The 461,373-nt window shown below is 60.8% G+C and carries 429 protein-coding genes, 11 tRNA genes and 1 pseudogene (2 of these 441 running past the window's edge); 313 read left to right on the forward strand and 128 right to left on the reverse strand.

What is annotated here, in order from left to right; all coding sequences use genetic code 11:
- Positions 1–1,907: the 5' portion of a neocarzinostatin apoprotein domain-containing protein gene (locus CLAC_RS03140; RefSeq protein ID WP_053411651.1), read on the reverse strand. 61 nt of this gene lie to the left of the window's left edge; 1,907 of the gene's 1,968 nt are visible here — the first part of the coding sequence; it begins with the start codon at positions 1,905–1,907; the stop codon falls past the left edge of the window.
- 1 nt (position 1,908) lies between these two features.
- Between CLAC_RS03140 and CLAC_RS13025 the strand changes: the two genes are divergently transcribed.
- Positions 1,909–2,034: a hypothetical protein gene (locus tag CLAC_RS13025; protein WP_281175563.1), complete on the forward strand. Its 126-nt coding sequence runs from the start codon at positions 1,909–1,911 to the stop codon at positions 2,032–2,034.
- 80 nt (positions 2,035–2,114) lie between these two features.
- On the opposite strand, the gene CLAC_RS03145 is transcribed toward CLAC_RS13025, so the two are convergent.
- A complete protein-coding gene (locus CLAC_RS03145) occupies positions 2,115–2,801 on the reverse strand; it encodes a TetR/AcrR family transcriptional regulator (RefSeq protein ID WP_053411652.1) in 687 nt (228 codons plus the stop codon).
- Positions 2,802–2,807: 6 nt separating this feature from the next.
- Positions 2,808–3,332, reverse strand: coding sequence for a thioredoxin-dependent thiol peroxidase (gene bcp / locus CLAC_RS03150; protein WP_053411653.1), 525 nt, complete (start codon positions 3,330–3,332; stop codon positions 2,808–2,810).
- A gap of 128 nt (positions 3,333–3,460) precedes the next feature.
- Between bcp and CLAC_RS03155 the strand changes: the two genes are divergently transcribed.
- Entirely contained in the window at positions 3,461–3,742 is a 282-nt protein-coding gene (locus CLAC_RS03155; protein ID WP_053411654.1) for a DUF3618 domain-containing protein, read from the forward strand.
- A 647-nt stretch (positions 3,743–4,389) separates the two neighbouring features.
- On the opposite strand, the gene CLAC_RS03160 is transcribed toward CLAC_RS03155, so the two are convergent.
- A tRNA-Lys gene (locus CLAC_RS03160) sits at positions 4,390–4,462 on the reverse strand.
- Positions 4,463–5,074: 612 nt separating this feature from the next.
- Between CLAC_RS03160 and CLAC_RS03165 the strand changes: the two genes are divergently transcribed.
- Positions 5,075–6,244, forward strand: coding sequence for a L,D-transpeptidase (locus CLAC_RS03165; RefSeq protein ID WP_053411655.1), 1,170 nt, complete (start codon positions 5,075–5,077; stop codon positions 6,242–6,244).
- Positions 6,245–6,287: 43 nt separating this feature from the next.
- On the opposite strand, the gene CLAC_RS03170 is transcribed toward CLAC_RS03165, so the two are convergent.
- Both CLAC_RS03170 and CLAC_RS03175 read right to left on the reverse strand, forming a co-directional pair.
- Entirely contained in the window at positions 6,288–6,977 is a 690-nt protein-coding gene (locus CLAC_RS03170) for a LuxR C-terminal-related transcriptional regulator (protein ID WP_053411656.1), read from the reverse strand.
- Between the two features lie 73 nt (positions 6,978–7,050).
- Complete coding sequence (locus CLAC_RS03175) at positions 7,051–8,244, reverse strand: sensor histidine kinase (RefSeq protein ID WP_053411657.1); 1,194 nt, start codon at positions 8,242–8,244, stop codon at positions 7,051–7,053.
- 183 nt (positions 8,245–8,427) lie between these two features.
- Between CLAC_RS03175 and CLAC_RS03180 the strand changes: the two genes are divergently transcribed.
- The gene (locus CLAC_RS03180; RefSeq protein WP_082313067.1) at positions 8,428–9,486 is read left to right on the forward strand and encodes an ABC transporter permease family protein; all 1,059 of its coding nucleotides are present in this window, start codon (positions 8,428–8,430) and stop codon (positions 9,484–9,486) included.
- A 43-nt stretch (positions 9,487–9,529) separates the two neighbouring features.
- Positions 9,530–10,291, forward strand: a complete 762-nt coding sequence (locus CLAC_RS03185) for an ABC transporter ATP-binding protein (protein WP_053411659.1) — start codon at positions 9,530–9,532, stop codon at positions 10,289–10,291.
- A 60-nt stretch (positions 10,292–10,351) separates the two neighbouring features.
- Here the strand turns inward: CLAC_RS03185 and CLAC_RS03190 are convergent.
- Positions 10,352–10,427 (reverse strand) — tRNA-His (locus CLAC_RS03190).
- A 108-nt stretch (positions 10,428–10,535) separates the two neighbouring features.
- Positions 10,536–11,189: an oligoribonuclease gene (orn, locus tag CLAC_RS03195; RefSeq protein ID WP_053411660.1), complete on the reverse strand. Its 654-nt coding sequence runs from the start codon at positions 11,187–11,189 to the stop codon at positions 10,536–10,538.
- A 161-nt stretch (positions 11,190–11,350) separates the two neighbouring features.
- Here orn and CLAC_RS03200 point away from each other — a divergent pair, with 161 nt between their 5' ends.
- On the forward strand, positions 11,351–11,983 hold the full coding sequence (locus tag CLAC_RS03200; protein WP_053411661.1) for a TetR/AcrR family transcriptional regulator: 633 nt from the start codon (positions 11,351–11,353) through the stop codon (positions 11,981–11,983).
- 116 nt (positions 11,984–12,099) lie between these two features.
- Here the strand turns inward: CLAC_RS03200 and CLAC_RS03205 are convergent, their stop codons facing one another.
- From CLAC_RS03205 to CLAC_RS03215, 4 genes are all read right to left on the reverse strand, one after another.
- Complete coding sequence (locus CLAC_RS03205; protein ID WP_053411662.1) at positions 12,100–13,176, reverse strand: tyrosine-type recombinase/integrase; 1,077 nt, start codon at positions 13,174–13,176, stop codon at positions 12,100–12,102.
- Between the two features lie 126 nt (positions 13,177–13,302).
- Complete coding sequence (locus tag CLAC_RS12580) at positions 13,303–13,920, reverse strand: HIRAN domain-containing protein (RefSeq protein WP_156324751.1); 618 nt, start codon at positions 13,918–13,920, stop codon at positions 13,303–13,305.
- Complete coding sequence (locus CLAC_RS03210; protein WP_342669466.1) at positions 13,905–14,387, reverse strand: ImmA/IrrE family metallo-endopeptidase; 483 nt, start codon at positions 14,385–14,387, stop codon at positions 13,905–13,907. The genes CLAC_RS12580 and CLAC_RS03210 overlap by 16 nt, the downstream gene beginning before the upstream one ends.
- Complete coding sequence (locus tag CLAC_RS03215; protein WP_156324752.1) at positions 14,281–14,799, reverse strand: helix-turn-helix domain-containing protein; 519 nt, start codon at positions 14,797–14,799, stop codon at positions 14,281–14,283. Before CLAC_RS03215 ends, CLAC_RS03210 begins: the two co-directional genes overlap by 107 nt.
- Positions 14,800–14,951: 152 nt before the next feature.
- On the opposite strand from CLAC_RS03215, the gene CLAC_RS03220 reads away from it, so the two are divergent.
- Together CLAC_RS03220 and CLAC_RS03225 are read left to right on the forward strand one after the other, a co-directional pair.
- Positions 14,952–15,221, forward strand: a complete 270-nt coding sequence (locus tag CLAC_RS03220) for a hypothetical protein (RefSeq protein WP_053411665.1) — start codon at positions 14,952–14,954, stop codon at positions 15,219–15,221.
- 67 nt (positions 15,222–15,288) lie between these two features.
- The gene (locus CLAC_RS03225) at positions 15,289–16,059 is read left to right on the forward strand and encodes a phage antirepressor N-terminal domain-containing protein (RefSeq protein ID WP_053411666.1); all 771 of its coding nucleotides are present in this window, start codon (positions 15,289–15,291) and stop codon (positions 16,057–16,059) included.
- 155 nt (positions 16,060–16,214) lie between these two features.
- Here CLAC_RS03225 and CLAC_RS12585 read toward each other — a convergent pair whose 3' ends face one another.
- Both CLAC_RS12585 and CLAC_RS12590 read right to left on the reverse strand, forming a co-directional pair.
- A complete protein-coding gene (locus CLAC_RS12585; protein ID WP_156324753.1) occupies positions 16,215–16,367 on the reverse strand; it encodes a hypothetical protein in 153 nt (50 codons plus the stop codon).
- Positions 16,368–16,979: 612 nt separating this feature from the next.
- Positions 16,980–17,630, reverse strand: a complete 651-nt coding sequence (locus tag CLAC_RS12590; protein ID WP_156324754.1) for a hypothetical protein — start codon at positions 17,628–17,630, stop codon at positions 16,980–16,982.
- A gap of 90 nt (positions 17,631–17,720) precedes the next feature.
- Here CLAC_RS12590 and CLAC_RS12240 point away from each other — a divergent pair, with 90 nt between their 5' ends.
- The 50 genes from CLAC_RS12240 to CLAC_RS03450 all read left to right on the forward strand — a co-directional run bounded on the left by CLAC_RS12240 (position 17,721) and on the right by CLAC_RS03450 (position 53,445).
- Positions 17,721–17,927, forward strand: a complete 207-nt coding sequence (locus CLAC_RS12240) for a helix-turn-helix domain-containing protein (RefSeq protein WP_082313069.1) — start codon at positions 17,721–17,723, stop codon at positions 17,925–17,927.
- On the forward strand, positions 17,924–18,184 hold the full coding sequence (locus tag CLAC_RS03230; RefSeq protein ID WP_053411667.1) for a hypothetical protein: 261 nt from the start codon (positions 17,924–17,926) through the stop codon (positions 18,182–18,184). The genes CLAC_RS12240 and CLAC_RS03230 overlap by 4 nt, the downstream gene beginning before the upstream one ends.
- Before the next feature lie 14 nt (positions 18,185–18,198).
- Entirely contained in the window at positions 18,199–18,402 is a 204-nt protein-coding gene (locus CLAC_RS03235) for a hypothetical protein (RefSeq protein ID WP_156324755.1), read from the forward strand.
- Complete coding sequence (locus CLAC_RS03240) at positions 18,399–18,602, forward strand: hypothetical protein (protein ID WP_053411669.1); 204 nt, start codon at positions 18,399–18,401, stop codon at positions 18,600–18,602. The genes CLAC_RS03235 and CLAC_RS03240 overlap by 4 nt, the downstream gene beginning before the upstream one ends.
- Complete coding sequence (locus CLAC_RS12595) at positions 18,599–18,832, forward strand: hypothetical protein (RefSeq protein ID WP_156324756.1); 234 nt, start codon at positions 18,599–18,601, stop codon at positions 18,830–18,832. Before CLAC_RS03240 ends, CLAC_RS12595 begins: the two co-directional genes overlap by 4 nt.
- Positions 18,819–18,965 (forward strand): hypothetical protein, encoded by a 147-nt coding sequence (locus CLAC_RS12600; protein WP_156324757.1) that lies wholly within the window; start codon positions 18,819–18,821, stop codon positions 18,963–18,965. Before CLAC_RS12595 ends, CLAC_RS12600 begins: the two co-directional genes overlap by 14 nt.
- 11 nt (positions 18,966–18,976) lie before the next feature.
- Positions 18,977–19,189 (forward strand): hypothetical protein, encoded by a 213-nt coding sequence (locus tag CLAC_RS03245; protein WP_053411670.1) that lies wholly within the window; start codon positions 18,977–18,979, stop codon positions 19,187–19,189.
- A complete protein-coding gene (locus CLAC_RS03250; RefSeq protein WP_156324758.1) occupies positions 19,186–20,121 on the forward strand; it encodes a hypothetical protein in 936 nt (311 codons plus the stop codon). Before CLAC_RS03245 ends, CLAC_RS03250 begins: the two co-directional genes overlap by 4 nt.
- Positions 20,122–21,084, forward strand: coding sequence for a hypothetical protein (locus tag CLAC_RS03255; protein ID WP_156324759.1), 963 nt, complete (start codon positions 20,122–20,124; stop codon positions 21,082–21,084).
- Positions 21,077–21,487: a single-stranded DNA-binding protein gene (locus tag CLAC_RS03260; protein ID WP_053411673.1), complete on the forward strand. Its 411-nt coding sequence runs from the start codon at positions 21,077–21,079 to the stop codon at positions 21,485–21,487. The genes CLAC_RS03255 and CLAC_RS03260 overlap by 8 nt, the downstream gene beginning before the upstream one ends.
- A 15-nt stretch (positions 21,488–21,502) precedes the next feature.
- Positions 21,503–21,793, forward strand: coding sequence for a helix-turn-helix domain-containing protein (locus CLAC_RS03265; RefSeq protein ID WP_053411674.1), 291 nt, complete (start codon positions 21,503–21,505; stop codon positions 21,791–21,793).
- Between the two features lie 358 nt (positions 21,794–22,151).
- Positions 22,152–22,526: a hypothetical protein gene (locus CLAC_RS03270; protein ID WP_053411675.1), complete on the forward strand. Its 375-nt coding sequence runs from the start codon at positions 22,152–22,154 to the stop codon at positions 22,524–22,526.
- 87 nt (positions 22,527–22,613) lie between these two features.
- Positions 22,614–22,991, forward strand: a complete 378-nt coding sequence (locus CLAC_RS03275) for a hypothetical protein (protein ID WP_053411676.1) — start codon at positions 22,614–22,616, stop codon at positions 22,989–22,991.
- Positions 22,988–23,317 carry a hypothetical protein gene (locus CLAC_RS03280; protein WP_053411677.1) on the forward strand — a complete coding sequence of 110 codons (330 nt, stop codon included), beginning with the start codon at positions 22,988–22,990 and terminating at the stop codon, positions 23,315–23,317. The genes CLAC_RS03275 and CLAC_RS03280 overlap by 4 nt, the downstream gene beginning before the upstream one ends.
- On the forward strand, positions 23,314–24,219 hold the full coding sequence (locus CLAC_RS03285) for a bactofilin family protein (protein WP_053411678.1): 906 nt from the start codon (positions 23,314–23,316) through the stop codon (positions 24,217–24,219). The genes CLAC_RS03280 and CLAC_RS03285 overlap by 4 nt, the downstream gene beginning before the upstream one ends.
- A complete protein-coding gene (locus CLAC_RS03290; RefSeq protein ID WP_053411679.1) occupies positions 24,216–24,998 on the forward strand; it encodes a hypothetical protein in 783 nt (260 codons plus the stop codon). The genes CLAC_RS03285 and CLAC_RS03290 overlap by 4 nt, the downstream gene beginning before the upstream one ends.
- Positions 24,995–25,270 carry a hypothetical protein gene (locus CLAC_RS03295; protein WP_053411680.1) on the forward strand — a complete coding sequence of 92 codons (276 nt, stop codon included), beginning with the start codon at positions 24,995–24,997 and terminating at the stop codon, positions 25,268–25,270. The genes CLAC_RS03290 and CLAC_RS03295 overlap by 4 nt, the downstream gene beginning before the upstream one ends.
- Positions 25,267–25,599 carry a hypothetical protein gene (locus CLAC_RS03300; protein ID WP_053411681.1) on the forward strand — a complete coding sequence of 111 codons (333 nt, stop codon included), beginning with the start codon at positions 25,267–25,269 and terminating at the stop codon, positions 25,597–25,599. The genes CLAC_RS03295 and CLAC_RS03300 overlap by 4 nt, the downstream gene beginning before the upstream one ends.
- Positions 25,596–26,042 (forward strand): hypothetical protein, encoded by a 447-nt coding sequence (locus CLAC_RS12905; RefSeq protein WP_053411682.1) that lies wholly within the window; start codon positions 25,596–25,598, stop codon positions 26,040–26,042. Before CLAC_RS03300 ends, CLAC_RS12905 begins: the two co-directional genes overlap by 4 nt.
- Positions 26,039–26,218: a hypothetical protein gene (locus tag CLAC_RS03310; RefSeq protein WP_053411683.1), complete on the forward strand. Its 180-nt coding sequence runs from the start codon at positions 26,039–26,041 to the stop codon at positions 26,216–26,218. Before CLAC_RS12905 ends, CLAC_RS03310 begins: the two co-directional genes overlap by 4 nt.
- Positions 26,219–26,818 carry a MerR family transcriptional regulator gene (locus CLAC_RS03315; RefSeq protein WP_053411684.1) on the forward strand — a complete coding sequence of 200 codons (600 nt, stop codon included), beginning with the start codon at positions 26,219–26,221 and terminating at the stop codon, positions 26,816–26,818.
- 31 nt (positions 26,819–26,849) lie between these two features.
- Positions 26,850–27,728 (forward strand): LAPAL motif-containing putative phage structural protein, encoded by an 879-nt coding sequence (locus CLAC_RS03320; protein WP_053411685.1) that lies wholly within the window; start codon positions 26,850–26,852, stop codon positions 27,726–27,728.
- A gap of 598 nt (positions 27,729–28,326) precedes the next feature.
- Positions 28,327–28,770, forward strand: coding sequence for a phage terminase small subunit (locus tag CLAC_RS03325; protein WP_483772858.1), 444 nt, complete (start codon positions 28,327–28,329; stop codon positions 28,768–28,770).
- A gap of 17 nt (positions 28,771–28,787) precedes the next feature.
- Positions 28,788–30,356, forward strand: a complete 1,569-nt coding sequence (locus tag CLAC_RS03330) for a hypothetical protein (protein WP_053411687.1) — start codon at positions 28,788–28,790, stop codon at positions 30,354–30,356.
- Positions 30,353–30,868 carry a hypothetical protein gene (locus tag CLAC_RS13220; RefSeq protein ID WP_245621955.1) on the forward strand — a complete coding sequence of 172 codons (516 nt, stop codon included), beginning with the start codon at positions 30,353–30,355 and terminating at the stop codon, positions 30,866–30,868. The genes CLAC_RS03330 and CLAC_RS13220 overlap by 4 nt, the downstream gene beginning before the upstream one ends.
- Positions 30,765–31,736 (forward strand): phage portal protein, encoded by a 972-nt coding sequence (locus CLAC_RS03335; RefSeq protein WP_245621956.1) that lies wholly within the window; start codon positions 30,765–30,767, stop codon positions 31,734–31,736. Before CLAC_RS13220 ends, CLAC_RS03335 begins: the two co-directional genes overlap by 104 nt.
- 126 nt (positions 31,737–31,862) lie before the next feature.
- A complete protein-coding gene (locus CLAC_RS03340; RefSeq protein ID WP_053411688.1) occupies positions 31,863–33,167 on the forward strand; it encodes an EndoU domain-containing protein in 1,305 nt (434 codons plus the stop codon).
- A 12-nt stretch (positions 33,168–33,179) separates the two neighbouring features.
- Positions 33,180–33,479, forward strand: coding sequence for a hypothetical protein (locus tag CLAC_RS03345; protein ID WP_053411689.1), 300 nt, complete (start codon positions 33,180–33,182; stop codon positions 33,477–33,479).
- Positions 33,480–33,562: 83 nt separating this feature from the next.
- Positions 33,563–34,165, forward strand: a complete 603-nt coding sequence (locus CLAC_RS03350) for a capsid assembly scaffolding protein Gp46 family protein (RefSeq protein ID WP_245621957.1) — start codon at positions 33,563–33,565, stop codon at positions 34,163–34,165.
- A gap of 14 nt (positions 34,166–34,179) precedes the next feature.
- Entirely contained in the window at positions 34,180–35,190 is a 1,011-nt protein-coding gene (locus CLAC_RS03355; protein WP_053411690.1) for a major capsid protein, read from the forward strand.
- A gap of 3 nt (positions 35,191–35,193) precedes the next feature.
- Positions 35,194–35,508 (forward strand): hypothetical protein, encoded by a 315-nt coding sequence (locus CLAC_RS03360; protein WP_053411691.1) that lies wholly within the window; start codon positions 35,194–35,196, stop codon positions 35,506–35,508.
- Positions 35,468–35,851 (forward strand): hypothetical protein, encoded by a 384-nt coding sequence (locus CLAC_RS03365; protein WP_053411692.1) that lies wholly within the window; start codon positions 35,468–35,470, stop codon positions 35,849–35,851. Before CLAC_RS03360 ends, CLAC_RS03365 begins: the two co-directional genes overlap by 41 nt.
- A 2-nt stretch (positions 35,852–35,853) precedes the next feature.
- The gene (locus tag CLAC_RS03370) at positions 35,854–36,213 is read left to right on the forward strand and encodes a hypothetical protein (protein WP_425388803.1); all 360 of its coding nucleotides are present in this window, start codon (positions 35,854–35,856) and stop codon (positions 36,211–36,213) included.
- Positions 36,206–36,457: a hypothetical protein gene (locus CLAC_RS12790; protein ID WP_169750315.1), complete on the forward strand. Its 252-nt coding sequence runs from the start codon at positions 36,206–36,208 to the stop codon at positions 36,455–36,457. The genes CLAC_RS03370 and CLAC_RS12790 overlap by 8 nt, the downstream gene beginning before the upstream one ends.
- Before the next feature lie 10 nt (positions 36,458–36,467).
- Positions 36,468–36,650, forward strand: a complete 183-nt coding sequence (locus tag CLAC_RS03375; protein ID WP_245621958.1) for a hypothetical protein — start codon at positions 36,468–36,470, stop codon at positions 36,648–36,650.
- Between the two features lie 3 nt (positions 36,651–36,653).
- Positions 36,654–37,115 carry a hypothetical protein gene (locus CLAC_RS03380; protein ID WP_053411694.1) on the forward strand — a complete coding sequence of 154 codons (462 nt, stop codon included), beginning with the start codon at positions 36,654–36,656 and terminating at the stop codon, positions 37,113–37,115.
- Between the two features lie 58 nt (positions 37,116–37,173).
- Positions 37,174–37,767 (forward strand): hypothetical protein, encoded by a 594-nt coding sequence (locus CLAC_RS03385; RefSeq protein ID WP_053411695.1) that lies wholly within the window; start codon positions 37,174–37,176, stop codon positions 37,765–37,767.
- A 107-nt stretch (positions 37,768–37,874) separates the two neighbouring features.
- Positions 37,875–38,243: a hypothetical protein gene (locus CLAC_RS03390; RefSeq protein ID WP_053411696.1), complete on the forward strand. Its 369-nt coding sequence runs from the start codon at positions 37,875–37,877 to the stop codon at positions 38,241–38,243.
- 77 nt (positions 38,244–38,320) lie between these two features.
- Positions 38,321–38,665 carry a hypothetical protein gene (locus CLAC_RS03395; protein ID WP_053411697.1) on the forward strand — a complete coding sequence of 115 codons (345 nt, stop codon included), beginning with the start codon at positions 38,321–38,323 and terminating at the stop codon, positions 38,663–38,665.
- Positions 38,666–38,672: 7 nt separating this feature from the next.
- A complete protein-coding gene (locus CLAC_RS03400; protein WP_053411698.1) occupies positions 38,673–44,051 on the forward strand; it encodes a phage tail tape measure protein in 5,379 nt (1,792 codons plus the stop codon).
- Positions 44,051–45,016, forward strand: coding sequence for a hypothetical protein (locus CLAC_RS03405; RefSeq protein WP_156324761.1), 966 nt, complete (start codon positions 44,051–44,053; stop codon positions 45,014–45,016). Before CLAC_RS03400 ends, CLAC_RS03405 begins: the two co-directional genes overlap by 1 nt.
- On the forward strand, positions 45,010–46,530 hold the full coding sequence (locus tag CLAC_RS03410; protein ID WP_053411700.1) for a Gp37-like protein: 1,521 nt from the start codon (positions 45,010–45,012) through the stop codon (positions 46,528–46,530). Before CLAC_RS03405 ends, CLAC_RS03410 begins: the two co-directional genes overlap by 7 nt.
- A gap of 12 nt (positions 46,531–46,542) precedes the next feature.
- Positions 46,543–47,619, forward strand: coding sequence for a hypothetical protein (locus tag CLAC_RS03415; RefSeq protein ID WP_053411701.1), 1,077 nt, complete (start codon positions 46,543–46,545; stop codon positions 47,617–47,619).
- Positions 47,616–48,293, forward strand: a complete 678-nt coding sequence (locus CLAC_RS03420) for a hypothetical protein (RefSeq protein ID WP_053411702.1) — start codon at positions 47,616–47,618, stop codon at positions 48,291–48,293. The genes CLAC_RS03415 and CLAC_RS03420 overlap by 4 nt, the downstream gene beginning before the upstream one ends.
- Positions 48,290–49,495 carry a phage tail fiber repeat family protein gene (locus tag CLAC_RS03425; RefSeq protein ID WP_053411703.1) on the forward strand — a complete coding sequence of 402 codons (1,206 nt, stop codon included), beginning with the start codon at positions 48,290–48,292 and terminating at the stop codon, positions 49,493–49,495. The genes CLAC_RS03420 and CLAC_RS03425 overlap by 4 nt, the downstream gene beginning before the upstream one ends.
- Positions 49,495–50,901, forward strand: coding sequence for a glycine-rich domain-containing protein (locus tag CLAC_RS12605; protein WP_053411704.1), 1,407 nt, complete (start codon positions 49,495–49,497; stop codon positions 50,899–50,901). Before CLAC_RS03425 ends, CLAC_RS12605 begins: the two co-directional genes overlap by 1 nt.
- Positions 50,902–50,922: 21 nt before the next feature.
- Positions 50,923–52,170: a peptidoglycan DD-metalloendopeptidase family protein gene (locus CLAC_RS12795; RefSeq protein ID WP_053411705.1), complete on the forward strand. Its 1,248-nt coding sequence runs from the start codon at positions 50,923–50,925 to the stop codon at positions 52,168–52,170.
- A 79-nt stretch (positions 52,171–52,249) separates the two neighbouring features.
- Positions 52,250–52,615: a phage holin gene (locus CLAC_RS03440; protein WP_053411706.1), complete on the forward strand. Its 366-nt coding sequence runs from the start codon at positions 52,250–52,252 to the stop codon at positions 52,613–52,615.
- Between the two features lie 3 nt (positions 52,616–52,618).
- Positions 52,619–53,023 carry a hypothetical protein gene (locus CLAC_RS03445; protein ID WP_053411707.1) on the forward strand — a complete coding sequence of 135 codons (405 nt, stop codon included), beginning with the start codon at positions 52,619–52,621 and terminating at the stop codon, positions 53,021–53,023.
- Positions 53,024–53,034: 11 nt separating this feature from the next.
- Positions 53,035–53,445 (forward strand): hypothetical protein, encoded by a 411-nt coding sequence (locus CLAC_RS03450; protein WP_053411708.1) that lies wholly within the window; start codon positions 53,035–53,037, stop codon positions 53,443–53,445.
- Between the two features lie 203 nt (positions 53,446–53,648).
- Here CLAC_RS03450 and CLAC_RS03455 read toward each other — a convergent pair.
- Positions 53,649–53,721 (reverse strand) — tRNA-Arg (locus CLAC_RS03455).
- A gap of 197 nt (positions 53,722–53,918) precedes the next feature.
- On the opposite strand from CLAC_RS03455, the gene CLAC_RS03460 reads away from it, so the two are divergent.
- From CLAC_RS03460 to CLAC_RS03480, 5 genes are all read left to right on the forward strand, one after another.
- Positions 53,919–56,066 (forward strand): bifunctional copper resistance protein CopD/cytochrome c oxidase assembly protein, encoded by a 2,148-nt coding sequence (locus CLAC_RS03460; RefSeq protein ID WP_053411709.1) that lies wholly within the window; start codon positions 53,919–53,921, stop codon positions 56,064–56,066.
- A 190-nt stretch (positions 56,067–56,256) separates the two neighbouring features.
- Positions 56,257–56,838: a single-stranded DNA-binding protein gene (locus tag CLAC_RS03465; RefSeq protein WP_053411710.1), complete on the forward strand. Its 582-nt coding sequence runs from the start codon at positions 56,257–56,259 to the stop codon at positions 56,836–56,838.
- A gap of 230 nt (positions 56,839–57,068) precedes the next feature.
- On the forward strand, positions 57,069–58,739 hold the full coding sequence (ettA, locus tag CLAC_RS03470) for an energy-dependent translational throttle protein EttA (protein ID WP_053411711.1): 1,671 nt from the start codon (positions 57,069–57,071) through the stop codon (positions 58,737–58,739).
- Positions 58,740–58,846: 107 nt separating this feature from the next.
- Entirely contained in the window at positions 58,847–59,284 is a 438-nt protein-coding gene (locus CLAC_RS03475; protein WP_053411712.1) for an acyl-CoA thioesterase, read from the forward strand.
- Complete coding sequence (locus tag CLAC_RS03480) at positions 59,285–60,031, forward strand: DUF8185 domain-containing protein (RefSeq protein WP_053411713.1); 747 nt, start codon at positions 59,285–59,287, stop codon at positions 60,029–60,031. It abuts the gene before it with no gap.
- A gap of 43 nt (positions 60,032–60,074) precedes the next feature.
- On the opposite strand, the gene CLAC_RS03485 is transcribed toward CLAC_RS03480, so the two are convergent.
- Entirely contained in the window at positions 60,075–60,467 is a 393-nt protein-coding gene (locus CLAC_RS03485) for a globin (RefSeq protein ID WP_053411714.1), read from the reverse strand.
- Positions 60,468–60,655: 188 nt separating this feature from the next.
- On the opposite strand from CLAC_RS03485, the gene CLAC_RS03490 reads away from it, so the two are divergent.
- The 3 genes from CLAC_RS03490 to CLAC_RS03500 are packed head-to-tail and all read left to right on the forward strand — an operon-like array spanning position 60,656 to position 62,305.
- Positions 60,656–61,312, forward strand: coding sequence for a hypothetical protein (locus CLAC_RS03490; RefSeq protein ID WP_156324762.1), 657 nt, complete (start codon positions 60,656–60,658; stop codon positions 61,310–61,312).
- Complete coding sequence (locus tag CLAC_RS03495; RefSeq protein WP_053411716.1) at positions 61,305–61,565, forward strand: hypothetical protein; 261 nt, start codon at positions 61,305–61,307, stop codon at positions 61,563–61,565. The genes CLAC_RS03490 and CLAC_RS03495 overlap by 8 nt, the downstream gene beginning before the upstream one ends.
- Positions 61,562–62,305, forward strand: a complete 744-nt coding sequence (locus CLAC_RS03500; RefSeq protein ID WP_053411717.1) for a PrsW family intramembrane metalloprotease — start codon at positions 61,562–61,564, stop codon at positions 62,303–62,305. Before CLAC_RS03495 ends, CLAC_RS03500 begins: the two co-directional genes overlap by 4 nt.
- A 45-nt stretch (positions 62,306–62,350) precedes the next feature.
- Here CLAC_RS03500 and pepN read toward each other — a convergent pair whose 3' ends face one another.
- A complete protein-coding gene (pepN, locus tag CLAC_RS03505) occupies positions 62,351–65,059 on the reverse strand; it encodes an aminopeptidase N (protein WP_053411718.1) in 2,709 nt (902 codons plus the stop codon).
- 109 nt (positions 65,060–65,168) lie between these two features.
- Here pepN and CLAC_RS03510 point away from each other — a divergent pair, with 109 nt between their 5' ends.
- Together CLAC_RS03510 and CLAC_RS03515 are read left to right on the forward strand one after the other, a co-directional pair.
- Positions 65,169–65,702 (forward strand): SMI1/KNR4 family protein, encoded by a 534-nt coding sequence (locus CLAC_RS03510; RefSeq protein ID WP_053411719.1) that lies wholly within the window; start codon positions 65,169–65,171, stop codon positions 65,700–65,702.
- Positions 65,703–65,847: 145 nt separating this feature from the next.
- Positions 65,848–66,468 (forward strand): mycothiol-dependent nitroreductase Rv2466c family protein, encoded by a 621-nt coding sequence (locus CLAC_RS03515; RefSeq protein ID WP_053411720.1) that lies wholly within the window; start codon positions 65,848–65,850, stop codon positions 66,466–66,468.
- Positions 66,469–66,516: 48 nt separating this feature from the next.
- On the opposite strand, the gene CLAC_RS03520 is transcribed toward CLAC_RS03515, so the two are convergent.
- The gene (locus CLAC_RS03520; protein WP_211255391.1) at positions 66,517–67,647 is read right to left on the reverse strand and encodes a TIGR04053 family radical SAM/SPASM domain-containing protein; all 1,131 of its coding nucleotides are present in this window, start codon (positions 67,645–67,647) and stop codon (positions 66,517–66,519) included.
- Positions 67,648–67,938: 291 nt separating this feature from the next.
- Between CLAC_RS03520 and CLAC_RS03525 the strand changes: the two genes are divergently transcribed.
- Complete coding sequence (locus CLAC_RS03525; RefSeq protein WP_053411722.1) at positions 67,939–68,412, forward strand: ribose-5-phosphate isomerase; 474 nt, start codon at positions 67,939–67,941, stop codon at positions 68,410–68,412.
- 120 nt (positions 68,413–68,532) lie between these two features.
- Here the strand turns inward: CLAC_RS03525 and CLAC_RS03530 are convergent, their stop codons facing one another.
- The 3 genes from CLAC_RS03530 to CLAC_RS03545 form a co-directional block, all read right to left on the reverse strand.
- Positions 68,533–69,390 (reverse strand): hypothetical protein, encoded by an 858-nt coding sequence (locus CLAC_RS03530; RefSeq protein ID WP_053411723.1) that lies wholly within the window; start codon positions 69,388–69,390, stop codon positions 68,533–68,535.
- Between the two features lie 114 nt (positions 69,391–69,504).
- Positions 69,505–69,732 carry a hypothetical protein gene (locus CLAC_RS03535; RefSeq protein ID WP_053411724.1) on the reverse strand — a complete coding sequence of 76 codons (228 nt, stop codon included), beginning with the start codon at positions 69,730–69,732 and terminating at the stop codon, positions 69,505–69,507.
- Between the two features lie 515 nt (positions 69,733–70,247).
- Positions 70,248–70,322, reverse strand: a tRNA-Gly gene (locus CLAC_RS03545).
- Positions 70,323–71,070: 748 nt separating this feature from the next.
- Here CLAC_RS03545 and CLAC_RS03550 point away from each other — a divergent pair.
- The 5 genes from CLAC_RS03550 (at position 71,071) to clpX (ending at position 75,327) form a co-directional block, all read left to right on the forward strand.
- Positions 71,071–71,147 (forward strand) — tRNA-Pro (locus CLAC_RS03550).
- Entirely contained in the window at positions 71,120–72,568 is a 1,449-nt protein-coding gene (gene tig, locus CLAC_RS03555; RefSeq protein WP_156324763.1) for a trigger factor, read from the forward strand. Before CLAC_RS03550 ends, tig begins: the two co-directional genes overlap by 28 nt.
- Positions 72,569–72,726: 158 nt before the next feature.
- Positions 72,727–73,299 carry an ATP-dependent Clp protease proteolytic subunit gene (locus tag CLAC_RS03560; protein WP_053411727.1) on the forward strand — a complete coding sequence of 191 codons (573 nt, stop codon included), beginning with the start codon at positions 72,727–72,729 and terminating at the stop codon, positions 73,297–73,299.
- A 26-nt stretch (positions 73,300–73,325) separates the two neighbouring features.
- Positions 73,326–73,955: an ATP-dependent Clp protease proteolytic subunit gene (locus CLAC_RS03565; protein ID WP_053413242.1), complete on the forward strand. Its 630-nt coding sequence runs from the start codon at positions 73,326–73,328 to the stop codon at positions 73,953–73,955.
- Positions 73,956–74,064: 109 nt separating this feature from the next.
- A complete protein-coding gene (clpX, locus tag CLAC_RS03570; RefSeq protein WP_053411728.1) occupies positions 74,065–75,327 on the forward strand; it encodes an ATP-dependent Clp protease ATP-binding subunit ClpX in 1,263 nt (420 codons plus the stop codon).
- Positions 75,328–75,461: 134 nt separating this feature from the next.
- On the opposite strand, the gene CLAC_RS03575 is transcribed toward clpX, so the two are convergent.
- The gene (locus CLAC_RS03575) at positions 75,462–76,247 is read right to left on the reverse strand and encodes a TetR/AcrR family transcriptional regulator (RefSeq protein ID WP_053411729.1); all 786 of its coding nucleotides are present in this window, start codon (positions 76,245–76,247) and stop codon (positions 75,462–75,464) included.
- Positions 76,248–76,477: 230 nt separating this feature from the next.
- Here CLAC_RS03575 and CLAC_RS03580 point away from each other — a divergent pair, with 230 nt between their 5' ends.
- The 13 genes from CLAC_RS03580 (at position 76,478) to CLAC_RS03635 (ending at position 93,238) form a co-directional block, all read left to right on the forward strand.
- Positions 76,478–77,461 carry a malate dehydrogenase gene (locus tag CLAC_RS03580; RefSeq protein WP_053411730.1) on the forward strand — a complete coding sequence of 328 codons (984 nt, stop codon included), beginning with the start codon at positions 76,478–76,480 and terminating at the stop codon, positions 77,459–77,461.
- Between the two features lie 168 nt (positions 77,462–77,629).
- Positions 77,630–80,365, forward strand: coding sequence for a valine--tRNA ligase (locus CLAC_RS03585; protein ID WP_053411731.1), 2,736 nt, complete (start codon positions 77,630–77,632; stop codon positions 80,363–80,365).
- 158 nt (positions 80,366–80,523) lie between these two features.
- Positions 80,524–82,044, forward strand: coding sequence for a bifunctional tetrahydrofolate synthase/dihydrofolate synthase (folC, locus tag CLAC_RS03590; protein ID WP_053413243.1), 1,521 nt, complete (start codon positions 80,524–80,526; stop codon positions 82,042–82,044).
- A complete protein-coding gene (locus tag CLAC_RS03595; RefSeq protein WP_053411732.1) occupies positions 82,041–82,550 on the forward strand; it encodes a DUF4233 domain-containing protein in 510 nt (169 codons plus the stop codon). Before folC ends, CLAC_RS03595 begins: the two co-directional genes overlap by 4 nt.
- 13 nt (positions 82,551–82,563) lie before the next feature.
- The gene (ndk, locus tag CLAC_RS03600) at positions 82,564–82,974 is read left to right on the forward strand and encodes a nucleoside-diphosphate kinase (protein ID WP_053413244.1); all 411 of its coding nucleotides are present in this window, start codon (positions 82,564–82,566) and stop codon (positions 82,972–82,974) included.
- Between the two features lie 415 nt (positions 82,975–83,389).
- Complete coding sequence (locus CLAC_RS03605) at positions 83,390–87,148, forward strand: translation initiation factor IF-2 N-terminal domain-containing protein (RefSeq protein ID WP_053411733.1); 3,759 nt, start codon at positions 83,390–83,392, stop codon at positions 87,146–87,148.
- A gap of 261 nt (positions 87,149–87,409) precedes the next feature.
- Positions 87,410–87,718, forward strand: a complete 309-nt coding sequence (rplU, locus tag CLAC_RS03610) for a 50S ribosomal protein L21 (protein ID WP_053411734.1) — start codon at positions 87,410–87,412, stop codon at positions 87,716–87,718.
- Positions 87,719–87,761: 43 nt separating this feature from the next.
- Complete coding sequence (gene rpmA / locus CLAC_RS03615) at positions 87,762–88,016, forward strand: 50S ribosomal protein L27 (RefSeq protein WP_053411735.1); 255 nt, start codon at positions 87,762–87,764, stop codon at positions 88,014–88,016.
- Between the two features lie 121 nt (positions 88,017–88,137).
- Positions 88,138–89,652 (forward strand): GTPase ObgE, encoded by a 1,515-nt coding sequence (obgE, locus tag CLAC_RS03620; protein WP_053411736.1) that lies wholly within the window; start codon positions 88,138–88,140, stop codon positions 89,650–89,652.
- Between the two features lie 155 nt (positions 89,653–89,807).
- Entirely contained in the window at positions 89,808–90,986 is a 1,179-nt protein-coding gene (gene proB / locus CLAC_RS03625) for a glutamate 5-kinase (protein WP_425388811.1), read from the forward strand.
- An 8-nt stretch (positions 90,987–90,994) separates the two neighbouring features.
- On the forward strand, positions 90,995–91,726 hold the full coding sequence (locus CLAC_RS03630; RefSeq protein WP_053411738.1) for a class E sortase: 732 nt from the start codon (positions 90,995–90,997) through the stop codon (positions 91,724–91,726).
- Positions 91,727–91,879, forward strand: coding sequence for a hypothetical protein (locus CLAC_RS12800; protein ID WP_169750321.1), 153 nt, complete (start codon positions 91,727–91,729; stop codon positions 91,877–91,879).
- 24 nt (positions 91,880–91,903) lie between these two features.
- Positions 91,904–93,238, forward strand: coding sequence for a glutamate-5-semialdehyde dehydrogenase (locus CLAC_RS03635; RefSeq protein WP_053411739.1), 1,335 nt, complete (start codon positions 91,904–91,906; stop codon positions 93,236–93,238).
- Here CLAC_RS03635 and nrdF read toward each other — a convergent pair.
- The 3 genes from nrdF to CLAC_RS03650 form a co-directional block, all read right to left on the reverse strand.
- Complete coding sequence (gene nrdF / locus CLAC_RS03640; RefSeq protein ID WP_082313079.1) at positions 93,235–94,287, reverse strand: class 1b ribonucleoside-diphosphate reductase subunit beta; 1,053 nt, start codon at positions 94,285–94,287, stop codon at positions 93,235–93,237. The genes CLAC_RS03635 and nrdF overlap by 4 nt on opposite strands.
- Before the next feature lie 68 nt (positions 94,288–94,355).
- Positions 94,356–94,781 (reverse strand): class Ib ribonucleoside-diphosphate reductase assembly flavoprotein NrdI, encoded by a 426-nt coding sequence (gene nrdI / locus CLAC_RS03645; RefSeq protein WP_053411740.1) that lies wholly within the window; start codon positions 94,779–94,781, stop codon positions 94,356–94,358.
- A 124-nt stretch (positions 94,782–94,905) separates the two neighbouring features.
- Positions 94,906–95,607, reverse strand: coding sequence for a metal-dependent transcriptional regulator (locus tag CLAC_RS03650; RefSeq protein WP_053411741.1), 702 nt, complete (start codon positions 95,605–95,607; stop codon positions 94,906–94,908).
- Between the two features lie 43 nt (positions 95,608–95,650).
- On the opposite strand from CLAC_RS03650, the gene nadD reads away from it, so the two are divergent.
- From nadD to holA, 7 genes are all read left to right on the forward strand, one after another.
- A complete protein-coding gene (nadD, locus tag CLAC_RS03655) occupies positions 95,651–96,370 on the forward strand; it encodes a nicotinate-nucleotide adenylyltransferase (RefSeq protein ID WP_053411742.1) in 720 nt (239 codons plus the stop codon).
- Positions 96,371–96,460: 90 nt separating this feature from the next.
- Entirely contained in the window at positions 96,461–96,919 is a 459-nt protein-coding gene (rsfS, locus tag CLAC_RS03660) for a ribosome silencing factor (RefSeq protein WP_053411743.1), read from the forward strand.
- Positions 96,920–97,633, forward strand: a complete 714-nt coding sequence (locus CLAC_RS03665) for a histidine phosphatase family protein (RefSeq protein WP_053411744.1) — start codon at positions 96,920–96,922, stop codon at positions 97,631–97,633.
- Positions 97,623–98,798, forward strand: coding sequence for a DegV family protein (locus CLAC_RS03670; RefSeq protein WP_053411745.1), 1,176 nt, complete (start codon positions 97,623–97,625; stop codon positions 98,796–98,798). Before CLAC_RS03665 ends, CLAC_RS03670 begins: the two co-directional genes overlap by 11 nt.
- Positions 98,799–98,894: 96 nt before the next feature.
- Positions 98,895–99,677, forward strand: coding sequence for a ComEA family DNA-binding protein (locus CLAC_RS03675; RefSeq protein ID WP_156324764.1), 783 nt, complete (start codon positions 98,895–98,897; stop codon positions 99,675–99,677).
- A complete protein-coding gene (locus tag CLAC_RS03680) occupies positions 99,661–101,736 on the forward strand; it encodes a ComEC/Rec2 family competence protein (protein WP_245621959.1) in 2,076 nt (691 codons plus the stop codon). Before CLAC_RS03675 ends, CLAC_RS03680 begins: the two co-directional genes overlap by 17 nt.
- A 59-nt stretch (positions 101,737–101,795) precedes the next feature.
- Positions 101,796–102,767, forward strand: coding sequence for a DNA polymerase III subunit delta (gene holA / locus CLAC_RS03685; RefSeq protein ID WP_245621960.1), 972 nt, complete (start codon positions 101,796–101,798; stop codon positions 102,765–102,767).
- Positions 102,768–102,884: 117 nt separating this feature from the next.
- Here the strand turns inward: holA and rpsT are convergent, their stop codons facing one another.
- Together rpsT and CLAC_RS03695 are read right to left on the reverse strand one after the other, a co-directional pair.
- Positions 102,885–103,151 carry a 30S ribosomal protein S20 gene (gene rpsT, locus CLAC_RS03690; RefSeq protein ID WP_053411748.1) on the reverse strand — a complete coding sequence of 89 codons (267 nt, stop codon included), beginning with the start codon at positions 103,149–103,151 and terminating at the stop codon, positions 102,885–102,887.
- A gap of 285 nt (positions 103,152–103,436) precedes the next feature.
- Positions 103,437–104,057: a type II toxin-antitoxin system PemK/MazF family toxin gene (locus CLAC_RS03695; protein WP_053411749.1), complete on the reverse strand. Its 621-nt coding sequence runs from the start codon at positions 104,055–104,057 to the stop codon at positions 103,437–103,439.
- Between the two features lie 145 nt (positions 104,058–104,202).
- Here CLAC_RS03695 and lepA point away from each other — a divergent pair, with 145 nt between their 5' ends.
- Entirely contained in the window at positions 104,203–106,047 is a 1,845-nt protein-coding gene (gene lepA / locus CLAC_RS03700; protein WP_053411750.1) for a translation elongation factor 4, read from the forward strand.
- 16 nt (positions 106,048–106,063) lie between these two features.
- Here the strand turns inward: lepA and CLAC_RS12260 are convergent, their stop codons facing one another.
- Positions 106,064–107,770 (reverse strand): DUF3320 domain-containing protein, encoded by a 1,707-nt coding sequence (locus CLAC_RS12260; RefSeq protein WP_169750322.1) that lies wholly within the window; start codon positions 107,768–107,770, stop codon positions 106,064–106,066.
- Positions 107,771–108,006: 236 nt separating this feature from the next.
- On the opposite strand from CLAC_RS12260, the gene CLAC_RS03710 reads away from it, so the two are divergent.
- Complete coding sequence (locus CLAC_RS03710; RefSeq protein WP_053411752.1) at positions 108,007–108,987, forward strand: bile acid:sodium symporter family protein; 981 nt, start codon at positions 108,007–108,009, stop codon at positions 108,985–108,987.
- Positions 108,988–109,018: 31 nt separating this feature from the next.
- On the opposite strand, the gene CLAC_RS03715 is transcribed toward CLAC_RS03710, so the two are convergent.
- Positions 109,019–110,860 carry an LTA synthase family protein gene (locus CLAC_RS03715; RefSeq protein ID WP_053411753.1) on the reverse strand — a complete coding sequence of 614 codons (1,842 nt, stop codon included), beginning with the start codon at positions 110,858–110,860 and terminating at the stop codon, positions 109,019–109,021.
- A 105-nt stretch (positions 110,861–110,965) separates the two neighbouring features.
- Between CLAC_RS03715 and CLAC_RS03720 the strand changes: the two genes are divergently transcribed.
- From CLAC_RS03720 to CLAC_RS03735, 4 genes are read left to right on the forward strand one after another with little or no spacing between them, the layout of a single operon-like run.
- Complete coding sequence (locus CLAC_RS03720; protein WP_053411754.1) at positions 110,966–112,234, forward strand: O-acetylhomoserine aminocarboxypropyltransferase/cysteine synthase family protein; 1,269 nt, start codon at positions 110,966–110,968, stop codon at positions 112,232–112,234.
- 40 nt (positions 112,235–112,274) lie between these two features.
- Complete coding sequence (locus tag CLAC_RS03725) at positions 112,275–113,858, forward strand: cation:proton antiporter domain-containing protein (RefSeq protein WP_053411755.1); 1,584 nt, start codon at positions 112,275–112,277, stop codon at positions 113,856–113,858.
- Positions 113,859–113,895: 37 nt separating this feature from the next.
- Entirely contained in the window at positions 113,896–114,477 is a 582-nt protein-coding gene (locus CLAC_RS03730) for a histidine phosphatase family protein (protein WP_053411756.1), read from the forward strand.
- A 17-nt stretch (positions 114,478–114,494) separates the two neighbouring features.
- Positions 114,495–114,734, forward strand: a complete 240-nt coding sequence (locus tag CLAC_RS03735) for a (4Fe-4S)-binding protein (protein ID WP_053411757.1) — start codon at positions 114,495–114,497, stop codon at positions 114,732–114,734.
- 10 nt (positions 114,735–114,744) lie between these two features.
- Here the strand turns inward: CLAC_RS03735 and CLAC_RS03740 are convergent, their stop codons facing one another.
- Positions 114,745–115,617 (reverse strand): lipoate--protein ligase family protein, encoded by an 873-nt coding sequence (locus CLAC_RS03740; RefSeq protein WP_053411758.1) that lies wholly within the window; start codon positions 115,615–115,617, stop codon positions 114,745–114,747.
- Between the two features lie 120 nt (positions 115,618–115,737).
- Here CLAC_RS03740 and CLAC_RS03745 point away from each other — a divergent pair, with 120 nt between their 5' ends.
- A complete protein-coding gene (locus tag CLAC_RS03745; RefSeq protein WP_053411759.1) occupies positions 115,738–116,361 on the forward strand; it encodes a cation efflux transmembrane domain-containing protein in 624 nt (207 codons plus the stop codon).
- Positions 116,362–116,509: 148 nt separating this feature from the next.
- Here the strand turns inward: CLAC_RS03745 and CLAC_RS03750 are convergent, their stop codons facing one another.
- The 6 genes from CLAC_RS03750 to CLAC_RS03775 form a co-directional block, all read right to left on the reverse strand.
- Complete coding sequence (locus CLAC_RS03750) at positions 116,510–116,824, reverse strand: cupin domain-containing protein (RefSeq protein ID WP_053411760.1); 315 nt, start codon at positions 116,822–116,824, stop codon at positions 116,510–116,512.
- Positions 116,825–116,834: 10 nt separating this feature from the next.
- The gene (locus tag CLAC_RS03755) at positions 116,835–117,662 is read right to left on the reverse strand and encodes a MerR family transcriptional regulator (RefSeq protein WP_425388812.1); all 828 of its coding nucleotides are present in this window, start codon (positions 117,660–117,662) and stop codon (positions 116,835–116,837) included.
- A gap of 36 nt (positions 117,663–117,698) precedes the next feature.
- Positions 117,699–119,423 (reverse strand): ABC-ATPase domain-containing protein, encoded by a 1,725-nt coding sequence (locus CLAC_RS03760; protein WP_053411762.1) that lies wholly within the window; start codon positions 119,421–119,423, stop codon positions 117,699–117,701.
- A 76-nt stretch (positions 119,424–119,499) separates the two neighbouring features.
- Positions 119,500–122,358, reverse strand: a complete 2,859-nt coding sequence (locus tag CLAC_RS03765; RefSeq protein WP_053411763.1) for an ABC transporter permease — start codon at positions 122,356–122,358, stop codon at positions 119,500–119,502.
- The gene (locus CLAC_RS03770) at positions 122,355–123,134 is read right to left on the reverse strand and encodes an ABC transporter ATP-binding protein (RefSeq protein ID WP_053411764.1); all 780 of its coding nucleotides are present in this window, start codon (positions 123,132–123,134) and stop codon (positions 122,355–122,357) included. The genes CLAC_RS03765 and CLAC_RS03770 overlap by 4 nt, the downstream gene beginning before the upstream one ends.
- A complete protein-coding gene (locus CLAC_RS03775; protein ID WP_082313084.1) occupies positions 123,127–123,723 on the reverse strand; it encodes a PadR family transcriptional regulator in 597 nt (198 codons plus the stop codon). Before CLAC_RS03775 ends, CLAC_RS03770 begins: the two co-directional genes overlap by 8 nt.
- Before the next feature lie 144 nt (positions 123,724–123,867).
- Between CLAC_RS03775 and CLAC_RS03780 the strand changes: the two genes are divergently transcribed.
- Positions 123,868–125,193, forward strand: a complete 1,326-nt coding sequence (locus CLAC_RS03780) for an MFS transporter (RefSeq protein ID WP_053411765.1) — start codon at positions 123,868–123,870, stop codon at positions 125,191–125,193.
- Positions 125,194–125,239: 46 nt separating this feature from the next.
- Here CLAC_RS03780 and CLAC_RS03785 read toward each other — a convergent pair whose 3' ends face one another.
- The 3 genes from CLAC_RS03785 to CLAC_RS03795 form a co-directional block, all read right to left on the reverse strand.
- On the reverse strand, positions 125,240–125,845 hold the full coding sequence (locus CLAC_RS03785; RefSeq protein WP_053411766.1) for an LURP-one-related/scramblase family protein: 606 nt from the start codon (positions 125,843–125,845) through the stop codon (positions 125,240–125,242).
- A gap of 43 nt (positions 125,846–125,888) precedes the next feature.
- Positions 125,889–126,905, reverse strand: a complete 1,017-nt coding sequence (locus CLAC_RS03790; protein WP_053411767.1) for an NADP-dependent oxidoreductase — start codon at positions 126,903–126,905, stop codon at positions 125,889–125,891.
- Positions 126,906–126,973: 68 nt separating this feature from the next.
- Positions 126,974–127,567 carry an HD domain-containing protein gene (locus CLAC_RS03795; protein ID WP_053413246.1) on the reverse strand — a complete coding sequence of 198 codons (594 nt, stop codon included), beginning with the start codon at positions 127,565–127,567 and terminating at the stop codon, positions 126,974–126,976.
- A gap of 218 nt (positions 127,568–127,785) precedes the next feature.
- Here CLAC_RS03795 and CLAC_RS03800 point away from each other — a divergent pair, with 218 nt between their 5' ends.
- The 3 genes from CLAC_RS03800 to CLAC_RS03810 all read left to right on the forward strand — a co-directional run bounded on the left by CLAC_RS03800 (position 127,786) and on the right by CLAC_RS03810 (position 130,929).
- Positions 127,786–128,862 carry a trimeric intracellular cation channel family protein gene (locus CLAC_RS03800; protein WP_053411768.1) on the forward strand — a complete coding sequence of 359 codons (1,077 nt, stop codon included), beginning with the start codon at positions 127,786–127,788 and terminating at the stop codon, positions 128,860–128,862.
- Positions 128,863–128,924: 62 nt separating this feature from the next.
- Positions 128,925–130,250: an alpha/beta fold hydrolase gene (locus tag CLAC_RS03805; RefSeq protein WP_053411769.1), complete on the forward strand. Its 1,326-nt coding sequence runs from the start codon at positions 128,925–128,927 to the stop codon at positions 130,248–130,250.
- A 61-nt stretch (positions 130,251–130,311) separates the two neighbouring features.
- On the forward strand, positions 130,312–130,929 hold the full coding sequence (locus tag CLAC_RS03810) for a class I SAM-dependent methyltransferase (RefSeq protein ID WP_156324765.1): 618 nt from the start codon (positions 130,312–130,314) through the stop codon (positions 130,927–130,929).
- Positions 130,930–130,993: 64 nt separating this feature from the next.
- On the opposite strand, the gene CLAC_RS03815 is transcribed toward CLAC_RS03810, so the two are convergent.
- The 6 genes from CLAC_RS03815 to arsC all read right to left on the reverse strand — a co-directional run bounded on the left by CLAC_RS03815 (position 130,994) and on the right by arsC (position 138,202).
- On the reverse strand, positions 130,994–131,992 hold the full coding sequence (locus CLAC_RS03815; RefSeq protein ID WP_053411771.1) for a DUF5692 family protein: 999 nt from the start codon (positions 131,990–131,992) through the stop codon (positions 130,994–130,996).
- Between the two features lie 281 nt (positions 131,993–132,273).
- Positions 132,274–133,326, reverse strand: coding sequence for a YdcF family protein (locus CLAC_RS03820; protein WP_053411772.1), 1,053 nt, complete (start codon positions 133,324–133,326; stop codon positions 132,274–132,276).
- A gap of 112 nt (positions 133,327–133,438) precedes the next feature.
- Positions 133,439–133,633, reverse strand: a complete 195-nt coding sequence (locus CLAC_RS03825) for a YbdD/YjiX family protein (protein WP_082313086.1) — start codon at positions 133,631–133,633, stop codon at positions 133,439–133,441.
- Positions 133,633–135,963 (reverse strand): carbon starvation CstA family protein, encoded by a 2,331-nt coding sequence (locus CLAC_RS03830; RefSeq protein WP_053411773.1) that lies wholly within the window; start codon positions 135,961–135,963, stop codon positions 133,633–133,635. Before CLAC_RS03830 ends, CLAC_RS03825 begins: the two co-directional genes overlap by 1 nt.
- Before the next feature lie 293 nt (positions 135,964–136,256).
- Entirely contained in the window at positions 136,257–137,654 is a 1,398-nt protein-coding gene (locus CLAC_RS03835) for an MFS transporter (protein ID WP_245621961.1), read from the reverse strand.
- A 203-nt stretch (positions 137,655–137,857) separates the two neighbouring features.
- Positions 137,858–138,202: an arsenate reductase (glutaredoxin) gene (arsC, locus tag CLAC_RS03840; RefSeq protein ID WP_053413248.1), complete on the reverse strand. Its 345-nt coding sequence runs from the start codon at positions 138,200–138,202 to the stop codon at positions 137,858–137,860.
- Positions 138,203–138,367: 165 nt separating this feature from the next.
- Here arsC and CLAC_RS03845 point away from each other — a divergent pair, with 165 nt between their 5' ends.
- From CLAC_RS03845 to CLAC_RS03875, 7 genes are read left to right on the forward strand one after another with little or no spacing between them, the layout of a single operon-like run.
- Entirely contained in the window at positions 138,368–139,480 is a 1,113-nt protein-coding gene (locus CLAC_RS03845; protein ID WP_053411775.1) for a metal ABC transporter substrate-binding protein, read from the forward strand.
- The gene (locus tag CLAC_RS03850; protein ID WP_053411776.1) at positions 139,477–140,139 is read left to right on the forward strand and encodes a metal ABC transporter ATP-binding protein; all 663 of its coding nucleotides are present in this window, start codon (positions 139,477–139,479) and stop codon (positions 140,137–140,139) included. The genes CLAC_RS03845 and CLAC_RS03850 overlap by 4 nt, the downstream gene beginning before the upstream one ends.
- The gene (locus CLAC_RS03855) at positions 140,129–140,974 is read left to right on the forward strand and encodes a metal ABC transporter permease (RefSeq protein WP_053411777.1); all 846 of its coding nucleotides are present in this window, start codon (positions 140,129–140,131) and stop codon (positions 140,972–140,974) included. Before CLAC_RS03850 ends, CLAC_RS03855 begins: the two co-directional genes overlap by 11 nt.
- Positions 140,967–141,785, forward strand: a complete 819-nt coding sequence (locus tag CLAC_RS03860) for a metal ABC transporter permease (RefSeq protein WP_053411778.1) — start codon at positions 140,967–140,969, stop codon at positions 141,783–141,785. Before CLAC_RS03855 ends, CLAC_RS03860 begins: the two co-directional genes overlap by 8 nt.
- 3 nt (positions 141,786–141,788) lie before the next feature.
- A complete protein-coding gene (locus CLAC_RS03865) occupies positions 141,789–142,499 on the forward strand; it encodes a metal-dependent transcriptional regulator (protein WP_082313088.1) in 711 nt (236 codons plus the stop codon).
- On the forward strand, positions 142,466–142,888 hold the full coding sequence (locus CLAC_RS03870; protein ID WP_156324766.1) for a hypothetical protein: 423 nt from the start codon (positions 142,466–142,468) through the stop codon (positions 142,886–142,888). The genes CLAC_RS03865 and CLAC_RS03870 overlap by 34 nt, the downstream gene beginning before the upstream one ends.
- A gap of 18 nt (positions 142,889–142,906) precedes the next feature.
- On the forward strand, positions 142,907–143,431 hold the full coding sequence (locus CLAC_RS03875; protein WP_053411780.1) for a hypothetical protein: 525 nt from the start codon (positions 142,907–142,909) through the stop codon (positions 143,429–143,431).
- Here the strand turns inward: CLAC_RS03875 and CLAC_RS03880 are convergent.
- Together CLAC_RS03880 and CLAC_RS03885 are read right to left on the reverse strand one after the other, a co-directional pair.
- A complete protein-coding gene (locus CLAC_RS03880; RefSeq protein WP_245621962.1) occupies positions 143,404–144,870 on the reverse strand; it encodes an amino acid permease in 1,467 nt (488 codons plus the stop codon). The genes CLAC_RS03875 and CLAC_RS03880 overlap by 28 nt on opposite strands.
- A 314-nt stretch (positions 144,871–145,184) precedes the next feature.
- Positions 145,185–146,150 carry an NADP-dependent oxidoreductase gene (locus tag CLAC_RS03885; protein ID WP_053411782.1) on the reverse strand — a complete coding sequence of 322 codons (966 nt, stop codon included), beginning with the start codon at positions 146,148–146,150 and terminating at the stop codon, positions 145,185–145,187.
- Between the two features lie 151 nt (positions 146,151–146,301).
- On the opposite strand from CLAC_RS03885, the gene CLAC_RS03890 reads away from it, so the two are divergent.
- Positions 146,302–147,336 (forward strand): bile acid:sodium symporter family protein, encoded by a 1,035-nt coding sequence (locus tag CLAC_RS03890; protein WP_053411783.1) that lies wholly within the window; start codon positions 146,302–146,304, stop codon positions 147,334–147,336.
- Here the strand turns inward: CLAC_RS03890 and CLAC_RS03895 are convergent.
- Positions 147,333–148,016 carry a GntR family transcriptional regulator gene (locus CLAC_RS03895; protein ID WP_082313090.1) on the reverse strand — a complete coding sequence of 228 codons (684 nt, stop codon included), beginning with the start codon at positions 148,014–148,016 and terminating at the stop codon, positions 147,333–147,335. The two genes, CLAC_RS03890 and CLAC_RS03895, sit on opposite strands and share 4 nt — an antisense overlap.
- 216 nt (positions 148,017–148,232) lie before the next feature.
- Between CLAC_RS03895 and CLAC_RS03900 the strand changes: the two genes are divergently transcribed.
- The 7 genes from CLAC_RS03900 (at position 148,233) to CLAC_RS03930 (ending at position 155,379) form a co-directional block, all read left to right on the forward strand.
- The gene (locus tag CLAC_RS03900) at positions 148,233–149,381 is read left to right on the forward strand and encodes an NRAMP family divalent metal transporter (RefSeq protein ID WP_245621963.1); all 1,149 of its coding nucleotides are present in this window, start codon (positions 148,233–148,235) and stop codon (positions 149,379–149,381) included.
- 78 nt (positions 149,382–149,459) lie between these two features.
- Complete coding sequence (locus CLAC_RS03905) at positions 149,460–150,233, forward strand: LamB/YcsF family protein (protein WP_053411786.1); 774 nt, start codon at positions 149,460–149,462, stop codon at positions 150,231–150,233.
- 68 nt (positions 150,234–150,301) lie between these two features.
- The gene (locus CLAC_RS03910; RefSeq protein WP_053411787.1) at positions 150,302–150,955 is read left to right on the forward strand and encodes a 5-oxoprolinase subunit B family protein; all 654 of its coding nucleotides are present in this window, start codon (positions 150,302–150,304) and stop codon (positions 150,953–150,955) included.
- 16 nt (positions 150,956–150,971) lie between these two features.
- A complete protein-coding gene (locus CLAC_RS03915; protein ID WP_053411788.1) occupies positions 150,972–151,862 on the forward strand; it encodes a 5-oxoprolinase subunit C family protein in 891 nt (296 codons plus the stop codon).
- 4 nt (positions 151,863–151,866) lie between these two features.
- Positions 151,867–153,372 carry an MFS transporter gene (locus tag CLAC_RS03920; RefSeq protein WP_053411789.1) on the forward strand — a complete coding sequence of 502 codons (1,506 nt, stop codon included), beginning with the start codon at positions 151,867–151,869 and terminating at the stop codon, positions 153,370–153,372.
- Positions 153,373–153,391: 19 nt separating this feature from the next.
- Positions 153,392–154,891: a hypothetical protein gene (locus CLAC_RS03925; RefSeq protein WP_053411790.1), complete on the forward strand. Its 1,500-nt coding sequence runs from the start codon at positions 153,392–153,394 to the stop codon at positions 154,889–154,891.
- A gap of 11 nt (positions 154,892–154,902) precedes the next feature.
- Positions 154,903–155,379, forward strand: a complete 477-nt coding sequence (locus tag CLAC_RS03930) for a GNAT family N-acetyltransferase (RefSeq protein ID WP_053411791.1) — start codon at positions 154,903–154,905, stop codon at positions 155,377–155,379.
- On the opposite strand, the gene CLAC_RS03935 is transcribed toward CLAC_RS03930, so the two are convergent.
- Positions 155,380–156,852 (reverse strand): NAD(P)(+) transhydrogenase (Re/Si-specific) subunit beta, encoded by a 1,473-nt coding sequence (locus tag CLAC_RS03935; protein WP_053411792.1) that lies wholly within the window; start codon positions 156,850–156,852, stop codon positions 155,380–155,382.
- Positions 156,853–156,859: 7 nt separating this feature from the next.
- A complete protein-coding gene (locus CLAC_RS03940) occupies positions 156,860–158,440 on the reverse strand; it encodes a Re/Si-specific NAD(P)(+) transhydrogenase subunit alpha (protein ID WP_053411793.1) in 1,581 nt (526 codons plus the stop codon).
- 368 nt (positions 158,441–158,808) lie between these two features.
- Between CLAC_RS03940 and CLAC_RS03945 the strand changes: the two genes are divergently transcribed.
- Positions 158,809–160,008, forward strand: a complete 1,200-nt coding sequence (locus tag CLAC_RS03945; protein ID WP_053411794.1) for an alpha/beta hydrolase — start codon at positions 158,809–158,811, stop codon at positions 160,006–160,008.
- Positions 160,009–160,042: 34 nt separating this feature from the next.
- Here CLAC_RS03945 and CLAC_RS03950 read toward each other — a convergent pair whose 3' ends face one another.
- From CLAC_RS03950 to CLAC_RS03965, 4 genes are all read right to left on the reverse strand, one after another.
- Positions 160,043–161,443 (reverse strand): tripartite tricarboxylate transporter permease, encoded by a 1,401-nt coding sequence (locus CLAC_RS03950; RefSeq protein WP_245621964.1) that lies wholly within the window; start codon positions 161,441–161,443, stop codon positions 160,043–160,045.
- On the reverse strand, positions 161,440–161,874 hold the full coding sequence (locus CLAC_RS03955) for a hypothetical protein (RefSeq protein ID WP_053411795.1): 435 nt from the start codon (positions 161,872–161,874) through the stop codon (positions 161,440–161,442). Before CLAC_RS03955 ends, CLAC_RS03950 begins: the two co-directional genes overlap by 4 nt.
- A 242-nt stretch (positions 161,875–162,116) precedes the next feature.
- On the reverse strand, positions 162,117–162,485 hold the full coding sequence (locus tag CLAC_RS03960) for a TetR/AcrR family transcriptional regulator (RefSeq protein WP_245621965.1): 369 nt from the start codon (positions 162,483–162,485) through the stop codon (positions 162,117–162,119).
- Entirely contained in the window at positions 162,472–163,974 is a 1,503-nt protein-coding gene (locus CLAC_RS03965; protein ID WP_082313092.1) for an MFS transporter, read from the reverse strand. Before CLAC_RS03965 ends, CLAC_RS03960 begins: the two co-directional genes overlap by 14 nt.
- A 174-nt stretch (positions 163,975–164,148) precedes the next feature.
- Here CLAC_RS03965 and CLAC_RS03970 point away from each other — a divergent pair, with 174 nt between their 5' ends.
- From CLAC_RS03970 to CLAC_RS03985, 4 genes are read left to right on the forward strand one after another with little or no spacing between them, the layout of a single operon-like run.
- Positions 164,149–164,736 carry a 2-oxoacid:acceptor oxidoreductase family protein gene (locus tag CLAC_RS03970; RefSeq protein ID WP_053411796.1) on the forward strand — a complete coding sequence of 196 codons (588 nt, stop codon included), beginning with the start codon at positions 164,149–164,151 and terminating at the stop codon, positions 164,734–164,736.
- A 5-nt stretch (positions 164,737–164,741) separates the two neighbouring features.
- Positions 164,742–166,019, forward strand: a complete 1,278-nt coding sequence (locus CLAC_RS03975) for a transketolase C-terminal domain-containing protein (protein WP_053411797.1) — start codon at positions 164,742–164,744, stop codon at positions 166,017–166,019.
- A complete protein-coding gene (locus tag CLAC_RS03980; RefSeq protein ID WP_082313094.1) occupies positions 166,012–167,175 on the forward strand; it encodes a thiamine pyrophosphate-dependent enzyme in 1,164 nt (387 codons plus the stop codon). Before CLAC_RS03975 ends, CLAC_RS03980 begins: the two co-directional genes overlap by 8 nt.
- Positions 167,176–167,188: 13 nt before the next feature.
- Positions 167,189–168,898, forward strand: a complete 1,710-nt coding sequence (locus CLAC_RS03985; RefSeq protein ID WP_053411798.1) for an NAD(P)-binding protein — start codon at positions 167,189–167,191, stop codon at positions 168,896–168,898.
- A gap of 102 nt (positions 168,899–169,000) precedes the next feature.
- On the opposite strand, the gene CLAC_RS12610 is transcribed toward CLAC_RS03985, so the two are convergent.
- Positions 169,001–170,419 carry a hypothetical protein gene (locus CLAC_RS12610; RefSeq protein WP_169750324.1) on the reverse strand — a complete coding sequence of 473 codons (1,419 nt, stop codon included), beginning with the start codon at positions 170,417–170,419 and terminating at the stop codon, positions 169,001–169,003.
- A gap of 823 nt (positions 170,420–171,242) precedes the next feature.
- On the reverse strand, positions 171,243–171,461 hold the full coding sequence (locus CLAC_RS12615; protein ID WP_156324768.1) for a hypothetical protein: 219 nt from the start codon (positions 171,459–171,461) through the stop codon (positions 171,243–171,245).
- A 423-nt stretch (positions 171,462–171,884) separates the two neighbouring features.
- On the opposite strand from CLAC_RS12615, the gene thiC reads away from it, so the two are divergent.
- Together thiC and CLAC_RS04000 are read left to right on the forward strand one after the other, a co-directional pair.
- The gene (gene thiC, locus CLAC_RS03995) at positions 171,885–173,594 is read left to right on the forward strand and encodes a phosphomethylpyrimidine synthase ThiC (protein WP_053413252.1); all 1,710 of its coding nucleotides are present in this window, start codon (positions 171,885–171,887) and stop codon (positions 173,592–173,594) included.
- Between the two features lie 165 nt (positions 173,595–173,759).
- On the forward strand, positions 173,760–175,151 hold the full coding sequence (locus CLAC_RS04000; RefSeq protein WP_245621966.1) for a glycosyltransferase family 87 protein: 1,392 nt from the start codon (positions 173,760–173,762) through the stop codon (positions 175,149–175,151).
- On the opposite strand, the gene CLAC_RS04005 is transcribed toward CLAC_RS04000, so the two are convergent.
- Positions 175,148–175,345 (reverse strand): hypothetical protein, encoded by a 198-nt coding sequence (locus CLAC_RS04005; protein ID WP_053411801.1) that lies wholly within the window; start codon positions 175,343–175,345, stop codon positions 175,148–175,150. The two genes, CLAC_RS04000 and CLAC_RS04005, sit on opposite strands and share 4 nt — an antisense overlap.
- Positions 175,346–175,696: 351 nt before the next feature.
- On the opposite strand from CLAC_RS04005, the gene CLAC_RS04010 reads away from it, so the two are divergent.
- From CLAC_RS04010 to CLAC_RS04020, 3 genes are all read left to right on the forward strand, one after another.
- Complete coding sequence (locus CLAC_RS04010; RefSeq protein WP_053411802.1) at positions 175,697–177,055, forward strand: M18 family aminopeptidase; 1,359 nt, start codon at positions 175,697–175,699, stop codon at positions 177,053–177,055.
- Positions 177,056–177,161: 106 nt separating this feature from the next.
- Positions 177,162–178,553 carry a M20 metallopeptidase family protein gene (locus CLAC_RS04015; protein ID WP_053411803.1) on the forward strand — a complete coding sequence of 464 codons (1,392 nt, stop codon included), beginning with the start codon at positions 177,162–177,164 and terminating at the stop codon, positions 178,551–178,553.
- Positions 178,554–178,557: 4 nt separating this feature from the next.
- Positions 178,558–179,892 (forward strand): alpha-amylase family protein, encoded by a 1,335-nt coding sequence (locus tag CLAC_RS04020; RefSeq protein WP_245621967.1) that lies wholly within the window; start codon positions 178,558–178,560, stop codon positions 179,890–179,892.
- A gap of 6 nt (positions 179,893–179,898) precedes the next feature.
- Here CLAC_RS04020 and CLAC_RS04025 read toward each other — a convergent pair whose 3' ends face one another.
- Both CLAC_RS04025 and CLAC_RS04030 read right to left on the reverse strand, forming a co-directional pair.
- Entirely contained in the window at positions 179,899–180,120 is a 222-nt protein-coding gene (locus tag CLAC_RS04025) for a hypothetical protein (RefSeq protein ID WP_053411805.1), read from the reverse strand.
- A gap of 102 nt (positions 180,121–180,222) precedes the next feature.
- Positions 180,223–182,229, reverse strand: coding sequence for a hypothetical protein (locus tag CLAC_RS04030; RefSeq protein WP_245621968.1), 2,007 nt, complete (start codon positions 182,227–182,229; stop codon positions 180,223–180,225).
- Between the two features lie 89 nt (positions 182,230–182,318).
- Here CLAC_RS04030 and CLAC_RS04035 point away from each other — a divergent pair, with 89 nt between their 5' ends.
- The 6 genes from CLAC_RS04035 to CLAC_RS04060 all read left to right on the forward strand — a co-directional run bounded on the left by CLAC_RS04035 (position 182,319) and on the right by CLAC_RS04060 (position 188,061).
- Positions 182,319–182,939 carry an ECF transporter S component gene (locus CLAC_RS04035; protein ID WP_053411806.1) on the forward strand — a complete coding sequence of 207 codons (621 nt, stop codon included), beginning with the start codon at positions 182,319–182,321 and terminating at the stop codon, positions 182,937–182,939.
- Between the two features lie 10 nt (positions 182,940–182,949).
- On the forward strand, positions 182,950–184,557 hold the full coding sequence (locus CLAC_RS04040; protein WP_053411807.1) for an ABC transporter ATP-binding protein: 1,608 nt from the start codon (positions 182,950–182,952) through the stop codon (positions 184,555–184,557).
- Positions 184,554–185,354 (forward strand): energy-coupling factor transporter transmembrane component T family protein, encoded by an 801-nt coding sequence (locus tag CLAC_RS04045; protein ID WP_053411808.1) that lies wholly within the window; start codon positions 184,554–184,556, stop codon positions 185,352–185,354. Before CLAC_RS04040 ends, CLAC_RS04045 begins: the two co-directional genes overlap by 4 nt.
- Positions 185,355–185,426: 72 nt before the next feature.
- Positions 185,427–185,921, forward strand: coding sequence for a nucleoside/nucleotide kinase family protein (locus tag CLAC_RS04050; protein WP_053411809.1), 495 nt, complete (start codon positions 185,427–185,429; stop codon positions 185,919–185,921).
- Entirely contained in the window at positions 185,914–186,831 is a 918-nt protein-coding gene (locus CLAC_RS04055) for a YdcF family protein (protein WP_245621969.1), read from the forward strand. Before CLAC_RS04050 ends, CLAC_RS04055 begins: the two co-directional genes overlap by 8 nt.
- Positions 186,832–186,876: 45 nt before the next feature.
- Positions 186,877–188,061: an acyl-CoA dehydrogenase gene (locus CLAC_RS04060; protein WP_053411810.1), complete on the forward strand. Its 1,185-nt coding sequence runs from the start codon at positions 186,877–186,879 to the stop codon at positions 188,059–188,061.
- A gap of 104 nt (positions 188,062–188,165) precedes the next feature.
- On the opposite strand, the gene CLAC_RS04065 is transcribed toward CLAC_RS04060, so the two are convergent.
- The 4 genes from CLAC_RS04065 to CLAC_RS04080 form a co-directional block, all read right to left on the reverse strand.
- Positions 188,166–188,657 (reverse strand): hypothetical protein, encoded by a 492-nt coding sequence (locus tag CLAC_RS04065; protein WP_053411811.1) that lies wholly within the window; start codon positions 188,655–188,657, stop codon positions 188,166–188,168.
- 85 nt (positions 188,658–188,742) lie between these two features.
- On the reverse strand, positions 188,743–189,354 hold the full coding sequence (locus CLAC_RS04070) for a suppressor of fused domain protein (RefSeq protein ID WP_053411812.1): 612 nt from the start codon (positions 189,352–189,354) through the stop codon (positions 188,743–188,745).
- Positions 189,355–189,400: 46 nt separating this feature from the next.
- Entirely contained in the window at positions 189,401–189,997 is a 597-nt protein-coding gene (locus CLAC_RS04075) for a DUF402 domain-containing protein (protein ID WP_245621970.1), read from the reverse strand.
- Positions 189,998–190,116: 119 nt separating this feature from the next.
- The gene (locus CLAC_RS04080) at positions 190,117–190,803 is read right to left on the reverse strand and encodes an Rv1157c family protein (RefSeq protein WP_053411814.1); all 687 of its coding nucleotides are present in this window, start codon (positions 190,801–190,803) and stop codon (positions 190,117–190,119) included.
- A 641-nt stretch (positions 190,804–191,444) separates the two neighbouring features.
- Here CLAC_RS04080 and typA point away from each other — a divergent pair.
- From typA to CLAC_RS04115, 7 genes are all read left to right on the forward strand, one after another.
- Positions 191,445–193,358: a translational GTPase TypA gene (gene typA / locus CLAC_RS04085; RefSeq protein WP_053411815.1), complete on the forward strand. Its 1,914-nt coding sequence runs from the start codon at positions 191,445–191,447 to the stop codon at positions 193,356–193,358.
- 42 nt (positions 193,359–193,400) lie between these two features.
- The gene (locus CLAC_RS04090) at positions 193,401–195,287 is read left to right on the forward strand and encodes an ABC transporter family substrate-binding protein (protein WP_082313096.1); all 1,887 of its coding nucleotides are present in this window, start codon (positions 193,401–193,403) and stop codon (positions 195,285–195,287) included.
- A 4-nt stretch (positions 195,288–195,291) separates the two neighbouring features.
- Positions 195,292–196,191 (forward strand): N-acetyl-1-D-myo-inositol-2-amino-2-deoxy-alpha-D-glucopyranoside deacetylase, encoded by a 900-nt coding sequence (gene mshB / locus CLAC_RS04095; protein WP_245621971.1) that lies wholly within the window; start codon positions 195,292–195,294, stop codon positions 196,189–196,191.
- Positions 196,191–196,679, forward strand: coding sequence for a hypothetical protein (locus CLAC_RS04100; protein WP_053411818.1), 489 nt, complete (start codon positions 196,191–196,193; stop codon positions 196,677–196,679). Before mshB ends, CLAC_RS04100 begins: the two co-directional genes overlap by 1 nt.
- Positions 196,680–196,982: 303 nt before the next feature.
- Positions 196,983–197,306: a ferredoxin gene (gene fdxA, locus CLAC_RS04105; protein ID WP_053411819.1), complete on the forward strand. Its 324-nt coding sequence runs from the start codon at positions 196,983–196,985 to the stop codon at positions 197,304–197,306.
- Between the two features lie 38 nt (positions 197,307–197,344).
- Positions 197,345–198,499 (forward strand): succinyldiaminopimelate transaminase, encoded by a 1,155-nt coding sequence (gene dapC, locus CLAC_RS04110; RefSeq protein ID WP_053411820.1) that lies wholly within the window; start codon positions 197,345–197,347, stop codon positions 198,497–198,499.
- 115 nt (positions 198,500–198,614) lie between these two features.
- Positions 198,615–199,475 (forward strand): pseudouridine synthase, encoded by an 861-nt coding sequence (locus CLAC_RS04115; protein ID WP_245621972.1) that lies wholly within the window; start codon positions 198,615–198,617, stop codon positions 199,473–199,475.
- Between the two features lie 28 nt (positions 199,476–199,503).
- Here CLAC_RS04115 and CLAC_RS04120 read toward each other — a convergent pair whose 3' ends face one another.
- Positions 199,504–201,510, reverse strand: a complete 2,007-nt coding sequence (locus CLAC_RS04120) for a hydantoinase B/oxoprolinase family protein (RefSeq protein ID WP_053411822.1) — start codon at positions 201,508–201,510, stop codon at positions 199,504–199,506.
- Between the two features lie 58 nt (positions 201,511–201,568).
- Entirely contained in the window at positions 201,569–203,623 is a 2,055-nt protein-coding gene (locus tag CLAC_RS04125; RefSeq protein ID WP_053411823.1) for a hydantoinase/oxoprolinase family protein, read from the reverse strand.
- Positions 203,624–203,834: 211 nt separating this feature from the next.
- Between CLAC_RS04125 and CLAC_RS04135 the strand changes: the two genes are divergently transcribed.
- Positions 203,835–205,355, forward strand: a complete 1,521-nt coding sequence (locus tag CLAC_RS04135; RefSeq protein ID WP_156324769.1) for a CdaR family protein — start codon at positions 203,835–203,837, stop codon at positions 205,353–205,355.
- Here the strand turns inward: CLAC_RS04135 and dapD are convergent, their stop codons facing one another.
- The 3 genes from dapD to CLAC_RS04150 form a co-directional block, all read right to left on the reverse strand.
- Positions 205,356–206,327, reverse strand: coding sequence for a 2,3,4,5-tetrahydropyridine-2,6-dicarboxylate N-succinyltransferase (gene dapD, locus CLAC_RS04140; RefSeq protein WP_053411826.1), 972 nt, complete (start codon positions 206,325–206,327; stop codon positions 205,356–205,358). It lies immediately after the preceding gene.
- A 92-nt stretch (positions 206,328–206,419) separates the two neighbouring features.
- Positions 206,420–207,841 (reverse strand): amino acid permease, encoded by a 1,422-nt coding sequence (locus CLAC_RS04145; RefSeq protein ID WP_053411827.1) that lies wholly within the window; start codon positions 207,839–207,841, stop codon positions 206,420–206,422.
- A gap of 78 nt (positions 207,842–207,919) precedes the next feature.
- Positions 207,920–208,876 carry a 2,3,4,5-tetrahydropyridine-2,6-dicarboxylate N-succinyltransferase gene (locus CLAC_RS04150; RefSeq protein ID WP_053411828.1) on the reverse strand — a complete coding sequence of 319 codons (957 nt, stop codon included), beginning with the start codon at positions 208,874–208,876 and terminating at the stop codon, positions 207,920–207,922.
- Positions 208,877–208,966: 90 nt separating this feature from the next.
- Here CLAC_RS04150 and CLAC_RS04155 point away from each other — a divergent pair, with 90 nt between their 5' ends.
- The 6 genes from CLAC_RS04155 to CLAC_RS04175 all read left to right on the forward strand — a co-directional run bounded on the left by CLAC_RS04155 (position 208,967) and on the right by CLAC_RS04175 (position 214,167).
- Positions 208,967–209,854, forward strand: a complete 888-nt coding sequence (locus tag CLAC_RS04155) for a hypothetical protein (protein ID WP_053411829.1) — start codon at positions 208,967–208,969, stop codon at positions 209,852–209,854.
- Complete coding sequence (gene dapE, locus CLAC_RS04160; RefSeq protein WP_053411830.1) at positions 209,851–210,987, forward strand: succinyl-diaminopimelate desuccinylase; 1,137 nt, start codon at positions 209,851–209,853, stop codon at positions 210,985–210,987. Before CLAC_RS04155 ends, dapE begins: the two co-directional genes overlap by 4 nt.
- A 54-nt stretch (positions 210,988–211,041) precedes the next feature.
- Positions 211,042–211,827 carry an LOG family protein gene (locus CLAC_RS04165; protein ID WP_053411831.1) on the forward strand — a complete coding sequence of 262 codons (786 nt, stop codon included), beginning with the start codon at positions 211,042–211,044 and terminating at the stop codon, positions 211,825–211,827.
- Between the two features lie 58 nt (positions 211,828–211,885).
- The gene (folP, locus tag CLAC_RS04170; protein ID WP_053413255.1) at positions 211,886–212,698 is read left to right on the forward strand and encodes a dihydropteroate synthase; all 813 of its coding nucleotides are present in this window, start codon (positions 211,886–211,888) and stop codon (positions 212,696–212,698) included.
- Between the two features lie 256 nt (positions 212,699–212,954).
- A complete protein-coding gene (locus CLAC_RS12265) occupies positions 212,955–213,122 on the forward strand; it encodes a DUF3117 domain-containing protein (protein WP_082313098.1) in 168 nt (55 codons plus the stop codon).
- A gap of 169 nt (positions 213,123–213,291) precedes the next feature.
- On the forward strand, positions 213,292–214,167 hold the full coding sequence (locus CLAC_RS04175) for a methyltransferase domain-containing protein (RefSeq protein ID WP_053413256.1): 876 nt from the start codon (positions 213,292–213,294) through the stop codon (positions 214,165–214,167).
- Between the two features lie 65 nt (positions 214,168–214,232).
- Here CLAC_RS04175 and budA read toward each other — a convergent pair whose 3' ends face one another.
- Entirely contained in the window at positions 214,233–214,973 is a 741-nt protein-coding gene (budA, locus tag CLAC_RS04180; RefSeq protein ID WP_053413257.1) for an acetolactate decarboxylase, read from the reverse strand.
- Between the two features lie 127 nt (positions 214,974–215,100).
- Entirely contained in the window at positions 215,101–216,297 is a 1,197-nt protein-coding gene (gene glgA, locus CLAC_RS04185) for a glycogen synthase (protein WP_053411832.1), read from the reverse strand.
- 102 nt (positions 216,298–216,399) lie between these two features.
- On the opposite strand from glgA, the gene glgC reads away from it, so the two are divergent.
- Positions 216,400–217,617, forward strand: a complete 1,218-nt coding sequence (gene glgC, locus CLAC_RS04190) for a glucose-1-phosphate adenylyltransferase (RefSeq protein ID WP_053411833.1) — start codon at positions 216,400–216,402, stop codon at positions 217,615–217,617.
- A 119-nt stretch (positions 217,618–217,736) separates the two neighbouring features.
- Here the strand turns inward: glgC and CLAC_RS04195 are convergent, their stop codons facing one another.
- On the reverse strand, positions 217,737–218,411 hold the full coding sequence (locus CLAC_RS04195; RefSeq protein ID WP_053411834.1) for an O-methyltransferase: 675 nt from the start codon (positions 218,409–218,411) through the stop codon (positions 217,737–217,739).
- Positions 218,412–218,551: 140 nt separating this feature from the next.
- Between CLAC_RS04195 and sigE the strand changes: the two genes are divergently transcribed.
- The 4 genes from sigE to tatB all read left to right on the forward strand — a co-directional run bounded on the left by sigE (position 218,552) and on the right by tatB (position 221,609).
- Positions 218,552–219,196 (forward strand): RNA polymerase sigma factor SigE, encoded by a 645-nt coding sequence (gene sigE / locus CLAC_RS04200; protein ID WP_156324770.1) that lies wholly within the window; start codon positions 218,552–218,554, stop codon positions 219,194–219,196.
- Between the two features lie 107 nt (positions 219,197–219,303).
- Positions 219,304–219,702 carry an anti-sigma factor family protein gene (locus CLAC_RS13030; protein ID WP_053411835.1) on the forward strand — a complete coding sequence of 133 codons (399 nt, stop codon included), beginning with the start codon at positions 219,304–219,306 and terminating at the stop codon, positions 219,700–219,702.
- Positions 219,699–221,030, forward strand: coding sequence for a S1C family serine protease (locus tag CLAC_RS04210; protein WP_156324772.1), 1,332 nt, complete (start codon positions 219,699–219,701; stop codon positions 221,028–221,030). Before CLAC_RS13030 ends, CLAC_RS04210 begins: the two co-directional genes overlap by 4 nt.
- 90 nt (positions 221,031–221,120) lie before the next feature.
- Positions 221,121–221,609, forward strand: a complete 489-nt coding sequence (gene tatB, locus CLAC_RS04215) for a Sec-independent protein translocase protein TatB (RefSeq protein WP_053411836.1) — start codon at positions 221,121–221,123, stop codon at positions 221,607–221,609.
- 148 nt (positions 221,610–221,757) lie between these two features.
- Here the strand turns inward: tatB and CLAC_RS04220 are convergent, their stop codons facing one another.
- From CLAC_RS04220 to CLAC_RS04230, 3 genes are read right to left on the reverse strand one after another with little or no spacing between them, the layout of a single operon-like run.
- Complete coding sequence (locus CLAC_RS04220) at positions 221,758–222,891, reverse strand: Mrp/NBP35 family ATP-binding protein (RefSeq protein WP_053411837.1); 1,134 nt, start codon at positions 222,889–222,891, stop codon at positions 221,758–221,760.
- A gap of 60 nt (positions 222,892–222,951) precedes the next feature.
- The gene (locus CLAC_RS04225; protein WP_082313102.1) at positions 222,952–223,566 is read right to left on the reverse strand and encodes a DUF1003 domain-containing protein; all 615 of its coding nucleotides are present in this window, start codon (positions 223,564–223,566) and stop codon (positions 222,952–222,954) included.
- 38 nt (positions 223,567–223,604) lie between these two features.
- Positions 223,605–224,885: a magnesium transporter MgtE N-terminal domain-containing protein gene (locus CLAC_RS04230; protein WP_053411838.1), complete on the reverse strand. Its 1,281-nt coding sequence runs from the start codon at positions 224,883–224,885 to the stop codon at positions 223,605–223,607.
- Between the two features lie 111 nt (positions 224,886–224,996).
- On the opposite strand from CLAC_RS04230, the gene CLAC_RS04235 reads away from it, so the two are divergent.
- Positions 224,997–225,542 (forward strand): YflT domain-containing protein, encoded by a 546-nt coding sequence (locus CLAC_RS04235; protein ID WP_245622009.1) that lies wholly within the window; start codon positions 224,997–224,999, stop codon positions 225,540–225,542.
- Between the two features lie 9 nt (positions 225,543–225,551).
- Here CLAC_RS04235 and CLAC_RS04240 read toward each other — a convergent pair whose 3' ends face one another.
- Positions 225,552–226,754, reverse strand: a complete 1,203-nt coding sequence (locus CLAC_RS04240) for a magnesium and cobalt transport protein CorA (RefSeq protein ID WP_053411839.1) — start codon at positions 226,752–226,754, stop codon at positions 225,552–225,554.
- Positions 226,755–226,913: 159 nt separating this feature from the next.
- Here CLAC_RS04240 and CLAC_RS04245 point away from each other — a divergent pair, with 159 nt between their 5' ends.
- Positions 226,914–227,558 (forward strand): type 2 periplasmic-binding domain-containing protein, encoded by a 645-nt coding sequence (locus CLAC_RS04245; protein ID WP_245621973.1) that lies wholly within the window; start codon positions 226,914–226,916, stop codon positions 227,556–227,558.
- A 180-nt stretch (positions 227,559–227,738) separates the two neighbouring features.
- On the opposite strand, the gene CLAC_RS04250 is transcribed toward CLAC_RS04245, so the two are convergent.
- The 3 genes from CLAC_RS04250 to CLAC_RS04260 all read right to left on the reverse strand — a co-directional run bounded on the left by CLAC_RS04250 (position 227,739) and on the right by CLAC_RS04260 (position 236,207).
- A complete protein-coding gene (locus CLAC_RS04250; protein ID WP_053411841.1) occupies positions 227,739–231,407 on the reverse strand; it encodes a multifunctional oxoglutarate decarboxylase/oxoglutarate dehydrogenase thiamine pyrophosphate-binding subunit/dihydrolipoyllysine-residue succinyltransferase subunit in 3,669 nt (1,222 codons plus the stop codon).
- Between the two features lie 101 nt (positions 231,408–231,508).
- Positions 231,509–235,318, reverse strand: a complete 3,810-nt coding sequence (locus CLAC_RS04255; protein WP_053411842.1) for an ABC transporter ATP-binding protein — start codon at positions 235,316–235,318, stop codon at positions 231,509–231,511.
- A 109-nt stretch (positions 235,319–235,427) separates the two neighbouring features.
- Positions 235,428–236,207, reverse strand: a complete 780-nt coding sequence (locus tag CLAC_RS04260; protein ID WP_245621975.1) for a hypothetical protein — start codon at positions 236,205–236,207, stop codon at positions 235,428–235,430.
- A 173-nt stretch (positions 236,208–236,380) separates the two neighbouring features.
- Between CLAC_RS04260 and CLAC_RS04265 the strand changes: the two genes are divergently transcribed.
- Positions 236,381–237,187 (forward strand): (2Fe-2S)-binding protein, encoded by an 807-nt coding sequence (locus CLAC_RS04265; RefSeq protein WP_245621976.1) that lies wholly within the window; start codon positions 236,381–236,383, stop codon positions 237,185–237,187.
- A 102-nt stretch (positions 237,188–237,289) separates the two neighbouring features.
- On the forward strand, positions 237,290–238,084 hold the full coding sequence (locus CLAC_RS04270) for a hypothetical protein (RefSeq protein WP_053411844.1): 795 nt from the start codon (positions 237,290–237,292) through the stop codon (positions 238,082–238,084).
- A gap of 51 nt (positions 238,085–238,135) precedes the next feature.
- Here the strand turns inward: CLAC_RS04270 and CLAC_RS04275 are convergent, their stop codons facing one another.
- Positions 238,136–238,684, reverse strand: a complete 549-nt coding sequence (locus CLAC_RS04275) for a hypothetical protein (protein ID WP_053411845.1) — start codon at positions 238,682–238,684, stop codon at positions 238,136–238,138.
- A 448-nt stretch (positions 238,685–239,132) separates the two neighbouring features.
- Here CLAC_RS04275 and CLAC_RS04280 point away from each other — a divergent pair, with 448 nt between their 5' ends.
- The 5 genes from CLAC_RS04280 to CLAC_RS04300 all read left to right on the forward strand — a co-directional run bounded on the left by CLAC_RS04280 (position 239,133) and on the right by CLAC_RS04300 (position 244,891).
- Positions 239,133–239,969: a trypsin-like serine protease gene (locus CLAC_RS04280; RefSeq protein WP_053411846.1), complete on the forward strand. Its 837-nt coding sequence runs from the start codon at positions 239,133–239,135 to the stop codon at positions 239,967–239,969.
- 142 nt (positions 239,970–240,111) lie between these two features.
- Positions 240,112–241,239 (forward strand): trypsin-like serine protease, encoded by a 1,128-nt coding sequence (locus tag CLAC_RS04285; protein WP_053413262.1) that lies wholly within the window; start codon positions 240,112–240,114, stop codon positions 241,237–241,239.
- Between the two features lie 107 nt (positions 241,240–241,346).
- Entirely contained in the window at positions 241,347–242,273 is a 927-nt protein-coding gene (locus CLAC_RS04290; RefSeq protein ID WP_169750325.1) for a NaeI family type II restriction endonuclease, read from the forward strand.
- A 160-nt stretch (positions 242,274–242,433) separates the two neighbouring features.
- A complete protein-coding gene (locus tag CLAC_RS04295; RefSeq protein WP_053411848.1) occupies positions 242,434–243,435 on the forward strand; it encodes a DNA cytosine methyltransferase in 1,002 nt (333 codons plus the stop codon).
- A gap of 118 nt (positions 243,436–243,553) precedes the next feature.
- A complete protein-coding gene (locus tag CLAC_RS04300) occupies positions 243,554–244,891 on the forward strand; it encodes an MFS transporter (RefSeq protein ID WP_211255393.1) in 1,338 nt (445 codons plus the stop codon).
- Here CLAC_RS04300 and CLAC_RS04305 read toward each other — a convergent pair.
- Complete coding sequence (locus CLAC_RS04305; RefSeq protein ID WP_082313106.1) at positions 244,852–245,850, reverse strand: bile acid:sodium symporter family protein; 999 nt, start codon at positions 245,848–245,850, stop codon at positions 244,852–244,854. The two genes, CLAC_RS04300 and CLAC_RS04305, sit on opposite strands and share 40 nt — an antisense overlap.
- A gap of 395 nt (positions 245,851–246,245) precedes the next feature.
- Here CLAC_RS04305 and CLAC_RS04310 point away from each other — a divergent pair, with 395 nt between their 5' ends.
- Both CLAC_RS04310 and CLAC_RS04315 read left to right on the forward strand, forming a co-directional pair.
- Positions 246,246–247,700 carry a cation:dicarboxylate symporter family transporter gene (locus CLAC_RS04310; RefSeq protein ID WP_053411849.1) on the forward strand — a complete coding sequence of 485 codons (1,455 nt, stop codon included), beginning with the start codon at positions 246,246–246,248 and terminating at the stop codon, positions 247,698–247,700.
- A gap of 383 nt (positions 247,701–248,083) precedes the next feature.
- The gene (locus CLAC_RS04315) at positions 248,084–250,249 is read left to right on the forward strand and encodes a DEAD/DEAH box helicase (protein WP_156324773.1); all 2,166 of its coding nucleotides are present in this window, start codon (positions 248,084–248,086) and stop codon (positions 250,247–250,249) included.
- 209 nt (positions 250,250–250,458) lie between these two features.
- Here the strand turns inward: CLAC_RS04315 and CLAC_RS04320 are convergent, their stop codons facing one another.
- From CLAC_RS04320 to putP, 3 genes are all read right to left on the reverse strand, one after another.
- The gene (locus CLAC_RS04320) at positions 250,459–250,959 is read right to left on the reverse strand and encodes a hypothetical protein (protein WP_053411850.1); all 501 of its coding nucleotides are present in this window, start codon (positions 250,957–250,959) and stop codon (positions 250,459–250,461) included.
- 116 nt (positions 250,960–251,075) lie between these two features.
- Positions 251,076–251,711, reverse strand: coding sequence for an HNH endonuclease family protein (locus tag CLAC_RS04325; protein ID WP_053411851.1), 636 nt, complete (start codon positions 251,709–251,711; stop codon positions 251,076–251,078).
- A gap of 84 nt (positions 251,712–251,795) precedes the next feature.
- The gene (putP, locus tag CLAC_RS04330; protein ID WP_053411852.1) at positions 251,796–253,319 is read right to left on the reverse strand and encodes a sodium/proline symporter PutP; all 1,524 of its coding nucleotides are present in this window, start codon (positions 253,317–253,319) and stop codon (positions 251,796–251,798) included.
- Between the two features lie 387 nt (positions 253,320–253,706).
- On the opposite strand from putP, the gene CLAC_RS04335 reads away from it, so the two are divergent.
- The 10 genes from CLAC_RS04335 to CLAC_RS04385 all read left to right on the forward strand — a co-directional run bounded on the left by CLAC_RS04335 (position 253,707) and on the right by CLAC_RS04385 (position 266,474).
- Complete coding sequence (locus tag CLAC_RS04335) at positions 253,707–256,850, forward strand: DEAD/DEAH box helicase (RefSeq protein ID WP_082313108.1); 3,144 nt, start codon at positions 253,707–253,709, stop codon at positions 256,848–256,850.
- Positions 256,851–256,853: 3 nt separating this feature from the next.
- Positions 256,854–257,921, forward strand: coding sequence for an SWIM zinc finger family protein (locus tag CLAC_RS12270; RefSeq protein ID WP_082313110.1), 1,068 nt, complete (start codon positions 256,854–256,856; stop codon positions 257,919–257,921).
- A 16-nt stretch (positions 257,922–257,937) separates the two neighbouring features.
- Positions 257,938–259,128: a metallophosphoesterase family protein gene (locus CLAC_RS04350; protein ID WP_245621977.1), complete on the forward strand. Its 1,191-nt coding sequence runs from the start codon at positions 257,938–257,940 to the stop codon at positions 259,126–259,128.
- A gap of 4 nt (positions 259,129–259,132) precedes the next feature.
- Positions 259,133–261,790, forward strand: coding sequence for an AAA family ATPase (locus CLAC_RS04355; protein ID WP_053411855.1), 2,658 nt, complete (start codon positions 259,133–259,135; stop codon positions 261,788–261,790).
- A gap of 11 nt (positions 261,791–261,801) precedes the next feature.
- Positions 261,802–262,278 (forward strand): MarR family winged helix-turn-helix transcriptional regulator, encoded by a 477-nt coding sequence (locus CLAC_RS04360; RefSeq protein WP_053411856.1) that lies wholly within the window; start codon positions 261,802–261,804, stop codon positions 262,276–262,278.
- Between the two features lie 93 nt (positions 262,279–262,371).
- Positions 262,372–262,824, forward strand: a complete 453-nt coding sequence (locus tag CLAC_RS04365) for a MarR family winged helix-turn-helix transcriptional regulator (RefSeq protein WP_053411857.1) — start codon at positions 262,372–262,374, stop codon at positions 262,822–262,824.
- Between the two features lie 321 nt (positions 262,825–263,145).
- A complete protein-coding gene (locus CLAC_RS04370) occupies positions 263,146–264,345 on the forward strand; it encodes an ABC transporter substrate-binding protein (protein ID WP_053411858.1) in 1,200 nt (399 codons plus the stop codon).
- 58 nt (positions 264,346–264,403) lie between these two features.
- Complete coding sequence (locus CLAC_RS04375) at positions 264,404–265,498, forward strand: FecCD family ABC transporter permease (RefSeq protein ID WP_082313112.1); 1,095 nt, start codon at positions 264,404–264,406, stop codon at positions 265,496–265,498.
- Positions 265,498–266,319, forward strand: a complete 822-nt coding sequence (locus CLAC_RS04380; protein ID WP_053411859.1) for an ABC transporter ATP-binding protein — start codon at positions 265,498–265,500, stop codon at positions 266,317–266,319. The genes CLAC_RS04375 and CLAC_RS04380 overlap by 1 nt, the downstream gene beginning before the upstream one ends.
- 82 nt (positions 266,320–266,401) lie before the next feature.
- A tRNA-Arg gene (locus tag CLAC_RS04385) sits at positions 266,402–266,474 on the forward strand.
- A gap of 5 nt (positions 266,475–266,479) precedes the next feature.
- On the opposite strand, the gene CLAC_RS04390 is transcribed toward CLAC_RS04385, so the two are convergent.
- Positions 266,480–266,779: a hypothetical protein gene (locus CLAC_RS04390; RefSeq protein ID WP_053411860.1), complete on the reverse strand. Its 300-nt coding sequence runs from the start codon at positions 266,777–266,779 to the stop codon at positions 266,480–266,482.
- Positions 266,780–266,912: 133 nt separating this feature from the next.
- On the opposite strand from CLAC_RS04390, the gene CLAC_RS04395 reads away from it, so the two are divergent.
- Positions 266,913–267,419 (forward strand): hypothetical protein, encoded by a 507-nt coding sequence (locus CLAC_RS04395; protein WP_053411861.1) that lies wholly within the window; start codon positions 266,913–266,915, stop codon positions 267,417–267,419.
- Positions 267,419–267,757: a transcriptional regulator gene (locus CLAC_RS04400; protein ID WP_053411862.1), complete on the forward strand. Its 339-nt coding sequence runs from the start codon at positions 267,419–267,421 to the stop codon at positions 267,755–267,757. Before CLAC_RS04395 ends, CLAC_RS04400 begins: the two co-directional genes overlap by 1 nt.
- A gap of 168 nt (positions 267,758–267,925) precedes the next feature.
- On the opposite strand, the gene CLAC_RS04405 is transcribed toward CLAC_RS04400, so the two are convergent.
- The 3 genes from CLAC_RS04405 to CLAC_RS04415 are packed head-to-tail and all read right to left on the reverse strand — an operon-like array spanning position 267,926 to position 270,969.
- Positions 267,926–268,627: a LutC/YkgG family protein gene (locus CLAC_RS04405; protein WP_053411863.1), complete on the reverse strand. Its 702-nt coding sequence runs from the start codon at positions 268,625–268,627 to the stop codon at positions 267,926–267,928.
- Positions 268,628–268,630: 3 nt separating this feature from the next.
- Entirely contained in the window at positions 268,631–270,181 is a 1,551-nt protein-coding gene (locus CLAC_RS04410) for a LutB/LldF family L-lactate oxidation iron-sulfur protein (protein WP_053411864.1), read from the reverse strand.
- Positions 270,181–270,969: a (Fe-S)-binding protein gene (locus CLAC_RS04415; RefSeq protein ID WP_053411865.1), complete on the reverse strand. Its 789-nt coding sequence runs from the start codon at positions 270,967–270,969 to the stop codon at positions 270,181–270,183. The genes CLAC_RS04410 and CLAC_RS04415 overlap by 1 nt, the downstream gene beginning before the upstream one ends.
- Before the next feature lie 291 nt (positions 270,970–271,260).
- Between CLAC_RS04415 and argS the strand changes: the two genes are divergently transcribed.
- The 4 genes from argS to thrB are packed head-to-tail and all read left to right on the forward strand — an operon-like array spanning position 271,261 to position 276,602.
- Positions 271,261–272,865, forward strand: a complete 1,605-nt coding sequence (gene argS, locus CLAC_RS04420) for an arginine--tRNA ligase (RefSeq protein WP_425388813.1) — start codon at positions 271,261–271,263, stop codon at positions 272,863–272,865.
- 59 nt (positions 272,866–272,924) lie between these two features.
- Positions 272,925–274,343, forward strand: coding sequence for a diaminopimelate decarboxylase (gene lysA / locus CLAC_RS04425; RefSeq protein WP_053411867.1), 1,419 nt, complete (start codon positions 272,925–272,927; stop codon positions 274,341–274,343).
- Positions 274,340–275,674 (forward strand): homoserine dehydrogenase, encoded by a 1,335-nt coding sequence (locus CLAC_RS04430; RefSeq protein WP_053411868.1) that lies wholly within the window; start codon positions 274,340–274,342, stop codon positions 275,672–275,674. Before lysA ends, CLAC_RS04430 begins: the two co-directional genes overlap by 4 nt.
- A gap of 1 nt (position 275,675) precedes the next feature.
- Positions 275,676–276,602: a homoserine kinase gene (gene thrB, locus CLAC_RS04435; RefSeq protein ID WP_053411869.1), complete on the forward strand. Its 927-nt coding sequence runs from the start codon at positions 275,676–275,678 to the stop codon at positions 276,600–276,602.
- Positions 276,603–276,656: 54 nt separating this feature from the next.
- Here thrB and ygiD read toward each other — a convergent pair whose 3' ends face one another.
- Positions 276,657–277,427, reverse strand: a complete 771-nt coding sequence (ygiD, locus tag CLAC_RS04440; protein WP_053413267.1) for a 4,5-DOPA-extradiol-dioxygenase — start codon at positions 277,425–277,427, stop codon at positions 276,657–276,659.
- A gap of 89 nt (positions 277,428–277,516) precedes the next feature.
- On the reverse strand, positions 277,517–279,235 hold the full coding sequence (locus CLAC_RS04445) for a long-chain fatty-acid--CoA ligase (RefSeq protein ID WP_053411870.1): 1,719 nt from the start codon (positions 279,233–279,235) through the stop codon (positions 277,517–277,519).
- Between the two features lie 490 nt (positions 279,236–279,725).
- On the opposite strand from CLAC_RS04445, the gene rho reads away from it, so the two are divergent.
- From rho to nucS, 16 genes are all read left to right on the forward strand, one after another.
- The gene (rho, locus tag CLAC_RS04450; protein WP_053411871.1) at positions 279,726–281,687 is read left to right on the forward strand and encodes a transcription termination factor Rho; all 1,962 of its coding nucleotides are present in this window, start codon (positions 279,726–279,728) and stop codon (positions 281,685–281,687) included.
- A 67-nt stretch (positions 281,688–281,754) separates the two neighbouring features.
- Positions 281,755–282,828: a peptide chain release factor 1 gene (gene prfA / locus CLAC_RS04455; RefSeq protein WP_053411872.1), complete on the forward strand. Its 1,074-nt coding sequence runs from the start codon at positions 281,755–281,757 to the stop codon at positions 282,826–282,828.
- On the forward strand, positions 282,803–283,771 hold the full coding sequence (gene prmC, locus CLAC_RS04460) for a peptide chain release factor N(5)-glutamine methyltransferase (RefSeq protein ID WP_245621978.1): 969 nt from the start codon (positions 282,803–282,805) through the stop codon (positions 283,769–283,771). The genes prfA and prmC overlap by 26 nt, the downstream gene beginning before the upstream one ends.
- 67 nt (positions 283,772–283,838) lie before the next feature.
- The gene (locus CLAC_RS04465) at positions 283,839–284,495 is read left to right on the forward strand and encodes an L-threonylcarbamoyladenylate synthase (protein WP_053411873.1); all 657 of its coding nucleotides are present in this window, start codon (positions 283,839–283,841) and stop codon (positions 284,493–284,495) included.
- A gap of 73 nt (positions 284,496–284,568) precedes the next feature.
- Entirely contained in the window at positions 284,569–285,699 is a 1,131-nt protein-coding gene (locus CLAC_RS04470; RefSeq protein WP_053413269.1) for an MraY family glycosyltransferase, read from the forward strand.
- Entirely contained in the window at positions 285,696–286,151 is a 456-nt protein-coding gene (locus CLAC_RS04475) for a Cg1360 family ATP-synthase-associated protein (RefSeq protein WP_053411874.1), read from the forward strand. The genes CLAC_RS04470 and CLAC_RS04475 overlap by 4 nt, the downstream gene beginning before the upstream one ends.
- Before the next feature lie 384 nt (positions 286,152–286,535).
- The gene (gene atpB, locus CLAC_RS04480) at positions 286,536–287,330 is read left to right on the forward strand and encodes a F0F1 ATP synthase subunit A (RefSeq protein WP_053411875.1); all 795 of its coding nucleotides are present in this window, start codon (positions 286,536–286,538) and stop codon (positions 287,328–287,330) included.
- 136 nt (positions 287,331–287,466) lie between these two features.
- Positions 287,467–287,712: an ATP synthase F0 subunit C gene (locus CLAC_RS04485; protein WP_053411876.1), complete on the forward strand. Its 246-nt coding sequence runs from the start codon at positions 287,467–287,469 to the stop codon at positions 287,710–287,712.
- 31 nt (positions 287,713–287,743) lie between these two features.
- Positions 287,744–288,310, forward strand: coding sequence for a F0F1 ATP synthase subunit B (locus tag CLAC_RS04490; protein WP_053411877.1), 567 nt, complete (start codon positions 287,744–287,746; stop codon positions 288,308–288,310).
- Positions 288,311–288,315: 5 nt separating this feature from the next.
- Positions 288,316–289,134, forward strand: coding sequence for a F0F1 ATP synthase subunit delta (locus tag CLAC_RS04495; protein WP_053411878.1), 819 nt, complete (start codon positions 288,316–288,318; stop codon positions 289,132–289,134).
- A gap of 54 nt (positions 289,135–289,188) precedes the next feature.
- Positions 289,189–290,832, forward strand: a complete 1,644-nt coding sequence (gene atpA / locus CLAC_RS04500) for a F0F1 ATP synthase subunit alpha (RefSeq protein ID WP_053411879.1) — start codon at positions 289,189–289,191, stop codon at positions 290,830–290,832.
- A 53-nt stretch (positions 290,833–290,885) separates the two neighbouring features.
- The gene (locus CLAC_RS04505; protein ID WP_053411880.1) at positions 290,886–291,866 is read left to right on the forward strand and encodes a F0F1 ATP synthase subunit gamma; all 981 of its coding nucleotides are present in this window, start codon (positions 290,886–290,888) and stop codon (positions 291,864–291,866) included.
- Between the two features lie 2 nt (positions 291,867–291,868).
- Positions 291,869–293,308, forward strand: coding sequence for a F0F1 ATP synthase subunit beta (gene atpD / locus CLAC_RS04510; protein WP_053411881.1), 1,440 nt, complete (start codon positions 291,869–291,871; stop codon positions 293,306–293,308).
- Between the two features lie 11 nt (positions 293,309–293,319).
- On the forward strand, positions 293,320–293,694 hold the full coding sequence (locus tag CLAC_RS04515) for a F0F1 ATP synthase subunit epsilon (RefSeq protein WP_053411882.1): 375 nt from the start codon (positions 293,320–293,322) through the stop codon (positions 293,692–293,694).
- Positions 293,695–293,952: 258 nt separating this feature from the next.
- On the forward strand, positions 293,953–294,474 hold the full coding sequence (locus CLAC_RS04520) for a DUF2550 domain-containing protein (RefSeq protein WP_053411883.1): 522 nt from the start codon (positions 293,953–293,955) through the stop codon (positions 294,472–294,474).
- An 82-nt stretch (positions 294,475–294,556) separates the two neighbouring features.
- Positions 294,557–295,249, forward strand: coding sequence for an endonuclease NucS (gene nucS, locus CLAC_RS04525; RefSeq protein ID WP_053411884.1), 693 nt, complete (start codon positions 294,557–294,559; stop codon positions 295,247–295,249).
- A gap of 412 nt (positions 295,250–295,661) precedes the next feature.
- Here the strand turns inward: nucS and mce are convergent, their stop codons facing one another.
- A complete protein-coding gene (gene mce / locus CLAC_RS04530) occupies positions 295,662–296,114 on the reverse strand; it encodes a methylmalonyl-CoA epimerase (protein WP_053413270.1) in 453 nt (150 codons plus the stop codon).
- Between the two features lie 31 nt (positions 296,115–296,145).
- Here mce and CLAC_RS04535 point away from each other — a divergent pair, with 31 nt between their 5' ends.
- Both CLAC_RS04535 and CLAC_RS04540 read left to right on the forward strand, forming a co-directional pair.
- Positions 296,146–296,451 (forward strand): thiamine-binding protein, encoded by a 306-nt coding sequence (locus CLAC_RS04535; protein ID WP_053411885.1) that lies wholly within the window; start codon positions 296,146–296,148, stop codon positions 296,449–296,451.
- A 74-nt stretch (positions 296,452–296,525) separates the two neighbouring features.
- Entirely contained in the window at positions 296,526–297,605 is a 1,080-nt protein-coding gene (locus CLAC_RS04540; protein WP_053411886.1) for a tetratricopeptide repeat protein, read from the forward strand.
- A 9-nt stretch (positions 297,606–297,614) separates the two neighbouring features.
- Here CLAC_RS04540 and CLAC_RS04545 read toward each other — a convergent pair whose 3' ends face one another.
- Positions 297,615–298,004, reverse strand: coding sequence for a TIGR02611 family protein (locus CLAC_RS04545; protein ID WP_053411887.1), 390 nt, complete (start codon positions 298,002–298,004; stop codon positions 297,615–297,617).
- A gap of 198 nt (positions 298,005–298,202) precedes the next feature.
- Between CLAC_RS04545 and CLAC_RS04550 the strand changes: the two genes are divergently transcribed.
- Positions 298,203–299,348, forward strand: a complete 1,146-nt coding sequence (locus CLAC_RS04550) for a serine hydrolase (RefSeq protein WP_053411888.1) — start codon at positions 298,203–298,205, stop codon at positions 299,346–299,348.
- On the opposite strand, the gene glgB is transcribed toward CLAC_RS04550, so the two are convergent.
- Both glgB and CLAC_RS04560 read right to left on the reverse strand, forming a co-directional pair.
- A complete protein-coding gene (glgB, locus tag CLAC_RS04555; RefSeq protein WP_053411889.1) occupies positions 299,345–301,540 on the reverse strand; it encodes a 1,4-alpha-glucan branching protein GlgB in 2,196 nt (731 codons plus the stop codon). The two genes, CLAC_RS04550 and glgB, sit on opposite strands and share 4 nt — an antisense overlap.
- Positions 301,541–301,657: 117 nt before the next feature.
- Positions 301,658–303,688, reverse strand: coding sequence for a maltotransferase domain-containing protein (locus CLAC_RS04560; protein ID WP_053411890.1), 2,031 nt, complete (start codon positions 303,686–303,688; stop codon positions 301,658–301,660).
- Between the two features lie 140 nt (positions 303,689–303,828).
- Here CLAC_RS04560 and CLAC_RS04565 point away from each other — a divergent pair, with 140 nt between their 5' ends.
- The 8 genes from CLAC_RS04565 to CLAC_RS04600 all read left to right on the forward strand — a co-directional run bounded on the left by CLAC_RS04565 (position 303,829) and on the right by CLAC_RS04600 (position 312,368).
- Positions 303,829–304,662 carry an ABC transporter ATP-binding protein gene (locus CLAC_RS04565; RefSeq protein ID WP_053411891.1) on the forward strand — a complete coding sequence of 278 codons (834 nt, stop codon included), beginning with the start codon at positions 303,829–303,831 and terminating at the stop codon, positions 304,660–304,662.
- Positions 304,663–304,689: 27 nt separating this feature from the next.
- Positions 304,690–305,517: an NUDIX hydrolase gene (locus CLAC_RS04570; protein ID WP_053411892.1), complete on the forward strand. Its 828-nt coding sequence runs from the start codon at positions 304,690–304,692 to the stop codon at positions 305,515–305,517.
- Positions 305,518–305,552: 35 nt separating this feature from the next.
- Positions 305,553–306,740 carry a class I SAM-dependent methyltransferase gene (locus CLAC_RS04575; RefSeq protein WP_053411893.1) on the forward strand — a complete coding sequence of 396 codons (1,188 nt, stop codon included), beginning with the start codon at positions 305,553–305,555 and terminating at the stop codon, positions 306,738–306,740.
- 337 nt (positions 306,741–307,077) lie between these two features.
- On the forward strand, positions 307,078–307,863 hold the full coding sequence (locus tag CLAC_RS04580; RefSeq protein WP_053411894.1) for an electron transfer flavoprotein subunit beta/FixA family protein: 786 nt from the start codon (positions 307,078–307,080) through the stop codon (positions 307,861–307,863).
- Positions 307,864–307,916: 53 nt separating this feature from the next.
- A complete protein-coding gene (locus tag CLAC_RS04585) occupies positions 307,917–308,861 on the forward strand; it encodes an electron transfer flavoprotein subunit alpha/FixB family protein (RefSeq protein ID WP_053411895.1) in 945 nt (314 codons plus the stop codon).
- Positions 308,862–308,964: 103 nt separating this feature from the next.
- Positions 308,965–310,134 (forward strand): cysteine desulfurase family protein, encoded by a 1,170-nt coding sequence (locus CLAC_RS04590; protein ID WP_053411896.1) that lies wholly within the window; start codon positions 308,965–308,967, stop codon positions 310,132–310,134.
- 60 nt (positions 310,135–310,194) lie between these two features.
- Complete coding sequence (gene mnmA, locus CLAC_RS04595) at positions 310,195–311,304, forward strand: tRNA 2-thiouridine(34) synthase MnmA (protein WP_053411897.1); 1,110 nt, start codon at positions 310,195–310,197, stop codon at positions 311,302–311,304.
- Entirely contained in the window at positions 311,301–312,368 is a 1,068-nt protein-coding gene (locus tag CLAC_RS04600; RefSeq protein ID WP_053411898.1) for a uroporphyrinogen decarboxylase/cobalamine-independent methonine synthase family protein, read from the forward strand. Before mnmA ends, CLAC_RS04600 begins: the two co-directional genes overlap by 4 nt.
- Positions 312,369–312,370: 2 nt before the next feature.
- Here the strand turns inward: CLAC_RS04600 and CLAC_RS04605 are convergent, their stop codons facing one another.
- The gene (locus CLAC_RS04605) at positions 312,371–313,531 is read right to left on the reverse strand and encodes an ATP-binding protein (RefSeq protein WP_082313114.1); all 1,161 of its coding nucleotides are present in this window, start codon (positions 313,529–313,531) and stop codon (positions 312,371–312,373) included.
- Positions 313,532–313,643: 112 nt separating this feature from the next.
- Positions 313,644–314,315: a 3'-5' exonuclease gene (locus CLAC_RS04610; protein WP_053413272.1), complete on the reverse strand. Its 672-nt coding sequence runs from the start codon at positions 314,313–314,315 to the stop codon at positions 313,644–313,646.
- 55 nt (positions 314,316–314,370) lie between these two features.
- Here CLAC_RS04610 and ligA point away from each other — a divergent pair, with 55 nt between their 5' ends.
- Positions 314,371–316,446: an NAD-dependent DNA ligase LigA gene (gene ligA, locus CLAC_RS04615; protein ID WP_245621980.1), complete on the forward strand. Its 2,076-nt coding sequence runs from the start codon at positions 314,371–314,373 to the stop codon at positions 316,444–316,446.
- On the opposite strand, the gene CLAC_RS04620 is transcribed toward ligA, so the two are convergent.
- Both CLAC_RS04620 and CLAC_RS04625 read right to left on the reverse strand, forming a co-directional pair.
- Positions 316,426–318,792 carry a glycogen/starch/alpha-glucan phosphorylase gene (locus CLAC_RS04620; protein WP_053411900.1) on the reverse strand — a complete coding sequence of 789 codons (2,367 nt, stop codon included), beginning with the start codon at positions 318,790–318,792 and terminating at the stop codon, positions 316,426–316,428. The genes ligA and CLAC_RS04620 overlap by 21 nt on opposite strands.
- 120 nt (positions 318,793–318,912) lie before the next feature.
- On the reverse strand, positions 318,913–319,575 hold the full coding sequence (locus tag CLAC_RS04625; protein WP_053411901.1) for an ACT domain-containing protein: 663 nt from the start codon (positions 319,573–319,575) through the stop codon (positions 318,913–318,915).
- A gap of 316 nt (positions 319,576–319,891) precedes the next feature.
- Between CLAC_RS04625 and gatC the strand changes: the two genes are divergently transcribed.
- From gatC to CLAC_RS04660, 7 genes are all read left to right on the forward strand, one after another.
- Positions 319,892–320,185: an Asp-tRNA(Asn)/Glu-tRNA(Gln) amidotransferase subunit GatC gene (gene gatC, locus CLAC_RS04630; protein ID WP_053411902.1), complete on the forward strand. Its 294-nt coding sequence runs from the start codon at positions 319,892–319,894 to the stop codon at positions 320,183–320,185.
- Between the two features lie 14 nt (positions 320,186–320,199).
- Positions 320,200–321,723 carry an Asp-tRNA(Asn)/Glu-tRNA(Gln) amidotransferase subunit GatA gene (gatA, locus tag CLAC_RS04635; protein ID WP_156324774.1) on the forward strand — a complete coding sequence of 508 codons (1,524 nt, stop codon included), beginning with the start codon at positions 320,200–320,202 and terminating at the stop codon, positions 321,721–321,723.
- Between the two features lie 183 nt (positions 321,724–321,906).
- The gene (locus tag CLAC_RS04640; RefSeq protein WP_245622012.1) at positions 321,907–322,944 is read left to right on the forward strand and encodes a FecCD family ABC transporter permease; all 1,038 of its coding nucleotides are present in this window, start codon (positions 321,907–321,909) and stop codon (positions 322,942–322,944) included.
- Complete coding sequence (locus CLAC_RS04645; RefSeq protein WP_053411904.1) at positions 322,941–323,723, forward strand: ABC transporter ATP-binding protein; 783 nt, start codon at positions 322,941–322,943, stop codon at positions 323,721–323,723. The genes CLAC_RS04640 and CLAC_RS04645 overlap by 4 nt, the downstream gene beginning before the upstream one ends.
- A gap of 50 nt (positions 323,724–323,773) precedes the next feature.
- Complete coding sequence (locus tag CLAC_RS04650; RefSeq protein WP_053411905.1) at positions 323,774–324,922, forward strand: ABC transporter substrate-binding protein; 1,149 nt, start codon at positions 323,774–323,776, stop codon at positions 324,920–324,922.
- A gap of 152 nt (positions 324,923–325,074) precedes the next feature.
- Positions 325,075–326,106 (forward strand): ATP-dependent 6-phosphofructokinase, encoded by a 1,032-nt coding sequence (locus CLAC_RS04655; protein WP_053411906.1) that lies wholly within the window; start codon positions 325,075–325,077, stop codon positions 326,104–326,106.
- Positions 326,107–326,233: 127 nt separating this feature from the next.
- Positions 326,234–327,694: a YkvI family membrane protein gene (locus CLAC_RS04660; RefSeq protein ID WP_053411907.1), complete on the forward strand. Its 1,461-nt coding sequence runs from the start codon at positions 326,234–326,236 to the stop codon at positions 327,692–327,694.
- A gap of 10 nt (positions 327,695–327,704) precedes the next feature.
- Here the strand turns inward: CLAC_RS04660 and CLAC_RS04665 are convergent, their stop codons facing one another.
- Positions 327,705–328,547 (reverse strand): class I SAM-dependent methyltransferase, encoded by an 843-nt coding sequence (locus CLAC_RS04665; protein ID WP_053411908.1) that lies wholly within the window; start codon positions 328,545–328,547, stop codon positions 327,705–327,707.
- Positions 328,548–328,600: 53 nt separating this feature from the next.
- Between CLAC_RS04665 and gatB the strand changes: the two genes are divergently transcribed.
- The gene (gene gatB, locus CLAC_RS04670; protein ID WP_053411909.1) at positions 328,601–330,109 is read left to right on the forward strand and encodes an Asp-tRNA(Asn)/Glu-tRNA(Gln) amidotransferase subunit GatB; all 1,509 of its coding nucleotides are present in this window, start codon (positions 328,601–328,603) and stop codon (positions 330,107–330,109) included.
- A gap of 24 nt (positions 330,110–330,133) precedes the next feature.
- Here gatB and CLAC_RS04675 read toward each other — a convergent pair whose 3' ends face one another.
- Entirely contained in the window at positions 330,134–331,195 is a 1,062-nt protein-coding gene (locus CLAC_RS04675; protein WP_156324775.1) for a glucose dehydrogenase, read from the reverse strand.
- 76 nt (positions 331,196–331,271) lie between these two features.
- Between CLAC_RS04675 and CLAC_RS04680 the strand changes: the two genes are divergently transcribed.
- A complete protein-coding gene (locus tag CLAC_RS04680; RefSeq protein WP_245621981.1) occupies positions 331,272–332,447 on the forward strand; it encodes a DoxX family membrane protein in 1,176 nt (391 codons plus the stop codon).
- 17 nt (positions 332,448–332,464) lie between these two features.
- Positions 332,465–333,343: a hypothetical protein gene (locus CLAC_RS04685; RefSeq protein ID WP_053411912.1), complete on the forward strand. Its 879-nt coding sequence runs from the start codon at positions 332,465–332,467 to the stop codon at positions 333,341–333,343.
- Between the two features lie 39 nt (positions 333,344–333,382).
- Here the strand turns inward: CLAC_RS04685 and ilvD are convergent, their stop codons facing one another.
- The 3 genes from ilvD to CLAC_RS04700 form a co-directional block, all read right to left on the reverse strand.
- A complete protein-coding gene (gene ilvD / locus CLAC_RS04690) occupies positions 333,383–335,227 on the reverse strand; it encodes a dihydroxy-acid dehydratase (RefSeq protein ID WP_053411913.1) in 1,845 nt (614 codons plus the stop codon).
- A gap of 143 nt (positions 335,228–335,370) precedes the next feature.
- On the reverse strand, positions 335,371–335,865 hold the full coding sequence (locus CLAC_RS04695) for a PH domain-containing protein (RefSeq protein WP_053411914.1): 495 nt from the start codon (positions 335,863–335,865) through the stop codon (positions 335,371–335,373).
- Between the two features lie 20 nt (positions 335,866–335,885).
- The gene (locus CLAC_RS04700) at positions 335,886–337,490 is read right to left on the reverse strand and encodes a mechanosensitive ion channel domain-containing protein (RefSeq protein WP_053411915.1); all 1,605 of its coding nucleotides are present in this window, start codon (positions 337,488–337,490) and stop codon (positions 335,886–335,888) included.
- A gap of 284 nt (positions 337,491–337,774) precedes the next feature.
- On the opposite strand from CLAC_RS04700, the gene CLAC_RS04705 reads away from it, so the two are divergent.
- The 5 genes from CLAC_RS04705 to serA all read left to right on the forward strand — a co-directional run bounded on the left by CLAC_RS04705 (position 337,775) and on the right by serA (position 344,960).
- Positions 337,775–339,691 carry an acetolactate synthase large subunit gene (locus CLAC_RS04705; protein ID WP_053411916.1) on the forward strand — a complete coding sequence of 639 codons (1,917 nt, stop codon included), beginning with the start codon at positions 337,775–337,777 and terminating at the stop codon, positions 339,689–339,691.
- 37 nt (positions 339,692–339,728) lie between these two features.
- Positions 339,729–340,232 (forward strand): acetolactate synthase small subunit, encoded by a 504-nt coding sequence (gene ilvN / locus CLAC_RS04710; RefSeq protein ID WP_053411917.1) that lies wholly within the window; start codon positions 339,729–339,731, stop codon positions 340,230–340,232.
- 82 nt (positions 340,233–340,314) lie between these two features.
- The gene (gene ilvC, locus CLAC_RS04715; RefSeq protein ID WP_053411918.1) at positions 340,315–341,331 is read left to right on the forward strand and encodes a ketol-acid reductoisomerase; all 1,017 of its coding nucleotides are present in this window, start codon (positions 340,315–340,317) and stop codon (positions 341,329–341,331) included.
- A 128-nt stretch (positions 341,332–341,459) separates the two neighbouring features.
- A complete protein-coding gene (locus CLAC_RS04720; protein WP_053411919.1) occupies positions 341,460–343,181 on the forward strand; it encodes a hypothetical protein in 1,722 nt (573 codons plus the stop codon).
- Positions 343,182–343,364: 183 nt separating this feature from the next.
- The gene (gene serA / locus CLAC_RS04725) at positions 343,365–344,960 is read left to right on the forward strand and encodes a phosphoglycerate dehydrogenase (protein WP_053413274.1); all 1,596 of its coding nucleotides are present in this window, start codon (positions 343,365–343,367) and stop codon (positions 344,958–344,960) included.
- Positions 344,961–345,006: 46 nt separating this feature from the next.
- Here serA and scpC (CLAC_RS04730) read toward each other — a convergent pair whose 3' ends face one another.
- Entirely contained in the window at positions 345,007–346,509 is a 1,503-nt protein-coding gene (gene scpC, locus CLAC_RS04730) for a succinyl-CoA:acetate CoA-transferase ScpC (RefSeq protein WP_053411920.1), read from the reverse strand.
- A gap of 119 nt (positions 346,510–346,628) precedes the next feature.
- Entirely contained in the window at positions 346,629–347,738 is a 1,110-nt protein-coding gene (locus CLAC_RS04735; protein ID WP_053411921.1) for a GTP-binding protein, read from the reverse strand.
- A gap of 347 nt (positions 347,739–348,085) precedes the next feature.
- Here CLAC_RS04735 and scpC (CLAC_RS04740) point away from each other — a divergent pair, with 347 nt between their 5' ends.
- Entirely contained in the window at positions 348,086–349,600 is a 1,515-nt protein-coding gene (gene scpC / locus CLAC_RS04740; protein ID WP_053411922.1) for a succinyl-CoA:acetate CoA-transferase ScpC, read from the forward strand.
- A gap of 158 nt (positions 349,601–349,758) precedes the next feature.
- On the forward strand, positions 349,759–350,775 hold the full coding sequence (locus CLAC_RS04745; protein ID WP_156324873.1) for a 3-isopropylmalate dehydrogenase: 1,017 nt from the start codon (positions 349,759–349,761) through the stop codon (positions 350,773–350,775).
- On the opposite strand, the gene CLAC_RS04750 is transcribed toward CLAC_RS04745, so the two are convergent.
- Positions 350,729–351,445, reverse strand: a complete 717-nt coding sequence (locus tag CLAC_RS04750; protein WP_245621982.1) for a mycothiol transferase — start codon at positions 351,443–351,445, stop codon at positions 350,729–350,731. The two genes, CLAC_RS04745 and CLAC_RS04750, sit on opposite strands and share 47 nt — an antisense overlap.
- A 32-nt stretch (positions 351,446–351,477) precedes the next feature.
- Here CLAC_RS04750 and CLAC_RS04755 point away from each other — a divergent pair, with 32 nt between their 5' ends.
- From CLAC_RS04755 to CLAC_RS04765, 3 genes are read left to right on the forward strand one after another with little or no spacing between them, the layout of a single operon-like run.
- Positions 351,478–353,355 (forward strand): DUF294 nucleotidyltransferase-like domain-containing protein, encoded by a 1,878-nt coding sequence (locus CLAC_RS04755; RefSeq protein ID WP_053411924.1) that lies wholly within the window; start codon positions 351,478–351,480, stop codon positions 353,353–353,355.
- An 11-nt stretch (positions 353,356–353,366) separates the two neighbouring features.
- The gene (locus tag CLAC_RS04760; protein WP_053411925.1) at positions 353,367–353,975 is read left to right on the forward strand and encodes a 3'-5' exonuclease; all 609 of its coding nucleotides are present in this window, start codon (positions 353,367–353,369) and stop codon (positions 353,973–353,975) included.
- Between the two features lie 10 nt (positions 353,976–353,985).
- Complete coding sequence (locus tag CLAC_RS04765) at positions 353,986–354,774, forward strand: fumarylacetoacetate hydrolase family protein (RefSeq protein WP_053411926.1); 789 nt, start codon at positions 353,986–353,988, stop codon at positions 354,772–354,774.
- Between the two features lie 24 nt (positions 354,775–354,798).
- Here the strand turns inward: CLAC_RS04765 and CLAC_RS04770 are convergent, their stop codons facing one another.
- Positions 354,799–356,010: an isochorismate synthase gene (locus tag CLAC_RS04770; RefSeq protein WP_053411927.1), complete on the reverse strand. Its 1,212-nt coding sequence runs from the start codon at positions 356,008–356,010 to the stop codon at positions 354,799–354,801.
- Between the two features lie 55 nt (positions 356,011–356,065).
- Positions 356,066–356,797: an SDR family oxidoreductase gene (locus CLAC_RS04775; RefSeq protein WP_053411928.1), complete on the reverse strand. Its 732-nt coding sequence runs from the start codon at positions 356,795–356,797 to the stop codon at positions 356,066–356,068.
- A 38-nt stretch (positions 356,798–356,835) separates the two neighbouring features.
- Between CLAC_RS04775 and CLAC_RS04780 the strand changes: the two genes are divergently transcribed.
- The 10 genes from CLAC_RS04780 to CLAC_RS04825 all read left to right on the forward strand — a co-directional run bounded on the left by CLAC_RS04780 (position 356,836) and on the right by CLAC_RS04825 (position 363,107).
- Positions 356,836–357,546, forward strand: a complete 711-nt coding sequence (locus CLAC_RS04780; protein ID WP_053411929.1) for a TIM barrel protein — start codon at positions 356,836–356,838, stop codon at positions 357,544–357,546.
- A 40-nt stretch (positions 357,547–357,586) separates the two neighbouring features.
- Complete coding sequence (locus CLAC_RS04785; protein WP_053413275.1) at positions 357,587–357,784, forward strand: YgaP family membrane protein; 198 nt, start codon at positions 357,587–357,589, stop codon at positions 357,782–357,784.
- Positions 357,785–357,812: 28 nt separating this feature from the next.
- A complete protein-coding gene (gene gltX / locus CLAC_RS04790) occupies positions 357,813–359,300 on the forward strand; it encodes a glutamate--tRNA ligase (protein WP_053411930.1) in 1,488 nt (495 codons plus the stop codon).
- A gap of 67 nt (positions 359,301–359,367) precedes the next feature.
- A tRNA-Gln gene (locus CLAC_RS04795) sits at positions 359,368–359,439 on the forward strand.
- Between the two features lie 62 nt (positions 359,440–359,501).
- A tRNA-Glu gene (locus tag CLAC_RS04800) sits at positions 359,502–359,574 on the forward strand.
- Positions 359,575–359,602: 28 nt separating this feature from the next.
- A tRNA-Gln gene (locus tag CLAC_RS04805) sits at positions 359,603–359,674 on the forward strand.
- A gap of 62 nt (positions 359,675–359,736) precedes the next feature.
- Positions 359,737–359,809 (forward strand) — tRNA-Glu (locus CLAC_RS04810).
- A 62-nt stretch (positions 359,810–359,871) separates the two neighbouring features.
- Positions 359,872–360,834: a lactate/malate family dehydrogenase gene (locus CLAC_RS04815; protein ID WP_053411931.1), complete on the forward strand. Its 963-nt coding sequence runs from the start codon at positions 359,872–359,874 to the stop codon at positions 360,832–360,834.
- Between the two features lie 11 nt (positions 360,835–360,845).
- On the forward strand, positions 360,846–361,982 hold the full coding sequence (locus CLAC_RS04820) for an acyltransferase family protein (RefSeq protein ID WP_053411932.1): 1,137 nt from the start codon (positions 360,846–360,848) through the stop codon (positions 361,980–361,982).
- 36 nt (positions 361,983–362,018) lie between these two features.
- Positions 362,019–363,107: a PE-PPE domain-containing protein gene (locus tag CLAC_RS04825; protein ID WP_053411933.1), complete on the forward strand. Its 1,089-nt coding sequence runs from the start codon at positions 362,019–362,021 to the stop codon at positions 363,105–363,107.
- A 218-nt stretch (positions 363,108–363,325) separates the two neighbouring features.
- Here CLAC_RS04825 and CLAC_RS04830 read toward each other — a convergent pair whose 3' ends face one another.
- Positions 363,326–363,745, reverse strand: coding sequence for a carboxymuconolactone decarboxylase family protein (locus tag CLAC_RS04830; RefSeq protein ID WP_053411934.1), 420 nt, complete (start codon positions 363,743–363,745; stop codon positions 363,326–363,328).
- A gap of 156 nt (positions 363,746–363,901) precedes the next feature.
- Here CLAC_RS04830 and CLAC_RS04835 point away from each other — a divergent pair.
- Positions 363,902–363,974 (forward strand) — tRNA-Glu (locus CLAC_RS04835).
- Positions 363,975–364,021: 47 nt separating this feature from the next.
- Here CLAC_RS04835 and CLAC_RS04840 read toward each other — a convergent pair.
- On the reverse strand, positions 364,022–364,753 hold the full coding sequence (locus tag CLAC_RS04840) for an IclR family transcriptional regulator (RefSeq protein WP_053411935.1): 732 nt from the start codon (positions 364,751–364,753) through the stop codon (positions 364,022–364,024).
- Positions 364,754–364,946: 193 nt separating this feature from the next.
- Here CLAC_RS04840 and CLAC_RS04845 point away from each other — a divergent pair, with 193 nt between their 5' ends.
- From CLAC_RS04845 to CLAC_RS04855, 3 genes are read left to right on the forward strand one after another with little or no spacing between them, the layout of a single operon-like run.
- Entirely contained in the window at positions 364,947–365,993 is a 1,047-nt protein-coding gene (locus tag CLAC_RS04845; protein WP_156324776.1) for a TRAP transporter substrate-binding protein, read from the forward strand.
- Positions 365,993–366,601 (forward strand): TRAP transporter small permease, encoded by a 609-nt coding sequence (locus CLAC_RS04850; protein WP_053411936.1) that lies wholly within the window; start codon positions 365,993–365,995, stop codon positions 366,599–366,601. Before CLAC_RS04845 ends, CLAC_RS04850 begins: the two co-directional genes overlap by 1 nt.
- 3 nt (positions 366,602–366,604) lie before the next feature.
- Positions 366,605–367,891, forward strand: a complete 1,287-nt coding sequence (locus CLAC_RS04855; RefSeq protein WP_053411937.1) for a TRAP transporter large permease — start codon at positions 366,605–366,607, stop codon at positions 367,889–367,891.
- Between the two features lie 200 nt (positions 367,892–368,091).
- On the opposite strand, the gene CLAC_RS04860 is transcribed toward CLAC_RS04855, so the two are convergent.
- Positions 368,092–368,973 carry a LysR family transcriptional regulator gene (locus tag CLAC_RS04860; protein ID WP_053411938.1) on the reverse strand — a complete coding sequence of 294 codons (882 nt, stop codon included), beginning with the start codon at positions 368,971–368,973 and terminating at the stop codon, positions 368,092–368,094.
- A gap of 70 nt (positions 368,974–369,043) precedes the next feature.
- Here CLAC_RS04860 and CLAC_RS04865 point away from each other — a divergent pair, with 70 nt between their 5' ends.
- Both CLAC_RS04865 and CLAC_RS04870 read left to right on the forward strand, forming a co-directional pair.
- Positions 369,044–370,003, forward strand: coding sequence for an SLAC1 family transporter (locus CLAC_RS04865; RefSeq protein ID WP_082313118.1), 960 nt, complete (start codon positions 369,044–369,046; stop codon positions 370,001–370,003).
- A 115-nt stretch (positions 370,004–370,118) separates the two neighbouring features.
- Positions 370,119–371,402, forward strand: a complete 1,284-nt coding sequence (locus tag CLAC_RS04870) for an HNH endonuclease signature motif containing protein (protein WP_053411939.1) — start codon at positions 370,119–370,121, stop codon at positions 371,400–371,402.
- Between the two features lie 595 nt (positions 371,403–371,997).
- Here CLAC_RS04870 and CLAC_RS04875 read toward each other — a convergent pair.
- From CLAC_RS04875 to CLAC_RS04885, 3 genes are read right to left on the reverse strand one after another with little or no spacing between them, the layout of a single operon-like run.
- Positions 371,998–372,696, reverse strand: coding sequence for a MerR family transcriptional regulator (locus CLAC_RS04875; protein ID WP_053411940.1), 699 nt, complete (start codon positions 372,694–372,696; stop codon positions 371,998–372,000).
- Positions 372,697–372,737: 41 nt separating this feature from the next.
- Positions 372,738–373,922, reverse strand: a complete 1,185-nt coding sequence (locus tag CLAC_RS04880; RefSeq protein WP_053411941.1) for an MFS transporter — start codon at positions 373,920–373,922, stop codon at positions 372,738–372,740.
- Positions 373,922–374,647 carry an IclR family transcriptional regulator gene (locus CLAC_RS04885; RefSeq protein ID WP_053411942.1) on the reverse strand — a complete coding sequence of 242 codons (726 nt, stop codon included), beginning with the start codon at positions 374,645–374,647 and terminating at the stop codon, positions 373,922–373,924. Before CLAC_RS04885 ends, CLAC_RS04880 begins: the two co-directional genes overlap by 1 nt.
- A gap of 87 nt (positions 374,648–374,734) precedes the next feature.
- On the opposite strand from CLAC_RS04885, the gene leuC reads away from it, so the two are divergent.
- Positions 374,735–376,162 (forward strand): 3-isopropylmalate dehydratase large subunit, encoded by a 1,428-nt coding sequence (gene leuC / locus CLAC_RS04890; RefSeq protein WP_053411943.1) that lies wholly within the window; start codon positions 374,735–374,737, stop codon positions 376,160–376,162.
- A 36-nt stretch (positions 376,163–376,198) separates the two neighbouring features.
- The gene (gene leuD, locus CLAC_RS04895; RefSeq protein ID WP_053411944.1) at positions 376,199–376,789 is read left to right on the forward strand and encodes a 3-isopropylmalate dehydratase small subunit; all 591 of its coding nucleotides are present in this window, start codon (positions 376,199–376,201) and stop codon (positions 376,787–376,789) included.
- A gap of 140 nt (positions 376,790–376,929) precedes the next feature.
- Here the strand turns inward: leuD and CLAC_RS04900 are convergent, their stop codons facing one another.
- A complete protein-coding gene (locus CLAC_RS04900; RefSeq protein WP_053413278.1) occupies positions 376,930–377,910 on the reverse strand; it encodes an NUDIX hydrolase in 981 nt (326 codons plus the stop codon).
- Between the two features lie 132 nt (positions 377,911–378,042).
- On the opposite strand from CLAC_RS04900, the gene CLAC_RS04905 reads away from it, so the two are divergent.
- Together CLAC_RS04905 and CLAC_RS04910 are read left to right on the forward strand one after the other, a co-directional pair.
- Positions 378,043–379,041: an NAD(P)H-dependent glycerol-3-phosphate dehydrogenase gene (locus CLAC_RS04905; RefSeq protein WP_053411945.1), complete on the forward strand. Its 999-nt coding sequence runs from the start codon at positions 378,043–378,045 to the stop codon at positions 379,039–379,041.
- Positions 379,042–379,052: 11 nt separating this feature from the next.
- Entirely contained in the window at positions 379,053–380,159 is a 1,107-nt protein-coding gene (locus CLAC_RS04910; protein ID WP_053411946.1) for a D-alanine--D-alanine ligase family protein, read from the forward strand.
- Between the two features lie 3 nt (positions 380,160–380,162).
- Here CLAC_RS04910 and CLAC_RS04915 read toward each other — a convergent pair whose 3' ends face one another.
- Complete coding sequence (locus CLAC_RS04915; RefSeq protein WP_053411947.1) at positions 380,163–381,140, reverse strand: DUF3515 domain-containing protein; 978 nt, start codon at positions 381,138–381,140, stop codon at positions 380,163–380,165.
- Between the two features lie 80 nt (positions 381,141–381,220).
- Between CLAC_RS04915 and CLAC_RS04920 the strand changes: the two genes are divergently transcribed.
- The 17 genes from CLAC_RS04920 (at position 381,221) to CLAC_RS05000 (ending at position 399,611) form a co-directional block, all read left to right on the forward strand.
- Positions 381,221–382,201, forward strand: coding sequence for a thiamine-phosphate kinase (locus CLAC_RS04920; protein WP_053411948.1), 981 nt, complete (start codon positions 381,221–381,223; stop codon positions 382,199–382,201).
- A gap of 40 nt (positions 382,202–382,241) precedes the next feature.
- Complete coding sequence (locus CLAC_RS04925; protein ID WP_425388806.1) at positions 382,242–382,943, forward strand: uracil-DNA glycosylase; 702 nt, start codon at positions 382,242–382,244, stop codon at positions 382,941–382,943.
- Positions 382,944–382,958: 15 nt separating this feature from the next.
- Positions 382,959–384,530 carry a DAK2 domain-containing protein gene (locus CLAC_RS04930; protein WP_053411949.1) on the forward strand — a complete coding sequence of 524 codons (1,572 nt, stop codon included), beginning with the start codon at positions 382,959–382,961 and terminating at the stop codon, positions 384,528–384,530.
- 2 nt (positions 384,531–384,532) lie between these two features.
- Positions 384,533–386,689, forward strand: a complete 2,157-nt coding sequence (locus CLAC_RS04935) for an ATP-dependent DNA helicase RecG (protein ID WP_053411950.1) — start codon at positions 384,533–384,535, stop codon at positions 386,687–386,689.
- A gap of 14 nt (positions 386,690–386,703) precedes the next feature.
- Positions 386,704–386,934: an acyl-CoA carboxylase biotin carboxyl carrier protein subunit gene (locus tag CLAC_RS04940; RefSeq protein WP_053411951.1), complete on the forward strand. Its 231-nt coding sequence runs from the start codon at positions 386,704–386,706 to the stop codon at positions 386,932–386,934.
- Positions 386,935–386,940: 6 nt separating this feature from the next.
- Complete coding sequence (gene rsmD, locus CLAC_RS04945) at positions 386,941–387,525, forward strand: 16S rRNA (guanine(966)-N(2))-methyltransferase RsmD (protein WP_053411952.1); 585 nt, start codon at positions 386,941–386,943, stop codon at positions 387,523–387,525.
- A gap of 12 nt (positions 387,526–387,537) precedes the next feature.
- Positions 387,538–388,011, forward strand: a complete 474-nt coding sequence (gene coaD, locus CLAC_RS04950) for a pantetheine-phosphate adenylyltransferase (RefSeq protein WP_053411953.1) — start codon at positions 387,538–387,540, stop codon at positions 388,009–388,011.
- 9 nt (positions 388,012–388,020) lie between these two features.
- Positions 388,021–388,788 (forward strand): DivIVA domain-containing protein, encoded by a 768-nt coding sequence (locus tag CLAC_RS04955; protein ID WP_053411954.1) that lies wholly within the window; start codon positions 388,021–388,023, stop codon positions 388,786–388,788.
- 38 nt (positions 388,789–388,826) lie between these two features.
- Positions 388,827–389,378 (forward strand): YceD family protein, encoded by a 552-nt coding sequence (locus CLAC_RS04960; RefSeq protein ID WP_053411955.1) that lies wholly within the window; start codon positions 388,827–388,829, stop codon positions 389,376–389,378.
- Positions 389,379–389,394: 16 nt separating this feature from the next.
- Positions 389,395–390,123: a ribonuclease III gene (gene rnc / locus CLAC_RS04965; RefSeq protein ID WP_053411956.1), complete on the forward strand. Its 729-nt coding sequence runs from the start codon at positions 389,395–389,397 to the stop codon at positions 390,121–390,123.
- A 19-nt stretch (positions 390,124–390,142) separates the two neighbouring features.
- Positions 390,143–390,985 carry a bifunctional DNA-formamidopyrimidine glycosylase/DNA-(apurinic or apyrimidinic site) lyase gene (gene mutM, locus CLAC_RS04970; protein ID WP_053411957.1) on the forward strand — a complete coding sequence of 281 codons (843 nt, stop codon included), beginning with the start codon at positions 390,143–390,145 and terminating at the stop codon, positions 390,983–390,985.
- A gap of 18 nt (positions 390,986–391,003) precedes the next feature.
- Positions 391,004–392,455, forward strand: coding sequence for an alanine/glycine:cation symporter family protein (locus CLAC_RS04975; protein ID WP_053413280.1), 1,452 nt, complete (start codon positions 391,004–391,006; stop codon positions 392,453–392,455).
- A complete protein-coding gene (locus tag CLAC_RS04980; protein ID WP_053411958.1) occupies positions 392,445–392,735 on the forward strand; it encodes an acylphosphatase in 291 nt (96 codons plus the stop codon). The genes CLAC_RS04975 and CLAC_RS04980 overlap by 11 nt, the downstream gene beginning before the upstream one ends.
- A 15-nt stretch (positions 392,736–392,750) precedes the next feature.
- A complete protein-coding gene (gene smc / locus CLAC_RS04985; protein ID WP_053411959.1) occupies positions 392,751–396,266 on the forward strand; it encodes a chromosome segregation protein SMC in 3,516 nt (1,171 codons plus the stop codon).
- 22 nt (positions 396,267–396,288) lie between these two features.
- Positions 396,289–397,731, forward strand: a complete 1,443-nt coding sequence (gene ftsY / locus CLAC_RS04990) for a signal recognition particle-docking protein FtsY (protein WP_053411960.1) — start codon at positions 396,289–396,291, stop codon at positions 397,729–397,731.
- A gap of 206 nt (positions 397,732–397,937) precedes the next feature.
- A complete protein-coding gene (locus tag CLAC_RS04995) occupies positions 397,938–399,254 on the forward strand; it encodes an ammonium transporter (protein WP_053413281.1) in 1,317 nt (438 codons plus the stop codon).
- An 18-nt stretch (positions 399,255–399,272) separates the two neighbouring features.
- Complete coding sequence (locus tag CLAC_RS05000; protein ID WP_053413282.1) at positions 399,273–399,611, forward strand: P-II family nitrogen regulator; 339 nt, start codon at positions 399,273–399,275, stop codon at positions 399,609–399,611.
- Between the two features lie 184 nt (positions 399,612–399,795).
- Here the strand turns inward: CLAC_RS05000 and CLAC_RS05005 are convergent, their stop codons facing one another.
- Together CLAC_RS05005 and CLAC_RS05010 are read right to left on the reverse strand one after the other, a co-directional pair.
- The gene (locus tag CLAC_RS05005) at positions 399,796–400,539 is read right to left on the reverse strand and encodes an intestinal mucin (RefSeq protein ID WP_245621984.1); all 744 of its coding nucleotides are present in this window, start codon (positions 400,537–400,539) and stop codon (positions 399,796–399,798) included.
- A 280-nt stretch (positions 400,540–400,819) separates the two neighbouring features.
- On the reverse strand, positions 400,820–401,836 hold the full coding sequence (locus tag CLAC_RS05010) for a hypothetical protein (RefSeq protein WP_053411962.1): 1,017 nt from the start codon (positions 401,834–401,836) through the stop codon (positions 400,820–400,822).
- Positions 401,837–402,427: 591 nt separating this feature from the next.
- On the opposite strand from CLAC_RS05010, the gene ffh reads away from it, so the two are divergent.
- Entirely contained in the window at positions 402,428–404,032 is a 1,605-nt protein-coding gene (gene ffh / locus CLAC_RS05015) for a signal recognition particle protein (RefSeq protein WP_053411963.1), read from the forward strand.
- A 28-nt stretch (positions 404,033–404,060) separates the two neighbouring features.
- On the opposite strand, the gene CLAC_RS05020 is transcribed toward ffh, so the two are convergent.
- Complete coding sequence (locus CLAC_RS05020; protein ID WP_053413283.1) at positions 404,061–406,226, reverse strand: acyltransferase family protein; 2,166 nt, start codon at positions 406,224–406,226, stop codon at positions 404,061–404,063.
- A gap of 253 nt (positions 406,227–406,479) precedes the next feature.
- Here CLAC_RS05020 and rpsP point away from each other — a divergent pair.
- The 5 genes and pseudogenes from rpsP to CLAC_RS05045 all read left to right on the forward strand — a co-directional run bounded on the left by rpsP (position 406,480) and on the right by CLAC_RS05045 (position 409,738).
- Positions 406,480–406,954: pseudogene (gene rpsP, locus CLAC_RS05025) on the forward strand (30S ribosomal protein S16).
- A gap of 97 nt (positions 406,955–407,051) precedes the next feature.
- Complete coding sequence (gene rimM / locus CLAC_RS05030) at positions 407,052–407,615, forward strand: ribosome maturation factor RimM (protein ID WP_053411965.1); 564 nt, start codon at positions 407,052–407,054, stop codon at positions 407,613–407,615.
- 5 nt (positions 407,616–407,620) lie between these two features.
- The gene (trmD, locus tag CLAC_RS05035) at positions 407,621–408,481 is read left to right on the forward strand and encodes a tRNA (guanosine(37)-N1)-methyltransferase TrmD (protein ID WP_082313124.1); all 861 of its coding nucleotides are present in this window, start codon (positions 407,621–407,623) and stop codon (positions 408,479–408,481) included.
- Positions 408,481–409,092 carry a DUF998 domain-containing protein gene (locus CLAC_RS05040; RefSeq protein ID WP_053411966.1) on the forward strand — a complete coding sequence of 204 codons (612 nt, stop codon included), beginning with the start codon at positions 408,481–408,483 and terminating at the stop codon, positions 409,090–409,092. The genes trmD and CLAC_RS05040 overlap by 1 nt, the downstream gene beginning before the upstream one ends.
- Positions 409,093–409,099: 7 nt before the next feature.
- Complete coding sequence (locus CLAC_RS05045; RefSeq protein ID WP_053411967.1) at positions 409,100–409,738, forward strand: phosphatase PAP2 family protein; 639 nt, start codon at positions 409,100–409,102, stop codon at positions 409,736–409,738.
- Here CLAC_RS05045 and CLAC_RS05050 read toward each other — a convergent pair.
- Positions 409,698–410,192: a DUF1877 family protein gene (locus CLAC_RS05050; protein ID WP_053411968.1), complete on the reverse strand. Its 495-nt coding sequence runs from the start codon at positions 410,190–410,192 to the stop codon at positions 409,698–409,700. The genes CLAC_RS05045 and CLAC_RS05050 overlap by 41 nt on opposite strands.
- Before the next feature lie 76 nt (positions 410,193–410,268).
- Between CLAC_RS05050 and CLAC_RS05055 the strand changes: the two genes are divergently transcribed.
- Positions 410,269–412,587 carry a Tex family protein gene (locus tag CLAC_RS05055; protein ID WP_425388814.1) on the forward strand — a complete coding sequence of 773 codons (2,319 nt, stop codon included), beginning with the start codon at positions 410,269–410,271 and terminating at the stop codon, positions 412,585–412,587.
- Positions 412,588–412,591: 4 nt separating this feature from the next.
- On the opposite strand, the gene CLAC_RS05060 is transcribed toward CLAC_RS05055, so the two are convergent.
- Positions 412,592–412,894 (reverse strand): ubiquitin family protein, encoded by a 303-nt coding sequence (locus CLAC_RS05060; RefSeq protein ID WP_053411970.1) that lies wholly within the window; start codon positions 412,892–412,894, stop codon positions 412,592–412,594.
- Positions 412,895–413,136: 242 nt separating this feature from the next.
- Between CLAC_RS05060 and rplS the strand changes: the two genes are divergently transcribed.
- The 8 genes from rplS to CLAC_RS05100 all read left to right on the forward strand — a co-directional run bounded on the left by rplS (position 413,137) and on the right by CLAC_RS05100 (position 419,799).
- Positions 413,137–413,478, forward strand: a complete 342-nt coding sequence (gene rplS, locus CLAC_RS05065) for a 50S ribosomal protein L19 (RefSeq protein WP_053411971.1) — start codon at positions 413,137–413,139, stop codon at positions 413,476–413,478.
- 88 nt (positions 413,479–413,566) lie between these two features.
- Positions 413,567–414,364: a signal peptidase I gene (lepB, locus tag CLAC_RS05070; RefSeq protein WP_053411972.1), complete on the forward strand. Its 798-nt coding sequence runs from the start codon at positions 413,567–413,569 to the stop codon at positions 414,362–414,364.
- Positions 414,365–414,392: 28 nt separating this feature from the next.
- Positions 414,393–415,040 carry a ribonuclease HII gene (locus CLAC_RS05075; RefSeq protein WP_053413285.1) on the forward strand — a complete coding sequence of 216 codons (648 nt, stop codon included), beginning with the start codon at positions 414,393–414,395 and terminating at the stop codon, positions 415,038–415,040.
- A gap of 55 nt (positions 415,041–415,095) precedes the next feature.
- A complete protein-coding gene (locus CLAC_RS05080; protein WP_053411973.1) occupies positions 415,096–415,398 on the forward strand; it encodes a DUF2469 domain-containing protein in 303 nt (100 codons plus the stop codon).
- A gap of 132 nt (positions 415,399–415,530) precedes the next feature.
- Positions 415,531–415,965: a YraN family protein gene (locus CLAC_RS05085; RefSeq protein WP_169750326.1), complete on the forward strand. Its 435-nt coding sequence runs from the start codon at positions 415,531–415,533 to the stop codon at positions 415,963–415,965.
- Positions 415,962–417,476 (forward strand): YifB family Mg chelatase-like AAA ATPase, encoded by a 1,515-nt coding sequence (locus tag CLAC_RS05090; protein ID WP_053411975.1) that lies wholly within the window; start codon positions 415,962–415,964, stop codon positions 417,474–417,476. Before CLAC_RS05085 ends, CLAC_RS05090 begins: the two co-directional genes overlap by 4 nt.
- Before the next feature lie 24 nt (positions 417,477–417,500).
- Positions 417,501–418,634: a DNA-processing protein DprA gene (gene dprA / locus CLAC_RS05095; protein ID WP_245622015.1), complete on the forward strand. Its 1,134-nt coding sequence runs from the start codon at positions 417,501–417,503 to the stop codon at positions 418,632–418,634.
- 259 nt (positions 418,635–418,893) lie between these two features.
- Positions 418,894–419,799 (forward strand): tyrosine recombinase XerC, encoded by a 906-nt coding sequence (locus CLAC_RS05100; RefSeq protein WP_053411977.1) that lies wholly within the window; start codon positions 418,894–418,896, stop codon positions 419,797–419,799.
- A gap of 6 nt (positions 419,800–419,805) precedes the next feature.
- Here CLAC_RS05100 and CLAC_RS05105 read toward each other — a convergent pair whose 3' ends face one another.
- On the reverse strand, positions 419,806–420,315 hold the full coding sequence (locus CLAC_RS05105; protein WP_245621985.1) for a murein hydrolase activator EnvC family protein: 510 nt from the start codon (positions 420,313–420,315) through the stop codon (positions 419,806–419,808).
- Positions 420,316–420,721: 406 nt separating this feature from the next.
- Here CLAC_RS05105 and rpsB point away from each other — a divergent pair, with 406 nt between their 5' ends.
- The 5 genes from rpsB to CLAC_RS05130 all read left to right on the forward strand — a co-directional run bounded on the left by rpsB (position 420,722) and on the right by CLAC_RS05130 (position 424,887).
- A complete protein-coding gene (gene rpsB, locus CLAC_RS05110) occupies positions 420,722–421,543 on the forward strand; it encodes a 30S ribosomal protein S2 (protein ID WP_053411978.1) in 822 nt (273 codons plus the stop codon).
- Between the two features lie 39 nt (positions 421,544–421,582).
- Entirely contained in the window at positions 421,583–422,410 is an 828-nt protein-coding gene (gene tsf, locus CLAC_RS05115) for a translation elongation factor Ts (protein ID WP_053411979.1), read from the forward strand.
- Between the two features lie 193 nt (positions 422,411–422,603).
- On the forward strand, positions 422,604–423,329 hold the full coding sequence (pyrH, locus tag CLAC_RS05120) for a UMP kinase (RefSeq protein WP_053411980.1): 726 nt from the start codon (positions 422,604–422,606) through the stop codon (positions 423,327–423,329).
- Positions 423,330–423,376: 47 nt separating this feature from the next.
- Positions 423,377–423,934 carry a ribosome recycling factor gene (gene frr, locus CLAC_RS05125; protein WP_053411981.1) on the forward strand — a complete coding sequence of 186 codons (558 nt, stop codon included), beginning with the start codon at positions 423,377–423,379 and terminating at the stop codon, positions 423,932–423,934.
- Between the two features lie 38 nt (positions 423,935–423,972).
- Entirely contained in the window at positions 423,973–424,887 is a 915-nt protein-coding gene (locus CLAC_RS05130) for a phosphatidate cytidylyltransferase (protein WP_053411982.1), read from the forward strand.
- A 2-nt stretch (positions 424,888–424,889) separates the two neighbouring features.
- Here CLAC_RS05130 and CLAC_RS05135 read toward each other — a convergent pair whose 3' ends face one another.
- Positions 424,890–425,309 carry a LapA family protein gene (locus CLAC_RS05135; protein WP_053411983.1) on the reverse strand — a complete coding sequence of 140 codons (420 nt, stop codon included), beginning with the start codon at positions 425,307–425,309 and terminating at the stop codon, positions 424,890–424,892.
- Positions 425,310–425,403: 94 nt separating this feature from the next.
- Here CLAC_RS05135 and rlmN point away from each other — a divergent pair, with 94 nt between their 5' ends.
- A complete protein-coding gene (gene rlmN, locus CLAC_RS05140; protein WP_053411984.1) occupies positions 425,404–426,501 on the forward strand; it encodes a dual-specificity RNA methyltransferase RlmN in 1,098 nt (365 codons plus the stop codon).
- A 113-nt stretch (positions 426,502–426,614) separates the two neighbouring features.
- Here the strand turns inward: rlmN and CLAC_RS05145 are convergent, their stop codons facing one another.
- Positions 426,615–427,007 (reverse strand): DUF2631 domain-containing protein, encoded by a 393-nt coding sequence (locus CLAC_RS05145; protein ID WP_053411985.1) that lies wholly within the window; start codon positions 427,005–427,007, stop codon positions 426,615–426,617.
- Between the two features lie 236 nt (positions 427,008–427,243).
- On the opposite strand from CLAC_RS05145, the gene CLAC_RS05150 reads away from it, so the two are divergent.
- From CLAC_RS05150 to CLAC_RS05165, 4 genes are read left to right on the forward strand one after another with little or no spacing between them, the layout of a single operon-like run.
- Complete coding sequence (locus CLAC_RS05150) at positions 427,244–428,473, forward strand: M50 family metallopeptidase (protein WP_053411986.1); 1,230 nt, start codon at positions 427,244–427,246, stop codon at positions 428,471–428,473.
- Positions 428,474–428,522: 49 nt separating this feature from the next.
- A complete protein-coding gene (locus tag CLAC_RS05155; protein ID WP_053411987.1) occupies positions 428,523–430,382 on the forward strand; it encodes a penicillin-binding transpeptidase domain-containing protein in 1,860 nt (619 codons plus the stop codon).
- A gap of 10 nt (positions 430,383–430,392) precedes the next feature.
- Entirely contained in the window at positions 430,393–431,304 is a 912-nt protein-coding gene (gene map, locus CLAC_RS05160) for a type I methionyl aminopeptidase (RefSeq protein WP_053411988.1), read from the forward strand.
- 8 nt (positions 431,305–431,312) lie between these two features.
- Positions 431,313–432,773: a cobyric acid synthase gene (locus CLAC_RS05165; protein ID WP_053411989.1), complete on the forward strand. Its 1,461-nt coding sequence runs from the start codon at positions 431,313–431,315 to the stop codon at positions 432,771–432,773.
- Positions 432,774–432,779: 6 nt separating this feature from the next.
- Here CLAC_RS05165 and mtr read toward each other — a convergent pair whose 3' ends face one another.
- Positions 432,780–434,192 carry a mycothione reductase gene (mtr, locus tag CLAC_RS05170; RefSeq protein WP_053411990.1) on the reverse strand — a complete coding sequence of 471 codons (1,413 nt, stop codon included), beginning with the start codon at positions 434,190–434,192 and terminating at the stop codon, positions 432,780–432,782.
- The gene (locus tag CLAC_RS05175; RefSeq protein WP_053411991.1) at positions 434,192–435,262 is read right to left on the reverse strand and encodes an alpha/beta hydrolase; all 1,071 of its coding nucleotides are present in this window, start codon (positions 435,260–435,262) and stop codon (positions 434,192–434,194) included. Before CLAC_RS05175 ends, mtr begins: the two co-directional genes overlap by 1 nt.
- 142 nt (positions 435,263–435,404) lie before the next feature.
- Between CLAC_RS05175 and mqo the strand changes: the two genes are divergently transcribed.
- From mqo to CLAC_RS05210, 7 genes are all read left to right on the forward strand, one after another.
- Complete coding sequence (gene mqo / locus CLAC_RS05180) at positions 435,405–436,901, forward strand: malate dehydrogenase (quinone) (protein ID WP_053411992.1); 1,497 nt, start codon at positions 435,405–435,407, stop codon at positions 436,899–436,901.
- A gap of 69 nt (positions 436,902–436,970) precedes the next feature.
- Complete coding sequence (locus CLAC_RS05185) at positions 436,971–438,119, forward strand: magnesium chelatase ATPase subunit I (protein WP_053411993.1); 1,149 nt, start codon at positions 436,971–436,973, stop codon at positions 438,117–438,119.
- Positions 438,028–438,912 (forward strand): vWA domain-containing protein, encoded by an 885-nt coding sequence (locus CLAC_RS05190; RefSeq protein WP_082313128.1) that lies wholly within the window; start codon positions 438,028–438,030, stop codon positions 438,910–438,912. Before CLAC_RS05185 ends, CLAC_RS05190 begins: the two co-directional genes overlap by 92 nt.
- Positions 438,893–439,513, forward strand: a complete 621-nt coding sequence (cobO, locus tag CLAC_RS05195; protein WP_053411994.1) for a cob(I)yrinic acid a,c-diamide adenosyltransferase — start codon at positions 438,893–438,895, stop codon at positions 439,511–439,513. The genes CLAC_RS05190 and cobO overlap by 20 nt, the downstream gene beginning before the upstream one ends.
- Positions 439,507–440,886, forward strand: coding sequence for a cobyrinic acid a,c-diamide synthase CobB (locus CLAC_RS05200; protein WP_053411995.1), 1,380 nt, complete (start codon positions 439,507–439,509; stop codon positions 440,884–440,886). Before cobO ends, CLAC_RS05200 begins: the two co-directional genes overlap by 7 nt.
- 10 nt (positions 440,887–440,896) lie before the next feature.
- A complete protein-coding gene (gene cobA, locus CLAC_RS05205) occupies positions 440,897–441,988 on the forward strand; it encodes a uroporphyrinogen-III C-methyltransferase (RefSeq protein ID WP_053411996.1) in 1,092 nt (363 codons plus the stop codon).
- Complete coding sequence (locus CLAC_RS05210) at positions 441,981–442,244, forward strand: hypothetical protein (protein ID WP_053411997.1); 264 nt, start codon at positions 441,981–441,983, stop codon at positions 442,242–442,244. The genes cobA and CLAC_RS05210 overlap by 8 nt, the downstream gene beginning before the upstream one ends.
- A gap of 8 nt (positions 442,245–442,252) precedes the next feature.
- Here the strand turns inward: CLAC_RS05210 and CLAC_RS05215 are convergent, their stop codons facing one another.
- A complete protein-coding gene (locus CLAC_RS05215) occupies positions 442,253–442,984 on the reverse strand; it encodes a YaaA family protein (RefSeq protein WP_053413288.1) in 732 nt (243 codons plus the stop codon).
- Between the two features lie 60 nt (positions 442,985–443,044).
- On the opposite strand from CLAC_RS05215, the gene CLAC_RS05220 reads away from it, so the two are divergent.
- Complete coding sequence (locus tag CLAC_RS05220) at positions 443,045–444,829, forward strand: proline--tRNA ligase (RefSeq protein ID WP_053411998.1); 1,785 nt, start codon at positions 443,045–443,047, stop codon at positions 444,827–444,829.
- A 22-nt stretch (positions 444,830–444,851) separates the two neighbouring features.
- Here the strand turns inward: CLAC_RS05220 and CLAC_RS05225 are convergent, their stop codons facing one another.
- Positions 444,852–445,811 (reverse strand): DUF4439 domain-containing protein, encoded by a 960-nt coding sequence (locus CLAC_RS05225; RefSeq protein WP_245621987.1) that lies wholly within the window; start codon positions 445,809–445,811, stop codon positions 444,852–444,854.
- A 63-nt stretch (positions 445,812–445,874) separates the two neighbouring features.
- Here CLAC_RS05225 and rimP point away from each other — a divergent pair, with 63 nt between their 5' ends.
- The 9 genes from rimP (at position 445,875) to CLAC_RS05270 (ending at position 455,799) form a co-directional block, all read left to right on the forward strand.
- Positions 445,875–446,474 (forward strand): ribosome maturation factor RimP, encoded by a 600-nt coding sequence (gene rimP / locus CLAC_RS05230; protein ID WP_342669468.1) that lies wholly within the window; start codon positions 445,875–445,877, stop codon positions 446,472–446,474.
- Positions 446,471–447,457, forward strand: coding sequence for a transcription termination factor NusA (gene nusA / locus CLAC_RS05235; protein WP_053412000.1), 987 nt, complete (start codon positions 446,471–446,473; stop codon positions 447,455–447,457). Before rimP ends, nusA begins: the two co-directional genes overlap by 4 nt.
- A 189-nt stretch (positions 447,458–447,646) precedes the next feature.
- Entirely contained in the window at positions 447,647–447,997 is a 351-nt protein-coding gene (locus tag CLAC_RS05240; protein ID WP_053412001.1) for a YlxR family protein, read from the forward strand.
- A gap of 144 nt (positions 447,998–448,141) precedes the next feature.
- Positions 448,142–451,012 (forward strand): translation initiation factor IF-2, encoded by a 2,871-nt coding sequence (gene infB, locus CLAC_RS05245; RefSeq protein WP_053412002.1) that lies wholly within the window; start codon positions 448,142–448,144, stop codon positions 451,010–451,012.
- An 87-nt stretch (positions 451,013–451,099) separates the two neighbouring features.
- Positions 451,100–451,771, forward strand: a complete 672-nt coding sequence (locus tag CLAC_RS05250) for a DUF6928 family protein (RefSeq protein WP_245621988.1) — start codon at positions 451,100–451,102, stop codon at positions 451,769–451,771.
- A 397-nt stretch (positions 451,772–452,168) separates the two neighbouring features.
- The gene (rbfA, locus tag CLAC_RS05255; RefSeq protein ID WP_053412003.1) at positions 452,169–452,603 is read left to right on the forward strand and encodes a 30S ribosome-binding factor RbfA; all 435 of its coding nucleotides are present in this window, start codon (positions 452,169–452,171) and stop codon (positions 452,601–452,603) included.
- A gap of 19 nt (positions 452,604–452,622) precedes the next feature.
- Positions 452,623–453,675, forward strand: coding sequence for a DHH family phosphoesterase (locus CLAC_RS05260; RefSeq protein ID WP_053412004.1), 1,053 nt, complete (start codon positions 452,623–452,625; stop codon positions 453,673–453,675).
- A 22-nt stretch (positions 453,676–453,697) separates the two neighbouring features.
- Positions 453,698–455,065, forward strand: coding sequence for an MATE family efflux transporter (locus CLAC_RS05265; protein ID WP_053412005.1), 1,368 nt, complete (start codon positions 453,698–453,700; stop codon positions 455,063–455,065).
- 83 nt (positions 455,066–455,148) lie between these two features.
- Entirely contained in the window at positions 455,149–455,799 is a 651-nt protein-coding gene (locus tag CLAC_RS05270; protein ID WP_053412006.1) for a 4'-phosphopantetheinyl transferase family protein, read from the forward strand.
- A gap of 20 nt (positions 455,800–455,819) precedes the next feature.
- Here CLAC_RS05270 and truB read toward each other — a convergent pair whose 3' ends face one another.
- A complete protein-coding gene (truB, locus tag CLAC_RS05275) occupies positions 455,820–456,818 on the reverse strand; it encodes a tRNA pseudouridine(55) synthase TruB (RefSeq protein ID WP_053412007.1) in 999 nt (332 codons plus the stop codon).
- 64 nt (positions 456,819–456,882) lie between these two features.
- Between truB and CLAC_RS05280 the strand changes: the two genes are divergently transcribed.
- From CLAC_RS05280 to CLAC_RS05295, 4 genes are all read left to right on the forward strand, one after another.
- The gene (locus tag CLAC_RS05280) at positions 456,883–457,884 is read left to right on the forward strand and encodes a bifunctional riboflavin kinase/FAD synthetase (RefSeq protein ID WP_245621989.1); all 1,002 of its coding nucleotides are present in this window, start codon (positions 456,883–456,885) and stop codon (positions 457,882–457,884) included.
- A gap of 107 nt (positions 457,885–457,991) precedes the next feature.
- Complete coding sequence (gene rpsO / locus CLAC_RS05285) at positions 457,992–458,261, forward strand: 30S ribosomal protein S15 (protein WP_053412008.1); 270 nt, start codon at positions 457,992–457,994, stop codon at positions 458,259–458,261.
- Positions 458,262–458,485: 224 nt separating this feature from the next.
- Entirely contained in the window at positions 458,486–460,753 is a 2,268-nt protein-coding gene (locus tag CLAC_RS05290; RefSeq protein WP_053412009.1) for a polyribonucleotide nucleotidyltransferase, read from the forward strand.
- Between the two features lie 152 nt (positions 460,754–460,905).
- Positions 460,906–461,373, forward strand: partial view of an aldose 1-epimerase family protein gene (locus CLAC_RS05295; RefSeq protein WP_053412010.1) — the beginning only. 483 nt of this gene lie beyond the right edge of the window; the window shows 468 of its 951 coding nt (coding positions 1–468); its start codon is at positions 460,906–460,908; its stop codon lies beyond the right edge, outside the window.

Consider the following 461,373-nt stretch of genomic DNA (forward strand, 5'->3'; position numbering starts at 1 on the left):
CCGAAAATTCCGGCACCCAGGACAGCCCCGAGTGCGCCGATACCCAAGGCGCCTAGCGGGGAGATGGCACTCGTTGTAGCGGCCTGCTCGGTCTGCGCGTCCTCGGCCGAAGTAGCCGAGTTCTTCGAGCCCGCGGTCGCCTTACCAGAGGCCTTGCTCGAGGACTTCTTGCCGGAGGCTTGAGCCTTGGCCTTCGCATCGGCCTGCTTTTTAGCGGCGCCCTTCTTCGCCGAGGCGATTTCCTTGGCACTGCCGCCGACGGACAGGTCGGTCACAGTGTCCTGGCTGCGGTCGGAGGAGCCGTGGGCGGCCATGGTGAAGACGGCGCAGTCATTATCGAGGCAGTTCGCGGCTGCGGTGACGGCCTCTACCTGCAGCGTTGTGGAGAAGCTGCCGTCTGCGCTCATATCGGAGGTGCGAACGTAGGCAGCGGTGGCGAATGCGTCGGCGTTGGTGGTGGAAAACTTCGACTTTTCGCCGACGGCGACGTAGATGCCGTTGCCGGTGGTCTTGAAGCCACTGCCGGAGATCGTAATCGGGGTGACTCCGCTCGGCTGGATGGTGGTCGTCGACAGAGACACAGACACCGGTCCGGCCGAGGAGTCGGAGGAATTGCTTCCGTCACGGGAGCTCGAGGAGGACTGCCTGGATGCGCGCCCGCCGGTAGAGCCGCTCGCCACTCCTGGAGCCCCAGCACTGCTCGCCGAGCTGCCGGTTCCGCTGTTTCCTCCAGCAGGCAGAGTAGCCTCCTGCTTTTCGACGCCACCGGCGAAGGAAACTGCCGTTGCCGTGTCCTGGCTGCGGTCTTGGGATCCGTGCGCCGCAATCGTGTAGACGGAGCAGGCATTGGACAGGCAGTCGGCCTTGCCGAATACAGCGCTGACAGGAAGGTCCACGCTGAAGCTGCCGTCGGCGGCGAGATTGCCGCGGGAGGCGGAGACATACTTGGTGTCCGGGCCGAAGGAATCGGCATTGGTGACATCCATCTGATCATTCTGGGCGATGCCGACGTAGATGCCGTTTCCGGAGGTCTTAAATCCCTTGCCCGTGACCCGGATAGTATCGCCATCGGGGTTGAGGCCCGTGGTCTTAGACAGAGAGACGCGTGCCCCCGAGGAGGAGGTGCTCGCACCGGTGTTGTTCTTGGAGGAACTACCCGCTGTGGAGGGGGCGGAGGAATCCGAGCCGTTGTGAGGGTGTTCGGCCGGAGCCTTGGTCGAATCCCCGGTGGGAGCGCCGGTGGGAACAATCCCATTCGGGAGCTTAAGAGACGGGCTGTCGGGCCACCACGAGGGAGCGAGGTCTCCTAGCAGGCCCTTGCCGGAGGAATCGTCGGAGTTGGGGCTCGAGTTATCCTCTGTTCCGAGCTTGGCCGCAGCCCCGGCAAAGGAGATGGGAACCCACTGATCATTCGACCGATCGGCGAGATTCGGAAAGGCGCTAAACGAGGCGATGTAGCACTGAGTCTGTGTGCAGTCGACGTCTTTAAAAGTCGGGGAGACCTGCATCTCCTGAGAGAAGGAACCGTCTGGACTCACCGTGACCTTCGCCGCGGAGCCATAGGTTGAGGGGTATCCGCTGGTAGGCTGCTCAATGGTCTGGGCCAGGTAAATCTTGGCGCCTGCCGGGTAGCCGGCGCCGGTGACGGTCACGGTATCTCCGTCGGAAAGCTCGGAGGTGGAGGAGATTTGAAGGCTCCTGGAGGACTGCGCGTCCTGGGCTTGAAGGAGAGTGTTGCCGGTCGAGGTGGGGGCAGCCGTCGCGACAGTGAGACCTGCGGGGGCGATGGTGCTGGCCAACAGTGCGGTAGATGCGACGGCGGCCGCACGGATTCGGTTGGTGCGGGTGGGATTAAAACGGCGGGCGGGAGAGATCTTCTGGGCGTTGCTAGCGGCGTTGGACGGCATCGTGGACAACTCGTTTTACCTCATCAGTGGGTTTTCGGTCGATGGGACTTTATCGATGGTGGTCTCTGAGGCAGCCTGGTCCGATGCCTCCTGGTGGAGGTTGGAGGAGAAGGCTACCTCAATATAGAAACAATATAATGAGGTAAGCCTACGTTAATAAAAATAACGTAGGCAAAATGAAAGTTGATGGGGGTAGGGGATGGCCGGCTAGTCCTCCTGTGTTGTGCCCGCCGCATGTGCCACCGACATGAGGTAAGCAATCATCATGCGCTTAATCTCCTGCACGGTCAGGGTGTAGTGAGCCTGGCGTTCCTGGACGGACCCCGGCCGGTCGACGGAGTAATTCAGCAGCGCATAGGTGGCGTTGATTAAAAGGTTCGCCATAAACCTCAGGGCCTCTTCGTCCGAGGTGAGGGCCAAGGGGCGCAGCACCTCGGCAATTCCATTGACCAGCTGTTTCTTGGTGTCCTCGGCGGTAGCGCGCGTGGCCGGGGTGGATTGCACGGCAAGCCACACCGCGCGACGGGAAACATCGTCGCGCCAGAGCGCTGCCAGGTGATCGATGAACTCCGAGAGGAAGTCCGGCCATTCCAGGGCCGGAACGTGCTGTGAGAAGCGAACCATTTCCGCCACGACCGCCTCGGTGTCCTGGCGATCTAGCTCGCAGATCATCACGTACTTGTTGGCGAAGAACTGGTAGAGGGTGCCGATGGCAATATCGGCGCGCCGAGCAACCTCGTCGAAGGTGAAAGACTCAAATCCTGCATCGACGAGGACTTGCCGTGCTGCCGAAAGCATGCGTGCGTAGCGTTCCCTGCTGCGCTGCTGCGCCGGAACGCGTCGAGGTCTTAGAATCTCGGGCTGCTTTTGCTCCGTATTGCCTGGCGTACTCACTGGTGCTTAGTTACTCCCGGCTACTCCCAGGTCACGCAGGACCCGCTGCACGTGACCCTTAGCCCGAACGTTGTACCACGCCTTTTCGATCTTGCCCTCGGCATCTACAAGGAAGGTCGAGCGGATGACGCCCTGGACGATCTTGCCGTAGTTCTTCTTTTCTCCGAAGGCGCCGTAGGCCTCGAGAACGGACTTATCGGGGTTAGATAGCAGTTCAAAGTCCAGCCCATGGTCCGCACGGAACTTGGCTAGCTTTTCCGGCTTGTCCGGGGAGATGCCAATTACCGCAATGCCCGCATCATTTAGAGCTGCGCTCTCATCGCGGAAATCGCAGGCCTCGGTGGTGCAGCCAGGTGTGTTGGCGCGAGGGTAGAAGTAGATGAGCACTGGGCTGCCCGTGTAGTCGGACAGGGAGACGGTTTCCGATTTGTCGTTCATCAGGTTGAAGGACGGGGCCGCTGTGCCGGGTTCAAGGCGGACGTTGTCGCTGCCGAACTCTTTGGTGTCGGTTTTCTCGGAAGTGTTAGCCATGGTTTCAATCGTAACGATTCCCGGTGGAGTCGTGGCCTTTTTGATCCTCCACGCCCCATGCCTTCGCCGGAGGTGTTAGTCTTTTGGTTGAACTAAAACTATCGATTCTTAACTATTAGGGAGTTTACGTGGCTCGCAGCATCGAAGACATCCAGCGCGATATTGAGCGCAACCGTAACCAGCTCGCCCGTACTCTGGATGAGCTCTCCGTGCGCACTAATCCGAAGAACGTCGCGGAGGATGCCAAGACCCGCGTTACCGACGGGCTGAAGGAACCCAAGGTTCAGGCTGCCATCGGTGTGGTTGCGGCCCTCATTGTCGGCGGCATTGTTCTTTCCGTGTCCCGCGGGCGCAAGCGCAACAAGGAGCTCGACCGCATCCGTGAGATGATTGAGCAGGCTGCGAAGTAGTTTTCCGGTAGAGAAAAATCGGGGTCGATGACCAAGAGTCATCGGTCCCGATTCTTTTTGCTTTACGACGCGTTGAACGCCTTTTGTAGCACCGCCTCCTAGAACGCGACTACGTACTTGCCCGAGAGCTTCTTTTCTTTCAGTCCTTCCCAGGCCTCGGGGGGGGGGCGAGGGGGCGGTCTTGTAGGGCATGTTGACTTTGTCTTCCGCCGCCAGTGAGGCAACGTTGTAGTATGCCTCCGCGGCCTCTTCATCGGTGAGGAGGAAGTTGGTGTTGCTGGCGATGCTAGTCAGCTTGTTGCGGAAGGCTGCGGCGGAGTAGGCGGCGAGACCTGGAACGCCGAGTGCTGCCGCTAGCTTTGAATCGATGCTATTTGGCAGTGCAATGGTTCGAGCCTCGGCTAGGTTGACATGCTCGCTGAGGGACCCCTCAGGTGGCGTGACGCCGTAGAAGTAATGGCGCTTGCCAGCGGAATCCTCGGCGATACCCCCAATCCGAGTGCCTGCCCTGGAGAATAGGGGCGAAGCGGGAATTTTCCTCCCGAGAGGATTAGGTTGATCGGGTTAATTGCTGCCGCCAGAACTGTCGAGCGGTATCGTGGAAAAACAAAAAACAGGTAGGTTTTGAAACCTACCTGGCTTGATTGTGCGCCATCAGGGACTTGAACCCCGAACCCGCTGATTAAGAGTCAGCTGCTCTGCCAATTGAGCTAATGGCGCTTTTCGTTTCCTGCGTTGTGGCTTCTTTCGAAGTTCCTCGCTGGCAACGAAAAGATATATAACCAGGTTTTTACTTACTTGTAAAATCGCCTGGTCGGAGGCGTATTTTTAGCCGCGTTGAGAGCATGTTTTTCGGGTTTTATGTCGCGCGGTACGGAGAATCTTTCTGAAAAAGTTCTCGATTGGTCAAAAGAGGGGGTGAGCCTGCGTGCCTATGTGGGAATGGTTGCGTTTGGGTTTGGGGTTTGCCTGTGCGGCGGAAGTACTTGCGGGGGCGGGGTTGTCGGGAGCTTGTGAGGGAATGTAACGGGACGGTGACATTTTTCGGGATTGACTGCGTTTTGCGTGGTCGGCGCATGTAGAGGGGATTGCGCAAAGTGTTTGCCTGCGTTACCTTGATGCGGTGCCTGCCGGGGTTGTCCTATGGAATTTTTTCTGCAGACGGCGAAAGCGGTGGGGCGAAATCCGCTTGGCCTCGTTGCTAAATCTTGACTGGAGTGTCGGCCTAAAAGGCTTTGAGTTGGCACGAGTTGGGGCTAAGTTGTTTATCTGTACGCAAAAAGTTGCGTACTTTTATTACTTATAAATTAGTAATCTGGAGCGTAGGACTAGATGCGGAATTCACTGAGGCGCCTTGGCTTGGCCGTCACTGCTACTGCGACGGTGTTTACGATGGCCGCTTGTACGCTGGGAGACCCGGCGGAGCAAGATAAGGCAGAAAAGTCCGCAAGTGCTGAAATAAGCGCGAACGTAAAAGATGACGAAACTGAGGTCTCCGTAGTAGACCCGATTGTCGTCAAGGTAGGGGAGGGTCACAAGCTCGACAGTGTGACCTTGACTAATCCTGAGGGTAAGAAGGTCAAGGGAGAAATTAATCCCGAGTCGGGCGAGTGGAACAGTACCGAGCCTCTCGGCTACTCGAAGACCTATAAGCTCGAGGCTCGATCGGGAAAGGAAACCCTGAGTAGTTCCTTCAGCACCGTCGAGCCGACCACCCAGACTTACGGTTACGTTTCTCCGGCAGACGGTTCTACCGTCGGTGTCGGTCAGACCATCGCGGTGCGTTTCGACGAGTCAGTGAAGGACCGGAAAGCGGCCCAGGACGCTATCGAGATCACTACCGAGCCCAAGGTTGAGGGTGCCTTTTACTGGCTGAACAACCGCGAGGTGCGTTGGCGCCCGGAGAATTATTGGCAGCCGGGTACAAAAGTCAACGTCAAGGTCGATATCTACGGCAAGGATCTCGGTGGCGGCTACTACGGCCAGGAGGAAAGCGAGACCAGCTTCACCATCGGTGACAAGGTCGTTGCCATCGCTGACGATGCGACCAAGACTATGACCATCGAAAAGAACGGCGAAGTTATTAACTCGATGCCGATTTCGATGGGCTCCAATGTGTGGCCGACGCCGAACGGTACCTACATGATCGGAGACCACAACCAGCACATGGTCATGGACTCGACCACGTACGGGCTATCGCTGGATGCCGGCGGTTACCGCACCCCTGTCAACTACGCCACCCAGATGTCCTACTCAGGCATCTACGTCCACGGAGCACCCTGGTCGACCTGGGCTCAGGGCAGTGTCAACCAGTCCCACGGTTGCATTAACGTCACCGATGCCAACGCCAAGTGGTTTTTGAACAACACGAAGCGCGGCGACATCGTCATCGTGAAAAACACCATCGGTGAGACTCTCTCCGGGGTAGACGGCCTCGGCGATTGGAACATTCCGTGGTCGACTTGGAAGAAGGGCAACGCGGACGAAACTAGCTCCTGGTAACGACAACGGGGGGATTGCTGCAATAGCCTTAGCCCCCTGGAGTCTATTCGCCGAGTATGCCGCGTTCCTGCGCCTTCGCCACAGCGGCGGTGCGGGAGCTGACCCCGAGCTTGGTGAAGATATGGACCAGGTGTGACTTAACGGTCGCCTCGGTAAGAACTAGATGCTCGGCAATCTTCCGGTTCGACATTCCTGCGGCTACGAGCTCCAGAACTTCGAGTTCCCTCGGCGTTAGAGCAGATATCGGATTGCGCATCCGACCCATCAACCGTCCTGCAACTTGGTTGCTCAGGACGGTTTCTCCTTTTGCGGCCCTGCGAATTCCCTCAATGAGCTCTCCGGGATCGGTGTCTTTGAGCAGGTATCCAACCGCACCTGCGGTGATTGCGCCGAGAACATCGGAGTCCGAAGAGTAATTCGTCACAACCAACACCTCTGGCGCTTTGTAGCCTTCCCTGGACAGGCCACGGATAGCGCTCGTCGCATCTACTCCTCCGGCGCGGGTGGTGGACCCCGGGGCGTCGCCGAAGCGCAAGTCCATCAACACTAGGTCGATGGCGTCGCTGGCGCCGTCGTTAAGCGAATCGCGCACCGCCTGAATGGCTTCGTCGGTGGTTGCGGCCTCGGCGACCACAGAAATATCGGGGGCCGATTCAACGACTGCGCGCAATCCGGCGCGAACGATTGGGTGGTCGTCGGCGATGAGTACTCGGATGGTGTTATCGGAGGTCATGGAATCTCCTAAGTTTTAAATAGCCGGTTTGACTAGAGGCGCCTGGCAGTGCGCATCGCCCACCGCAGGCGGATTAGGCGCATCTCGGAATGGAAATGGACACTCCGCAGCCGTGGCCCGGAGTCGACTCGATAGTGAAGGTGCCGCCGAGGCTTTCTACACGCCGCTGGGTATTGATGATACCGACGCTGCCACGGGAGAATTTCTGCTTCGGATCAAAGCCGTCTCCGTTGTCGACGACATCCAAAATGACTTCATCCGGTTGATAGGTCAGTGTCACGCGGCAGCGCGTCGCGTGCGAATGCTTGACGACGTTCGAGAGACTAGACTGCGCAACCCTGACAATCGTGGCTTCCACGTCCGCGGGAAGACGCGCGGGTTCGCCGTCGACGAAGAAGGACACGGCGTCGCCAAGAATCGTGGTGCCACAGACTTTTTCAAGGGCGCTGGGCAGGTCGGCGTCGGCAAGCGGGGCGGGTTGAAGGGCGGCGATGATGCGGCGGGTTTCCGCGAGATTGTCTGAGGCGACGGTCCTGGCCAGGCGGAGGGCCTCGAGTGATTTGGTGTCGTGGTTGGTATCACTCATGCGAGCCTCGACAGAGTGCAGCAGGAGCTGGATGGAGGACAGTCCCTGCGCGACGGTGTCGTGAATATCCCCGGCAAGCCTTGCTCGCTCGTCGAGTTCACCCGCCCTGCGGGAGAGGGCCTCGGAACGCGCGCGGGCGGCGGAGAGCTCTTCCAAAGCACGGGTTTTCGCGAGAGTTTCGCGCTGAAGAAGGCGAAACCCCAGGCCGACAGTCAGGGAAAAAGCTCCGCCCAAGAGCGGGCCTATAACGCCTCCGAAGGTCAAAGGTGCGTGCATAGCGATGGCGCAGATAGCCGTGATGGTGGCGAGTCCGACCAGGATGACACTCGGCACTCCGCCTGTGACCTGCAAAATAACGAAAAATAGCGGGAAGATCAGGAAGGAAGCATCGAGAGTGGCGAAGGCTAAAGCGGCCCAGCTGAGCAAAAGGGCAATCAGCCAGCCCAGAAGCATGGGATTGCGACGAGTCAGTGCGACCTCGTTGCGCACGGACCCCATCCGTGCCCGGCCAATCGGGCCGAAAGAGCCGGCAAGATAGATTGCGAAAAACAGGATGGCGCAGGTGAGGATGTGCCAATTGGGATTGGGCAGGACGGAGACGACAACCAGCACGGTCACCAGAATGTCGAGCGAGAAACGCAGCCCCAGCCATATCCGATCGAGAGTTTCGGGAGTATCCACGCCCTTGAGCCTATGCTAGGGGCCGGTCCGTGCGGGGAGCGGCACGTCGTCACGGGCAGGTCGCAAGCGACCACGTCGGCGCAGCACGGCAGTGGGGTGGACGGTGTATCAACCGAAAGATGGATACCAATTTCATCACCACTGGCGATTTATTTCCCCTGGTAAGTGGCGAACATAGTAGGCATGTACCAGTCGATGAAAGAACTCCGCGCCGCACCCGGACGTGCCGCTCTGATCACAATCACTGTCGGAATGATCGCCGTCATGGTGACTTTCCTTTCTTCCTTGGCGGCAGGCCTGTCAAACCAGTCCGTCTCCGCGCTCGATGAGCTCTACGGCGACAATGACGCTGTCGTCATCGCGGACGGCGCGACCTCGCTGTCTTCCTCCAGTCTCGATGCTGACCTGAAGGATAAGGTCGACGAGTGGGCGACCGACAAGGGCGCCACGGTGCGCGAGGTCAACCTCGCCCGTGCCCGCGCCGGCGAAACCCCGGTCACCGTTATCTCCGACCCCGCGCTTGCCGACGATGAGGTTGCCGTGACCAAGGGCGTCGCCGGTCCGAAAAACGACGAAGGAGCCACGCCTCTGACTCTGGAGGAGGGCAAGGCAATCACTCTCAGCGGCCCGATGGGTGACCACGACGCCATCGTGAAGACTCTGCTTGGCGACAAGTGGTTGGATCATCAGGCCGTCGTGTTCGCTGGTAAGGACACCATGAAAGCTCTCACCGGCGGTGCTCCGGTTCCACCCTCGGCACTGGTTGTCGACGAGTCGAAGGGAGAGATGCCGAAGATTGACGGAGCCTCCGTGCTCCGAGGCGGCGAGCGTAACAACCTCTCCGCTTCCTACCAGGGCGAGCAGACCTCGCTAAATGCCATGACCACGATGCTCTACGTCATCTCGGCCCTGGTTGTCGGCGCATTCTTCACCGTATGGACGGTGCAGCGCCTGCGTGGCGTGGCGATCACCTCGGCCCTCGGTGCTTCTCGTTCCGTGCTCGTCGCGGATTCTCTCGCACAGGTCATTGCTGTCTTGATTATCGGTGTAGGTGGCGGAGTCGCTGTCACCGCGGCCGCGGGCTGGGCGCTGGCTAACGCAGAAGTGATGCCGGTCGGAATTGACCTGACCACAACGGTTATCCCGGGCCTCATTCTCGCCGCTACCGGTGTTGTCGGGGCGCTGCTGGCCCTGGTCCCGGTATTCCGGGTAGACCCCACGACCGCTCTGGCCAACGCATAAAACATCCACGGACCCGACTACATACGAGAGGATCTTAAATCCCATGAATTCCACCAAGGCTCCCGTTGCCCTGTCCCTGGAGAACATTTCGCTGAAGGTTCAGGACGGCAACACCACTCGCACAATTCTCAACGACATCTCACTCGACATCCACGCCGGCGAGGTAGTCGGCCTGGTCGGTCCCTCCGGCTCTGGTAAGTCCACGCTGCTGACAATCGCTGGCTGCCTCAAGCAGGCGGACGAGGGCATCGTCACCCTTTACTCTCGCAACAAGAACGAGGCTATTGACCTGCGCGTCAAGGGGGCCGAAGCCGCTCGCGTGCGACGTCACCACATCGGCATCGTATTCCAGCAGCCGAACCTGCTGCCGGCCCTGACAGTCAAGCAGCAGCTCATGGCCATGCGCCGCCTGGGACATGTATTCCGCTGGGCGGAGGGCGGCCGTCGTGAAGCTGAAAAGCGCGCTGAGGAGCTGTTGGAGTCCGTCGGGCTCAAGGGCCTCGAAAACCGCCGTATCTCGCAACTGTCGGGAGGCCAGCAGGCCCGCGTGAACGTTGCCCGGGCACTGATGAACAACCCCGAGGTTCTGCTTGTCGACGAGCCCACCGCAGCGCTTGACCAGAAGACCGCCGGCGCGGTCACCCGCCTCATCATGGACGTGACGCACAAGATGAGAGTTGCGACCCTGTACATCACCCACGACCTGGGGCAGCTTCATGGAGCGGACCGCATCGTCGAAATGATCGATGGGCAGCTGCAGCACTCCAGCCACGAGCGTCTGACGGATGCCGTGACCGCCGGCTAGGCGGCGGACCTGAAATAGAAAAATCCCCTGACCACCGATGCGGAAGTCAGGGGATTATTTTGGGGTGACTGACGGGACTCGAACCCGCGACACCCAGGATCACAACCTGGTGCTCTACCAACTGAACTACAGTCACCATTGTGCAATTCAGGCCACTAAATTGGCCGTTGTCTGCAGCGAGATATATGGTAACGCACGCGCGGCAATAAACAAAACTGCAGTTCAGTAGCGTTTTTAACGCTGTCTAGCCGCGAATGTCGCCGAACTTTTCCGCAGAGGCCTCAGCGGCGGCGCGAATTTCCTCGCCATTCGGGCCCGGGTGCGCCACCATCATCACTCGACGGTAGTAGTCGAGCTCCCGGATCGATTCCTTGATATCCGCGAGCGCGCGGTGGGCAAGCCCCTTTTCGGGAGCGCCCGCAAGGACACCCGGGTACCAGCGCCGAGCCGCCTCCTTGAAAGAGGAAACGTCAATCATCCGGTAGTGCAGGTGCTGATCCAGCTCCGGCATGTAGCGGTGGATGAACTTTCGGTCGGAGGCAATCGAGTTTCCGGCCAGGGGAGCGGTGCGGGCATCCGGAACCCAGGCCCGCACATAGTCCAGCACCGCTTTTTCTGCTGCGGTGATGTCGATTTCGCTGGCGCGGATTTCGTCGTCAAGCCCAGAATTGGCGTGCATCTGCGTGACAAAATCATCCATTTGGGCCAGCTCGGTTTCGGTTGCGTGGATGACAATATCGACGCCCTCACCCAGAACATTGAGGTTCGCATCCGTTACCAGGGCTGCGATTTCAACCATGACGTGGCGCTCCGGCTCGAGGCCAGTCATCTCGCAGTCAATCCAGACAATGCGGTCTTCCGCGGGGGAAAGGTCCAGGTCGGGGTCGTTTTGTGCCATGGTTTCACCTTGATAAATCGTAGTGGGCTGACGTGTTTCTGCTCAGATTCTTCGCATCTGAGAACTTAAGTTCCGAGCATAGTAGCCCTCGGGTTCTGATGGCTTCGATCTATTGGTAAAATCAGGTGGTTAGACAACGAATTCCGGGAGAAGCTAAAACCATGACCCGTGCTGAAGAGGCCCCTGATACGACCGTCGCGGCGGGGATTGAGTCGAAGAAGTCCGTTGATGATGTCATTATCGCCGCGGCGCGCGAAAGCATCATGGCAATTGGCTTACGCAAGACCTCCATCGCCGAGATTTCTCGCAAGGCCGGGGTGTCCCGCCCCACTGTCTACCGCCGCTACGCGGATATCGGAGAGCTAATCGCGGAAGTCATCAACCGTGAGATTCTGCACACCCTCGAGGGTCTCACCTATGTCCCCGGTAACGCTCGCGCTCGAATTCTGCTGCGCATGCGCATTGTGATGGAGCGGATCATCGAAAACGGTTTCTTTACTGGCCTGGTAGAGACCGACCCGGAGCGCGTGCTGCAGATGATGACCCGCCAGATGGGTAGCACGCAGCTGGCCATTGTCGACAAGTTCATTGTTCCTGGCGTTAAGCATGGCCAGGAGGACGGGTCGATTCGCCAGCACGATCCGTACAAGCTCTCTCGCAATATCTTCCGGCTGACGCAGTCGCTCGTTCTTACCTGGAAGCCGCTGGGGGATGGCACTGAGACTGATAGTGAATCAATCGACGAGGTCGTCGACCTGGTCGACCGCTACCTGCGCCCGGACGCGGGCGAATAAAAGCCGAGAAAGATTTTGGCGCCCCCAGAAGGATTCGAACCCGCCGCAAACAGCCTACTGACCAGGAAAAACACCATAAATTTCGCTAAATCCACGACAATTCCACGACATCTGAACTACAAGACACCGCGCAGCTGCTCATCCATCACAGCAGCCACCGCATCCAGGTCACCGTCGAATAGGTCAGCGTAGGTATCCAACGTCATCGCCGCACTCGAGTGACCCAACTGAGACTGCACCACCTTCACCGACGCGCCAGAACCAACCATCAACCCGGCCGCCACGTGCCGAAGCCCGTGCGGTGTCACATACGGAAAATCAGGGTTCGCCTCCATCACCCGCTCAAGGTTCCCGTAGTACCAATCCGGCTGTGACGGCGTCGGCAATGGGCCACCATTACCCGCAGGCCACAACAGCGCGTCGGGGGCTCGGCCGTCGATGAGTTTCTCTAGCATTCCCATGACCTTCTTTGGCACCGCGACAGTACGACGCTCATGCGTCTTCGGCGTGCCAATCACCACCTCGGAGCCGACCGTGACGGCGTTGCGCTCTACGTGCACGCGGCCGCGTAGAACGTTGACGTCACGCACTCGGAGAGCCGCTGCTTCGCCCCACCGCAGGCCTGTGGTGGCCAGTAGCCAGATAAGCTCCGGCCGCTTACAGTTCTTGGCTAGAGTCTTGACCTGCTCACCGGTCAAGTACACCTTCGTTGCCTTCGGCTTGCGCGGCAGACGAACACCACGGGCAGGGTTGATGGCCAGCACGCCGTCACCCACTGCGACGTCGAGCACCTGGGCTAGGCAGGCGTGTGCTTTGCGTACGGTGGATGCCCCGCCTGTGATGCCGGCGAGCCAGGTCTGCACATCTGAGCGCTTGATACGGCCTATTTGCCACCCGCCCCAGTACGGTTCGACGTGCACCCTCCACGTGGACTCTGTGGTTCGGTAGGTGGACGGTTTGAGGTGAGTTTGCGCGGCGAGCCACGCGGTGCCGAGATCGTGCACGGTGCGGCGACGTTCCGTCTCCGGTGACCAGGTGCCCTGGCCTAGGTTGATGGTGTTGGCCGCGGCCCACGCTTCAGCTTCGTTCTTAGTGCGGAAGCCTTGTTTTGTGCGGCTGGTGCCGTCTGGGGCGCGGTACTGGACACGCCAAGCGTGGCCCCTAGACTTCTTATAGCGTTTAATCGACGCCATTGATAATCTTCTTTCTGTCGCTGGTTAAGCCATCGCCTCGGCTCCCCGGCGGCACCTTCGGGGCGCTCCCTAGACATGGGGGTAGAGCGCCCCCATTGCTGTAACTGGATTGCTTTTATGCGCGGATTATCCGAGCAATATCCACACAAAACTAACAAGTAGTAATAGAACTGAAACTCCGAGAAGCAGGCTCAGCGCTTCAGCGGGAGTATCATCATCGGAACCATTGCTAATTCCTCTCGCTGCATCAATATCAGCGTTCATTTTGGCGCGGCGAGCCTTTTCCTTAGCAATATCGCTCGCAGTGATGGACGGAACAGGTGCTCCACTTCGATGTGCACCTTTATATGCTTTTGGAACATCATAATTTGATGACCGCGCGACAAGCGTAACTCCGGATGGGATTGCGTTGTCTCCTGCTAGCAGAAAAAGAGAGAGCTCGAAATAATTACCTGATGCCCCTGCATAGAGTTTCCCCTTCACGGTGGGGGTATATCCACTGGCTATGACCCTATAGACAACCTGTCGATAAGTGGATGTGCGGTCATTGGGGATATATCCCACAACATTTCCCTCATATCGAACACTGATTGCATTCGCATCATATGGATTATCGGGCTCAGAGATAAGCTCGAACCATCTAATCCCAGGTGATATTTGTCGCAGGTGATGCTTATATGCATGCACTCCTTTTACTTTTACAGTGGGGCGCTGAGATGGTGTCAGTTTTATTTTCCTGCCCATGACCTTTGTCTTTCCTGATTATCTCGCCAGATCCTTGCAATGTCTGTTGTTACGTTGAGTTCTTTTGCGATTCTGCGTAGCTGTGGCCCGTATATCTGCTCTACTAACGCGTATTCGACTGTGCTGATAAGCAACTCGGCCGCCATGCGGTCCGCTTGCATTTCCTGCCTATCGGTTGCTGGTGCCGGGTGTCCAAGCCACATGTGGGCAAGCTCGTGGGCGAGGGCGCAGCGAGTCTGGGCATCATCCATTCCGTGACGAATACTGATGCGATTCTCGGGCGGAATCCAGGCACCTTGTGGCCCTCCCCGGTGCCAGGTAACGGCAATCCCGGCTGTTTCGGCTAAGGAGATGAGATCATCAGTCGATGGGGTCCTCATTTCGCTTGATCCGCTCCTCGTTCTCGTCGGTTCCGTTCTTGGCTGCGTGGGGGATGCTGTTGTCCCAGTCTGTGACGGTGCCGTCATGTGTAGCAGGGCGGGCGGATTGGAAGTTAACAACATTCGAACGGTGTTCGATTATTGCCGCGAGTTTCCGGTCGCCGCCTTCTTCAAGGCTGAGTAGTTGCTTGATGATGTCTACTCGGTGTTGGAGTTCGTCGATGAGTTCCTGAGCGTCCACCTGAGATAGGTCGAGGGTTGGGGCGACGGTGGTGAGCGCGGCTTCTTCTTCGGTGATGAATTCGGCTTCTACGAGCGCTTCGAGGACGTTGACGTCGTAGGCGCGGGCGACCTTGACCACGAAGTCCGGGTCGGCGCGAGCGCCCTTCTTCCAGCGGGTGAAGTTCGAGGAGCTAATGCCGGATTTCTTGGCGGCTTCAGTGTTGTTGTCGTCGCCCATGATGCGGCTTAGGTATGTCCACCAACGTGTTTGTGTCATATCACTAGCGTAATTGCAGACCTGCAAAACTGCAAGTCATTACCGCAAAGCAAAACGAAGTTTGCATTACCGCAAACGCTGTGTATAGTGAATTGCAGAGCAGCAAAGGCCGCTTGCAGGAATCGAAACTTCCCAGGTGGGGAGGAGGAAATGTGACTACAATCGACACCACCCGCGTCCGCCAAGGATGGGTAGACAAGACCCTAGATGAACTCGGAACTGTGACCCGATTCGCAGAAAAACTAGGGGTCCCAACCTCCACAGCATCGCGCTGGATTGAACCCGGCAAGGACGCAAACGGTCGGTTCGTAGGCGCCGTACTCAACAACTTCCCGGTCGAATTTGATGACGCCTTCGTCACCGTCCGCGAAGAGGTTCAGGTCGAACGCGTACGAATGCGCCGCCGTCGAGTCGCCGCATAAGAAAAGTCCCTCGCTGGAACGAGGGGCGAAAGAAAAACTCTAAACAAAGTCTTAAGGAGAAACTTACATGACTACTGAACTTGTATCAATCCCGTTCCGCGGGCAGTCCGTGCAGTCGGTCGAGATCGACGGAAAGCCGCACGTAGTGTTCCGCCCGCTCGTTGAGTCACTCGGTCTTGATGCCGACTCCCAGATGAAGCGGCTCCGTCGCCACTCATGGGCAACCACGGTCAAGATGACCGGGGTTGGGCTTGACGGCAAGACTCGCGAAATGACTTGTATTGATCTTCGGACGTTGACGATGTGGCTTGCCACCATCGACGAAAACCGCGTCAGCGAAGAAGCTCGCCCGCTGGTAGTTGCTTACCAGTCTGAAATCGCCGATGTCATCGAGTCTTACTGGGCTAACGGCGGGGCAATCAACCCGCGCGCCACTGAACACCAAATCAACGCGTTGATTCGTCAGTCGCAGATGCAGATGGAACTTTGCCAAGCAGCGAAGGGCCTGATTCGCGCGGAGCACCTGGAAGCCAAGGCGCGCATCATTCTGGCTCGCGGTTTGGGTGAAGCGCCGGAACTCGACCCCGGAACGCGACCGCTGTACACGGCGGACTTCCTGAAGGAAAAGAACCTGTCGCACAAGCGTCTGAAGTCCGTGGCCGGGGTGTTCGGTAAGCGGATGAAGGCTGCGTACACCCTGGAGCATGGGCGGGAGCCGGAGAAGTATCCGATGAATCTTCCGAATGGTCAGGTGCGCCAGGTCAACGCATACACGGAGGCGGACCGCCCACTCATGGAGCAGGTCTGGGGAAAGTACTACGCAGTGCAGGGGAGGTGAGTTGTCGTGAAGATTAACTTGGACAATGTTGATGTTGAGGTCGTAGGTGACGAATTGATCGTCTGTGACAAGGCTGGTGGTCGGGTGAAGGTGAGTGTGGACGAGGTGCCAATGCTATGGAATGCGCTGCAGTTGGCACACCGTCACATGAGTCATCACTGATTGAGAGTTTCGACGATGTCTCGTAGGAACTCGTTCATTATCCGCAGTTCGTGCTCAATGTTTCCAAGGCGCGCTTCGACATCGTTGAGGATGTAGGTCGGTTGCGTGTTCTCGGAGATTTGTTGCAGCAAATCGGAGTCTTCCATTTTTGAGTCACCTCACTTTCTGGGGAAGTGTCCCCGAAGGTTGATTGTAGTGACGGGCTGCGGTTGTTTGACCTGCAAATATTGTCACTGTGACGTAAATAGCCCTTGAGGTAGCCAGGCCTCCATAGTTGTTCAACGCGACACATGGGCGCGGGAAACCGAACATAGTTTCGAGTTTCTGTTTGTTGTTTGAAAAATTCTATAAAGTCGGCCCAGATACAGGCCGGGCGAGCGTGGTGAGTAGATCGCGAAGACCCCGGCAAGCAGTCACCACGACTGCAGGCACCCCGCACATAAGCGGGAGGTAACGCGGGCCGAACCAACCAAATACCCAAAAAGGTCTTGTACGGGCATGGCACACACTCAGTCACTTCCAGTGCCACCCAGTTCGACTCTGGGCAAGACCACTGGGCGCGTCAATGTCACCACCAAGCAGCCCCCTCTTTTCCTTGCTTTCAAGGGGGAATGGGTTGAGGACCGTCAGCCCCGCATGCGTGGATCGAAGCTGAGGCAACCCTTCCCGCGTGAAGCCTTTCAGCACGCGAGCCCCAGCTGCGCGCCCTACCAGCAAAACCTAGAAGCGAAGAAAAGGAGACAGAATTATGAACACGTCTATCGCAATTCTGGTGGCATTTTCTGTAATTCACCTAGTTTCTTGGACTCTAGTCCTAGTGGCCAAGATGGTAAATTCTGTGAGCTATACGGGCGGGTCTGTGACTTACACCATTTGCCAAGACTGAAATTGCAAAGCTTCGGAAATCGATGGTGGAATACTCGAAACCAAGCGTGCTTAACACGGTTCCACTTCCAATACTCAAATTCCCCATCTTTAAGAAGTTCAAAGCGAACTGCCTGAGGGATTAGGCCATAACGGTCCTCAGTGACCCAGGTGACGATGAGGAAAGCTTCTTTTTCCTGTTTTGGCGTCAAGTCAAATTTCGCTACTACGGGTTCGGACGAGGAAGTCAATGGCGTTGGCGCTTCTTTGAGAATGCGAAACGCATTACCTACACGTAACGCGATTTCAAGATTATGCCGTTCGCCCGGCCCCTCGAGATGAACTTTCACTGAGGAAGGGGAAACGGCTGGCCCATTGCCGATTTGGACAGTGTGAGCGGCCTTATGGACTTCAACTCTAATTCCGCCATCACGATTGAACTGTCGATGGGCAAGTGACGTCTGTTTAGCGGCGTACCAAATGGCAAAAGGCGCTGTGGCGCCAGCCCCAACAGCTGCCAGATTAGCGAGTGTCTGAAGATCCAACTCGGCTTAACACCTATTCGTTCTATTCGCCCCCGTGACCTGCTGCAACCAGGCACGGGGGCTTCTTTTACTACCTAGAGAGGGGTAGCAATGAAAACTTTATCAGGGGTCACATACTTCAGCCCCAAGGAAGTAGCAGAACACACCAGTTACAGCGAATACACCATCCGCCAAGCCTGCCGACGCGGAGAACTCGAAGCCTACCAACGCGGAAAGCGCAGCAACTGGAACATCCCCGAACATGCCATCGACCCATGGCTCCGCGGCGAAACCTTCTACGGCGGTGACGCAGCATGAGCAAACACCGCATGACCCGCGCCGAGCGCGACGACCTACTCGCCATGGCCACAGCAGCCGGCGTACTCGAAACCCGCCGCCCCCGGCGCAGCAAGCCGCGCCACCGCAAACCAGAGCAGTACCACTACGACCGGCGCATGGCCGCCTTTGTCCTCACCGTCGCACTCCTAGCAATCGGCCTCATTGTCATAGGCACCGCCCTGATCAACATCGGCATCGACAACGCCGCAGGCTACGCAGGGATGACCAACCGATGAAAACACCCGCCGCTATGCCAAAACACAACAGCCTAACCCCGCTACCTGACCTCGGGCGCACCCCTGACCCGTGGGAAGTGGAAGACCAGCGCTTGCAACGGGTCCTCGACCAGGTGCGTGGTGTCTACGAGCAGGTCGCCGAGTTCGCGGAGCCCGAGGACACGGCCAGCCTGACCATGCTGATTTTTGACCGCTTCGACGAAGGAGCCCGACCATGACACTGCGACCCATCACCGCAGCCGACCGCGCCCAAATCCGCGCCGACTACCGCCAACTCCGACGCCATCTATCCGTCAACGGCACAATCCACCGCATCACCCAAGCCCGACAAGTACACAACATCGTCGTGCGCAACGTCTGCGGAGACCTCATCGACACCGACCAAGCCCACCTCCGCGTCACAAGGACAACCGCGTGAGCAAAAACTCCTACGTCGAGTATCTCGCACACCAGGCCCTATACGCGGAGTACGCACGCCCAGGGGGCGGCTGCCACCCAGCACTCAAACGGCTGCTGTATGAGCGCGGCTGGGCAGACCCCGCAACCGGGCGACTGACCGACGCAGGGCGTCGCCACATGGCCTACCTCATCAACCAGCACATCATCAGCGGTGCACCAATCCCAGGAGATCCATATGAATCCTGCTGAATTCCCCGATGTCCGCCCGCCGGCTGGAAGGCATTATCCCGAAGACGACGTGTCTGACATTGCGGTGTCTATCGGCTGCTCGACTGCGGTGGTCGCATTTATTTTGATTGTCATTTTTATCGCCAGTTTGTAAAAGGAGTTGCAGTGCAGAGTTACAGGAACCGTAGTGGTGACGTTGTTATCGATGAGCATTTTCTCGATGAGGACGTGTTTGTCACTGCTACCAGTCAGAAGGTCACGTGCCCGGTGTCCGTCTATTTCGGCGACAACAGTCACGACTTGACATCAGGAGAAGCTCGTTGGCTTGGAACTGCCTTGATTAAATCCGCGAACCTGGCTGAAAGGGGAGAGGAGTGACACGGCTTCAAATCCCCGACCGTCTGCACGTGGTGAAAGACCCGGCGCCACCCGGCACACCGGAGTGGGAAAGACTGGTCACTGCATCGAAGGTCGCCGGTATTGTCGGTGAATCCGCCTACGCGACGCCATATAGCGTGTGGAATACGATGCGGGGCATCAGGATTGAGCCTTCCGGTATGGAGGACCGGTTCTTGACTGGCCACGCGATGGAGTATGCCCTGGCCTACTGGTGGGCGCAGAAGAACCCAGACTGGCGACTTTCAAGGGGAGAGGTGCAGGTCACCAACCCGCATCTACCGTTCCCTAACGCTGCCACGCTTGACCGCATCGCCACCCGTAAAGGCCACGTCCGTAGCCCAAAGCATTCTCGTTGTGTGCAGTTCAAAACTGTTAGTGGCTGGGATGAGTATCAGAATCTCACGCCGGAGACGATTCCCGCGGACTGGCTGATTCAGGAAACGTGGGAAATGCTCACTAGCGGTCTGACGCAGATGTCTGCGCTGATTGTGGTGTGCGGGCCGTTCTACGAGTGGAAGCAGCTGGAAGTGCCGTGGCTACCCGAGTTCGCCGTCGAGCTCGTTGAGTCGACGGAGCACCACTTGGAGCTTGAGGAACCGCCGGCTCCGACTGCGCCGAATGATTACAAGATCGCGAAGCTTCGTCACCCGGATATCGACGATGACGCCGCACCGGTGACCATCGATGCGGATACTGCTGCCGAGTGGGATGTGCAGAAGGCTGCGGCGAAAGCAGCTGGCGCCACGCAACGAGCAGCCAACAAAGCAGCTGAGGTGGCCGGGGCGAAGCTACTGGAAGCAATGGGTACAGCCGCGACCGCCATTAACCCGGACGGGTACGTCATCGCTAAGCGAGTCGCTACGAAGAAGGGCGTGCAGCTGCGTCACGTGCCCCTGCCGGAGGAGAAATAAATGACACAGAAACCAACCACCACAACAACTACCCGCGCTGAAAACAGTGCGGGTTTTCCTATCCCAGAAGGAGAAACCATGAACCTACCAGCGACAACAGGCAGCCAGGGTACTCAAATGCCGGCGCAGACGCTCATGCAAAAGGGTGTCGAGAAACTCCGCCAGCACGCTGGGCTCAAGCAAATGGCCTACGACTACGCCGAGTTCATCACCAAGACCGGAGCGTGCCCAGCGATCTATAAGAACAAGCCGATGGATGCCGCGGCAGCGATTATCCGCGGCACAGCCCTTGGTTTCGACCCAGACGGAGCACTCGAAGCGTTCTTCGTTATCCAAGGCAAGACTGGCATGTACGCCCGAGCGATGATTGCCGTCGCAGAAAACGTTGGCTGCCGAGTGTGGGAAGAAGAGGCCACGGACGATTCGGTCACATGGTGCGGTATCCGCCCAGGCGATGACAAGGTCGAGCGTGTCACGTGGACGATGGAACTCGCTGAACGCGCAGGGTACACGCGGAATGCGAAGTACAAGACGAATCCTCGGGAGATGCTGCGCGCGAAGTGCCAGGCCGAGCTTGCCCGTATCGTCGCCCCAGGCGCATTGATGGGGCTGGTGTCGGAAGCGGAACCGGATGCGCATAAGCCGGTGCGTGCTGAGGCAACGCGGGTTGATGCCCAGCAGGGTGGCGCGTTGGGGGCGTTGGAGGCGGCACGACAGCGGGTCCACGCACGCCGCCAACCAGAGTCGGAACCGGCGCAGGACGCGGACGTGATCACTGATGATGACCCGCAGCTGTTAGCCGCTGTTGTCGACGAGTATCTGAGCGAGATTCCGAAGGCCCAGTCGCAGGATGAGGTCACCAAGATCATGAATGCCGCCAAGGAAGACGGCCTGCCACAGGAGCAGTTCGACACGGTTCGCCAGGCAGCTAAGGCACGTTGGGGGGAACTCAACAATGCGTAACCCGAACCTTGTAGTTATTGGCGGCAACCTGGGCCGTGACGCGAAGTACGCGGTCACGCAGTCCGGCAAGGAGGTTGTGTCGTTCTCGGTTGGGCATACCAGGTCGCAGTTTAATGAGCAGTCCAAATCCTGGGAAGAGATCAACACAACCTGGTGGAACGTCACCTACTGGGGTAGTGACAGGGAGGATCTACAGCGCCTGTCTGAGCAGTTGACGCAGGGCCGTCGTGTGATTGTGACAGGGCGTGCTGAGCAACGCCCGTATACGACGAAGGACGGCCGCGATGGTGTGTCTCTGGACCTGCTCGCAGCCACGGTGAGTTTGGTGCCGAAGATTGGGCGTGACACTGCGGTGTCGAATACTGCGGCGGGGTTTGATTCCTCGGCTCAGCCGCCGTGGTAGGAGTGACGCCACCGTATGAGTATTCCCGCCGTCAGGTGGGTGACTAAGGATGTTAGAGGTATTACCACCACGGAGCGGGCAGTGCTCTACATGCTCGCTGACATGGCCAGTGAGCGGGATGGTCTGCAGCAGGCATGGCCGTCTGCGGCGACTATCTCAGAGTCGATTGGTATCAGCCACCGGACGGCGTACCGGGCTCTAAATTCGTTGGAGGAAAAAGGGTTTCTTGCCCGTGGGGATCAGAGTCTGGCGGGCAAGATTCGAAGCGACCGTAGGCCGATTGTGTGGTGTCTGAAAACACCGTGACGGGGTGACACCGATGTCATGCCGTAGCGTTTTCACGACCTGACACTGGTGACCGAACGACCTGACACTGGTGACCGAACGACCTGACACTGGTGACCGAACGACCTGACACCGGTGTCATACAAAGCAGTAATAGAAGCTAATAGTTAACCCCGCTCGCTCCGCTCCGCTCACTCCGTTCGCTGCGCTTCGCTCCCTGTAAGACTTCCCGAAGCGGTAAATATCCCGCGGCATGACACTGGTGACATACCGCCACACACCCACCCAGCCACACCGGAGCGCCACCATTGACGCCCTCCCCACAACCCCATATCGACCGCGCTCTCACAGCGCGGTTTTTTCATGCAAGGAGAAACCAATGAGACGAAACCGAGCCTCCGCCAAAAAAGCCGGAGCCACCTTTGAAAGAATCGTCGCTGACTATTTAGCCGCCACCGTTGATGACCGCATCGACCGACGCGTCAAAACCGGCGCAAACGACTGCGGAGACATCGCCGGAGTCCGCACCCCCTGGAACGACCGCGTAGTCATCGAATGCAAAAACACCACCCGCATGAACCTCGGGTCATGGATCAACGAAGCAGAAACCGAACGGGTCAATGACGGCGCGTACATCGGCGTCGTTGTCCACAAACGCCACGGCAAAGGCGACCCGGCGCAGCAGCTGGTGTCGATGACACTGGAGACGTTCGCGAAGCTGCTGGACGGCAAAACCGGAGAAGATGCGCTGTGAGCCGTTTTAAGCCGTCCGACATTGGCCTGTGGGTACTTGTCGCACTCGGCATGTGTTTGTCCATCTACAAGACACTGAGGGGGCGAAATGGGCATTAAGAAAAGCCAGCGCCCACGTATCAAACTAGAAGGACGCACCACACTCCGCCTAACCCACGGAACAACCATCATCGGAGAACTCGCCGTAACCACAGGCGAAGAGACCATCCCAGACGCAGAAGAAACCAAGGTCAACGATGGGAAAACACTCGTCGTAGACAACTGGCTGAAAACCGTCCCCAACCGACGCCGACACCTGAAACTCATCAATCGCAACGGGCAGGACTACATCAAAGTCGAGTCACTCACAATCAACGCCGAAAAAGCAGCAAAAGTAGTGGACTTCCTGCAATCGAAAGGAGTCGATGCAATAACCCTTCACGGGTTCCGCATGGCGATTGACATGCACAGAAAGAACAACCCATGACCACATACCGCTACAAGGTGAAGCACATACCAACCCGTGTGGGTGGATTCTGGCGAGTCTACGACCCTGACGGCGACCACATCGCCAACTTCTTCACCCTCCCGGAGGCCATCACCTACGCCACCGAACAAGCCCGCACCCGAGAAATCACCCTCCCCGCCGAGGACGTGGTGCAACGCGACCCCGACCCACTCAACATCGACACCGGCACCCACCTCGACGCAGGCGACGCGGGTACCGCATGGCTCTCCTACAGCCAACCCACCCGCGAAGACATCACAACCCTCGCAACAGCACTACTCAGACACGCGGAGACACTCACATGACCACCAAGCACTTTGAATTAACCGATTACACCATCACAGTCGATGGGCGCACTCTTCACCGTATCCGCGCTACCCGTGACATCCCCGAGCAGGGAGTAAAAGCTGGCGAGCTGGGCGGGTATGTGGAAAGCGAAGAGAATATTTGGGGCACCGCGTGGGTGCTCGGCGACGCTCAGGTGTCCGGCAACGCTCTGGTGTACGGCGACGCTCAGGTGTACGGCGACGCTCAGGTGTACGGCGACGCTCTGGTGTACGGCGACGCTCAGGTGTACGGCGACGCTCAGGTGTACGGCGACGCTCAGGTGCTCGGCGACGCTCAGGTGTACGGCGACGCTCAGGTGTCCGGCGACGCTCAGGTGTACGGCAACGCTCAGGTGTCAGGCAAAGCGTGGGTGTCCGGCGACGCTCTGGTGTCAGGCAAAGCGTGGGTGTCCGGCAACGCTCAGGTGTACGGCGACGCTCTGGTGTCAGGCAAAGCGTGGGTGTCCGGCAACGCTCTGGTGTACGGCGACGCTCAGGTGTACGGCGACGCTCAGGTGTCAGGCAAAGCGTGGGTGTACGGCGACGCTCAGGTGTACGGCAACGCTCAGGTGTCCGGCGACGCTCAGGTGTCAGGCAAAGCGCGGGTGTCCGACAACCAGCATGTCCTAACACTCGCCCCCATCGGCTCCGAAAGCGTATCTATGACTCTCGCCCGCCAAAAACCAGGCACACAGCAGACCGTCACCATCGGCTGCTGGACAGGACCAATCGACGACATGACAGCCGAGGTAGAACGCCGCGCGCGCAAGTGGGAAGGAACCGAACAAGACAAGAAACGATGGCGCGACGAATACACGCTAGCTGAAAAACTCTGCCGCACCCGCATGACCATGTGGGAGCAAGAAAAGGAACCCAAATGACCACCATCAACGACCTCGAAGAGCGCATCAACGGCGTTGAAGCCGCCCTCAACGAGATGAAAGCAGACCTCGCAGACCTCAAAGAACAGGAATCCGAGCCGGAGAAGCCGCAAGGGTCACTGTTCGGCAGGTGGGCAACCCACCCCGTCCACGGGCGCGGCATCATCGGCAGCCGACACTCCGACGAGGACTCCGAAGTGCTGTTCGCCTACATCAGTGAACATGGCAGAACAGGTGCAATCTGGGTATACGTGCGAACTAGCGACCTCACCATCGACCCCGCCACCCTCACCACCGTTGAGGACTACCGGAACGCGCCAGTCGGCACCATCGTCGAGGACCATAACGGGGACGTATATGTCGGCGACAGCATCGGCTGGCACACCTACGACGGCGAATACGACAGCAAGGAAATGGTCGGGATGGGCACCGCCCGCGTCATCCGCTGGGGGGGGGGCAGGCAAATGACCACCTACCTCCGCACCCGGACGGTTGATGACCTCGACGGCTTCATTGTGAACCATCCGCCGGTTGCTGTGCTCGGTGACGCGAAAACCCTCATGGACACCTTCGGGGACAAGCACCACGACTACCACCGCGAAGGCGAAACCTGGGTACGTGTCCGACCGTACCGCATGAACCCCGACGGCACCCCAGACCACGACCGCACCCAATGGGACAATGCAAACGGCCAACTCACCAAGACCGTCGAGGACACCCGCCCGTATCACCCAACCGCCGCCGAACACCACTACGTCTGGTACGAGGAGACCACATGACCCCCACCGACCAAGTACGCGCCCTCGAAGCCGAACTCCAACACCTCCGCGATGCTCTCACAGCAGAGCAAGACCGTCGCCGACGCTACCAGGGCGCACTCAACCGCGCCGAAGACAGCATAAGAACGCATCTTGACAACGCAATATCCAAATGGGACGACGCGCACGCCGACGGCAGCGAGCCAGGCATGACGATGTACACCCAAGAATGCGTGGGACTCACCTACGCGCTAAATGCCCTCGACCGCGCTAGAAAGGAAGCCGAAAAATGACCCGCCGCGCCCTCGCGGGCCGCTTCATCCTCACCACCGAACCCCACCCGCACGGCACACACCTCAAAATCAAATCCACCAAATCCGCCCAAAAGCTCGTCGTCGTGGAAGAAGAAATAAAACCCCTCGCCCACGCCATGCTCAACATCACCCGCCCGCCCCGCTACAAGGTGTGGGGCACCGTCATCGGAACCCTCCCCACCGGCAAACGCCGCACCTGGTCAGTCGCCCAAGCAGGAAACGAAGCCACAACCGGGCGCACCTTCACAACCTGGCAAGAAGCCATGCGGTACGCCAACCAACAAGCAAAGGGGGGAACCAAAAATTGACGCTCCTCGAAGACATCATCGAGCAAGCCAACGGCGCCACCGTACTCGTCGCCTACTGGTTCAAGCACGAAGCCAGCCGCATACTCCAGCGCTTCCCGCAAGCCCGGGCGCTTAACGCCAGCGCGGACTTCGCCGACTGGAACGCCGGCCGAATACCGGTCGGCCTGATCCACCCGGCCAGCGCCGGACACGGCCTCAACCTCCAGACGGGCGGCCATATCTTGGTGTGGTTCACCACACCCTGGTCGCTCGAACTCTACGAGCAGACCAACGCCCGCCTCCACCGCCAAGGCCAAACCGAGCCGGTCAGCATCATCCACATCACCACTACAGACACCATCGACGCCCGTGTTGGTCGTGCCCTCGACGGCAAGGCCGCCACCCAAGAAGCGCTTGTAGCCGCCGTCGCGGCAGAACTAGGACAAGGAGAACCCCACCCATGACCAGAGCGGAAGTGTGGAAAAGCGGCCTCGTGATTCCAGGGTCACGAGTCGTTTGGATGGCGGCCTGGGAAGAAAAGCCAGATAGCCCAGACGTCAGATTTTGCCGGGTAGCGAAGGGCTTCCCGACCTGGCGCGAAGCCCTCGACTACGCCAACAAGAAAGTGAGGGGAAACTAGATGACAACGCTTGCCCGCGACTACACCACCCTGCGCACACTCGCCCCCCGGCTCGAGCAGCTCAAGATCGCAGACAGTGCACAAGCCACCGACGACTACACCCCACCAACACCATTCGGCCCCAGCCCACCTTGCAGCCTCACCTGGCTCGACTACCAGTGGATGATTGAGGACATGCTCGCACGGACTGCAGCGCAAGTTCGACGCGACACCGGTGGGTTACACGGACGTCCAGTGCCCGGCATCGCAGGCAACGCAGGATGGCTCCTTGGGCAGATTGACTACCTTGAGGGTGCAGAATGGATGCGTGACCCGGTCTGGCTCGCCGAACAATACCAGTGCGAACCAACAGCAGACACCATGGCCAGCCTCACGCACGACTACGCCGCCCACCTCGACGCTGCACTCGAGCCACCACTCGACGGCAGGCCAGCAGGCACAGCCCTCGAAGTCGCATGGGAAACCGGGGTGCCAGTTGAGACAATCCGCACATGGGGCAAACGCGGACGAATACCACGATTCAAAGGACCACACGGAGCATGGATATACAGAGTGGTCGACATCATAGCGGCTTCACAAAAAGGCACGGTACGGCCATGAATACGGATAAACAGAGGGTGGGTCTTCTACTATGACTCTTGTGAAAGCGGACGAAGTCTCAGTCAAATATGATGGCGTGGCCGTCGATGATCACTCGATGGATGCAACACAGCTCGGCCCAGCGCTGCTTGCCTTCGGAAACTTGGCCAGAATTACGCAACAGACTGTTGACCCATTGTCAGGCAAACAGATTACCGCTAAAGTTCAGGCGTTTAACGCAGGTTCGTTTGAAATCATGTTTGGCCTTGACTCGTCGATTCTTGAGCAGGCAATCAATCTGTTTACGGGGAAACCGCTGACTGGCGCAGCCACGGCAGCAACACTCGGAGGGGTAATCCTGCAGGCGATAAAATATGTCAAGAAAGAAGCAAAAGAAAAGAAGAAAGTAAGCCGCGATCAGCTAATCAGTGAGCTTGGCGACGAGCTTCTTGCGGCGCACGTTTACGAGCTCAAAAGCAATAGGAAGTTTCGGGAGCAGACCGGGAAACTAGTCAAACCGGTAACCAACACTGGGATCGAATCGATGTCGCTAAAGAACAGCAACATTCCAGGGAAGTTGACGATTGACTCACAAGATGCGGAGGCGATCGAATTGCTAGCAGAAGAGGAAACAATTCTGACTAGAGTTGAATCAATATTGGTAGAGGTAGACACCCCGGATATTGGCGCCCCGCTCAGCCGAATGTGGCGATTCAGGTCGGAAAAGTACGGGACCTTCAGGGCAAAGATGCTTGACCAGGACTTCGCGACGGCGGTAGAAGCTGGACGAATTTATTTCGCGGCCGGTAAAAGATTTGAAGCCCGAGTACGAATCGAAGATGCTCTAGTTGATGGGGTAGTAGATAAGACAAAGTTTGAAGTCGTCAGTATTCAGGAAGAAGCCGACAGTCAGACAGAACTCGAATACTGAGGGTGGTATTGACATCTGAACCACCCATCTGCCTATAATCAATGCAGCAGAAGTGTAAGAAGCCCGCACCAGGCACAAGTCCGGTTGCGGGCTTCACGCATACCTAGGCAGGTGATACACATGGCTAGGGCTAACCGCATCTGCTCCCACCCATCATGCGGACAAACCGCAAAGCCAGGCTCCGGACTCTGTGTCGTCCACTCTGCCGAGCGCGACGCTGCTCAATGGCGAACAACACCAACCAAGCGCACGCGCGATTGGGCTGAATATAATCGTCGCCGCCGAGTGGTAACGGAATGGCGAGCCAAGTATGGCAACGTGTGCCCTGGATACAAACGGCCACCGCATCCCGCCAATGACCTCACTGCTGAGCATGTGCACGCGGTCGCCGACACCGGTGACGGCAGCGGCCGGCTGACAGTTCTTTGTCGGTCGTGCAACTCGCGGCACGGTGCGGAGACCCGCAACCAATACCGCTAACAAGGCTGTGGCCTTGACCCCAGGGGGGTAGGCCGACCACGACGATCACCCCGCACCGCGCATGAGGTGAAAAAAGACCTGTACGGGTTCCCAGTATGTGAGATTGGGGGTGATTGAGATGCCAGGACCGGCACCAAAACCCGATTCCGAACGCCGCCGACGTAACGCCCCAATGGCTAACACAGTGCGGCTGCCTAGAGAAGGACGAAAAGGGCGAGCACCAGCGTGGCCGATGGGTGGACGCGCACCCCGGGGTTGGGCTGACCTGTGGAAGAAACCGCAGGCGGTGATGTGGGAGCGCTCCGGCGACGAAATTGTGGTGGCGCGTTATCTGATTATCCGCAATTTGATTCAGCAGCCGGAGAATGCGGATCAGATTAACGCGACGGCGCTGTCGGAGCTGCGGCAGTTGGAGGACCGCCTGGGGCTTTCGCCGATGGCTCGGCACCGGCTGCGGTGGGAAATCGTTGAGGACGAGGTGGATGCGCAGCGGCAGGCCAAGCGGTCTGCGGCGCCTGCTGCACGCAGGGCTCGTTTGCGGGTGGTCGCTGACGAAGCGTGAGGGGAGCGTGATGGGTAATGCCGTGGCGCGGTCCAGAGTATGACGGGGAGTTTCCGTCGTTGGGTTGGTCGGTGGTCGACTGGATTGAGGCGAACTGTGTCATTCCGGATGGTGACCATAAGGGTGAGCCGTACATTTTGACTGATGAGATGGTGGCTTTCCTGGTTCATCATTATCGGTTGAAGCCGGATGCGACGGAGGATAAGCCGCGCCGGGCGTGGAATTATCGTCGTTCGCAGTTGGTTCGTCCTCAGAAGTGGGGGAAGGGTCCACTGACCGCGGCGATGATTTGTGCGGAGTCGGTCGGCCCGGTGGTGTTCGCAGGGTGGGATGCGGCCGGGGAGCCGGTTGGTAGACCGTGGCCGACGCCGTTGATTCAGGTGACGGCGTCGTCGGAGGACCAGACTGCGAATGTTTACGCAGCACTGCAGCCGATGATTGAGGAGGGCCCGCTGGCTGAGGTCATTCCGGACACAGGTGATACTCGTATCAACCTGCCGGGTGGTGGCCGTATCGATCCGGTGACGTCGAAGGCTCGGTCTAGGCTCGGTCAGCGCGTGACGTTCGTCGTTCAGGATGAGACGCAGATGTGGACGCAGTCTAATGGTGGTTTGCTGCTGGCGACGACGCAGCGTCGTGGTTTGGCTGGTATGGGTGGCCGGTCGGTTGAGACGACGAATGCGTGGGACCCGGCGGAGAACTCGGTGGCGCAGCAGACGTTTGAGTCGAAGGCGCCGGATATTTACCGTGATTTTCGTCAGGCTCCGGCGTCGCTGTCGTATCGGAATAAGCGGGAGCGAGCCAGGATTCACCGGCACGTGTACGGCAATTCGTGGTGGGTCGATATGGAGAATATCGAGTCTGAGGCTGCGGAGCTGTTAGAGACGGATCCGGCGGAGGCGGAGCGTTTCTTCGGTAACCGAATTGTTTATGGCCGTGGTGCGTGGATTCCTGCGGACACGTGGGAGTCTGGGGACCGGGGTGAGCAGCCTGCTGATGGCGCGCCGATCTGCTTGGGGTTTGATGGTTCGGAGAATAACGACTGGACGGCTATCACAGCTATCTCGATGGATGGGACGGTGTTTATTCCGACGTTTGGGCCGGATGAGCAGCCGACGTACTGGAATCCGGCGGAGCATGGCGGGCGTATTCCTCGTGATGAGGTTGATGCGGCGGTTGATGAGCTGTTTGAGCGGTATGACGTGGTGCGTATGTATTGCGACCCGCAGGATTGGCGTTCCGAGATTGGGGATTGGTCGGTTCGTCATGGTGATGAGCGTGTGTTCGAGTGGGCGACGAATCGTATTTCGCAGATGTTTGAGGCGTTGAAGACGTTTGAGACGAATCTTGCAACGGGGCGGGCTGGTCACGATGGTGGCAAGGCGTTGGGTATTGCGGTTGCGAATGCTAGGAAGGTGGCCCGGCCGGGGCAGAAGTACATTCTCGGTAAGGCTACGGAGGCTCAGAAGATTGATATTGCGATGGCGATGGTGCTGGCGCATGAGGCGTGGGTGAATTCGATGGCGTCCGGGTGGGTGCCGCGTGTTCAGAGCCGGGTGTTGGTGTTTGGTCGTAGGAGGCGATGATGACGGTAGCGGTTAACGATGGTGGGTTGTCTCCGGATGAGCAGAAGCTTCTTGAGTCGTTGCATCGGAAGTGTATGCAGCAGCGTGGCCGGGATTATGCGAATGAGCAGTTGTATGCCGGTTTGCAGAAGGTCGCCCAGTTGGGTATCGCGATTCCTCCGGAGGTGGAGCCATTTGCGTTTCCGATGAATTGGCCGCGCATGTATGTGGAGGTGTTGGAGCAGCGTATGGATGTGCGTCTGCTTCTGCGCTCGGGCTCTGTTGAGGAAGATGCGGAGTTGCGAACTGACTGGGAGGCTAACAGCCTTGAGTTGGAGCAGCATTTAGCGCATACGGATTTGCTTGTGTATGGGCGGTGTGTGGCGTCGGTGTCGTGGCCTGATCGTGACTCGGGGGCAGACTCGGCCGGTGATTCGGGTGGAGTCGCCGCGGGATATTGCTGTGAGCGTGGACCCGTATACGCGGGATACGCGCGGGGCTCTGCGGGTTTATACGGACGAGTCGGGTATTGAGCAGCGTATGACGTTGTACTTGCCGAATGAGACCGTCCATTTAGCGCGGGAGGCTGGCAAGGACCGTGTTGTGTCGCGTGACCGGCATAATCTTGGCCGGGTTCCGGTGGTGTGCCAGTGGAATCGGCGTATGTCGGGAAGGTTTTCCGGTACTAGCCAGATGGAGGACATTAAGCACTGGGTTGGTTTGATGGCCCGGGTGGTGCTGAATCTGCAGTTGGCGATGGAAACGATTGCGACGCCGCAGAAGGTCGCGATTGGTGTGTCCCAGAAGGACTTTGTTGACCCGGATACTGGTGAGGATTTGGACCCGTGGGAGACGTACATGGGGGCGATCTGGGCTATTTCTCGGACGACGAAGGAGGGCGTAGACGTTAAGCAGCTTCCTGCGGGTGATCTGGGTGGGTTTATTTCCACTGTGGAGATGATTACGAAGCAGGTGGCGGGTCAAACTGGTCTGCCGCTTCGTATGCTTGGTCATTCGACGGTGAATCCGGCGTCTGAGGGCGGTATTAAGGCAGATGAGGCGCGTCTGGTGAAGACTGTGGAGCGGTTGAATACGACGGCTGGGGTGTTTTGGTCGTGGGTTTTGGGGATTGCGGAGCGCGTTCGTACTGGTGTGTGGCCGGAAGGTGCGCCGATTCAGATTGAGTGGCGTAATCCGGCGACTCCGACGTTGGCGGAGATGTCGGATGCGATGCAGAAGCAAACTGGCGGAAAACCTGTTTTGTCTGTTCGTGGTGCCATGAATCAGATGGGATATTCGCAGGCTCGAATTGATAAAGAGCTGCAGTGGCTTGGTGAAGAGGACGCCGCGATGGCTGGCTTAGACGTTCGTTTGGGTCGTGGTCTCGCCGAGGAGGTCTAGTTGGGTATCACATGGTCGCATCGCTCTCTGCCTCCAGGGGTTAGGGAGGAGGCGCAGGCGCGTTCTGCTGTGATTCGAGAGACCTTGCGGTATATGCGTGGCACGGCGATGCCTCGGAACACCCCTATGGATGTAGACGCTTGGCTAGCGACTAAAGCTAATTTGATCGCTCCGGCGATGGCCAAGGCACAAGCACAGAATCTTTCTCTTGTAGACAAGACGATGGGTATGTCGCTGACTGCCACGGGCTACCATGATTCGCCCATAGGCTTGATTGTTCCGGAAGCGTTCACGGGGTATATGCCGGATGGGCGTGAGCTTGGGTTCATCAAGCATGCCGTAGCGAATAGAGTCCGCGAGCGGATGGCCTTGGGGGCGTCTCAGGCAGAAGCGTGGAAAGCCGGCAGTAAGCTGCTTGCGACGATTGTTCAGACGGGGCTGATTGATACTCAGCGGATGGCGAAGGCCGTAGCTGGGCTGGCCAGGCCGAGAACATTGTATGTCCGTATGGCGAATGTGCCGTGTTGTCCGCGTTGCGCGATACTTGCGGGAAAGAAAGGGTACTGGTCGAAGCCGTTTTTGCGTCATCCAGGGTGTGATTGCACGCAGATTCCATTAGCGGAGGGGAAGGACGTCGAGTTATCTGGCCCGCATTTCGATGTGGATGCTTATTTTAAGTCTCTTAGTGAGGCAGAGCAGGATAAGTACTTCACCAAGGCGGGCGCTGAAGCTTTACGTAATGGCGCTGATTATGTCGAAGTTGTGAATTCGATGCAGGGGCTGACCGGTGTCGGTGATGATGTGAAGCCGTTTACGCGGTACGGGGCACCGCGAAGTGGGTGGAGGCGGCTGTCAGTTCCGGAGATTATGCGGCGTGCCGATGGCGATGTGGACCGTATGCGGGAGTTGCTTCTTCAGTACCGGTACATTCGTCCGGAGCGGCGTTACGGCCCGGTTAGTCGTGTTGATTTTTCGAAAGGCTGGCCGCACGACAGTGACAACTTAGGTGAGCTAGCGCAGGAGCTTCCAAAGAATGACCCTAGACCAGTGCCGTCGAGTAAAGATTGGGCCCATATTCTAGATGGGGAGCCTATTGTCCCAGGGAAAAAGATTCAGGGAGGTCATCGGCATGGCACTGGGCGGGAAAGAAAGACTGAGTTTCCGCGCTGGTGGTCGGATGATGACATCAAAAAGGCTGTCTTGTTGACTATCGAGGCTCCGCATGCGTCGAAAGTATTCGGTACGACAAGAGTCCTATATCGTGTAGTAGATGAGGTGTTGGTCCAGGTGTCGTACTATCCAGACCCTGACAGCAGCGGAAGCATGATTCTTGGGGCTTCATACCCGAAAAACGGAAGCGGAGTAGTGAAGAACATCGGCGGGAGGGCAGTGGAACAGCCCTTGGATGTATCATTAGTTCCAAGAGAGTAGGAGGTGCGGGGAATGATTGAAATTGTTAATCGGCAGCTTGTCGATGCCGACGCGTTGGCAATCATGGATTCTGTATGGAATCAGTTACCGAATGATTTGCGTGCATACGCGGCATCGAGCTGCGACGATGACGAGGACGTTAGTGCTGTGATCGCTATCCTGGACTATGCACTTGCTACTGGGCTTTCCGTTTCTAAGGCGGCTCTCAATAAGGCGCGAAGTTTGGCGGAAAAGCTTTCTCGCGATGTCGATGCTCGTCGAATCCTTGAACTTGTTGCTGGGCTTAATGAGGCTGGTACGAAAGCAGCCTAGGAAGCACTATAACCTTTCAACCCATCCCTTCTTGGGGTGGGTTTTTTCATGCACTTTTTCTTATCCGAGATGGAGGAAAACCAATGTTTAAGAATCGTCCAATGTGGATTCGCGCGATTGAAGGCGCGGATGAGAATAGTGCCGCTGGTGCACCTGTCGAGGCTTCGGCTAGTGAAGATACTGGCGCGGAGCGCTCTACAGGTCAGGGCGGCCAGGGCGACACCCAGCCTGTCGAGGATGCTGAAAATCCCGACGGGCTGGGTTCCAAGAGGGCTGTGCTCGCTGACCTCGCGAAGGAGCGGGATAAGCGTCAGGAGCTTGAGGCTCGGCTTGCGGAATTCGAGCAGGCGGAGGAAGAGCGCAAGCGGTCCGAAATGACCGAAATTGAGCGACTGCAGGCGGACCTTGAGGCCGCGCGTAAGGCCGAGGAAGACGCTCGTGCGGAGATTGCCAAGCGTGATCTCGACGCTGAGCGGGCGCGGATTGCAGCAGAGTTTAAGATCCCAGCCGCGATGGCTGGACGCATCGCCGGTGCGACGCCGGAAGAGATGCGCGAGGACGCCAAGGCTTTAGCTGAGGCGATTGGCCCTTACACGGGGCCTGCGGATAAGTCGGCGGGCCGTGGCGGTGGCCAGGTGACGCCGACAACGTTAGAGGCCGCCATCGCGGCTAAGTACCGAAACTAAGGAGGATGCCGAATATGGCACCGATTACTCTTGAGCAGGCGAAGCTCAACACCATGGAAGACTATGATCCGGCGATTATTGATGAGTTCCGTAAGAACTCGACGCTGCTGGACATGCTCACTTTTGACCGCGCGGTTTCCCCTGCAGGCGGAGGCGCGACCCTTGACTACGGTTACCGTCGCGTCAAGACTGAGCGCGGCGCGGCGTTCCGAGCCCTGAACTCTGAGTACAAGACTGAGGCCGCAACCACCGAGAAGCACTCAGTGACTCTGGCTCCGCTGGGTGGCGCGTTCGAGATTGACCGTGTTATCGCGAAGCTTGGCCCGGCCGCATCTGGTGAGATTGTGTTCCAGATGCAGCAGCTGATTAAGGCGACCAATGCGCGTTTCCTTGATGAGGTTATCAACGGTGATACTGCCTCGGAGGAAATTGAAGAGCCTGTCGCTGACGCGAAGGCCGGGTTTGACGGCCTGTCTAAGGCACTGCTTGGCTCCGACACTGAGGTAAAGGAGTCCGGTTATGATTGGTCGGAGTTCGCTTCTGCTGAAGAAAGCCTGACCGTTCTTGATCACCTGGACGAGTTCACCAGTGTTCTCGATGGTCCTCCGACTGTGCTGATTGCGAACCGGCGTGTTCTGGCGAAGATTCGTGCAGCCGCGCGACGCGCCAATCTGTACACCAAGTCCCCGGTTGACGGTCTACAGATTAACGGGGTGCCGTTGGAGCGCGAGACTATCGGCAACCTGGTGCTTATTGATGCTGGCACTAAGGCGGGCACTAATAAGCCGATTATTCCGGTGACGAAGGGCGCGACTGATATCTACGCGGTGCGTCTGGGGCTGGATGGTTTCCACGGTGTGACGACCACGGAGGGCAGCATGCTGCAGACGTGGCTGCCGGACTTCACTACCGCGGGGGCTGTGAAGAAGGGTGAGGTTGAGCTTGGCCCGGTGGGTGTTGCTCTGAAGCGGACTAAGGCTGCTGCGGTTCTGCGTGGCGTCAAGATTTCTGCTGAGGAGGTGTAGTCCGTGCGTGTATTCGCACCGAATAAGTATTACTGCGGCCGTGTTGGCGCTGACGTCTTCGTTAACGGCGTCTGTGAGAATGCGTCGGAGGCGCAGCGTTGGTACTACGTCGGCCGCGGGTACCGCATCGAAGATGAGGAACCCGTCGTGGAGCTTGCCGGCCCGCCGTCGAAGCGGGCCGCTGTCGGCAAGTGGCGGGAGTTTCTCGGTTCCCAGGGCCTCGTGTACCCGGAAGGTGCGGCGCGGGCTGACTTGATTCGGCTGTGGGAGGAAGCCAATGGCGAAGTTTCTCACGAGCCTGCGGGCGGTATGGCCTGACGCTGATTCCGCGGAGCAGGTGCGTCTCGAGCGGTTGGTGGATCGTGCTGAAGCGCTGATTGTGCAACGGTTTCCGACTACCCTGAGGCGCGTCGAGGACGGGTCCCTGTCCGTTACTGTCGTCGCTGGTGTAGTGGAGGACATGGTCAATCGTGCTGTGGCGTCGCAGGACCGTGGCGGGGTGGAGAAACTCGCTTATCCGGAGGTCACGATGGAGTGGGGCAGTGGCGGGGCTGGTTCTGGGTCGCTGCTGTACCTGACCACGGACGAATTGCTGGCATTGACCCCACCTGAGCCGTCGGCTGCTTTCACTGTGTATCGGAGAGCGAGACCGTCATGGTAGGTGTGACTGTGCTCTTTCAGCCCGGGTGGGTGCTGCGGTTGCGGAAACCTGCTGGTGTTGACCCGGTGACGGGGAACGATGCTGGAGTCAATGTTCGTGAGGTTCCTGGTCGTGGTTTGGTGCAGGCGCCCCTGTGGACTGGGTTCTCCGAGGTTACAGACAAGGCGCTTGTTGATGAGCGTCTCGTTATGTGGTGCCCGCTGGAAGGCCCGTCTGTTCCCGTGGACTCGCAGGCAGAGTTCGTCAGTCCTTCTGGTGAAGTTTGGCAGGCCATCACTTCCGGCATTTGGAGGGGTATTCCGGGCAGTAGCCCTGAGTATGTGGCTGTCCGTGTTCGTAGAGCGGAGGAAAAAGATGAGTGATGTAGTCCGGTTCGTCAACGCCGACGGTGATGTGGTGATTACGGCACACGGTTCGGCCGCGCATCGTGATTATCTAGCGTCGCAGCCAGTTGAGTCTGCCTCTGTTCGTCCTGTTTCGCGGAAGGAGGGCTCGAGTGGCGAGGCTGACTCTGTATCGGCAGGCGCTGAGAGCGGAGGCGCGGCGGGAGTCGATGAGCCGGCGCAAGGAAATCGCCGGAGAAATCGCAGCCGACGCAAGGAGTAGGGCACCTGTAGTGACGGGTGCCTACCGGGGCGGAATCGGGGTGGAGGCAAATTCTGATGAAGTGCGCGTCGTTGATAACGATGATGACGCAATTCACAAGGAGTACGGAACTTCTGATACCCCTGCGCATGCGGCGCTGACGAATGCGGCGATGCAATACGGCAAGTACTCGGGAACAAGGCCAAGGAGGTAGACCATGCGACAGCCAATGCCTTATGTCCCGGGGGCGATTCGTGCGTGGCTACTCGACCAACCAGGTTTCGTTGACCTGCTGCATGGTGGGGCGGTGTCTACTAGGGACTTGCCGGACCCTCTAGTGAAACCACACGTGCTGGTTTCAACAGTGGGGCATGTTGGGCCCGACCCGATGCTGCGTCGCCTGATGATTCAGGTGACACCGTGGGCGCCGGGGCGAGATGCATCGGGGCTCGATGAGGACCCGGATGTGACCGTGTGGAACCTAGCCGCGACGGCTGGGGAACTGCTCGGACGGGCGAAAAATGTTGTTCTCGATGACAAGCATGCATGGTCGGCTACCTGGGTTGATGGCCCAATTCAACTTTATGACCGCAATCGAGGTATTGACCGAACCTTGTATCAGGCGCCGGTCCGTTTTCAGGTTCACCTGCGACGCAGGCAACCAATAGCAAGCAACTAACAGCACCCCGAGTGGGGTGCTTTCTTTATGCCCCGAGGCTGGGGCGGATTGGAGACTTATGTCTACTTTTGCAGATCCGAGTAAGGCGTATCTGTGGCTCGACGGTGATGCTTTCCGTGGTAAGGCAGGCGCGGAGCTTCCAGAAGACGTGTACGCCGCAAAGCTGGAAGGTTTTGATGCCTTCGGCGGTATTGAAGCTGGCTTCGAGCTGACTTCCGAGCAGTCAATCACTAAGAAGAAGGTATTTAACTACCGTCAGTCCGCGTACAAGGTTGCCCGAGACCCGCTGGATGAGGGTATGAAGTTCCGTGCGGTGGATAACACCAAGGCGACGGTAATGACCCGTATGCAGGGTGGCAAGGTCACCATGAAGGGCAAGAACGGTGTTATTGAGAAGGGCATTGGTGAGGAATTCTCGCTGCTGGTGCGTCTCGATGACGGCGCGGATAAGACCGCGTTTTTCTGTCCGCGTGCAACTCTGTCGGCGCCGGCAACCCGTGCGGCGATGGATGGGCAGAACCTCGACGGTTGGGAGTTCGCTGTGACCTTCCTTGAGCCTTGCCAGGAAATTCTTCCGAAGGTTCCTGAGGGGCTCAAGGAAGCTGTCGAAAGTACTGAGGAGCTAGGGGACGAGGATAGCCACTTCGGCTGATAGCCCTGATGTAGCGCGTAGGGCGGGCGCGTGTGCGCTTCCGGGATGGAGGCCCGAATTTACCCGCCCCCTTTTTTTATTGGCCTAGTGATTAGGAGATTTCCGAGATGGAAAATAACACCGAGAAGATGGAGTCTTTCGACCTTCTGGACGCACTGTCCGTGAATGCTGGCGAGCCGGTTACGGCTACCTTGTTGGGTGTTGATGTGATTATCCGACGAAACTTCACCGGTGATGAGGTGCATAAGTTCATGACAATGCACACGGTGGACAACGCTGGGGAAACAATCAAAGACCAGTTGGCTGGTCTGGTTGATGCATTGTCTGCGTCGCCGGAGAAGGAGCAGGCCGCGCTGGTGGATAAGATTCTGTCGCTTACGGTCCCGGAGATTATTCGTGTGGCGGTGCGGCTTGGACAGATCGCGGGGCTTCGTGATGAGGCGGGAAATTTCCTGAATGGTGCGCCTGCCTTGTAAACCCTCGGGCGCACCGCGAGGCGCTGGTCGGGTTCCGGCGTGAGTATGGGCTCGATTGGCGTGAGTGTCGACGCACCATGTGGCATGTCGACCTGGGGGCTCTTGTTGATGGATTGCAGGACTGGTCGCTGACGGACGAAAACATTGCACGCCTGGTGGACCGTGAGGACTATTGGCTGAATTCGGAGTACGCCCAGTGGACGACGGACCCGAATGACCCTGAGGTGGTGGCGGATCGTGAGAGGCGCCGTCGTGCTGGGGTGAAGCCGCCGCCGGTGCCGTTGCTGCGGCCGGTGGCGCGTCGTCCCAGACGTCAGCAGGTCGAGTTAGAAGAAGCATTTATAGAGCGTGTGACCTCCGCTGGTGCTCAGGTGTCGCGGAAGGCGTCGCTGAGTGAGTTGCGCGCTGCGCGCGGAAAGTAGGTAGACGGTGGCCGGTGGCAAGATTGACATTCTCGTCGAACCTGATTTGAAGGGGTTTGAGGGAAAGCTTGAGTCTGGGCTTGGTGGGGCGCTGGGTACGGCGGGCAAGATTGGTGCCGCGCTTGGTGTTGCTATTGGTGGGGCGGAGATGTCTCGCCAGATTATCCAGGTCGGTATGGACTTTGAGTCGCAGATGAATACTATGTCTGCGGTGTCTCAGGCCACTGGTACGCAGTTGGATGCTGTGGCGGCGAAGGCCCGTGAGTTGGGTTCGGATACGTCGTTGACGGCGACGTCGGCGTCGGATGCGGCCGCTGCGATGACTGAACTTGCTAAGGGCGGCTTTACTGTTGAGCAGTCGATGGAGGCTGCGAAGGGCACGTTGCAGTTGGCTGCTGCTGCGCAGATTGATGCGGCTGAGGCGGCGACGATTCAGTCTCAGGCGTTGCAGTCGTTCAGTTTGGGTGCTGAGGATGCTGCGCGGGTGTCGGATATTTTGGCGGGTGCGGCGAATGCGTCGTCGGCTGAGATTGGTGGTATCGCTCAGGGTCTGCAGCAGGCTGGCGCTGTCGCCAACCAGTTCGGTGTTGATATTGACGACACGTCTACTGCGTTGGCGATGTTTGCAAACGCGGGTATTCAGGGGTCTGATGCTGGTACGTTGCTGAAGTCGGCGTTGCTGGCGTTGACTGACCAGGGTAAGCCCGCTCAAGCTGCGATGGAAGAACTCGGGCTGTCGGTGTACGACATGCAGGGTAATTTCGTTGGGTTGCCGTCATTGTTCGAGCAGTTGGCGGAGGCGCAGAAGTCGATGACGCCGGAGGCGTATCAGGCGGCGACTGCGACGCTTTTCGGTTCGGATGCGATGCGTCTGGCCGGTATTGCGGCGGAGCAAGGCCGTGATGGTTTTGAGACGCTTCGGGATGCAGTGACTCGGTCTGGGCAGGCTGCGGAGGTCGCAGCGGCGCAGACGGAGGGGCTTCCTGGCGCGATGGAGCGGCTGCAAAACACTGCGGAGGAAGTCGGGCTTGCAGTCTACGACGCTCTTTCCGACAAGCTTGTAGCTGGTGCTGACTTAGCAACAACTGCGTTGGAAGCTATTGGTCCTGCTCTTGCTACAGGGCTTGGCGCTGCCTTGGATGTCGTCGGTGGTGCAGCATCAGCCCTTGACGGGCTGGAGGGTGCGGCGATTGGTGTCGCTGGTGCGTTGGCCTTGTCCTCTTTCACGGATTTTCCGGGACGGATGAATGCGGGCACGGGAGCCTTGCGTGGCTTCGGCGAGCAGATGAAGGTACAGAAGTCGCTTGCGAAGGCTGCTGGGGTTGAGCTCACTAGCGTCGGCGCGGCGATGGCGACCATGGAAGCCCGTGTCCCGACGATCCATCGTATGAGTGAGGCGTACCGGAAGACTGGTGCGCAAGCCCGCGCGATGGGAACCCTGACTCTAGCGGCGTCTACGCAAGTTGATGGCATGCACCGTAACTTGCTGCTGGCTAAAGGTTCCGCGCAGAAGTTCGGCGGAGTCCTCGGCGGTTCGGTCGCCGGTGGCCTGTCGCTGGCGAAATCCGGTGTAACTGGGATAATCAATGCCTTGGGTGGCCCATGGGGGCTGGCGATTGCTGGCGCTGGTTTGGCAATCGGGCACCTGATTCAGAAGCACCAGGAAGCTAAGCAGGCTGAGGAAGAGCATAAGGCAGCGCAGGAAGCGCTACGTGAATCACTAGACCAAACTACGGGTGCGATTACCGCGCAGACCCGTGAACTTGTTCTGAAGGCGGCGCAGGAGTCGGATGCCATAGATACCGCGCGTGAACTTGGGATTTCTCAGGAGACCCTCGCGGATGCGATGACCGGTGTTGAAGGGGCACAACAAAAGGTCAATGCCGCGATTGATGTTGGTTCCCGGAAAGCCCTGGAGAGCTCGAAGGCGTGGGAAACATCCGGGCGGAATCTCCGCGGGATGGGCATCACTGCTGAAGACGTGAGCGAAGCAATTTTCGGCACGGGGCAGGCGTCGCAGGATGCGATGGACAAAATTATGTCCAAGGGGCCTGCTGCCGTTGATGCGTTCAATAAAGTCGCCAGCGGGGTAAAAGACGCGGATGAAAAGTTCAAGGGCCTCCGTGACCAAGTCAACCGAACCTCGGATGATCTCGACAAGATTGAGGCTGAGGCGCAAAAGGACCGGCTGGCGGCGCTCAGGGACTCGACGGAGAAGACCAAAACAGCGATGGAGCTGCTCGGAGACAGCATCATTTCTATCCCGGATGACAAGAGCATCAAGGTGGAATCTGACGCCGTCAACGAGGAAACCCGGGCGAAGCTCGAAGAGCTCGGCGCGAAGGTGACAAACCTGCCCAATGGTGAGGTGCTCGTAGAGTTCTCGAACCATCTGGAAATCGTGTCCCTGCTCGACTCCCTGGGAATCAAGATTGCCAACTTTAAAGGCAATATCGAGATTACGAACAATAGCCCGGAGGTTGAGGCGCAGCTCGAGCAGTTAGGCCTCAAGGTGACTGATTACGAAGGTCACGTGGTTATTGATTCCAATGATGAGGAAGTCAAACAGCGACTCATCGAATTGGGGCTCATGGCCGAAGCGGGAGTGCATGGTGATCTCACTATCACGGACAATGTTCAGGATGTTTTGTCCCGCAAGGATGGGCTAACAGCTCCGACAAAGTCCGAACACACAGTGTCCGACAACACTGATGATGTCCAAAAACGCAAAGACGGGCTGAAGTCCCCAACCGACTCGAAGCATGATGTTAAAGACAACGTCGCTGACGTCAACGCGAAGAAGGAAACCCTCAAGCGGCCTACGTCGTCACAGCACACGATTTACGTGCGGCAGGTTGAGTACGCGAACAGTGCCGGAGGAACTAGACCGCTCCCACTGTCAATGCAGTGGCAAGGTGGTTACTGGCCCGGCCCCGCGTACGCATTGGGAGACCGGCACGACGGCTACCGGCTTCCACTAACCGGGCTGGGCACGGAAATCCGAGATGGGTTTCTCGCCCTCGACGGCGCAGGCATACCAACGGCCCGCCTGGACGCCGGTGAATGGATCATCAACGGTGCATCTTCCGCAACGTTCGATGAGCTACTCTTCGCAATTAACAACAACACTCCCAGGGCGCGCGCAGCACTAGCGGCGTTCGAAGAACTACCTGGCTACGCCGAAGGTAGAGACCCAAAGAAACGCAGCAATCGTAAAAGCAGCGACCCTGACATTGAAGCCTCCGATGAGAGCACAGACACCAAGGACGAGCAGTCCGGTGTTGATCGTGCCTTCGAAGAACTGAACCCAACCCAGGGCGGCCCATACGTGTATGGCGGGACCTTGCCCACTGGCGCGGACTGCTCCGGCTATGTCGGCCTGTGGCAGTCGGTGCTGGAGGACCGGAACCCGCGCACTACGCGCCTGGGAACAACGGTGTCCCTTCTAGCGGGGCAGTGGCCAAACTTACAGCCCGGAACCGACGGTGTGTTCATCGTTGCTACGAACCCAGAGCACATGGTTGCTCAGTTGGACGGGGTCAACATCGAGTCCGGTGGCTCCGGAATGCAGATTGGTGACGGGGCGACTAGCCCATACAATCTGCCGAATGCCACGCTGTACTACCTTCCTGATGAGTACATCAAGGGCGGTACCGGTTCAGGGAAGTCGAAGCGCGGTAGGTCTTCGTCAAGTAAGCCGAAGAAGACTGATGCGGAGACCGAGCGAGAGCGGTTGGACAAAATGGCAGCTGAGTCGCAGCCGCATCTTGCCAGGTCGAACGTGCAAATACCGCCGGACCCGATTGTGACCGCGGCGATGACACCCGCGAATGACCCGGATGGTGTCAAGGAATTGACCAAGGGCGGGGCGTGGACGGAGCGTTTCGGTCTAGCCCACAATGCCTCGGCGGAAGACAAACTAGTTGAGTACTTGCTGTGGGCTTACGGGCAGGATAACGAACCAGACTATGAGTTAGCACGGGCGTTTACTGAAGCAAATGATCCGACAGGTGTCCGCTCCATGATCGAGGCGGGTGTCTGGACAGGGCGCTTCGGGGACCACTACCGGGCCGGTAAGGACTCGCAGTTGGTCAAGGCTGTGCTGGCTGCTCGCCGTAATGGTGGCTACTTCACTATCAAGTTGAACATGCTTGAGGACGAGTTGGGTGATAAACCGCGTTCGGCCTCCGAGCTTGCCGGCAAGGTTGCGAAGGTAGCCGCTGAGGGCGCCGTTAGTGACTTGATGCAAGTGTTGGGGCAGGACGATGAGTTTGGCCCAGTTGTCGAAGTTGGTCTTCTGGCTGGCAAGCAAGCCTTCACTCAGTCTCAGGGAGTAGATGCGTCGGGTCGCATTGTTATCGAAGATACGACGGCGAAGTCGTCCCCGACGCGCCAGGGTATTTCCGAAGCGCAGGCGGAAGAGATTCAGCCTGCTGGTGCGTCTGTGTATGACCCCGGGCGTGGAACGGAGCAGTGGTCAGGGCTGATTGACAAGGCCCTGTCGATTACTGGTAACCCGTCGGGGTGGAAACAGCCGATGGTGGAGCAGGGAGATATTGAGTCTCATGGTGACCCGTCGGCGGTTGGCCCGTCGTCTCCAGAAGGGGCGCCGGCTGGCGTGTGGCAGGTGAAGCCGGGCACATTCCAAGCGTTCCGTGACCCCGGGTTGGTCGACGACGTGCACGATGTGCTGGCCAATGGTGTTGCTGCCCTGAACTACGTCAACTCTCGGTACGAGAAACTGCCGTGGCCGACAGCCGCAGGTTATCAAGCGGGAGGTCGGGTCACCGCGGCCCGGTCTGGTGGGCGCGGGCCGGATGACAAGATTCCAGCGTGGCTGGCTGAAGGCGAATACGTGGTGAGTGCTCCGGCGGCACGCCAGAACCAGGCTGTCCTTGAGCTAATCAACGGAGGTGCAGAGATTGCGCATCTTGCGGCTGACACTGTGGTACAAAACGGCACGCGCCTGGCGACGCTGGGTGTTGATGCTATGGCCGGTGCCGGTGCTATCGGCTCGCTGGGTATCCCGGGTATCGGTGGCGCTTTGGCCCCCTCCGCTGAGTCCGTGATGGACATTGGTGGAAAAGCCGTGGAGGCGCTATCCGAAGTGGCGACACAAGTGTCGAACCGTGTTATCGACACGGTAGCCAACAGCGCTACCGAGTTCCTAGTCGGCGACGCACAGTCACAGCGGCGCGAGTACCAAGCAAACATGGTGCGAGACGCTGCGTTGGAGTCGAGGGCTCAAGCGATGCGCGAACAAATGGAGCAGTCCGTTGCTGCACAGCGGCCAGTCAACGTTAACGCCAATGGGTATGACCGCCGTGATCTGGCGGCTGGTATTCGGCAGGCACGATACGAGGAACGATGGGAGAGTGGTTTCTAATGCGAGGGGCTATGTTCCCGGAAGGCGCCGCGAATGTGGTGCTCGCCGGTCCTGGCGCTGCGGCAGGATTACCAGAACGCGCGTGGCACCTATCTGATTGGCCATCCAAGGTGGCGAATGAGGAAGGGGTTGCAATCGCGGAGGGCTGGGCTGATTTTCAGGAACCCACGGTGACGCATCAGTGGTTCACTCCGGCGCAGTCCCATGGCGCAGTGTGGTTGGGTGCTGTCGCGGACCCGCGTCGTTTCCAGTTGCCGATTACGATGCACGCCACACGTGGTAAGGCGTTCGAGATTGTGCGAGACGAGTTCTTCACAGACCTGAATTTCACTACCACGTCGAGGCTGTATGTGAATTCTCCTTCGGGCACGGTGTGGCTGGATGTGCGTCTCGACGGTCCTCCGATTGTTGGTGACGTGCGGCATGACGACGCGATTGTGCAGGAGCAGGATTACCTGTTGCCGATTGTTTCGGAGCAGGCTTTTTACCAGGCGCCGGAGGTGGCCCGCACGTGGGTGTTGGGTAAAGGCTGGTCGCCGTCACCGGAGCTTTGGAATTTCGGTGACGTTCCGGAGTGGCCGGTGTGGACGCTACGTGGGCCTGGTGTGTTCACGATTCCAGATATTGCCCCGAAGGACTTTGGGCCTGTCGAGGGGTGGTTACTGGATTTGGTTCCATCCTGGCTTAAGGACATGCTCCGCATGGGGCAAATCTTGGTTGATAAGCAGACGACGGTGATGTTGTTGCCTGGCGAGACGATGGTTCTTACCGGTGACCCGGCTCGGCGTCTTGCGGTGTCGGATAAGCGTAAGGATGCGCACCGGTGGCTTGGTGGACAGCGTCCGCTGTACCAAGTGATGCCGCACACGCGGTGGGATGTGTCAGGGCTTCGTGTCGTTGGCGGTAAGCCAGGTGTGACGTCGGCTGTTGTGCAGATTGAGCCTAGGAGGCGACGCCCATGGTAGCCCCGTTAGATCTTGACCAGGCTGTTGCGGCTATGGAGGCGGCGAACCGTCTACGAGTAGACACTCCGACGAGGATTGACCTGTGGTCTCGGCATGGCTTCGAGGGAACCGTGGGGTTGTTCGAGTCGGTGCAGGTTCGGTGGTCGGCGTCGGGGCAGGCATCATTTGTGATGCGGGGTTCGGATCCGCTGGCGGCGTTAGTTCGTTCGTGCCGTAAGAACTTGGTGCGCGTGCGTATTTGGTACGGCAGTCAGCACTGGGATGGGCGCGTGTGGGTGTCCCGAGATTCCGGTGTCGGCTCGGAATGGAAAGTCACGGCCGAGTGCGTCGGTGTTGAGCGTATCCTCGACGGGATCCTAACGTACCCGGAGCCGTTGGCAGGTATTGAGTGGGCGCAGGTACTGCGCAAATCGGTGTACACCGGCCCTGTTGCGACGGGCTTGTTGGCGCTGGTGGCGTTGAATGTGCAGCGGTTACAGCGGCCGCATCGTCAGCTCGGTTTGCCCATCGATGTGATTCCGAAGAATCCCCTGCTTGACGGTTCCCCGTGGCGGACCTGGGCAGTGGCGATGGAACCTATTTCCCAGGTTGCGGAGGAAATGCTTAAAGACGCGCAGGGGTACAGGCTGCGTGTCCGCCAGTGGTTGCCGGGAGATGAAAAGCCGCATCCGCTGTGGCTGCACACCACGCCTCGCATTGTTGTTGATGTTGTGCAGTCTCCGTGGCTTTATGGCGTCGGTGGTGGGTTGACGGTGTTCTCATCGTTGGCCCGTGAGATGGCGACATTCGTTGGTGACGCGGTCGGCTGGATTGCACAAGGGGCCTCCCGCAACCTGTCGAAACGCTGGAGTGAGCTGGTCAACGGCAAGCCTATCCCCGCGGTGATTTGGCAGGAGGGCTGCCCAGGTGTTCTCGACGCCAACGTTGATAATCAGCACCCGCAGGCCGCTGCCGCAGTGGTGGGCGGCGCCGCTCCGGATTGGCTGAACACGCTAATCCAGGACGGTTCGGAGTTGGCTGTCACGTCTCTACTTGGTGGCCTGGGTATCGTCATGCCAGGTTTGGGCGGAATCGTCGGCAAGGCGCTGACGAACAGGGTGGGTACGTACCAGCGGACTGTGGACTGGTCGACACTACTGCAGGTCGGGCCCGAGGCTATCCCGGAGACGTTTCAGTCCACCTCGGCCGCACTAACGCTATCGGCATCCCAGGCCGCAAGGTCGGCACTCATGGAAGCAGCGCCGCAAACGTTCACCGAGTTGACCGTCATGGACGGTATGCCATGGAGGTTCGGTGAAGACTTCCAGGTTGGCGACAGTCTCGGATGGTGGCACATGGACGGGGAACTCTACGTCGGCCCCTGCACGGGTGTGGACATGAGCGTCACCCGTGAGGAAGGCGCAGTTATCAAAGCGAGTATTGGCACCCCGCCGATTATCGCTCCTGGTGAACAAGCAAAGCGCATCGCGTCATCTGCGGTGACTATCGCGAACGCGCTCACTCTCAAGTACTAAGGAGGAAAAGAAATGGTGTCTTTTAAGATTCCGGCGGTGCTGGAGCTCCTGCTGAAAGACCAGTGGGATATCCGGTCTACACAGCGCGGTGTACTCACAATGGAGGGTGGTAACACCATCACCGCGGAAATCCCGGCCATCAAGGGGGATAAGGGAGACCCGGGCCGTGATGGTTTGCCACCCCGGTTTCGTGAACCTGTGCACGAGACAGAGTTGCCGCACCCGAAATCGCTAACTAAGCAAGATATCGGCTGGTTCTGGCCGATTATCGGCTCATCCACGGTATACACATACAACGGTTTTGACCTCATCCCGATTGAAAACTATCTCGGTGCCCGCGGCCCTGTAGGGCCCGCCCCGAAAATTCGCATCGGGGAAGTCAATGCTGCAGACGCGCCGCGAGTCGTAGCTCGGGAGGACAGCGACGGCGCAACGATTCTTGACATTGATGTGCCGAAGGGCAAGCAAGGTGAGCAGGGCATCAAGGGGGATACAGGCAACTCTGCGTCGATTAGTCGAGCAGACGACTACGACGATGGTGGGAAACCAGGCCAGCCTGGTGACGTTCTTACCCTCCGCAAGGATGGAGACTGGGGCCCAGCACGGCCACAGCTTGGTGCGGGTGTGGTAAAGAGGTCCGGGTCGGATGAGAACTGGCGGGCTATCGATACTGGCGCGTTCTGGGGCGGGGACTACGTGGGTATTACTGAGTTAACGGTCCCGCCTCAGCCGTTTCCGTGGGAGCCAGAAGTCTACGGCATGGTCGATTTGAAGGTTGACGGCATCATGGTGCGGATGGATGTCGAAGCGCGACTTGGTGCGGTTTCAGGTCCACTCCTTGCGCTGGGGCCTGGCCCATCGTCGAACAAAATGATTGGCGAATGGGTTACCCGCCAGATTGTGCCCGCGGCTGATGAGACTGCAAGCTTTAACGCTTCGTCGACGGTCGTTCCCGCAGGGCAGTCGGCTGTCATTCACTTGATTGCGCGGCGTGTGGAATCGTTATCGAAAATTACCCTGCAGACTCGTAAAGAGCGGGCGTACCTGAGAGTGAATGTCAACCCGGTGCGGGTGGAGTCTGAGCTATGAGTCTCCTAGATTCGATGGGGCTCGGCCGTGACCTACGTGACGAGGGGGCCGTAGGCCAGTTCGAAACGGCGGTTGCGGCGCCGGCGGTAACACAAGCTGCGGGTGACTGGGATAGGCAAATGCTGGGCCCCTTGCGGCAGCAGCAGGATTATCTCGCTGGTGTACGCGGATACTGCGCGGCGTACATGTCAAAGAACATCAATGGTGAGTGGGGGCCGGATAACACTAGAAAACTACCGTTTGACGCCCAACATGGGGAGGGGGCGAAAGGCGCTCATGTCGACCCGGAGAAGGGCGGCATCGTTTTTGATGAGCCTGGGGTGTGGCTGGTGTCGCTGTATACCACGGCGCGGTGGACAGCCTATACAGCTTCGTGGCTTGATACGGACTCGGTTCGTGTGACAATGCGCGCCAAATCGCCGAAGGGGCAAGTCTTCGACGAGAAGATACTGCAGCATTTATCCGGTAAGTCTGCGGTGTCTCCGACGATCACGGTGCCAATGGTGGTGAAGGAAGCGGGTTCCTACATTGAGGTGGAGGGGTGGTCGTCCCGCTACCGGTGGTGGGACGGTGGCACGAAGTTCTCCATGCTGACAGTGGTGAAGCAGGACAACCGGCCGGAAAAACCAGGCGCGTTGACTGTGTCTGACGAACGGAAGGAAACGTCACAGTGACATTTAAGACTTTTGTGATGACCGACGAATGGAGAGTCGCCCAGCCTGGGGACGTCGATGATAAGGAAACTCAGATGCTCCGGCGGGGTATCACTGGCCACGCGGAGTTAACACCAGTCCTGCCTGAGGGCACTCGTGTCGATGATGACCCGCGCGCCTGGTCTCTACTGTCTCGAACTGTACGAGCTGATTATCATCTCGGTAGGCTGGTTGGCCCCGATGGGTTAGACGGTGTTCGCCTTGTCGGCTGGGTAAACGGGAAACCTGTCGCGTGGAAGGTCAAGCGTCAGCTTCGATTCAACCGTGAAACGCGCATTAAGCTTCCCGATGTTGTGGTGGCTCCGGTAGAAGATACGGCGCATCTGCCAGATCTCGCACCGATGGACCCCGATGATATTAAGCGGCTGCCGGAAGTGCGCGTGGCTATTAATGACGTCATCAACGACATCCGTGTTGTTAAGGATGGGCTGGCCGAGGCACGTGAGAATGTGTCAAAGGTAGAGGGGTTGGCTGATCGTGCTGAGAAGGCCGCGGCTACTATTCCCGCGTTCGAAGATGCTGTTGTTAAAGTAACGTCCGCGTCTACTGTGGTGGAGGAAGCGACGCGCCGGGCGGAGGCCGCGGCGGGGGATTCGGAGATGCACGCGGAGGAAGCCTCTGCTTCTCAGGTGGCGTCGGAGTCGGCCCGTGATGAGTCGAGGTTGGCGCGTGATACTGGTACTGCGGCACGGGATGAGGTTACATCTCTGGCGGTGTCGATTAAGGCTGATAGGTCTGCTGCTGAGGAAGCGGCCCGCAACGCTGAGGCCACCGCAAAACGTGAGGCGGCTGCAGCGGTCGCCGCGCTTGTGGACTCGGCCCCGGAGCACCTGGATACCCTTGCGGAGATAGCCCAGCTGTTAACGAAGCAAGGCGATGCGGCATCAGCGTTGACGCAGACGGTGGCAGGTAAAGCACCGCTGAAGCACACGCATCAGGTGGGTGATATCTCGGGGCTGCAGGCCACATTATCGGGTAAGGCAGAGGCGTCTCATCAGCATTCGATTTCTCAGGTTGAAGAACTGCAGTCGACGTTGGATGGGATTCGTGATGAGTTGGCCAAGCGCGCTAGAGGTAATTTTGATTTCACCGTTGCGACGAAGCCTCCCGGGCCGGGTACTCCGGCGACGACAGTGACGGTGATTACGAAGGTGCTGCCGTAGTGATTTTTCATGGTGGCAATACTGTGCAGCGCGTGTTTGTCGGGGAGCAGGAGGCCACGGAGGTTTATCGTGGCCGTGACCTCATTTGGGCGAAGCGGCTCGGCGGCATGTGGCGTTATGTTTTCGAGGGCCGCGGCGGCGTCTACGATGCGCACACCTACGCCGCTGAGAACGGGCAAGGCAGACTCAGCGTGGAAGATACAAGTTTCCCGTTCTCTGTCGCCAGCGGCTACCCCGGGCTGGTGTTCATGACAGCCAACCCGGTGCAGGTCACCTCCCATACGGCGATGGTGCTGCATTCTGGGCTGCTTGCCCCGCCGGTCGGGGAGGATATTCTGCTCGAGGTCGAGTTGTTTATGAACGGCAACGATGCCGGGGCGTGGGAATTCGGCCTGTTTAATAACCGTATTGGTCTGGTTTTTGACCGCACCGGTCTAGAAATCAATATGCGGCCGCGCCTATGGGCGGGGCGGAACGAGACGAAACTGCCGCTACATGGCGCTGCTGATGATTCGGAAGTAGAAGGGCGTAAGGGCGGCCATGTTGGGCTATGGATCAGCCCAAAGAACGGGTGGGTGCGCGCCTACCTAGGGCGGGAATTTGTGAAGGAGCTGCCGCTGGATAAGTCGGTGCTGTTTGCTGACCGGCCGTTGAATTTCCGGTTTGCTAACCGTGCCGCGTTTTTCATCAGCCCGATTGGTCCATTTACGCCGGTGCCAGTCCCCATTTTCCCGCCTGGTATTCATGCCGTGCAGCAGTCCACAGGGGTCATGGCGTTCCGGCGTGCGCATCAGCTCGGATGGACGGAGGGATACGTCGAACCGCCACCGGAGCCGACCCCGGAAACTGATACTCCGACAGTAGAGGCTGATAACTCCCTGTCGCTAGAGGTTGAGTACGTGGTGCAGGGTTCGCATCGTGTGGAGGTTCCGCAGTGGGCCCGCTCGGTACAAGTCGTCGCCCTCGGTGGTGGCGGTGGTGGTTCCGGTGGGGATGCGTTGGGGTTGGGGGCGTGTAATGGTGGCGATGCCGGGCAGTGGGCGTCAGGGACGTTTACGGATTTGCCGGAAACCTTGTCGCTGTTCGTGGGGGCTGGTGGGCAGCCAGGGGCAAGTGTTAAGGGCGGCTATGAGGGGCAGGCGTCGTGGGTGCGCACTGGCTCGGGGGATGTGACTGCAGCACCCGGTGGTGGTGGCCAAGGATATGGTGATCCCATTGGTAGGTCCGCGGGGGTTAGGGAGTTTTTTGGTCGCCGTTTTGTCGGCGGCGAGATTGCGTGGCAGACCGAGCCTGGTAAGGCTCCGGGTGGTGGCGGTGGTGCTGCGAGCACTAAGCCCATCGGCCGCACGCTAGGTGGTGCTGGTGGTGCCGGTAAGGTGTGGCTGCGCTTTTCATCGAACCCATAATTCGTTCAAGGAGGTAGAGCTATGGTCACAATGCCAGTCGATAAGGGCTTTTACGTCACCTCTGGGTTCGGTCCCAGGTGGGGGACGCACCATTGGGGCACTGATTTCGGGTGTGATGGCGGTTCGGGTGGGAAGCCGATTTACGCGGTGAAGGACGGCACCATCGCGCGTGTCGGCCCCGCGACGGGGTTCGGCCAGTGGATTGGGGTTGACCACCCGGCCAGCAACGGTGGCGGTGAAACGATCTACGGCCACATTATTCCCGAGGTGTCGCTTGGGCAGCAGGTGCGTGAGGGGCAGCGTATTGGGCGCATTGACCCCAACCGCGCCACCAACGGAGGTGTTGACCCGCATCTGCATTTGGAATGGCACAGGTATTCATGGGTGCCGCCCGGCCCGGATCGTCTTGATCCGATGGTGATGCTTAAGGGTGCGCGGTGGCCGGGAGAAGTTAAAGCGCCTGTTAGTGAATCTACGGAGGTTAAGAAAGTGGCTGATAATGCCGTTGATATTGATAAACACCATCTGATTACGTTTGGTCGGCCTACGCCGTTACCGAAGAAGCGAATCATCGTTCACACGACGGAGAACACTCCGGGCACGTCCTCGCAGGCAATCCTGGATTACCAGGTGCGCAGTCGCACGGGGTCGTATCACCGACTAGTGGACGCGACCGGCAAGATTACGCTCGCCAATACGGATGATTGGCAAACCTGGTCGGTGGGCAACAAGGGCAACGATATTGCCTTACACGTCTCCCTTGTGGCGCAGGCGAAGATGACCCGCCCCGAATGGCTAGCACAGCCAAAGATGCTGGAGGGCTGCGCTCGCGTTGTCGCGTATTGGGCGCGCACCTACGACATCCCGCTAGTGAAACTAACGCGCGAGGAGTTGGGGGCCGGAAAGCACGGTGTCGCCGGACACCTGGAGGCGCAGGTATGGGGCAATACTGACCACTGGGACCCTGGCTACCACTTCCCCTACGATGTGGTGCTCGCCAGGGCGAAGGAAATCAACGCCGGTAAATCAGCCCCGGCGGTGGCAATCCCGCCATCACCGGCACCGAAGGCACCGCTGACGCTGGATACCCCGTGCAAGTCGCATGTTCCCGGTTCGAAGCATGTGGCACCATTGGCGGACTACATCATGTATATCGACCGGGGCGTGTATGAGGGCCGCAGGATGATTGACAGCAACGCGAAGCGTCTGGAGGCGTTGGAGAAGAAGTTTGACCGGCTGCTTGAGTTGGTCGAAAAGAAAGAACAGTAAGCACCCCGGCGGGGTGCTTTTTTCATGCCCGCGTGATCGTCGCGCGGGCTTTTTCTATAGCCATAGGAGGCAAAAAGTCATGGAAAAGATTCGATCTATTGTTCCCGCTGGTGCGCGCCTGACCTGGTACGCCGTAGCGTCCGCTGTGATCACTGCGCTGGTGTCGTGGGGCGTGCTGAGCGAAGAAGCGGCACCAGCCGTGACCGGCGTAGTCATCGCGGTGGTCACCCTTGTTTTCGCGATTGTGCACTCGACTACCCCGTGGCGGCAGGCCCTGTACGCGGTGGCAGCGAGTGTGGCTGTCCTCGGCGCGTACCTTGGTTGGGGCAGTGGCGTACAGATGGATGCGCTCCTAGCCGTGATTGCGCCGGTGCTGGGCATCACGACGGCGGCAGCCACCACCAACGCCGGCGAGTATGTCGGTGAGCACCGGGCGGGGGAGTAGGCCATGTTAGGGTGGGTGTTTAGCCCGCGGCTTATTGCGGCCGTGTGGGCGGTGTTCGCGGCATCCACCTCGGCAGGCTACTACGGCAAGAGCGTCAGCGCGCTTACTCCTGTTGAATCGGTTCTGCCCGCGGGGAGCCCGGCGTTTGCGTGGGCGGTTGCTGCCACTTTGCTCATCGTTGGGGCTAGTGCGCCGGTAACCGCCCGGTGGGCCGCGGTCGGGCGGGTTTCACGGACGATTGGGATCGCGATTGTGGGGGCGCTGCTGGCTATGTGGGCTATTAGCTTCGCGATTGATGCTGTTGTTGATGGCTCTCGGATGTGGATTAGCGCGAAGAATTACTCGATGCTGGCCGCAACCGCCATAGCGTCGGGCGCTGTCATGGGACGAAACTATGCCAAGCACTAAGGAGGTCTTTCATGGACTTCGGTTGGGCAGACCTTCTTGCAGCGCTCCCGGGAGCAATCGTTGGCATCGTGGTCGCATGGCTGGGTCTTAAGGGCCGCAAGGAAGAGGCGACGGTTCAGTTCAACGGTGACCTTTTGCAGCGGCAGGGGGATCGTATCGCGCGGCTTGAGACTCGCCTGGATGATGTCGAGGCGGCGCTGCGGGCGACGCAGGTGTTGTTGAGGGTCGAGGAGGACCGCACGCATCAGTTGCGTCGTGCACTGGAGGACGCGATTGACTGGCTGCGTGACTTTGTTGATTGGGTGCGCAGTGACCGTAAGGCTGCGCCTCCGGAGCCGGATATTTCGGATTTGGCGGCGGTGGTGCGTGCGTCGTATCAGTCGCCGACAGCCAGGAATCCTCCGCGGGACGAGTTAGATTAAGCATGCCCCACTGGTTTAGTTGTTCGGGTTTTTCGAACTTCTGGCTGGTGGGGCTTCTTTTTTGTGTCTGCTAATCGCACGACATTTCCACGACATCTGACCCAATATCGCCCAACATTAGGCAATATTAGCGGGGGTAGTCCGATAGGGGAAAACCCCGCCTGAACTCGCAAAACACCAGTTCAAGACGGGGGGTAGAAACGTGCCCCCAGAAGGATTCGAACCCTCGACCAATCGGGTAGAAGCCGACTGCTCTGTCCACTGAGCTATGGAGGCTGACAAAGAACTTATTGTAGCGTCAACCGCCGTGGCTCACGCAATCGGGGCAGTGCTCGAGGCTTAGTCTCGTGGCGGAAGGTGCCTTTGGGAGTTGTTGCCCCTCCAGGCAATTAATATGTGTGCCCGCTACTCTGTGTGGTTTAGGTGTACAACCGGTTCTTGTCCGAGCGGATAACCCGACTAGGCTTGGCACTATGACTGCCGCAACCCTGGTCGATAGCGACCCCGCTATTCCGAAGGACAAAAAAGTTCGCAAATCCGCTGGCTGGTATTTGCTTTTCGCAGCCGTCGGCGGCGTGTTGGCCGGAGCGTTGTCGCTCGTGTTCAACATGGACTCCCGCTCCACGTTGGGTATCCCGGACCCGGGCGCCATAACGACGTTCGGTTTCCCCTTTGCGAAAGCCGCCGGCGAGCTGCTCGCTGCTCTGGGGGTGGGCTCTTTCATGTTGTCGGCTTTCGGCACTAAGCCGCGTCACGACGGCACGGTCGACCTCGATGGTTACACGGCCTCTCGTGCAGGCATGTGGGCAATGCTCGGATGGGGTCTGATTGCGCTGTTCGAGATTCCGTTGGTGCTTTCGGACGTATCAGGTCAGCCACTTTCCACGACTATCCAGCTGAGCAATTGGTCGGTGTCTCTCGACCAGACCTCGGAGGGACTGGCGTGGTTGTGGGTCGCGATTTTCGCCGGCATCGTGGCGTTGGGTTCTTCGCTGACGCGGAAGTGGATTTGGCAGCCGGTTTTCTTCGCAATCAGCCTGGTGTCGATGATGCCGCTGGCCGTTGTTAGCCACAATGCGACGGGCGGCGCCCACGACTACGGTACGAACTCCTACATTTGGCACCTGACCTTTACTGTGTTTTGGGTGGGCGGCTTGATGGCGATGGTCGCTCACGCGCGCCGCCGCGGCGACTGGCTCCCTGAGGTCGTGCGGCGTTACTCCTTTGTGGCTCTGGTGTCCTTCGCCGTAATGAGCGTCTCCGGTTTCATCAATGCTGCCATTAACGTCAGCTGGTCCGACCTGGTGAGCAACAACTACGGAATCTTGGTTCTCGTCAAGGCTGTGCTGATTATTCTTCTCGGTCTTTGTGGCTACGTGCACCGCAAGCTCACGATTCCGGAAATTGAGCAGAAGCGGGATAATCGTCCGTTCTGGCGCCTGGCCATCTTAGAGACAATCATCATGGCGCTGACTATGGGCGTGGCAGTTGCCCTGGGGAGGACCCCTCCGCCGCCGAACTTCTCCGATCAGGCGGGCGGTGAGGGGCTTCCTCCGATTACCCAGATGCAGGTGAAGTTGGGCTACAACCTGGACATTCCTTTCGGCTGGGAGGCAATGTTCACTCAGTGGCGCTTCGACATCTTCTTCGGAATGGCGGCAATTGTCGCGGCCTGGATTTACCTGTACTGGCTCTACCTGTTGAAGAAGCGCGGCGGTACCTGGCCGATTGCTAACACCCTGTGGTGGGTCGGCGGCTGCGTATTGCTGTTGTTTACCTCCTCCAGTGCGTTGGGCAAGTACATGGCCGCCCAGTTCTCGGTTCACATGACTGCCCACATGCTCTACTCGATGGGTATCCCGGTGATGCTGGTTTTGGGTGGCCCGGTCACCCTGGCTCTGCGTGCCTTGAAGCCGGCCGGCAAGAATGGTCTGCCGGGGATTCGCGAGTGGCTGGTCGTGTTTATCAACAATCCGGTCTCGCGTTTTCTGACTCACCCGGTCGTGGCTACGGTGCAGTTCGTTGCCGGTTTCTACCTGCTGTACATGACTCCGCTGTATGACTTCCTGGCGGATGAGCATGCGGGGCACCTGTTCATGAACATCCACTTTTTGATCTCGGGCTACATCTTCTACTGGGTGATTATCGGTGTCGATGCAGCCCCGCAGCAGATTTCCCCTGCTGTGAAGATGGTGACGCTGATGGGCTCGCTTCCGTTCCACGCCTGGTTCGGTGTTTCCCTGATGCAGTCGCAGCAGGTGCTCGCCAAGGAGTACTACTCCACGCTGGATCTGCCGTGGGCGGTGAATCTCCTGCAGGATCAGAACATCGGCGGTGCTGTGGCGTGGGCCGCTGGTGAGGTTCCGCTCTACATTGTCACCGTTGCCCTATTTGTCCAGTGGAGGCGTGCCGACGCCAAGGATGCAGCCCGCTACGACCGTGTCGCGGAGCGCAATGATGATGCGGAGCTCGAGGCGTATAACGCGATGCTCGCGCGGATGAGTGGTCAGGTCGGCGTGGCTGGCGAGGACGAGCGGGACTACTACACGTCCACGGTGGACGCGCAGCACCCAGTTCACATGGATAACCCCATCGACGCGTCAAAGAAGCGACACCGCTAGGGGCCCGTCGTTTAGCGATCTTTCGAGGGCCTGTGGACAGTTGTCGTGTGAGGCAAGTTGTCCACAGGCCCTCGTTTTTGGTCTTTCGGGAGTGTCCTTGCCCGGGCATGGTGGGAACTGCGGCGGTGAAATCCGGTCGGTCTCAGCGCCGCAGTTGTAAGTACACACGCTACTTGGGGGAGGAAAACCCATGTCCGAAGCATTGATCACTGTGGTCGGAAACGTCGCGCGTCAGGTTGAGAATCGAAATACCAACTCTGGAGCCAAGGTCTGTAGGTTCGTTCTCGCGTCGAGCAGGTCTTGGAAGGGAGAAAGCGGCTGGGAGCAGTCCGAGACGTCCTATTTCGATGTGGAATGCTGGGGGAAGCTGGCCGAGAACGTTAATAACTCGCTGTGGAAGGGGCAGGCCGTCATTGTGCATGGGCACATTCGCACTGATTCCTGGACTGCTGATGACGGCGGCACTCGCTACCGCCAGAAGATTATTGCAAAGGCGGTCGGGCCAAATCTGAAGCGCCACGTGGCCACTGTTAAGACCTATACGGAAAAGCCGCACGAGCAGCCGGTCGGGCAGGAAACGTTCGGTGGAGCCTCTGCAACTCAGCAGGTAGGCGATTACGCCGGGGAGGCAACCGTCAATCCCGCTGAGGCGGATAATCAGGGCCACGGAGATAACGAAGAGCGCCGCGAGCCCGCGCTGGTCGGAGCAGGCGTCTCCGCAGGTGCTGGCGCGGGGGAGTCCGCAGCAGACAGTGCGGATACGCCTTTTTAGACCCGCCTTTCGGCCGATTCTGCTCTGTGTTGAGGCCGGCGACAGCGTTGTGAGGAGCAGTCGGTGAGGTGTGCTGTTCCTTACACGCGTCCTTACACGCGCTGGCCTCGCCTTCTAGGATAATCCGCCGGATGGCGGGATTTTGGCCGTGCAGATTGTGCCTTTACCGCGCTATGCGTAACCTCTACAGAGATTGTTTAATTTCCTTTAAGAGGGGACGAATTTCCACCATGGGTGAGTTCATCTACCAGATGAAGAACGTGCGCAAGGCGCACGGCGACAAGCTAATCCTCGACAACGTCACCATGGCGTTCTACCCGGGCGCCAAGATTGGTGTCGTCGGCCCGAACGGCGCTGGTAAGTCGTCGATTTTGAAGATTATGGCCGGCCTTGACCAGCCCAGCAATGGCGAGGCATTCCTAGAGCCGGGGGCCACCGTGGGCATCCTGCTGCAGGAGCCGCCGCTGAACGAGGAAAAGACTGTCCGCGGCAACGTCGAAGAGGGGCTGGGGGACATCTTCGAGAAGAAGGCTCGCTTCGAGGCTATCGCCGAGGAGATGGCCACCAACTACACAGACGAGCTCATGGAGGAGATGGGCAAGCTCCAGGAGGAGCTGGATGCTGCCGACGCTTGGGAGCTCGATTCCAAGATTGAGCAGGCTATGGACGCTCTGCGCTGCCCGCCGGCGGACGAGCCGGTCACTCACCTCTCCGGTGGTGAGCGTCGTCGTGTCGCGCTGGCCAAGCTGCTGCTATCCGAGCCGGATCTGCTGCTTCTCGACGAGCCGACCAACCACCTGGACGCAGAGTCCGTCCTGTGGCTGGAGCAGCACCTGGCCAAGTACCCGGGCGCTGTCCTCGCCGTGACCCACGACCGTTACTTCCTGGACCACGTTGCGGGCTGGATCTGTGAGGTCGACCGCGGCAAGCTCTACCCGTACGAGGGCAACTACTCCACCTACCTGGAGAAGAAGGCCGAGCGCCTCGAGGTTGCGGGCAAGAAGGACGCGAAGCTGCAGAAGCGTCTGAAGGAAGAGCTAGCGTGGGTTCGCTCCGGTCAGAAGGCTCGCCAGGCGAAGAACAAGGCCCGCCTCGAGCGCTACGAACAGATGGTGGAAGAGGCCGAGAAGTACAAGAAGCTCGACTTCGAAGAGATTCAGATTCCGACCCCGCCGCGCCTGGGCAACCAGGTCGTGGAGGTCTCGCACCTGGACAAGGGCTTCGACGGCCGCACCCTGATTAAGGATCTCTCCTTCACCCTGCCGCGCAACGGCATCGTCGGCGTTATCGGCCCGAACGGTGTCGGTAAGTCGACCCTGTTCAAGACTATCGTCGGCCTGGAGCAGCCGGATGCCGGCGACGTGAAGGTCGGCCAGACCGTCAAGCTCAGCTACGTCGACCAGGGGCGCGAGAACATCGACCCGGAGAAGACCGTGTGGGAGGTCGTCTCCGATGGCCTGGACTACATTGTCGTTGGCCAGAACGAGATGCCGTCTCGCGCGTACCTGTCCGCTTTCGGTTTCAAGGGCGCCGACCAGCAGAAGCCGTCGAAGGTGCTCTCCGGTGGTGAGCGCAACCGGCTGAACCTGGCTCTGACCTTGAAGCAGGGCGGCAACCTGATTCTGCTCGACGAGCCGACCAACGACCTCGATGTCGAGACCCTGTCCTCGCTGGAAAACGCTCTCCAGCAGTTCCCGGGCTGCGCCGTCGTGATTTCCCACGACCGCTGGTTCCTGGATCGCACTTGTACACACATCCTCGCCTGGGAGGGCAACTTCGTCGAGGGCCAGTGGTTCTGGTACGAAGGCAACTTCGAGGGCTACGAGAAGAACAAGGTCGAGCGCCTGGGTGAGGATGCGGCACGTCCGTCCCGCGTCACCCACCGTAAGCTGACTCGTTAGGCTTTCGCCTTTCGACGTCGCCCACGTCGCCCCGAGATGCTCTGGTTAAAAACATCTCGGGGCGAAACTGTCCAAATCAGTGTGCTGATGCGCCTATAGTCATTGCTATGACCCAATCAGCACCGTTTCGTACTACTGTGGCCGTGCGTTGGTCGGATTTTGACCAGTACGGCCATGTAAATAACGCAGCTTTCCTTGAGTATGCTCAGCAGGCCCGCGTGGACTTCGCGGTTCGTGTCCTCGGCGGTGGGGAAGGTTCTGGTTCCGGGTTCCCGGCGTCGGTCGTCCGACGGATGGAAATCGATTATGTGCGCGCGATTCTCCCTGATACGCGCGAGGTAGTTGTCGATACCGAGATTATTGCGTTTGGTCGCACCTCCTATACGCTGCGCCAGTCGATCAGCGATGAGCACGGTCATGTCACTGCTGTCCTCGAGACTGTTATGGTGATGTTCGACCTGGAGACTGCCACTGCCGTGGAAGTTCCCGCGTCAGCGCGCCGTGAGCTGGAGCGGTTCGCGGCACCAGCAATTGAAGAGAAGTAGATGCCCACATCTCCAACCTCGTCAGTAGCCGAACTGAGTATTGCGACTCGGGCTGCGTTGAAAAACCTCGGAGTGCTCGCGCACAAAGCGCTCGCGATAGATTCTGCCGCCGTTATGCGCCTGCGTACGAGGGAAATTGAATCCATGCACCAGGATTCCTCCACTGCGATGAGTCAGGTGTGGGTCAAGACCCCATTTGGCCCCTTGGCGACCAGGACGCTCGCCCTGTCTGCGGCCCCGGACGATGTAATTGTTACTGCTGCGGATGTTAAGGACATTGCCGTTCGTGCCTTCGCGAAGCAACGCTCCAGCGACGACGTTGATGCTGATAAAGACGCAATCACGGCGCTTCCGTACCGCATCCCCGCGCAGTCGTCGGCCGGGTGGCCAGGCTTTCTGCCCGTGCTGGATGGATGGGAGCCTGTCGACTACGTCCCAGCCACCGCATTCCGCACCCTCGAGCGCCAGGCCCGCAATGTTGCGACTGAATCCTCTGGTCCCGTCGGCTTGCCGACGTCGCTACTTGACCAAAAGGTCCTTTCTGTAACGGGGCAGGCGTCGGAAAGCGAAGTAGACGTGTCGATGCGCGATGTGTTCGCGCTGTGCGCGATGGGATTCATCCCGGAAAATCCTGCCGAGAGGGAACCGGTGCGCGTGTCCGCGAAGGGGCGCTGGCATCGACTCGACGGACGCTTTGGATCGATCTTTACGATGGAGTCGTTAGCGGTTCTCCCCATCGTGGGGTGAGCCGAGTGGCTGTCCGTCAAAAGTAGGGCATCGGGGAGAGAGCCTACTCTGGCTGGTTGATGAGCATGTCCGCGACTTGGACCATGTGATTCCACATGGCATCGCGGTAGGGCTGGGGGAGATCGGCATCCGGAATCTCGGCTAGTGAGGCGCTCATTAGCTCTAGCCATCTATCGTGTTCTGCCATACCGATGGAGAACGGAAAATGACGCATTCGGAGACGAGGGTGTCCGCGCTGTTCATTGTAGGTATGTGGTCCTCCCCAATACTGAATGAGGAATAGACGCAGACGATCTTCGGCACCTTCCCAATCGTCCTGCGGATACATTGGTCCAATTAAATCGTCTGTCCGCATGCGCGTGTAAAAGCCGTGTACGACCCGGTTGAACAGATCCTCGCCGCCGACGGCGTCAAAAAGGGTTCGGGAAGAAGTCATGGAATCGAGTGTAGTTCCTTCGGTTCAAACTCGGTGCGCGGTGATGCGAGGGAAGATTTATATGAGCCAGAAGGATTACTCCTCAGGGCGGAAACCATCACAGCACAGGCAGAAATACGAGGTAATCGCGTATAAACGGTCGAGGAAAGTATTTAATCACTCCGATACAAAGTGGTGTGAGTAGCACAGTGAAAATTGTTCATTTTAAAGAAGCGATAGCCGTTGCGGCGCTCGTGGGCGTGGCCTGGGCCGGGCCCGCTGCGTTCGCTGCGGTCGCACCGTCACCGAAAATAGACGCTACCAATGGAGAGCCGATTGTTCTCGACGGTTCTGTCGCCAAAGTCAGCTTTGATGCGCCGGAAGGCTGGCGCATTGCCCCCGGCGGAGGTAATGAGAAAATAACCTTGGCCAAGGATGACTCGGTGCTGATAGTCGAGGTTATGACCGGAGCCGATGGCACTGAAACTTCCTTGTCCCGAGCGATGTTGAACCTCAACCGTCGCGGAATTAGCGCAGTCTGGGATCAAGATCGTATCACTGTCCCGAAGGCCATAGAATCCGGGGATAAACGCGAGGATTTGAAGGGACAGATGTGCACCGCAATTGATCCCGCGACAGTTTCGTCGTCATCTCGTGCCGGTAGCTGCGCCATCGCATCGGGAAATGAGCTCGCAATTATGGTCATTGCGCTGGGGGCTCCTGTTGAGGAGGGCGCCTCGGGTGAAAGAAATGTGGGCAACGGATCGAGCGACAGCAATGTACTCCCCGAGCAAGTCATGAAGTCGATGAAGGTAGAGCTTGTCGCTGACAGCGATCAGCCGAGCGAGGGAGGCGATCGTGAATAATACAACTATCAACAATCAAGATGGAATGAGGTCGCAACCGGGACTTGGCAACGATGCCACATGGTGGGTTCTGGTCGTCCTCGGAGCCGTATCTCTGGCATCGCTGGCAGCGGAGTTCATTCCTCAAATTGATAAGAACCCTTCTGAACTAGGGCTTGTCATCGGAGCGCTGCTGGTAGGCCTGGTCATCCTAATTTTCCTGGTGTCGCTGTTTGACCGCACCAAGGTCCGCAAGGAACCCGGGCAAAAATGATGTGGCTCTACGCCTTTGTTCTCGGAGGACTGATTGGTCCATGGGTTGCCTTAAAGGGCAATGAGGCCATGCAGGAAGGCCTGGAAGGATTCGTAGAGCGCAATGCACTTGCGGACTGGTGGCCAGCGCTTTCCGCCCCTGCCGTCGAGGAATTGGGCAAAGGCGCAGTTGTATTCGGAATCATCGTGGTATTCCGCTATCTGGTAACTCGCCCAATCCACGCCCTCTACGTCGGTGTTGCAGTGGGATTCGGGTTCCAAATCACTGAGGATGTGCTCTATGCGATGTCGGCTGCGCTAGATAGTCTAAACAGCGACTTTGCTGGAGGAATCCAGAGCGCCATCCTACGAACTGCTACGGGCCTTATCTCTCACTGGATATATTCTGGCTTTGTTGCAGTCGGCATTGCCTACCTGATGGGAATTACATACAAGCCGACTCCGCGGACAAAGCGAATCGGAGTCGGAGCTGCACTTATCGTGGCAGCCATTGGACTGCACTTCCTCTGGAACTCGCCGCTTTCCTTCGAAGATTCAGCCGTCGTTGGCTTGCTGTTGATTGTCAAGGTCATCGTCGTTTTCGTTGCCTTCGTTGTGTTGGTACGAGTCTTGGTTAAACAGGACCGAGAGGCCCTCGGCCTTCCGAGCCGAAAGGAGCGTAGAGCTCAGAAGAAGGCCGAAAAGCTAGCCAAAAAGCAGGCCAGCGAGCAGGCCGAGCAAAAGGTTGACCAAACTGCCTAGCGTGGTGCAGGCGGATTGCCATCCTAGGGGCAACGCCACGTTCCTCTAAGCTCTATCGATCTCGCGAGCGCGCAGCGCCAGCTTCACCAGGTGCTGTTGCTCGGAGATGATGCGCTTGACAGGCGCCGGGGTAGCGCCGTCGCGGAGGATTACGTCCGCGGCGGCGATTGCAGCTTCGGATACATCCCAGCGCGGATAGAAGCCTTCGAGCAGGCTTGCTGCAGTTTCTGAGGAATACGTCTTCCACCAGCCAGGTGCGACGGCGAAGTAGTGCTGCGTCAAAGTCCCCACCGAATCCGTCGCACCAATGGCGGCGCGGGCGGCGTCGTCAAGCGGCTGGGAGAGAACCTGCCCCGCGCCGGGCGCGGTGAACCCGGCCATGAGATGGCGAATCACAAGATTCGACGGTGCGTCGGAGCCTGTGGTGGTTGCCTCGGCCCACACGCGGGTCTTGTTGACCAAATCGGGAATTGAGGCGCGCGATGCGATGGCGGCCTGTGCGCCGAGGGCGGACTTGTCCTCGGAAGCGAGCGCGGCGATCTGATCCTTGCCTGCCAGACCTGCGGCAACCAGGAACTTCAGCGCGCGCCAGCGCATATCCGTGTCTACGGTGACGGCGCGAATCCCCGCCGTATCCGAGGCCCCCTCCGCGAGTGCGCGCATCGCCGCAGTCACATCGCTTGCCGACGATGGGATGGTCGCCAGGGCGTTGACAAAGATGAGGGCGCGGTCTTCGTCAGCCTCGTTGCGTGCGAGCTCGAGCAGGCCCTGGGCCAGTCGGTCGCGGCCGGTGTGCGCGGCCCAATCCGGGTCGGCGTACTGCTCGACGGCGGTGACAGCCTGGGCAATGACGCGCTCGAGAACCGAGAGCTTGTCCTCCCCGGAAGCGCCCCGGAGGACCAGGTCCACGAAGTCGCGTGCGCGCATCTGACCGGCCCGGACCATCTGCCAGGTCGCGGACCAGCAGACGGTGCGAGGCATGGAATCGGCGAAATCGCCGATGTGGTCGATAACCGTCTCCAGGGACTTCTGATCCAGGCGGATCATGGAGTAGGTGAGGTCGTCGTCGTTGACCAGGACCACATCGCCCGCAGGGGTGTCCACAAGTGCAGAGACCTCGGTGCGAGCGCCGCGGATGTCGACCTCGACGCGGTTGATGCGCTCCAGGACTGCGTCCGCGCCCTCGCCGCGCAGCTTGTAGACGCCCACGGCAATGCGGTGGTCGCGCAGCTCGCCCGCGCCGGGTTCCGCGCCGTCTTGGTCTACGGCAAAGGCTGTGTACTTGCCGACGGAGGTGTTAAATTTCGGCGACAGCGTGGTGATGCCGGTGGTGGATAGCCACTGCTCGGCCCAGCCGGACAGGTCGCGCCCCGAAGCCTCGGACAGGGACTCCAGCAGGTCTGCGAATGTGGCATTGCCGAAGCGGTGGCGTGCGAAGTGCAGGCGGGCGCCCGCGAGGAACTCCTCCTGGCCAACGTAGGCGGCAAGCTGCTTCAGCGTCGATGCGCCCTTGGCGTAGGTGATGCCGTCGAAGTTCTGCTCGACTGTGTCGATATCGCTGGCATCCGCGGCAATCGGGTGCGTGCTGGGCAGCTGATCTTGCTGATACGCCCACGCCTTCTCCACGTTGGCGAAGGTCGTCCAGGCGTGGCGGAAATCGGAGACCTCGGCCTGTGCCGCGGCTGCGGACCAGGTGGCGAAGGACTCGTTGAGCCACAGGTCATCCCACCACTTCATGGTGACCAGGTCGCCGAACCACATGTGCGCCATCTCGTGCAGGATAGTGTCGTTGCGGCGCTCGTAGAGGTAGCCGGTCGTCTTGGAGCGGAACACGTATTCGTCTCGGATGGTCACGCAGCCCGCATTTTCCATTGCGCCCATGTTGTACTCCGGGCAGAAGATCTGGTCATACTTGCCGAACGGGTACGGCTCGCCGAAGTGCTTGGCGTAGAAGTCGAAGCCCTCCTTGGTCTCCTTGAACAGGGTATCGGCGTCCAGGTGCTCCGCGATGGACTGGCGGCAGTACAGACCCAGTGGGATGGTCAGCTCGCCGTCGGGCTGGTGCTCGCGCGGGGTCTCCGGGTGTGGGGCGATGGTGCCGGTCCAGGAATCCGTGACCTCGTACCAGGGGCCGGCGCAGAAGGCGACCAGGTAGGTCGACAGCGGAACGTCGACAGAGAACTCGAAGAGCTGAGCGTCGTTGCGAGTGGTAGCAGCTCCGGTTGCATCGCTTAACTGTGCCGCAGAGTTTGACACCACGGTCCACCCCTTCGGTGCAGTCACGTGCATCGAGTAGGTCGCCTTCAAATCCGGCTGATCGAAGCAAGCAAACACGCGTTTGGCATCGGCCGTTTCAAACTGTGAATACAGGTAAGTTTCATTGTCGGCAGGATCCTGAAAGCGGTGAATGCCCTGGCCATTATTGGTGTATCGGCAATCTGCCGAGACAACGACCGTGTGCTTGCCCTTGGTGAGATTCAGCGCAATCCCTGACTCGCTGCTGTAGCGAGCAGCCTCGGTAGCGTCGGAGCCGTCGATAAGCACCCTGTGCACGTCTGCATCGCGTAGGTCAAGGAAGGTTTCGCCGTCTTCGCGGGCGGTGAGCTCAATTGTCGTGATGGATGAGAAGGTCGGTGCCTCTTGATCCGAACCAATTGGGGCGGTAGTGAGGTCTAATACAATGTCGTAGTGATGGATCTGCAGGAGGTTGGCACGCTGCCGAGCTTCAACGCGAGTCAAATTCATCGATGTCATATTTTCCAGGGTAGCGATAGCCGTTGTCGAAGCGGTTGAAAGATGAAGGACTGGTGCCCAACCAACTGAAGTCCTGCAAGGCGGATTACTTTCTCTTACACTTACGTTAATGAGCGAACTATCTAGAGAAATTCCAAATGCAATCGATCGTGTGAACGCAGCTTGGGATCGGATTGAGGCCATGCTTCCCGCCGAAGCACTGGGGGATCCTGCTACGGAGGCTGAACTCAATCAGTTGGAACAGGACCTCGGTTTAGCTCTCCCTGACTATGTGCGCGCATCCTGGTTGCGTCATGCATCGACTGATGGGGATTCATGGGACGGCGGTTGGATCGCCTCCCCGGCGCAAATCTCAAATGATTACCGTATGTGGACAGAAACCGAGGCCAACGGTGGATTTGAGGACTTCCTTGAGGAGGCCGACGACAACGCAGATTCAGATGGCAAGTGGTACCACGAGGCGTGGATTCCGCTGACTCATGATTACGGTGGAAACCATATCTGCCTAGATACTCGTTCCGGTCGCCTTGTAGACATGGACCACGAGTCGGGATCGTCCTTCCTTGACACATCAGATTGGGTTGCTTACCTCGAGAACACAGTCCATCTTCTAGAGACTAAAGGTCGCCCTTCGACCTACTAATCCCCACAGCGCTTCAATTCCCCCAAGGCGGAAGTATTGGTGCCAACGTTTTCACCAGTCGAGAGAATGGTGATGCATCAATAAAGGTGTTGGTCTACTCTGGTGTTACTTCTCAAAAAAGACTTCTAAGAAAGGACACCGGAAGATGGGTAACCGTAAGCACGTGACCTTCTACTTCGACGTTTCCTGCCCCTTCTGCTGGCAGACTTCTCGCTGGATGAAGGAGGTAGAGAGGGTCCGCGACATCGAGGTCGAATGGATTCCGATGTCACTGTCCGTACTTAACGAAGGCCGTGACCTCCCCGAAGACTATGTCAAGGCAATGGAGGCCAGTTGGGGGCCCGCCCGCGTCTTCGCCAAAGTTAAGGACGAGGCTCCGGAGAAGGTCGACGAGCTCTACACTGTCATGGGCACCCTGATCCACCCGGGCAAGCAAGGCGGAAAACAGGGCTACGGAGCCTACGATGCTGTCATTGCCGAGGCGCTTCACAAGGTCGGACTCGACGCCAGTTTTGCCGAGGTCGCAAACAGTGACTCTTACGATGAGCGCCTACGCTTCTACCATGCCGGCGCGATGGATGAGGTCGGTGATGAAGTCGGAACGCCCGTCGTGAAGCTAGAAGAGACCGCATTTTTCGGGCCGGTTATCACGCGCGTGCCCACCGGCGAAGAAGCAGGCGAAATCTTCGACGCGGCAGTGCGACTCGCACAGTACCCGTACTTCTTTGAAATCAAGCGCTCGCGCACCGAAAACCCGCAGGTTTAGCGCACCCGTACTCGCCGTCGGAGAGGGGATAGGTCAGGGGACTGGAGCCTAGCCGAATTCTTTTTCCGCCTTCCAGGCGGGCGGAATATAAACGCAGGTCGGGTCAGATGCGGTGTAGTCATCGGTCAACGCGTAGGCCGTAGACCGGGATCCGCCGCACACATTGTGGTACTCGCAGACACTGCACTTTCCATGCCAGTTGTCGGGATCGCGCAGCGCCTTGAATACCGGCGACTCCGCGTAGATCTCCTGGAACGGTGTGGTCTTGACGTTGCCGCAGTGAAGCGGCAGAAACCCGTTTGGGTAGACGTCGCCAATGTGGTCGATGAAAGCAAACCCGGAGCCGGAATTGACCGCCATCGGGGAGCGTGGGCGCCGTGGCTTTTCCGGCACGGCTCCGAGTAGCCGCGCTGTCTCCGCGGTCAGGTAACGATAGAGCTCGCCGCCCTGATACAGAGGTAGCCTCTTCTCCTTGGCCTCTTCCTGCTGCATCACGACGCGGCGGTACTGCGGCGCCTCGGTCGTCTTGATTGCGATGCGGTTGGAAATATCCGATAACCAGTGCAGGACATCCTCGCGTTCGTCAGGGGAGAGCGCGCCGAGGTTGGCTCCTCGACCCGTCGGGACTAGGAAGAAGACGTACCACATCTTCGCTTCCATCTCGATGACGGTCTTAAGCAGCGCCGGAGCCTCGTGGATATTGTCCTTCGTCAGCGTCGAATTGATCTGCAGCCTATACCCGGCCTCGTTGATATACGGCGCCATCTCGAGGGTCTTTTCGAAAGTGCCGGAAAAACCTCTGAACTTGTCATGGGTGAGGGCAGTTGCGCCGTCGAGCGACATCGACATTGCCTTGCCACCGGCCTCGCGCAGAGAGCGAACCCGCTCGGGAGTCAGCCTTGGAGTCACAGAAGGAGATAAGGACATGTTCAGCCCGAGCTCCGTGCCGTAACGCACCAGCTCTTCGAGGTCTTCGCGCTCGAAGGGGTCACCGCCGGTCAGCACTACCAGGGGCCTGGGCTTGCTATACGACGCCAACGTTTCCAGCAGCAGACGACCCTCCTCCGTCGTTAGCTGGAAAGGATGCGGTTCGTGCTGCGCATCTGCTCGGCAGTGCTTACACACCAGGCCGCAGGCACGCGTGACTTCCCAAATAACAATAAAAGGCTTGGTGTTGATGTCGTGGCGGACTGTGCGTACGACTGGCGCATGATGCCCGTGGGCGTGCGAATCAACTTGAAAATGGGCTTGTGGCGCGGGAGACACAGTGAATGCACCTATTCCTTACTGCAAGTAACGTTCCGGCAGGCGGCATAAGAGACTGGAAAAGCTGCTGCGTGCCCAGCATATTCCCGTAAGCCTTACGAAACTCGTCACGCTACCTAAATACGGGTGCATCAGTGGATGCTAGAGGCGATATTGCACCCCGCCAACGCAAGAATCGGTGCCGATGTCGCTACACTCGTACTCATGCGTATTTACCTTGGTGCAGACCACGCCGGTTTTGAGATGAAGAACCTGATTAAGGCCCACCTGGAGAAGGCTGGCCACAATGTCGTCGACTGCGGCGCCCACACCTACGATCCTGCAGATGATTACCCCGCATTCTGTATCGAAGCTGCTGCCCGCACTGTCGCGGACCCGGAGTCCCTGGGCATTGTCCTCGGCGGTTCCGGCAACGGTGAGCAGATTGCTGCTAACAAGGTCAAGGGCGCCCGCTGTGCTCTGGCCTGGTCCGTAGAAACCGCAAAGCTGGCGCGCGAGCACAACAACGCACAGCTGATTGGTCTTGGAGGCCGCATGCACTCGGAGGAGGAAGCACTCGCTATCGTTGACGCTTTCGTCTCCCAGCCGTGGAGTGAAGAGGAGCGCCACCAGCGTCGCATCGACATTCTCGCTGAGTACGAGAAGACCGGCGTAGCCCCTGAGCTGCCGGAAGCCTAAATCTAGGTGAGCCCTCTAGGTGGAGCACAAAGACTAAAGAAGCCCTCGAGCACTCGATTCACTTGTGAAGCGAATCGAGTGCTCGAGGGCCTTTTCGTTTAGAAAGATTAGGCGGGAAGACTAGAAATCGAAGCCGTCAAAACCACCGTCGAAGAATCCGCCATCGTCACCGCCGGAATCACCACCGAAGAGTCCTCCGAAGAAGCCCCCGTCTTCTCCGCCATCTGCGCCTGCATCCATTCCGGTATCGGGCGCTTCACCAGCATCCGCGCCGAGGCCGCCACCCTGATCGCCGAGGTCGCCACCAAAGTCCTCGCCTGAACCGGCGCCGCTTTCAAACGCCGCCGCATCGTAGTTCACGCCGGACATTCCGTTGAAAAGCGCGGAGAAGAGGAACATCGAGCCGACTGTCCAAGCACCCGTACGCAGCGCAGTCTGCCACCAAGGCTCCGAGTACCAACCCGCGGGAACCGGACGACCTGCAACGCGACCGCCAGGGTAGTAATTGGGAGTCTCAGGTGTGGCGTGTGGAGAAGCCGCGATGGTGTGCCCCTCATGCTCAATCGTTCGAGCCTCGGTAACGCTACCCGCAGACTTCTGCCCTTCCAGCGGGGGAAGTGCAGGGCCGGCCGGCAGCCCCATGATCTCGCGGGCGGCATTCACATAGTGCAGCCCCTCAAGCGCCGACTCACGTGCCAGCTTGGCCTGTGCCGGGGTATTAGCAGTCGAGATTTGTGAAGACGCCGCATTGTAGCGTTCAGAGGCGTCGGCAAGCGCCTGAGTCGAGGCAGTGTCCGTGCCAGACAGGGAGAGGACCTGCGAGCCGAGGCGTTCAATCCAGCGGCGCGCATCCGCTACGGCGTCTTCCAACTGATTGTTCTGCCGCTGATCGAGTGCAGCATTGGACCGACGCTGTGACAGAGAGGCGACTACAACAGCGCCTACAACGACAATTGCGATAAGGATTAAGGCCCCCATGGGCGTATGCCTCCAAAGAAGGAAGTTTGCGGGTGTGACGTTAACAATAACGCCGGAAACATCCGAAAAGTTCCCCGCGAGATTCGAGGCGGCGCCGGAGGGCCTATAGGTTGTTTACTTTTCTTCGTCGTGAGGCTGGCGGGCCTTACGATTCGCGTGCCAATCCTTTACGTCCTCGGAGTCCCACAGTGTCAGTCCATGGAGCTTCGTGGTTGGGACAGGAGCCTTGCCGCGGCCAGCGTAACTCGTAAAAGTTCCGCGTGCGGTGCCAGAGTACTTCGCGCACTCCACGGCGGTCCACAATTCATGGCCGGTATCGGCGTCAATTATTTTGGGTCGCATAGGGACAAGGGTACTCGGCCTTGGGCGCAATTCCGAACCGAGCAAAGATATTTTTACATTAATGCTGCATAGGGTGGGCAGCACATTCTCTAGGAGGTTTTTGGTGGTTCTGGCTTTCCGTTTGATGATGGAGGGGGTGATTATTATTGCAGGTCAGCTTGGTTTTTGTGTGCTTCAGAGCTTGGGGTGGGTGTTTCTATGGGGTGGGGTGGGGGCACGTTTTCGGGATGGATGGGCGGAAACGGCTAATGCATTTAGGCAAAAGTATTAGGCGTCATCATTAGTGAATATTATTTGCAAATAGCACCATAGAATAATTGTTAAGTTTTGCTGTGTTGTAAGGTAAGAATTTGGTAAATGTCTTACTCGATGGCCTTGTCGGTCCCGGGGTGAGTGCTCAAGAGCGGGTGAGGCGCAGGTGCGGCTGACGGGCTTGCCGTTCGGGTGGAGGGCGGCGCGATAGGTATTTGGGGTATAACGAAAAAGCACCGCCATTGAGGCGGTGCTTTTTAAATTGGAGGGGATGACGGGAATCGAACCCGCGTCTTCAGCTTGGAAGGCTGAGGTATTAGCCACTATACGACATCCCCGCAAGTTCATTCGGCCAGCTGTTGCTCACGGAATTGGCAACGGTTCGCCACTCGAACTGTCGGTACGAAGAATAATAGCGTCTTTGTTGGGAATCGAAAAACGTGCAGATAGGCGCAGGCTTTTGCGTGAGAAACCGGGCTCGCGACATTCGTTGGCTAGCCCGGAAGCTCTGCGAGACCTTGATTGAATCGGCGTTGAAACTGGAAATTTGGTCGCGTCGGTTTCCGCAGCTTCCGATGTGCTACCTGTCTTAGTTGGGGGTTGTGTACCGCACTGCGGAGTGATTGGTTAGACTGTCTCTGCTGTTATCGAGCGGCCTAGTTTGAGAAGCAGTCGCTTCGTTGGTGGTTCCTGCGACTATGTCGTGAAAAAGGAATCCGGCGGGGTAAGAGATAATCGAAAATCGTGCACGCAAGCGGTCAGCCTAGAGTGCGAGGATGGTCGTTAGTCGTGTGCCTGCATAACTTTTGTTTCGCTTTCCGACGTTGGCGCGGCCGGCCAGTGGCGGCCTGGGGTTGCCAGTGGCTTCGCAGAGTCGTGGCGAAGAACATGAGAGATGTGGTTGCATAGCATCGTGGTGGGAATTGCTAAAAATATTTCTGGCCAGGTTGTTTTTGGGATTTTGTGATTATTTAAAACGTCAGGTAAATCTATACGGGTCCGTTTTGTTCGCACCTTTTGGTGTGGCTTTCGGGACCCAGTGATTGGCCACGTTTTGTGGTCTGCTAGGTTTTCGAATGGCGAATACGGGGTATGGCGCAGCTTGGTAGCGCGTCCGCTTTGGGAGCGGAAGGCCGTGGGTTCAAATCCCGCTACCCCGACCAGTATCACGGGCACTCCCGTGGTCTATGAATTAATCATCGAGTTACAGGAGAGTGCACCAGTGAAGGCCTCCGTTGAGAAGCTTGGCGACACCCGAGTAAAGATCACCGTCGAAGTTCCGTTCGAGGAGCTTAAGCCTGAGTTTGACCAGGCCTACAAGGCACTGTCTCAGCAGGTCCAGATTCCGGGCTTCCGCAAGGGCAAGGCTCCGGCAAAGTTGATTGAGGCCCGCTTCGGCCGCGGCCCAATTCTGGAGCAGGTCCTGAATGACATGGTTCCGTCCCGCTATGACCAGGTCGTGCGCGAAGAGGACCTGAAGGTCCTGGGGCAGCCTGAGGTTGACATCACCAAGCTGGAAGATGGCGAGGTCGTGGAGTTCACTGCTGAGGTCGACGTCCGCCCGGAGATTGAGCTGCCGAAGTTCGAAGACATCGCCGTTGAGGTTGATCCGCTGGTTGCTGACGAGGCTGCCGTTGACGCGGAGCTAGAGAACCTTCTGGCTCGCTTCGGCACCCTGACCGGTGTTGACCGTGCGGTTGAAAAGGATGACTTCATCTCGATCGATCTGTCCGCCACCATCGACGGCGAGGAGCTCGAAGAAGCTTCTACCGAGGGGCTTTCCTACCAGGTTGGCTCCGGCGACCTGATTGACGGCCTGGACGAGGCTGTCACCGGCCTGTCGAAAGGCGAGTCCAAGGAATTCACCACCAAGCTGGTTGCTGGCGAGCACGAGGGTGAAGACGCTCAGGTCACCGTCACCGTCCAGTCTGTTAAGGTTCGTGAGCTGCCAGAGGCAGACGACGACTTTGCTCAGATGGCATCCGAGTTCGACACCATCGACGAGCTGAAGGAAGACCTGGCTCGCCAGGTTGAGAACACCAAGAAGGGTGAGCAGGCTCAGCAGGTTCGCGACAAGGTTCTGGCGGCCGCCATGGAGCAGACCACCATCCCGCTGCCTGAAGGCGTTGTCAAGGAGCAGGTCGAGGGCCAGCTGCAGCAGCTCCTCGGTCAGTTCGGTGGAGACGAAAAGGTTCTGAACTCCATGCTGGAGGCTCAGGGCACCACCCGCGAGCAGTTCGACGAGGACTCCAAGAAGTCCGCTGAGGAAGCCGTCCGTACTCAGCTCTTCCTCGATGCTCTGGCGGAGGAGACCAAGCCTGAGGTCTCCCAGCAGGAGCTGACTGACCACATCCTGTTCACCGCTCAGTCTTACGGCATGGACCCGAACCAGTTCATCCAGCAGATTCAGCAGTCCGGTCAGCTGGGCAACCTCTTCGCTGACGTTCGCCGCGGCAAGGCTCTGGCATCCTCGATTGTCAAGGCCTCCGCAAAGGACACCGATGGCAACGAGATCGACCTGAACGAGTACTTCGGTGAGGTCGAAGCGGAAAAGTCCGAGTCCGAGGACAACGCTGCCGAGTAAATCGGTTCTTGCTGTAGTCATCTATTCCAGGCACGGAAGCGCTGAATGCTACGCTGATAGCGAACATGGGCCGTACCCGAAACAAAGGGGCGGCCCTTTTCGTTACCCTCTAGTGAATAACAAATCTCGCAAACTTTACGGAAGGGAAGTAGACCCCGATGAGCGATAACTCCCAAATGTCGGCGAACTCTGTCTTTGACAAGCTTCTGAAGGAGCGCATTATCTGGCTGGGCGACCAGGTGGATGACGAGATTGCCAACAAGCTCTGCGGTCAGATGCTGCTGCTTGCTGCCGAAGATCCCGAGGCCGATATCTCGCTGTACATTAACTCTCCCGGTGGTTCCGTGACCGCAGGTATGGCCATCTACGACACCATGCAGTTCGTTCCTTGCGATGTTGCTACCTACGGCATGGGTCTCGCCGCATCTATGGGGCAATTCCTTCTCGCGGCCGGTACAAAGGGCAAGCGTTACGCGTTGCCGCACGCGCGGATTATGATGCACCAGCCGTCGGCAGGCATTGGCGGTACCGCCTCCGACATCACGATTCAGGCTGAGCAGTTCGCGCAGACCAAGAAGGAAATGGCGCGTCTTATTGCCGAGCACACCGGCCAGCCTTTGGAGCGAATCGTCGAGGATTCCGACCGCGACCGTTGGTTTACCGCGACGGAGGCCAAGGAATACGGGCTTGTTGACCACGTAGTGAATTCTCTGAAGGACACTGCGAAGTAATCGCGAAGAGAGGCACTTTGATGAATATGGAGATTAATAAGATGCAGATGCCACAGTCCCGCTACGTGCTGCCTTCCTTCGTCGAGCACTCGAGCTTCGGCGCAAAGGAATCGAATCCTTACAACAAGCTGTTCGAAGAGCGCATTATCTTCCTTGGCTCGCAGGTGGACGATACTGCCGCAAATGACATCATGGCGCAGCTTCTGGTCCTTGAAGGGCTGGACCCGGACCGTGACATCACGATGTACATCAACTCGCCGGGTGGTTCGTTTACCTCCCTGATGGCTATCTACGACACGATGCAGTACGTGCGCCCCGACGTGCAGACGGTGTGCCTCGGCCAGGCTGCCTCTGCAGCTGCGGTACTGCTCGCAGCTGGCGCTCCTGGTAAGCGCGCAGCGCTGCCGAACGCACGCGTACTAATCCACCAGCCGGCAACCCAAGGTGTTCAGGGACAGGTCTCTGACCTCGAGATTCAGGCCGCTGAGATTGAGCGTATGCGTACTCTTATGGAAGAGACCCTGGCTCGTCACTCTGGTCGTACGGCAGAGCAGATTCGTAAGGATACTGACCGTGACAAGATCCTGACTGCCAAGGAAGCTGTTGAGTACGGAATCATTGACCAGGTCTTCGAATACCGTAAGCACAACGCTTAAAAGTTTTGCGCCCGAGCGTGAGCGTGGGTAGTCCAGATGGGCCTGCACTCACGGTAAGGTGGTCGGAGCAGTTGTAACACTAGAGCGGAAAGGCGGCCGCGGAAGCCTAATGGCACGTATGCAAGAAAGCGCAGATTTGCTGAAGTGCTCTTTCTGTGGGAAGAGCCAGAAGCAGGTCAAGAAGCTCATCGCTGGGCCGGGTGTTTACATCTGTAATGAGTGCATCGAGCTCTGTAACGAAATTATCGAAGAAGAGCTCAACACTGGAGCCGAGGCCGCTGCAGGCGACGATCGTCTGCCTCGCCCGAAGGAAATCCGGGATTTTCTGGACGAGTACGTCATCGGCCAGGATGTCGCGAAGCGCACGCTCGCGGTGGCGGTCTATAACCACTACAAGCGCATTCGGGCCGGTGAAACGGGCGGAAGCGATGAGGTGGAGCTGCAAAAGTCTAATATTCTGCTGCTCGGCCCAACCGGCTGCGGCAAAACTTACCTTGCCCAGACGCTGGCTCGTAAGCTGGACGTTCCCTTTGCTATTGCGGATGCAACCAGTCTGACGGAGGCAGGATACGTCGGCGAAGATGTGGAGAACATCCTGCTGAAGTTGCTCCAAGCTACTGACTTCGACGTGGAGAAGGCACAGCGCGGAATTATTTACGTCGATGAGATCGATAAGATTTCGCGGAAGTCCGAGAACACCTCGATTACCCGTGATGTCTCGGGCGAAGGCGTGCAGCAGGCTCTGCTGAAGATTTTGGAAGGCACGGTGGCCGCAGTTCCTCCCCAGGGTGGTCGCAAACTGCCGAACCAGGAATTCATCCAGTTCGACACCTCCAACGTCCTCTTCATCGTGGCTGGCGCTTTTGCTGGCCTAGAGAAGGTAGTCCAGGAGCGCGTCGGCAAGAAGGGTCTCGGCTTCGGCGCTGAGGTCCGCTCCGTAGGCGATGCCGAGATGGCTGATCCGTTCCGAGATGTGCTGCCAGAAGACCTAGTTCGCTTTGGCCTGATTCCGGAGTTTATCGGTCGCCTGCCTGTGCTTGCATCGGTTACGAACCTGGATGAGGATGCCCTGGTGCGTGTCCTGACCGAGCCGAAGAACTCCCTGGTGCGCCAGTACCAACGTCTATTCGAAATGGACGGCGTAACGCTCACTTTGGACGACGAGGCTCTGAAGGCAATTGCCGCGAAGGCGATTAGCCGAAACACCGGTGCTCGTGGCCTGCGCGGAATTATGGAAGAGATTCTGGTTCCGGTGATGTTTGACGTTCCGGACCGCGATGATGTCTCCGAAGTAATTGTGCACAAGGAATGTGTAACTGAAGGTGCAGCGCCAGAAATGGTTGAGCGCAGCTCCGATAAGAAGTCGGCCTAGAGCTTGCTAATTTCGCCGGATTTTGGCGACGTCAAAACAAAGAAGGTGGGTTCCCATTAGGGAGCCCACCTTTATTTTTAGTGCTTGAGTGCTGCGGCAAACGCCAACTTGAAAGCTACCGCACGTGCTACTGCTTAGTCGTCCATCCCGTAGATGTCGCGATAGTCCGGGGCGTTATCGGAGGTCAAGTCGTGTGTATCCGGATCGGGCTGGTCACCGTAGACTTCGGCACCGAGTGCGGATTCGTTGACGTTGTGTGACGCAAGCAAGGAAGTGTAGGAGCTGCCTGGGGCATTACGTGGTGAAGAGGTCAGCAAGCTAGTAACGGTGTCCTGTGCAAACTCGCGAAGCTTATCTGCCAGCACCGTCGATGTCATCTCAATCCCGTAGAGGTTTTCGAAAGTGCGCTGGTGCAGCGTCGGGAAAGTAGCCAGCGACAGGACCAGGATGTACAAGTCCAGCGCGGAGATATCGGTGCGGAAAGCGCCATAATCACGGCCGAGCAGCAGGATGCGGTCAAACTCAAGCACAATAGGGGATTGGCCGCCGATGCCCTGTGTGTCCTCCAGTGGAAGCACCGGGTGGATGTTCTCCTGGATAATGAACCGGACCGCCAACGGGTTCGCCGAGAAGCAGTCGTAGATTATGCCAACGACGTGCTGCAGCGCTTCAACCGGGACAGTAGAGTGCGTGCGCATTGCTTCATCGCTGGGGCGAACGGTTTCCAGGACGTGCTGCCATGTAGCCCGGTAGAGCCCCATCTTGTCACCGCAGTGGTAGTGCAGCATGCGCTTGGAAACACCGGACGACGCCGCGATAGTGTCCAGGCGGGCATCCGCATACCCCTTTGCGGTGAATTCTTGGAGGGCCGCAACCAAAACTGCGTGGGGGATTGCATCAGAGGAGCCTGGAGACTTCATGAAAATCCTTTGCCTGGTCGTTTGGGTGAAACAGTGACTTTAGCTACCTAATGGGGGTAAAAACCCATGTTGGCTATTGATTGCGGAAGAAATAAGTACGTCCGCTTTAGGTCTGGCTTAATGCTATCGGGTTTTGCCCGAGCGATTGCCGCATCGCCCCCGTCTGCGCTATATCCGGCAGAACGTTAGAGTGAAAACTGTATTGATTCTCCACTCGAGAAAGGCTTGTAGTGAGCAAGACTCCCGTAAAGGTCGCAGTAACCGGCGCAGCCGGTCAGATCTCCTACTCCCTGCTGTTCCGCATCGCTAGCGGTTCTGTCTTCGGCCCGGAAACCCCGGTTGAGTTGAATCTGTTGGAAATCACTCCGGCACTGCATGCGACCGAAGGCGTCGCAATGGAGCTGTTCGACTCGGCATTCCCGCTTCTTCGCGGAATTAACATCACCGATGACCCGGCCAAGGCCTTCGACGGTGCGAATGCTGCATTCCTGGTTGGCGCAAAGCCGCGCGGTAAGGGTGAAGAGCGTGCAGCTCTGCTCGGCGCCAACGGCAAGATTTTCGGCCCACAGGGGCAGGCGCTGAACGATCATGCTGCGGATGACATCAAGGTTCTGGTTGTCGGTAACCCGGCGAACACCAACACCCTGATCGCCGCTTCCCACGCCAAGGACATTCCGGCAGAGCGCTTCACCGCAATGATGCGCCTGGATCACAACCGCTCCCTGTCGCAGCTGTCCACCAAGATCGGCGTTCCGACCACCGAGATCAAGAACATGATCGTCTGGGGTAACCACTCCGCTGACCAGTTCCCGGATGTCACCTACGCAACTGCTGCGGGCGAGAAGGTATCTGACAAGGTCGACGCCGCATGGTTGAACGACGAGTTCATCCCGCGCGTCGCTAAGCGCGGCGCCGAGATCATCGAGGTCCGCGGATCGTCCTCCGCAGCTTCCGCCGCCGCTGCCGCCTGTGACCACATGCGCGACTGGGTTCTGGGTACTCCGGAAGGCGACTGGGTCTCCGTTGCACTGCCTTCCGACGGCTCCTACGGCATCGATGAAGGGCTTGTCTTCGGTGTTCCATGCCGCGCAGAAAACGGCGAGTGGGTCCGCGTCGAGGGCCTCGACCTCTCTGACGAGCAGCGCGCGGGCATCGAGCGCAACGTCGTCGCACTGCGTGAAGAGCGCGATGCTGTGAAGGACCTGCTCGGTTAATCTGGCATCTCTCACTGCCTTCTAAAAGTTAAGGGGCGTATTTCGGCTTTCGTGGCCGGGATACGCCCCTTATTTTGCGTTGCTGAATTTGCCAATTCGATGATGGCCGATGGCACCGTCGGAAAGCCGTGCGAAGTTCGGTCCGGCCGAGGCGCTAAGATGTAGCGCGTGACTGAGAACAACGTGGACCAGAACAAAGCAGATAAGTTGCCCAAGTCGTGGAACCCGGCTGAGGTAGAGGCAGATCTCTACCAGAGCTGGGTGGATGCCGGCTATTTCAAGGCCGATCCGTCGAGCGATAAGCCGGCTTACTCTATTGTGCTGCCGCCGCCGAATGTAACGGGGCAGCTGCATATGGGCCACGCTCTCGACCACACGTTGATGGACTCGCTGGTGCGCCGTAAGCGCATGCAGGGCTATGAGGTCCTATGGCTGCCGGGTATGGATCACGCGGGTATTGCGACGCAGACCAAGGTCGAGGCAATGCTCAAGGAGACCGAAGGCAAGGACCGCTTCGATTACGGCCGCGAGGAATTCGTGGAGAAGGTCTGGGAATGGAAGAAGGAGTACGGCGGTCGCATCGGCAATCAGATGCGTCAGATCGGTGACTCCCTCGATTGGTCGCGCGAGCGTTTCACGCTGGACGAGGGGCTTTCGCGCGCTGTTCAAACCATCTTTAAGGAGCTCTTTGACCAGGGCCTGATTTACCGCGCGAAGCGAATGGTCAACTGGTCTCCGGTGCTGCAGACGGCCATCTCGGATATTGAGGTCAAGTACGAGGACGTCGATGGTGAATTGGTCTCCTTCCGCTACGGAGACGGGGAGGATTCCCTAGTTGTCGCTACCACTCGTGTGGAGACGATGCTGGGTGACGTCGCTATTGCCGTGCACCCGGAGGATGAGCGCTACACCCATCTCGTCGGCAAGGTCCTCGATCACCCGTTCCGTCAGGATTTGAAGATTCAGGTTATTGCGGATGATTACGTCGACCGCGAGTTCGGTACTGGCGCGGTAAAGATCACCCCGGCACACGACCCGAATGACTTCGCGATGGGTCAGCGCCACAACCTGGATATGCCGGAGGTTATTGACACCACCGGGCATATCTTCAACACCGGTACCCGTTTCGACGGCATGGATCGCGCCGAAGCGCGCACCGCACTGACCGAGGCGCTGCGTGAGCAGGGGCGCATTGTTAAAGAGATTCGCCCGTACGTGCACTCGGTGGGCCACTCGGAGCGCTCCGGTGAGCCGATTGAGCCTCTGCTGAGCGAGCAGTGGTGGGTCAAAGTAGAGGAATTGGCGAAGATGTCCGGCGACGCGATTCGCTCGGGCGACACCGTAATCCATCCCGCATCGCAGGAGCCGCGCTGGTTCGACTGGGTTGACGACATGCATGACTGGTGCATCTCCCGTCAGTTGTGGTGGGGCCACCGAATCCCGATTTGGTACGGCCCGAACGGCGAGATTGTCTGCGTCGGCCCGGATGATGAGGCTCCGACCGGCGAGGGCTGGCGCCAGGACCCGGACGTGCTGGATACCTGGTTCTCCTCGGCCCTGTGGCCTTTCTCGACAATGGGCTGGCCTGAAGCCACCGAGGAGCTGGCGAAGTTCTACCCGACGTCCGTGCTGGTCACCGGCTATGACATTCTCTTCTTCTGGGTCGCGCGCATGATGATGTTTTCGACCTTCGCCGCGAAGCTGCCAAACTCTCCTCTGGGGGAGGGCGCCGATGGCCGCCCGCAGATTCCGTTCAAGGACGTCTTCCTGCATGGCCTGGTCCGCGACGAGCAGGGGCGCAAGATGTCGAAGTCCCTGGGCAACGGCATCGATCCGCTCGATTGGGTACGCGACTACGGAGCCGACGCCCTCCGCTTTACCTTGGCCCGTGGCGCGAACCCGGGCTCGGATCTGCCGGTTGGCAACGATGCCGCGCAGAGCTCCCGTAACTTCGCCACGAAGCTGTTCAACGCGACCCGTTTCGCCCTGATGAACGGCGCACAGGTCGGCGAACTCCCGGCTCGTGAGTCCCTGACGGACACCGACCGCTGGATTCTGGACCGCTTGGAGCAGGTCCGCGCCGCAGTTGATACCAACCTGGATGCCTACGAGTTTTCCAAGGCCAACGAGGCTCTCTACCACTTCGCATGGGATGAGTTCTGTGACTGGTACCTGGAGATGTCCAAGGTTGACTTCCCGCGCCTGGAAGAGGGCGAGGAAATGACCGAGGAGCAGGCCGCTCGCGCCGCGTCGACCCGCCTGGTGCTCGGCCGCGTGCTGGACACCCTGCTCCGCCTGCTGCACCCGACCATGCCGTTTGTCACCGAGACGCTGTGGAAGGCGCTTACCGACGGCTCCGAGGGCTTCGCGGAGTCCCTGGTCGTCTCGCAGTGGCCGGATTCCTCCATGACCACCGACGGCGCAGCTGTTGATGAGGTCGCGGCCCGTCGTATCGAGGACGCCCAGAAACTGGTGACCGAGCTTCGTCGATTCCGCAACGACCAGGGCGTGAAGCCGTCGCAGCGCGTTCCTGCTCGTATGGATATTGCTGCAGCTGACCTGGCTGACCAGGAGGGCATCATTCGTTCCCTGGCCCGTGCTGCGGTCCCCGCGGATGGCTTCAACGCCACGGCCTCGATCGAGGTTCGCCTATCGCAGGCGACCGTCGTGGTGGAGTTGGATACCTCCGGCACAGTCGATGTTACGGCGGAGCGCAAGCGCCTTGAGAAGGACCTGGCTAAGGCGGAGAAGGAGCTCGAGGGGACCAACAAGAAGCTGAGTAACGAGGCGTTCTTGGGCAAGGCTCCGGAGCACGTCGTGGAGAAGATTAAGGCTCGCCACCAGGTCGCCCTGGAGGAAATCGAGCGCATCAAGGCTCGTCTGGAGGGACTTCCGCAGGCATGATTGACCCGCGCGATGAGATCAACATCCATTTCGGAGACGAAGAGTCGGAGGATGTCGTAGTTTCGTCCGGCGCTCCTGCGGAGTCCGATGAGTTCGATTTCGACCCGGCCGACACCCAAATCGTCGAGGATCTGGAGCCGCGTGAGCTAGCCGGATTCATGGACGACGAGCCGATGCCGGACGATATGCGTTTGGGAGAGGTCTCGGTTTCCGAAGAGGGGCTTAGCCTCCCCGTCGATGTTGATCGCCCGGTCAATGAGCCAGCACCTCTGCACGTCAGCCCCGATGAATTACGGGAGCTGGCCGAGGTCGAGGCGGAGCTGGATCGTCGCTGGCCGGAGACGAAGATTGATCCTTCGCTCGAACGCATCGAGCTGCTTATGGATATTCTGGGGCACCCGGAGCGGGCAACCCCTGTTATCCACGTTGCCGGTACCAACGGTAAAACTTCGACGGTCCGCATGATTGAGTCGCTGGTGCGTGCTCTGGGACGCCGCACAGGTCGAACCACAAGTCCGCATCTGCAGATGGTCACCGAGCGGATTGCAATCGACGGTGTGCCGATTCATCCGCGGGACTATGTCCGCATCTGGCGCGAGATTCAGCCCTACGTTGAGTTGGTCGATGCGAAGTCGGCGGAGAAGGGCGGCCCGCAAATGAGCAAGTTCGAGGTGCTCACTGCGATGGCGTACGCCGCTTTCGCCGATGCTCCGGTCGATGTCGCTGTAGTCGAAGTCGGCATGGGCGGAACGTGGGATGCCACGAACGTTGCGGAGGCCGATGTCGCCGTCATCACTCCGATTGGCCTCGATCACACGGAGTACCTGGGCGACACCCTCACTGAAATCGCAGGTGAGAAGGCCGGAATTATTAAGTCGCGTTGGAATAAGGATGACCTCCTGACCCCGCCGGACAACGTCGCCATCGTCGGTGAGCAGGACCCTGAGGCCATGGAAGTGCTCATGAAGCGCGCCGTGGAGATGGACGCTTCGGTTGCCAGGGCGGGGGCAGAGTACGGTGTCCTCAGCCAGCAGTTGGCCGTTGGCGGCCAGAATTTGACGCTGAAAGGTCTTGCAGGCGAGTACGACGACATTCACCTGCCGCTGCATGGCCAGCACCAGGCCCGCAACGCGGCTACTGCGTTGGCCGCGGTCGAGGCCTTCTTTGGGGCCGGCCCTGGACGTCCGCTCAATATCGATGCCGTCCGCGAGGGCTTCGCAACAGCGATCTCCCCGGGGCGCCTGGAGCGCGTCCGCTCGACTCCTACGGTGTTTATCGACGCCGCACACAACCCTCACGGTGCGCGCGCACTGCGCGAGGCCCTAAGCGCCGAGTTCGATTTCCGTCGCGTCATCGGCGTGCTGTCGGTGCTGGGGGAGAAGGACGCGCGCGGTCTCCTGACGGAGCTCGAGCCGTACTTCGAAGAAGTGGTCATCACTCAGAACTCTTCGCCCCGGGCTCTGCATTACGACGACCTGGCGGACCTCGCTGAGGAAATCTACGGCGAGGAGAGGGTACACCGTATCGAGACGCTGCCGTCGGCAGTTGAGCTGGCGGTTGCCCTGGCGGAGGAAACTGACTCCGGCGACGGCATTGTGTCCGGTTCCGGCGTGATTGTTACCGGTTCGGTAGTAACCGCGGGCGAGGCCCGAACTCTATTTGGAAAGGATCCGCAATGAGTGATGCACAGTCAGCTAGCGGCGGCGGGGATCGCGAGTTTGCTGCGCAGGATCGGGAGGATCTCCGCGCATACCGTGAAGGCAAGGACCTCACTGCCGGCGGCCAGTACGGGCCGCTAGGCGCCGGTCACGCCCCCGCCAAGGACCCGCTGAAGGGCCTACGAGGAGTCATGGCCGGCACCTTGGTCATGCAGTCGATTTCAGTCCTGCTCGGTTTGACCGTCGTAACGCGAGTTGCGGGTGGCCAGCTCAACGAGACGTTCTCGATTACCTACATCAGCATTCTTGGCATCGCGCTTTTCGTGATGGCTTTCCTACAGAAGCGCAGGTGGGCGCTGGCGGCGAATATTGTGCTCCAGGTTTTTGGTATTCTCGCAGTGTTTACGCACGTGTCGATGGGCTTTGTCGGCGTATTTTTTGCGGTGGTGTGGATGTACATTTTGCACCTGCGTAAGAACCTGATCCAGCGCATGGAGCGAGGGCTGCTGACTACGCAGCATACGTAGTAAGATGCTGACCATGACTGAACGTACTCTGATTCTGATTAAGCCGGACGGTGTCGCACGAGGTCTAGTCGGCGAGGTCATCTCTCGTATTGAGCGCAAGGGCCTGAAGCTGGTCGCAATGGACCTGCGCGTGGCTGATGAGGCCACCGCGAAGGAGCACTACGCCGAGCACGTCGATAAGCCGTTCTTCGGTGAGCTGGTTGATTTCATCACCTCCGCTCCGCTGGTTGCCGGTGTTATCGAGGGGCCGAACGCGATTGCCGCTTGGCGTCAGCTCGCCGGTGGCACCAACCCGGTTGAAGCTGCTACGCCGGGTTCCATCCGCGGTGACTTCGCTCTCGAAGTTGCTAACAATGTTGTCCACGGCTCGGACTCGCCGGAGTCTGCTGAGCGTGAGATCGGCATCTGGTTCCCGAACCTGTAAGTAGCGCGAGCTGTTGAGCTCACCGGCCGCCTTGGCAATCCTTTGTTGATTGCCGGGGCGGCTTTTTCGTGCCATTTTCGGGGCAGTGATGCTAACTCGCCAGCAGCCGCTAAAACTGGGTGGGGTGGCACCTGCCCCATCGCTGGGGTTTTCTGTGCGACAATGGAGAAGCAACACGTGTGAGTTCGCTCCAGTGGCGGAGTATTCCCAACTTCGCTACTGAGATCGCTGAACCCGCTCCGTGCGTGCGCAAAAGACTTTATAACTGTTCATCCATCGGCGTTTTACTGCCGGTGTCACATCGTTGCTCCGCGAAGCTCGCGTCGAAGGCTGCGGTTTAGGCGTTAACTCGGCCTGTAACAAACCGCTATTTTGGCGTGCGCTCGTGGCGGAGCGTCAAGGAGAAATCAATAAAGTGGCAGATTACAGCCAGGATGTTGTGGCGAAAGCCCGCGACTTCGATCCGTCCTCTGCAGCCGCAAAAACCCGAGTACACGTCCTCGCTAAAAGCCTGGGCCTGACCTCCAAGGAGACCATCGAGGCTCTGGGGCACGCGGGGATTGTCGTTAAGTCGGCATCGTCCACCGTCAACCAGAACCAGCTCGAGGCGGTCCTGAAGTTCATCACAGATACCGCGGACAAGCCCACGGAGAGCCCCTCCGCCCTGCTTGCCGACGATGCCAAGGCCGTCACCGATGCGGAGCCGAAGAATGCTCCAAAGGCCGATGAGTCCGACAAGCACGCCGAGTCCTCGGCCGCTGAGGAGACGGACGCAGACAGCAAGCCCGCCAAGAAGGCCGCCAAGAAGAAGGCTTCTAAGAAGACGGAGAAGAAGGCGGCGGCTAAGAAGACTGCAAAGCGCGCTGCCAAGCGTTCTGCGAAGAAGGATTCTGACAACGCGCAGGTGAGCAAGGATAGCCAGGAGCAGCAGAAGGAAGAGCGCAATACAGATGCGCCGGTGGAAGCCGCGGTGTCGGAAGCCGAATCCGAGGCGAAACGCAGCGAAGAGCCCAGCCAGCAGCGCGCTCAAGAGCGCAGTGAGAAGGCACCCGCGCGTTCGCGCCGCCGACGTGCTCGTCGTTCCTCATCTGGTAATGAGAAGGTAGAAATTGTTGAGTTCCGGCCGGAGAAGGTCAACGAGCTCCACGACGTTGAGCCTCCGATGACGCCCGAGCCGAAGAAGTCCTCCGACGAGCAGGCGACATATGCGCCGATTTTCCTGGCACCGCAGGCTGCGCCGGTAAGTGCGTCGGCACAGGATGACGATGACGTTAAGGGGCAGGAGCCCTCGGCAAGCGAAAGCGGTAGCGACCGTAACGACACCGACCGCGATCGTCTTGATGAGCGCCAGCCGCGCCCTCGCCGTCGCCGTCGCGGTCGTGGGCGTCGTCGCGATGAGACTGGTAGCGAGGAAGCCTCGCGCGCGTCGCAGGATGCTAGTGAAGCGCCGGCCGAGGAGCCGGAGCAGGTCGACGAGCCCCAGGCAATCAAGGGTTCGACGAGGTTGGAGGCCCAGCGTCGCCGCCGCAACGAGCGTCGGGAGGAGTCCCGTAAACGCCACGTCATCTCGGAGGCGGAATTCCTTGCCCGCCGTGAGTCGGTCGAGCGGACTATGGTGGTGCGCGAGCGCGGTCGCCACGATCACGCTGGAATCGTGACTGAGGTCGGTGTTCTGGAGGACGACCTGCTGGTCGAGCACTTCGTCACCTCCGACACTCAGACGACCCAGATCGGCAACATCTACCTCGGTCGAGTGCAGAACGTGCTGCCAAGCATGGAGGCTGCGTTCGTCGATATTGGAACCGACCGCAACGGCGTGATTTACGTCGGCGACCTAAACTGGAAGCTGATGGGTGTAAAGTCCCGCTCGCGCAAGATTGAGCACGCGCTGAAGGCGGGCGACCAGATCCTGGTGCAGGTCACCAAGGATCCGATTGGGCACAAGGGAGCCCGTCTGACCACTCACATCTCCATGGCCGGGCGATTCCTGGTCTACGTCCCCGGTGGACGCAGCGCGGGTATTTCCCGCAAGTTGCCGGAGCCGGAGCGCAAGCGTCTGAAGGAGATTCTGGCGGACGTCACCCCAGAGGGATCAGGCACCATCATCCGTACCGCAGCGGAGGGCGTGTCGAAGGAGGCTATCGAAGCCGACATCCAGCGACTGGAGAAGCAGTGGCAGGACATCTTCGACGGTGCTGAGAAAGCCAAGGCCAAGCGTGGAGCCAAGCCGATTACGCTCTACGAAGAGCCGGATATGCTGGTCAAGGTTGTCCGCGACGTTTTCAACGAGGACTTCACCCGTCTCGTCGTGGAAGGCGACCGGCCGTGGAACACGGTTACCGATTACATCGGAGACCTCGCCCCTGAGCTTGAGTCGCGCCTGCAGCGCTACTTTGCCAAGGAGCACGGTGGAGCTGATGTGTTCGAGCACTTCCGTATCGATGAGCAGCTCGCGAAGGCGCTCGATCGTAAGGTATGGCTGCCGTCGGGCGGCACCCTAGTCATCGACCGCACCGAGGCGATGACCGTAATTGACGTCAACACCGGCAAGTTCACGGGCTCGGGTGGCAACCTCGAGGAGACGGTCACCAAGAACAACCTGGAGGCTGCCGAGGAAATCGTGCGCCAGATGCGCCTGCGCGACCTCGGCGGCATGATTGTCGTCGACTTCATTGACATGGTTCTGCCTGAAAACCAGGATCTGGTCCTGCGCCGCCTCAAGGAGGCACTTGGCCGCGACCGGTCGCGCCATGAGGTCTCCGAAGTTACCTCGCTTGGCTTGGTCCAGATGACCCGTAAGCGCCTGGGCACGGGCCTGCTGGAGACCTTCTCCACCCCGTGTTCCTGCTGCAATGGTCGAGGCCTGGTCATCCACATCGACCCGGTTGAGCACGATCAAAACGGTTCCCAGCGCCGAGGCGAGGGCAAGAAGCGCCGTGGAAAGTCGGGCGAGCACGCGCCGGGACAGCACCCGGCGGCTCTGGCGATGCACCGCGCCCACGACAGCGAGGAGCACGCTGAGGCGAGCGAGAGCGCGAAGGGCAAGGCTTCGAAGAAGAACTCTTCGCTTTCCGACGACTCCGTTGCTGAGACTCGCGCATTGCAGGAAAAGGCAGCAGCGGAGCAGGCTTCCTCCGAGGAACGAGTAGCTGCAGCTGTAGAGGCAGTCGTTGTCTCCTCCGAGAAGGAAGAGCCGAAGCCTCCGCGGCGGAGGCCCCGCCGTGGGCGTGGCCGTGGCCGTCGTGACGAGGAGCGCGTTGAGGACAAGCGCGCCAAGCGCAACGAGGCCTCCGGCGTCGACGCCGATTACGATGCCGGTGACGATCTCGCCGCTGTCGCTGCGGCAGCAGTTGCAGAGGCTCGGGACAAGGACCCGGAGGAGCCCTCGGATGATCGCTACGTGGCGCATCGTCCGCGGCAGCACCGTCGGGCCACGCGCCGTCGGGTTGCGGAGCACGTTGCGGTCGATGCCGCAGCACAGGAATCGGAGGATGCGGAATTCCAGCCGCGTCGCGAGCGTCGTCGTAAGCAGGCTGGCAGCGAGGAGCGCGCGGCTGAAGCGCTTCGCGGCGATGAGTCCGCCGGCGGCGGTCGGCGCAGGTCTAGGCGAGCTCGTCGGGTCTCGCGCAGGAGCGAGGTCGACCAGCTCGAGTCCGGCAAGGACACCGTAGTCGACCACGCAGTGGACAATGCGGAACCTGTAAAGTCCGAAAAGGCCGGAAAATCTGGAAAGACTGAGCCCGCCAAGTCCTATGAGGAGGCGGTAGAGGAGTTCGAGCGCTCGCCGCGTCGGCGTCGTCCGACTCGGGGTAACTCGCGATCGGACCGCGCTCCTCGCAAGGAGGACTTCGACTCCCCGGTTTCTTCGGCTAAGCAGTCTCAGCAGAATAACCGGAAGGCCGCTGAAGAGCGGGAGCCAAGCGAGGAACAGACTGTTGGCGTAGAGGAGAGGGCCGGTTTCAGCCATCGCCGTCGTCGTAGGGCGGTCAGAACTTCTCCTGCCCGCAAGGCCACACGCGGGCAGTCCAATGCGGATAGCCCGGAGTCCAAGCCGGGAAACAAGCAGCGTAGGACTGATCTGGAGGCGGTGGAAAAGGCGTCGGAAAGCGAGGCCACCTCTTCTCGTCGGCGCGGCGGTCGAACCCGCAGGGCGGTGCGCAAAACCTCGCGCTAGAACAAACCGGGGGAGAGGCGTAAATCTCCCGTGAACTGCTCGAATGCATCGTTTTCGCCCTTTCGGACGAGATCGGCATTCGGGCAGTTTGTAATTTAGGGGCGTTTTTCGCTACTCTTGACCAGTCGCTGATTAGTAGGCGTATCTGGCTATGCCCGCAACCGTGAGTGCGAAGCACGCCGCTAATCGCAAATCCATTGTCCAGTCAAGGGGTTAGTGAATCCCTTGAGTCGAGTTTCTTAGATAAGGGGTAGCCCTCCTATGTACGCGATCGTCAAGACCGGCGGCAAGCAGTACAAGGTTGCCGAAGGTGACCTCGTCAAGGTCGAGAAGATCGAGGGTGAGCCGGGTTCTTCCGTGGCTCTCACCCCGGTTCTGCTCGTCGATGGCGCAGATGTAACTGCGGATGCCGACAAGCTTGCCAAGGTTACCGTTAACGCCGAGATCGTTGAGGCCGCTAAGGGCCCGAAGATCCGTGGCATGCACTACAAGAACAAGACCGGCTACAAGCGTCGCTTCGGCCACCGCCAGCAGCTGACTGTTCTGAAGATCACCGGCGTCTCCAAGTAATCCGCCGAAATCAAACTTTTTAGCTTTTCCCTAGGAGAAAATCATGGCTCACAAGAAGGGTGCATCCAGCACCAGCAACGGCCGCGACTCCGAGGCTAAGCGCCTCGGCGTGAAGCGCTTCGGCGGCCAGCAGGTTAAGGCAGGCGAGATTCTCGTCCGCCAGCGCGGTACCTCGTTCCACCCGGGTGAGAATGTTGGACGCGGCGGCGACGACACTCTCTTCGCTCTGAAGGCAGGCGCTGTTGAGTTCGGCACTCGCCGCAACCGTCGCACTGTTTCCATCGTTGAGAACGCCTAAGGTCTGATTCTTAGCATCTCAGGTGAGCGGGCACATTGTCCGCTCTCATAGAGCCGATTCCTTTGCCACTGAGTGAAAGGAGTCGGCTCTATGTGTCTATGTGGGGAAGTATCTTTAAATCATGTCTCGTTTTGTAGATCGTGTAGTGCTGCACTTGCAGGCTGGCGACGGCGGCCACGGCTGTAACTCTGTGCTGCGTGAGAAGTTCAAGCCGCTGGGTGGCCCCGATGGTGGTAACGGCGGCCATGGTGGCGACATCGTGCTCACTGTGGACCCGCAGGTCCATACGCTGATGGACTTCCACTTCCATCCGCATATCAAGGCCTCGAACGGTAAACCCGGCGCTGGCGATCACCGCAATGGCGCGCGCGGCGAGGACCTGGTTCTTGGCGTACCCGAGGGGACTGTCGTCCTGACCGAGGACGGGGAGGTCCTCGCTGATATGACGGGCAAGGGCGCTCGTTTTATCGTGGCGGAGGGCGGCTACGGAGGCCTGGGCAACGCTGCTTTGGCGAACAAGAACCGCCGCGCGCCTGGCTTTGCGCTGTTGGGCGAACCGGGCGAGGCCAAGGACGTCGTCCTCGAGCTGAAGTCGATGGCTGACGTGGGCCTGGTGGGCTTCCCGTCAGCCGGTAAGTCCTCACTCGTTAGCGCAATGAGCGCGGCGAAGCCGAAGATCGGTGACTATCCGTTTACCACTCTCCAGCCGAACCTCGGTGTGGTCAATGTCGGGTACGAGTCCTTTACTATCGCCGATGTTCCGGGGCTAATCCCGGGTGCTTCTGAGGGGCGAGGCCTCGGGCTGGACTTCTTGCGCCACATCGAGCGCTGTGCCGTGCTTGCGCACGTCGTCGACGCCGCGGCGCTGGAGGGAGACCGCGATCCCGTGTCAGATATCAAGGCGTTGGAGCAGGAGCTGGCGAATTACCAGACCGTGCTCCAGGCCGATGTCGGGCTGGGCGATTTGCGGGAACGCCCGCGCATCATTGTGCTGAACAAGACGGATCTTCCCGATGCGCGCGACATGATCGATTTGCAGAGGGAAGAGCTGGAAGAGTTCGGCTGGCCGATTTTCGAGATTTCCACTGTTACTCATGCGGGTCTGAAAGAGCTGACCTACGGGCTAAAGGATGCGATTGCGGCCTACCGCAAGGCCCATCCGCTCAAGGAGGAGGCGGCGCCTAAGGCCGTCATCCGCCCGCAGAGCGTGCGCGGCAAGCGCAACGAGGGTACCGAGTTCACTATTGAGAAGGACCCGAACAACGAGGGCGGCTTTATCGTCAAGGGCCGCAAGCCCGAGCGCTGGATTAACCAGACCGACTTTGAAAACGACGAGGCCGTCGGATACCTCGGCGATCGTTTGGCGCGCCTGGGCGTCGAAGATGCGCTGGCCAAGGCGGGCGCGAAGGTCGGTTGCCCGGTCACGATTTCCTACCTGACCTTCGAGTGGTATCCGCAGATGGTCGCTGGTGCGGAAGACTTTGTGCCCACCGGGCGCGGTACTGACGAGCGTCTCTACGTCAACAACCGCACCAGCGCGGAGGAGCGCAAGCGCGCTTCTCAGGCTCGCCGCGGTCTTATCGACGAGTTTGATTTTGGCGATGGCCAGGTTGCCGATCGCGAGCGTTACCAGTAGACACGGTAGATGGTCTCTTTGAAGTTATAACTATCCATTTGGAAGTGAGTGAGGAAGTCATCCCTACGGAAAGCCCATTGATGACAGGTAGCAGTGTCGACACCACCGATGCTCGCAAGGCACCGGAACAGGAGCGCCAGGAGCTTGCAGACGCCATGAATGTCTCCACCGACAAGGTGGAGAAGGCGACGGAAAATCTCTCTCCCGGCTCGAAAGGTGGCTTCGACTCCGCGACGCGTCGCGCCATTCGCCGAGCCAAGCGAGTGATTGTCAAGATTGGCTCCTCCTCGCTGACCGGCCCTGACGGTCGAACCGACCCTGAGCGAATTGACTTCATTGCGGACGCCCTTGAAAGACGCATGGGCATCAGCGATGTCATCGTTGTGTCATCCGGCGCTGTTGCCTCTGGTATGGGCCCACTTGGGCTGAGCACTCGGCCGACGGACCTGGCTACTAAGCAGGCTGCAGCGGCTGTGGGACAAGTGCGCCTGGCCCAGGAGTGGGGGCGTTCCTTCGAGCGTTTCGGCCGGACGAGCGCTCAGGTGCTGCTGACCGCCGCCGATGCGGGTGTCCGCGACCGCGCTCGCAACGCTCAGCGCACGATTGACCGGCTGCGTCAGCTGGGCGCGGTTCCGATTGTCAACGAAAATGACACAGTTGCGACCTCGGAGTTTCGCTTCGGCGACAACGACCGTCTCGCGGCTCTGGTCAGCCACTTGGCGTACTGCGATGCACTTATCCTGCTTAGCGACGTAGACGGGCTCTATGATCGCAATCCCGCGGATCCGGGAGCGAAGTTTGTTCCCGAAGTGCGCAGTGGAAACGACCTGAAGGGCGTCGTGGCCGGCGGTGGCGGCGCGCTCGGAACAGGCGGCATGGCGTCTAAGGTGTCGGCGGCTCGCCTGGCCTCGCGTGGCGGCGTTCCCGTTTTGCTTACCTCCACCGCTAACATCGGCCGCGCCCTGGACACCGCTGATGTCGGCACGGCATTTGCAGCAAAGGAAAACCGCCTGAGTGCGTGGAAGTTCTGGATGCTCTACGCGGCGGATAGCTCCGGGCTTCTCCGGCTGGACGCCGGTGCTGTGAAAGCGGTGACCGAGGGGCGCAAGTCCCTGCTGCCGGTGGGGATTACTGCGGTTGACGGTGAGTTCTCTTCGGGGGACATCGTGGATCTGATTGGCCCTAACGGTGAAGTCGTGGGGCGCGGTGAGGTTGCCTACGACTCCGAGGAGCTGCTCGGCATGATTGGCTATCACACAGAACAGCTCCCGCGTGACATGCAGAAACCCGTGGTGCATGCCGATTACCTATCTGACTTCGCATCTAGGGCATAATTGCTAACATGCTTGCCAAAATTGTTGGATTCGTGGGAGAGCTGCTTCTGACCGCCGGCGTTCTTGCGGCGCTCTTTGCGTTCTATCTGCTTTATTGGACCGGTTTGGAGACCGGGAAGATTCAGAGCGAGGCGAAGGACAACCTGCGTAACGCTTGGGCCGCACCGATTTCCGCTTCAGCGCAACCGGCTGACCCTGCCGCAGTGGATGCGCCGGGCGCTCCCGCGGCTTCGACGGATTGGACCCAGGGCAGCGCCGTTGCTCTTCTGTCTGCTCCGAAGGCCGGCGTCAACGAGTTGGTCGCATTCGAGGGCGTGGACCAGGGCGTGCTGGCCGGTGGGCCGGGCCATTACCCAGGTACTGCGTTGCCGGGTGAGGTTGGCAATACCGCTTTCGCTGCGCACCGTGATGGCCACGGTGCGCCGTTCGACAACATCGATCGCCTGCACACGTGTGATGACATCACTGTAGAGACTCGTGAGGCGATTTATCACTACAAGGTCCTGCCTGACGATGGTCTGGCGGGCGCAGGCGAGGCGTTCGACTGTGTTCCCGACGGCATTGAGGTGCCGCAGGTCCAAGGCCAGCACATTGTTACCCCGGACCGCAGCGATGTCATTCTTCCGATCGGGAATGCGCAGATGCTGACGTGGACAACCTGTCACCCGCAGTGGGATAACACTCACCGACTGATTATTCACGCAGTGCTGGCTCAGACAGAGATGAAGGAGGCCGCATAAATGTATGCAGCATTTTGGCGCGCGTTACCGGGCCCGTGGTGGGTTCGCCTGATTATCACAATCATTGTCCTAGCCGTGATTGTTTACTGCCTCATGACCTTCATTTTCCCGTGGGTGGCTGCGCAAATGCCATCGAATGACGTATCGGTCTAGTGGCTTGCCCGCTATGCTTAGCGCATGGCTTTAACTAATGATTCGCAGTCCGTACTCCCGAATGCCTCAGATTCTGTGCTGACTCCCGAGCGCGCCGCAGAGCGCGCGGAGGTTTTAGACAAGGCCACTAGGGCGAAGGCTGTCGCTGGTGAGCTGGCGCGGTTCACATCGGCACGCAAAAATGAGCTGTTGCTTGCCGCGGCGGGGGCCTTGGTCGAGCGCACAGAGGAGGTTCTGGCAGCGAATGCGCAGGACATAGAGGCGGGCCAAGAGCGTGGCCTGTCCGAGTCGCTGCTGGATAGGCTCCGTCTGGACGCGGAACGGATTGAGGGGATTGCTGGCGGCCTGTGCCAGGTGGCGGCGCTGCCGGACCCAGTCGGAGAGGTTCTGCGGGGGCGCACTCTTCCCAACGGAATTAAGCTGTCGCAGGTCCGTGTGCCGCTGGGGGTAATGGGCATGGTGTACGAGGCGCGACCCAACGTCACGGTCGACGCATTTGGTCTTGCTCTGAAGTCGGGCAACGTTGCGCTGCTGCGCGGTTCGAAGTCGGCGGTGAACTCCAATACTGCGCTGGTGAATGTGTTGCGTGGGGTGCTCGCTGACTACGGCGCCCCGGAGGATCTGGTGCAGTTACTGCCGTGTGATTCGCACGATTCGGTTCAAGACCTGATTACTGCGCGTGGCTTGGTGGATGTTGTTATTCCTCGGGGTGGCGCCGGTTTGATTGAGGCCGTGGTCACCCGCGCGACCGTGCCCGCCATCGAGACCGGCACCGGCAATTGCCACATCTACATCGATGCTTCCGCCGACCTCGACGAGGCAATTGCGCTGATGCTCAACGGAAAGACTCGTCGCCCGAGCGTGTGCAACGCCACAGAGACTGTGCTCATCGACGCCGCCCTTGATTCTGCAGACCAGGCCCGTATTTTGGATTCGCTTGCCGACGCCGGTGTTGCCGTCCACGGCGATGCCGAGAACCTGGCAGTGTCGGGCTGGGGCGGCGAAGTAATTGCCGCGAACGAGCAGGACTGGTCGGATGAGTACCTGTCGATGGACATCGCAGCCAAGATTGTTGACGGTGTCGTGGGTGCGACCGAGCACATTGCTCGCTATTCCTCAGGTCACACCGAGGCGGTAGCCGCACGGGACTGGGGCGTGTGTCAGGAATTCGTCGACCGCGTGGATGCCGCGGCCGTGAACGTCAACGCCTCGACCGCGTTCACCGACGGCGAGCAGTACGGGTTCGGCGCGGAGATTGGTATTTCCACCCAGAAACTGCACGCGCGTGGCCCCATGGGGCTGCCGGAGTTGACCAGCAGCAAATGGATTCTGGCTGGCCGTGGCCAGGTGCGACCCTAGAATTCCCAGTCGGAGTTTTCGGTGGCTTCGGCTCGGCCGATGACATAGGCGGATCCGGAGCCGGAGAAGAAGTCGTGAGTCTCCGAGGAGTCCGGAGTCAGGGCCGCAATGATGTCCGGTTCGACATCGGCGGCCTGTTCTTCGTAGATGGCGGGGTATCCGAGGTTCATCAGCGCCTTGTTGGCGTTGTAGTAGACGAATGAGCGTACGCCCCGGATGAGGTTGAAACCGTCGTAGAGCTCATCTGTGTAGTCGAACTCTAGGCGTAGCAGCTCGTCGATGAAGGTGAATGTGAAGTCCTCCATCTCTGCGACTCTTTCGGGATGGGCGTCGAGGCCGCGCTGGAATTTGTAGCCGGAGTAGTAGCCGTGGACTGCCTTGTCGCGGAGGATGAGCCGAATCATGTCGGCGGTGTTCATCATTACGCCGCGGGCGGAGAAATGCAGCGGCAGGTAGAACCCGGCGTAGAGCAGCAGAGACGACAGCAGCGTCGAGGCGACCTTGCGCTTTAGCGGATCCGTGCCGGCGTAGTGGCCCATGACTGCGTCGGCACGCGCCTGAAGCTTGGGGTTGGCGACGGCCCACTCGTAGGCGGCGGTGATCTCGGGCGTGGAGCACATCGTCGAAAACACCGAAGAGTAGCTGCGCGCGTGCACGGCCTGCATGAACGCGATGTTGGCGTATACGGCTTGCTCGTGTTCGGTGCGAGCGTCGGGAATCTGGCTGATTTCGCCGACGCTGGCCTGGACAGTGTCCAGCAGAGTCAGCCCGGTGAAAACGCGGATGGTGAGGTCCTTTTCGGCCTCGGGCAGTGTGCGCCAGACGGGCAGATCGTTCGACAGCGGTACCTTCTCCGGCAACCAGAAGTTAGAGGTCAGGCGAAGCCAGACCTCCAGGTCCTTGGCGTCTGTGATGGCGTTCCAGTTGATTGGCCGCATGGGTGGGTTGGTATCGGGGGAGTTGGCGGCGTCGGAAAGCGGTCGCCATTGGGGAGGGGTGATGCTGCGGTCGTGGTAGGTGCTGGTGCCGTTCGGTGAAGTGGCGGACATGGGGGTAGACAGACCTCCTGGTTATAGCGTGAAAAAGAAAAGAAGTATTCGGATTCCGGACGATTGAGCTAGGCCAGTTCGGCCTTTCGTGCGAGTAGGCGTGGCCAGTGTTCGGTGAGGCCCTTGCGGATCGCTGCGATATCTGCGCTTGTTCCGAGCAGCTCGAACCGGTAGAGCTCTGGAACGTTGCACTTTCCAGAGATGATTGGGCCAGCGCAGCAGAATGCGTTGCCGAAATTTGTGTTCCCAGAGGTAATGACCCCGAGTAGGTGCGAGCGGTTGCGCTCGTCATTGAGGAATTTGATGACCTGCTTCGGCACGGCGGATTTGAGAGCACCGCCTCCGTATGTCGGGGTGATCAGAACGTAGGGTTTATCGACGAAAAGCGCGGGGTCCTTCGCCCGCAGCGGGATTCTGTGGCTGGGGAAGCCGAGCTTATCGACGAAGCGGGCCGTGTTTTCCGAGACCGAGGAGAAGTAGACGATGGTGCACATGAGGAGCGCAAAAACCTATCAGTACGTAGTTGAAAACATTAAAGTTCGTAGCTGCGTACTATAGGGGTGTGGAGGTGGTGCTAGCAACGCCCCAGAGTGAGGCACATTTTGAGATGCTTTGGCACTATTTGACGCCGGTGTCGGCGCCAGTGTCGGTGGCCGAGCGGACGCGGAGGGCCGCGGCGCTATCGAAAGACAGGGCCGGGTTTTCTCCGGAAGCGCTGCGCAGCGAGATGGTCGCAAGCGGCTCGGAGCGCTGCGATACCGTGAAGCTAATTCCCGGCTTAATGCCCGCGCCGGTGAGTGTGCGCAGGAGGTCGGGATTTCCGTCGTGAATACGCGCGATGATTATGCGGTCGCCCACTGCAGAAGACAGCAGCGGGAATGAGTGGGTTTCGGGCAGAGACCCGTCGCTGGCCGGGATGGGATCCCCGTGGGGGTCAAACTGTGGATGGCCAAGCTCGGCATCGATGCGGCTGAGGAAACGGTCGCTGGCTTCGTGCTCGAGGCGCTCAGCGTCCTCGTGCACCTCGTCGATTGTGTAGCCGAGTTTTTTAAAGAGGAAAGTTTCAATCAGCCTGTGCCGGCGAACCATCTGAAGCGCCAGCTCGCGGCCGAGCGCAGTCAATTCGATGCCCCGGTAGGGTTCGTGTTCGACGAGGCCCTGCTTGCTCAGCCGGCTCACGTGGTCCGAGACGGTTGAGCGACGAAGCTCGAGGCTATCGGCCAGGTTGGACGGCGTGACCGGATCGACAGTCCACTCCTGAAGGGTGAAGATCGATTTGAGGTAGTTCTGGGCGCTCGCCGATAGTGCCTCGATGTGCATAGAAAGTAATTCTATGAGTTTCCGACGGGGTAGAGTGCCATACATGTCCGACGGCACGAATTCGAAGTCAGCTGCGCGCAAGCAGCGCATCGGAGTGATGGGTGGCACCTTCGATCCGATTCACAACGGCCACCTGGTCGCGGCCAGCGAGGTCGCGGATCATTTCGACCTGGATTTTGTGCTGTTTGTGCCGACGGGTGAGCCGTGGCAGAAGCGAGGCCGAAAGGTCTCCGATAGCGAGGACCGCTATCTCATGACCGTCATCGCCACCGCGTCGAACCCGCAGTTTTCGGTGTCCAGGGTTGATATCGACCGCCCCGGCGACACCTATACCGTGGATACTCTGCGCGACCTGAAGGTCATCTACCCGGACGCGGAGCTATTCTTCATCACCGGCGCGGATGCGTTGCAGAAGATCATGACCTGGCGGGACTGGGAGGAGATGTTCGACGCCGCGACCTTCGTCGGCGTCACCCGGCCGGGCATTCAGTTGCGCAAAGAGGACCTGGAGGGGCTCGATACTAGTCGGCTGCACCTGATTGAAATCCCGGCGATGGCAATCTCGTCGACGGACTGCCGGGCACGCGCGGCGCAGGGACGGCCCGTGTGGTATCTCGTGCCCGATGGCGTGGTTCAGTACATTGCTAAACGTGGCTTGTACCAGTCATCTACGGGAACGGTTGGAAGCGTCAGCCCGGCGACATCGGCCTGCGAGACCAGCGGAAGGAATACGGCGCACGCGGCGTCGGCAAGCGAAAGTTAGCAAAACTTCGCCCGGGCGGTACATTACAAGTACAACTTTTAGATCTGATTGACTCTCCGACAGGGAAATTTTTAAGGAGCTGAAGTCTTCGTGACTGCACAAGCACGCGCTGTGGAACTCGCCACCATCGCCGCAAAGGCCGCCGACCGAATGAAGGGCGAAGACGTGGTGGTCCTCGACGTGTCTGGCCCGGTTGTTATCACTGATGCGTTCGTACTGGTCAGTGCAGATAACGAGCGCCTTGTCAACGCAATCGTCGACGAGATTGAGGACGACCTGCGCGAGGCCGGGGCGAAGCCCGTGCGCCGCGAGGGCGTGCGCGAGGGGCGCTGGGCTCTCCTGGATTATGGAGAGATTGTCGTCCACGTCTTCCGCGACGAGGAGCGCGACTTCTACGGCCTGGACCGTCTGTGGCGTGACTGCCCGCGGATTGAGGTCGAGGGCCTCGAGCAGGCGGCTGTGGAGGAAGGAAAGGACGCGGCTCGTAACGCCCGTTCCATCGACGAGATTCCTCTGGCGGCGCAGAACCCGGACTCGGACGAGTTCTAAGTGGCTCCGGCTCGCGAAGCGCACATGGGCACGCGCCGGCGCCTGATTATGCTCAGGCACGGGCAGACCTCGTACAACGCCACGGGCAGGATGCAGGGGCAGCTGGATACTCAGTTGTCCTCTGCCGGCCTGGCGCAGGCTGAGGTGGCGGCGAAATACCTAGCGACGACGGAGAAGAGCATCACTCGCATCGTCTCCTCCGACCTGTCGCGCGCTGCGGAGACCGCCCGTGCACTGGCGGAGGCCACAGGCGTCGAGCTGACGTTGGACAGCCGGCTGAGGGAGACCAACCTCGGAGTGTGGCAGGAACGCACCTACGAGGAGATTGATTCGGAGTTTCCCGGCATGCGTGACCGCTGGCGCCACGACATGCACTGGGCTCCCGAGGGCGGTGAGACCCGCTTCGAGGTGTCCAACCGGATGCTCGCGGTAGTTTCGGATCTCGCGCAGGATCCTGCCTGGGAGACGGACACTTTCGTTATCGTCTCCCACGGTGGCGCGATTGCTGCGGCCGCCGCGGCGCTTCTGGGAATGCCCCGCGACCACTTCAGCACTTTTAACGGTCTCGGCAACACAGCCTGGGTGGACATGGAGCAGCGCACGCGCGTCACAGGCGAAACCAAGTGGTACCTCAACGCGTTCAACGCTAAGGCCCGTGTGCTCGAGGCCACCCTCGGCGCCGCCCGAGCGGAGGGGAGCGGCTATGCCGGGTGACGGAATTGTCCGCATTGTAGTCGACGACACCGCCTGTCTCGTACCCAGAGTGGCTAAGCGCCTGGACATTACGGTCGTCCCCGTCGGCCACAATGTCGCGGAGGACGAGGAAACGACCTCAGCGATTAGTCCGCTTTCCCTATGCGCGGCCTACGCCCGTGCGTTGGAGCGGTCCAGCTCTGATGCCGGGGATGCCGGCGTGGTCGCAATTCACATGAGTAAGGGGCTTTCCGCTACGTGGGCGAATGCTGTCACCGCGGCGGGAGTGCTCGAAGGCGTGACCGTCATCGACTCGGAAACTATCGGCGCGGGTCTGGGTGCCGCGGCTATTGCTGCCGCCAAGGCTGCCCGTGCCGGTGCCAGCAGGGAAGAGGTCGCCGACGTCGCACGCGATGTCCTCGAGCGCTACCGGCTGTGGTTTTATGTGCCAAAGCTGGAGCCGCTGCGCAAGGGCGGGCGCATACCAACCGGGCAGGCTGTTATCTCCACTGCACTGGCGATTAAACCAATTGTCGGGATTAAGGAGGGATCACTCGCGCTGGTCGCGAAGTGTCGCACCGAGGCGAAGGTAAGGCAGCGGTTGGTCGAGTTCGCCTCTCAGACGGTCGAGCACAGTACCAACGTCGACCGTCCGACTCACGTGTTGCTGCACCACGCTGATGCCGCGGAGGAGGCGGAGGAGCTGCAGGCAATGCTGGCCGAGGCGCTTCCGGAGGGCACCCGCTTCAAGATCTTGCGCCTGCCCGATTCGATCGTCGCTCACACCGGCCCGGGAGCTTACGCCGTGGGGATTATCTCCGGGGGCTCGCCGGATACCTCCGCAATCGATTTCCACACTGAGCTGGGGGCCAGCGTCCTCCATTCGCTTGCCGACGGTGCCTCGGACTCGACCGCTGCCGGTGCGGCGGTGGCTTCCTCGGAGGATATAGACGGCAGCGCTACCGCCCGCGAGGCGGGGCAACGCACAGTTGTGACTGACGAGCAGGGGATGCCGCTGTTTACGACGGTCGCATCGAAGCTGCCGACGTGGAGTGAAAACCGTCGCCTGGCGATGGAGAAGGCCGACCGGTTGGCGAGGGCCATTGCTGACCTTCGCCGCCGGGATAAGTCGGATCCCGAGGGGGCGGCCTTCGGGCAGGAGCCGGATCAGGACGCTGCTTCGTAGGCTGTTGTCCACAACCGCCGTATCCATCCACAGGCGGGATGTTTTCCGGCTGATGCGGCCGGGGCTGGGGCCTGGAGTCGGCTACAGTCACGGCCCGTGAGCACACTGCGCAAGAGACTGTCCGACTGCCTGGAGCCAATCGATGGCGATGAACAGCTGGCGATTGATTTTTCGACCCGTCGCCTGGCGTTGACGCCGCGTGCCGCGTTCGCGCTGGTAATCGTGGCAGTCATGGTTGCGATGGGCAGCATCGCGGCGCTGTGGTGGCCGTCGTCAGACGCGGTGCAGATGCCGCCTCCGGCTGCATCCGATTCGGCCCCGCAGGTTGCGCCGACGTTGCAAGGCGGGGCCGGGGCGTCGTCAGGAGAAACGGGGTCAGGTGGCTCGACGGGAGCGGTAGGCGGCGGCCAGAACCAGAATCCGCCCGGACCTCTGGTCGTATCGGTGGTGGGGCTCGTCGCGAAGCCAGGGGTCGTCGAGGTGCGGCCCGGTGCGCGAGTCGTGGAGGCGATTGACAAGGCGGGAGGGCTTCTGCCGGAGGCGAATCCCGCGAGTGTTAATCTCGCAGCTCCGCTTGCTGACGGCCAGCAGATCGTCGTCGGTGTCGAACCCGCGCCTGTGGCACCCGGAGGCGTAGGAGGTGCGGGTATTTCGGGCGCTGCGCCATCGGGGGCGACGCAATCGGGCGGGGCAATCAATATCAACACCGCCACTGCAACGCAGCTGGAGGAGCTGCCGGGAATCGGTCCTGCGACGGCGACCAAGATAGTGGATTTCAGGGAGAAGAACGGCCCTTTCCCCAGCGTCGATGCGCTTGAGGAAGTTCCGGGGATCGGGCCGGCGAAGGTCGAGGCGCTCAAAGATGCGGCCACCGTCTAGCGAGAATCAGCTCCAACGCGCCAGAAGCGGCGTCGCTCCGGGATTGTTCGGCAGGGCTGCACTGGACATGCGGCTCGTCCCGACCGCGGCCCTCGTCTGGGCGACGGTAGCAGCGCAGGTGATGTTTCCGCGGGCGGGCCTCGGCGCCGCGTTGACGGTGTCGGGGCTGGGGCTCGTCGCTGCAATCACCGCGCTGTGGCCGAGGCTGACGACGAGCGGGAATATTCGAGCAATAATGTTCTTTTACCGGGCCCTGCCAACGCTCGTGGCTCCAGCGCTGGTGGTGGCTGTGGCGGCAATGTCGACGTGGATAAAGCTGCGCAGGGCACAGCAGCATCCATTGAGCGACGAAGTCGGTGGCGTGGCCGCGACTGAGTTTCGGCTGGCCAGCGACCCGGAGCTGACGCAATTCGGCTCCAGCGCCACCGCCACCGTGGAGGGGCTTCCCGGCAAAGTCGCCGTCTTCGGAGACGAGGCGCTCCTACATCTGCGCCGCGATACCGTGGTCGAGGCTTCCGCGGTGGTTAAGGAGTCGACGCGACCGTCGGTAGCCGGGCTGGAGTTGACAATTCGTGGCGAGCCCACGGTAATCCAGCCCGCCCAGGGCATATCCGCGCGGGTTCGGGAAACACTCCGGGATAGCTCCTCTGAACTTTGGTACGGTCCGGACCGCCTGTTTCCCGCGATGGCCATCGGCGACGAGAGTCGATTCACCCCTGCGGACAAGACGATGCTCAATGACTCCGGGCTGTCACACCTGTCGGCGGTATCCGGGGCCAATGTCGCCCTCGTCGTCGGGGCGGTGATGCTGGCAATGAGCTGGGCCGGGCCTCGGCTGCGCGTTGCGGCCGCAGCTGTAGTCCTGGCGAGTTTTGTCTCGGTCGTCGGGGCCGAGCCCTCCGTGCTGCGGGCGGCAGTGACCGGCACGGTGGGGCTGGTCGCAATTCTGATGGGACGCTCGGGGCAGTCGATTGCCGCGCTGTCCGCCGGGGTAATCGGCCTGGTTATCGCCTTCCCCGATCTGGCGGTTTCCGTGGGTTTCGCCCTGTCCGTTGCGGCGACCGCTGGCCTCGTACTCCTCGCGGAGCCACTGGCTCGCCGATTGATTCTCTACCACCGGTTCGCCTCCCTGCCTGCGCCGATTGTCCGGGCGGTGGCGGTGGCCGTCGTCGCGCATTGCGTGACCGTTCCCGTGCTCGGGCTCTTGGTCGGCCAGGTTAGCAACGTGTCCCTGGTTGCTAATCTCCTCGCCGCTCCTGCGGTTGCTCCCGTGACCATCACCGGTTCTCTAGCGGCCTTCGCCGCAGCGCTCGGCCTGTCGTGGCTATCGACCGCGATGGCCTACCTCGCCGCCCCCTTCGCATGGTGGATCTACCACGTCGCGGCGGCCTTATCCTCTGCCGTCGCACCGGCCACCGACACCCGCGGAATCGCCGTGTCCTGCCTGCTCACCGCCCTTTGCTTTACGACGCTCTGGCTATGGCCCGCCGTGATGACCAACGTGGCAGCGACCGCAGCGACCGCTACCGCGGTAGTCTTCGGCGTGACGAGCATCTTCGGCCTCGATATTCCCAGGGCAGCACCCGGGTGGAGCGCAGCGGTGTGCTGGGAGGATAACGGCCCGGTCTTTATTATTTCCGTAGTCGATGCCAGGGGATCGCCGGCTCCGGCGCCACCGGCGCCGGGGAGTGTTGACCGCAGCGTGAGCCGTCGGTGTCGCCTGGCGCTGGGGCTGAGTCAAGTACGGGCCCGTCAGGTCACGGCTGCCCAGGCACGCGCGAAGGTGGTGGAGTCGCCGTCCTATGTGGACAAGGCTGCGGTGGGGCAGACGTCGGCAAGCGAAAGTGAGCCCCTGTGGTTTGTGGCGGTTGAGTGCGGCAGGCGCGTCCGGCAGGTGGTGTTGACTCCGCAGGGAACTCCCTTAGTGTGCCCCGTCAGGGATGGGCCTCAGACGCTGTATCCTGATGGCAGCGTATGGCGGGGAGCTCATGGTTCCGACACGTGGCAGCGTAGAATTTACGGCAATGGAACCAACGCGAGAGTCGACGTTGGACTATAGCACCGGGGGTGCCTCCCCGGCCGATGGCAGGAGGATGTCGCTTGGGAGCCGCGTCGCCCGTGAATCTCATTGTGGGCAAGGAAGAGCTGCTGAAAGATCGTGCTCGGCTCGCGATTGTCGCTGCCGTCCGCGCAGCTGCGGCCACCGAATCCGATCCGGGAGGACGCTCGGTTCCCGTGACGACAATCCGCGCTGGCGACATGACTGCGGTGGACGCAGTGGAACTATTTAGCCCATCGCTATTCGGTGATGACCGCATCATCGTCGTGACGGACTGCAACGACGCGGGCAAGGAACCCGCCGCGCTGCTGATGGGCGCGGTGAAAGACCCCGCGCCGGGCATCACCCTAATCCTGCTGCACAGCGGCGAGGGGCGGCAGAAGAAAATGGTGGCGGACCTGCGGAAGATGGGGGTTCGCTTCTTCGAGGCGCAACCTTTGAAGAAGGGCGACCTACCCGGTTTCGTAGGCGAGGAGTTCGCGTCGCACGGGGTAAAAGTGCGCCGCGATGTGATCGACACCGTGCTGGACGCAGTCGGCAGCGACCTGAGGGAACTGGCCACCGCAATCTCGCAGCTGTGCGCCGATACTGCGGGAAAGGTAACGGCGGAGGCGGTGCGCACCTACTACGGCGCATCCGCGGAGGTCTCGGGTTTCGAGATTGCCGAGCTGGCACTGCGCGGGAACGGGGGACAGGCGCTGGCGAAGATGCGACGCGCCCTGCAGCTGGGAATGGCAGCCCCGCTGCTGGCCGCAGCCCTGACGGGAATGGTCGGAGACGTAGCGCGTCTGCACGGGGCGCGGGGTATCAACGCGCGCCGGGACGCGCACCGATACGGGATGCCGCCGTGGAAGCTGGAAAAGACGCAGCGGCTGGCATCGGCCTGGTCGACGCCTGCGATCGCGAGGGCCGTAGTGGTCGCGGCTCAGCTGGACGCGGATACGAAGGGAGCGTCTGCGACTCCGGAGGTATCTCTGGAGCGCTCGGTAGTGGAGATCGCTCGCCTAGCGCAGCAGTCGCACCGCAGGTAAGCGGGAATAAAAGCAAAAACGCCGCCCCCCACGGAACGTGGGGGAGGACGGCGCTTCATTCACGGCGCAAGATGCCGGAAATACCTCAAAAGCCGGCGCTAGGCCAGGCCGTGAGAATTAACCCTCGAGCTTGTTGAAAGCCTTGGCCATACCGGACTTCTTGTTAGCCGCGGTGTTGCGGTGGAAGACGCCCTTGGTGACAGCCTTGTCCAGCTTGCGGGAAGCAACGCGCAGCTGAGCCTCAGCAGCAGCCTTGTCGCCGGCCTCAACAGCAGCGCGGAACTTGCGGATCTCGGTACGGACTGCGGAGCGGATCGACTGGTTGCGCAGGCGAGCCTTCTCGTTGGTCTTAACGCGCTTGATCTGGGACTTGATGTTTGCCATCGTGAATACCTCTTGTATCCGTAGTAGTTGGGATTGCCACCGACACCACCAAAATTCCTATTTGGCCACCGTTATTCCCTCATCAACCTCGCCCCGATCTCGCCGGGGGTGATTAGCCGTGAAAGGGAAACTCTAAAACGGCGCAACCGATGAAAAACGCGAACCCAAGGTCCTGCCCGCGCACATCAGTCAAGAGTCCGTGTGGACAACTCGAAAAACTCTAGCACAAAAGGCGCACAACCCCTAACCAGGGCTATTGTGTAGGCGGCACTGTCCCACCTGGGCCTAGCTCCAGCCGTAGTCCGCGCGCAAGCGCGCTGCGATGAGATCGAAGCGCTTGCGCGGCATCACTGCGCCTGCGCGGCGAATCCCGGATTCCGGGACCTCTAGGATGCGGTCGACGCGGACCCACGACGGCTTCGGGTCGACGTTCCAGGAGCCACTGCCGATGGAAATCCATTCCGGCTGGTCAGCGTGCTCCTGTCTGGAAGAAATGAGCATGCCCAAAAGGTTCTGGTTCTGGCGTCCGATAACCACCACGGCGCGCTCTCTCAGCGGTGCATTTTCGCCCTCCAGCTGGACCGGGATCCACACCACTTCTCCCGGATCGGCCTGGCCGTCCATGTCCGGGGCATAAACAATCGTGCGCGCCAGCTCGGCACTTGGCCGGGCAACCGTTGCGGGTTCACGGTGGCTCAACATTGCCTCGGAAGAGTCGTCGGAAAGCGAGCCTGTGGTGCCCAAGCCGAGCAGTGAGTTGAGCTGCTCGAGCGCCCCATCCAGAGAGTCCGGGCCACGGAACCACTCGGTTCCAGCGAAAAGGCGCCTGCCGAAACGACGGCGGACTCGTCGGATCCATCTGTCGCGGGAAGCGTCGTCGGAATCGGTGTGGGAAGTGGGGCTCATGGTGACCAAGTCTAGTGGCTAAGTGTGCAAGTGCTGTTTAGTGCGGGGCAAATCAGTAGGTAGTATTAGCCGTGACTGGAGGCTGCGCGTGATGCTCGTGTAGGCCCTTTTTGACCCCTTTCGAGATTTTCGGAGTAGACCCAACGTGACCAAGAATTTTGCGGAGCAGACTTTTACGGACCCGGCAAGGATTCGCAATTTCTGCATCATTGCGCACATTGACCACGGCAAGTCCACTCTGGCGGACCGTATCCTGCAGTTGTCCGGCGTGGTGGAAGCGCGTGATATGCGCGACCAGTACCTGGACAACATGGATATTGAGCGCGAGCGCGGCATCACCATCAAGGCGCAGAACGTACGCCTGCCGTGGGTGCCCAAGACCGGTGAGCACGCGGGCGAGGAGATTGTCCTACACCTGATTGATACGCCTGGCCACGTCGACTTCACCTACGAGGTCTCGCGTGCACTCGAGGCGTGTGAAGGCGCGATTCTGCTTGTCGACGCCGCCCAAGGCATCGAAGCGCAGACCCTGGCGAACCTGTACCTCGCCATGGAAAATGACCTGGAAATCATTCCGGTCCTGAACAAAATCGACCTGCCGGCCGCAGATCCGGAGAAGTACGCAGACGAGATTGCGCACATCATCGGCTGCGAGCCGGAGGATGTCCTGCGCGTTTCCGGAAAGACCGGCGAGGGCGTTGAGGAGCTGCTCGACCGCGTCTGCGACCTGGTTCCGGCGCCGGTCGGCAACCCGGACGCGCCTGCTCGCGCCATGATTTTCGACTCCGTCTACGACACCTACCGTGGCGTGGTCACCTACATCCGTGTGGTTGATGGCCAGCTGAAGCCGCGCGATGTCATCCAGATGATGTCCACGGGTGCGAAGCACGAGCTGTTGGAGATCGGCGTGGTCTCACCACAGCCTAAGAAGTGCTCTGGCCTGGGCGTCGGTGAGGTGGGCTACCTCATTACCGGCGTGAAGGACGTCCGTCAGTCGAAGGTCGGCGATACCGTCACCCTGAATTCGAAGCCCGCCGAGGAGCCGCTCGAGGGGTACGAGGACCCGAAGCCGATGGTCTACTCGGGCCTGTTCCCAATCTCTCAGGCGGACTATCCCGACCTGCGCGACGCACTGGAAAAGCTCCAGCTTAACGACGCCTCCCTGACCTTCGAGCCCGAGACTTCTGTGGCGCTCGGCTTCGGTTTCCGCGGCGGCTTCCTGGGCCTGCTGCACATGGAAATCACCCGTGCGCGCCTGGAGCGCGAATTCGACCTGGACCTGATTTCCACCGCGCCGAACGTTGTCTACCGCGTGGTCGCAGAGGACGGCTCGGAGATCACCGTCCATAACCCGAGCGACTGGCCGGAGGGCAAGCTGCGCGAGGTCTATGAGCCCGTGGTCAAGTGTACGATTATCGTGCCAAGTGATTTCGTGGGCACCACCATGGAGCTGTGCCAGCAAAAGCGCGGTGAAATGGGCGGCATGGACTACCTGTCCGAAGATCGCGTCGAGCTGCGCTACAAGATGCCGCTGGGCGAGATTATCTTCGACTTCTTCGACATGCTGAAGTCCCGCACCAAGGGCTACGCCTCCCTGAACTACGAGGAGGCCGGCGAGCAGCTGGCGGACCTGGTCAAGGTCGATATTCTGCTGCAGGGAGAGGCCGTGGATGCTTTCTCCGCGATTGTTCACCGAGACAACGCGCAGTGGTACGGCAACAAGATGACCAAGAAGCTGCGTGAGCTGATCCCCCGCCAGCAGTTCGAGGTGCCGGTTCAGGCCGCTATTGGCTCGAAGATTATCGCCCGCGAGAATATCCGTGCGCTACGCAAGGACGTTCTGGCTAAGTGCTACGGCGGCGATATCTCCCGTAAGCGCAAGCTGCTGGAGAAGCAGAAGGCCGGTAAGAAGCGCATGAAGAACATCGGCTCGGTGTCGGTACCGCAGGAGGCATTCGTGGCGGCACTGAGCACGGACGAGGGGAAGTAGGACGCAGGGGGGGGGGCTACCGGTTCTTCCGGTAGTGCTCGAAGACTTCGTCGGTCAGAGCAGAGCTGTGGAATCGACGGAAAATTCCGGAATCGCGGTATGCCATTAGGTCGATTGCGAATTGTCTTGCTTTCGGCAGCATTTCTGGGTCGTTTTCGAAAAAGTCTCTGACAAAGCCGACGGGAACTCCCACGTGGGTTGTCTCCACCATCGGGTAGATCATTTTTGCCGCTACGCCAGTGAAAGTATCGGTCTTAAAGCTGACTTCTACTTCGTTCAGGTCGATTTCGTCTCCAAAATCCATTATGTCCGCGGGCAAATTGAAGAAGACGAAGTAATCGGTATCGTCCGAAAAACTGCTCGGGTCTGTAAAAGGACGACGAGGGAAATAGGCGAATTCGAGCGCACCGACGTTTAGCGTTGCCAGGCGTCCGCCTGCTGTACTTGGCCAGTCGGAAATGGTCCAGTATTTCTTCTCGAGACTTACAGCATTGGGAATGATTGCGCTCAGGAAAAACGAAATGTCGTCAAGTACGCACTCATATATTTCTTCAGGGACATCCTTCGGTACGTGCGACAAAAGCTTACTTTTTTGATTGGATTTCAGATGCATGCGGCTTTCCAAGTCCGGCAACTCGTATTCGCCATCACCTAGAAGCCAATGCTTTTGATATTCGATAGCCACTTCAACATCGAGAGCGCTTCCCTGGGTATGCCCGAAGTTCATCACTTTGTTCCGCAGCTTGTGGCCTAATGAGAGCTGTCGCTGAATTTCTTCGCGCTCGGCTTGGCGAAGGTCTCCTTCAGGCATTTCCCTAAACCAAAGAGTAACGATGTCATCCCAGGCAGAGTGATGCGCAGACCCGTGACGATGAGTGCTAAGTCGGGTGACAATGTCATTCGTCAAACCGACATAGCGATGCGAGTCTTCAAATTCGAGTACATAAATTCCTTTTCTTTGGTTTCCGACCAAAGGAGAAATCGATGTGCCGGGTTTCAAACTCCAGCACTTGAATGTAATGCCGGGCGCTACCTCTAGAGAATCGTTCTGTTTCGCTACTACTTCGGAGTCTTCACTCAGAGTCTCGTACTCTGGTTCTTCTCCTGCTGAGACTTCTATAACTTCAACTGCTTCTGAGCTGTTTAGGGCACTTGAGGTAGGGGAAACCTGGGCTCCTTCATCCACTAAATCACCGCGAATAATAGCCAGGACTAAAGCCTCCTCGAGATAGTCAATTGACTTAGCGGTCAGGCGAGACAGCCCAAATAGGGCTATCGTCTTTCGGTAGAGGCCTTCATGGTCGAGTGCTGTTGTTGAGTTTTCTGCAACTGAAACTAGAGCGTTAGCTAATTCAGTGGTCGGAATCTCGCTGACAGTTCGGCCTCCATTACTTACTCGGTATGCTCTCCAAGTTGCAGCGGAAGATCCTTCTCTCCAAACGAACGAGCGGTTCCCTTCTTTAATCAAAACTCCACCAGGAATGCGGTATGCAATAGTTCGCTGGCGATTACGCGGTACCCGCTTGTATCCAAACCTCTTGCCAACTTTGCGGATTAGAGCATCTAGCTGGATGGGTGCTTCAACGGCGACAATTTCAGCAATTGCCGCTTCTAGTCTGGCCCGGGCATCTTTCGAAAGCCGTCCGCGAAGTTCATCTGGAGTGCCTACGAGGTCTGTTGGCCCACAGTTGTATTTTTCCGCCTTAATTCCCGAGTGGCTCATTTGCCTAATTATTCTAGGATCCTCGAGCTGCCGCATGTGCACTGCTAGATGAGCTGAGATTTGACAATGCGACGAGCAGCACCGCTGTAAGGTGCTGGGACTTTAGGTCTTGTATCGGTTCTGGGCTGAATCATTTTTGCGCTCATCCCATTAGGTGGGATAAAAATATCACATAGTGAAACGCATCTTGGTGGTTCCACTAGCCTGCAAAAAGTATCAACTAGAACCGAGAACTCATGTCTACTTCGTCAAACACCGTCGTGAGCAAAGAAGACTCCTCTGCAAAACTCGCTGTCACGGTATTCCCAGTTATTATCCTTGTTGCATTTGCGCTTGGCTTCCTGCTTCCGGAGGCTGTTAAGCCGTATTCCGGTCAGGTGACAATTGCATTGGGCATCATCATGTTCGGAATGGGACTTACGCTGACTTTGCCTGATTTCGGCTATGTCGCAAAGCGTCCGTTGCCAGTACTAATAGGCGTGATAGCGCAGTTTGTTATCATGCCCGCCCTGGCGATAATGCTGGTTAAGGTCTTCGGCCTACCGTCCGAACTCGCGGTTGGCGTCGTATTGGTCGGATCTGCGCCGGGCGGAACAAGCTCCAATGTGATTTCTTATCTGGCCAAGGGGGATGTGGCGTTGTCCGTCGCCATGACCACAATCTCGACGCTGCTCGCACCAATCTTCACTCCGCTGCTTACGTTGTGGCTGGCCGGTCAGTACCTGCCAGTGTCTGCATCGGCGATGTCGATTTCCATAGTAAAAATGGTCCTCGTACCAGTTGTCTTGGGACTAGTCGTCAGGATGCTATTGCGAAAGAACGTCGACAAGATTCTGCCAGCACTGCCATGGATTTCTGTCTTTGGCATCGCTTATGTCGTCGCTGCCGTCGTATCCAAGTCTGCAGACACTCTCGCGCAAGCGGGCCTTCTCGTGCTTGCGATTGTGTTCCTGCACAATGCGCTCGGCTATGTTCTCGGCTACTTTGCTGCAAAACTCCTGAAGCTCGACGAAAGCGCAGCGCGCACTACTTCGGTCGAGGTAGGGATGCAGAACTCCGGACTTGCTGCAACCCTGGCAACCACTTACTTCTCGCCGCTGTCCGCGCTACCGGCAGCAGTTTTTAGCGTCTGGCACAACATCTCCGGTGGTCTGCTGGCTTTGCTGTACCGCCGAGCCGATGCCCGTAAGCAGACCCGCGGCTCATCTCAGAGCTAACCTCGCTTCGTTCGCACCAATCCCACCAGCCCTACTTCCTGTCCTGATTAATATCCGGTGTCGCGGCCTTAGTTTCGCGGTGTGAGTCGTAGAACTCCGAGTTCTTGGAAAATTCCTCATTCAGCTTCGACACACCGTCGCGTTCTACCAGCGTCTTCCGACCACTGAACAGGTCGGTGCCAAGCCCCAGACGATCGCCCTTAACCTTGACTCCGATGGAGGACAGGATCGTGGGGAAGAGGTCGAAGGGCGCGTACTGGCGGTTCTTAGTCACCGAATCCGGCTGGTCCGTTCCCTGCACCGGGTTCAGGATGAAGTTTACAACCGTGCGGCTGTAGTCCTCATCCCAGCCTTCGAAGAAGTGCTTATCCATCGAGCGGTGGTCGCCCGTCACAACAATCGTGGTGTCTTTGGACCACGGCTGCGCCTGGATCCACTGAATCAGCTTGACGGTTTCTTCCTGCGAGTACTTGATCACATTCGCATACTGGCTCGCATAGGGCCGATCCGTCATCTTCGGTGAGGCGTAGCCATCGGGGAAGTGTGTGTCCGCATTCTCCAAAACAAAGTAGAACGGCTTCGATCCCTCACCCAGACGTGTCAGGTCGGTCTTCGCGAACTCGTAAAGCTTGTCGTCTTCGAAGCCCCACCACACGTGGTAGTCCTGCGGAATCAGCCCCTGCGACTTGGCGTATTTGTAATCGAAGACGTGGAAGTCGCCGTGCCTACGGTAATAGTCGCCCAGCCCGCCCCACTTGGCGCTGGCGCCGAGCATGAATTCTGTCTCGTAGCCGGCGTCGTGAAGCAGGTCGCCGGTGGTGGTGAAGTCCGGGTAGGACATCTGCTTGCCGTCGCCTGCGCCGGAAGCCAGCATCGGCACGCCTGCCCACATGTTCACCATCGCGGCAATCGAGTGCCCCGACGCGTAGAGCTGCTGCGGCCCGCCGTACTTATCAGTGTGCGAGAAGGAGACACCGGTCTTGGACAGCTCTGCGAGTTCGGGCATCAGATTCTCATCCATGTAGCCGCCCATGTCCTTGGAGTAGTACGAGTTCTCGACCGACTCCATGTAGATATGGATCAGGTTCCGCTTCTTCTCCGGCATCTGGACGTTCTCCGCGGTCGGCGCCACGTAATTGGCCTGGATATAGTCCGAGTGTGAAAACTCCTGGCGCAGTATTCCTGCCAGCGGAACCGTGTTGAAGGCAAACACCACCGACCCAACAAGCAGCGCGGACATCGCCGTCAGCACCGGCCCGCGCAGTCCAAAACCTTTGCTTTCCGACGCCCGCTCGGTCTTAACCTTCCCGAACCTAACGGCAGCGTGAATTAGTCCCAGGCAGGCGCCAATAACCGCGGTAGCAATAACGGGTACAACCATGAGGTTGAGGACCGCGAGGTCCTGCTCCTGCGTGGATTCTCCGCCGCCTTCGGTGAGCAGGAACATGAAGTGATCTGCGCGAATGTCGCCGAAGGTCTTGCCGAACCAGAGCGGTACGAAAAAGAACAGGCCAATCAGGAAGCCCAGTACGGCACCGGCAATGAATGACAAGAAACTGCGGGTCCTCGGGGCGCGCCCGTAACGTCGTCGCTCAACAAGCAAGCCCTTGGCGAATCCTGTTTTGACCAGAAAGAACAGGGTGCCGCCGAAGATGAGCGTCGTAAAGCAGTAGACGGCGGTGAGCCCCAGCGAGAGGGAGCCACCGTAGAGAGCAGTCTTCCCGACTGCGAAGAGGAAGAAGATTACGGCGATGGCGTTTGCTGTGAGCCCAATGGCAGCGCTTCGGAGCAGGGCTTTGCGAGTGCGCCCGAAAAGGGCCGTGCCAAGCGTGATAAGGGCTGCGAGCACGGCAAATTGAACGAGGATAATCACCTGTCCAGTTTATAGAGGCAGGGGTGTGAAGGGGCAATCTTCCTCGCGGACTGTGAGGGAGGTCCTACAATGAGGGTTCAACCGATTGAAAGGCGTTTTCCTCGCATGAAAGATCAGACCAAGCTCGTCCACTCCGGGTATGTTCCGGGCAATACGGATCCGCGTCAGGTTCCTATCGTCCAGTCGACGACGTACACCTTCGATTCCTCCGACGACATCGCGGCCGTTTTCGATGAGCCGACCCATGCCCTGATTTACTCGCGTTTCGCCAACCCGACCGTGATGGCAGTGGAGGCTAAGGTCGCAGACCTCGAGGGTGGGGCTGCGGCGATGGCGACGTCGTCGGGGCAGGCGGCGACGGCCCTGTCGATTATGAACCTCTGCTCCGCAGGTGACTCCTTCGTCGCTTCGTCGGAGATCTACGGCGGCACCTCGAACCTTTTCGCCACCACCCTCAAGCGCTTTGGCATCGAGGTCATCTTCGTGGATCAGGACGCTCCGGAGGAGGAGATTGCGGCAGCTTTCAAGCCGAACACGAAGGCGCTGTTCGGCGAGATTATTGCCAACCCGGCGATGAGCGTCCTGGACGTCGAGAAGTTCGCCCGCATCGCACACAGCCAAGGCGTGCCGCTGATCGTGGATTCCACCTTCGCAACCCCGGTGCTGTGCAAGCCCATCGAGCACGGTGCCGACGTGGTCGTGCACTCCACCTCGAAGTACATGGATGGCCACGCGATCCAGGTCGGCGGCATGATCGTCGATGCCGGCACGTTCGACTACACCAACGGTAAGTTCCCGGGCTTCACGGAGCCGGACGAGTCCTACCGTGGTGTTGTCTACACCAAGGATTACGCGCCGGCGCCGTTCGTGATTAAGGCCCGCATGCAGCTCCAGCGCGACTTCGGTGCCTACCCGGCGGCGCACTCGGCGTTCATGCTAAACCATTCGCTGGAAAGCCTGGACGTGCGCATGCAGCGTCACTGCGACAACGCCCAGAAGATTGCCGAATACTTGGAGACCCGTTCCGATGTTCTAAACGAGGTGCGCTACCCGGGTCTAAAGTCCTCGCCGTACTACGCCACGGCACAGAAGTACCTAAAGGGTGCATCGGGTGTTGTCACCATCGACCTGAAGGGCGGACGCGAGGCAGGCACCACCTTCATGGATGCGCTGGAGATTGTCACCCGACAGGTTCACGTCGCCGATGCACGCTCCTGTGTACTGCACCCGGCCTCGACAACGCACCGCCAGGTGCCGGATGAGCAGCTACCGTCGGTCGGCATCACGCCGGGTCTGGTTCGACTCTCCATCGGGCTTGAGGACGCGGACGATCTCATCGCCGACATTGAGCAGGCGCTGGCGAAAGTTCAGTAACTCAAAATGTTGATGAGAGAAATCACGCTAACCTAAGTACGTGGAATCCATTTACCTCATCGCGATTTTGTTCTCCATCATCGGGGGACTGGGCGCCTCGATGCTGCGCCTGCCCCCGCTGATTGGTTTCTTGGGCGCAGGCTTCGCCATTAGCGCGGTGGGGTTGGAGAAGATTCCCTTCATCGATTCTTTGGCTGAGCTCGGCACCACGACCCTGCTGTTTACTATCGGGCTGAAGCTAAACCCGAGGGATATCGCTGGTCCACGCGTGATTTCGTCAGGGCTCGGGCACGCGATTGCGAATACCGCCATCTTCGCGGTCCTATTCGGTCTTGCGGGGTTCCTGCCACTGCGCGAGCTGACCGGGCTATCTGTCACCGCGCTGATTTACATAGGAATTGCCACGTCCTTTTCCTCCACTGTATTTGTGATGAGCCAGTTGGAAAGCCAAAACCGTGGTGGCTCCGCCGTCGGCCGCATTTCTATCGGCGTCCTGGTGCTGCAAGACATCATCGCCGTTGGCGTTCTGGTCGCCTCGTCGGGGAAGACCCCGGAGGTATGGGCCCTGGCGCTGCCGCTGTTGTTGCTGCTTAGGCCAATCGCCGCGCGCATGCCGGACCGCATGTTCCGCACCGAGATGCTGGTCCTCACCGGCATTGGCATCGCGGTCGCCTCATACTCGCTGTTTGAGCTCGCCGGACTGTCGGGCTCGCTGGGCTCGATGATCGCCGGCATTATCCTGTCCGGGCATCCGGTCGCTGAGCGCCTGTCGAAAGCCCTCATCAGTGTCCGCGAACTGCTCCTGGTCGCCTTCTTTATTCAGATCGGTCTCGGCGGGCTTCCCGACGCCGGCGGTTTCCTCATTGCCGGAATCCTGGTGGCGTTCCTGGTCGCCAAGGCTGCCATATTCATTGTGATTCTGCAGCGTATCGGCATGTCTGCTCGTACCAGTGCATTGTCGGGGTTGACGTTGGCGAATTACTCGGAATTCGGCCTGATTGTCATGGCCGTCGCAGTGCAGCAGGGTGTGTTGCCGAAGTCGTGGACGTCGATAATGGCAGTCGCGGTCGCGGGCAGCTTTATTCTCAGCTCGGTAATCATGGCGAAGGAAGAGCAAATTCTGAAGGTTCTTCAGCGCGTGGTGCCGGAAACACCGGCGGAGCGGCTTGTCCCGGATGAGCGCCCGGTGAAGGTTGTGGGCGCCGATGCTCTCGTCCTCGGGATGGGGCGCGTAGGAGTGGGCGTCTACCGGCGCCTAACTGAGGAATATGGTCTCAACGTCTACGGTATCGACTTCGATGAGGATCGAATCGAGCGCCTGCGCAGGCTCGGTTACAACATCATTTCCGGGGATGTTACAGATACCGAGCTCTGGCGGCGCATCGAGCTCGAGCAACGCCCGAAGCTTTACGTGTTGGCTCTGCCCGGCCACAGTGACAGCGTCGACATGGTGGAGAACATTCGCCGCTACGACACCAGCGGTGTCATCGCCAGCACCACGAAGGTACTTAAGTTCAAAAATGTGCTTGTCGACGGCGGCGCGGACGTAGCCGTGTACCTCTACGACGGCGCAGGTGAGGAGCTTGCGGACCAGGCGATGGAGATCGTCGCGGAGCGGGCGTAGTCGGTCAGGATTTTATGGCCCGGCCTATGCTCGTGGCATGACTGATTTGTTCCTCGTGCGCCATGGCGAAACTAAGTGGTCACGCTCCGGGCAGCACACTTCCATCACGGACTTGCCGTTGACCGATCACGGTCGTGAAGAAGCGAAGGCCCTCGATGGGTGGCTCGACACCAATGACTTCGGTTTGGTCTTGGCATCGCCGCGTCGGCGTGCCCAGGAAACCGCTCGGCTGGCGGGCTTTCACAATTTCGAGGTCGACGATGACCTCGCCGAGTGGTTCTACGGCGACTACGAGGGGATTACCTCGGAGCAGGTTCACAAGGCTGTGCCAGATTGGCAAATCTGGACGCATGGAGTCCCCGGGGGAGAAACTGCTGATCAGGTGCGTGAGAGGGTGAGACGCGTCGTAAAGCGGGTCCAAGAATCGGGTGTCGAGAAGGCGATTGTTTTCGCGCACGGGCACTCGCTGCGTGCTCTGACAACTGTGTGGTTGGAACTTCCGATTACGCTCGGTGCGTCATTCCCGCTGAATACGGCATCCCTGTCGGTACTTGGTCGCTATCACGACCGTCCGGCGGTGCTGCATTGGAATCTGACGCGTGCTGTAGCCTCAGAGTAAGTGAGGAGAGAACTCATATGGAAAGCTGGCAAGTCGAAAGTCAGCCGGAAGGTTACAAAGCTTACGAAGCTGATGGTGTCACCATTTGCTGGAATGCCGAAGTCTGTCAGCACTCGAGGAATTGCGGTCATGGCAATGCCGACGTGTTCGACTACGACCGGCGGCCGTGGATTGATTCCAATGCGGCCAGCCCCGAGGATATCGCTGCAGACATCGATCGGTGTCCCTCCGGTGCGCTGAAGTACCGGCTGAAGTAGGGGCGGGGCATTAGGAGGCGGCAAAGTCATCGTCGGAAAGCTGTGCTTCGGTGGCCCCATAGCGGTTGGCGAATGTCCGTTTCATAGTGTCGATGACCTCGGCGCGGCTGGCTCCGGTCTGGCGTCGCAACGGATCGACGCGCTTCTTCGCGCTGCGCAGGCCCTTATCTGCAATCTTCTCCTTGCCGATGCGCAGGACCTCCATCATCTTGTCGGCATCGATGTCGTAACTCATGGTCACATGGTGCAGCACGGTGTTGCCGCGGCACTTCTGGGCCGCACCGCCGATTTTGCCGTCGTCGGAGATACACCGCACAACCTGCACATTGTGCTTCTCGACGCCACTGGGTTCCAGCTCGTTGACATACGACTGATAAGAACCGATGACTGTTGCCCGGTCCTCCCAGTCCCAGAATCGCAGCGTCGGGCCGCGCTGCCCGGAGTTGACCTGGTCGAGCAAGACCTCGTCCAGTGCGACGTTCATGACCGTGGGCAGGACGCCCGGCTGGATGATTTCCCAGGTGAGGTCCGTGAAGTCTACGGCCTGCGTGAGTGCGCGGCGGATAACTTGGGCGATGACGTGAGTGTCGAAGCCGTGCAGCTTCACCTTGTGGCCGTCGCGGTCCTCGAAGACCTTCAGCGCCGCGTCGAGGCGGGCCTGCAGGTGCTCGGCATCGTCGCTGGCTGGGGCGCTGAGAAGGGAGTCGTTAATAATGTCGTAGGCCTCGTCCGGCTCGAGGAAGAAGTCACCGGAGACGCTCAGTAAAGAGATCGTGTCGCCGTGGGTGCTCACATCCGCGATCACCAGCTTTCCTCCGGGGACCTTCATCTCGGAATGGTAGGTGGTGGGGTTTGCGTCCGAAGTATTTTGTGTACTCGTCATACAAAATTATGGTGCTCCGCTTAGCTCGTTGCGGCTGTAGGGGATTACGTACCGCCTCCGAGCAGTCGTGACGCATCCGGATTGAGGGTAACCATGTGGACACTTCGCTAAACTACTTCGGTGTTTAGTTCAAAAACTCTCGACCACCGCGCCCGGCGAATCGTCGCTTGGGTCGCGGGGCTCAACCTGTTCGGATTCCTCCTTGAATTGGTCATTGCCTCGGTGATTGGCTCCGCCGCGCTGTTCGCCGACGCCGCAGACTTCCTCGAGGACTTCCTCATCAACCTGCTGGTGCTCACGGCCCTTGGGTGGTCGCTGGCGAGCCGTCGGAAAGCGAGCTTTGGACTGGCCGGCCTGATTCTGATTCCGGCGATTGCGGCATTCGGCATCGCGATTTGGAAGATGATTAGCGGCGAGGCGCCAGAACCATTCACCCTGTCCACGACTGCCGTGGTCGCCATGGTGATTAACCTGGTCTGCGCGCTGCTGTTGATGCGCCTGCGCGGTGCCGACAGCGCGCTTGTACGCGGTGCTTGGCTGGCCGCGCGTAACGACGTCCTGGCCAACCTCCTCATCCTCGCCGCCGGAGTGGTCACCGTATTCTGGTTCAGCCCATGGCCGGACATCGTGGTGGGGCTGGTCATCGGCGCGATTAACCTCTCGGCGGCCAAGGAGGTCTACGAGCAGGCCCAGGCGGAGGACCCGGAGCTCGAGCTTGACGAGGACGATGACGATGACGACTAGGCGGGCGTAGGGGGGCGCTGGGTTGGGTGGCCCGCCCTCCACAATTTTTGCCAGCTTTTTGTAGGAAGTGTGGCCAAAAATCGCCTTACTTCCTACAAAAAGCTGGCAAAACGGAAGAGAGGCGGACACGGTCGGCCGAACGCGCCCACTACACCGACCCCTCCTTTTCAATGACAAGCATTCTGGCCTCGCCCTGAGGATGGGCCACATGCTCGTCGCCGGACTCTGCGAAGCATATGATGCCGGGCGTGAGCGTATGAACCTGTTCACGCCCGTCTTTGCGGTAGTGCATGTCGACGATGCCATCGAGAACTACAAAAACCTCCTCGCCGTCATTGACATGCCACTTGTAGGGCTGGTCGCTCCAGTGCAAGCGCACAGTGGTTGCTCCAGTCAGAGTTGCGATGTCCGTTGCACCCCAAGGGTGGTCGGCGGTGAAGTCCTTGGCTTCGATGAATTTCATGTGTCTGAGGCTACCGCCACTGCGCCTCGTTCGGGTCAATTCCTTCGGCACGAGCCTGAGCCTCGACGAGATCGAGCAGGTACTGGGAGTGGCCCCGGTACATCTCGTCGAATCGCGCATCTGCAACGTACATGCGCGCCAGCAAAACCTGCTTCTCACGTCCCGCCTCGTAGAAGCGAGTAATCGACGCCAGGTGACGGTCGACAAGTTGCGCTGCCTCGGCGGAGCCGGGAGCAACGTTGCGGGAGTGGGCGTCGGCAAGCGAGGAGACGAAATCCTCCATTTCAGCCTTGACCTCGGCCCAATCGCCAGCGGACATGTTTTTCTGGGCCTCCTGCGACTGCTGCCACTCGGGCGTATCACCCCAGCGCTGCTCGGCCTCTGCCTCATATTCGGGCCAATTTCGGCCGAAGAGCTCGGCCTTCTTCTCCGTATCCATTGTGGTGTCCTCCTTGAGCAGTGTCTCTAGCGACCGGACCATCCGGCGCAGATCCGCAATCTTCTCCACGAGCAGATTGCGCTGCGTGAGCAACCGCTGACGGCGAGTCTTCGGGGATGCCTCCTCGGACACGAGTTCCGCGATGTCCTTAAGCGGAACACCGGCGGAGCGGTAGACCAGAATCTCTAGGGCGGAATCGACATCATCCTCGGTGTAGAGGCGGTAGTCGGACCACGTGCGATACTCCGGGCTGAGCAGGCCAATCGAATCCCAATGCCGCAAGGTGCGAGTGGTCACGCCGAGTAGTTCGGCGATCTCTCCGATTGTGTACTCGTGGGGTTCCTGGGGGCCTGACGGGGACGTGCTGTAGAGACCATCGTTGTTGCTCACGGGACTAATCCTTGTGTTTGACGCGACGTCAAGGTCAAGGGGACCTTAGACCCGCAGGTTTCTCAGGCGGTTAATTGCCGCTGCTACTTCGTGGATGCGGGGGCGCGCGAGTCGCCCGGTGTGGCGGTTATCGGCCGCATCGTCGAAGGTCGAATGACAAAAATCCACGTATTCCTCGGCGAGTACGTTCGCCAGATCCGCGTTGCCGTCCAGCCGTTCCACCACGCGGTTGAGAATGCGGGCAATAGCCTCTGTCTGCGAGGAATCCATAATCTGGCTGACGGCGCGGAGATCTAGGTCCTCGCGCCCGTACTGAATCAGCTCGCGGCAACGGGCGTGGGGAGGCTTCGGCGGGCGCCCATTCTTCGAGCTTTTACCCGGCCGGTCGGCGGTGATGAATCGGCGAGCATCCTGGGCAAACGCCGAGGCGGAAGTCTCTGAAACAGAACCCTTGCGCAACACCCGCGCGCGCTCTGTGACGTCGCGGGCCTGGTAGGAGTCCATCGCGATGACTGTATCCGCGACGTCAATAAACGCGCCGGAGCCACCCGCGACGATGACGGTCGAAACACCCTGCTCGTCCCACAGTTCACGCACGCGTGCGACCAGCGGCGTAATCGGCTCGCGCTCGTCCGGTACCAGGGCGCGCATGCGCTCGTCACGGATCATGAAGTTGGTGGCAGAGGTGTCCTCGTCGATTAGCAGGACGCGAGATCCCACCTGAAGCGCCTCCACCAACCCTGCGGCCTGAGAGGTCGAGCCGGAGGCGTTCGTCGTGGAAAAGCGCGTCGTGTCATCGCCGGAGGGTAGCCCATTAATAAACGGAGAGATGTCCACGCCCGTGATCGCGCGGCCGTCCTCGGCACGCAGGGCCACGGCGGTGGAATCCGCGACGACCAGCTCTCGGCCGTCGCCTTCGATATGGTCATAAACGCCCGTGACCAGTGCAGACAACAAAGTGGACTTGCCGTGGTAGCCGCCGCCGACAATCAACGTCACGCCCCGCGGGATCCCCATTCCGCGCACGCTCCGCCCGGAGGGCAATTCAAATTTGCGCGCCAGCGTCTCCGGCGCGGTAAACGGCTTCGCGCCGGGCTTCGGCTGCTCGCTGTTGCCCGCCCGGCGCGGCAAAATCGCGCGGTCCGGAATGAATCCAATCAGGCCCGCCTCGGCGACAGCTGTACGCAAGCATGCCTGGTCGTACTCCAGGCTCGCGGCCGCGTCGAGTTCGCGCGCGGGGGCGGAGAAAATAGCGTCGGCAAGCGCGCGTGGGAGGTCCTCGCAGATTAGGCGGGCGGCCTCGCGGCCCATAATTCGCCGGCCGCGGGCGGGCAGTTGGATCTCTAGGCAGATTTGTAGTTCGTCGCCTCGCTTGCCGACGCCCCCGCCATCGTTGCCGTGGAGTTCCGTGACGGCGGTGCGGGGGAGGACCTGCTGGCCGGGGCGGTCGATGTGCAGTCCCCGGTTTCCGACGGCCCGGGCGAGGCGGCGGCAGAGGTAATCGAGTTCGGCGGTGCTGAAGTGGCCCGGGCTCTCGATAGAGGCGCCGTCGAAGGGAAGATCGGCGACGCTGATGCGCACACGCGCCCGCGAGGGCGGGGCGTATGGGTCGGACTGCACCTTGTCGATAATCAGAGTGACGTCTGCTGCCTGAGTGGAGGATCCGCGGGTGCGCGGGACTTCGAGTTTGTGCGGTCCCCGTAGAGACTTGTAGGCCCCGTAACTTTTGCCATCGAGGCTGGTCAATCGACGATGCAGATCAGATGGCATGGGGGAGTCGGGGCCTTTCTGGTTGAGGTAGGTGGGTGGGCAGCAGCGAGTAAACAAGCCCTGCGCTGCCCCGAGTCTAGTCCCTGCGACGTGCGACCTCCGGCGGCGTGCTGCCGGGGCGGTGGATGAACCAGGCCACGGCGGCGGCGAGCGCCGCGATGCCAACCACTCCACCGATTAACCACGGGCTTGGCTGCATGAACTGGGCGGTTCCGACCTCGAGGAGGTCCCCGGCTGCGCTGAACTCGTCCTTTGAGGCGAAGGCGAAGTTCATCAGATGGCCCAGCAGCACGCCGCTGCCCATACCGATTAGTGTTGTCATCGCCGCCTGAATCGCGGCGATGGAAGCGGTCAGCCGAGGCAATCCGCCAATCGCCAACAACGTGGCGTTGTCCCTGCGAAGCCCCGCCGCAGCCAGGATGATTACCAGCATCATCGCGATGGCGGAGAACCCTATGACGATGAGGGTACCGAGCGAAGACGTGCCTCGAGACATTCCGTAGTTAAACGATACCGTGATGATGTTGCTGAACTGGCCCGGAGTTTGCTTCGCGAGAGAGGAGAGCTCTGATTGCTCCCGGTCAGAGACCGCCTGGTCCAGCGGAATCGCATAGCCCAGAGTCACTGGTTGCAGTTTCAGCGCGGCAGCAGCCTGCGGCGAGAAGATGATGCTTGTGACACCTGGAACCGGAAGGACCGCGGCGGCGGTGAAGCCCATTGTGACTCGCTCGCCCTGGGTGCCGGAATCTGCGCCATTCTCGCCGTTTTCACCAGTACCATTGCCGCCGTCAATATCGGCAAAGTCAGCCGTCACCGAGATGTGGCCGAGACCGTCATGCCGCTTCTTCAACGGGGTGGCACGGGGCACCAAAATCCCACCGTCGGCAAGCGTGCGTTCAGCGAGGGCAAGTTCCCGCCCGTCCAACGCCCACATTCCGAGGTCACCGGGTTCTTGCACGAGGGCCGTGTGCGACAGAGAGGTCAGAGGCGATGCGGATGAAAGGCGAACCATGTCGTGGTAGCAATCCTTGGCGGCCTGCTCGTCCGTGGCCGCATTCTTGCCGTTGGATCCGACGAAGCGTTTAGGAAGCGTGGAATTGTAGCTGTCCTCATCGACCGTGCGGCTACAGCGGGACTCGTAGTTGGGGGTCACCTCGGCACCAATGCCGTTGCTCTCGCCGCTATTCGGGACAATACCGCGAATCTGGTAGGACCGCGGGGCACCGAGAGGACGCATGACCGCCTCCGTCGCCGAGCGCGTTTGCTTTTGAAGGGCCTCATCCGTCAGGTCGACCTCCTGCGATGACACATATGGTGCCACCACGGCCATCGGCGAGGACGTGGTGTATGTTTCCATCGCAGCCTCCCGCCGGGCCTGAGCCTGCTCGTTGACGACCGTAAGGCTGCCGACGAATGTCAGGCATAGCAGCGCCGCCGCGATCGGGACGGTGCGCACGGACTTGCGCAACAGACCGCGGCTGGCGATGCGAAGAGGCAGCGGTGCCCGTCGCAAAGCCTTCGCGATGAGGAAGATTAGAGCTGGCGTAGATGCGGCCAGTCCTGGAAGGGACAGCAGAACCATAATCGGCGAAGTGCTAAAGACGGGCTGCCATTCGCTCGAGGTGCCAGCAAGGGACGCAGTCACCACAACCGCCAGCAGGATAGCTAGGTATATCGGCCCGGCGACCATCCACTTCTTCCAGCGGACAATGCGGTCCGGCTCGGCACCCGCAATCCCCGCGGCCAGCGCGTTGCGCGAGGCAATGAGAGCGGGCACAACTGCAACCAGTACGGATCCGGCCATAGCCGCGACGAAATACCCGAGCAGTGCCCATGGGGCCAGAGTTATCGGCCAGCCGGGGTAGTTAATTGCCCAGGCCACAGCCGTGAAACCGGCTCCTGCAACCACGCCTGCCGACGCTCCCAGCGCACCGGTCGCGGCCGCGTACGACAGTACGGCCAGCCTAATATGACGGGGGCTCGCTCCCTGCGAGCTCATCAGCGCGAACATCCGAGTGTGGCGGCTCATAGCCAGGGAAAATACCGGAGCGATGAACAGAAGAATTAGGAAGATAGCGATACCGTAGAGCGACAAAATCATCGCACCGAAAAGGAAGCCCTCGGCACTTCGGGAGCCGCTCTGGGCCCCGTGCGTCGGAGCAGGGCTTTCGGGGGCATCAGTGATTGGGTGTTCCGAGGAGGCAGAGACCGTGAAGCCTGCCTTGTTGAGCTCCTGAACATCCGGCCAGCGCAGCTCCCGGCCTCCGAGAACCCAGCTGGGCTCGCTCAAGCTCGAAGAAACGCGTTTGTCGGCAAATTGCTGTGCGGCGTCCTCGACGAGTGTGTCTGGCGCGACCGCAGCCATCCCGGACGGGGAGATATCGGTAACCGTCAGTTGTTTTGTTCCGACCGGGGCCCGGACCGTTATGGTGTCGCCAATTTCGACTCCAAGCTCATTCGCATCGGAGATCGGTAGAACTATTCCGCCTTCTTTGATTCGGGAGCGGTAGCTCTGGGGCAGCAGTTCGATTGGGGACTGATTGACCTGCAATTGCGATATGGTGCCCCGCTCGGTGCTGGCGCTGACCCGGACATTCGTATCTAGCTGCGCAGTCAGTCCCTGTGGCAGGTGTTTATCCAGGTAATCGCTGAAATTCGCAGGGGCTTCCGGCACGCGCCCGCTCGCAGATCCCGTGCACGAGGTTGACGACCCGTCACCATTTTGCGTGCATTGCCCACCGCCGAAGTGCATCGTGTGAGGGCGGGAGACCGACTCGAAGCTAAGCGACCGGGAGGACTCGTCGACGGTCATCGCCGTCGCAACAGCCACGGGCAAGGCGATCAGCAGTACAGCCGCGAGCAGCCGCAACGGGGTCTTAAACATGTCGCGCACGACCGGGCGCGCGGATGCTTTAAGAGCACTGAGACCTTTCATTGCTGGATCGCCCCTTCGCCGTCGTTGCCTTCCTGGCCAGCCGCGCCGTTTTCGCCGGTGAGGACGCCATCGCGCATCATCAGGACTCGGTCGGCCCAGGCCGCAAACCTCGGCTCGTGGGTCACCAGGATTCCCGAGGCGCCGGAGTCGACGCGGGCGCGGAGGATCTTCATGACAGCATCCGCCGTCGAGGTATCGAGGGCGCCGGTTGGTTCGTCGGCAAGCAAAACCCCACGAGGGCCGATTAGTGCGCGGGCGATGGCGATGCGCTGGGCCTGCCCGCCCGAGACTTCCTCTGGGAAGCGGTCAGCCAGACCTTCGAGCTCGACCGCCTCAAGTGCCTCCTCGGCGCGCTCGCGACACTGCGCGGGGGAGAGTCCGTCAAGCTCGAGTGGCAGGGTGATGTTCTCACCAACGGTCAGCGTCGGAACCAGGTTGAAGTGCTGGAACACAACGCCGAGGTGGCGTCTTCGCAGCTTCGCGGCTTCTGCCGCGCTCAGCTGCGTCGCGTCCTTGCCCGATACCATGACGCTTCCCGACGTCGCCGGCTGCAGCAATCCAGCCACGTTCAACAGCGTCGATTTGCCGGAACCGGACGGGCCCATGACTGCGACAAGCTCGCCGTGGTGCAGCTGCAAATTGACGCCCCGCAAGGCGTGCACCTCGCGTGCGCCGGAGCCAAAGGTGACGCTGACATCACGCAGTTCGAGGGGCAGGGGCTTGGCGGCCTGTGACGTCTGCGCGGACTGTACGTTCGCTTTGCTCGTGTTAGTCATTGGTTTTCTCCTGCGCGTCGGTGGGGGAGGTCGAAACTGGCGTGCCGCTCACTTGCATATCGCTCGTTAACTTTGTTGGCGGAGCCAGCGACTCTATTCGGTCGAGCCAGCGCAAAATGCTCTCCAGCTCGAAAATTCTGCGCTCGACGTTGAGTCTCGCGGCAGTGCGGGCCTCCGGCATGCTCGATGCCTCCGCGGAAAGAACCCGCAGCTTGCGTAAGGTGGCGAAGCGCTGTGTGTCCATCAGTACGATGAAATTCTGCGGGTCGCGCCAGGCGGCTAGCGCGAAACGAATGACAAGTTCATCGCGGGTGCTCTCGGGCTGTTCGACGGCCTCTGCCCACCACGCGCGCAGCTCGGTGACTCCGGCGTTAGTGATTTCGTATTGCTCGACCGTGCGCCCCGATTGGGACGTTGATTCGTGGCTGACAACGAGGCCGTCGCGCGTGAGGCGGCTCAAGGTTTGTGAAACCTGGCCCTGGTTCAGGGAGTAGAGCCCACCCATTTCCTCTTCGAAGGCTGCGCGCAGTTCGCTTGCGCTAAGTGGCGCTTCTCCCAGAAGGGTCAAGAGTGAGTGTTTGATGGACATAGGGGATATTTCCAATCCAGTAAAACCACTGTTCGGTGGATGGTTACCGGGTAACCATAATGCTAGGTTACCCAGTAACCAGAGGGGGAGTCAATGGTTTTATTCGACGCGCTGAACCACTCGGCCGGGCGGTAAGGTATTCGCATGACCCCGAACCCCGCTGATCCTGAGACCGCGGAAACCGTCTCGCACGCACAGCCCTTCCAGCGCTCCAATGCCGCCCGCTACGTCTGGGCGCACGGTCTTCAAAACGTCGGTGACCAAATCGTCGCCGCGAAGACGCTGCTGCCGTGGTTGCTGCAGTCGGCAGGCGCCCCGGGCTTCTTCATCGCGATGCTCGTGCCCATCCGCGAGTCCGGCTCGATGCTCCCGCAGGCCGCGTTGACCCCATGGGTGAAGACTCGCCGCCGCCGCACCGCGGTGTGGAGCGTAGGAGCGCTCGGCCAGGCTGCCTCCGCTGCACTAATTGCGTTGGCAGCCCTCACACTCACCGGGGTCTGGCTCGGTATCGCGGTTGTTGTGGCTCTCGGCTGCTTTGCGACGGCACGGGCCCTATGCTCCATGGCCTCGAAAGACGTGCAGGGCAGGACAATTCCTAAGGGCCAGCGGGGCCGGATCAGTGGGCGCGCTACCATGCTCGGTGGCGTTGCAGCGGTCATTGTCGGAGTCCTCCTGTGGCTAGTCGGAGAACGTGTGACCAGCGGAGTCGTTGCCGCGCTCATCGGGCTCGCGGCGCTGTCCTGGGTGGTGGCGCTGCTGATTTTCCGGGGTGTCAAAGAGCCTGCGTCGGAAAGCGAATCGAAGGGGCCGAACCGTTCGTGGTGGCGCGACACCTGGGCGCTTTTTGTGCGGGATAGGCACTTCCGTTCGTTTGTTATCGTGCGCAGCCTGCTGCTGGTCACGGCGCTGTCGACATCGTTCATTGTCACGCTGAGCGCCGAGGTCGGGGTTGATATTGAGCAAAGCGCGGCAGGCGCGAGTGACGCAGCAGCTGCGGGGCCGGGAATCGGAGTGTTCGTCATCGCAGCTGGCATAGCGGCGCTGATCGGCGGCAAGATTACGGGGCTGTGGTCGGACCGGTCCTCGAAGGCCGTGCTGATGTATTCGGCGCTGGTGGGTTCGGTGATTCTCCTGGCCCTGGTTGCAAGTGCTCAGTGGCTACCGGTGGGCGTTAACGGTTGGGTGTTTCCTCTCGGATTCTTCGCCATGAGCGTTGTCCATGCGAGCGTGCGGGTGGCCCGGTCGACCTACGTCGTAGATATGGCGGAGGGGGATAAGCGGACCGAGTATGTTGGGGCGTCAAACACGCTGATGGGGGTCGTGCTGCTCATCGTGGGTGCCGTCTCTGGTGTGATAGCGAGCTTCGGGTCCTCTGCGGCGCTGCTATTCCTGGCCGCTGTTGGTATGGTCGGCGTGGCGATGTCCTTCATGCTCAAAGACGTCAGCGCCCACGACAGCGCCGCAATTTAGCACCGTCGCCGCAGGTGGATTGGGTGTGTATAGCGTCGCGTGGGGCCTAATCGAAGAACGATTGTCCGAAGCTCTTGGCTTTGCTCTTGACCAGGTCAATCGTCAAAACCGAGCCTATGACGGCCATCCGCTGTCGGCTATCCAACTGCGGTGACAGGTGCAGCGCGTAAATCTGTTTGCCGAAGAACTCTTTAGCCAGGCCGTTCCACTTCTTGTCAATGCGGGCAATCTCGCGGCTACCGGCGCGCAGCGTGAAGTCGAAGGCCATGAAACCGCCATCGATATCGACATTGCCGAGCCCCTCGACCGTCAGTGTGAGCCGCGCGGTCAGCGAAATCAGTTTGCGGCGCACCGACGCGAGGTGGCCTCCGTCGGGGCAGCTGGAAATCTCGAAGGTATCTCCGAAGAAGTCATAAGGGTCGCTGACCTGGAAGAGCGGCTCGCGGATACTTCCCGCTTCGTCGATTTCTGCGACGTGAAAGCGACGACTAAACCCCAGCAGCTTCTTCAGCTCGCTGCCGGATTCCACAATCGTTGCAATCTTGCGGCCGTGTGTGTCGAAAATGAAAAAGTCATCGCGCAGGAATGTACGCGTCTGACGGATGACGAGAGTGTTGTTCTCCAGCAAGGGGTGGAATCCTGGGGCGCCCATGGCCCCAAGGCTAGCAAGCCACCCGGATTGGCCCCTCCTCGACTTAGAACTCGACAACCATCTTTCCGGTATTGCCGCCGGAGAAGAGTTCCAAAAATGCCGAGGGCATGTTCTCGATGCCGTGGCGGGTCGTCACATCGAATTTAATCTCACCTGCGACTACCAGCGGCGCAATCTGCTCCTGGAACTCCCGCGCCAGGTGTAGGTAGTGGCCGAGGACAAAGCCGCGAAGCGTCAGGCATTTGCCAATCGCCAGCACCAGATTCTTCGGCCCGGCCGGGCGTTCGGTGGCGTTGTACTGGGAGATCGCGCCACACAGGGCGGCGCGGCCAAATGTATTCATCGCGCCGATGGCGGCCTCGAGATGTTCACCGCCGACATTGTCGAAGTAGAAGTCGATGCCGTCGGGAGCTGCGTCGGCAAGCGAATCGGCGATTGGGCCGTCGTGGTAGTTGAAAGCGGCGTCGAAGCCCAGTTCGCGCAGGCGGGTGACCTTCTCCTCTGAACCTGCAGATCCGATTACACGCGCTGCACCGAGGTGCTTGGCAATCTGGCCTGCGGCTGAGCCAACCGCGCCGGCAGCACCAGAGATGAAAACGGCGTCGCCCTCCTTCATCTCGCCGACGGCGGTCAGGCCGACGTATGCGGTCAGGCCGGTAAGCCCCAGGATGCCGAGGTAGGCGTGGGCCGGGGCCAGGCTCAGGTCGACGGCGGTGGCCTCGGAGTCATCGATAACCGCGTGGGTCTGCCATCCCATCGAATGGCGCACGCTCGCGCCGACCGGGAACTTCTCCGACTTGGAGGCCACTACCGTGCCGACCGCGCCGCCGGTCAGTGGCTGGTCAATCTGGAACGGCGGGATGTAGGACTTCACATCATTCATACGGCCGCGCATGTAGGGATCAACAGTGGCGACGGTGTTGGTGACCAGGACCTGGCCGTCGGCAAGCTCTGGTAGGTCCACGGTCTCGAGTCGAAAGTTCTCGGCGGTGGGCATGCCGGAGGGGCGGGAGGCGAGAACCCACTGCTGAGTGCTCGTCGGAATCGGTGCGGTGGTCATATCTACTCCCAATACTTATGTGTTTAGATATTCACGGTATGTGCGGGGTGCCACCTTACCCGAACTTCCTATTGGGCCTCCACGATTGATGCAAGGCGCGAGATCATCGCGTCGAGCTCGGGCAGGAGAGGTAGATCCGGTAACCGCTTTGCCACGACATCGCGCACCGATCTGTACCACCACAGCTGCCGGTCGGCGCCGGCATTGAAGCGCTCCCAGACTGCGGTGCCATCGGCCTCGAGATCTGCCAACGTTGCGCTTAAGTTGTGGAACTTGTCGGCCGCGGCAACGATAACTGATCCCTCCTCAGCGCGCGCTAGTGCCTCCAGGTAGGCATCGGCGCGGCCCTGCCAGTCGGAGATGGCTTCGCTTTTAGTGACTCCGCGCACGAGCGTCACGACGTACTCGCCGAATTCGCGGCGCATCTGCTCCTCGGAGTAGGCTTCGGGAACGTCCTCCAGAATGTCGTGGAACAGTGCCGCGACCAGCGTGTCCTCGTCGTCGGTCGCCCTCGCCGCCAGCAGCATCACGCTGACCGGGTGGCTGATGTAAGGCACGCGCGTCGACTTACGATAGTGCCCATCATGGGCGCGCGCCGCCGTCGCCATCGCCGCCAGAAGCCTCGGCGTGGGGGCCAGCGAGCTGCGCCCGCTTGCCGACATCTGCAGCAACTGTTCGTCCTCGTTTCCACCTGCGGGGCTGCTGTGCATCAAGTCTGTCATCTATGCTGTGGTCCTTTCTTTCCTAGTGTCGATGTGTCGATTATGCGGCGTGAGCGTGGACGCAGGTCAGCATTCAGCGCGAGTTGTGCAGTACACGGCTTCGCCATCGAGTAGCGCACTCGCTAATGCGATACGGCCCCTCAAATAGAATGACTTCCATGACCGTCGCCGAAGTAGATCCCCTGATTGAGACTCTGTATCGGTTTTCCGACGTGATTGGTGTGCTTCTCATGGGGATTATCGGCGGCACCATAGCCCGACAGCGCGGCTACGACATCGTCGGATTCTTCTTCATCGCGCTGTTCTCCGCGCTCGGCGGAGGCATGATTCGCGACGTTTTGATTAACCGGGGGACGGTCGCTGCGATGAGCGAACCGGAGTACCTGATTCTCGCTTTCACCGGTGCCCTTATCGCACGATTCGTCTACTTCAAAGGTAAGACCTGGGACTATGCGCAGGCCCACGGTGACGCCGTCGTCTCAGGACTGTGGGCCGCCACCGGAACGGTGAAAGGTGTCGCATACGGTCTTCCGGTCTTGCCCTGCATCATGATGGGCGTGTTCACCGCGACCGGCGGGTCCATGATTCGCGACATCGTGACCGGTCGCGTGCCCGAGGTGTTCGGCGGGAACCAGCCGACCGTCATACCCGCAGTGGCCTGTGCGGTGACTGTCATCGTCGGGCATCATTTCGACTTCCTGGCAGTGGCTATGGTTGTCGGGCCGCTAATCAGTATCGGCCTATCCCTGCTCGGGTTCTGGGCGAACTGGCGGGTGTCAGCGCGGTCCGACTGGGCTCCCATCAATGACACCGCAGCGCAAATCGCAGTACTGGCGCGCCGGGCCGAGGGCAAGGGCCGCGAAGTTGGGCGTCGATTTGAACCCGCCCGGTTGAGGGCGTGGCGACACCGCCAGATGGAAAAGGCACTGCAGCGCCGCATTGAGGTCGAAGTCGGTAGAGGTGTTTCCCGCCGCACAGCCGAGGCCAATGCGGAGGAATTCCTGGATGAATTCAACGCCGAATTTCCCTCTGCGCCGACGGAAGGGGCATCGGAAAGCGAATCGAAGCTGGATTTCGGCGTGGACCTGGCGGGGGACTCCTACGACGACTACGGTGCCAACGCGCAGCGGCGTGAGCGCGAGTACCGGGAGATGCTCGATAGGATTCTCGCGGATAATGAGGCGACGGACCTACTTATCTCGCGGCTAATGAAAAAGTACAACGAGCGGGATTAGAACGCGCTCGGTAGATAGTCACGCGGCGATTGCAATCCGCGTAGTCTCCTACACTACTAAGCATGAGCACACGTCACTTCGGCCTGGACATCACCGAACATCGCATCGAGGTTCCCTGGAATCCTTTCAGCGGGGCATCGGAAGGTGGGACCTTAGGGAGTAGCAGCCCGGCACCAGGGGAGACTTTTGAGCTCTTTGCCCGCGAGATTACCGCACCAGGTATGGCCGAAGCTCCGGCTCTGGTGTATCTGCAAGGTGGACCCGGTTTTCCGGCACCTCGGCCAACCTCGGCAAGCGGAGTTATTGGGGAGGCGCTGAAACATTTCCGAGTGATTTTGCTGGATCAGCGTGGCACGGGCAGGTCTGGCCGCATCGATGGCGTCAACCCGGCTTCGGCCGAGCGGCTAGCGCTGCTTCGCCAGGAATATATCGTCGAAGATGCTGAGGCGCTGCGCCGACACCTGGGGGTCGAGAGCTGGTCTCTGTACGGACAGTCCTTTGGCGGCTTTTGCATCACCTCCTACCTGTCGCGGTATCCGGACTCTGTCGACCACGCCTACCTCACTGGTGGGCTGCCGGTGCTGGACCGCGGTGCCGATGATCTTTATCGGACGACCTTCGGCAAACTCAAGGTCCGCCACGACCGCTTCTACCGCGAATACCCGTGGGCGCAGGATCGAATCCGCGAGATTTGTGCGCACCTCGACCAGTCCGATGAACGCTTGCCGACGGGGGAGCGTCTGAGCTCCCGGCGTTTCCGCACCATCGGCATCGAGCTTGGCCGCGGAGACGGCTTCCACAATTTGGCTTATCTGCTGGAAGAACCATTCCATGGTGGTCGCGCCGGGCTGAATGGGTGTGGGCGGGAGAAGCGGCTGCGCACTGACTTCCTTGTCGACGTAGGCGCACGCGTCAGTTTCGCGGCGGGCCCTCTTTATGCGGCAATTCACGAATCCATCTACGGAGGCGTCGGTGGGCAGTCGGTAACCGGCTGGTCCGCAAACCGCATCCGCGAGGAAATACCGGGTTTTGAGGAGGCCGCGGACCCTGCTGGGGCAGAGACGTTCTATCTCACCGGCGAGCATATTTTCCCTTGGCAGTTCGAGGAAGATCCCGCACTGGTGCCGCTAAAGAGTGCCGCCGAAGAGTTGGCAGGCCACAAATGGGAGGGCTCTCCGTACTCGATCGAGAAGCTTGCCGACGCACCGGTTAGCGCCGCTGCGGTGTACCTCGACGACATCTTCGTACCTTTCGAATTTTCGATGGACACAGCCGAAGCGTATGGCGACCTGCGCACGTGGGTGACCAATACCCGCCAGCACGACGGAATCCGTCACGATGGGGCGGGGATTTTTTCGACGCTGCGTGACTTAATAGAAGAGCGTTAGGTTCAAATGCTTGCGTTAGTTCAAAATACCCTCCAGGGTATTTTGGTGTAGGGTTGTGGACATGCCAAACGCTGAATTTTGGAATGAGCGATTCGCCGCCGACAGTGATAGCGGCACTTCGCTATTTGCGGGCGAGCCGAATGCGACAATCGCAAAGCATGTGGAGGCAATTCGAGCTAGCTTTTCCGAAGGCGAGACCCCTCGCGCTATCGACCTCGGCTCTGGGCGAGGCCGCCACACTGTATGGTTGACGCGCTCCGGCTGGAGTACAACCGCCCTTGACTTCTCCTCGGTGGGGCTCGAGCACACCGCCGCAATTCTGGACCACGAAGGTCTCGACGCCGAACTGGTCGAGGGAGACCTCACGCAGTGGAATCCCGAACCGTCAAGCTTTGAGCTTGTCCTCGCGTCATTCATTCACCTTCCCCCAGCTCAGCAGCATCGTCTCTGGGAGATGGTGGCGAGCGCCCTTGTTCCCGGAGGCTACCTCGTCTCCGTCTCGCACCACCCGGATAACCAAATCCATGGGCCGAAGAACCCGGAGCTTCTCTATACCGCGAAGGATGTCGTTGCAGCCTTCGGCGATACCTTCGAAGTGATCGCCGCTGAGAGAGACGTCGTAAAGCGGGTAGAAGACCGAGAGGCGGTGGATACGGTGGTGGTCCTACGCAAACGCTAGCCGGAATGCGCGGGGCAAGGCCCTGGCAATCCGACTAGCGGCGAGGAGGACGGGCAAGCGGGAGCTATGCGGCGAGGCCGTAGCTCTCGTCGATAGCGCGGGACTTCGCCTTCTCGTAGTCGCGCGTGCCGACGAAGACCTCGTGGGTATACGGGTTAACGCCAAGCTTGCGGGCACGGTAGAAGACGTAAGACAGGGCTGCGATGTTCGCAACAAGCGCGATAATCGACACGGCCAGATTGATGTTCGGATTGTTTACCGAGTCGACGGAGAAACGGGAGGCATCCTGGAAAACCGGGACTGTCTGGGCGAACATGCACCACAGTGCCAGGGTGAAGGCGCGGTTCTGAATCCAGCCGCCCTTGTTCCACAGGGCGTTGGCGACAGTCGGGGCCAGCAGTAGTGCGAAACCACAGTAGAAGGCGTGGGTGGGCAAGCAGTTGTAGGTGTAGCAGAAGTTCCACAGGTCATAGGAGATGATGAACACCCACGTCATATCAAACCAGAGCATGTCGTGGCGCTTCTTGGATGCGTAGATACCCCACCAGCCGGTCATCACGAAGATGTTGATTAGGCCAGCGGTGCCGTTGAAGACGTTGTGCCAGCCGCCGTAGAGGGTGACGCCCTCGGAGGAGACCCAGGTGGTATCCCAGGCGCGGATGGCGGACTCAAAATCGGAGACCACCGCAATCAGGATGTTGATTGCGACGATGACGAAGGGGAATGCCTTGAACCAGAAGGCCTTGCCTAGCTTGCCCCAGCCGTACTTCAAGATGATGAAGCCTATACATCCGGCGGTGGCGGCGTAGAGCTTCGCGTAGTGGAACCAGCTGTTCATATGGACATAAGTCTGGTTAGTCAACGCCCATTCGGCGCCATTCCAGGCGGCGATGTAAATGGTGGCGAAATAAATGCTCAGTCCGGCGGGCAGGACCATAAACAGGGCGATGCCACCTGCCCTGGAGCGACGGCCGATTTCATTGGCGGCGAGAAGAGCGGCGAAAACCATGACCCAGCCGAGCCATTGATAGCCAGCATTATCGCCGTAGACGTCGAACAACATTGTTCGTCAGTCCTTTCACTAAGACGTGCGTTGAGGGCTTTGGGACCATCTCACGCCATGTCCGTGAAAGCCCTAACTGTTTATTCGGGCAAAGTGAGGGCGTAGGTTTGCCTGTTCGTCATTGCATAGGGCTCTAAGTCGGCCCGGTTCATTACTTATAGGAACCGCAAAGGTACGGCAATCGCTTTGTCTAATTCCAATCGTAATTATATGTTTACATCTTGTCGATGGGTGTCACTGTGGGAAAGGTCATTGTGGTCTGCGTAGTCTGTCAAATTGGGCTAGGCAGGAGTGCTGAAGTCGGACATGATTATCCCGGCCAGAATGCTGAGTCCCAGTACAGCCAACACCGGCCATTTATGATCAACGACAATTGCTACGAACTCTCGAACCTTTGCACTCGGCCAGAAATACCGGGCGGTGCGTGCGCCCGTGGCAAAGCCCCTGAGTCCGGCCTTGCGCATCATCAATGCCCCGCGAAATGCATGATAATCGGAACTTGCTACCGCAATCCAAGGGTTGTCGGGAACGTCTTCGCGTCCTTGGAGTAGCTCCGCAGAGAACTTGAGATTCTCCTCGGTGGTCCTGGAACGGTCTTCTACAATCACCCGACTCGGGTCAACCCCCTGCGCGATGGCGTACCGCGCCATCGCTTCGGATTCCGGGCAGGGCTCATCTGGCCCCTGGCCGCCGGAGAAAACCAGTATGGTGTCTTTGCCTTTCTCAATGGCTTTCTCCGCGACCTTAATTCCGTGATCGACGCGGCTTCGCAGCAGAGGAGTGAGATTATCCCGGTCGCGGACCTGTGCGCCCAGGACGATGACGGCGTCTGGACGTTCGCCAAAGCGAGTGAAGTACCACTCGTAGAAGACTGTGTAGACGATAAAACATACGAAGGCCAGGCCGATGTAGACAACCGTTGGAAACGCCGCAACGAAATAGACTTCCACATCAGACAGCTGCCGGTCCGTAAGCGAAGAAAGAACTGAAAAGTAGAATACTCCGGTGTAGGCAAACAGCGCTGCGCCTATGAAGCCCGAGGTCAGAGCTGCAGCCGAGCGCCCCTCCTTGCGCCACACAATGAACATGTTGATGACAAGAAACCCGCCGAGTACGAGAGGCGCAGACGCTAGCACTGCCATCCAGACTACGACGAAAAGCGTTACTAAAGGCGCTGCTATCAGCGAGAATGCTGTGGCGACGGCCAGGACAATCGCTGCTATTGTGGCGAAAAATGAAAACGTGAAAAGTACCCCAGGCCAGATAGAGCGAGGTTCCTTGCGGAACCAAACCACAAAAGCGATAACGAGGGCGATTGCTAGATATACGAACACGGCACTTACCTTATAAGTATTTTCTAGGCGTAAGTACAAGAACTCCCGAGTAAAGAAGTATTTTTGCGCTTCTTTAGCTCGGGAGCTTGGGGCTTGTAATCCTGCGCTTTGCCTAGCAGCAGCGCGACTGCGGATTAGCCTCCGCTTCGCAGTGCCTGCGCCGCCAGTATTCTCGCTCGGTAGGGATTGGCTCACCTGGATGGTGAATGCGCAGGTGCTCGCAGTACTTCTGGTAGTCGTGGTCGCCCATGAGCTCGCCGATGTACCATGCCACGGCGCGCAGCGGCTTCAGTGCCTGCGCAATCATTAGTGACCTCCGACGTGCGCGTGCGAATATGCGGATTCCTGGAACCTGCGCGGATCGTTCGGGGCGATCTGCTCCCACTGGGCCTCGATCTCCTTCTCCACCTCTGTGCGGCGGAACCCGATTGGCGCGAAGTAGCGCGATCCGACATACGGCTCAACGCTGGTGCCCACGTCCTTGCCGGCGGCCGCGCCGTTGCGCAGGGCCTTGGCAATCGTCATCAGGCCGGTAATCACAACAATCAGTGTGACGACCGCGAACACCACAGACAGCGTTCCCTGCACGGCCGTGTTGCGAATCACCGCGTCGATGGCTTCTGGGGTCTTCGCGGTCTTAAACTCGGTCAGGCCCTGCGCCTTGGCGTCCTTAAATGCGTTGTGCAGCGCCCAATAGCCAATCTTCGGGTCCGAGTGGAAGACTTTCTGCCAGGACGCGTACATCGTCACGATGAGGTCCCACACCAGCGGCACTCCTGGAATCCACGCCCACTTCACCAGGCCGTGCTTTACGACGACGACGGTCATGAGTGTCAGCGCCATAGCGGCTAGGAGCTGGTTTGCAATACCGAAGAGCGGGAACAGCATGTTGATGCCGCCCAGCGGATCGGTAACGCCCATGACCAAAATCGATCCCCAGCCCAGGCAGACCAGGGCCGAGGTCAGCAGGTTACCAACGGTCCACGAGGCATCCTTGAACTTGGTCAGGCCCGGGATGTTGCCGACGGCGTCGGCAAGCATGAAGCGGGCAACGCGCGTGCCTGCGTCGATGGTGGTGAGGATGAACAGTGCCTCAAACATAATTGCAAAGTGGTACCAGAAGGCTTTCAGAGAGTCTCCGCCGAAGACATCGGCGAGGATGTGGGACATTCCGAACGCCAGCGTCGGGGCGCCGCCAGTGCGGGAGACGATCGAGTTCTCGCCGACGGACTGTGCCGCGGCGGTGAACGCGGCAGCGTCGACGTCCGGGGTATTCAGGCCCAGGCTGTTGACGTAGGCGGCGGCGGTCTCGGCGGTACCACCGGTCAGCGCTGCGGAAGCGTTCATGGCGAAGTACAAGTGCTGGTCCAGGATGACCGCGGCGCACATGGCCATGACGGCGACGAAGGACTCCATGATCATGCCGCCGTAGCCAATCATGCGCATCTGGGATTCCTTCTCCACCAGTTTTGGGGTCGTACCGGAGGAGACCAGCGCGTGGAAACCGGATAGGGCGCCACAGGCGATGGTGATAAAGAGGAAGGGGAAGAGCTCGCCGGCGAAGGCGGGGCCGGTGCCGTCGAGCGCGAACTTGGTGATGGCGGGCATCTGAATGTCCGGGCGAACCAGCAGAATACCGACGGCCAGCAGACCGATGACGCCGATCTTCATGAAGGTCGACAGGTAATCGCGAGGTGCCAGCAGCAGCCACACGGGCAGAACCGATGCCAGGAAGCCGTAGCCGATCAGGGCCCAGGCGAGGGTGGTCTTGGACCAGAGGAACATCGCGTGCCAGGTCGGGTCGGCATTGACCCAACCGCCGGCGATAATCGCCAGCAGGAGCAGGATTACGCCGATAACGGACACCTCGGAAACACGGCCCGGTCGGATGTAGCGCAGGTAGAGGCCCATGAAGATTGCAATCGGAATCGTCATCGTGATGGAGAAAACACCCCACGGGGACTCTGCCAACGCGTTGATAATCACAATGCCGAGGACAGCGATGAGGATTGTCATGATGACTAAGATGCCGATGATGGCGAAAATGCCGCCGACCTTGCCCATTTCGTCGTTAATCATTTGGCCAAGCGAACGGCCCTTTCGACGGGTGGAGATTGCCAGGACCATGTAATCCTGCACAGCACCTGCGAAGACGGCGCCGAAGACGATCCAGATGGTGCCGGGCAGGTAACCCATCTGCGCGGCCATGATGGGGCCGACAAGTGGGCCTGCTCCCGCGATGGCCGCAAAATGGTGGCCGAAGAGCACTCGTCGGTCCGTCGGCATGAAATTTTTGCCGTCGTTGTAGCGCTCGGCAGGAGTGGCGCGGTCATCGCGTGGGCGAATTACCTTGTATTCGATAAGGCGGCCATAGAAGCGGTAGCCGATGATGTAGGTACCGATTGCGGCGAGGACGAGCCAGGTTGCGTTGACTGTTTCTCCGCGGTTGGTGGCAATCATGGCCCAACCTGCGGTTGCAATGATCGCGATAATCGCGAAGATGATCCGCTTTGCCATTGGCATAGGCCGGCGATCGACATAGCCCACCGGCGGAAGATCGGCATGTGGTGTGAGAAGTTCGACGCCCGGTCGATCTGCGATCTTCGACGCGGAAACTTCGGTAGTTTGCTCTGCCATTGCACCCCTTTTGTAAAATCTCAAGTCCAACCACCGCCTGGTCATTGTTGGCGGTGGTGGGGAGTCGTGAAGCCTAAAAGACGCTGCTGCCCCAGGGGTGTCGAGGCTATAAAGGCGCTGCTTAAAACTGTGGTTTAAGTGGTTCCTAGTGCATCTTTTAGTGGATACTCAGTTTGTATAAGCGGTAAGTATAGGGCATCGGAAATGTTGAAACTTACAACGGTTATAAAAATGCGACCACCGTTCACCCGTGTGGAGTGAAAACAGTGGTCGCGGTGGGGGTGTAGGAGAGGCTATTGAGTAGCCGAGGTGCGAGCAGCGTCGGCCTTGCGCATCACATCCCGCTCGTACTTGCCGACGAAGATCATCAGAACGAAGGCAACGACGACGACGCCAATGAGCGTCGCAAATGTGACGTCCCAGCCTGCGTAGTCGATGAGGAGACCGACGCCGGTGGAGGCGAGCGTCGCACCGAGAAGGTATCCGAAAAGGCCGGTAAAGCCAGCGGCAGTTCCCGCGACATACTTTGGCGAGAGGTCAATAGCCTGGAGGCCAATCAACATGATTGGGCCGTAAATCAGTGCGCCGATGAGGGAGATGAGCACGTAGAACATCCACAGAGGGGCCGTTGCCGGTAGCTGCCAGTAGACGAAGATTGTGACACCGGTTCCGACTAGGAAGAGCATGCCAGCGCCGGAGCGCCAGCCCTTGAAAACCTTGTCGGAGACCCAGCCGCACAGCAGGGTGCCCACGATGGCTGCGCCCTCGTAGAGCATAAAGCCGATGATTCCGCCGGTGACGTTGGTCTTATGGAGCTCGTTGGTGAGGTAAATCGGGATCCAGTTGAGCACACCGTAGCGCAGTGCGTAGACGAACACATTGGCCAGGGCCAGCATGACAACGACCGGGTTGGTCAGAACGTGGTTCTTAATGGTTGCGAACCAGGATTCCTTGACCTCGTTGTCGTTGCCTTCAACCTTGTCGGGATCGTTGCGGTATTCCTCGACCGGAGGAAGTCCCATGGACTGGGGATTATCCCTGATGAGCAGGTAGGCCACGGCTGCGATTACAAGAGCAACGATGGCGGGCAGCCAAAAGGCAGGGGTCCAGTCGGCTTCGGATGTTGCAAAAGCCTGTAGGCCCCAGGCGGCCAGGGCGCCGCCGACTGCAGCGCCGACGTTGTGGGCGGTGTTCCAAATCGACATCAAGGTGCCGCGTTCCGACGTCGAGAACCAGTGGACCACGACGCGTCCAGAGGGCGGCCAGCCCATACCTTGGAACCAGCCGTTGATGAACATGACGGTTGCGAAGATGGCGACGGAAGCACTAATCGCAGGTATGAACGCAATCAGTAGGTTCATAACTGCGGAGAGTGCGAGTCCAAGTGGCAGGAAATACCTTGCGTTCGCCCTGTCTGACAGCATGGCCATAAAGAACTTTGACAGGCCGTAGGAGAAGAGGACGGCATTGGCTACGATGCCGATTCCTGCAGCGCCTAGGAGGTCGTGTTTTTCCAGAACCGCGGAGACAAGCGGAATATTGTTGCGAATGAGGTAGAAGCCCGCGTATCCGATAAAGATGCCCATGAATACGTTGAACCGCCATGTGCGGTATGTCGGGGCAATCTTTTCCTGGGGGAGGGGAGTTGCTGGCCCAGGCGCGCTGAGCCAACCGAGTCCCTGACTGCTCACGATGAGAGTCCTTTCGCTGAAGTCCGCGATAGCCATTTCGGGGCTGTTTTTGCGGCCACCGAATCAGTGGCTGATGCGGAGAGCTGTATCGTTTCAGCATTGAATTTACAGCGATTTCAGCAGAGGTTAAGAGGGAATTAACTTTGCTCGCAGACAGACTCTTTGGATGTGTAAATGTGAAAAAGATTAATGCTTGTCGTGTTTTAGAGAATCTCGTTAATCTTCTCAGTGGGCCGTGCCATCCTTACCCCCTTATTGGTGACGACAAAGGGGCGCTCGATGAGTCTCGGGTGTGTAACCATTGCGTCGAGGAGCTCCTCGTCGGTTGAGTCCTTGCTGAGCCCGAGTTCTTTGAATTCCGCTTCCTTTGTCCGTACGGCATCGATTACATGCAGGCCCGCGGCGTCGATAAGCGAGGAGAGTTCCTCCTTGGAGGGTGGGGTGTCGAGGTATTTGATGATTTCGGGCTCGATGCCGGCGTCTCGGAGTGTGGCGAGGGCCTGGCGGGATTTTGAGCAGTGGGGATTGTGGTAGATCTTTGCGTCCATATTTTCATCATGGCCCACTTTGCTCTCCGTGGTACGGGCCGACATAAAAACTCTTAAGTTCACGTAGTTGAAAAGAATAGATGGGGGCTTTAGGCTAAGCATTGTTAAAAATACGAATCATGGTCTCGCTTGCGGCCAGTTCTCACAGGAAAAGAGATTGAGCTAATGAAGTCTGCGCACAGTTTTTCTCAGCGCCCCCGGTACGCCCGTCTTGCCGCGGCAGGTCTTTCCCTCGCGCTCGCGGGCGCTAGCTTGGTTGCGTGTGGAAGCGACGAGGGCAAGACCGCGTCCGGAGGCGACGCCATCAAGGTCGTTGCCTCCACAACTCAAATCTGTGATTACGTCAAGCAGATGGAGATGAAAGAGGTCGACCTGACCTGCCTCCTCGCCCCGAACGCCAGCGCCCACGAGCTGGAGATGACTCACGAGCAGCTGGCCGCTACTTCCGACGCTGATCTCCTCCTGGTCAACGGTGTCGACCTGGAGCACTTCCTCGACAGCGCCGTCGAGTCCTCCGGCTTCAAGGGGACCATGCTGGTCACCAGCGGGATTCTCACCGCCAACGACGTAGACAAGGCGCCGGAGCAGATTGAAAAGGCCCCGAACGGCAATTACACGATTGACCGAGGCATCGAGAAGGTCGACGTTGCTCCGTGGCCGTTCCCGCCGGAGGAGCAGGGCGAAGAGCCCGAGTTCCGCTACGACCCGCATGTGTGGACTTCCCCGAAGAACGCCAAGGTCCAGGTCGCCAACATTGGCTACGCCCTGGAGAAGGTCGCCGATGAGCGCGGCGACAAAGACATGAAGTCCAACATCGCCGAGCATGTCAAGGGCTACCAGGAAAAGCTCGATGCGCTCGACGGCTGGGCCCGCGAGTCGATTCAGACCGTCAAGGATCCGGTGCTGTTCACCAGCCACGACGCGTTCGGCTACTTCTCCAAGGAGTTCGGCATCAACTTCATCGGCGCTGCACTGTCCGACTTCAACGAGCAGCAGGACGCCACCGCGGAACACATCAAGGAAGCTGCAAAGACCGTTAAGGACTCCGGCGCCACGGCACTTTTCGCGGAGAATTCCAACAACTCCAAGTCCATCGAAGCTATCGCTAAGGCAGCAGGCGTGAAGGCCATCGTCGGTGACGATGCACTCTACGGCGATTCCCTCGGCCCGGCCGGCACTGCAGGCGAGACCTACATCGACTCGATTGTCCACAACGTCACCACCCTGGTCGAGGCCTGGGACGGCAAGGTCGCGGACCTTCCGAAGGGAGTCAAGTGACCGACCTCGTCAGCCTGCGTGACGCAGCGTTTACCTACGGTGGTCCCGCGACGGTCGAGCATGTCAACGCTGCCGTCCGTCCCGGGCAGGGCCTAGCGCTCATTGGCGCTAACGGCTCGGGCAAGACAACTGTGCTCCGTGGAATCCTCGGCGCAGTCCGGTTGTCCAGCGGCGAGCTGACTAACAACGCCACCCGTATTTCCTATGTCCCGCAGGTGGCGGATCTGGACCGCACTTTCCCCGTCACGGCCTTCGATGTCGTGGCAATGGGCGTGCTGCGCGAACTCCGCCCCTTCCAAATGCTGGGCCAGCGCAAGCACCGCGTCACGGAAGCGCTTTCCAAGGTCGGCCTCGCCGAACGCGCGAACGTCCGTTTCGGGAATCTCTCCGGCGGGCAGCAGCAGCGCGTTCTGCTCGCGCGTGCCATCGTCGCCCGCCCTGAACTGGTGCTTCTCGACGAACCCTTTAACGGGCTAGACACCGAAAATCGCGCAATGCTGCTCAACTTGATCCACGAGCTAAAGGCCGACGGCACCGCGATTATCGCGTCCACGCATGACCTAGTCCTGGCGGAGGAGGCCTGCGAGAAAACACTGATCGTGTCGCAAACCCCGCGCTTTGGCGCAACCGAGGATCTGGTGCCGGCGTATGTGGGTTGATCTGGCTAACACAGTCGGAATCGCCCCTTTCATGTTCCGACCGCTAGTGCTCCTGATTGCCCTGGGAATCGTCTCCGGGCTGGTAGGCGTGATTGTGAACCTGCGCAGTCTCGAGTTCAATTCTGAGGCGATGGTACACTCCATCTTCCCCGGTATCGTGGCCGGGGCCGTATTCGGCGGAATCGACATGATTATTCCAGCGGCGGCGGCGCTCGCGGTTGTTGTGGCAATCGTGTTGGCGGTTGTGTCGCGCTCGCGCGTGTCCGAACCCGGAGTTGCTGTTGTTCTGACCAGCTTTTTCTCCCTCGGCGTTATCCTGTCGTTGAAGAAGGGCGATCAGTCCGGCCAGCTGGAGGCATTGATGTTCGGGCGCCTGCTCGAGGTCACGGACTCTCGTCTCAACAGCGCGCTCGTCGTGTGTGCTGTCGCGCTCATTCTCATCGCAGTGACCTGGAGAAAGCAGGTATTCGTCGCCTTTGACCGCTCGGGAGCCCAGGCCTCGGGGGTCAACCTTTGGGTTATCGACATCGCCATCAATGCTGCGATTGCCGCCGTGGTGGTGTCGTCGGCAAGCGCGGTGGGAGTACTGCTGGTGGTGGGCTACCTGGTTGTGCCCGGTGCGGCGGCGCGCCTGGTTTCTTCCCGCGTGACGACGATGATTCCGGTTGCAATCGTCATTGGTTGCCTCAGTGGCGTCGTCGGAATGGCGCTGGTTCCGCTTGGCCCGGTTTCGCCTCAAGCAGTTGTGGCTCTGACGGCGGTCGCCCTGTATTTTGTGGCGCTGGGACTGCGGTGGGTGCAGCGCGATCGCGTAGGGGAGCGTCGCCGTGGCTGATATCCTGTTACTCCCGATTATCGAATTAGTCCTGGTAGGGGCGCTGTCCGGGCTGGTCGGCGTGTTTGCGGTGCTCAACCGACAGGTGTTTTTCGCCGAGGCAATTACGCACGCCACGTTTCCCGGTGCGGTTATCGGTGTCGTCATCGCGGCGGCGCTGGGGCTAAACCACTCGTGGATTTCGGTGTTCCTTTTCGCGGGTGCACTGCTCATGTGCATTCCGATAGGTGCGCTGTTCGGTTTGGCACGAGTTGGGACCACGGCGTCGGCGGCCGGCATTGTTCTTACGCTCGGATTCGCGCTGGGGTACTTCCTCAACAAGTGGTTCTCGCCGCTGCCTGTAAAAGTCGATAGCTTCCTGGTGGGAAGCGTGCTAAACGTCGACGGCGTGGATATCGCGCTGTCGGGCATCCTATTAGCGGTAGTGCTTGCTATTGTCGTGGCGAGGTGGCGTTTCCTGGTCTTCTTTACGTTCGACCGCAGCGCCTATGCGGTGGCGCACTCGGCGGGACGCACCCAGGCGCTGGTCAGCGCGATGATCATGGTGACCCTGGTGGCGCTGATTCCCGCAGTGGGCACAATCTTGTCCATCGCGCTTTTGGTAGCTCCTGCGGCGGCCCTGGTTGGGCTGGTCACAAACACGAAACTTCTTTTCATTCTTGCTCCGCTTCTGGGGATTGCCATCGGGCTTACCGGCCTGGGCGTTGCAGTGTGGGCAAACTTGTCAGTCGGCGGGTGTATAGGGGCATGTGCTGGGGCTTTTTACCTCCCCCTCAAAATTGCGTCGACGCGCAATAACGCTAAAATCTAAGGAATGTACGTGGAGGACCTACCCGAGAAGACCCAGGACTACCTGAAGGTGGTCTGGGATCTGCACGAGCGCACCGGTAAGAAGGTGACGCTCGGCGATGTCGCAGATCGCATGGGCGAGAAGAAGCCCACCGCGAGCGAAGCAGTCAAGAAGCTCGCCTCGCGGGGATTCGTAATGCATGAGCCCTATCAGGGAATTAGCCTGACGGAGAAGGGCCATGATGTCGCCATGGTTATGGTGCGCCGTCACCGTCTGATCGAGTGCTTCCTGTTTTCCAAGCTCGGCTACACCTGGGATGAAGTGCACGCCGAAGCTGAAAAGCTCGAGCACGCAGTGTCGGATGAGTTCATCTCGCGCATCGACGCGCTGCTGGGGCATCCTAAGCGGGACCCGCACGGCGATCCGATTCCGAGCGAGGCCGGCGAGATTGACGCTGCTGTGCACACCGACCTGACCGATATTCCCGTCGGCGATGTTGTGGTCGTGGACCGCATCAGCGATTCGGACCCGGAGCTGCTGCGTTACCTGGCGTCGGCAGGCGTGGGACCGGGATCGGTGCTGCGCGCGGAGCAGGCCCCGTATGCGGGAATGCGTGTTTTCTCCATTGTTTCAGCCGTCGCGGTGGGGGACGGTGAGACGCCCGCTGCAGGCCAGTCCGTCCATGTGGCAGACTCAGCACTATGGGCAATCAAGGTGACTCCTCGGGAGAGCTAACTCGCGCCACCGCGCGGGCCTATGTTCGTGCGACAAAGACGCTACAGGGGCCGAATAATACCGTCCAGGCCCCTGCTTTTAGCTTTGCTGATGTGAAGCGCACGCGTGCCGCAGCTTTTTCCAGCGCGGAGCTTCCCGACGTCCCCTTCGGGGGCATTGCGCTGACACCTGCGGAAAAGAAGGCTCGGATCGACCACGCACGGCTGCAGTTGGCGGAGTCCTCGGGCCAGATGAAAGCGCTCATTGCCCATGAGCGGAAGCTGGCGGAGTCCTCCCGCACGACGGGCCAGGCAATCGGCATGACGGTCGTTGCGGCTTCCGTGGTGTTCCTGAGTTTCGCCCTGGCTTACCTCAGCCACCTTGGCGCAGTCGGGCTTTTGGATCTCTAGGGGAGGCGATCTAGCGGTATGAGCAAGGGGTCATCTAACGGCTGCGTCTGGTTGTTCCTGATAATAATCTTCTTAGGCGCGCTGATGTGGCTGGTCGGAGCCGCCCTGTGGCTGCTGCAGTTCATTATTCCAATAGTTGGCGTACTCATCGCCCTGGGGCTCGCGGTCGATTCCTGGTCGAGGGTGAAGCAGCGTCGGCAGGCGGAGAGGTTGGCAGAGCTAAGCCGCGCGGAACTGGTCTCTATCGCGACTGAGTCCGAGTACCGGCTGAACGAGATCATGTCCAAATGGGACGCTGTTGCCAGGACCATGGGCATTGGCACAGCGTTTCGCGAGGCGTTTTCCAGCGGGCAGGCAACGCCCGAGCTGGTTCAACTCAGGGCGGATCTGACGCGGGCGGAGCGTGTTTCGGAAAGCCTCCGGGCGGCGATCGGAAATGCCGAGGACGCAGACAAAGAAGAGCTGGTCGACGTCATCGAGGACGCGGATCAGCTCTGGGCAACTCTGACCGAGCGCTACTGGGGATCTTCGTCAAGCACGTGATCCATGAGGTCGCCACGGATGCGTCCGCGGACTGCGTACCAGCCGATGACCAACAGGACACAGATTCCGACGAACATGAGAATCGTCGGACGGCCCACGCTGGCATCGAACCACATAGACAGAATCACAATCACCAGGAACGCAATCGCAATCAGGTTCGTCCATGGTGCGAAGTGCAGACGGTAGGACGGGCGCTGCTCGCCGACGCCGGGGAGGGCGGCCGCGGCGGCGTCGAGTGAGTCTACGCTGCGCTGCGTGCGGCGGATGAACACCCAGTGGGAAACCAGCACGGAAATCCAGGTACCTGCGATGCCGATGCCGGCGAGGTTCATGACGATTTCGAAGGCCTTCGTGGGGTAGACATAGTTAATCATCACGCCAATCAGGCCGAGCACCGCGGTGAGCAGGATGGCGTTCATCGGAACCTGGTTCTTGTTGAGCTTGGAGGCAATCTTGGGGGCTTCGCCGGCAACCGCGAGGGAACGCAGCGTGCGGCCGGTGGCGTACAGGCCGGCGTTGAGGGAGGACAGTGCGGCGGTTAGCACGACGACCTGCATGATATCGCCGGCGTGCGGGATGCCGATGCCGGAGAAGAAGGTCACGAACGGCGACTCGTCCGCCGAGTAGGCGTTCCAAGGCAGGACCATAATCATCAGAATTACGGAGCCCACGTAGAAGAATGCGATACGCCAGATCATGGAGTTAATCGCCTTGGGTAGGATGTGCTTGGCCTCCTCGGCCTCGCCCGCAGCGACGCCGACCATCTCTGTTCCGCCGAACGCGAAGACCACGCCGAGGGACAGGGTGACCAGCGGCATTAGGCCCATCGGGAAAAAGCCACCATTTTCAGTCAGGTTGTGCACACCGGCAGTGTGTGTGCCGACGCTGGCCCCGGTCACAATCGCCCAGATTGCAATAGCCATGAAGGCGAGAATTGCGGTGACTTTGATGAGGGCGAGCCAGAATTCGAATTCGCCGAACGCCTTTACTGACAGGATGTTGAGGACCAGCACCACGGCCAGCGCTATCGTGGCCAGCAGCCACTGCGGGATAGCTTGGAACGAGGGCCAGTAGTGCAGGTAGAGCGCGACTGCGGTGATGTCCGCCATAACCGTCGTCGCCCAGTCCAGGAAGAAGAGCCAGCCGGTGAGGTAGGCGCCCTTTTCTCCCGTGAACTCGCGCGAGTAGGAGACAAATGCGCCGGAGGAGGGCCGGCGGATGGACAGCTCACCCAGCGCGCGCACCATGATGAACGCAATCACGCCGCATAGCGCATAGGAAATGGCCAGGGCGGCGCCGCCCTGCGAAATTCTGCCGCCAGCGCCGAGGAAAAGGCCGGTACCAATTGAGCCGCCGATGGCAATCATCTGAATATGGCGGTTTTTCAGGCCCTTGCTATAGCCGGCATCCGCCTTATCTGTGGCCGGAGTTTTAGACATACTCATTGTGAGTACTCCTGTTAAACAGGGGCGACTCATGGCGGGAAGCACAAAATTTGGCCACTCGGCGAAGGTCCGCACAACCGCCAACTGGCACTTTGTGGGCGCCGAACTCCATGAATCTAGCGCTTTCCGACGTGGATTACTGCGCCATGGGGCGCCCACACCAATATGCTACGAGCAATTTTAATTGCCAAAAGTTCGCCTAAACGGCTTGCCGATGTGTGAGAAATCGCGCAATCAAACCACTGGTATTAGTGCAATTCACTGGGTAGTAGCCAGACAATTCCTGGGGGGGGGGGAAAGGAGCATAGTTAGTCGACGGTGAGAACAATCTTTCCATCCGCGTGGCCCTCTTCAAGAGTTCGGTGCACCTCGGCAACGTCAGTTAGCGGTGCCGTCCGGCCTATGTGTATCTTCAGCTCTCCCCGGCAGATGCGGGTAGCAATGTCCTCGACGATACTGGGCACGTTCGAAATGAGGGGGATTTGGGCCTCGATGCCACGCTCCTTAGCGGGAGTGAGATCCGCGAGGGAAGGCAGGACGACGATGCGCCCGCCGGGGCGAAGGATATCCAGAGAGGGAATGAAAGTATCGAAGTAGACGGCATCAATGACGACATCGATGCCGTCGGGACTTTCGGCGCGAACTGCGTCGAAGACATTTTCTGCTGTGTAGTCGATGTGTTGGGCGCCGAACCCGGTTAGCTTGTCGTGGTGCCGCGCCGATGCGCTGGCATAAACTTTCGCTTCTCGGGCCAAGCAGAGCTGGGTGATGAGCTGGCCTACGCCGCCACCGGCGCCATGGATGAGAACTGTCTCCCCCTCGGAGACTTTTGCCTGCTGTTCGACTGCCATCTGGGCGGTCAGGCCGGCGAGGGCGATGCCGGCTGCCGTGATATCGTCCATTCCCTCAGGAACCTGCACTAGGCCACTTGCCGGGAATACATTGTGGGTCGCGTAGGTGCCACGGATGTCTGAATGGGAACGCATCCCGAACACGTGATCGCCCGGCGAGAACTCTGTGACCCCCTCACCAACGGCGAGGACAACGCCGGCAGCTTCGCGGCCCAGGGTGCAAGGTAAAATTAGGCTGCTGCTCAGCCCGGAAGATCCGTCGCGCATCTTGTAGTCGAGCGGGTTTGCGCCGATTGCTGTGGTTTTGAAAAGGACCTCGCCGGAACCGGGCTGCGCGGGCTCGATTGGTGTTTTCGAAAGGACGTCTGCGGACCCGAATTCCGCAATGGTCATCGCGTATGCGTTATCAGTATTTGCGGGCATGTCCGCAAGTGTAGACGTTGTCAGCCGCCGCCGAGACAGGTTCTGCTGTGGCTGCTCACTTTTTAACGTGGCTCAAGGGCGTGGGTACCGTTGCCCCCGCAGAAGCTCCGTTGCATAGAACGGTCTGTGCAGTGGCGTAGAATTCACGGCCATGAATAGCGCTAACGCTCAGCAAGGTCAGTCCATCCACCCGGACAATTCGGAAGAAGACCGCGCAGCCAGAAGGGCCATCGTGGTATTCCCCTTCATCATCTTGGCTGCATTCTTCCTGGGCTTTCTCGCACCTGGAGCAGTAACGTTTATCGTGCCCTACATTAGCGTCGCGCTCGGCCTAATTATGTTCGGGATGGGATTGACTCTGACCGTTCCAGATTTTGCCCTCGTCGTAAAACGACCGTTGCCGGTGTTGCTCGGTGTCTTCGCTCAGTTTGTCATTATGCCTGCCGTAGCAATAGCGCTGGTGAAGGTTCTGGGTTTGCATCCTGCGCTGGCGGTCGGTGTCATCTTGGTTGGCTGCGCGCCGGGCGGAACTAGCTCGAACGTGATCTCCTACTTGGCCAAGGGAGATGTGGCGTTGTCGGTGTCGATGACATCGATATCGACACTTCTTGCTCCCATTTTTACTCCGGTACTGACGTTGTGGCTGGCCGGAGAATATCTGCCGGTTTCCGGTGGGGCGATGGCAATGTCCGTTGTCAAAATGGTGCTGGTTCCAGTTGTGGGAGGCATAGTTGTGCGCATGCTCCTGCGTGGCGCAATTGACCGCGTACTACCGATCCTTCCGTGGTTGTCTGTCGCGGGGATCGCCGTTGTCGTAGCGGCGGTGGTGTCGACCTCTGCGGACAAACTCGTCGAGGCGGGGCTGCTGGTGCTATTGGTTGTCGTCTTGCACAACGCCCTTGGCTTTGTCCTTGGGTATGTGGGAGCAAGACTGTTTGGCGTAGGCGAACGCGCTGCGCGCACTACGTCAATCGAGGTGGGCATGCAGAACTCCGGCCTCGCAGCTACTTTGGCCGCAACCTATTTCGAGCCAATGGCAGCTCTGCCCGGTGCTGTTTTCAGCGTATGGCACAACATTTCCGGCGGCTTGTTAGCCATGTACTACCGCCGCTTTGGCCACAACGATGCTGCTGAGCGCAGGTCACGTGCTAGCGGCGCGAATGCGTCAAGCGAGGCTGGCGTTTAAGCGTCGCGAAGTCCCAGGGCTTTGGTGACAGCATCGAAAGAGTCGGCGTGGTAAGCCTGCAGGAGCTTTGTTGCGCGGGCTATCTGGCTGGAGGAGAGGGCCTGTGCTATCGGCCAGTGGTGTTCGGCGAAGCGCATATGCAGGCCTTCAGCCTCGGGACAAGAAAGGAAACACAAGCGGAGTTGGGCCTGAATTGACTCGGCTGTGTTGAACAACTCGGGGGACTGTGATGCAGCCGCAATGCTGAGATGGAAGGCATTGTTACGTTCGGCTAGTGTCCGAGAACCGTCCTGCAAGATTTCGGTGAGGTGGGAGCCGAGATGGCGTGCTCGAGGTCCGTCGAGGGATAGGATGGCGCCGCACTCAGCGCTGCGCCGGAATGCGTAGAGCTCTTCGATTCGCTGCAGGTTAAAACTTGCGACAAAGACCCCATGGTGGGGCTTGTGGGTGAGCAGCCCTTCCATCTCGAGTGTCCGATATGCTTGGCGGATGGTGTTGCGGCTGACACCCAGACGGGTAGCGAGCTGCGTTTCCCGCAGCTGTTCGCCACTAAAGTGCTTACCGTCCAAAATCTCCCTACGCAGGGTAGAAGCTGCGACACTTGCTACTGACGGGCGATGGAGCGGAGATCTTTCGGTTTTGAAACCGACATTGCCGCATGGGCGTTCGGGGGTGCTCATGTAACCCAGATTACTTAACAGCTTTGGAGTGTCGGTCGTCACGGCCTATCATGCAAGAAATATTGTTCAACAATTTTGTTGGATTAGTCGCTTCGTTGGATAGGGCTCACAAATATGGACAACATTCAAGACTCTCAGCCCGTAGAAGAGAAGAAAGCATCGCACTCAACGGAGGCTAGAGCCAGAAAAGCTGCGTTGCTAGGCGCTGTATTCCTGATGGCAACTAGCGCGATTGGACCCGGCTTCCTTACTCAGACCGCAACCTTTACGGCAAAACTTGGCGCCGCATTCGCCTTCGCCATCCTCATCTCGGTCCTTCTCGATATCGCGATTCAGCTCAACGTCTGGCGGGTTATTGCTGTCTCCGGGCGTCGCGCACAAGAGCTTGGCAATGCAGTGCTGCCTGGGCTGGGCTGGTTTATGTCAATATTAGTTGTCGTTGGTGGCGTGGTCTTCAACATCGGCAATGTCGGTGGCGCGGGCCTTGGCGCAAATGCAATGCTGGGCATCGATGCCAAGATTGGCGGTATAGTCACTGCGATCGTCGCCATCGGCTTCTTCCTGTCTCGCCGAGCGGGGATGGCCCTGGACAAGGCCCTTGTTGTGCTCGGTGCCGTGATGATTCTGGTCACGGCAATTGTGGCTTTTAGCTCGAACCCACCGGTAGGGGAGGCGCTGAAAAATACGGTCATGCCTGGCACGATTGATTTGTTGGCAATCATCACGCTGGTCGGTGGCACCGTCGGCGGCTACATCACCTACGCTGGCGCCCACCGCATGCTCGACTCGGGCGCCGGTGGCGTGGAGCATCTAGCGCAAACCACCCGCTCGTCCGTCACCAGCATTATCGTCACCGCGGTTATGCGGTTCCTACTTTTTCTCGCAGTCCTTGGCGTGGTTGCTGGAGGCGTGGTTCTCAACACGGAGGGTAACCCGGCAGCCGAAGCTTTCCAGGCTGCCGCGGGGGATTTGGGCATGCGCTTTTTCGGCGTGGTTCTGTGGGCCGCGGGCATTTCGTCGATTGTGGGTGCTAGCTACACCTCGGCAACGTTTCTGACCCGTTCGTCGGGAAGCGATAACAAGACGCAGAACACGGTCACGATTGTCCTGATTGCAATCTCGACGCTGCTCTTCGGCATTATAGGCACCGCGCCGGCGACGCTGCTGGTTTTTGCCGGTGCCTTCAACGGGCTGGTGCTTCCAATCGGTGTCACCGTTCTGCTTTACATCGCGCTGTTTCGGTCCGACCTTATGAACGGCTATAAATACCCCAAGTGGTTGGCGGCCATCGGCATCCTCGGTGTCGCAGTGGCCTGGTTCCTCGCATGGCGCTCTTTCGGCGGAGTGTTCCAGATGCTTGGGTAGCCTCGAGCAGATTACGTCCGCCAAAATCGGGGCTTAAAAACATTTAGTAATTCTCACCAGGAAGGAACGGCAGTGCACATGGGCGCCACTATCGATCTCAACTCTGACCTCGGAGAAGCTTTTGGCTCGTGGACGATGGGCGACGATATCGCCCTTCTCGATATCGTGACCAGTGCGAACATCGCCTGCGGTTACCACGCCGGTGACGCCAGTGTCATGGTGGAGACCTGCGAGGCTGCGGCTGCTCGAGGAATTCGCATCGGCGCGCACGTGGCCTACCGCGATCTCGCGGGGTTTGGCCGCCGTCGGATGGACTACTCACACAGAGAGTTGAGAGCCGAAACTCTCTATCAGATCGGTGCCCTGTCTGCCTGCGCGCGGGCGGCGGGCGCGGAAGTCTCCTACGTCAAGCCCCACGGAGCCCTGTACAACCGAATCGCTGTGGACGAAACGCAGGCTGCCGCAGTGGTGGAGGCGCTCCTCCTCGCACGTTCCACCTGCGGCGACAACCTAGCGATTATGGCGCAGCCGGGATCCGTCATCGAACGGCTTAGCCTCGATGCAGGCCTTCCCGTGATTCGTGAAGCCTTCGCGGACCGGGCATACAACCCGGATGGAACGCTGGTTTCGCGAGCGCTCGAAGGTTCTGTCATTGTTGACCCGGATGCCGTCGTCAAGCGTGTTATCGCGATGGCTGACGGGGAGCCGATTACTGCCTATGACGGTTCTCCTCTAGCCGTGCGGGCTGACTCCATCTGCCTGCACGGCGATACCCCCGGAGCGGTCGAGCTCTCCCGCAAGATTCGCCAGGGGCTTGTCGACGCCGGGGTCACCGTCGCTGCCGACACTTAGCCCTTACTCGCAGATCTCATCGACCGCCGTGATTGTGACCCTGCGAAAAGAAAGGATTAGCCTTCACCATGGCCGAAATTCGCCCGATGGGAACCAACGCACTGCTCATCGACTATTCCTCGTCATCCAATCCATTGGCGAAGGTGCTTCGTGCGCACGCTGCAGCGGTCGAGATCGAGGGGCTTGTTGACCGAGTTCCCGCCGCTCAGACACTTCTGCTCCGCTTTGAAGGACCTGCTCGTCGCTATCTCGGCGCGGTGGAAGCTGCGCTGCGCGGAGGCGATGCGCAAGGGCACACCGTCGGCAAGCGAAAGACAGTAAAGATTCCCGTTCATTACGACGGCGCCGACCTCGAGCCTCTGGCCGGGACGCTGGGGATGAGTCCCCAGGCGCTGATTGATTGGCACTGCGAGCGTCCGTGGACCGCAGCCTTCGGTGGCTTCGCACCGGGCTTCTACTACATGGTGCGCGCGGGCGGCGATGGGTGGCCGAAAGTCTTCGATATTCCCCGCTTGTCGACGCCGCGTACCCGGGTGCCGAAGGGGTCGGTCGGGCTGGCGGGCCAGTTCGCGGGCGTGTATCCGATTGATTCGCCCGGAGGCTGGCAGCTTCTGGGGCATACCGATGTTGAAATGTGGGACCTGAGCAGGCCCAATCCGGCGCTACTGGAACCGGGGGCACAGGTGCAATTTGAAGCGATCGGCTCGGGACGCGCGGTATAGAAAGGGGTCGGAAGAGATGAAAAATTCCATTGAAATTATTCGGCCCGGCGTTTTGACGACCGTGCAGGACTTAGGGCGCGCGGGGCAGGGAAGCCTGGGCGTGAGCACCTCTGGCGCGTTTGACCGTGAGTCGGCGGCAGCGGCCAACCGCATGGTTGTGAATGAGGAGAGTCTGGCGGTTCTCGAGTGCGTCGTCGGCGGGCTAGAGTTTCGTCTCGCGCAGGGGGCCATCGTCTCCTTCGCGGGAGCTCACGGCGAGGTGACTGTCGAGCAAGACGACAAGGTCATCAAGACGTCGATGAACAGTCGAATCGTGGTCGGAGCAGGGGCGATTGTCCGGCTTGGAACCTTCGATGCAGGCTTGCGGGGATACGTCGCAATTCGCGGCGGGATTGACGTCGAGCAGGTGCTGGGTTCGCGTTCTTGCGACACTCTCGGCAAGCTCGGTCCGGCGCCGCTGCGCGCCGGCGAGGTGCTGGAAGTCGGCGACCCTGAGTATTCGACGGGTTCCTCCATCGCAATCTATCCGGCACCGCACTGGTCGAGCGAGGCTGCCCGTCTCGATGTTGTGCCGGGCCCTCGGTCGGACTGGTTCACGTCGGAAAGCGTGTATGAATTCTTCCACGAAACGTGGACTGTGACGCAGGAGGCTAACCGGGTCGGGCTTCGGCTGAGCGGTAGTGCTCTTGAGCGTCAAGTGACACATGAGCTGGCCAGTGAAGGAATGGTTCCGGGGGCGATTCAGGTCCCCGCGTCGGGACAACCAATTATTTTCGGTCCGGATCATCCGGCGACGGGTGGTTATCCGGTCATCGGTGTTTTGACTGAGCCGTCGCTGTCGAGGGCTGGGCAATTGGTTCCCGGGGCGAAGGTGCAATTCCGTCGCGTCAGGACGGCGTATACATAGGAGAATGACCCCCTCTAAGAAGCTCGCCGCCAACAGCAGCGAATGCACAGCCGACGGCCCCCAAAGCTCCCATCGCTGGCGCGTGCTCGCTGTTTTGCTAACGGGCATTTTTATGGCGCTAATGGCGGTCAGTATTGTCAACGTTGCATTACCGAGTATTCAGTACGGACTACAGGCACGCGATGCCGATATCCAATGGGTGCTCAGCGGGTTTGCGCTCTCGTTTGGTGTAGTGCTGGTGGTGGCCGGCCGGGCCGGTGATCTACTCGGGCGTGGTGGCCTCTATATCCTGGGTATGTATATCTACACGGCAGGAGCCTTCCTCGCTGGACTTTCATCGAACGTTGAAGTGCTAAATGCTGCGCGTTTCATCATGGGGGTCGGCGCAGGTTTATTCAGCCCGCAGGGAGCCGGGATGATTCAGCAATACTTTTCCGGCAAGGAAAGGGAAATAGCGTTCGGATACTTCGGAACGGCGGTGGGAATAGCGGTCGCAATCGGCCCTCCACTAGGAGGATTCCTTATTCGCCTTGGAGGTGCGGAGCTTGGATGGCGGCTTACGATGCTTGTTAACGTGCCAGTTGGCCTATTGACAATCTTCCTTGGTTTTCTACTGTTTCCACGGCCCTACCTACGAAGGCTCCGGAACAATAAGGGGGAAGCAGTCGGAGCTTTTCGTACTGTCAAGGCTCTCGATCCGATTGGTGCGCTCCTTTTGGGGCTTGTCGTTGTGACCTTGATGTTGCCATTTTTGGAGTCTGAGGCAGCCACGTGGATCTGGGCACTATTGCCGGTTTCCGCAGCATTGCTGTTTGTGTGGATAAGGTGGGAAAAGTACGTCAAAACTACCGGTACGGCTCCGATGATTGACCTCGAAATTTTCTCGCTACGAGGTTTTCGCAATGGAGCTGTGATTGCCACGCTCTGGTTTTTTGGAACAACGAGTATTTGGGTTTTGGTGGCCCAGTACTTCCAAAATGCCTTAGGGCACTCGCCATTGGTATCGGGATTAATTGGCTTGCCGGCTGCAATCCTCAGCGCCTTCGCATCGAATTGGGCGGGCCATCACGTAGATGCCTATGGGCGCAAGATTGTCGTCGGTGGCATCGCCATTACAATGGTCGGACTTCTTTTAACCATCGGGGTCATCGCGCTAAACGACGCATACGGAGTCAGCGAATTCTGGTCAATTCTGACTCTATCTTTAGCAGGTGCCGCTGGTGGCCTGGTCATTTCTCCGAATCAAGCATTGAGCTTGCGACACGTGCCGATAACCTATGCGGGGACTGCCGGCGCAGTGTTGCAGACTGGGCAAAGAATTGGCACCTCAGTCGGCTTGACGATCATCCTCGCTGTAACCTTCGCTGTGAAGGATTCCTATAGGTGGCAGTTAGGAATTATCGCTGGCTATGCGACCATCATTGTGGTCTTTCTGCTCTGTTTTGCGGTGGCGATGAAAGATGCAAAGTTGGGTACTCCTTCTGCAAAGCTAAAAAAGCTGACCGACTGAGGAAAGGAAAATAGACGAAATGGCGGAGTCATTTTTCCAAGCGGCTCGCAGTGGATTGTCGAGCCGATTGGCTGGGGAGAGCACAAACGAACGGCTTCCTGTACATTGGCTCAAACCGGTGCGCTCTTTCGTCATCTATTTTCTCCTGGCCCACGTTATTTTTGGCCTAATTTTGATGGCTGACGTCGCATCTTTATTGGCGCGCTTTTTCACGCTCAGCGATTCCGCGGCAGAGCAAATTGTGCGTTCTGAGGAAACCGGTCAACAATTATTTGAGCAGTTGAATGAAAACAATCATGGCTGGTCAGTACTGTTGATTAGCTACAGTGAAATGCTGGGGATTTTCAGCATTATCGCCGCGATTGTCGTTGCTTTAACCGTGTCTGCCAGTGCCAAGATTAAAGACCTGGATCGGGAGCTAAGGGGGCTCGACAGAGATGCAGAAATAGAGCGAATCGTCGAAGATCGCTCGGTCGACATCGATATGCTCTATGGTGGTCTTCTGACGGCTACGATGGTCTCTCTCGTCTTGACCGTTCTCTATGGGCATGGGGTCATCACGGCTGCCGATGGGAGCTGCTCTCCAGCACAGGGGACCTGTACGTTTACCGGTGATTATCCATGGGATGTGTTCGCACGGCATTGGATGCTTTTGATAAGCCCCAAGATGCTGTTTTTCCTGTTTATGGCATTCTTTTTCTTGATTCTTGCGCTGTCTGCAAGTGACTCCGGGCGACTACGAGGACAAATTCTGCGGAGAATTGATCTGTCTAGGCAGCTAGCAAAAAATGAACGCACGCTGGCAATGTTTGGGGCTCTACACGATGGACCCGATGGAACTCCCGGAGTTCTCCCCCGCGTGCCATGGGGAATTCGACTCGCTAGCGCGCTCTGCTACGTACTGCTTTCCTGGCTCTCGCTTTATCTAATTATTGTCCTCTTCGGGACGGTCCAGCGTCTCGTCGGTGGAGATGCCTTTAAAGAGGTCGTCCAATCTTGGTTCGAGCCACAGCTCTTAGTTGGCATTTCCCTTCTCGCGATTGTCAGCATTATTAGTGTGTTGGCGGTGATTCTGGCAATGGGGCTGACCAGGCTACATCTGGTCAATGACGTCTATTACATAATTGTCACAGTTATTATCGCGGCAGTTCCGGTGACCTTTTTAGTGGCAGTAGTTTCACGTTATCCGGTTGATTTAATCGGCCTGATACTGCTCTATTTGGCGGTCTTGCTCGTGGTGACTAACCTGCTGTGGGGTTATGCAATCTATTCGGTCCGAAAGGCCGTAGACAATGCGGAAGCAGCAGCATATGTAGAAAAGAACGACGCCGTAGACGGCAACGGTGATTCAGAGGTGGACCGCGAAGTTACAAGTGCCCGCCCGCGCCAGGGTTTTACGCATGGTTTCGCTGTTTTCTTCTCCGCATTCTTGCGCGGAACCCTCGTCCATCGCGTACGTAGGGTGCAGTTTAATTACGCTGAGGTCACAGCTGAGCTGGAGCAGTCGGAAGAAAACTAGGATGTGTTGTCATGGCTCAATTTGATGAAGTACAAGTTAATCGTAAGAGTTTTCTAGAATTGACCCCGACGGACGTCTACGCAATCGCTGCGCTGCGTACTGATGTCTTCTATCTCGAACAAAAATGCAGTGAGCCCGAGATGGATTGGCGCGATCTGGAGCCTAACGCCGAGCACTACTTTATTCGGGACAATGACGATACTCGTAGGATCATCGGGTACTTACGTGTAATCGCCACTGTCGATGAATCCGTCAAAGACTACCCGTTAACCATCGGACGGGTAGTAGTATCCTCGCAACACCGAGGAAGGTCCTTGTCTTCGCAACTGCTACAGGCAGCACTGACAGCTCATCAAGGTAAAGGTTTTGTGCTGCACGCTCAGACTCACGCCAAGGGCGTGTATAAGAAAGCCGGCTTCCGCGAGGTCGGTGAGACCTTTACGGAAGCCGGCATCGAACACATCACTATGGTTCGTGACGGGGACTAGCTATACAGTAACCTTCTGCGAGGTCAATTCACGGTTGAGCGCATCAATGCTCGATTTTGCATCTCCAATCAGCATGTCGGTGTTTTCGTTGAAGAACAGTGGATTCTGCACTCCGGAGTAACCCGAGCCTATCGAGCGCTTGAGCACAATGACGCGTCCGGCCTCCCACACCTTGAGCACCGGCATTCCTGCAATCGGGGAACCTGGCTGTTCCGCAATCGGGTTGACCGTGTCGTTCGCGCCAATCACCAGGACGACGTCGACCGAGTCGAAGTCGTCGTTGACCTCGTCGAGCTCCAGCACCACATCGTAAGGGACTTTGGCCTCTGCCAGCAGCACATTCATGTGGCCGGGTAGGCGACCGGCAACCGGGTGGATGCCGAAGATGACTTCCTTGCCGTCAGCGCGCAGGTTGCGGACCAAATCGGCGACCGCGTATTGAGCCTGAGCCACTGCCATTCCATATCCCGGCGCGATAAGAATCTTGTCTGCCGCGCGCAGAATCTCGGCGGTGTCCTCGTGGTTGACCTCGGTGTGCGTGCCCTCTAATGCGCTTGCCGACGAATCGGCCTCGGCCCCAAAGCCGCCGAGAATAACGTTGGCGAAAGAGCGATTCATGGCCTGGCACATGATGTAGGACAGGTACGCGCCAGAGGAACCGACCAGTGCACCGGTAATAATGAGCAGCGTGTTGCCCAGCATGAGGCCGGTGAAGGCTGCGGCCCAGCCGGAGTAGGAATTCATAATCGACACGACCACCGGCATGTCTCCGCCGCCGATGGCGACGACGAGATGCCACCCCAGGAAGAGCCCCAGTACCGTCACTGCGACCAGGCAGCCCCACGCGACCGAACCGTTGTCGGTGGCGATGAAGACGCCGAGTCCCGCAACTGTGACCAGCAGAATGACAACGTTGAGGATATTGCGGCCCGGCAGCAGCAGCGGAGCGCCCTTAATCTTCTCGGAGAGCTTCAGACCAGCAACGATGGAGCCCGTGAAGGTCACCGCACCGATGAAGATGCCCACGTAGACCTCTCCGAGGTGGAAGGCCTGGGCGTCGGCAGGCACCTCCTCGGCGAAGATGTAGGAGTTGAAGCCGATGAAGATGGCACCCAGGCCGACCAGGCCGTTGAACAGTGCGATGAGTTCGGGCATGCCGGTCATGGCGACCTTGCGGGCGCGCTGGATTCCGAAGACACCGCCGAGCCCCATGGCAACGGCGATGAGGATCAAGGTGACCAGTGGGCTCAGGTGGGTCTCCGGCTTCGTCGCCGAGGTGACCAGTGCCTGGAAAATTGCCACGATGACGGCCACGCCCATGCCGGCAATGCCGAGGGAATTGCCGCGTCGGGCGGTCTCGGGCTTAGACAAGCCGGAAAGTGCCATCAGGAAAAGGACCGCGGCGACGATGTAGCCGACGTTCGACAGGCGGTAGGTCCAGTCGAGCAGTGTTGTGGGATCGATGGAAGTCATGGGGAGCTTAAGCCTCCTCTTTCACGAACATGCCGAGCATGCGGTCGGTGACGGCGAAGCCACCGAAGATATTGATGGAGCTGACGACGATGGCGGCGAACGCGAGTCCTGAAACCAAAGGGTTTGCACTTCCTACCTGGAGGATCGCGCCGACCAGGACAATGCCTGAGATGGCGTTGGTCTCACTCATCAGCGGAGTGTGCAGGCGCGGAGTGACAGCGGAAATCACATAGAATCCCAGGACGATGGCCAGCGTGAGGACCATGAAGTTGGCGCTGACGCTGTGCGGTGCCGAGAGCAGAACTGCGAGGGCCAGCACACCGGTGATACCCAGGGCGATCTTGGCGCCGATTCCTCCGGAGCCCAAAAACCCGACCTTCTCGGGCTCGTGCTCGTGGAGTGCGGCTTGGTGCGCCTGCTGTTCCTGCAGAGGGGCGGCAGGAGTGACCGCGACCTTAATGGGCGGCGGAGGCCACAGGATATCGGACGCTGCTCCCGGCTGATTCGCCTTGGTGACGGTAATGCCGCGGACAATCTCGTCTTCGAGATCGAAAATCGGCTGCCCGTCCTTTTCAGGCGTGATCAGCTTGAACAGGTTGACGATATTCTGGCCATAAAGGGAAGAAGCCTGTGCCGGCAGTCGCCCGGCGAGGTCTGTGTAGCCGATGATGGTCACGCCGTTGTCGGTAACAATTGTCTTGCCGGGTACGGTCAGCTCGCAGTTTCCTCCACCCGCAGCTGCCATATCCACGATGACACTGCCGGGCTTCATGCCCGCGACATCATCGGCGGTCAGTAGGAGTGGAGAACGGCAGCCGGGAATGTTCGCGGTGGTAATGACGATATCCGCCAGTGCGGACTGCTCGGAGTAGAGCTTCGCTGCAGCCGCGGCCTGATCGTTTGTCATTTCCTTGGCATAGCCGTCTTCGGACTTTTCGGTCTCGGCTGGGATGGGAATGAATTCCGCGCCCATGGATTCGACCTGCTCACCTGCCTCAGGTCGGAGGTCGGTCGCCTTGACGACGGCACCCATCGAGTTTGCGGTACCAATCGCCGCAAGGCCTCCGACACCAGCGCCGATGACGTAGACAACCGCAGGAGGGAGCTTGCCTGCTGCCGTGACCTGGCCGGTGAAAAGGCGCCCGAAGGCCGATGCCGCCTCGACAACTGCGCGGTATCCGGAGATGTTGGCCATCGAGGACAGGACATCCATGGACTGCGCTCTGGAGATTCGCGGGACAGTGTCCATGGCGAGGGCGGTGACGTTCCTTGCAGAGAGCTCTTCCACCAGGTCCGCGTTACGGCCAGGGGCGAGCCTCGAGATAAGGATGGCCTCGTCGCGAAGCTTCTCACGGAACTGCTGCGGGGGAGTATCGAGCGTGACGACGATATCGCTGCCCCACACGGATTCGTCGACAACGGTGGCGCCTGCTGCCTCGTAGTCCGCGTCGCTAAATTTCGCCGCTAGGCCGGCGTTGGCCTGTACTGCCACGTCGTAGCCGAGTTTGATTAGCTTGCCGACGGTTTCTGGCGTTGCGGCCACGATTGTCTGCTGGGGATCGGGTTCTAAGGGGATGCCGATTCTCACTGGATTTCTCTTTTGCTTGAGTTCTGGGGTTCGTATTGTGTCGTGGGGCTCGCGGGGTCGTTGCGAACGGTCGATTTCGGTGTTCATCAAGGTATGCGCAACCGTTCGGGGGCAATGCCTCTTTCGAGGAATTAATGATGAAAATATTTGGATAACGGTGATGTAGTCGACTTTTGCTGTTGACTGCGGGGGTGATATGGGGGTGGTGAGTGCCTGGGTGTTAGCGACGGATGCGGTCTGATGCAAAGTGGGTGTGCCGCAATAATTTGGTTTCGGGGGTGGAGTGGGGTGGGTTTTTGTGCTCAGAGCCTGAGTGCGTGCTTGAAAAACTCTTATTTTTTATGAAGTTGCGTTTTACAATTCCTCCTATGGGTACCAATGCTCCGAAAAATGTTAATGTCACCGCGTCTGAGAATCTGCTGCCTGAGGCTGGGAGAGGGGCGGGCTTCCGAGGCTTTCGCCGAAAGGCGCTGGGTATGGCCATCGCGTCGGGAGTGGTCCTCGCAGGGCAGATTCCTGCTCAGGCATTGCCTCTTCCGTTCCAGCTGCCGGAGGGCAACGATCGCGTTGCGTCGACGGACTACTCGCAGTCGCCGATCGTTCAAAAGATTGGCGACGGTCTTGTAGACGTCATGTCGAATGGCGGGGAAAAAACCGCTCCGTACGCCCCGACGGCGGGAGCGATCCGCAACACTTTCGGAAACGTCGGCCCGCACCCGGTAGCCGTGACGCGTGAGCCGCTAACCTGCGATGGCCTGGTCTACACCGTTTACAACCAGGTTCTCCGAGAGCTGCACGGTCTCAACCAGACAACTGACTGCTACGACGTTTTCCCTGAGACTCTGACGGGGAATCCGGCAGGGGCGCAGCTGATTTACCCTGCTGATATCGGGTCAATGGAATCCGCACCGCTGATGATTCTCAGCCCGGGCATTGGTACTGAACCTGGGATGTACGACCGGCAGGCGCGCCTCTACGCCAGCCACGGCTACGTTGTCGCGATGGGCTACAACTTCACCAACTGGTTCGGTCCGCAGATGGTCCTCGCCGCTGCAACCGCGGCGGGAGCCAACACCGATGAGGACTCCGCGCTGCACAACAAGATTGATTTCTCGCGAACCCTTCTGGTGGGGCACTCTGCCGGTGGTGGATCGGCAATGTTCCTCAATAACTCTATGGATCCGGTGTTCAACAAGCTCGGATACAACATGGTGACCCGAGGGGTTGTAGCACTTAACCCGGGGCCGTCGGACTTCGGCAAGCTGTCCAAGCCTACGAATATCCCATTGCTCGTTGCTGTGGCAGAGCATGAGGATATCGTGCCCAAGGGAGGCGATCGCATCGGTTACTCGCGCGCCACCGGCCCGGCTTGGCTTGCAATGGTCAATGGCTCCTACCACGGAACGTACCTGGACCTTGCGGACAAGAACGCCTATGGTTCGCTGGTCCTATCGTTCTCGGAGTACTTGCTGGAGCGCAGCCCTCGCGCGGTCTCCGTCTACGAGGGCGATAACTTCTCGCTGGCGACCGACGCAGAGTTGAGCGGCGTCGAGCGCAAGGGAATCTAGCCCAAAAGCGGGCTTGTTGCCCGGATGCGGGCACCTATAGCATTGCCAGGATTCCCGGCACCGACAGCGCGGCTACGTAGTAGCCCATGAAAAGTACGCCCGCGTGTAGCCGCGCTAGTTTGATCAGCGCGCCTCCGGCCAGGCCAACGATGAGAGTCACGACGAGGCCGATGATTCCGCCCTCCCATAGGCTGACTACGGTCACAAGCCCGGTGAAGGCCGCGATGATAGCTTCGTGGCTAACTCGGGTGACCACGAACTTCGCAGCAGAGTGGGCGTAGCGCATGACAAACGGGTACGCGACTGCGACAGCGGCGAAGGCAGCCAACAGGCCGAAAATGAGGAATTCGCCCGTGGACAGCTCGGTCGAAAGGTTGTGAATCACGCCGGTTTCGCCGTTAGTCTCCCAGACAGGCGGTGCGTTGAACAGGGGCGCGGCAGGCCCCGCGGCTACCGGGCTAAGGGGGAGGCCGAACGCGATGAGGGGAATCAGCGACTCGGCCATGTAGGTCGACTCGGTTGTCGCATTCTTGGCCGCCACTGCCGTGGTTAGCCGCTGGTAGCCCTGTTTCACCCGGCTAGAGACCACCTCGCCCATCAGCACCGTCATTGCAACCGGGGAAAACACAAAAGTTGCGCTGGACACGGCGGAGGATAGGGAGATGGCTTTAAGCTGCGTGGCATCGAGGAAGCGTAACGGGGACGGATAGATAAGACTCTTTGCGTTGGTTCCGTTTGATTCCGGTGCCAAGTAGACGTTGGCGGGCGAGGAGGAGCGCGCAGCCCGGCGCATCCGGGGCAAGAGCATGCTCGCAAGCGCGAAAATCATGGGGCCGATGGCGATGCCGAGGAAGTAGCTGGTCGCAAGTTTGACCTCAAAGAGACTTGTGAACTTCTGCAGCCCCAGGATGAGGAGCACAAAGGGGATTAGCGCCAGCACAGCCCGCCAGCGTCCGGGGGCTGAGTAGGCGATGGCGACCGCCGCGAGCAGGAAGAGCCACGGGGCGATGGAAGAGATGAAGTCGCCGAAGGGCGAGAGGATCCAGGCGAACAGGACTGCCAGCGGAATTGAGATGACTGCGGCAATCGCTCCACCAGCCACGGCCTTGCGAAGTGCCAGGTGCTGTAGTCCGAGCGCACGCATGCGGTCAGCTTCCTCCATGAGAGGTACCGCCAGGGTGTCGCCCGGTATACCGAGGAGCATGGTCGGCACTGCGTGGGTCATGTGCTTCGAGATCGCACCCGCCAGGAAAAACGTGAATACACCGGCGGGCGGTACGCCTAGCAGAATGACTACGAGAGTCAGCGGTGCAATCGTGGCGGTCTCGTCAGTGCCGGAGACGACACCAATTAACGTGAACACGGCAGCGCCCACGAGGGCCATCGCCACTGCGATGGGCAGATCCGCGCCAAGGCTTCCAAAAAACTCGGTCACTTGCTGCCCCCAGTCTGCGAAGCCGAGCCATCAAACCATTCGGTCAGGCCGGCATCAGCGAGCTCCGCCCGCGACTGCTTTGAGGCTTCCTGGAGATCGCCGAGCCCCATGGGCTGGTCCGCAATCTCGGCGACGGCTTGCTGCACTCGGGTGACATCGTGGGAGTCCTCGGTGACCCGACGCGCAGGCGGGAACAACCAAGACAGGACAACACCGGCGAATACGCAGCCGACGAGTCCCGTGACCAGTGACCATGCCTTCGCCAGTTCCGGGTCAGCCACGAACGCGCCGATGAGTGCTCGGCCGCCGTACAGCCCGACAAGGGCGCAGACAATTCCGACGATGACGCCTACTGCCAATCGGACCCCGATGACAGTATCGCCCCACACGAAGAGGTATCCGTGAGGGGCATTCTCGGGAGAAGTTTTCATAGGAAAGAGTCTAAACCCGGTCCCGGATTGCCTCCTTGAGCGGGACAAGAAAAAAAGTTCCCAGCGCTCTATTCCGCGTTGGGAATGAGTCGCTCAGCGGCCTCGACAATGGCCTTGCGCTGCTGCTCGGTCAGACTAAAACCGTTGATGAAGTCGTTTGCCCAGAGTCCGTCGGAAATCATCTGCACTACGAACGCCGCGCATGCATCGGGGTTGGTGGCGATGTCGTCGGCAGGCGGGTTTCAGCGGCTTAGGTGACTGGCCCAAATTTCCCGTAGTTCGGGCTCGGAGGAGGAGTCGATGGCCATCATCAATTCGGCGCGGGTTGCTGTATTAAGCGATACCTTGAGGTTCGCCCGAAGCCGGTCGGCGGGGGAGAGCTTGTCAGCGGTGGCGCCTGCGGCTTCGATCAGCTCTTGCTCCCACTTTTCAGCCATGTACTGGTGTACGGCCCTGACCATGTCGTCGCGGGAGGGGAAGTGGTAAATCAAGCCGGATTTGCTCATCCCGCTGCGCGTCGCGACATTCTCGTAGGTCACATCCGACATTCCGGACTCCTCGATAATCTCGACAATTGTGTCGAGGATGAGCGTGCGCTTACTCGTGCGCATAGATGGTCTCCTTCGGATTGCCTCGGAACGCGACTGCGGTGGCGACGGCGGCCCCTAGGGAAAATACTGCCAGAACGACAAGAATCGAAAGGTACGCGCTGTCCAGGCCGCCGCGGGCGACGTCGGCAAGCGCGGGGGAGGAGAGAGCTTCATTCATGCTGGCGGTGACCCCGTGGGGCATGTGCCAGCTGTAGAACATGGGAAGCAAGCTGCCGGTTACTGCGACGGTGAGGAGCGTTCCGAACTCGTAGGAGACTTCCTCCATCGCCGAGGCCATGCCCGCCTTCGACGACGGCGCCGAGCCGATAATCGCGGTCGACGACACGGACATGACGGAACCAGATCCTGCGCCGAGTAGGACTAGCCCCGCTGCTGTGAGTGCGAATTGCCCGGTGGAAACACCTGCGAAAAGCGTCGCCAGCCCCGCCGAGATGGCCAGAAAGCCGCCCGAAATTAGCGTGCGGAACCCCACCTTGTGGAGCACCGCGCCGCCGAGGACCGACATGGGGAAAGATGCCACCGCCGCAATCGCGACGAGCAGGCCTCCGTGCAATGGGGAGTAGCCGGCGGACATCTGGAAGCGCTGCGTGGTCATCAGCTCTGCGCCAGCCAGCGCAAACATTGCGCATCCCGCAGCAAGAACACCGCCGGTGAACATCGGGGAGCGGAAGACTCGGAAGTCCAGCAGGGGCTCGGCCCACTTCGCTTGCCGATGCTGAAACGCCACGGCACCGATACCGCCCAGCGCGATCGCTGCTAGGAGCATCTCGGGATGCCTGTGGCCGGCGACTTCCTTAATCAGAAGAACGAGGCCGAGCATTGCCAGCATGGCGTAGAAGCTGGAGAGGAAGTCCCAGTGTTTAGTGAGGTCCGTCCGGTTCGCCGGAGCGAAGATAAGGGTGCCGACGATTGCCGCGATACTGACTGGGACGTTGATGAGGAAGATGGAGCCCCACCAGTAATGCTCCAGCAAGAATCCGCCCACGACCGGTCCTGCGGCTGCGCCGAGTGTTGCGGTAGCCGCCCAAATTCCGATGGCGGTACTCAGTTCTCGCGGATTGGGGAAGGTGATGCGGATCAGTGCCAGAGTTGCGGGCATCATTGTTGCCGCGCCGAGGCCTAAGAAAGCACGCGCTGCCACCAGTGACCACGCGCCGGGCGAAAAAGCGGCCGCTAGTGATGCCACGGTGAAGATTGCAAGACCGATGAGGAACATGCGGCGATGGCCGATGCGGTCGCCTAGTGTGCCGGTGCCCAGTAGCAGTGCCGACAAAACCAGGGGATAGGCGTTGATAATCCATAGGCCCTGTACCTCTGTGGTGTGCATTTGCTCTCGCAGCACGGGCAGGGCGGTGTAGAGGACGGAATTGTCCACGCCAATCAGGAATAGGCCCGCGCTGACGATTGCGAGGAACGACCATCGCCCTGCCGCCGATTCGGCACCGCGGGGCGCAGTACTCGGTGCTGAGGTGCTGGTTGTTTTTAGCATGTCATAACTGTAACGAACGTTCGGTTTAGTTTCAATCGGAGTATCTGACCGGCAAGTCTTCGATTTAAGACACAAAAGTAGTTCGAAAATAGCGCTCTAACCAGCGCTTTAAGGTGCATAAAGTAAGCCATGCCTTCCTCGGCAGGAGCCCCAAAAAGGTCTAAATTGGTGCTCATGGTCGAGGTACGAATTCACGGACGAGGAGGGCAGGGCGTCGTCACTGCCTCTGATCTCGTCGCAATGGCTGCTTTTGCCGAAGGGCGTCACGCCCAGGCATTCCCCTCATTCGGCTCTGAGCGCACCGGGGCTCCGGTCGTCGCTTACTGCCGAATTAGCGACAACGAAATCCGCACCCGCGAGCCGGTCCTCGAGCCGGATCTGCTTATCGTTCAGGACCCGACGCTGCTTCCAATTCTGGATGTCTTCTCCGGGCTTAACGACGACGGCTACGTCCTAATCAACTCGTCGAAGCGGAGCGCGGAGTTAGGGCTCTCGGAGCTCCAGGCGAGCCAGCCGGCCGGACATTTCATGACGATCCCGGCGACGGATATCGCCCGCGAACACACCGGCCGAACGGTTCCGAATGCTGTGCTCTTGGGCGGCATGGCCGCACTCACCGAGCTGATTGAGATGGAGTCGGTGGCCGACGCGATTATGCAGCGGTTCCCCGGGGTTGTCGGTGAGAAGAACGTCGCCGCAGCAAAGGCGGCATTTGACCTGGTGAATCGCAAGAAGTCCGAAGCGAAGGCGCAGGAGGCGTAGAGAAAATGCTCAAGCAAATTGAGGGCAGTCAGTCGGTCGCGCAGACCGTCGCGGCGTGCCGTCCCGAAGTTATCTGCGCGTACCCAATCTCGCCGCAGACCCATATCGTTGAAGCTCTGTCCGCACTGGTGAAGTCGGGAAATCTCGAAGGCTGTGAGTACGTCAACGTAGAGTCCGAGTTCTCCGCAATGTCGGCTTCAATCGGAGCTTCCGCAGCAGGCGCGCGAGCCTACACTGCAACGGCCTCGCAGGGTCTGCTCTACATGGTCGAGGCCGTGTATAACGCCTCTGGCCTGGGCCTTCCGATTGTGATGACGGTGGCCAACCGAGCTATTGGTTCGCCCATCAACATCTGGAATGACCATACTGACTCGATGAGCCAGCGCGACTCCGGGTGGCTGCAGCTTTACGCCATCGATAACCAAGAGGCTGCTGACCTGCATGTGCAGGCTTTTAAGATTGCCGAGGAACTTTCCCTGCCCGTCATGGTCTGCATGGATGGCTTCATTCTGACCCACGCTATGGAACAGGTCGATGTCCCCGAGGTTGCTGACGTGGACAAGTTCCTCCCGCCCTACGAGCCCCGCCAGGTCCTCGACCCCGCTGACCCCATCTCCATCGGCGCGATGGTCGGCCCCGAGGCCTTCACCGAGGTCCGCTATCTGGCGCACCACAAGCAGATGGAGGCCCTGAAGGTCATCCCGCGCGTGCAGAAGGAGTTCGAGGAAATATTCGGACGCTCCTCGGGAGGCCTGCTGCACGAGTACCGCACCGGCGACGCCGAAACGATTATTGTGTGCCTCGGCTCCGTCACCGGCACTCTCCGGGATGTAGTGGATGAGCGTCGGGAAGCGGGGGAGAAGATTGGCGTTCTGTCGCTGGTGTCCTTCCGCCCGTTCCCCTCTGAGGCGGTGCGCGAGGCGCTGAGCAAGGCCAAGCGATTCATCGTTTTGGAAAAGGCATTCTCGGTCGGCATTGGCGGCATCGTGTCTTCCCACTGCCGCGCCGCGATGAGAGGGCAGGCGTTCGTCTGCCACGAACTGATTGCAGGACTGGGCGGTCGCGACATTACGAAACGTTCGCTGCATGAGTACCTGGACAAGGCAGTTGTTGACGATGTCGCCGACACCACTTTCCTCGATCTAGACCACGAGCTGGTCGACCGCGAGCTAGAGCGCGAGACACTGGTCCGGCGCTCTGGCGCTATCCCAGAAAACCTTTTGAAGGACGTGTCCAACAAGGCCATGGTCGGTCACTACTCCGAGGAGACCCACAATGACTAGCGCGACCCCGCTTCCGACCCCGCGCTTTCGCGCCACGGAAATTCCCTCCCGCGAGGAAGCCAAGTTCTACCAGGTTGGCTCCTTCGCGGTAGGCAATCGCCTAGTGGAGGACGAGCTACGCTCTGTGCAGTCCGACACCGAACGTTTTAATTCACTGACCTCGGGGCACCGAGCCTGCCAGGGCTGCGGCGAGGCACTTGGTGCCCGCTGCGCGCTCGACGCTGCGGTTGCTGCCGCGGATAAAAAGGTAATCGCCGTCAACGCGACGGGATGCCTGGAGGTGTTTTCGACTCCGTACCCGGAAACGTCCTGGAATCTGCCGTGGATTCACTCGCTATTCGGCAACGCGGCAGCCGTGGCCACGGGAGTCCAGGCCGCTATGAAGGCGAAGGGGCGCCAGGACGTGCGTGTTATTGCCCAGGGTGGCGACGGCGGCACCGTCGACATCGGCTTCGGCCCGCTGTCCGGCATGTTTGAGCGTAACGACGATGTGCTCTACATCTGCTATGACAACGAGGCCTACATGAACACCGGTGTGCAGCGCTCCGGTGCGACCCCGCCGGCTGCCCGCACTGCAACGACCCAGCCCGTCGGCGAGCATCCGGGAAATACCTTCGGTCAGGGCAAGGATTTGCCTCGCATCGCTATGGCCCATGAGATTCCCTATGTCGCGACTGCAACCGTGGCTGACCTGCGGGACCTCGAGTACAAGGTCACCCGCGCGATGGAGTTTCGCGGTGCCCGCTACATTCACGTGCTCGTGCCGTGCCCGCTGGGCTGGGGATCGGCATCGAATCACACGCTAAAGGTGGCGCGTATGGCAACTCAGTCGGGCATGTTCCCGGTGTTCGAGGCTGAATACGGCGAGGTCACCTCGGTTGCGAAGATTCGCAGGCCGGTCCCGGTGACCGAGTACTTGAAACTGCAGCGCAGGTTTGCGCACCTGTTCAAGAAGGGTGCGGATCCGTCGGTAATCGAACAGCTGCAGGCCGGAGCAGATCGTAATATCCGCCGGTACAACCTCGTTGACGAAGAGGCTCTTGACCTGTTGGAAAAGCCCGTGGGGCCGTCGGCAAGCGATCCGGTGAGCGTGACGGACATCCCGCCTACAGGCCATCAGGTGCCGGTAGCCGGCCAGGATAACAACGAGCGTTAGGGAGGAAAGAGCAATGAGTAACCAGGAATCGCAGTCCGGCTCCGGCAAGGATGCCGCCCAGGACTCGATCAAGGGCGGTTCGAAGAAGACATTGTTGCCCTTTGCCATTTCGCTCGATGTCGGATCTTCGCTGGCGAACGAGACTGGCTCGTGGCGCACCGAGCGTCCGGTTTACGTTGATCTGCTGCCGCCCTGCAACAAGGCGTGCCCGACGGGGGAGAACATTCAGCAGTGGCTCTACCATGCGGAAGAGGGCCACTACGAGGACGCCTGGCGTGAAATCATGCGAAACAACCCTCTGCCTGCTGTGATGGGGCGCGTTTGCTACCACACTTGCCAGACTGCGTGTAACCGCGCACAGGTCGACGAGGCCGTCGGGATCAACGCGATTGAGCGCTTCCTCGGCGACAAGGCTATCGACGAGGGCTGGGCTCCAACTATCGCGTGCGATTCGACGGGCAAGAAGGTTCTAGTCGTGGGCGCGGGCCCCTCCGGTCTGTCCGCGGCGTATCACCTCGCGCTATTGGGGCATAGCGTCACAGTTCGAGATATGGCGGATAAGCCGGGCGGCATGATGCGCTACGGCATTCCGTCGTACCGACTTCCTCGTGAGGTCTTGGATGCGGAAATTCGCCGCATCGCGGATATGGGCGTGACGTTCGAGATGGGCGTCCGTGTTGGTGACCTTGCGGCTGCTCGTGAGGAATTCGACGCTGTGTTTACCGCTGTCGGCGCTGGTCTTGCCAAGAATATTGGTGTTCCGGCGGGTGAGGCGGCGCACGTGATGGATGCTATTGACGTGCTGGCCAATGTCGAGAAGAACGCCGATGCTGACACGGGCGTTCAGCCGCTGCTGGGCCGCACTGTTGTGGTCTACGGTGGCGGCAACACCGCTATTGATGCCGCGCGTACCGCTAAGCGTCTTGGTGCTGCTGATTCGGTGATTTTGTACCGTCGTACGCGTGAGCAAATGCCGGCCCACGATTCCGAGGTCCTGGAGGCCGAGGAAGAGGGCATCACCATGCGTTGGCTCTCCACGGTCAACCATGTCGAGGGTGGCACCATCAAAATTGAGAAGATGGAGCTGGACGAAAACGGCTTCCCGCAGCCGACCGGTGAGTACGAGGATTTGGCCGCGGATTCGTTGGTGATGGCACTGGGGCAGGAGTCCGATCTTTCGCTTTTCGACGGCGTTGACGACATCCACATCGATCGCGGCGTCGTTGCTGTGAATAATCAGATGATGACGGGACTGCCCGGTGTCTTCGCTGGTGGAGACATGGTTCCGAGTGAGAAGAACGTCACGGTGGCCATCGGGCACGGAAAGAAGGCTGCGCGCTATATCGACGCGTACCTCTCGGGTGCCGAGTATGAGCCGCCGGCGAAGCACGGTGATGCCACGATTGACCGCATGGAGACGTGGTACTACTCCGATGCGCCGCACAAGGTTCGCGCGAAGTTGGAGGGCGCTCGCCGCGCTTCGAACTTCGACGAGGTAGTGCAGGGTCTGGACGAGGAGTCGGCACTCTTTGAAGCGCGCCGTTGCATGAGCTGTGGCAACTGCTTTGGTTGCGATAACTGCTTCGGCGTGTGTCCGGATAACGCGGTGCTGAAGTTGGAGCCGGGCAAGTACGAGTTCAAGTACGACTACTGCAAGGGCTGCGGCGTCTGTGCCGAGGAGTGCCCGTGTGGTGCCATTTCGATGGTGCCGGAGGAGATTTAGCCTCCTCCGAACTCATCGGGCTGGCAGCGCTTCCGTCAGTCTTCGTCGGTTTTGGTCAGCGCTTTCCTGCGCCAGTCGGCGCCCGGTACATTGCCCGGTGCATTAGCTTCGGACGTTTTCCCCGATGACGGCGGGTACTGTCGGCGGTGCATCGCCGAACAGTTCCCGCTGGTATTCGTTCTGCTCGAATGTGGTTGCGTCGTTGTCTTTGATGCTGGCCACATTTGTGACCCTGCGCGTTGAGGCCTTTCCTCCGCCGTGCGTGTGAGAGCCTCCTTTGCTACTTAGCGCGTGGGCTAGGCCGCTTCGCCCGCTTTCCGACGGTGTCTTGCTGTGCAGCACCGACGTTCCTCCAGTGCCGGATTGCCCTGCACCCATCGTCGGCGTTCCGGCGCTGAGGCCGGGACGTGCAGCGCCTCCGAGTGGGGACGCACCGGGTGTGTTTGGCGACCCGGCCGAGAGCGGTGGGGCACCGAAAGGCTGTGAGCTAAGACTTCCCATGGAGGGGTATCGGGCAGTTGAGCCCAGGGCGCCGGACCTTGGGAACCCCGGAGTCGTCGAATTCCTCAGCGTCCCAGTCGGAAGATTTTGTGGATTGGAACCTCGAACGGTGGAGGGGGACATATGTGATGGTGACATGCCGTAGCTCTGGGTTCCAGTGGTCCGAGCGTGGCGAGGTGATGAACCGGCTGCCGCTGGTGTGATTCCTACAGGTGGTGGAACGTCGCTGAAGCGTGGCGAGGATGAACGTGCACTATTGCCGCCAGTGGTTGGGTAACCTGCCATGTTTCCTGTGCCTGAAGGTGTCACAGCGGGCGAGAAGGGCGTTGATGCTGGTTGCGACCCAGCGGAGCCGAGCCCACCAGTCGGTGAGGTTGGCATTGCCGAGTTCGAGCCAGTTTGCGGCGGGGTAGGGCTGCCACCGTGAGGCGTACCAGACATTGTGTTGGGTGAGTTGGGAATAAAGGCTCCGGCTGTGTTTGGGGCAGACGCGGTCTGCATGGTGCCGTTCATACCGTTAGGGGACAGGCCTGCCTGTGTGGCACCACCTAGCCCCGCAACATTGATTCCCGCAGTTGCAGCGGAGGTAGCTCCGCCGCCTCCGTCACCGGATACAAGATTGGGGATTCGTGGAATCGCAGTCTGGAGTTGCGCTGTATAGGGACCTGACAAGAATGCTGCTACCTCAGCTTGAGCGAACGCTTTTTGCGCTGCTGGGTTCTGGAGAGCCTTCGACTCGGCCTCAATCGCGCTGAGAGCCGAGATCGCCATGGTCTTAATCGCGGGAAGTGCGGTTAGATGTGAGGCCATGACTTCGGAGGACGCGGCAATGGAGGTGGCTCGCGCAGCGAGCCCGTTTAGCGAGGCATTTGCTGCGTTGAATACTTCGCCATGGTTTGAGGCGAGCAGATTGGATGACACGGTCGCCAGATCCGCGGCGAGGGTACTCATCGCTGCAGCGTACGAGGTCCAGTAGGCGATGGCGTCGCCGATTGCGCCGTCGTTCGTCGCTGTGAACATTTGAAGCAAGGTTGAGGCGTCGAAGGATGCCTCGGCGGATACCGGGACGGATGCGAATTCCAATGCGCCAGCGCTAAATGGCGGGCGCCTGTTAAAGAGAGCGACGGTCGAAGACAAAGACGATACTGTCTTGCTTTTTCCGTTTTCTGGATCGAAGTTTCGCAAAACTCGGGAAACTTCGGATTCGTGATCGCTCAGTACGCGTTTGAAATCGCCAAGGTTGGTAGAAGCCCAGGTGAGCTGTTCTCTTAGCGCTTGGCCAATTGAAACTGAACTTCCAGAACAACCGACGATGGCGCGACTGTGGTGATTAGCGACGGATTGAAGTGAAGGAACAGGCGAGTAGGCGGTTAGGGATGGTGCATGAATATTGCCCATCGCGTTCGCAAAACTGATGTTTTGGATATTCAAAATCGCTGAATCGATTGCTGGCAAAACTGCAGTAATCACATTTCCCCCTGTAGATAAGCCGAAATTACTGTGTTGACGCGGGAACATCCTTCGTTATGGAAGTCGTCGATAGTCAATCCGGTCGTATCGGTTACGAACCCGACGCTTCCCTTCGGAGTCTCGATCGTTGCCACGCAGCCGTTTTCTCCGGTTGGTGCATTTTGATGTGAAGTCACCCAGCTCAATTGGTCATCTTGGTGGGTGACAGGAGAAGTACCGAACATTCTCATCTCGATGTGATTCAGTGATTGGTACCAAATTGCTAGAGGGGAATTTGCTGCGTCGCGTATTACACAGCCTCTTTGTTGAGGTCTATCGATTTTGCTTGATGCTAACGATGTCTTGCGGAGACCCAACTTCTCCAACTTGGCCATTATCTCCGGATCGTCACAAGGATTCGTGAGTACGAAATCCGACGCAGCATAGTCGTAGTGACCATCGGGCCCCAGTCGGGCATCGCCGGGTTGCGCTGGCTCCCTCGGCGGTAGAACGCCTGGTGGGAGTCCATCTCGGCCAGCCACAGGTGCGTCGCGCCCATCCTTCGCGCCGGATTGCCCGATGCCTGTCTGTAAAGGCTGCTCAGATTGCCCATTTTGGGCTTGACCGCCAGCTGCCGAGCACCCCGCAACAGTCAGCGATCCGGCCGCCAATATGCTGATTAGCGTGGACATTCCTCTATCCACTTTCCCTCCCCAAACTTATTTTGTGTGTGCAGAAGTTATAACACCGTGGCCGGACTCATGCGCGTTGGATAAGAGCGTCGACAAGCGGAGCTGTGGATAACTTCGCGCTTGTGGACAACCTCGCCCAGAGAGGCCGGAAGGAGGGGACGAAAACGACGCAAAGGGCACACTTTGGCCGGCGCAGTCCGGAGGTTTCGCTAGACTGTGCAGTGCATTACAAACCACGGGAGTGCCAACCGATTTTCCGGCACTGAGAGGACGCTAGGAATCGAGCGTCGACCGGTCGAACCTGAGTCTGGGTAATTCCAGCGTAGGAAAGGGATGTGTCGCTCATGGCTTCACGCGTATCTGTATCTGCTCCGCCGAAGGAAGGCGAAGTAACTACCGGCCCCATTTACCGCAGCCACAAGCACTACAACGAGGTTGCCTTCAGCAACGATTTCGGTGAGGCCACTCTGCGTGTCCCCGTCCGTCGCATTGACCTGACGGATGGCACCCACTTTGATGCCTATGACACCTCGGGCATCTACACCGAGGAGTCTCCGGCGCTGAATCTGAAAGAGGGTCTAGCCAAGGTCCGAGATTCCTGGCCGTCGGCCCCGGCGGTCGCTGCCTCGGTCGATGCGCCTGCCGACGCGCCGAAGGTCCGTACGCAGCTGGCGTGGGCTCGCGCGGGAATCGTTACCCCGGAGATGGCCTACATCGCGGCTCGTGAAGGTGTTGACGTGGAGGTTGTCCGGGAGGAAGTCGCCGCTGGTCGCGCGGTTATTCCGGCGAATCACAAGCACCCGGAGATTGAGCCGATGATTATCGGCAAGCGTTTCGCCACCAAGGTCAACGCCAATATCGGCAACTCTGCGGTGACCTCATCGATTTCTGAGGAGGTCGAGAAGATGGTGTGGGCTACCCGCTGGGGTGCGGACACCATCATGGATCTGTCCACGGGCAAGGATATCCACGAGACCCGCGAGTGGATCCTGCGTAACTCTCCGGTGCCGGTCGGCACTGTGCCAATCTATCAGGCGCTCGAGAAGGTCAAGGGCGATCCGGCGAAGCTGACCTGGGAAATCTACCGCGACACCATCATTGAACAGTGCGAGCAGGGCGTGGACTACATGACGGTCCACGCGGGCGTGCTGTTGCGCTACGTCCCGCTGGCGGCCAATCGCGTGACCGGTATCGTCTCCCGCGGAGGCTCCATTATGGCCGCGTGGTGCCTGGCTCACCACAAGGAGTCCTTCCTCTACACGCGTTTCGCAGAGCTTTGCGACATTCTCGCTCAGTACGATGTCACCTTCTCCCTCGGCGACGGCCTGCGTCCCGGCTCTATCGCGGACGCCAACGATGAGGCGCAGCTAGCAGAGCTGCGCACCCTCGGCGAGCTGACCAAGATCGCGAAGTCACGCGGCTGCCAGGTCATGATTGAGGGCCCGGGCCACGTGCCGATGCACAAGATTGCCATCAACGTGAAGTGGGAAGAGGAGTGGTGTGAGGAGGCACCCTTCTACACTCTCGGCCCGCTGGCTACAGACATCGCGCCGGGCTACGACCACATCACCTCCGCCATCGGCGCCGCAATCATCGCGCAGGCCGGCACCGCGATGCTCTGCTACGTCACCCCGAAGGAGCACCTGGGTCTGCCGAACCGCGACGACGTCAAGGTTGGCGTGATTACTTACAAGATTTCCGCTCATGCAGCGGACCTGGCCAAGGGGCTGCCGTGCGCACAGGAGCGCGATGACGCTCTGTCGAAGGCTCGCTTTGAGTTCCGTTGGCACGACCAGTTCGCGCTGGCTCTCGATCCGGATACCGCGCTGGATTACCACGATGAAACCCTGCCGGCGGAACCCGCAAAGACTGCGCACTTCTGCTCTATGTGTGGGCCGAAGTTCTGCTCGATGCGCATCTCCAAGGATGTGCAGGACTACGCCAAGGAAAACGGGCTGGATTCCGTGGAGGCCATCGAAGCCGGTATGGCCGAGAAGTCGCAGGAATTCACCGATGCCGGCGGCCGCGTCTACCTTCCGATTGCCTCGGAGTAGTCGCCTGAACATCCCAATCGCGCCGCTATGAAACCAATCACATAGCGGCGTGACCAGCGAAAGTGCTCGCAGACCGGATCGCAAGCAGCGGCGAGCATTATTCGCTTCCGGCAATACCACTATTCTTGATTGAGTTGCGTTCGTTGTCACCAGTTAGAGGAATAGTTGAGCAGGCACAGATTGGCTGATTCGCGTCGCGCAGTACGTCATCGCGAGAGCACTCCGCGAGTGATGAACGGGGCCTTAATCCTGTTGGCGCTTGTCACAGGTGGCCTACTTTCCTGGATTTGGCATGGTCGCGTGCAGCCGGATGACTGGGCCTCGCTGTGGATTGGAGGGATGCTCGTCGAAGGCGGGCAGGGCGCACACCTCTACGATCATCATCCGGAAGATTTCTCCGCGATGTCCGGGCAGCCCTGGCTGGATGCCGCCGCCCAGGTGCCATCACCGTTCCCGCATCCTTTCGTGCAAAATCCGCTCGTCGCATACGCGATTGCCCTACTCACAAAGGTGATGTCTTTCGAAGCGTCCGTGACGTGGCTGCTGTTCCTATCGGGCTTTTGCCTCGTCGTGCTGGTGGCGAGTGCATACAATTTGTGGTTCCGATCCACGATGCCCTGGGGAATTGCAGCGGTAGCAGTTGCCGCGGTTTCGACCCTGCCGACGACCATTAATTCGCTGTGGCTAGGACAAACCACGCCGCTGATCGTTGCGGGCGTTGCCTATGGAATTGCCGCGTCCAGGTCACGTCCGTGGCTAGCGGGAATCCTGCTGGGCATTGTGGCGATGGTCAAGCTGACCCCGATCGCCCTCATCGTCGTGATGGCCTTTTTCGCTTCCCGACGTCTCACCGCCTATTGGGGTGCCGGCACTGCTGTGCTGCTTGGGGCCTCAACGTGGCTTTTCGTAGATAGCCATATCGTTTCCACGTGGCTGGAGCGCATTAGTGAAATTGGTAGTGCGGTTCTGGTCGGCCCCGTAAATCAGTCTCTGGCCTCAATCATTGCGTCGGAAAGCGTTGGTGCGACCTACTTGGTGACGGTGGCGGAAAACTACCCTGCGAGTGCGAAGCTGCTGCCCGCAATCCTAGCTTTGGTCATGACACTGATTGCCGTTGCAGTGGCGTGGTGGAATAGGAAATTCCGCTTCGAAATCCTCATTGTGAGTGCCTGGGGAATCGCAATTGCGTTTTCCTCGATTGTGTGGACTCACTACATGCTTTCTCTGGTGCTCTTCGCGACCGGATTCATCGCGATGTCGGGCTCGCGGCTCACTCGTCAGTGGCCATACCTCGGCGTGGCTGGGCTAGTGGTGCTGCTGAGTTTCCCGGTGACTAATCCCATCGCTGCTACGCCTATGACTGCGGGTTTCGCCTACTCCGGAATCACGGCCATGATTGGGGCCGGTGTGTTCCTCGTCGCTGTCGGAGCGCTGCATGCTGCGGCAACGAATCACGTAAACCGCGCGGAACCGATGGTGCTTTTCGACGCCGTTTCGCGCGTCGTTAAGCGAGGGAGGATGCGTGCTCCCGATGGGGAACAGGTAACTAAGGCCTAGCGGCTGAGCATTGTGACGATGTCGCGGGCGGACATGTCGGAGTGGACCTCGTGTGCGTCGCGGTCGACGTGGTGACCGAAGTGGACTGCGTTGGCGTGAGCGTCGTCGTGGTGGACGATGGCTTCGCGGAGCGACATGGCAAAGTGGGGGCGCTTGCGGTCGAAGGAACGCGGGAAGTGGTGTGCGAGGCTCAAGTCGTGTCCTTTTCTCTGCGGATGTTTGTTTAGGCCGTGTGGGCCATGCATGTCCGGAAGTGGTTTTCCCTTCCGTTTTGTCACTTTATGCCCGAATATCTGTGAAAAACAGTCAAGGTGGTGAATTTTCGGCCGAAAGTGACTGATTAGATGCCCGTTCCCAACATGAAAGGTGAATCACATTCCTTTGGCAAGTGATGGAAAAATCGCAGATATTGGCAGTTGATTACCGTGGCTTCCTGCCGGAGAGCCGGAGCTTTATACAATGAAGAAAACGCCCCTTGGGTGGCACAATGCCGCAGCTCAAGGACGCTGAATCAAGGCCCCGAAGAAGTAAGGCTAGAGGAGCACATGACTGACACGCAGCAGAAAGCCCAACGCGGAGACTTTCGTTCGGTTCCGGCTACGGCGAAGGCGCACGCGCAGGATTTGATTGAGTTTGTCCAGGCATCGCCGAGCTCCTTCCACGCTGCCACGCAGGTCGTAGAGCGGCTGGCGAAGGCCGGAGCAATGGTCGTCGACGAAGCGGGGCAGTGGCCGAGTGCACCGGGCGCGTACGTCATGCGCCGCGACGGCGCGGCTGTGGCCTGGATTGTCCCGGAAAAGCGAGATTCCCTCGAAGGCTTCCGTATCGTCGGCTCGCACACTGACTCGCCCGGGTTTCGAGTGAAGCCTTATCCTGCAGCAGCTTCCGTCGGCTACGCGCAGGTTGCGGTCGAGGTCTACGGCGGCGCGCTGCTGGGCAGCTGGACCGACCGCGAAATCGAGTTCGCAGGCCGAGTGATCGACCGAGAGGGCAAGGAGCACCTGGCCCGCACCGGTCCGGTCGCCCGAATCCCGCAGCTGGCAATCCACATGAACCGCGGTGTCAACGAAGAGGGCCTGAAGCTCCACCGCCAAAACGAGACCACGCCGGTTATCGGGCTGGAGACTTTCGGCGCGGACATCTTCGACACCATCGCCGCAGCTGCGGACCTCGACCGGGATGACATCGTCGCCTGGGACCTCATCTCCTGCGATACACAGCCTCCGCGGATCTTCGGCACTCACGGCGAGCTGCTCGCCTGCGCCCGCCTGGACAACCTGCTCAGCGTGCACTCTTCGCTCGTCGCCTTCGAGGCCCTGCTCGCCGATGGCCTCACCTCGCCGGACACCACGCTGCACACCGTGCCTGTGATGGTCGCCTTCGACCACGAGGAGGTCGGCTCCGCCACCACAACCGGTGCCGCAGGCCCGCTGCTTTCCGACGTCCTCACCCGCATTGCGGTCAGTCTCGGCTGCGATCTCGAGCGCACTCAGCAGCTCTACCGAGGCTCGGTGTGCCTGTCCGCCGATGGCGCCCACGGCGTTCACCCCAACTACGTTGGCGAGCATGAGCCGGGGCACCGTCCCCAGCTGAACGAGGGGCCGGTCATCAAGATCAACGCCAATCAGCGATACGCCACAACAGCCGCCGGGCAGGCCGAGGTGATCCGGATTGCGAGGGCGGCGTCGGCACGCATTGGGCAGGACATTCCGGTGCAGAGCTTCGTGTCGGCCAACCACAAGCCCTGCGGGTCGACCATCGGCCCGATCACGGCGACGAGACTGGGCATCGACACGGTGGATATCGGCGCGGCGATGCTGTCTATGCACTCGGCCCGCGAGATGTGCGGCACTGTCGACCCCTGGTGGCTGGCGGAGCTCAGCCGCGAGTTCTGGGTCTCGTAGGCAAGCCCCGCCGAGGGGACACCTCGAGTGCGGCAGTTGCGGCGAGGGTCAGAGTTTTGCCCGGGACTTTGACATAGTGCAGCGGGTTTTCTGTAAAGCTAGGTATATGACTGATGCTAATGACACTTTGCCGTCACACCGCCTGGAAGTCCCCATTGACGAAGCGGTGGGGTGGCGTCGAACGCTGCATCAAAACCCGGAGTTGAGCTTCCGCGAGTATCAGACTTCGGACATGATTGAGGACTTGCTGGGACAGTGGGACATCCCCACCTATCGGCTCACTCCGACATCGGTTATTGGTGTCATCGAGGGCACCGCCGACGATCCGAAGACCGGCCGCGTCATCGGATATCGCGCAGACATCGATGCTCTGCCGATTCAGGAGGAAACCGGACTGGAATACGCCTCCCGTAACCCAGGCGTAATGCACGCCTGTGGCCACGACATGCACACGGCTATGCTGCTGGGCACCGCGAAGGTGCTGTCGGGAATGCGTGACAAGCTCCATGGCAAGGTTCTCTGCATCTTCCAGCACGCCGAGGAAATGCTGCCAGGCGGCGCTCGCGAGCTGGTGGAGAAGGGCGCAGCGGATGATCTCGACGAGGTCTACGCATTCCACGTCGCCCCGCATCCTGTGGGGCACGTCGGAATCTGCCGGGGGCGCGTGTCCACCATGTCGGGGATTGTGTCCATTTCCATTCGTGGCCGCGGCGGGCACTCCTCGAATCCGCAGCTGTCCATCGATCCGGTACTCATCGCCAGCGAGGCGACAATCATGCTGAACACGATTGTCTCCCGCGATCTGGACCCGAAGCACATGAATATTGTCAATGTCGGCTCGCTGCACGCGGGTGAGGCTGGCAACGTCATCCCGGATACTGCGAACCTGGAGGTCTCCATCCGTTCGGTTGATGAGACCGACTGGGAAGCCGTCTGCCAGCGCATTGAGGCGATTGTCAACGGTGTCTGCCAAGCGCACGGTGCGCAGGCCACATTCGACTGGCAGATTCCGTACCCGATGGTCGTCAACGCCGATCTTGCCGTCAACCGTGCTTGGCACGCCGCGACCAAAGCAGTCGGAGATGCAAAAGTTTTCGCGGCCGACCCGTGGGCGCCCTCGGATGACTTCTCCTACTTCTCGCGTGAGGTCCCGGGCTGCTACATGTTCCTCGGAACCGGCGGCCCCGAAGTTGGAAACCCGTACTTCCTGCATAATTCCAGGTTCAAGGTCGTCGAGCGAGCGATGATTTCGGGGATGCGCACAGAAATCCAGATTGCACTCGATGCGCTGGATCCCTCGGCACCGACCCCGCCGGAGATGCCCGAGACGAAGAAGACCATGCCGTCGGCGGGCTCGGTCGCGCAGCGCCCGCGCAACCCCGGCCTGGGCACCCCGCAGTCTCGCGCGGGTGAGGTTCGAACCACTGCGCAAGATCAGTCCACGTCAGCCCCGGTATCCGGTGAGCCGACCCCGCCCGCATCAGGAGAGGATGCATAGGACAATGTCAGTCCAATCTCACACCCCATCATCGTCCACTCCCGATTGGGCCAAGTGGGCCATCGGTTGGCACGTCTATCCGCTGGGGTTCGTCGGAGCGCCCGTCCGTGACAAGAGCTCCGAAGGGGCCGGGGAGGGCGTGTCGGCCGGGCGCATCCGCAAGCTGATCAACTGGCTCGACTACGTTCAGCAGGCCGGATTCAACGCGCTTCAGCTTGCGCCGGTCTTCCAGTCGACCACGCACGGTTACGACACCGAGGATTACTACAGCATCGACTCCAGGCTCGGTTCGGAGGAAGACATCGCCGCCGTTATCGCCGCGGCGCACGAGCGCGGAATCAAAGTGCTTTTCGACGGTGTTTTCAACCACATTGGCCAGGAAGCACCGGCTTTGAACGCGGCGCTGTCGGACCCGGAATCCTCCGAGGCGGAGCTGTTTGCCCTGCGGCACACGGAAAATGGCCCCGAAGTAGATGTCTTCGAGGGGCACTCCGGATTGGTTGAGTTCAACCACGACAGCCCCGCGACCGCCGAATTCGTCATCGACGTGATGGACTACTGGCTCAGCCGCGGCGTGGATGGGTGGCGCCTCGACGCCGCGTATGCGGTGGACCCGAAGTTCTGGGCGAAGGTTTTGCCGGAGATCCGGAGCAGGCACCCGCATGCCTACATCTACGGCGAGGTAATCCACGGTGATTACCCGAAGATCGTCGAGGAATCCTCCATGGACGCCGTCACCGAGTACGAGCTGTGGAAGGCCATTTGGTCCTCGCTAAAGGAAGAAAACTTCTTCGAGCTGGAGTGGACTCTCAAACGCCACAACGGCTTTATGGATTCTTTCGTGCCTGTGACCTTCGTCGGAAACCACGATGTTACTCGTATTGCCACGCAGGTCGGCGCACCGAAGGCAGTGTTGGCAGCGACTGTACTGTTCACGGTCGGTGGAATGCCGCTGGTTTACTACGGCGACGAGCAAGGATACACGGGTACAAAGGAGGAACGTGAAGGTGGTGACGACCAGGTGCGCCCCGAGTTCCCGTCCTCCCCGGAGGAGTTCTCTTCACTGGGGGCGGAGGTATTCGAGGCCTACCAGCAGCTCATCGCGCTGCGTCGGCGTTTCCCGTGGCTTTACTCCGCTCGCGTTGAGGTAGAGGAAGTCCGAAACGGCTACCTCCGCTACCGCGCGCAGGCCACTGATCCCGAGCTGCTGGGAGACCAGGGGATCTCTGGGGCCGGGGCCGACATGCCCACGCTGACAGTGACCTTAAACGTGGAAAACGGTGCCACCGAAGCGCACGTAAGCGCCGGTGACACCGTAGAGTTTTCCTACCCCTACTGAGATTGCCTACTGGGCGGGAGCCTGGTTCTGCATCTCCTGGCCCGGGGCCATCTCCTGCTCAGGGGTAGCGGACTCAGCGCCGCCCTTCTTCTGCTCGAAAGTAGCCGCAGGGTTCTTCTGATCGCCGACCTTCACGTCCGAGTCCTGCTCGTTCGGGGGCGAGCAGGCGACCAGTGCTGCAGCGGCGATGGCGGATGCGGCGATTGCGCCGGCGATGCGGTTACGCATGAATGTGGCTCCTCTGTCGGTAATCAACAGCATGTTTAGTCAGTGACAGCGTCTCTGACAACTTAACTAGGCTGAACTATTACTCAATATCTTAAAGGATACTTAGAGTTTTGCGGGAACCAACGGGCCAATCGCCCCCGCTCCCATGCAAAGGGTGGCCCCGGGGGTGGCCTTCTCGATGGTCACGCGAAGCGTATTGCCTCCGCCGTTCAAGTTCACATATCGGGGTCGGAGCTGGTCATTCATATGAACAACGGTCGATCCCGCCAGCGTCTGCTCCTCCGTCTCGAACGGGTTGGGCAGGGACAGACGGACGTCCATGTTTTCCGAGGCAGTCGCCGGGAACTCGAGTACCCAGTCGCCGAGCTTGATGATGCCGTTCAGCGGAATCTCCACCTTTGCGGACCCGTTGTCGCCGACCACAATCTCGTGGCCACATTGCTCGACAGGGCCGTCCTGGACGCGGGTGACTTCGGAGACCTTGGCATCAATGAGCGCACCATCAGCGCCGAACATGCGGGTCACACCGGTGACTCGGTCAAACTGTGGCCGGTCGTCCGTCTTATCGAAAACGTGGGAGTACATGTTCGTCGGTGCAGCCACAGGGAGCAGAACCTCGAAAGGAACCGGCTGGTCGATGAGATTGTAGTCGAGAGCCTTGTTTTCGCCCGCGGCGTCCGCCTCGGCTTTGAGCGCCGCGAGAGAGCGCTGAGTGGTGTCCAACCACGCGGTGGTAGCATCGTCCTGCCAGGCCGCGCGGTAGGTAACCACCGAAATCGACGAGGACACGGCGAGTACTGCGCCCAGGAGCCACAGCATCGACCTAGTCCGCTTGGGAAGTGGCGCGGGAGCCTCCGAGGGCGGGGGAGTGCCCGCGCAGGAGATGCCGATGCAGACACCAATCACAATTGCGACATCCGCGTAGTAGTGCAGAGTGTGGGCGAGCAGCCCGGAGGTGTTCTCCCCGGACCGGAAGATGGTAATCGCCATCAGGGTGGCGAAGATATAGGCGACCGCAATCGTCCACGGAGCCCAACCCCGGTAGTCACGGCCAATGAGAATCGCGGACAGGACCAACAGGGCAATTCCGCCGACGGTGATCAGGCCGGCGGAGGCGTCGGCAAACGGCTGGCCCGGAAGCCACCGCTCCCAGCGTCCCGGACCACCGGCCATACCGGAGAAAATCTGGCCGAGACCGTTGAAGAAAAGTTCCGGCTTCAGATTGGATCGTGCGTGGCTGACCGTGTGCGGGACGCCGAAGTAGTACCACAGGGCCCAGCCCGCGGTGAGCAGCATTGTGGGCATCCAGATGTTCACACCCCGGCGCAGGACCTCCTTCACGTTGCGGCGCTCCATGTACGCCAGAGCGCTGACCAGAAGAAGCGAGACCGGAGCGATGGCAAGCGACTTCTCGAAGAATCCGAGCGCAACGAGGAGGATGAGGAACGCCCCGATGTAATTAATCGGCTTCGGCGGCACCTCGCGGCGGAGCGTCGTTCGCACGGCGATGGTGAGGAATACAACGAACGCCAGGTGGAACGGGAGGGCATTGATGCCCGCGGACCACCAGGTGCCACCGGGCAAACCCAGCGGCGACCACGCCACCATCGCAATGAGAAACGCGGAAGCCCACGTGCGGCCGGTGATGTGCTCGAATAGCTTCGCGAGCGCGACTGTCAGCGCAGAAGAAAGGAAGAGCAAGATGGCCGCGGGGAGCCACCAATTCCAGGGCGCGATAATCGCTGCCAGCCCCTGTGTTAAAAACGATAGCGGCGCGAGATGGCCGTCGTGGTCCTGGAGGAGGAACTCCTTCGACAAAAGCGGCTTGTCATACAGGTGGCCCACGACGATGAAGTCATCCCAGTAGAACGTTCGGCCAGTCAATACGAATGCGCGTTCCACCAGCTGCACCACCGCGATGACCGAGACTACTGGCCACCACAGCTTGTTGGGCATGCTCAGCACCGGCCCCCAGGGCAGGACTGGGAGGTAGTACAGGCGGGACTTGGCGCGGCTGGCGGCGCTCTTGGCCGCGTTCTTTAGCTTCGAGCCACTTCGTTCCTCTTCGGTTCGCTCCGCTGCGGACGGGGAGGGATCGGCGTTCGTCATGGCTACTAATCTATTAGGACGAAGCGAGGAAAGTGGAAGCTTGTTGTAAGCTTTCCTGGTTAATTCCGCTCATCGAGGAGAAAAAGAACATGTCAGATTCGACCGCTACCGGAACTTCCGCATCCGCGGCCAACTTTTCCTGGCGCATCATCGACATCGTCACGGCTGCTGTCCTCGGCATCGCCGTCGGTTTCATCTTCGTGGTGTGGAACGTCATCGGTGGTGCTGGCTACGATGCCGTCAACGCGCTAACCCCGGGCCTGGGCGGCCTGGTGGCCGGCGTGTGGTTCCTCGGCGGTCCGCTTGGTGCCTACATCATCCGCAAGCCGGGCGCAGCTGTCTTCGTCGAGGTACTTGCGGCGTCCGTCTCCGCCCTGATTGGTAACCAGTGGGGTATCAGTACCCTCTACTCCGGCCTGGCCCAGGGCTTCGGCGCGGAGTTGATCTTCCTCCTGTTGGCTTACCGCCGATTCAACGCGGCAACCGTCATCATCTCAGGTCTCCTTGCCGGTGTCGGTGCATGGACCTTCGAGCTCTTCACCGGCAACCTAGCCAAGACTGCGCAGTTCAACGTCATCTACCTCATCTCTAACGCCCTGTCCGGCGCCATCCTGGCCGGTGTGCTGGCCGTTTTCCTGACCAAGGCATTGGCCGCCACCGGCGCGCTAGACCGTTTCGCCGCCGGCCGCGAGCGCCACGGCGAAATCTAGGGGACCTCACATGGCCGCCCGCCCCGTCCCCGAAGAATCACCGAAGCGCGGTCCGTCGTCACGCGCGCGCCAGGAAGAGGCGGTCTGTGCGCGCGGCTTTGGCTATCGGCACGCGGGTAGGAAAAAGCCTGCGCTTGCCGACGTCACCCTCGACATTGCGGCGGGGGAGAAAGTGCTGCTGCTCGGCGCGTCGGGCGCGGGGAAGTCGACCTTCCTGGGCGCCATTGCGGGCGTTTTGGGGGACGAGACAGACGGAGAATCCAGCGGAACACTGCTGGTTGAGGGCAAGCCGCCCGCTGCGGCGCGGGGCGCTGTGGGCCTTGTCCTGCAGGACCCAGATTCGCAGACCATCAGTGCGCGCGTGGGAGACGACGTGGCGTTTGGCGCGGAAAACCTGCGGGTAGCGCCTGGAGAGATCGGCAATCGCGTGCGCTCCAGCCTCGACCTGGTGGGGCTGGACCTGCCGCTGGATCACCCGACCAAGGCGCTGTCCGGAGGGCAGAAGCAGCGGCTGGCACTCGCTGGAGTGCTGGCCATGGGGGCGCGAATCATCTGCCTCGACGAGCCGACCGCCAACATCGACCCCGCAGGCGTGCCCAGGCTGCGCGATGCGGCCATCGCCGCCGCAGATGCTACGGGCGCGACGCTTATCGTCGTTGAACATCGAGTGGACGCGTGGGTCAGCCACGTCGACCGCATTATTGTGCTCGGTACCGAGGGTCTGATTGCGGATGGCAGCCCGGAACAGGTGCTGGACGGCTACGGGGCGGCGCTGAGTGAGGCAGGCGTCTGGGTGCCCGGTGCTCCGCCAGCCCTGCCCGAAAGGCAGAAAATACTTGGGGAAATTGCGCCGGGCAGCGCGGCGATTGCCACCGAAGGACTCAGTATCGGGTACGGAGCAGGCAAGTCGTGGTTCAGCCGCGAAGAAGACCGCAGGATTGTTGCCGCGGACGTCTCACTGGCGATTCCCGCGGGTGCCTCTACCTGCATTGTTGGCCGCAACGGCACCGGAAAGTCGACGTTGGCCCTAACTCTGGGAGGCCTGCTGGAACCTTTCGGCGGGACGGTGTCCCTAGGAGCGGGACGTGGGACGGGTGCAGGCGTAGACAACGCCAAGGCGACGGGGCCGAAAACAAATCCGTGGAAGTGGCCCTCGAAGAAGCTCGCGGCACGAATCGGCACAGTGTTCCAGGATCCGGAGCACCAGTTCGTGACCGGCTCGGTCCTGGAAGAGCTGCAGCTGGGGCCCCGCCTGGTGAGGCAGGACGCCGGCAAACGCATCGAGGAGCTGCTCGAACGGCTGCGCCTGGTAAAGCTCGCCAAGGCCAACCCGTTTTCGCTGTCCGGCGGGGAGAAGCGTCGTCTGTCGGTGGCGACCATGCTGGCGACCGCGCCGGAAATTGTCATTCTGGATGAGCCGACGTTCGGCCAGGATCGCAAGACCTTCGTGGAACTGCTGGGCCTTCTGCGCGGCCTCGCCGATGAGGGGCGAACCGTCGTGTCCGTGACCCACGATCCTTTCGTCGTAAAGGCGATGGGAGACTACGTAATCGACATGGCGGACTTTGCGCTCGAGGCGGGAGCACAACGGTTGGGGAAGGACGGTAGCTCGGCATGAGTAGCAGCAACGGCGACGCCGCCGAGACGGTTTCCCCGCGAGGGTGGCTAAACACGGTTAATCCCGTCGCTCGGATTATCGGCCTGTTCCTTATGACGACGCCGCTGCTGATCTCCATCGACTGGGTATCCGCCGCGGTAGCGCTGGCCTTCGCGGTTGCCGCTGCACCGCTGTCCGGGCTTTCCGCACGTCAGCTGACCGCCCGGGCGATTCCACTTATCGTCGCCGCGCCGATCTCCGGCATTTCCATGGCTCTCTACGGCAATCCGGAAGGCAGGGAGTACTTTTCCTTCCTCCTCGCCCACGTCACAGACAATTCCATCGCTCTGGCCATGGCGATCATGCTCCGTGTCCTCGCGGTGGGTTTCCCCGTCATCGTGCTTACGGCGGGAATTGACCCGACGGAGCTGGGCAACGGGCTGGCTCAGGTGCTGCGCCTGCCCAGCCGTTTCGTGCTCGCCTCCGTCGCCGGAATCCGGCTTATTGGCCTGTTTATCGACGATTGGCAGGCCCTGTCAAGAGCTCGCCGTGCCCGTGGCCTCGGCGACCATGGCCGGATTCGGCGCGTGCTCTCCCAGGTCTTCGCGCTGCTGGTCTTCGCCCTGCGCCGTGGCGCGAAGCTCTCGACCGCGATGGAGGCCAGGGGCTTCGGCGCACCCGGGCCGCGCACCTGGTGGCACACGTCGAGGCTGCTCGCCCGCGACACTGCGATAATTGTCGCCTGCGCGCTTATTGCCGCCATCGCAATCGGTGTCTCGGTGTGGGTGGGCGAGTTCCGCTTCCTCGGCGTGACATAGTTTCCCAGTGACATAGTCTCCGCCTGGAATATCCCCCTCGGCGGAACGACAGATTTCGGAGGTAGCACTGCGGTGATTCTTCTCATCGACGGCCGCGCCGGCAGTGGCAAGACGACGCTGGCGGGCAAGTTCGGCCGGATCCTGGGCTGGCCCGTCATCCACCTCGAGGACGCCTACCCGGGGTGGGGTGGCCTCGCCGCCGCCTCCGATAAGGTCGCCAGCTCGATTCTGAACCCGCAACTTTCCAGCGCCGAGCGTGGGTTTCGCCGCTGGGACTGGTACGCCGACAGTTTTGCCGAGTGGGTCGAAACCCCGGAGTCGCCCTCGTTAATCATCGAGGGCTGCGGGGCGCTCTCCCCGGCGAACCTCGAGGCCGCGGCGTCGTTAGGCGATGGGCAGGTCTGGGGAGTATGGGTGGAGACCCCCACCCACGAGCGCTTCCGCCGCGCGATTGCCAGGGATAACCACTTCCGTTCGCACTGGGCCATGTGGGCGCAGCAGGAGGACTTGCACATCGTGACGCATAATCCGCGGGCGCTCGCCGAGTGGGTGATCCGCAATGGCTAGCTCCTGCATGCGCGCCATCAGCGCCGGGCTAGGTGCGGGCTTCGGCGCAGTGCTTGTCGCGGGCGGAATTCGCGTCCTGCGCGATCCGCTCCTGCGCCCGCCGAGGCTGCCTCACCGCCGACCAAAACCCTGGGTCCTGCCTCTTGCGGGCTGCGCGATGGCCTCCGCTAGTCTGCTCGCCGTGCGCTCGTCTTGGCCTTCTCGCTTTACGACGCCCACCCTCCTCGGCCTTGCCATCCCCGGCGGGGCGGGAGTGGTGTTCGAGGCGGTGCGCCTATTCAACGGCTTCGGCTGGAAACGTTTCGGGGCCTGGCATGGAGGCGGTCCGGATAACGTCGTCGTGTTGGGCTGCGCGCTTATCGACAACGCCCCTTCGGAGCTGCTGCGCAGGAGGCTACGAGCTGCGCTGGAGGTGGCGGGTCCGAAGACGCGGTGCATGGTAATGAGCGGCGGTATCGGAAACGATACGGGCTCGACCGCGACCATCTCCGAGGCGGAGGCGATGGCGCAGTGGGTACGCGACCGCGGGGGCAGCCAGGGCGGGGGTACCGGACTCGAGGGGGAGCCCCGGGGGAGCAGTTTCCGTGGGGCAATCGTGGAGGAGCCCGTGGCCACAAACACCTCGGAGAATATCGACTTTTCCCTGCGCGAACTTGAGCGCGCTTGCCCGAATTCTTCCGGTATAGGGCTAACGGTGGTCGTAACCAGCGATTTTCACGTGCTTCGCGTGAGGAAGCTGCTGCGCGAAAAAGGCCTGGATTCCTGGAAGGCGGTGGGCGCTTACACACCGATCCGGTACTGGGCGACATCGATCCTGCGTGAATTCCTGGCGCAGTTCATTCTCTGGGCGCCGAAGGGCAGCCGTAGGATTTTGCGGATTTCTACAGTGACGCGGCGCGCAAGCAACTAGGCTGGGGTGAAACATTTACTGAAAAGTTTCGGGAGGACCAGACAGATGGCTTTGACCCCAGGATTCGATCTTTTCCAGCTTCCGGAAGAGCACCAGGAGCTCCGTGCCGTTATTCGCGATCTTGCTGAAAAGCAGATTGCTCCGTATGCAGCAGACGTCGACGAAAACGAACGCTTCCCGGAGGAAGCCCTCAAGGCTCTGAACGAGTCCGGTTTCAACGCTATCCACGTTCCGGAGGAATTCGGCGGCCAGGGTGCTGACTCCGTCGCAGCCTGCATTGTCATCGAAGAGGTCGCACGTGTCTGTGGCTCCTCCTCGCTGATTCCGGCGGTTAACAAGCTGGGCACCATGGGGCTAATTCTGAAGGGCTCGGACGAGCTCAAGGCCAAGGTTCTTCCGGACATCGCCAATGGCGAGATGGCCTCCTACGCTCTCACCGAGCGCGAGGCGGGCTCCGATGCCGGCTCGATGAAGACCCGTGCGGTCCGCGAGGGCGACGAGTGGGTCATCAACGGCTCCAAGTGCTTCATCACTAACGGCGGGCGCTCGACCTGGTACACCGTGATGGCAGTCACCGACCCGGAAAAGGGTGCCAACGGCATCTCCGCGTTCATGGTTCATAAGGACGATGAGGGCTTCCGCGTTGGCGGGCTCGAGCACAAGCTCGGCATCAAGGGTTCCCCGACCGCGGAGCTCTACTTCGAGAACTGCCGCATCCCGGCCGACCGTATGATCGGCGAGGAGGGCACCGGTTTCAAGACCGCCCTCGAGACTCTCGACCACACCCGCCCCACCATTGGCGCGCAGGCTCTCGGTATCGCGCAGGGCGCTCTCGACTACGCGGTCGGCTACGTCCAGGAGCGCCAGCAGTTCGGCAAGCCGATCGCTGCCTTCCAGAACACCCAGTTCATGCTCGCCGACATGCGTATGAAGGTCGATGCAGCTCGCCTGATGGTTTACACTGCGGCCGCCAACGCGGAGCGCGGCACCTCAGAAGACGGCGGGCGACTCGGCCTGATGGCTGCAAACGCCAAGACTTTCGCCTCGGATGTCGCAATGCAGGTGACCACCGACGCAGTCCAGCTGCTCGGCGGCTACGGCTTCACCCGCGACTTCCCGGTCGAGCGCATGATGCGTGACGCCAAGATCACCCAGATCTACGAAGGCACCAACCAAATCTGCCGCATGGTCGCAGGCCGCCAGATTCTGGCTGAGGGCAAGAACCGCTAATCTCGGTCGGGCGCCTTTAGAGCACGAAGAGACCCCCAGCACATCTGCTCTGGGGGTCTCTTTGCGTCTTCTGCAGTGGGCAGCCGAGTGGCTGAGCGGGCACCTTATGTTGTGACGAAGAATTTGCTATTGCGCTCGCCGCGGTAGGACTGGGCTGTAGCCGTGGCCGCAACAATGGAGGCTACGACGATCAGTCCGGTGGTGAGATAGCCCAGAATTCCCGGCGATTCGGCGCGGCCGGCCAGTCCTGCGACTGACAAAGCGGCATTGATGACGAAAACTGCCGCGGCGACAGAGAGCACCATGCGCGCGGGGGAGCTTCCGTAGAGAAGCTTGCCAGCCATCCACCAGCAGGCGAAGGCCGTCGCAGACTGAATCAGTACCGCGAAGGCAAGGCTAATCGCCAAAGAGGTCTGTGCCTGCGAAGTGGTCATGTCCTGCGCGTTTACCAAGCGATCGACTTCGTCATCCCATTTCAGCAGCGCCGTAACCAGCGTGAGTGCTAGGGCGGGGAGATAAATGTAAATCGAGAGTCTCCACCACTTGAAAGCCATAGCCGCGTGGAAAGGGACATCGGAAGTTGGTCGAAGTGCCATAACAAGAACTTTAAGTCAGTTCGACGGAAAAGAACATGAGTAAAGGAACACGCACCAACTTTTTGCAGCACTGCCCGGCCCGTCACTAGACTGCGCTGGTCCTGTGCGGATCCGAGAAGTCAACGCCCTGCTCGCGCCAGATGCGCAGAAGTTCCTCGCTGCCCTTAGCCCGCGCTAGGGCAAACTCGTTTGTGGTCGCCGGAATCGGCTGGAAAATTGTGACGTCCGCGCCGTCGGCACGCACGGGTGGGATCTCCGAACGAGTTAAAACGAAGCCGGTAAAGGGGGCGTGCTCCCACAGGGGGCTGCCGAAGTCGATGAGCGCGCCGTCGGTGAGGACCAGACCTTCGATGCTGGGCGATGCTGCGAGAATGCCGAGCGGACGGATGATGGCGTCGAGGCCACCTCGAATCGGAATAACAAGTTCGGCGCGAGGTCCGCTGGTGGGGTCGACGACCATCGCGGAGGGGTCCTGCATGGGCTCCGCGCTGCAGCCGAGGGTGGCGTAGGTGACCATGCGGTCCTTATCCGGGCCGAAGCGCAGCAGCTTCAGCGGAGTCGAGCCGAGGAAGGTGAGCTGGGCCTCTCCGGGAGAGGATTCCTCGAAGTATGCGCACAAAGACTCCCGGACCGACTTCATAATCGCCTGCGGGTCGGGGCCGGCTGGCTCGATGGGGCCAGTGAGGTTATCAAACATTATGGTCACTCCAGTGTGAGAAATTGCAGGTGCGCTGGGGCTCGAATCAGTCGGCCATGGCGGGGGAGAGTACGACGTGGTCGGCCCAGGCTTGGCCGAGGTTGAGCCTCGAAAGCCATCGGTCAACGCTGTCTCCGCAGGCGGCAATCGCGGCGCGCGAATGGAGGGCTCGTTCAATCGCGCGTTCAGTCTGGTCATCGCTGATGAGCCCCTCCTGGTGCGCGGCAACCAGCTCGTCGACGTCCTCGACGAGAACCTCGGTGGCAGCACCTTCAGGCAGCGGCGCGACAGCATCCCCGTCTACGGGGGACTGGAGGATATCCAGATAGAGGTCGGTCACCTTCCAACAGTTGTCGTTCGTGCGGTCGATATCTACGATGTCGACGTAGCGAACATGCTCGAGGCGCACGCCCGGGCGGAAGTGATAGATGCTAATCCGCAGGCCAGCATCCGCCAACAAGAATGACTCGAGGTAGCCGAATTTCGGGTGGTCCATTCCACGGCGCATATAGAGGCGCGAAGGGGAAAGCCGCCGGAATTCGTCCACGCTGCGCCGGAACCCCTTGGGATCCGTGTTTACCTGAGCGGCGATGTCGAAAAACTCGACCTTGGGCGCGTGGGCTTTAGAAGTGGCTGCAGGCATGACAACAACCATAACCGCTGGACGACGGCGCGGGAAAGGAATAGCAAAAACCCACTCGCATCGCGCGCAAGGGCACGAGGCAAGTGGGCTACGAGGTCGGAGATAGAAATCCGAATTTGCTACATGACCGGGAAAATGCCGGCGGTCGGGGAGTAGTTGCAGTTGACCGCGCCGGACTCCTCCTGGGTGGTGATGCCGCCGGAGAGGACGGCGAAGACCAGGCCCTTTCCGGTGTCTGCAGTTGCGTTGACAGCTGCCGGGCCGGACTCAGCGTTGATGCCGTTGTTCTCCAGGGTGGTCTTACCGGTGCGAGCGTTCGCAATGTTGATCCAGTAGACGTTCATCTCGGTGTTCTGCTGCTTAGCCAGTGGCTTGGTGCCCAGGCCGGTGAAGATGAAGCCCAGCTGGCCCTCGCCGACACCCGGCAGCGGCAGCGGGGACGGACCCGGAACGGAGGTGGCCAGGCCGATCGAGCGGGACTCTCCGCCGATGCACTTATCAGCCATGGTCGGAATGAGGAACTGGTTGGTCTTCGGAGCGCCTTCCGGAACCTTGAAGCCCGGCTCGCCCGGGCCCTCGCCGGTAAGGAAGTCGATGCCCTTGTTCAGCTTCTCCTTGATGTCCTCCGGGACACCCGGCTGATTGATGGCATTGCGCACAGTGCCGTAGATGTTCGGCGATGCCCCGTTGATGAAGTCAAGCGACGGAGTAGCCGAAGCCGCGGGAACAATACCTGCGGTGAGAAGTGCAGAAGCGCCAAGGGTGGCTGCCGCGCGGCGCAGCAGGGAACGTCCAGTCGAAACCACGGTGAAGACCTCTCGTTCGTGGGCTAGGAAATTTCGAATCGACCAATATCTTAGAACGTCTCGGCGCGGTAACGAAAAGGTTTGGAAGAAAAAGCTTCAGTTAATTCACAGATGATTTTAGGAATCGTCCACGGCGCGCCTAATTGTGGCACGTGTTTTAGGTGTGTTAGTTAGGGTCTATGGCTATTGGTGAGACTGATGTTGTTAATGGTGTTGTTTTGGTCTGACGGTCGCCGAGTCAAGGCTGACCCCGTGTGTCACAGCTGTGTCATTAGGCATATGTGGTTGGATTCTGTCGCATCACTGCTGAGGTGAAATTGGTGCGAGAATGGAGAAGTATTCCGTTCTTCGGAGGTCTGGCAATGGGGGTAGTTGGCGGGGGTGCAAAGGGGGATAAGGGGCAATGAGTGGCCGTCGATAAGCGGTTCAGGCCTGCGGGGCTAAAGGCGGGCGGAGGGGAGTGCGGTCGAGTGTTCCCTCAGTGCGAATAGGAGTAAAGTGTAGGGCGCTTTGCTGCATGTTGATGTCGCATGTCTCGCTTCGGGGCTGTGGTCGCGGCGAAAGTCCGCGCCGAACGATGTTCGGGCACTGTGCCGAAGTTGAATTTCTAGTCCTCTTAGCTTGTTAGGAGCTATCCGCCTGTGAGCGATACTGAGTTCCGTAATGTCGCCATCGTCGCGCACGTCGACCATGGCAAGACCACTCTCGTGAACGCGATGCTGGAACAGTCCGGTGTCTTCGGCGACCATGAAGAAGTCGCAGACCGTGTGATGGACTCCGGTGACCTTGAAAAGGAAAAGGGCATCACCATCCTCGCGAAGAACACCGCAATTCGCCGAAAAGGTGAGGGCAAGAACGGCGAAGACCTCATCATCAACGTCATTGACACCCCGGGCCACGCTGACTTTGGCGGCGAGGTTGAGCGCGCCCTGTCCATGGTCGACGGTGTCGTGCTGCTGATTGACTCCTCCGAGGGGCCGCTCCCGCAGACCCGCTTCGTCCTGGGCAAGGCGCTCGCCGCCTCGATGCCGGTCATCATTGTCGTGAACAAGACCGACCGCCCCGACGCACGTATCGACGAGGTCGTGGAAGAGGCGCAGGACCTGCTTCTGGAGCTCGCCTCCACCATCGAGGACCCGGCCGCCGCCGAGGCCGCCGAGCGCAACCTCGAGCTTCCGGTCCTGTACGCCTCCGGCCGTGCCGGTAAGGCCTCGACCGAGAACCCGGGCAACGGAAACCTGCCGGAGTCCGATAACCTGCAGCCGCTGTTCGACGTCATCACTGAGGTTCTGCCTGAGCCGTCGGCGGAGATTGACGCGCCGCTGCAGGCACAGGTCACCAACCTGGACTCCAGCTCCTTCCTCGGCCGTATTGGCTTGATTCGTATTCATAAGGGCCGTATCCGCAAGGGACAGCAGATCTCCTGGGTTCACTACGACTCCGACGGCCAGCAGCACGTCAAGACCGCCAAGATCGCTGAGCTGCTCCGCACCGTCGGCGTCACCCGCGTGCCTACCGACGAAGCGATTGCCGGCGACATTGCAGCAATTTCCGGTATCGACGAAGTCATGATCGGCGACAGCCTCTGCGACGTCGAGCACCCAGACCCGCTGCCGCGCATCCTCGTTGATGAGCCGGCGATCTCCATGACCATCGGCGTGAACACCTCTCCGCTGGCCGGTAAGGGCGGCGGCGACAAGCTAACCGCGCGCGTCGTGAAGGCGCGCCTGGACCAGGAGCTGATTGGTAACGTGTCGCTGCGCGTTCTGCCGACTGAGCGCCCAGACGCCTGGGAGGTTCAGGGCCGTGGTGAGATGGCTCTGTCCGTCCTGGTGGAGACCATGCGTCGTGAGGGCTTCGAGCTGACCGTCGGCAAGCCGCAGGTTGTTACGAAGACCGTCGACGGCAAGGTCCAGGAGCCCTACGAGCACCTGACCATCGACGTGCCCGAGGAGCACCTTGGCGCTATCACTCAGCTGATGGCTGCTCGTAAGGGGCGCATGGAGCACATGGGTAACCAGGGCAGCGGCTGGGTTCGTATGGAATTCCTGGTTCCGTCCCGCGGCCTGATTGGCTTCCGCACCACTTTCATGACCGAGACCAAGGGAACCGGTATCGCCAACCACTACTCCGCCGGCTACGGCGAGTGGGCGGGCGAGATTAAGGATCGCATGACCGGCTCGCTGGTTGCCGACCGTACTGGCCAGATCACCGCATACGCGCTGATCCAGCTGGCTGATCGCGGCACTTTCTTCGTCGAGCCGGGTGACCAGGCCTACGAGGGCATGGTTGTCGGCCAGAACCCGCGTGATGAGGACATGGACATCAACATCACAAAGGAGAAGAAGCTGACCAACATGCGTTCCGCCACGGCCGACGCGACGGTCACGCTGGCCGCGGCTCACCGCCTGACCTTGGATGAGGCCATGGAATTCTGTGGCGCCGACGAATGCGTGGAGGTCACTCCGGAGAGCATCCGCGTGCGCAAGCAGATTCTCGGCGCGACCGAGCGCGCCCGTGCCCGCTCCCGCGCGAAGGCTATGAACAAGAAGTAGTCGCTCGACCTAGAATCCGCGGCGTCGAGTAATCTCGTCGGTATGTCTAGTATTAGCCGCCGTCACGCAGTATCCGGTCGTATCCTTACGATTTCGTCCGTGTGCGTGGCGGCGGCTCTGCTGTCCTCGTGCATGGCCAATCCCTCGGATGCCCCGACGGTCGAGGGAGCTCCGGAGCCTCCAGAGCAGAAGCAGGTGCAGGAGGACCAGCAGAAGAAGATGCGGGAGGTCTCGGTTGGAGTTGATGAGTTTGTAGAGGGGTTCAACCCTCACCTTCTCCAGGACATGTCCCCGGTCACCAGCCTGGTCGCCAGGCTAACCCTGCCCAGTGCCTTCGTCCCCGATCCTCAGACCGGCGATAACTGGTTGATGAATGAGGACTTGCTGGAATCTGCGGTCGCCGTCGACGCTGGAGCCTCTGGTGCGACGGAGCATGTTCGCTACACAATTCGGCAGGGTGCGCAGTGGAGCGACGGCACGCCGATTAGCGGCGAGGATTTTCGTTATCTCTACTCGCAGGTGACCTCGACCCCGGGAGCGCTCGATCTTGCAAGTTACGAGCTGATTAAGTCGATTGCGGTATCGGAAGCTGGGCGCCAGATTGACGTGACCTTTAAACATCCGGTTATGCAGTGGAAACACCTTTTTGCGAGTTTGCTGCCGGCGCATCTGATGCGTACGTCGACGGACGGTTTTTCTTTGGCGAGCCATTTTCCGGCATCAGGCGGGCAGTACACGGTAGATGCTATGGATGTCGGCAGAAACGTCATCCGTCTGGTCCGCAACGATCGCTACTGGGGTAAAACTCAGGCGACTTCCGAGGTTGTAACGCTTCGGGCCATGCGCAGCGCAATCGATGGTGCCGAGCAGATGCGCTCAAGCCAGCTCCAAGCTGCGCAGATTAGGCCAGCCCAGACCACCGCTTTGACCTACAGCCTCGTGCCCGGCGCTAGCGAATTCATTCACGAACCCCCGCGGAGCTTGGTGTTCTCCACGAATCTCGCGGCACCCCGATTGAAAAACGAGGCAATCAGGAAAGCGCTGCTTTCAACCATCAACGTTGAGCAGGTTGCGGAGGTCGCAACAGGGCGTAGCGCGGCTGATTCCGCGGAGGCACAGGTTTCCTCCTCGGCTGTCAGTCGGCCGGAGAATGCGCAGCAGGATCAAGCTGGTGGCAACGCTGTGCCCGCGGATCAGTTTTCCAGGGTGTTTAACCGCGACAATCCTCTCCGCATCGGAGTGGTCAGTGATGGATTGGCAGCGCGCGCTGCCGCCTTTGCCGTTTCCAACCAGCTGACTTCGGCGGGGATTCCAGCCGTAGTGGTTCCCACGGAACAGTCGGATTTGCTTAGGACGGATCTTCCTTTCGGCACGGTCGATGCGGTTGTGTCGTGGAGCACGCCTGCGACGACAATGGCAGCGGCGCGAGACAGATACTCTTGTACGTCCGGGGCGGTCGGTTCCCTGGCTCCGGAGAGGACGGAAGGCTCCTCAGCTAGTGCTCGTCAGACCGAATCGTCGACGGAGAAATCCTCGGAAGGTGCGGCTCCTACAGCGATTCCTTCCCGGGAACGTGATCAGGGCGATGATTCAGCAGAGAGTATCGTCGCACCCTCCTCGGCTGCCCGCGGCCAGAACCTCACCGGCCTGTGCGATCCGAAGATCGATCGTCTGCTCAGCCCTGATACCCCGGAGGTTCCGGCTTCCCTGGGGCAAGAAATTCAGGCCCGAAGCATTGAGTTGAACTTGGTGGACGACGCCTTGCTTACGGTAATTGGCCCGAGCATTGAGATGCGCCCGAGGGGCCAGGACAAAGATCCGGCACAGTGGCCGAATGACCCGGTTGTGGGGCGACTGGTCGGCCTTGGCAGCGTTGCCCGAGTCGCCAGCGCTTCAGATGTTTCCGCAGAGGATAAAGAGGAGAAATAGGCACGTGAAGTTGCTTTTCGTTCACGCCCACCCCGACGATGAGTCGATTTGGACCGGGGGCTTGATTGCCGCGGCCGCGCGTGCGGGGGCGTCGGTAAGCGTGGTGACCTGCACAATGGGAGAGCTAGGGGAGGTCATCGGCGAGCCCTACCAGGGGCTGGTGGCGGATGCCTCCGACCAGCTGGGAGGCTTCCGGGTCGCGGAGCTGCGCGAGGCGCTGCGCCATCTCGGTGCCAATGGCCCGGGCAACGTTCCGCAGTTCCTCGGTGGTGCGGGGCGCTGGCGGGACTCGGGCATGGTGGGGGACAAGGGCAATGGGCACCAGCGGGCCTTCATCAATTCCGGCGATGAGGCGGTCGAGCAGCTCCGCGCGATTGTTGAGCAGGTCCGGCCAGATCTCGTCATCACCTACGACGCCGACGGCGGCTACGGGCACCCCGACCACATCCGTGCGCACGACATTACGGTCGCTGCCTGCGGCGACCGCTTTCCGACGCTGTGGGCGGTCACGGACTGGGATGCCATGCGGGGCGGTCTGGATGCCATTATGGTTGTTCCGGATAGCTGGCGGAGCTGCGGAGTGGATGACTTTGCGACCGCGAAGGGGCAAATCGAAATTACTCTCGACGATGCCGCGGTGGCTGCGAAGACCGCAGCGATGCGAGCTCATGCGACCCAGATCTGGATGGCGGATGGCTCGGTCAGCGAGGTCAATCCTCAAGCAGCGGTGGGAAGTGTCGACGGCACAGGTCGTGCACGCGCGGTGTGGGCGCTGTCGAACCTGGACTGCCAGCCGATGCTCGCAACGGAGGCCTATCGGCTGGGAACTGCGACGCGGGAAACTATCGATCGGCTCGCGGAGTTGGTGCCGGTGCACGTCAAAGAAGAGCTGGAGGAAAACTAGTGGCGGAGTCCAAGCCGGAGGTTCAGCCTGCGTCGAAACCGGACTCTGGTTTCGGTTCTGAGAAGCACTGGGGGGACCCGAATCGCTCGCAGGCGCGGGAGGTTTTCTACGCTGGCGAGGTCAGCGGCGCTCTGGTGTGGCTTTCCGCGGCCGCGGTGGTGTCGCTTATTCTTGAGGTGGTTTTCCTCGGCGCCTGGGTACATATCGGTTCTCTGGCGGTGCCGGTGCCGTGGACAATCCCGGTCGCGTATATCGCGAATTTGATTATCACCAACACCGCGCTGCTCTGGACTCAGGAGCGCGCGAAGGCCGCGGTGCCGGTCATTGCGTGGACTGTGGGATTCGCGGTTTTGCTCTTCTGGTCTGCGATGCCTTTCGGCGGAGACATGGTGTTGGGACAATGGCTGCGCACCGTAGTTCTGCTGGCCGCTGGCGTGATTGGCGGAGTATGGCCGCTGCGCCGCGTGCGCTCGTGCTCGGGTCTGTGATTGCTCACGCAGACTGAATCTGAGCAACTTTCGCGCCCGTCTTTTCCCTGCAAACCAACCGTTTGGGGGCATGTTTTAACAAGTGTTCGGCGGCGGGTTTTCAATTCCCTGGGCGTTGCGTGTTGAATCGGGTATGGGGGTTGGGTGTAGACTCCCAACCAGAATATACCGCTCTGTCTATATTTGAGTTCCTGCCAATTCTCAGCGGCTGGCGCAGCTCGAGGTTTTACGGCCGGGTGGCATAATCGAAAGTTAGCCGAAGATCCCATGTTCTTATGTTGTGAAAGGTTTTAGAACCTAACTATGACGTACATTATCGCGCAGCCATGTGTCGACGTTCTGGACCGCGCATGTGTTGAAGAGTGCCCGGTCGACTGCATCTACGAGGGCAAGCGAATGCTCTACATCCACCCGGATGAGTGCGTGGACTGCGGCGCTTGTGAGCCCGTTTGCCCAGTCGAGGCAATCTTCTACGAAGACGATGTTCCGGACGAGTGGATCGAGTACATCGACGCCAACGTGGACTGGTTCGATGAGCTCGGCTCCCCGGGCGGTGCAGCCAAGCTTGGCCCACAGGACTTCGACGTGCCGTTCATTGAGGCTCTGCCGCCACAGGCAGAGGACTAGTCTTTCAGTAATTTCGTCCCCCGGGGAGGGCTTTCGCCGTGACCAATTCCGCATCCGACTCCGTCCGCGGCCGCGCTCGTGCCCGCGTCACCCCAGGCTCCCGTCTCCCGCAGTTTCCGTGGGATTCGCTTGCCGACGCCAAGGCCATCGCCACCGCGCACCCGGAAGGCATTGTGAATCTGTCGGTCGGAACCCCGGTCGACGAGGTCGCACCTCTGATTCGCACGGCGTTGGCGGACCACGCAGAGGAGCCGGGCTACCCGGCGACGGCGGGAACGCCGCAGCTGCGGCAGGCCATCGTTGACGCGATGGAGCGGCGCTTTTCCGTAACGGGGCTGTCCGCAGCGCTAAAGGGCGGCAACGTTCTACCCGTCGTCGGCACGAAGGAAGCGATTGCTTGGCTTCCTTTCCTACTCGGAATCGGGGAGGGGCACACGGTGGTCATCCCGGAGCTTTCCTACCCGACCTACGAGGTCGGCGTAAAGCTGGCCGGCGCGGAGCTAGTGCGCGCTGATTCCCTGACGCAAATTGCTCCCTCGACCCCGAGCCTGCTGTTTATTAACTCCCCGGGTAACCCGAACGGCAAGGTGCTGGGCGTGGAGCACCTGCGCAAGGTTGTGTCGTGGGCGCGCGAGCGCGGCGTCATCGTCGCCTCCGACGAGTGCTACCTGGGTCTGGGCTGGGAGGCCGAGCCGGTCAGCATCCTGGACCCGCGCGTTTGCGATGGCGATTTCACCAACCTGCTCGCGATTCATTCACTGTCCAAGACCTCGAATATGGCATCTTATCGTTCCGGTTGGTTCGCCGGCGATTCCGATTTGATTGCCGAGCTACTATCCGTGCGTCGTCACGCGGGGCTTATGATGCCGGGGCCGATTCAACATGCCACCGTCGCCGCGCTTTCCGACGATGCTCACGAAGCCGAGCAGAAGGAGCTCTACTGCAAGCGCCGGGCTGCGTTGAAGCAGGCCCTGGAGTCCGCGGATTTCCGTATTGATGACTCGGAGGCGGGCCTGTACCTATGGGCAACTCGTGGCGAGGATTGCCGGGCGACCCTGAACTGGCTGGCTGAGCGGGGAATTTTGGTGGCCCCAGGAGAGTTCTACGGGCCGAAGGGCGCCAAGCATGTCCGTGTCGGCCTGACCGCGACTACGGATGCGGTGGAGTCGGCTGCGAAGCGCATCCGCCAGTAGCGTTGTTTGCGCGCGTTGTTCGCGCTGTGTTGTAGGAGGAACTGGTTCGTTGGGCAGGGCTGCTGGCAATCGCGATCCGTGGTGGGGGCAGGCACGGGACAGAAGTGCCGCCCAGGTGAGCCAGGACGCGCACGACGCGGAGGGCTACATCCCCTTCGAGCCGGTGATTGTGGCGCAGACGGACGAGTTTTTCGTGGCGGACAAGCCACCGTTTTTGCCGTCGACGCCGAACGGCAGGATTGTCGCCAATACGGTCCAGGAGCGGCTGCGGCGAAAGCTGGGAGAACCCGAAATCGTCGCAGTGCATCGTCTGGACATGATGACTTCAGGGCTGTTGCTGCTGTCCCGAAACCCGGAAACGCGGGGCGCATATCAGCAGCTTTTCCAGGACTGCGCGATTGAAAAGGAATACCAGGCGCTGACGGTGATGCCGGACGATTGGGCGCCGGGTGAGTCGCGTGAGATTGAGATTTTCCTGCACGACAATCCGGGAAAACCTGGTGTGAAAGTTGTGGGAGCCGACGATGAGGGGGCTCGGCCCGCACACACTACGGTGACTTTTCTGGGGCCCATCACTGCCGATATCGGCGACTGCCTCGGCGGCACTGGGGCCCATAACGTGGGTTGTTCCTGCGGCAGCTGCGGCACGCTGATGCAGGTCGGGCACTGGCGGTTACAGCCTCACACGGGCCGCACGCATCAGCTGCGCGCCACGATGGATTGGCTCGACTATCCAATTCTCGGCGAGGACACCTATGGTGCCACGGTGAAAGCACAGAGTGGCAATCTTTTGGCGGGCCGGTCGGGACGGTCGGACCGGGAGGGTAAGGCTGGAGAGCGCAACTACGCTTTGGCCCCGCAGCTGCGTCTTCTGGCAGTGGGGCTATCCTTCACTGACCCAATTACAGGCGATAAGCGCTCCTTCCGCACCGGTCGGGATTTGTACCGGGCGGAAGAAGCGCTGTCGCAGGACTAGGCTTCTGTTTTCTCTTTAGCTAAGAGGGCTAGTCCCAGTGCTGTGCGGAGCGCCGCTGGAGCTGCTCGCGGAACTGCGCAGTGGTGTTCGGTAGCAGTTCGCCGTTGGACCAGTCGAGGATGACGCCGTACTGACGAATCAGATCCAGGGTATCCAGCTCACCGTCGCGGAAGCGTTTTGCAACCTGCTCGGGATCGGAAGCCAGTAGTTCCTTGCGAGTAATCCGCAACTTCTCGCGCAGTTCGGTGGTGGCGGCTTCGTCGACCTCGTAGTGATCGATTTCCGGATCGATTGCTCGGATGACGACACCGTAGTCTTTCGCAGCCCGGTCTACGGAGACATACTCGTCGATGACGTCCTCGAGCACGGCATTGATATCGCGTTTGAGCGGATCGCCGTACCCGCCGCCACCGGCGGCTGGGCGCTCGAAGGCGTCGCCCGCGGTTACGGTCTCGTTGGAGAACACCGCGCCCAGGAAGCGCTCGTCATCGGTGCCTCGGTTCAGCCAGACGCCGTGCGGGATGGACGGCAGGCCACCCTGGATTCCCCAGGTCACCGAGCGCGATCGGTCACAGCAGTAGCTCATGACGGTCTGAGAGCAGTCGGTGAGCACGCCGCCCTTGGATACGCCGACACCGCCGCGGAATTCGCCGGGGCCCGCCGAGTCGGTAACGAGGCTGTGGTGACTGGTCAGCACAGGGGAAAGCCTCTCCTGCGCCTCAACCGGTTGGACTGCCAGGCCCGGCCCGAACACTGGGGCTGTGGCGCTGGACCCGTCGCGGTCGGTGCGCCCACCCCAGCCGCCGGCCATCCAGTCGTACCACATGAAGAAATCGCCGCGATCTGCCGCGTCCACTGCGTTGCGGGTGTCCTGGCCGCCGATGAGAAGGTACTCGAGGTTGAAGGAGCAAGCCAGGGCCCGCTCTTCGAAGAGCTGTGACCAAATCTCGAATACAGCGTTCATAATCTTCTCGTACGGCCCGGAACAGAATCCAGTAACTGCGTGGGGGATACCCGCATTGACGACGGTCCCCTCGGGGCCCAGGTCCACGTCCATTGCGCGGTACAGGCCGGAGTTCAGGGGAACATCGGGAAAGAAGGTCTTGGTGCCTGCGACGATTCCGGAGAATGCCGATCCGTAGCCGGCATTGAGGAAGCTGGCCACTGCAGGAGCGGACCCGTCGAGGGAATAGGAGATTCGGTCGCCGGAAATCCGCATGGTGACCTTGATTGGAACTAGTCCCTCCTCCTTGGCGGGGTCGAGGTCCAGGTAGTCGACCGTGGACCACTCGCCGTCGGGAAGCTCTGCGACGCGGGAGGTGACGATGTCTTCGACGTAGTCCTGCACCTCGCGGAGGGCCGTGCGGATTGTGTCCACACCGTACTTTTCGACGAGGCGGTGAATCTCTCGTTCGCAGACCGCGGTGGCCTCGGCCTGGGCTCGCAGGTCGCCGATGATGATCTCGGGGCTGCGGGTGTTTGCGGCCAAGAGTTTAGCGATATCGTGCAGGAATGTGCCCTGGCTCCAAACTCGAATCGGGGTGATGCGAAGACCCTCGGAGAAGTAGTCGGTCGCGGAGACATCGAAGGATCCCGGCACGGTTCCGCCCGCGTCCGCCCAGTGACCTTTGTTCTGGGCGAAGGCGAGCAGCTCGCCCTCCCAGAAAATGGGGCGGAGGAAGGAGACATCGTTCATGTGTGTGCCGCCGCGGTAGGGGTCGTTGACACAGAACACGTCGCCGGGGTGGATATCATCGCCGAACTCCTCGAGTACTGCCTGACACTGGAAGTGAAGGGTGCCGACGTGGACTGCGATGTCCTGGTCGCCTTGCATGACCGTGTTGCCGTGGGCGTCGCAAAGGGCGGAGGAGAAGTCGCGCGAATAGATGACGAAGGAGTAGCAGGTGCGGAGAATCTGCTCACTCATGAGGTTTACCGAGGTCGCGAATGCGTTCTTGAGCACCTCGAAAGTAACTGGGTCGAGTGTTCGCCTGCTGTTGGCGTTATTGGCGATATCGCCGTTCGGGGTTGCCATAGTTGGTCCTTATCGCGTTGGGAAGCGGAAAAAGTGAGCGGGAGTAGGGAAAAGCTGTCTAACTGGCCTTGCCGATGTGGATTCGGATATTGCCCCATTCGTCTATTTCCGCGGCGTCTCCTGGCGGGACGACGGTGGTTGCGTCGAGCTGGTCGATGATGGCGGGGCCGTTCAGGCGGGCGCCGGAGGTGAGCTCCTTGCGGTCGTAAACGGGAGTGTCCTGCCAGCCGTCTGCAGAGGAGAAGTAGACGTTACGGGTGCGCTCCGGCTTCGCCGCATCGTGCGGCTCGACGTCGAAGTGGGCGAAGGGCGGGTTTTCAATCTCGCCGATTGCTGTGAGACCGATTTGGTAGAACTCGACCGGCTTGTTCTTGTCGGCGAAGGAGTACTCGCGCTCGTGCTCCTCGTGGAAGAGGGCGATGGCATCATCGAGAGGATTGTCGGATTCGGGAAGCTTAATTGTCAGCGAACGCCACTGGCCGCGGTAGCGGATGGAGGCGGTCGGCTCGAACTTCATGCGTTCCTCGGGGATACCCTCGTGGCGGAGCCGGTCCTTGGCTTCGGCGATGAGCTCCTTGAACTGCTTCTTCAGGTCAGCAGGGTCGATATCGTCGACGGAGGACTGGTACATGCGGCTCAGGTCGTGACGGATGTCGACCAGAAGGCAGCCCTGGGCGGAAGTGACGCCCGGGTGTGGCGGGATTACAACAGTCGGGATGGACAACTCGCGGGCGACCTCGGCGCCGTGCAGGGCTCCGGCACCACCGCCGACGACGAGGACGAAGTCACGGGGATCGTAGCCTCGGCGGATGGACAGCAGACGCACTGCGTCCGCCATGTTGGCGTTGGCGACCTGGATGACATTTTCCGCCGCCTCTTCCAAACCGAGCCCGAGAGGCTCGGCTACGGTCGAGACGATTGATTCTTCGGCCTTGGACTTATTCAGCTTCAGCGCGCCGCCGATGAGTTCGGTGCCGAGCCTGCCCAGCACAACGTTGGCGTCGGTATTAGTGGCGTCGGTGCCTCCGCGCTCGTAGCAGACGGGTCCGGGGTCGGCTCCGGCGGACTGGGGGCCGTTGCGCAGGGAACCCGCGTCGTCAATCCAGGCGAGCGAGCCGCCGCCGGCGCCGATTGTCAGAACCTCGATGGAAGGGAAGGTGATGGGGAAGCCGTACTCGACCTGCCACTGCTTGGTAATGCGGATATCGCCCTGGTAGACCAGGGAAATATCGGTCGAAGTGCCTCCCATTTCCAGGCCGATGGCATTGGCGTAGCCGCAGCGGGTGGCGATGTCCTGCACCGCGATGGCACCTGCTGCGATTCCCGATGCAGCCAGGCGTACCGGGTACTTGGTGACCATCTGAGGAGTCATGGAGCCACCGCCGGAGTGGAGCAGTAGGAGGTCGGATTCGTAGCCGCCGTCGGCAAGCTGAGTGCTCAGGCGGTTGACGTACCCGGAGACCAGCGGAGCGAGGACGGCGTTGGAGACGGTGGTGGAGAAGCGCTCGTACTCGAAAATCTCGGGGAGGATCTCGGAGGAGGTCGACACCGCGATTCCTGGGATTTCCTCCCGTAGAATCTCGGCCATCCGCTCCTCGTGGGTGTTGTTTGCGTGGGCGTTAATGAAACAGACGGCAACAGTCTCAATTTCTTTGCGGGCCAGGGTCTTCGCGACCTTGCGGGCGTGCTCCTCATCCAGAGGGTGGACGACTACGCCGTCGTAATCGATGCGCTCGTCGACCTCGTAGCGGTCGCGACGACGGATGTATGGGTCTCCGACGTCCTCGTAGGCATCCCAGAGCTCGTCCTTCGTGCCGTCGCGGATCTCCAGAACATCGCGGAAGCCGGTGGTGGTTATCAGCGCAGCGCGCGGGAAGTTGCGGGTAATCAGTGCGTTCGTCGCAACTGTAGTGCCGTGGCTGAGCCCGCTGACAGCGGGAAGCTCGACGTCAGCCTGGGTGATGCCGTTCATCACTGCACGCATTGGATCGTCGGGGGTGGAGGGAACCTTTGCGACCTTGAGGTCGTGCGTCTTGGTGTCGACGATGGCGACGTCGGTGAAGGTTCCGCCGACATCGACGGCGACTCGGAATCGTTTCTCGGGGTTCGTCATGGGCGCTGTGCGGCCTTTCGGGTCGGAGAGCGTTCGCTTCTCGTTGTCTTCGAAGCGGTGACAACGTTGCCGTTAACTCTCCAAAAATTGTGACTCAGGTCGCAATGTTTTCTCACACAAGTAGAACGAAAATTCTTGTGAAATCGCACAAAACGGCACGCCGTGGGCCTAAAATTTTCCACTAAGAAACTTTGTCTGCCGAAAGGTTTTTGTGTTCGACGTACAAGATATCCTCCTCGCCGAGCCACGGCTGCGCCCGGTTGGCAGGCCCCGCAGCATCCAGGCCGAGGGGCTGTGCCGCGTCGGTGATGGCGACATCGCCGGGTGGCTCGTACTTGTCGACCTCACCAGCCCCGGCTCCCTCAACACCGGCCGAGCGCCCTCGCCTGACGACGCCGACACCACCTCGATCCACACGCTGCTGCGGCAATGCAGCGATGCCGCGGCCGTGCTGTGCCGCAGTCACTCGCCGTCGGCCCAGGTCGAAGCCACGGCGGAGAGCCTCGGCCTGCCACTGATTCACGTGCCGTCGCAGGTTACCCCGAGGGAGCTGATTTCCCTGGTGCAGGGGTTAAACAGCGCTCGCACCGATACCCGTGCGTGGCGGAGGCTAAACGCGCTCGGGGTGCTCGCCGAGTCGCTCGCCAGCAAAGCGCCGGAGCAGTCACTGCTGACGAAATACTCCGAAATCACAACAAATGTCGGCCTGGTGATTTCGCAGGATGGGGAAATCGTCGCCAGCGTCGGGGAGCTGCCGGTGAGGACCATTGAGCGCACTGTTCGCGGAGCTGAGCCGCGTATGCGCCAGTTCAGCATCGGCCGATGGCTACTCAGCGCCTTTCCCGTTGAGCCGGAGTTGACCTCGTGGAGCCTTGGCAGCGGGTATTGGCTTGTGCTGGGCAAACGAGCCGCCAGCGCAAGCGATTATGTGGCACAGTCCGCGCCGGTAGCCTCGGCGCTAATCCAGCTACTCAAAGTGGCTGCCCGTTCCCGGCAACAGCACTCCCGGGCGGAGCAACTCCGCGACTCGAGGGTGGTCTCCGAGCTGGCATACGGCACCTCCGACCCCGAGAGACTCGAGCTCCAGATGATCTCCCGCGGTTTCTCCAGAGGTGCGGGCTACCGGGTCGTTGTTGCCGGGCAAGGCGTGGTTGCAACCGATCCCGGTATCGCCGTCGAGGCTTTGGAGCGGGCGGCAAATAACAAACTTCCGGTCGTTGTCTCGTCCCTGGAGCGGACACTCGTCCTTGTTGTAGCCGAGCAGCCAAACGAGGGCGCACTGGAGTCGCTGTGCGCGGCACTGCCCAGCCCAGTGGGAATTTCCGGCCTCGCCACATCAGTTGACCTGGGTTCCTGTTTGTACAGGCAGGCGCGTCTTGCCAAACTCGCCGCCTCGCTTTCCGACGCGCCCAACATCCCCGCTCACTTCGAGCGCTGCCGGCCCCTCGTTAAAGCCGTTGGCGCCCTCGACGATGCCGCCGCGCGCTCACTTGCCGCTGCAGTGGAGCAGAAAGTGGGCTCAATTGCCGACGGGGGACGGTTCGCCTCCGCGCTGGTGGAGGAGAGCTTTGACGTCCGGCGGGTGGCGAAGCGCATGCAGGTGCACCCCAACACCGTGCGCAACCGTCAGGCGGCGCTGCTGGGTGATGGGGTGCTCAAAGCGTCCGACATCGAGCTCTGGTACTTCACGGCGGGTGCGCGTACCAGCAAATTCAATGCCGGAGAAGAGTAACTAGTTCGCGTGCAGTTCTGCGCTGAGCTGAACCTTCTCAGCTGCCCACGGCACGACCTCTACCGCGCCGCTAAGGGAGTTGCGGCGGAAGAGCATGTTCGAGCCGCCGGAGAGCTCCTTGGCCTTGATGGTCTTGGTGACGCCGTCCAAGTGAACCTGGCACTTGGTTCCTGCGGTGACGTACAGGCCAGCTTCGAGCACACAGTCGTCGCCAAGCGAAATACCCAAGCCGGCGTTGGCGCCAAGCAGACAGCGCTTGCCCACGGAAACGACCTCCTTGCCGCCGCCGGAGAGGGTGCCCATGATGGAGGCACCGCCGCCGATGTCGGAGCCGTCGTCGACGATGACGCCCTGGGAGATGCGGCCCTCGACCATGGAGTTGCCCAGGGTACCGGCGTTGAAGTTGACGAAGCCCTCGTGCATGACCGTGGTGCCCTCGGCCAGGTGGGCGCCTAGGCGCACGCGGTCGGCGTCGCCGATGCGGACACCGGTCGGGGTGACGTAGTCGACCATGCGCGGGAACTTGTCGATGGAGTAGACGGTGACCTGGCCGCGGCGGGAGAGCTTGGCTCGGGTGACCTCGAAGCCCTCGACTGCGCAGGGGCCGAAGTTGGTCCACACGACGTTGCTCAGCTTGCCGAAGACACCCTCGAGGCTGATGCTGTTCGGAACCACCAGGCGGTGAGAGAGCAGGTGCAGGCGCAGGTAGGCGTCGATAGCGTCCACAGGTGCGTCGGCGAGCGAGGCGATGGTAGCGCTGACCACGCGGCGAGTGGTGCCGCGGTCGGCGTCTGCGACGGCGAGATCGGCGAGGTAATACAGCTCCTCCGGAAGCTCGCTAGCGTCGAGGGCGCCGGTGGCGGTGTTAGTGGCTGAGCCTTCCTCTAGGAGTTCGGGTGCTGGGAACCAAACATCCAGGACGGTGTCGTTGTGATAAGTGGCAAGGCCGATAGCTTGTGCTCCAAAATTCATGGAACCCAGGCTACCGGCCTTTTTCTCAGTGAGGTAAACCAACCCGATAAACGGGTGGGGACGGGGAGGGGCTGTAGCGGCGCCTGCGCGCCCTAGACCTCGCCGTCAGTGGTGGAGACGGACTCGCGAGCAGCAGCACGGCCCTTCTTGGTCAGGGCTGCGACGATGGCGAGGAACGCGGTCACACACAGCACGGCAATGACCTGCTGGCGAGCGCTTTCGTCGGTAAGCATCACGACACCCAGGCCGAGGATCAGGACAACGGCGACCCAGGACAAAACAGGGTAGCCCCACATGCGGACGGAGAGCTCGCCGTTGGCTTCCATCTGCGGGCGCAGCTTGATCTCCGACAGTGCGATGACCAGCCAGATGACCAGCAGACAGCCGCCGACCGCGTTGAGCAGGAAGATTAGGACGCTCGAGCCGTCAAAAATGACCTGCAAGCCGACCGAGATAAACGCGAAGACCATCGACATGATGACGGCGCGATTCGGCACGGCGGAGGAGTTGGTCAGAGCGAAGAAGCGCGGGGCCTCGCCGCGGGTGGACATGGAGTACACCAGGCGGGAGGAGGCGTAAATCTGCGCGTTGAACGCGGAGAGCAGCGCCAGGACGATGATGGCTTCCATGAAGCCGACGACGCCCGGGATGTTCGCCTGCTGGAGGACCAGCGTGAACGGGGACTGGGCGGCGCTGTCAGCGCCGTCAATCTGCGAGTACGGCAGCAGCAGGATGATGACCATCACGCAGCCGAGGTAGAACACCGAGATGCGGAAGATGACCGAGCGGACGGCCGCTGCGATGGAGCGGCGCGGGTCGTCGGCCTCCGCAGCTGCGATGGTGACGATCTCGATGCCGCCGAATGCGAACGCCACCGCGAGCAGGCCTGCGGCGATGCCGGAGGTGCCGTTCGGCAGGAAGCCGGACTGCGCGATGTGGGTGGAACCGACGAAGGTGGTGCCCGGAATCAGCCCCAGGAAAATCAGGAGGCCAATGACCAGGAAGGCGATAATGACGGCGACCTTAATGAATGCGAACCAGAACTCGAACTCGCCGAATCCGCGCACGTTGGCCAAGTTGACGACTGCGAAGAAAACGACGCAAATCAGGCCCGGGATCCAGCCGGGCACACCGAACCAAGCGCCCATGATTGCGCCGGCACCGGTGATTTCCGCGCCGAGGACCATGATCAGCATGAACCAGTAGAGCCAACCGAGGACGAAGCCCGCAGAGGAACCGAAGGCCATCTCGGCATAAGTGGAGAAGGAGCCCGAGGCCGGGCGGGCGGCGGACATCTCGCCGAGCATCTGCATAACGAGCACGACGATGATGCCGGCAATGACATAAGAAATGAGGACGCCGGGGCCTGCGGCCTTAATTCCGACGCCGGTGCCCAGGAAGAGGCCGGCGCCGATGGCGGAGCCGAGGCCCATCATGGTCAAGTGACGCACCTGCAGTCCCTTGCCCAGCTGGGTTGCCTCTCCGGTGGTGGAGGTCTGTTGCGATTCGGTCATGGCGAAAACTCTACCGTGCGATAACCAGGGGCGATAAACGCAATCTGAGATTACCCCCATTAACCTAAAAGGAAATTCTTAGGTGGCGGGAAGTGCGCCGTTCGGTGAGGTCAGCTCGGTGCGACGCATGCACACGGCGGAGTGGTCCGGGTGGTGGTAGAAGTGCATCTGATCGCGCCCGGAAATTTCCCATGCCTGGATGCGGCGATTCTCCGCGGGAATGTCGATTGGGGTGTTCTTCGCGATCAGAATCGTCTTGTCAATCACGCAGTCGTTGCCAAGGTTGACACCAACCGTTCCCGCCGCAATATCGATGTGGCAGCGCTCGCCGATGGTGACCGGGAGGCGATTGCCGTCCTTGTCATGAGATGCCGAGATGGAGCTGGACAGGCCGATCTTGGTGTGCGCTCCAATAACAACGCCGGAGGACAGGCGGCCCTCAATCTTGCACGGCCCCAGGGAGCCGGAGTTTAGGGAAACAAAGCCCTCGCGCAGCACGGACGTTCCGGGCGCCAGGTACGCGCCGAGGCGCACCCGCTCGGCCTCCGCAATGCGCACGCCACTGGGCAGGACGTAGTCGACCATACGGGGCATGCGGTCTATGGCGTAGACGTGAATCAGGCCGCGGACGCGCAGGTGCGTGCGGATTTGTTCGAAGTTGTCGGGCAAACACGGGCCCTTGTTGGTCCACGCGACAACGTTGAGCAGTTCGTAGAGCCCCGTCGTATTAATCGTGTGCGGCTTGACCAGGCGGTGCGAAAGTAGATGCAGGCGCAGGTAGGCGTCGTGGGCGTCGATCGCCGGCTTCGACAGGTCCTCGATGCTAGTGCGCACCGCGACCTGCTCGACCCGGCGATCCTCGTCGAGGATGACCTGGCGCAGAAGCTGCGGAGTGAGATCGTGTGCGCCCAGTCGCCGAGTTTCGGAGACCGCGACATCTTCGCTGAGTGTCGGTGCCGGATACCAGGTATCGAGGACCGTGCCGTCCATTGCGATATTGGCGATTCCCGTAGCAACAGCACCAGATGTAATCATGATTCTTAATACTACTTGGTCGTGTCAGATTTTCGCGAAAGGTAACGGGGCGTGCAGCAGGATGCACAAAAGGTAAGGCGAGCGGCCGCAATGAATCAGTTCAAGTACTGGCTGATTGGGAGCTTCATCGCCGCGGTCGCCATCGCGTTTTTGGGTCTTGTGCTGGACTTCGGCGCCTTGTTCTACCTTGGGCTCGCCCTTTTGTGTGTCTGGACCGTGGCCGCCGTCGGCGCTAGCGGTTTCACCCTTCCTCCTCGCGCGATGCCGATTGGGCTGTTCGGCGTGCTGGTTGCCGCCGCTGCCGCGTATCTCGCTACCGGATTTGTATTCACCTCTCTGGCCGCATCCGTGGCCGTGGGCCTCGCCGCTGGAATCGCCACTCGCGCCGTCGTCGAGCGCCGCACCCGCCGCCAGGAATCTCGTATCGATGCCCTCCCGCTCTGGGAACGCGACGAGCTAGGGGACCTCGCCCGCACGCTTCGCCCCGCTTACCGACGGGACGTCGACCCCACGCCGACTCCGACTCCACATGCGACGGCAAAGATTGTCGCAGCCGTGGCGAAGCCTTTGGCGGGCTCGACCGTTATCGTCAGCACGAACGAAGCGCGCCCGGTTCTGGCCGTCTATGGCTCGCGCGTGGCCGTGGTTTACGGCCCAGGGGCCGGGGCAGCACACGGTGCTGAGGGGGCGTCGGCAAGCGACGGGGCGCATGCAGCGACCGGGGTGAGCGCGGAGGAGATTCTCGTCCAGGTGCTACCGGAGGGAACGAAGATGCGCGCGTTCGAGCTGGCGGAAGGCCTCGAGGAAGCGGCGCCGGGCAGGAGCTCAATTTCGCTGACCGAGCCCCATGACCTGGCGACCTTCCTGGGAGGCGGGGCGCCCGCTAACGGTGACGCGGTGACCGGACGCGCAGCGCATATCCACCACAAGATTTTGGTTTCGCTCGCGCACAATGGTTTGTACGCTGGTGGGATGTGAGCACCTTTTTAGATTTACACGCAGACCCTATTGACCTGACCGCCGCGCTGGTGGACATTGAATCCGTCTCGCATAACGAGAGGGAAATCGCTGATGCAGTTGAGGAGGCCCTGCACAAGATCGCGGAAGCCGACTCTTCGATTGAGGTGCTTCGAATCGACAACAACGTCATTGCGCGGACGCACCGGGGACTGCCGCAGCGCGTCATCCTGGCCGGACACCTCGATACGGTGCCGACGGCGGACAACGTGCCTTCGCGGAGGATTGTCAGCGATCGCGGGGAGGACTCCCTCTTCGGCTGCGGCACGGTGGATATGAAGAGCGGAGACGCAGTCTACCTGCACGCTTTCGCCGAGCTCGCCACAAGCGATGAGCTGCAGCGCGACCTGACGCTGATTATGTACGAATGCGAAGAGGTCGCCTCCGAGTTCAACGGCCTGCGTCACCTGTCGGAATCGCATCCCGAGCTGTTGGTCGGCGACGTGGCGCTATTGGGCGAGCCGAGTGGCAACGTCATCGAAGCGGGCTGTCAGGGCTCGATTCGCCTGCGGCTGACCGCGCACGGAACCCGGGCGCACTCGGCCCGAGGCTGGCTCGGCGATAACGCGGCGCACAAGTTGGCGCCGATTCTTACCCGCATCGCTGCTTACCAGGCAGACACCGTAGATATTGACGGTCTCGAGTACCGGGAGGGCCTCAACGTGGTCCACCTGGAGTCCGGCGTGGCCACCAACACGCTGCCGGATGTCGCCGTGATGAAGGTGAACTTCCGCTTCGCACCGAACCGTAGTGCTGAAGACGCGATGGCGCACTTCCGCGAGGTATTAGGGCTCGACGAGTTTGCCGCAGAGGACCTGACTGTGGACGTCGAGGACGTCAGCCCCGGAGCCCTGCCGGGCCTGCATGCCGCCGCGGCGCAGGAGCTAGTTGAGGTGGCGGGCGGCGTCGTCAAGCCAAAATTTGGCTGGACCGACGTGGCGCGCTTTTCGGCGCTGGGCATTCCCGCGGTGAACTTCGGACCGGGCGACCCGGCGTACTGCCACAAGGTCGACGAGCAGATTCCAGTGGCTTGCATTAGCGCACTGTGGGAGGATTTGCGTCGCTATCTCACCGCACAGCCGAAGCAGGCCTAGCCGGAACGTTTCCGCAATGCGCGCGCCGGGCGGTTGGCATAGATTCTTTAGGGTATGAGACCCGTTCGCACACCTTCCCCAGAAAAGCAGCGTGCCCTGCGCGGCCCCATCGCGATCCGACACGAGGGCACCCCGCAGGCTTCGACGACGGACCGGCGCCTGCTCGATAACAACGCGAATACCGATTGGCTGCACACCGATACCTGGCGTGTGCTGCGCATTCAGTCGGAATTCGTCGACGGCTTCGGTGCGTTAGCGGAGATTCCGCCGGCGGTCACCGTCTTTGGCTCTGCCCGGATTCGAGAGGATCACCCTTACTACCAGTGGGGGTTCGAGTTGGGGCAGGCGCTGGCCAAGGCCGGGTACGCCACCATTACCGGCGGCGGCCCGGGGCTAATGGAGTCCGCGAACCGTGGTTGCTTCGACGCTGACGGGCTGTCGATTGGGCTCGGTATCGAGCTGCCGCATGAGCAGCACTTGAATGACTGGGTCGACCTCGGCATGAATTTCCGCTATTTCTTCGTGCGCAAGACCATGTTTTTGAAGTACTCGCAGGCGTTCGTGTGTCTGCCGGGTGGTTTCGGCACGCTCGATGAGCTTTTCGAGGCCCTCGTCATGGTTCAGACCGGCAAGATTGTCGACTATCCGATTGTGCTTATGGGCCGCGATTACTGGGCCGGTCTGGTGGACTGGCTGCGCGAGCGGCTGGTTGCCGAAGGAATGATCGATGAGGCGGATCTGGATATCTTCCTTCTCACCGACTCTGTCGAGGAGGCCATGGACTACATCGTCGAGGCGCACTGCGAACTCTTCGCTGACCGCGGGCAGCCGCAGACCTAGTCCAAGTAGGCTTGACGACGTGCATAGCTTCTACCAGTCCTCGGCAGTGCCCGCGGTGATGGCGATTGTCAATCGCACCCCGGACTCCTTCTACGACCGTGGAGCGACCGCGGCGGAGGATGCAGCCCTGGCGCGTGTCGACGCCGTCGTGGCGGCAGGTGCCGAAATCGTTGACATCGGTGGCGTTAAGGCCGGTATTGGGGCGGAGGTTACCGTCGCAGAGGAGATTGACCGAGTAGTCCCGACCATCGCGAAGGTGCGTCAGAGCTACCCGGACCTGCACATCAGCGTTGACACCTGGCGCGCCGAGGTGGGCGAGGCCGCGATTGCCGCCGGCGCGAACCTGATTAACGACACGTGGGCCGGGCACGATCCCGAATTGGTCGAGGTCGCAGGTGCCCACCGGGTCGGTTATGTGTGTTCCCACACGGGCGGTGCGCTGCCGCGGACGAACCCGATTCGCGTACGTTATGACGATGTTGTCGAAGACGTTATTGCCGAGACAGGGCGCCTGGCCGAGCGGGCGATAGGCGTGGGAGTGCCGGAGAACATGGTGCTGATTGACCCAACGCACGACTTCGGTAAGAACACCTTCCACGGACTCGAGCTGCTTCGGCGCTGTTCGGAGCTGGTGGCTACGGGGTGGCCGGTGCTGATGGCGCTGTCCAACAAAGACTTTGTCGGCGAGACCCTGGATCGCCCACTGACTGAACGCGTGGCCGGAACCCTGGCCGCTACCGCGCACGCGGCGGCAGCTGGCGTCGCGGTATTTCGCTCGCATCAGGTCGCCGAGACCGTCGACGTGTGCCGGATGACGCTCGCGATTGAGGGGAAGTTCCAGCCCCTGCACCCGGTGAGGGGGCTAGTTTAGATGCTCATTGCGGCTGTCATCGCGATTTATCTACTGGTCGCCTTACTTTTGGGGCTGGGGCTTTGGAAGCTCTTTTCCTGGCTGGAGTCTCTTTAGCGCGCTCAGTGCCCCTTATAGTCTCTGGCAACTGAACTTGCCGGAAAAGTCTATGATGGAGGGAGTAGTCGAGACGCCCTCTAGAAATCATTCTTCTGAGAGTGACGTTGGAGTCGGCACTGGTGCCGATGTCGACATCGTCAACAACTAAGGAGTTGTAATGGCCGCAATGAAGCCGCGCACCGGCGATGGCCCGCTGGAGGCAGTCAAAGAAGGTAAGAAGGTTGTTATGCGGGTTCCGGCCGACGGCGGTGGCCGCCTGGTGGTGGAGCTCACGCCGGATGAGGCCAAGGAGCTGGGTGCGGAGCTAACCGCGGTAGTGCAGTAGCGCGGCTAGTTTGGCGCCCTGGATTTTGCCCCTAGATTCCAAGTGTGGCGCTAGTCATAGGCGGGCTTATTCTCCTCTTAGGCAATAGACGGGTTAAGATTAATGAACGTGTTTTTAACGCGTGACCCTATTTAGCCTTGAAAAAGACTTGAGAAGAGGAGTGGTCGAAGTGCTCGCTGACATCATTGATGTGCTCGCAGATCCCATTGACGGCACTGATTTGGCGTTTGGTGATTCCGATTGTTCCACTCTGAAGTCCGCGTCGGGGCATAGTTACGATATTGCCCGTCAGGGCTACGTCACCCTCGCTGGAGGCGCTGGCCTGCGGTACACGGGTGACGATGCCAAGATGATTACCGCCCGCGAGGAGTTCCTGTCGGGCGGGCACTATGCGCCTTTCGTTGAGGCTGTCACCGGCAATGTTCAGGATGTTCTGGACGATGCCGGGGTCGCAGAGGATGCGAGCCCGGTAATTTGCGAGGTCGGCGCCGGAACCGGTTACTACCTGGCGCACACCCTCGACGGTGTTGCCAACTCTCGAGGCGTTGGGCTGGACGTTTCCGTCCCTGCGGCGAAGCACCTGGCTAAAAGCCATCCGCGCGTGGGTGCAGTTGTAGCTGACGCGTGGGCGCGTCTGCCGCTGCGCGACAACTCTATCGACGCGATTACTGTCGTCTTTGCCCCGCGCAATGCTGAGGAATTTGCGCGCGTGCTCAAGCCCGGTGGGCAGGTCGTTGTTCTTACTGCCACCACCGGACACCTCGGTGAGCTGCGCGAACCACTCGGGATTATCGATGTGGAGCGCGGCAAGGTCGAGCGCATGATTGCTCAGGCCGAGGGGCACCTGGTTCCTGTCGGGGACCCGGAGCTGGTCGAGTTCGGCATGAATCTGAACCAGCAGGCTATCGCCACCCAGATCGGAATGAGCCCGTCGGCACGCCATATTCACCCGGAGGTGCTGCAGGAGCGAATTGCGGCCCTCCCCACGGAAATGCACGTGACCGCCCGCGCGTACGTTACGCGTCTCGGTCGTCCGTGCGACTAGGCCTCGTTTGGCCCCGGAGGGGGCCGCGCGGCTCCGGTAAAGACCCTGGTGCTTCAGCCAGCGCGCTAGCTTTTAACCTCGGTTGCGTGAATCTGATCGTCGAGGTCGTCCGGTGCGAGGTCTGCGTCGGAGAACTCGGCCGTTAGCGGCAGGCGCAGCTGGAGGTCCGTACCTGGGCAGATCTCGATGGTTCCGGAGCGGAGCTTGAAGTCCAGGACGTGCCCGCCGCCGGTGCCTCCGTCTGCGAGGAAGTGGACATGGCAGCCGGGCACTGAAATGCCCTTTTCATAAACCGGGGTGCGGAAGCCGGCAATTGTCCCGGTGACATCCTCAAAGTCCACCGAGGCGTCCTCTTCTGTCGCATTAATCATCTTCTGGTACGGCTTTTGCTGCTTGACCACGGTGCGGGTTTTCACCCATTCGAAGTCTCCGGTGATGCGCAGCGCGTACATGAAATTCTGGCTTGGGACCTTGCTGTCGATAATTGGACTGATCTCGCTGCGCGTGAGGTTCGGGGGAGCGTCGATTGCAATGTGGGGGACGAAGTTGGTGACGACCGTGTAGGGGCTGCGCTGGCTCATCGAGGCCTTGCACGCGCTGCCGTCGCCGCGGACCTGCCAGCAGACACCGTCGAGAATGATCATTTCGCCGTCGAGCCCGTCGAAGGTGCCGATTCCGAAATTGCCGTGCCCCAGGATCTCGCCAATCGACATCTCGCCGTCGTAGATGCCGTCGAGCAGGGCGGACATGAGGGAATTCTGGAAGAACGTTTGCCGGACGGTAGGCAAATTGAGCTGAGGCGTCATGACTGCCATCTTATTCCTCGCCCCACTAAGGCCGGTTCGTTTGCCTACGCGCACACGGCTTCTGGTAAGCGTAACGGAGCAGCGCGTAGCGCCCCGTGAGGTATTCATTCACGGGGGTGATTGTTGGCTACATCAATGATTTGTAGACTTCTACGGTTTCCTGAGCGATTGTCTCCCAGCTGAAGACATCCTCGGCGCGCTTCTTGCCCGCTGCGCCGACTTCCTTAGCGTGAGCACGGTCGGAGACCATCTTGTTCACGGCGGCCGCAATGTCGCGTTCGAAGCCCTCCGGGTCCGCCTCGTCGTAATGCACGAGGGTTCCAGTCTCGCCATCGACGACCACCTCCGGGATGCCGCCGACGTCAGAGGCGACGACCGCGGTGCCGCATGCCATTGCCTCAAGGTTTACGATGCCGAGCGGCTCGTAGATGGAGGGGCAGACGAAGGAATCGGCAGCGGTGAGGATCTCCTGGATGCGCTCCTTTGGCAGCATCTCCTGGACCCAGAAGATGCCGTCGCGCTCAGCCTGTAGATCGTGGACCAGCTGCTCGGTCTCCTTCGCAATCTCCGGGGTGTCCGGAGCGCCAGCGCAGAGAACCATCTGTACGTCCTCATCGAAGTGCGATGCGGCCTTGACCAGGTGTGCTACGCCCTTCTGGCGAGTGATGCGTCCGACGAAGGCGACCATCGGGCGGTTCGGGTCGACGCCGAGTTCCTCGAGGACGGACCAGCCGTTTTGCTCCTTGGACTCCTCCCATGTCGGGCGTGGGTGCCAGAGCTGCGTGTCAATGCCGTTGAGGACTACGTGAACCTTTTCGGGGGCGATGCGGGGGTAAGCGTCTAGGATGGCATCCTTCATGCGGGCGGATACCGCGATGACCGCGTCCGCGTACTCCATTGCGTTGCGCTCCGACCAGCTAGAGACGTCGTAGCCACCGCCGAGCTGCTCGCGCTTCCAAGGGCGGTGGGGCTCCAGCGAGTGCGCAGTAGCCACATGTGGAATGCCTTTCAGCAGGCCGGTGAGGTGGCCGCCGAGACCTGAGTACCAGGTGTGCGAATGGACGACATCGATGTCTGTCGCGGCCGCTGCATTGGCCATGCGCAGGCCTGTGGAAAGCGTCTTAATCGACGCGTTCGCCTCGCCGAGCTCCGGGTCAACTCCGTGGACGTAAACGTCGGCTTCATCGCGGGGGCCGCCCATGCAGTGGACGTCCACATCGACACCGTCGAGCCCACGCATAAAACGGGTCAGTTCGGTTACGTGAACACCTGCTCCGCCGTAAATCTCCGGAGGGTATTCCTTGGTCATCATGGCAACTCGCATATTTCCAGCGTAACCAGATTCATTCAGCGGTGCCGTCTTATGTGGGGTAGGGGTAGGGGACCTTCACGGCGAGGTTTGTAAATCGCATATAGGTTGGAGGACGTGAGGAGTCAACCACATGTATTGTCCATTGTCCTTGCCGGTGGCGAAGGCAAGCGTCTCTTCCCGCTGACGGAAGACCGCGCAAAGCCCGCCGTGCCCTTCGGTGGTAGCTATCGGCTAATCGACTTCGTGCTGTCGAATCTGGTCAACGCAGGTTTCCTTAAAATCTGTGTGCTGACCCAGTACAAGTCCCACTCGCTCGACCGCCACATTTCGCAGGCGTGGCAGCTCTCCGGTATCACCGGTCAGTACGTGACGCCTGTTCCGGCGCAGCAGCGGCTGGGAAAGCGCTGGTTCACCGGCTCGGCTGACGCGATATTGCAGTCTCTCAACCTGGTTTATGACGAGGACCCGGAGTACGTAATCGTCTTCGGCGCTGACCACGTCTACCGCATGGACCCGGAGCAGATGCTGGATGCCCACATTCAGTCCGGCGCCGGCGTGACCGTTGCGGGTATTCGTGTCCCGCGCTCGGAGGCAAGTGCGTTCGGCGTCATCGACGCGGATGAGAACAACCGGATTACAGAATTCCTGGAGAAGCCGGCCGATCCGCCCGGTACCCCGGATGACCCGGATTCGACCTTCGCGTCGATGGGTAACTACGTCTTCACCACCTCCGCGCTGATTGAAGCGATTAAGCGCGATTCGGAGGATGAGAATTCCGACCACGATATGGGCGGAAACATTATCCCGATGCTCGTGGAGGAAGGCGAGGCCTACGTCTACGACTTCAAGGACAACTACGTCCCGGGAGAGACGGAGCGCGACAAGGGCTACTGGCGTGACGTCGGTACCATTGACGCTTTTTACGAGGCTAATATGGACCTAATCTCGGTCCACCCAGTCTTTAACCTCTACAACAAGAAGTGGCCGATTCACACCTTCTCGGAGGAGAACCTGCCACCGGCTAAGTTCGTCCAGGGCGGTATCGCCCAGGCGTCCATGGTCGGCGCCGGAACAATTGTCTCCGGTGGTACTGTCCGCAACTCGGTGCTGAGCACCAACGTTGTCATCGAGGACGGCGCTACTGTTGAAGGCTCGGTGCTCTTCCCGGGCGTCCGCGTCGGACGCGGAGCGGTCGTTCGCCACGCCATTTTGGATAAGAACGTCGTCGTCTCCGACGGTGCGATTATTGGTGGCGACCCGGAGCGTGATGCTGAGCGCTTCAAGGTCAGCCCCGGCGGTGTCGTGGCCGTAGGTAAGGGACAGGTCATCTAGGGCCAAAAGTTTCTTTTACCAAGTTTGAAGGCCCCTAGCGCGCGGATGCGTGCTAGGGGCCTTCAAACGTCGCGGCGCCCGGAGCGGGCCAGCCAGGATGCCAGCCCTGAAAGTTTCAGCTAGCCCTTGACCAGGATTGTTGCGCCCGCTGCGATTGGCAGACGAACCACCCTAGCTCCTTCGAGCTCGAGGAGCTGCTGGTCGGCCAGGCGGGCGGCAGCGGTATCGCGATCGGTGCGGGAGGCATCCTCTACTGTTCCGTCCAACAGCGCCCCCGGAATGACCAGCACGCCGCCTTCGCGGAGCAGCGGCCAGGCCTTTTCCTGAGCTGCGAGAATCGCGGACGGCTCGACATCCAGGTAGACCAAATCGTAGGAGCTCGGCGCCAGTCGATCCATGACCTCAGTTGGGGGCGAGGGAAGGAATCGCTGGCGATTCGGGCGGATACCCGCGTCCCGGAACGCCTGCTTAGCGAGTGCCTGATGCTCGAGTTCAGGGTCGATACAGGTCAAGACGCCATCGTCGGCAAGCCCGGCCATGAGGTGCAGGCCTACGACACCAGCGGCGGGGGAGGCAATGACTGCGGCGGGGTGCCCCGTGCGGCGCGCGCTGGCGAGCGACATCATGGCGGTCAGGAAGGCGCCGGTCATGGCGTCGGGTACGGCGACGCCGTATTCGCGGGCACTCTCGACGGCACGGCCAATCGCATCGGACTGCGGAGTCGTGGCATTGACATGCTGCACGACGGCATCGAGGGCGGTCAGCGGGGAAGAGGAGGAAGAGGTATCGGACACGCTTCCCACAGTAGGAAAAAGCTTTCGCTTGCGGAACTGGCCACGCCGAGAGGGGTGTTACCAAAACTTGTTTGGACTCTCAACGTATTTTCAGGATATGGTCAATGAGTACCTAAGGTCAGTGAGGAAAACTAACTGCCATGACCAATGAGAATTCCCCGCGTGTCAGCCCTATTGATGGTGCTGACCCCGCCGTCGGTGCAGACGCTGTGCTGACCGGAACTGCCGCTTATGACGCGGGAGTGGGGGAGATGCCGTCGTGGACCGAATTGGTCGCTGCCCACGCGGATAGCGTTTACGGTCTCGCTTACCGGCTGACGGGTAATAAGCACGATGCGGAGGATCTCACGCAGGAGACCTTCATGCGCGTGTTCCGCTCTCTGAAGTCGTACCGCCCCGGCACCTTCGAGGGGTGGCTGCACCGGATTACAACTAACTTGTTCCTAGATATGGTGCGCCACCGCCAGGTCATCCGCATGGAGGCCCTGCCGGAAAACTACGATCGCGTGCCGGGCACGCTGAAGACACCTGAGCAGGCCGTGGATGACGCCACTTTGGATCCCGACCTGGAGGTTGCCCTGGCCGAGCTCCAGCCGGATTATCGCGCTGTTGTGGTTCTGTGTGACGTGGTCGGGCTGACGTATGAGGAAATCGCCTCGACTCTCGGCATTAAGATGGGCACCGTGCGCTCTCGCATCCACCGTGCCCGCTCCAGCCTCCGCGCTTCGTTGGAGCGCCTCGAGCGGGAGCGTCAGAACACCGCAGAGGTTGTTCACACCGCGTAGGCGCGAAAGCGCTATTGTGGGCTTGAATCACGTAAGTTTCCGGTGTGCGTAAGTTTTCCACCGGGGATTTCTTCTTTCTCGGGGCGCTGTTTTAGGAGGTGTTGTTGGTGGCACGGCCACTTCATGATGACCACTTCCTTTCCACCGAACATCTCGGCACGGAGGCTATCGCCGCTTTCGTCGACGGTGAGCTCTCTGCGACTGCGGAGCGCCGCGCTCAGGCCCATCTCCTGGCTTGCCCCGAGTGCCGCCGGGAGGTGGCTAGGCAGCGCCAGGCGGCCAAGCGGCTGCGGGATAGTGAGGCCCTGCATATTCCACCAGAGTTGCGTGCGCGTCTGGCGGGGATGTGTGATTTCGCAGATCCGCGCTCCGAAACCTCCGGTGCCGCCAGTGGCAGCGCCGATACTCGTGATGCGCGTGGCCTCGCGTATCGCCGCCCGGAGTCTCTGTCTGCGGCACTAGAGCAAATCGTCCGAGGAATCCGCAAAGGTGGGCATCGTCAGTGACTGATCATCCGACCGATCAACCCGGTATTGCCGACTCTCCCTTTGCTCCCGGAGCCGATCGCGCCGAGGCCACAGGTGGTCTCCAGAGGGGGCCGAAGGATCCCTCGCTTGCCGACGCCGCCACCGCCGAGCCCGAATCATCGCCCTGGCGGGAATCCTGGTCGCGAATGGTAGCCGGCCGCCCGGCACGCAAGGTGTCTGCGGAGCGCGCTGAGCGTAAACCAGTTGTTCCGCACGTGGGCGTTCGTCGTGTAATTTTCGGAAACGACGTGCCCTGGCGCGTGGTTGCGGCCTCGGCGGCAGCAGTGCTGGCGATTGGCGGAATCGGCGGGTTCGTTGGCGGTTGGGCAGGTAAGACGTTCCGCGCCGACTATCAGCGGGTGGAACTGCAGCAGGTCGAGGGGCGCCCCGGTGATGGTTCAATGACGCAGATTGGCAAGGTTGCCGAGGCCCTGCGCCCTGCGGTTGTGTCGATTGCGGTGCAGGCCGGGCAGGTTTCGGGGGTCGGCTCGGGCTTTGTCATAGACGATAAAGGCCACATTCTCACCAACAACCACGTCGTCTCTGCTGTTGCGGATAAGCCAGACATGGAAATCTCCGTGACCTTCTACGATGGAGCAAACCTCAAGGAAGTGCCCGCCAAGGTTGTTGGCCGCGACACTAAGACGGATCTCGCGGTTATCCAGGTAGTGGATGTCGCCGGACTCACCGTGGCTCAGCTGGGGGACTCGAACAAGTTGGCAGTGGGCGACACTGTCATCGCGATGGGCTCTCCCCAGGGACTCGGCGGAACGGTAACCTCCGGCATTATCTCAGCACTGAATAGGCCCGTGCGCCTGCAGGCGGAGGGCACCGACACGGATGGTTTCGCGGATGCGATTCAAACGGATGCGTCCATCAACCCTGGTAACTCCGGTGGGCCGTTGGTAGATATCCGTGGCGCAGTTATTGGCATCAACACCGTGATTTACACAGTCTCCGGTGGCTCCCAGGGGCTTGGTTTTTCCATCCCGATTAATTCGGCGGTCGCGGTCGCGGAACAGCTCATAGCCGGTGAGGAACCATCGCATCCGGGTATCGGCGTGACGGCGAGAACCGTATCAAACGGTGCGTTTTCCGGTGCTGAAGTGGCGACGATTTTGCCGGGAGGCGTCGCGGATCGGGATGGCTTAAGAGAGGGAGATGTGATCACCGCAGTGGGAGACAGGTCGGTGTCGTCAGCAGACGAATTGACAGTTGCTCTCTGGACCGTAGGCGCCGGTAATGAAACCGTGATGAAGGTCGTCCGTGACGGGGCAGAGATGGACGTTTCCATTGCCCCGGAATAGGCCCCTGGCGATACGCCCATTTACGGGACTAGCGAACCATTCTTCGGCTAATCGTGCATTGGCAGGTGGCGCCAACTAAGGTGGTATAACGTGTTTTCAAATGTTGGCTGGGGCGAAATCCTCGTACTCTTCCTAGTCGGTCTCGTCATCGTGGGGCCTGAGCGCCTGCCGAAATTAGTGCAGGACGCGCGTGCGATGCTGCTCGCAGCAAGGACGGCTATCAACGATGCGCGGGAAAACCTCTCGGGCGAGTTCGGCGAGGATTTCGATGATTTACGCAAGCCACTGCAGGAGCTCAACGAGTTGCGGCGGCTGAATCCGAAGACCGCCATCACACGTACGCTTTTCGACGGTGACGACACTTACCTCGACATGCTCAGCGGCAAGCCGGCTGTCGGAGGTGGGGCGCAGCCGCAACAGCCTGCACAGCCCACAGCGCAAGCGCAGCCGCAAGCCGGTCACCCCGGCGAATGGCAGAACCCAGTCGCACAGGCACAAGCCCAGCAGAATCAGGCCGCGCAGAATCAGCAGCCTGGCGGCGTAGCCAAAAGCCCCTGGCTCGACGACGACATTCTCTAATCGTTCTGACGCAGGATGTGCCGGCACGAAAATAAGAAGAGGCCCTGCTATCCAATCCTGAAATAATCGCGAGGATAGCAGGGCCTTTTTCTATGTGCTTGAAAGCGCCGAGGGCTGCAAGACGTGGGAGTCGTCGGCAAGCGGAGAGCTACTTCGGGGTGACGCCGAGGCCGAGAGACTTGCCGGCCAGAGACTCTCGGCGGACGAAGAGCTTGTCGGCGATAGCGCTCAGCGCCGCGCCCGCACCGTGCTCTGGGGCGGAAACGACAACCGGAGTGCCCTTGTCTCCACCCTCGCGGAGAGAGGTGTCCAGCGGGACCTGGCCAAGCAGTTCGACCTTGCCGCCGGTAATCTGGGTGAGGCGACGTGCTACGGTTTCGCCGCCACCTGCGCCGAAGACCTCCATCTTGGAGCCGTCCGGCATCTCCATCCAGCTCATGTTCTCGATGACACCGGCGATACGCTGACGGGTCTGGAGGGAGATAGTGCCAGCGCGCTCGGCGACCTCGGCGGCGGCCATCTGCGGAGTGGTGACAATGAGCAACTCGGCGTTCGGGACTAGCTGGGCCACGGAGATAGCGATATCGCCGGTTCCCGGAGGCAGGTCGAAGAGGAGAACGTCCAGATCTCCCCAGAACACATCCGCGAGGAACTGCTGAATTGCGCGGTGGAGCATCGGGCCGCGCCAGACGACGGGGGAGTTGTCATCGACGAAGTGACCGATGGAAATCAGCGAAACGCCGTGCGCCTGCGGAGGCATAATCATGTCATCCACCTGGTGCGGCTTATCCTCGGAGCCCATCATGTGGGGGATGGAGTGGCCGTAGACATCGGCGTCGAGGATGCCGACAGACAGGCCCTTCGCTGCCAGAGCGGCAGCGAGGTTCACGGTAACGGAAGACTTGCCGACGCCGCCCTTACCCGAGGCGACCGCGAAAACGCGCGTGCGGGAATCGGGCTGTGCGAACGGAATGACAGGCTCGGAGGCGCTGCCGCGGACAGCGTTGCGGAACTCCCGGCGCTGCTCATCGTTCATGACGTCAGTGGTCACGGTGACGTTGCCAACACCGTCGAGGCCCTTCAGGGCGGCCTCGGTGCGCTCGACGATGGTGTTCTTCATCGGGCAGCCGGCAATGGTCAGGTAAATCTCAACCGCGACGTCGTTGTTATCGGCAATCGAAATGGACTTGACCATTCCGACCTCGGTAATCGGGCGTCGAACCTCGGGGTCCTCGACGCCTGTCAGCGCGGTGCGTACTTCAGGTTCAGTAATCGTAGACATTATGTGTGAATCTTATCGCGATAGGGGGTGTGGCAAAGAACTTCGCCGCAAAATTGCTGATTAGTCCGCAGACTGCGATTTGTCGGAACTGTTTTCCGGCTCCTCGTGGTCGGCATCGGTCGCCTCGTAGAAGCGCTCCTCGATACGGTTGAGCACGTCGGTGAGGTCTTCGAGTTCGTGGCGGAGGTAGTCTCGGGTAACAGCCTCGCTCACGATTGCACGCACACCGGCAATCTCGCGAGCCAGGAATTCGGTATCGGCCTTTGTCTCCTCTGCCCGGCGGCGATCCTCGGCCACTGCGGCGCGGTCACGGTCCTCCTGGCGGTTCTGCGCCAGAAGGATAAGAGGTGCAGCGTACGCCGCCTGCGTGGAAAACGCCAGGTTCAGCAGGATGAACGGGTACGGATCCCAATTCCACCAAAATCCGCCGATGTTCAAAGCCACCCAGGCCAAGACGATAATCGTCTGATACGCCAGGTACTTACCTGTACCGAGGAAGCGGGCAATGGACTCGGCGATCTCGCCGACGCGGTCACCGTCGAAATCGATTGCCTTTTTCTTGCGGTCGACGACTGGGGTATCGAGGCGGGTTCGGTCTTTTACGTGGCGTTCCTTCGTACTGCGATCAGCCAGTGTGGCCTCACGGGGCTGATCCGAAGTGAAATCTTTGGCCATGGTGGGAGCACCTCCTTCTGGGGAATATCTGAGGGGAGTTAGTTGGGCTGCTCAGAGCCGGGCCGGATGCCCGCTTCGCGCCAATCCTCCGGCAGGAGGTGATCGAGGAGATCGTCGACTGCAAGGGCCCCTAAAAGGTGTCCCTCGTTGTCAACCACTGGGCCGCTGACCAGGTTGTAGGTTGCGAAGTAGCGCGCTGCAGTGTCATCGTTATCCTCGGCATAGAGGGGAGGCAGGTCCGGGTCGAGAATGCCGCCGATCTGGGTCGATGGAGGCTCGCGCAATAACTTTTGCAGATGTACGCAGCCTAAGTACCGTCCGGTCGGCGTAGCTGTTGGCGGGCGAGTGACAAATACCATCGACGACAGGGACGTAGGCAACTCCGGGTCGCGTGCCCGGGCAAGGGCCTCAGCGACGGTAGCAGTGGGTTGGAGAACCAGTGGGTCGGAAGTCATCAGGCCACCGACGGTGTCCGGCTCAAAATCCATGAGGCGGCGCAAGGCCTGGGATTCCTCCGGGGCCATGAGATCTAGGAGAACATCGGCACGGTTGGTATCGAGCTCGCCGAGAAGGTCGGCTGCATCGTCCGGATCCATTTCCTCCAGAATGTCGGCAGCACGTTCGATAGTCAGGTCTTCCAGGACTTCTGCCTGGTCCTCGTCTGGGAGTTCCTGGATGATATCGGCCAGCATTTCGTCGTCAAGCGCCTCTGCGATAGTGCGTCGGCGGTCAGTCTCCAGCGTCGAGATGTAGCGCGCGGCGTCGGCTGGGCGCATGTCCAGCACCTCGCCGACAAGATTGGCGTCGGCGGCCTTGGGGGAGGTGCCGGCGCCGAGGCCATGGATGTGATTCCACGGGGCGACCGCGACATCGCGGCGGCCGCGCAGACCCTTCTTCGGGCCGAGGGCAGCTACCTTTGTCAGAATCCAATCTCGGGTGCGATTGCGTTCCAGCTCAATGTCAGTGAGCTCCTGCGGTACGCCGTGAAGGTGGTCGAGTTCCGGGTCATCAATCTGAATCTTCGCTCCGACCAAGTCTCCGATGATGGTGGACTCGCCAGGACGAGTGCGGAAGGTTTTCATAGAGATCTGGCCCGAGAGCAGCAGAATCTCGTTGGGCTCGACCGCAACGCGGCCCATGGGGATAAAGACGCGGCGCTTGTCGGTCATCTCTACCACGAGGCCGAGGGCGGAGGACGTTTTGCCGTGTTCTCGTAAGCGGACAACCACGTCACGAACGCGCCCGATGGCGTCGCCATCGGAGTTGCGGACAAACATGCCAGAGAGCCGACCCGCGTAGACACGGTTGATTGTAGACATGCCACCACGATAGCGTCCGGGTATTGCCCGGGAACAATTACCAGCGCAATTTCGTTGAAATGACAGGAATTCTAAAAAGAAACTAGCAAAAAGGGGCTGGTGGGCAAACACATGGTCAACGGAGTCAACGGTGGCGCAGGTGATGGCGGTAACACCCCGTCGCGGATTGGTGCCCGAAAGGTGCCGGAGGGATGGCCTGTCGGCAGTTTTACTGACTACGCCGAGGCTCAGGCGGCGGTGGATGAGCTGAGTGACCGCGATGAATTCCCCGTGTCCGACCTTACGATCGTGGGCGTGGACCTGATGCAGGTGGAGCGCGTTGTCGGCAGGCTGACTTGGCCCAAGGTCATCGGCGGAGGCGCGATGTATGGCGTATGGATGGGCCTTTTCTTCGGCCTAATCCTGGGGCTATTCCAGGACGACTGGGTCAACCCACTCATCGTCGGAATCGGCATGGGCGCCATCTTCGGCATCGTGATGGCCGCCGTGCCGTACGCGATGCAAAACGGCAAGCGGGATTTCTCTTCCACAACGGAGATTGTCGCCCGCCGCTACGACGTCCTGTGCAACCCGCGCAACGCGGAGCGCGCCCGTGACCTGCTGGCACAACGGGCGTTGGCAGGACGAGGCGGACAGGGCGGCCAGCGCGGGCGCTGAGCCAGAAACCTACAGCCACTTGTTCCTGCGCAGCAGCCAAACTAGGAACGCGACAATGCCGAACATGAGGACCAGCACCGCGTAGTAGCCGTGCTCCCACTTGAGCTCCGGCATGTTTTCAAAGTTCATGCCGTAGATGCCCGCAACTGCCGTCGGCACGGCGAGAATCGCTGCGTACGCGGAGATGGTGCGCATGTCCTTGTTCTGTTGCAGCTGAATCTTCACGGCCGCGGCGTCGATGAGGGAGGACAGTCGCTCGTCGAGCCCGGTGACCATGTCGGCGGCGACCAGCTGGTGGTCGAGGACATCTGAGAGGTATCGGCTAATTTCCTTCGGGACGACATCGTCGCGCATGTTCATCAGAGTGCGGAGCGCGGGCGTGAGCGGCTCGATGGCGTGGCGCATTTCCAGAATCTCTCGCTTGAGGATGTACACGTCCTCAATATCCGAGTCGAACTTCGGCTCGAAGACATCGTCCTCCATATCCTCTACGCGGTCTTCAAGCTGGTGGGCAATGCGCAGGTAATTATCGACCAGGTTGTCGGTCAGCGCCCACAGCACTCCGGCCGGTCCGTAGTCGATTGCGTCGGTGTTGCGTTCTATGCGTTCACTAATCCGCACCATGTCAGATTTGGGCATGCCCATCCGGATTGTGATGACGTACTCGGCGCCAATGACAATCATCAGCTGTCCTGAGCGAATGATTTCGTTTTCGTCCTCCGCGAGGCCCTCGGGGGAGTAGTGGATGGACCGCACGACGAATACCACGTGGTCGTCGTGAATCTCGATCTTGGGGCGCTGACGCGAGGTCAGCGCGTCTTCGACGGTGAGGTCATCGAGTCCGTAGAGCTCCGCAATGGCGTCCATCTGGGAGGCGTTTGGCCGTGACAGAGACAGCCATGTGAACCCCTCGCCGAAACGCCGAACCTCCGCCAGGCCGGTGAAATGATCGAAGGATCCGGGAAGCCGCTTGCCTCCGATATACACGCCGCAGTCGCGCAGGGCATCGCCCACTGCGGTCGACTCCATCGCCTTTCCGCTTGCCGACGCCGCACTCGTCTTGGTTACCCGCGACACCGCGGACTTGGCCACGCTGCGGGCCGTCGACGTGGCCCTCAGAGCACGGGCAGTTTTGGAGCTTTCGGAGTTGGCGAATCGAGGATTGCGGGGGTCCTTGGCGGAACCATTTCCATTGGCGTTTTGAGTTGCCATGGGGCAGACCTCACAATCGTCGTTGGGATACGCTAGACAACGATGAATCATTTTAGACGCGCCCTGTCGCGGATACACTTCCACCCGTTTAGTGTCAGCGCTGCGGGGCTAAGAGGTCTGCGTTTTTCCTTTTGGCGCAGTGGTTTTGTCGCGTCGTCAATGGCTGGTTTGACCCTGTTTGGCTCGGCGTGCGCTGCCTTCGAACCGACGATGCAGGAACCGTCACTGCAAAATTCCGTTGTTTCTGTCGGCGCCGACCTTGCCAACCCGGAGCAGAAGGTACTCGCAGAGGTCTACGCGCAGTCCTTCCCCCGCAGTGGTAGAGAGGGCACCGTCATCGGAATCGGCAATGAACAAGATCGGGTGAGTTTGGTTCGAAACGGTGCCGTTCTTGTGGCCTTTGGCTGTACTGGTGAGCTTTTGGGGATCAGCGACCCGGCTGCGGCGAAATCGCTGGCGGAGGAATTCGCTCAGGATGAGGACCCGAATAAGAAGCTGAGCGAGGAGTGGAAGTCGAAGGTTTATGACGCGTTTTCCAGGTCGCTGCCTGGAGAAGTAATGGCAACCGACGCGGGGGATGCGCAGGGCTGTGAGGGCGTAGATGCGTCGAACCCCGGGGCATCGCTGCCCCAGTGGGTGGTTCCTTTCTATCTCAAGCCATCCCTGGTGAGGGAGGATAGGGTGAAGGTCCTCAACGAAATCGCCGGATCCTTGACCACGAAAGAGCTTAAGGAGATGACCGAGAAGGTCAGAGACGGCAAGGCGCCAGCTTCAGAGGTTGCTCGGGATTGGCTGAGCCACTGATTATGAGCCTGTAGAGATACGAAGAGGGCCCCTTTAGGAACTAGTCCAGAACTAGTTCCTAAAGGGGCCCTCTATTGCGCGGTTCGCCACTTTCGGGTGCTTGTTTTACAGCCGAGAATCGGCGCTGGCGAGCCCCTCTAAGTTGCGTGGGGCTCGCCTTGGCCAAAGCCGTTTCGTGGCTTACTTGAAAGCCTCTTCCAGCAGGGCCTTTTCTTCGGCCTGGTGCACCTTGGCCACACCGGTTGCGGTGGAGGACTGTGCACGGCGAGAGACGCGGGTCATCTTCGGCATATCCGGCAGAACCTCCGGGAGGTTCAGAGCCAGGAACGGCCACGGACCCTGGTTCGCCGGCTCGTCCTGGACCCAGCGGATTTCTTCGAGATCCGGGTAGGAGTCGAAGACTTCCTTGAGTCGGTTGTTCGGAATCGGGTGCAGCATTTCGAGACGGACGATGGCGATGTCGTCGCGCTTGTCCTTCTTGCGCTTCTTCTCCAGTTCCCAGTAGATTTTGCCGGAGCATAGAAGCATCTTCTTGATTCCGGACTTGTTCTCGGAGGAGAAGTTCGGGTCGTCGATGACAGCACGGAACTTGGTGTCGCCGGTGAAGGCCTCGACCGGGGAAACCGCCAGCTTGTTGCGCAGCATGGACTTCGGGGAGAAGACCACCAGCGGACGGTGCAGGTCCGACAGGATGTGGCGGCGCAGCAGGTGGAAGTAGTTTGCCGGATCGGACGGCTGGGCGACAGTGTAGGAACCCTCGGCAGCGAGCTGCAGGAAGCGCTCGATGCGTGCGGAGGAGTGATCCGGGCCCATGCCCTCGTAGCCGTGCGGAAGCAGCAGAACCAGCTTGGAAGTCTGGCCCCACTTAGCCTCACCGGAGGAGACGTACTGGTCGATGGTGGTCTGGGCGCCGTTGGCGAAGTCACCGAACTGTGCCTCCCAGAACACGGCCGCATCCGGATTACCAAGGGTGTAGCCGTACTCGAAGCCCATGCCCGCGTACTCGGTCAGTGCCGAGTTGTAGATCATGAAGCGACCGCCGCCATTGGCCTTGCCGTAGGCGTCAATCGGGTTGTACTCCGAGCCGTTTTCTGCGTCGATGAGGACTGCGTGGCGAGATGTGAAGGTACCACGACGGACATCCTCACCTGCAAAGCGGACATCGATGCCGGCGCCGGTGAAGGTACCGATAGCGAGGAGCTCTGCCATACCCCAGTCGATGCCGCCTTCCTGCGTCATCTCTGCGCGCTTCTTGGCGACAGGTGCGACACGCGGGTGAACGGTGAAGCCCTCGGGGACGTCGACGTAAGTCTGGCCGATTTCAACCAGCTCGGCCTTGCTGACGCCGGTCTTCAGGCCGTGCGGCAGGGGCTGGGAGCCAGCAATACCGGTCTGGTCGCCCGGCTTCGCGCCCTCAGTTGCGCGGACTTCGTTGAAGACCGCCTCCATCTGGTCGTGGAAGTCGCGGCGAACTGCCTCGTACTCCTCCTGCGAGATGTCACCGCGGCCGATTAGGTCCTCGGTGTACTGTGCGCGAACGCTTTCCTTTTCATCGATGACCTTGTACATCAGTGGCTGGGTCATGGACGGATCATCGGCCTCGTTGTGGCCGCGCTTGCGGTAGCAGACCAGGTCGATGAAGACGTCCTTACCGAAGCGGTTGCGGTACTCGACAGCCAGCTGGCCGACCCACACGACTGCCTCCGGGTCGTCGCCGTTGACGTGGAAGACCGGGCAACCGTACGCCTTGGCGAGATCGGTGCAGTAGTAGGAGGAACGGCCCGAGTCCGGCGACGTCGTAAAGCCGATCTGGTTGTTCACGACGACGTGGACAGTACCGCCGACTTTGTAGCCACGCAGGGACATCAGGTTCAGGGTTTCCTGGACGATGCCCAGGCCAGCGAAGGATGCGTCGCCGTGCAGCAGCAGCGGCATGACGGAGTAGCCCTCTTCGCCCTTGTTAATGAGGTCCTGGCGGGCACGAGCGAGACCCTCGACGACCGGGTTGACGGCTTCAAGGTGCGATGGGTTCGCAGTCAGGGTGACGTCGATTTCGCCGTCGCCGAACATCTGGATGTGGCGGCCGGTGGTACCCAGGTGGTACTTCACGTCGCCGGAGCCACCCACCTGAGCGGGGTCAATGTTGCCCTCGAACTCGGTGAAGATCTGGTCCAGTGGCTTGCCGACGATGTTGGCGAGCACATTCAGGCGACCACGGTGCGGCATACCAATGACGACCTCGTCCAGGCCAGCGCCTGCAGCGGTGTCGATTGCGGAGTCCATCAGAGGAATCAGCGACTCGGCGCCCTCAAGGGAAAAGCGCTTCTGGCCGACGTACTTGGTCTGCAGGAAGTTCTCGAATGCCTCGGCGGCATTGAGTTTCTGCATGATGTACTTCTGCTCTGCGTGGGTCGGCTTCGGCTGACCGCCCTCGAGACGGTCCTGAAGCCACTCGCGCTCCTCGCGGTCGAGGATGTGGGTGTATTCGGAGCCGACCTTCAGACAGTAGGCGTTGCGCAGGCGGGAGAGTACCTCGCGCAGCGTCATGGTCTCCTTGCCTCCGAAACCACCCACGTTGAAGGTGCGGTCCAGATCCCAGAGGGTCAGGCCGTGCTCTTTAATGTCGAGGTCAGCGTGGTTTGGAGCGGAGGTATTCGGCTGATCGTAGCGCAGCGGATCAATATCGGCCAGGAGGTGACCGCGGGAGCGGAAGGCCTCAATCAGGCGCATGACGCGGGTGTTCTTGTCGATACCGGTGTTCGGCAGGTCCTGTGCCCAGCGAATCGGGGTGTAAGGAACGTGCATGTCCTGGAAGATGTGATCCCAGAACTTGTCATCAATAAGCAGGCTGCTCATCGTGCGGAGGAATTCGCCCGACTCTGCGCCTTGGATGATGCGGTGATCGTAAGTGGAGGTGATGGTAACTAGCTTGCCGACACCCATCTCAGCGAGACGGTCTGCGGAAGCACCAGCGAACTCGGCCGGATAATCCATGGAGCCGACACCGATGATGGCGCCCTGGCCCTTGGTCAGACGAGGTACTGAGTGGCGGGTACCAATGCCGCCCGGGTTGGTCAGGGAGATGGTGACCCCCTGGAAGTCCTTACCGGTCAGCTTGCCGTCGCGGGCACGAACGACGATGTCCTCGTAGGCATCGACGAACTGCTTGAACGACAAGTTCTCACACTCGCGAATTGCAGCGACGACGAGGGAGCGGGATCCGTCCTTCGCTGGCATATCGATAGCCAGACCGAGGTTGATGTGCTCCGGGGTAACCAGAACCGGCTTGCCGTCCTCAACCTTGTAGTTGTTGTTCATGTCCGGGTGGATCATGACGGCCTTGACCATGGCGTAGCCAATGATGTGGGTGAAGGAAATCTTTCCACCGCGTGCACGCGCGAGGTGGTTGTTCACCAGTGTGCGGTTTTCGAACATAAGGCGCGCAGGCATATCGCGAACCGAAGTTGCGGTAGGCATCTCAAGAGAGATGTCCATGTTCTTGGCAATCGCCTTAGCAACGCCGCGCAGCGGAGCCTCGTTGCCCTCAATGGCAGGGGCCTTGTCGGCAGCGTCCATCGGGGACTTCTTTGGTTTTGGCTTAGACGGCTTGTTAGGGGTCTTCGTCGGTTCAACGCCCTTGGATTCGCGGCGTCCGGTTACAGCGGCTTCCTTTTTGGTCGCTGCTGCGGGCTGTGCCATCTTCGAAATATCCTCACCCTTTTGGGTTGGAGCGTTCGTCGCGAAGTAATCGCGCCACTCTTTGTCTACCGACTGAGGATCCTTCTGGAATTGCTGGTACATTTCATCGACCAGCCATTCGTTCTGGCCGAAGCTCATGTCGCTGCTCACGGCAGGTACTCGCCTCTTTTCGTCTTTGTTTAGCTAACTCACGTTTATTTTAATTTGCGCGAGCTTTTGGGTGTCATTCAAGGATAACGAGAATTTGGGAATCACTCCACGCGCGCGCTCCCTATATGGTACTTGCTCCAGAGTTCTGCGTAATGTCCGCCCGCCGCCAACAGATCCTCGTGGGAGCCCTCTTCAATGATTTTGCCGTGATCGAGTACGAGGATTCGGTCTGCGCGGGCCGCGGTAGCGAGGCGGTGGGCGACGATTATTGCGGAGCGCCTTTGCGAAGCGCGGTCGGTCGCCTCCAGAATTGCCGACTCCGTCGCCGGGTCAAGCGTAGCTGTTGCCTCGTCAAGTAACAGCAGCTCAGGCGACATCATTTCAGCCCTTGCCAGAGCAATAAGCTGGCGCTGCCCGGACGAAAGCCCGCGACCGTCGGGGCCGACGGCGTGATGGAATCCGCCCGGGAGGCTCGCGATGGTTGATAGAGCTCCGACGTTTTTCGCCGCCAGCTGGATTTGGTCTTCTGTCGCGTCAGGAATTCCGTAGGAAATATTTGTTGCGACTGTCCCCGAAAATAGGTGTGATTCTTGGGGTACGTAGCCGAGAGCTCGACGCCAACTGCTCAGCGGGAACTGTCGGATATCGGACCCGGAGGCGAGCACCGCCCCGTGCGTTGGGTCGTAGAACCGGGCGAAGAGTTTGATAATTGTCGACTTTCCGGCACCTGTAGCGCCCACGATAGCGACGGTTTCTCCGGGGGTAATCGCAAGGCTGAGTCTGTCGAGGATGTGGGGTTGTTGAGGAGCGTCTTCCTTCGAGGGGTAGGAAAATGAAGCGCGGTCTAGCCGCAGTTCTCCGGCGGCGGAGTCGGCCGCGTCGGATCGTTGCCCCTCATCGAGCATCGGAGCTGTGCACAGTAGGTCGCTAATGCGGTCGAGTCCAACCTTCGCTTGCTGGTACCCGTCGAAGACCTGGGACAGCTGCTGGACCGGGCCGAAGAGCATGCCCAGGTACAGAGTGAATGCAACCAGAACGCCGGGGGAAATGGATCCCGAGGCGACGTGGCCGGCACCGACTGCGAGGACTGCTGCCGTGGCAATCTCAGAGATGAAGTTAATGCCGGGGAAGAATGCGGCGACGGCTATCTGCGCTTGCTGCCTGATTCGGCGATACTTATCCGATTCGGCGGTAAATGATTCGTAAATGTCCTGGGTGCGGTGGTACATGCGGGTTTCGCGCAGCCCGCCGATGGACTCCTGAAAATCCGCGTTGACACCGGAGAGCTGCTCACGCGCGGCTTTGTACAGGCGTGATGACACCCTGCGGAAGATCAGCGTTGCGATAATAATGACCGGCAGCGTCGCCAGCGCTACCAACGCCAGCGAAACTTGCGTCAGCAGTAGAAGCGTCGAAACACCGAGCAACGTAAAGATTGCGATCGCACCTTGCGCGAGCCCGGTTTGCAGGAATGACGACAGCGCGTCGATGTCCGTTGTCATTCGGGTCATAATCGCGCCGGAGCGATTGGCCTCGAAGTAACTAATTCCGAGCGTTTGAAGGTGCCGGTAGCAGCGCACCCTCAGCGCGTAGAGAAGCCGTTCACCGGTCCGCGCTGTAAGAACTGCGTTCGTGGCCACCGCCAACCAACTTGTGAGGACAATTAGGAGCCCACCAGTAGCCGCCGCGAATAGGATCGCAAGGTTCTTCTCTGCGATGCCATGATCAATCGCGTAGCGCACGAGCATTGGGAATGCGAGGTCTGCGACAGCGATAAGGGCGAGCAGGCCGATGACAGCAGCGAATAGTCCGCGCACGTACCTCAGAAGGGTACGGAGGGAAAACGGCCCCTTATTATCCAGTGCAGCCTCGGGAATTCGGGGTAGCTCGTCCGCAGGCGGCAGACTGTCGACCCTGTCGAGCAGCTCGGGAGTCGCGGGGGCGTTAGCCAGCGCAGCGCCCATGCCTCCTCGACCCCCGCCGCGTCCGGGGTCCATTCCAACCGGGCGCTTGCCTCCTCCGGCTAGGTCCGGCTGCCGGTATTCGTTTGACGACGGAGCGTCCTGCTGGTTTGACGGCCAGAGCTTATCGCGGCTGGGGATTTCACAGTCCGGCGGGTCGAGAACCAGGCTTTCGGGCTCCGGTAGGTTTCGGCGATCGATATCCATCAGGTCCGTGAACCGGGGATGGGTTGCGATCAGCTGTTGCTTCGTGCCTATTCCCGTGATGGACCCATCTTCGAAAATCACGATGCTGTCGGCGTGCTCCAGGGTGGAGGAGCGGTGCGCGACGACGACAAGTGTCGTGTCTGCGAGTTGGGTCTCTAGTGCGTGGAAAATATTTGCTTCGGTGTTGGCATCGATGGCGGAGGTTGCATCGTCGAGAACTAGGATTCGCGGGGCAGCCAGAAACGCGCGGGCAAGGGCGACGCGCTGCGCTTGGCCTCCGGAGAGGTTGTGTCCGCGTTCACCAATGGCGGTATCCCAGCCTTCGGGCAACTCGTCTACGAAGTTGATCTGGGCAGATTTCGCTGCTGCCGCCACTTCTTCATCTGAGGCGTCAGGCTTGGCGAACGCGATGTTTTCGCGTAGCGTCCCGGCGAACAGGTACGGCGAATCGGGAATGACCGTGACGGCTTGGTACACCGAGTCCGAGAGCATTTTTGCTGTGTCCGCGGATGGGCTGTCCGCCGATGCAGCGCTATCGGAATGGGTCAGGCTAATGCTGCCCGCATCTGGCAGATAGTGCCGCGCAATAAGTTCCGTGGCAATAGTCTTGCCTGCGCCGGGCGGACCAACCAATGCGACAGTTTTTCCAGCCTGAACGCTGAAAGAAACGTCGTCGAGAAGCTTGCGCCCGCCACGCAGGTGCGTGACGTGGTCGAAGCGGAGGCCGAGGGGGCCTTCGGGAAGCGGGAGTGGTGTGGACGGTTCGGGGTTGTCGGGGCGGGCGTCGAGAACATCGTTGATGCGGTCGATGCTGGCGGAGGTCAGCTGCAGTGAGATGACCATGTTGGATACGAGACGAGACAGCGTGGTCAGGCTGGTGAGGTAGGTCGCGAAAGCGACGAATGTGCCGAGGGTGATGCTGCCGTTAATCGCGAGCCAGCCGCCGACAGCGATGTTGCCTACGAGGGACAGCTGCGGCAGTGATTGAAGCGCGGGTTGGAACCTTGCGCTGAGCTTGGCGGCCCTCAGGCGCAGAGAATAGAGTCTCTCAGATTTTTCTCGCATCGCTGCGGATTCCCGTTCACCCTGGGCAAAGGCCTTGACGACGCGGATACCGGACACGGTTTCCTCTACATGGCCTGCTATTTCACCCGCCTGTTGTTGGGCGGACCAGGTTGCGGCATGCAGTTTGTCCCGGGAGCGCAGGGCGATAAACACGATGATGGGAGTCACTGCAAGGCCGACGAGGGTCAATGGCAATGACAGGGCCACCATGATTGCGACGGTCAGAGCCAGTTTGATGACCGAGCTCAGCGTAAGCGGCAGCATCGCAAGCAGCCCGGAGACTCCCTGGAGATCGGAGATGGAGCGGGAAACTACTTGTCCGGTGTTGAGTCGGTCGGCCGCGGGGCCATCGAGATTCTGCAGGGAACGGAGGATTTTTAGCCGGAGGTCGTGCTGGACGTCGATGGAGAGTTTTCCCGAGAAGAACCGCCGACCGCCCTGGGCAATAAAACGGACGGTAGCCACTGCGAGGAACACTGCGATGACGGCTGTCAGCGGCTGGAGTGTGGGCAGCAGGTTTGCCGAGATGCCACCCGAGGCGTCTCCGGTTGCGACGTCGATTGCGTCACGCGTCAGCAGCGGCAGCACTGACTCGAGGACCACTACGCCTAGTGCGGCCACGATGACGCCCACTAAAGGCACTGGGCGTTTAGCCGACTCCCGCCACAGAAATTTCATTGAGGAAGGAGAATCTTGTGCCATGTGGGATCGCCGTCTCTGCTGAGGGTGCTAGCGCACCGGTTGGTGAGAATTGAAACTCGACAGGGGGAGGGGATGTGCCTCTGAACTAGTTGCTCTTGGTCAGCATCTTTCCGTCGAATTCTGTCCAGGAGGTGGGCACCGGGCCGAGGGAAACGCGCGTGCTGTCAATCATGGTGTTACCCATCTTGCGGTTGGCGGTGGCACCGAGGACGGCGCCAATGCCGAAGGGCATCAGCTTGCCGATTAGCGCGAGGCGGGCATTCTTCATCAGGCGCTTCTTCGCCTGCTTGATCAGCAGCTTGTTGACGGTGCCCAGTTGCGGAATCCCGAGGCGGGAAATCATGCCGGCCACCGATGTCTTCGAACGGTTACGCAGGGATTCCTCGCCGAGGAGCGAGGCGACGAGCGCCGTGCCCTCCGAGCCGCTCATTGCTGCCAGGATGAGAGTGCGGCGGCGTTCCGGATCCTCGATGTCGATATTTCGCAGAGTTGCCGATGCCAATGTGTGCCACGCTGCAGCTTCGAGGAAAAAGAGGGACTCACCGGTTACAGCTGCCATGCCGGTGATGAAGCCGATGCCCGGCAGCACCGCGGTGCCACCGGCTGCGCCGCCGGAACCGGTGACGACGTTGAGAAAGTGCTTGTCGATGCGCTGCTGAATCTCCGCCGGCGTCTGATTGGGCTTTTTGTTGTGCATCGCCTTGACGTAGCCAGAGATTGCCGAGGACTGCCACGACATGGCCTTGTCCAAAGTCTGGATAAGGAGGGTGCCCAGTTTGCCGGCATCCCTCTGGATGGCTTCGGGGGCAGAGTTCACCGCATCAGTTACGGTATTTGCAGAGCCCTTTTTCTTGTTCGAGAACATTTTGTCAACCTCCTGTAGTGGTCATGGTGAGGTACTCATGCCTATTCAAACAGAAATGCGGTTTGGAACATTCCGCTGTTATGGCATCTATACATTTAGGAATCCCATTCTTAATCGAGCTCCCGGGAGTTGTATTCGGATGCGGTTGCACTTGAAAGGGGTACGCTGTGTGTTTGGGTAGCGCTTCGGAGCCTATTCCTTCTGAATACTCTCGACTGGTCGCGGAGTTCCCGCGGTTTTCTGCCGACGTAATTCCGCATGAGGGAGCCGAGCAGTGGCATCCCACGACCGATGCGGTGGCGGCAGGCATTGACGCTGGGCGCAGTTTGTTTCCCATGCCCGATGTCGTCAAGGACGATCGTTTCCAGGCCCAGTTGTGGTGGTGGTCGATGTGCGGCGCGGTAGTCGGGCCGTCGCTGGCCGCGGTGCTGGCGTATGGCCGCGGGCCAGTTTGGGACTGGTCGCAGTGGACTGCGTTTCGGCGTGACAACTATTGGGTGGGATTTCAGTCGCACCAATTTCGCGATATCGATTCTGACGATGCGGAGGCCCTCCGAGCTTTCGGTGAGGAGCTCGCCGCATTCCTCACCCCGCTTGCCGACGCCGTTTCCACCGTCGGCTCTATAAAGGTGGCGCCGCTGTGGGCTGTGGCGTCTGACGCGGTTGCAAATGCCGCTGTTGCCGCGGGCAACGAGCTGATGGAGCCCTGGCGTGGCGCCTTGTTGGGCAAGTATGTTGTCGAAGGTTTGGCCAAGGTACATAAAGTGCCCACACCGAGGTTTGTAGATTCGTGCAATGGCGAAGTCGGCCCGTGGGACGAGGAGGCTGCCGAGGCAGGGGAGGAGCCCGACTTTGACGTGGTTACGCACCTTGAGAGGGCGACCTGCTGCATGATCCTGCATAGCCCTAACGCGGATTTGTGCGTTTCGTGCCCGAAGCGTTCGCGCGAGGAACGACACGGCCTGTGGGCTCAGTACTAATTCCGGTTGCCGGCGGGGGCAGGAAGAATACACAGTGGAGCGAATCTGACTACGATTGTCTGCGGGTAGAGGCCGACAAACTTTCAAGGGAGGAACCCACTCATGAGCTTTTTCGAGCAAATTGCTGCCGCGTTGGATCGTGACGGCATCGAAAGCCGTGTGAACGATGACACACTGTTTGTGCCGATTACTTCTGACCTGGAAGTTCAGTTTGTCACCATCGATGAAAGCATCCCGGCCGCTGAAGTATATGTCGCCGCCGCAGACGTAGATGATGAAGACGATGAGTTCGAGGCTGTGCTCGTCTCCGCCGTTTTTTCTGTTGAAGACGCGGTAGCCGCTGTGGCACATCACGTTGCGACGGATCAGGTTGTTGGATTGTTACGCACTCTGCTGGACGGTGATGACGATCGCCTGGCAGATTTGGCCTTCGAGCAGGACCCGGAGGAAGCGACGCTGCTGACTGCCGAAGTTGGCGATTCTTCTTCGGTGCAGGTCCTGGTGACTGCTCACAACAACATTCCTAGCGCTCATGTTCGCTTCATCTCCCAAGATGCGAATCTGGATGACATCGTGGATCAGGCAATCGCGGAGTTCTGGGATTCCGATACCGAAACGGTTCTGACCGACGATGACCGCCGGCGTATGTTTGCTGACCTTTATGCCGATGTTCAGGATTTGCGCAATGAGGTGCTCACGCTGGGCTCCTTCGAGGATTTCGACAAGTTGCTCGACGTTTTGGCGCTCGTGGTCGACCGAGCAGAAGACTGGGAAGACCAGCTGGCGCCTGTAGATGACGGTTACGCCGAGTACTTCTACTCTGATCACCTAGACGCCTTCGCTCATGATCATGACGAGGATGATGAAGATGAAGAGGGCGAAGAAGCAGAGGACTAGGACCTCGTAGATCTGGTTTCGCGGCAGCACTGATGCCGTCCCGTCGCGCACTTATGCAGCATAGGGGCGCGGCGAAAACAGTGCTTCTGGTGAAGGTAAAGGGCGCCCGTCACGCGTGCCGACCCAGCTAAAACGGTAGCCAGGTACCGATGGCACGGTGCCATCTTCATGAATCCTTTGGGCATCCATCCTGCGATGCATGGCCTCGACCACGCTTCGGGCACAGCGCCGATTAGCCAGCTCCGTCCGGTTACCCTTTCCACCACTCAGGTCGACGATCTCCGTAGCGGTTTTCACTCTGACCGATACGGAGAAAATGAACATGGGTTCTTCCTTGAGTAGCAGGTACTCCGCATAGTCCCGCGAGAGCCGGTCGATGAGTGACCGGGGGATTTTTATTCGCGATGTGCGGACGGTGACCCTGTGCCCGTCGGGAAGCGAAAAGGTGTGGTCGAGCGCGCCGTGGTTACTATGGCGGCCTGCGCAGGGGTGGCGGAGAAATGTGGAGACTAGCGCGAGATCCTCGGAGCAGGCGGCGCGGTAGCGTTCGGTCAGTGCGGGTAGGGGGAAGTGTAGGTCTTTCACAGTGCCTTTGGACATGGCTGCAAGTTATCGAACAGTGCGGACCTCACACGCCGAAGGTTTGAACAAATGTTCGAATTTGGGCGTGGGGGGTGCAAAGGGGGGGGTATCCAAAAGGGGTTCTTCCTGGCACTTTGTTCGCATTGAGCCACGTTTTGGTAACAGGTTCTGCCCTCGCCTGGGGATTCGAAAATAGCCTATTTCAAAGCAAAGAATTCTTTATTAGGGTGGCAGGCGTTCCAGTATCAAAAAGATAAGAATGTGAAAGAGTTATCTCATGAAGCACTCTCGACGCTGTGCGATGGTCGCAGCGGTGCTGACTGCGGTGGCAGTGTTTGCATCGCCCGCGGCCGCTGCTCCAGTGGTTGGGCCGGGGGACCCGATTAGGTCTCCCATGGCGGATAGTCCGCAGGAAAATAACCGTTATGTCGGTGTTCCTATGTGCTCGTCAGGAGTTCCGGGGACGGTGACTGATCACTTTGGGGAAAAGCATCGCGTCATGCTGACGGCCGGACACTGCGTGAATTCGCAGAATGTTCCGGGGCTGCCCATCGTCAATGGCGAGGTCTACGTTCCGACTAAGCAGGGTGACCAGCATATCGGTAAGGCTGGTGCGCATCGCTTTGAGGTTCCGGTAGATGACAACAATCCGTCTACTCTGTTGCGGGCTTTTAATGGGGCCGACTACGGATTTATTGTTCTTGACCCCGAAGTTGCAACGACCGCGGCTTCTTACTCAGAAGATGAAAACGGTGAAAGTCGTGGGGAGCCAGTGGTTATGACTGGAATCCAGGATAATCGCACACTGGAGCCGGGTGAGGTTTCGGTTGATAACTTGGGCAAGCCAATTTGTATTGACGGTTCTCGCACTAGTCGGTCTTGCGGGCATCAGGTGTTCCGTGCTCGTAATGGGGTCTGGTCAGTCGGGCTGGGGATGGATCACGGTGACTCGGGCGGAAATGCCTACAATCCCGAGACAGATGAGGTCATTGGCGTGAACTCGATGGTGATTGGTCCGATTTCACGTGTTCAGCCTGCTGATGTGGCAATCGAAGAAGCCTATGGTGTGCCTGATGGGCAAGTAGCGGAAAATTTCCAGGTATCTGATAGTTCCGCGCAACGCAATACGGAATATCGGACTATTTCAGAGGACAGCGCTGCAAATGCGGACTACCAAGCTCGTCATCCCAAACCATTAGAAGAGCAGATTCCAGGCCTTTCTCCGGACTTGGGAAGCTTGGATTTGCCAGGCCTGCCCGATATTGCGGATTTTCAGATGCCTGCTGGCATTTCAGGAGTCTGATATAGGTATCACTGTAAGGATTAAGCATTCAGGTGATACCTGAGCGTATTCCTTACAATGGATTTCATCCGTCTAATCTGCGTTTCAGGATGGCGAAACCCGCACGCTGAAACCCTAACGAGGAATGGAAGTGGTAAAGGATATGAGAATTACAAAGAAGTCTGTAGTCATCGCTGCAGCGGTGGCTACCTCGGTGGGGGGATTCGCGCCCGCGGCCATTGCCGCTCCGAATGTAGAGAAGCCGGTAATTGGACCGGGGTCTCCGCTACGCATGCCGTTCCCAAGCAACCCGGAGGTTGAGGGGCGACATGTCGGAAACCCAATGTGCTCCCTCGCCGTACCTGGAACAGTTGTTGATGCGGAGGGGAAGTCGCATCGTGTGATTATGACTGCTGGGCACTGCCTGAAGGCTGAGGACGAGAAGACCAAGGAAAAGCTTAGTGGCAAGTACTTCATTCCCACGAAGCATGGAGATGTCTTGGTAGGGCAGGACGGTCTGGCCACCGATGTGATGCCCTCGGAGGAAGACATTCAGAACACAAAGTCAGCCGGGGAATTCTTCAATACCCTGTTCAACTCGGGTGATTACGGTTTCATTGAGGTCAACGACAATGTAGAGACCACCTCTATCTCTCATTCCGTCGACGAATTCGGTGAGGTTCACGGCGAGCCGGTTCAGATTGTAGGGATTCAGGACAACCGTACCCTGGCTCCGATGGAGATTTCCTTCGACAACGCGGGCCAGCCTGTATGTACGGATGGCTCCCGTTCTGGACGTAGCTGTGGCTTCCAGATGTTCCGTGTCCGCAACGGTGTGTGGGCAATCGCTCCGATTGATCATGGCGATTCCGGCGGAAACGCCTACAACCCGGAGACTCGCGAGGCCATTGGTATCAACTCGATGGGTCTTGGCCCAATTAGCCGCTTCCAGCCTGCCGATGTAGCCCTGGAGGAGGCCTACGGAATTCCGGACGGCCAGGTCAACGAGCGCTTCAAGGTTGCCCAGTCCAACGCTCCGCAGTCTGAGTTCCGCACTATTGATGAGGACTCGAAGTTCTCCGAGCAGCACAAGCCGAAGGAAGGCTCCAAGCTGGGGCCAATCGCCGACGTTCTCCCAGAAGGCGTCGAGATTCCTGATGAGGTAGGTAATCTCATCCCGGATCTGCCATCGCCGCAGCTGCCGGGAGCGGGTGCTGAAGCTCCGTCGTCGCCGTCCCTGCCGGGGCTCGACTCCGTCATCGGGCAGGCCGGAATCCCCAACCTGTTCTAGTCCGCTCGGCTAGCTGCCTACTCGCTTCGCGCCGCTTGCCGACGCTTTCTCCATCGCCCCTTCTCGCTGCAGCAGCGGGGAGGGGCTTTTGCGATATGTTCTTACATATGAAACAAAATGACTGCGGACAATCCGATGTTGAATTGGAGCTCGTTCGTAAGCTGGTGCGAGATGCGGATCCAACAGGAGAGAGGTTTGCGCGAGTTTTCCGGCAGACTTATTACCTTCTCTATAACGGTCAAAAGACAGGTCGGTACCGCTGGGATCAGCTCTATAAGACTGAGAAAACGCATTTCGGGACGTTGATTGAGATAGCGATTCGGCATGAGTTCTCGGACATCATCGCCGATGGAGTTCAGAAGCATCTGGACTATCGAATTGGGGGAAATGACGTGGACTGTAAATTCTCGATGAATAAGGCATCCTGGATGATTCCGGTTGAGGCGGTAGGTGAAATTATCATCGGATTGCATTCGTCGGATGAAGATTCTTGTTTCAGTGTATGTGTAGAGAGGGCCTCCGAGAACCGCTTGACTCAGGGGACTAATCGCGATCGAAAGCGTACTTTTACCAAGAAGGCTCGGTCTGAGATTGAGTGGATTTTTAATGATGCTCCACTACCGGTTAACCGGTTGCTTCATTTGTCGGAGGATGCCCGGGATGAGATTTTCTCACTGGGTTCAGGGCAGAAAAGGGTCAATGAGTTCTTTAGGCAGTCGCTGGGGCTCGTAGTAAATCGCGAGGATATAGCTACGGTGGCTCAACAGAAGGACTACATGAAAAGGGTCCGCGGAAACGGCGGTGCACGTACAGCGTTGAGGCCTGAAGGGATCGTTATACTTACCGGCAAATATCATTCGGAGCTCGCGTTCAAGCTTTCGAGGCAGAAGCTGCGTCCGGATGAATTGCTTGCGCTGAGGCTTGCGCCCTCTGATGGAAAAGCTTCCAGGGGTTCTCAGGCTTCGATCGAGGGAGCCTGGTGGAAAGTAGCGGAGCCCGACGACCCAATTGTTGAAGCTCCGAACGTGAAATGATGCAGCGATTCGAAGCGCCAACTGAAAATAAGTAGAATCGCTTGAGAAATAAGCAATCAGTTCGAATTAATGTTCGAATGATGGTTGTGTTTAATCCGGATACTGGGCTAATTTTCCGCCTTAAGGCACCAGGTAGCTTTGTTTGGGGAAGGAGACAAAGATGGCGCATCTTACGTCTTTGGAGATCTGTGCTGGGGCGGGCGGACAGGCGCTCGGACTTGAACAGGCGGGTTTTCACCATGTTTGTACTGTCGAAAATGATCCGGATGCTTGCAATACGCTGCGACTAAATCGTGATAACGATTTGATTCCCAGTGCCGCGAGGTGGAATGTGCGTGAAGATGACGTGCGCAATCTCGTCGGCGCTGATTTTGAGGGAATCGATTTGTTTGCAGGCGGAGTGCCGTGTCCCCCTTTCTCGATTGCAGGCAAACAGCTTGGTGCTGATGATGAGCGGGATCTTTTCCCGAAAGCGCTGGAAATAGTGGCTGGGGCGTCACCGAAAGCAGTACTACTGGAGAACGTTAAGGGGCTGTCTCAGCCAAGGTTCAAGACTTACCGCGCTTCAGTGATAAACGAGCTAAATCGACTGGGATATGAGTCGCACTGGCGCCTAATCTACGCTTCTGAACACGGGGTGCCCCAGCTTCGTCCGCGCTTCGTGCTGGTGGCCTTAAAGGAAGAATTCGTACCGTATTTTCATTGGCCGGAACCGGTAGGAGAAGCGCCGACGGTCGGCGACACGTTGAAGAAAGAAATGGGCTCTCGGGGTTGGCGCGGAGCTGATGAGTGGGCGAAGAATGCCGATAAGATTGCTCCGACGCTTGTTGGAGGGTCTAAGAAGCACGGTGGCCCTGACGTCGGTCCTTCCCGCGCACGAGAAGCATGGGCCAAGCTGGGAGTTAAGGGATCGTCCATTGCGGAATTTCCACCATCGGAAGACGATCCGGTGGACCAACCGCCACGCTTGACGGTAGCGATGGGTGCTTTGATCCAGGGGTTTCCGCCAGAGTGGCGTTTCTCAGGTAAAAAGACTGCCGCTTGGCGACAGGTCGGGAATGCGTTCCCTCCGCCGGTAGCACGTGCACTAGGAACTGCTATTTCGGATGCCCTTAACAAGCAGACGGTGTCGTTGGCGTACCAGGACATGATTGCCGTCTAGTAACTTGCGCGCTTAGTTCCGGGGCGGGTCGCCCCGCCAGCCAGAAAGGACGTCTACCTTGTTATCGCATCGTCTGGGCCGAGGCCTCCGTCGGAAAGCGAAATGCGAGGCGCAGGCGATAACCGGGGCGAGCGTAGGTGTAGCGGGAGCAGACAGCGCGACGGCGGCGGCTCGAAAGCAGCCGATCCCGCGGGAGATCTGGATTCTGGTTTCGGCGGCGTTCATTATCGCCCTGGGGTTCGGGCTGATTGCGCCGATTTTGCCGCAGTTTGCCCGAAGCTTCGACGTCGGTGTGTTCGCAGCTAGCTTTGTGGTCAGTTCCTTCTCGATTTTTCGGCTGCTCTTCGCCCCGGCATCCGGAGGGCTGGTGGACAAGCTCGGCTACCGGCGGACGTATCTGACCGGTATCGCTATCGTGGCGGTCTCTACGTTGCTGGTTGGCATCGCGCAAAACTACTGGCAGCTGCTTGCTTTTCGGGCGCTCGGCGGAATCGGCTCGACAATGTTCACGGTCTCGGCGATGGGGCTGATCGTCCGAATCTCGCCGCCCGCGATTCGAGGGAAGAGCTCCGCGGCATATGGCTCGGCATTCCTACTGGGCAACGTGTTCGGCCCGATGATTGGCGCTGTGATGGGAGCCTGGGGGCTGCGAGCGCCGTTCTTCATCTATGGTGGCGCGCTGATTGTGGCCACCGTAATCGTCGCGGTGATGCTGAGTGAGGAGCACTTGCGCCACGTCGTGCCGAAGCGGACCACGCCTGTGCTGAAATTCGCCGAGGCCGTCCATGACTCCGCCTATCGCAGCGCGCTGTTAGGTGCCTTCGCCAACGGTTGGTCCAACTTCGGCGTGCGCGTTGCAATTGTTCCGCTGTTCGCCGCCGCTACCTTCACGCACGCCAGCGGCTCGGGTGCGGTAACTGCGACAGCCACCGCAGGGCTCGCGCTGACGGCCTTCGCGCTGGGAAACGTTTCCGCGCTGCAATTTTCGGGCCGGCTTTCCGACCGCATCGGTCGCAAACCGCTCCTCATCACGGGGCTTGCCATTAACGGCATCTTCACCGGCGCAATCGGGCTGACCTCCGGCGCGGTCGCACTGCTCGCCCTCTCCGCCGCTGCCGGCTTCGGCGCGGGCATGATCAACCCCTCCCAGCAGGCAGTACTTGCCGACGTTATCGGTTCCGACCGTCAAGGCGGAAAAGTGCTGGCCAACTTCCAAATGGCGCAGGACCTCGGAGCGATTTCGGGCCCGCTTATCGTCGGCGCCATCGTGGACGCTGCGGGCTTCACTGCGGGATTCCTAGTCTGCGGCACAATCTCGCTGGCAGCGATGGTCGGGTGGATTTTCGGCCGCGAGACCCTGCCAGCCACCGCGGCGGAAGGGGGGGGGCACGGCAGAGGGCGCTGCAACGGTAGCGGCTACTCCTTCTCGTCCAGGCGGCGGCAAATAGCCACATAGATAGCACCTGTGATGTTGTGAACCACCGCTGCCACAGCACCCGGAAGTGCCGCCTCCGGGGTGAAGAACTTCGCAGCCATGCCGGAAGACAGGCCCGCCGACTGCGTGCCCACCTCGACGGCGACCGTGCGCTTGGCGGAAGTTGGCATGCCGACGAACTGACCCGCCAGGTAACCCAGCGCGTAGCCGAGGACATTGTGAACAATCACGGCAACAAAGACAATCAGGCCAATTTTGGCCAGCGATTCCGCATTCTTAGCAACGGCGCCGAAGACGACTCCACCGATACCTAAGATCGACACCCACGGCAAAATCGGCAAGATCTTGTTGATAAACGAGTCGGCCACGAAGCGAATGAAAAGGCCGCCGATAACCGGTAGGAGAACCGTCTGGCATAGCGACCACGCCATGCCCCAACCGTCGACCTCGGTGTGGGCGTCGGCAAGCATGAGCATGAGGAAGGGCGTCATGATCGGGGAGACCAGCGTTGAGATGCTGGTCATGGCGACTGAGAGGGCCACGTCACCGCGAGAGAGGTAGGCGATGACATTGGAGGAGGTGCCGCCGGGGACAGAGCCGAGCATCAGTAGGCCGACAGCGAGCGCCGGGTTGAGACCGAGGACCTTAGCGACGGCGATTGCCAGCAGCGGCATGATGACGAACTGCGCGATGACGCCGAAGAAGATTGCCAGCGGGCGCTTCGCCACCTGCTTGAAATCCGGGATGGTTAGGGTCAGGCCCATGCCGAACATGATGATCATCAGGAAGTAAGTGATGTATCCCGTCAGTGGCAGGAACGGCGACGGAAAGTAAAAGGCCAGCGCGGAGCCGGCGAGGATGAAGGCGGGAAAGGCCAGGACCTCGAAAGTTGCGGCGGCCTTCGACTGCTCTCCGTCGTGGAGCGGGGTGTCATCGGGCAGTTGCTGGGCGTCGGCGTCGACGGGAGCGGAGCTGGACATAGGGAGAAATCTTTCGAAAAACGTGAGATAAAGTGCGCGAAAGTTCCCGAGCGATTCTGGGTGTGAACGGCTCAGGGCTTATGTGGGGAAATAATGAGAATAGAAATTGTTGTGCGGAAAAGTTAAGCGCCTATGGTGTTGGAATCTCAAGAAGGATACCCCTGAACAGGTGGTTGGTAGTTGGGGGTGAACTGGCGTTTTTCGTTCGATCTTCGGGGGAGTGACACGTCAAGTACTAAGAATTTCTTAACTGGCGTAATTTCTGACCTGTACATCACGCGTGTACGGCCACGTATCAGCGACGGCTAGTAGTTTTTTGTCGCGACTTTGCTTGGCAGGCTGCTGAATCGTTTAACAAAATATTCGCTAATCAGGGCTCTCAAAGAGAGGACACCATGGCTGAGAACTATCAGACCACCGGCCGCGAGGGCGGCCCCGTGCTCCCGGCATCATCACCTCAGATTGCCGAGCCAAAGAAACCCCGCAAAGACCGCACCCACTGGCTCTACATTGCGGTGATTATCGCAGTCGTCGCCGGCGTAGCGCTCGGCCTCTTGGCCCCGGGCGTAGCTGTGAAGCTCAAGCCGCTGGGCACCATGTTCGTCAATTTGATCAAGATGATGATTCCGGCGGTAATCTTCTGCACCATCGTGCTCGGTATTGGCTCGGTCCGCGCGGCCGCCTCCGTGGGTAAAGCCGGCAGCCTCGCACTGGCCTACTTCATCACGATGTCGACGCTGGCCCTCGGTGTCGGCCTGGTCGTCGGCAACATCATCGAGCCGGGCAATGGCCTCAATATCGAGGCGCACAAGGGTGCGGCCAGCGAGTTTGTTAAGAACGCCGCGGAAGCCAAGGGCATTGTAGGCTTCATCCAGTCAATCATCCCCGAGACGGTATTCTCCGCGCTGACATCCGGCTCTGTGCTGCAGACGCTGTTCATCGCGCTGCTTGCCGGCTTCGCGATTCAGGGGCTCGGCAAGGCCGGCGAGCCGGTACTGCGGGGTGTCGCACACCTGCAGAAGGTCGTGTTCAAGATGCTCGCCATGGTGCTGTGGCTCGCCCCAATCGGTGCGTTCGGTGCGATGGCTGCGGTCGTTGGTTCCACCGGTTGGGCGGCGGTGAAGGAACTCGCCATCCTGATGGTTGCCTTCTACATCACCTGCACCCTCTTCATCTTCGTAGTCCTCGGCCTCATCCTAAAGATCGGCGCTGGCTTCAACATCTTCAAGCTACTGCGCTATCTCGGTCGCGAGCTTCTGCTAATCGTGGCTACCTCTTCCTCCGAGTCGGCCCTGCCGAACCTCATGAGAAAGATGGAGCACGCAGGCGTCGATAAATCCACCGTCGGCATCGTCGTGCCCACCGGCTACTCCTTTAACCTCGACGGCACCGCCATCTACCTGACCATGGCCTCCATCTTCATCGCCGATGCCATGAACAAGCCGATGAGTATCAGCGAGCAAATCGGCCTGTTGATCTTCATGATTATCGCCTCCAAGGGTGCCGCCGGCGTCACCGGAGCCGGCATCGCGACTCTCGCCGCCGGCCTGCACTCGCACCGCCCAGAGCTTCTCGACGGCGTTGGCGTCATCGTCGGTATCGACCGATTCATGTCCGAGGCGCGCGCACTAACGAACTTCTGCGGTAACGCAGTTGCCACCCTGCTCGTCGGACGTTGGACCAGCTCCATCGACCGCGATCGAGTACACCAGGTTCTCGACGGAAAGCTGCCATACCGCGATACCGAGGACGACAGCCATGTGAACATGGCGCGTCCTGATGTCACCAATCCCGCCACGGCGACCCTGCAGCCGACGCCGCAGGTCGACTTGGATCACTACCGTCACTAGAAGACGGTGCGAATCAAGCGCCGAGGAGCCGTCGTAAAGCGGACGCGCACCTCGGCGCTTTTCCATGGGCTTCGGCGGTAAAGGGAGCGAGCGGAGGCGAGTGTGAGATAGGTCGCTCGAATGGTTTTTTGAAGGCTACAAGCGTAGCGTTAGCAAGCGGTGTGAAATGCCGGCGACAAAGTCGCACGGGAACTAGCAACGGTGGAAAATTCCCTGGTGGAACACCTTAGATGCGCGCAAACCGCGACCACATCCCCAGATGAAAGAAGAGATGGGGTTTCGGCGTGGCTTTTCTAGATTGAAAAGGCGAGCGCAATCGGGCGAAAACATGAGGGTGCCGACCTGCGGGCACTGGAAGAGAAATGCGTATTGGGCGGGTCAAGATGTGCGACCCAAATGGTGAGACAACAACTGTGAACAATGAGTGTGTGGGCAACAAGGCCCAGGAAGAGCCCCAAATGGCTGATAATGAAATGAATGTAAACGGCGACGAGATCCGCGAGGACTACAACGTGGCCCAGGAAGAAGCCCAGGGCGCGGAGGCTCCGGTAGAGGCCGTAGAGATTGCCGACGAGAAGCTTGCAGCGAAGGCAGAGGAAAAGGCTGCAGGAAATGCAGACAAGGACGAAGACGACGACACTGTCCGCTTCGACCAGCTGGACCTGCCGGACGAGATTGTCCGAGCAGTGCGCAAGGTTGGCTTTGAAAAGCCTTCCCCGATTCAGGCAGCGACGATTCCGACCCTGATGAGCGGCCGTGACGTCGTTGGCCTGGCGCAGACCGGTACCGGTAAGACCGCGGCGTTTGCTCTTCCGATCCTGGCTCGAATCGACCGCAGTGTGCGTGCGCCGCAGGCCCTCGTGCTTGCCCCGACGCGCGAGCTGGCACTGCAGGTGGCGGACTCCTTCCAGTCCTTCGCCGACCACCTGGGCAAGATTCATGTCCTGCCGATTTACGGCGGGCAGGCATACGGCGTCCAGCTTTCGGGACTGCGCCGTGGTGCACAGATCATCGTTGGTACCCCGGGTCGCGTCATCGATCACCTGGAGAAGGGCTCGCTGGACATCTCCGGCCTGCGTTTCCTGGTTCTCGACGAGGCAGACGAGATGCTGCAGATGGGCTTCCAGGAGGACGTTGAGCGAATCCTCGCAGACACCCCGGAGGAGAAGCAGGTTGCGCTGTTCTCGGCGACCATGCCGGCAGCGATTCGCCGTCTTTCCAAGCAGTACCTGACTGATCCGGAAGAGATTACCGTCAAGTCGCAGACTCGCACCGCGGACAATATCCGCCAGCGCTTCCTGATGGTCAGCCACCGCAACAAGCTTGACGCTCTGACCCGCATCCTCGAGGTCGAGGAGTTCGAGGCGATGATCATGTTCGTGCGTACCAAGCACGAGACCGAGGAACTCGCCGAGAAGCTGCGCGCCCGCGGATTCTCCGCTGCCGCAATCAACGGCGATATCCCGCAGACCCTGCGCGAGCGCACCATTGACCAGCTGAAGGACGGTCGCCTCGACATCTTGGTGGCCACCGACGTCGCTGCCCGTGGCCTGGATGTTGACCGCATCTCCCATGTGGTCAACTACGACATTCCTCACGACACCGAGTCCTACGTTCACCGCATCGGCCGCACCGGACGTGCCGGCCGCTCCGGCGAGGCGCTGCTGTTTGTCACCCCGCGCGAGGGGCGCCTGCTGCGTTCTATCGAGCGCGCCACCAAGTCCCAGCTGCACGAGATGAAGCTGCCGACCGTCGACGAGGTCAACGACTCGCGCAAGCAGAAGTTCTCCGATGACCTAACCGAGGCTCTTGCCGATCCGCAGGTTGAGGTATTCCGCGAGCTCATCGAGGAATACGCCGAGGAGCACGACACCCCACTGGTAGACATCGCCGCAGCGATTGCCGCCCAGGCCCAGTCCGGCGAGTTTTTGATGAAGGAGCCGCCGCGTAGCCGCCGCGACAATCGCCGTGGCAACGACCGCGACCGCGACCGCTTCGAGCGGGACCGCGGCCGTGGCGGGCGCGATGGCCGCTCCCGGGGCGAGCGCGGTCAGGGTAAGCGCGCCGAGCAGGTCGAGTTCGACCGTGAGGGCATGACCACCTACCGCATTAACGTGGGCCGTCGTCAGCACGTGCGCCCGGGCGCCATCGTCGGTGCCATCGCCAACGAAGGTGGCCTGTCCTCCAAGGACTTCGGCCACATCGACATCCGCGGCGACCACACCCTGGTGGAGCTGCCGTCGAACTTGCCTCAGCAGGTCATGGACAATCTCGCCGACACCCGTATCTCGGGCCAGCTGATTGGCCTGCAAGTCGACGACGGCACCTCCGTTGACGACGGCGACGACTACCGCGGCGGCCGTGATGACCGTCGTGGCGGACGCGGCGGCTTCCGAGGCGATCGTCGTGGCGGACGCGGAGATCGTGGCGGACGCGGTGGATTCCGCGGTGACCGCGATCGCGATGATCGTGGCGGACGCGGAGGCCGAGGACGTGGCGGTTACCGCGGAGACCGCGACGGTTTCCGTGGTGGACGCGGGCGTCGCTAAGCATAAGTTACGCCAGGCCCTGGCGCTGGGGTGACCTGGTGCTGGGGTCGGCGCTTCGTTTGCCCCACATAGAAAAATAGAGCTGCGTTTCTGCAAGGTTTCACCACGGTAGATCTCGTGGAGCCTCGCCGAAACGCAGCTCTAATTTGCGTTTTAGGCGCCCTTTTTAGGCGACTACTGCCGCCATCGGGCACAAATCAGCGCGAGTCTTAGACGAAGAACATCAAGACTGCGGCGATGAACCAAAGAGCGGAGAAGATTCCGGAGAACATCGCCAGCTGCTTCTTCTGCTTGTCCCAGTCGAGGTTTGCGGCTTTAGCGGCGCGCTCGGCGAAGTCCGGATCATCCGCGTCCTCGTCCTCATCAGCGACGCCGAGACCCGCCATCATGATGCGCTGGCGCGGGATAATCATGAAGAACAGAAGTGCCCACGCGACAATCGCCAGGAGGATGGCGGCGTGCAGCGCGCCGGCCTTGACGTAGGTCGAAATGTCCATGAACATCACGCCGAAGCCCAGCAGCGGTACCAGCAGGGACCACATGCCGTAGGTGCGGGAAATCGCGTGCATGGTTCGGGCGGCCCCGATCGTTCCTGCCTCGCCGCCGCGGGCTGCGAGCGCGAGCTTCGGGAACATGGAAATGGCGACGGTCACCGGTCCGAGCAGCAGAATCGCGGCTAGGACATGGACCATAGTGATAACGTTTTGCACGTCATACCTTTCTAGAATCGGTGAGCCCCGATACGTTGCAAGGGCATAAAAATTCGCCCGAGTCCTTGTTAAGACGTATCTCAGGGTGAGGGCTTGGAACTAACTTAACGGGAAAGTCATTTTTTCTCTATTCCGCACGCATCGGCTAGCGCATTCCAATCGTCCTTCGACACCGCCAAGCCCCATTTCAGCGTGACGCGCAGATACCGATTCGCATAACTGCACCGCAGCGCCGTCGAGGGCATCCATTCCCCGGGAGTTGCGTCCCCCTTGTCCCTATTGACCGAGCTGAGCGTGGGCACCAGGTTCGCCTCGATATCGTTGCCGAACTCTCTGCGCCGCTTCGCCTCCCATGCGTACGCCCCGAAGTCCCACGCCGCTGCCAGGGGATAGACATGGTCTATGTCCACCTCGTGACTGCCGACGCCGTCGCCCGTATAAGGGTCGGCGATTGGGGTGTCGTCGGCAAGCGAACAGCTCGCACCCCCGAACCACATCACCAGCACTCGGTGGCGGGTATTGCAATCGGCGGGGCCCGACCACACATCGAATCGATCGCGCTTGTAGCCGGTCACCGTGGGGCGAGACTCTACAACTCGCACCTGCGTCAGCTGCTTGCCGACGGCCTCGGCATCGGCCGCACTCGATGCAGGGGCAGGCATCGCGCCTAAAAGGCGCACGGCGAGGAATGCGACGAGGAAGGAAGTGACGGCGACGACGGCTAGGCCACGCACAGACAGAAAAACGCGCATACCTCTATAGGCGCGAAAACAGCGTTTTCGGTTCCATAGAAGTATGCGCGTCAAAAATGCGCGGCCGTAAGGGGTGAGAGGCGACTAGTCTCGGGCGGCTACAACGGCACGTTCGAACTGGTCGACAATCTCGCCGCTCGGCTTGGCGGTGGCGAGAGTTACGGCAATCATGACAACAGTCGCGGCGGCGAAGCCCGGGACGATTTCGTAGATGGTGTCGGTCAGCGGGCTCATTCCCCAGGCGAAGGAGACGATAGCGCCCGTGATCATGCCCGCAGCGGCGCCGGTGGCATTGAGACGCTTCCAGTAGAGGGAAGCCAGCAAGACCGGGCCGAAGGCGGCGCCGAAGCCCGCCCACGCGAAACCAACAAGGTTCAGAATCGAGCTGTTCGGATTAGCCGCGATGAGAGCGGCGATGATCGCGATTAGTGCCACTGCGACGCGAGAGAGCGTCATGTAGGTCTTCGGGCGCAGGGATTTGTTCACGGTCGCCTTGAACAGGTCCTCGATCAAGGCAGAGGAGGACACCAGCAGCTGCGAGGAAATGGTGGACATAATCGCCGCCAGCACCGCGGTCAGGATGAGGCCTGCAATCAGCGGGTGGAACAGAATCCTGGTCATGTCTAGGAAGATCGTTTCGTAGGATTCTGCGTCGGTGACATTCGCATTCGGGTTCGTTGCGAAGAACACGGTGGAGGTCAGCGCGACGATGACCGCGCCGAGCATGCACAGGAACTGCCAACCGATACCCCAGCGGCGACCTTCGGTGGCGTCCTTGGAGCTGCGTAGCGCCATGAAACGGACAATAATGTGCGGCTGTCCAAAGTATCCGAGGCCCCAGCCGAGAAGGCCGATGATCGCCAGTGCAGACGTGCCCGAGAACATGTTGAAGTAGCCCTCAACTGGCTTGCCATCGCTTCCGGGGTAGGGGTTGTTAGCGGCGAAGGAGAAGATATCGGCCACGGAGTTTCCGTGGTTGACCAGGTAAATTAGGCCTGCAACCGGCACCGCCGCCAGGGCTATGAACATGATGACGCCCTGCACCGTGTCGGTGTAGGACACTGCGAGGAAGCCGCCGAAGAGCGTGTAAGCGACGGTGATTGCCGCGACCAGGAGCATGCCGACGTGGTAGTTTCCGCCGAAGGTCGACTCCCAGTAGCGGCCACCGGCGACCATGCCGGAGGACACGTAGAAGGTGAAGAACAGCAGGATAATTAGGCCGGCCGCGACGCGCAGAATCTTTGTACGGTCATGGAGCCTGTTTTCCAGGAATGACGGAACGGTAATCGAGTTATGCGCAATCTTTGTGTAGCTGCGCAGGCGAGGGGCGGTGAACTTCCAGTTCAGCCAGGCACCGATGACGAGGCCGATGGCAATCCAGGTCTGGTTCAGGCCGGAGAGGTAAATCGCGCCGGGCAGACCCATGAGGAGCCAGCCGGACATGTCGGATGCTCCGGCGGACAGCGCAGCGACGAAGGGGTGTAGGCCGCGCCCGCCGATCATGTACTCGTCGTACTCGGCAGTTTTGCGCCATCCCGACCAGCCGATGTAAATCATCGCGAGCAGATAAATGCCTAGCGCGATGATGAACCAGGTCTGTTGGTCCACAGCAATCTCCTTAATAATTTCTTTCAGTTTCGTGTTCAGTGCTTTTAATCTCGTGCCATAGACGTTTGCATGTGACGGCCGTCATTGCAAAACGGCATCAGCAATTTCGACCCGTTTTGACCTGGGGGAATGTGGTTTCTTCCCAGGTATATGCCCACATTGGAGTCGGGTAAGGCTTCTGTCGGGGGTATTTAGCCATCGCGTTTAATAATGCTTTCCGACACTAGTTCGAACAGGTGTGCTAATATATTGAAGTATTGGGCTTGTATGCACGGATGCTGCGTCCAGAGTCTTTGATAGAACAGGTGCGACTCGTCAGGGGAGGGGCTGGGAAGGCATGGCAGAATCGAAAACTAGTCGCGGCGAAATGGATGGAGGTGGCGTGCGGTGGCTGAAGGTGAGTCGCTGACGCAGCTGCTTCTTCATGCGTTCTGGAAGGATGATTCGGGCCTTCATCTTTGGGTTGAACGCCCTGAGGGGCACCGAATTGTCGCCGAGGTCGATTTGCTGGAACTGCCGCCGGAACAACGCCGATTGTTCTCGGTATGGGGCCGCGGCGGTGATGCAACGGTGTCGCTGAAGTTGCGGACTCCGAAGGGGCGGCAGGTGGAGCGAAAGGTTCCCACCAAGGTGTTCCCGCCGTGGAAGGCCGTGCGGGTCCTGGCCCAGCTCCAGGAGGAAACGTACTCCCAAGCGATGGCACCTGATTTGTGCTTTTTCGTTGACGTTCTTCGGGGGCTCGAGCAATTTGCGAGAACGGGGCGAGCGTTAATTGGTCTGTCATGGGAAGACAAACAGTGGTGGCCGGTATGGCGGATGTCGGAGGGCTTGAGCGAGATCGCGTGGCGCAGCCAGGTAGTGCAGCGTACTCCGCCCGTCCTTGTAGAGAACGGAGGGGCGACGGTGGCTGAAGACTTCATAAACAGAATGTTCCACTGGACCGTCAATGCACTGCTGTCAGACCTGGATGAACCGGCAGCGCAAAGACAGAGTTTTGTGCGTGCTTTACTGCAGTCCGAGCCCTTGGATAGGGCTCTGCCCGGGGTTGCGTCTGCGTTGTCGAAGTGGCGATCTTCCGCGGATAGCGAAGATGCTCGGCTGCTCATGGTTATCGAAGAACCTGCGAATTTCGAGGCACAGCTGGAATCGGCGACTGACCTTGAATTGCCACAGTTGTTGGACATCGCCCGGGAAGACGAATTTTCGCCGGCGCGGGACCGCTTCAGCGGAGTCCTGTGGCCTCTGCGGATGTACTTCCGTGTAGGCGTCACGGCGCCGGAACGTCTGAACCCAGATATGTGCAGGCGTTCAGTATTGGCCATCTTGAGGCCTCAGCTTCAGCGGGCCCAGGAGGCATTTCCACCTTTTGCCGCGGCGCAGGCTGCGGGGTACGGGCTCGACTTGATGTTGACCTCGGAACAATTGGTCGAGCTGGTCTCTACCGGAATCGCCGAGTTAGCGAAGGTCGGAATTGACGTAATGCTTCCTGCCAATTGGAAGTCAGCGGAGACCGAGCTGCGGTTGCATACCCGAGTTCCCGATACCGAACCTGTTGGCCCGGCGGGGCGGCGTTCGGAGCCGAAGTTGGGCTTTAACCAGCTGGTTGATTACGAGTGGAAACTCGCTGTCGGCGATACGGTGCTGAATGATTCAGAGATGCGCCAGCTCGCGGAGTCGAGTACGGGCCTCGTCTACCTGCGCGATCGGTGGGTTCACGCTGACCCGGAGGTTGCTCGTGAGGCGCTGAAGTTCTTGGTCGAGCAAACCAAAGCGGGAGAGGAAACCGGCAAAGGACAGGTCTCTCTCAGGGAGCTCGTTTTCGCCGACGGAGTAGAGCGGAAGGCACCGGTTCCCGTCGCGTCACGCGACCCGGGGTGGCTTCGGGCTTTAGTCGCCAGCGCGGATTCAGAAAAGTCGGATGCGGTGGAAACTCCTGTACCCAACGGTTTCGTCGGACAGCTCAGGCCCTATCAGCAACGGGGGCTGACATGGCTTAGCGGAATGTCGAGCAAGGGATTCGGGGTCATTCTCGCGGACGATATGGGGCTCGGTAAGACGGTACAGATCTTGGCCCTTTTGCAGCGTGAGCGCGAGGAAAACCCGGCAGCTCCGGCAAGCTTGCTCGTTGCTCCTACGGGAGTGCTGCGGAATTGGTTGTCAGAGTCGGCGAAGTTCACACCGGAGCTTAAGGTCGGGCTACTGCACGGAGCGAACCGTCCGCAAGGAGAGGAGCTCGCAGAGTTCGTTGCAGCTCACGATTTAGTGGTCACCTCGTATGGCATCGCTACCCGTGAACGGGATGGGCTGAGTGCTATCGAGTGGGAACATGTTATTGCGGATGAAGCCCAGGCGATTAAGAACCCGAATTCCCAGGCCTCTAGGGCATTGAGGAGCATACGGTCTCGACAAAACATCGCAATGACCGGTACTCCAGTCGAAAACGATCTCGGCGAGTTGCGGACAATCATGGATTTTTGTAATCCGGGGATGCTGGGCTCAGCCAACGTGTTTCGCAATCGTTTTGCCATTCCTATTGAAAGAGACGGGAATGCAGAGATGCTCGCACAGTTGCAGGCTCTCACGGCGCCTTTCATCTTGCGCCGCATGAAGTCCGACCCGGCGATTGCGCCGGACCTGCCGGCTAAGAATGAGCATGTCGAGATGGTGACTCTCACGGCAGAGCAGGCTTTCCTCTACGAAGGCGCAGTAAAAGATCTCGAGGCAAAGATCAAGAGAGCGAAGCAGTCGAAGGCGGGTGAGTTCGGGAGAAAGAGCATTATTTTGTCCGGAATCATGAAGCTCAAGCAGATTTGCAATCATCCTGCGCATTATCAGCACGATGGTTCGGGCATGCTGAATCACGGGAGCCATCGCTCCGGGAAAGTTGAACGGCTAGAAGAGCTGCTCGATGACATCGTCGAGGCAGGTGAGAGGGCTCTCGTCTTTACCCAATTTGTTGAGTTTGGTCAGATGCTTTCCTCCTACCTCAGCAACCGTTTTGGAGTGAGGATTCCTTTCATCGAGGGTTCCATGACTCCGAAGCAGCGTGAGCGAGCCGTGACGGAATTCAGCTCCCCGGAGGGAGCTCCCGTAATGATTCTGTCGACGCTGGCAGCGGGTGTGGGAATCAACTTAACGGCAGCTAACCACGTCATTCACATCGATCGGTGGTGGAATCCCGCCGTGGAAAATCAGGCTACCGACCGCTCGTACAGAATTGGCCAGGTCAAGGACGTGCATGTCCACAAACTAGTCAGCGTCGGAACGCTGGAAGAGCGCATCGACGAGTTGATTTTTGAAAAATCCGAGCTTGCCGATGCCGTGGTGCGCGCCGGTGAAACTAAGTTGACTGAGATGGATTTTCACCGCCTACGTTCGCTGTGGCAGCTCGATCAATCGCGCATCGACGGTGTCAAAAAAGCGCAGCGTTCAGCTAAATCGGTGAAGGGAAGCGCCGTGGCGGGAGAAGACCCGTCCGATGGAACGGACTCCGATAATGTGCTCGTTCTGCGACAGAGGGGAGGGAAGTAAAAGATGTCGATTGACAACAACGATCCGGCTAAGGATGTCACCTGGGGCGACAACGTTATCTTCGCCGAGTTTGGAAAGAATCGAGCTGGTAACAAAAGCGGTAAACGGTGCAGAACGCGTCGCACAACGGGTGAGGCTACGCCAAGTGCGAGTTCGGCTATAGAAAAGCTGCTGGCGACGCAAGATTGGGCCGGGGCGTTTCAGGACGGTGCGCGTAGACGGAAAACGCGCGATGCTGTGGAACCACGTACAACGTTCGCGCGTTGGACATGGGAATTTATTCTCCGGGGCTGCGACGAAGGACGAATCCGTCGTGGCGAGAAATATTACCGAGAAGGCCAGGTACTGAGTACCCGCATTGCGGATGGTTACGTTCTCGGCGAAGTGCAGGGGAGCCAACTCGACCCTTTCTCAGTCTTTATCCGCTTCCCACGGCGTGACCGCACCGACGTAGATCGCGTTTTGCAATGGCTCGTCGATAATCCTGCTGCAATCGGTGATTTCGAGCGCGGTGAACTTCCTTTTGACCAGATGGAGGCTCTCCTGTGCGATACCGAAGAGCACGTTTACTGTGAATGCACGTGTCCTGATCCCGCGCCCGTGTGCAAGCATGTGGTGGCGGTCGCCTCGCAGCTAGTCTCGCAAATCGATGATGAGCCCCTCTCACTTCTGGAGCTCAGAGGATACCCAACCCGCGAGCTGCAGCGTCGGCTGGCGGAGCTCACCGCTGAAAAGCCGCGTCGTGCGCCTAAACGCCTGGGCCTCGGCGGACAGGTCCGGCCTGAGACCAAGCCGGAACTGAAAGTCGTGGACGAGACTTCGAGTCACGCTGAACCGGTTGCCCGGCCACGGCCTGTCGACACCGATTTTTGGGGGCGTGATCTGCCACGAGTCGAGGTTCCGGAATTGGAAGAAATCGATCCACTGGTGCTTACTGACCGCAGCTTGCTGCACGAAGCACTTCAGCCCACTTGCGTCATCTCGCGGGAGACGATTAGGGCGGTGTCCGACCTGGAAGACTGTTGGTATCACTTGAAGCAGGCTCTGAGCCTGTCTCAGCGGGAGAAGTAGGAGGGACGGCAAAACCATGGTGAGATTTATCCATACGTCTGATTGGCAGTTGGGCATGACTCGTTGGTTCCTCGAAGAGAATGAGGGCGAGGCACAATCGCGTTTTGACGAAGACCGTCTGGCTGCGATCGATCGAATCGGTGCCTTGGCGGTCGCGGAAGGCGCAGAGTTCATCGTTGTAGCTGGCGATGTTTTCGATTCGAATACGTTGCCCGAGCGAGTTTTTCAGCGCGCCGTCGACAGGATTTCTCAACTGCCCGTCCCGGTGTACCTGCTTCCTGGAAACCATGATGCTTTGGACGCATCGTCGATTTACCTACGTCCGGCTTTTAATAGTCTGAAGAAAGCCGGAATCCATGTAGTTAGAGATAGCGAGCCGATTCAGGTGCGGGAAGGCGTCGAAATCGTTGGAGTTCCGGTGAGAGGGAAGTACTCCGCTGAGGACATCGTTGGCCAAGTGGTATCGCAGTTGGAAGCAACTGAGGACATTCGCATCGTGCTAGCACACGGGCAGGTTGAAGGCTTCGGGCAGGATGCAGGTGCCACCATCGACATCGACGAGATTCGGAGCGCGCAATCCCGCGGAGCACTCGACTACGTCGCATTAGGTGATTCGCATTCCACCGCGCAGTTGGATGGCGCAGGGCGCGTTTGGTTCTCGGGCGCTCACGAGACCACAGCCTACGACGACAAGGAACACGATTCCGGAAACGTCCTGGTTGTGGACGTCGATAAGCCGAGGTCAACAGTCTCAGATGGAACATCTACGGTGACAGTGACCCCGACCCCCGTGGGCGCTTGGCATTTTCACGCGATTAGCAAAGACGTAATGAGTTTTTCCGACGTGGAAGATTTCTTCGCGGAACTAGATGCGCTGCCCGGAAAGACGACTACGGCAGTTAAGTACTCGCTTCGAGGCAGCGTGAATCTTGCGGAAATATCGGAGTTTGAAGCGCGCATGGCCGTTCAGGCATCTAGGTTCGCCGCGCTTTATCGCAGACAAAGTGGTAGCGATCTAACTGTGGTAGCCGAAGTGCACGACATCGAGCGACTGGGTCTCAGTGGATACCCGCTGAAGGCAGCTCACGAGCTCAGCGCTCGAAGCCAGGGGCATAACGACGATGGCACTTCCATTGCAGAGGAAGACCGGCAGGCGGCGGCAGATGCTCTGCGGTTGTTGGCCAGGCTAGTCGGGGAGAAAGAGTAACAGCATGCGTTTCCACGAAATTGAGATGCACAATGTGCGCGGGATTGACTCCCTGGCCGTTCGGGACATCGCTGACCGCGGTGTGGTTGTCATTTCGGGCGAGAACGAGTCTGGAAAGACAACCATCGCGGACGCGTTGGAAGCCGCGTTGACCGTGAAGTGGAAGTCCCGTGCGGCTGAAGCTCTCAGCTTGTATAGCCATAACACGCAGGACAAACCGAGGATTAAAGTCCGCATGGAGCTCGATGGCTATGAGTTCACCCTGGACAAAACGTTCGGAACTACTAAGGATGCCGGAACCACTATCACGGTTCACACACCGCATCCTGGAACGCTTAAAGATGAAGCAGCGGAGAAGTGGCTAGAGCAGCGCCGGGATAGCGCCGATACGGAAAACCTGTGGCAGGTTTTCGTGGCGGAGCAAGGGCAGGCGCAGAAAACGCTGTCTCTCGGCGGCTTCACACAGATCACCAATGCACTGCAGACTGCCACCGGACAGCGAGCTGAAACCGCGGCCGAAAGCGGGATTTTCGATGCCGTCAAGCAAATCTTCCACGAGTTCTACACCAAGGCTGGCAAGCCAAAGAAGGCGCTTACCGACGTGGAAACAGCCCTCAGCGAAGCTCGGCGGGTGCGGGACGAGGCGGCGGAAAAGGTTCGGGAGTTCGATGCTCTCAACGAGGAAGCCAACAACAATGAGGAAAACCAGAAAGCGCAGCGTGAGCTACTTCCGACTGCGGTAGCCGAAGTCGCGCGTTGGGCTGAAGCTGCTGAGGAACTACAAAAGTTTCGCGTTGCCGTCGATGCTGCAAGGCAAAAAAGCGAGTCAGCGCAGCAGCGTTATGACTCGGCGGTGAAAACTCAGCAAGACCGAGAGGCGTTGATTGGGGAGCTCGATAAGGCCTCTGCGTTGGTCCAGTCGGTTCAACAGGCTGCGAGCGAACTCGAGAAATCGTATTTGTCAGAGAAAAACAACATTGACAAGGCGCAGGCCAAACGAGATGCTGCGGTGAAGGAATACCGTGCTGCCCGAAAAGCGGAAGACACCGCAGCCGTAGAAGTCCAACTCGCGGAGTTGCGCGATACTAAGCAAAAGCTGTCTGCCCGAGTTGAAAAGATTGAGTCACTGCGCGAAAAACTTGCCGAGCATCGTGCCGCAATTGCCAAGAATCCCGTGGAGGACAGTGCCCTCGAAGAGGTACAGAAGGCAGCCGGAATCCTTCGGACTGCTATGGCCGTGTTGCAGGCCGCAAGTCCTGTAGCGAAGGTGACAGCGAAAGCTGCCGCTGAGCTGACAGTCGATGGTGAAAAAGTGACTGTTTCACCGGAAGGCGAGGCGGTCACCCGTTACATCACGTCACCGGTGGCCTTCGCTGTTGGCGATATCGATATCGAGGTCAGCCCCGGAACTGGAGCGGAAAAATCGCAACGAGAGGTCCACCGGGCCGAGGAAAAGCTGCGTGACCTCCTGGAAAATCTAGGGGTGGATTCGCCCGAGGAAGCTCAGCAGTCGAATACGCGGCGTCGGCAGGCTGAGCTGGAAGCCGAGAGGCTGGAGGTTGCGCTGGAAGAAGCATCTGAGAACAGGGATTTTCTGAGCGTGCAGGAGGACCTAGATAGCGTCACCTCAGGCGTAGACATAGCGGCCGAGCGCTATCAGGAACTGTCCGGGGAGCCTGCTCCCGAGGAAATCAGTATTGAGTCTGCGAAGGCCAAACTCGAGGACTTGGCCAAGACTCGAAGGCAGGCCGAAGAAAAGCGAGAGCAAGCCGACGGCGTTTTGAGTGTGCTCGCCAGGCGGCCAGCGCAGGAAAAGTACATGGAGGCTGTCAGTAACCTGGAGAGCGCCCGCTCGGTTGAGAAGGTACGAGCAGATGCTCTAAGCGGTGCTCGGGAAAAAGCCTCGGACGCCGAGGTCTATGCCACGGTGGAAAACCGCAAAAAGGAGCTTGAAAATGAGCTCGCCAGTTTCGCGGAGGCACAGGCGGAGCTTTCAAAGCGCGATGCCGAAGACGTGGCGGATTCGCTTGAAGGCGCCCGCGGTCGAGTGGAACGCACCGAAGCGCGCTTGGCCGCGCTGGAGAAGCGGCGCAATGAAATTCGAGTCCACCTCGATTACTTCGACAGTGCCAACGAGAAGCTGGCCGCTGCCGAAGGGGCAGTGGAAAGGGCGCAACGGCAGTGGGCTTCCGTGTCCCGGCGCGCCCTGGCGGCGAAGACCCTGTACGAGACGCTGGTGAAAGCGCGTAAGGAGTCTCGTGCGGCGATCGCGGCGCCGCTTTTGAAGAAGCTGGATGAATACGGTGGAAACGTGTTCGGCCCGGATACGACGTTTGAAATGAGTGAGTCGCTGGAGATTTCCTCACGCTCGAATGCGCAGGGCAGTTTCGCGGTTTCGGACCTCTCCGGAGGAGCCCAGGAGCAGCTGGACATCCTGCTTCGTCTCGCCGTTGCCGGTGTGATGGAAGGCGGTCAGGGGGCGCCTGTGATTATTGATGATGCGTTGGGCTATTCTGATGAGAATCGATTGCGGAGAATGAACAACGCAATCGCCCGCGCGGGCCGAGACATGCAGGTTATTGTGCTGACATGTGACGAAAATCGCTTCGATCGCGTAAAAGATGCCCGCCTTTTAAAAATTGTTGACCTGGCAATAAGGTAGGCTCAGTGGGTATGCAGGAAGTTCAGTGGTTAACCGATCAAGAGCAGAAACTATGGCGTTCGATTCTTAACGCGAAGCGAGCTGTCGATAGGGCGATTGATTTGCAGCTCCAAGAGACGCTGGATATTTCCACCGCAGACTTCTCGGTGCTCGTTGTCCTCTCGGAGGCGGAGGGCAATGTTGTCCGCATGCGTGCTCTGTGCGATGCTCTTGACTGGGATCGCAGCCGCATGTCGCACCAGATTACTCGTATGGAACGTCGCGGTCTGGTGACCAAGGAGCGCTGCGAGTGTGACAACCGCGGCATCGACGTGCAGCTGACCGGGCACGGCCTGGAAATCATCAAAAAGGCCGCCCCGAACCACGTTCGATTGGTCCGTCGGGTTATCTTCGATGTCCTGGGGCAGGACACCGACTACGAGAAGATTTCCGGCGTACTCAACCAAATCGCGGACGTGGCGGACCAGCAGCGCGACCGCGAGAGCTAGAAGAACTCGAGCCCTTGGTCGGTTTATAACAATTGGGTTCTATATCGATGATTCTCGCCCGGGCAGAGGCAATCACCATTAGCCTTATCGGGTATGAACTCTTACGAATGGCTGAACGATGACGAACAGCTTTTCTGGCAAACGATGGTGGCTGCTTTCCGCGGAGTCGAGCGCAATATCGAACGTAGCCTCCGTTCCCGCACCGGCCTGACCTTCGCGGACTTCACCCTGCTTATTGCGTTGCATGAAACTGAAGACGGCATCATGCATGTAGACCAGGTGTGTGACCGACTCAAGTGGAATCACCCGCGCGCACTCTTGCATACAAACCGACTGGTAAAGCGTGGTCTCGTGCATACAGAGGAGCCTGGTGAAGACCCCGACTCTGACTACGTCATTGTCCTCACAGGTGTTGGCCGGCATGTATTCGTGGAAGCAACCCCGGACTATGTCGACACCGTGCGCACTGAGGTTATCGGCCAGTTGTCTGAAGAAGATCGGGTCAACATGATGAAGTGCTTCCACGCTGTTTTGCGCCGCGCATAGCTGCCCACTTAGGCTTCTGCTTAACCGCATCCGCCGAGAAAAACTGGTGGCTAGGGTCCACGGCGGACTACTACAGCGCCCGCCAACGCCCTTTTCCCGCTTTGGGAGAGGGCGTTTCTTTTTATGCACACTTAATCAGGTAAGGTAACACTGGCTTTACATAACAGGTAAGGCTAGCCATACTCATTATTCCTGTTGGCTCGACGACTCACTCGTCGTCGCAGACTAGTGACGCCTAGCGTTCGGGGAGGGGCTTATCATCGTTTCTCTCGCGCCTGTGTCGACCAACGGTGAAGTACACCTGGGAGTAAAAACTCGACGATGAAGAATTCGAAGATTCTAGCTGTGCTGGGTTGTGCGGCGTTGACGCTTACTGCGACTGCCTGCAATTCCTCCAGTGAAGATGCTGATGCAGCTGGTCCTGGCGTCAAGGGTGCCGCGCTCACCGTGACCGACGTCGTCGGCCGTAACGTTTCCTTTGAGAAGAAACCGGAACGCGTCATCTTGGGCGAGGGGCGGGCCATGTTTGCGGCTGCAATGCTCGACCGCGAAAATCCTGCAGAGCATGTGGTCGCCATCGGCAGTGACCTTCACGCGGCTGCGCCCTCCTTCGAAAAGAAGCTGGTCGACGCGGCGCCGAAGGTCGGCGAACTCCCACAGATTGGTCAGATTCACAAGGGAGACGTCACCGTTGAGAATCTCATCTCGCACAAGCCGGATGTCGTCGTCATGACCCTTGACCACAAGAAGGCCGCCGAGCAGTCTGGCTTCCTCGAGAAGCTGGACCAGGCGGGCCTGAAATACGTTTTCACCGACTTTCGCCAGAAGCCGCTGGAAAACACTCCTAAGTCGGTGAAGCTGCTGGGGGATATCCTCGACGAGAAGGAATCGGCCAAGAAATTCACCGACTTCTACACCGACAAGGTCGATTCGATTGTCGCTCGCGCCGCCAAGATTCAGGACAAGCCGAAAACCCTCGTCTGGCGCGCGGCAGGACTGAAGGACTGCTGCTCGACCGTGAAGAACTCCAACCTCGGCGATCTCGTCAATGCCGCTGGTGGCGAGAACCTGGGTGATACCCTCCTCGACACCGAGTCCGGCGATGTTACTGCCGAGAAGGTGCTGTCGGTCCAGCCGGAGCGGATCTTCGCCACGGGCGGATCGTGGGCGAAGGATCCGAAGAAGCCCGAGGTGCTGCCGCACGTCGAACTGGGCTACGGCGCCACCCGGGAGACCGCGGAAAAGACGCTTGCAGGTCTGCTCGCCACCCCGGGTTTTGATTCCCTGAAGGCTCCGAAGGAGGGCGAGCTGCACGCTGTCTTCCATCAGTTTTACGACTCCCCGTACAACGTCTTTGCTCTGGAGCAGTTCGCGAAGTGGCTGCATCCGGACGAGTTCGCAGACCTTAATCCAGCGGCCGACTTCGCCAAGTTCCACGCGGACTACCTGCCTTTCGAGCTCAGCGGCGAGTTCTTCGCAACCCTGTCGGCCGCCGAGGTCACCGCTGCCGCGGGTCGCTAGAGCCGGAAAAGTAGCCCTCCTCCACGCATAATTCGCACTTTCAACTCAGGAATCACCCATGACTAAACTCGACACGGCCGTGCCCTCTACTGCGCTTGCCGACGAGACCTCGGTGGCGGATTCGGCCGCTCAGTACAGGCGTCGTTCTGCGCGGAAGTCCGCAATCATCGTGGCGCTGGCGTTGTTGGCACTCGGAGCTTTCGTAGTTGCCACCATCGTTGGCCCGGTTCAGCTGACAGTTGGCGACATTCTCCGCGGTATTTTCGCCCCGGATTCCGTCGACGAGACGACCCGGACTGTGCTGTGGAGCCTTCGCCTTCCCGCCTCCGTAATGGCAGTCCTCATCGGAGCAGCCTTGTCCCTGGCGGGGTCGCAGATGCAGACAATCCTCGATAATCCTCTGGCAGAGCCTTTTACTCTGGGGATTTCCGCGGCCGCGGCATTCGGCGGGGCGAGCTCGATCGTTCTGGGGTGGGTACTAATTCCACACCCTCAGTTCAACTTGGCTGCGGTGGCCTGGATGTCGTCAATCATCGCCGTGGCGATTGTCGCCGCGGCCTCAATCTGGCGCGGCTCCGGCAAGGAATCTATGATTCTCCTCGGCATCGGCCTGGTATTCCTTTTTCAGGCGCTGCTGGCGCTTCTTCAGTACCGCGCCACGACGGAGGCCCTGCAGCAGATCGTCTTTTGGACGATGGGGTCACTGCAGCGTGCCACATGGATTTCCAACGGAATTATTGCTCTAGCGTTGGCAATCGCAATTCCCTTTAGTATCAAGTACGCCTGGGCCCTGACCGCGCTGCGGCTCGGTGACACACGGGCGAAGGCCATGGGCATCAATGTCGAGAGGCTGCGCATCGCAACGCTCGTCGTGGCATCTCTATTGGCCGCGACGGCCGTCGCTTTTGCCGGAATCATCGGCTTCATTGGACTTGTCGGCCCGCATGTGGCGAGGATGCTGGTGGGCGAGGAGCAGCGCTTCTTCGCCCCGGCTTCCATGGCGGCTGGGGCGGTGTTGCTGGCGGGTGCCCACGCGGTGTCGATTACTGTCGTCCCCGGGGTCGCTGTCCCCATCGGCATTATCACGGCGATTGTGGGTGTCCCGTTCTTCGTCGCCCTAATCTTCATGCGCCGCAGGGTGGTGTGGAACTAATGAGCGTTTTCCTTGATGTTCGCGATGTGCACGCCGGATACGGCAAGCGAAAGGTGTTATTGAGCGCGTCGATAAGCAGACTGGCCCCAGGAACCGTGACTGGGTTGCTTGGTCCGAACGCGGCCGGCAAGTCCACACTAATGACCACTATTGCGGGAATCCGCAAGCCCAGCGGCGGTGAGGTGGTGGTTTCGCGCGCGGAGGGAACTGTTGCGGGCGACGAGCAGGCGAGGGCTCTCGCCGGAGCCGAGTTGCGCGATGCGGTGGGGTACGTGCCGCAGGACCTGCCCTCGACGGCATCGCTGACCGCCTTCGAGTCGGTACTCGTGTCCGGGCGAAGGGCTGGTTTGGCGTCCGGTGGTGGAATTTTCCGCCAGCGCTCGGGGAGTCTCGAGCAGACGGCGGCGGCGCTGCGCAAGGTAGGTATCGAGCATTTGGCCGACCGTTTCGTGGGCGAGCTCTCCGGAGGTCAGCGCCAACTCGTGGCCGTGGCCCAGATGCTGGTGCGAAACCCGGAGGTCATGCTCCTCGACGAGCCCACCTCTGCTCTCGACCTGCGACACCAGGTGGAGCTGCTGCAGCTCATCCGCGCGGAGGTCACGCAGCGCAGCTGCCTGGCCCTGGTCGCCATTCATGATCTGAACTTGGCGGCGCGCTACTGCGATCAGGTTGTGGTCCTCTCTGCAGGTCGAGTGCTCGCGCAGGGCAGTCCCGCGCAAGTGCTCACCCCCAATCTGCTGCAGGAGGCCTACGGTCTTCGCGCGCGTGTGCTTGACGACGACGGCGTCCCCGTCATCTGCCCCATTGCGGAGTCCGCGTAGCAAAATGACACTTTCGCCGGGCCTTTGGTAAAAGGCTTCGACGGGGTGGTAATATTTCAAGTCGTTGCGCAGAGCGCGGCACGCCCCCGTAGCTCAGTGGATAGAGCGCCGGTTTCCGGTACCGAAGGTCGGAGGTTCGACTCCTCTCGGGGGCACAATTTTAAACCCGCCTGAACTGCGGTTTTGCTAGTTCAAGCGGGTTTTGTTGTATTCGGATGGGGGGAGTCGATCTACTGCTGCGGTCGGCTGACAGTGCCGTCGGGGTAGCGTGCAAAACGGCCCTCCTCATGCGGAGCGATGCTGCCTGCTGGGCAAGGTCTTCACCGTCGACGTTTAGGACACCCTCGAGCGAGTAGAGCATGCGGATGGTCGAGAGGCCTTTCGTCGCAGGCAGAGTAAGGTGCTCGCCGGGCAACCGGGGATCTCCCGCGATTGAAAACTTCTTGATTATTGCGCTCATTGTTGCTCCTTGTTAGCGGGGGAGGGGGTGTCTAGAGAGGAGAGAATCAGGCTGTCTAGTCACCTCGACAATAAGTTGTCATGCCAATACTCCAATGGGGTGCAAGGCATTGTTTTCCGGTGTGGAAAGTAATATGATTTCCCTTATGGAAAACAAGCCGGGTGCTAAGCAGCGCCAAGTAGCTGAGGCTGATCAGATCTCACCGGTGGATGCCCGAGCGGCACTCAAGGAACTCTCGGCCATTGATCCCAGTCTGGTAGATGGGGAAAGTGAAAAGAATAGAGTTCGCACGAGCTATCACCCCGCATATGTCGGCGTGGCCTCAATTCTGTTCGGAGTCTGCACCGGGTTGATCGTATGGGGCACTGCCTGGTCTTTCGTTCCCTTGGCTGCGCTAGCGCTGGTGATCGCCGTCTACGAACTAAGGTTCCGCAAACGTGCGGTCCGGCTTGCATTGAGGCAGGACCCGTTCGCAGCTGACCCGCGTGCCACGTATAGAAGTTTCGCTTACCTCGTGCCTATGTGGATCATCATCATTGCAGGGACACTTACCGACGAGAACCTTGTGCTATCGGTGCTGCTCGGGACCTTGGCAGCCGGGTTGACGCTGCTGGCCTTCGTTAAGGGGTGGCTGGACTGATGGAGCAGGGCAACGGTTGTGCGCAGCCGGAATTCGACCCCACTATCCATCCAATCAATCGACTGAAAATTTGTGCGACACTCCGCTACCACGGGGCAGTAGCGGGCACAATTCGCTATGAAATGAAGTTTGCAAAACTTCGAGATGCCGTAGACGTATCTGACGCGACGCTGTCGAAACAACTTTTGGCATTGGAGGGGGCGGGCTATATTGCGCGAACTCGGGATTACGGCGCCACCAGGGCTAAGGATGTTGTCTGGGTAAGTCTTACGGAAAAGGGCCTGTCCGCATTCGAGGCACACATGGCATATCTGCGCACAATGGCAGAGATCGACTAGTGAGCGAGCCTCCGTAGCGGCAGCTACGCAGGAGCCGAGTTAGGCAAACGCAACGCAGACAAAAGACCCCGGCAGTCTAACTCCAGGTGGGAACGGGATACCTGGGGGAGACTTAGCTGCCGGGGTCTTAAGTTTATTGAACAAGCGCTGCGAGGCTCGCCTGACCGTCTAGCCTGCAATAATCACCATCAGCGTGCGGGGGCCGTGGACACCCTCAACTCGGTTCAGCTCGATATCCGAGGTAGCCGAGGGCCCAGAAATCATTGTAATCGGCACGGTCGGATCGGCATCGCGCAGCCGCGAAATCGACTCCGGGATGCCGTAGACCACGCTGTCGGCGGGAACAACACAGATGTGCACGTCCGGAACCAAGGTCAGCGCGCGGCGGCCGCACGCAGGCGAGCCGTCCAAGAAAATCGTGCCAGTCTCCGCGCAGGTCACGGCAGAGCTAGTCACGATCGCGTCCAAGGCATCGAGGTCGCGGACTCCCAAACCCTCGTCAACGCGAATTTCGCCTTTGCCCTCGTCCAGGCCGGAGACCCAGGCCTTATCGAGGCCGGATGGAATACCAACAATCTTGGCACCTGCGTCGGCAACGGCCTTCTTCACGGCCTCGTTGATTTCCGCTGGCTCCGCGCTGCAGCGGCGGACATCCGCCTTGTAGTCGGCGATGCGCTCGTCGGCAAGCGAAATGACCTCCTCGCGCGGCATATCGGAGGTGCGTTCGTAGTCGCGGGGGACGGCGAAGTGCTCACCCGGGGTGCCGGTGACGACGCCGGCGCTGGAGGCAAGATCCTTGCCCGAAAATGCAATCTTCTGGGCGTTGCGGATGCGGCCCAGGATTTCTTCCTTAGCGGTTGAATTAGTCATGTCCTAGGCCTCCTCATCGGCGACGCGGCCGTTGATCTTCGTGGGCACCTGGTTCTGCGACTCGCGGGCGAGATCGGACTTCAACTCATCCGACTTCCACAGCTTGCGGAACGGGGTCTTCGGCGGCACCGGGGTATCGCGCGCGTCGGCCCATCCGCCGAGGAACAGTGGCAGCCAGTGAATCTCGCCATCCTTCAGGCCGAGAACTCGAGCCAGGGAAGCCATCTTCACCGTCATGTCCCAGATCCTCTGGTTGCCCATCACGAAGCCGAGGGTCTTGAAGATCTTGCCCTCGACCGGCGGGGTGTGCTCGCTGACCTTCTTATGGCGCAGCTCCAGCAGAGCGGCAGGGATGTCGATGCGCACCGGGCAAACCTCGAAGCAGGCACCACACAGGGACGACGCATACGGCAGGGAGGCGTTCGGGTCATCATAGGAATCCATGCCGGTCAGCTGCGGCGATAGAATCGCGCCGATCGGGCCCGGGTATACCGAGCCGTAGGCGTGACCGCCGACATGCTCGTAAACCGGGCAGATATTCAGGCAAGCCGAGCATCGGATGCATTTGAGAGCCTCGCGGCCGATCGGGTCAGAAAGGGTCGCGGAGCGGCCGTTGTCCAACAGGACGATGTGGAAGTTCTTCGGGCCGTCACCCTCCGTCACACCGGTCCACAGGGAGGTGTAGGGGTTCATGCGCTCGCCTGTCGACGAACGCGGCAACAGCTGCAGGAAGACCTCGAGATCCTGGAATGTGGGCAAAAGCTTCTCGATGCCCATCACGGAAATCAGAGTCTCCGGCAGAGTCAGACACATGCGTCCGTTTCCCTCGGACTCCACGATGGCGACGGTCCCGGTCTCTGCGACACCGAAGTTGGCGCCACAGATCGCGACCTTGGCCTCCATGAACTGCTCGCGCAGGAACTTGCGGGATGCCTCAGCCAGGTCGGCTGGGTTCGCCTGCAAATCCGGATCCACTCCAGGGATACCCTTGAGGAAAATCTCGCGGATGTCCTCGCGGTTGCGGTGAATAGCCGGGACCAGGATGTGGCTAGGCATATCGTCAGCCAATTGGACAATCAGCTCAGCGAGGTCGGTCTCGCGAGCGGTGATGCCGGCATCCGCGAGAGCCTCGTTCAGGCCAATCTCCTGAGTCGCCATCGACTTAATCTTGACGACCTTCTCCTCGCCGGTTTCCTTGACCAGCTCGGTGACGATCCGGTTAGCTTCGGCGGCGTCACGCGCCCAGTGGACGTGGCCGCCGGCGGCCGTGACGGAAGCTTCGAACTGCTCCAATAACTCGGGCATACGAGCCATGACATCGCGCTTGATGTGGCTGCCGGCCAGGCGCAGCTGCTCCCAGTCGTTCTTTTCCGCCACGACCTTCGCACGCTTGGTGCGAATGGTGCGGGTGGCATGGCCAACATTCTGGCGCATGCGGGTGTTCTGCAGTTCGTCGTGGGCGGCCTTGGTAAAGCCGCGGGAACCGCGGATGTGGCCGACGCCCTTCGGAGCGCGCGGAGGCAGCGTGGGCATTCCAACGTTGACGGGAGCCATTACTTCTCACCCCGCAGAAGAACTTCCTGGCGCTTGTGTAGGTCAAAGGGATTTTCCTTAGTGGACGCGAGAATCTCGGCGAGGTGTACCGCGTGGACGCCCGCATTCTGACGGCGCAGAGCACCACCGATGTTAAGCAAGCAGGATGCGTCACCGGCCGTGACGAACTCGGCGTTAGTAGCGCGGATATTAGCCGTCTTGTCCGCGACCATCGCCGCAGAGGTCTCGGCGTTCTTCACCGAGAAGGTGCCGCCGAAGCCGCAGCATTCGGCAGCGCCGGGCAGTTCGCGCAGGTCAATCGCCTCGACTGCGGACAGCAGCTTCCAGGGGCGATCTCCGACCTTAAGAACACGCAGGCTGTGGCAGGTCGAGTGGTAGGTGACCGAGTGCGGGAAGTACGCCCCGACGTCGGTGACTCCCGCGACGTCGATGATGAACTCGGAGAGGTCCAGGGTCTTGTTGGCGCAGGCGACGGCTGAGGTTGCCTGAGACTTGGTGCCGTAGCGTTCGGCAATCATCGGGTGCTGGTGGCGTACAGCGCCGGCGCAGGAGCCCGACGGCGCGACGACATAGTCAATCGACGAGTCGGAGAAAGCATCTGCGTAATTATCCAGCTGCGGAAGGATTTCCTTCTGATAACCGGTGTTGACGTGCATCTGTCCACAGCAGGATTGCTGGGTGGGGAAGACGACTTCGCATCCGAGACGAGTCAGAATCTTGGCGGTGGCCTGGACTGCGTCCGGAAACATCGTGTCTCCGATGCAGGTTGCGAATAGTGCTACCTTCACGGTGACTCCAAAGGGGTTTTAGTGGGTAAGGCTATGCAGTTGTACTTGGTATGAATTTTACGTCAAAAACACCGGCGAGCTTTATCGTGAAAGGACAGAGCGAGAGTGGGAACTTTCACACTTACCGCGAGTGCCGCGCCGGGGCGGGGAGAATAGGGGCAGGAGGGCATCGTCGGCAAGCGAATGGAAAACGGGGAGGGTAAAGTTCCCTCGGCTGTGGCAGACCTAATAGGATAGGCAATCGTGAATCCTGCTGATCTTGCTGTACTAGTCCGAAAAGTCACTGTCGACGTGCTGGCGTCGCACGATGCTGATGTCTCCCTCGTGCCGGAGGCCCCCACCGTTGAGCGTCCGCGAAACCCGGAGCACGGCGATTACGCAACGAATATCGCCATGCAGCTGGGCAAGCGCGTAGGCATGGTGCCGCGCAACCTGGCAACGGAGATTGCTGAGGGGCTCAGCAACTCGGAGGGCGTCGACGTAGCTGAGGTCGCAGGCCCCGGCTTCATTAACATCCGCCTGGCTGCGGACGCGCAGGGCAAGATTGTCGCGGAAGTCCTGGCCGCTGGCCAGGCCTGGGGTAACTCAGACATCAACGCCGACCTCGACGTCAACCTGGAATTCGTCTCTGCGAACCCGACTGGGCCGATTCACCTGGGTGGAACCCGCTGGGCTGCCGTCGGCGATGCCCTCGGCCGCGTGTTGACCGCCACCGGAGCCAAGGTCACCCGCGAGTACTACTTCAATGACCACGGACGCCAGATTGATCGCTTCTCGAATTCCCTCGTCGCGGCGGCGAAGGGGCTGCCGACTCCGGAGGACGGGTACGGCGGAGAATACATCCACGACATCGCCGCAGAGGTGCTCAAGGGCAACCCGGCAGCGCTCCAAGGAACCGACGAGCAGGTTCAGGAGAACTTCCGCGCCGCAGGCGTCGAGATGATGTTCGCCCACATCAAGGAGTCCCTGCACGAGTTCGGCACCGACTTCGACGTGTTCTTCCACGAGAACTCCCTCTTCGCGTCCGGAGAGGTGGAGTCGGCGGTCAACTCCCTCAAAGAAAACGGCAAGCTATACGAGCACGACGGCGCCTGGTGGTTGAAGTCCACCGACTACGGCGACGACAAGGATCGCGTGGTCATCAAATCCGACGGCGATGCCGCCTACATCGCGGGTGACATCGCGTACGTGAAGAATAAGTTTGACCGCGGTCACAACCTCGCCATTTACATGCTCGGTGCTGACCACCACGGTTACATCGCCCGCCTGCGCGCTGCCGCCGCTGCGCTGGGCTACAACGCGGACGGCGTTGAGGTCCTCATCGGACAGATGGTCAACCTCCTGCGCGACGGTAAGGCTGTGAGGATGTCCAAGCGTGCCGGAACCGTCGTTACCCTGGACGACCTCGTAGAGGCCATTGGTGTGGATGCTGCGCGCTACGCGCTGATTCGCTCCTCCGTCGATTCCAGCCTCGATATCGACCTGCAGCTATGGGCTTCTCAGTCCAGCGACAACCCGGTCTACTACGTGCAGTACGGCCACGCTCGACTCTGCTCGATCGGTCGTCGCGCCGCAGAGGCTGGCGTAAGCAGCGAGGGTGCCGACTTCGGCCTGCTGGTGGAGGACCGCGAGGGCGAGCTGATCCGCACGATCGGTGAGTTCCCCGCAATTGTGAAGGCGGCCGCAGAGCTGCGCGAGCCGCACCGCATCGCCCGCTACGCCGAGCAGCTTGCCGGCGTGTTCCACCGTTTCTACGACGCCTGTCAGATCCTGCCTAAGTCCGGCGAGGAGGCCACAGACCTCCACCGTGCTCGCCTGGGCCTGGCCGAGGCCACTCGACAGACACTCGCCAACGCGCTGGGGCTTGTCGGCGTGACCGCCCCGGAGCGGATGTAAGACCTAACCCAAGGGGTTCCCCGCCTACGCCGCCGGCAGGGAGGAAAAGGAGATAAAGCGTGCCAATTCTCGGCAACGGATTCGAACTCGGCGGATACACCCGCCCGGACTCAACCGGATTCAATGATCTGCCCGCTCACGTTTGGCCGTCCACCGCGCGCCGCCGTGGTGCTGACGAGCCCCGCCCGGGGTCGGTCGAGGTCGGCGGCGTCAGCCTTACCGAAATCGCCGAAGAGTATGGCACGCCAGTCTTCGTAGTAGATGAGGCGGACTTCCGTTCCCGCTGCCGCGCCATCGCTGAGGCCTTCCGCGGGTCTGGCAACGTCCACTACGCATCCAAGGCGTTCCTCTCCAAGGCCATCGCCCGCTGGGTCAGGGAGGAGGGGCTGCACCTCGACGTCGCCTCTGGCAACGAGATGGCCGTGGCCCTCGCAGCCGATTTCCCGGCCGCAGACATGACCTTCCACGGAAATAACAAGTCGCGGTCGGAGCTGAGCGATGCCGTTTCGGCAGGCGTGGGTCGAATCGTCCTCGATTCTCGCTCTGAGCTGCGCCGCCTGTCCGAGGTGGCCGCTGAGGCCGGCGTCGTCCAAGACGTTTTGGTCCGCGTCAAGCCCGGCGTGGAGGCTCATACCCACGAGTTCATCGCAACCGCTCACGAGGATCAGAAGTTCGGCTTCTCCATCGCCTCCGGCTCCGCCCTCGCTGCCGCCGACGCTGTCGAGGCCGACCCGAACCTGCGTCTGGTTGGTCTGCATTGCCACATCGGCTCCCAAATCGTTGACTCGGACGGCTTCATCCTCGCCGCCGAGCGTGTTTTCGGTGTCGTCGAACAGCTCGTCGCGCGCCACGGAGTGGAAATCTCTGAACACTTCACCATCCTCGACTTAGGTGGCGGCTTCGGCATCGCCTACACCGCCGGCGAGCAGCCCCTCGAGGTAGCCCCGCTTGCCGACGAGATTCTGCGCGCCGTCGAGGAGCTTGCGCAGCGAATCGGTATTCCTACCCCGCACGTTGCAGTCGAGCCCGGCCGCGCGATTGTCGGACCATCGATGGTCACGGTCTACGAGGTCGGCACCCTGAAGGACGTCACCGTCGATGACGGCGTGACCAGGCGGTATCTGTCGGTGGATGGGGGAATGAGCGACAATATCCGCCCGGCACTGTACCGCTCGGTCTATGATGGTCGAGTAGTTAATCGAGAAGTTTCTGGCTCCCGCATCCCGACCCGCGTCGTAGGAAAGCACTGCGAGTCGGGCGACATTCTGATTAACGATGCCGCGTACCCGGATGACATTGTCGAGGGTGACTTGTTCGCCCTGGCTGCGACTGGTGCATACTGTTACGCAATGGCCAGCCGTTACAACATGCTGACCCGCCCGCCGGTGGTGTCCGTGAAGGACGGTGCGGCAACCCAAATTTTAAGAAGAGAAACCGTACAAGACTTACTTAGCCTGGAGTGTGAAACCCCACGATGACTGCCGCAACGAATAACCCAGGAAAGGGCGAAGGCCAGAAGGTCGGAGTAGCCATTCTCGGTCTCGGCACGGTCGGCACCGAGGTGCTGCGCCTGCTGAATGAGAAGTCTGAGGACTTCGAGCGCCGTATCGGCGGACCCGTTGAGGTCGTCGGAGTAGCGGTGAGCGACAAGTCGAAGCCGCGCCCGAATGTTAATCCGGACCTGATTACCGACGATGCATTCTCGCTGGTCCAGCGCGACGATGTCGACCTGGTCATCGAGGTTATCGGCGGTATCGATTACCCGCGTCGAGTCGTCCTCGAGGCGCTGCGCGCGGGCAAGTCCGTCGTTACAGCTAACAAGGCCCTGGTTGCGGCGCACGGAGCGGAGCTTTCCGACGCCGCCGACTCCTCCGGGGTGGATCTCTTCTTCGAGGCGGCAGTCGCGGCGGCGATTCCGGTCGTCGGTCCGCTGCGTCGCTCGCTAGCGGGCGATACCGTCAACAAGGTCGTCGGCATCGTTAACGGAACCACGAACTTCATTCTGGACGCGATGGACTCCACCGGCGCGGACTACCAGGAGATGCTGGCAGAGGCGACCCGCCTGGGCTACGCAGAGGCCGACCCGACCTCCGACGTCGAGGGCCACGATGCCGCATCGAAGGCCGCGATTCTCGCAGGCCTGGCTTTCCACACCCGCGTGACCGCGGCCGACGTCTACTGCGAGGGAATCTCCAAGATTACCGCGGAGGACATCGCTGCAGCTAAGAGCGCCGATTGCACCATTAAGCTGCTTGCCACCTGTGAGCGCGTGGTGGATGAGGACGGCTCCGAGGCTATTTCCGCCCGTGTCTACCCGGCCCTGATCCCTCGTCGCCACCCGCTGGCGACCGTCCGCGAGTCTTTCAATGCTGTTTTCATCGAGGCCGAGGCTGCGGGTCGCCTGATGTTCTACGGTAACGGTGCCGGCGGTAACCCGACCGCATCGGCTGTCCTCGGCGACCTGGTTGCCGCCGCCCGCAATATCGTCCACGGCGGTCGTGCCCCGGGCGATTCCACCTACGCCAACCTCCCGATTCTGGACTTTGGACAAGTGCGCACTCGTTACCACATTGACCTGCACGTAGATGACCGCGTTGGCGTTCTCGCCGATGTCGCTCGCACCTTCTCCGACAACGGTATCTCCCTGCGTACCGTGCGCCAGGAGGGGTCCGACGAGGGTGCTCGCCTGGTTATCGTCACGCATCAGGCGCTCGAGAAGGAGCTTGAGGACACCGTCGAGCAGCTTCGCGCTAACGACGCAGTCCTGGCCGTCAACAACGTCATCCGCATCGAGGGAATGGACGTCTAAGGTGGCTCAGGAACTTTTCCCAGGACAGAAGGTACGCGTCACGGTCGCGGGTTCTTCGGCGAACCTCGGCCCCGGTTTCGACACGCTAGGCCTTGCGGTCTCCCTCTACGACATTGTCGAGGTCGAGGTCACCGAGTCCGGTGTCGCCGTGGAGATTCACGGTGAGGGCGAGGACGATCTTCCCCGCAACGAGTCGCACCTGGTCGTCCGCGCAATTCGCGCCGGCCTGCGCGCAGCGGGGGTGGAGGCCCCGGGCCTGTCCGTGGTCTGCCACAACGTCATCCCGCAATCGCGAGGCCTAGGTTCTTCCGCTGCCGCCGCCGTCGCCGGTGTCGCCGCCGCCAACGGTCTGGCAGGCTTCCCGCTTACCGACGAGCAGGTCATCCAGGAGTCCTCGGTATTCGAAGGCCACCCGGATAACGCCGCAGCATCGGTCCTCGGCGGTGCTGTAGTGAGCTGGACGGATAAGCCTGTCGACGGCCGTACGGCCCCGCAGTACCACGCGGTGGGTGTGCCGGTGCACGAATCGATTCGCGCGACAGCTCTGGTGCCGTCCTTCCACGCTTCCACAAATGCTGTGCGACAGGTGCTCCCGAGCGATGTTTCGCACGTCGACGCGCGATTCAACGTCTCGCGCACGGCCGTGATGACGGCCGCGCTGCAGTCCCATCCGGAGCTGCTGTGGGAAGGCACTCGCGACCGACTTCACCAGCCTTACCGTGCCGACGTTCTGCCAGTCACAGCGGAGTGGGTTAACCGCCTGCGCAACCGCGGCTACGCTGCGTTCCTGTCTGGCGCTGGCCCGACCTGTATGGTGCTGGGCGCCGAGCCTGTGTCCGAGAAAATTCTCGACGATGCCCGCGAGTCGGGCATCAAGGTGATGGAGCTTGGCATTGGTGAGCCCGTCAAGGTCGAGGTAGAGAGCTAAATTTCAAAAGAGAAGAGGCTGGCCCGGAGGCCAGCCTCTTCTTGCGAGGGGAGGTTACGCACCGGCTAGCTGGTAGCTGGTCATGGAAACACTGCCGGCTTGGTATCCGACTGCGAACTTCTCAGGGGTTTGGCCCTCAGTCTCTGCGAGTGCTGCGATGTAGAGCAGCGGGATGAAGTGGTCCGGGGTCGGCACGGAGTGACGGAATTCCTTCTCCTTCATCAGATTCATAACGTTGCCGGGCTCCGAGAGCATAATTTCCTGAGCCTTCTCGTCGAAACTCTGGGCCCAGTCGTACCCGCCGTCGGCGATGGAGAAGTCGATTGCGCGCAGGTTGTGGACCACATTGCCGCTGCCGATAATCAGAATGCCGCGGCGGCGCAGGACGTTGAGCTTCTTGGCCAGCTCCATGTGGTAGTCCATGCCCTTGAAGGCATTAATGCTCAGCTGTACTACCGGAATGTCAGCCTTCGGAAAAACGTGAGCGAGGACGGACCAGGTTCCGTGGTCGATGCCCCAACCGTCCTCGTCCATTCCAACCCAGTCTGGCTTAATAACCTCGGCTACCTCGTGAGCCAGCTCGGGCAGGCCGGGAGCGGGGTAATTGAACTCGTGGAGCTCTCGCGGGAAACCGTAAAAATCGTGGATAGTCCGCGGATTGGGCATTGCCGTCACCAGGGTGGCATTAGCGTACCAGTGTGCACTAATGGCGAGGATGCCGTGGGGCTTCGGCACGCTCGCGCCAAATTCGTTCCAGGCCTTGGTGTAACGGTTGGACTCGATAGTGTTCATCGGAGTGCCGTGGCCGATGAAGGCCGCCGGCATGAGGGGAGTGGTCAGTTCGTTCGTCGTCATGAGATAATTCTGACACACAATATGCGGACGTATCAACAAATATTGCTGTGATAAAGACTCTATTTCTCACCAGGGCCTTTGAGTTTAAGGACGTCGTACTCTCCGGCACTCAGGTGGGCGCGCAAATCCTTCTTGTCGAACTTGTCCACCGAGGTCTTATCGATTACCGGGACGAAGGTCCAGTACTCTGGCAGCATCCACTTGGGCAGCTTCGGGCGGAGCTGATCGCGCAGCCGCTCGGCAGTCTCCTTCGTCGGAGGCACGTGCGGGTACAGCACTGTGACCGCAAGGGGACGCTCGCCCCACTTCTTGTCGGGCATGCCGATGATTGCACACTCCACGACCTCTTCGGACTCCATAACGAAGTTCTCCAGCTGGGCTGAGTAAATCCACTCACCGCCAGAGCGAATAACGTCGCGGGCGCGGTCTTGAATTGTCAGATACCCGTCGCGAGTAATCGAGCCGACATCGCCAGTGCGTAGCCATCCGTCCTCGGTGAACTTCGCCGCAGCATCGTCGACCTCGTCGCCGCGGAAATAGTGGGCAGCCCCGCCGACATCCTCCGAGGGGGAGTGGTAATAGCGTGCGGTGACGGTATTTCCCCTGACCTGAAGCTCCCCCTGATTGCGGTCGTGTAGGTCGAGGACCCTCTTTCGGTCGTCCACGATGCGGAACTGCATGATGTCCGGGAATCGTCCCTGGCTGACTCGGTAGCGTTCGCGGGTCTCGCCAGATGCGCCGTAGGGAGGTCGTGCGACAGTGCCAATTGGGGAAGTCTCTGTCATGCCCCAGAAATGAATCACATCCACGCCGTACCGCTCTTCCCACATTCGGATTAGGGCTGGGGGCACCGGGGAGCCGCCGGAGAAAATTTCCTGCAAGCTCATACGCTTTGGTGGGTTGTTCAGGTAATGAACCATAAGGTTGATCCACAGCGTCGGCACCCCCTGGGCGATGCGTGGCATGGAGGTCTCGATAATCTCGGCCAGCCGTGGAGCAGACAGGTCGGGCCCGGGGAAGATCAGCGAGGCTCCACACATGAACGACGCTAGCGGGACGCCCCAGGAGAGAACGTGGTAAATGGGGACGCAGCACAGCCAAGGGGTGCCGTGAGCAATAGCGAAAGAATCAGTAGTGCGCATATTTAGGCTATGCAGATAAAGTGACCGGTGGCTGTAGATGACGCCCTTAGGAGCACCTTCGGTGCCGGTTGAGTAGCACATCGCAGCGCCCTCATTCTCGTCGACCTCAGGCCAGTCGAAGCGGCTGGGCTTGCCGTCAATCAGGGATTCATACGAGTGCCATTTGGTGCCGGCGGGAAGCTTCGCGGCAGCAGCGGAAAGGTCCCCGATGCCAGTAAAAATAATGGTTTCGACTCCGGGGCAGCGTGGCAGAATCTCAGCTAGAAGGTCGGCCATTGAGGTGTCCGAAATAATGACCTTGTCGTCCGCATGATTGATAATGTGCACAATCTGATCCGGCATCAGCTGCTTGTTAAGGGGCTGAAACACTGCTCCCATGGAAGCCACTCCCAGGAAGACCTCCAGATGCTCCGCGCAGTTGTACAGCAGGGTGCCAACTCGCTGGTCTCCATCGATACCGAGCTCGTCGCGCAGCGCGTGGGCCAGCGCGCTCGCGCGCGAAGCTATGGCCGCAAAGGTTGTGGTCTCGGGGCCCTCCTCAGTCCACGAAGTCACCGGGGTGCGGCCGTGAATAGTTCGGCCGTATTCCAAGATCTGGGCGACATTGAGGGGGATGTTGTGCATTGTGCTGCGCATGCAAACTAGATTACCGACTCCCACCGGCACTTCATACGACTATGGGAACGATAGGTAGGCGGTGTTGCTACTAAAAGGGGGAAAGTTTATCCTTGACTTATTAGGTCGGTAGGGTCGAAATCCTAGCCAACTCCCACTCCTTAGTTGCCTCAGTCGCTGAAGTTCAATACGGTGGCACGGCGTGTACCGGGAGAAGAAGTTTGTGGTCTTTCAGCCCGATTCGAAATTCTTACGTGGCCTAATCTCCAATGAGCGTCCTCAATCCTTAAATTTTTCGGAATGTGGCGCCACGCTTCCCGTGCGGATGCAGTCTGATGCGCTGTCGGGCTTCACTGCTTTGCCGGGGTTCACAAGTTTTCGTAGCGCAGCTGGTTCGTCGGCAAGCGCGAAAAACACGCGAAGACGTGCGATGAGCCGGTTCGAGGAAGCGGAAATAGAAGACGCACACCCTGCGTATTGTCCTGCAGGGCTAGTCGATGAAAGGAAATCCGTGACTGATACGGACACCACTGCCACGGCAGGCGGCCCAGAAAATCTTGCGGCCCTCCGAATGGCAGAATTGCGCGCGATTGCTTCCAGCAAGGGAATTCGCGGCATCTCTGCGATGCGTAAGCACGAACTGATTGAGGCGATTAAGTCCGGCGGCAAGTCGGCTGCCAGCAACGCCCCAAAGCGCACCCGGGCAAAGAAGGCTGAGGCCGATGGGTCGAAGCAGGTCACCAGCGACAATGGTGACGACCACAGCAAGAAGGACTCTGGCCGGGAGAAGGCCGAGAAGGACAGCGGCGACAAGAATAACGCTGAGAAGAAGAACGCTGAGCGCGATAGCAATTCGCGGGGCGAATCCCGACCAGATCGCGGCGAGGAAGAAATGTCGCGTTCTCAGCAGCGTCGCAACCGCAGGAATCGGGCACGGCAGCGCGAGCAGGAACAGCGCGAAAACCGTGAGAACCGAGACAACAATGACAATGCCGCCAGTGGCGGCAACTCCGCCGGTGAATCGTCGAAGAAGGACGACTCTAACGGCGGCAACGGTAATAACGGCGGAAACGGCGGGGATAACCGCGAGGGCCGCAATGACGAGGATTCGCGTGGCGGGCGTAACCGGCGCGACCGCCGCGGCCGCAACAACGACCGCGGTGACCGCAACAACGACCGCGATGGTGAGGGGCGTGGCCGTCGCGGGCGTCGGAACCGGCGCGACCGCCGCGGCCGTGACAACAACGGCGGCGGGAATGGCGGTCAGGACGAGATTCGCGAAGGCGATGTCCTCCAGCCGGTCGCCGGCATCGTCGACCTGCTGGAAAACAACACCGCGTTCGTTCGCACCTCCGGTTACCTTCCAGGCTCCAACGATGTGCTGGTCTCCGCGCAGTTGGTCCGTAAGTTCGGCTTGCGCAAGGGCGACGCTGTCACTGGCCAGGTCCGCATGCCGCGCGAAAACGGCTCCGGCCAGGTAACTCACGGCAACGGTCGCAACCGCCGCAAGTACAACCCGCTGGTCAAGGTCGATACGATTAACGGCCTCGACCCGGAGCAGGCCAAGCAGCGCCCGAACTTTGCAAAGTTGACCCCGTTGTACCCGAACCGTCGCCTGCGCCTGGAAACAGAGCAGAAGATTCTCACGACTCGCGTGATCGACCTGATTATGCCGATTGGTAAGGGCCAGCGTGCTCTGATTGTGTCTCCGCCGAAGGCCGGTAAGACCACGATTCTGCAGAACATCGCTAACGCGATCGCCACGAACAACCCCGAGTGCTACATGATGGTCGTCCTCGTTGACGAGCGCCCGGAGGAAGTCACGGACATGCAGCGCAGCGTCCGCGGTGAGGTCATCGCCTCTACCTTCGACCGTCCGCCGTCAGACCACACTGCGGTGGCCGAGCTCGCCATCGAGCGCGCAAAGCGCCTGGTTGAGCAGGGTCAGGACGTCGTCGTCCTGCTGGACTCGATCACCCGCCTGGGCCGTGCCTACAACAACTCCTCCCCGGCGTCGGGACGCATCCTCTCCGGTGGTGTCGACTCCAACGCACTGTACCCGCCGAAGCGATTCCTGGGCGCTGCGCGCAATATCGAGGAGGGCGGCAGCCTGACCATCATCGCCACCGCGATGGTGGAGACCGGTTCCGCAGGCGACACGGTGATCTTCGAGGAGTTCAAAGGTACGGGTAACGCCGAGCTGAAGCTCGACCGTAAGATCTCCGAGCGCCGCGTCTTCCCGGCTGTCGACGTCAACCCGTCCGGCACTCGCAAGGACGAGCTTCTGCTCGCCCCGGACGAAGCTCGCGTCATGCACAAGCTGCGCCGTATCCTCTCCGCGCTGGAATCCCAGGCGGCCATCGACCTGCTGATTAAGCAGCTGAAGAAGACCCGCAACAACCAGGAATTCCTGATGCAGGTCGCGTCTTCCGCCCCGATGGCTGCCGACGTTGATGTGGACGACATGCTCTAGCTGCGGTCAACCAACCGCAGACAAAGCACAACATCCACAGCAACACTAAAGAAGTAAGGTTTTCATCATGGCTAACCAGGTTTCCGCAGTAGACGATATCCTCTCCGAATATCACGGACTGGAGGCGCAGCTGGCCGACCCGGATTTGCACAACGACGCCAAGCGCGCCCGCAAGGTGGGCAAGCGCTTCAACGAGCTGCAGCCGGTCATCCAGACTCATGCCAAGCTGACTCAGGTCAAGGAGGACCTGGAGGCGGCGCGCGAGATGGCGCACGAGGACTCCGAGTTCGCTGCCGAAGCTGACAGGCTCGCGGTTGAGGCGGAGGAGCTCGAGGAAAAGCTCGCCGACCTGCTGGCACCCCGCGACCCGCACGATGGCGACGACATCGTCATGGAAATCAAGTCCGGTGCCGGTGGCGAGGAAGCGGCCCTGTTCGCGGGTGAGCTGGCCCGCATGTACCAGCGCTACGCGGAGAAAAACGGGTTCACTACCGAGATCCTCGGCCTTTCCGAGTCCGACCTCGGCGGCGTGAAGGACATGACCATGTCCCTGCGAGCTAAGAACCCAACCCGCGATGGCGCTTGGAGCGTGTTCAAGTTCGAAGGTGGCGTCCACCGCGTCCAGCGCGTACCGGTCACCGAGTCTCAGGGGCGAATCCAGACCTCCGCCGCGGGCGTGCTCGTCTATCCCGAGCCCGACGAGGTCGAGGACGTTCAGATTGACGACAAGGACCTCCGCGTCGACGTCTACCGTTCCTCCGGCAAGGGCGGCCAGGGCGTTAACACCACGGACTCCGCAGTCCGTCTGACCCACCTGCCGACTGGTCTGGTCGTGACCTGCCAGAAGGAGCGCTCGCAGATTCAGAACAAGGCTCGCGCGATGCAGGTGCTGGCCGCTCGACTACAGCAAATGCGCGAAGAAGAGGCCGCCGAGGCAGCCTCCGACCAGCGCAAGTCGCAGGTCCGCACCATGGATCGCTCCGAACGCATCCGCACCTACAACTTCCCAGAGAACCGAGTCTCCGATCACCGCATCGGTTACAAGGCCCACAACCTCGACTCCGTTCTCGGCGGGGACATGGAGGACCTGCTCAAGGCCCTCCACGACGCTGAGCGTGCCGAACGCCTTGAAGCCGAATAATTCGCCCGATGCCGCATGCAGCTCGCCCAGCCTGCCGGATTCCGTCCGCAGTCTAGGCGAGCTCATGCGCTATACCCGCTCCGAGCTTATCGACGCTCACCTGGCCTCGCCCGAAGCCGATGCCCGAGCAATATTCGAAGCCGCAACCTCGGCGGGGCCGGCAGATATCCTTTTCCATGGCGACGAGGAATACACCGGCGACGGGCGCGAGCTCCTCGCGGAAATGATTGCCCGAAGGGTGGCGAGGGAACCGCTTCAGCACATCCTCGGTACTGCACCGATGTTGGGGCTCGAGCTAGCTGTCGGGCCCGGGGTATTCATTCCCCGACCGGAGACCGAATTGCTAGCTCAATGGGCAATTAATATGGCCCGCGGGCTGGTTGGCGAGGGCGTCGGCAAGCTTCGGGTTGTAGACCTCTGCACCGGTTCTGGCGCATTGGCGCTGGCAATCGCGGAGGAGGTGCCGGAAGCGAATATTCTCGCGGTAGAGCTTTCGGACGAGGCACTGGTCTGGACCCGCAAAAACATCGCTGCCTGCGAACAGCGGTGGGGCGGTCCACGAGTGTCACTGATGCAGGCTGATGTCACCGATGTTTCGGCTCTGCGAGCCAATCAATCCCTCGACGATTGGTGGGGCAATGCGGACATAGTTGTGTCGAACCCGCCCTACGTACCGGACTCGACCGAGGTTTTCGAAGAAGTCATGGCCGACCCTCACTCCGCAGTTTTCGGCGGAGACGATGGGCTCGATGTCATTCGTCCTATGATGAACGTAGTCGATGCACTTCTTCGGCCCGGAGGCGTAGTCGGAATCGAGCACGATGATTCGTCAGGCCCTGACATGATGTCGCTACTCGGTGCTCAATGGGAATACGCTTCCGTCTCCGTGATGCAGGACCTGGCCGACCGGGATCGTTTTACCGTCGGCAAGAAGCCAGAATAAGAGATAGTCGGAATGCGCGGTCTTTTGCTGCGCAGGATAAAAGGTAGACCAGGAGCGTAAACGCCAAATGAGCAGGATTATGGACTGCAGCACGGACGAGAATCGTGAGCGCGCAATCACCGCCGCGGTAGACGCGGTCAAGGCCGGGCGCCTTGTCGTCATGCCCACGGACACGGTTTACGGCATCGGCTGCGATGCTTTCGACAACCAGGCGGTAGCTGCCCTGCTACGTGCGAAGCACCGTGGTCCGGACATGCCAGTGCCGGTCCTCGTCGGGTCTTGGACCACTATCGAGGGGCTCGTGCGTGAATATCCTCCGGCCGCTCGTGCGCTCGTCGAAGCATTTTGGCCTGGAGGGCTGTCCATCGTGGTCAACCAAGCCCCGAGCTTGCCGTGGAATCTGGGGGACACGGCCGGCACTGTGATGCTGCGAATGCCGCTGCACCCGATTGCAATTGAGATTCTTCGCCGCACGGGCCCTATGGCAGTCTCAAGCGCAAACATTTCGGGTCAGCCTGCGGCTCTGAACGCCGTACGCGCGAAGCAAATGCTCGGAGGTGAAGCCACAGTTTACGTAGATGGGGGAGAGGCCACGATTGGTACGCCTTCAACCATCATCGACCTATCGACTCCCACCCCGAGAGTCCTTCGCGAGGGAGCGGTTTCTCTCGAATCGATCGCCGAGGTATTGGAAACGACACCGGAGAGACTCCGAGGGCAGTAGCGAGCAAGTGACGTTGGTAAGCCTTTTTGCAGCGCAATCGGGTGGAGCGGGTGTGCCCATCCGAGAGCTTGCCATGCTCGTACTCGTGGCGGCGGCGGTCAGCTACCTGCTGACGGGGGTGGTTCGCTATGTTATGGTCAAGTCCGGGTGGCTCGATCAGCCCCGGTTGCGGGATGTTCACGACATCCCCAAGCCTAGGCTCGGCGGCGTCGCAATGTTTACGGGAGTAATCGCCGCAGTGGCTCTGGCGTCGATACTCCCGGCACTCAATAGGGGTTTTCCTCCAATGACCCCGGATATGAGAGCCATCATCATCGCGGGCTCGGTTCTGCTTTTGGTCGGAATCGCTGACGACTTATTTGATTTGGACGCGCTTACAAAGCTGCTTGGCCAGGTTGCGGCTGCCCTGATTATGTCGTTTATGGGCGTTAGTTGGTACCTGCTCTACATTCCCTTTGGTTCGGGCAGCACGCTAATTCTTGATCCAATCATGTCTACAGTCTTGACTGTTCTCTTTACGGTCGCGTTGATTAACGCTTTCAATTTCGTCGACGGCATTGATGGATTGGCCTCGGGGTTGGGGATGATTGCAGCGGGTGCCATCCTGGTCTATTCGATGGTGATGCTGCACGACCAGGGAGGCACAGTTTCGGCCTATCCACCGGCAATGATTTCAGCATGTCTCTTCGGTGCGTGCCTTGGTTTTCTTCCGCACAACTTCGAACCCGCTCGAATATTCATGGGAGACTCGGGTGCAATGATGATCGGGCTGATGTTGGCTGGCGCCTCGGTGTCTGCCTCAGGCCGAATCGCACCGTCAATGTACGGAACTGCGGACATTATCGCGTTGATGTCGCCAATTGTTGTGGTTATCGCAGCCATTAGCGTGCCAATGCTCGACCTGCTGCTGGCAATTGTCCGGCGCGTCGGACAGGGAAAGTCACCGTTTTCGCCGGATAAAATGCACCTTCATCACCGGCTATTGTCAATGGGGCACAGCCATCGTCGAGTCGTACTCGTTCTCTATCTCTGGGTTTCTGTCATCGCATACGCCGCAGTCGCCACCACAGTTTTCCCCGTTGGGTTCGTCGCTTTCACCTCCGGTTTGTTGCTCATTTTTGCGGTGGTATTCACAATTCGCCGGAGTCGCGATATGCCCAATAGGGGAGAAGGGTCAAGGAAAAGGTACAATTTGCGACCGTGACTGACAATAATTCTCCGGCTGGAGCTTCAAAAAAATCGAAGTATGACGATTCCCGTCGCCCCCTGCTCGCCGCAGCGCGCGCCGGGGCTATCGCACTGGGGATGCTCACGGTCCTATCCCTGTTGGTCTGGGGAGGGAAGAACGGAATGGCCGGCGTCTGGGGTGTGCTCCTGGGGGCTGCGATTAGTGGCAGCTTCGTGCTTCTGACTGTTCTCGGCGTGCTCTTCACGGCAAAAACTTCTCCTACCACGACCCTTGCCGTGGTGATGGGAGGATGGTTGCTGAAGATTGTCATTCTGATTGGCGTGCTGATCATCATTAGAAATCTTCAGTTTTACGACCACCTGACATTCTTTGTCACGGTTGTCCTGACCCTTGTCGTCACTTTGGGGGCGGAAGTGTGGGGAATGTCGCAATCCAATCTGACCTATGTGCAGCCGAACCGAGACTAATTCCCGCGTTGACCTGGCTGAACTCCGGAAAATAGCAGGTAAGCCCTAAATTTGCGGGGCGGGAGCTCGCTATACAACTTCTGAGGCCGAAACCCACATGGGTACTCGGCCTCTTTTTGGTTTTCGGGGTCGGAAAGGTGGGGGTGTGCCGGGTGGGTAAATCTGTGTCGGAACTGTTATCCTGAGCAATGGGTAAGACGGCCTGTTCATGAATAAACATAATTTGTTGTTCTTCTTGCAGGTAACGGTCCCCGTGAGCGCCGTGCTGATGAGCGAATGGAATCCGCGGCGCGACACGTTAAATGACGTCCTTCGCACCGCTTGACAATAGTTCTAGCGGCCCAATCACGGGAGAGAACGCTGAGCGTTACAACACTTGCCGAGATGAAGGGGGAGTTCCACTCGCCCAACTTGCAGGAGGAGTATTTCCCGGGTGAGCAATTTGGTGACTTCCTGCTAGGTGGTGCTGGCGATTGGTTCGCCCTTGACCGCCTGATGGTCGTTCGCCTGTTGATGGCCGTGATCGTCGCCGTGTTCTTCGTCGTCGCAATGCGTCGCCCGAAGCTCGTGCCGACTGGTCTCCAGAACGTTGCGGAGTTGATGCTGGACTTCGTCCGCATCCACATCGCGGAGGAGATTCTTGGAAAGAAGGAGGGACGCCGTTTCCTTCCGGTTCTGGCCACCATCTTCTTCCTTGTTATCTCGATGAATGTCGCAGCCATTATTCCTGGCCTGAACATTTCGCCGAATGCCCGAATCGGCATGCCGCTGATTCTGGCTCTGTTCGCTTACATTGCCTTCATTTACGCGGGCTCGAAGAAGATGGGCTTCTTCAAGTTCCTGAAGTCGGCAGTGGTAATTCCGAACTTGCCGCCGGTGCTCCACTTGATCGTGGTGCCCATCGAGATTTTCTCCAACTTCGTTCTCCGCCCAGTTACGCTGACCATCCGTCTGATGGCCAACATGCTGGCCGGCCACATGGTTCTAGTCCTTCTGTTCGGTGCCACGAACTTCTTCTTCTGGCAGCTGAACGGTTGGACCGCCCTCTCCGGGTTGACCCTTGTTGCTGCGGTCGCGTTCACGCTGTTCGAGATGCTGGTGATTTTCCTGCAGGCGTACATCTTCGCCCTGCTGAGCGCCGTATACATCGAACTGTCGCTGCACGCAGACGAGCACTAGCCCATACATATGAGGCCGCTTATCGGCAACAGGCCTCGCAAATTTAATAGCAAGACCCACTTGACCCACAACCCCCGGGTTTCAACAAATTCAACATCAATTCCCGGGGATCCTTTAAGAAAGGGAACGGTTCATAATGAACGACGTCATCCTCTCCGCCCAGGACGCAGTTGCTAACACCAACCCGGGCCTGAAGACCATCGGCTACGGTCTGTCCACCCTGGGCCCGGGCCTCGGCATCGGCATCGTTGCCGGCAAGACCGTTGAGGGTATGGCACGCCAGCCTGAGATGGCCGGCCAGCTGCGTACCACCATGTTCCTGGGTATCGCCTTCACCGAGGCCCTCGCCCTGATCGGCCTGGTCGCAGGCTTCGTTTTCTAAGTCCGGACCTCAAGCGGAGAACACGTAAACCATGACAGATTTCACCTTTTTGCTAGCGGCGGGTGAGCACCTCCCTATGGGAGAGTCCATCAACCCGCTGCTGCCAAAGACCTATGACATCGTCTGGTCCGTTGTCCCGCTGGTTATTATCCTGGTTCTCTTCTGGAAGCTCGTACTTCCGAAGTTCCAGGAGGTCCTGACCGAGCGGGAGGACCGGATTGAGGGCGGCATTGAACGCGCTGAGGCTGCACAGGCCGAGGCAAAGGCCGCTCTAGAGAAGTACAACAGCCAGCTCGCAGAGGCCCGTACTGAAGCAGCCAAGATTCGCGATGAGGCCCGTGCACAGGGTCAGCGCATCATTGCTGAGGCTACGACCAAGGCTAATGACGAGAGCGCCCGAATCATCGAGTCCGGTGAGAAGCAGCTTGCTGCCCAGCGTGAGCAGGTAGTAGCAGAGCTGCGCAAGGAAATGGGCCAGAACTCCATCAATCTTGCTGAGCGCCTCCTGGGTGAGCAGCTTTCCGACGACGTTCGTAACTCGTCGACGATTGATAGTTTCCTGTCCAACCTTGACACCGTGGCCCCGGCCGGAAAGTAGGCGACATGCACGCAGCAAGCCGCGAATCCCTGGCAGTCCTCGGCCAGCGCCTGGATGCCGCTATTAGCGGTGAGGGCGCAGCCGTTGCTAACGCTGCTCAGACTGGTTCCGAGCTTTTCGACATCGTCGAGGTCCTGGACTCCGACCGCGGCCTGCGTGTCGCTGTCGCCGACCCTTCGGCGACTGCGGAACAGCGTTCTGGAATCCTCCGGAACCTGTTCGCGGGCAAGGTATCTGAGACGACTCTTAACATCGTCGTGGATGCTGCCGCGCAGGTATGGTCCACCCCGCGTGAGATGCGCGAGGGACTGGTAGAGCTGGGCCGCCGTGCCCTCCTTCGCTCTGCCGAGAGCCAGGGACAGCTCGAGACTGTTGAGTCCGAGCTGTTCCAACTGGGACACATCCTGGCTGAGCAGTCGCAGCTAGAACAGCTGCTGGCCGACAAGGCCGCAACCCCCGAAGCCAAGCGTGGGCTCCTCGCTTCTGTGCTCTACGGCAAGGTCACCTCGGTGACAGAAGCCCTGGCATTGCAGGCGGTCGGACGCCCAACCAAGCGCCCCGCGGACGACATCGACTCCCTGTCCCGGCTAGCCGCCGGCCTGCGGAACCACGTCGTCGCTCGCGTGACCAGTGCCACTGCCGTCTCTGACGAGCAAGAGCGTGCGCTGGCGGACAAGCTCGGCCGAGTCTACGGCAAGGCGATGTCCATCCACACCGTGGTCGACAAGTCGATCCTCGGTGGACTGGTCATCCGGGTTGGCGACGAGGTCATCGACGGTAGCCTATCGACGAAGCTCGAAAAGCTGCGCGTCGGCCTCGGCTGACGGATGGTTTAGACGATTAATCACTGGAAGAATATTACCGAGAGCAGGAAGAACATGGCGGAGCTGACGATCTCCTCCGACGAGATCCGTAGCGCGATTGCGAACTACACCTCGAGCTACTCCCCGGAGGCCTCCCGTGAGGAGGTTGGCGTTGTTATCAGTGCAGCTGATGGCATCGCCCAGGTTTCGGGAATGCCGTCGGTCATGACGAACGAGCTTCTCGAGTTCCCGGGCGGCGTCATTGGCGTCGCACAGAACCTCGACACCGACAAGGTCGGCGTTGTGGTCCTGGGTAACTTCGAGTCGCTCAAAGAGGGTGACGAGGTAAAGCGGACGGGTGACGTCCTTTCAATTCCGGTTGGGGACAAGTTCCTCGGCCGCGTTATCAACCCCCTGGGCCAGCCGATTGACGGCCTGGGTGACATTGAGGCTGAAGAGGACCGCGTCCTCGAGCTGCAGGCACCTTCTGTGCTGCAGCGTCAGCCGGTCGAAGAGCCGATGGCAACTGGTATCAAGGCCATCGACGCTATGACCCCAATTGGTCGTGGTCAGCGTCAGCTGATTATTGGTGACCGTAAGACCGGTAAGACCGCGGTCTGCCTGGACACCATCTTGAACCAGAAGGCTAACTGGGAGTCCGGTGACCCGAGCAAGCAGGTGCGATGCATCTATGTTGCTATTGGTCAGAAGGGCTCGACCATCGCTGGTGTGCGCCAGACTCTCGAAGAGCAGGGTGCACTCGAGTACACCACCATCGTCGCTGCCCCGGCGTCGGACGCCGCAGGCTTCAAATGGCTTGCTCCATTCGCAGGCGCCGCACTGGGTCAGCATTGGATGTACCAGGGCAAGCACGTCCTGGTCATCTACGATGATTTGACTAAGCAGGCTGAGGCATATCGTGCAATCTCCCTGCTGCTGCGTCGCCCGCCGGGACGCGAAGCTTACCCGGGCGATGTCTTCTACCTGCACTCCCGTCTGCTGGAGCGTGCTGCAAAGCTCTCCGACGACATGGGTGCCGGCTCGCTCACCGCGCTGCCGATCATCGAGACCAAGGCAAACGACGTGTCGGCGTTCATCCCGACTAACGTCATTTCCATTACCGACGGTCAGGTCTTCCTTGAGTCCGACCTGTTCAACCAGGGTGTCCGACCGGCTATTAACGTCGGTGTCTCGGTCTCCCGTGTCGGTGGTGCTGCTCAGACCAAGGGCATGAAGAAGGTTTCCGGTAACCTGCGTCTGGACCTCGCGTCCTACCGCGACCTGGAAGCATTCGCTATGTTCGCCTCCGACCTGGACGATGCCTCCAAGCGCCAGCTGGAGCGTGGTCAGCGTCTGGTCGAGCTGCTGAAGCAGCCGGAGAACAAGCCGCAGGCTGTCGAGTACCAGATGACCTCCATCTACCTGGCAGGCGAAGGCGAGTTCGACGACGTTCCTGTTGAGGATGTCCGTCGTTTCGAGGCAGAGCTCATGGAGAACCTGCAGTCCACTCAGCCGGCTGTCTTCGAGCAGATTGCCGGTGGTGTTCCGTTCTCCGACGAGTCCAAGGCTTCCCTGAAGTCCGCAACCGCAGAGTTCAAGAAGTCCTTCCAGACTTCTGAGGGCGCCCCGCTGGCTTCTGAGGCTCCCGTCGACGCCCTCGCCGACGGTGAAGTCAAGAAGCAGCAGATCACGGTCTCTCGCAAGACTGCCCAGAAATAGGCAGGTTGTGAAAGTAAATGACCGTAATCGCAACAGAAGGGAGGGAATAGGACATGGCGAATCTTCGTGAACTTCGAGCCCGAATCAAGTCGGTGAACTCGACTAAGAAGATCACCAAGGCCCAGGAGCTTATCGCGACTTCGCGCATTACTAAGGCGCAGCGTCGCGTGGCAGACTCCCAGCCGTACGCCGACGAGATTGAAAACGTGATTGGACGACTCGCTTCGGCATCGTCACTGGATCACCCAATGCTCAACGAGCGTGAAGGCGCACAGCGTGTCGCTGTCTTGGTCGTTACTAGTGACCGCGGTATGTGTGGCGGCTACAACCACAACGTCCTGAAGAAGGCCGCGGAACTGCGCGCCAATCTTGAGGAAAAGGGACACGAGGTTGTCATCTATGTAACGGGCCGTAAGGGTGCCGATTACTACGACTTCCGCGGTGTCGAACTGGCCGGCACATGGGAGGGCTTCTCTCAGGATCCGGACTACGCTGCAACCCATGACGTGCGTCGTCATCTCATTGATGGCTTCACTGCATCTTCTGAGGGTAAGGCGAAGTACCGCGAGGGCCTTCGTGTCGCTGAGGGCGAGGCTGTTCAGGGCTTCGACCAGGTACACGTGGTCTATACCGAATTCGTATCCATGCTGTCTCAGGTTCCGCGCGCGCACCAGATGCTCCCAATTGAGCCGGTGTTCGAGGAAGAAGAGTTTAAGCAGGGAGAGGACATGCTGAGCAACGCTTCGGATGACCTTTTCGCGGACTACGAGTTCGAGCCTGATGCCGATACTCTGCTGGCAGAACTTCTGCCGCAGTACGTGTCCAAGACCCTGTTCGCAGTGATGCTGGAGGCGGCAGCTTCTGAGTCAGCAGCCCGACGCAACGCTATGAAGTCTGCAACTGATAACGCGACCGAGCTGGTCAAGGACCTCTCTCGCGTGGCCAACCAGGCACGTCAGGCGCAGATTACCCAGGAAATCACAGAAATCGTCGGTGGCGCCGGTGCGCTCGACGACAGCGGAGAAAGTGACTAGATATGAGCACAGCTCTAAGTGAGCAGAACACCACCACGGCTGTGGGCCGTGTTGTGCGTGTCATCGGTGCCGTCGTCGACGTGGAGTTCCCGCGTAACGAACTGCCGGCACTGTACAACGCACTGACCGTGGAAGTGACCCTTCCGTCGGTCGCAAAGACCATCGTTCTGGAGACGGCGCAGCACCTGGGTGACAACCTGGTGCGGACCATCGCCATGGCCCCGACCGACGGCCTCGTCCGCGGTTCTGAGGTCACCGATACCGGTAAGCCGATTTCGGTGCCGGTCGGTGACGTCGTCAAGGGCCACGTCTTTAACGCGATGGGCGACTGCCTGGATCAGCCGGGCCTCGGTCGCGATGGCGAGCAGTGGGGCATCCACCGTGAGCCGCCGGCCTTCGACCAGCTCGAGGGTAAGACCGAAATTCTGGAGACCGGAATTAAGGTCATCGACCTGCTGACCCCTTACGTTAAGGGTGGCAAAATTGGTCTCTTCGGTGGCGCCGGTGTCGGCAAGACCGTTCTGATCCAGGAAATGATTACGCGTATTGCACGCGAGTTCTCCGGTACCTCGGTCTTCGCAGGTGTCGGTGAGCGTACCCGTGAGGGCACCGACCTCTTCCTCGAAATGGAAGAGATGGGCGTTCTCCAGGACACCGCCCTCGTCTTCGGCCAGATGGATGAGCCCCCGGGAGTCCGTATGCGCGTCGCTCTGTCGGGCCTGACCATGGCGGAGTACTTCCGCGATGTTCAGCACCAGGACGTGCTGCTCTTCATTGACAACATCTTCCGTTTCACCCAGGCCGGTTCTGAGGTCTCGACCCTTCTGGGTCGTATGCCTTCCGCCGTGGGTTACCAGCCGACCTTGGCTGACGAGATGGGCGTCCTGCAGGAGCGCATTACCTCCACTAAGGGCAAGTCGATTACGTCTCTGCAGGCCGTTTACGTGCCCGCCGACGACTACACCGACCCGGCTCCGGCAACGACCTTCGCCCACCTCGATGCAACCACCGAGCTTGACCGCTCGATTGCATCGAAGGGTATTTACCCGGCAGTGAACCCACTGACCTCGACCTCTCGTATTCTTGAGCCGTCGATTGTCGGTGAGGAGCACTACCGCGTTGCGCAGCAGGTTATTAACATCCTGCAGAAGAACAAGGAACTCCAGGACATCATCGCCATCCTCGGTATGGACGAGCTGTCTGAGGAGGACAAGGTGACCGTACAGCGCGCACGTCGTATCCAGCGATTCTTGGGTCAGAACTTCTTTGTTGCTGAGAAGTTCACGGGTCTGCCTGGTTCCTACGTGCCGCTTAAGGACACCATTGTCGCCTTCGACCGCATCTGCAAGGGTGACTTCGATAACTACCCGGAGATGGCCTTCGACGGCCTGGGTGGCCTCGACGATGTCGAGAAGAAGTACGCTGAAATGCAGAAGAAGTAAGGGGCATCCTCATGGCTGAAATCACCACTGAACTGGTCGCCGTCGAGCGACCGCTCTGGAAGGGCAAGGCGACTTCGGTTTCTGCCCAGACCACCGAGGGTGAGATCGGCGTGCTGCCCGGACACCAGCCGTTCCTTGGCCAGCTGGTCAATAACGGCTCGGTGACCATTAAGACCGCAGACGGCGAAACTCTCGTCGCCTCGGTCCAGGGTGGGTTCATTTCCGTATCCCAGAAGAAAATCTCAATCCTCGCGGACTGGGCTATCTGGGCCGATGAGGTTAACCTCTCGGAGGCCGAGGCCAACCTGACCTCGGATGACCCTGCAGTAAAGGCACAGGCGGAGTCCGAGGTTCGCGCGGCTCGTCGCGCGGCGTCGGCTCGCTAGTGACCTGAGCATCCGGTCGCACGACCGTATTCTTCCTGCTTCAAACTCTTGCAAGGAGGCGGGTGTTAAGAATTATTTTCTTAACGCCCGCCTCCTTCGGGTTTTAGCCGACATTTCCGAGCAACACGGTGCATCTGGGGCTAGAACGGCAGACTTTTTATTCGTGTCTGAGTTTCGGGTAAAGTTTTTAAAAAGCCCTCTTTCGCTTTTAATCGAAGGAATGTCTTCTATTTCACCCGATAGTTAGGCTGACACACTTTGTTTTCGAGCGTTACCCTGTTTTCCATCTTTTTGATGGCAATCGGTCTCATTCTTGTCGCCGGTGGCGCGCTTGCGCTCTGGCGTTTCGCAAGCTTGCACTCTAAGGGAACTCCCGTAATCGTGCGTCCTTTGCCTGCTAGCGATGGGGCTGCTTGGCGCCATGGCGTTATGGTCTATTCGGAGTCCGTGCTGAAGGTTTATAAGCTCCGTTCGCTCCGTCCCGGCGCAGATGTCTGTTTCTCCCGTCACGACGTGTCGATTGTTGATCGCAGAGATCCAACGATGGTCGAGGCGGGATTTTTTGATGACGGATTAAAAGTTGTTCGTATTCAGACTCGATCGGTCGGGCAGTGGGAACTGGCCCTGGACCCCTCTGGTGATACAGCACTCGTTGCTTGGGTGGAGTCGTCGCCGTCAGTTCGCCAGACACGAGTCCTGCCCACGGATATCGAGAAACGCTTTCGAGCAGTAAGCGACCGTCAGCGCGGTGGTCAGCGGCAGGGGCATCAGGGGTTTTAATCAGCGAATTCAAACGCTACGGCCGAATGGTCAAACCACAGGGCAACTTTTTCGCGTGTATGAATCGGGTTAGGGTAGTGGAATGCGCCTAGTTATTGCCGAATGCTCCGTGGACTACGTAGGACGTCTAAATGCCCACCTTCCAAAGGCACCACGTCTTCTCCTAGTTAAGGCGGACGGCTCGGTCTCTGTGCATGCCGACGACCGCGCGTACAAGCCCCTCAACTGGATGACGCCACCGTGCACGCTCTCGGAGAAGGACATTCTCGACGAGGCTGGTGAGGACACCGGTGAAAAGCTCTGGGTCGTCGAAAATAAGAAGGGCGAACAACTCCGGATTACTATCACGTCGGTTATTTCCGATGTCTCCCATGAGCTAGGGGCAGACCCCGGACTGGAAAAGGACGGTGTGGAGGCGCACCTACAGCAACTGCTAGCTGACCAGTTCTCTACCTTTGGGGATGGGTACACACTGATTCGTCGGGAATATCCGACTGCGATCGGTCCGGTTGACCTGTTAGGCAGGGACGACACGGGCGCCACTGTAGCTGTTGAGGTGAAGCGTCGCGGCGGTATTGACGGAGTCGAGCAGTTGTCCCGCTATCTGGAGATGCTCAACAGGGATGAGCTTCTCGCGCCGGTTGCAGGAATTTTCGCGGCACAGGAGATCAAGCCGCAGGCGAGGACCCTCGCCGAGGACCGCGGCATCCGCTGCGTGACAGTCGACTACGACGCATTGCGCGGTCTGGATTCCGGCGAATTGCGGTTGTTCTAGATGCCGCGGCGTAATTCCCGCAAGAAAAGTCACAAGGGGCCGCGAAGCAGCGCCAAAGGCCGAAACTCGTTGCCTAGGTTTGGGAGCACTTTTCAGCAAACGCGAACCGAGACTGGGCCATCGGGGTGGGAAGACGTGGACTTCGCAGTTCGCAATGTCAGCGCCGGGCAGTCCACCAAGGTCTACCGCTGCCCGGGCTGCGACCAAGAAATAATGCCGGGAACCTCCCATATCGTGGCATGGCCCGTAGGCTATGGCGGGGGTAGCGAGGATCGTCGCCATTGGCACACTAATTGCTGGCGAAAAAGGGCCCAACGCACCATCACTCGCCGTTGGGGATAGCGAGCGAGGTCGGTTCGCAGGGCCCGTTAAGCGACCGTCGTAAAGCAGGCGGCCCTAAAGATAGAGGCGATTACTCGGCCGGCTCTACCAGTTCGAGGAGAACGCCACCGGCATCCTTCGGGTGGACAAAGTTGATGCGAGAGCCTGCGGTGCCAATCTTGGGCTCCGGGTACAGGACGCGGGTGCCCTGCTCCTTCAGGTGAGCCATGAGCGCCTCAAGATCAGTGACGCGGACTGCGTACTGCTGAATGCCGGGGCCCTTCTTGTCCAGGTACTTAGCGATAGTGGACTCTTCGTTGAGAGGGGCCAAAATCTGAACCAGGGTGCCTCCTTCGACCTTGTCGGCCGGGCCGAGCATGGCCTCGTGGACGCCCTGCTCCTCGTTGACCTCATCGTGGTAATTGATGAAGCCGAGGTTGGCGCGGTACCACTCGACAGCGGCGTCGAAATCCGGGACTGCGACACCTACGTGATCGACGGCGACGACGTACTTATGGGGAACTGGAATGTGCGACTCACTCATGTAATCCAGGATACGCGCTATCATCGGCGCCATGATTGTTGCATTCTCCGTTGCCCCCACATTTTCCGATCCTGACCAGGGCATGGCCGAAGCGGTCGCCGAGGCGGTGCGTGTGGTGCGCGAATCAGGGTTGCCGAATGAGACAAACGCAATGTTTACGCTAGTGGAGGGGGAATGGGACGAGGTGATGGCTGTAATTAAGCGGGCCACGGAAGCGGTCACCCGCGTCAGTCCGCGGACATCGCTGGTGATTAAGGCGGATATCCGCAACGGCTACACCGGCCAGCTCCGCGCGAAGGTCGACGCGGTAGAGCAGGCGCTTGAAGCCTCGGAGTAGGGCGGAAGAATTGTCCGGGCGCCACCCGGATATCTTAAAGAGCAGCGAAATAAGAAGGAGCGATACTTTCTCTCATGGCCCATTCACATTCCCACTCCCACGGACATTCTCACGGCCACTCCCACGGACATTCTCACGGCCACTCCCACGGACATTCTCACGATGGCCACCACGAGTGTTCGACGCCCCCGCCACCACCCGGCACCGTTGATCTGGAACGCATGCATCAGCGCGCAGAAGCCGAGCGTAAGCGCAAGGAGGAGCTCGAGCGGGCGACATCCGATCAGGGGGAAGGGCTGCCTCCGGTAGTGGAGGTAACTCCCCAAAACCTCGAAGGGGAAGTGGTACTGCGCTCGGAGCAGGTGCCAGTAGTCGTGCTGATCGGTGCTGCTGGTGCTGCCGATTCGCTTCGGCTGCGCACCGAACTAGAGGCCATGGCCCGTGAAGCGCAGCTGAACTGGATTTTGGCGTGGGTCGATGCCGATGAACACCCGCAGTTGGCGCGAGCTTTTGGCGTGCAGGCCCTGCCGACGGTGACCGCCGTCGCAATGGGGAGCCCGATTGGCATGTTCGCGGGGGAGAAGACTCGAGACTGGCTCGACCAGTGGATAGCGCAAGTCATGGAGGCCACGAAGGGGCGTCTCAAGGGACTGCCCGCAGGTACGCGCATGGCCGGTGAGGGGGAAGACCCAGAACAGGAAACCCCCACGGACTTCTTTGGCAATCCAGTGCCGACATCGGATCCTCGCCTGGAGCAGGCAGAGGACCTACTCTCCGAGGGCGATTTTGACGCAGCCCTAGCTCTCTATGACGCGATGTTGGACTCCGAACCGGCGAACGCCGGCCTGAAGCGTGCACACGCCAACGTCGCATTCTTCGCCCGCGCCGCTAAGATCGACCGCTCCCGGGACCCAATTTCGCTTGCCGACGCAACCCCCGGCGATGTTGCGCTAGCCCTCGATGCGGCAGATGTGACCATGCTGGTCGATGATCCGGCGAAGGCTCTCGATCGTCTGCTCCGGCTGCTGCCGGTGGTATTCGGTAAAGACCGCGAGGAGATCAGGGAACGGCTGCTGGAGTACCTTCTCCTTTTCGACGCCGCGGATCCGGCGGCACTCGATGCACGCCGCAGGATGGCCAGCGCGCTGTTTTAGCTTGCTGGTTTAGGCGTTGGTGTATGGCCAGTCGTCCGGGGCCATGAAGTGGTAAACGCTGCCCATGACGACGGCCATGAACGCCAAAAGCAGGCTGAAAAGTAGCGCCCGCGTGACCAAGTGGCGCTCGCGGTACCAGGCATAGAAGGCATCGAGACGTGCGGCTAACCAGATATTTAGCCGGCGCGTTGGGGGATGGACGAGGGACAGAATGCCCAGTGCCACGAAAATACACAGCCATCCCGGGGCGGGAGTCGGCAAAATGACAATCCCGAAAATCAGCAGGCTGAAGCCAGCGACGAGAAGGACCGGTGAAAGGAAGGGGCCGTACCACTGAGTCCGCATGTGGAAATGACGTTTCTGCATGCGGTTCATCAAGTGGTGGACTTTCTCTTCCATCGGGCCTCGCTTCCTTAAAGCTTTCTCTATCTTGCCATGATTGTCGCCCGCTAGCGCATTTCCAGGAAATCATTGGAGTGCAGCTGGGACTTTCAGGACGGAATCCGAAGTTAAGAGTTTTCGCAGTTGATAAAGTACTGTGGACAACTTGTTGATTGGATCAGCTATTTTGTTTGGCTTGTTGTTTTAGGAGCGTGCATGCGTGCGAGGCGAGGGGCAGCGGTAACTTGCGCGGTGATGCCAGTGGCGATGCTTCTGTCCGGCTGCACCATCGGCGGAGGCGGCGGGGAGGGGGAAGCCCCCAGCCGGAACGCTGAGGTTAAGTCGCGAGAAACCGGCACCGATTGGAGCACTAAGAACGCGGTCAAATGGACTGATGCGCAGCGGTCGCTGGACGGGGCGGCGAAACGCTTTTCGGATAACTATGGGATTGAGCTTTCGGCGTATGTGCGGGTAATCAGTGGGCCCTATAAGGGGCTGACTGCTTCGGTTGGGGAGGATAAAAAGGTCTATTCTGCCTCGACGATTAAGGCCCCGCTCGTGGTGACGACTCTCATCAAGTTTGGAGATGATCTCGACCGCATCGTACAAGTAGCCCCGGAAAATATCGTTGGCGGTACGGGCGCGATTACCTGGGGCGGCCAATACACAATCGAAACGCTGCTTCGCTTCGTGATGGCGTACTCGGACAACGCCGCGGCAAACACTCTTATAGACCTGGTCGGTGGATTTGATGCCGTCAATAAGGTTATTGCGGGTGCAGGCGTGGACAGCGCCAAGTACCACCTTGGAAACAAGATGAATATCCCGAATCCCACAGGAGACCGATCCTGGATCACTCCGAGCCAGGCAGCGTTGTTCGCGGCCCGGCTGCAGGAGGCCGCAGATGGATCGACGGCCTACGACTTCATCTCCCGCTCCGCTGCTCGGACAGCGTTGCAGTACCTCACCTACGGCGGCGCGCAGAAGTTTGCTGCCTACGTTGGGTCCGCAGCGCAGAAGACGGGCGATACGGAAAAGGGCACCAACGATCACGGAATCCTCTACACTGCGGCTGGGCCGATTGCCTTCGGAGTCGTCACCCGTTTCTCGAGCCCCAGCAATGAGCTTGCCGACGCTCTGCTCGCCCAACTGGGCTCCGAGATTGCGTCACTGCTCCCGGACTTCAATGCGCTGGATGAGAATGGCAAGCCGTTTTCTGCTTCGGCTGCCGCTAGTTGGAGCGAGGACCGTGACGGGGACGGTATCGCCGATAGGCTGGGGCAGCTAGACGACGGCAGCTCCCCGGTCGACGATGTCGACGAGGAGCTGCAGCCTGATTGGTATAGCCCGTTCCGGGGTTAGCCCTGCCACTTCAGCCATACGGCGGAGTGAGCCGGGATGACTAGGTCGGCAGAGAAAGGCTGGCCGTTCCAGCCGGACTCAACGGCGGTGACGGTGCCGTTTTCGCCGTAGCCGGAGCCTTCGTAGCGAGAGGCATTGGTGTTGAGGACTTCCTGCCACTGGCCACCCTTCGGCAGGCCAATTTTGTAGATCTCCTGGGTCTGGCCGGAGAGGTTGTAAACGCAGGCCATTGCCGAGCCGTCCGAGCCGTAGCGCAAGAAGGAGACAACGTTGTTGCCGGAGTCATCAGCATTAATCCACTGGAATCCCTCCGGTCGGTCGTCCTGGCTGTACAGCGCCGGGTTTTCGGTGTAGAGGGCGTTGATGTCCTTAACCAGCAGCTGAATGCCGCGGTGGAATTCTCCGCCCCAGCCATCGAGGTTGTCCCATGCGACCGACTCGTCGTGGTTCCATTCGCGATTCTGGCCGAGATCCTGGCCTTGGAAGAGCAGCTGCTTGCCAGGGTGCGCCCACATGAATGACAGGAACGAGCGCAGCCCCGCAGCCTTGTCCCAGTCGCCGCCCGGCATGCGCTCCCAGAGAGATCCCTTGCCGTGGACGACCTCGTCGTGGCTGATTGGAAGAATGAACTTCTCGGAGTAGGCGTAGACCATCGCGAAGGTCAGCTCGTGGTGGTGGTAGGAGCGGTAGACCGGGTCGTTGCCAAAGTATTCCAGGGTGTCGTTCATCCAGCCCATGTTCCACTTCATGGAGAAGCCGAGGCCACCGTTTTCGGTGCAGGCAGTTACGCCCGGCCAGGATGTGGATTCCTCCGCGACGGTCAGGAAGCCCGGGTGGTGCTTGTGAACGGTGGCGTTGAACTCCTGCAGGAACTGAACGGCATCGAGGTTCTCGCGGCCGCCGTACTGGTTCGGCAGCCACTCGCCCTCGTTGCGGGAGTAATCCAGGTAGAGCATGGAGGCCACAGCATCCACGCGGAGACCGTCAATGTGGAACTCCTCCGCCCAGTACAGGGCGTTGGCGTAGAGGAAGTTGCGGACTTCGTTGCGGCCGAAGTCGAAGACGTAGGTGCCCCAGTCGCGCTGCTCGCCGCGCCGCCAGTCCGGATGTTCGTAGCATGCGGTCCCGTCGAAGCGAGCCAGGGCGAACTCGTCCTTGGGGAAGTGTCCCGGCACCCAGTCCATGATGACGCCGATGCCGGCGGCGTGGAAGGCGTCGACAAGCGCACGGAATTGGTCTGGCGTGCCGAAGCGGGAGGTCGGGGCGTAGTAGCCGGAGACCTGGTAGCCCCAGGAACCAGAGAATGGGTGCTCGGACACGGGTAGGAATTCCACGTGCGTGTATCCCATCTCCACCACGTAGCGGACGAGCTGTTCCGCCATTACCTCGTAGGAAAGACCCTGCTTCCAGGAACCCAGGTGGACCTCGTAGATCGAGATTGGCTCGGCATTCCAGTCAACCTTCGCTCGACGCTGCATCCATTCCTCGTCGCGCCAGACGTACTCGCTCTCGGTGACAATGGAGCCGGTCGCCGGCGGGACCTCTGCGGCGCGTGCCATCGGGTCGGCCTTATCTCGACGCTGTCCTTCAGGAGTGGTGATTGCGAACTTGTAGACATCGCCTTCGCCGACACCCGGGATGAATACTTCCCAGACACCTGCCCCACCCATGGACCGCATTGGGTACTGCGCGCCATTCCATCCGCAGAAATCACCGACGACCGCTACACCCTGGGCGTTCGGTGCCCAGACGGAGAAGGAAGTGCCTTCGACGGAGCCGAGCTCGGTTTCGTAGCGGCGGACGTGCGCGCCGAGAACCTTCCACAACTCTTCGTGACGGCCCTCGCCGATGAGGTGCAGGTCGCCCTCGCCGACTGTCGGCAGGAAGCGGTAGCCGTCTGCGCGCTCAATCGTTTCACCCGTTTCCCAGGTAATGCGGAAGCGGTAGTCGAAATCATCGCCGCCCGGAACTAGCGCGGCAAAGACCGAGTCGCCGAGATTCTCCGCTTCGAACTCGCCCCTCGTCGTGACAACCACGACCGACTTGGCCCCGAAGAGCCTGGTCCGGACGACGGTATCGCCATCGATGACGTGAGCGCCGTAGCTGCCGTGCGGGTCATGGTGCGTGCAGTAGTGCAGTCGCTCCATATCGCCGGAGTCGATTGCGAGGCGAGGATCTGAGTGGACTCTCATGGAAGGTCCTTCCGAGAATTTTGCGGGGTGATGTTTTATTGCTCTTAAGACTCCAGCCTAACGATTATCGCTAGCGGCAACCGTTAGGCTGGGGAGATTGCGGGGGAGGGGCGGCATTTAGCCCTCGTAGTCAGACACCTCTCGCCACGCCAGCTTGTAGCGCAGTTCCTCCGAAACCACCGGAAGCTTCACGACGTGAGCGACGTTGTTCCACGGCTCGAGGCGAATGAAGTTGTCGCGGCCCCAGTTGAAGTGCGAATCGGTGATTAGGTCGGTCACGTCCATGCGGTCGTGGTTGCGATGTCCGACGTAGTCCATGTCGATGTGCAGCGTGCCCTCCTGTGCATTCCACGGGTCGAGGTTGATGACGACCAGGACGCAGTCGCCGGTGACCGGGTCGAGCTTCGAAAACGCCAGCAAGTTGTCATTATCGACTTCATGGAAGTGCATATTGCGCAGCTGCTGCAGGGACGGGTGCTCGCGGCGGAGCTTGTTGAGCGTGGCAATGAACGGTTCCAACGAGTTGCCGGTTGCCAGAGCCTGGTCGTAGTCGCGGTAACGAAGCTGGTACTTCTCGCTGTCGAGGTATTCCTCGGAGCCGTCCTTTACGGGCACGTTTTCGAACAGCTCGAAGCCGGAGTACATGCCCCACAGCGGTGACATCGTCGCCGCCAGGGCAGCGCGAATGGCGAATGCTCCGCGGCCGCCCTTAACCAGGAACTCATGCAGGATATCGGGAGTGTTTACCCACAGCGAGGGGCGAGCGATATCCGCGTGGCGAGTAATTTCCTCGCCGAATTCAGTCAGCTCTTTCTTCGTGGTCTTCCATGGGAAATAGATGTAGGACTGGGTGAATCCGGCCTTGGCAAGACCGTAGAGGCGCGCGGGAGCGGTGAAGGCCTCCGCCAGGAAAATGACCTCCGGATTCGTCTCGTGGATGGTCTCGATGAGCCACTCCCAGAAATTGCCCGGCTTCGTGTGCGGGTTGTCGACGCGGAAGACCTTGACGCCGCGCTTAATCCAGAACTTCACGACGCGCAGCACCTCCGCATAGAGGCCCTTCGCATCGTTGTCGAAGTTCAGTGGGTAGATGTCCTGGTACTTCTTCGGCGGATTCTCCGCATAGGCGATAGTGCCGTCGGGAAGCACTGTGAACCAGTCCGGGTGCTTCGCGGCCCATGGGTGGTCTGGTGCGCACTGGAGAGCAAGGTCAATCGCGACTTCGAGGCCGCGCTCCTGCGCGGCGGCCATGAATTCCTTGAACGCGTCCTCGCCGCCGAGTTGCGGGTGGATAGCGTCGTGGCCGCCTTCGGCGGAACCGATTGCCCAGGGGGAGCCAACATCGGTGGGCTCGGGAGTCAGCGTGTTGTTGCGGCCCTTGCGGTTGATTTCGCCGATTGGGTGAATCGGTGGCAGGTACACGGTGTCGAAGCCCATGCGCTTGGCGCGGTCGAGCTGGGGGATGGCGGTCCTGAAGGTGCCGTGCAGGAGCTCTCCATTCTCGCCGAAGCCGCCGTTGGAGCGCGGGAAGAACTCGTACCAAGAGGAGTACAGGGCGCCGCGGCGGTCGACCTTAATCTTGCGGGTCTTGCCACGGGTCAGAAGGTCGCGGACAGGGTGGGCCTGGAGGATGGCGCGGGTTTCGTCCGACAGCGCAGCGGCAATGCGGGCGCGCAAATCACCCTCGCCACGCAGGCCTGCAGCGATGGAGCGGAGATGGTTGCGGTGGATGGCCGCTGCGGAGGCAGCGGCGCGGTCGAAGAGGCGGGCGCCGATCTCGAGATCGTTGGCGAGCTCGGCCTCAGACTGGCCCGCCTCGTACTTCTTGGTAATCGCGTTGCGCCAGGTCGCCATCGGGTCGGACCAGGCGTCGATGCGGATGGTCCACAGGCCCGGCACATCGGGGACGAAGATGGCGTTTACCTGGTTCGGGTCATGGTCGGAGAAGTGCATGGGAACCCGCTGGGAGCGGGAGGCGAAGGCGGAATCCTTCGGGCCTTTCACATTCAGCGTCGCGTTCAGGGCGTCGTGGCCTTCACGCCAGACGACGGCGAAAGCAGGAACAACTTCACCGACTACGGCCTTCGATGGGGTCGCGCCACCATCTACCTGGGGGCGCGTGTCGTCAATACCAATTCGGCCAGTCATCTAAGGTGATCTCCTCTTCTCCTGGGCCCACCGAGGGGATTGGCCCCACGGCAACCCGAGTGAACTCGATTTGCTCCCCATCGAGAGTAGTTGAGGAAGTTTCATCGCACATTCGGGGCCGGATAGGGCACGATAGAGGTGTGTCTGATTTGGAAGAAGAATTCAACGAGGATCTGCTCCTAGATTTTCGTGGTGTGAATCTGGTCCGCGGCGGCCGCACGCTGGTAGGGCCTATTGATTGGCAAGTTGAACTCGATGAACGTTGGGTAATTTTGGGGCCAAATGGTGCGGGTAAGACCTCTCTGATGCGCATGGCCGCGGCTGAAGAGTTCCCAAGTTCAGGGGTGGCCTACGTGATGGGGGAGAGAATCGGACGCACCGATATGCGCGACCTCCGCACGATGATTGGCCTGACCTCGTCAGCGATCGCGCACCGAATTCCGAACGATGAGAAGGTCGCAGACCTAGTCATCTCCGCCTCCTACTCGGTATTGGGGCGTTGGCGGGAAACCTACGAAGAGATGGACTTCGAGCAGGCCGCTGACATTCTGGAGCGCATGGGTGCTGAGCACCTGGCAGACCGCACGTGGGGAACCCTCAGTGAGGGCGAGCGCAAGCGCGTCCTAATCGCCCGCGCGATGATGGTCAACCCTGAGCTGCTGCTGCTTGACGAGCCAGGGGCTGGCCTCGACCTGGGCGGCCGAGAGGACCTCGTCGGATATCTCGGGGAATTGGCCCTCGATCCCGATGCCCCGGCGATGGTGATGATTACTCACCACGTCGAGGAAATTCCGTTCGGTTTTACTCATGCGATGCTACTCGATGAGGGGTCCGTCGTCGCGCAGGGACTAATTAATGATGTCCTGACAGCAGAGAACCTTTCGAAGGCTTTCCACCAGCAGATTGCAGTGGACACCATCGACGGCCGCTACTTCGCGCGTCGCGCGCGGGGCCGGGCAGCGCATCGGCGATAGCTAAACAGGTGATTTAGGAGTCAGTCCGTGGTTAGCCAGGATCAGTTCACACCCGCAGCGCCGAAGCTGGCTGCGACAGTACTTCTGCTCCGCGACACTGATAGGGGCATTGAGGTCTATGTGCAAGAGCGGGTGGCCTCGATGCGATTCGCCGCGAACATGACAGTTTTCCCGGGAGGCGGCGTCGATCCCAGGGATTTTCCCGCGCAGGGGCAGACCCGCCAGGCGGGTCGTGAAGCGATTGTCGACGGGGCATATGCGGCCAAGCTAGGGACAGATGTGAGGACGGCTCACGCCCTGGTGTGCGCGGCCGTTAGGGAGACATTCGAGGAAACTGGCACCCTCCTGGCCCGGCACATTGGCGGCTCAATCGTTGAGGACTCCTCTCGGTACCACGCCCAACGCGGGCAGCTAGAGGCATGCGAGCTGGCATTTTCCGAATTCTTGAGCGCCGAAGAACTGATTTTAGACCCCAGTCTGATCCGACCCTGGGCCAACTGGGTTACCCCTAAGACGCAGCCAATCCGCTACGACACGCACTTCTTCCTGGCGGCCCACCCTCCGGGGCAAGTCGCAGACGGAAATACGTCCGAGGCATCCTCGACCGGATGGTTCCGGCCCTCGTCGATACTGGACGGCTGGCGCCGTGAAGTTATCGGACTAATGCCTCCAACTTGGGCCGAGCTGAAGCGAGTGGAACAGTTCGCTACGGTCCGGCAGGCGCTCGACGCCGCAAATGCCGAGCCTATTCGCCGCACGAGCAGCGACTTCTTAGAGCAACCGTTCATGGACGAGTATTTCGCAGTCGCCACGCACATGGGGCACTTGCGTCGAACGTCGCGCGACGACCACTAGTAGACGAGCCAACAAGAAATATAGGAGTAATCACAGTGGCGCTCTCCACCGCCGAGGTCAGGGAAATTGCCGCGCACCCGGAGTGGGTCAGCGCAGCCCAGGAGCTCCCCTTAAGCAAGAAGAGCTTAATCTCGGACCTCGCCACCGTGCGCAAGGTCTGCGGTGACTACTCCCGCGCAGTTGTCGAGGTCGCGGCCGCCCGCAAGTCCACCGCCGCCAAGTTGCCCGGGAACTGGATTATGTCCTCCGAGGCGGCGCAGCAGGCGACCCCATACCTGGTCGCCACTGCCCGAGCCCGCCGGCTAGCCGCATCCGCCTATACCTCTTTCGCCGATGTGACCTGCTCCATCGGCACCGAGGTCGCCGCGCTTGCCGACGCCGGCCTCCGCACCGTCGGGTCCGACATCGACCCCGCCCGCCTGGCCATGGCTCGCCACAACGTGCCGGCGGGCGCCTTCTTGCAGGCCGACGCACTAGCGCCCGTATTCGATGCGGAAGTTGTCATCGCCGATCCGGCGCGCCGGGCAGGTGGCCGGAGGATTGCACGACCGGAGGATCTGCTTCCGCCCCTTCCGGATCTTGTCGCTGCGTGGCGCGGTAGCCAAATGGCAATCAAGTGCGCGCCGGGCCTGGACTTCGCCGAGTGGGAGGGAGAGGTTGCCCTGGCCTCGGTCGATGGCGCGGTGAAGGAGGCATGCCTTTATAGCCCGGGACTTGCGACGGTGCGCGAAGGCCGGCCGGTGTCGAAGTCTGCGACGGTGATTGAGGTCGTCGATAAGCGAAATCCACTGGATTTGAGCTCTGCCCGCGTGCGGCAGTACGACGACGCGATGAGCGATGAGTGCGAGGTGCGCTCTGCCGGGCGCTACATCGTCGATCCCGACGGGGCAGTGGTGCGTGCGGGTTTGGTCCGCCACTTCGCGGCGGAACACGGGTTTTGGCAGTTGGACGAGAGGATTGCGCACCTGTCCGGCGACCGATTGCCCGAAGGGATGGCGGGCTTTGAGATGATTGAGAAGGTGGGGCTGAAACAAGTGCGTAAGACGCTGGCGGCGCTCGACTGTGGCTCTGCTGAGATTTTGGTCAGGGGCGTGGACGTTGACCCGGACGCGTTGCGTAAGCAGTGGAAACTCAAGGGGGTTCGGCAGCTGTCGGTCGTTATTACGAGGATTGGCAAGACTGCTGTGGCCTTTATCTGCGGACCGCGCACGGTAGGCGAGTAGCCGAAATGGGCCGGGGGTAGCGGGTGGGGATCGGTGTTCGCTTATGGTGGAGCCCGCGGAGGTTGTTGACCGGTGCGCAATGATCCACGTGGTGACATGCGGAAACGGCAAATGCCAGGCGAACGGCGGGTTCCTCCGAAAGAAAAAATTTAAAAAAATAACGACATTGTTATCTGGATCACCTTCGCATCCATGATCAGTTCTGTTATCTTCAACACAGATGACCGAGAGCGTGGTCTGTTTCACTAAGGTTCGTGAACTCGAGAACTGGAGGAAACGGCCGGTGCAAGGTCAGATAAAAGTTCACCAGTAATCAACCAGTAAGGACGACAGAAAAATGCCGAACATTGTGGTTCTGGTCAAGCAGGTTCCGGACACCTGGTCCGAGCGTAAGCTCACGGACGACAATTACGTGCTCGATCGCGAGTCGGCCGACGCCGTTCTCGATGAGATCAACGAGAACGCTGTTGAGGCTGCTCTGCAGCTGAAGGAAGAGCACGGCGGAAACGTCACCGTCGCCACCGTCGGCCCGGACCGCGCCGTCGAGGCTCTGCGCAAGGCCCTGTCCATGGGCGCTGACGACGCAGTAATCCTCTCCGACGAGGCTATTGCCGGTTCCGACGCAGTCCAGACCGCGTGGGCTCTGTCCAACGTCATCGACACTCTCGGCGACGTCGACCTAATCATCACGGGTAACGCTTCCACTGACGGCGGTACCGGTTCCGTCCCGTCCGTGCTCGGCGTCTACCGCGGCCTGCCAGTCCTGACCCACCTGCGCTCCGTCGCCATCGAGGGCGATTCCATCACCGGTGAGCGCGAGGTTGAGGACGGCGTCTACCAGCTCAAGGCATCCCTGCCGGCTGTCGTCTCCGTGACAGAGAAGGCTAACTCGCCGCGCTTCGCTTCCTTCAAGGGCATCATGGCGGCGAAGAAGAAGCCAGTCACCGAGCTGACCCTGGCCGATGTTGCGGCCGAGGCCGAGCAGCTGGGTAATGAAAACGCTGCAACCGCTGTCACCGGCGTCACCCCGAAGCCGGAGAAGACCGCTGGTGAGCGCATCAACGACGAGGGCGACGGCGGCGTGAAGCTGGCTGAGTACCTCAAAGCCAACAAGTTCATCTAGTTCGTTTGACGCGAATCAAGACATAAGAGACTTTAAGTAGGAGAAAGATCACTATGACCGACGTCCTCGTTCTCGTCGACCACGCAAACGGCGAGCTGAAGAACACCACTGCTGAGCTGCTCACCGCAGCAAGCGCGTTCGGCACCCCGACCGCTGTCGTCGTTGGCACCCCGGGTACCGCAGCCGGCTACGCCGAGACCCTCGCTGCGTACGGCGCTGGCGAGATTCTCGCCGCAGAATCTGACGATGCCGCAAAGTACCTGATTACCCCCGAAGTTGACGTCCTCGTCGGCCTCGCCGCCGAGCGCCAGGTTCCCGTCCTGGTCTCCGCTTCGGCCACCGGCAAGGAGATTGCCGGTCGCGTCGCAGCCCTGACCGGCTCCGGCCTCCTGTCCGATGTCATCGCCATCAACGACGATGCCTCCGTGAAGTACTCCATCTTCGGTGGCGAGTACATTGTCGACGGTGTCGGCTACGGCGCATCCCCGGTCTACGCTCTGCGCCCGGGCTCCGTTGATCCGGTCGAGAAGGCCGGCTCCGCAGATGTCACCGAGGTCGCATTCCCGGAGATCGGCGACAACGCCGTCGAGATCGTCTCCTTCGCACCGGCTGAGGGTGGCGACCGTCCGGAGCTGACCGAGGCTAAGATTGTCGTCTCCGGTGGCCGCGGTGTCGCCTCCGGCGAGGGGTTCACCAACGTTGTCGAGCCGCTGGCAGACGTCCTCGGTGCTGCAGTCGGCGCATCCCGCGCGGCAGTCGACGCCGGCTACTACCCGGGCCAGTTCCAGGTGGGCCAGACCGGTAAGACCGTCTCCCCGGACCTCTACATCGCACTCGGCATCTCCGGTGCTATCCAGCACAAGGCAGGTATGCAGACCTCCAAGTCTATCGTTGTCGTCAACAAGGACGAAGAGGCTCCGCTGTTCGAGATTGCAGACTTCGGTGTCGTTGGTGACCTGTTCGACGTTGTCCCGCAGGCCATTGAGAACCTGAAGTAATTTCCGACGCTGTCGCGTGTCGCGCGCGGCGTGAGGGCGGGCTAGGGCGCAAATCGCCCCGGCCCGCTTTTTCGCGTCCACACCGGCAGCTATACTTCCGGCCATGTTCTCCGACTCCGCCGCGCCCCGGTCAAGACTTGACCGGCACTTCCTTGACCACGCCGCTACCACTCCGCTGCGCCCAGAGGCTCGGGAGGCCCTGATCGCCAACTTGGACCTGTCGAACCCCTCCGGCCAGTACGCCACGGCCCGCGTCGCGAAGCGGGTACTGGAGGAGTCGCGCGAGGAGGTCGCGGAGCTGCTCGGCGCGGACCCGATTGAGGTGGTCTTCACCTCGGGCGGCACGGAGGCGGATAACCTTGCCATTTCGGGCCTCTACTTTAAGTCGCCGGGCTCGGACATCGCGGTGCCCGCCATCGAACACGACGCGGTGCTGAAATCCTGCCGTCACCTGGAGCAGGAGCACTGGGCGAAGCTCGTCGAGATGCCGGTGAGCCCCGACGGGCGCGTGGACCTCGACCGCTTGCCGACGTTCGACCGCCGTTCCACGGCCCTGGTCACCTGTATGTGGGCAAACAACGAAACCGGCGCGATTCAGCCGGTGGGGCAGATCGCGGAGGCGGCGAAGGCGGCGCGAGTCCCGCTGCATATCGATGCGGTGCAGGCCGCCGGGCACCTGCCGTTGGACTTCCACGCTTCGATGGCCTCGACGATGGCGGTCTCCGCCCACAAGTTCGGCGGGCCACGCGGCATCGGTGCGCTGCTGGTGCGCCGCGACGCGAAGCTGACGCCCCACAATAACGGTGGTGGCCAGGAGCGGGGCCTGCGCTCGGGAACACAGGATGTTGCGTCCGCGGCGGGCATGGCCGCGGGGCTTCGTGCGGCGATCGCCGACATGGAGGCCGAGGACGCCCGGCTGCGGGCTCTGACCGCCGATCTGGCCGCTGCGATTTCGAGCATTGAGGGCGCTATCGTGCACACGGTGCAGCCCGCTCTGCCGGGCCACGTGTACGCCAGCTTCCCCGGGGCCGAGGCAGACAGCCTGATCATGCTTTTCGACGCCGCTGGTATCGACTGTTCGACGGGCTCGGCGTGCAGCGCCGGGGTAAACCGGCCGTCGCATGTCCTGCTGGCGATGGGGGTTTCCGAGCCGGTGGCCAGGGCGTCGATACGCTTTACACTTGGGTGGACCACCAGCCAGGAGGATGTCGACGCGGTGAAGGCGGTGTTGGAGCAAACCGTCCGGCGCGCGCGGAGTGCGGGCATGGCGTAGTCGAGCCTTGGTGGTACGGTGACACGTGCACAAAATCTGGAACCGGGAGGAAGGTGCGCTATGCGAGTACTGGCTGCGATGAGTGGAGGCGTCGACTCCTCAGTGGCTGCGGCGCGGGCTCTGGCGGCCGGGCATGAGGTCGTGGGCGTGCACCTGGCACTGTCGAAGGACCCGCAGTCGGTGCGCGCGGGCTCTCGCGGCTGTTGCTCGCTGGAGGACTCCGGCGATGCCCGCCGCGTCTGCGACGAGCTGGGCATCCCCTTCTACGTGTGGGATTTCTCGGAGCGCTTCAAGGAAGAGGTCATGGATGACTTCTTCGACTCCTACGAGCGCGGCGAGACGCCGAACCCCTGCCTGCGCTGTAACGAGCGCATCAAGTTCGCGGCCCTCCTAGAGCGCGGCGTGGCGCTCGGCTTTGACGCTGTGGTGACCGGCCACTACGCGCTGCTTGCCGATGACGGCCTGCTGCGACGGGGCCGTGACCCGAAGAAGGATCAGTCCTACGTCCTCGGTGTGCTCGACCGCGAGCAGCTACGCCGCTCGATGTTTCCGGTGGGGGATACGGAGAAGCCACAAATTCGTGAAGAAGCCCGCGAGATGGGCTTAGGTACGGCCAATAAACCGGACTCCTATGATATCTGCTTCATCCCGGATGGGAACACCCAGGCCTTCCTCGGTGCGAAGATCGGCCGCCGACCGGGCGCGATTGTGGACAAGGCGACGGGGCGCACCGTCGCCGAGCACGACGGGGTCTACGAGTTCACGATTGGCCAGCGCAAGGGCATCGGCCTGCCCGGTCCCATGCCGGACGGTCAGCCCCGTTATGTCACGGGGATCGACGCGCAGGCCGGGACTGTCACGATTGGCACCGCCGACGACTTGAACGTCACGGTGCTGGAGGCTGACCGCGCGATTTGGTTGGCGGACCCGGACGAGGTCGCTTCCGGTCCGGTGCAGGTGCAGGTACGCGCGCATGGCCGCGCCATCGACTGCGAGGTCGAGGTCATCGCCGGCCCGGACGACGAGGTTACGGGTCGCGGGGGAGCGTTCCGCCTGAAACTTGCCGAGCCACTGCGGGGTGTCGCGCCTGGTCAGGCCGCTGTTCTGTACCGTCCCGACGCGGCTGGTGACTACGTGTTGGGCTCCGCGACGATTGTGGCGACCCGATGAGCGTGCCCACCCAGACCTCCTTTCTCGGGCTGGGGCCGCTTCCTGGGACGCACCCGCACGAGGCTGCCGAAATGCTTATCGGCGAGTCCATGGAGGGGCGCGTCCATCTGCCGGTCCTGCCCGCGCGGGGGCTCGGCTCGGACCTAATCGGCCGCACCGCAGCGCTGATGGCCGACGTGGACCTCGACCGAGGACCTCGATCGTGGAAGGTCTCCGACAATCCCTCGCGACTGTCCTGGCTGGCCCAAGACTTCCTAGACCGTGACATCGACGCCTGCGAGGAAGTGTGGGGATCCACCCCTGCCTGCCTCCGCCTGGTCGCCACTGGCCCCTGGACCATGGCGGCCAGCGTGGAAAAGGCCTCCGGTGCGCTGGTTGCATCCGATTTTGGTGCCGTGCGCTACTTCGCGCAGTCGCTGGCTGCGGGGCTGTTGGAGCAGGCCGCCGACGCCCGCCGTCGTTTCGGCTGCGATATCGAAGTTCTGCTTTCTGAGCCTGCCCTCGGTGCTGTCGCGCAAGGGGCGATCGAGGCCCCGTCGACGCTGATGGGCAATGATGGTTTCCTTCCCGCGCAGGGCTACCGCGAGATTGCTGAAATTCTCCGTCAGGTCACCGGGCCGCTGCTTGCCGACGGCATCCACGTCACGGTCGCCCTTGCGGGCTCGGACGGTATTGCGGCTCAGGCGTTGGTCGAGTCCGGAGCGTCCGGGTTCTGGCTGCCGCGCACGCAACTGCGCACGACCGCACAACTCGATTTTGCGGTAGCGGTGCTGGGCTCTGACATGACCCTGGAGTTGGGAATTGTGCCGGTTCACGCGGATGGTCGGGAGGAGCACTCGGGGATTCCGGTTGCCACCTCGTCCCGGGAGCTGGCCGAGGCGGCTGCACTGCTCTGGGACGAGCTTGGCTTTTCCCGCTTGGACATTGCCGGGAAGCTGAAGCTCACGCCGGTCGGTGGCTTTGCCTCCAGTGCCGCCGACGAGGCGGCGGCCCAGTTAGGCGCTGGCCGTCGGGCGGCCGAGCTACTCCGACGGGCCGCAGGAGACCTGGCCCGCGACGAATGAGGCTAGGCGACGAGGCCGTTGAGATAGTCGGCCAAGTAGGGAAGTGTGAACTCGAGCTGTCCGGTGGTAACCGGGGTAATCAGCTCCCGATAGATGAGATCGTGGCGCAATTGGGAGACGCCCGAAAGCTGTCGCCCCATCCGGCTCGCAATGTCTTTTGTGGCAACGGGGGCTCCGTCGGGAGCCAACGCTGCCATGGCAATGAGAAATTCAATCTGCTTCGGTGGGACGTTGCGCAGCGATGGCGCGTGAACTTGGCGCCCAATCCTGCGGATAGACTCCGCCCCGGCTTCCTCGACGTGGCGAATGGTAATCGTGTCCGAATTATCAAGGCGGGCCTTGGCCCACGCCACCGAACCAATTGTTTGAATGAGATAGGGGTAGCCGTGGCTCATATCGGCGGCGTGGGCGGCTGCTTCTTCATCCATGCGTCGATGCCCGAGCGCTGCCGTCTTCTCAAATATGTCCTGCGTAGTGGCGGAGTCGAGACGGCCTAGGGATACTCGTTCTGCCCTCCGCAGGAACGTCGTGCTGTCTAGCTGCAATAAATCTTCGATTCCGCTTGGCAACCCAGCTGCGACAAACGCTATTTCCGTGTCGTCGCGGTTGAGATCTTGGATGACATGGGCGATCTCGCTTAACTGCTCCGGGGTTGCGCTTTGGACCTCGTCGAGTGTGAGCAAAATTCCCGATTCGTAACGGGCGAGGAGGGCGGATAAATCCTGGAGTTGGCTCAACAAGTTTTTGCCGGGAGCGTCCGCGGAATCATTGATGGAGGTTGTGATGCCGCCGATTCCAGCAATGGACACTCCGGTGATGCGGCGTGTTGCCGTAGCAGGAGCGGAATCGATGTGCGCGAGAGCCCGGGGGATAGTGACGGAGGTGAGCTCCGCGATCATCTCGGCCCCGATATGTGCCCGAAGGGCAATCCAGCCGAGCTGCTGCGCTGCGGCTTCGAACTCGTTGAGCAGAACAGTCTTGCCGATTCCGCGACTGCCCGAGATGAGAGTTGTGCGCCACGGGTTGCCTGGGCCTTCGGCCAGAGCTAGTTGGAAGGAGTCGAGCTCGACGTCGCGTCCGCCGATGACCGCAGGTGAGCGGCCGAACGTGGGATGGAATGGATTGCGAGGAGAGATGGTTTCGCGCTCAGTTCGAATCTTCACACGTCGATGGTATCAACAGATAACCCACATTGCCATGGATAATTTGGATAATCAGGGCATTTATGGATATTTGTGGCGGGATGGATAAAAACATTACCGCCGGGCTCGCACCCTACGCGTCCGTCGGCCATCCGAACGTCATATCTGAGACATCCTTGCCCAGCCCCGCCAAATACTCCTGCAGGGACTTGCGCCGCTCGTAATACGTCACGGCCTGCAGCTCCATCAGCTTCTCGGCCGACAGCTGCGTCATCTCCGGGTATTTGCGCGCCATCATCCACGCGATGCGAGCCGCAGCCAAGGCATCCTCGGTGGCATCGTGCGCCGCATCCAACCGGACCTTATAGTGCTGAGACACGTCCGTCAGGGTCCTCTTACCCTTGCGGAACTGGTCATAATGCTGATCCAACACAAAGGGGTCTACGACTAGGCCATCGATGGTGAAGCTAGGATCCTGCGACAGCAGCACCGTCAGGTCATAAGTCGCGTTATAGGCGACCACCGCAAGGCCATCTGCCCATGCCTGGCGCAGCCCCGCAATGGTTTTGGCCAGGACCTCATCATGCGGACGCCCCTCGGCCCGGGCCTTTTCCGTAGTAATCCCGTGAACATCGGAAGCCGCCTTCGGAATCTCGACCCCCGGATCTGCGAGCATGATGCGGGAGTCCTTCGCACCGTCGGCAAGCCGAACCAGCGCGGAGGTGACGATGCGGCAGGTGCGGGGGTTGGTGCCGGTGGTCTCCAGATCGAACGCGAGCATGCGCGCGGGATCGAAATTGTTCATGCCATCACTGTAGCGGAGGGGCCGGACCAAGCGGATTACACATAGAATGAGCGACGTGACTTCCTCGAGCGAGACCCAGCAGCAGGCACCAGCCCCTTCCGAGATCCGGCAGCAGTGGCAGGATCTGGCCGACCAGATCCGCGAGAACTCGTCGCTGTATTACACAGGCCAGCCGGTGATTTCGGACGCGGAGTACGACAAGCTCTTCCGCGCCCTGCAGGACCTCGAGCAGCAGTGGCCGGACCTCGCGGTTCCCGACAGCCCCACCCAGCAGGTCGGCGCGAGCGTCGAGACGCCTGCCGACGGCGAGGTCTTCGAGCCAGTCGAGCACCTGCAGCGGCTCTACAGCCTGGACAACGTCTTCGACGAGGCGGAGCTGCGCGACTGGCTTACCCGCACTCCGGCGAGTGCCTACCTGACCGAGTTAAAGATCGACGGTCTGTCCATCGACCTCGTCTACGAGAGCGGCCGATTGGTACGCGCCGCTACCCGAGGCGACGGTCGTGTGGGAGAAAACGTCACCGCCAACGCCCGCACCATCGCCGACATTCCGCACGAGATCACCGCCACAGAAGGCCTGGATATCCCCGATGTTCTGGAGGTTCGCGGCGAAGTCTATATCTCGCTGGAGGAGTTCGAGCGAATCAACGCCGACCGCGTGGAGGCAGGGCAGAAGCCGTTCGCCAACCCCCGCAACGCAGCGGCGGGATCGTTGCGCCAGAAAAACGTAGAGGAGGTCGCCAAGCGGCGGCTGTCCATGATCTGCCACGGCATCGGCCACATTGAGGGCTGGCGCCCGCAGTCCCAGCACGCCGCTTACGAAGCGCTGGCCGCCTGGGGGTTCCACGTCTCGCCGTACACCAAGCAGGTCCACTCGGCGGAAGAAGTGGTGAAGCAGATGCTCTACTGGGGCGAGCACCGCCACGACGCCGAGCACGAGATGGACGGCCTGGTGGTCAAGGTCGACGACCTCGCCGAGCAGCGTGCCCTCGGCGCGACATCCCGCGCCCCGCGCTGGGCGATAGCCTACAAGTACCCGCCGGAGGAGGTCACCACCGATCTGCTCGACATTCGCGTCTCCATCGGCCGGACCGGCCGCGCCACCCCGTACGCGGTGATGAAGCCGGTGTTCGTCGCGGGCTCGACCGTGGAGATGGCCACACTGCATAACCCCTCCGAGGTGCGCCGCAAGGGCGTGCTGATTGGCGACCGCGTCACCATCCGCAAGGCCGGCGAGGTCATCCCCGAGGTACTGGGCCCCGTCGCCGATGTCCGTGACGGCTCCGAACGCGAGTTCATCTACCCGACGCTGTGCCCCGAGTGCGGTACGCGACTGGCCCCCTCGAAGGAAGGCGACGCCGACTGGCGCTGCCCAAACACCCGCTACTGCCCGGGGCAACTCCGCCGCCGCGTCGAATTCCTCGCCTCTCGCTCCGGATTCGACATTGAAAACCTCGGCGAGCGCGGTGCCGCCGACCTGATTCACAGGGGAGTGCTTGACGACGAGTCCTTGCTCTTCGACCTCACCGAGGAAGACCTGCTGGAATCAGAGGTCTATACGACCGCGAGCCGCAAGTCGCTTTCCGCCAACGGAAAGAAGCTGCTGGCAAATATTGAGGCCGCCAAGGATAAAGAACTCTGGCGTGTCCTGGTCAGCCTGTCAATCCGGCACGTCGGTCCGACCGTGGCCAGGACGCTGGCCCAGAAGTTCGGGTCGATGGACGCGCTGCGCAGCGCGACGCGCGAGGAAATCTCCGCCATTGACGGCGTGGGCGAAATCATCGGCAACTCGGTTGCGGACTGGTTCCAGGTGGACTGGCACCGCGAGGTCGTCGAGCGTTGGACGAAAGCGGGCGTGCGCATGGCCGATGAGGTCACCAATCGCCCCGAGCAGGTGCTCGAGGGGATGACGGTGGTGGTCACGGGCTCCCTGGAGGGATTTACCCGCGACAGCGCCAAGGAGGCAATCATTAGCCGCGGCGGCAAGGCCGCGAGCTCGGTGTCGAAGAAGACCGACTACGTCGTGGTCGGTGAGAACGCCGGCTCCAAGGCAACCAAAGCCGAGGAGCTGGGCCTGACCATCCTCGACGAAGAAGGCTTCATCCGCCTCCTAGATCTTGGTCGCGTCTAGCTTCCAGACCTCGTTGGCGTAATCGCGGATCGTGCGGTCGGAGGAGAAGCGGCCCGAACGGATGATGTTCAGGAAGCACTTCTTCGCCCAGGCCAGCTCGTCTCGGTAGTCGGCCGCCATGCGGTCGCGGGTTTCGCGGTAATCGGCGAAGTCGCCCAGTACGTAGTAGACGTCGGCAGGCTCATAGCCATTGGACTCCAGCAGCGAGAAGTGCAGGTCGTGGAACAGCCCTGAGCCGCCGTCGTCGAAGGTGCCGTCGATCAGCGAGTCGAGTGCGCGCTTCAGGCCCGGCACGGTCTCGTAAGTGCCCCGGGGGGAGTAGGTCTGGCGCAGCTGAGGCAGTTCCTCCTCCAGCGCGCCGAAGATGTAGGCGTTGTCGTTGCCGACGGCGTCGACAATCTCGACGTTGGCGCCGTCCATGGTGCCCAGCGTCAGCGCGCCGTTCATCATGAACTTCATGTTCGAGGTACCCGAGGCCTCCTTGCCCGCGGTGGAGATCTGCTCGGAGATATCCGAGGCCGGAATGATGTGCTCGGCCGGGGTGACGTTGTAATTCTCCACAAACGCGACCTGCAGGCGACCTTCCATTTCGGGGTCGTTGTTAATCAGCTCGGCGATGGAGTTGATGAACTTAATGATTGCCTTCGCGCGGACGTAACCCGGGGCCGCCTTCGCGCCGAAGATGAACACGCGCGGGGTGACATCGAGTTCAGGGTTGTCCTTGATGCGGTAGTAGAGGTCCAGGATATAAAGCGCGTTGAGCATCTGGCGCTTGTACTCGTGTAGGCGCTTGATCTGGGTGTCGAAGATGGCGTCCGGGTTCACCGCGATGCCCTGGCGGTGCTCCAGCCAGGTGGCGAACTCCCTCTTGTTCTCGTGCTTAATCTCAAGAAGCTCGCGCAGGACCTTCTCGTCGTCGGCGAAACGCTCCAGCTCAGCCAGCTTGTCCAGGTCGGTGACCCAGGCGTCGGAACCCGACAGGCGGGTCAGCAGGGCAGACAGCCGCGGGTTGCACTGGTTGAGCCAACGACGCGGGGTCACACCGTTGGTCTTGTTGTTGAACCGCTCCGGCCAGATATCGTGCCAGTCCTTGAGAGTCTCGCGCTTGATGATCTCCGTGTGCAGCGCAGCCACGCCGTTGATGGAGTACGCCGCGTAGCAGGCAATCCACGCCATGTGGATGCGCCCGTTCGAGATGGGGGCCATGTAGTCGATCTTGCCCTGGTCGTATCCCGCGTCGGCAAGCTCCTCGCGGAAACGGCGGTCGATCTCGCGAGTAATCTCCAGCACACGTCCGAAGAGACGGTCGAAGATAGAGTACTCCCAGGTCTCCAGGGCCTCGGCCAGGACAGTGTGGTTGGTGTAGGCGAAGGTGTGGGACACGACGTTCCAGGCATCGTCCCAGCTCATGTTGTGCTCGTCGAGGAGCAGGCGCATCAGTTCGGGGATGGCGAGCACCGGGTGGGTGTCGTTGAGCTGAATCGAGTTGTACTTGTGGAAATCGCGCAGGTCATCGCCGTGGTTTTCGATGTAGGTATCAATCATCGTCTGCAGCGACGCGGAGACGAAGAAGTACTGCTGGCGGACGCGCAGAACCTTGCCCTCGTAGGTCGAATCATTCGGGTAGAGAACACGGCAGAGATCGTGGACGCGCTCGCGCTCGACGATGGCGTCGGTGAAGCGCTGGGAGTTGAAGGCGTCGTAGTCGAACTCGCGCATCGGCTCGGAGTGCCACAGTCGCAGCGTGCCGACGTTATCGGTGCCGTAGCCGGTAATCGGCATGTCGTAGGGGACAGCGCGGACGACGAGGTCGTCGAAGGTGACAATCTTGGCGAGTTCCTCGCGGCGGACTACGAAGGGGTAGCCCTCCTCCATCCATGGATCCGGGTGCTCGTCCTGGAAACCGCTCTCGAAGGTCTGCTTGAACAGGCCGTAGCGGTAGAGTATGCCGTAGCCGGTCACCGGCAGGTTCTGCGTCGCACAGGAGTCCAGGAAGCAGGCGGCGAGACGGCCAAGGCCGCCGTTGCCGAGTGCCGCGTCGTGCTCGGCCTCGAGAACGTCGGAGAGATTCTTGCCGTAACGAGCGACTGCGTCACTGGCCTCGTCGACCAGGCCGGTGTTGAGGAGGTTGTTCAGCAGCGCGCGTCCCATGAGGAATTCCGCGGAAAAATAGTGCTGCTGGCGGGTCGAGGCATATGCTTCGGTGGTGCGCTGCCAGGCATCGGCGATGTTATCGACTACGACGCGGGAGAGGCCGGACCAGAACTCGGTCTCGGTAGAGGACTGGGGGATCCGACCGGATTCGGCGCGAACGTGGGAGCCCACGAGATCGCTCAAATTCGACATGAAAAGCCTCCTTGAATTACACAGTATCGACCAAGACTCTACCGCCTTGGGATTAATGCTGCGTGTTCAGGAGACCTTGCGCGTGTACACCGCTAGCCGACGCCGTGAATCGGCGAGCTGCTAAGAAATGATCGCTCCGACGATGGTGCCGATACGGCCAAGGTGCTCAACCTCGCTGGGCAGGAAATCGGGGCCGCCGGGGCGGCCGATAATCAGCAGCAGCCCGTCGCCCATCGGGGCGGCTGCGATGGAGGAGTCCATCACCGTCCAGGACTCCGGAAGCCAAGTTTCCTCCTCGGTGTCTAGGTTTCGCGGCGAGGTGACAGGGGCCTCTGGCAGCGAAGCGCCGTTGTCTTCGGGGGCGGCAACGGAGGAGGCCTTTCGCACCCAGCGGTCACCGTCGGCGCCAAGGATAATTGCCCAACCCGCAGTCATAGTGCGAGGTAGACCGTCGACGATGTCCTGCAGAGCACGGTCGAGGACCTTTGTGTGCTGGGAAAAATCGGCCAGCATGGCGATCTGTCCGCGACGGTCGACGGAACCGGAGAAGGGGCGAATCGAATCGACTTCTACGCCGCTGATGGACTGCGCTGCGGAAATGAGCGTGTCCGGCAGACTGCCCGAGGGGAGATCCACAACAATATCGTCGACGACAAGGCCATTTTCGCCGTGGTGGACGACGTCAACGCTGCGGATGTCGCCGCCGACCTCGCCGAGAGCGGCCGCAACATATCCGAGCGAACCAGGAATGTCTGGCAGCTGGACGCGAAGGAGATAGCTCATGGCGGAGGACGAACCTTTCAATGTTTTAGGTGCATGGGGTTTGCCATGCTGAACGGTGATTCAGGTTACATGGTTTAAATGTGAATTGGTAGGTGCGGTTGCACCAGTGTGGTCTGAATTCGCCTGGGCGTGCTATCGGGAATGACAGATTTCGCGGGCCCTTCGGCGGACTCTTGAGCGGACCCTCCATGCGAGCGGGGAAGGGGAGCGACTACTGTGGGAGGGTAAGTTCGCCGTGGCGCGGTGGTTCGCCTGTCGCGGCAGTACACGACGAAGATATTTTCACCGGTTCGTAGGAAACGAAAGGGGTACTAGCGTGCCAGCTATCTCGCGCGATGAGGTTGCCCACCTAGCACGATTGTCCCGTCTGGCACTGACTGATGCCGAACTCGACGAGTTCGCCGGTCAGATTGACGGCATTATCAACCACGTCCAGGCAGTGCAGGAAGTGGCGGCAGACGATGTCGAGCCGATGAGCCACCCCTCGTCTCTGGCCGGCGTAATGCGTGAGGATGTTGTAAACCCGACTCTGACTCCTGAGCAGGCCCTGGACCAGGCTCCTTCGAAGGAACGCCAGCGCTTCGAAGTTCCCCAGATTCTCGGCGAGTAGGAGAAGGATTAGAGATGACTGCAACCCCTTCGGCTAACCCCAACCTGCATGCCGCTGTCGCCGATGATTCTATCCTCGGCCTGACAGCCTTCGAGCTGGCGCAGAAGATTCACGCCCGTGAGCTGACCTCCGTAGAGGTCACCCAGGCATTCCTCGACCGCATCGGCGCAGTGGATGAGGGTATCCACGCCTTCCTGCACGTAGGAGCTGAGGAGGCCCTCGAGGCCGCGCGCAAGGTCGACGAGTCCCTTGATGCTGGCGAGGCCCCGGCGTCCCCTCTGGCCGGCGTACCGCTAGCTCTAAAGGATGTCTTCACCACTACCGACGCCCCGACCACCTGTGCGTCGAAGATGCTCGAGGGGTACATGAGCCCCTACGACGCCACGGTGACCGCCAAGCTCCGTGCAGCCGGTATCCCGATTCTGGGCAAGACCAACATGGACGAGTTCGCTATGGGCTCTTCTACCGAAAACTCTGCTTACGGTCCGACCCATAACCCGTGGGATATCGAGCGTACCGCGGGCGGTTCTGGTGGCGGTTCCTCCGCGGCTCTAGCATCGGGCATGGCCCCGCTGGCCATCGGCACCGATACCGGCGGATCTATCCGTCAGCCCGCTGCGCTAACCGCTACCGTCGGCGTTAAGCCAACCTATGGCACGGTTTCCCGCTACGGCCTCGTTGCCTGCGCCTCCTCCCTCGATCAGGGCGGTCCGACCGCTCGCACGGTCCTGGACACCGCGCTGTTGCACGAGGTCATCGCGGGCCACGACCCGAACGACTCCACCTCCACTACACAGCCGATCGCTGACGTCGTCGCAGCGGCGAAGGAAGGCGCCAGCGGCGACCTGGCGGGTGTGAAGGTTGGTATCGTCAAGCAGTTCGACCGCGCCGAGGGCTACCAGCAGGGTGTGCTGGACTCCTTCCACGACGCCGTCGACAAGCTGAAGGCCGCCGGAGCGGAGGTCGTCGAGGTGGACTGCCCGAACTTCGACCATGCCCTGAGCGCCTACTACCTGATCCTCCCGTGTGAGGTCAGCTCGAACCTGGCTCGTTTCGATGGCATGCGCTACGGCCAGCGTGTCGGCGATGACGGAACTCACTCTGCCGATGAAGTCATGGCAATGACCCGCGCCGCAGGTTTCGGTGACGAGGTCAAGCGCCGCATTATCATCGGCACCTACGCGCTGTCCGTGGGCTACTACGATGCCTACTACATTCAGGCGCAGCGTGTCCGCACTCTGATTCAGCAGGACTTTGAGCGCGCCTTCGAGCAGGTCGACGTCCTCGTCTCGCCGACTACGCCGACCACCGCGTTCAAGCTGGGGGAGAAGGTCGATGACCCGCTGAGCATGTACATGTTCGATCTGTGCACGCTACCGCTGAACCTCGCCGGCATGTGTGGCATGTCCGTTCCCGCAGGTCTGGCGCAGGATACAGGCCTGCCGGTCGGCCTGCAGATTATGGCTCCGCGCCATGGTGACGATCGCCTCTACAAGGTCGGCGCCGCCTACGAGAAGCTGCGCGGGCCAATCAGCTAGCGCTCGACGCCAAAGCCCATAACTAAACACGTGAGAAGCCGTCCCAAATCCGTTGTGGAAAAGGGGCGGCTTCACGCATGTTAATGAAGTTTGAGTGTTCAAGCAGGAATGCAACCAACCTGGGTAAGGAAACTAACCTTGTCTCACGCTAAGGTCTCCCGCCAGCCCGCGGGGAGAAAAGCGATAGCGGCCCCGCTGCTCTATGCCACCTTGACAGTGGTGGCAATCGCCGTGAGTATCTCAGCCGCGATGGTATTCGGATCAGCTGACATAACGTGGAACGCGACAATGTCGGTAATCGGCCACCATCTCTTCGGAACTGAACTGCCCAGTGAAGTGGCAAAGAGCTCGGACACGATCATCTGGCAGCTGCGGGCGCCCAGGGGAGTGCTGGCAGCCATAGTCGGTGCGGGATTGGCTGTCTCGGGTGTGGCCATGCAGACACTTGTGCGAAATCCGCTGGCGGATCCGTACTTGCTGGGAATCTCGGCAGGAGCAGGAGTCGGGGCCACTGCAGTGATTTTGTTTGGTGTTTTCTCCGATGCCCCCATCGGCGCCCTGACTTTTGGCGCGCTGCTCGGTGCTGTGGCGGCCACCATCGCAGTCGGAGCTATTGCGCGCGCGGGCGGCGGGCTGACCCCGCTGCGCCTAGTCCTTTCCGGCGTCGTTTTATCGGCGGCTTTTTCCGCGCTCAGTAGCTTCATGGTGTTTGCGGGGCCTGACCCGCGGGCGGCCCAATCAGTGATGTTTTGGATGCTCGGATCGGTGGCCGGCGCAACCTGGTCGAAAACGGCCATCCCCTTGGCAGTTCTACTGATGACGTTGGCTTTTTTCCTGCTTAAGGCCCGTCATCTGGATGCTCTTGCCACGGGTGACTCCACCGCTGCGGCGGTCGGCATTAACGTCTCCGCCCTGCGCAGCCAAGTATTCGTGGCGCAGGCCGTGCTGGTGGGCACACTCGTCGCGGTTTCGGGAGGTATCGGCTTCGTGGGCCTGGTCATCCCGCACCTGACCCGCATGCTCATCGGGGCGGCTCATCGGGTTGTTCTTCCGCTCGCTGCGCTGTTCGGTGGCCTGTTCCTGGTGTGGGTGGACATCGTCGCGCGAGTCATCGGCGGAAGCCAAGAGATGCCGCTGGGCGTCGTCACTGGCCTCATCGGAGCCCCGTTGTTCCTCTACCTGATGACCCGCGGCAACTACACCTACGGAGGTTCCGAATGACCCTCCCCGTACTATCCGCCGCGAGCCTCCGCTGCGATATTGCAGGACGGACAATCGTGGACGACATCAACTTGAAGTTCGGCTCCGAGCCGATGACCGCCATCGTCGGCGTTAACGGCGCAGGTAAATCGACGTTGCTGCGAGCCCTGGCCGGAATCGATCGGCCGGCCGCCGGCGAGGTGCGCCTCGACGGGGTGTCTCTGGCTTCGATACCGCCGCGGCAGCGCGCGCGAGATATGGCTTTCGTCGCGCAGAATGAGGTTCCCCCGCAGGAGATGCGCGTGTCCGATTTCGTCTCGCTGGGGCGGCTGCCATACCAGAGACTGTTTTCGGGCAACTCCGCGGAGGACAACGACCACGTCGAACGTGCTCTGGAGCTGGTCGGCCTGATCGATGTCGCAGATCGCTCGTGCGGGGCTCTCTCCGGTGGCCAGCGCCGACGGGTCTGTATCGCCCGCGCCATCGCGCAAGACTCGCCGATTCTGCTTCTGGACGAGCCGACGAACCACCTTGACGTCCGCCATCAGCAGTCGGTTCTGAGGCTGGCCAAGGACTCCGGGGCGCAGGTTATCGCCGCGATTCATGACCTGGATCTGGTGATGAACCACTTCGACCGAGTCATCGTTATCGACGGCGGGGCAGTTGCGGCTGATGGTGTCCCGTCCGAGGTGCTCACCCAGGAACTGGTTGCCGGGGTCTTCCACGTCGACTCCTGTCAGTTCTGCTCGCCATACGGCCGCACTCACTTGGCCATTGAGCGTGAGCTCCATGCCGAATAACACTTGACCATTCCCAATCCATATCGCCTGAGAAAGGAAGCCAACCAGCAATGATCCCACTCAACTCCCATCCCCGCCCCTTCGCTTTCCGACGCAATCGGCGTGCCCTCCGCGGGGCCGCCGCGACAGCAGCGGTGGCGGCTGTCGCCTTCGGCGCAGTTGCCTGTTCTGATGACGCCGCGAAGACCGATGCGTCGGGAAGCGTGACCCTGACTAACTGCGGCGAGGAGGTGACCTACCCGGCTACGGCGAAGAAACTGATGATTAACGACGGCAATATCATTTCGCTGGCGCTGGCAGTGGGCGCGGAAAACGAGATTGCCGCGGTGTCCTCTGTCAACCGCGATATCCCGATTCTGACGGCCGCCTATGGTGATGCCATCAAGAGCAAAGAGCAGGTATCGGCTGAATACCCGAACCTGGAGGAGGTCTTGGCAGCGGAGCCTGACGTGTTTATCGGTGGCTGGGGCTACGGCTTCGGCGAGGACAAGGGCCTGACCCCGGAGTCTCTGAAGGAGCACAACATCGGCTCGTACATTCTGACGGAGTCCTGCCGGCAGGCCGACACCGAGGGGGCAGCGCAAGACGGCAGCGGTGACCCGGGCCACAAGCGCGGTGTTGTTGACCCGTGGGAGGCTATCCGCATCGACCTGCGCAACGTCGCTAAGCTGACCGGCCACGAGGACAACGCAGACAAGGTCATCTCCGACATCGACGCACGTCTGAAGAAACTGGATGCCGCACCGAAGGCGGAGAAGAAGCCGGTGGGCTTCGTATTCGACTCTGCGGGCGACGCTCCGTTCACCTCGGGTGCGTTCGGCGCGCCGCAGGGAATCCTGGACAAGGCTGGAGCGACCAACGGAACAGAGTCAATCAAGGACACCTGGACTACGACGACCTGGGAGCACATCGCCGAGATGCAGCCCGATTTCATCACCCTGGTCGAGTACCCGGGCCAGTCCTTCGAGGAAAAGATCAAGGCCCTGCGCACCAACCCGGCGACGAAGGACCTGCCGGCGGTCAAGGAGAATCGCTTCGTCAACCTGCCGTACGCGATGTGGACGGAGTCTCCGCTTAACGTCGATGCCGCAGAGCACGTGCGCAAGGCGTTGGAGCGCTTCGGACTGGTTCCTAATTCCGAAGTCTCCACTCAGCTGGATTTTCCGAAGGACCTGCCGGGAGTCGAGTACTTCCAGTAGCCTCCATCGATCCTTTGACCGCGCCAGGCAACATTGCAGTGCGCGCCACACGGCCTCGACCGGTGTGGTGTGTCTAACTTTTACGGGCTGTGACGTGGGCTAACGGCAGGCACGTCAAGCATAGAAAACTATCGAGTACTAAGGTGGGCATCATGCGAATTGCGACCCTAACTTCCGGTGGCGACTGCCCCGGCCTCAACGCCGTTATCCGTGCCATTGTCCGTACCAGCTCCAGCGAGTACGGCTCCACCGTCGTCGGATTCGAGGACGGCTGGATTGGTCTCATGGAGGACCGCAGGGTTCAGCTCTACGACGACGAAAGCATTGACCGCATGCTTCTGCGCGGTGGCACCATGCTCGGTACCGGCCGAGTGCACCCGGATATCCTCATGTCGAACCTTGACCGCATCAAGGAAAACCTTGACGACGCCGGTATTGATGCCCTCATCCCCATTGGCGGCGAGGGCACTCTGAAGGCGGGCAAGTGGTTGTCCGATAATGGCATCCCGGTTGTCGGTGTGCCGAAGACCATTGACAATGACGTCAACGGAACCGACTACACTTTCGGCTTCGACACCGCAGTTGCCGTGGCAACCGACGCCGTCGACCGCCTGCACACCACCGCGGAATCCCACCAGCGCGTCATGATTGTGGAGGTCATGGGCCGCCACGTCGGTTGGATCGCGCTGCACGCCGGCATGGCCGGTGGCGCCCACTACATTGTGATTCCGGAAAAGCCCTTCGACATCAACGAGATTGTTAAGTCGATGGAGCGCCGCTTCCAGATGGGCGAGAAGTACGGCATCATCGTCGTCGCCGAGGGCGCGGCCCCGAAGCCCGGCACTATGGAGTACGAAGAGGGCGGTGTCGACCAGTTCGGCCACCAGACCTTCAACGGTATCGGCCAGGTTATCGGGCAGGAGATCAAGAGCCGCACCGGCTACGACGTGCGCACTACGGTGCTCGGCCACATTCAGCGTGGCGGCACCCCGACTGCATACGACCGCGTTTTGGCGACCCGCTACGGTATCCACGCCGCCCGCGCAGTCCATGAGGGCGATTACGGCAAGATCGTTGCCCTCAACGGTGAGAATATCGATCGCATCGATATTGATGACGCCGTAGCCGAGCTGAAGGTCGTGCCGGAGGGGCGGTACAGGGCCGCTGCGGCGCTGTTCGGATAAGGCCCACATTTAAAACATCACAAATCGGCCCGGGTCGGAGATTTCGGTTTCCGGCTCGGGCATTTTCTTGTTATAGATGTTGATATAGGTACATTTTTCCCACTAACTCAATAAGGATTTCTATCTCATGTGGAAAAGAGCCACAGCAATTGCGATGGCCTTCGTCGGCCTGACAGTCGGCGCGGGCTTCGCATCGGGCCAGGAAATGATGCAGTATTTCGTGGCCTTCGGCATCAACGGCCTATGGGGCGTCATCCTCGCCTCGGTAGTGATGGCGATCAGCGGCCTGGCGGTGCTTTCTCTCGGCAGCTACTTCCAGGCTGACGAGCACTCGGCCGTCTTCGACGAAATCACCCAGACGTGGATCTCGAAGATTCTCGATATCTCGGTGATGATCACCCTGTTCTGCACCGGCTTCGTCATGTTTGCCGGTGCTGGCGCGAACCTGGAGCAGCAGTTCGGCATCCCACTGTGGATCGGTGCGACCCTCATGGTCGCCCTGACCCTGGGTATTGGCATGCTGGATGCGGACAAGGTCAGCCGAGTAATCGGCATGATTACGCCCTTTATCATCGTCTTCCTTCTGGGGGCTGGCCTATACACTCTGTTCACGGTCGACACCACCCTGACGGAGGCTGCGCAGTACACCACCGAGTTGAAGACGACGCTGCCGCACTGGTCCATCTCCGCTTTGAACTACGTCGGCTTCTGCGTCATGGTGGCGGTGTCCATGTCCATCGTCATCGGCGGTAGCTACCTCAACCCGCGTGAGGCCGGCATTGGCGGCCTGATGGGCGGTTCTATCTACGCAGGTCTTCTGACTCTGGTGACCTTCTCGCTGTTCTACTCGGTGAAGGACGTCGGGCACGAGGACATGCCGACTCTGGCGATTGTGGACTCGATTCACCCGGCCTTGGGCACCGTGATGGCAATCATCATCTACGGAATGATTTTCAACACTGCCATCGGCATGTTCTACGCGCTGGGCCGCCGCGTGACCCGCAATACGCCGCAGCGTTTCCGCGCCTTTTACATCGCCTCCGTGTTGGTTGGCTTCGCCCTTAGCTTTTTCGGCTTCAAGACGCTGGTCGGCTACATCTACCCGACGCTGGGCTACATCGGTATCGCGCTGATTATCGTTTTGTGCATCGCCTACGTGATGGGGCGCAACAAGATGGTGGAGGAGTCCGCCCGCCGTGGCCGCATCCGCAAGCTGGCCCGTCGCAAGCTGCACCCGGGCAAGAAGTTCACGACTGCAGACCAGAAGAAGCTCGACCGGGCGGTCGCTGCCTCTAACGTCTCCAACGTGGACCTGCAGGAGACCGTCCGCGACGACATCGTCGAGGAGCTCGTCAACAACGACGACATCGACTTCACCGAGGAGGACGCCGAGCGCATCGTGGAAAAGGACAACGAGCGCTTGGAGCGTCTCGGTGAGATTGAGGAAGCTCACGAGGAAGATGACCCGCGTGAGACCGCCGTCAATTCCTTCCCCGGCGAGACAATCTCTACCACCCCGAAGAAAATTGCGGGTACAACTAAGGACGCCATCAAGAAGGTCGTCCACCCACGCCAGAAGAAGGGCTAATCGGCAGTTCTCATTCCGCAGTCCTGTAGTAGAAGGCATCGCACCGATAGGGAAGTGCGATGCCTTCGTCGTATCCGAAACCGAGGTGCTCGCCCAGGTACCAGCGCAGGTTGTCCTCCACCTTTGCGCGCGTGGCCTCCTTCGAGCGCAACCAGTAGGAGCGGGTGCGCGCCAGCAGTACGATGTCCTCTAGCCGAAGCGTCTGCTCCCAGCCCATCCGCACCTCGGAGGCCAGCTCCATTTGCTTGCCGACGGTCGGGTAGAAACCGGGCCGGAGAATATCGCCGGCGTGCATGATGCGTGACAGCCGGTGGACCCAGGGGATGGAAACGTCGAGGGTGTTCCAGACCAGCACGGCCACTCCGCCGGGGGCCAGGACGCGGGATAGCTCGGCCGTCGCCGCGTCCGTATCTACCCAGTGCCAGGTCTGCGCGCAGGCGGCGACGTCGACGCTGTGGCTTTCCAGTCCGGTCGACTCCGCGGTACCGCCTAAGACGCAGGCCTCGGGACAGGTGATTTTTAGGGCCGCCCGCATGGCTGCGGAGGGCTCCACGGCCAGAACCTCCGCGTTGGGGTAGGCGTCGGCAAGCGAGGAGGTGAGTTTGCCGGTGCCCGCGCCGATATCGCATACGGTGTGGACTGAGGAGGCGTGAGCTAGCTGGGTCAGGGCGGCGATGACCTCGGCGGGGTAGCCGGGCCGGACGCGGTGGTAGCCGGAGGCACCATCGGCGCTCGAGCCCAGGTCGTCATCGAAGGTCGCGCCGGCGCGGAAGCGGTCGGAGGCGTCGCGAAAGAGCGGCTTATCGCGGCCAGATGTCGGCGGGATGGGCGGGTGTTCGTTTCTTCCGGGCACGAGTTATACCCTAGGGCACGCGCGAGGGGCGGACGCTAGTAGACTAGCCAAACATGACCGCTGCTTATGCTGATGACCTGATGGACTACGACGAGGTCCTACAACGCTTTGAACCTGTGATGGGCATGGAGGTGCACGTTGAGCTGGCGACGGAGACCAAGATGTTCTCCGCCTCCTCGGCGCATTTCGGCGCGGAGCCCAATAGCAACGTCGACCCGTGCAGCCTTGGTCTTCCCGGCGCACTGCCGGTGGTTAACCGCAAGGGCGTGGAGTGGGCTATCAAGATTGGCTTGGCGCTGAACTGCGAGATTGCGGAGTCCTCCCGCTTCGCGCGGAAGAATTACTTCTACCCGGATCAGCCGAAGAACTACCAGATCTCCCAGTACGATGAGCCGATTGCTCACGACGGCTACCTGGATGTCGTGCTCGACGATGGCACCGAGTTCCGTGTGGAGATTGAGCGCGCCCACATGGAGGAGGACACCGGCAAGCTGACCCACCTCGGCGGTGCTGACGGTCGCATCCACGGTGCGACCCGCTCGCTGGTGGACTGCAACCGCGCTGGCATTCCGCTGATTGAGATTGTGACCAAGCCGATTATCGGCGCCGGTGAGCGCGCCCCGGAGGTCGCCCGCGCGTACGTCTCCGCTCTGCGTGACCTGGTCAAGTCCCTGGGCGTGTCCGATGCCCGCATGGATCAGGGCTCGATGCGCGTGGACTCGAACGTCTCTCTACGCGCGGTGGGCCAGGAGGAGTTCGGCACCCGCACCGAGACGAAGAACATCAACTCCCTGAAGTCGGTGGAGCAGGCCGTGCGCTACGAGATGCAGCGCCAGGCTGCCGCCATCGTGGCCGGCGAGGAGATCGTCCAGGAGACCCGCCACTACCAGGAGACCGACGGCACCACCTCCAAGGGCCGCCCGAAGGAGTCCCAGTCGGACTACCGCTATTTCAACGACCCGGACCTGCCTCCGGTGCTGGCTCCGCGCGAGTGGGTCGAGGAGATTCGCGCAACGCTGCCGGAGCTGCCGTGGGTGCGTCGTGCCCGCATCCAGTCCGAGTGGGGTCTGAAGGACGAGGAGATGCGCGACCTGGTCAACGCCGGTGCGCTGGATCTCATCGTCGAGACCGTCGAGGCCGGTGCCGGTGCCGCAGAGGCCCGCTCCTGGTGGGTCGCCTACCTGGCGCAGAAGGCCAACGAGGCCGGCGTTGAGCTGGGCGAGCTGTCGATTAGCCCGGCGCAGGTCGCCCGCGTGGTCGCCCTGATTGGCGAGGGCAAGCTGACCAACAAGCTCGCCCGCCAGGCCGTCGACGGCGTGCTGGCCGGCGAGGGCGATGTTGATGAGGTTGTCGCCGCCCGTGGTCTCGAGGTTGTGCGTGACGACGGCGCCATCGAAGCCGCTGTTGACGAGGCGCTGGCGAATAACCCGGACATCGTGGAGAAGTACCGCGCCGGAAACAAGAAGGTTGTCGGCGCTATCGTGGGCCAGGTTATGAAGGCCACCCGTGGCAAGGCCGACCCGGCACAGGTCAATCAGCTGATTGCGAAGAAGCTGGCCTAGGCTTTGGGCCTTTGTCCCCGGTTTTTAGTCCGGGGACCCGCCGGCGGCACCGTTATTCGGGAGCCTGACGACTCGCTCGTCGGACTCGGATACGGTTCCGCCGGCGTTTTTGTTCGTCGTGGCGCCCCACACCTCGAAACCGTCCTTGGCCGGAACCGCCACCACGTGTGAGATCTGGCCGAACTCGCCGTCGACCAGTGTCTCGGGCGTGCCGGTGATCCTCCACGAGGAGCTCGGTCCGGTGTGCTCGGCGCCGATTGGCAGACTGACGACCTTCTCCGCGCCCGGGATGGCAATGATTGCCCGGTCCGCGATGACCGCGCATCCGCCGATGGAGTTGTCCAGGTCGACTCCGCCAAGGGGCTCGATGAGCCCGCCCGACCACTGCACCAATTGGGGGATTCCGTCGAGAACCGCTGTGGCCAGTGCGGGCATGTTCTCCGGGCCGTGGCAGAACTGTTTGAACTCGATGCCTGGGTCGCCCATGAGGAGCTTGTTGATGAAGTGGCCCGACCTATTGGGGTCGAAATGGATGCCAAGGATTCCCGGTTCGGACAGCTCCGGCATCTCGCGAACATCGGCGGGGGAGGCCTCTCCGAAAAGCGTCACGCGGGCCACTGTGTCGTTCTCGCGCAGCACAAATACCTGGCGGTCTTCGACGACGGACGGGCTGGCGAGTATCTGCTTCGCCGAGGATCCGAGCTGAGCAACCTTACGCGATGGCTTGCCGGGGCTGACAACGGACAGGGCGCCGTCGGCAGTGCCCACCAGGGTCTCGCCAGGGCCCAGCGGCGCGAGCGCGGTGGTAAGCGGCAAGCAGGCGGCCAGAGTCGTGTCGTCGGTGTCGCAAGGCCCGCGCTTGTCGGCCTCCTTGCTGGTCGTCGGTACCGGGGTTTCGGGCAGGTCCGGCGAGGAGAACTTCGGCATTCTGACACCGGTGGGTTCGGCCGTCCGCTCGGAAAAGGAGGCCTCGGGGGCTGCGGAGGGGCTGAAACATCCGCCGAGCGCTAGGGTCCCGGCCAGTGCCGCGGCGAGCGCACAACCGCGCAAGTTTGCGGAGGGGCTGTGGCGGCGTTCGGCACTCATAGAGGACAACATTACCTTCTGGAGCATCGGCCATGCCTGCCGCGATTATCGGCCCTGCTGTTTTAGTGTGTTGGGTGTGAGCGACCCAGAGAAGTACCCGAACGACCGCGCCCTCGAGAATGTGGAGGACGGATTCGATGACGATCTCGACGTCCCGACCTACCGCAAGCTCGCAGAGCCCAACAACGACGACACGGCCGAGACGCAGCAGTTCCCGGGAGTACCCGCACAAGAGGCTCCGGTGACCGAGACTCCCGATAAGCCGGAACAACCCGAGGCTCCTGCCGTTGCTGCAACCGAGGAAAAGCCGGTGACGGAGCAGCAGCCGAAGCCTCGCTACGACGCCTACGCGGCCGCCGGCCGCACCGCGCCGCAGGTAATTGCGCCGGGCGGACGCCCCTCGGCGGAGCCTGAGCCAGTTGCGGAGCCTGAGCCGGAGCAGCAGCCCACCGAGGCCTTCATCGCACCTGACGAGCGTGAACTCAACGAGTCGGACGCCGATAACAACGAGGAGCTGGCTCAGACCGAGTTTATGGAGCGCCCGGAGGCCTACCCGGCGGATGATTTTTCGGACGAATATCGAGACGCCGATTACAACACCGGCCAGACCGCGGTAGCCGCAGGCGCGGTAGGCGTCGGGGTCGCAGGAGCGACCAACTCGACCAACCAGGACCCGGCATATTACGAAGACACCGACTACCTGGATGATGAGGAAGAGGAAACTCGCCGCGGCACCATCGACTTCGGCCTGCTGATTCTCCGCCTCGGGCTCGGTGCATTGCTGGTAATCCAGGGCCTGACCACGTTCCTGGGCTGGGGCGGCTCCGGCGGTACCGGCGCCATCGCGGCCGATTTCGAGGCGAACAACTTCGCCCTGGCCAGCGTCATGGCCACAGCAATACCCACCGTCCAGCTGCTGGCGGGTGCGCTGCTGATCCTTGGCCTCGCGACGCCGCTCGGCGCCGCCCTGGCCCTGGCGTTGTCGGCGTACCTCAGCATGTACGAGGTCGCGACGGCCTCTGCTGGTGCCACCTTTGTCGGCTCCGAGGCCTCCGGAATTCAGCTGCAACTCCTCGTCACCGTCATCGCGCTGGCGATTCAGTTCACCGGACCGGGCCGCATCGGCATCGACTTCAGCCGCGGCTGGGCCCGACGCCCGCTGGCCTCGTCCTGGATCTTCTGCATCCTCGCAGTGGCCGCCGCTGTGGGGCTGTGGTGGCTGACCACCAACACCCTGCCTTTCGTTGGTTAGCCCGTCGGTAGGATAAGATGCCCGTTGTGAAAAAGACGGGCAAAGCACTAAAGACCACCCTTGCGGTGGTCTTTTGCACGTCTGCAGTCGCCGGGGCGGGGGCCTGGTCCGCGTCCCGGCCCGTAGCTTCCGCCGATGCGGTTAAGAAAAATTTCTCGTACGCGGCGTCGGCAAGCACGATTATGGCGCAGGCAGGCAGCCTCCCTCGCGTCGAGCTCAGCGCTCTGGGCGAGATCTCGACCGACGAGCGCACCGAGATGGCGATTGCCTACGCGCCGGTCGGCCTCGGCTACCGCACGAACGGCGCCGAGAGCCCTCTGCCCGCGCTTTCGCTGATTAAGCTCTACATCGCGCAGTACGTCGCCGAGCACGGCTCACCGGAGGATGTCTCCCGCGCCGCCAAGATGGTTTCGCTTTCCGACGACAAGCTGGCGGAAAAGCTCTACGAAAAGTTCCCGGATTCCGTCAATGCTATCGCGCGCAAGTACGGCCTTCAGGAGACCTACGGAGGCCGGACCTGGGGCGTGTCCAGGACTTCGGCGACCGACGTCGTGCATTTCGTGTCGCAACTGCGCGAGGAGCAGCCGGACTCGGTAGTGCTGCAGGGCATGCGGAAGTGGTCCAAGATTGCCGCAGACGGATACCGGCAGGACTTCGGCCTGGCCAGGATGCCTGGGATTGAGGGCGCGAAGCTGGGGTGGTCGAACAGCAGGGGATGGCATTCCTCCGTGGTGTTCGGGCCCGGTTACGTCATCGCCGCGGTCACTTTCGGCGGCAAGAAGGAGCACACGATGGACGTGGCCAAGGCCCTGGCCAACGTCGAGTTTTCCGACCTCACACCGGAGCCGTCGGCAAGCACAAAAAAGCCCGCGGCCGCTTCCAGGAAGAGCGGTTAACCGCGGGGCAAAGAGTTTTTGAGACGGGGGCAGCGCCGCCTAGTCGACGATGCGAACCGCGCCTTTGTCTGCGCTGGAGGCCATCTTGGCGTAGGCGCGCAGAGCCTTGGAGACCTTGCGCGGGCGGGGCTTGCGCGGGGTAAACGGCTTGTCGCGCTTTAGCTCCTCATCGCGTCGAGCGGCCAGCTCCTCGTCGGAGACCTGAACTTCGAGGCGGCGCTCGGCGACGTCGATGTAGACCGGGTCGCCGTCGCGGACCAGGCCGATGGCGCCGCCGGCGGCGGCCTCGGGGGAGACGTGGCCGATGGACAGTCCGGAGGATCCGCCGGAGAAGCGGCCGTCGGTGACGAGGGCACACTTCTTGCCGAGACCCGCGCCCTTGATGAACGCGGTCGGGTGCAGCATCTCCTGCATGCCCGGGCCGCCCGAGGGGCCCTCGTAGAGCACGAAGAGGACCTCGCCCGGCTGCAGGGTGCGGTTCAGGATAACGGAGACCGCCTCCTCCTGGCTCTCCACGACGCGGGCAGTGCCCTCGAAGTGGAACTGGTCCTCGCTGATACCAGCGGTCTTCAAAATCGCGCCATCTTCGGCGATGTTGCCGCGCAGGACGCACAGTCCGCCCTCTGCGGTGTAGGCGTGCTCCATGTCGCGGATGCAGCCGTTTGCGGCGTCGGTGTCGAGGCTCTCCCACCGGTTGGAGGTCGAGAATGGCTCGGTGGTGCGGACGCCGCCGGGTGCGGCATAGAAGAGCTCGATAGCCTCGTCAGTGGCCTTGCCTCCGCGGATATCCCAGTTGTCGAGGTGCTCGGTCAAGGACGGGGAATGGACGGAGTGGACGTCCATGTTCAGCAGGCCGCCGCGGCGCAGCTCGCCGAGGATGGCGGGAATTCCGCCGGCGCGGTGGACATCCTCCATGTAGTAGTCGGAGTTCGGCGCGACCTTGGAAAGGCAGGGGACGCGGCGGGAGATTGCGTCGATGTCGGCGAGGTCGAAGTTAATTTCGCCCTCCTGCGCCGCCGCAAGGATGTGCAGCACGGTGTTGGTGGAGCCGCCCATCGCGACATCCAGGGTCATGGCGTTGACAAATGCGTCGCGGGTGGCGATGTTGCGCGGCAGCACGGACTCGTCGCCCTGTCCGTAGTAGCGCTTCGCCAGGTCGACGATGAGCTTGCCTGCGCGGGTAAAGAGGTCGCGGCGGGCTTCTTGGGTGGCGAGGGTGGAGCCGTTACCCGGCAGGGACAGGCCCAGGGCCTCGGTGAGGCAGTTCATCGAGTTGGCGGTGAACATGCCGGAGCATGAACCGCAGGTCGGGCAGGCAGAACGCTCAATGTCGAGCAGATTGGCGTCGTCGACCTTGTCCGAGGCCGATGCCGAGATAGCCGAAATAAGGTCAGAGCCGGGCTTGACGACGCCATCGATGACGACGGAGGAGCCGGACTCCATCGGCCCGCCGGAAACAAATACGACCGGGATATTCAGACGCAGTGCCGCGTTGAGCATGCCCGGAGTAATCTTGTCGCAATTGGAAATGCACACCAACGCGTCGGCGGTGTGGGCGTTGACCATGTACTCCACGGAGTCCGCGATGATTTCACGGGACGGAAGAGAGTAGAGCATACCGTCGTGCCCCATGGCGATTCCGTCATCAACAGCGATGGTGTTGAACTCGCGGGGCACGCCTCCGGCCGCGGTGACTGCCTCGGCGACGATGTCGCCGACATCTTTCAGGTGCACGTGGCCCGGGACGAACTGGGTGTAGGAGTTCGCGATTGCGATAATCGGCTTGCCGAAGTCGCCGTCGGTCATACCTGTTGCTCGCCACAGCGAGCGCGCGCCGGCTGCGTTGCGTCCGGCGGTGGTTACTTTCGAGCGAAGGGGAATCATTGGGGCTGCCCTTCCTATCTGGGTGCAAGATTGATGCGAGTAGTTGTAGACCTACATCATAAACACAAAAAGCCCCCAAAGTCTCATTTCATGGTCAACTATGTCCACATAATGAGATTTGGGGGTTTATTGTAGGGGTCTTTCTAGCTTTCCTTGTCCTTCAGGACGGAGTAGCCATCGCGGTCGAAGACCTCGACCTTTTTGTCCTCGGCCTCGCGGGCCGGGGTGACCGGGTCGGGTATGAGGCCACCGGTTGCCTCCTTCAACTCAGGCAGCGAGTTGAAGGAAATCGCCGGGAGGGCGACGTGCTTGTCGCTTCGAGTTACCGCGAAAGCACGACCACCTTTGTTGAAGAAAATGCCCTTGAAATCGGACCAGGGGACCGAACGGCGCTTCGCTAGCAGGTACACAGCAGTGATTCCGCGCGGGCCAACAGTGGTCCGGACTCTGAAAATCCACACTGTGTAGACAATCGGTGCGAGTAGAGTCACGGCGAGCCACGGTGTGAAGCCGATGCCGATGATGCACAGCACCACCATGAAGGCCACGATGAAAAGGTGAGTTTTCAGCGGGCGGAAGCGGCGCGTGGAAATCGCGAGCTTACCGTTCCCTCCGTTGCGAGGGGTCGAATCAGTCATGGCAGTCGATTGTAGCTTCCCTATTGTGCAGGAACTGAGCTTGGCTCGGCGTTGCCGGTTGCGTCAGGCTGCGAATCCCCTGTCGGGCTCTCGCTCTGGGAGGTAGACGTTACCGTGCTGCTGTCGGACTCGCGAGTCGTCTGCCTAGGTGGCTGGGGGTTGGCCGTGTTCGGCTCATCTCGAGTCGGCTGGTCTGGGGCACTGGTCGTGGACTGTGGGGAGCTTTGCTCCGTTTGTGTCGGTGTCTGAGGTGACGTCGGCGTTGACTGCGGGGCAGGCTCGGATTTGGGGGTAGACGTTTCTGTCGAGCTGTTCCACCTGCTTGGGGCAAGCCAGCCGGAGGGGCCATCCTCAGTTTCAATAGTTGCCAAATTCAGCACCGCGAGGACAGCGAAGATTACAAGCAGCACGACCGTGGAGACTCGCGCGCGACCGCCGGCGGAAAGCACCGCGCGGATGCGCTCGCGGGTGTTCATGTTCTTCCAGTTTGAGGCGTGCTCGTTGGGGACGGCGTCGGCAAGCGCCTCCTGCTCCTCCTTTTCCCGTCTTACATCGTCGAGGTGTGCACCGACCTTGGGGATATCCGAGCGGGAATTGCTCCCCCGCTCGCGGGGTGGTGTGGTTGAAAGGGTGGACGTGACAGAGTCGGGCATCTCGGAAAAGGCTTCCGTGGGGCGGGAATCGGATTCCGTGGCGCGGGTTTCCTGCTCTGCGAGCGCGGACAAAATTGTGGTGTCGCGGGCGTGGCCGGTTACTTGTTCGGCTGGGCCAAATCCCGTCTGGGATGCGCGCTCGCCGTAGTCGTCCCACCAGGTGTCGATAACTGCAGCGCGAATCGCTCGCTCGATTAGCCACTGATCGCCAGGGGAGCAGTCCACCACTAGGCGCATGGTCACGGTCCAGGGCAATCCCATCGCAGTGGGGGGATTGAGGGCAGTGGAGGACTGCAGGTTGATTTCGGAGAGAATCGACCGCCTGACTGAATCCAGGGTGATCGCGCGATTGGCGGCGGCCAAAGTCCTTTCTTCGAGGTCCTTAATGGATCCGCCTGCGGTCATGGGAACTGGGACCTCGACGACGGCGCGTGACCACTGTGAGGAGTAGTTAATGCACATGCGCGCCTCGGAGTTGGGGATGAGAACCTCTTCGCCGTTGAGGGTGCGAATAGTGGTGGCGCGCAGCGTCATGTTCACGACATCGCCCTGAACCGTGCCCGAGGGGGAGTGAAACTCAACCCAGTCTCCGATGCCGTATTGCTTCTCGGCGATGATAAACACGCCACCGAGGAGATCGGCGATTACTCCTTGGGCGCCAAAACCAATGGCCGCGGAGACTACGGTCGCGGGGATGGCGGCGGCGGTGAGGGAGATGCCAAACTTCGCTAGAATCGCCAAAATCAGCGCGAAGTAGGCGATAACCTCAATGATGTAGACGACGGCGCCGAGGAGGGCGCGACGGCCCTTGGCCTGCTCTTCCTCGGAGTCGATATTGCCGGCTGCGATGGCCAGCACGAAGCGGCGAATTCTGGGTACTAGAATTAGCAAAATGACAAGGGCTGCGATGGCTAGGCCATTATTGGCGAACCATTGCCATGATTGCCACAGCATGTATTTCAAGAATTCCATACTGCAACCGTAGGCGGTCGGCCTTAAGTCCGGCTGAGTATATGGGGATATATCTACTCAGAGACGCCGAGCGCTCCGGTCTGGCTCGTTTTGGTGGGGGTGGGGGTCCACGCCAAATGGGGGAGAGAATGGGACGAAATCGGAAAGTGTCCAATTAGTGAGATTGACTTCTCACTATGTGGACGTTAATGTTGTATCCATCATCACATCAACGTCGCGTATGCGCATGTGGCTACATGTGATGGACAGCAACTGCCCGCCTCACCCAGACCAGGAGTGAAATCGTGAACGCGCACGAGCAGCACAGCCCATCGCCGGCACAATTTGCCGCCAAGTCACGCGCCGGTTCTGGCGCCCCCGAGCGCATTACCGGTGCGCAAGCGATTGTCCGATCGCTCGAGGAGCTTGGCGTTGACGTAGCCTTCGGTATTCCGGGCGGCGCAGTGCTCCCGCTCTACGATCCGCTGTATGACTCGGAAAAGCTCCGCCACGTCCTGGTGCGTCACGAGCAGGGCGCGGGCCACGCGGCGACCGGCTACGCGCAGGTCTCCGGCAAGGTCGGCGTGTGCATCGCCACCTCCGGTCCGGGCGCGACCAACCTCGTCACCCCGCTTGCCGACGCGCAGATGGACTCCGTGCCCGTCGTCGCCATCACGGGCCAGGTCGGTCGACCGCTGCTGGGTACCGATGCCTTCCAGGAAGCTGATATCCGCGGCGTGACCATGCCGATCACCAAGCACAACTTCATGGTGACCGAAGCTGAGGATATCCCGCGCGCTATCGCCGAGGCTTTTCATCTGGCGTCTTCGGGCCGCCCGGGCGCGGTTCTGGTAGACGTCCCGAAGGACCTGCAGAACTCAACTATTGACTTTGTTTGGCCGCCGCAGATTAATCTGCCCGGCTACCGCCCGGTGACCACCCCGCACTCGCGTCAGATTGAGGAGGCTGCGGAGCTGATCGCGTCCTCCAACAAGCCAGTTCTCTACATCGGTGGCGGCGTGATTAAGGCCGATGCTTCGAAGGAGCTCATAGCATTCGCCGAGCAGACCGGCGTGCCGGTCGTGACCACGCTGATGGCGCGCGGTGCATTCCCGGACTCTCACGAGCTGCACATGGGAATGCCGGGCATGCACGGTAAGGTCTCCGCCGTCGCCGCCCTGCAGAAGTCCGACCTGCTGATTACCATTGGCGCGCGTTTCGACGACCGTGTCACTGGTCATCTCGAGTCCTTCGCTCCGAACGCCAAGGTCATCCACGCCGACATTGACCCGGCGGAGATTGGCAAGCTGCGTGAGGTCGATGTCCCGATCGTCGGCGATGCACGCGAGGTCCTGGCTGCCCTCTCCACGGCTTACACAGACCTGAAGCTTTCCGCCCCGAATACCGCAGAATGGCGCAGCTACCTCGATAAGCTCTGCGACGATTTCCCACTGGGCTGGGAAGATCACGAGGACGGCTCCATCTCGCCACAGTTCGTGCTGAAGACCCTGTCCGACATTGTCGGCCCGGATGCCGTCTACGCGGCAGGCGTTGGCCAGCACCAGATGTGGGCGGCACAGTTCATCGACTACGAAAACCCGCGCACGTGGCTGAACTCCGGTGGCCTCGGCACGATGGGCTACTCCGTCCCTGCGGCGATGGGCGCGAAGGCCGCGGCCCCGGAGAAGGAAGTCTGGGCCATTGACGGAGACGGTTGCTTCCAGATGACCAACCAGGAGCTGACCACCTGCGCCATGGAGGGCTTCCCAATCAAGGTCGCTCTGATTAACAATGGCAACCTGGGCATGGTGCGCCAGTGGCAGACGCTGTTCTACGAAGAGCGCTACTCGAACACCAAGCTGCGCCCGGAGGACAACTCCTACCTGCCTGACTTCGTCCGACTGTCGGAGGGACTCGGCTGTGTCGCGATGCGCGTCACTAAGAAGGAGGAGGTCGCGGAGGCGATCAAGAAGGCCCGCGAGATTAACGACCGCCCGGTCGTAATCGACTTCATCGTCGGTGAGGACGCACAAGTGTGGCCGATGGTCGCAGCCGGCAAGTCCAACGACGAGGTCGAGCACGCCCGCGGCCTGCGCCCGCTGTTCAACGACGAGAATTCCGCGGCGGAAGCTCCGGCGGACATCCACGACAAAATGGACGAGAACGCCGAGGACGCGGCCTTGAAGCCCGAAGCACATCACCCGACCATGAAAGCCCGGTAATCGGGGCTCGACGATAGTAAGGAAGCGAGTCAAAACAATGGCAGAACTGCACACCTTGTCTGTGTTGACCCTCGATGAGCCGGGAATTCTGGTCCGCATCGCCGGCATGTTCACCCGCCGCGGGTTCAGCATCCAGTCCATCACCTCGGGCGAGACCGAGACCGAGGGGGTCAACCGCATCACGGTTGTCGTCGAGACTGAGACGCTGCCGATCGAACAGATCACCAAGCAGCTGAATAAACTGGTTCCGGTCCTCAAGGTCGTCCGCCAACCCCCGGAGACGATGGTTTCTCGAGGGCTGCTGATGGTGAAGGTTTCCTGCGACAACACCAATCGTCCGCAGGTTGTCGACGCCGCGAATCTGTTCCGTGCCCGCGTGGTGGACGTCTCCCAGGAGTCGGTCATCATCGAGGCAACGGGCGAGCGCTCGAAACTTCTCGCTCTGCTCGAGGTTCTCGAGCCGTTCGGTATCCGAGAGCTGATTCAGTCCGGTACCGCCGCAATGGCACGTGGTCCGAAGCCGATGCTTCAGGCGCGCTAGCGGCAAGCTAAAAATTCCATAACTTAAGTTCCCAGTACCTTTACCTTTAACCTTTCCGATTTCGAAAGAGGCTTTCACTCTCATGGCTATTGAACTGCTGTACGACGCAGACGCAGACCTGTCTATCATCCAGGGCCGCAAGGTCGCCGTCCTGGGGTACGGCTCCCAGGGCCACGCCCACGCTCAGAACCTGCGCGAGTCCGGCGTCGAGGTCGTCATCGGCCTGCGCGAAGGCTCCAAGTCCGCTGAAAAGGCGAAGGAGGCTGGCTTCGAGGTCAAGTCCAACGCCGACGCTGCTGCATGGGCCGACGTCATCATGGTTCTCGTTCCGGACACCACCCAGGCGAAGGTCTACACCGAGGACATCGAGCCGAATCTGAAGGACGGCGACGCTCTGTTCTTCGGCCACGGCCTGAACATTCACTTCGGCCTGATCAAGCCGGCCGAGAACGTTACCGTCGGCATGGTCGCTCCGAAGGGCCCGGGGCACCTCGTCCGTCGCCAGTTCGTCGACGGCAAGGGCGTTCCCTGCCTGATTGCGGTTGACCAGGACCCGAAGGGTGAGGGTAAGGCTCTGGCTCTGTCCTACGCTTCCGCCATCGGTGGCGCCCGCGCCGGCGTTATCCCGACCACCTTCCGCGAGGAGACTGAAACCGACCTCTTCGGCGAGCAGGCCGTTCTGTGCGGCGGCACCGAGGAACTGGTCAAGACCGGCTTCGAGGTTATGGTTGAGGCCGGTTACGCACCGGAGATGGCCTACTTCGAGGTTCTTCACGAGCTAAAGCTGATCGTTGACCTGATGTTCGAGGGCGGCATCGCCAACATGAACTACTCGGTTTCCGACACCGCTGAGTTCGGCGGCTACCTCGCCGGCCCGCGCGTCATCGACGCTGGCACGAAGGAGCGCATGAAGGAGGTCCTGAAGGACATCCAGGACGGCACCTTCGTCAAGCGCCTGGTTGCCAACGTCGAGGGCGGCAACAAGGAGCTGGAGGAGCTGCGCGCTTCCTACAACAACCACCAGATCGAGGAGGTCGGCTCCAAGCTGCGCGACCTGATGAGCTGGGTCAAGGTCGACGCCCGCGCCGAGACCGCCTAGTCAATAGCCGATCATGGCTCACCGCCCCGCCGAGGATTTCTCGCCTCGACGGGGTTCTTTATGTGTTCTCCCCACACCCGCTGAGATAGGGTAGAGGCAATTCCCGCATTTTTAAACGGAGGTAAAACGTGCGAGTTTCCGCGATGGCCCGCCGCATGACGGCCACTATTGCGCTGGCCATATCGATTGCGCTGGGCGGCACAGTGCTGGTCGCCTGTGGTGGCCCTGACAATGGCGTCGCGGCTAAGTCCGTCTCGAAGGAACCCAAGGTGCTTGCCGACGACCTGTCGGCCTCCGAGGGACTACTGGACAGCTCCGAGGCCGTTGTGGTGTCGTCGGCAGGCGAGGCGGAGCAGAGGCGGGCTGCCGCTATTGCGGTGGCTGCGAAACTGCCGATGCTGGTTCTCGGCTCGGAAAGCGATACCGAGAGCGAGGAGACCGCGCTGAGTCCGAAGAAGGACGCTCGCGGGCATGTCGCGGGGGCGGAGCGTGCGAAGGTCGAGAAGGAGATCGACCGCCTGGGTGCAAAGACCGTGCTCACGGTCGGTGCGGTGGACATCACGGGCAACAATGAGCGTCAGATCATCCGGGATCCGGGCACGCCAGAAGGGCTGAAGGAGATTGTCGGTGTCGACTTCCAAGTGCTCGATAAGCCGGAGTCGAAGCCGTCGCGCGCCATCGCCGAGATGGATGCTGATAAGCCCTCGATCGTTGCGGCCGAGGCGTCGGGAAGCAAGCTGACCCAGGAGGAGCTCGACCGGGCTCACGTCGGCAAGGACGACAAGGGAGCGCAATCCGCGACCCTGCCTAAGGGCGAACCGAAGGAGAACTCCAAGGCGTTGGCGTTGGCTGCGCCTGGGACGGGCCTGGCCTCGATTGCCACGGCGCGCGCGGCCGGGCTGAACGTCGAGTGGCTGCCGGTCGGCGATGCTCGTGCTACCTCTGAGTCGATCGAGGCTGCCCGAGGCGACAAGTCGATTGTCGCCCTCGGATCTGTTTTCGGTGACGCTAAGAAATTCGAGCAGACCATCAAGCTCGCCAAGGACGACAGCATCAAGGAGCTGCCGGGCGGTGGCACCCTGCTGTTCCCGGGCCGTCACTTGGTTGCGACCTATGGTCACCCCGGTGCCGCGCCCCTCGGCGTGATGGGCGAGGAAGATCCGGAGGACGCAGTCAAGACCGCGAAGGAGTATGTCAAGAAGTACGAGAAGTTCGCTGACGATCCGGTTCTGCCCGCCTTCGAAATCATTGCCTCGGTCGCTCAGGCTTCGCCGGGGCCACGCGGTGACTACTCCGAGCCCGCACCGATCGAATCCCTGAAGCCCTATGTTGACGCTATGACCAAGGCCGGCGGCTACGTGATTATCGACTTGCAGCCGGGAAGCGCCGACTTCCTGGACCAAGCGAAGTTCTACGAGGAGCTGCTGAAGATGCCGAACGTCGGGCTGGCTCTCGACGCGGAATGGAAGATGGAGCCGGGACAGGTTCCGGCGACTGAGGTCGGCCATGTCGATGCCGCGGAGGTCAACCGAGTGGCCGAGTGGCTGGCGAAGCTGACTCGCGACAATAAGCTGCCGCAGAAAATGCTGCTGCTGCACCAGTTCCAGCTCCAGATGATTCGCAACCGTGAAAACCTGGACCTGTCTCACCCAGAGCTTTCCTATGTTCTGCATGCCGACGGTCATGGAACTGCGGAGGAGAAGTTCGAGACTTGGAACGTCCTGCTGCAGGACCTTCAGCCGGAGATTTTCGAGGCCTGGAAGAACTTCATCGACGAGGATAAGCCGATGTTCACTCCCGAGGAGACTATGAATATCGAGCCTCGGCCGTGGTTGATTACGTACCAGTAGTACGAAGCTAACGCGTGGGGGAACGGCGCTTACGCCCTAAACAAAGGGTAGTGAGCGCCGTATTGTGTATATAGGCACCCCCGCCAGCTCCCCCCGGAGTCTATGATGAGTAAAGCTGTGCGCCGACGGAAGGGTGTCAGCGCACATATCGCATGCTAAACACGAACAAATCAGGAGATGCTTGTGAGCCAGAACGCTCGCCCCGTTGTCCTTATTGCTGACAAACTGGCACAGTCCACCGTGGATGCTTTGGGTGATTCCGTTGAGGTTCGTTGGGTCGACGGTCCGAATCGCCCCGAACTCCTGGCGGCAGTCGGTGACGCGGATGCTCTGCTGGTCCGCTCCGCCACCACCGTCGATGCTGAGGTGCTAGAGGCTGCACCGAACCTGAAGATCGTCGGCCGCGCCGGCGTCGGCCTGGATAACGTCGACATCGACACCGCTACGAAGCGCGGCGTCATGGTCGTCAACGCCCCGACTTCGAATATTCACTCCGCTTGTGAGCACGCCATCGCTCTGCTGCTGGCCACCGCTCGCCAGCTTCCGGCAGCTGACGCGACTCTGCGCGAGGGCGAGTGGAAGCGCTCTTCCTTCAAGGGCGTCGAGATCTTCGGCAAGACCGTCGGTATCGTCGGTTTTGGTCACATCGGCCAGCTCTTTGCACAGCGCCTTGCTGCTTTCGAGACGAACATCATCGCGTACGATCCGTACGCCAACCCGGCCCGCGCCGCACAGCTCGGTGTTGAGCTCGTCGAGCTCGAAGACCTGATGGCTCGCGCCGACTTCGTCACCATCCACCTGCCGAAGACCAAGGAAACCGCCGGCATGTTCGATGCTGACCTCCTGGCAAAGGCCAAGAAGGGACAGATCATCATCAACGCCGCTCGCGGTGGTCTCGTCGATGAGCAGGCGCTTGCCGACGCCATTAAGGCCGGCCACATCCGTGGTGCAGGCTTCGACGTCTACGCTTCCGAGCCGTGCACGGATTCTCCGCTGTTTGGCCTCGCTGAGACCGTCTGCGCGCCGCACCTCGGTGCCTCCACCGTCGAGGCCCAGGACCGTGCCGGTACCGATGTCGCGAAGTCCGTTCTGCTTGCTCTGGCTGGCGAGTTTGTCCCGGATGCCGTCAACGTCTCCGGTGGCGCCGTGGGCGAAGAGGTCGCCCTGTGGCTCGAGCTGGCTCGCGAGCTGGGTCTGGTTGCCGGCGGCCTGCTTGAGGGGGCCCCGGCGGCCGTCGAGGTTACCGCGCGAGGCGAACTGCACACCGAGGACGTAGAGATCCTCGGTATGTCTGCAGTCCGCGGCCTTTTCTCCAACATGGTCGAGGAGCCGGTTACCTTCGTCAACGCTCCGCGCATTGCTGAGGAGCGCGGCGTTACCTTCACAGTCGAGACCGAGCCGGAGTCCGTCTCCCACCGCTCCGTCCTCGAGGTCAAGGTTATCGGCGCAGATGGTTCCACCTCGACTGTGGTCGGTGCGCTGACCGGTCTGAACCGGATTGAGAAGATCGTCCGTATTAACGGTCGCGGCATCGACATGCGCTCCAGCGGCCGCAACCTCTTCCTCCTCTACAAGGATGTTCCGGGTGCGCTCGGTCGCGTTGCTACCGCCCTGGGTCAGGCCGGTGTCAACATCGAGGCTGCCGCACTGTCCCCGCAGGAAGACGACCACACCGCCATCCTGGTTCTGCGCGTCAGCGAGGAGGTTCCGGAGGAGCTCGTCGAGAAAATCTCGGCCGACATCTCCGCCACCCACGCGCTGCAGCTGCAGCTGGACTAAGAGCCCATAAAAAATCCCCCGCCTCTCGTTGAGGCGGGGGAATTTTTTAGCCCTTCATAGAGCCCTTCTCAATCATGTTGATGTGGAAGTCGAAGGCGGTGCGCAGGTCGTGCGGGGTAGCCAGCGCCGGGGCCTTCTTCAGCGCGCGCTCGTAGTATTCCTCGAGCAGCGGCTGGTAGTCCGGGTGCGCGATGGAGATCATCTTTGCGACGCGGTCGCGCGGTGCCAGGCCACGCAGGTCGGCGACGCCGCGCTCGGTGATGATGACCATGGCATCGTGCTCGGTGTGGTCGATGTGCGAGACGAAAGGAACCACTGCGGAGATTGCGCCATCCTTCGCCAGCGACGGTGAGATGAAGGAGGAGATGAACGCGTTGCGGGTGAAGTCACCCGAGCCGCCGATACCGTTCATCACGCGGGAGCCGTTGATATGGGTGGAGTTGACGTTGCCGTAGATGTCCGCCTCAATCATGCCGTTGGTGGCGATTAGGCCGACGCGACGGACGACCTCCGGGTGGTTGGAGATCTGCTGAGGACGCAGGATGATGTGCTTACGGTAGCGTGCGGCCTCGTTATTCATCTTCTCGGCGGCCTCGGGGGACAGGGAGAAGGAGGTCGAGGACGCGACGGTCATCTTGCCTGCGTCGATCAGATCCAGCATGCCATCCTGGATAACCTCAGTGTAAGCTTTGATGTTTTCGAACTTGGAGTCAAGCAGGCCTGCCATCACAGCGTTCGGGACGTTGCCGACGCCGGACTGCATGATGTACTGGTCGTATGCCAGGCGACCAGCGGCGACCTCGCCGTCGAGGAAGTCGAGGAAGTGGCCGGCAATCTGCTGAGAAGTTTCATCGATTGGCTTAAACGGCGCGTTGCGGTCGGGGGCGTTGGTCTCGACAACGGCGACAACCTTGTCCAGGTTGATGTCGATGTACGGGGTGCCGATGCGGTCGCCCGGGGCGTTGATCGGAATCGGGGTGCGGTTCGGCAGACGCTGGATGCGGTAGATATCCGCCATGCCCTCGAGGTCGAGGGACTGCCAGGAGTTGACCTCAATAATGATCTTGTCCGCGTTGTCCAGGTATTCAACGTTGTTGCCGATTCCGGAGGAAGGAATGATGTGGCCTTCCTCAGTGATGCGGGTGGCCTCGACGATAGCGGCATCGATGGGGAGGAAGCCCTGCTCGATGTACTGCGGGGACTGGGACAAGTGAATGTCCTGGTACTTCGCGTTGCCGGCGTTGATGGACTTACGCAGGGACGGGTCGCCCTGGTAAGGCATGCGGTAGTTGATGATGTCCGCTTCGGCCATGACACCATCGCAGTCCGGTGCGGTGGACGCACCGGTGTAGATGTTGACCTTGAATTCCTTACCCGCGGCGTGGAGCTCCTTGCCTCGGTTCGCCAGAGCGGTAGGCAGAGCCTTAGGATAGGCAGCGCCGGTGAAGCCGGAGATACCGATGCTGTCTCCGTGGTTAATGAACTGAGCTGCCTCGTCGGCGCTCATTACTTTTCCGCGCAATCCAGCGTGTGCAATGCGATCAGACATGTGTGCTCCTATCAGCGAGTAAGAATGTTGTCATCGCCAGTAATTCAATTTGGCGACAAACTTATCACGCGCTAACAGTGTGATGCCACACTCGCTGGTAGGGGAAGTGATAGAGCTCACTAGAGCAGCTCGCGGACCTCTTCGTCTGTAAGCATCGCGTCTTCGAATGCCTTCAGCGTCGCGTCCGGGTCGAAGTTGACGCCAATCAGTACGACCTCGTTCGACGGTGGAATGTCGGTCTGCGCCCACATTGTTGCCGGGGTGATCTTGAGATTCGGTCCGGCCTGGCTCCATACCTGCGCGACCTCGAGGCGGTCGGCGATCCAGCAGTGTCCCTTGGAACGCACGAGACCCTTGGTAGCGCGCAGAGCCTTAATCAGGCGATCGCGGTCGAATGGGCGGTTACCTCGGAAGACTACGGAGGAGATGCCATATTCCTCAGTCTCCGGAGTGTGCGGATTCGCGAGCTCTTCCGCGTAGCCGTGGAAGGTGGCCGCGGTGGCTTCATCGTAAAGCGCTGCGTCAAGAACGGCTTCGGTGGCAATCTCGCCATTGGTGACGCGGACGATTTTGGCGCGCGGGTTCATGGCTCGCACGGTCTCCTCGGTGCCGCCCGTCAGCTTTTCTCCGGCGATGTCGGACTTGGTGATGAGGATAAGGTCAGCGAACTCAACCTGGTCCACGAGGAGGTCGGCGACCGTGCGCTCGTCGTCAGGCGTGGCCTGCTTATCGGCCTCGGCCAGGGAGCGGCCCTGGCGTAGGCCGGTGAGGAAGGTGGAGGCATCGACGAGGGTCACCATGGTGTCAATGGGGGCCACGTCCGCGAGGCGGCGGCCGTCCTCGAATTGCCACTCGAAGGTGGCGGCGACGGGCATTGGCTCGGAGATGCCGGTGGATTCGATGACAATCTGGTCGAAACGGCCGCTGCGGGCGAGCTCTCCGACGTTTTCGACGAGGTCGTCGCGGAGAGTGCAGCAGATGCAGCCGTTGGACAGCTCGACGAATCGGTCCTCGCCGCGCTCCAGGTGTGTGCCCTGCTCGATGAGGGCGGCGTCGACGTTAACCTCGGAGAAATCGTTGACGATAACGGCAATCTTGCGGCCAGCCGAGTTGGCCAAGAGGTTGTTGAGAAGGGTGGTCTTGCCGGAGCCGAGGAACCCGGACAAGACGGTCACTGGGGTGGGGGAGGTTGGTGAGGTGGACGGGGTGGGTGCATCAGTTGAAGTCACTCGACCAGCCTAGCGAACTGAAAACCGTTGTCAATAAACGAACATAAAATGCCGCAACATGGATAACATGCACTGCCCTAATAGGCATTCACTTTGTGTCTGGGCGGTTTTTGAGACCTGGCTCACAACGCTGTTGTGCAGTGGATTTGGTTGGTAGTGATGGCAATTGTGGTGTGCCCAAAAATGGGGGCGTGGCCCTGTGGGGAAGTGAATAAAGATAAGGGCAAATTGATAAGGTTGGGGTGTGCTTCGGTGTCCGTAGCGCCACCCCAATAGTCGCGTTGGGGATAATTTTTGCCGCGAGTTGACCTGTTTCAAAAGGTGCTCGCGTATAGAAAGGTGAATTCATGTCAGATCGTATTGCCCATGCGGGGCTCAAGAGCAAGGTGATGACCGCGCAGGAGGCCGCGCAGTTCATCAACCATGGGGACATGGTGGGCTTTGCGGGTTTCACTGGCGCCGGTTACCCGAAGGTTGTGCCGCCGGCTCTCGCCGAGCGCATGGAGGCTGCTCACGAGCGCGGCGATGAATTCAAGATCAAGGTCCTGACCGGTGCTTCGACCGCCCCTGAGCTCGATGGCGCGCTCGCAAAGGCGAACGGTGTTGAGTGGCGTATGCCGTACCAGTCCGACCCGGGCATGCGTAACCGCATCAATGCTGGTGATTCCTACTACAGTGACATCCATCTTTCCCACTCTGGCCCGATGACGGAGCAGGGCTTCTTTGGCAAGGTCAACGTCGCAGTCGTTGAGGCTGTCCGCATCAAGTCCGACGGTTCCCTGATCCTGTCCTCCTCGGTGGGCAACAGCGTCTCCTACCTGAACGCCGCTGAGAGAATCATCATCGAGGTCAACTCCTGGCAGTCCGAGGATCTCGAGGGCATGCACGACATCTACAATGTCGGGCTGCCTCCGTACCGTAAGGAGATCCCGATTCTGAACCCGGGTGACCGCATCGGCTCCACGGGTGTTGCAATCGATGTTGACAAGGTTGTCGCCGTCGTTGAAACCAACGCCGAGGACCGCAACTCCGCATTCAAGCCGCTCGATGATGACTCCAAGGCCATCGCTGGCTACCTGCTTGACTTCCTGGACTCCGAGGTTAAGGCTGGCCGCCTGCCGGAGAACCTGCTTCCGATGCAGTCCGGTGTCGGTAACATTCCGAATGCCGTGCTCGCGGGCCTGCTGGACTCCAAGTACGAGAACCTGACCTCCTTTACCGAGGTTATTCAGGACGGCATGGTCGACCTGATGGATGCCGGCAAGCTGGCCGTCGCTTCTGGTACCGCCTTCTCGCTGTCCCCGGAGTATGCGGCTCGTATGAACGACAACGCCGCCGACTACCGCGAGAAGATTGTTCTGCGCCCGCAGGACATCTCCAACAACCCGGGCCTGGTCCGCCGCATGGGGCTGATCACCACCAACGGCATGATCGAAGCTGATATCTACGGCAACGTTAACTCCACCCACGTCGCTGGCTCTCGCATGATGAACGGCATTGGTGGCTCGGGTGACTTCACACGTAACGCTTACATCTCGACCTTCGTCTCCCCGTCGATTGCTAAGGGCGGTGACATCTCCGCGATTGTCCCGATGGTCTCTCACGTCGACCACACCGAGCATGACGTCATGGTCATTATCACCGAGCAGGGTCTGGCTGATCTGCGTGGTCTTGCTCCGCGTCAGCGCTCCCGCGTTGTTATTGAGAAGTGTGCCCACCCGATGTACAAGGAAGCTCTCCTGGAGTACGTCGAGCGCGCCGAGAAGGCCACTCCGTTCATGCATACCCCGCATGACCTTGGCGCTTCCTACGACTTCCATCGCCGCTTCCTTGCGAACGGTTCGATGAAGCCGGAGGCTTAAACGTCTTTTTCTTCCCGCTTGCCGACGGTTCTTCCGTTTGTGGGCGGGAATTTTTTGCCTGTGACGGTTGGTGGATTTATCTGCTACACTGCAGGAGTCCATATAGTGAGAAGGGTATCTCAAAAATGACTGAGGCAACCGCTGCAACCGCCACACCGCTGAAGATCGCCGTTATCCCCGGCGATGGTATTGGCACCGAAGTAACCGCTGAGGCGCTGAAGGTCCTCAAGGCAGCAATCGGTGAGTTCGACACCACCGAGTACGATCTTGGTTCACGCCGCTACCTGCGCAACGGTGAGCTGCTTACCGACGCCGACCTTGACTCCCTGCGTGAGCATGACGCCATCCTGCTTGGCGCAATCGGTGACCCGGAGAACGTACCACCCGGAGTTCTGGAGCGTGGTTTGCTGCTGAAAATGCGCTTCGCACTGGATCATCACGTTAACCTGCGCCCGTCTAAGCTCTTCCCGGGCGTGGAATCGCCGCTGAAGAACCCGGGCGAAATCGACTTCGTCGTGGTGCGTGAGGGCACTGAAGGTGCCTACACCGGCAATGGTGGCGCGATTCGCGTCGGCACGCCGCACGAGGTCGCCAACGAGACCTCGGTGAACACCCGCTTCGGTGCCGAGCGCGTGGTCCGCTACGCCTTCGAGTTGGCCATGACGCGTCGCAAGAAGCTGACCCTGGTGCACAAGACCAACGTGCTCGTTCATGGCGGTGGCATGTGGCAGCGCACGGTCGATGAGGTTGCGAAGGAGTACCCGGAGGTTGAGGTCGATTACTCGCATATCGACGCCGCCACCATCTACCTGGTCACTAACCCCTCGCGCTTCGACGTGATTGTCACGGACAACCTCTTCGGCGACATTATTACTGATGAGGCGGGCGCTGTTTCCGGTGGTATCGGCCTGGCCGCGTCCGGCAACATTGATGCCTCCGGTACCAACCCGTCCATGTTTGAGCCCGTCCACGGCTCGGCGCCGGACATTGCGGGACAGGGGATTGCGGACCCTACCGCCGCGATTCTGTCGGCCGCGATGATGCTGCGCCACCTGGGCCGCGAGGACGATGCCAAGCGCATCGAGGCCGCGGTCGAGAAGGACATGGAGACCCGTGGCAACGGCCCAATCAGGACTGCTGAGATCGGCGATCGGATTGCTGCTGCGCTGAAGTAACTTTCCGAACCCCCGCTTTCACCACCTCGTCGAGGCTTAACTCGAGCCCGTCGACGGTGGTGATTTTTGTGCCCTCAATAAAGTCTGCAGCATGGCCGGACTCCTGTAGCTCGGCGATGACAGCGTCGAGTAGGGAAGTGGCGGCTGGCCTAGCAGAATCCGCAGCCCCAGCCGCCCCAGCCACTAACGCATCTCGCGTAATCTCGGCATGCCCCAAATGCTGTGCCGCCTCGTGGAAGACGTGCACGATTACGCCCTCAATCGAGGCGCACCACCAGCGCTCTTTGTCGGTCGGGACACACGCAGGTGGTGCGGAGCGGTCGACGCTACGAAGCTCCTCTAGACACCGCGCAATCGCGGCGCGTTGCTCGCGGTATATCGCAAGCTCCTCGGCCACGCTTCCCGACGCCGAGAACTCCCCAGTCCGATCGCGGAAATAATCGCGGCCCAAGCAGACGCGCTCGAGCCAATACCGGGCCGACCCGCCCACGTGTCGAAGCAGGACGATGGGAGTATTAATCGCCGGGATCGGTAGTTTTTCGTTCGCAAGGGCGTCGTCAAGCGAGGCGACGAGTGCGGCGAGCTTGTCCATGCGGGCGAGGATGTGCGAGTCGAGGGGCCAGGCAGGGTTGGAGGTATCCGCAATGGGTGTATCTGTGATTTCGCTCATGCGCCCACCTTACGGGAATCTACAATGGTTCCATGACCGAAAATATGAGCGTTGAGCTGAGTGAAATCGCCGCATTTCTCGCCGGCACGCGCCCCTTCTCGGAGCTTTCCGACGCCGAACGCGCCACTATCCCACCGCTTCTGACCATGCGCTACGCGCGCCGTGGCACGGAGATTGTCCACGCGGGCGCGGACAACAGACACTGCTTTATCGTGCGCTCCGGCCTGGTCGACGTCTTCGACCCTGCGGGCACACTGCTGGACCGCCGCGATGTGGGCGACCACTTCGGCTACTCGACGCTGCTGTCGGGGGAGCCGAGCCTCTATACGATGACGGCGGTAGAGGACAGTCTCTTTCTTGTCATTTCGGACGAGGTGTTCGAGCACCTCAACAACACTTTCCCGCAGATTCGGCGCTACTACGGCGGTGAGAATGCCCGCATTCGCGCGGTGGCATCGAAGTTGCGCTCTACGGCGGCGTCGGAGTCGCTGCGCACGCGCGTGGGAGAGCTTGCCGTGGCGACTCCCATTACATGCACCTCTGAAACGACCGTCCGCGAGGCCGCGCAACTGATGACAGAGAAGAACATCTCGAGCCTGCTGGTGGTGGATTCAGGCGCCCTCGTTGGCATCATTACTGACCGCGACCTGCGCCGCCGCGTACTGGCGAAGGGGCTCACCGCGGAGACAACTGTCCGCGAGGTCATGACGCCGGATCCTCTCACGATCAGCCCGGACATGCTTGTTTTCGAGGCGATGCTGCTAATGGCCGAGCGCGGCTTCCACCATCTCCCTGTCCACGACGGCGCGCAGGTCACGGGCATGATCGTTATCGGCGACCTGCTGCGCAGCCTGCACACCGATCCGGTCTACGCCACCGCGACGCTGGCGCGTAAGTCTGACATAGGCGAGATCGCCCAAGTCGCCGACAATGCCCGCGCGATGGTCGGCCGTTACCTGGACCGCGGTGTCTCGGCCGAGGAGGTTTCGAAGTTGCTGACCTCCATCGCCGACGCGGTCGTCCGCCGCCTGGTCACACTCGCGGAAGAAAAGCTCGGGCCCCCGCCGGTGCCTTATGCGTTCGCGGTCCTCGGCTCGCACGGTCGCGGCGAGATGGGCCTGGCCTCCGACCAGGACAACGCGCTGATCCTCTCCAACGACTATGACCCGTCCAACCCTGCCCACGCGCGCTACTTCGCCTCGCTTGCCGACGCTGTGTGCCACAACCTGGATAAGGTCGGCTATCCGCTGTGCCCGGGCGACATGATGGCTTCCAACCCCGCGTGGCGCATGACGGTCAGTCAGTGGGCCGATGCCTTTCACGGGTGGATTACTGCTCCGGATGGCGACGCACTGCTGCACGCACAGACGTTCTTCGATATCCGGGGTGTTGCGGGCGATACGCAACTCGTTGACGACCTGCGCGCTGCCTACGTGCCGATTGCCCAAAACTCCACGCGCCTGCACGCCCACCTGGCGAAGCTGGCGGCCTGGCGCGAGCCTCCGCTGGGATTTTTCCGGGGACTTGTGTTGGAAAAGGGCGGCGACCACGCGGAGACTCTGGATATTAAGAAGGGCGGCACTGCCGCGGTGGTGCAAATGGCGCGCCTCTTCGCCATCGCCGCCGGCTTGCCGCAGTTGTCCACCCGCGACCGTCTTGCCGCAGGGGCAGGCGCCGGCAGCGTGAGTAGGCAGGGGGCGCAGGACCTAGCCGACGCCTTCGACTTCCTCTGCTCTGTGCAGCTGCATCACCAACAGCGCCAGGCAGCAGCCAAGCAGGAGCCGGACAACCATGTCGCCCCGAAGTCGCTATCCCGTCTAGAGCAGGAGCACTTGCGCGACGCCTTCGGCGTCGTCCGCAAGATGCAGCAGTCCCTCGGGGCGAAGTACCCGATCCGCTCGATGTCTTAAGGGGGCTCGACATGTTCAGCAGCCTTACCCGCCTGAAGACCCGCCGCGCCGCGGGGCCGCTGCGAAAGCTCTACGACACGCCCGTCCGCGATAATGCCTGGCTGGCCGTCGACGTGGAGACCACCGGACTGGACCCCGCCCGCGACCGCCTGCTGTCCATCGGCTGGGTTGCGGTCGAAGGCCACGACATCGTTCTCGCGGAGTCCGGCTACGTCGTTATTCGCGCCGACGGCGCGCACGACAGCGTAGGCGAGTCGGCGACCATCCACGGGCTTACCGACGACATGCTGGCGACAGGCGTGTCGGCAAAGGTCGGCGTCGGCAAGCTGCTACAGGCCCTAAGCGGACGGGCGCTGCTGGCGCACTACGCGCAGATGGAGATCGGTTTCTTGGATCCGCTGTGTCGAAAGCATTTCGGAGCGCCTCTGAAGGTCCCGGTGGCGGACACGATGGCGCGCGAGTATGAGAAGATGCTGCGCGCGGACCAGGAACCGAAGCGCGATGAGCTACGCCTGTGGTCGCTACTTGAACGGTACGGAATCCCGCCAATGAAGGCTCACCACGCATTCAACGACGCGTTAGCCTGTGCCCAAGTGTGGCTTGCACAACAGGCGGTGTAACCTACAACTCATGCGTATTGCCAGAATCGCCCACCCAGAGGGCATGTGCTTCGCGCTCGTTGAGGGCGAAGGCAACGAAGTTACTTTGAAGGAAATTGAAGGTCACCCGTTCGGACAGCTGAACAAGACGGGCCGCCAGTGGCCGCTTTCCGACGTGCGCTTGCTCGCCCCGATGCTGCCGTCGAAGGTTATCGCCATTGGTCGTAACTATGCCGACCACGTCGCGGAGGTGTTCAAGAAGTCGGCGGAGTCGCTGCCTCCGACGATGTTCATCAAGCCGCCGACGGCCGTCATCGGCCCGGAAGCCCCGATTCGCATCCCGGACTTCGCGACCAATGTCGAGTTCGAGGGCGAGCTGGCGCTGATTATCGGCAAGCCGTGCAAGAACGTGAAGAAGGAAGACGCGCACGACGTTATCTTCGGCTACACGATTGTCAACGATGTCTCCTCCCGCGACCTGCAGTTCGCTGACGGGCAGTGGGCCCGCGCGAAGGGCATCGACACCTTCTGCCCGCTGGGCCCGTGGATTCAGACCGAGCTGGATTACAACGAGCTGCCGATCAAGGCGCACCTGACCCATGAGGGCACCACGGAGACCAAGCAGGACTCCAACTCGAACCAGATGATCATGTCTATTCCGGAGATTATCGAGTTCATTACCGCCTCGATTACCCTGCTTCCGGGCGATGTCATCTGCACCGGCTCCCCGGCCGGCACTGCGGCGATGTTCCCGGGAGACCGCATCGAGATTGAGATTCCGGGTATCGGCCGTCTCGCCAACCCTGTGGAGCGGGCTTAGCTGAGCTGGGAGCTAGCCTTTCAGCTAGCTCAGCCCGAACGCGCGGAGCACAGTGCCCAGTTTGGCCTGTGTCTCCGCTAATTCTTCTTCTGGGTCGGAGTGCTCGACGATGCCGCCCCCGGCCCACAGTCGCGCAACGGTGCCGGCCGTGTTGATCTCGGCGCAGCGGATGGAGACCACGAACTCGCCGTCGCCGTCAGCGTCGCACCAGCCGACGGCGCCCGAATAGAAGCCTCGGTCGGTCTCAACGGCCTGGATGACGCCGAAGGCGCTTTCGGTGGGGGTGCCGCAGATGGCCGGGGTTGGGTGCACCACCAGCGCGAGATCCAGCGCCGACAGTGTCGGGTCCTTCAGCTCGCCCCGGATGTGTGTGGCCAGGTGCCACATCTCCGAGGTGCTCATGAGCTCGGGTGTTTCGGGCACCTCGATGTGCGAGCACAGGGGCGCTAGGTTGGCCGCGATGTCGTCGACGACAAAGGCGTGCTCGGCGAGGTTTTTCACTGAATCCGCGAGCCTGCGCGCATGCTCATCGTCGACCTGCTTGTTGCGCGAGCGCGGCAGCGAGCCCGCCAGGGGGAAAGCCTCCACGGTGTTGCCTCGGCGGCGCACCAGCATCTCGGGCGAGGAACCAATCAGCAGCTTGCCTTTGTAGTCGGTTCCCGCAGGTGAGAGGTCAACGACGAAACCGTCACGGTTTGGGGAGCCATCGATGAGGCGGGCCGCGAGCAGCAGCGGGTCAATCGGCGGGTCAATATCCAGCTCGATTGCGCGCGCCAGCACAACCTTGTCGAGCCCAGAATTCGCGATTGTCCTGATTGCGGCGTCGACCCGCTCCATGTGCTCCGCGGGCGCCGGATCTTCCGCCACGACTTTCGCGCGCAGCCTCGGTGCGTTCCAGCGGTAGTGCGCCGGGGGCTCGAGCGGGTGATCGGCGCGGATGACATCGCGCGGCACCGTCAGCGCAGCAGGCTTGTCCAGGTCGAAGGGCAGCGCGCCCACGACCATGCGGTGGATGCCGGAGCGTAGCTGCTCCGCGGCGAGCCAGGGGTCCGAGATCTGCTCGACCACACCCTGCGTGCGAATCGAGCCGCGCGCGCGGGAGAGCAGGAAGTCCGGGGCGGTCGCGGGGCGCGATTCGTCCCAGCGCGTCGACTTCTTCGGCCTCCTCGAGACGGCCTCCGGTTCCTTGTCCCCGCCGGAGAAGTCTCCAAAGGCAGGGTGATTGTCCATCGACATACTCGCCGTGCCCTCCTCGTCGCCGCAGGTCTTTTCCGTCAGTTTAGTTGTCGCGCTAACCCCTGCCCAAAAACGGCATGCCTGCTGCGGTGATTGTCATGTGGTCCACCACGGCCTGGGTGGGCAGAGACGCAGCGTACAAAAACGCCTCCGCGGCCTGCCTCGCGTCGAACATCGGCTCGGCGCCGGGACCTGCCGTGAACGCTCCGAGCAGGTCCGTCTTCGCGTTTCCGATATCGATGCGCGTTGCCGTGATGCCGTAGTCGCGCCCGTCCAGCGCCAGCACCCGGGTCAGCCCCGCCAGTGCGCTTTTCGACGCCGCATACGCCGCCGTGTGCGCCCGCGGTACTTGCGCGGCAATGGAACAATTCACCAGAACACGGCCGCCGCCAGCCGATTTCATAATGCCGAAGGCCTCCCTGGCGCACAGGAAGGAACCGATCACGTTGGTGTCGATGACCCGGCGGAAATCCTCAACGTCGGTGTCGCCGAACTCGGCCGGAGCTCCGGGAAGGCCGGCGTTTAGCACCACCGCGTCGATGCGGCCGTACCTAGCTAGCGCGTCGCCGAACATGCTCCGCACCTGTGCCTCGTCGGTGATGTCGCACGTGGAGTAGGTCACGGGCCCGGCTGTGGCCGAGCAGACGTCGGCAAGCGAGGCTTCCGTGCGCCCACAGATGTGGACATTCCAACCGGCACCCGCGAAGGCCAGTGCAATTTCGCGGCCGATGCCCGCGCCGCCCCCGGTGACGACGACGGTCCTGATTTCACCTTGTGTCTCGTTCATGGCTCCCATTGTGCCTGTGCATTGGGCATAATGTGCGCATGATCACGATAGTCAACTGCTCCACCGTGTATGCAGGCCTACCCGCGTGCGATGCCGTCGCCGCCGCGCGTGCCGACGGATACGATGCCGTGGAATTTTGGTGGCCCTTCGACTCGGCGACCCCGGCTCCCGGCGAGGTCGAGGCGTTCTGCGGGCTTTTTGGCGCGGGAGTCGAGCTGCGGGCGATGAATCTCTGGGGCGGGGACATGGCCGCAGGCGAGAGAGGAGTGCTGCATCGGCAGCAGCTGCCGGAGCGTCATTTCGAGGCGGTCGGCGAGATTGCCTCCGCCACCGGGCTCAAGCGTTCGAACGTGCTGCTCGGGCGCTCGGGCACAGTGACGCATCAGCAGCGCGACCGTCTTGCCGAGATCGCGCAGCGCCTGGGTGAGTACGGCGTGACGGCGCTGGTCGAGCCTCTGTCGGGAATGGACGATTACCCAATCCGTGACCCCTGGGCCGCAGCGGAGCTGGCCGGAAAGGCGGGGTGCGCGGTGCTGGCCGACTTCTACCATTTCGCGGTCAACGGGGTGGACGTGGATGCCTGGCTGGAAGACGTCGAGGAGAGGCGCCAGCCGCTGCCCGGGCACGTGCAGGTCGCGGATTTCCCCGGCCGCGGCGCGCCGGGCTCGGCGTCGTTGCCCTTGCCCGATTCGATCGCGCGATTGCGGGCAGCCGGATATGCGGGGGAAATCGCGGGGGAGTGGATATAAGAAGCTGGACTCGGATACCGGTAGGGGTATGATGGTTGACATGAAAACTAACGAGTCTGTCATCGACCGCATCATCCGTATCGTCCTCGCTGTAGTATTTGGCATCGTTGCCTACAAGACCACGGGTGCGGTCTCCGTCCTTATGTGGGTACTGACTGTGATTGCCGGTCTAACCGGCATCGTCGGCTTCTGCCCGCTCTACCGCGTGTTTGGTATCTCCACCTGCAAGGTGAAGTAGATATTGCCAAGGGGTATCGTTTGAAAGCATGTCTGATGTTCGCGTTCGCTTTTGCCCGTCGCCAACTGGTACCCCGCACGTTGGCTTGATCCGCACGGCCCTGTTCAACTGGGCTTACGCCCGCCACACCGGCGGCAAGCTGGTTTTCCGCATCGAGGATACGGATGCGGCCCGTGACTCCGAAGAGTCCTACCAGGCGATTATCGACGCCCTGACGTGGCTCGGTATCGACTGGGACGAGGGTATTAATGTCGGCGGCCCGCACGAGCCCTACCGTCAGAGCCAGCGCAAGGACATCTACGCGGACGTCCTGCAGCGCCTGATTGACGCCGGCGAGGCATACGAGGCATTCTCCACCGCGGAGGAGGTCGAGGAGCGTCACAAGGCCGCAGGCCGCGACCCGAAGCTGGGCTACGACAACTACGACCGCGATCTCACCGAGGAGCAGAAGGAGGCCTTCCGCGCAGAGGGCCGCAAGCCGGTGATTCGCCTGCGCATGCCGGATGAGGACATTGTCTTCGAGGACCTGGTCCGTGGCCGCATCGAATTCAAGGCCGGCCTGGTTCCGGACTTCGTCATCGCGCGCTCCAACGGCGAGCCGCTCTACACCCTGGTCAACCCGGTTGACGACGCCCTGATGGAGATCACCCACGTCCTGCGCGGCGAGGACCTCCTGCCGTCGACCCCACGCCAGATTGCACTCTACGAGTCGCTCAAGCGCATCGGTGTCGCCAAGTTCACCCCCGAGTTCGGCCATCTGCCGTTCGTGATGGGTGAGGGCAACAAGAAGCTGTCCAAGCGCGATCCGCAGTCGAACCTGTTCATCCATCGCGACAACGGCTTCATCCCCGAGGGCCTGCTGAACTACCTGGCGCTGCTGGGCTGGTCCATGGAGGGTGACAAGGACGTCTTCTCCATGGATGAGATGGTCGCGGCCTTCGACGTCCACGATGTGCTGTCCAACCCGGCCCGCTTTGACCAGAAGAAGGCCGATGCCATCAACGCCGACCATATCCGCATGCTCGAGCCCGGCGATTTCGCCGCTCGCCTGCGTGACTACCTGGAGGGCCACTTTGACTTCCCGGCGAACTTTCCGGCCGACCAGTTCGATTTCCTCGCCTCGCTTCTACAGACCCGTGTGAAGACGCTTTCCGACGCCTGGGACCTCTCGAAGTTCCTCGTCGTTGAAGAGGACTCCTTCGAGTTCGACGAGAAGTCGGCGCGCAAGAATCTCAAGGAAGATGCCGTCGCAGTGCTCGAGGCGACCATTGCCGCAGTCGAGCCGTTGGACGAGGCCTCCTTCACTACGGAAAACATCGAGGCCGCGCTGCAGAAGGCCCTCATCGAGGACCTCGAGCTCAAGCCGCGCAAGGCCTTCGGCCCCGTCCGCGTTGCAGTCACCGGCGCCCAGGTTTCCCCGCCGCTGTTCGAGTCCATGGAGTTACTCGGCCGCGAGCGCACCCTGTCTCGCCTGCGCAAGGCTCAGGCTGTCACCCCGTGGCAGGTCGAAGGTTAGGCTGACCAGCGGATTTGCCCTGCGAACTGCGTATTGGTTATATTATTCCTCGTTGCGTTCGCAGCGATGGCCTATGGTGTAATTGGCAACACTACGGTTTCTGGTACCGTCATTCTAGGTTCGAGTCCTGGTAGGCCAGCAGAATTCTTACTCTGCTGATTTCAATTTCTGATTTAGCTCGAGTAAAGAGTTCAGTTCTAAGCCCCGTTCGTCTAGCGGCCTAGGACGCCGGCCTCTCACGCCGGTAACACGGGTTCAAATCCCGTACGGGGTACAAAGTTGCGCTCGTTGCGCTTCTTTATTGGCCTATGGTGTAATTGGCAACACTACGGTTTCTGGTACCGTCATTCTAGGTTCGAGTCCTGGTAGGCCAGCAGAATTCTTACTCTGCTGATTTCAATTTCTGATTTAGCTCGAGTAAAGAGTTCGGTTCTAAGCCCCGTTCGTCTAGCGGCCTAGGACGCCGGCCTCTCACGCCGGTAACACGGGTTCAAATCCCGTACGGGGTACAAGTTACAAAAACCTCCGCTCTCTCGTTAGAGTGGAGGTTTTTCGTCGTAGACTCGGCCCTATGAGGAACACCAAGCTCGTTTGCATCGGTCTCGGCCACGTCGGCTCCTACGTTTTGACTTACGCCATGGAGTCGGGGCTTTTCGCGGAAATCGTCACCATCGATACCGCTCCCGGCGTAGCCCACGGCGAGGCCCTCGACCAATCCCAGTCCACCGGAGTTCCCGGAACCGACTACGTCGACGTTCGCGCCGGAGACTACACCGATTGCGCTGACGCCGACATGATTATCGTTGCGGCGGGCGCGTCGATCCTGCCGGACCCGGATAATCCCAATGCCCGCCCGGACCGCGCGGGGCTGGCAAAGCGCAGCGGGGACGTGGTCCGCGACGTCATGCCCAAGATCGCCGGGCAGACCCGGGACGCAATCGTCGTCTTTATTACGAATCCTCTGGACGCGGTCGTGCATCTAGCGCACCAGACCGTGGACTACCCGGTGGAAAAACTTTTCGGCACCGGTACGATGTTGGATTCGGCCCGCCTGCGTTGGGTCGTCGGAAAGCGGCTTGGTGTGGACCCGAAGTCGGTGACGGGCTACATGATGGGCGAGCACGGGCTTACGGCGGTGCCGATTCTGTCGCGGCTGAACGTGCAGGGCACCGGCTGGGAAGACCTAGAGACGTGGCACGGCGAGCAGCTGCCCGGGCCGGAGGAGATTAAGGATGCCGTTGTTGGCGCCGCTTATGACGTCCTCAATGCCAAGGGCTGGACGAACGCAGGTGTGGCGCGCTCCGCTCTGGAGATTGCGCGGACGGTCATGCTGGATCAGTGCAGCGTGCACCCGGTCTGTACCCGGCTCGATGGAGAATACGGCCTGCCCGATGTGTCCCTGTCCATGCCTGCGGTCATAGGTCGGGAGGGGATTGTTCGCCGGATGCCGCCGAAGCTAAACGAGTGGGAGATCGAGCAGCTGCGCGCTTCCGCGGATTATATTTTGGCCACGGTGGAAAAGATGAAGCCCTAAAATAACTGAGCATGAGTACGCAAGCGCCCGCCGAAGCCAAGCGGCACATCCCCGAGCTGACCAGCATCCGCGCTATCGGCGCGTTCGGCGTCCTGCTCACTCACGCCGCCTTCTGGACGGGCAATTACACGGACGACTGGACCGGCCGTCTGAATGGGCGCTGGGAAATTGGCGTCACTATCTTCTTCGTCCTGTCCGCTTTTCTGCTCACCGGGCACTGGCTGGATAGGCTTGCCGACGGTTCCTCCGCGCCGCTGCAGCGCCCACCCAGCGTAAGCAGGTACTTCCTCAGCCGTGCGAAGCGCGTCCTGCCGGGGTATTGGATTGCCGTTACGGTAGCGTTTCTCGTTCATGTGGGCGATAATCCGCCAGCCACGGGCGGAGGGTTTTCCGGCTGGCTTCGCTCGATGAGTTTTACGCAGACACTGCAGTTCGGTTGGATCCATCCCGGCTTGTCGCAGATGTGGTCGATGGTCGTCGAGGTCGGTTTCTACCTGGTTCTGCCACTGCTGGGGTTGGCCATGTGGACCCTGGCTAGGGGGCGCTTTAAAGCAGGGCCGATTCTGGCGGTCATAATTCTTTTTGCGGCGATCGGGCCGGTCTGGACCGTTTTTTCTCACGAGGTTGAGGCGCTGCCGGTGGTCTCGCGACTGTGGCCGGTGGCGTACTTCGACTGGTTCGCCGCCGGTATGATTCTGGCGTACGGGCGTCGCGTCGGGTGGCGGGCGAATTTGCCGATGTGCTGGGCACTTGCATTTGGATTTTTCATCGCCTCGACAACTACCCACGCCGGACCTGCGACCTTGGTTCCGGAGGATGTCTACCAGGCGCTGTGGAAGACGCTACTCTATGGCCTGACCGCGGTGTTCTTCGTTGCGCCGGTGGCCCTGAACGTCGAGGTAGGTTGGCTGCGTCATCCTGCCATGGTGTGGCTGGGCGAGATTTCCTACGAGTTCTTCCTGGTTCATGTCCTGGTTATGGATTGGGTTATGTCTGAGATGGGCTACCAGGTATTCCAGGGGTCGATGTTGGCGGTGGCGATTGTCACGGCGGTGGTGTCGATTCCCCTTGCCCGAGGGCTTCGCTGGGTAACCGATGTAATGACGGGCAGGGGCGGACCGGTTAGCCCCTGGGGGTCGAAAGTCTAATTGAAACTCAGTTGTCCAGCTGTTTTTCTGGAATATGTGAGAGATAGCAAAAATAAAGCCCTACTAAAGTCTGTATCGGTCATTCTGCTTGGCTCTGCACTTAGCTCCGTCTTGCTGGCCCCCGCCGCCGAGGCCCGCGACTCCGGCGACTGGTTCCCGGGCAACGATTCCGAGATGGTCAACGTTCCCGGCACCACGGATTCGACGTTCGACTCGCGCGTAGAGCCGCTCGTGGGCCCGCGCGAACACAGCACTGTCGACTACGTCGGTTCGATGGGGCCAATTACGGGCGGAAACCGTAAGGGGATTACCAAGTTCGGTCCCCTAGCTCCCAGTTACGACGATTCTGCTGCTGAGGGGACTGCGGCGGTCGAGAAGTCCTTCTCTGACCATAACAGCCACGGTGGACAGCGCCAGCCCGTGATTTGGACCGGCTATTCGCAGGGCTCGGAAGTTCTCGGCGATGGCGCGGAGCGCGCCGCGGACAAGGGGGAGGTGGCCGAGGGAGACCGGATTCTGCTCCTTGCGGACCCGCGCAGTCCGTGGGGAATCCACCAGACAGCTACGACGCCGGCCGGCCGGGCGGTCCTTGGATCCGTCGGGTTCACACCGAAGGGGGCGCGAAACCCTGCGGACACGGGCGACGCCCAAGTCACCGAAGTCGTGATGAAATCCGACCCGACCGCGAATACTCAGTGGGATCCGTCCCGGCCGGCGGAGTCCATCGCCGTGAATCTGGTGGGGCAGACGATGGTGCACGGCGGCGTGAGCCCTACCAACTATGCCTACGCGCTGGATCCGTCGAGCGTGGAGGACGCCAAGTACTACAAGTCGGTTGAGGGAAATACCACCTACGCGGTGGTGGACACTCCGCATCCGTTCACGCTTGCGCAGGAGAAGGCCTATCACGACCTGGGAATTGAATATACAGACGAGGATGTGGACTCCTGGGAGCAGCGCTGGCAGGAGTACTATCCCATCTCTGAGCCGACTCCGGAAAACGCCGCCGTGCCGATGCGTCCCGCGACCCGCCAGGAGCTGGAGCAGTCACTGCCTCCTAAGGATTGCCAGCCGGCCGACGTCAGCGAGGACGAGCGTATGCCTCTGGAAAGCGCAACCCAATAGCGCGTCTGCTGCCGCGTCGGGATTAATCTAGGAAAGTAATATTGATATCTCTTTCCTAGATTGAAGGGCTAAGAGGTCTCGATGAAACGTTTGCGTTCGGGATGACTCGTCCGGTGATTCCGGTCGCCTGCCTGATGATTGCCTGCTCCAGCGTCCCCGCGGGGATAGCTGGAACAAGCGGGAAAATGCTCGTTACTGGGTTGAGCCGGCTACCGCGGCTAGTCCTGCTCGAGGGGCCCGAGCTCCTCGACGAGCACTTCCTGCGCGACCTTCATTGCGGAAAAGGCCGCCGGCGCGCCACAGTACCCGGAGGCGTGCACGATCGCTTCGGTGATCTCGGTGCGGGTCAGGCCGTTGGCCAGCGCGCCCTTGATATGCCCGCGCAGCTCCTCGGTCGCGCGTAGGGCAACCAACATTCCGATGTTGAGCAGCGAGCGATCTCGCTTGGCGAGGCCCTCGCGGCTCCAGACGGAGCCCCACACGGTCGCGGTGATGTGCTTCTGCAGCGTCTCTCCGTCGGAGCCCGCGTTGCGGGCAAGCGCCGCGTCGACGAATTCGTCGCCCATGACTTCGCGGCGGATGTCGATGCCGGCATCGTAGCGTTCAGAGGAGAAGAGGTTATCGTTTGGGTTGCTCATGCTGTTTTAGCTTAGGTCAGGAGGGGCGACGACATTGACAAAGGCTCCCTAACCTGCCTGAAAAACATCGTTGACCTGCTGATTAGGAAGTTTTCAACAACGCTTGCTACTCTTTGTCAAGTCCGCAGCGAGCAGAGATGCTTTTGAGCAGATTATGCCCCGTTCGTCTAGCGGCCTAGGACGCCGGCCTCTCACGCCGGTAACACGGGTTCAAATCCCGTACGGGGTACAAGGCTTCTCCCCGCAATCCTTTCGAGGGTTGCGGGGAGTTTTTGTTTAGCTCAGATGCTGTGAGAGCTCCGCGGCGGTCATTTGAACCGCGTTCGCAATGCTGTCGATACTCTTCACGATTCGGCTAGTCGGGCCGGCTATTGCGAGTGCGGCCACGACGCGCTCACCTCTGAATATAGGTGCTGCGACCCCGCTGACCTCGGGGACGACTTCGCCTCTGTTTATGGACACTCGCTGTTGCCTAATCTGCTGGAGTTCTTCTAGGGCCCGTTGCCGCTGCATGCTGTCCTTTATGGCTTCGTCCAGGTATCGTTCGGCGAATCCGTCGGGGGACCATGCGAGAAAACACTTTCCCGAACTGGTCGGATAGAGCGGTCGGCGAGTTCGCTGGGGTACCGAGTAGCGGATGATCTGGGTCGATTCGAAAGACTCCGAGTACACAACGCCGTCGCCGACAAATCGAGAAAGCATGACCGATTCGTCGAATTGGTCGCGCAGCTCTGCAAGGAGTGGGCGTGCTGCCTCCTCCACGGAAGCGGGCGCACGGGACAATAGCGTGCCGACTGCCGGCCCCACGAAATAGGTGCCGTTGGTCTCGGTCAGGTAACCCAGCGCCACTAGGCCCTTTGTCAGCGCGTGGAGGGAAGACTTCGGGGCCTGTAGCTCGAGTGCCAGGGTGTTGAGCCGCACGCCGTGGGGGGACTTCGCTGCTTCCTCAAGTATGCCCATCACTCGGGAAACCGTACGGTGCTCTTTTCCTGCAGGTTGAGTTCTCATTGTTCGGGCCGCTCTTTTTGCTTCAAAACTTTTTTAGCCAAAACCTTGACAGTATCTTTTTGTGATTGAAATCATAGTTCGTATGCAAGATTGGCAGTTCCTATATAGGAACGCAAGCCGACGGCGACGCTAATAGGCGTCGGTAAGCGGAGGGAGGCTCTAGTTGAGGAGAGGAAAAGGCCTGTATCGAAAAGTGGCGGCCGCGCTGACTGCGGCGGCGGCCCCGGTATTCCTGGCGAGCTGTACGGCGGGTGGCGACGGCTCTGCGGCAAAGCTCGTGATGGGCGACAGCTTCAGCGCGAAGCATCCGATGGGGGCGGGCGGCACTCAGAAGGTGGTGAAGGCTCTGGAAGAAATGGCTCCTGAACTGGGGCTTGAGTTCGAGTATTTCAGCAGCGGGCAGCTGGGCAAGCAGTCGGACATGGCCACGATGGTGCGCACGGGTGCGGCGGACATCGCGCCGATTTCGCCGGCGTATGTCGGTTCGGAGATGCCGCTTGCCAGCGTCGGTGACCTGCCGGGGCTGGGCAACGATTCCTGCGTTTCGGCCTACGCACTGCGCAATCTTATGGACAAGGGCGGGATACTCTACGAAGAGGAGCTAAAACCGCTGAACCTGCGCGCGCTGTGGGTTGGGTCGATCCCTTCCTACGAGGCTCTGACGGCCAACCGTGAGGTCCGCGTTCCAGGGGATCTGAAAGGCACGGTCCAGCGTTCGACCGGAGGCGCCCATGACCGGGTGGTTGACTCTGTCGGGGCGGCCGGCGTGGCGATGCCGATCGGCGACCTCTACGAGGCCATCACGAGGGGGACGGTAGAGGGGACAGTCGCGTCGCCAGTCTCGATTACGCCGTATGGGCTGCACGAGGTCTTGCGTTACTCAACGAAAGGGGCGAACCTCGGCTCCTTCAGCACGGTGTTCGCCATAAACGAGGACACTTGGCAATCCCTCACGCTAGAGCAGCGGCGGGTCCTGTCCGAGCTGGCGGACGACGCCCAGCAGAGCCTGTGCGAGGGGCTCAACGACTCCGCTGACAAGCAGCTGGTTGAGATGGAGAAGGAAAACGTGAAGTTAATCGACGTGTCGCAGCAGCGGTCCGAGTGGGATGCGCTGGCAAGGCCTATTCGCGACAAATGGGTACGCGACCTAGAGGCCATTGGCCGACCTGCTGGCGAAGTCATGAGATCTTACGAGAAGGCCCTGCAGGATAACGCCGGCCGCGCGGAAAGGGGCAAGTGATGGAGAGCATCATTCTCCACCCCGGCCATCACGGCACCGGGCGGCGTACGACTTACGGCTTCATTACCGATGACTATCAGGCGCTTCACCGCTTCCAGAATTTCATCTCGGGTATCTGTGCGTGGATTGCCGGTACTGCGACCGTCACTGTCGGAGTGCTGACCGTGGTCGAGGTATTCATGCGCGGTGTCCTGGCCCGCCCGCTCGGGTGGAACGTCGGCTTTTCGGAGCGCTACCTCATGGTGGCAATCGCATTTTTCGGTCTTGTCACGGCGTATCGGACGGGTGCGCATATTGCCGTCGCTTCCCTCTATGGGAAGTTTGCACCGCGAACGCGGAAAGTATTGATGCTGCTCACTGAGGTTATCGTCGCCGGCGCATTCCTATCTCTGGCGGTGGCGGGGGTCGATAACGTTGCCTTCTCTGTCTCCATCGACGAGCGAATCCCGCCCGGAATGGCCGATCTTCCGTGGCCCAGCTGGACCTGGCGGATCCTCGTGCCGACCGCCGCTGTGCTCGGATTCGTCGTTGTCGCAATAGATATTTTCCGTGAGCTCACCACTAGCTGGTCCGCACCCGCGACGGATTACGAGCCAGGAGAGGAGTAGGGCGTGCTTTTAGCAATCATTCTTGTCACACTTATTGTGCTCATTATGTTGCGAGTGCCAGTTGCCTTTTCGATCCTCGGCACTGGATTTCTCGGGCTAGTCCTCCTCGGCGGGCTTGGACACGCATTGCCAATCCTCGAAACAGCCCCCGCCACCGCGGTGCGCAATTCCTCTCTATCGGCCATTTCTCTCTTCATGTTGATGGCGCAGTTCATGCTGATGTCGGGTCTGCTGGACTCGCTTTTCGACGCCGCCAGGTCCCTGGTCGGCCGCATTCCGGGCGGCACGGGTGTCGCCTCGGTGGGCGCGGGCACGGCATTCGCCGCGGTGTCCGGATCGTCGACCGCGGCGGCCGCGACCCTGGCCCAGACGTCGACGAAGCGCATGCTTTCCGAGGGCTACCAGCAGACCGTCGCTAGTGGCCTTGTTGCCTCCGTCGGAACACTCGCTGCGATGATTCCGCCGAGCATTATCCTCGTTTTTTATGCGATTACCGCAGAGGCATCGGTGGGAGATGTCCTGGTAGCTGGGTTTTTCCCAGGCCTGCTCATCGCAATTGCTATGGTGGCGACGATGTACGTCGGCATGGCCTTTCAGAAAGGGGCAGTGCCGGCCGGGCAGCGTTCGACCTGGGCGGAGAAGTGGAAGTCCCTGTGGCACGCATCGCCGCTGCTGTTCATTTTCGTTGCAGTCGTCGGCTCGATTTTCCTCGGAATTGCGACACCGACAGAGGCTGCCGCGCTCGGCGCGTTGGTGGCGTTGATTCTGGTTGTTGCACGCGGGCGCTTTACGACGCAGAAGTTCTTGGTTGCCGTGGCGGAAACGGTGAAGTCTACCGCGATGATTCTTGCCATTGTTATGGCTGCGCACGTGTTGGGGCACTTCCTGACTGAGACCCGCACAGCTCCGAAGCTGGTTCAGGCTATCGAGGATTCCGCCATGCCGGCGCTGCTTGTAATGGTTCTCATTGCGGCGTTTTACGTTTTGCTGGGCTTCTTCATGGATCAGGTTGCGATCATCGCGTTGACCGTGCCGATTGTCCTGCCCGTGGTTGAGGAACTGGGATACGACGCAGTGTGGTTCGGAATCTTTATGATTCTGCTTGCCGAAGTGGGCATGATTACGCCGCCGATGGGGCTTAACGTGTTCGTGGTTTCAAAATCTTCGGGTATCCCAGCGGTGGTTGTTTTTAGGGGAGCGTTTCCCTATGTGGTCGTCATGCTACTGATGGCGATGGTGTTTCTGCTCTGGCCGGGGCTAGTTATGTGGGTTCCGAATCTGATGGGATAGCAAAAAACTAGTCGGGGACTAGTGCATGAAGTATTAGTACAGGAAACCGAAGTTGATAGATCCCTGGTTCGGCACGTTGTTGATGCCTGGTGAGGGAAGGGGGCGGGGAGCTCGGGGACCGTGCGGCCTGCTTTTGTGTCACACGGGATTGTGCGTGACTAAGCGGTGGTAATTCTCGTTAATCAACCCTCAGTGTTTTCTTAACTCGCGGCGATTCGTATGAACTCCGCGATGTCGTCACTTGGCTCGTATCCTCGCCGCAGTACCGCACTGATGGGGCGATCGAAGCGAATCTCGGCGGGGAGAATCGTAATCTTTCCTAGTGTGACCTGGTCGGCAATTGCGCCAGTAGAAATTATGGCCGGAGCGTTGAGGGCTAGAATTCCAGACCGCTGAGCCGAAAGTGAACCGAACTCGCCCGCCGGTTCGGCCATATTTCCAAGCGCGTCCTCGATGACTCGACGGCTTCCTGATCCTGGTTCGCGCACAATCAACTGCGTGCTGCGTAAAAGTTCTGCGGAAATAATGGCTCTCTGCTCCCATGGATGGCCCTTGGGCACTGCGACGGCCAGTTCGTCGGTTCCGATTGCTACTTCTTCTAAGTCGTGGCGGGGTTGTCCTCCTTCGACGATTCCTAACGGGACGGTCCCCTCGGCAACCATTTCCCGTACCTTATGAGAATTGGCCTGAAGCATGGTCAGCCGCACTGATGGGTGTCCAGCGTGGAACGTTGCTGCCCACCCTGGGTAGTAGATCTCTGCAACCGTATTTGATACCGCGATACTGAGACGTCGGGGGCTATCGTCGGCAAGCAAAGTGGAGGCTAGGGAGCTGAAATGTTGGCACGCGCCCAAAAGTTCAGGAATTGCGCCGAGGATTTCCGCTCCGCGCTCTGTCGGGGAGACTCCGTAGGGGGATCGGTCGAATAAGTCAAAGCCCAGTGAGCGCTCGGCGCGGGCGATGCGGGCTGACATGGTCTGCTGGTGGATGCCGGATTCGCGGGCGGCCATCGAAATGGATCCTGTGCTGGCGACGGCCAGGACGGCCTCGAGCTCTTCCACTGCAGGTAGGTTGGGGTACATGTTTTCATGGTACCCCTGACAAAAATCGTTGTTGCCCTGGTTTCTTCGTCGGGCCCGCTAGGTTTGCAGCATGCATGTGGTTAGGAATATCGGTGCGCGGACGAAAGGTGGGCGTAGCGTTCTCGCACCCCCGGGGCCCGCGTGGGCGGGCTCACTGATGGGTACTTCCATCTTTGCGACTCTCGCTCAAACTCATGGCGTGCCCATTGTTCCGGCGCTTCTCATGGTGGTCGCCATTGGGGCGTTTGTATTCATCGTGGTCGGCTGGTTGTCATATCGCAATCCCGGGTGGGGCAGTCATCTTATGGCGCCGTGGGGAATGTTCGCGATGGGGGTGATGTCTGTAGGCTCCGCCGCGACGGCCGTGGTGGGGCAGGGATTGTGGCAGGAAGCTTCCTGGTGGTGCGGTGCGCCGCTGGCCTTCGTTGTCTGTCTGAATCAGTTGCGCGGCTTCCCGGGGGTGCCGACTTTTCAATGGGGGCTCGCTCTTGTGTCTCCCATGGTCGCTGCGACAAGTGCTGGGCAGCTGTCTGCCCGCGGTGGATTGTTTGCCGATTTCTATCATTGGGCGGGCGTTGTGGCCTTTTGTCTCGCGTTTTTCACCGCGTTGCCGATTTTTGCTCGCTGTTACCTCGCTGCCATTTACGGGCGCCTCGATATTCCCGAAACCCTTGCCGGCACCGCTTGGATTCCCCTTGGGGTGGTGGGGCAGTCCACCGCCGCTGCGCAGGTTCTTTTTGGGGGCAGGTTTGCAGTGGTCTATGGGTTCGCCATGCTCGCCGCCGGGATTGCTCCCGCCGTTTTCGCTTTCCGACGATTCGTGCGTGCCGTTATCTGCTGGGCTGGCTATAGTCCCGGTTGGTGGGGGTCGACTTTTCCTGTTGGCACCCTGTGTCTGGGGGCGCACTTGCTCTCCGGTGCGACCGGATATGCGTGGTTGGACATAGTTAGCGTCGGTTTTCTGGCTCTGTTGGCCGTGCACTGGGTCGCATGTGTTGCTCGTTTTGGGTGGTGGGCGATGGTCGAATAAGGAGATGTCGGGAAAATATTCGATGAGCTATTTACTAATGATTCGAATGGGTGTACGATTTGGGTAGCTAGAAAAACAAGGCTTTCCGCCGGGGAGGGGATTGCTCGTGGGGGAAATGGAATCGGCTTACTGGGCGCATCAGCAGCCCGAAGATGAGCTGTCGGCTCTGGTTCGGTCGTCTAATCTCGCTTTGCTAAATCTGATTGAGGCATGTTGTCCGGACGGTGATGACGATGTTGAGCTTCACGCCGGCACTCTCGGTATTCGACTGGGGCTGAGTCGCGGGAAAGTTCTGCAGCTGTGCGAGATTGGGCTGATGTTGCGCCGAATGCCCCGGGTGGCGGCTTTCGCTCGGGAAACTGCGGCGCTCGGTCTACCGCACCTGAATATTATTTCTAATGGCACCTACGGCGTATTGGATGAGCAGGTTGAAGCCGTCGAGGCGGAAATCCTGGAGCTTCTGACTCCGGTGAAGTGTCGGCAGGCAATGGTTGGTCCGCGGACCTTGAACAATCGGATTGGTGATATCGTCGCTGAATTCGACGACCGGGCGCGTGGAGACGGGAAAGTCCCGAATGTGGTGTCTTCCGAGTCCGTCACTCTGCAGACACTGGATGGGGGAGAGTACTCGCAGATTATTGCGACCCTGCGGCCAGATCGCGCGCATCTAGTTATGTCGGCAATCAAGGCCGCATCTGACAAGTTGACCGCAGGCAAGCGCAAGGAACAGGAGGAGCCCGCCGGTCGCGTCCCCCTGCCCGAAGCCTTAGTCAAGTTGATCACGCAGCAGACCGAAGCGGAGGTTGTGTTAAATATCTTCCGCAGCCCGGACTCGGACAATGCCTGGTTTGACGGTGCTGAGTGGCTTGGTGCGCTCGCGACCGAAGAGTGGATGCGCGAGGTGACGCACGTTCGGCTATCTGGGGACAGTGCCACGGACGGCTACCATCCGACCCCTGCCCAGGTTGCTCGCGTGCACGGCAGGGATGGCACTTGCCGCTTCCCGGGCTGTGAGACCCCGGCGCATAAGTGCGACTTGGATCATATTCAGCCCTTTGACCAGGAAAGCCCTGAAAGCGGCGGGCCTACAGATACTCAAAATCTGCACTGCCTGTGTCGTCGTCACCATAACCTGAAAACGCACAAACTTTTCGATGTAACCGCGTTTGAAGATGGCACCGAGTTGTGGACTTCGGTTGACGGCACCACAGCAGTCAGCGTCCCGAGCGGCCCGATGGCCGGCTTCGGGCGGCAGACCTTCGACCAGCGTATGACGCGAAAGCTCAAAGCCAGGCACCAAAACTACATCGACTGGCTGATGTCTTTTTCCGTGTCCACGGTCTTCGTTGAGGATGAGGATGAAGAGGAAATGTCGGGGGAAGATAGCAGCGACAAGTAGTTGAGCAGTTCTTTGGGCCGGTCGCAGTAGAACTGTATTTCAGTGATTTTACTCGGTTTTTTGGCTTGCCACGGCCATTGGTCAGGTAAGGCAGCGGTGGGGTGTGTAAGCATCAGTCTGACATTTGTGCCATTGCTGCCACCGAGTATAAGAACTCCGCTGGTGATGTCGCGTGCCTTCGAATAGTAAGACCTGTATTGGCAAGCGGAGGACACGAAGGATAGAGGCACACGGCAGATTTCCTTACCGAAATGACGAAAAACAATCTCATTTTTGGTTAGGAAATGCGGATAGACAAAGCCGCGACCGACAAATGCCCAAAGGAGCAGTAGGGAATATACGGAAACGAACAGTACAACCCACCGGGTGAGACCAGTAAGAAGTAGCTCAACTACAAAAATTTCGACGACTGACACGCAAGTCATCGCAATTGGGAGTGAGAGTCTCCCAGACTTAGCCAGGATAGGTTGTGAGTCTTCGGGAACAGCAAGGATTTTGCGAATCCAACGAAGGAGATCCCGCCAAAGTGCCAATTCGTGAAGGAGAAGACGAATTCCCGGGTGCTTGGCAGCCAAAGTAGTAACTTCTTTGAACTTCATAGACCCTGATCTTCCGCAATTTTCTTGGCCATTTCCGCATACGCCAATATTTGGGCTCCACGAATCTCTATGTCAGCGGCGTTGAGATGAATTTCATTACCCGGGCTAAGAGGGAGACCTGCCAGCCAGCAATCAGGGAATAGCTCTTCGAGTTGGCTCACTAGCTGGGTTGCTCGATTCGAATTTGGCTCAAGTTTTCCGAGCTGAAGCCAGATATCCTCAATAGCCCTGCTTGTCTCGACGATGTGCAAGTTTGTGAGCCTTTGTCTGAGAGCCTTCCAAGTGTCCTCATCTGCAATTTTTAATAGCGCCATTATTTGAAACGAAGCAATTTCACGTGCTGCGAATTCCTCATCGCGAAAAATCTGTCGAAGTAAGATTTGGATATCGTCGGGGACTGCAAGTTGGTGATTGCTCAGAGCTAGGAGGCGTTGGCGTTGCGACTTAAGCAGTCGAATTTTGTCGTCGAGTAACGATAAGGCGCGGTCAATATCGACTTCATCATCAATGTCGGAGAGCGGTACTCCTGCGTCAGAAAGTGCCTTAGCGCGGAGTATTCGTGCGAGATCTGAAAAACCATAGTTTCGGTATCCATTGGCATCTCGTAATGGCTCCGGGACAATGCCTATCTGGTGATAATGCCTGATGGTCCGTGGAGTGCAGCCGACAATTCTTGCGATATCCGAGGTGCGCATACCTCAATCCTGAACTATGACGCTACGTCATAGTCAAGGCGCTAAAGCCTCGCGTGCCCGCGCCTAGACTGATCTTCCCGCGGTGCCACGGCTAGCGCTGCGGCGGGAAACGCTGCCGTCACTGCGAACAGTGCGGGGAACCCGAACGCGGCGACAATGGCGCCAGAAATTGGGGGAGTCGCCGCGTAAATAATGTTCTGGAACGTGTTTTGCGTGCCCATCGCGCGGCCCGACCAGAAGGGTCCTGCGTACTCGGCCACGGCGGTGAACGCCAGGCCATTCGGGCTGACCACTGCTACGGCCAGAGCGCACGCCAGGATGGTTCCGGTGAGTCGCAGGCCAGCAGCGTCGGCAAGCATCATTGCAATCGAGAGCGCGGCGGTGACTGCGGCGACCCAGCGGTAGGGGCGAATGCGCGAGCGGACGCGGTCGGATACAAACCCCATCGCCGCGCGTGAGCCAGCACCGAGGAGCTGGGCGACCATCACAATCGATCCGGCCGCGCCACTGGAATAACCAACCGACAGTAACCAGACTAGGATGTACGCGCCCATCATCGACTGCGGCCAAGACAGTAGAGCCGAGGCGATGTGGATGCGAACCAGGTACCGCGACCCTCGATAGGGGCTTGCCGTCTCGGTAGAGCTGTGCGCGTCGGGGCGCGGTGGATTCTTGACTCCGATGAGCACCAGCACAGCGAGGGCCGCGCACAGTAGTGTGGGCATCAACAGGGCCCCGGAAATGCCGTAGGTTTGGGCCAGCGGGTGCATCGTGACCGCCGATAGTGCCGCGCCGAGCGGCTGTGCCATCTGGCGGATGCCCATCGCCGTTCCGCGCTGATTCGGCGGGTACCAGCCTGACACCACCCGGCCCGACGCGGAATTCACGCTCGCCGCGGCGCAGCCCGCCATAAACAGCGCACCGCCTAGTAGCGCGGGGCTTGCCGACGCCGCCCAGGCTGCTAGCGCCGTCGTAAAGGCGGTGGAGGATAGGCCTGCAAAAAGGGCCGCGCGTTCGCCGTAGCGATCGACGAACCATCCCCAGGCGATGAGGGTGAAGACGATGCCCGCTGCGGGCATGGCGGCAATGAGGCCTGCGGCGGAGAGGCTGAGCCCGGAATCCTCGAGAGAGGGAATCAGAAAAGGCACGCCCATGTGGACGACGGAGGAGCCCACCGCCGCGAACATGGACAGAAAAAGGACGACGTGGCGGTAATAAGAAGGCATTACAGGCGCGAGCTCATTTCCTTCGCGGCCTCCAAGACTTGGGTGCCCCAGCACTGGTACGGGGAGGGCAGCATGCGCTCGACGGGGCCGGACACGGACAGAACGGCAATCATACGGCGGTGCGCATCAAATACGGGAGCCGAGACGGAGGCCAAGGCGGGATCGCGCTCGCCCATTGACTCGGACCAGCCAAGGCGGCGGCAGTCCTCGAGGTCCTGCTGGGTGAAATCTGCCTCGGGAAGGAGACGCTCGGCCAAGTCAACAGGGCCGAAGGCGAGAAGAACGCGCGCGGCGGAACCGGCCGTCAGAGGCATGCGCGAGCCGACGGGAACGGTATTGCGCAGGCCGGTGGCGGGCTCCATGGATGCGATGCAGGTGCGGGTGTCGCCGGTGAGACGATAAAGCTGGACGGATTCGCCGGATGCCTCGACTAAGCGGGGGAGGATGTGGGCGGCGGCGTCGGCAAGCAGGTCGGTGGTGACCGGAGTAATCTCGGTGAGGCCGGGACCAGTGGTCCAGCGGCCATCGGGGGTACGGGTGACCAGGCGGTGGACCTCGAGAGCGGTGGCCAGGCGATGTGCCGTGGCGCGGGGCAGCCCGGTGTCCTCGCAGAGCTCGGCGAGAGTGCGCGGATGGTCCGCAACTGCCTTGAGGATAAGTACCGAGCGGTCGAGAACTTTAATGCCGCTTAGGGCAGCGGTCTCCGATGTGCTAATCTGTCCCATGCCATGATATTAACATCTCATAATTTGAGATAAAAGGTGCGGGAAATAAAACCCGCAAGTTCACATCCGGAAGGCGGCTCACCCACCATGCGCACCACGGACACCAGCCCGAAGACCCTCGCCGAGAAGGTCTGGCGCGATCACGTTGTCAAGCAAGGCGAAAACGGCGAACCAGATCTGATTTACATCGACCTGCACCTCGTCCACGAGGTTACCTCCCCGCAGGCGTTCGATGGTCTGCGCCTTGCCGGACGCAAGGTGCGTCGCCCGGATCTCACCATCGCGACCGAGGACCACAACGTTCCTACCACGGTTGCCGGTGGCGCTATCAATCTGATTGCCGAGCCGACCTCCCGCACCCAGATTGCAACGCTTCGCAAGAACGCCGAGGAGTTCGGCATCCGCCTGCACCCGATGGGCGATCGCGAGCAGGGCATTGTTCACGTCGTCGGCCCGCAGCTGGGCCTGACCCAGCCGGGCACCACCGTCGTCTGCGGCGACTCGCACACCGCGACTCACGGCGCGTTCGGCGCGATGGCTTTTGGCATTGGCACATCCGAGGTCGAGCACGTCCTTGCCACCCAGACCCTGCCGCTGAAGCCGTTCAAGACCATGGCGGTCAACGTCACCGGCGAGCTGCAGGAGGGCGTTACCTCCAAGGACCTGATTCTGGCGATTATCGCCAAAATCGGCACCGGCGGTGGTCAGGGGCACGTCATCGAGTACCGCGGCTCGGCTATTGAGAAGCTGTCGATGGAAGCACGCATGACCATCTGCAACATGTCCATCGAGGCGGGTGCCCGTGCCGGCATGATCGCCCCGGACGAGACAACCTTCGAATACCTGAAGGGGCGCCCGCACGCTCCGGCAGGCGAGGAGTGGGACTCCGCCGTCGAGTACTGGAAGTCCCTGGTCACCGACGATGACGCAGAGTTCGACACCGTCGTCGAAATCGATGGATCTGCGCTGACCCCATTCGTCACATGGGGTACCAACCCGGGCCAGGGTATTCCGCTGGGCGAGCGAGTCCCGGACCCCGAGCTAATCGCCGAAGACTCCGAGCGCATCGCCGCCGAGCGCGCACTCGAGTACATGGACTTAGCTGCCGGAACGCCTATGCGCGAGGTTGGCGTCGACGTCGTGTTCGTCGGCTCCTGCACCAACGGCCGTATCGAGGACATGCGTGCCGTCGCCGATGTATTGAAAGACCGCAAGGTCGCGGACGGCGTCCAGATGCTCATCGTCCCGGGCTCGGCAAAGGTCCGTGAGCAGGCAGAGGCAGAGGGCCTCGGCGAGATCTTCACTGCGGCGGGCGCTGAGTGGCGCATGCCGGGCTGTTCCATGTGCCTCGGCATGAACCCAGACCAGCTGACTCCGGGCCAGCGCTGCGCGTCGACCTCCAACCGTAACTTTGAAGGACGCCAGGGCAAGGGTGGTCGCACCCACCTGGTCAGCCCCGCCGTCGCCGCCGCCACCGCAGTGGCCGGCCACTTCGCGTCCCCCGCCGACCTATAAAATCCGCCGACCCGTAGAGAATTAAGGAACTCACCAATGGAAAAGTTTGTCACCCACACCGGCGTCGGCGTTCCCTTGCAGCGCTCCAACGTCGACACTGACCAAATCATTCCGGCCGTTTACCTAAAGCGCGTTACTCGCACCGGCTTTGAGGACGGCCTGTTCTCCAACTGGCGCAACAACGAGGCCGACTTCGTCCTCAACCGCCAGGCCTACGCTTCCGGCTCTGTCCTGGTCGCGGGCCCCGACTTCGGCACAGGCTCCTCCCGCGAGCACGCCGTCTGGGCCCTGATGGACTACGGTTTCCGCGTCGTCATCTCCTCCCGCTTCGCCGACATCTTCCGAGGTAACTCCGGCAAGGCCGGCCTTCTGGCCGCTCAGATGTCCCAGTCCGACGTCGAGTTGCTGTGGAAGCTGCTCGAGGCCAACCCTGGCATGGAACTCACGGTCAACCTGGAGGCCCGCACCGTCGAGGCTGGCGAGCAGGTCCTCCCCTTCGAGGTCGACGACTACACCCGCTGGCGCCTGATGGAGGGGCTTGACGACGTCTCCCTGACGCTACGCAATGAGGAAGACATCGTGGCATATGAGAACAAGCGCCTCAGCCACAAGCCGAAGACGCTGTAGCGGCTCGGCGTTTCAGGTAGCCCCGCCTCCTCGTGTGCACTTTAGCGCTCGTTAGCGACTGTAGAGCAGCCGAGAGCGAGCGCTAAAGTCGCCAACCAGCGCTAAAGTGCCCGTGGAGGAAGCCGTCCGGTAGCTCACCCCTACTTCACCGGTAGCGCCGAGGCGTAGTAATCGGCGGTGGTGAGCACACCGTCGTTGAAGCCGAGCACCCAGGCGGAGCCCTTCTTGCAGTTGATTTCACCATCGAGCGGCAACGTGCCCTTCGCGGACAGTGATGCCAGAAGATCGGGGATGGTCAGCCCCTGCGAGCAAATCACGCTGACCCCACCCTCGGCGATGACCTCGGCGAAGGCCTTCTTCGCCTTAACTAGGTTGGAAATCCAGAACTCGTCGCCGAAGCGCTCGTCGACTGTGACATCCATGCCGAGCTCGGCAGCAAGGGGTGCGACCGTGTCCTGACAGCGCACCGGTTCCGCCGAGTAGATGCGCTCAGGCCGGAACCCCTCCAACGCAGAGACAAGCAGCTCCGCCTGCCGACGCCCCTTCTTGTCCAGTGGGCGCAGGGAGTCGTTGCCATTCCAATTCGCCCGGCGATGGGCGCGCCCGTGGCGCACCAGAATCACGCGGGTGTCGGGCTCGTTGCTCATGCGTTTGCGGGCCTTGGCCAGAACCTCGCGGTCGAGCTCGTAGGACACCAGCTTCTCCGCTTCGTCCCAACCTACCCAACGCAGCTCGTTGACCTCGGAATTCTTCTCGAAATCGCCGTCGAGCACCTCGGCGGTCCAGTACCAGACCAGCTTGGTGCGACCAGCGACGGGATAAGAGACGTTACCGAGCAGCTTGCCCAAGCGCACGCGATAGCCGGTTTCCTCCCAGATCTCTCGCACCGCCGTGGCCAGCAAGTTTTCCCCGGCATCCAGCTTGCCCTTGGGAAGGGACCAGTCGTCGTAATGCGGGCGGTGAATCACACAGACCTGGGGGTCCGCAGGATTTCCCCGCCAGAGGACGGCACCGGCGGCGAAGGTCGGCTTGGAGATACCTTCGGCGGGCTTGACGGGAATCTCCGTGAGGCGGCCGGTGACGAAAGTGTCGCCTTTGCGGTCCTTGTCCTCTTCGTGCATCATCTGAAATTCCCTCCGAGTCTCGACGTTATGTCCAGTTACCCAAGCTTAGTAGCCGTTCGGGGGTTCGTCGCGCCGGATTGCTCGCTAGACTGGTGGCAAATTACACACGTGAGAATTGAGGCGAGAGCGATGGTGGCTGTATCGGTAATGGGCGCGGGCTCCTGGGGTACGACGCTCGCGAAGGTATTCGCGGACGGCGGCAATCCGGTAAAACTGTGGTCGCGCCGGGCTGAGCAGTCCCAGCGCATCCAGATTACCCGCGAGAACCACGACTACCTGCCCGGACTGTGGCTGCCTAACAACATCGAGGCAACCTCCGACGCGGAGTATGCGCTTGCCGACGCCGACGTGGTGGTCCTCGGCGTTCCCTCCCAGACCCTGCGTTCCAATTTGGAGGCGTGGAGAGACCACATCGGCCCGAAGACGATCCTGCTGAGCCTGGCGAAGGGCGTGGAGAAGAAAACCCATCTGCGCATGAGCGAGGTCATCGCGGAGGTCACTGAATTCGAACCCGAACGCATTGCCGTTCTTTCCGGGCCAAACCTTGCTCGCGAGGTTGCGCTCGAGCAGCCCGCCGCCACCGTCATTGCCTGCTCGGACGAGAACAACGCCAAGATGATTCAGGCTGCCGTGGCGACCAAGTACTTCCGCCCCTACACGAACACCGACGTAATCGGTTGCGAGATCGGCGGCGCCTGCAAGAACGTCATCGCGCTGGCCTGCGGTATGGCCTCCGGGCAGGGACTCGGCGAGAACACCTTGGCCACCATCATTACGCGAGGGCTGGCGGAAATCACCCGCCTGGGTGACGCGGTAGGTGCCGAGGCGAAGACCTTCGCAGGGCTCGCGGGAATCGGCGACCTGGTGGCCACCTGCTCCTCGCCGCTGTCTCGTAATCGCACGTTCGGTGACCGCCTCGGCCGCGGTGACACTCTGGAGCAGGCGCAGCACGCGACCCGTGGCCAGGTTGCGGAGGGCGTGATTTCGTCCATTTCGGTTCGTGACCTCGCCCGCAGTAACGGGGTAGAGATGCCAATTACCGAGGCCGTCTACGCCGTCTGCCATGAGGGGATGAAGGTCGACGAAACGATTCGCGCCCTGATGGGTCGCAGTCGAAAGTCAGAGTAGAATCTCCAACCATGACTTCGCCGAATACTTCGCCTGAAAACCGCATCGCCGTCGCCGTAATCTACGGCGGCGCTAGCCCGGAGCACAATGTCTCCTGTGTCTCGGCCGGCGCGATTATGGAGCACCTGGATCCGGAGCGATTTCGCGTCGTCCCCGTTGGCATTACCCGCGAAGGAACGTGGACCGTCGGCACCAGCGACATTGAGTCGCTCAAGAAGCACGGCCGGGAACTGCCCGAGGTACCCGCGGGCGGCGAGGAAATCGCGCTGAGCGTCGATTCCGCCCGTCGCGGCGAGCTGCGCTTCATCGCCGGAGACCGCGCCGGTGAGGTCTATGACAAAGTTGACGTCATCTTCCCGGTTCTTCACGGTCCCCATGGTGAGGACGGCACGATTCAGGGCTTGTTCGAGCTGTCCGGCGTGGCCTATGTGGGGCCGGGCGTGTTGGCGTCGTCGGCAGGCATGGACAAGGAGCGGACGAAGAACCTGCTGCATGCGGCGGGTCTTCCCACGGGCGATCAGGTCGTGCTGCACCTCGGTGAGGAGCTGACCGAGGGGGAGAAGGAGCGGCTGGGGCTGCCTGTGTTTGTGAAGCCGGCGCGCGGCGGCTCCTCAATCGGCATTTCGCGTGTCGACGACTGGGCGGCCCTGGGCTCGGCCATTGCTCTGGCCCGTGAACACGACTGGAAGGTCATCGTGGAGGCCGGAATCGACGGCGCGGAGGTGGAGATCGGTGTCCTGCAGCGCGCGGACGGCGAGATTCAGGTGTCTGTCCCGGCGCTGCTGAACGGGACGGAGGACTCGGATGAGGGCTTCTACGGTTTCGAGACGAAGTACCTGGATGACGTGGTCACGGCCCAGATTCCAGCGCAGCTGCCGCAGCAGGTGCTCGATGAGCTGGCAACGGACGCGCGACGAGCATTTCGTGCTCTCGGTTGCGACGGCCTGACCCGCGTCGACTTCTTTGTCACGGAAGCGGGGCCGATTATCAACGAGGTCAATACGATGCCAGGGTTCACCCCGATTTCGATGTTCCCTCAGATGTTCGCGGCCTCCGGGGTGGCCTACCCGGATTTGCTGGCCGCGCTGATCGACCGCGCGCTGGTGGCGCGGAGGTAGTTCTTACTTCGCCTCGGAGGGGGAGGTGTTCTTCAGGTTGTCTGCAACGACACCGGAGACTACCGGCAGCAGGCTTGAGGCATCCGACATCGGCATGTTCACGGCGACGAAGCGCTCGCGGCCGAGGGCAAACCAGGTGCCGGAGGTGCCCGACGACAGCGTCGGCTCGTTGAACCACACGATGTCGCCGACCTGGGTCAGCTGCTTAGCCACGCCGTAGCTCGGTGCCTCGTCGACGCCGCAGCGCAGGGTAATCGGGTCGGCGTCGGTACCGCCCCAGACCACCATGTCCTTCGGCAGCTCGGTCGGAATCTCATCGGCGCCGAGAATGTGGCGGCCGCCGAGCTCCTTGGGTAGGGCCGAGTTAAGGCCCTTGCAGAGGTTGTCGGCCTTCGGAGCAGCCAGGTTCGCCAGCGGGATCGGTCCGCGCTTCGGGGCGTTGTTGTAATCGGAGTCGGGGCGCAGTGCCTCGGCGAGGTCCGCCAGGGCGTCTTCGGCGTTAGCGTTGCCCTCAGCGGTGATGGCGACGACAGGCTCGCGGCCGACGGTGAACCAGGTGGACAGGGAGCTATCGGTAGAGTCCACGACGCGCAGCCACTTCACGCCTCCGACCTCCTGCGTCGATGCCAGGTCGTTGTACTGCGCCGGCACGGGGGCGCCGCAGCGCAGCGTGATGCGATCTTCGTCGATGTTGCGGTACACGGCAGCGCCCAGCGGCGCGGGCTCGGCAACCTGTGCGCGCACGAGACCCGCCGCGCGACCCGGCAGGCGGTCGAGGAGGGCAGCGCACTCGGGGGAATCGTCTGCGGGGAGCTCCGGGTTGGAAATCGCGACCGGCTGGGCCGCCTGCTTGTCCTGTACGTATTTGGCAACGCCGATAACGCCCAAAACCGCAACGACCGCTACGGCAAGTGCGATAGCCGCGCGCCGACGGCTACTGTTGTTCTGTACAGCTTCTCCCGATTGAGGTGCGTTTCCCATAAGGCCAATCCTACGTTGCGCCGGGGAGACCGAGACAATGACTCGTTAATGCCTACTTAATAAGGACCGTGAGAGTAACCGTGACTGAGCAGTTTGGCGGACCGCCCCGCGAACAGACGATTGCTGATATCGGCGAATTTGGTGTGATTGAAGCGATTCGGGCCATCGCCCCTTCTGCGCGCAACGGCGACGATGCCGCAGTGCTGACCCAGACAACCCCGAACGCCCGCTTCGTGGCCTCGACGGACATGCTGGTGGAGGGGCGTCACTTCCGGTTGGACTGGTCCACGCCCCAGCAGATTGGTGCGAAGGCCGCAATCCAAAACTTTGCGGATATCGAGTCGATGGGTGCGCGCCCGACGGCAATCCTCTTCGGCATCTCCGCGCCTCTTTCGACCCCGGTCCGGGTAGTAACCGGAATCGCGGAGGGGCTGTGGGGCCAGGGCAAGCAGTGCCCCGCAGAGCTAGTCGGCGGCGATGTGGTCAGCGGCGACAGCCTGGTCATCTCCATCACGGCAATGGGGGAGCTCGGCGGTCTGTCGCGGCCGCTGCTGCGTTCTGGCGCGAAGCCGGGAGACACCCTGATCGCGTCGGGACGCATCGGATACTCGGCGGCGGGTCTGGCCCTGCTGGAACGCTTCGGCTCACCGGGCGCGGTCCCGGAGCAGTTCGCGCCGCTAGTTGCCGCGCACTGCACGCCCGAGTTCGAATACCGCCGCGGCTCGACCGCGCGCGCCGCAGGAGCACGATCGCTGACCGACAACTCTGACGGTTTCGTCGTCGACATCGGGGCGATTGCTAAATCCTCCGGAGTAACCGTCGAGGTCGATGGGGATGCAATCGCTCCCGACGAGCTGATGTGCGCCGCCGCGGATCACCTCGGCGCCGACCCGTGGGACTGGGTGCTCACGGGAGGGGAGGACCACACGCTTCTCGGCTCCATCCCAGGCGAGCCCCCGACGGGGTTCCGCCGCATTGGTCAGGTAGTACGCAGCAAGTTTGATGCCGTGCTCATCGACGGCGAGGCCCCCGCGCACGACAGCGGCTGGGTGTCGTTCTAGCTGGGTGCCGTTTCGAAAACAGATTAAAAAGAAGAGAAGTATGATGGCGGACGCTAACAATTCAGCTAAATCAGCAAATCCAGCGCCACTTCCCGTCGAGGAGGGCTGGGCCCGGGTGCTCGAGCCCGTGGCGGATGATATTCACCGCATGGGGCAGTTCCTCCGCGAGGAAAATGCGGCCGGTCGCGGCTACCTCCCGGCGGGCTCCGATGTTCTTCGCGCCTTTACCTACCCGTTCGACGAGGTCAAGGTACTCATCATCGGCCAGGATCCCTACCCGACGCCGGGGCACGCGATGGGACTTAGCTTCTCCGTGCAGCCGGATGTGCAACCGGTCCCGCGTTCGCTGGCGAACATCTTTAAGGAGTACTCGGCGGACCTGGGCCTGCCGACGCCTGCCAACGGCGATCTCACCCCGTGGTGCCGCCAGGGAGTTGCGCTGTTCAACCGGGTACTCACGGTCTCGCCTGGCGCGCCGGCGTCCCACCGTGGCAAAGGTTGGGAAGCAATCACTGAGCACGCCATCAAGGCGCTGGTCGCCCGTGACAAGCCGCTGGTGGCAATCCTCTGGGGCCGCGACGCTCAAAACCTGCAGAAATGGATGCCGGGTGTTGACTGCATCTGTTCTCCGCATCCGTCGCCGCTGTCGGCGTCGAGAGGCTTCTTCGGCTCGCGCCCGTTTAGCCGCGCGAATGACTCATTGGAGCGCCAGGGTTCGGCGCCCATCGACTGGACCCTGTAGGTAAAGTGAGTGTCCATGTCATTGGAGTCTTCGGTTGAATCCCTAAACGGCCAAGCGATCCTCGGCTGGGTTCGCCGGGGTGTCGACGTTCTGCAGCGCCGCCGCGACGAGATTAACAGCATGAACGTCTTCCCGGTCCCGGATTCGGACACGGGGTCGAACATGCTCGCCACCCTGGGCGCGGCATATTCGTCCGCGGAGCAGGTCGATTCCAGCGATGTGCGCGCCGTGGCCGCAGCACTGGCCGCCGGTGCCGTCCGGGGTGCCAGGGGCAACTCCGGAACCGTCCTGTCCCAGGTATTCCGCGCGCTGGCTGAGGCCGCCTCCGACCGGGGGATCACCGTCGCCGCCATCAGGCATGCGCTGAAGCTGGCGGTGCGCCACGTCGCTCACGCGATTGCCAACCCCGTCGAGGGAACTATCCTCACCGTGCTGCGCCACGCGGCCGTGTCCGCGGAGGAATACCAGGGCGAAAGCGTCGCGGAGCTCGCAGCCCATGTCGCCACCGCCGCCCGCGATGCGCTGGGCAAGACTCCGAGCCAGCTGTCCGCCCTGCGCGATGCCGGGGTGGTCGACGCCGGTGGCGCGGGGCTGGTGCTGCTGTTGGATGCGCTTTCCGACGAAATCTCCGGCCGCAGCGCGGCGCCCGTCGACCTTCACGTTGATGCCGCGGCGCCTTCCGCTCCGGAGATGGAGGTCATGTACGTCATCTCGCTACAGGGCGCGGACGCTGCCAAGGCTCTGCGTGAGCGCCTGGACCCGCTGGGCAATTCTCTCATTGTCGCCGGCGAGGGGGAACCCAGCGCGAGCGCGGAGGAGGGCAGCGTCTACATGGTCCATATCCACTCCACGGACCCCGGCGCAGTTATCGAGGCCGCGCTGGATTTCGGGCGCCCGGAGGGAATCAGGATCGAGGTCCTGGAAGGCCTCACCGTCGCGGTCGGTGGCGAAGGCTCCGCGACGAAGGGGAAGCGGGTCGTCATCGCGGTCGTCCCCGAGGGGCCGCTGACACAGCTGGTCTCCTCCTCTGGGTCGATCGCGGTGTCGCCGACTCCCCGTGCGGACGCCTCGCAGGACGCAGACAGCGAGTTCGATGATGACGTCATCACCAAGGTTCTCGCCGCCATGCGCTCAGTGCCGGGGACGGGCGAGGTGATGCTCTTGCCAAACGGTCTGGTCAGCGGAGACGAGCTGGTGCAGATCGAGATGACCGCGGCCGCCGGGCAGCATACCCTCGGCATTGTTCCCACGGACTCGATTGCGTCGGGTCTGGCCGCGCTGGCCGTGCACGATGCCTCGCGGCCGCTGGCAGTGGACGCCTACGCCATGAGCGAGGCATCGTCGGGAATCCGCACGGCCTGCCTGAACGCCGAGCAGGATCGTCCGCTCGATGAGGCCCTGGTCGCCACGGTCACAGACATGCTGGGACAGGGAGGCGAGCTGATTACGCTACTGCTGGGCAACCACGCTGTGGCCTCCGCAGTGGAAGTGCTGCGGGCCGAACTCGCCCGCACCCACGCTCACGCCGATGTCGTCGCCTACGACGCGACCGGCATTGACGACGCGATCCAAATTGGAATCGAGTAGCGATGCTCGGCTGGCTCGGCTCGGACTACGCCCGCACCCCGCTCAATATCGTGGTGGGGCCGAAAATCGCAAAGAAACTCCGCACTGCCTACGGGGTTGAGACCGTCGCCGACGCGCTGACCGTGTTCCCGAAGCGCTACGTTGCGCAGGGTAAGAGCCTGGACGTCTCCTGGTCGGACCTGGGCGACACCATCACTACGGTCGTCGAGGTTGATAACATCCTGCCCGCGCCCGCCCACGGCAGCTACGACCGCAAGCGCCCCCTCAAGCTCGTCGTCAGCGACGGCGTGCGCCGACTTCCGGTCGCGATCTTCGGCCAGGAGTGGCTGCGCAAAGTTCTCTACCCCGGGATCCGACTGCTCATCATCGGCACCTTGAGCGAGTTCCGCGGCGAGCTGCAGCTCAAAAACGTCGACTGCATGGTCTTAAACAACGACGGCACGCCCGGCGTGGCGACCGGAAAGCTCGCTACGCTGACCAAGACTGCCAAGGGGCTGGCCGAGATGCAGCGGCTGCTGACACGGCCCTACCTGCCCATTTACCGCGGCCGCAAGGGGGTCGCCGGCATCCACATGGCTCTGTACATGCAGCGCATCCTCGAATGGCTACCGCTGCAGCCGGACCCCCTCCCGAAGCCGCCGCTCGGCCTGCCCGCCTTCGACGACGCCCTGCGCGGCGCTCACTTCCCGACAGTCGCCGGGCCGGATATTGCGCTCGATCGCCTCAAGTACGACGAGGCACTCGAGTTGCAGCTGGCCGTCGGCAAGCGGAGGGAAGTGCAGGAGACTCTCGAGGCGCCCACGTGCGCTGCCCACCCGGGCGGGGTGCGCGATCAGCTGCGCGCCGGGCTGCCCTTTTCGCTTACCGACGGCCAGGACTCGGTCGCGGCCGAGCTGGAGCAAGATCTGGCGGGCTCGCACCCGATGAATCGGTTGCTGGCTGGTGAGGTCGGCTCGGGTAAGACGGTCGTGGCGCTGCTGGGGATGGCGCAGGCGATAGATGCGGGCAGGCAGTGCGTGCTGCTCGCGCCGACGGAGGTTTTGGCGCAGCAGCATCACCGCTCGATTTCGGCGATGCTCCGAAAAGCGGGCGTCGACGTCACCGTGCGGTTACTGACTGGCTCGGCTCCGACTGCGCAGCGCAGGCAGACCCTGCTGGAGGCGGTCAGCGGCGAGGCGGACATTGTAGTCGGCACGCACGCGCTGCTCAGCGAGGGTGTTGAGTTTTTCGACCTCGGCCTGGTTGTGGTGGACGAGCAGCACCGCTTCGGCGTCCGCCAGCGCGATCGGCTGCGCAGTAGGGGGCGTGGGGGACTCACCCCGCACCTGCTGGTGATGACGGCCACCCCAATCCCGCGTACGGTCGCGATGACCATCTTCGGCGACTTGGCTGTCTCGCAGCTGACGCAGCTGCCGAGCGGGCGCAAGGAAATCCAGTCCTTCGTGGTACCTACGGTGGAGCTGCCGCGTTGGGAGGAACGCACCTGGGAGCGAATTGGCGAGGATATCGATAAAGGCAACCGAGCGTTCATCGTCTGCCCGCGCATTACTGCCGACCCTGAGCAGTTTCTCGACGAGTCGGTGGAAAACGTGACTCGTAAGGCGCGGGAGAAGTTGCCGAACGTCCGCATCGGGCAGCTGCACGGCCAGATGGAGTCCGAGGAAAAGGACGAGGTCATGCAGGCATTCGCCGCCGGCGATCTCGACGTGTTGGTCTCCACTACAGTGATTGAGGTGGGCGTCGACGTGCCGGAGGCGACCATCATGATGATCCGCCGCGCCGAGAGTTTCGGTATCTCCCAGATCCACCAGCTGCGCGGGCGCGTCGGCCGTGGCGACCGTGGCGGCCTGTGCTTTTTGTGCACGCACACTCACTCTGGCACTCCGGAGCGGGCGCGGTTGGAGCGCATCGCCGCCACCACCGACGGGGTGGAGCTCGCCGAGCTGGACTTGGCCACCCGCAGCTTCGGTGACCTGCTCGGCGACGACCAATCCGGCATTGCCACGGGTCTTGGGCTGGTCGACCTCACCACTGACGGCGCCATCATCGAGCGCACTCGTGCCGACGCCTCCCACCTCCTGGCCGAAGCACCCGATCAGGTCGATAGGCTGATCTCGGACATCGACGACGAGCAATCGGGATACCTCGACCGCTCGTGAGTAAACTGTGCTGCATGGTAGATGTCTGTGCACCCTTTGCTGGAGTAATCCGCTGGGAAGTTGCCGCGAATGATGCGGTGGCGACCGGCCAAACGATTGGCGTCGTGGAGGCCGTCAAGCTGGAGGCCCCGGTCGTAGCACCCTGCCCCGGAACGATCGCGGAGCTCCTCGCCGGGGAATTCTCCGACGTCGAGGGCGGACAGCTCTTGGCACGCATCAGCCCGTCGGCAAGCGAGGGGGAGTAAGTCCAGATGACCCGGATTATTGCAGGCCAGGCGCGCGGACGGAAGCTGGTTGCGCCGAAGGGGCAGGACACCCGGCCGACTACGGACCGAGCGAAGGAAGCGCTGTTTTCCTCCTGGACTACGCGCTTCGGTCTGGAAGGCACGAAGGTGCTGGACCTCTTCGCAGGGTCGGGTGCCCTCGGGCTGGAGGCGGCCTCGCGCGGGGCAGGAACGGTCGTTTTGGTGGAGCACAATTCCAAGGCGGTCGAGGCCATCGAGAAGAACATCCGCACGGTCGGGCACCCGGATGTGCGCGTGGCGCCGATGAAAGTCTCAACGTACCTGGCCGGTACCCCAGGCGTGCTCTTCGACCGCGTAATCGCGGACCCGCCCTATGAGCTGGCGGGAGAGGCAGTTACGGAGATGCTCGAGGCGCTGCGTGCCTTCCTCGCTCCGGGCGCGGTGGTTACGGTGGAGCGCTACCGCGACGATGAGGAGACCATGTGGCCGGAAGGCTACGAGGTACTGCAGCAGAAGCTGAAGCGCCGCATTCACGGGATTGCCCGCTTCGACACCGCCATTTTCGAGCCAGCAGATGACGCAGAAGACTAGGACTTAAAGTAGATGACACACGCATGCTGCCCGGGATCCTACGACCCGATGACCTCCGGCCACCTGGATATTGTGGACCGCGCCTCCCGCCAGTTCGACCGGGTAACGGTGCTGGTGACGCACAACCCGAATAAGCAGGGCATGTTCAACGTGGACGAGCGCATCGCCCTGATTGAGGAGTGCACGGCGCACCTTAACAACGTCGAGGTGGACTCCTGGTCGGAGCTGCTGGTCAACTACACCTCCGAGCACGACATCTCCTGCCTGGTCAAGGGGCTGCGCTCGGCGGCGGACTACGAGTACGAGGTCCCCATGGCGCAGATGAATCGTCGCATGACGGGGATTGAGACGCTGTTTATGGAGGCAGACCCCCGCTACGGCCACGTTTCCTCGACGCTGATGAAAGAGGTCGTGCGCTACGGCGGCTCCGTAGAAGGTCTCGTGCCTGCGCCTGTCTTGCGCGCCCTGCAGCGTCGTCTCACGTAGCATGAGGTTATGTTTCGCGTCTTTGAATCCCTCGATGAACTAGTCCAGATTATTGAAGAGGCCCATGGCGTGCCGCTATCGGCCAATTGCATGGTGCCTCGCCAGCGCGTGCTCGAGCTGCTCGATGAGCTCCGCGATGCTTTCCCCGCAGAGCTTGACGACGCCCAGGACGTCCTGGATCAGCGCGACGAGATTATTAATGACGCGGAGTCGCGGGCGAACAACACAATCGCATCGGCCGATGACGAGGCTAACCGCATCATCGACGAGGCCGAGGCCCGCGCGACTCAGGAGATTGATGACGCGCATGCCCGCGCGGATGCGACGATTAACTCCGCCGAGGACGAGGCACAGCGCGTCCGGGACGATGCCCAGCGTGAGTACGATGACGTCGTCGGCCGCGCAGCCGCGGAGGCTGACCGCCTGGTCACCGCCGGTAACGATTCCTACGAGCGCTCGGTCGCCGAGGGTCGCGAGGAGCAGGCCCGCCTGATTGCGGAGTCCACCGTTGTCCGCGAGGCGAACGAGGAGGCCCGCCGGGTCGTCTCGGAGGCCCACGCCGACTCCACCCGACTGCGGGAGGAATGTGACCGCTACGTCGACGGCAAGCTGGCGGAGTTCGAGGAGTCTTTGTCTACCACGCTGCGCAGCGTCAGCCGCGACCGCTCCGCGTTGCGCTCTGGCGCGGGCGCTGCGGGGGCGAGCGAGCCGCGCGAGACCCGTGAACCGCGTGAGGCTCGTGAACCGCGTGAGCCGCGCCGCCGCTACGAGCGTTAGGGCGATTACCGGGGGACAGGGGTAGAATATCGTCCATCATGACTGACTCATCCCCATTTATTCTTGACGTTTCCCACTGCCTGCGGGATTCCATGCCCGAACAGTTCCGTAAGGTGGGCGACACCCCTGTGCGCATCGGCGCCGAGATGATCGGAGTGTCGGAGGGCACCGAGGTCGTCGTCGATGGTGTTATGACTAACCTGGGCGGCGGCGTCATGGTTGACGCGACTGTGACCGCGCCCGCCTCCGGTGAGTGCGTCCGCTGCCTGGCGGGCCTGGACAAGGAGCTGAGCATTCACGTCAGTGCGGTGTTCTCGGGCAGCGACGACTTCATCACAGGCGATGAGGCCGACGAGGACGATGACGAGGTGCTGGAAATCGTCGACAACACTGTCGATATCACCCAGGCCGTCATCGACGAGGCTGTTTTGAACCTGCCGTTCAATCCCTCCTGCGAGAACCTCGGCGTCGACTGCCGCGAGTCCGGCACCGACGTGCCCGAGCCGGACGGAGTCTCCGGCGAGGAGGAGAAGGTCGACCCGCGCTGGGCCGCACTGGCCGATAAGTTCCAGGACCTGGAAGAAAACTAAAAAGGAGAGATGTCGGATGAGCCGCAAGCGTCGGCTAACCGGAGAGGCCGCCCGGAGCGCGGCCTTCGACAGCGTCGACCACGCGCCGCTGCTGAAAAACTTGGGCGTGGAGCTGTCGGACGACTCGCTGCGCCTGGCGCTTACTCACCGCAGCTTCGCCAACGAGAATGGCAACCTGACCAATAACGAGCGCCTGGAGTTTTTGGGCGACGCGGTGCTCGGCATGTGCGTCGCGGAGGAACTCTACCGCCGGTTCCCGGACCGCGCGGAGCAGGACATCTCGAAGATGCGCGCCGGCGTGGTCAACATGTATGCGTTGGCCGACCTGGCCCGCAGAATCGGCCTTGGCGAGCACATCCTGCTCGGCCGCGGCGAGAAGGCCACCGGCGGCGATGACAAGCACTCGATTCTCGCGGACACCACCGAGGCTCTGCTTGGGGCGATTTACCTGCAGCACGGCTTCGAGGTTGCCAAGGCCACCGTGTTGCGCCTGTTCAGCGGCATGATTGACGATGCTCCGACGGAGTCCCGCGGCCGCGACTGGAAGACCCTGCTTCAGGAGCGCATCGCCGCGAAGAAGCTCCCGGCGCCGGAGTACACGGTCAAGACGACCGGCCCGGACCACGACCTGACCTTCTACGTGGACGTCCTCCTCGACGGCGTTGTCAAGGGCTCCGGCACGGGCGGCACCAAGAAGGAAGCCGAGATGCAGGCCGCCCACCAGGCGCATACCGCTCTGAGCTAGTCGGCCATTCCCAACGCCCATGCCCGAACTCCCAGAGGTTGAATCGGTCCGCCGCGGCCTGGAACCGTACGTGCTCGGCGCGCGCCTGGACGATGTGACGGTGCTTCGTGACCGCGCGGTGCGTCGGCAAGCGGGAGGCGCCACCGAGTTTTGCGGGCGCACACGCGGGCGTAGGGTCGTCGGCACGGATCGGCGCGGCAAGTTCATGTGGCTTGTGCTTGACGACGGCTCGGCCATCACCATTCACCTGGGAATGAGCGGCCAAATGCGGATCGAGCACCCCGGGGCGGCGCCCGGCAGGCACACCCGGGCGGTCTTTGAACTCAGCAACGGACACGCGGTGCACTTCAATGACCAGCGCACTTTCGGCTGGGTCTGGGCGACCGAGATGGCCGAGGCGTTCGGGCGAGAGGTTCCGGTGCCCGCGAGTGAGATTGCGCCGGACCTGATGGAGCAGGGGCTGGACCCGGTGAAGTTGGCCCACAGGATGCGCCGGTCGCACTCGGCGATTAAGAGGGTGCTGCTGAACCAGAACGTGGTCTCGGGAATCGGCAACATCTACGCCGACGAGATGCTCTGGGCGGCCCGGGTCAACGGGGAGACACCCGCCAGCGACATTTCCGTGCGGAAGTTGGCGCAGCTGGTGCGGGAGGGGCAGAAGGTCTTGATAGCGGCGCTGGACGCCGGGGGAACTAGCTTCGATTCTCTATACGTGCACGTCAACGGCGAGAGCGGCTACTTCGACCGCTCGCTCCACGCCTACGGACGGGCGGGGCAGCCCTGCGATCGGTGTGGCACAACCATGGTGCGGAAGGTCTTTATGAACCGCTCGAGTTATCTGTGTCCGCGTTGTCAACGCTAAGATTTTCCTATGAGCTTCATGGAAACGGCGACCGATTGGGTCAACGCCTGGAACGACAAGTACTGGCTCTTCATGATTGCGCTGCTGATTTTTGCGGGCCTGTACTTCTGCTGGCGGACCATTTTGGTCCAAATCCGTTACATCCCGGAGATGTTCCGCGCGATTACGGAAAAGCCCTCCGACATCTCGGAGGGTGTGAAGGGAATCTCGGCCTTCAAAGCCTTCACCATTTCCGCGGCCTCCCGCGTGGGCACCGGTAACGTCGCCGGCGTGGCCGTGGCAATTACCACGGGTGGCCCCGGCGCGGTGTTCTGGATGTGGCTGCTGGCAGGTATCGGCGGCGCGACCAGCTTCATCGAGTCGACGCTGGCGCAGCTGTATAAGGTGCGCGACCACGACTCCTACCGTGGTGGCCCGGCCTACTACATCACCAAGGGCCTGGGGGAGAACTGGCGTTGGATGGCGACGTTGTTTGTCCTGGCCATCACCGTGACCTACGGTTTCGTGTTCAACGCGGTGCAGTCGAACTCGATTACCGCGGCTATTGCGGAGTCCACCGGTAATGATTCCACCGGCTTCAAGCTGGGTATCGGCATTGTCTTGGCTATTCTCACCGCGATCATCATCTTCGGCGGCGTGCAGCGCATCTCCGCCGTGACCCAGGTCGTCGTGCCGATCATGGCCGTCGCCTACATCGTCCTCGGCCTGATTGTCCTCGCGCTGAACATCACCGAGGTCCCGGCCATGATCGCCCTGATCTTCGAGCACGCTTTCGGTATCCGCGAGATTGCAGGTGCCGTTGTGGGTACCGCCATGATGCAGGGTATTCGCCGTGGCCTGTTCTCTAATGAGGCGGGTATGGGTTCGACCCCGAACGCCGCCGCGACCGCTTCCGTATCCCACCCGGTCAAGCAGGGGCTGATCCAGACCATGGGCGTCTACTTCGACACCTGGGTCGTCTGCACGATCACCGCCGTGATCATCCTGCTGTCGGACCCGTCCTTCGGTGGCGATGCCGAGGGCACCTCGCTGACCCAGGCGGCACTCGCCGCGCAACTGGGTGGATGGGCGATTCACGCGGTTACCATCATCATCTTCTTCCTGGCGTTCTCCTCCGTGGTGGGTAACTACTACTACGCGGAGGCCAATGTGCCCTTCCTGTCCAAGAGCAAGGCCGTCCTGAACTCGGTTCGCAGCCTGGTCGTCCTCTGCGTAGTCGGCGGCGCAATCGGTTCGGTGCCGCTGGTGTGGTCCTTGGCAGATACCTTCTCGGCGCTGATGGCGACCATCAACATCGTCGCGATCCTGCCGCTCGGCGGCGTTGCCGTGGCGCTGCTGAAGAATTACTCGGAGCAGAAGGCCAAGGGTCTCAACCCCGTGTTCCACCGCGATGACCTGCCGAACGTCCGAGGCCACGCCAACATCGAATGCTGGGACGGCTCCGACCCGATCACTCGTCGTGAAGCCTGAGGCTAGCGCGGTCGCGCGACTGACGGCGTGGGTGCATGGCCACGTCCAGGGGGTGGGCTTTCGCTGGTCGACGCGCGTGAGGGCCCTCCAGCTGGGACTGCTCGGCTACGCGAAGAACTATCCGGACGGCCGCGTGTTGGTCGTCGCGGAAGGCCCGCGTGAGGCCTGTGAGGAGCTACTGGCCTGGTTGGAGGGGGATTCCACGCCTGGAACGGTGAGCACGGTCGTAGCTTCCTACGGCGAGGCGAAGGGCGAATACAGCTCCTTCGACCGCAAGTAGGTAATATTTTCACCCATGTATTTGAAATCGCTGACTCTGAAGGGCTTTAAGTCCTTCGCTTCGGCGACCTCAATGAAGTTCGAGCCCGGCATTTGCGCGGTCGTCGGCCCGAACGGCTCCGGCAAGTCCAACGTCGTTGACGCCCTGGCCTGGGTGATGGGCGAGCACTCGGCGAAGACCCTGCGCGGCGGCAAGATGGAGGATGTCATCTTCGCCGGGACCTCGGGGCGCAAGCCGCTGGGCCGCGCCGAGGTCACGCTGACCATTGATAACTCCGACGGCGCGCTGCCGATTCAGTACCGGGAGGTCTCCGTCACGCGCCGCATGTTCCGCGACGGCGCCAGCGAGTACGAGATTAACGGCTCCCGTGTGCGCCTCATGGATGTTCAGGAGCTACTCTCCGACACCGGTATCGGCCGGGAGATGCACATCATCGTCGGCCAGGGGCGCCTGTCCCAGATTTTGGAGTCCCGCCCCGAGGACCGCCGCGCCTTCATCGAGGAGGCGGCCGGTGTACTCAAGCACCGCCGCAGAAAGGAAAAGGCGCAGCGCAAGCTCGCCTCTATGCAGGGCAACCTCGACCGATTGCAGGATCTCACCTCCGAACTGTCTAGGCAGCTGAAACCCCTGAAGCGCCAGGCCGAGGCGGCATCCCGCGCCCAGACGGTCCAGGCCGACCTCCGCGATGCCAAGCTGCGTCTGGCCGCGGCGGACTTCGTGGACCTAAAGGCCAGCCTCGAGGACATCTCCGGTCAAGCTCGCCTGATTGAGGAGAAGGTCGAAGCCGCCACCGAGCGTGTCGAGATAGCCGCCGAACGCACCGCTGAGCTCGAGTTCGAGCTGGAGGAGATCACTCCGGCCGCCGACGCCGCCCGCGACCTGTGGTTCCGCCTGTCTGCTCTCGGAGAGCGCGTCCAGGCCACCGCGCGCATCGCGGCCGACCGCGCAGCCGACCACTCCGTCACCCCGTGGACCGGGCCGGACCCCGATTTTTTGGAAAAGCGTGCCGACGATGCCGCCGCTGAGGAGGCCACCCTGCAGGAGACCGAGGACGAGGCTCGCGAGCGCCTGGAGTCGGTTCGCGAGACTCTCTTCGACGCGGAAGAGGAAGCCCGCGCTGCCGAGGCCGAGCACCTAGCCGCCGTGCGCGCCATTGCCGACCGACGCGAGGGCGTCGTGCGTTTGATTTCTGCGGAGGAGTCCCTGCGCACCAGGCTCGAAGCTGCCCAGGAGGAGGCGGCCCGTCTTGCCGAGCAGACTTCGGAGGCCGATCAGCGCCGCGCCGACGCCTCGGCAGCAGTGGAGGCCGCAGCAGAGGAGCTGGCCACCGCGGAGTTGGAGGGCCCGGAGTTGCAGCGCGCCCACGAGCAGGCCAGCCGCGAGGCGGAGGCCGCGACGGCGCGACTGAAAGAGCTGCGCGTCGACGAGCGCGACCTGGAGCGTAAGGTCTCGGGCCTTGCCGCGCGCATCGAGGCATTGGAGGCCGCGCGTGCCGCAGCCGCTAATGATGGCACCGCGTGGCTGAAGGACTTGCACGGGCTGGGCAGCGTCTCCGAGGTGATTGAGGTTGGCTCCGGCTGGGAGAAGGCCGTCGCGGCAGCTCTCGGCGGCGCGGCCGAGGCCCTTGTCGCGGAGTCGGGGGAGGAGCTCATCTCAGAGTTGCTCGAATCCGGCAAGGGCAGCGCGGTGGTGTTGTCCGAATCGGACAGCGCCGCGGCCAGCGCCAGCGAGACTTGGCGCCTGGATATTTCCCTGCCCGCACACGCGACCTGGCTGCTCGACCACGTCGAGATCCCGTCCGCGCTGTCGCGTCCCCTGACGGCCCTGCTGGTCGATGTCGTCGCGTGCGAGGAGGCCGCCCAGGCCGCGGACATCGTGGCCCAGGACGCGCGCCTGCGAGTCGTCGACCGAAGCGGTGTCCTGCGCGGACCCGGCTGGGTCTCCGGCGGCACGGGTGGCCGCCAGTCTGGCATGGAGATCTCCGCGGATATCGCCCAGGCTCGCGAGGAGCTCGAGGTCGCGCGCGAAAAGCTTGCGGACCTCGCCGGTGTCCTCTCCGGTGCCGCTGCAGAGGAAGAGGATCGGCGTACCGACGCTGCAGCCGCCCGTGCGGCCCTGCGCGAGCACCAGCAGCACATGAAGGTCTTGAATGACGCGCGAACTCGCGCGACCTCCCAGCTCGTGGGTGTGGTGCACGACTCCGAGCGCGCCGAGAAGCGGGGCGCGGAGGCCACGGCCCGCGTCGAATCCCTGCGCGCGGAGCTGGATGAGGTCGCCGATAGGCTCGCCAGGGTGGACCGGGATCCTGAGGAGGGCGAACCGTCGACAAGCGAGCGCGACCGCACGGCGGAGGCCCTGACCGCGGCCCGCGCGATGGAGACGGAGGCGCGGCTGGCACTGCGTACCGCGGAGGAGCGCGCGGGTAGCGTGCGGGGCAAGGCCGAGCGTCTGCGCAGGCAGGCTGCGGCGGAGCGCGTCGCGAAGGCCCGCCACGAGGACGCTCAGGCGGCGCAGGTGGCCCAGCGCGAGCTCGCGGGCGTCGTGACGGAGCTGGCAGAGGACCTGCGCGCGAAGGTCGGCGTCTCGCTGGCCCGGGCGGAGGCCGATCGCGATGAGACCGAGGCGACGAAGAAGACTGTCACGGCCGCGCTCGCGCAGGCCCGCAACGAGTCTTCCGCCGCGCAGCGCGAGCTGCAGGCGCTGACCGATTCGGCGCACCAGGGTGATATCGCCAAGGCGCAGGCGCAGGTTCGCGTCAATGAGGCCTCCGAGCGGATCGTGGATCAGCTGGGGCTTTCCGTAGACGACCTACTGGCTGACTTCGCCCCTGGCGAGGACTTCGATCTTGCCGCGATGACCGCCAAGCTCAAGCAGGCGGAGAAGGACCTGCGGGTGCTAGGCCGCGTCAACCCGCTCGCGCTGGAGGAGTACAAGGCGATGGAGGAGCGTTACTCCTTCCTCTCCACCCAGCTTGACGACGTCCTGCAGGCGCGCAAGGATCTCATGGGCGTCGTCGAGGAGGTCGACGAGACCATCCTGCAACTCTTTGCCGACGCATGGGAGGACGTGGAGGCAGAATTCCCGAAGGTATTCCAGACTCTCTTCCCGGGCGGCGAGGGCCGGCTTGTACTCACGGAGCCCGATGACCTGCTCACCACGGGCATCGAGGTGGAGGCGCGGCCTCCGGGGAAGAAGGTCAAGCGCCTGTCGCTGCTGTCAGGCGGCGAGAAGTCGCTGACCGCGCTCGCGATGCTGGTTGCCATCTTCCGCGCGCGCCCGAGCCCCTTCTACGTCCTCGATGAGGTCGAAGCCGCGCTTGACGACGTCAATCTCCGGAGGCTCATTGCTCTGCTGGAGGAGCTGCGGGAATCCAGTCAGCTGATTGTAATTACCCACCAGAAGCCGACGATGGACGTGGCCAACGTGCTCTACGGCGTAACTATGCGAGGCGACGGTGTCACTCGTGTTATTTCGCAGCGCATGACCCCGGTTTCCGCGTCCGCCGCGGAGCCTTCCGCTGAGCCTGCTTAGGCGTTATTGCATAATAGGGAGCATGACTCCTACTCAGTGGATAATCGTTGCCGTAGCGGCGCTCGTCATCATCCTTCTTCTGCTCGTCGCGGGCTACCTGCGGCGGAAGAAGAACGTGGTCTCCTTCGAAAAGGACGAGCGGCCCAAGGAGCTGACGCAGCAGGAGAAGTCTGGTAATTACCAGGCCGCCGGCGGCTTCAACTTTGCCCCGGCGGCAGGTGATGCGGGACCAGCGGGCACGGCTGAGAAGGAGCCGGAGCTGCTGCCCGGACAGGAACTCCACGCTGAGCCGGAGCCGAAGGAAGAACCGCTGCTGCAGATTCCGGTGTCCGAGGCGCCGGTTGAAGAGCCGGAGGCCGAGCCCGAACCGGAGCATGTGGAGGCCGAGCCACAGCCGGAGCCCGTCCAGGAGACCGTCGAAGAGCTTGCGCCCGAAGCAGGGGAGTCTGAGGTTGTTGTTCCGGAGGCGGAACCGGAACCCGAGCCGGAACCAGAGCCCGCTCCCGCTCCCACCCCCGAACCGCAGCTCGACGAGATTGAGCCCGCAGAGGGCCGTCTCGGCCGCCTGCGCGGTCGCCTGTCGCGTTCCCAGAACGCCATCGGCCAGTCGGTGTTGGGCATCATCGGTGCGGGTGACCTGGACGAGGATGCTTGGGAAGAGGTCGAGGATACTCTCGTCATGGCTGACCTGGGCGCAGAGGCGACGGAGCGAGTCGTCGATAAGCTTCGCCAGCGCATCGCCAGCCGCGGGGTCAGCAGCGAGGCGGAGGCGCGCGCGATGCTGCGCGAGGTGCTGGTAGAGGAGTGCCAGCCGCAGATGGATCGTTCGATTCGGGCTCTGCCGCACGAGGGCAAGCCGGCCGTGATCCTCGTCGTCGGAGTCAACGGCACAGGCAAGACCACGACCACCGGCAAGCTCGCGCGTGTTCTGGTCGCGGGCGGTCACCGCGTTGTGCTCGGCGCGGCCGATACTTTCCGTGCGGCCGCAGCCGATCAGCTGGAGACCTGGGGGCGTCGCGTCGGCGCCGAGACCGTGCGCGGCGCTGAAGGCGCCGACCCGGCCTCCATAGCGTTCGACGCTGTCTCCCACGGCATTGAGACGGGCGCGGATGTCGTCCTCGTCGACACCGCTGGCCGTCTGCACACCAAGGTCGGCCTGATGGACCAGCTGGACAAGATTAAGCGCGTCGTCGAGAAGAAGGCTCAGGTCGATGAGGTCATCCTCGTCCTGGATGCCACGGTTGGCCAGAACGGTCTGATGCAGGCGCGCACGTTCCGCGACGTCGTCGACATCACGGGTGTCGCGCTGACCAAGCTGGACGGCACCGCCAAGGGCGGCATCGTCTTCCAAGTTCAAAATGAGCTGGGCGTGCCGGTGAAGCTGGTCGGCCTCGGCGAGGGCGCCGACCACTTGGCCCCCTTCGAACCGCAGAGTTTCGTCGACGCTCTATTGGGCACGCACTAGGAGCCACGGATCGCGCGGCTCACTCCAAAGCCAAAATTTTTCCCCCTCTGCTGCATTTAGTAATAGGTGCAGGTGGAGGGGGATTTTGTATGTTAGTCAGTTTCTCCCGCCGACCCCAAAGTTTCGCAATATAGAAAGAAACTACGCAAATACGGTGACTAATGCTCTATATTAAGAACCACCAACTCAAAACCAGGGAGGTTCTCATGACACCTGAGCAAGTCGCCGCGCAATCGGGAAACGCGGCCTGGATGCTTATTTCGGCGTCATTGGTTCTGTTGATGACCCCGGCGCTGGCACTGTTTTACGGCGGAATGTCCCGTCAGAAGTCGGTGCTGAACATGATGATGATGAGTTTCGGCGCCGTCGGCGTCGTCGGCGTCGTCTATGTCCTGTGGGGATGGTCGATGTCCTATGGGTCCGAGTCAATCGGCGGTATCTTTGCCAACCCCTTCCAGTACTTCGGACTGCGCGATTCCATCACGGACTCTGCAGGCAACTACATCGAGGGCGCATCGGGGTATGCCAACATCATAGACATCGGCTTCCAGCTGACTTTCGCCTCCATTTCGGTGGCGCTAATTTCGGGTGCTCTGGCTGAGCGTGTGAAGTTCTCTACCTGGCTATTTTTCGTCGGTGTGTGGGGCACTCTGGTCTACTTCCCGCTAGCGCACATGGTCTGGGGCGGTGGTCTGCTGAGCCACTCTTCGCAGGGCATATCCGCAGCGCTGTTCGGAATCAGCGGGGAAAAAGCCGCAATCGCGCCAATCGACTTCGCGGGCGGCACGGTGGTGCACATCTCCGCGGGCACCGCCGCGCTGGTGCTTGCGCTGACCATTGGAAAACGCACGGACTTTATGCGTACTCCGCATCGCCCTCACAGCCTTCCTTTGGTAATGCTCGGTGCTGCGCTGCTCTGGTTCGGCTGGTTCGGGTTCAACGCGGGCTCCGCCTTCGCAGCGGACGGGGTAGCGGGCTTGGCCTGGTTGAACACCACGGTTGCCACTTGCGCAGCAATGCTCGGCTGGCTTGGTCTCGAGCGCGTCCGCGACGGACATGCAACATCGCTAGGTGCCGCCTCGGGCGTAGTTGCGGGCCTGGTTACCATTACACCTGCCGCGGGCGACATGACGCCGCTGACTTCGATTATCCTCGGCGCAATCGGCGGAGCCCTCGGCTGCTGGGGAGTCGGCCTGAAGTACCGCTTCGGTTTCGATGACACCCTCGACGTAGTCGGTGTCCACCTGGTCGCGGCGCTGTGGGGAACTATTGGCGTCGGCCTGCTGGCGACCGACCGTGGCCTGTTCACCGGCGGCGGGCTCGACGGGGTGAAGCTCTTTGTCATCCAGGTTCTCATTGCCGTTAGCGCCCTGGTCTTTGCCGGTATGCTGACCGCAGTTATTGCGGTTGTTCTGGGCAAAACCGTCGGCTGGCGCGTGGACGACGAGGCCGAGTTCGAAGGTATCGACGTCGCGCAGCACGGCGAGTCCGCCTACGATTCCGCTAATCAGGACGCGTTTTAGTCTTAGGAGCCAATGAAAATGAAACTGATCACTGCAGTTGTTAAGCCATTTACGGTCGTCGACATTAAAGAGGCTCTGGAGGAACTTAGAATCCACGGTATGACGGCTACTGAGGCGAAGGGGTATGGCCAGCAGAAGGGACACACGGAGGTCTACCGAGGTGTCGAGTATGCCGTGGATTTCGCGAACAAAACGCGACTGGAGATAGTGGTCAACGATAGTCAGCTTGACGACGCCCTTGAGGCGATCTGTACCGCAGCTCGGACCGGGAACATTGGAGACGGCAAGGTGTGGGTAACTTCTGTTGAGCAGGTCATTCGGGTTCGAACAGGCGAGCGCGACTCCGAGGCGATATAGAAGGTATCGATGCCTTACCGTGCCCCAGAGCTAATACAAGGAAGCTGAAAAGAGTCTGTTCCTGCCTCCATTGGCGCGCTTGGCCAGGTAGAAAAAGACCTCGGTGCCGCCGCGGTGGTCTCCGTAGAGGTTGCGCGGGGCGCCGAGGCCAATTCAAGCAAATTTAGGGGAAGCCTAGTGGGAACTAGTCATCCTTGGAGTTCTTGCGTGCGTAGCGGGTAGCTGCGACACCGCCGACCAGAAGTGCCAGGGCGGCACCGCCGAGAGCGGTTGCCTGAACGCCTGTGACGGCGAGGCCATTGCCCTTGGAATCCGTCTTCTTAACGACCTTCTTATTGTCCTTCTTGCCGTCCTTCTTGGAATCGTCGGACTTGTCGCCTGGCTTCTCCTCGCCCGGCTTCTTATCGTCCTCGCCCGGTTTGTCGTCACCTGGCTTGTCTTCATCTTCAGACGGTGCGCAGTAGCCGAAGACCCCGGTCTTTGGATCCTTTCTGCCCATGTCACAAGGCGAGCCATCCGGGCAGTTGGCGGTGTCGTCAACAGCAGGCGGAATTCCGTCATTAGACGGCTTTTCTTCCTCTGGCTTCGGTGCTGGCTTGGAATCCTCCCCGGTGCCGCAGGCGCCGAAGATTCCGGTTACTGGATCCTTCTTACCCATGTCACGCGGGGAGCCATCTGGGCACGTTGCGGAATTGTCAACTGCGGGCGGGATACCATCGTTGGACGGCTTTTCAGGCTGTGGAGTCTCAGCGTTTTCTACACATTTGAAAGTGCCACCAACGTTTTCGAAGTGTTGACCAGCTGGACAATCCGATGGCACGGGGGCAGGAACCTGAGCGGTAGCAATGCCAGCGCCGATTAGCATGCCAGCCGAAGCAGCGGCTGCGACCAGGGTGGAGGAGTACTTCTTCATCGTCGAACCTCGCATATTCAAGGGAATAGATGGAGTGAAGATTGGGCTTAACGGGAAAGCCCACTTGTAGTTTTGGGGCTAATAGCTATTGAAAAGCATTATCAGTGCTGAGTATGCGAAGGGGGTAAATGAGATTTGTTGACAGGTCCAAATTGCTGTTTGAGCAGTTTGATGCTTATATCTCAAAAGGTTAATGCGTACCCCCTCAAAGGGGCACAACGTGCAAAAGATCCCTGATACTGTCGAGCATCAGGGACCTTTAAGGCTTAGCCGATATTGCTAGGGACTTTAGGGCTTAGCGGTCCTTGCGAGCGAATCGGGTAGCGGCGACACCGCCGACCAGAAGTGCCAGAGCGGCACCGCCCAGGGTGGTGGCGTCAACGCCGGTAGCGGCCAGGCCGGAGCTATGAGAGGAAGAAGCCTTCTTCTCCTCAGCCTTCTTCATGTCCTTCTTGGAATCGTCCTTCTTGGCCTCGGTAGCCTTCTTGGAGTCGTCCTTCTTGTCAGAATTCTTCTCGTCCTTCTTGGCCTCTACGACTTTGTTGCCGGACTTCTTGTCGTCCTTCTTGGACTCGTCCTTCTTCTTGTCGTCGGACTTCTTGTCGTCCTTCTTGGCCTCGTCCTTCTTCTTGTCGTCGGACTTCTTGTCGTCCTTCTTGGACTCGTCCTTCTTCTTGTCGTCCTTCTTGGACTCGTCCTTCTTCTTGTCGTCCTTCTTGGACTCGTCCTTCTTCTTGTCGTCCTTCTTCTTGTCGTCCTTCTTGGACTCGTCCTTCTTCTTGTCGTCGGACTTCTTGTCGTCCTTCTTGGACTCGTCCTTCTTCTTGCCGTCCTTGTCGGTCTGGCCCTTGTCGGTCTGGCCCTTGTCGGTCTGGCCCTTGTCGGTCTGGCCCTTGTCGGTCTGGCCCTTGTCGGTCTGGTCCTTGTCGGTCTGGCCGTCCTTGTTGTTGGGCTTCTTCACGCACGAAAGTTTGCCGTCTTCGATAGCTACTACTTGCTCAGCGGGACATGTGATGTTCAGGTTATCTGTGGGCTTCTTCACATCGGCGTTGCCGCACAAAGTGGTGCCGTCTGGGAAAACTTCCAGATTACCGGGACATGTGATGTTCAGGTTATCTGTGGGCTTCTTCACATCGGCGTTGCCGCACAAAGTGGTGCCGTCTGGGAAAACTTCCAGATTACCGGGACATGTGATGTTCAGCTCATCTTTGGCGTTGCCAGGTGCAGTCTCAGTAGCGCTGGCAACACCAGCGCCAGCGAGCATGCCAGCGGAAACAGCAGCGGCGGCTACGGCCGAGGAAAACTTCTTCATGGAAACCTCTCTAAAGAGTCAAACGGTAGAGATCAATGAAAACGGGGAGGCCGTCGTTCGTTTACGGCCAAGCTCAAACGCGGGCTAACCAGGGTTAACCGAGTTCATGGCTTATCTTAAGCCCCTAGGTGGTTTCCTGTAATTCGGAGGAATTGCCGATAAAGAATGTCATTGTCGATCGGTGTGCGCTGGCCTGCCAATATGGGTCTGAATCCATAAATTAGTTTACATCAATTCGGGGGTGGAAATCTTAAGTATGTTTTAGGCTTGGTCGGCGAGATTGTTATCGGCTGTTTATCGATTCAAATTGATGACGGTCGAAATTGCCGCTTTTGACGCAGTGTGTCTGCATAACTGCGTAATACATCAAACTAAGTAACGGAATGATAGCAATCTGAGTTGTTGTTCGCGTGGTTGCTAAGAAATTCTTAAGGAAGCTTTGGCTCCGTGTCTTTGTGCCTCATTCCTTTTGGTGGGGCGATGGTATTGAGCGGGGCGGTGCATAAAAAGTATGGATATGTGCCAAACGCGGTAGTCAACGGGTACGGTAGAACGGTTAAGAAATGACAAGGCAAAAGGGGAGCTGGAAACTTGTTTGAGTCTCTTTCCGATCGATTGACGGGTGCCCTGCGTGGCCTGGGCGGGAAAGGCCGCCTGACCGAGGCGGATATTAACGCCACCGCCCGCGAGATTCGGCTGGCTCTTCTGGAAGCTGACGTCTCTCTGGAGGTAGTTCGCGCATTCGTCAAACGCATCAAGGAACGCGCTAACGAAATCGCCAAAAACCAGACGGTCAACCCGGCGAACCAGGTCATTGAGGTAGTTAACGAGGAGCTCGTCAATATCCTCGGTGGGGAGACCCGGCGACTTAACCTGTCGAAGCAGCCGCCGACGGTTATCATGCTCGCCGGCCTGCAGGGCGCGGGTAAGACCACGCTGGCCGGCAAGCTAGCTAAGTACCTCACCGGGCAGGGTCACACCCCGGTCCTGGTTGCCTGTGACCTGCAGCGCCCGGGTGCAGTCCAACAGCTCCAAATTGTTGCTGAACGCGCCGAAGTGCCCTGCTTTGCTCCATTCCCTGGAACGAGCATCGACTCCACCCATGAGATGGGTACTAGCGAGGATAACCCCGTCGACGCGGCCTTCCGTGGCCTGGCTTATGCGCGTCAGCACCGTCACGATGTGGTGATCATCGACACCGCGGGTCGTCTCGGTATCGACGAGGTTTTGATGAAGCAGGCCTCGGACATCCGCAATGCGATCAACCCGCACGAAGTCCTCTTCGTCATTGACTCGATGATTGGTCAGGACGCGGTCGAGACCGCTAAGGCTTTCCGTGATGGCGTTGACTTTACGGGCGTGGTGCTTACCAAGCTCGACGGCGATGCCCGCGGTGGTGCTGCACTATCCATCCGCGAGGTCACCGGCAAGCCCATCCTTTTTGCCTCCACTGGCGAAAAGCTCGAGGACTTCGATGTCTTCCACCCAGACCGCATGGCTAGCCGGATTCTGGGCATGGGTGACCTGAAGACCCTCGTCGAGGTCGCCGCTAAGGAAATTGATCACGAGCAGGCCGCCAAGTCCGCCCAGAAGTTGGGCTCCGGCGAGCTGACTCTCGAGGACTTCCTCGAGCAGATGATGATGGTCCGCAAGATGGGCCCCATCGGCAACATTCTCAAGATGCTCCCGGGCGGTGCCGAGATGTCCAAGGCCGCCGAGATGGTCGATGAAAAGCAGCTCGACCGCATTGAAGCCATCATCCGAGGAATGACCCCGCAAGAGCGCGAAAACCCCAAGATCCTCAATGCTTCCCGACGCCGCCGTATCGCCAACGGCTCCGGCGTCTCCGTATCGGATGTCAATCAGCTAATCGAGCGCTTCAACGAAGCCAAGAAGATGATGTCCCAGATGGCTGGGCGCTTCGGAATGGGTGGTGGACGCCCGTCGAACCGCAAAAACAAGAAGGGGCGTAAAGGTAAAGGCGGAAAGCGCAAGGGCGGTAACCGCGGGCCGACTCCGCCAAAGGGTATGCGCGGCGGATTCCCCGGAATGCCAGGTATGCCGGGAATGGGCGGCGGCATGCCGGACATGGCCGAGCTGCAGAAGCTGCAAAAGCAGATGGGCAACCAGCTGCCGGAAGGCTTCGAGGGGTTTGACCTCAACAACCTCGACTTCGGTCAAGGCAAAAAGAAATAAAGGATTGGTTTGATTCAATCCCCGCCGCCTAGGACAAAATTGTGTTCAGGCGGCGTTCTAGTATCGGGGCAAAGGTCAACGCCAACTCGTCAGTGATGTGATTGCTGTCCCGGTAGACATAGATATTGCCAATAATGTTGTGGCAAATTCTGTCGTCGCAAAATAGGTTGCTAAAGTCCATGTTCCAGCCGTGCACGTAGTCCTCAAGAACTTCTTTCGCAGGGTTGGTCGCCGAGAGTGCCAGCTTTCTCCTAACCACGCAGTCATCCTGGTTCTCGCAGGTAGTAGGAGAAAACTGGTTGAAGTCCTTATCAAAGGCCCAGGGGTTATCGCGGATAGCAACGAAATCGGTGCCGCGAGCCTCCATTGCGTCAAAGAACTCTATGTACCCGTCCGGAACATAGTCTCCAAATTCGGGTTCATCGAGCTGGAACCTTGGTCGTGTCGACGTCGTAAAGACCACCTCTGGATCAAGCTCGTCGATGCGTTCCAGCGCGAGTTCAGTCCATTCAACGCAGATGTCACCGACGCCCTCAATCGGAGCGAGCGTGGCCGGGCAGCCCTGCCGGAGTAAGACGTGTAGCTGGTAACCATTGTTCTTCGCATAAGCGTTAATGGGGGCAAACCAGTGCTCAATGTGTGAGCCGCCAATCATTACAAGGCGCTTTTCCCCCTCGACGTCGCCGTAGATGCATTCTTCGGATTCGTTGCGCCAACGCTTGTGAGTGATAAAGGTATCGACGGGCTCCGGCCCTTCTGCAAGGCAGCCGTCCATCGCTGGCTCCGGCCACAGGTCCCGAATAATGTCCCTGTCCGGCTTCGGTGTCGCCTCGGGGGTCTCCCATCCGTCGGAAAGCGTCAGGATGCCCGGGTAAGAGGCGGGGTCAAGCTTTCCGCCGATTGCTCCCTCAATCCGTGCCTGTTGGACCGCCTGCAAACTCAGCATGCCGACGGCCGCAACAGCGCACATCCCAGCGGCGGCCACGCGGTACGCAGCAGCGCGACTAGTGCGCAGCCTTGTTACTGCCTGGGAAAAGACCGGCTGGATGCGAGTTGGTCGTCGCGATGACTGGGCGAGGGGAATCTCTACGAATCGGTTAGTCAGGTACGCGAGCAATAGCGAAAGAGCAATGACAGCCGTGCCCAAGGCAACGGAGGGGGAGTGCTGGCCAAGCAGATGGGTCGCCAGAATCAGAATCGGCCAATGCCACAGGTACAGCGCATAGGCCCACTGCCCCAGGCTGCGGGCCGGGCGGCTCGCCAGAAACTTCGACACGAAGCCCGCGTCCGGACCCGCCACGATAATCAGCGCGGCGCCTATCAAGGGCCACAGAGTCCACGGCCCCGGGAATTGGGCCGCGCCATCGAAGAGGAATCCAGTCGATATGACCAGCGTAAGACCTGCAGTGGCCAGGAGTGTGGAGGCCCACGAGGGCAGCGTCGGCACGCGCTTAGTAAGCGCCAGCCCCAGCGCGCCTCCAAGGCACAACTCCCACAGGCGACTGGCGGTGGAATAGTAATTCCAGCCCTGATTTACATCATGTAGATAGAACGCATAGGCGCCCGAGGCAATCGTGATAATCCACAGAGTCGGGAGCAAAATAGCACGTAGCCTTCCCCGCGTTGCGTCTATTCGACGAGCCTCGGCGACGGAGGTGACAGCACCGACGATGCGAGGCGAACGCGTCAGCCAAGATAGCAGGAAAATAAGCAGAATAGCCCCAAGATAGAATTGGCCCTGCACGGACATAGACCATAGGTGTTGCAGTGGGGAAGTCTCCCGGTCGGCAGCTGCATAGTCCGCTCCCTGGATAGCCAGAGCGTAATTCTGGTAGTACAGCAGCGACGCTTCAACCTGGTGAGCGTTATCGAGGGTGCGCAGAACCGGAACGGCGAAAATTACCGTCACCGAAACGGCAGCCAACACCAGGGCGAGGGCAGGGAAGAGGCGTCGGATCGTCCGCCAGATGGACCACCACGGATTGATGGACTGTCGGGGATTAATCGCATTCCTGTACTGTGCACCGAGGAAGAAGAACCCGGACAGGAGCAGGAAAACGTCCACCCCACCGGAGACCCGGCCCACATAGACGTGAAAAGCCACCACCAGGGCAATCGCGATGCCTCGAAGGCCATCGAGGTCAAAGCGGTACCGGCTCGGGCGGGCATTCGCATGAGGTTGGGCTGGCTTCACATCAGTTGACGTTACCGCAATGCTGTAGAGCATTTTTTACTGGGAGCGCTTTTGCTGGTATTATTTCTCGAGTTGTCTGCGTCATAGCCAGGCAATGCTGCGAATTCATCGGACCCGGCTACGGCCGCCCGGTGGTCACCCGCAGGTTTAAACATTGAAAGGGCAAAACCGGCCCTCTGCATTAGAAGACTTATTTTACAGGGCAGAGGGTGCATAAGTATTGCCCAGTGACATTGGAAAAGAGGAATACCTCATGGCAGTCAAGATTAAGCTGCAGCGTCTCGGTAAGATTCGTACTCCGCAGTACCGCGTCGTCGTTGCCGACGCTCGTACCCGTCGCGATGGCAAGGTCATCGAGAACCTGGGCATCTACCAGCCGAAGGAAGAGCCGTCGGTCATCAAGATTGACTCCGCGCGCGCACAGTACTGGCTGGGCGTTGGCGCTCAGCCGACCGAGCCGGTTCTGGCTCTGCTGAAGGTCACCGGCGACTGGCAGAAGTTCAAGGGCCTCGAGGGTGCAGAGGGCACCCTGAAGGTTGCAGAGCCGAAGCCGTCGAAGCTGGAGCTGTTTAACAAGGCTCTGGAGGAGGCCAACAACGGTCCGTCCGCTGAGGCCATCACCGCTAAGCGTCGTGAGGCTAAGGAAGCAAAGGCCGCTAAGGAGGCCGAGGCTGCTGCTAAAGGCTGAGGCTGAGGCTGCCGAGTCCGAGGCTGAGTCTGCAGAGTAATTAAACTCTAGAATCCGGGCGCTGCCCTATACTTCGATTCGAAGTTGGGTAGCGTCTTTTTCTATCTTTTGACTGTCTATTTTTGGGAGTGCATCGGGTGAGCGATCTGGTACAAATCGGTCGAGTGATCAAGCCTCACGGTGTCCGCGGAGAGCTTGTCGTGGCGCCAACTACGGATGATCCGGAGGGCCGCTTCGCCAAGGGCGAGTCGGTGCTGGGCAAGCAGGCGGGGAAGGAGTCCACGCTGACGATTAAGTCCATGCGCCCGCACCAGGGCCGCCTCCTTGTTGCGTTCGAGCAGGTACCGGACCGTACCGCCGCCGAGAGTCTGCGAGGTATGAAGTTTTTCGCGGAGCCAGTCTTCGATGAGGATGAGGACTCGTATTACGACTTCGAGTTAGTAGGCTTGCGCGTGCTGAACTGTGGCGCAGTGGACGAGGAAACTGCCAACGCCCGTGCCTATGAGGGCGCGCAGCCAGAACCAGTCGATATCGGAGAGGTCGCCGGCGTTGTCCGCGGACCTGTGCAGCGTCTGCTGGAGGTTTCGCTTGACAGCGGCGGCGAGGCGCTGGTCCCATTCGTCCACGCGATTGTTCCGATTGTTGACCTAGACAACGGCGCTATTGTGATTACCCCGCCGGAGGGGCTGCTGGAGCTGTGACTGCGATGAACATGCGCCTTGATGTTGTCACTATTTTTCCCGAGTACTTAGAACCGTTACGTCACGCCCTGCTAGGTAAGGCTATTGAGCGCAATATCTTGAGCGTCGGTGTCCATAACCTGCGGGATTGGGCCCCCGGCGTGCACCAGGCTGTGGATGATTCGCCCTACGGCGGAGGCCCCGGCATGGTCATGAAGCCCCAGGTGTGGGGCCCCGCGTTGGATGACATCGCGGCGGCGGGCATGGACGGCCTCGGCGGTCAATCGCTCGATTCCGCGGTGCCGCACCTGGATAATGTCCGGCACGACCAGAAGCTGGGCCTGGCGGAGGAGTCTTCGTACGCCGGCGCAGTAGGGGCGGTGGATGAGTCGGACAAACCTCTGCTCATTGTTCCGACCCCGGCGGGGGAGCCGTTCACGCAGCAGATGGCGCAGGAGTTTTCTCATGAGGGCCACATTGTTTTCGCTTGCGGTCGATACGAAGGCATCGACCAGCGCGTGGTGGATGACGCCGCCAACCGCTACCGGGTCCGAGAGGTCTCGATTGGTGACTATGTATTGATTGGTGGGGAAGTCGCGGTACTGGTCATCGCGGAAGCTGTCGTCCGGCTGATTCCGGGTGTGCTGGGTAACCGGAAGAGTCACGAAGAGGACTCGTTCTCCGACGGTCTGCTGGAGGGGCCGTCCTACACCAAGCCACGCATTTGGCGCGGGCTGGAGGTTCCGGAGGTGCTGCTTAGCGGTAACCACGCTTTGGTGGACCGGTGGCGCCGAGACCAAGCTCTCAAGCGCACCGCCGAGCGCCGCCCGGACCTGCTGGAGACCGTCAATCTAACAGATCGCGACCGCGAGGCGCTGGAGCACTAATGGCACGGGTGACACGGGTCGGAATGTGGCTGCTGCTGCTCGCCGCGGCCGTCTACGCGACGTTCATCCACGAGGCACTGGTGGGCTATCCGTTAGACCCGACTGTGTCCTTCCTCTCCGAATACGCCGCCTTTTCCAGTCCCTACCGGCCCCTCTTTGCCGGTTCGGACCTTCTAGCGAGCGCCCTGGGCCTGTGCGGATTGGGGATGTTGGCGGCGTCGGGGAGCGGGAGAGGCTGGACTGGCTGGCCTGTGGCGCTTCGGATAGCGGCGGCGGCGTTGGCGGTGGCGTGGGCCTGCACGCTTGCGGATGTTTTCGTGGCGATGGAGTGCGAGGAATCCCTGCCCACGTGCAAGCCGACTACGCCCGGCTATGGGCACATCGTGACTTCGACACTGGCCTCGGCAGGGCAGTTCGTGATGGCTGCGGCACTGTGGACTCGACATCGGATTCTCTCCACGGCTTTCGTAATTGTCACCGTTTGGGTCTCAGCGGCAGCGGTTTTTGAATATCCGGTCGGCATAGGGCAGCGCATCCAGATTGCGCTCGCCTGCGTGCTGGTTGTCTGCCTGGCGGTGGCGCTGGGGAAACATGAAGAAATAAAGGAGTAACTTTTTCGTGGCACGAGCCAGAATTGCATCGCCGATTCACGTCGTCGGCTGGATTGTTGCGCTGGTGGCGCTGGCATGGTTCACGCAGACCACCGTGGCTGGGAAGCTCGACGGCTCATTTGCGCAGTTGGTCTCAGGACTGCACGGCGGAACCTTTGACTCCGTGATGCTGACTCTCAGCGAGGTCGTCCGGCCCGCCTACATTGCGCCAGCTACTTTGGTTGCGGCGCTAGTCCTGTGGTGGCGATTCCGTGTGATGGCCTTGCTGCTGCCAGCATCCTTCGGCGCGTCCATTGCTGTGACCTACGCGATGAAGTGGTTCCTAGACCGCGATCGCCCCGGGGAGACGCTATCCCTGGTCAACCTGCACGACGCCGCGTTTCCCTCCGCGCATGTCGCGGGAACGACGAGCACCGGCATGGCCGTCATTCAGCTGCTCCTGCCGGTGCTGCGCAACGCCGCCCGCAAGCTCCTCGACGCCGCGATCATCGCACTGATTGGCGCCGTTTCGCTGTCTCGCGTGTGGGTCGGCGCGCACTGGCTGACCGACATCATTGGCGGACTGATTGCGGGAATCGTCGGCCTCATTGTCGCACTGCTAGTGCTTAGGAGATGGCAACGAGGACGGCGTCTCCGCTTCGCTTAGCCTCCTCGTAGAACGCCACGAGCTCGCGGTAACGCTGTGCGGCCGTGGACTCGTCGATAAGCGAGCCGTTGTCCGCGATGCGGGCGGAAAGATCAATGGAGGCGAGAGTCTGGTGAACCTCGCCCACGCGATTGGCGCGGATGACGGCCGACATGGGCTTGCGGCAGACACGCTCGGCACCGAGGATCGCCTCGGCAAGCGGGTCGCCGAGGGCCTGGCCGTCAATCGGGTTTCCGGTCAGGGTGCGCAGCAGGGACTCCCAATCAGTGTCGATATCGAGCGCGTTTTCTTCCGGGACCTGCACGAAGTGCTCCAGAATAATCTTCTCCGCCCCATCTGCGACAAGCCCCGCCGTGCCGCCCTCTGTGGTGTCCGCGGGCGCGGCGACCTCGACGAGGTGGGCGGCCTCCGCATCGGAAATGCGAAGATATTCGGCGCAGAGTGTCTGTTTCATCGGGGTCCTTTCCCAGTCGGGGCAGTGTCCCCACGATACTAGCGCTGCTAGTAAAGTGACCCGGGTGAATTCATCAGTGATTGCCCGAGTGATTGCCCAAGAACTCTCCGCCGCCGGTACCGAGGTTGCGGAAAGCAATGTTGCGGCCGCCATCTCTCTCCTCGACGAGGGAAACACCGTCCCCTTCATCGCGCGCTACCGCAAGGAAGCCACCGGAGGTCTGGACGACACGCAGCTGCGCTTCGTCGAAGAGCGCGTCGCCTACCTGCGCGAGCTAGAAGACCGCAAGCAGGCCGTCCTCGCCGCAATCGATGAGCAGGGCAAGCTCACCGATGACCTGCGCGCCCTCATCCTCGCCTGCGACACCAAGGCCCGCCTGGAGGACCTCTACCTGCCGTTCAAGCGCAAGCGCAAGACCAAGGCCGACGTCGCCCGCGAGGCCGGTCTCGAACCGCTGGTCGAGTCTCTGCTCGCCGATCCTTCCGCCGATGCCTCTTCGCTTGCCGACGGGTTCCTCACCCCAGAGGCCCAGGCCGCCGGTTTCGCCACCGCGAAGGACGCCCTGAACGGTGCCCGCGCAATCCTGGTCGATCGCTTCGCGACGGACGCGGACCTTGTCGGAAGCGTCCGCGAGAAAGTCTGGCATGACGGACGCGCCGCGGCCAGCGTCGTCGAAGGCAAGGAGAAGGAAGGCGCGAAGTACCGCGATTACTTCGAGCACGCGGAGCCGATTGCGTCCATGCCGAGCCACCGCGTGCTGGCCGTGCTGCGCGGCGAGGCCGAGGGAATCCTGACGCTGAACATCGACGCGGGCGCGGATGAGGAGTACGAGCACATGGTTCGCTCCGCCTTCGACCTGCCCGACGGGGGCGCTAGCGCCTGGATTGACCAGGCGGTCCGCTTCGGCTGGCGCACCAAACTGGAGGTCTCCGCGGCCCTGGATGCGAGGACCCGACTGAAGGAGCGTGCCGAGGCCGAGGCCGTCGATGTCTTCGCCCGCAACCTGCGCGATCTGCTGCTCGCGGCGCCCGCGGGCCAGCGCGCGACTCTCGGCCTGGACCCGGGATACCGCAACGGCGTCAAGTGCGCTGTCGTGGATTCGACCGGCAAGGTCCTCGATACAGCGATTGTGTACCCGCACCAGCCCCGCAACGACTGGTCCGGCGCCAAGGAGCGCCTAGCTACTCTGTGCGCGACGCACCGCGTCGAGCTGCTGGCAATCGGCAACGGCACCGCTTCCCGCGAGACCGAGATGCTCGGCCGCGAGATTGCAGATCTCATCGCCCAGGCCGGGGGAGCCAAGCCCACCGCAGTTGTTGTCTCCGAGGCGGGTGCATCCGTGTACTCCGCATCCCCCCTGGCTGCGGCCGAGTTCCCGGATATGGATGTCTCCCTGCGTGGCGCCGTGTCCATCGCGCGCCGACTCCAGGACCCGCTCGCCGAGCTGGTCAAGATCGACCCGAAGTCCATCGGCGTTGGCCAGTACCAGCACGACGTATCCCAGACGAAGCTCGAGCACACCCTCGATACCGTGGTCGAGGATGCCGTGAACGCAGTCGGCGTCGAGGTCAACACCGCCTCCGCGCCGCTGCTGGGCCGCGTGGCTGGTGTGTCCGCGGCGGTCGCGGAAAACATTGTCGCCTACCGAGACGCCAACGGTGCCTTCACCTCCCGCAAGGAGTTGCTGAAGGTCCCGCGTCTAGGACCTAAGGCGTTCGAACAGTGTGCGGGATTCCTGCGCGTCCACGGCGCTGCGAACCCGCTCGATTCCTCCGCAGTGCACCCGGAGTCCTACGGCGTCGTCGATCGCATCGCGGCCTCGGTCGGCATTGGCGTGCAGGAGCTGATTGGTAACTCCCGCGTTCTCGCCGGAATACGCGCGGCCGATTTCGTCGACGAGGCTGCCGGTGTCGGCTTGCCGACCGTCCGCGATATCCTCGCCGAGCTGGATAAGCCCGGCCGCGACCCCCGCCCCGAGTTCGTCACCGCGACCTTCAAGGAGGGCGTGGAGAAGGTCTCCGATCTCGCCCCTGGCATGATTTTGGAGGGCACTGTGACCAATGTCGCGGCCTTCGGCGCCTTCGTCGACGTCGGAGTCCACCAAGATGGTCTGGTGCATGTTTCCAATATGGCCCGAGGCTACGTTTCCGACCCGCACGAGGTGGTCCGCTCCGGCGAGGTTGTCAAGGTTAAGGTGTTGGACGTCGACGTCGAACGTAGCCGAATAGGTCTATCTTTGAGGCTTGACGACGATGCCGACGCTGCTGCAGCTCAGCCGCGCCAGAAGTCTCAACAGCGTGGTGGGAAGCGCGGCGGTGACAAGCGTGGACAAACGCGGGGCGACAAGCGTGGTGGCGGCTCCATGGCGGACGCGCTGCGCAGGGCCGGATTTTAACGGGCTAGCTCCGGGCGGCGTCGAGGCGTGAGTTGATGTCTCCCGCGACTGCTTCCGCCATCCCATCCGGTACGACCACGGTGTAGGCGGGTCCGGTGATTGCGTACCCCCATCCAATGCTTGCTGTGGAGGGGGCCGCAAGGTCGAGTTGAGGGATAGTTACGCCGGCGTCCCAATGCGTGGCCATGCGCGTCGGCAAGCGGTGGGCGATGGCGAGAATCCACGCGAAATGGGCCACGGCGAGCACGCTCGGAACGATGATAGTGCCACGGATAATCCACGGGTCGAAGCGGGGAATCTGGGACATGGGCGGAGGCTATCACGAGGCGGTGTTACACCGTGAAGGTCCTCGGCTTTTGCGGAATTGAATCGGCGTGGGGAGGGGACCAAGGAGGAGTTTGGTTACTGACCAGGCGGTGTGCAATAATTTCCAGGTTGTCTTATTAGACAGCTTTACCTGTTTCGGGCACGAACCGGCCGAGCGTCCCTTCTGTGGGAAAGAGCCGCCAGGGTCCTCTGTCTATGCAAAAAGTAAAGGAATCAGTTTCCATGAACATTCTTGACAAGGTTGATGCAGCGTACCTCCGCGACGACATCCCCGAGTTCCGCGCCGGCGACACCGTCGAGGTTCACGTAAAGATCGTCGAGGGTAAGAACGAGCGCGTCCAGGTCTTCAAGGGCGTCGTTATCCGTCGCCAGGGCGGTGGTGTCCGCGAGACCTTCACCGTCCGTAAGATCTCCTTCGGTATCGGCGTTGAGCGTACCTTCCCGGTTCACTCCCCGAACATCGATCACATCGACGTCGTCTTCAAGGGCGATGTCCGCCGTGCGAAGCTGTACTACCTGCGCAACCTGCGCGGTAAGGCTGCACGTATCAAGGAGCGCCGCTAGTTTCCGGTGCCCCGATAACCCCGTCGAACGGATCCCAACCACGGAAGTTCGGCGGGGTTTCGCTATCTCTTAAGCTATAGTTTTCTCCATGACCGCCGACGCACCGCGAGACGACACCGCATCGAATACCATAGGTAGTGATACGCGCCTCGAGCAGTTCCAGAAGCTGGAGGAAGAAAGCGATAAGACCACGCCGTGGTACATCGAAATTCCAATTATTATCGTCATCGCCTTGCTCATTAGCGTTGGTGTACAGACCTTCATTGGCCGTATCTACGTAATTCCGTCGGAGTCCATGCAGCCGACATTGAACGGATGCACAGGTTGCACTGGTGACCGCATTTGGGTAGACAAGATCGCCTACGAGTTTGGCGATCCGAAGCCGGGCGATGTCCTCGTCTTCAACGGCCCCGAGTCGTGGAATAACGGCTTCGTATCACAACGCTCTACCAACCCTCTGACCAACTCCGTCCAAACCCTCGGATCCTGGATCGGCCTCGTAGCGCCGGATGAGAACGCGCTGGTTAAGCGAGTAATCGCCACCGGTGGTCAAACCGTTCAATGCCGCCCGGGAGACCCTGGCATCATGGTCGACGGCAAGGTGACCGACCAATCATTCATCAAGACCCCCGCTGACCACCCAGTCGATTCCGCTGTAGGTTCGGAGCAGTGCGGCGGTCCATATTTTGGCCCAGTCACGGTGCCGAAGGATAGCTTCTGGATGATGGGTGACAATCGAACAAACTCCCGCGACTCGCGATTCCACATGGGCGATGAATTCCAGGGCGCGGTGCCAAGGGATAAGGTCGTTGGCAAGGTGCAGGCCATTATTCTGCCGTTCAGCCGCATCGGTGGCGTTGATGACCCGGATATCCAGGCCAACTAATCAGAACCTGCCCTTGCCCGGTGCCTCAATCCGCTCGCTCAAGCAGTCCCGCACGTACGAGGTGGCTCTCTCCCAGCGTGGATTCGGTCCCGTCGCCGGGGTAGACGAGGCTGGTCGGGGCGCATGCGCCGGCCCTATCGTCATCGCCGCCTGCTCGATGCCGGACCGCACGATCCCCGAGCTGGCGCAGCTCACCGATTCGAAGAAGCTCTCGCAGTCCGCCCGCGAGCGACTTTTCCCACTCATCCAGCGCTTCGCCACCGCTTGGAGCGTGGTAGCCGTACCCGCCGCCGAGATTGACGAGTTCGGAATCCAGCACGCCAATGTCTCGGGTATGCGTAGGGCCGTCGCGCGACTTTCCTCCGCGCCAGGCTATGTGCTTACCGACGCCATGAAGGTCCCCGGTCTACGTTCGCCGTATTTACCGATTATCGGCGGAGACGCTGCGTGCCGGTGCATTGCCGCGGCGAGCGTTCTGGCCAAAGTCACTCGAGACCGCATTATGGTCGACCTCGCCGGCCGGTACCCGAACTACGGGTTCGAGGGGCACAAAGGCTACGGAACGGCCACACACATGGATGCCATCGAGCGTGTCGGGGCGTGTGCGGAGCATCGGGCGTCGTATAGCAATGTGCGACAGGCCCAGGCCGTGTTCTTGTCCCAATCCGGTGTGTAATCCGGCTAATCTTGACCAGTAAATCCGCACACCCTTTAAAAGGAGCCGACGCGACGTGAGCGCTGAAGATCTTGAAAACTACGAAGCTGACGTAGAACTGTCTCTCTACAAGGAGTTCCGTGATGTCGTCAGTCAGTTTTCCTACGTCGTCGAGACTGAGCGGCGCTTCTACCTGGCCAATGCGGTTGAGTTGATTCCGCACAACACCGATGGCGAGGTCTACTTCGAGCTGCGCATGTCGGACGCGTGGGTGTGGGATGTCCACCGCCCAGCGCGTTTTGTCCGCTACGTCCGCGTAATTACGTTTAAGGACGTCAACATCGAGGAACTGGACAAGCCTGACCTGCGACTTCCGTAGAATTCCGGTTTTCCACAGTCGGAAAACTATCCACAGATAAGGCCCCACGCACGCCAGTGTGTGGGGTCTTGTTCGCGTCTGTATGCGACAGTGGGGCTCGTCCATTGGGGAAAAGGGATGAGGGGAATACAGATGGCGAAGCGGATTGCCGTTGACTTGGCGGAGTATTGGGAGGGGCTAGCGGGCCTGCGCCTGAGTCACTTGGAACCTAAGCAGTTGGGCGCGGTCGGTGAGGAGATTGCCTGTCGCGAGCTAATCAGTCGGGGCTGGAGCCTGCTCGACCGAAACGTGCGAGTGAGCCGCGATGAGGTGGATCTCTTGTTCTACTTCGACGGTGACCTGCACGTGGTGGAGGTGAAGACCCGGAGCGGATACGGGTTTGGTCTGGGGCGCGAGTCAGTCACCCCGGCTAAGCTCGCGAAGATGCGCAGGGCGGCGACTACCTGGCTGGGGACGGACCGCCCCAGCAGGCTATACCGCTCCATCTGCTTCGATTGCGCGGAGATCACCGTTGTCACAGAATTCGAGGTCGAATTTGACCTGATCGAGCGAATCGAGTCGCCGTGACGGTGGGAACTGCGCTGGCCGTGGCGCTCAACGGGGTCGAAGGCGCGATTGTCGAGGTAGAGGCGGATGTCGGCCGGGGTCTTCCCGGAATGTATATCGGAGGCCTGGGTGATGCCGCAGTGGGAGAGGCCAGGGAACGCGTCCGCACGGCCGCCGCCAACTCGGAGATGGACTGGCCTCGAACGAAGATTGTCGTAAGCCTCTCGCCGGCCCACATGCGTAAGCACGGCACGGGCTTCGACCTCGCAATCATCTGCGCGGTTCTGATTGCTCGCAGTGACAACGCCGAGGCCAAAGGGCGCCTGAGGCGAACCGTCCTCATCGGAGAGCTCGGTCTCGACGGCTCGATTCGCCCCATCCGCGGCGTACTCCCCGCGGTCATTGCCGCTCGCGAAGCCGGCGCCCGTTGGGTGGTCGTTCCCGAGGCGAACGCGCAGGAAGCTGCGCTCGTCGATGGAATAGCTGTAGGTACAGCCGGAACCCTGCGTCAGCTGTGGCAATGGGTTATCACGGGCGAGGGGATTGTCACCCCGAAGCCGCAACCCGCATCGCAAAAGCCCTCTTCGGTGGACCTAAGCGATGTAGAGGGGCAGGGCGAAGCTCGCTTCGCCCTTGAGGTCGCCGCCGCCGGAGGGCACCACCTATTCATGCAGGGGGCGCCAGGCACCGGAAAGTCCATGCTCGCGGAGCGCTTACCGACGATTCTTCCGCCTCTCAGTCGGCGCCAGCAGCTCGAGGTTACGGCGATTCACTCGGTTGCAGGCTCTCTTGAGGACACGGGGGCCTTGGTGCTATCGCCGCCCTTCGTGAACCCGCACCACGGTGCAACCGCCGCGGCCTTGGTCGGAGGAGGTGCGATACCGAAGCCCGGGGCAATCAGCCTCGCACACAATGGCGTGCTTTTTCTCGACGAGGTCACACTGATGAAGCCTGCCGTGACCGACGCGCTGAGGACACCTCTAGAGTCCGGCACGGTGACGCACATGCGAACCCACTACAAGGTGGTATTCCCGTGCCGTACGCAACTGGTGATGGCAGCGAACCCGTGCCGCTGTGGTGCGGCCTACGCCAGCGAGTGCACCTGCACGGCTACAGACCGCGCCCGGCACGAGCGTGCTTTGTCTGGCCCGCTGCGCGACCGCATCGATATCAACGTCACGCTCACGCCGTCGGGCACAGTCGTCGGACGCGGCGAGGGCGGGGAAACCTCCGATGTGGTGCGCGGGCGCATTATGGCCGCACGCGACCGGGCAGCGCAAAGGTGGCGCAAGCTGGGGCTTGGCCCCGACTCGCTCACGAACGCCACGGTTCCGAAGGCGCTTATGCGTCGGCAAGCGGGGCTGGACGAAGAAGCGATAGCGCTGCTGGAGTATCGCCTGCAGGCGGGGGAGATAAGCAGACGGGGAGTCGACAAAATCATCGCACTGGCCTGGACTCTTGCGGACCTAGAGGGTGCGGCGACCTTCAAATTCGATCACGTCCAGGCTGCGTGTGACTTGCACGGCTACTGAAAAAAAGGGGAAATCGTGGACATCATGCGCGCTTGGGCGTATCTCAACCGGGTGATTGAGGGGACGCACCCGGAGATCGTGGAAATAATCCGGCAGTTCGGCCCGGAAGATGTCGCGGAGCGAATAAAGGCGCGCCGGGCGCTGCCGGAGCGATTACTGGCATCAACGGAGTCCCGTGCCTACGTGGACAACAGCGCCGAAGACCTCGATCATGCAGCTCGGCTAGGCTATAGGCTCGTCTATCCGGGCAGCTCCGAGTGGCCCGAGGACAAGTTCGACTGCTTCGCAGCACTGGATGTTGCGGACCGCTCCGACGCGCCGCCTTTGGCGCTGTGGGTTCGCGGGCAGGGCTTGCGTCAGGCGACAGCCGAGTCCGTCGCGCTGGTCGGTACGCGCGCCACGACCAAATACGGAATTGACGTGGCAAAACAGCTCTCCGAAAAACTCTCCGGGGCCGCAGCCCGCCGGGTGTCGATCGTCAGCGGAGGGGCGTTGGGAATCGATGCCGCCGCCCACCAGGCCGCGCTGGATTCCGGCGGGGTCACCGTCATGGTCGCCGCCTGCGGGCCGGGGGTTGCCTACCCATCGAGCCACCGACAACTCTTCGATGAGATCTCCCGCAGCGGCTGTCTCGTCAGCGAATACCCGCCGGGTGTTCGCCCGGCGCGACACCGTTTCCTCACCCGCAACCGTCTTGTCGCCGCGCTTTCCGACGCCGTCGTTGTCGTCGAAGCCGGCTGGCGTTCTGGCGCCCGCAATACGGCTAATTGGGCGACGAGGATGAACCGGCCGCTTGGCGCTGTTCCAGGGCCCGTTACCTCGCCGGCGACCAGCGGCTGCCATGACTTGATTCGCAGCGGCCAGGCTATCCTGGTGACGAACGCGGAAAACGTACTCTCGCTATACCGGGAGGTTGGAAGCGTCGATGAAGATTGTCAGTTGGAATTGGACTGGGCTAAGTCTCCGGTGCAGCAGCTTTCGCGCAGTGAGCTGTCTGTCTACGACGCGCTCAATCAGAAAGGCAGCGTCAGCGTGGACGTGGTCTCTTCGAGGGCTGGTGTATCCATCGGATTGGCGACGCATTTGCTCCTGGAACTGCAGAAACGGGGATTCGTGCAGCGGATGAAGGACGGTTGGGCGAGGATAGTCGAGTCGTAGAATGAGGGAAAATCCAAAAAATTCTTTTACCCTATTGCTAATTCGGAGACACTATGTAAAATAGGACAGGCAAGCCTAAGTAATTGAGTGGTTCGGGCTGGTTCCACTCGGTTGGTTGCCTCCGGCAGCTATTGGGTATTTGCAACATGGGTGAGGCATTGGCAGTGACCTCGGTGTGTTCCTTCTTCTACGCGGGAGGGGTGCGCCGCGGTCGCTGCCTTTTCCGTATTAAACCAGACCTTGTTGGATAGCCTCTAAGATGGACTCTGTGAACGACATCGAGGGACTTACTCCGAACGTCGAGGCGGTCCTGATGGACTTCCTCGATGAAGCGACGTACTCTCGTGGACTTTCGTCTGCTACGGTCCGCGCCTACCGGGCCGACCTCGTCCCTTTGCTGACAGGACTCAAGCACATCAGTGAGTTGACCACGCCTGTTATTCGCACCCACCTGGGGGCCCGGCACCGCGCTGGCGCTGCGCGCACATCCCTCGCCCGTCTGACGACGTCCATTCGGCAGTTCTGCAGCTGGGCCGTTGCGCGACAAATCCTCACCTCGGATCCGTCGGTGCGTCTGTCGTCGCCGAAACCCCGGCGGCACCTGCCGGAAATTCTCTCACCCGGGCAGGTCGACGGGGTTCTCGGGGGCATAGAAGACGACGGTTCCCCCGAGGCGGCACGCGACCGGGCAATCGTCGAGCTGCTCTACGCCACAGGAATCCGCGTGGAAGAACTGTGTGGGGCCAACGTGGGTGATGTCGACTTCTCGGCACGAATGATTACGGTTATCGGCAAGGGGGACAAGCAAAGATCCGTGCCCTTCGGGGCTCCCGCGGCGAAGGCGCTGGGCGCATGGCTGAGGATGCGCCCGGAACTCGGCACCGGCAATGGGGAAACGGCGCTGTTTCTCGGTGTTCGCGGCGGGCGCTTGAATCCGAGGCAGGCGCGACGCGTAATTCACAAGTACTCCGCAGCGGTCGGTGCGGACGTTTCCCCACACGCCTTGCGGCATTCTGCGGCCACCGCAATGGTTGAGGGCGGGGCGGACCTGCGCGTAGTCCAGGAAATGCTGGGGCATAGTTCGCTTGCAACTACGCAGATTTACACTCATGTATCGGCGGACCGCCTACGGGAAGTGCATAAGAAGGCGCACCCGAGGGGGTAGCGCACCTTAAACGACGGGTTTCAGTACGATCGGCCGCCGACGCAAAAGGTCCAAGGGATTGAGATAGTCCTGGCCGCGAAGCGCTCCCCAATGTAGGCCCGGTTCAGGGTGTTTAGGGTGTGTCACGAGCACTGCGATGACCTGGCCTTTGGAGACGCGTTCGCCCTTCTTTAGCTCCGTTTGGACCGGCTGGTAGGTGGTGCGAATGCCGTCCGCGTGGAGTATTGACACGGAAGTTACGCCACCTATGGAGCCTGCAAAGTGCACAGTCCCGTCGGCAGAGGCAAATATCCGTGCTCCTGGCTCGGCGGCGAGGTCCACGCCGCGATGCCCCTTTTGCCAGCGCTTCTCCGGCGGGTCGAAAGCCCGGATTGCGTCGCCCGGTACCGGTTTAGTATGAGCAATGTCCGATATCCGGCCGCTGCCGGGAATGGCGTGGCTGTAAGGGGTGGGGAGGATAAGAGTCATCGCAGCGGTCGCCACAAGCGCCAGAGTCCGCAGAACCATTGTTGCCATGGGGGCCAGGATGTGGGAAGTGGAAGACGTCGGCAAGTGAAAAAACGGGGAAAAGAGGCCCGCTGTGGACAAAAGCGCGCCTGTGGACAAGCGGGCGGAAAGGGACACGCTGCCGCAAATATTGCATGTATGGCTAGTGGTGGTAGGATATCGCACGCAGTGTCTGCCCAGTTGAGGGTGGAGACCGCACAAACTTGACTACGCGCGCGACCCATTCCGGCTGGTTTGCGGGTGCCCACAGTTCTCACTCAAAGGGAGTTAGCCGCAGGGTGCGAATCAGCAGGGGAGCGCTAGGGCACAGGGAAAGCCTGTGCGTTGATTTAACCGTAACTTTATCGGAAAGAAAGGAAGGGAAGCAGCCGCAGCCCTAGTCAGGCTGGACGAGAGGATCTTCCCTGAACATCACATGGCTGTTGTATCCATGCGAGAACTGCTCGACGCTGGTGTCCACTTCGGTCACCAGACTCGCCGTTGGAACCCGAAGATGAAGCGTTTCATCTTCACCGAGCGCAACGGCATCTACATCATCGACCTGCAGCAGACCCTGACCTACATCGACGAGGCTTTCGAGTTTGTCAAGGAGACCGTTGCACACGGTGGCAACATCCTCTTCGTCGGTACCAAGAAGCAGGCTCAGGAAGCTGTTCAGAACGAGGCTGAGCGCGTTGACATGCCGTACGTCAACCACCGTTGGCTCGGCGGTATGCTGACCAACTTCTCCACCGTCTCCAAGCGTCTGGCTCGCCTGAAGGAGCTTCAGGCTATGGACGCTGCTGAGAACGGCTACGAGGGCCGTGGCAAGAAGGAAATCCTGATGCTGACCCGCGAGCGCACCAAGCTGGAGCGCACCCTGGGCGGTATCCGCGATATGGCTAAGGTTCCGTCCGCTCTGTGGATCGTCGACACCAACAAGGAGCACATTGCTGTTGCCGAGGCTAAGAAGCTGGGTATCCCGGTTGTCGCCATCCTCGACACCAACTGTGATCCGGACGACGTCGACTTCCCGATCCCGGGCAACGACGACGCAATCCGTGCCGCTTCCGTTTTGACCCGCATCATCTCCACCGCTGTGGAGGAGGGCCGCAAGGCTCGCGCCGAGCGCGAGGCCGCTGCTGCTCGCGAGGCTGCTGGCGACGCTCCGGTTGAGGCTGCTGCCGAGAACACCGACCAGGCCGCGGAGATGGACGCCGAGGGTTCCACCGCTACCGAGACCGCATCCGCTGAGTAATCCTTTTTCCCAAAACCACAACAAGGAGGATCGTCACACATGGCGAATTTCACCGCTGCTGACGTGAAGAAGCTCCGCGAGCTGACCGGCTCCGGCATGAAGGCCTGCAAGGACGCACTCGTCGAGACCGACGGCGACTTCGACAAGGCTGTCGAGATTCTGCGCATCAAGGGTGCTAAGGACGTCGGAAAGCGCGCTGAGCGCACCGCCGCCGAGGGCCTGATCGCCGTCTCCGGCAACACCATGATCGAGGTCAACTCCGAGACCGACTTTGTTGCGAAGAACCAGGAGTTCATCGACTTCGCTAATAAGGTCGCCGAGGCTGCTGCCGCTGTTAAGGCAAATACCCCGGAAGAGCTCGCTGCTGCTGAGGTCGACGGCAAGACTGCCGCCGATGCCACCCAGGAGCTGTCCGCCAAGATCGGCGAGAAGCTCGAGCTGCGTCGCGCCATCACCCTCGAGGGCGACAAGGTTTCCGTCTACCTGCACCGCCGCGCAGCTGACCTGCCGGCCGGCGTTGGTGTGCTGGTTGCTTACACCGGCGAGGGCGAGAAGGCTGAGGAGGCCGCTCACGCCGCCGCTATGCAGGTTGCCGCGCTGAAGGCTCAGTACCTGACCCGCGAGGACGTCCCGGCCGAGCGTGTCGAGGCTGAGCGCGCTGTTTATGAGAAGATCACCCGCGAAGAGGGCAAGCCGGAGCAGGCTATCGCCAAGATCGTCGAGGGTCGTCTGAACGGTTTCTACAAGGACGTCGTCCTGGTTGAGCAGGCTTCCGTTGCCGACAACAAGAAGACCGTCGAGCAGCTGATGAAGGAAGCAGGCGTTACCCTGACCGGTTTCGCTCGCTTCGAGGTCGGCCAGCACTAGTCTTCGGCTAGCCTTCGGCGTGCAGCCCTTTTCGGGGCAGCGCCGCAAAATTAACCCCCTGATGGTGCCATTTGTGCACATCAGGGGGGTGTTTGCATTTACTGCAGTCCTCGGCGCGTGCATGTGCAACCATCGGGGGCTACCGGGTAGACTCGTCTGCGACTTTTATATAAGGCGAGAAAGGTTGTTGGACATGGCGGATACTGCCGAACGTTCTGGATTTAAGCGCGTAATGCTCAAGCTCGGCGGTGAAATGTTCGGCGGCGGCAACGTCGGCGTTGATCCGGACGTGGTTCAGAACGTCGCACGCCAGATTGCGGAAATTGCTCGTGACGGTGTCGAGGTCTGTGTTGTCATCGGCGGCGGTAACTTCTTCCGCGGCGCGCAGTTGCAGCAGCGTGGCATGGACCGCGCCCGCTCGGACTACATGGGCATGCTGGGAACGGTCATGAACTGCCTGGCGCTGCAGGACTTCCTGGAGCAGGAGGGCATCGACAGCCGAGTGCAGACCGCCATCCACATGGCGCAGGTCTCTGAGCCCTACCTTCCGCTGCGCGCAAAGCGCCACCTGGAGAAGGGCCGCGTGGTCATCTTCGGCGCCGGTATGGGTATGCCGTACTTTTCTACGGATACCACCGCAGCCCAGCGCGCCCTCGAGATCGACTGCGAGGTCCTGCTAATGGCCAAGGCCGTCGACGGCGTCTACTCCGCCGATCCTCGCGAGGTCCCGGACGCTGAGCTTTTCGATGACATCACGCACCGCGAGGTCCTCGAACGTAATCTCCGCGTCGCTGATGCGACGGCGTTCTCCCTGTGCATGGATAATAAGATGCCGATCCTGGTCTTCAACCTGCTTACCGACGGCAATATTGCCCGGGCGGTCTCGGGTGAGCGAATCGGTACTCTGGTTCACAGCTGATAAATTTGTAGGCGCTATACCCGTTCGGTAAACGAGGATTAACAATAATGATTGATGAAGTTCTTCTCGACGCAGAGGAAAAGTTTGGCAACTCGGTGGAGCACTGTCGCGAGGATTTGACGACGATTCGCACAGGTCGCGCAAACCCTTCGATGTTCAACGGCGTCATTGCCGAGTACTACGGTGTCCCGACCCCGATTACCCAGATGGCGACCATCTCGGTTCCGGAGCCGCGCATGTTGCTGATTAAGCCGTACGAGCCGGGCGTCATGCAGGACATTGAAAACGCAATTCGTAACTCGGATTTGGGCGTTAACCCGACCAACGACGGTCAGGTTCTCCGCGTCACCGTCCCGCAGCTGACCGAGGAACGCCGCCGCGAGATGGTCAAGATGGCAAAGGCCAAGGGCGAGGATGCGAAGATTGCTATCCGTAACGTCCGCCGTAAGGGCATGGAGCTTCTGAAGAAGATTCAGAAGGACGGCGACGCGGGCGAGGATGAGGTTCAGGCTGCCGAGAAAGAGCTGGACGCGACCACCAAGTCCTACGTGGAAAAGGTCGATGCCCTGGTCGAGCGCAAAGAAGCCGAGCTGCTCGAGGTCTAGGCCCGTAAGACGGTTTTTCAGAAGGGGAAATTACGCCTATGCCACCGCGCCGATCGAATCGAGACAGGATCGTCCGAGACAGAGTCGTCGAAGAAATTAAGGGGCTCAAGCCCCGTAACTCTGCCGGTCGAAACGTACCTGTAGCGATTGGCGTCGGCGTTGCCCTCGGTGCTCTGGTAATTATCTGCCTGCTGCTTGGCTCCATGGCGTGGAACGTCATGGTCGCAGTCGCTGCAGCTCTCGCGACCTGGGAGGTAGGCGAGCGTCTCAAGGAATCGGACTGGCAAGTTCCCCGCCCAGTTCTCATTATCGGCGGGCAGCTGATGATTTGGCTCAGCGTCGCGTGGGGGGTAGTCGGCCTGGCCATGGGCCTGATTTTCACACTGATGGTGCTCCTGGTATCCCGTTTGTTCCTGCATGGCAACCAGGAGGCCCCTCGAAACTGGCTGCGAGACGTATCTGTAGCATGCTTCGTTTTGCTGTGGATTCCGTTGTGCATCGCGCTCGCAGCGCGGCTGTCCGAGATGGATAACCCCTGGGGCGTCGACCCTCGCCTCGTCATAGTGACCTTTATGCTCGGTGTCGTAGCAAATGACGTGGGCGGCTACGTTGCCGGCGTCTTCTTTGGCAAGCACCCGATGGCACCGCGCGTGAGCCCGAAGAAGTCCTGGGAGGGCTTCGCAGGGTCGATGCTTCTAGGCGCCGCGGTCGGAATCGGAAACGCCATCTTCTTGCTCCACGCGCCCTGGTGGCAGGGCCTGCTTCTGGGCATCGTTTTGGTGGTCGCGGCGACGCTCGGTGATTTGGTCGAGTCCCAGTTCAAGCGTGACCTGGGTATTAAGGATATGTCCTCGCTGTTGCCCGGGCACGGCGGCCTCATGGACCGCCTCGACGGGATGCTTCCCGCAGCAGCAATGACGTGGCTGCTACTGCGTTTCCTCATCCTGGTCTAGTTTTAGTTACGACCCGCGTTGCGAATCTGGCGACGCAGTTCGAACATGCGCCAGCCGCCGACGAGGGCGGTAATCAATGCGCCAAGAATTGCGGCGAAGAGCATGCCCACTCCCGCTGGGAAAGTCCAGCTCCAGGCGAAGAGATTCAGCTCGGTCGGCTGCTGGTTCTGCAGGATGAACACGAGCAGGACGATCAGCAGGATTGCGCTGATGACGAGGCCTACCCACATGCTGCCGGCCGTGGTCTTCTTGACTTTGTTATTCCGGTTCGCGGAGACGTGAGTCTCCTCGGACGGGATGGTCGCGGGGGCTCCTGCAGGGGCGTCGGCAAGCGGTTCCACAGAGGTGCTCTCCGCGTGGGGCTCGGCCAGGGGAGAGGTGGGCTCGCGGAAGTCGCTGGGGTTCGTCTCAGAATTAGTCATGGTTATAATTCAACACTGGTTTACCCGGCTGCACCACTTAAACCGGGCTATTCATTAGGCCAAAACGCTGTCGACATGCGAGAATAGGGCAATCATGGCTACCTCACTTCCCATTGTTCTAAAAGCCCCTCGTCGCGGAACCCCCGCGACTCACTTCGCAGACCTGGATGCCGACGGCCGCAAGGCCTCCATGAAGGAAATCGGGCTGCCGGCCTTCCGCGCGGACCAGATTGCGCGGCACTACTACGGCCGATTCGAGGCCGACCCGATGGAGATGACGGATCTCCCGGAAAACGCGCGACAGAAGGTGAAGGAAGCCCTGTTTCCGACACTGCTGACCCCGGTCAAGCACATTTCCTGTGACGATGGTGAGACCCGCAAGACCCTGTGGAAGGCAGCCGATGGGACGCTGCTGGAATCGGTTCTGATGAAGTACCCAGGCCGCGCGACCCTGTGCATTTCCTCGCAGGCCGGCTGCGGTATGGCCTGCCCGTTCTGCGCCACCGGCCAGGGAGGCCTGCAGCGTAACCTCTCTACTGCGGAAATCGTCGACCAAGTCCGCGAGGCCGCGGCTACTATGGAGGCAGAGGGGTCCCGGCTGACAAACATTGTGTTCATGGGCATGGGAGAACCTCTGGCCAACTACAACCGGGTGCTTGCTGCCGTACGTCGCATCACGGAACCGGCTCCGAATGGGTTCGGCATTTCTATGCGCAACGTCACCGTCTCGACGGTCGGGTTCGCGCCGAATATCCGCAGGCTTGCCGACGAAGGCCTGTCCGTCACCTTGGCTGTCTCGCTGCACACGCCGGACGATGAGCTGCGCGACGAGCTCGTACCGATTAACAACCGCTTCGAGGTTTCCGAGGTCCTGGATGCCGCGCGTTATTACGCGGATAAGACCGGCCGCCGCGTGTCCATCGAGTATGCGCTGATTCGCGACATCAACGATCATGATTGGCGAGCTGATTTGCTGGGTAAAAAGTTGCACAAGGCCCTCGGCTCGCGTGTCCATGTGAACCTGATTCCGCTTAACCCAACTCCGGGATCGAAATGGGACGCGTCTCCTAAGAAGCAGCAGGACGAGTTCGTCCGCCGTGTTATCGCGCAGGGGGTGCCGTGCACCGTGCGCGACACCCGCGGAAACGAGATTGCCGCTGCATGCGGCCAGCTGGCTGCCGAAGGTGAGTAGATCCGGGGCCTAAAGCCAATCGAAGACGCAAAAACCGCCCCGAGGGGCGGTTTTTGTTTTATCTCAGTGCGCTAGTGCAATGTTGCTTGCTGTATGTGCGCGGGGCGTGCAGGCTACTTGCCGTTAACGCGGTTCCAGGCGCGAGCCTGAGAGTCGGTCAGCTCAGCGTAGACGCCGGTGCCGTTGACCTGGTCAGAAGCCCAGTCCGGCTCGATGTGACCGACCGGCTTGTTGTGGGCCGTGACGGTGCGGACCTGGGAGCTGCGCGGGGAGAACAGCTGCAGAAGCAGGCCAATGGCAATGAGGGCGGCGATGACGACGAGGAAGTAGTTCTCGACGTTGCCCTTGTGGTTGCCGATGGTCATGCCGAGAAGGAAGATGACGCTAATCCAGCCTGCGATCTGCATCGAGCGCTTGCTCAGGCCGTGCCAGCCCCACTTAGCCGACGGCTCGTCGAGGGTGCTGATGCCGCGGTAGATTTCTTCCTTTGGCTCGTGATTGCTCACTTTAAGTCCTCCTGTTAACACTTCAAGCGATTGCACTGCCCGTGGCCCTTCGAAGCTCCATATGAGAGCCGGTCGGTGCCACAATTTTGCGCTTACACGCATTTTGGCACATTCTCAGAGAATTTTGAGTATCGGGTGTAAGGATACCTTAGACATTGCTGAAAATGGCAGTTTGCCCCGCGCCTTTTTGCTCGGGGTGTCGTGGATTGCCCAAAGTGGGGGTAGGGTGAGCACTCGTGGCATTTGTTCTAGGCGTAGCTCTTTTCGCGATCGGTATCGCAATCACCATTGCGCTCCATGAATGGGGGCATCTCACCGCAGCCCGGCTGTGCGGTATGCGGGTGCGACGTTACTTTGTTGGCTTTGGCCCGACAATCTTTTCGTTTAAGCGTCGGCACGCCGGCGCGGGAGGGCATCTGACGGAGTACGGCCTCAAGGCGATTCCCTTCGGTGGCTTCTGCGATATTGCGGGAATGACAGCTCAGGATCCGATTCGGCCTGAGGAGGAACCGCACGCCATGTACACCAAGGCGTGGTGGCAGCGCATCGTCGTGCTACTTGGCGGTGTTGCCATGAACCTTGTAGTCGGGCTTGTCCTTATTTACTTCATTGCGGTCTCGTGGGGCTTGCCCAACCTCAACGTCGATCTCACGCCTCGGATCGCTTCCGTGCAGTGCGTCTCGACTGGGATGAATTCGGATGGGTCCGCCAAGCCGTGCACCGGTGCAGGCCCGGCCGAGCGGGCGGGACTTAGGCCGGGCGATGTGTTGACTGCGGTCAACGGAACCCCGGTTAAGGGATACCCCGAAGCGGTCTCCCTTATCGGTGCCGACACCGAGGGCGACATCGAACTCACTGTGGACCGCGCCGGCGAATCAAAGACCGTGTCCATTACCCCGGAGCACGTCGAGATGAAGGCAGAGGACGGTAGCGTCACATCGCGTCCGGCCGTCGGAATCGGATTCGAGCGCCCCAAGGGCGGAATCGACACCTATGACGCCGCAACCGCGGTACCGGGCGCGCTGGTTTTTACCGGTCAACTCTTCGGCGCTGTCTGGGACGGGCTGCTGTCCATCCCCAGCAAGGTGCCCGGCGTGGTCGCTTCAATCTTCGGTGCGCAGCGTGACCCGGCCAGCCCGATGAGCGTCGTCGGTGCCTCCCGTGCGGGCGGCGAGCTGGTAGAGCAGAGCCAGTGGCCCAACTTCTTCCTTCTGCTGGCTAACCTGAACTACTTCCTGGCACTGTTTAACCTCGTGCCGCTTCCGCCTCTCGACGGCGGGCACATTGCGGTTGTCATCTACGAGCGTATCCGCGACCGGGTGCGCAGACTGTTTGGCAAGCCGGCACTCGGCCCGGCTGATTACACCAGGCTGATGCCCGTGACCATGGCATTTACTGCGGTTTTGCTCGTCTTTGGTGTCGTGGTCATCGCAGCGGACGTGGTGAATCCGATTCGTCTGTTCTAGGCGGCGAGCCAACCTGGGTCAGTCCGGGCGTGGTGCTAACCTCTCGGGCATGGAGCACAACGCACGCCGCTCGAAGGCATTTCGTAGCCTGTCTGCACTGGTACTGACCGGTCTTGTCATGTCTTCGGCCGCGTGCACTCCCAGGCCGGATACGGGGCAGAGCGTCCTCGAGGATTTCCTGGCGGCGGTAGGTCGTGGGGATATTGCGGCGGCCTCCGCTCTGACCGATTACCCGCAGGCTGCGAAGAAGGATCTCGGGGCCGCAACTGAGGGGCTGCAGGCTGCTGGGCTGTCTTTTGATGTGGGGGAGATCAGTGCGGATGGCACTCAGTCCAGCGCGGATGTCGCCATGAATTGGGCGCTGCCGAATGAGCGCCACTGGGTCTATGACACGACCTTTACGCTTACGAAGACCGAGTCCGGAGATAAGGGGTGGACTCTGCGTTGGTCTCCGGCCTCCCTGCACCCACAGTTGGGCCGCAATCAGCACCCGGAGCTGCGCTCAATCCCGGCACCGCGCCCTTCCGTGGTGGGGTCGGACGGTGCGGCGCTGCTGGAGCCCGGCACGGTCCATCGCGTCATCGTGGACAGGGACGCGATCTCTAACGTTCAGTCCGTCGTCAACCGGGTGGCAACCATTGTTAATAATGAAATGCCTCAACCCGAGGGGCAGCCGCCGCTGCTGGATGCGCGCGCAGTCGGGGAGCAGGCGGCCGACGGTAAGGGCAATTTCTCCGTAATTATCTTGCCCGCCTCGGCTCCGGATCGGGTTAAGGAGGCCCTGGCGGCAATCGAGGGCGTCACGGTCAATGACGAGGCGGCGATGGTCCGGCCAGACCCCGGGTTTGCGCCGGATTTGATGAGTCGCGTGGAGCGCCTCGTGGACGAAGGGGACATGGGGCAGGACGGCTGGAATATCGTGGCTGCCAATAATGACGGCGCTACTGTCGGCACCTTGTATGAGATGGAGCCGAAGGTCGCGCCGGCGATTCAGGCGTCGATTAGCAAAAAAGTCCAGGATGCGGCACAGAAAGCGGTGGATACGCGCTCTGACGCGGAGGCGATGATTGTCGCGCTGCAGCCCTCGACTGGCAAAATTCTCGCGGTCGCTCAGACCGAGAAGGCCGACGAAAAGGGTGACCTTGCTCTCATGGGGCAGTTCCCACCGGGATCGACCTACAAGATCGTCACAGCGGCGGCGGGCATCCAGAACCAGGGGCTGAATTCCGGGTCGACTGTCCCGTGCCCGGGCAGCATGGAGATTGGCCCGCGCATCGTGACCAACTACAACGGCAGCGGCGTGGGGGACACATCGCTGTCGGACGCGTTCGCGCGCTCCTGCAACACCACCTTCGGCAACATCGCACACCAGCTGGAGCCGGGCAAGTTTAAGGCGGAGTCGCAGCAGTTTGGCATCGGAATCAACTACCACATTGCCGGGCTGGACACGATTACTGGCTCGGTCTCGGACGGCCGGGACGAGGTCGAGCGTATTGACGCCGGATACGGACAGGGCAATGACCTGGCCAGCCCGTTCGGCATGGCTCTGGTTTCAGCTACGGTCGCGACGGGCCGCACCCCGACGCCGAGCTTGGTGCCCACGGCCGGGACGTGGCAGTCGGCCGCGTCTAAGCCTATTGCACCGGAGGTATTGGAAAACCTGCGCACGCTGATGCGCTCTGTGGTGACCTCCGGCACCGGTACCGCAATCGCGGGCCGCGGAGAGGTATACGCCAAGACTGGTGAGGCGGAGGTCAACGGCGGCTCCCACGCCTGGTTCACCGGATACAGGGACGACCTGGCTTTCGCAACGCTTATCGTCAAGGGCGGAGGCTCGGAACACGCCGTCGCGGTGACGGACCGCTTCTTTGCGAATCTCGACGAAGGAGCCGGAGCCGCCGGGGAGTAGAGTATTTGCCATGACACAGCGAGCACATCTGACCCAACAGAAGTCCACCCCCATCCGCACCGTCCCGGCGCACATCGAGCGCCCCGAGTACGCATGGAAGGACGATGTAGCTGAGGGCATTGGTGAGCCCCTGGTCCAGACGCCCGAGGATATCGAGAATATGCGGGAGGTCTCCCGCATTGCTGCCAATGCCCTGGTCGAGGCCGGAAAGGCCTGTGTCCCCGGTGCTACTACTGACGATGTTGACCGCGTGGTGCACGAGTACCTGCTCGACCACGACACCTACCCCTCGACCCTCGGCTACCGGGGATTCGAGAAGTCCTGCTGCGTGTCTCTGAACGAGATTGTGTGCCACGGCATCCCGGATACGCAGGTCATTGAAGACGGCGATATTGTCAACGTGGATGTCACCGGTTTCAAAAACGGCGTGCATGGCGACACTAATGCCACCTTCTTCGCAGGCGAGGTATCAGAGGAGCACCGCCTGCTGGTCGAGCGCACCTACAACGCCACCATGCGCGGCATCAAGGCGATCAAACCGGGCCGCCAGATTAACGTCATCGGCCGCGTAATCGAGTCCTACTCCAAGCGCTTCGGCTACAACACGGTCCGCGACTTCACCGGACACGGTGTCGGCACTACTTTCCACAACGGCCTGGTCGTCCTCCATTACGACGATCCTTCCCAGGACACGGTGCTGGAGCCGGGGATGACCCTGACCGTAGAGCCAATGATTAACCTCGGCGAGCTGCCTTACCACATCTGGGACAACGGGTGGACCGTTCAGAATGACGATTACAAGTGGACCGCGCAGTTCGAGCACACCATCCTCGTCACCGATTCCGGCTTCGATATCCTCACGCTTCCCGACGAGGAGAACGTCTTCGGCCAGTTCCAGACCGGCTGGAAGCCGGAGAAGTAGGTAATTAGATGGGGCGGGCGGCTGCGGCTCTCATTGCCGGGTGCACCTCTGACGCGGGTAAGTCTGTTCTGGTGGCCGGAATGTGCCGGCTGCTGGCTCGGCGAGGGGTGAGCGTTGCACCGTTCAAGGCGCAGAACATGTCGAATAACTGCGCCGTTACCCGCGATGGTGGCGAAATCGGCCGCGCCCAGGCGCTGCAGGCACTGGCCTGCGGTCTGGAGCCGAACGTCGACTTCAACCCAGTACTTCTCAAACCCGGGTCCGACCAGACGAGTCAGGTGGTGGTCCGTGGCCATGCCGAGGGGCAGGTAAGCGCCCTGACGTATCGGTCCCGTCGTAAAGCGCTGCGGGGTGTGGTTGCGGAAACCCTGGAGGAGTTGCGCAGTCGTTACGACGTGGTGCTCTGCGAGGGGGCGGGCAGCCCGGCGGAGGTCAACCTGCGCGAGTCGGACATCGCCAACATGGGGCTCGCGGAGATGGCGGGTCTGCCGGTGGTGGTCGCGGGTGATATCGACCGCGGGGGAGTGCTGGCACATTTCGTTGGCACTCATGCGATCGTGAGCCCGGAGGACCGCGCCCGGATCACGGGTTTTATCGTCAACAAGTTCCGTGGCGATGTCTCCTTGCTGACCCCGGGGCTCGACGTAGTGCACGAGCACACGGGAGTGCCCGTCATCGGAGTCGTGCCCTTCGTCCACGGACTGTGGGTGGACGCGGAGGATTCGCTGGGGACGGTCGCGGGCGGCCAGGTCGGGCCGGGTTATCCGCCGCTTGGAGACGAGGTCCTGACCGTCGCTGCAGTGCGCCTGCCGAGGGTTTCGAACGCCACCGACGTCGAGGCTCTGGCGTGCGAGCCAGGAGTCCACGTGCAGTGGACCACAGACCCGTCCGTGGTCGCGCGTGCGGACCTAGCCGTGCTGCCGGGCTCGAAGTCGACAGTGCCGGACCTGGCCTGGCTGTGCGAGCGTGGCCTGGCCGACGCGATTGTCGCGCGCGCCGCCCGCGATATGCCAGTCCTTGGAATCTGCGGTGGATTCCAGATGCTGTGCAAGCGCATCGTAGACACGGTCGAGTCCTCCGCAGGTCAGACCTCGGGGCTCGGAATCTTCGATGTCGACATCGAGTTCGCTTCAGAAAAGACTCTGGTCAGCCACCCGGACGGCTCCTATGAAGTGCACAATGGCCAGGTGACGCGTAGCTCCGAGTCGCCCTTTATCCCGGGAGAGGGCGCGCGCAGGGGAGCAGTCATCGGCACGCACCGCCACGGCTATTTCGAAAACGACGCCTCCCGCCGCCGGTTGCTTTCCGACGTCGCCACGCGCACCGGTCGTGGTGGCTTCGTCGTGAGCCAGTCCACTTCATTTGCTGCAGAGAGGCTGCGGCAGCTGGACGCTCTGGCGGACGCGGTGGAGGAGCACCTCGCCGGGCCCGCGCTGGCGCAGGCCACAGGCATCGAGCAGCTGGGTTAAGAGGGACTAATCGAACTCTAGCCCGTAGATGGCGTTTTCGATGACCTCTGTCAGCGCGGGGTGGATCCAGTGCTGACCGGTGACGACCTCGCGGACGTCCATGTCGAAGTTCATCATCTGAATGCACTGCTGGACAAGGGTGGCCGCCTGCTCGCCGATGAAGTGCGCGCCGAGGAGCCTGCCCGTGGAGCGGTCGGCGATGAGCTTGGCGAAGCCATCCTGGTCCTCGAGTGCCCAACCGTAGGCGACATCGCCAATCTTTTGCACCTTCACCGTGACTGAGGTGCCGTTTTCCTCAGCCCAGTCACGCGCCTGAGCCTCGGTCATTCCTACCTGGCCAATCTGCGGGTGCGAGAACACCGCAGAAGGAATGAAGCGGTGGTCGAAAGCGCGCAGGTTATCGGGGTTGAGCACGTTGTGGAAGACAACCTTCGCCTCGTGGTTTGCGATGTGCTTGAGCTGGAACGGGCTCGACACGTCGCCGAGCGCCCAGACACCCTCGGCAGAGGTGCGCCCGAACTCGTCGACCTTGACCCGTCCGTCGTCGTGGAATTCCACCCCGGCCGCCTGAAGATTCATGCGGTCGCCGTTGGGCACGCGTCCCGTGGCTACCAGGAGGGCATCGGCGGTGATCGTTGTGCCGTCGGAAAGCACCGCGGTGATGCGCTCGCCCTCCTGGCTGAGTAACTCGACCTTGGTGTGGAAGTGGATGTCCCAGTCGCGGGAGGCGACCTCTGTGAAGGTGCGTGAGATGTCGGAATCAGAGGAGCGCAGCAGTGCCCCCGAGCGGACGATTACGTGGACCTTGGTGCCGAACGAGGAAAACACGTGCGCGAATTCGGTGCCGATGTAGCCGCCGCCGAGGACAATCATCTCCTCCGGGAGCTTCTCGACGCGCATAATGTTTTCGTTGGTGTAGTAGTCGACACCGGAATCAGCGACGATATCGGGGATGAATGTGCGGGAACCGGCTGCGATGATGATGTTGTCGGCAGTGATGTCCACAACGGTGTCGCCCTGGCCGGTGCGCAGGGTGCGGGGGCCCACGAAGGTTGCGTGGCGGTCGTAGACATCGATGTTCGGCGTCTCATCCCCTCGGCGGTAGGCCTCGCCGCCCGCCGCAATCTGATCGATGCGCTTTTCAAAGACGCGCTGCTGGATCTGCTTCAAATCCACCGAATCGAACGTTCCGTGGACTCCCAGGCGAGCTGCCTCGCGAATATTGCGGGCGGCGTCCGCGGCGAGCACAAACATCTTGGTCGGTATGCACCCGACGTTCAGGCAGGTACCGCCGAAGCGGCCCTCTTCGACGATGGCGATCTTCACGTCATCGTATTGCGGGGAGGGGATGGAGTTGCCCGAACCGGTGCCGACGATGATGACATCGTAGTGGCGCTTTTCGGTGGCTTCAGTGGACATTAACGGTGACTCTCCTTGTCGGTCGCGACGGGCTCCGTGGCGGAAATAAACGCAAACGTCTCAGCGAAGGCTCTCTCCAACGCGTCTGGTTCGGATAGATAGACGTCGTGGCGAGCGCCGGGAATTTCCACCGCGCGGGCGTACCTGCCAAGATTACGCGTCCTATTCGCTATCTGTCGCGTGTCCAGCACTGCGTCAACGCGGTCGAGAGCGGTCGAGTACTCGCCGCCGATTGCAGATGCGTCCGAGTGCAGTACCAGCGTGGGAACGCCCGTGTCGACTCCCTTGCGAATCCTGCGCTGGCCCTCGAGGATTGCCCAGAACCAGGACCAGTTTTTGTCGTGCCCGAAAATCGGCTTCCATTTGGTGTTGTACGACCAAGACCCGTAGTGCTCGTCGCTAATCGACATGCCGTATCCACCCTGGGACACTCCCGGGAGCAGTGCCTGCGGACGTACCTTGGACAGGACGCGCGCGAGCGTGCGGTAAACGGGGGCCTTGGCGGGTGAGACGTGGAGGTCCAACCAGGGAGAGTTGAATACGGCGCTATCGATTTCGATATTCGCCCCGGCGCCGCTTTCGGCGTCTTTTCGCATCCGATCCAGCCACAGTGCGCAGACTAATCCGCCGGTTGAATGCGCGTTGACGGTTACCCTCACGTGCCCCTCGGCGCGAATGAAATCGAGGGCGCGGCCGAGTTCGACGTCGTAAAGCGAAAGATCGGACACACTGTGCCATGTCTGTCCGGGCAGGTGGGCGCGACCGCACTTACGTAAATCGAGTGCGTAAAAGGCGTAGCCTTCCTCGTGGTAGCGCTTCGCTACATGGGTCTGGAAGAAATAATCGGACATGCCGTGGACCCAGAGAACTGCTGTCCTGTCAGCAAAGGGCTGCAATGGCTCTGGGTCAGCGGGGGCGGAGTCATCCGGGCGGTATCGCACTAGGCATGCGCGGATTCGGCCCTCCCCGTCGGGGTCTTTGCCCAGTTCAATGAACGTCTGGGTGTAATTTGCGCCGAGGATATCCGGCTGCCAGTCGGGGGTAGGGGAATTAGCATTATCGGGGGTCACGGGGACTAGCCTAGCGTCGATTACCGGGGGTAGGACGTATATGTGACACAATGGAACACGTATCGAGCGTGCTTTGCGAGTGCCGCGAGTGTCGCGAGTGCGCCGGAAATCATTAACCAATTTAAGAAGGATGTTGACAGCAATGGCTGATAACAAGCTTCCTGCTTCCAGTGGCGACGAGGTTGATGTCGTCCTCGTTGGTGCAGGCATCATGAGTGCGACGCTGGGTGTTTTGCTCAAGGAGCTCGAGCCGTCCTGGTCCCAGGTCATGTTCGAGCGCCTCGATCAGCCTGCCCAGGAGTCTTCCTCCCCGTGGAACAACGCGGGTACCGGACACTCTGCGCTGTGTGAGCTGAACTACACCCCGGAGAAGAACGGCAAGGTTGATGTCACCAAGGCCAAGAACATCAATGAGCAGTTCCAGGTCTCCCGCCAGCTCTGGACCTCGTTGGTTGAAAACGGCACGCTGACCGACCCGAAGGCCTTCATCAACCCGGTCGATCACACCACCTTCGCTCAGGGCCCGGATCAGGTCGCTTTCATGCGTCGCCGCTTCGAGGCTCTGGAGAAGGAGCCGCTGTTCCGCGGTCAAGAGCTCATCGAGGATGAGGCTCGCTTCTCCGAGTACCTGCCGCTGATGGCTGAGGGCCGTGACTTCTCCAAGCCGGTCTCGGCTATTCGTAACCCGAACGGTACAGACGTTAACTTCGGCGCTCTGACCAAGCAGTACCTTGCCGCACTGTCCGACAAGGGCACCGAGATTCGCTACGGGCACGAGGTCACCGGCCTCAAGCGCAATGGCTCGAAGTGGATTGTCACTGTCAAAAACACGCACACCAAGGATGTTCGCACCCTGGTTGCCAACTTCGTATTCGTCGGTGCCGGCGGCGATGCCCTGCCACTGCTGCAGAAGGCTCGCATTAACGAGATTCGCGGTTTCGGTGGTTTCCCGGTTTCCGGCCAGTGGCTGCGCTGCACCAACGAAGAGGTCATCGCGAAGCACGATGCCAAGGTTTATGGCAAGGCCTCCGTCGGCACCCCGCCGATGTCCGTCCCGCACCTGGATACCCGCGTCATCGACGGCCAGCGTGGTCTGCTGTTCGGCCCGTACGCAGGCTGGAACATGAAGTTCCTGAAGAAGGGGTCGAACCTGGACCTGATTAAGTCCCTGCGCCCGGCCAATCTGCCGTCCATGATGGGTGTCGGTGTCCAGGAGATGGGTCTGACCAAGTACCTGATTACCGAGGTGCTCAAGAACTTCGATGCCCGTATCGAGTCTCTGCGCGAGTACGTCCCGAACGCTAACCCGGATGACTGGGAGCTGATTGTTGCTGGTCAGCGAGTCCAGGTTATTAAGCCGATGAAGGCTCCGACCTTTGGCACCCTGGAGTTCGGTACCGCTGTTATTAACTCCTGGGACGGCACCATCGCCGGCCTGATGGGCGCCTCCCCGGGAGCCTCCATCGCTCCGGCCGTGATGATCAGCCTGATCGAGCGTTGCTTTGGCAAGCACATGGGCAAGTGGGCCCCGAAGCTGAAGGAACTCGTGCCCTCATACGGCACCAAGCTGGCTGATGACCCGGCCCTGTTCGACCAGGTTTGGGATGCCTCCCAGAAGGCTCTGAAGCTAGAGCGCTAGAGTTCAGAGGCTCTAACTTTTCCTACCCCGCTGTGAAGGTCGCCCTTCGCGGTGGGGTAGAACTATGTCATGGACAAAAACGCGCCCGCAGTGCAGGATTCCGTTCACCAGCAGGTATTTCCTTTCGTGGCTATTGTTGGCCAAGAGCGACTGCAGCTGGCGCTGATCCTGACGGCGCTGGTCCCAGAGATTGGCGGCGTGGTCATCCGCGGTGAAAAGGGCACCGCCAAGACGACCACGGTCCGAGCGCTCGCGCCGTTTTTGGATGGCCGACTGGTCAACCTGCCACTCGGCGCGACCGAGGACCGCGTGGTTGGCTCCATCGATGTCGAGACAGTGCTGACCACAGGTCACGCCTGCTTCAACCCGGGACTTCTCAGCGAGGCGGACGGCGGAATCCTCTACGTCGACGAAATCAACCTCCTGCCGGATCACCTGGTGGACTCGGTCCTCGATGCTGCAGCCACAGGCCGAGTCGTTGTCGAGCGCGATGGCATTTCCCATGCCGCCACGTCCCGCTTTGTGCTGGTGGGAACGATGAATCCGGAGGAGGGCGAGCTCCGCCCGCAGCTGCTCGACCGCTTCGGCCTGGCCGTGGACGTCACCGCGTCGAAGGAACCGTCCGTCCGCGCCGAAATCGTCGCCCGCCGTCTCGCATTCGACGCGGACTCCGATTCCTTCGTCGCCCGCTTTGTCTCCGCGAGCGAGGAGCTGCGCGCGCGTCTCGGCCTGGCCGGGCAGCTGCTTTCCGACATCTGCCTGACCTCTACCGTCCTGGGCCGGATTGCATCGCTCTGCGCCGAGTTCGACGTCGACGGCATGCGTGCTGACCTGGTGATCGCGCGTACCGCCCGTGCCCACGCGGCCTGGCGCTGCGCCGGCCACGGGGTAGAGCCGGGATCTTGCGCCATCGAAATTGTCGACGAGGACATCAAGGTGGCGGCGGAAATGGCGCTGCCGCACCGCCGCAGGCGCGACCCCTTCGACGAGCCCGGACTGGACACGAACCAGCTGGACGAGGCCTTCGACCGCGCGAAGGAGGAATTCCCGGACGAGACACCTCAGCCGGACAATCCGGAGGAACAGGCCGGAACAGACAACCCCGCCGACGCCCCGGACACCCCGGATGCCTCCGAGACTCCAGCGACCCCAGAGCCGAACGGCCCCGGCGAGAAGGGAGGCCGCGCCAACCAAGGCGCGCCCTTTCGCCGTCCCTAAAATCAGCTTGGAAGGGTTCGGCCACGGCTCCGTCGGTCGCCGCTCCAAAGCAATCGGCCCGCGCGGGAGCACCATCGGTGCGAAAAGATCAGGCCACGGCCTGCACCTGCCGGCTACGGTTCTCGCCGCAGCAAACCGAGGCGCACAGATTGACGGCAGCGGACAGTCGATGATTCCCCTGCGGCCAGAGGATATCCACGGTGCAATTCGGCAGGGTACGGAATCTAACCTCGTCGTCTTCGTGGTCGATACGTCCGGGTCCATGGCCGCCCGGGACCGTCTTTCCGCTGTGACGGGGGCCGTGACCTCGCTGCTGCGGGATGCATACCAGAACCGAGACAAAGTCGCGGTCGTCGCCTTTAGGGGCACCGGCGCGGAGGTGCTGCTCCCCGCCACTCGTTCAGTCGACGCAGCCGTGCGCAGGCTCGCAGATGTCCGCACCGGGGGACGTACCCCGCTGGCCGAGGGGCTCCTCGCCGCCCGCGCACTCATCGAACGGGAAGCCCGCAAGGAGCCGGAGCGCCGCCCCATCATGGTTCTGCTTTCCGACGGCCGCGCCACCGGGCCCGTCGGGTTGGAGCGGGTTCGTGCCGCGGCGGCAGCGTGGCGTCGGAAAGTGGATGCAGCGGCGGTGGTAATCGACTGCGAGCGCTCGCGGGTGCGCCTGGGGTTGGCCCGGAAACTGGCCGCTGACCTGGGCGCGCAGTGCCTGAGCCTGGCGGAGTTGAGCTCGGAGTCCGTCGCTGGTGTCGTCCGCGCCTATCATCGGGGGTATGTCTCAAGGAAAGCTTGACCCAGCCAGTATCCCCAACGACGGCCTGACCACCCGGCAGCGCCGCATGATTCCGATTACCGCCGTCCATACGGGTCCGGGAAAGGGGAAGTCCACGGCGGCTTTTGGCATGGCCATGCGCGCGTGGAACCAGGGCATGAACATTGGCGTGTTCCAATTCGTAAAGTCGGCCAAGTGGAAGGTCGGCGAGGAGGCGGTGATGCGCCGCCTCGGTGAGCTGCACGAGGCCACAGACGAAGGCGGCCCCGTCCAGTGGCACAAGATGGGCGAGGGGTGGTCCTGGTCGCGCAAGAAGGGCTCTGAGGAGGATCACGCTGCAGCGGCTGCCGAGGGGTGGGCCGAGATTAAGCGGCGCATCGAAAACGAGGAGCACGACTTCTACGTCCTCGACGAGTTCACCTACCCGATCAAGTGGGGCTGGATCGATGTCGACGACGTGGTGGAAACCCTGGCAAACCGCCCGGGCCGTCAGCACATCGTAATGACCGGCCGCGATGCCGACCCGAAGCTGGTGGAGGTCGCCGACCTGGTCACCGAGATGACCAAGATCAAGCATCCGATGGATGTCGGGCGCAAGGGCCAGAAGGGCATCGAGTGGTAGCAGCACCCGGCCTGGTCATCGCGGCAACGGCCTCGGGCACAGGCAAGACCACGATCGCGACGGGACTGATGAGGGCCCTGTCGCGCTCGCGCTCGGTTGCACCTTTCAAGGTAGGACCCGACTATATCGACCCCGGCTACCACGGCGTCGCTGCAGGCCGTCGCGGTCGAAATCTGGACTCCTATATGTGCCAGCCATCCTCGATTCCGCCGCTGTACGCGCATGGTAGCGCCGGCTGTGACATCGGGGTGGTCGAGGGCGTAATGGGGCTTTTCGACGGCCGCATCGGCGACGACCCCCTATCCATAGAAGGGTCCACCGCCGAGATTGCGTCGTTGCTGGGGCTGCCGGTGGTGCTGGTAATCGACGCGCGACACATGTCGCAGTCGGCCGCGGCTATGGTGCACGGCTTTGCCACCATGCGCACTGACGTTAGGGTTTCTGGCGTGATTATTAACCGTGTCGGCAGCCCACGGCACGCGGATATCATCACCCACGCGGTTGAGTCGATGGGTGTCGAGGTTCTCGGCGCGATTCCCCGAGTCACTGACATCGAAGTACCCAGTCGGCACCTCGGCCTGGTCACCGCGGTGGAGCAGGGCGAGCAGCTCGACGCTGTCATCGAGGCGATGGCTAACCTCGTCGAGCGCTACGTGGACATCGATCGCCTGCTGTCGTTGGCCCGGACTCCCGCCGAGGTTGCCGCGTGGGACCCGAACCTGGCGTTGGGTCGCGTTGCCAGCGCTGGCCCGGTGCGCGTGGCAGTGGCCGCAGGGCCGGCCTTTTCCTTCACCTACGCCGAGCACCTCGAGCTGCTCGCGGCAGCCGGGGCCGAGGTCGTGGAGTTCGATCCCTTAAGCGATGACCTGCCGGAGGCAGCTGGCTACATCATCCCCGGAGGCTTCCCTGAGGAGCACGCGGACGCGCTTTCGGTACGTGACGACGTACGCAGGGACTTAAGGCAGGCCGCGGAAGACGGCGCCATCATTCACGGCGAATGCGCGGGGCTGCTCTGGCTCCTGGAAGATCTGGGTGGACGCCGCATGTGCGGCATCATCCCCGGGCGGGCATCGATGGCCCGCCTGAAGCTCGGCTATCGCGAGGGGGTTGCCCTGAACGATTCGGCGCTGGCTACCGTCGGCACGCGCGTGCGTGGGCACGAGTTCCACAAGACCGCGCTTTCCGACGACACGGTGCCGGCCGCGACAGCCGCGGGCTGGCGCCCGGCGTGGGCGTGGCGGGGTTGGGACGGCAAGCCGGTAACGGAGGGACTGATTTCGGATTCGGGCCGGATTCACGCCAGCTACCTGCACGTTCACCCGGCTGGCTCGCCGGTGCTTGTCGGTCGTTTTGTCGAGGCGTGCGCCGGGTAGAGTAAGTGTCATGAGTTTGGTTCTGAAAGACCTCGGCGTGTTGGTGATTGGCGGGTCCACGGCTGCGGAGCGAGTTATTCCGCGATTCCTGGACTCCGGCGCGACCATCACTGTCTGCGAGGGCGGGGAGGTAACTACTGCGATTGAGGCCTGGGCGGCCGACGGTCGCATCAGCCTCTTCCGAACCAGCTTCACCCCGGCCATGAGCTGGGGAAAGGCCATCATGGTCTGCTGTGACGAGTCTCTGTTGCGCGATGTCACCCGGGAGGGGCGCCGCCGTGGCATCCTCGTCGACGACGAGACTGGCTCCGCCAGCCCCCTGACCCCGGTCGCGCTGACCGGCCGTCGTGCCTCCCGCGCGGGAGACTTGGCGGGTCAGGTCGCGCTCGTCGGAGGTGGCCCGGGCGATCCCGGGTTGATTACGGTGGAGGGCCGTCGCCTTCTTCGGCTTGCCGACGTCGTCGTTGCCGACCACCTCGGCCCGCTGTCACTGCTGGGGGAGTTGGACCCGGACGTGGAGATTATTGACGCGGGCAAGCTCCCGTATGGCCGAGCCATGGCGCAGGAGCGTATTAATGAGCTACTCGTGCACCGCGCCCGCGAGGGGTACTTCGTCGTGCGCCTGAAGGGCGGCGACCCGTACATCTTCGGCCGCGGATTCGAGGAGCTGCAGGAGCTCGAGGAAGCGGGCATCCCCGTACGGGTCGTTCCGGGCATTACCTCGGCTATCGCGGTTCCCGGCTCCGTGGGGATTCCGGTGACTATGCGCGGCATCAACCACGACTTCACCGTGGTGTCGGGCCACGTCCCGCCCGGGCATCCAAAGTCGCTGGTCGACTGGGATGCGCTGGGCCGGATGAACGGCACCATCTGCATCATTATGGGCGTGAAGAACGGGCCGGAGATTGCGGAGTCACTCCTAGCTTCAGGGCGCAGCGCCGATACTCCCGCGGCCGTGGTCCAGGAGGGCACGATGAGCACGCAGCGCTCGGTACGCTGCACGCTCGGCACGCTCGGCGAAACCCTAGTCAATGAGAAGATTAAACCTCCGGCAGTAATCATCATCGGCGAGGTCGTGGGGCTAGGCGGTTCAGATGCCTAAGAGCAGCAAAAGCCGACCGCAGATTCGTCCCAAACAGCCGTCGCGTCTCAGCGCGATGCTTGCCGACGAACAGCTCCGCTCGGCGCTCTGGTTCGGGGCGGCGGCATTCTTGGTGTTCTACCTGGGCGCCATGATTATCTTGCGCCTGGTCCTAGTCGGCGGCACCGGCTCTAGCTACGACAGCATCATCATTGCGGTCGTGGCACTGATCGCCGGTATCGTCGCGGGCCGCAAGAAATACCGCGACGAGGTCTAAACGGGGGGCTAAACGGGGACTCGGAAGATCAGCTGGCCGTCTTCTGCGAGAGTGATATCGTGACCCGCGACGCGGCCGATTTCAACAGCCTCGGCGGCTGACTCTGGTGCACGGTCGGCTAGTGCTACGGCTCTGGCGAAAAGTCCCTTGTAGTGCTTGTTGAAGTGGCTGACAACCTTGTTCTCGGCGGTCAGCACGGTCATTGTTGTGGCGTCGGGGACCTTGCCCAGGTTCTGGTAGGTGCCCGAGCGCAGGTCGATGAGGAAGTCAACGTCGGAGAGTGCCTCGGTAATTTTCTTTCCCCAACGGCGCTTCAGCGTCGGAGTCTCGCCGGTCGCGGTGACGGGAAGTTTCACGGTGCCCGAGAGCCGGTAGTGGGGAATGAGGTCTTCTCCGCCGACGACGCCGAAAGCCGCGGAGCCAACCGCAAGACGTCCACGCCCGGCATGCGGAAGGTCGCTCGCCGATAGCGCATCGTAGAGGACTCCGGTGTAGCGCTCGAGCGCCGGCATCGTGGCGGAGGACCGCACCGCGGCGTTCGCGGTGACCTCGTCGGCAAGCCTGGGGCCCAGCTTCAGCGTTGCCATGGCGAGCTCGGCGTCGGAGGAAAGCGCTGCGAGGTCGGCCAAGATTTCGCGGCGGACCTCGGTCAGAGAGGGGAAACTGAGCGAGGAAAGGTCCAGTGCAGGGGCCTCCCCGCCGGAGGCTTTCGTCTCGGAAGGCGGCAGTACAACGAGCATGGGCACCATAGTAACGCCCGACATGTGAGTTCGGATCGGGGGCAGGTAAAATCACGTTCCATGATTACGCGAATGTCCCAGCTGTTCCTGCGCACGCTGCGCGAGGATCCGGCTGATGCCGAGGTACCTAGCCACAAGCTGCTTGTCCGCGCCGGTTACATCCGGCGAAATGCCCCGGGTGTGTACTCCTGGCTGCCGCTCGGCATGAAGGTTCTGCGCAATGTCGAGCGGGTCGTCCGCGAGGAGATGGAGGGCATCGGCGCCCAGGAACTATCCTTCCCGGCGCTGCTGCCGCGCGAGCCCTACGAGGCCACCAACCGTTGGACGGAATACGGCCCGGAGTTGTTCCGCCTGAAGGACCGCAAGGGCGCCGACTACCTGCTGGGCCCGACGCACGAGGAGATGTTCGCGCTGGCGGTCAAGGACCTGTTTAGCTCCTACAAGGATTTCCCCGTCACCCTTTTCCAGATCCAGACCAAGTACCGCGATGAAGCTCGTCCGCGCGCTGGCATTCTGCGCGGACGCGAGTTCGTGATGAAGGATTCCTACTCCTTTGGCATGGATGACGAGGGCCTGGAGAACTCCTACCTGGCTCACCGAGGTGCTTACCAGCGCATTTTCGACCGACTAGGCCTGAAGTACGAGATTTGCCACGCCACCTCGGGCGCTATGGGCGGATCTGCGTCTGAAGAGTTCCTAGCTGTTAGCGCAAACGGCGAGGACACCTTCGTCGTGGCCTCCGACGGAAAGTACGCGGCCAACGTCGAGGCCGTCTCCATCCCGGCGGCGCAGAAGCAGGACATCGAGGGAAAGCCCGCGGCTAAGGTCCATGAGACTCCGGATTGCTCTACCATCGCGGCACTGGTCGACTGGGCCAACTCCGAATCCGACCTCACCGATTTCGGCCGCGAGGTCACCGCTGCCGACACTCTCAAGTGCATCCTGGTCGCGGTCGACACGAAGAAGGTCGACAAGGAGGGCAATGCCCTGCCGGAGCAGCTGACCGCCATCCTAATTCCGGGTGACCGCGAGGTCGACGATAAGCGTCTCGAGGCCGCCTTCGAGCCGGGCGAGGTGCGCCTGCTCGAGGAGAAGGATTTCGCGGCGAACCCATTCCTGGTCAAGGGCTACGCCGGCCCGCAGGGCCTGGCCGAGCATGGAGTAACCGTCCTGGCGGACCCGCGCGTGGTCGAGGGCACTACCTGGATTACGGGCGCGAACGAGGCGGGTAAGCATATCGCTGGCGTCGTCGTGGGCCGCGACTTCACCCCGGACGGCGTCGCCGACGTCGCCGAGGTCCGCGATGGTGATCCGGCTCCGGATGGGCACGGCACCCTGTCGATTGCCCGAGGCATCGAGATTGGCCATATCTTCCAGCTGGGGCGCAAGTACACCGACGCTTTCGAGATCGACATTCTCGACGTCAACGGCAAGCGCGCCCGCCCGACTATGGGCTCGTATGGAATCGGAGTTTCCCGCTTGGTCGCAGTCCTGGCGGAGCAGATGCTGGATGACAAGGGGCTGAAGTGGCCGGTCGCAGTCGCTCCGTTCGCGGCGCACATCGCGGTCGCTGGCAAGAACGCCGAGGCCGCCGCCGCCGCCGAGCAGCTGGCAGAGGACCTGGATTCCGCTGGTGTCCAAGTGCTCTTCGACGACCGCCCGAAGGTCAGCCCCGGCGTGAAGTTCAAGGATGCGGAGCTGCTGGGCATGCCGTTTGTGGTCATCTTCGGTCGCGGCTACGCCGATGGCAAGGTAGAGCTGCGCAACCGTCTGACCGGCGAGACCACCGAGGTGGAGGCATCCTCCATCGCCGAGGTACTCCGCGACCTCATCGCGAAGGCCTGACAGCCGGCGACTAGCTTAAAGGCTATTTCAGTCCTGGCAGGGCCTGCGTGGCATCGCCCTCCAGGGAGGAGGCCCCCGCCGCCGAGATTCCCGCTGCGTTCAGCGCGAAGAGGCGCGTGGGGGCCTCTTTCGCTGCCTTTACGACGTCCTCCCATGCCTGTGCGCAGTGCCTCTCCAGTGCGATGAGATAGTCGATGGGGGCGTCATCGGGCGCCGGCGCTTCCTTCGTTGCGCTGTAGCCTGCGGCCGCGCTGGGCGCCTGAAGTTCCTCCTGCGCAAAGAGCGCGATTGCCGCGTCGCGCAGGAGCCGATGGCGAACCCCGCGGGCCTCTACCGCAGTCGCGTCGTCGCCGGTTACGTGAGGAGCCGCTACGCCGAGACCGTAGATTAGGGCGTATTCGGCTTGCAGAGCATCGGTCAGCTGACTCTCCGCGTCGCGGAGCAGACTCTCTCCGGTGGGCGGCTGTGGAACTAGATCTTCCCACTTAGCCCCCGCCAGGCGGGCTGCGAGCACCAACCCACCGTCGACCGCGGTAGCCAACCGGGCATCGTAGTCCTCCCGCAGGGTCCCGCGGCTGGCGAGGCTGTCGAGTATGGCTCGGCTGCTTCGCGAGGAATCGATCATCGCCACCAGGTCGTCTGGGGCGGGTTGCGCCGCGGGCAGTGCTACGGCTTCGCCGCATTTTTCGGGAGCTCGACCGTCTTTAAGTGTGCCGCAGGCCCTGGTTATTTCGGCGGCGAGGGCTTCGGCTTGAGCCGCGCGAATCTCAGCGACGGCCGTGGCTGCTGAGCCTTGCCCCTGGACCTCCTCCAAGTTCTTGACGTCGCGGTTCGCTAGCGCGTGGAGAACCTCGATCGTGCCGTCGGGACGCGGGGCGACGAGATCTGCGCACGAGGTGAGTGCGGGTGCGGACAGCGCGGTCAGTGAGGCCGCGAGGAAGGCGCGGCGGGGCATAGGGGAGGGCGGAAGACGAAAACTCACATCCACTATCGTGCCACGCGAGGCAGCCCCAGGCCGGTAAGTGATGCGGGAAGTCTGTTCGCCATGGCAAGGGCTGTAGACTTGTCGATTATGGCGATACCCGCACCAGAAAAAATTGAAGAATTCGTGAGCCCAGCGTTGTCCGAGCTGGGGCTGGACGTCGAGGCCGTGAAGGTGGTCCGCGCCGGAGCCAAGTCTCAGGTAATCGTGAGCGTCGACGGCGACCAGCGCCCCGACCTCGACGGCCTCGAGGACGCTACCCGTGCGGTCTCGGAGGCGCTCGATGCCGCTGAGGCGCGCGGCGACGCTAACTTCGGCTCCCAGGGGTATACCCTCGAAGTTTCCACTCCGGGAATCGATGCACCGCTGGTCAAGCCTCGCCACTGGCGACGCAATCACGGCAGGGTCGTCCACATTTCGCTTGCCGACGGCGGAAGCTGCCCCGGCCGTATCGGTGCGCTGAATGATGCCGAGGATTCGGTGATTATCGTCTCATCCGCAGGGCCGAAGGGCAGGCCGCGCGCTGTTGGGCGCGTGGTGCGATTGGCTGAAATCGCTCGCGCGGTGGTACAAGTTGAATTCTCAACACCGCCCGCAGTCGAGATGGACCTTGCGGGTCTCAAGTTTGACGATGCCTTGAACAGGCTGGAGGATGACAAGTGAAGATTGAATTAGCCGCTCTTCGAACCCTGGAGAAGGAGAAGGGCATCCCCGTTGAGGAGATGCTGTCCCTGGTCGCCCGCACGCTGCGCGAGAGCTACCGTGGCACCACCGCGCCGGCTAAGTACGCGCGCGTCGAAATCGACGACGAGACCGGCGACGTTACAGTCTTCGCCCAGGAGCGCGACGAGGAGGGAAACCTCATCTCGGAATGGGACGACACTCCGGAGGACTTTGAGCGCACCGCAGCCTACGCAGTCCGCCAGACCATCCTCCAGCGTCTCCGAGACGCCGAGAGTGACAAGGTTCTGGACGAGTACGCGGATCTGTCCAACCAGGTCATCTCCGGTGTCGTGCAGCGGGATGTGCACGCCAATGAGAAGGGCATCGTCGTCATCCACATTGGCTCGGAGGCCAACGGCCGTGACGGTATTCTCCTGCCGGCCGAGCAGCTGCCGGGCGAGGAACTCAAGCACGGCGATCGCGTCAAGTGCTATGTCGTGGGCGTGAACAAGACCCCGCGCGGCGTGGTTATTAATCTCTCGCGCACGCACCCCGAGCTGATTCGAAAGCTCTTCGAGCTCGAGGTTCCCGAGGTCGCCGATGGTGCGGTCGAACTCATCTCGATCGCGCGGGAGGCCGGCCACCGCACGAAGGTCGCAGTACGCCCGATGGTCAAGGGACTAAACGCTAAGGGCGCTTGCATCGGCCCGCGCGGCCAGCGCGTCTCGTCGATCATGAACGAACTCAAGGGCGAAAAGATCGACATCATCGACTACGACGAGGATTCGGCGAAGTACGTCGGAAACTCCTTGGCGCCGGCGAAGGTCGTCAGCGTGAAGATTCTCGATGAAGAAGAGCGTCGTGCCCACGTGGTCGTTCCCGACTACCAGCTGTCGCTGGCTATCGGTAAGGAGGGGCAGAACGCCCGCCTCGCCGCGCGTCTGACCGGCTGGCGCATCGACATCCACTCCGATACGGAGTAATCGGCAACGGTTGAGACCGACGTCGTGGGCGTCGGAAAGCGAAAGAGGGCGGGAGAGTCGTTGGCACTTTCCCGCCCTTTCGGGTTATGCTTAGAAACGGCCAAAACGACAAAGGCGTAGTTTTTGGTGCCTTAAAAGCCGTTACTGAAGATGGCAGACGCAACGTAGAAAGGCGGGTGTGGCGCGAGTATGACGAATCCGCGGGTGATTAACCCGAGTTCGAACTCCCTCGCGCGTACCCGTACTTGCATCGCTACAAGGCAGCGTTGTTCGGAATCGAACCTGCTGCGAGTCGTCGCCTCCGCGGAAGAGGATGGAATCACGGCCATTGTTCCCGACCCACGGCGTCGAATGCCGGGGCGTGGAGCTTGGATTACTCCAACTTCGGCCGCGTGGGAGACTGCGCACAAGCGTCGCGCTTTTGGCCGCGCACTGAAGGTGTCCACGCCAGTGGATGCGACTCCGGTGAAGCGCTACATCGATCGCCTCGAAGGCGGGGATGTTCCGCAGAGTCGGAATCAAGAGAAAAGAAAGACCTGAACACTGATGAGCACACGATGAAGCATCAGCGATGAACGGCAATAAGTAAGAGGGAGCCCAGCAGGCTACTTCCGGTGCGCGGATCTTTGACAAGACGCAAAGATATCCGCCGGACACTGCTCGGCCCCACTAGTGAGGAGAGCAGTGTCCGGAAAGCTACGTGTCCATGAGCTCGCAAAGCAGCTCGGGGTCACCAGCAAAGAACTACTGGCCGAGCTGAAAGAGCACGGCGAGTTCGTTAAGACAGCTTCTTCGACGGTCGAACCGCCCGTCGTCAAGAAGATGAAGAAGGTATACGAGGAGAAGAACGCAGGCTCCGAGCCCGCCGCAGACAAGACTGCGGAGAAGGCTCCCGCGGCTAAGCCAGCAGCGAAGGCTCCGGCAAAGTCCGCCGCAGCTAAGCCGGTTGCAAAGCCCGCAGCTAAGCCTGCGGCCAAGGCCCCGGCCAAGCCCGCAGCCGCGAAGCCGGGTGCAAAGCCGGCAGCTAAGGCTCCGGCCAAGCCCGCAGCTCCAAAGGCCGCAGAGAAGGAAGCCCAGTCGAAGCCGGCACCGCGTCCGGGCGCTCGCCCGACACCGGGTGCCGCTTCCAACCAGGGTGCGCAGCGCTCCGCTGCGAAGCCCTCCGCGACTCCGGCCGCACCGCGCCCGCAGCAGCGCCCCGCCGGCGGTCCGGCAGGCCCGAAGCCGGGCCCAAAGCCTGGCGCTCGAGCACCGCGCGTCGCCAACAACCCGTTCTCCACGGGTGGGGCGTCCCGTCCGGCTCCGCGCCCGTCGAACATGCCTCGCCCGCAGGGTGGTAATGCCGGCGGTCGCCCCGGCCCGAAGCCGGGAGCCCGTCCGGGCGGCCCGCGTCCGCAGGGCGGCCAGGGGCGTGGACCGAAGCCGGGTGGCAATCGCCCGCAGGGCGGTCAGGGACGTGGCCCAAAGCCGGGCGGTAACCGTCCGTCTCCGGCCATGATGCCATCGCACCCGAATCCTGGACAGATGCCGAGCCAGTCGTCCCGAGGGGGCGGCTCCGGTGGTCGCGGCCGCGGTGGCGGACCGGGCGGTCCCGGTGGCGGCCCGCGCGGTGGCCGCGGCGGTCGTCGCGGCGGTACCGCAGGTGCTTTCGGTCGCCCAGGAGGAGCCCCGCGCAAGGGACGCAAGTCGAAGCGGCAGAAGCGCAACGAGTACGAGGCAATGCAAGCTCCGTCCGTGGTTGGCGGCGTTAAGCTGCCGAACGGCCACGGCGAGACCATTCGCCTCGCACGCGGTGCGTCCCTGTCCGATTTCGCCGAGAAGATCGGTGCAGAGGCAGCCGCACTGGTTCAGGCGCTGTTCAACCTCGGCGAGATGGTGACCGCGACGGCTTCCGTCTCTGACGAGACCCTGCAGCTGCTGGGCGACGAGATGGACTACAAGGTCCAGGTCGTCTCCCCGGAGGACGAGGACCGCGAGCTGCTCGAGTCTTTCGACCTGCAGTACGGCGAGGACGAGGGTGAAGATGAAGATCTTCAGCAGCGTCCGCCGGTGGTCACCGTCATGGGTCACGTCGACCACGGTAAGACCCGACTGCTCGACACCATCCGCAAGGCGAACGTCGGTAGCCATGAGTCCGGCGGCATTACCCAGCACATCGGTGCCTACCAGGTCCCGGTGGAGCTCGATGGTGAGTCCCGCAAGGTGACCTTCCTGGATACCCCGGGTCACGAGGCCTTCACGGCTATGCGTGCCCGCGGTGCAAAGTCCACCGATATCGCGATTCTGGTTGTCGCTGCAGACGACGGCGTGATGCCTCAGACCGTTGAGGCCATCAACCACGCCAAGGCTGCAGAAGTTCCTATCGTCGTCGCCGTGAACAAGATTGACAAAGATGGTGCCGATCCGCAGAAGATTCGCGGACAGCTCACTGAGTACGGTCTTACCGACGAAGAGTGGGGCGGCGACACCATGTTTGTCGACATCTCCGCTAAGCAGGGCACTAATATCGAGAGCCTTCTCGAGGCCGTCCTGCTTACCGCTGATGCTTCGCTGGATCTGCGTGCTAACCCGAACATGGACGCTCAGGGTGTGGCCATTGAGGCTCACCTCGACCGCGGCCGCGGTTCGGTTGCAACCGTCATCGTCCAGCGCGGTACTCTCCGCGTCGGCGATTCGATTGTCGTCGGTGACGCCTACGGCCGTGTGCGCCGCATGGTCGACGAGTACGGCAACGATGTCGACGAGGCCGGCCCGTCGCGTCCGGTCCAGGTTCTGGGCTTAACCTCGGTGCCGGGCGCCGGCGACAACCTCCTGGTTGTCGACGAGGACCGCACTGCACGCCAGATTGCGGATCGCCGTGACGCGCGTCGTCGAAACGCGATGCAAGCACGTCGTCGTAAGCGCGTCTCCCTGGAGACCCTGGACGAAATCCTGAAGGAGACCAACACCCTCAACCTGATCTTGAAGGGCGACAACGCCGGTACCGTCGAGGCACTGGAAGAGGCGCTGCTCAAGATCGAGGTCGACGACGAGGTTGCTCTGAACATCATCGACCGCGGCGTCGGTGCTGTCACTCAGACCAACGTTTCGCTGGCCGCTGCGTCTGACGCCGTCATCATCGGCTTCAACGTCCGTGCCGAGGGCAAGGCTACCGAGGCGGCGAACGCCGAGGGTGTCGACATCCGCTACTACACGGTCATCTACCGCGCCATCGAAGAGGTCGAGGCTGCCCTGAAGGGTATGCTCAAGCCGATCTACGAGGAGAAGGACCTGGGTCGCGCAGAGATCCGCGCAATCTTCAAGTCCTCCGCTGTCGGCCTCATCGCCGGTTGCATGGTCGAGTCCGGCAAGATGCGCCGCAATGCCAAGGTCCGCTTGGTTCGTGACGGCAACGTTGTTACCGATGGTGCGACAATTGAGTCGCTGCGCCGCGAGAAGGACGATGCGACCGAAGTTGCTGCTGGCTACGAGTGCGGTATGGTGCTGTCCTACCCGGATATCCAGGTTGGTGACTTCATCGAGGCTTACGAGATGGTTGAGGTGCCACGCACCTAGTAACGCTAATTGTCAGTATGTTGAACGCTGCGTGAACCTCTGGAAAGGCGCTCCCTTGTGGGGCGCCTTTTGCGTAGCCTATGCCACATGGGCTTCAATACTAATCTTCTTGCACTCTCAGATGAGCTACCTCGAACCAATATCCTGAACTACCCTCCGGCAAGCGCTGAGGAGACCCTCGCGCAGCTAGAAAAGTTGTGGCCAGGGAAATTTGAGTTCGATAGTGAGGTGACGATTGAGGACGGACACGATCGGTACTTCCATGCAGTAGCCTTCGGCCCGACACTGCTTTTTGGTACTGATTTGGTTGATTTCTTGCGGGAAGATACCGCGCTAGCAAATGATCCGCGTGGGCAATGGGCATTAAGTATGAATAGTGTCGTTGATTTTTGCCACTACAAGACTCCGACCAGGGAACTGGAAGCCTCCTGTGAAGATTACGGCTTCGATATGCAGAAATTTTTCCATTCGGATTCGCTGTTAGAATTCGAGGTACCGTTTGCTAACGGAGAACACCCATTGGTCTTAGATACGACAGAGGTGACGCAGTGGGAAGAGGCCAATAGATGCCCTGCTCCGAGGGATAAAAACGGTGAGGTGAGTTTTCTCTTCCATCCGTTGGAGTTGGGAAATGCCGCAGTGAAGTGGATTTTTGGCGTTGAGGGAGAGACTCCGTCGTCCGACAGCGTGATGGATTCTCTCCCGGACTGCTCGCATGTCAATGGGTTGCCGATGTATCGCTTCGTGGAGCGTGGCTAAGAGTGCCTGTGTAACACATATTTCAACTAACGGACGCTACTAGCCTCACTGTAAATCACCTGAAAACTATTGGTTCGCGTAATTGATTCGCGACTATCCCTACTATCAGCTAGCGGTGAAGACCTGAACATCGTATTCGACTTCGTGCGTTGGAGCGAAAGGCAGTGCAAAGCGACCGGGCTCGGCTAAAGCCTTGGTGTTTCCGGTTCGGATTTATGTAGTGTTTTAAGTTAGTATTAGCAGTTCTTTGTACAAATCCTCCTCTGCCGGGCCGGATCTGGACCGGATTTGGGCCGGATTCAGCGCAACGGCAGTTCACGCCCTGCGCCCCAAAGATTGAGGTAAGGGTTAGGTACGCTTTGATACGAAAAATAGGTAGGGATAGGGAGCAGTCAAAATGGCAGATCCAGCACGCGCACGCCGACTGTCCAAGCGGATTTTGGAAATTGTCGCCAGCGCTATTGAGCGCGAGATTAAGGACCGTCGACTTGAACTAGTCACCATCACGGATTGCCGCGTTACTGGCGACCTTCATGACGCGACTGTTTTCTACACTGTGCGCGGTCGTACTCTCGAGGAGGAGCCGGATTACGCCACCGCCGAGGCCGCGCTGGACAAAGCCAAGGGCCAGCTGCGTAGCCTCGTTGGGCGTGGCACTGGCGTTCGCTACACCCCGACGCTGACTTTCGAAGTCGACACCGTGCCAGAAGCCAGCGCCCACATGGAGGACCTGCTGGAGAAGACACGCGCTCGCGACGCGGAATTGGCAGAGTTGGCGAAGAATGCGAAGCCGGCCGGGGAATCGAACCCGTACCGCGGCGCAGACGAATAATTTATAAGGAGGCCCCACTGTGACAACCTCTCCGCAGGCCCAAGAGCAAGCTGCCCACCAGCTCTCGCAGGCAATCGGCCGCCATATGTCGAAGCCGATTCAGCAGACTCAGGCCATGCTGACTGATGCTAAGAAGGTCGGCGTTGTCTGCCATGTCCACCCCGATGCGGATGCCGTGGGAGCGGCGGCCGCAATGGTCATGGCCCTGCGCCAGAGGGGCCTGTGGGCGGTGGCGTCCTACGGCAACAACGAGCTGCCCGCCAAGTCCCTGCTAACCATTCCCGGATGGGACTCCTTCGTGCCGTTTACGCAGCTCGATGAGGACATCGACACGTGGATTACCGTGGATTGCGCAAGCCCAGGGCGGCTCGGACAGCTAGAGGAGCGCCTCATGAGCTCCGACCGCCTCATCAACGTCGACCATCACCCGACCAATACCCGGTTCGGCACCATTGACCTGGTTGATGAGTACTCCGAGTCCACCACGATGGTATTGCTCGACTTCTTCGGCGTATGGGGCATTAAGCTGACCCGGGAGATGGCGCATGCCCTCTACGCGGGACTGCTCACAGACACCGCATCCTTCCACTTCGGCCGCTCGCGGATGCACACCGCAGCCGCACGCCTGTTGGATAAGGGCTTGGACCCGCGCACCATCGGCGCCCAGCTCCTGGAGGAGCACCCCTTTGCTTACCTTCCTTTCCTGGGCAAAGTCCTCTCAACAGCCGTTCACGACAAGGCCTGGGGCAACGGCGTTGGCCTGGTTCACGTGACGATTTCCCACGAGGATCAGCGCGATGTCGGCCACGACGAGATTGAAGCCGTCATCGACATCGTCCGTACCACCAACGCGGCCGATGCCTGCGCGGTGCTGAAGGAGTACACGCCCGGCGTGTGGAGCATCTCTCTGCGCTCCCGCGAGCTCGTCGATGTCTCCCAGGTCGCTCTTTCCCTCGGCGGTGGCGGCCATCTGCGCGCCGCGGGCATTACCATCGAGGGCACGCGCGAGGAGGTCGTCGCCGCGCTGTTAGGTGCTTCTGAGGTGGCCTCTGCCACCGTTGACTTCGAGTAGTCCGCAGAGGGAGAAGGCCTGCATGTCTTCGCTTAACGACGACTCCTCGGTCGCTCACTCCAGGGAAGTCACGTTTCGTACTATTGTCTCCCTGGCCCTACCTGCGCTGGGAGTTCTCGCGGCTCCGGCCCTGTACGTGCTGTTGGATACGGCCGTGATTGGTCGGCTCGGTGCGGTTGAGCTAGCTGCTCTGGCCGCCGGTTCCACGGTCTTTTCAGTGGTGACGACCCAGCTGACGTTCCTCGCCTACGGTACGACCGCTCGCGCCTCGCGCGCATTCGGCCGCGGCGCAGTGAAGGATGCTGTGGCGGAAGGGCTGCAGGCAACGTGGGTGGCGCTGCTTGTCGGTGGCATTCTTTTCGCCGTCGTAGGGATATTCGCACCGACTTTTACATCCTGGCTGACCCCGGAGCAGACGGTCGCCCGCGAGGCGGGAATCTGGCTGCGTATTGCGGCCTTTGCGATTCCGCTGACGCTGATTGCCCAGGCGGGAAACGGCTGGCTGCGCGGTATCCAGAACACTCGCGCACCACTCGTCTACGTGCTCGCGGGGCTCGGACCGGCTGCTTTGGCGATTATTCCGCTGGTTTCGGCATTCGGTCTGGCCGGCTCGGCCATGGCGGTGCTGGGCGGTGAGCTGATTACCGGAACCCTATTTTTGCGCCGTTTGTTGCGCGAGTGTGCGAAGCGAGAGATTGCCCTCGCACCTCGTCGCGAGGTAATTGTCAGTCAGCTTGTGCTGGGCCGTGACCTGATTGTCCGCTCGTTGTCGTTCCAGGTCGCATTCCTCTCGGCGGCCGCAGTCGCGGGACGCGTCGGCGCGACGTCTCTGGGCGGCCACCAGGTGATGCTGCAACTGTGGAATTTGATTTCGCTACTGCTGGATTCTCTCGCCATTGCTGCTCAGACGCTGGTTGGTGCGGCGCTGGGTGCTGGCACCGTCGCTGTAGCCAGGTGGACGGGCCGGCGGGTGACTTACTGGTCAGCAGGTATCTCGGTTGGATTGGCGGTCGTTTTCGCCGTTCTCAACGCCGCAATAGTGCGTCTGTTTACCTCTCACGATGGGGTGATTGATGCAGTCGTCAGTGGCCCCTGGTGGATTTTGGTAGCGATGATTCCGATAGGAGGCGTTGTCTTCGCGCTCGATGGTGTGCTTCTTGGTGCCAGCGACGCAGCCTATCTGCGAAATGCGACAGTCGCCTCGGTACTGCTCGGTTTCCTGCCGCCGGTGTGGCTGGCGAACTTCTTCGGCTGGGGACTGGGCGGCATTTGGGCGGGCCTGCTGCTGTTCATGATCCTGCGCCTCGCGTTTGTTACGGTGCGTTTTATGGGAACGAAGTGGCATGGCGCCGCGCACGCCGGTTCAGAAGTGTCTTCCGAAGCGCAGTGATGAGGTTGGGCGCGCAGCAAACCCTGACAATCTTTCATCGGAGATTGCTCGGCAGAATCTCGCGCGCAGAGGTATGCGCGTCGATGCATGTCTATACGTCGACCAGCCAAGCTGCCGGAGGCCCCGATGAACTCGCCGCCACCGCTATCGAAGCCCTCACCCCGCTCGAGAGGGAACAATCCAAGGGCTTTTCGGAAAAGCGCCTGCGTGAGTTCGCTCTAGGAAGGCTGCTGGCTCGCCGCTGCCTACAAGACGCAGGTGCGCAGAGCTCCTCTCGCGAGGGGATCGGCATCGGCCCCGACCGCGGTCCACAGTGGCCTGATGGCATTGTTGGCTCCATCAGTCATTGTCCGGGCGCGTTCGCCGCGATAGTCGGGCACAATGCGTCGCTTGCGGGAATCGGCATCGATGTCGAGGCTCAGCAGGAGATATCCCCCGGCATCTTAGAGGCGGTGCTTCGCAGTGACGAGGGCCACGATGATGCTCTGGTTAAATTCTCCGCAAAGGAGTCGCTCTACAAGCTTTGGGCACCGATTATGGGGCAGTGGTTGGACTTCTCGGAGGCCTCGGTGCGTCTAGTAGAGTGCTCCGAACAGCTGTCGGGGCACCGCGCCGGCGAAATTGAGTACACGTTGCACACGGAAGAGCCAACCCCGGAAGTCTTTTCTCGGGTCAAAGGGCTATGGCTGGCCGGCCCCGACCTCGTGGCCACAGCAGCCTGGATCAACGCCTAGAGCCTTCAGAGTCCCAGAGCCTACAAGGTCGCCGGCCGGACCACGAATACGGTCTTGGCGCGCTTGCCCGACTCCGTGAGCAGGGCGGGCACCTTTCCGTCCGGTCCGACCGCGGCATAGGTGCCCTTCATCCTGGCTGGAGCCAGCCACTTACCCTGGGCCAGGTCCGCGGCCGCATCGGCGCTGACCTCGCGGGAGCTAAAGCACCGCAGGCAGGCGTCGTCGAGGCTCATCGGAAGTAGCGACGCCGCGCGTTCCATCGGGGGCCTGCGTTGCTCGGCAGCTTCCGGGTGCGCCGAATCCCACTGCTCGGCCTGTGCGGACAGCTGGTCGATCGTGACCGCGTCGTCCAGCGTGAAAGTTCCCGCGGCGGTACGGCGCAGCGCGACCAGGTGCCCGCCTGTTCCCAGCGCATCGCCCAGGTCGCGTGCGAGGGAGCGGATGAAGGTTCCGGCCGAGCAGTCCACCTCCACGTCGATGTCGATGCACTCGCCGGGCCGATTGGGATCGCTATCGCGGCGGATGTCGAGCACGTCGAAGCGCGACACGGTCACGGGCCGCGCCGGAATGTCGACGCTCTCGCCGCGCCGAATCCGCTCATGCGCCCGGACTCCGTCAATCTTCACAGCGGACACCGACGCCGGGACCTGCATAATCTCGCCGGTGAGTTTCGCTACCTGCGCGCCGATTTGCTCGCCCGTCACATCGGCCGCAGAGGCGGCGAAGAGGGTCTCGCCCTCACGGTCGTCGGTAAGCGTAGAAGAGCCCAGCCGAATGGTGGCGGCGTAGGACTTCGTGTCGGCGTGCACGTGAGGGAGGAAGCGGGTGCCGCGGCCGATGCCCAGCACGAGTACGCCAGTGGCCATCGGGTCGAGGGTGCCGGAGTGTCCGACCTTCTTCGTGCGGAAGATGCGGCGCAGTTTCCCAACCACGTCGTGGCTCGTCCACCCTTCCGGCTTATCGACGATGACAATGCCCGAGTCTGCGATCGGGTCGGAAGCGGTGGCGTTTTTGGTCATAGCCGCAATCCTATGTTGTTCCATTTGCGGTGCACGACAGGGCCACGCGTTAGACTGTCTCCTTGTGGAGATTTGGCATGGATTGGACAACGTACCCGCAGACTTCGGCGATGCCGTCGTAACCATCGGTGTTTTCGACGGCGTTCACAAGGGGCACAAGATCCTTGTGCGCAGCGCCGTCGAAGAGGCGGCGGCTCGTGGCGCGAAGTCGATCATGATGACCTTCGATCCGAACCCCGTCGCGCTCTTCGCGCCCGACAAGGTTCCAGCTGGGCTGTCGACGGTAGAGCGTCGCGCGGAGCTGGCGGAGGCCCAGGGGGTTGACGCGATGCTGGTCATCGCCTTCGACAAGTCCTTTGCGAGCATCGAGCCGGAGGAATTCGTGCGCGTGGTTCTCGGCGAGAAGCTGCACGCGAAGGCCGTCTACGTGGGAGAGAACTTCACCTACGGCAAGATGGCGAAGGGCACCTCCGAGTCCATGCCAGGCCACGGCGAGAAGTTCGGCATCGACGTCACCATCGTCCCACTTCTCGACGTCGAGGCCGACGGTGTAGTCGAACGCGTCTCCTCGAGCCGGATTCGCGACCTGCTTGCCGACGGCGCAGTGGAAGCCGCGTCCGACTGCCTCGGCTACTACTACCGCGTCGACGGACGCGTGATTCACGGCCAGGGCAGGGGAGGCGCTCAACTCGGATTCCCGACGGCAAACATCGACTTTGCGGAGGGACTCGCGGTCCCGGCGGACGGCGTTTACGCCGCGTGGTTTAGAGCGACCGCGACCGACTTGCGTCCGACTCCGGATGCAAACGGTGACATCGAATTCGGCGTCCGCTACCCGGCGGCCGTATCCGTCGGCTCAAACGTGACCTTCGGTGATACCCACAAGACGGTGGAGGCCTTTGTCATCGATCGCCACGCGGATCTCTACGGAGTCGACGGGCACATCGAGTTCGTGGGCAGGATTCGAGGGATGGAAAAGTTCGACGGCCTGGAGGCCCTGATCGAGCGGATGAATCAGGATGTGGCCGAGACCCGCACCATTTTGGAAAACGCAGACGCGAACTGATAGTCTTACTCCTCGGCTGTGACTGCGGTCCGCGAGCAGTTGCGTCTATGGCCATTTTAAGTGCGGACTGAAATAACGACTACAAGTTGATTTGAAGGAGAATTCTCATGGCACTGAGCACTGAGAAGAAGGCTGAGATTCTGAAGGAATTCGGCCTGCACGAGACCGACACCGGTTCCCCGGAGGCGCAGATTGCCCTGCTGACCACCCGCATTCGTCAGCTGACCGAGCACCTGAAGTTCCACAAGCACGACCACCACTCCCGTCGTGGCCTGCTGCTCCTGGTCGGTCGCCGTAAGGGCCTGCTGAAGTACCTGCAGGACAACGATGTCGAGCGCTACCGTAAGCTGATCGAGCGCCTGGGTCTGCGTCGCTAATCTTCAGTCGAATAAGACTTTCAAGCACCGCTGCATTCTTCCTTCTCGAAAAGGGAAAGGGGGAGTGGCGGTGCTTTTTCGTGTGCGGTACCCATCGGCGTGTTAAACGGCGGCCAATGGGCTTTTCGGGGCTTCTGCTGCTAAAATCGATTCCCGTTGTAAGTCAACTAGTCTTAGAAGGCGACATCGATGATCGCCTCGATACTTCCTAGGAGTAACCCCCTATGACCAACAGCAACGCTGTTGAATACTTTGTCGATGAGGAATACGGCATCACCGAAGCCGTAGCAACCATTGATAACGGTGATTTCGGAACCCGCACCATTCGCTTCGAAACCGGCCAGCTGGCCCGTCAGGCAGGCGGTTCTGTCACCACTTACCTCGACGATGACACGATGCTGCTGTCCACCGTCACCGCTTCGAACCAGCCGCGCGAGGGCTTCGACTTCTTCCCACTGACCGTGGATGTCGAAGAGCGCATGTACGCCGCGGGCAAGATTCCGGGCTCTTTCTTCCGCCGTGAGGGTCGTCCCTCGACTGACGCGATTCTGGCCTGCCGCCTGATTGACCGCCCGCTGCGTCCGACCTTCGTCAAGGGCCTGCGCAACGAGGTCCAGGTTGTCATCACCGTGATGTCCTGGGATCCGCAGGATCGTTACGATGTCGTCGCCATCAATGGTGCCTCTGCTGCTACTCAGCTGTCCGGCCTGCCGGTCTCCGGCGCAGTAGGTGGCGTCCGCATCGCTCTGATCGCAGATGACGAGCACCCGAAAGGCGAGTGGGTCGCCTTCCCGACCGAGGAGCAGCATGAGGCCGCTCTGTTCGAGATGGTTGTCGCGGGCCGCATCGTGACCCGCAAGCGCGGCCGCCGCAACGTCGACGATGTTGCGATCATGATGGTCGAAGCGGGCGCGGGTGAGCACGTCGTCGAGCGTGTCGCCGACGGCGCACCCGCACCGACCGAGTCCGTGGTTGCGGCTGGTCTGGAAGCTGCAAAGCCGTTCATCAAGATTCTCTGCGAGGCGCAGGCCGGCCTGGCTAAGCGCGCCGCGAAGGAGGTCGAGGAGTTCCCGCTCTTCCCGCCGTACACCGATGATGTCTTTGCGGCCGTCGAGAAGAAGGCTTCGAAGAAGCTCGGCCGACTGATGACCATCCCCGGCAAGCAGGACCGCGACGACGCCACCAACGCCTACATGGAGGAGATCGAGCAGTCGCTTATCGACGGCTTCGTTTCCGACGATGTCGATGAGGCTGCAGCGTCTAAGCAGATTCGCGCTGCCTATAACGCGGTGATGAAGCAGATCGTTCGCGGCAAGATCCTCTCCGAGGGCTTCCGCATTGACGGCCGTGGCGTCACCGATATTCGCGACCTCGGTGTCGAGGTCGACCTGATTCCGCGTGCACACGGTTCCTCCCTGTTCGAGCGAGGTGAGACCCAGATTCTGGGTGTCACCACTCTCGACATGCTGAAGATGGAGCAGACCATTGACTCGCTGACTCCGGATACCTCGAAGCGCTACATCCACCACTACAACTTCCCGCCGTACTCCACCGGCGAGACCGGCCGTGTCGGTTCTCCGAAGCGCCGCGAGATTGGCCACGGTGCTCTGGCCGAGCGCGCCCTGGTTCCGGTTATTCCTTCTCGCGAGGAGTTCCCGTACACCATTCGACAGGTCTCCGAGGCCCTGGGCTCCAACGGCTCGACCTCGATGGGCTCGGTTTGTGCCTCGACCCTGTCGCTGTACAACGCAGGTGTTCCGCTGAAGGCGCCGGTGGCCGGCATTGCGATGGGTCTCGTCTCCGGAGAGGTCGACGGCAAGGAGAAGTTCGTTGCGCTGACCGATATCCTCGGCGCCGAGGACGCTTTCGGCGACATGGACTTTAAGGTTGCCGGTACCAGCGAGTTCGTCACCGCACTGCAGCTGGACACCAAGCTCGATGGCATCCCGTCGAAGGTCCTGGCAGATGCTCTGGCTCAGGCCCGTGATGCCCGCCTGACCATTCTGGACACCATGGCGGAGATCATCGAGACCCCAGACGAGATGAGCAAGCTCGCCCCTAAGGTCACGACCGTGAAGATTCCGGCCTCCAAGATCGGTGAGCTGATTGGCCCGAAGGGCAAGACAATCAACGCCATCACCGAGGAGACCGGCGCTGATGTCTCCATCGAGGAAGACGGGACCGTGTTCGTCTCCGCGACCACCGGCGAGTTCGCGGATGCCGCTATCGAGAAAATCAATGCGATTGCTAACCCGCAGCTGCCGAAGGTCGGCGAGCGCTACCTGGGCACCGTCGTTAAGACTGTTGCTTTCGGTGCGTTCGTGTCGCTGACTCCTGGCCGCGACGGCCTGGTGCACATCTCGAAGCTCGGTGGCGATAAGCGCATCGAGAAGGTCGAGGACGTCATCAACGTTGGCGATAAGATTCAGGTCGAGATTGCCGACATCGACAACCGCGGCAAGATCTCACTGGTCCCGGTCGAAGAGAACTAAGAACTTCCCGGCCTCAGGCCAATCAGGAGCGTTAAGCCCGTCACCTAGGTGGCGGGTTTTGTGCTATTCCGGGAACTAGCAAGTTGTACGGAATCGGTGTCGCTCGGTAGGGGAGGGGCGGACGACCAAGAAGAAGATGGGAGCCCTGGGAAGTGGAGCTCATTGCGCATGAGCATGAATTCGTGGATATCTCCGCGGGAGACTATGAGGCGAGTATTTCGGTATTCGGAGGAGGGCCGAGGGCCTGTACTTACCAGGGCAGGCCTCTGCTGACGGATTATCCGAAGGGGTTCAACCCGCCCCTGTCCGCTGGAACACTTCTCGCTCCGTGGCCGAATCGAGTGGCGGATGGGGTCTTTATCTTCGACGGTGATGTCTGCCGGCTCGACATCACGGAGCCGTCTCGCGCCAATGCAATCCACGGTTTCGTCGCAGATCGGCTGTGGCAGGTCAGCGAGACAAAGCTAGATTCGGTGACCCTGACTACGACAATTGCCGACGAGCCGGGGTGGAAGTGGCCCCTGGAGTTGTCCGTGACCTGGAGCGTCGATGAAGACGAAGGGCTCGTCGGGGAGGTCCGCGTCAAAAACTGTTCGGACCAACCGGCACCGTTCGGATTC

It is taken from the genome of Corynebacterium lactis RW2-5, assembly GCF_001274895.1.
Taxonomy (GTDB): Bacteria; Actinomycetota; Actinomycetes; order Mycobacteriales; family Mycobacteriaceae; genus Corynebacterium; species Corynebacterium lactis.

Bases quoted from the DNA above. Each gene is read 5' to 3' on its own strand.
- CLAC_RS04840 (WP_053411935.1), bottom strand. From the start codon at position 364,753: ATGAGAACTCAACCTGCAGGAAAAGAGCACCGTACGGTTTCCCGAGTG.
- CLAC_RS03525 (WP_053411722.1), top strand. From the start codon at position 67,939: ATGCGTATTTACCTTGGTGCAGACCACGCCGGTTTTGAGATGAAGAAC.
- CLAC_RS03485 (WP_053411714.1), bottom strand. From the start codon at position 60,467: ATGACTTCTTCCCGAACCCTTTTTGACGCCGTCGGCGGCGAGGATCTG.
- CLAC_RS05210 (WP_053411997.1), top strand. From the start codon at position 441,981: ATGCCTAAGAGCAGCAAAAGCCGACCGCAGATTCGTCCCAAACAGCCG.
- CLAC_RS04875 (WP_053411940.1), bottom strand. From the start codon at position 372,696: ATGCGCACCTCGGATATCGCAAGAATTGTCGGCTGCACTCCACGGACC.
- CLAC_RS03415 (WP_053411701.1), top strand. From the start codon at position 46,543: ATGGTGTCTTTTAAGATTCCGGCGGTGCTGGAGCTCCTGCTGAAAGAC.
- CLAC_RS04355 (WP_053411855.1), top strand. From the start codon at position 259,133: ATGCGTTTCCACGAAATTGAGATGCACAATGTGCGCGGGATTGACTCC.
- CLAC_RS04035 (WP_053411806.1), top strand. From the start codon at position 182,319: ATGTCAGATTCGACCGCTACCGGAACTTCCGCATCCGCGGCCAACTTT.
- CLAC_RS12610 (WP_169750324.1), bottom strand. From the start codon at position 170,419: ATGTTCACAGCGACGAACGACGGCGCAATCGGCGACGCCATCGCCTAC.
- CLAC_RS04750 (WP_245621982.1), bottom strand. From the start codon at position 351,445: ATGAGCGAAATCACAGATACACCCATTGCGGATACCTCCAACCCTGCC.
- CLAC_RS03740 (WP_053411758.1), bottom strand. From the start codon at position 115,617: ATGACGAGTACACAAAATACTTCGGACGCAAACCCCACCACCTACCAT.
- CLAC_RS03330 (WP_053411687.1), top strand. From the start codon at position 28,788: ATGCCGTGGCGCGGTCCAGAGTATGACGGGGAGTTTCCGTCGTTGGGT.
- CLAC_RS04625 (WP_053411901.1), bottom strand. From the start codon at position 319,575: ATGAGCTATCTCCTTCGCGTCCAGCTGCCAGACATTCCTGGTTCGCTC.
- CLAC_RS03260 (WP_053411673.1), top strand. From the start codon at position 21,077: ATGCGTAACCCGAACCTTGTAGTTATTGGCGGCAACCTGGGCCGTGAC.
- CLAC_RS04365 (WP_053411857.1), top strand. From the start codon at position 262,372: ATGAACTCTTACGAATGGCTGAACGATGACGAACAGCTTTTCTGGCAA.
- CLAC_RS03450 (WP_053411708.1), top strand. From the start codon at position 53,035: ATGGACTTCGGTTGGGCAGACCTTCTTGCAGCGCTCCCGGGAGCAATC.
- dprA (WP_245622015.1), top strand. From the start codon at position 417,501: ATGCGCGCTTGGGCGTATCTCAACCGGGTGATTGAGGGGACGCACCCG.
- CLAC_RS04155 (WP_053411829.1), top strand. From the start codon at position 208,967: ATGAATCAGTTCAAGTACTGGCTGATTGGGAGCTTCATCGCCGCGGTC.
- CLAC_RS04755 (WP_053411924.1), top strand. From the start codon at position 351,478: ATGACCGAAAATATGAGCGTTGAGCTGAGTGAAATCGCCGCATTTCTC.
- CLAC_RS04090 (WP_082313096.1), top strand. From the start codon at position 193,401: ATGTCTAGTATTAGCCGCCGTCACGCAGTATCCGGTCGTATCCTTACG.
- CLAC_RS04975 (WP_053413280.1), top strand. From the start codon at position 391,004: ATGGAAACGGCGACCGATTGGGTCAACGCCTGGAACGACAAGTACTGG.
- trmD (WP_082313124.1), top strand. From the start codon at position 407,621: ATGAACATGCGCCTTGATGTTGTCACTATTTTTCCCGAGTACTTAGAA.
- CLAC_RS12800 (WP_169750321.1), top strand. From the start codon at position 91,727: ATGTATGCAGCATTTTGGCGCGCGTTACCGGGCCCGTGGTGGGTTCGC.
- CLAC_RS04260 (WP_245621975.1), bottom strand. From the start codon at position 236,207: ATGTTCTCGAACAAGAAAAAGGGCTCTGCAAATACCGTAACTGATGCG.
- CLAC_RS12580 (WP_156324751.1), bottom strand. From the start codon at position 13,920: ATGGGCAGGAAAATAAAACTGACACCATCTCAGCGCCCCACTGTAAAA.
- mnmA (WP_053411897.1), top strand. From the start codon at position 310,195: ATGCGAGTACTGGCTGCGATGAGTGGAGGCGTCGACTCCTCAGTGGCT.
- CLAC_RS12795 (WP_053411705.1), top strand. From the start codon at position 50,923: ATGGTCACAATGCCAGTCGATAAGGGCTTTTACGTCACCTCTGGGTTC.
- atpD (WP_053411881.1), top strand. From the start codon at position 291,869: ATGAGCACAGCTCTAAGTGAGCAGAACACCACCACGGCTGTGGGCCGT.
- CLAC_RS12600 (WP_156324757.1), top strand. From the start codon at position 18,819: ATGAATCCTGCTGAATTCCCCGATGTCCGCCCGCCGGCTGGAAGGCAT.
- CLAC_RS04935 (WP_053411950.1), top strand. From the start codon at position 384,533: ATGCTCGGCTGGCTCGGCTCGGACTACGCCCGCACCCCGCTCAATATC.
- CLAC_RS04465 (WP_053411873.1), top strand. From the start codon at position 283,839: ATGAGCAGGATTATGGACTGCAGCACGGACGAGAATCGTGAGCGCGCA.
- CLAC_RS04275 (WP_053411845.1), bottom strand. From the start codon at position 238,684: ATGTCCAAAGGCACTGTGAAAGACCTACACTTCCCCCTACCCGCACTG.
- rpsB (WP_053411978.1), top strand. From the start codon at position 420,722: ATGGCTGTTGTATCCATGCGAGAACTGCTCGACGCTGGTGTCCACTTC.
- CLAC_RS03510 (WP_053411719.1), top strand. From the start codon at position 65,169: ATGAGCGAACTATCTAGAGAAATTCCAAATGCAATCGATCGTGTGAAC.
- ftsY (WP_053411960.1), top strand. From the start codon at position 396,289: ATGACTCCTACTCAGTGGATAATCGTTGCCGTAGCGGCGCTCGTCATC.
- CLAC_RS03390 (WP_053411696.1), top strand. From the start codon at position 37,875: ATGGAAAATAACACCGAGAAGATGGAGTCTTTCGACCTTCTGGACGCA.
- rbfA (WP_053412003.1), top strand. From the start codon at position 452,169: ATGGCAGATCCAGCACGCGCACGCCGACTGTCCAAGCGGATTTTGGAA.
- CLAC_RS03445 (WP_053411707.1), top strand. From the start codon at position 52,619: ATGTTAGGGTGGGTGTTTAGCCCGCGGCTTATTGCGGCCGTGTGGGCG.
- CLAC_RS04610 (WP_053413272.1), bottom strand. From the start codon at position 314,315: ATGAACAATTTCGATCCCGCGCGCATGCTCGCGTTCGATCTGGAGACC.
- CLAC_RS04770 (WP_053411927.1), bottom strand. From the start codon at position 356,010: ATGTCGATGGACAATCACCCTGCCTTTGGAGACTTCTCCGGCGGGGAC.
- CLAC_RS03800 (WP_053411768.1), top strand. From the start codon at position 127,786: ATGACCGTCGCCGAAGTAGATCCCCTGATTGAGACTCTGTATCGGTTT.
- CLAC_RS04295 (WP_053411848.1), top strand. From the start codon at position 242,434: ATGGCGCATCTTACGTCTTTGGAGATCTGTGCTGGGGCGGGCGGACAG.
- CLAC_RS05240 (WP_053412001.1), top strand. From the start codon at position 447,647: ATGACGAATCCGCGGGTGATTAACCCGAGTTCGAACTCCCTCGCGCGT.
- folC (WP_053413243.1), top strand. From the start codon at position 80,524: ATGGACGACGAGCCGATGCCGGACGATATGCGTTTGGGAGAGGTCTCG.
- clpX (WP_053411728.1), top strand. From the start codon at position 74,065: ATGGCACGTATGCAAGAAAGCGCAGATTTGCTGAAGTGCTCTTTCTGT.
- CLAC_RS05135 (WP_053411983.1), bottom strand. From the start codon at position 425,309: ATGACTAATTCTGAGACGAACCCCAGCGACTTCCGCGAGCCCACCTCT.
- mtr (WP_053411990.1), bottom strand. From the start codon at position 434,192: ATGTCCACTGAAGCCACCGAAAAGCGCCACTACGATGTCATCATCGTC.
- CLAC_RS03900 (WP_245621963.1), top strand. From the start codon at position 148,233: ATGGCAACTAGCGCGATTGGACCCGGCTTCCTTACTCAGACCGCAACC.
- CLAC_RS03975 (WP_053411797.1), top strand. From the start codon at position 164,742: ATGCTCAAGCAAATTGAGGGCAGTCAGTCGGTCGCGCAGACCGTCGCG.
- CLAC_RS04600 (WP_053411898.1), top strand. From the start codon at position 311,301: ATGAGCGTGCCCACCCAGACCTCCTTTCTCGGGCTGGGGCCGCTTCCT.
- gltX (WP_053411930.1), top strand. From the start codon at position 357,813: ATGTCTGATGTTCGCGTTCGCTTTTGCCCGTCGCCAACTGGTACCCCG.
- CLAC_RS04860 (WP_053411938.1), bottom strand. From the start codon at position 368,973: ATGTACCCCAACCTACCTGCAGTGGAAGAGCTCGAGGCCGTCCTGGCC.
- CLAC_RS04820 (WP_053411932.1), top strand. From the start codon at position 360,846: ATGAGTACGCAAGCGCCCGCCGAAGCCAAGCGGCACATCCCCGAGCTG.
- smc (WP_053411959.1), top strand. From the start codon at position 392,751: ATGTATTTGAAATCGCTGACTCTGAAGGGCTTTAAGTCCTTCGCTTCG.
- CLAC_RS04885 (WP_053411942.1), bottom strand. From the start codon at position 374,647: ATGGGACAGATTAGCACATCGGAGACCGCTGCCCTAAGCGGCATTAAA.
- CLAC_RS03380 (WP_053411694.1), top strand. From the start codon at position 36,654: ATGCGACAGCCAATGCCTTATGTCCCGGGGGCGATTCGTGCGTGGCTA.
- CLAC_RS03985 (WP_053411798.1), top strand. From the start codon at position 167,189: ATGAGTAACCAGGAATCGCAGTCCGGCTCCGGCAAGGATGCCGCCCAG.
- CLAC_RS04165 (WP_053411831.1), top strand. From the start codon at position 211,042: ATGAGACCCGTTCGCACACCTTCCCCAGAAAAGCAGCGTGCCCTGCGC.
- CLAC_RS04780 (WP_053411929.1), top strand. From the start codon at position 356,836: ATGATCACGATAGTCAACTGCTCCACCGTGTATGCAGGCCTACCCGCG.
- CLAC_RS04995 (WP_053413281.1), top strand. From the start codon at position 397,938: ATGACACCTGAGCAAGTCGCCGCGCAATCGGGAAACGCGGCCTGGATG.
- CLAC_RS04045 (WP_053411808.1), top strand. From the start codon at position 184,554: ATGAGTAGCAGCAACGGCGACGCCGCCGAGACGGTTTCCCCGCGAGGG.
- CLAC_RS04230 (WP_053411838.1), bottom strand. From the start codon at position 224,885: ATGTCTACAATCAACCGTGTCTACGCGGGTCGGCTCTCTGGCATGTTT.
- CLAC_RS03230 (WP_053411667.1), top strand. From the start codon at position 17,924: ATGAGCAAACACCGCATGACCCGCGCCGAGCGCGACGACCTACTCGCC.
- CLAC_RS05265 (WP_053412005.1), top strand. From the start codon at position 453,698: ATGTCTTCGCTTAACGACGACTCCTCGGTCGCTCACTCCAGGGAAGTC.
- leuC (WP_053411943.1), top strand. From the start codon at position 374,735: ATGCGCACCACGGACACCAGCCCGAAGACCCTCGCCGAGAAGGTCTGG.
- CLAC_RS03905 (WP_053411786.1), top strand. From the start codon at position 149,460: ATGGGCGCCACTATCGATCTCAACTCTGACCTCGGAGAAGCTTTTGGC.
- CLAC_RS04015 (WP_053411803.1), top strand. From the start codon at position 177,162: ATGACTGATGCTAATGACACTTTGCCGTCACACCGCCTGGAAGTCCCC.
- CLAC_RS03965 (WP_082313092.1), bottom strand. From the start codon at position 163,974: ATGCTAAAAACAACCAGCACCTCAGCACCGAGTACTGCGCCCCGCGGT.
- CLAC_RS05270 (WP_053412006.1), top strand. From the start codon at position 455,149: ATGCATGTCTATACGTCGACCAGCCAAGCTGCCGGAGGCCCCGATGAA.
- CLAC_RS03815 (WP_053411771.1), bottom strand. From the start codon at position 131,992: ATGTTGTTCGACGTCTACGGCGATAATGCTGGCTATCAATGGCTCGGC.
- CLAC_RS05085 (WP_169750326.1), top strand. From the start codon at position 415,531: ATGGCGAAGCGGATTGCCGTTGACTTGGCGGAGTATTGGGAGGGGCTA.
- CLAC_RS05060 (WP_053411970.1), bottom strand. From the start codon at position 412,894: ATGTCCCAGATTCCCCGCTTCGACCCGTGGATTATCCGTGGCACTATC.
- CLAC_RS04125 (WP_053411823.1), bottom strand. From the start codon at position 203,623: ATGACGAACCCCGAGAAACGATTCCGAGTCGCCGTCGATGTCGGCGGA.
- gatB (WP_053411909.1), top strand. From the start codon at position 328,601: ATGACCGCTGCTTATGCTGATGACCTGATGGACTACGACGAGGTCCTA.
- CLAC_RS04775 (WP_053411928.1), bottom strand. From the start codon at position 356,797: ATGAACGAGACACAAGGTGAAATCAGGACCGTCGTCGTCACCGGGGGC.
- CLAC_RS04785 (WP_053413275.1), top strand. From the start codon at position 357,587: ATGAAAACTAACGAGTCTGTCATCGACCGCATCATCCGTATCGTCCTC.
- CLAC_RS05155 (WP_053411987.1), top strand. From the start codon at position 428,523: ATGGAGCACAACGCACGCCGCTCGAAGGCATTTCGTAGCCTGTCTGCA.
- CLAC_RS12790 (WP_169750315.1), top strand. From the start codon at position 36,206: ATGAGTGATGTAGTCCGGTTCGTCAACGCCGACGGTGATGTGGTGATT.
- CLAC_RS03650 (WP_053411741.1), bottom strand. From the start codon at position 95,607: ATGCACATCGAGGCACTATCGGCGAGCGCCCAGAACTACCTCAAATCG.
- ilvN (WP_053411917.1), top strand. From the start codon at position 339,729: ATGGCAGAACTGCACACCTTGTCTGTGTTGACCCTCGATGAGCCGGGA.
- CLAC_RS03355 (WP_053411690.1), top strand. From the start codon at position 34,180: ATGGCACCGATTACTCTTGAGCAGGCGAAGCTCAACACCATGGAAGAC.
- CLAC_RS04650 (WP_053411905.1), top strand. From the start codon at position 323,774: ATGATCCCACTCAACTCCCATCCCCGCCCCTTCGCTTTCCGACGCAAT.
- CLAC_RS04290 (WP_169750325.1), top strand. From the start codon at position 241,347: ATGAAACAAAATGACTGCGGACAATCCGATGTTGAATTGGAGCTCGTT.
- CLAC_RS04025 (WP_053411805.1), bottom strand. From the start codon at position 180,120: ATGCGTAACCGCATCGCCGGCGCAATCGCCGCATCCGCCATCGCCGCT.
- CLAC_RS03775 (WP_082313084.1), bottom strand. From the start codon at position 123,723: ATGTCCATCAAACACTCACTCTTGACCCTTCTGGGAGAAGCGCCACTT.
- CLAC_RS05220 (WP_053411998.1), top strand. From the start codon at position 443,045: ATGATTACGCGAATGTCCCAGCTGTTCCTGCGCACGCTGCGCGAGGAT.
- CLAC_RS03340 (WP_053411688.1), top strand. From the start codon at position 31,863: ATGGATGTAGACGCTTGGCTAGCGACTAAAGCTAATTTGATCGCTCCG.
- CLAC_RS05040 (WP_053411966.1), top strand. From the start codon at position 408,481: ATGGCACGGGTGACACGGGTCGGAATGTGGCTGCTGCTGCTCGCCGCG.
- leuD (WP_053411944.1), top strand. From the start codon at position 376,199: ATGGAAAAGTTTGTCACCCACACCGGCGTCGGCGTTCCCTTGCAGCGC.
- CLAC_RS03410 (WP_053411700.1), top strand. From the start codon at position 45,010: ATGGTAGCCCCGTTAGATCTTGACCAGGCTGTTGCGGCTATGGAGGCG.
- rnc (WP_053411956.1), top strand. From the start codon at position 389,395: ATGAGCCGCAAGCGTCGGCTAACCGGAGAGGCCGCCCGGAGCGCGGCC.
- CLAC_RS12260 (WP_169750322.1), bottom strand. From the start codon at position 107,770: ATGAGCCACTCGGGAATTAAGGCGGAAAAATACAACTGTGGGCCAACA.
- CLAC_RS04010 (WP_053411802.1), top strand. From the start codon at position 175,697: ATGACTGACACGCAGCAGAAAGCCCAACGCGGAGACTTTCGTTCGGTT.
- CLAC_RS03515 (WP_053411720.1), top strand. From the start codon at position 65,848: ATGGGTAACCGTAAGCACGTGACCTTCTACTTCGACGTTTCCTGCCCC.
- CLAC_RS03885 (WP_053411782.1), bottom strand. From the start codon at position 146,150: ATGCCCGCAAATACTGATAACGCATACGCGATGACCATTGCGGAATTC.
- cobA (WP_053411996.1), top strand. From the start codon at position 440,897: ATGAGTTTGGTTCTGAAAGACCTCGGCGTGTTGGTGATTGGCGGGTCC.
- CLAC_RS04370 (WP_053411858.1), top strand. From the start codon at position 263,146: ATGAAGAATTCGAAGATTCTAGCTGTGCTGGGTTGTGCGGCGTTGACG.
- CLAC_RS03780 (WP_053411765.1), top strand. From the start codon at position 123,868: ATGACCCCGAACCCCGCTGATCCTGAGACCGCGGAAACCGTCTCGCAC.
- CLAC_RS04325 (WP_053411851.1), bottom strand. From the start codon at position 251,711: ATGCGCGTTTTTCTGTCTGTGCGTGGCCTAGCCGTCGTCGCCGTCACT.
- CLAC_RS03870 (WP_156324766.1), top strand. From the start codon at position 142,466: ATGGGCAATCAAGGTGACTCCTCGGGAGAGCTAACTCGCGCCACCGCG.
- CLAC_RS04955 (WP_053411954.1), top strand. From the start codon at position 388,021: ATGTTTCGCGTCTTTGAATCCCTCGATGAACTAGTCCAGATTATTGAA.
- CLAC_RS05185 (WP_053411993.1), top strand. From the start codon at position 436,971: ATGGACAAAAACGCGCCCGCAGTGCAGGATTCCGTTCACCAGCAGGTA.
- CLAC_RS05100 (WP_053411977.1), top strand. From the start codon at position 418,894: ATGGACTCTGTGAACGACATCGAGGGACTTACTCCGAACGTCGAGGCG.
- CLAC_RS03895 (WP_082313090.1), bottom strand. From the start codon at position 148,016: ATGAGCACCCCCGAACGCCCATGCGGCAATGTCGGTTTCAAAACCGAA.
- rplS (WP_053411971.1), top strand. From the start codon at position 413,137: ATGAACATTCTTGACAAGGTTGATGCAGCGTACCTCCGCGACGACATC.
- truB (WP_053412007.1), bottom strand. From the start codon at position 456,818: ATGACCAAAAACGCCACCGCTTCCGACCCGATCGCAGACTCGGGCATT.
- CLAC_RS03215 (WP_156324752.1), bottom strand. From the start codon at position 14,799: ATGACACAAACACGTTGGTGGACATACCTAAGCCGCATCATGGGCGAC.
- CLAC_RS05250 (WP_245621988.1), top strand. From the start codon at position 451,100: ATGGGCTTCAATACTAATCTTCTTGCACTCTCAGATGAGCTACCTCGA.
- CLAC_RS05290 (WP_053412009.1), top strand. From the start codon at position 458,486: ATGACCAACAGCAACGCTGTTGAATACTTTGTCGATGAGGAATACGGC.
- CLAC_RS04220 (WP_053411837.1), bottom strand. From the start codon at position 222,891: ATGTCTACGATTACTGAACCTGAAGTACGCACCGCGCTGACAGGCGTC.
- CLAC_RS03560 (WP_053411727.1), top strand. From the start codon at position 72,727: ATGAGCGATAACTCCCAAATGTCGGCGAACTCTGTCTTTGACAAGCTT.
- ygiD (WP_053413267.1), bottom strand. From the start codon at position 277,427: ATGCCGGCGGCCTTCATCGGCCACGGCACTCCGATGAACACTATCGAG.
- CLAC_RS04395 (WP_053411861.1), top strand. From the start codon at position 266,913: ATGATTTCCCTTATGGAAAACAAGCCGGGTGCTAAGCAGCGCCAAGTA.
- CLAC_RS03565 (WP_053413242.1), top strand. From the start codon at position 73,326: ATGGAGATTAATAAGATGCAGATGCCACAGTCCCGCTACGTGCTGCCT.
- CLAC_RS03855 (WP_053411777.1), top strand. From the start codon at position 140,129: ATGTGGGTTGATCTGGCTAACACAGTCGGAATCGCCCCTTTCATGTTC.
- CLAC_RS04535 (WP_053411885.1), top strand. From the start codon at position 296,146: ATGATTGTTGCATTCTCCGTTGCCCCCACATTTTCCGATCCTGACCAG.
- CLAC_RS04270 (WP_053411844.1), top strand. From the start codon at position 237,290: ATGAGCTTTTTCGAGCAAATTGCTGCCGCGTTGGATCGTGACGGCATC.
- CLAC_RS04255 (WP_053411842.1), bottom strand. From the start codon at position 235,318: ATGAAATTTCTGTGGCGGGAGTCGGCTAAACGCCCAGTGCCTTTAGTG.
- CLAC_RS03925 (WP_053411790.1), top strand. From the start codon at position 153,392: ATGGCGGAGTCATTTTTCCAAGCGGCTCGCAGTGGATTGTCGAGCCGA.
- CLAC_RS03275 (WP_053411676.1), top strand. From the start codon at position 22,614: ATGGGCATTAAGAAAAGCCAGCGCCCACGTATCAAACTAGAAGGACGC.
- CLAC_RS04470 (WP_053413269.1), top strand. From the start codon at position 284,569: ATGCTCGTACTCGTGGCGGCGGCGGTCAGCTACCTGCTGACGGGGGTG.
- CLAC_RS03880 (WP_245621962.1), bottom strand. From the start codon at position 144,870: ATGTCTAAAACTCCGGCCACAGATAAGGCGGATGCCGGCTATAGCAAG.
- rsmD (WP_053411952.1), top strand. From the start codon at position 386,941: ATGACCCGGATTATTGCAGGCCAGGCGCGCGGACGGAAGCTGGTTGCG.
- CLAC_RS04545 (WP_053411887.1), bottom strand. From the start codon at position 298,004: ATGGAAGAGAAAGTCCACCACTTGATGAACCGCATGCAGAAACGTCAT.
- CLAC_RS04380 (WP_053411859.1), top strand. From the start codon at position 265,498: ATGAGCGTTTTCCTTGATGTTCGCGATGTGCACGCCGGATACGGCAAG.
- CLAC_RS04515 (WP_053411882.1), top strand. From the start codon at position 293,320: ATGGCTGAAATCACCACTGAACTGGTCGCCGTCGAGCGACCGCTCTGG.
- CLAC_RS04900 (WP_053413278.1), bottom strand. From the start codon at position 377,910: ATGCACGAAGAGGACAAGGACCGCAAAGGCGACACTTTCGTCACCGGC.
- CLAC_RS04915 (WP_053411947.1), bottom strand. From the start codon at position 381,140: ATGGGAAACGCACCTCAATCGGGAGAAGCTGTACAGAACAACAGTAGC.
- CLAC_RS04235 (WP_245622009.1), top strand. From the start codon at position 224,997: ATGGTCAACGGAGTCAACGGTGGCGCAGGTGATGGCGGTAACACCCCG.
- CLAC_RS04930 (WP_053411949.1), top strand. From the start codon at position 382,959: ATGTCATTGGAGTCTTCGGTTGAATCCCTAAACGGCCAAGCGATCCTC.
- CLAC_RS03865 (WP_082313088.1), top strand. From the start codon at position 141,789: ATGTACGTGGAGGACCTACCCGAGAAGACCCAGGACTACCTGAAGGTG.
- CLAC_RS04560 (WP_053411890.1), bottom strand. From the start codon at position 303,688: ATGACTGGCCGAATTGGTATTGACGACACGCGCCCCCAGGTAGATGGT.
- CLAC_RS03790 (WP_053411767.1), bottom strand. From the start codon at position 126,905: ATGACCACCGCACCGATTCCGACGAGCACTCAGCAGTGGGTTCTCGCC.
- mqo (WP_053411992.1), top strand. From the start codon at position 435,405: ATGGCTGATAACAAGCTTCCTGCTTCCAGTGGCGACGAGGTTGATGTC.
- CLAC_RS04655 (WP_053411906.1), top strand. From the start codon at position 325,075: ATGCGAATTGCGACCCTAACTTCCGGTGGCGACTGCCCCGGCCTCAAC.
- CLAC_RS03930 (WP_053411791.1), top strand. From the start codon at position 154,903: ATGGCTCAATTTGATGAAGTACAAGTTAATCGTAAGAGTTTTCTAGAA.
- CLAC_RS03475 (WP_053411712.1), top strand. From the start codon at position 58,847: ATGACCCAATCAGCACCGTTTCGTACTACTGTGGCCGTGCGTTGGTCG.
- CLAC_RS03465 (WP_053411710.1), top strand. From the start codon at position 56,257: ATGTCCGAAGCATTGATCACTGTGGTCGGAAACGTCGCGCGTCAGGTT.
- CLAC_RS03805 (WP_053411769.1), top strand. From the start codon at position 128,925: ATGAGCACACGTCACTTCGGCCTGGACATCACCGAACATCGCATCGAG.
- CLAC_RS03910 (WP_053411787.1), top strand. From the start codon at position 150,302: ATGGCCGAAATTCGCCCGATGGGAACCAACGCACTGCTCATCGACTAT.
- CLAC_RS03795 (WP_053413246.1), bottom strand. From the start codon at position 127,567: ATGTCGGCAAGCGGGCGCAGCTCGCTGGCCCCCACGCCGAGGCTTCTG.
- CLAC_RS04620 (WP_053411900.1), bottom strand. From the start codon at position 318,792: ATGTCGAATTTGAGCGATCTCGTGGGCTCCCACGTTCGCGCCGAATCC.
- CLAC_RS03295 (WP_053411680.1), top strand. From the start codon at position 24,995: ATGACCCCCACCGACCAAGTACGCGCCCTCGAAGCCGAACTCCAACAC.
- CLAC_RS04075 (WP_245621970.1), bottom strand. From the start codon at position 189,997: ATGCCTGCAGCCACTTCTAAAGCCCACGCGCCCAAGGTCGAGTTTTTC.
- CLAC_RS03920 (WP_053411789.1), top strand. From the start codon at position 151,867: ATGACCCCCTCTAAGAAGCTCGCCGCCAACAGCAGCGAATGCACAGCC.
- CLAC_RS04485 (WP_053411876.1), top strand. From the start codon at position 287,467: ATGAACGACGTCATCCTCTCCGCCCAGGACGCAGTTGCTAACACCAAC.
- CLAC_RS04150 (WP_053411828.1), bottom strand. From the start codon at position 208,876: ATGATTACATCTGGTGCTGTTGCTACGGGAATCGCCAATATCGCAATG.
- CLAC_RS03420 (WP_053411702.1), top strand. From the start codon at position 47,616: ATGAGTCTCCTAGATTCGATGGGGCTCGGCCGTGACCTACGTGACGAG.
- CLAC_RS03810 (WP_156324765.1), top strand. From the start codon at position 130,312: ATGCCAAACGCTGAATTTTGGAATGAGCGATTCGCCGCCGACAGTGAT.
- CLAC_RS04055 (WP_245621969.1), top strand. From the start codon at position 185,914: ATGGCTAGCTCCTGCATGCGCGCCATCAGCGCCGGGCTAGGTGCGGGC.
- CLAC_RS12585 (WP_156324753.1), bottom strand. From the start codon at position 16,367: ATGGAAGACTCCGATTTGCTGCAACAAATCTCCGAGAACACGCAACCG.
- rpsT (WP_053411748.1), bottom strand. From the start codon at position 103,151: ATGGCAAACATCAAGTCCCAGATCAAGCGCGTTAAGACCAACGAGAAG.
- budA (WP_053413257.1), bottom strand. From the start codon at position 214,973: ATGACGCCTCAGCTCAATTTGCCTACCGTCCGGCAAACGTTCTTCCAG.
- CLAC_RS03825 (WP_082313086.1), bottom strand. From the start codon at position 133,633: ATGATTGCGCAGGCACTGAAGCCGCTGCGCGCCGTGGCATGGTACATC.
- CLAC_RS03315 (WP_053411684.1), top strand. From the start codon at position 26,219: ATGACAACGCTTGCCCGCGACTACACCACCCTGCGCACACTCGCCCCC.
- map (WP_053411988.1), top strand. From the start codon at position 430,393: ATGACACAGCGAGCACATCTGACCCAACAGAAGTCCACCCCCATCCGC.
- ilvC (WP_053411918.1), top strand. From the start codon at position 340,315: ATGGCTATTGAACTGCTGTACGACGCAGACGCAGACCTGTCTATCATC.
- CLAC_RS03575 (WP_053411729.1), bottom strand. From the start codon at position 76,247: ATGAAGTCTCCAGGCTCCTCTGATGCAATCCCCCACGCAGTTTTGGTT.
- CLAC_RS04490 (WP_053411877.1), top strand. From the start codon at position 287,744: ATGACAGATTTCACCTTTTTGCTAGCGGCGGGTGAGCACCTCCCTATG.
- CLAC_RS04305 (WP_082313106.1), bottom strand. From the start codon at position 245,850: ATGTCCAGCTCCGCTCCCGTCGACGCCGACGCCCAGCAACTGCCCGAT.
- CLAC_RS03440 (WP_053411706.1), top strand. From the start codon at position 52,250: ATGGAAAAGATTCGATCTATTGTTCCCGCTGGTGCGCGCCTGACCTGG.
- rplU (WP_053411734.1), top strand. From the start codon at position 87,410: ATGTACGCGATCGTCAAGACCGGCGGCAAGCAGTACAAGGTTGCCGAA.
- CLAC_RS03280 (WP_053411677.1), top strand. From the start codon at position 22,988: ATGACCACATACCGCTACAAGGTGAAGCACATACCAACCCGTGTGGGT.
- CLAC_RS03205 (WP_053411662.1), bottom strand. From the start codon at position 13,176: ATGGCGTCGATTAAACGCTATAAGAAGTCTAGGGGCCACGCTTGGCGT.
- CLAC_RS04120 (WP_053411822.1), bottom strand. From the start codon at position 201,510: ATGGCAACCCCGAACGGCGATATCGCCAATAACGCCAACAGCAGGCGA.
- pepN (WP_053411718.1), bottom strand. From the start codon at position 65,059: ATGACATCGATGAATTTGACTCGCGTTGAAGCTCGGCAGCGTGCCAAC.
- scpC (WP_053411922.1), top strand. From the start codon at position 348,086: ATGTCAGATCGTATTGCCCATGCGGGGCTCAAGAGCAAGGTGATGACC.
- CLAC_RS03265 (WP_053411674.1), top strand. From the start codon at position 21,503: ATGAGTATTCCCGCCGTCAGGTGGGTGACTAAGGATGTTAGAGGTATT.
- CLAC_RS04445 (WP_053411870.1), bottom strand. From the start codon at position 279,235: ATGCGCAGCACAATGCACAACATCCCCCTCAATGTCGCCCAGATCTTG.
- CLAC_RS04695 (WP_053411914.1), bottom strand. From the start codon at position 335,865: ATGACTGATTCGACCCCTCGCAACGGAGGGAACGGTAAGCTCGCGATT.
- CLAC_RS04030 (WP_245621968.1), bottom strand. From the start codon at position 182,229: ATGACGAACGCCGATCCCTCCCCGTCCGCAGCGGAGCGAACCGAAGAG.
- CLAC_RS04375 (WP_082313112.1), top strand. From the start codon at position 264,404: ATGACTAAACTCGACACGGCCGTGCCCTCTACTGCGCTTGCCGACGAG.
- folP (WP_053413255.1), top strand. From the start codon at position 211,886: ATGGCGATTGTCAATCGCACCCCGGACTCCTTCTACGACCGTGGAGCG.
- CLAC_RS04675 (WP_156324775.1), bottom strand. From the start codon at position 331,195: ATGAGTGCCGAACGCCGCCACAGCCCCTCCGCAAACTTGCGCGGTTGT.
- CLAC_RS03385 (WP_053411695.1), top strand. From the start codon at position 37,174: ATGTCTACTTTTGCAGATCCGAGTAAGGCGTATCTGTGGCTCGACGGT.
- gatA (WP_156324774.1), top strand. From the start codon at position 320,200: ATGACTGCAACCCCTTCGGCTAACCCCAACCTGCATGCCGCTGTCGCC.
- CLAC_RS04765 (WP_053411926.1), top strand. From the start codon at position 353,986: ATGCGTATTGCCAGAATCGCCCACCCAGAGGGCATGTGCTTCGCGCTC.
- CLAC_RS05050 (WP_053411968.1), bottom strand. From the start codon at position 410,192: ATGAAACAGACACTCTGCGCCGAATATCTTCGCATTTCCGATGCGGAG.
- CLAC_RS03325 (WP_483772858.1), top strand. From the start codon at position 28,327: ATGCCAGGACCGGCACCAAAACCCGATTCCGAACGCCGCCGACGTAAC.
- nrdF (WP_082313079.1), bottom strand. From the start codon at position 94,287: ATGTCCGCCACTTCACCGAACGGCACCAGCACCTACCACGACCGCAGC.
- CLAC_RS05105 (WP_245621985.1), bottom strand. From the start codon at position 420,315: ATGGCAACAATGGTTCTGCGGACTCTGGCGCTTGTGGCGACCGCTGCG.
- cobO (WP_053411994.1), top strand. From the start codon at position 438,893: ATGTCTCAAGGAAAGCTTGACCCAGCCAGTATCCCCAACGACGGCCTG.
- obgE (WP_053411736.1), top strand. From the start codon at position 88,138: ATGTCTCGTTTTGTAGATCGTGTAGTGCTGCACTTGCAGGCTGGCGAC.
- CLAC_RS04040 (WP_053411807.1), top strand. From the start codon at position 182,950: ATGGCCGCCCGCCCCGTCCCCGAAGAATCACCGAAGCGCGGTCCGTCG.
- sigE (WP_156324770.1), top strand. From the start codon at position 218,552: ATGACCAATGAGAATTCCCCGCGTGTCAGCCCTATTGATGGTGCTGAC.
- tsf (WP_053411979.1), top strand. From the start codon at position 421,583: ATGGCGAATTTCACCGCTGCTGACGTGAAGAAGCTCCGCGAGCTGACC.
- CLAC_RS03170 (WP_053411656.1), bottom strand. From the start codon at position 6,977: ATGACCTCCGATAACACCATCCGAGTACTCATCGCCGACGACCACCCA.
- CLAC_RS03530 (WP_053411723.1), bottom strand. From the start codon at position 69,390: ATGGGGGCCTTAATCCTTATCGCAATTGTCGTTGTAGGCGCTGTTGTA.
- pyrH (WP_053411980.1), top strand. From the start codon at position 422,604: ATGGCGGATACTGCCGAACGTTCTGGATTTAAGCGCGTAATGCTCAAG.
- CLAC_RS04870 (WP_053411939.1), top strand. From the start codon at position 370,119: ATGGAATCGGCTTACTGGGCGCATCAGCAGCCCGAAGATGAGCTGTCG.
- CLAC_RS04285 (WP_053413262.1), top strand. From the start codon at position 240,112: ATGAGAATTACAAAGAAGTCTGTAGTCATCGCTGCAGCGGTGGCTACC.
- CLAC_RS04865 (WP_082313118.1), top strand. From the start codon at position 369,044: ATGCATGTGGTTAGGAATATCGGTGCGCGGACGAAAGGTGGGCGTAGC.
- CLAC_RS03730 (WP_053411756.1), top strand. From the start codon at position 113,896: ATGACTGATTTGTTCCTCGTGCGCCATGGCGAAACTAAGTGGTCACGC.
- CLAC_RS04585 (WP_053411895.1), top strand. From the start codon at position 307,917: ATGACCGACGTCCTCGTTCTCGTCGACCACGCAAACGGCGAGCTGAAG.
- CLAC_RS03710 (WP_053411752.1), top strand. From the start codon at position 108,007: ATGTCTACTTCGTCAAACACCGTCGTGAGCAAAGAAGACTCCTCTGCA.
- CLAC_RS03235 (WP_156324755.1), top strand. From the start codon at position 18,199: ATGCCAAAACACAACAGCCTAACCCCGCTACCTGACCTCGGGCGCACC.
- glgA (WP_053411832.1), bottom strand. From the start codon at position 216,297: ATGCGAGTTGCCATGATGACCAAGGAATACCCTCCGGAGATTTACGGC.
- nadD (WP_053411742.1), top strand. From the start codon at position 95,651: ATGTCCGACGGCACGAATTCGAAGTCAGCTGCGCGCAAGCAGCGCATC.
- CLAC_RS04400 (WP_053411862.1), top strand. From the start codon at position 267,419: ATGGAGCAGGGCAACGGTTGTGCGCAGCCGGAATTCGACCCCACTATC.
- CLAC_RS05000 (WP_053413282.1), top strand. From the start codon at position 399,273: ATGAAACTGATCACTGCAGTTGTTAAGCCATTTACGGTCGTCGACATT.
- CLAC_RS03460 (WP_053411709.1), top strand. From the start codon at position 53,919: ATGACTGCCGCAACCCTGGTCGATAGCGACCCCGCTATTCCGAAGGAC.
- CLAC_RS04960 (WP_053411955.1), top strand. From the start codon at position 388,827: ATGACTGACTCATCCCCATTTATTCTTGACGTTTCCCACTGCCTGCGG.
- ilvD (WP_053411913.1), bottom strand. From the start codon at position 335,227: ATGATTCCCCTTCGCTCGAAAGTAACCACCGCCGGACGCAACGCAGCC.
- CLAC_RS03935 (WP_053411792.1), bottom strand. From the start codon at position 156,852: ATGACTTCCATCGATCCCACAACACTGCTCGACTGGACCTACCGCCTG.
- CLAC_RS03480 (WP_053411713.1), top strand. From the start codon at position 59,285: ATGCCCACATCTCCAACCTCGTCAGTAGCCGAACTGAGTATTGCGACT.
- CLAC_RS03670 (WP_053411745.1), top strand. From the start codon at position 97,623: ATGCCGGGTGACGGAATTGTCCGCATTGTAGTCGACGACACCGCCTGT.
- CLAC_RS03970 (WP_053411796.1), top strand. From the start codon at position 164,149: ATGGTCGAGGTACGAATTCACGGACGAGGAGGGCAGGGCGTCGTCACT.
- CLAC_RS12265 (WP_082313098.1), top strand. From the start codon at position 212,955: ATGGCCGCAATGAAGCCGCGCACCGGCGATGGCCCGCTGGAGGCAGTC.
- CLAC_RS12240 (WP_082313069.1), top strand. From the start codon at position 17,721: ATGAAAACTTTATCAGGGGTCACATACTTCAGCCCCAAGGAAGTAGCA.
- CLAC_RS04660 (WP_053411907.1), top strand. From the start codon at position 326,234: ATGTGGAAAAGAGCCACAGCAATTGCGATGGCCTTCGTCGGCCTGACA.
- rlmN (WP_053411984.1), top strand. From the start codon at position 425,404: ATGGCTACCTCACTTCCCATTGTTCTAAAAGCCCCTCGTCGCGGAACC.
- CLAC_RS03765 (WP_053411763.1), bottom strand. From the start codon at position 122,358: ATGAAAGGTCTCAGTGCTCTTAAAGCATCCGCGCGCCCGGTCGTGCGC.
- bcp (WP_053411653.1), bottom strand. From the start codon at position 3,332: ATGGCTAACACTTCCGAGAAAACCGACACCAAAGAGTTCGGCAGCGAC.
- mce (WP_053413270.1), bottom strand. From the start codon at position 296,114: ATGAGTGAGTCGCACATTCCAGTTCCCCATAAGTACGTCGTCGCCGTC.
- CLAC_RS04495 (WP_053411878.1), top strand. From the start codon at position 288,316: ATGCACGCAGCAAGCCGCGAATCCCTGGCAGTCCTCGGCCAGCGCCTG.
- CLAC_RS04540 (WP_053411886.1), top strand. From the start codon at position 296,526: ATGGCCCATTCACATTCCCACTCCCACGGACATTCTCACGGCCACTCC.
- CLAC_RS03285 (WP_053411678.1), top strand. From the start codon at position 23,314: ATGACCACCAAGCACTTTGAATTAACCGATTACACCATCACAGTCGAT.
- nrdI (WP_053411740.1), bottom strand. From the start codon at position 94,781: ATGTGCACCATCGTCTACTTCTCCTCGGTCTCGGAAAACACGGCCCGC.
- CLAC_RS03200 (WP_053411661.1), top strand. From the start codon at position 11,351: ATGACCCGTGCTGAAGAGGCCCCTGATACGACCGTCGCGGCGGGGATT.
- CLAC_RS05215 (WP_053413288.1), bottom strand. From the start codon at position 442,984: ATGCTCGTTGTACTGCCGCCTTCCGAGACGAAAGCCTCCGGCGGGGAG.
- CLAC_RS04925 (WP_425388806.1), top strand. From the start codon at position 382,242: ATGATGGCGGACGCTAACAATTCAGCTAAATCAGCAAATCCAGCGCCA.
- CLAC_RS05005 (WP_245621984.1), bottom strand. From the start codon at position 400,539: ATGCGAGGTTCGACGATGAAGAAGTACTCCTCCACCCTGGTCGCAGCC.
- scpC (WP_053411920.1), bottom strand. From the start codon at position 346,509: ATGTCTGATCGCATTGCACACGCTGGATTGCGCGGAAAAGTAATGAGC.
- CLAC_RS04360 (WP_053411856.1), top strand. From the start codon at position 261,802: ATGCAGGAAGTTCAGTGGTTAACCGATCAAGAGCAGAAACTATGGCGT.
- CLAC_RS03845 (WP_053411775.1), top strand. From the start codon at position 138,368: ATGAAGTCTGCGCACAGTTTTTCTCAGCGCCCCCGGTACGCCCGTCTT.
- ndk (WP_053413244.1), top strand. From the start codon at position 82,564: ATGACTGAACGTACTCTGATTCTGATTAAGCCGGACGGTGTCGCACGA.
- CLAC_RS03890 (WP_053411783.1), top strand. From the start codon at position 146,302: ATGAATAGCGCTAACGCTCAGCAAGGTCAGTCCATCCACCCGGACAAT.
- lepB (WP_053411972.1), top strand. From the start codon at position 413,567: ATGACCGCCGACGCACCGCGAGACGACACCGCATCGAATACCATAGGT.
- CLAC_RS04390 (WP_053411860.1), bottom strand. From the start codon at position 266,779: ATGAGCGCAATAATCAAGAAGTTTTCAATCGCGGGAGATCCCCGGTTG.
- CLAC_RS04685 (WP_053411912.1), top strand. From the start codon at position 332,465: ATGCCCGTTGTGAAAAAGACGGGCAAAGCACTAAAGACCACCCTTGCG.
- CLAC_RS04405 (WP_053411863.1), bottom strand. From the start codon at position 268,627: ATGACTAATTCAACCGCTAAGGAAGAAATCCTGGGCCGCATCCGCAAC.
- CLAC_RS05165 (WP_053411989.1), top strand. From the start codon at position 431,313: ATGGGGCGGGCGGCTGCGGCTCTCATTGCCGGGTGCACCTCTGACGCG.
- glgB (WP_053411889.1), bottom strand. From the start codon at position 301,540: ATGAGAGTCCACTCAGATCCTCGCCTCGCAATCGACTCCGGCGATATG.
- CLAC_RS04070 (WP_053411812.1), bottom strand. From the start codon at position 189,354: ATGTTTGATAACCTCACTGGCCCCATCGAGCCAGCCGGCCCCGACCCG.
- CLAC_RS03945 (WP_053411794.1), top strand. From the start codon at position 158,809: ATGGGTACCAATGCTCCGAAAAATGTTAATGTCACCGCGTCTGAGAAT.
- CLAC_RS04700 (WP_053411915.1), bottom strand. From the start codon at position 337,490: ATGGAATTCTTGAAATACATGCTGTGGCAATCATGGCAATGGTTCGCC.
- CLAC_RS03695 (WP_053411749.1), bottom strand. From the start codon at position 104,057: ATGAGCCCCACTTCCCACACCGATTCCGACGACGCTTCCCGCGACAGA.
- CLAC_RS04060 (WP_053411810.1), top strand. From the start codon at position 186,877: ATGGCTTTGACCCCAGGATTCGATCTTTTCCAGCTTCCGGAAGAGCAC.
- CLAC_RS03320 (WP_053411685.1), top strand. From the start codon at position 26,850: ATGACTCTTGTGAAAGCGGACGAAGTCTCAGTCAAATATGATGGCGTG.
- proB (WP_425388811.1), top strand. From the start codon at position 89,808: ATGAATGTCTCCACCGACAAGGTGGAGAAGGCGACGGAAAATCTCTCT.
- CLAC_RS03185 (WP_053411659.1), top strand. From the start codon at position 9,530: ATGAATTCCACCAAGGCTCCCGTTGCCCTGTCCCTGGAGAACATTTCG.
- CLAC_RS04830 (WP_053411934.1), bottom strand. From the start codon at position 363,745: ATGAGCAACCCAAACGATAACCTCTTCTCCTCTGAACGCTACGATGCC.
- thiC (WP_053413252.1), top strand. From the start codon at position 171,885: ATGGCTTCACGCGTATCTGTATCTGCTCCGCCGAAGGAAGGCGAAGTA.
- dapD (WP_053411826.1), bottom strand. From the start codon at position 206,327: ATGAATTTTGGAGCACAAGCTATCGGCCTTGCCACTTATCACAACGAC.
- CLAC_RS04580 (WP_053411894.1), top strand. From the start codon at position 307,078: ATGCCGAACATTGTGGTTCTGGTCAAGCAGGTTCCGGACACCTGGTCC.
- CLAC_RS03595 (WP_053411732.1), top strand. From the start codon at position 82,041: ATGAGTGATGCACAGTCAGCTAGCGGCGGCGGGGATCGCGAGTTTGCT.
- ettA (WP_053411711.1), top strand. From the start codon at position 57,069: ATGGGTGAGTTCATCTACCAGATGAAGAACGTGCGCAAGGCGCACGGC.
- CLAC_RS03310 (WP_053411683.1), top strand. From the start codon at position 26,039: ATGACCAGAGCGGAAGTGTGGAAAAGCGGCCTCGTGATTCCAGGGTCA.
- CLAC_RS03535 (WP_053411724.1), bottom strand. From the start codon at position 69,732: ATGCGACCCAAAATAATTGACGCCGATACCGGCCATGAATTGTGGACC.
- prfA (WP_053411872.1), top strand. From the start codon at position 281,755: ATGGCTAACCAGGTTTCCGCAGTAGACGATATCCTCTCCGAATATCAC.
- CLAC_RS03735 (WP_053411757.1), top strand. From the start codon at position 114,495: ATGGAAAGCTGGCAAGTCGAAAGTCAGCCGGAAGGTTACAAAGCTTAC.
- CLAC_RS03290 (WP_053411679.1), top strand. From the start codon at position 24,216: ATGACCACCATCAACGACCTCGAAGAGCGCATCAACGGCGTTGAAGCC.
- CLAC_RS04065 (WP_053411811.1), bottom strand. From the start codon at position 188,657: ATGGCACTTCGACCAACTTCCGATGTCCCTTTCCACGCGGCTATGGCT.
- CLAC_RS12270 (WP_082313110.1), top strand. From the start codon at position 256,854: ATGTCGATTGACAACAACGATCCGGCTAAGGATGTCACCTGGGGCGAC.
- fdxA (WP_053411819.1), top strand. From the start codon at position 196,983: ATGACGTACATTATCGCGCAGCCATGTGTCGACGTTCTGGACCGCGCA.
- CLAC_RS03750 (WP_053411760.1), bottom strand. From the start codon at position 116,824: ATGAAATTCATCGAAGCCAAGGACTTCACCGCCGACCACCCTTGGGGT.
- CLAC_RS03240 (WP_053411669.1), top strand. From the start codon at position 18,399: ATGACACTGCGACCCATCACCGCAGCCGACCGCGCCCAAATCCGCGCC.
- coaD (WP_053411953.1), top strand. From the start codon at position 387,538: ATGACACACGCATGCTGCCCGGGATCCTACGACCCGATGACCTCCGGC.
- atpB (WP_053411875.1), top strand. From the start codon at position 286,536: ATGAAGGGGGAGTTCCACTCGCCCAACTTGCAGGAGGAGTATTTCCCG.
- CLAC_RS04815 (WP_053411931.1), top strand. From the start codon at position 359,872: ATGAGGAACACCAAGCTCGTTTGCATCGGTCTCGGCCACGTCGGCTCC.
- arsC (WP_053413248.1), bottom strand. From the start codon at position 138,202: ATGGACGCAAAGATCTACCACAATCCCCACTGCTCAAAATCCCGCCAG.
- CLAC_RS04020 (WP_245621967.1), top strand. From the start codon at position 178,558: ATGTCAGTCCAATCTCACACCCCATCATCGTCCACTCCCGATTGGGCC.
- CLAC_RS03210 (WP_342669466.1), bottom strand. From the start codon at position 14,387: ATGACGGCACCGTCACAGACTGGGACAACAGCATCCCCCACGCAGCCA.
- CLAC_RS03405 (WP_156324761.1), top strand. From the start codon at position 44,051: ATGCGAGGGGCTATGTTCCCGGAAGGCGCCGCGAATGTGGTGCTCGCC.
- CLAC_RS03500 (WP_053411717.1), top strand. From the start codon at position 61,562: ATGATGTGGCTCTACGCCTTTGTTCTCGGAGGACTGATTGGTCCATGG.
- CLAC_RS05190 (WP_082313128.1), top strand. From the start codon at position 438,028: ATGCCTCCGAGACTCCAGCGACCCCAGAGCCGAACGGCCCCGGCGAGA.
- CLAC_RS03770 (WP_053411764.1), bottom strand. From the start codon at position 123,134: ATGACTAACACGAGCAAAGCGAACGTACAGTCCGCGCAGACGTCACAG.
- CLAC_RS04245 (WP_245621973.1), top strand. From the start codon at position 226,914: ATGGCTGGTTTGACCCTGTTTGGCTCGGCGTGCGCTGCCTTCGAACCG.
- CLAC_RS03345 (WP_053411689.1), top strand. From the start codon at position 33,180: ATGATTGAAATTGTTAATCGGCAGCTTGTCGATGCCGACGCGTTGGCA.
- rpmA (WP_053411735.1), top strand. From the start codon at position 87,762: ATGGCTCACAAGAAGGGTGCATCCAGCACCAGCAACGGCCGCGACTCC.
- CLAC_RS04430 (WP_053411868.1), top strand. From the start codon at position 274,340: ATGACTGCCGCAACGAATAACCCAGGAAAGGGCGAAGGCCAGAAGGTC.
- CLAC_RS04850 (WP_053411936.1), top strand. From the start codon at position 365,993: ATGGAGAGCATCATTCTCCACCCCGGCCATCACGGCACCGGGCGGCGT.
- CLAC_RS13220 (WP_245621955.1), top strand. From the start codon at position 30,353: ATGATGACGGTAGCGGTTAACGATGGTGGGTTGTCTCCGGATGAGCAG.
- CLAC_RS03875 (WP_053411780.1), top strand. From the start codon at position 142,907: ATGAGCAAGGGGTCATCTAACGGCTGCGTCTGGTTGTTCCTGATAATA.
- CLAC_RS05130 (WP_053411982.1), top strand. From the start codon at position 423,973: ATGCCACCGCGCCGATCGAATCGAGACAGGATCGTCCGAGACAGAGTC.
- CLAC_RS04760 (WP_053411925.1), top strand. From the start codon at position 353,367: ATGTTCAGCAGCCTTACCCGCCTGAAGACCCGCCGCGCCGCGGGGCCG.
- CLAC_RS03255 (WP_156324759.1), top strand. From the start codon at position 20,122: ATGACACAGAAACCAACCACCACAACAACTACCCGCGCTGAAAACAGT.
- CLAC_RS05010 (WP_053411962.1), bottom strand. From the start codon at position 401,836: ATGAAGAAGTTTTCCTCGGCCGTAGCCGCCGCTGCTGTTTCCGCTGGC.
- CLAC_RS04315 (WP_156324773.1), top strand. From the start codon at position 248,084: ATGTGCGACCCAAATGGTGAGACAACAACTGTGAACAATGAGTGTGTG.
- CLAC_RS03830 (WP_053411773.1), bottom strand. From the start codon at position 135,963: ATGGCAGAGCAAACTACCGAAGTTTCCGCGTCGAAGATCGCAGATCGA.
- CLAC_RS03955 (WP_053411795.1), bottom strand. From the start codon at position 161,874: ATGAAAACTTCTCCCGAGAATGCCCCTCACGGATACCTCTTCGTGTGG.
- CLAC_RS03680 (WP_245621959.1), top strand. From the start codon at position 99,661: ATGCGGCCACCGTCTAGCGAGAATCAGCTCCAACGCGCCAGAAGCGGC.
- CLAC_RS04910 (WP_053411946.1), top strand. From the start codon at position 379,053: ATGACTTCGCCGAATACTTCGCCTGAAAACCGCATCGCCGTCGCCGTA.
- CLAC_RS04410 (WP_053411864.1), bottom strand. From the start codon at position 270,181: ATGGCTCCCGTCAACGTTGGAATGCCCACGCTGCCTCCGCGCGCTCCG.
- CLAC_RS03365 (WP_053411692.1), top strand. From the start codon at position 35,468: ATGGCGAAGTTTCTCACGAGCCTGCGGGCGGTATGGCCTGACGCTGAT.
- CLAC_RS12615 (WP_156324768.1), bottom strand. From the start codon at position 171,461: ATGGGCAATCTGAGCAGCCTTTACAGACAGGCATCGGGCAATCCGGCG.
- CLAC_RS03630 (WP_053411738.1), top strand. From the start codon at position 90,995: ATGCTTGCCAAAATTGTTGGATTCGTGGGAGAGCTGCTTCTGACCGCC.
- CLAC_RS04940 (WP_053411951.1), top strand. From the start codon at position 386,704: ATGGTAGATGTCTGTGCACCCTTTGCTGGAGTAATCCGCTGGGAAGTT.
- CLAC_RS03760 (WP_053411762.1), bottom strand. From the start codon at position 119,423: ATGCCATCTGATCTGCATCGTCGATTGACCAGCCTCGATGGCAAAAGT.
- CLAC_RS03270 (WP_053411675.1), top strand. From the start codon at position 22,152: ATGAGACGAAACCGAGCCTCCGCCAAAAAAGCCGGAGCCACCTTTGAA.
- frr (WP_053411981.1), top strand. From the start codon at position 423,377: ATGATTGATGAAGTTCTTCTCGACGCAGAGGAAAAGTTTGGCAACTCG.
- CLAC_RS03960 (WP_245621965.1), bottom strand. From the start codon at position 162,485: ATGCGCACGAGTAAGCGCACGCTCATCCTCGACACAATTGTCGAGATT.
- CLAC_RS04905 (WP_053411945.1), top strand. From the start codon at position 378,043: ATGGTGGCTGTATCGGTAATGGGCGCGGGCTCCTGGGGTACGACGCTC.
- CLAC_RS03980 (WP_082313094.1), top strand. From the start codon at position 166,012: ATGACTAGCGCGACCCCGCTTCCGACCCCGCGCTTTCGCGCCACGGAA.
- CLAC_RS04145 (WP_053411827.1), bottom strand. From the start codon at position 207,841: ATGACCGAATCGCAACAGACCTCCACCACCGGAGAGGCAACCCAGCTG.
- mutM (WP_053411957.1), top strand. From the start codon at position 390,143: ATGCCCGAACTCCCAGAGGTTGAATCGGTCCGCCGCGGCCTGGAACCG.
- CLAC_RS04310 (WP_053411849.1), top strand. From the start codon at position 246,246: ATGGCTGAGAACTATCAGACCACCGGCCGCGAGGGCGGCCCCGTGCTC.
- CLAC_RS03915 (WP_053411788.1), top strand. From the start codon at position 150,972: ATGAAAAATTCCATTGAAATTATTCGGCCCGGCGTTTTGACGACCGTG.
- CLAC_RS03225 (WP_053411666.1), top strand. From the start codon at position 15,289: ATGACTACTGAACTTGTATCAATCCCGTTCCGCGGGCAGTCCGTGCAG.
- CLAC_RS04350 (WP_245621977.1), top strand. From the start codon at position 257,938: ATGGTGAGATTTATCCATACGTCTGATTGGCAGTTGGGCATGACTCGT.
- CLAC_RS03165 (WP_053411655.1), top strand. From the start codon at position 5,075: ATGCGGAATTCACTGAGGCGCCTTGGCTTGGCCGTCACTGCTACTGCG.
- CLAC_RS03635 (WP_053411739.1), top strand. From the start codon at position 91,904: ATGGCTTTAACTAATGATTCGCAGTCCGTACTCCCGAATGCCTCAGAT.
- CLAC_RS04590 (WP_053411896.1), top strand. From the start codon at position 308,965: ATGTTCTCCGACTCCGCCGCGCCCCGGTCAAGACTTGACCGGCACTTC.
- CLAC_RS04880 (WP_053411941.1), bottom strand. From the start codon at position 373,922: ATGCCTTCTTATTACCGCCACGTCGTCCTTTTTCTGTCCATGTTCGCG.
- CLAC_RS04505 (WP_053411880.1), top strand. From the start codon at position 290,886: ATGGCGAATCTTCGTGAACTTCGAGCCCGAATCAAGTCGGTGAACTCG.
- CLAC_RS03300 (WP_053411681.1), top strand. From the start codon at position 25,267: ATGACCCGCCGCGCCCTCGCGGGCCGCTTCATCCTCACCACCGAACCC.
- rpsO (WP_053412008.1), top strand. From the start codon at position 457,992: ATGGCACTGAGCACTGAGAAGAAGGCTGAGATTCTGAAGGAATTCGGC.
- orn (WP_053411660.1), bottom strand. From the start codon at position 11,189: ATGGCACAAAACGACCCCGACCTGGACCTTTCCCCCGCGGAAGACCGC.
- CLAC_RS03785 (WP_053411766.1), bottom strand. From the start codon at position 125,845: ATGGGCGCCCCAGGATTCCACCCCTTGCTGGAGAACAACACTCTCGTC.
- CLAC_RS04225 (WP_082313102.1), bottom strand. From the start codon at position 223,566: ATGGCCAAAGATTTCACTTCGGATCAGCCCCGTGAGGCCACACTGGCT.
- atpA (WP_053411879.1), top strand. From the start codon at position 289,189: ATGGCGGAGCTGACGATCTCCTCCGACGAGATCCGTAGCGCGATTGCG.
- rimP (WP_342669468.1), top strand. From the start codon at position 445,875: ATGGCAAGGGCTGTAGACTTGTCGATTATGGCGATACCCGCACCAGAA.
- CLAC_RS03395 (WP_053411697.1), top strand. From the start codon at position 38,321: ATGTGGCATGTCGACCTGGGGGCTCTTGTTGATGGATTGCAGGACTGG.
- CLAC_RS03180 (WP_082313067.1), top strand. From the start codon at position 8,428: ATGTACCAGTCGATGAAAGAACTCCGCGCCGCACCCGGACGTGCCGCT.
- nucS (WP_053411884.1), top strand. From the start codon at position 294,557: ATGCGCCTAGTTATTGCCGAATGCTCCGTGGACTACGTAGGACGTCTA.
- CLAC_RS03350 (WP_245621957.1), top strand. From the start codon at position 33,563: ATGTTTAAGAATCGTCCAATGTGGATTCGCGCGATTGAAGGCGCGGAT.
- CLAC_RS04645 (WP_053411904.1), top strand. From the start codon at position 322,941: ATGACCCTCCCCGTACTATCCGCCGCGAGCCTCCGCTGCGATATTGCA.
- CLAC_RS04240 (WP_053411839.1), bottom strand. From the start codon at position 226,754: ATGGCAACTCAAAACGCCAATGGAAATGGTTCCGCCAAGGACCCCCGC.
- CLAC_RS03720 (WP_053411754.1), top strand. From the start codon at position 110,966: ATGAAAGATCAGACCAAGCTCGTCCACTCCGGGTATGTTCCGGGCAAT.
- CLAC_RS04550 (WP_053411888.1), top strand. From the start codon at position 298,203: ATGCGTGCGAGGCGAGGGGCAGCGGTAACTTGCGCGGTGATGCCAGTG.